Annotated in this window: 409 protein-coding genes, 2 tRNA genes, 2 pseudogenes and 1 riboswitch (2 of these 414 only partly in view); of the genes and pseudogenes, 215 read left to right on the top strand and 198 right to left on the bottom strand. The window is 63.3% G+C overall.

Annotated elements, in window-relative coordinates; translation table 11 throughout:
- Window positions 1-256, top strand: the 3' end of a protein-coding gene (locus PPGU16_RS00980) for a copper homeostasis protein CutC (protein ID WP_180721308.1). The gene continues 440 nt to the left of window position 1, outside the view; only the last 256 of its 696 coding nucleotides appear in the window; the start codon falls outside the window, past its left edge; it ends in the stop codon at window positions 254-256.
- Window positions 257-955: 699 nt separating this feature from the next.
- On the opposite strand, the gene PPGU16_RS00985 is transcribed toward PPGU16_RS00980, so the two are convergent.
- Window positions 956-4,552, bottom strand: a complete 3,597-nt coding sequence (locus tag PPGU16_RS00985) for an indolepyruvate ferredoxin oxidoreductase family protein (RefSeq protein ID WP_180721309.1) — start codon at window positions 4,550-4,552, stop codon at window positions 956-958.
- 327 nt (window positions 4,553-4,879) lie between these two features.
- On the opposite strand from PPGU16_RS00985, the gene PPGU16_RS00990 reads away from it, so the two are divergent.
- Window positions 4,880-5,497, top strand: a complete 618-nt coding sequence (locus PPGU16_RS00990; RefSeq protein ID WP_180721310.1) for a glutathione S-transferase family protein — start codon at window positions 4,880-4,882, stop codon at window positions 5,495-5,497.
- A 22-nt stretch (window positions 5,498-5,519) separates the two neighbouring features.
- On the opposite strand, the gene PPGU16_RS00995 is transcribed toward PPGU16_RS00990, so the two are convergent.
- The 8 genes from PPGU16_RS00995 to PPGU16_RS01030 all read right to left on the bottom strand — a co-directional run bounded on the left by PPGU16_RS00995 (window position 5,520) and on the right by PPGU16_RS01030 (window position 14,059).
- Window positions 5,520-6,458: an ion channel gene (locus tag PPGU16_RS00995; protein WP_180721311.1), complete on the bottom strand. Its 939-nt coding sequence runs from the start codon at window positions 6,456-6,458 to the stop codon at window positions 5,520-5,522.
- 144 nt (window positions 6,459-6,602) lie between these two features.
- Window positions 6,603-6,848, bottom strand: a complete 246-nt coding sequence (locus PPGU16_RS01000; protein ID WP_007577858.1) for a hypothetical protein — start codon at window positions 6,846-6,848, stop codon at window positions 6,603-6,605.
- Window positions 6,849-6,937: 89 nt separating this feature from the next.
- Window positions 6,938-7,159, bottom strand: a complete 222-nt coding sequence (locus PPGU16_RS01005; protein WP_180721312.1) for a hypothetical protein — start codon at window positions 7,157-7,159, stop codon at window positions 6,938-6,940.
- A 175-nt stretch (window positions 7,160-7,334) separates the two neighbouring features.
- Complete coding sequence (locus PPGU16_RS01010) at window positions 7,335-8,261, bottom strand: carbohydrate kinase family protein (protein ID WP_180721313.1); 927 nt, start codon at window positions 8,259-8,261, stop codon at window positions 7,335-7,337.
- A 29-nt stretch (window positions 8,262-8,290) separates the two neighbouring features.
- The gene (locus tag PPGU16_RS01015; RefSeq protein WP_180721314.1) at window positions 8,291-9,565 is read right to left on the bottom strand and encodes an AGE family epimerase/isomerase; all 1,275 of its coding nucleotides are present in this window, start codon (window positions 9,563-9,565) and stop codon (window positions 8,291-8,293) included.
- On the bottom strand, window positions 9,562-10,548 hold the full coding sequence (locus PPGU16_RS01020; RefSeq protein WP_180721315.1) for a LacI family DNA-binding transcriptional regulator: 987 nt from the start codon (window positions 10,546-10,548) through the stop codon (window positions 9,562-9,564). The genes PPGU16_RS01015 and PPGU16_RS01020 overlap by 4 nt, the downstream gene beginning before the upstream one ends.
- A gap of 375 nt (window positions 10,549-10,923) precedes the next feature.
- Complete coding sequence (locus PPGU16_RS01025; RefSeq protein ID WP_180721316.1) at window positions 10,924-12,762, bottom strand: EAL domain-containing protein; 1,839 nt, start codon at window positions 12,760-12,762, stop codon at window positions 10,924-10,926.
- Window positions 12,763-13,033: 271 nt separating this feature from the next.
- Complete coding sequence (locus tag PPGU16_RS01030) at window positions 13,034-14,059, bottom strand: bile acid:sodium symporter family protein (protein WP_180721317.1); 1,026 nt, start codon at window positions 14,057-14,059, stop codon at window positions 13,034-13,036.
- A gap of 537 nt (window positions 14,060-14,596) precedes the next feature.
- Here PPGU16_RS01030 and PPGU16_RS01035 point away from each other — a divergent pair.
- The 4 genes from PPGU16_RS01035 to icmF all read left to right on the top strand — a co-directional run bounded on the left by PPGU16_RS01035 (window position 14,597) and on the right by icmF (window position 21,457).
- Window positions 14,597-15,214: a hypothetical protein gene (locus PPGU16_RS01035; protein WP_180721318.1), complete on the top strand. Its 618-nt coding sequence runs from the start codon at window positions 14,597-14,599 to the stop codon at window positions 15,212-15,214.
- A 535-nt stretch (window positions 15,215-15,749) separates the two neighbouring features.
- Window positions 15,750-16,829, top strand: a complete 1,080-nt coding sequence (locus PPGU16_RS01040; RefSeq protein WP_180721319.1) for a porin — start codon at window positions 15,750-15,752, stop codon at window positions 16,827-16,829.
- Between the two features lie 183 nt (window positions 16,830-17,012).
- Window positions 17,013-17,951 carry a LysR family transcriptional regulator gene (locus PPGU16_RS01045; RefSeq protein WP_180721320.1) on the top strand — a complete coding sequence of 313 codons (939 nt, stop codon included), beginning with the start codon at window positions 17,013-17,015 and terminating at the stop codon, window positions 17,949-17,951.
- A 131-nt stretch (window positions 17,952-18,082) separates the two neighbouring features.
- The gene (gene icmF / locus PPGU16_RS01050; protein WP_180721321.1) at window positions 18,083-21,457 is read left to right on the top strand and encodes a fused isobutyryl-CoA mutase/GTPase IcmF; all 3,375 of its coding nucleotides are present in this window, start codon (window positions 18,083-18,085) and stop codon (window positions 21,455-21,457) included.
- A gap of 53 nt (window positions 21,458-21,510) precedes the next feature.
- Here the strand turns inward: icmF and PPGU16_RS01055 are convergent, their stop codons facing one another.
- On the bottom strand, window positions 21,511-22,476 hold the full coding sequence (locus PPGU16_RS01055) for an NAD(P)H-dependent flavin oxidoreductase (RefSeq protein WP_180721322.1): 966 nt from the start codon (window positions 22,474-22,476) through the stop codon (window positions 21,511-21,513).
- 263 nt (window positions 22,477-22,739) lie between these two features.
- Here PPGU16_RS01055 and PPGU16_RS01060 point away from each other — a divergent pair, with 263 nt between their 5' ends.
- Window positions 22,740-23,630, top strand: a complete 891-nt coding sequence (locus PPGU16_RS01060; RefSeq protein ID WP_180721323.1) for an alpha/beta fold hydrolase — start codon at window positions 22,740-22,742, stop codon at window positions 23,628-23,630.
- A 30-nt stretch (window positions 23,631-23,660) separates the two neighbouring features.
- Here PPGU16_RS01060 and PPGU16_RS01065 read toward each other — a convergent pair whose 3' ends face one another.
- Window positions 23,661-24,146 carry an Lrp/AsnC family transcriptional regulator gene (locus PPGU16_RS01065; RefSeq protein ID WP_180721324.1) on the bottom strand — a complete coding sequence of 162 codons (486 nt, stop codon included), beginning with the start codon at window positions 24,144-24,146 and terminating at the stop codon, window positions 23,661-23,663.
- Window positions 24,147-24,259: 113 nt separating this feature from the next.
- Between PPGU16_RS01065 and PPGU16_RS01070 the strand changes: the two genes are divergently transcribed.
- Complete coding sequence (locus tag PPGU16_RS01070) at window positions 24,260-25,159, top strand: DMT family transporter (RefSeq protein ID WP_180721325.1); 900 nt, start codon at window positions 24,260-24,262, stop codon at window positions 25,157-25,159.
- A gap of 207 nt (window positions 25,160-25,366) precedes the next feature.
- Here PPGU16_RS01070 and PPGU16_RS01075 read toward each other — a convergent pair whose 3' ends face one another.
- The 6 genes from PPGU16_RS01075 to PPGU16_RS01100 all read right to left on the bottom strand — a co-directional run bounded on the left by PPGU16_RS01075 (window position 25,367) and on the right by PPGU16_RS01100 (window position 29,497).
- Window positions 25,367-26,287, bottom strand: a complete 921-nt coding sequence (locus PPGU16_RS01075; RefSeq protein ID WP_180721326.1) for an MBL fold metallo-hydrolase — start codon at window positions 26,285-26,287, stop codon at window positions 25,367-25,369.
- Window positions 26,284-26,739: a MaoC family dehydratase gene (locus PPGU16_RS01080; protein WP_180721327.1), complete on the bottom strand. Its 456-nt coding sequence runs from the start codon at window positions 26,737-26,739 to the stop codon at window positions 26,284-26,286. The genes PPGU16_RS01075 and PPGU16_RS01080 overlap by 4 nt, the downstream gene beginning before the upstream one ends.
- Window positions 26,736-26,984 (bottom strand): DUF1289 domain-containing protein, encoded by a 249-nt coding sequence (locus PPGU16_RS01085; protein WP_180721328.1) that lies wholly within the window; start codon window positions 26,982-26,984, stop codon window positions 26,736-26,738. The genes PPGU16_RS01080 and PPGU16_RS01085 overlap by 4 nt, the downstream gene beginning before the upstream one ends.
- Complete coding sequence (locus PPGU16_RS01090) at window positions 26,981-27,511, bottom strand: YbaK/EbsC family protein (RefSeq protein WP_180721329.1); 531 nt, start codon at window positions 27,509-27,511, stop codon at window positions 26,981-26,983. Before PPGU16_RS01090 ends, PPGU16_RS01085 begins: the two co-directional genes overlap by 4 nt.
- Before the next feature lie 21 nt (window positions 27,512-27,532).
- On the bottom strand, window positions 27,533-28,459 hold the full coding sequence (locus PPGU16_RS01095) for a hydroxymethylglutaryl-CoA lyase (RefSeq protein ID WP_180721330.1): 927 nt from the start codon (window positions 28,457-28,459) through the stop codon (window positions 27,533-27,535).
- A 96-nt stretch (window positions 28,460-28,555) separates the two neighbouring features.
- A complete protein-coding gene (locus PPGU16_RS01100) occupies window positions 28,556-29,497 on the bottom strand; it encodes a 2-hydroxyacid dehydrogenase (RefSeq protein WP_180721331.1) in 942 nt (313 codons plus the stop codon).
- 232 nt (window positions 29,498-29,729) lie between these two features.
- On the opposite strand from PPGU16_RS01100, the gene PPGU16_RS01105 reads away from it, so the two are divergent.
- The gene (locus tag PPGU16_RS01105; protein WP_180721332.1) at window positions 29,730-30,332 is read left to right on the top strand and encodes an RBBP9/YdeN family alpha/beta hydrolase; all 603 of its coding nucleotides are present in this window, start codon (window positions 29,730-29,732) and stop codon (window positions 30,330-30,332) included.
- 28 nt (window positions 30,333-30,360) lie between these two features.
- Here PPGU16_RS01105 and PPGU16_RS01110 read toward each other — a convergent pair whose 3' ends face one another.
- A complete protein-coding gene (locus PPGU16_RS01110) occupies window positions 30,361-30,642 on the bottom strand; it encodes a hypothetical protein (RefSeq protein ID WP_180721333.1) in 282 nt (93 codons plus the stop codon).
- 280 nt (window positions 30,643-30,922) lie between these two features.
- Between PPGU16_RS01110 and PPGU16_RS01115 the strand changes: the two genes are divergently transcribed.
- A complete protein-coding gene (locus tag PPGU16_RS01115) occupies window positions 30,923-31,948 on the top strand; it encodes a sulfate ABC transporter substrate-binding protein (RefSeq protein ID WP_180721334.1) in 1,026 nt (341 codons plus the stop codon).
- 217 nt (window positions 31,949-32,165) lie between these two features.
- Here the strand turns inward: PPGU16_RS01115 and PPGU16_RS01120 are convergent, their stop codons facing one another.
- The 13 genes from PPGU16_RS01120 to PPGU16_RS01180 form a co-directional block, all read right to left on the bottom strand.
- A complete protein-coding gene (locus PPGU16_RS01120; RefSeq protein WP_180721335.1) occupies window positions 32,166-33,305 on the bottom strand; it encodes an IS481 family transposase in 1,140 nt (379 codons plus the stop codon).
- A 792-nt stretch (window positions 33,306-34,097) separates the two neighbouring features.
- Window positions 34,098-35,159 (bottom strand): biotin synthase BioB, encoded by a 1,062-nt coding sequence (bioB, locus tag PPGU16_RS01125; protein ID WP_180721336.1) that lies wholly within the window; start codon window positions 35,157-35,159, stop codon window positions 34,098-34,100.
- A gap of 73 nt (window positions 35,160-35,232) precedes the next feature.
- Window positions 35,233-35,952 carry a dethiobiotin synthase gene (bioD, locus tag PPGU16_RS01130; protein ID WP_180721337.1) on the bottom strand — a complete coding sequence of 240 codons (720 nt, stop codon included), beginning with the start codon at window positions 35,950-35,952 and terminating at the stop codon, window positions 35,233-35,235.
- Entirely contained in the window at window positions 35,949-37,133 is a 1,185-nt protein-coding gene (gene bioF, locus PPGU16_RS01135; protein ID WP_180721338.1) for an 8-amino-7-oxononanoate synthase, read from the bottom strand. The genes bioD and bioF overlap by 4 nt, the downstream gene beginning before the upstream one ends.
- The gene (gene bioA / locus PPGU16_RS01140; RefSeq protein ID WP_243460562.1) at window positions 37,133-38,479 is read right to left on the bottom strand and encodes an adenosylmethionine--8-amino-7-oxononanoate transaminase; all 1,347 of its coding nucleotides are present in this window, start codon (window positions 38,477-38,479) and stop codon (window positions 37,133-37,135) included. The genes bioF and bioA overlap by 1 nt, the downstream gene beginning before the upstream one ends.
- Before the next feature lie 745 nt (window positions 38,480-39,224).
- Window positions 39,225-40,508, bottom strand: coding sequence for a dienelactone hydrolase family protein (locus PPGU16_RS01145; protein WP_180721340.1), 1,284 nt, complete (start codon window positions 40,506-40,508; stop codon window positions 39,225-39,227).
- Between the two features lie 549 nt (window positions 40,509-41,057).
- Window positions 41,058-41,504: a YchJ family protein gene (locus tag PPGU16_RS01150; protein WP_180721341.1), complete on the bottom strand. Its 447-nt coding sequence runs from the start codon at window positions 41,502-41,504 to the stop codon at window positions 41,058-41,060.
- 18 nt (window positions 41,505-41,522) lie between these two features.
- The gene (locus PPGU16_RS01155; RefSeq protein ID WP_180721342.1) at window positions 41,523-42,653 is read right to left on the bottom strand and encodes an acyl-CoA dehydrogenase family protein; all 1,131 of its coding nucleotides are present in this window, start codon (window positions 42,651-42,653) and stop codon (window positions 41,523-41,525) included.
- A gap of 36 nt (window positions 42,654-42,689) precedes the next feature.
- Window positions 42,690-43,367, bottom strand: a complete 678-nt coding sequence (locus tag PPGU16_RS01160; RefSeq protein ID WP_180721343.1) for an SDR family oxidoreductase — start codon at window positions 43,365-43,367, stop codon at window positions 42,690-42,692.
- Window positions 43,368-43,428: 61 nt separating this feature from the next.
- Entirely contained in the window at window positions 43,429-44,619 is a 1,191-nt protein-coding gene (locus PPGU16_RS01165) for an acetyl-CoA C-acetyltransferase (RefSeq protein WP_180721344.1), read from the bottom strand.
- The gene (gene can, locus PPGU16_RS01170) at window positions 44,612-45,388 is read right to left on the bottom strand and encodes a carbonate dehydratase (protein ID WP_180721345.1); all 777 of its coding nucleotides are present in this window, start codon (window positions 45,386-45,388) and stop codon (window positions 44,612-44,614) included. Before can ends, PPGU16_RS01165 begins: the two co-directional genes overlap by 8 nt.
- A 59-nt stretch (window positions 45,389-45,447) precedes the next feature.
- Window positions 45,448-47,274: a bifunctional isocitrate dehydrogenase kinase/phosphatase gene (gene aceK, locus PPGU16_RS01175; RefSeq protein WP_180721346.1), complete on the bottom strand. Its 1,827-nt coding sequence runs from the start codon at window positions 47,272-47,274 to the stop codon at window positions 45,448-45,450.
- A gap of 202 nt (window positions 47,275-47,476) precedes the next feature.
- Window positions 47,477-47,920, bottom strand: coding sequence for a MerR family transcriptional regulator (locus tag PPGU16_RS01180; protein WP_180721347.1), 444 nt, complete (start codon window positions 47,918-47,920; stop codon window positions 47,477-47,479).
- A gap of 186 nt (window positions 47,921-48,106) precedes the next feature.
- Here PPGU16_RS01180 and PPGU16_RS01185 point away from each other — a divergent pair, with 186 nt between their 5' ends.
- The gene (locus PPGU16_RS01185) at window positions 48,107-49,186 is read left to right on the top strand and encodes an MBL fold metallo-hydrolase (RefSeq protein ID WP_180721348.1); all 1,080 of its coding nucleotides are present in this window, start codon (window positions 48,107-48,109) and stop codon (window positions 49,184-49,186) included.
- 116 nt (window positions 49,187-49,302) lie between these two features.
- Here the strand turns inward: PPGU16_RS01185 and PPGU16_RS01190 are convergent, their stop codons facing one another.
- The 6 genes from PPGU16_RS01190 to argS form a co-directional block, all read right to left on the bottom strand.
- Window positions 49,303-50,901, bottom strand: a complete 1,599-nt coding sequence (locus PPGU16_RS01190; RefSeq protein WP_180721349.1) for an ABC transporter substrate-binding protein — start codon at window positions 50,899-50,901, stop codon at window positions 49,303-49,305.
- A 235-nt stretch (window positions 50,902-51,136) separates the two neighbouring features.
- A complete protein-coding gene (locus PPGU16_RS01195; protein WP_180721350.1) occupies window positions 51,137-51,949 on the bottom strand; it encodes a helical backbone metal receptor in 813 nt (270 codons plus the stop codon).
- A gap of 3 nt (window positions 51,950-51,952) precedes the next feature.
- Entirely contained in the window at window positions 51,953-52,723 is a 771-nt protein-coding gene (locus PPGU16_RS01200) for an SDR family oxidoreductase (RefSeq protein ID WP_180721351.1), read from the bottom strand.
- Between the two features lie 19 nt (window positions 52,724-52,742).
- Window positions 52,743-53,381 carry a thiol:disulfide interchange protein DsbA/DsbL gene (locus PPGU16_RS01205; RefSeq protein WP_180721352.1) on the bottom strand — a complete coding sequence of 213 codons (639 nt, stop codon included), beginning with the start codon at window positions 53,379-53,381 and terminating at the stop codon, window positions 52,743-52,745.
- Between the two features lie 151 nt (window positions 53,382-53,532).
- The gene (locus PPGU16_RS01210) at window positions 53,533-54,312 is read right to left on the bottom strand and encodes an SPOR domain-containing protein (RefSeq protein ID WP_180721353.1); all 780 of its coding nucleotides are present in this window, start codon (window positions 54,310-54,312) and stop codon (window positions 53,533-53,535) included.
- Window positions 54,313-54,412: 100 nt separating this feature from the next.
- Window positions 54,413-56,197: an arginine--tRNA ligase gene (argS, locus tag PPGU16_RS01215; protein ID WP_180721354.1), complete on the bottom strand. Its 1,785-nt coding sequence runs from the start codon at window positions 56,195-56,197 to the stop codon at window positions 54,413-54,415.
- Between the two features lie 429 nt (window positions 56,198-56,626).
- On the opposite strand from argS, the gene PPGU16_RS01220 reads away from it, so the two are divergent.
- Entirely contained in the window at window positions 56,627-56,953 is a 327-nt protein-coding gene (locus tag PPGU16_RS01220) for a DUF1840 domain-containing protein (protein ID WP_180721355.1), read from the top strand.
- Window positions 56,954-57,140: 187 nt separating this feature from the next.
- Here the strand turns inward: PPGU16_RS01220 and PPGU16_RS01225 are convergent, their stop codons facing one another.
- The 7 genes from PPGU16_RS01225 to PPGU16_RS01255 form a co-directional block, all read right to left on the bottom strand.
- Window positions 57,141-57,347, bottom strand: a complete 207-nt coding sequence (locus tag PPGU16_RS01225) for an acid-shock protein (RefSeq protein ID WP_180721356.1) — start codon at window positions 57,345-57,347, stop codon at window positions 57,141-57,143.
- Between the two features lie 179 nt (window positions 57,348-57,526).
- Window positions 57,527-60,244, bottom strand: coding sequence for a methionine synthase (gene metH, locus PPGU16_RS01230; RefSeq protein WP_180721357.1), 2,718 nt, complete (start codon window positions 60,242-60,244; stop codon window positions 57,527-57,529).
- A gap of 72 nt (window positions 60,245-60,316) precedes the next feature.
- Entirely contained in the window at window positions 60,317-61,390 is a 1,074-nt protein-coding gene (locus PPGU16_RS01235) for a homocysteine S-methyltransferase family protein (protein ID WP_180721358.1), read from the bottom strand.
- A gap of 291 nt (window positions 61,391-61,681) precedes the next feature.
- Window positions 61,682-61,939: a BTH_I0359 family protein gene (locus PPGU16_RS01240; protein ID WP_007577767.1), complete on the bottom strand. Its 258-nt coding sequence runs from the start codon at window positions 61,937-61,939 to the stop codon at window positions 61,682-61,684.
- 117 nt (window positions 61,940-62,056) lie between these two features.
- Window positions 62,057-62,845 carry an alpha/beta fold hydrolase gene (locus tag PPGU16_RS01245; RefSeq protein ID WP_180721359.1) on the bottom strand — a complete coding sequence of 263 codons (789 nt, stop codon included), beginning with the start codon at window positions 62,843-62,845 and terminating at the stop codon, window positions 62,057-62,059.
- A gap of 202 nt (window positions 62,846-63,047) precedes the next feature.
- The gene (locus PPGU16_RS01250) at window positions 63,048-64,277 is read right to left on the bottom strand and encodes a DUF3108 domain-containing protein (protein ID WP_180721360.1); all 1,230 of its coding nucleotides are present in this window, start codon (window positions 64,275-64,277) and stop codon (window positions 63,048-63,050) included.
- 90 nt (window positions 64,278-64,367) lie between these two features.
- On the bottom strand, window positions 64,368-65,270 hold the full coding sequence (locus PPGU16_RS01255; protein WP_180721361.1) for an IclR family transcriptional regulator: 903 nt from the start codon (window positions 65,268-65,270) through the stop codon (window positions 64,368-64,370).
- Between the two features lie 140 nt (window positions 65,271-65,410).
- Here PPGU16_RS01255 and PPGU16_RS01260 point away from each other — a divergent pair, with 140 nt between their 5' ends.
- From PPGU16_RS01260 to rfaE2, 6 genes are all read left to right on the top strand, one after another.
- Window positions 65,411-66,403: a fumarylacetoacetate hydrolase family protein gene (locus tag PPGU16_RS01260; protein WP_180721362.1), complete on the top strand. Its 993-nt coding sequence runs from the start codon at window positions 65,411-65,413 to the stop codon at window positions 66,401-66,403.
- Between the two features lie 212 nt (window positions 66,404-66,615).
- Window positions 66,616-67,821 carry an ABC transporter substrate-binding protein gene (locus PPGU16_RS01265; RefSeq protein WP_180721363.1) on the top strand — a complete coding sequence of 402 codons (1,206 nt, stop codon included), beginning with the start codon at window positions 66,616-66,618 and terminating at the stop codon, window positions 67,819-67,821.
- A 90-nt stretch (window positions 67,822-67,911) separates the two neighbouring features.
- Entirely contained in the window at window positions 67,912-68,763 is an 852-nt protein-coding gene (locus PPGU16_RS01270; RefSeq protein ID WP_405031873.1) for an enoyl-CoA hydratase/isomerase family protein, read from the top strand.
- Between the two features lie 220 nt (window positions 68,764-68,983).
- Window positions 68,984-69,718, top strand: a complete 735-nt coding sequence (locus tag PPGU16_RS01275; RefSeq protein WP_180721365.1) for a PhaM family polyhydroxyalkanoate granule multifunctional regulatory protein — start codon at window positions 68,984-68,986, stop codon at window positions 69,716-69,718.
- A 560-nt stretch (window positions 69,719-70,278) separates the two neighbouring features.
- A complete protein-coding gene (locus tag PPGU16_RS01280) occupies window positions 70,279-71,154 on the top strand; it encodes a ferritin family protein (RefSeq protein ID WP_180721366.1) in 876 nt (291 codons plus the stop codon).
- Window positions 71,155-71,321: 167 nt separating this feature from the next.
- A complete protein-coding gene (rfaE2, locus tag PPGU16_RS01285) occupies window positions 71,322-71,804 on the top strand; it encodes a D-glycero-beta-D-manno-heptose 1-phosphate adenylyltransferase (RefSeq protein ID WP_180721367.1) in 483 nt (160 codons plus the stop codon).
- Between the two features lie 48 nt (window positions 71,805-71,852).
- Here the strand turns inward: rfaE2 and PPGU16_RS01290 are convergent, their stop codons facing one another.
- From PPGU16_RS01290 to PPGU16_RS01300, 3 genes are read right to left on the bottom strand one after another with little or no spacing between them, the layout of a single operon-like run.
- Window positions 71,853-72,092: a hypothetical protein gene (locus PPGU16_RS01290; protein ID WP_180721368.1), complete on the bottom strand. Its 240-nt coding sequence runs from the start codon at window positions 72,090-72,092 to the stop codon at window positions 71,853-71,855.
- A gap of 40 nt (window positions 72,093-72,132) precedes the next feature.
- Entirely contained in the window at window positions 72,133-73,002 is an 870-nt protein-coding gene (locus PPGU16_RS01295) for a type III pantothenate kinase (protein ID WP_180721369.1), read from the bottom strand.
- Window positions 72,999-73,904 carry a biotin--[acetyl-CoA-carboxylase] ligase gene (locus PPGU16_RS01300; protein ID WP_180721370.1) on the bottom strand — a complete coding sequence of 302 codons (906 nt, stop codon included), beginning with the start codon at window positions 73,902-73,904 and terminating at the stop codon, window positions 72,999-73,001. The genes PPGU16_RS01295 and PPGU16_RS01300 overlap by 4 nt, the downstream gene beginning before the upstream one ends.
- 176 nt (window positions 73,905-74,080) lie before the next feature.
- On the opposite strand from PPGU16_RS01300, the gene PPGU16_RS01305 reads away from it, so the two are divergent.
- From PPGU16_RS01305 to PPGU16_RS01345, 9 genes are all read left to right on the top strand, one after another.
- Window positions 74,081-75,220 carry an MlaE family ABC transporter permease gene (locus tag PPGU16_RS01305; protein ID WP_180721371.1) on the top strand — a complete coding sequence of 380 codons (1,140 nt, stop codon included), beginning with the start codon at window positions 74,081-74,083 and terminating at the stop codon, window positions 75,218-75,220.
- Window positions 75,217-76,107 carry an ABC transporter ATP-binding protein gene (locus PPGU16_RS01310; RefSeq protein ID WP_180721372.1) on the top strand — a complete coding sequence of 297 codons (891 nt, stop codon included), beginning with the start codon at window positions 75,217-75,219 and terminating at the stop codon, window positions 76,105-76,107. Before PPGU16_RS01305 ends, PPGU16_RS01310 begins: the two co-directional genes overlap by 4 nt.
- Before the next feature lie 19 nt (window positions 76,108-76,126).
- Entirely contained in the window at window positions 76,127-77,089 is a 963-nt protein-coding gene (locus PPGU16_RS01315; RefSeq protein WP_180721373.1) for an MlaD family protein, read from the top strand.
- A 19-nt stretch (window positions 77,090-77,108) separates the two neighbouring features.
- Complete coding sequence (locus tag PPGU16_RS01320) at window positions 77,109-77,735, top strand: ABC-type transport auxiliary lipoprotein family protein (RefSeq protein WP_180721374.1); 627 nt, start codon at window positions 77,109-77,111, stop codon at window positions 77,733-77,735.
- 30 nt (window positions 77,736-77,765) lie between these two features.
- Complete coding sequence (locus PPGU16_RS01325) at window positions 77,766-78,926, top strand: VanZ family protein (RefSeq protein ID WP_180721375.1); 1,161 nt, start codon at window positions 77,766-77,768, stop codon at window positions 78,924-78,926.
- A 161-nt stretch (window positions 78,927-79,087) separates the two neighbouring features.
- A complete protein-coding gene (locus tag PPGU16_RS01330; RefSeq protein ID WP_054929591.1) occupies window positions 79,088-79,411 on the top strand; it encodes a (2Fe-2S) ferredoxin domain-containing protein in 324 nt (107 codons plus the stop codon).
- A 37-nt stretch (window positions 79,412-79,448) separates the two neighbouring features.
- Complete coding sequence (locus PPGU16_RS01335; protein WP_180721376.1) at window positions 79,449-80,093, top strand: alpha/beta hydrolase; 645 nt, start codon at window positions 79,449-79,451, stop codon at window positions 80,091-80,093.
- A 387-nt stretch (window positions 80,094-80,480) separates the two neighbouring features.
- On the top strand, window positions 80,481-81,710 hold the full coding sequence (locus PPGU16_RS01340; protein ID WP_180721377.1) for a D-alanyl-D-alanine carboxypeptidase family protein: 1,230 nt from the start codon (window positions 80,481-80,483) through the stop codon (window positions 81,708-81,710).
- 89 nt (window positions 81,711-81,799) lie between these two features.
- Complete coding sequence (locus PPGU16_RS01345) at window positions 81,800-82,069, top strand: DUF493 family protein (protein ID WP_180721378.1); 270 nt, start codon at window positions 81,800-81,802, stop codon at window positions 82,067-82,069.
- Between the two features lie 30 nt (window positions 82,070-82,099).
- Here PPGU16_RS01345 and PPGU16_RS01350 read toward each other — a convergent pair whose 3' ends face one another.
- From PPGU16_RS01350 to PPGU16_RS01360, 3 genes and pseudogenes are all read right to left on the bottom strand, one after another.
- Window positions 82,100-82,396 (bottom strand): hypothetical protein, encoded by a 297-nt coding sequence (locus PPGU16_RS01350; RefSeq protein WP_180721379.1) that lies wholly within the window; start codon window positions 82,394-82,396, stop codon window positions 82,100-82,102.
- Window positions 82,393-82,870 (bottom strand): annotated as a pseudogene (locus PPGU16_RS01355) (DUF2778 domain-containing protein). Before PPGU16_RS01355 ends, PPGU16_RS01350 begins: the two are co-directional and overlap by 4 nt.
- Before the next feature lie 87 nt (window positions 82,871-82,957).
- Window positions 82,958-83,953: a transcriptional regulator GcvA gene (locus PPGU16_RS01360; RefSeq protein WP_243460563.1), complete on the bottom strand. Its 996-nt coding sequence runs from the start codon at window positions 83,951-83,953 to the stop codon at window positions 82,958-82,960.
- A 98-nt stretch (window positions 83,954-84,051) separates the two neighbouring features.
- On the opposite strand from PPGU16_RS01360, the gene PPGU16_RS01365 reads away from it, so the two are divergent.
- From PPGU16_RS01365 to PPGU16_RS01380, 4 genes are all read left to right on the top strand, one after another.
- Complete coding sequence (locus PPGU16_RS01365; protein WP_180721380.1) at window positions 84,052-84,378, top strand: DUF2917 domain-containing protein; 327 nt, start codon at window positions 84,052-84,054, stop codon at window positions 84,376-84,378.
- A gap of 60 nt (window positions 84,379-84,438) precedes the next feature.
- On the top strand, window positions 84,439-85,221 hold the full coding sequence (lipB, locus tag PPGU16_RS01370; RefSeq protein WP_180721381.1) for a lipoyl(octanoyl) transferase LipB: 783 nt from the start codon (window positions 84,439-84,441) through the stop codon (window positions 85,219-85,221).
- A gap of 13 nt (window positions 85,222-85,234) precedes the next feature.
- Window positions 85,235-86,236 (top strand): lipoyl synthase, encoded by a 1,002-nt coding sequence (lipA, locus tag PPGU16_RS01375; protein WP_180721382.1) that lies wholly within the window; start codon window positions 85,235-85,237, stop codon window positions 86,234-86,236.
- 972 nt (window positions 86,237-87,208) lie between these two features.
- The gene (locus tag PPGU16_RS01380; protein ID WP_180721383.1) at window positions 87,209-88,891 is read left to right on the top strand and encodes a Na/Pi cotransporter family protein; all 1,683 of its coding nucleotides are present in this window, start codon (window positions 87,209-87,211) and stop codon (window positions 88,889-88,891) included.
- 18 nt (window positions 88,892-88,909) lie between these two features.
- Here the strand turns inward: PPGU16_RS01380 and PPGU16_RS01385 are convergent, their stop codons facing one another.
- Window positions 88,910-89,686: a DeoR/GlpR family DNA-binding transcription regulator gene (locus PPGU16_RS01385; RefSeq protein ID WP_180721384.1), complete on the bottom strand. Its 777-nt coding sequence runs from the start codon at window positions 89,684-89,686 to the stop codon at window positions 88,910-88,912.
- Between the two features lie 399 nt (window positions 89,687-90,085).
- Between PPGU16_RS01385 and ugpQ the strand changes: the two genes are divergently transcribed.
- The 8 genes from ugpQ (at window position 90,086) to PPGU16_RS01425 (ending at window position 100,079) form a co-directional block, all read left to right on the top strand.
- Window positions 90,086-90,850 (top strand): glycerophosphodiester phosphodiesterase, encoded by a 765-nt coding sequence (gene ugpQ, locus PPGU16_RS01390; RefSeq protein ID WP_180722518.1) that lies wholly within the window; start codon window positions 90,086-90,088, stop codon window positions 90,848-90,850.
- Between the two features lie 85 nt (window positions 90,851-90,935).
- On the top strand, window positions 90,936-92,042 hold the full coding sequence (locus PPGU16_RS01395) for an ABC transporter substrate-binding protein (RefSeq protein ID WP_180721385.1): 1,107 nt from the start codon (window positions 90,936-90,938) through the stop codon (window positions 92,040-92,042).
- 128 nt (window positions 92,043-92,170) lie between these two features.
- Window positions 92,171-93,112 carry an ABC transporter permease gene (locus PPGU16_RS01400; RefSeq protein ID WP_180721386.1) on the top strand — a complete coding sequence of 314 codons (942 nt, stop codon included), beginning with the start codon at window positions 92,171-92,173 and terminating at the stop codon, window positions 93,110-93,112.
- A complete protein-coding gene (locus PPGU16_RS01405; protein WP_180721387.1) occupies window positions 93,109-93,900 on the top strand; it encodes an ABC transporter permease in 792 nt (263 codons plus the stop codon). Before PPGU16_RS01400 ends, PPGU16_RS01405 begins: the two co-directional genes overlap by 4 nt.
- A 20-nt stretch (window positions 93,901-93,920) precedes the next feature.
- A complete protein-coding gene (locus PPGU16_RS01410; RefSeq protein WP_180721388.1) occupies window positions 93,921-94,994 on the top strand; it encodes an ABC transporter ATP-binding protein in 1,074 nt (357 codons plus the stop codon).
- Between the two features lie 350 nt (window positions 94,995-95,344).
- Entirely contained in the window at window positions 95,345-96,625 is a 1,281-nt protein-coding gene (locus tag PPGU16_RS01415) for a dicarboxylate/amino acid:cation symporter (RefSeq protein WP_180721389.1), read from the top strand.
- A gap of 3 nt (window positions 96,626-96,628) precedes the next feature.
- Complete coding sequence (locus PPGU16_RS01420; RefSeq protein ID WP_180721390.1) at window positions 96,629-98,692, top strand: sensor histidine kinase; 2,064 nt, start codon at window positions 96,629-96,631, stop codon at window positions 98,690-98,692.
- A 31-nt stretch (window positions 98,693-98,723) separates the two neighbouring features.
- Window positions 98,724-100,079, top strand: a complete 1,356-nt coding sequence (locus PPGU16_RS01425) for a sigma-54-dependent transcriptional regulator (RefSeq protein ID WP_180721391.1) — start codon at window positions 98,724-98,726, stop codon at window positions 100,077-100,079.
- Between the two features lie 84 nt (window positions 100,080-100,163).
- Here PPGU16_RS01425 and PPGU16_RS01430 read toward each other — a convergent pair whose 3' ends face one another.
- Window positions 100,164-100,688, bottom strand: a complete 525-nt coding sequence (locus PPGU16_RS01430) for a TlpA disulfide reductase family protein (RefSeq protein ID WP_035986852.1) — start codon at window positions 100,686-100,688, stop codon at window positions 100,164-100,166.
- A 195-nt stretch (window positions 100,689-100,883) separates the two neighbouring features.
- On the opposite strand from PPGU16_RS01430, the gene PPGU16_RS01435 reads away from it, so the two are divergent.
- Complete coding sequence (locus PPGU16_RS01435) at window positions 100,884-101,480, top strand: hypothetical protein (protein WP_180721392.1); 597 nt, start codon at window positions 100,884-100,886, stop codon at window positions 101,478-101,480.
- A 333-nt stretch (window positions 101,481-101,813) separates the two neighbouring features.
- On the opposite strand, the gene PPGU16_RS01440 is transcribed toward PPGU16_RS01435, so the two are convergent.
- Window positions 101,814-103,385, bottom strand: a complete 1,572-nt coding sequence (locus tag PPGU16_RS01440) for a YifB family Mg chelatase-like AAA ATPase (RefSeq protein ID WP_180721393.1) — start codon at window positions 103,383-103,385, stop codon at window positions 101,814-101,816.
- Window positions 103,386-103,485: 100 nt separating this feature from the next.
- A complete protein-coding gene (locus PPGU16_RS01445) occupies window positions 103,486-103,740 on the bottom strand; it encodes an accessory factor UbiK family protein (RefSeq protein ID WP_007577719.1) in 255 nt (84 codons plus the stop codon).
- Between the two features lie 415 nt (window positions 103,741-104,155).
- Here PPGU16_RS01445 and PPGU16_RS01450 point away from each other — a divergent pair, with 415 nt between their 5' ends.
- The 7 genes from PPGU16_RS01450 to ptsP (PPGU16_RS01480) all read left to right on the top strand — a co-directional run bounded on the left by PPGU16_RS01450 (window position 104,156) and on the right by ptsP (PPGU16_RS01480) (window position 111,799).
- Window positions 104,156-104,494 (top strand): P-II family nitrogen regulator, encoded by a 339-nt coding sequence (locus PPGU16_RS01450; protein ID WP_006048089.1) that lies wholly within the window; start codon window positions 104,156-104,158, stop codon window positions 104,492-104,494.
- Between the two features lie 26 nt (window positions 104,495-104,520).
- Entirely contained in the window at window positions 104,521-106,026 is a 1,506-nt protein-coding gene (locus PPGU16_RS01455; protein WP_180721394.1) for an ammonium transporter, read from the top strand.
- Between the two features lie 277 nt (window positions 106,027-106,303).
- The gene (gene gshA, locus PPGU16_RS01460) at window positions 106,304-107,593 is read left to right on the top strand and encodes a glutamate--cysteine ligase (RefSeq protein WP_035986848.1); all 1,290 of its coding nucleotides are present in this window, start codon (window positions 106,304-106,306) and stop codon (window positions 107,591-107,593) included.
- A 173-nt stretch (window positions 107,594-107,766) separates the two neighbouring features.
- Window positions 107,767-108,723 (top strand): glutathione synthase, encoded by a 957-nt coding sequence (gene gshB, locus PPGU16_RS01465; protein WP_180721395.1) that lies wholly within the window; start codon window positions 107,767-107,769, stop codon window positions 108,721-108,723.
- Between the two features lie 281 nt (window positions 108,724-109,004).
- Complete coding sequence (locus PPGU16_RS01470; protein WP_180721396.1) at window positions 109,005-109,505, top strand: PTS sugar transporter subunit IIA; 501 nt, start codon at window positions 109,005-109,007, stop codon at window positions 109,503-109,505.
- Between the two features lie 65 nt (window positions 109,506-109,570).
- Window positions 109,571-109,840: an HPr family phosphocarrier protein gene (locus tag PPGU16_RS01475; RefSeq protein ID WP_109479355.1), complete on the top strand. Its 270-nt coding sequence runs from the start codon at window positions 109,571-109,573 to the stop codon at window positions 109,838-109,840.
- Window positions 109,841-110,056: 216 nt separating this feature from the next.
- A complete protein-coding gene (ptsP, locus tag PPGU16_RS01480) occupies window positions 110,057-111,799 on the top strand; it encodes a phosphoenolpyruvate--protein phosphotransferase (RefSeq protein WP_180721397.1) in 1,743 nt (580 codons plus the stop codon).
- A gap of 30 nt (window positions 111,800-111,829) precedes the next feature.
- Here ptsP (PPGU16_RS01480) and PPGU16_RS01485 read toward each other — a convergent pair whose 3' ends face one another.
- The 3 genes from PPGU16_RS01485 to gpmA form a co-directional block, all read right to left on the bottom strand.
- A complete protein-coding gene (locus tag PPGU16_RS01485) occupies window positions 111,830-112,588 on the bottom strand; it encodes a HesA/MoeB/ThiF family protein (protein WP_180721398.1) in 759 nt (252 codons plus the stop codon).
- 138 nt (window positions 112,589-112,726) lie between these two features.
- Window positions 112,727-114,325: a S41 family peptidase gene (locus PPGU16_RS01490; protein ID WP_180721399.1), complete on the bottom strand. Its 1,599-nt coding sequence runs from the start codon at window positions 114,323-114,325 to the stop codon at window positions 112,727-112,729.
- A 421-nt stretch (window positions 114,326-114,746) separates the two neighbouring features.
- A complete protein-coding gene (gene gpmA, locus PPGU16_RS01495; protein ID WP_180721400.1) occupies window positions 114,747-115,493 on the bottom strand; it encodes a 2,3-diphosphoglycerate-dependent phosphoglycerate mutase in 747 nt (248 codons plus the stop codon).
- Between the two features lie 152 nt (window positions 115,494-115,645).
- On the opposite strand from gpmA, the gene PPGU16_RS01500 reads away from it, so the two are divergent.
- The 5 genes from PPGU16_RS01500 (at window position 115,646) to PPGU16_RS01520 (ending at window position 118,701) form a co-directional block, all read left to right on the top strand.
- Window positions 115,646-116,071: a rhodanese-like domain-containing protein gene (locus tag PPGU16_RS01500; protein WP_007577684.1), complete on the top strand. Its 426-nt coding sequence runs from the start codon at window positions 115,646-115,648 to the stop codon at window positions 116,069-116,071.
- Window positions 116,068-116,331 carry a glutaredoxin 3 gene (gene grxC, locus PPGU16_RS01505; RefSeq protein WP_180721401.1) on the top strand — a complete coding sequence of 88 codons (264 nt, stop codon included), beginning with the start codon at window positions 116,068-116,070 and terminating at the stop codon, window positions 116,329-116,331. Before PPGU16_RS01500 ends, grxC begins: the two co-directional genes overlap by 4 nt.
- Before the next feature lie 179 nt (window positions 116,332-116,510).
- On the top strand, window positions 116,511-116,981 hold the full coding sequence (gene secB / locus PPGU16_RS01510) for a protein-export chaperone SecB (protein ID WP_007577679.1): 471 nt from the start codon (window positions 116,511-116,513) through the stop codon (window positions 116,979-116,981).
- Window positions 116,982-117,002: 21 nt separating this feature from the next.
- On the top strand, window positions 117,003-118,001 hold the full coding sequence (locus PPGU16_RS01515) for an NAD(P)H-dependent glycerol-3-phosphate dehydrogenase (protein ID WP_180721402.1): 999 nt from the start codon (window positions 117,003-117,005) through the stop codon (window positions 117,999-118,001).
- A gap of 148 nt (window positions 118,002-118,149) precedes the next feature.
- Window positions 118,150-118,701 carry an O-acetyl-ADP-ribose deacetylase gene (locus PPGU16_RS01520; protein WP_180721403.1) on the top strand — a complete coding sequence of 184 codons (552 nt, stop codon included), beginning with the start codon at window positions 118,150-118,152 and terminating at the stop codon, window positions 118,699-118,701.
- On the opposite strand, the gene trmL is transcribed toward PPGU16_RS01520, so the two are convergent.
- A complete protein-coding gene (gene trmL / locus PPGU16_RS01525) occupies window positions 118,674-119,144 on the bottom strand; it encodes a tRNA (uridine(34)/cytosine(34)/5-carboxymethylaminomethyluridine(34)-2'-O)-methyltransferase TrmL (protein ID WP_180721404.1) in 471 nt (156 codons plus the stop codon). The two genes, PPGU16_RS01520 and trmL, sit on opposite strands and share 28 nt — an antisense overlap.
- Before the next feature lie 18 nt (window positions 119,145-119,162).
- A complete protein-coding gene (locus PPGU16_RS01530) occupies window positions 119,163-119,969 on the bottom strand; it encodes a ComF family protein (protein ID WP_180721405.1) in 807 nt (268 codons plus the stop codon).
- An 89-nt stretch (window positions 119,970-120,058) separates the two neighbouring features.
- Between PPGU16_RS01530 and PPGU16_RS01535 the strand changes: the two genes are divergently transcribed.
- The 8 genes from PPGU16_RS01535 (at window position 120,059) to PPGU16_RS01570 (ending at window position 127,349) form a co-directional block, all read left to right on the top strand.
- On the top strand, window positions 120,059-121,018 hold the full coding sequence (locus tag PPGU16_RS01535) for a methyltransferase domain-containing protein (RefSeq protein ID WP_408426108.1): 960 nt from the start codon (window positions 120,059-120,061) through the stop codon (window positions 121,016-121,018).
- A gap of 270 nt (window positions 121,019-121,288) precedes the next feature.
- On the top strand, window positions 121,289-121,768 hold the full coding sequence (locus PPGU16_RS01540) for a DUF2244 domain-containing protein (protein ID WP_180721406.1): 480 nt from the start codon (window positions 121,289-121,291) through the stop codon (window positions 121,766-121,768).
- A 71-nt stretch (window positions 121,769-121,839) separates the two neighbouring features.
- The gene (gene coxB / locus PPGU16_RS01545; protein ID WP_180721407.1) at window positions 121,840-123,513 is read left to right on the top strand and encodes a cytochrome c oxidase subunit II; all 1,674 of its coding nucleotides are present in this window, start codon (window positions 121,840-121,842) and stop codon (window positions 123,511-123,513) included.
- A gap of 47 nt (window positions 123,514-123,560) precedes the next feature.
- Window positions 123,561-125,174, top strand: coding sequence for a cytochrome c oxidase subunit I (gene ctaD, locus PPGU16_RS01550; protein WP_007579642.1), 1,614 nt, complete (start codon window positions 123,561-123,563; stop codon window positions 125,172-125,174).
- Window positions 125,175-125,279: 105 nt separating this feature from the next.
- Window positions 125,280-125,417, top strand: coding sequence for a cytochrome oxidase small assembly protein (locus PPGU16_RS01555; RefSeq protein WP_007579644.1), 138 nt, complete (start codon window positions 125,280-125,282; stop codon window positions 125,415-125,417).
- A gap of 58 nt (window positions 125,418-125,475) precedes the next feature.
- Window positions 125,476-126,090, top strand: a complete 615-nt coding sequence (locus PPGU16_RS01560) for a cytochrome c oxidase assembly protein (RefSeq protein ID WP_180721408.1) — start codon at window positions 125,476-125,478, stop codon at window positions 126,088-126,090.
- 37 nt (window positions 126,091-126,127) lie between these two features.
- Entirely contained in the window at window positions 126,128-126,334 is a 207-nt protein-coding gene (locus PPGU16_RS01565; RefSeq protein ID WP_007579648.1) for a DUF2970 domain-containing protein, read from the top strand.
- 157 nt (window positions 126,335-126,491) lie between these two features.
- The gene (locus PPGU16_RS01570; protein WP_180721409.1) at window positions 126,492-127,349 is read left to right on the top strand and encodes a cytochrome c oxidase subunit 3; all 858 of its coding nucleotides are present in this window, start codon (window positions 126,492-126,494) and stop codon (window positions 127,347-127,349) included.
- 355 nt (window positions 127,350-127,704) lie between these two features.
- Here PPGU16_RS01570 and PPGU16_RS01575 read toward each other — a convergent pair whose 3' ends face one another.
- Window positions 127,705-127,914 (bottom strand): twin transmembrane helix small protein, encoded by a 210-nt coding sequence (locus PPGU16_RS01575; protein WP_054929621.1) that lies wholly within the window; start codon window positions 127,912-127,914, stop codon window positions 127,705-127,707.
- An 87-nt stretch (window positions 127,915-128,001) separates the two neighbouring features.
- On the opposite strand from PPGU16_RS01575, the gene PPGU16_RS01580 reads away from it, so the two are divergent.
- From PPGU16_RS01580 to PPGU16_RS01600, 5 genes are all read left to right on the top strand, one after another.
- The gene (locus PPGU16_RS01580; RefSeq protein WP_180721410.1) at window positions 128,002-128,769 is read left to right on the top strand and encodes an SURF1 family protein; all 768 of its coding nucleotides are present in this window, start codon (window positions 128,002-128,004) and stop codon (window positions 128,767-128,769) included.
- A 69-nt stretch (window positions 128,770-128,838) separates the two neighbouring features.
- Window positions 128,839-129,510: an SCO family protein gene (locus tag PPGU16_RS01585; RefSeq protein WP_180721411.1), complete on the top strand. Its 672-nt coding sequence runs from the start codon at window positions 128,839-128,841 to the stop codon at window positions 129,508-129,510.
- 51 nt (window positions 129,511-129,561) lie between these two features.
- Window positions 129,562-130,671, top strand: a complete 1,110-nt coding sequence (locus PPGU16_RS01590; RefSeq protein WP_180721412.1) for a COX15/CtaA family protein — start codon at window positions 129,562-129,564, stop codon at window positions 130,669-130,671.
- A gap of 6 nt (window positions 130,672-130,677) precedes the next feature.
- Complete coding sequence (cyoE, locus tag PPGU16_RS01595) at window positions 130,678-131,583, top strand: heme o synthase (RefSeq protein ID WP_042306340.1); 906 nt, start codon at window positions 130,678-130,680, stop codon at window positions 131,581-131,583.
- 4 nt (window positions 131,584-131,587) lie between these two features.
- Entirely contained in the window at window positions 131,588-132,205 is a 618-nt protein-coding gene (locus tag PPGU16_RS01600; RefSeq protein WP_180721413.1) for an SCO family protein, read from the top strand.
- A gap of 84 nt (window positions 132,206-132,289) precedes the next feature.
- Here the strand turns inward: PPGU16_RS01600 and PPGU16_RS01605 are convergent, their stop codons facing one another.
- Complete coding sequence (locus tag PPGU16_RS01605; protein ID WP_180721414.1) at window positions 132,290-132,580, bottom strand: YciI family protein; 291 nt, start codon at window positions 132,578-132,580, stop codon at window positions 132,290-132,292.
- A 217-nt stretch (window positions 132,581-132,797) separates the two neighbouring features.
- Between PPGU16_RS01605 and PPGU16_RS01610 the strand changes: the two genes are divergently transcribed.
- A complete protein-coding gene (locus PPGU16_RS01610) occupies window positions 132,798-134,564 on the top strand; it encodes a methyl-accepting chemotaxis protein (RefSeq protein WP_180721415.1) in 1,767 nt (588 codons plus the stop codon).
- Window positions 134,565-134,571: 7 nt separating this feature from the next.
- Here PPGU16_RS01610 and PPGU16_RS01615 read toward each other — a convergent pair whose 3' ends face one another.
- The gene (locus tag PPGU16_RS01615) at window positions 134,572-135,390 is read right to left on the bottom strand and encodes an FkbM family methyltransferase (protein ID WP_180721416.1); all 819 of its coding nucleotides are present in this window, start codon (window positions 135,388-135,390) and stop codon (window positions 134,572-134,574) included.
- Between the two features lie 329 nt (window positions 135,391-135,719).
- Here PPGU16_RS01615 and PPGU16_RS01620 point away from each other — a divergent pair, with 329 nt between their 5' ends.
- Entirely contained in the window at window positions 135,720-136,532 is an 813-nt protein-coding gene (locus PPGU16_RS01620) for a MetQ/NlpA family ABC transporter substrate-binding protein (RefSeq protein WP_079484196.1), read from the top strand.
- Between the two features lie 95 nt (window positions 136,533-136,627).
- On the opposite strand, the gene PPGU16_RS01625 is transcribed toward PPGU16_RS01620, so the two are convergent.
- Window positions 136,628-137,551 (bottom strand): bifunctional helix-turn-helix transcriptional regulator/GNAT family N-acetyltransferase, encoded by a 924-nt coding sequence (locus PPGU16_RS01625; protein WP_180721417.1) that lies wholly within the window; start codon window positions 137,549-137,551, stop codon window positions 136,628-136,630.
- Between the two features lie 377 nt (window positions 137,552-137,928).
- On the opposite strand from PPGU16_RS01625, the gene PPGU16_RS01630 reads away from it, so the two are divergent.
- The 5 genes from PPGU16_RS01630 (at window position 137,929) to nagE (ending at window position 145,333) form a co-directional block, all read left to right on the top strand.
- Window positions 137,929-138,663, top strand: coding sequence for a GntR family transcriptional regulator (locus tag PPGU16_RS01630; RefSeq protein WP_180721418.1), 735 nt, complete (start codon window positions 137,929-137,931; stop codon window positions 138,661-138,663).
- 91 nt (window positions 138,664-138,754) lie between these two features.
- Complete coding sequence (gene nagA, locus PPGU16_RS01635) at window positions 138,755-139,858, top strand: N-acetylglucosamine-6-phosphate deacetylase (RefSeq protein WP_180721419.1); 1,104 nt, start codon at window positions 138,755-138,757, stop codon at window positions 139,856-139,858.
- Window positions 139,851-140,861, top strand: coding sequence for an SIS domain-containing protein (locus PPGU16_RS01640; RefSeq protein WP_180722520.1), 1,011 nt, complete (start codon window positions 139,851-139,853; stop codon window positions 140,859-140,861). The genes nagA and PPGU16_RS01640 overlap by 8 nt, the downstream gene beginning before the upstream one ends.
- Window positions 140,862-140,874: 13 nt before the next feature.
- Window positions 140,875-143,463, top strand: a complete 2,589-nt coding sequence (gene ptsP, locus PPGU16_RS01645; RefSeq protein ID WP_180721420.1) for a phosphoenolpyruvate--protein phosphotransferase — start codon at window positions 140,875-140,877, stop codon at window positions 143,461-143,463.
- A 109-nt stretch (window positions 143,464-143,572) separates the two neighbouring features.
- Window positions 143,573-145,333 (top strand): N-acetylglucosamine-specific PTS transporter subunit IIBC, encoded by a 1,761-nt coding sequence (gene nagE / locus PPGU16_RS01650; protein ID WP_180721421.1) that lies wholly within the window; start codon window positions 143,573-143,575, stop codon window positions 145,331-145,333.
- A 71-nt stretch (window positions 145,334-145,404) separates the two neighbouring features.
- Here the strand turns inward: nagE and cydX are convergent, their stop codons facing one another.
- The 5 genes from cydX to rpoH form a co-directional block, all read right to left on the bottom strand.
- Window positions 145,405-145,524, bottom strand: a complete 120-nt coding sequence (cydX, locus tag PPGU16_RS01655; RefSeq protein ID WP_180721422.1) for a cytochrome bd-I oxidase subunit CydX — start codon at window positions 145,522-145,524, stop codon at window positions 145,405-145,407.
- Between the two features lie 27 nt (window positions 145,525-145,551).
- Complete coding sequence (gene cydB, locus PPGU16_RS01660) at window positions 145,552-146,688, bottom strand: cytochrome d ubiquinol oxidase subunit II (protein WP_180721423.1); 1,137 nt, start codon at window positions 146,686-146,688, stop codon at window positions 145,552-145,554.
- Between the two features lie 67 nt (window positions 146,689-146,755).
- Window positions 146,756-148,345: a cytochrome ubiquinol oxidase subunit I gene (locus PPGU16_RS01665; RefSeq protein ID WP_180721424.1), complete on the bottom strand. Its 1,590-nt coding sequence runs from the start codon at window positions 148,343-148,345 to the stop codon at window positions 146,756-146,758.
- A complete protein-coding gene (gene cydP / locus PPGU16_RS01670) occupies window positions 148,335-148,607 on the bottom strand; it encodes a cytochrome oxidase putative small subunit CydP (RefSeq protein WP_180721425.1) in 273 nt (90 codons plus the stop codon). The genes PPGU16_RS01665 and cydP overlap by 11 nt, the downstream gene beginning before the upstream one ends.
- A 315-nt stretch (window positions 148,608-148,922) precedes the next feature.
- Window positions 148,923-149,858 carry an RNA polymerase sigma factor RpoH gene (gene rpoH / locus PPGU16_RS01675; protein ID WP_180721426.1) on the bottom strand — a complete coding sequence of 312 codons (936 nt, stop codon included), beginning with the start codon at window positions 149,856-149,858 and terminating at the stop codon, window positions 148,923-148,925.
- 352 nt (window positions 149,859-150,210) lie between these two features.
- Here rpoH and PPGU16_RS01680 point away from each other — a divergent pair, with 352 nt between their 5' ends.
- Window positions 150,211-150,774 carry an acyloxyacyl hydrolase gene (locus PPGU16_RS01680; RefSeq protein ID WP_180721427.1) on the top strand — a complete coding sequence of 188 codons (564 nt, stop codon included), beginning with the start codon at window positions 150,211-150,213 and terminating at the stop codon, window positions 150,772-150,774.
- Between the two features lie 45 nt (window positions 150,775-150,819).
- A complete protein-coding gene (locus tag PPGU16_RS01685) occupies window positions 150,820-151,203 on the top strand; it encodes a nuclear transport factor 2 family protein (protein ID WP_180721428.1) in 384 nt (127 codons plus the stop codon).
- 151 nt (window positions 151,204-151,354) lie between these two features.
- Here the strand turns inward: PPGU16_RS01685 and leuA are convergent, their stop codons facing one another.
- Together leuA and ybiB are read right to left on the bottom strand one after the other, a co-directional pair.
- On the bottom strand, window positions 151,355-153,013 hold the full coding sequence (leuA, locus tag PPGU16_RS01690) for a 2-isopropylmalate synthase (RefSeq protein WP_180721429.1): 1,659 nt from the start codon (window positions 153,011-153,013) through the stop codon (window positions 151,355-151,357).
- Between the two features lie 512 nt (window positions 153,014-153,525).
- A complete protein-coding gene (ybiB, locus tag PPGU16_RS01695) occupies window positions 153,526-154,494 on the bottom strand; it encodes a DNA-binding protein YbiB (RefSeq protein WP_180721430.1) in 969 nt (322 codons plus the stop codon).
- Between the two features lie 238 nt (window positions 154,495-154,732).
- Between ybiB and PPGU16_RS01700 the strand changes: the two genes are divergently transcribed.
- Window positions 154,733-155,431 carry a fumarylacetoacetate hydrolase family protein gene (locus PPGU16_RS01700; protein ID WP_180721431.1) on the top strand — a complete coding sequence of 233 codons (699 nt, stop codon included), beginning with the start codon at window positions 154,733-154,735 and terminating at the stop codon, window positions 155,429-155,431.
- Between the two features lie 34 nt (window positions 155,432-155,465).
- The gene (maiA, locus tag PPGU16_RS01705) at window positions 155,466-156,110 is read left to right on the top strand and encodes a maleylacetoacetate isomerase (RefSeq protein ID WP_180721432.1); all 645 of its coding nucleotides are present in this window, start codon (window positions 155,466-155,468) and stop codon (window positions 156,108-156,110) included.
- Between the two features lie 87 nt (window positions 156,111-156,197).
- Here the strand turns inward: maiA and ftsY are convergent, their stop codons facing one another.
- Window positions 156,198-157,355: a signal recognition particle-docking protein FtsY gene (ftsY, locus tag PPGU16_RS01710; protein ID WP_180721433.1), complete on the bottom strand. Its 1,158-nt coding sequence runs from the start codon at window positions 157,353-157,355 to the stop codon at window positions 156,198-156,200.
- A 299-nt stretch (window positions 157,356-157,654) separates the two neighbouring features.
- Here ftsY and rsmD point away from each other — a divergent pair, with 299 nt between their 5' ends.
- The 3 genes from rsmD to PPGU16_RS01725 all read left to right on the top strand — a co-directional run bounded on the left by rsmD (window position 157,655) and on the right by PPGU16_RS01725 (window position 159,322).
- Window positions 157,655-158,293, top strand: a complete 639-nt coding sequence (gene rsmD, locus PPGU16_RS01715) for a 16S rRNA (guanine(966)-N(2))-methyltransferase RsmD (protein ID WP_180721434.1) — start codon at window positions 157,655-157,657, stop codon at window positions 158,291-158,293.
- A 117-nt stretch (window positions 158,294-158,410) separates the two neighbouring features.
- A complete protein-coding gene (gene coaD, locus PPGU16_RS01720) occupies window positions 158,411-158,920 on the top strand; it encodes a pantetheine-phosphate adenylyltransferase (RefSeq protein ID WP_007579686.1) in 510 nt (169 codons plus the stop codon).
- A 144-nt stretch (window positions 158,921-159,064) separates the two neighbouring features.
- A complete protein-coding gene (locus tag PPGU16_RS01725) occupies window positions 159,065-159,322 on the top strand; it encodes a YfhL family 4Fe-4S dicluster ferredoxin (RefSeq protein ID WP_180721435.1) in 258 nt (85 codons plus the stop codon).
- Between the two features lie 65 nt (window positions 159,323-159,387).
- Here the strand turns inward: PPGU16_RS01725 and hisC are convergent, their stop codons facing one another.
- From hisC to PPGU16_RS01765, 8 genes are all read right to left on the bottom strand, one after another.
- A complete protein-coding gene (gene hisC, locus PPGU16_RS01730; protein ID WP_180721436.1) occupies window positions 159,388-160,467 on the bottom strand; it encodes a histidinol-phosphate transaminase in 1,080 nt (359 codons plus the stop codon).
- 37 nt (window positions 160,468-160,504) lie between these two features.
- On the bottom strand, window positions 160,505-161,107 hold the full coding sequence (gene pth, locus PPGU16_RS01735) for an aminoacyl-tRNA hydrolase (RefSeq protein ID WP_180721437.1): 603 nt from the start codon (window positions 161,105-161,107) through the stop codon (window positions 160,505-160,507).
- A 121-nt stretch (window positions 161,108-161,228) separates the two neighbouring features.
- Window positions 161,229-161,840 carry a 50S ribosomal protein L25/general stress protein Ctc gene (locus tag PPGU16_RS01740; protein WP_180721438.1) on the bottom strand — a complete coding sequence of 204 codons (612 nt, stop codon included), beginning with the start codon at window positions 161,838-161,840 and terminating at the stop codon, window positions 161,229-161,231.
- Between the two features lie 153 nt (window positions 161,841-161,993).
- Window positions 161,994-162,950 (bottom strand): ribose-phosphate pyrophosphokinase, encoded by a 957-nt coding sequence (locus tag PPGU16_RS01745; protein WP_007579691.1) that lies wholly within the window; start codon window positions 162,948-162,950, stop codon window positions 161,994-161,996.
- Window positions 162,951-162,997: 47 nt separating this feature from the next.
- Window positions 162,998-163,074 (bottom strand) — tRNA-Gln (locus PPGU16_RS01750).
- A gap of 51 nt (window positions 163,075-163,125) precedes the next feature.
- Complete coding sequence (gene ispE / locus PPGU16_RS01755; RefSeq protein WP_180721439.1) at window positions 163,126-164,007, bottom strand: 4-(cytidine 5'-diphospho)-2-C-methyl-D-erythritol kinase; 882 nt, start codon at window positions 164,005-164,007, stop codon at window positions 163,126-163,128.
- A gap of 26 nt (window positions 164,008-164,033) precedes the next feature.
- Window positions 164,034-164,666, bottom strand: a complete 633-nt coding sequence (lolB, locus tag PPGU16_RS01760) for a lipoprotein insertase outer membrane protein LolB (protein ID WP_180721440.1) — start codon at window positions 164,664-164,666, stop codon at window positions 164,034-164,036.
- Window positions 164,666-166,507, bottom strand: a complete 1,842-nt coding sequence (locus tag PPGU16_RS01765; protein WP_180721441.1) for a tetratricopeptide repeat protein — start codon at window positions 166,505-166,507, stop codon at window positions 164,666-164,668. Before PPGU16_RS01765 ends, lolB begins: the two co-directional genes overlap by 1 nt.
- A gap of 289 nt (window positions 166,508-166,796) precedes the next feature.
- Here PPGU16_RS01765 and mutM point away from each other — a divergent pair, with 289 nt between their 5' ends.
- Both mutM and mutY read left to right on the top strand, forming a co-directional pair.
- A complete protein-coding gene (gene mutM, locus PPGU16_RS01770) occupies window positions 166,797-167,627 on the top strand; it encodes a bifunctional DNA-formamidopyrimidine glycosylase/DNA-(apurinic or apyrimidinic site) lyase (RefSeq protein WP_180721442.1) in 831 nt (276 codons plus the stop codon).
- Window positions 167,628-167,634: 7 nt separating this feature from the next.
- Window positions 167,635-168,738 carry an A/G-specific adenine glycosylase gene (mutY, locus tag PPGU16_RS01775; RefSeq protein WP_180721443.1) on the top strand — a complete coding sequence of 368 codons (1,104 nt, stop codon included), beginning with the start codon at window positions 167,635-167,637 and terminating at the stop codon, window positions 168,736-168,738.
- A 14-nt stretch (window positions 168,739-168,752) separates the two neighbouring features.
- On the opposite strand, the gene PPGU16_RS01780 is transcribed toward mutY, so the two are convergent.
- From PPGU16_RS01780 to kdsD, 11 genes are all read right to left on the bottom strand, one after another.
- Window positions 168,753-169,388, bottom strand: a complete 636-nt coding sequence (locus PPGU16_RS01780; protein WP_180721444.1) for an LON peptidase substrate-binding domain-containing protein — start codon at window positions 169,386-169,388, stop codon at window positions 168,753-168,755.
- A 64-nt stretch (window positions 169,389-169,452) separates the two neighbouring features.
- On the bottom strand, window positions 169,453-170,346 hold the full coding sequence (rapZ, locus tag PPGU16_RS01785; protein WP_054929656.1) for an RNase adapter RapZ: 894 nt from the start codon (window positions 170,344-170,346) through the stop codon (window positions 169,453-169,455).
- 77 nt (window positions 170,347-170,423) lie between these two features.
- A complete protein-coding gene (gene hprK / locus PPGU16_RS01790; RefSeq protein WP_007579699.1) occupies window positions 170,424-171,392 on the bottom strand; it encodes an HPr(Ser) kinase/phosphatase in 969 nt (322 codons plus the stop codon).
- Between the two features lie 232 nt (window positions 171,393-171,624).
- Entirely contained in the window at window positions 171,625-172,140 is a 516-nt protein-coding gene (locus PPGU16_RS01795; protein ID WP_028365018.1) for a PTS sugar transporter subunit IIA, read from the bottom strand.
- 301 nt (window positions 172,141-172,441) lie between these two features.
- Complete coding sequence (gene hpf, locus PPGU16_RS01800) at window positions 172,442-172,801, bottom strand: ribosome hibernation-promoting factor, HPF/YfiA family (RefSeq protein WP_012399744.1); 360 nt, start codon at window positions 172,799-172,801, stop codon at window positions 172,442-172,444.
- Between the two features lie 175 nt (window positions 172,802-172,976).
- Entirely contained in the window at window positions 172,977-174,497 is a 1,521-nt protein-coding gene (locus PPGU16_RS01805) for an RNA polymerase factor sigma-54 (protein WP_180721445.1), read from the bottom strand.
- Window positions 174,498-174,729: 232 nt separating this feature from the next.
- Window positions 174,730-175,512 (bottom strand): LPS export ABC transporter ATP-binding protein, encoded by a 783-nt coding sequence (gene lptB / locus PPGU16_RS01810; protein ID WP_007579703.1) that lies wholly within the window; start codon window positions 175,510-175,512, stop codon window positions 174,730-174,732.
- Window positions 175,509-176,186, bottom strand: a complete 678-nt coding sequence (gene lptA, locus PPGU16_RS01815) for a lipopolysaccharide transport periplasmic protein LptA (RefSeq protein WP_180721446.1) — start codon at window positions 176,184-176,186, stop codon at window positions 175,509-175,511. The genes lptB and lptA overlap by 4 nt, the downstream gene beginning before the upstream one ends.
- Window positions 176,187-176,207: 21 nt before the next feature.
- On the bottom strand, window positions 176,208-176,813 hold the full coding sequence (gene lptC, locus PPGU16_RS01820) for an LPS export ABC transporter periplasmic protein LptC (RefSeq protein ID WP_180721447.1): 606 nt from the start codon (window positions 176,811-176,813) through the stop codon (window positions 176,208-176,210).
- Window positions 176,810-177,370, bottom strand: a complete 561-nt coding sequence (locus PPGU16_RS01825; RefSeq protein WP_180721448.1) for a KdsC family phosphatase — start codon at window positions 177,368-177,370, stop codon at window positions 176,810-176,812. The genes lptC and PPGU16_RS01825 overlap by 4 nt, the downstream gene beginning before the upstream one ends.
- The gene (kdsD, locus tag PPGU16_RS01830) at window positions 177,370-178,353 is read right to left on the bottom strand and encodes an arabinose 5-phosphate isomerase KdsD (RefSeq protein ID WP_007579707.1); all 984 of its coding nucleotides are present in this window, start codon (window positions 178,351-178,353) and stop codon (window positions 177,370-177,372) included. The genes PPGU16_RS01825 and kdsD overlap by 1 nt, the downstream gene beginning before the upstream one ends.
- Before the next feature lie 148 nt (window positions 178,354-178,501).
- On the opposite strand from kdsD, the gene PPGU16_RS01835 reads away from it, so the two are divergent.
- From PPGU16_RS01835 to purU, 5 genes are all read left to right on the top strand, one after another.
- Window positions 178,502-180,505: a monovalent cation:proton antiporter family protein gene (locus tag PPGU16_RS01835; protein ID WP_180721449.1), complete on the top strand. Its 2,004-nt coding sequence runs from the start codon at window positions 178,502-178,504 to the stop codon at window positions 180,503-180,505.
- A 123-nt stretch (window positions 180,506-180,628) separates the two neighbouring features.
- The gene (locus PPGU16_RS01840; RefSeq protein ID WP_180721450.1) at window positions 180,629-181,195 is read left to right on the top strand and encodes an adenine phosphoribosyltransferase; all 567 of its coding nucleotides are present in this window, start codon (window positions 180,629-180,631) and stop codon (window positions 181,193-181,195) included.
- 49 nt (window positions 181,196-181,244) lie between these two features.
- Window positions 181,245-181,859: a LysE family translocator gene (locus tag PPGU16_RS01845; RefSeq protein ID WP_180721451.1), complete on the top strand. Its 615-nt coding sequence runs from the start codon at window positions 181,245-181,247 to the stop codon at window positions 181,857-181,859.
- 38 nt (window positions 181,860-181,897) lie between these two features.
- Complete coding sequence (locus PPGU16_RS01850; protein ID WP_180721452.1) at window positions 181,898-182,758, top strand: NUDIX hydrolase; 861 nt, start codon at window positions 181,898-181,900, stop codon at window positions 182,756-182,758.
- A 57-nt stretch (window positions 182,759-182,815) separates the two neighbouring features.
- Window positions 182,816-183,679: a formyltetrahydrofolate deformylase gene (gene purU / locus PPGU16_RS01855; RefSeq protein WP_180721453.1), complete on the top strand. Its 864-nt coding sequence runs from the start codon at window positions 182,816-182,818 to the stop codon at window positions 183,677-183,679.
- A 78-nt stretch (window positions 183,680-183,757) separates the two neighbouring features.
- On the opposite strand, the gene PPGU16_RS01860 is transcribed toward purU, so the two are convergent.
- The 3 genes from PPGU16_RS01860 to uvrA all read right to left on the bottom strand — a co-directional run bounded on the left by PPGU16_RS01860 (window position 183,758) and on the right by uvrA (window position 189,537).
- Window positions 183,758-184,996: a PepSY-associated TM helix domain-containing protein gene (locus tag PPGU16_RS01860; protein ID WP_180721454.1), complete on the bottom strand. Its 1,239-nt coding sequence runs from the start codon at window positions 184,994-184,996 to the stop codon at window positions 183,758-183,760.
- Window positions 184,997-185,307: 311 nt separating this feature from the next.
- Window positions 185,308-186,393, bottom strand: coding sequence for an AI-2E family transporter (locus tag PPGU16_RS01865; RefSeq protein WP_180721455.1), 1,086 nt, complete (start codon window positions 186,391-186,393; stop codon window positions 185,308-185,310).
- Window positions 186,394-186,414: 21 nt separating this feature from the next.
- Window positions 186,415-189,537, bottom strand: coding sequence for an excinuclease ABC subunit UvrA (gene uvrA / locus PPGU16_RS01870; protein WP_180721456.1), 3,123 nt, complete (start codon window positions 189,535-189,537; stop codon window positions 186,415-186,417).
- Between the two features lie 283 nt (window positions 189,538-189,820).
- Between uvrA and PPGU16_RS01875 the strand changes: the two genes are divergently transcribed.
- Window positions 189,821-191,008 (top strand): MFS transporter, encoded by a 1,188-nt coding sequence (locus PPGU16_RS01875; RefSeq protein ID WP_180721457.1) that lies wholly within the window; start codon window positions 189,821-189,823, stop codon window positions 191,006-191,008.
- Window positions 191,009-191,146: 138 nt separating this feature from the next.
- Window positions 191,147-191,686 carry a single-stranded DNA-binding protein gene (locus PPGU16_RS01880; RefSeq protein WP_180721458.1) on the top strand — a complete coding sequence of 180 codons (540 nt, stop codon included), beginning with the start codon at window positions 191,147-191,149 and terminating at the stop codon, window positions 191,684-191,686.
- 114 nt (window positions 191,687-191,800) lie between these two features.
- Here the strand turns inward: PPGU16_RS01880 and PPGU16_RS01885 are convergent, their stop codons facing one another.
- Window positions 191,801-192,544, bottom strand: a complete 744-nt coding sequence (locus tag PPGU16_RS01885) for an SDR family oxidoreductase (protein WP_180721459.1) — start codon at window positions 192,542-192,544, stop codon at window positions 191,801-191,803.
- 124 nt (window positions 192,545-192,668) lie between these two features.
- On the opposite strand from PPGU16_RS01885, the gene PPGU16_RS01890 reads away from it, so the two are divergent.
- The gene (locus PPGU16_RS01890) at window positions 192,669-193,574 is read left to right on the top strand and encodes a LysR family transcriptional regulator (protein WP_180721460.1); all 906 of its coding nucleotides are present in this window, start codon (window positions 192,669-192,671) and stop codon (window positions 193,572-193,574) included.
- A gap of 18 nt (window positions 193,575-193,592) precedes the next feature.
- On the opposite strand, the gene PPGU16_RS01895 is transcribed toward PPGU16_RS01890, so the two are convergent.
- The gene (locus PPGU16_RS01895; RefSeq protein WP_180721461.1) at window positions 193,593-194,396 is read right to left on the bottom strand and encodes a bestrophin-like domain; all 804 of its coding nucleotides are present in this window, start codon (window positions 194,394-194,396) and stop codon (window positions 193,593-193,595) included.
- A 339-nt stretch (window positions 194,397-194,735) separates the two neighbouring features.
- Between PPGU16_RS01895 and PPGU16_RS01900 the strand changes: the two genes are divergently transcribed.
- Window positions 194,736-196,385, top strand: a complete 1,650-nt coding sequence (locus PPGU16_RS01900) for a methyl-accepting chemotaxis protein (protein WP_180721462.1) — start codon at window positions 194,736-194,738, stop codon at window positions 196,383-196,385.
- Between the two features lie 127 nt (window positions 196,386-196,512).
- Here PPGU16_RS01900 and PPGU16_RS01905 read toward each other — a convergent pair whose 3' ends face one another.
- From PPGU16_RS01905 to PPGU16_RS01935, 7 genes are all read right to left on the bottom strand, one after another.
- Entirely contained in the window at window positions 196,513-197,325 is an 813-nt protein-coding gene (locus PPGU16_RS01905; RefSeq protein WP_180721463.1) for a c-type cytochrome, read from the bottom strand.
- Window positions 197,322-198,947, bottom strand: a complete 1,626-nt coding sequence (locus PPGU16_RS01910) for a b(o/a)3-type cytochrome-c oxidase subunit 1 (protein WP_180721464.1) — start codon at window positions 198,945-198,947, stop codon at window positions 197,322-197,324. The genes PPGU16_RS01905 and PPGU16_RS01910 overlap by 4 nt, the downstream gene beginning before the upstream one ends.
- Window positions 198,934-199,506 carry a cupredoxin domain-containing protein gene (locus tag PPGU16_RS01915; RefSeq protein WP_180721465.1) on the bottom strand — a complete coding sequence of 191 codons (573 nt, stop codon included), beginning with the start codon at window positions 199,504-199,506 and terminating at the stop codon, window positions 198,934-198,936. The genes PPGU16_RS01910 and PPGU16_RS01915 overlap by 14 nt, the downstream gene beginning before the upstream one ends.
- 2 nt (window positions 199,507-199,508) lie before the next feature.
- Window positions 199,509-199,691, bottom strand: coding sequence for a hypothetical protein (locus tag PPGU16_RS01920; RefSeq protein ID WP_180721466.1), 183 nt, complete (start codon window positions 199,689-199,691; stop codon window positions 199,509-199,511).
- A 42-nt stretch (window positions 199,692-199,733) separates the two neighbouring features.
- A complete protein-coding gene (locus PPGU16_RS01925) occupies window positions 199,734-201,089 on the bottom strand; it encodes a c-type cytochrome (RefSeq protein WP_180721467.1) in 1,356 nt (451 codons plus the stop codon).
- Complete coding sequence (locus tag PPGU16_RS01930) at window positions 201,086-201,799, bottom strand: c-type cytochrome (protein ID WP_180721468.1); 714 nt, start codon at window positions 201,797-201,799, stop codon at window positions 201,086-201,088. Before PPGU16_RS01930 ends, PPGU16_RS01925 begins: the two co-directional genes overlap by 4 nt.
- Window positions 201,800-202,185: 386 nt before the next feature.
- On the bottom strand, window positions 202,186-203,079 hold the full coding sequence (locus PPGU16_RS01935) for a LysR family transcriptional regulator (RefSeq protein ID WP_180721469.1): 894 nt from the start codon (window positions 203,077-203,079) through the stop codon (window positions 202,186-202,188).
- Between the two features lie 116 nt (window positions 203,080-203,195).
- Between PPGU16_RS01935 and PPGU16_RS01940 the strand changes: the two genes are divergently transcribed.
- The 8 genes and pseudogenes from PPGU16_RS01940 (at window position 203,196) to PPGU16_RS01975 (ending at window position 214,484) form a co-directional block, all read left to right on the top strand.
- On the top strand, window positions 203,196-204,473 hold the full coding sequence (locus PPGU16_RS01940) for an MFS transporter (RefSeq protein WP_180722521.1): 1,278 nt from the start codon (window positions 203,196-203,198) through the stop codon (window positions 204,471-204,473).
- Window positions 204,474-205,136: 663 nt separating this feature from the next.
- Complete coding sequence (locus PPGU16_RS01945) at window positions 205,137-205,790, top strand: response regulator (protein WP_180722522.1); 654 nt, start codon at window positions 205,137-205,139, stop codon at window positions 205,788-205,790.
- A 133-nt stretch (window positions 205,791-205,923) separates the two neighbouring features.
- Window positions 205,924-206,634 carry a response regulator gene (locus PPGU16_RS01950; RefSeq protein ID WP_180721470.1) on the top strand — a complete coding sequence of 237 codons (711 nt, stop codon included), beginning with the start codon at window positions 205,924-205,926 and terminating at the stop codon, window positions 206,632-206,634.
- Between the two features lie 88 nt (window positions 206,635-206,722).
- The gene (locus PPGU16_RS01955; protein ID WP_180721471.1) at window positions 206,723-207,364 is read left to right on the top strand and encodes a response regulator; all 642 of its coding nucleotides are present in this window, start codon (window positions 206,723-206,725) and stop codon (window positions 207,362-207,364) included.
- Window positions 207,365-207,548: 184 nt separating this feature from the next.
- Window positions 207,549-208,295 carry an aquaporin gene (locus tag PPGU16_RS01960; protein WP_180721472.1) on the top strand — a complete coding sequence of 249 codons (747 nt, stop codon included), beginning with the start codon at window positions 207,549-207,551 and terminating at the stop codon, window positions 208,293-208,295.
- A gap of 10 nt (window positions 208,296-208,305) precedes the next feature.
- Window positions 208,306-212,767 (top strand): annotated as a pseudogene (locus PPGU16_RS01965) (ATP-binding protein).
- Window positions 212,768-212,929: 162 nt separating this feature from the next.
- Window positions 212,930-213,364, top strand: coding sequence for a CHRD domain-containing protein (locus PPGU16_RS01970; protein ID WP_180721473.1), 435 nt, complete (start codon window positions 212,930-212,932; stop codon window positions 213,362-213,364).
- A gap of 169 nt (window positions 213,365-213,533) precedes the next feature.
- A complete protein-coding gene (locus PPGU16_RS01975) occupies window positions 213,534-214,484 on the top strand; it encodes an alpha/beta hydrolase (protein ID WP_180721474.1) in 951 nt (316 codons plus the stop codon).
- Here PPGU16_RS01975 and PPGU16_RS01980 read toward each other — a convergent pair.
- Window positions 214,454-215,296 carry an EcsC family protein gene (locus PPGU16_RS01980; protein ID WP_180721475.1) on the bottom strand — a complete coding sequence of 281 codons (843 nt, stop codon included), beginning with the start codon at window positions 215,294-215,296 and terminating at the stop codon, window positions 214,454-214,456. The two genes, PPGU16_RS01975 and PPGU16_RS01980, sit on opposite strands and share 31 nt — an antisense overlap.
- 141 nt (window positions 215,297-215,437) lie before the next feature.
- On the opposite strand from PPGU16_RS01980, the gene PPGU16_RS01985 reads away from it, so the two are divergent.
- Both PPGU16_RS01985 and PPGU16_RS01990 read left to right on the top strand, forming a co-directional pair.
- Window positions 215,438-217,033, top strand: a complete 1,596-nt coding sequence (locus PPGU16_RS01985) for an MDR family MFS transporter (protein WP_180721476.1) — start codon at window positions 215,438-215,440, stop codon at window positions 217,031-217,033.
- 35 nt (window positions 217,034-217,068) lie between these two features.
- Window positions 217,069-217,545, top strand: coding sequence for a MarR family winged helix-turn-helix transcriptional regulator (locus tag PPGU16_RS01990; protein ID WP_180721477.1), 477 nt, complete (start codon window positions 217,069-217,071; stop codon window positions 217,543-217,545).
- Window positions 217,546-217,603: 58 nt separating this feature from the next.
- Here the strand turns inward: PPGU16_RS01990 and PPGU16_RS01995 are convergent, their stop codons facing one another.
- A complete protein-coding gene (locus PPGU16_RS01995) occupies window positions 217,604-218,881 on the bottom strand; it encodes an amino acid deaminase (RefSeq protein ID WP_180721478.1) in 1,278 nt (425 codons plus the stop codon).
- 141 nt (window positions 218,882-219,022) lie between these two features.
- Here PPGU16_RS01995 and PPGU16_RS02000 point away from each other — a divergent pair, with 141 nt between their 5' ends.
- The 3 genes from PPGU16_RS02000 to PPGU16_RS02010 are packed head-to-tail and all read left to right on the top strand — an operon-like array spanning window position 219,023 to window position 221,843.
- On the top strand, window positions 219,023-219,913 hold the full coding sequence (locus PPGU16_RS02000; RefSeq protein ID WP_035986633.1) for a MurR/RpiR family transcriptional regulator: 891 nt from the start codon (window positions 219,023-219,025) through the stop codon (window positions 219,911-219,913).
- A 3-nt stretch (window positions 219,914-219,916) separates the two neighbouring features.
- On the top strand, window positions 219,917-221,404 hold the full coding sequence (locus PPGU16_RS02005) for an N-acyl-D-amino-acid deacylase family protein (protein ID WP_180721479.1): 1,488 nt from the start codon (window positions 219,917-219,919) through the stop codon (window positions 221,402-221,404).
- Between the two features lie 52 nt (window positions 221,405-221,456).
- Entirely contained in the window at window positions 221,457-221,843 is a 387-nt protein-coding gene (locus PPGU16_RS02010; protein WP_042306275.1) for a RidA family protein, read from the top strand.
- 800 nt (window positions 221,844-222,643) lie between these two features.
- On the opposite strand, the gene queF is transcribed toward PPGU16_RS02010, so the two are convergent.
- Genes queF through ilvA form a run of 3 tightly spaced genes read right to left on the bottom strand, consistent with a single transcriptional unit; the run spans window position 222,644 to window position 225,903 of the window.
- Window positions 222,644-223,468 carry an NADPH-dependent 7-cyano-7-deazaguanine reductase QueF gene (gene queF / locus PPGU16_RS02015; RefSeq protein ID WP_180721480.1) on the bottom strand — a complete coding sequence of 275 codons (825 nt, stop codon included), beginning with the start codon at window positions 223,466-223,468 and terminating at the stop codon, window positions 222,644-222,646.
- Window positions 223,465-224,367, bottom strand: a complete 903-nt coding sequence (locus PPGU16_RS02020; RefSeq protein ID WP_180721481.1) for a 5'-nucleotidase — start codon at window positions 224,365-224,367, stop codon at window positions 223,465-223,467. The genes queF and PPGU16_RS02020 overlap by 4 nt, the downstream gene beginning before the upstream one ends.
- Window positions 224,368-224,379: 12 nt before the next feature.
- Complete coding sequence (gene ilvA, locus PPGU16_RS02025) at window positions 224,380-225,903, bottom strand: threonine ammonia-lyase, biosynthetic (protein WP_180721482.1); 1,524 nt, start codon at window positions 225,901-225,903, stop codon at window positions 224,380-224,382.
- A gap of 594 nt (window positions 225,904-226,497) precedes the next feature.
- Here ilvA and PPGU16_RS02030 point away from each other — a divergent pair.
- The 18 genes from PPGU16_RS02030 (at window position 226,498) to PPGU16_RS02115 (ending at window position 249,512) form a co-directional block, all read left to right on the top strand.
- On the top strand, window positions 226,498-230,583 hold the full coding sequence (locus PPGU16_RS02030; RefSeq protein ID WP_180721483.1) for a DUF3683 domain-containing protein: 4,086 nt from the start codon (window positions 226,498-226,500) through the stop codon (window positions 230,581-230,583).
- 33 nt (window positions 230,584-230,616) lie between these two features.
- Entirely contained in the window at window positions 230,617-231,045 is a 429-nt protein-coding gene (locus PPGU16_RS02035) for an HIT family protein (protein ID WP_042315302.1), read from the top strand.
- A 7-nt stretch (window positions 231,046-231,052) separates the two neighbouring features.
- On the top strand, window positions 231,053-231,466 hold the full coding sequence (locus PPGU16_RS02040) for a gamma-butyrobetaine hydroxylase family protein (RefSeq protein WP_180721484.1): 414 nt from the start codon (window positions 231,053-231,055) through the stop codon (window positions 231,464-231,466).
- A gap of 72 nt (window positions 231,467-231,538) precedes the next feature.
- Window positions 231,539-232,270 (top strand): bifunctional demethylmenaquinone methyltransferase/2-methoxy-6-polyprenyl-1,4-benzoquinol methylase UbiE, encoded by a 732-nt coding sequence (ubiE, locus tag PPGU16_RS02045; protein WP_042315322.1) that lies wholly within the window; start codon window positions 231,539-231,541, stop codon window positions 232,268-232,270.
- A 38-nt stretch (window positions 232,271-232,308) separates the two neighbouring features.
- Entirely contained in the window at window positions 232,309-233,298 is a 990-nt protein-coding gene (locus PPGU16_RS02050; RefSeq protein WP_180721485.1) for a Tim44 domain-containing protein, read from the top strand.
- Between the two features lie 108 nt (window positions 233,299-233,406).
- Entirely contained in the window at window positions 233,407-234,054 is a 648-nt protein-coding gene (locus PPGU16_RS02055) for a ubiquinone biosynthesis accessory factor UbiJ (RefSeq protein ID WP_180721486.1), read from the top strand.
- 15 nt (window positions 234,055-234,069) lie between these two features.
- Window positions 234,070-235,653: a ubiquinone biosynthesis regulatory protein kinase UbiB gene (gene ubiB / locus PPGU16_RS02060; protein ID WP_180721487.1), complete on the top strand. Its 1,584-nt coding sequence runs from the start codon at window positions 234,070-234,072 to the stop codon at window positions 235,651-235,653.
- Between the two features lie 19 nt (window positions 235,654-235,672).
- Window positions 235,673-236,311, top strand: coding sequence for a class I SAM-dependent methyltransferase (locus tag PPGU16_RS02065; protein WP_180721488.1), 639 nt, complete (start codon window positions 235,673-235,675; stop codon window positions 236,309-236,311).
- A 160-nt stretch (window positions 236,312-236,471) separates the two neighbouring features.
- On the top strand, window positions 236,472-236,843 hold the full coding sequence (locus PPGU16_RS02070; protein ID WP_180721489.1) for an FmdB family zinc ribbon protein: 372 nt from the start codon (window positions 236,472-236,474) through the stop codon (window positions 236,841-236,843).
- 66 nt (window positions 236,844-236,909) lie between these two features.
- Complete coding sequence (locus tag PPGU16_RS02075) at window positions 236,910-237,566, top strand: DUF502 domain-containing protein (RefSeq protein ID WP_035986599.1); 657 nt, start codon at window positions 236,910-236,912, stop codon at window positions 237,564-237,566.
- A 72-nt stretch (window positions 237,567-237,638) separates the two neighbouring features.
- A complete protein-coding gene (aspS, locus tag PPGU16_RS02080; RefSeq protein ID WP_180721490.1) occupies window positions 237,639-239,438 on the top strand; it encodes an aspartate--tRNA ligase in 1,800 nt (599 codons plus the stop codon).
- Window positions 239,439-239,612: 174 nt separating this feature from the next.
- Entirely contained in the window at window positions 239,613-240,089 is a 477-nt protein-coding gene (nudB, locus tag PPGU16_RS02085) for a dihydroneopterin triphosphate diphosphatase (protein ID WP_180721491.1), read from the top strand.
- Window positions 240,086-241,348, top strand: coding sequence for a cardiolipin synthase ClsB (clsB, locus tag PPGU16_RS02090; RefSeq protein WP_180721492.1), 1,263 nt, complete (start codon window positions 240,086-240,088; stop codon window positions 241,346-241,348). The genes nudB and clsB overlap by 4 nt, the downstream gene beginning before the upstream one ends.
- Window positions 241,349-241,587: 239 nt before the next feature.
- The gene (locus PPGU16_RS02095) at window positions 241,588-242,193 is read left to right on the top strand and encodes a TetR/AcrR family transcriptional regulator (protein ID WP_007579775.1); all 606 of its coding nucleotides are present in this window, start codon (window positions 241,588-241,590) and stop codon (window positions 242,191-242,193) included.
- 94 nt (window positions 242,194-242,287) lie between these two features.
- The gene (locus tag PPGU16_RS02100; protein WP_180721493.1) at window positions 242,288-244,075 is read left to right on the top strand and encodes an acyl-CoA dehydrogenase C-terminal domain-containing protein; all 1,788 of its coding nucleotides are present in this window, start codon (window positions 242,288-242,290) and stop codon (window positions 244,073-244,075) included.
- 125 nt (window positions 244,076-244,200) lie between these two features.
- Complete coding sequence (locus PPGU16_RS02105; RefSeq protein ID WP_180721494.1) at window positions 244,201-246,636, top strand: 3-hydroxyacyl-CoA dehydrogenase/enoyl-CoA hydratase family protein; 2,436 nt, start codon at window positions 244,201-244,203, stop codon at window positions 246,634-246,636.
- A gap of 16 nt (window positions 246,637-246,652) precedes the next feature.
- Window positions 246,653-247,852, top strand: coding sequence for an acetyl-CoA C-acyltransferase (locus PPGU16_RS02110; RefSeq protein WP_180721495.1), 1,200 nt, complete (start codon window positions 246,653-246,655; stop codon window positions 247,850-247,852).
- An 895-nt stretch (window positions 247,853-248,747) separates the two neighbouring features.
- Window positions 248,748-249,512 (top strand): enoyl-CoA hydratase, encoded by a 765-nt coding sequence (locus PPGU16_RS02115; protein ID WP_180722523.1) that lies wholly within the window; start codon window positions 248,748-248,750, stop codon window positions 249,510-249,512.
- Window positions 249,513-249,533: 21 nt separating this feature from the next.
- Here the strand turns inward: PPGU16_RS02115 and fdhD are convergent, their stop codons facing one another.
- Window positions 249,534-250,355: a formate dehydrogenase accessory sulfurtransferase FdhD gene (fdhD, locus tag PPGU16_RS02120; protein WP_180721496.1), complete on the bottom strand. Its 822-nt coding sequence runs from the start codon at window positions 250,353-250,355 to the stop codon at window positions 249,534-249,536.
- Window positions 250,356-250,473: 118 nt separating this feature from the next.
- On the opposite strand from fdhD, the gene PPGU16_RS02125 reads away from it, so the two are divergent.
- Window positions 250,474-250,950: a nitrate reductase associated protein gene (locus PPGU16_RS02125; protein WP_180721497.1), complete on the top strand. Its 477-nt coding sequence runs from the start codon at window positions 250,474-250,476 to the stop codon at window positions 250,948-250,950.
- A 194-nt stretch (window positions 250,951-251,144) separates the two neighbouring features.
- A complete protein-coding gene (locus PPGU16_RS02130; RefSeq protein WP_180721498.1) occupies window positions 251,145-254,267 on the top strand; it encodes a sensor domain-containing protein in 3,123 nt (1,040 codons plus the stop codon).
- A 63-nt stretch (window positions 254,268-254,330) separates the two neighbouring features.
- Here the strand turns inward: PPGU16_RS02130 and PPGU16_RS02135 are convergent, their stop codons facing one another.
- Window positions 254,331-254,726, bottom strand: a complete 396-nt coding sequence (locus tag PPGU16_RS02135) for an acyl-CoA thioesterase (RefSeq protein WP_007579793.1) — start codon at window positions 254,724-254,726, stop codon at window positions 254,331-254,333.
- Window positions 254,727-254,994: 268 nt separating this feature from the next.
- Between PPGU16_RS02135 and PPGU16_RS02140 the strand changes: the two genes are divergently transcribed.
- Together PPGU16_RS02140 and PPGU16_RS02145 are read left to right on the top strand one after the other, a co-directional pair.
- Complete coding sequence (locus PPGU16_RS02140) at window positions 254,995-256,884, top strand: ABCB family ABC transporter ATP-binding protein/permease (protein ID WP_180721499.1); 1,890 nt, start codon at window positions 254,995-254,997, stop codon at window positions 256,882-256,884.
- A 199-nt stretch (window positions 256,885-257,083) separates the two neighbouring features.
- Window positions 257,084-258,100 carry an IS30 family transposase gene (locus PPGU16_RS02145; RefSeq protein WP_180721500.1) on the top strand — a complete coding sequence of 339 codons (1,017 nt, stop codon included), beginning with the start codon at window positions 257,084-257,086 and terminating at the stop codon, window positions 258,098-258,100.
- Window positions 258,101-258,741: 641 nt separating this feature from the next.
- On the opposite strand, the gene murU is transcribed toward PPGU16_RS02145, so the two are convergent.
- Together murU and PPGU16_RS02155 are read right to left on the bottom strand one after the other, a co-directional pair.
- Window positions 258,742-259,431 (bottom strand): N-acetylmuramate alpha-1-phosphate uridylyltransferase MurU, encoded by a 690-nt coding sequence (murU, locus tag PPGU16_RS02150; protein ID WP_180722524.1) that lies wholly within the window; start codon window positions 259,429-259,431, stop codon window positions 258,742-258,744.
- A gap of 24 nt (window positions 259,432-259,455) precedes the next feature.
- Complete coding sequence (locus PPGU16_RS02155; protein ID WP_180721501.1) at window positions 259,456-260,532, bottom strand: aminoglycoside phosphotransferase family protein; 1,077 nt, start codon at window positions 260,530-260,532, stop codon at window positions 259,456-259,458.
- A 226-nt stretch (window positions 260,533-260,758) separates the two neighbouring features.
- Between PPGU16_RS02155 and PPGU16_RS02160 the strand changes: the two genes are divergently transcribed.
- The 6 genes from PPGU16_RS02160 to gloA all read left to right on the top strand — a co-directional run bounded on the left by PPGU16_RS02160 (window position 260,759) and on the right by gloA (window position 268,279).
- Window positions 260,759-263,128: an LPS-assembly protein LptD gene (locus tag PPGU16_RS02160; RefSeq protein ID WP_180721502.1), complete on the top strand. Its 2,370-nt coding sequence runs from the start codon at window positions 260,759-260,761 to the stop codon at window positions 263,126-263,128.
- Window positions 263,129-263,212: 84 nt separating this feature from the next.
- Window positions 263,213-264,592, top strand: coding sequence for a peptidylprolyl isomerase (locus tag PPGU16_RS02165; protein ID WP_180721503.1), 1,380 nt, complete (start codon window positions 263,213-263,215; stop codon window positions 264,590-264,592).
- A gap of 13 nt (window positions 264,593-264,605) precedes the next feature.
- A complete protein-coding gene (pdxA, locus tag PPGU16_RS02170; protein ID WP_180721504.1) occupies window positions 264,606-265,607 on the top strand; it encodes a 4-hydroxythreonine-4-phosphate dehydrogenase PdxA in 1,002 nt (333 codons plus the stop codon).
- A 20-nt stretch (window positions 265,608-265,627) separates the two neighbouring features.
- Complete coding sequence (gene rsmA / locus PPGU16_RS02175) at window positions 265,628-266,458, top strand: 16S rRNA (adenine(1518)-N(6)/adenine(1519)-N(6))-dimethyltransferase RsmA (RefSeq protein ID WP_180721505.1); 831 nt, start codon at window positions 265,628-265,630, stop codon at window positions 266,456-266,458.
- Window positions 266,459-266,680: 222 nt separating this feature from the next.
- The gene (locus PPGU16_RS02180) at window positions 266,681-267,808 is read left to right on the top strand and encodes a porin (RefSeq protein WP_180721506.1); all 1,128 of its coding nucleotides are present in this window, start codon (window positions 266,681-266,683) and stop codon (window positions 267,806-267,808) included.
- 84 nt (window positions 267,809-267,892) lie between these two features.
- The gene (gloA, locus tag PPGU16_RS02185) at window positions 267,893-268,279 is read left to right on the top strand and encodes a lactoylglutathione lyase (protein ID WP_042316975.1); all 387 of its coding nucleotides are present in this window, start codon (window positions 267,893-267,895) and stop codon (window positions 268,277-268,279) included.
- A gap of 860 nt (window positions 268,280-269,139) precedes the next feature.
- On the opposite strand, the gene PPGU16_RS02190 is transcribed toward gloA, so the two are convergent.
- The 12 genes from PPGU16_RS02190 to PPGU16_RS02245 form a co-directional block, all read right to left on the bottom strand.
- On the bottom strand, window positions 269,140-269,997 hold the full coding sequence (locus tag PPGU16_RS02190; RefSeq protein ID WP_180721507.1) for a M48 family metallopeptidase: 858 nt from the start codon (window positions 269,995-269,997) through the stop codon (window positions 269,140-269,142).
- Window positions 269,998-270,057: 60 nt separating this feature from the next.
- Window positions 270,058-270,816, bottom strand: coding sequence for a lysophospholipid acyltransferase family protein (locus tag PPGU16_RS02195; RefSeq protein ID WP_180721508.1), 759 nt, complete (start codon window positions 270,814-270,816; stop codon window positions 270,058-270,060).
- Window positions 270,817-270,854: 38 nt separating this feature from the next.
- Window positions 270,855-271,412 carry a D-glycero-beta-D-manno-heptose 1,7-bisphosphate 7-phosphatase gene (gene gmhB / locus PPGU16_RS02200; protein ID WP_180721509.1) on the bottom strand — a complete coding sequence of 186 codons (558 nt, stop codon included), beginning with the start codon at window positions 271,410-271,412 and terminating at the stop codon, window positions 270,855-270,857.
- A 10-nt stretch (window positions 271,413-271,422) separates the two neighbouring features.
- Complete coding sequence (gene glyS, locus PPGU16_RS02205) at window positions 271,423-273,522, bottom strand: glycine--tRNA ligase subunit beta (protein ID WP_180721510.1); 2,100 nt, start codon at window positions 273,520-273,522, stop codon at window positions 271,423-271,425.
- A 15-nt stretch (window positions 273,523-273,537) separates the two neighbouring features.
- A complete protein-coding gene (glyQ, locus tag PPGU16_RS02210; RefSeq protein WP_180721511.1) occupies window positions 273,538-274,545 on the bottom strand; it encodes a glycine--tRNA ligase subunit alpha in 1,008 nt (335 codons plus the stop codon).
- Window positions 274,546-274,783: 238 nt separating this feature from the next.
- The gene (gene lnt, locus PPGU16_RS02215) at window positions 274,784-276,487 is read right to left on the bottom strand and encodes an apolipoprotein N-acyltransferase (protein WP_180721512.1); all 1,704 of its coding nucleotides are present in this window, start codon (window positions 276,485-276,487) and stop codon (window positions 274,784-274,786) included.
- Window positions 276,488-276,521: 34 nt separating this feature from the next.
- Window positions 276,522-277,418 (bottom strand): CorC family transporter, encoded by an 897-nt coding sequence (locus PPGU16_RS02220; protein ID WP_180721513.1) that lies wholly within the window; start codon window positions 277,416-277,418, stop codon window positions 276,522-276,524.
- A 941-nt stretch (window positions 277,419-278,359) separates the two neighbouring features.
- On the bottom strand, window positions 278,360-279,013 hold the full coding sequence (locus PPGU16_RS02225; protein WP_180721514.1) for a gamma-glutamylcyclotransferase: 654 nt from the start codon (window positions 279,011-279,013) through the stop codon (window positions 278,360-278,362).
- 87 nt (window positions 279,014-279,100) lie between these two features.
- Window positions 279,101-279,562 carry an rRNA maturation RNase YbeY gene (ybeY, locus tag PPGU16_RS02230; RefSeq protein ID WP_007745316.1) on the bottom strand — a complete coding sequence of 154 codons (462 nt, stop codon included), beginning with the start codon at window positions 279,560-279,562 and terminating at the stop codon, window positions 279,101-279,103.
- A 30-nt stretch (window positions 279,563-279,592) separates the two neighbouring features.
- Entirely contained in the window at window positions 279,593-280,678 is a 1,086-nt protein-coding gene (locus PPGU16_RS02235) for a PhoH family protein (protein WP_180721515.1), read from the bottom strand.
- A 33-nt stretch (window positions 280,679-280,711) separates the two neighbouring features.
- Window positions 280,712-282,082 (bottom strand): tRNA (N6-isopentenyl adenosine(37)-C2)-methylthiotransferase MiaB, encoded by a 1,371-nt coding sequence (gene miaB / locus PPGU16_RS02240; RefSeq protein ID WP_180721516.1) that lies wholly within the window; start codon window positions 282,080-282,082, stop codon window positions 280,712-280,714.
- A gap of 181 nt (window positions 282,083-282,263) precedes the next feature.
- On the bottom strand, window positions 282,264-283,265 hold the full coding sequence (locus tag PPGU16_RS02245) for a LysR family transcriptional regulator (RefSeq protein WP_180721517.1): 1,002 nt from the start codon (window positions 283,263-283,265) through the stop codon (window positions 282,264-282,266).
- A 114-nt stretch (window positions 283,266-283,379) separates the two neighbouring features.
- Between PPGU16_RS02245 and PPGU16_RS02250 the strand changes: the two genes are divergently transcribed.
- The 4 genes from PPGU16_RS02250 to ribB all read left to right on the top strand — a co-directional run bounded on the left by PPGU16_RS02250 (window position 283,380) and on the right by ribB (window position 287,154).
- Window positions 283,380-283,775 (top strand): VOC family protein, encoded by a 396-nt coding sequence (locus PPGU16_RS02250; protein WP_180721518.1) that lies wholly within the window; start codon window positions 283,380-283,382, stop codon window positions 283,773-283,775.
- A gap of 20 nt (window positions 283,776-283,795) precedes the next feature.
- The gene (locus PPGU16_RS02255) at window positions 283,796-284,974 is read left to right on the top strand and encodes an MFS transporter (protein ID WP_180721519.1); all 1,179 of its coding nucleotides are present in this window, start codon (window positions 283,796-283,798) and stop codon (window positions 284,972-284,974) included.
- Between the two features lie 263 nt (window positions 284,975-285,237).
- Window positions 285,238-285,954 (top strand): helix-turn-helix domain-containing protein, encoded by a 717-nt coding sequence (locus PPGU16_RS02260; protein ID WP_180721520.1) that lies wholly within the window; start codon window positions 285,238-285,240, stop codon window positions 285,952-285,954.
- A gap of 75 nt (window positions 285,955-286,029) precedes the next feature.
- Window positions 286,030-286,200, top strand: a riboswitch (FMN riboswitch).
- 219 nt (window positions 286,201-286,419) lie between these two features.
- Window positions 286,420-287,154, top strand: a complete 735-nt coding sequence (gene ribB / locus PPGU16_RS02265) for a 3,4-dihydroxy-2-butanone-4-phosphate synthase (RefSeq protein WP_180721521.1) — start codon at window positions 286,420-286,422, stop codon at window positions 287,152-287,154.
- An 808-nt stretch (window positions 287,155-287,962) separates the two neighbouring features.
- Here the strand turns inward: ribB and PPGU16_RS02270 are convergent.
- The 3 genes from PPGU16_RS02270 to glpD all read right to left on the bottom strand — a co-directional run bounded on the left by PPGU16_RS02270 (window position 287,963) and on the right by glpD (window position 291,962).
- A complete protein-coding gene (locus tag PPGU16_RS02270) occupies window positions 287,963-288,649 on the bottom strand; it encodes an HAD family hydrolase (protein WP_180721522.1) in 687 nt (228 codons plus the stop codon).
- 138 nt (window positions 288,650-288,787) lie between these two features.
- Window positions 288,788-290,287, bottom strand: a complete 1,500-nt coding sequence (glpK, locus tag PPGU16_RS02275) for a glycerol kinase GlpK (RefSeq protein ID WP_180721523.1) — start codon at window positions 290,285-290,287, stop codon at window positions 288,788-288,790.
- A 145-nt stretch (window positions 290,288-290,432) separates the two neighbouring features.
- Window positions 290,433-291,962, bottom strand: coding sequence for a glycerol-3-phosphate dehydrogenase (gene glpD, locus PPGU16_RS02280; protein ID WP_180721524.1), 1,530 nt, complete (start codon window positions 291,960-291,962; stop codon window positions 290,433-290,435).
- 203 nt (window positions 291,963-292,165) lie between these two features.
- On the opposite strand from glpD, the gene PPGU16_RS02285 reads away from it, so the two are divergent.
- On the top strand, window positions 292,166-292,555 hold the full coding sequence (locus tag PPGU16_RS02285; RefSeq protein ID WP_180721525.1) for a hypothetical protein: 390 nt from the start codon (window positions 292,166-292,168) through the stop codon (window positions 292,553-292,555).
- Window positions 292,556-292,731: 176 nt separating this feature from the next.
- Here the strand turns inward: PPGU16_RS02285 and PPGU16_RS02290 are convergent, their stop codons facing one another.
- Entirely contained in the window at window positions 292,732-292,929 is a 198-nt protein-coding gene (locus tag PPGU16_RS02290; protein ID WP_007586164.1) for a hypothetical protein, read from the bottom strand.
- A 380-nt stretch (window positions 292,930-293,309) separates the two neighbouring features.
- A complete protein-coding gene (locus PPGU16_RS02295) occupies window positions 293,310-294,089 on the bottom strand; it encodes a DeoR/GlpR family DNA-binding transcription regulator (RefSeq protein WP_007586161.1) in 780 nt (259 codons plus the stop codon).
- Window positions 294,090-294,515: 426 nt separating this feature from the next.
- On the opposite strand from PPGU16_RS02295, the gene PPGU16_RS02300 reads away from it, so the two are divergent.
- Together PPGU16_RS02300 and PPGU16_RS02305 are read left to right on the top strand one after the other, a co-directional pair.
- On the top strand, window positions 294,516-295,343 hold the full coding sequence (locus tag PPGU16_RS02300) for a ferritin-like domain-containing protein (RefSeq protein WP_180721526.1): 828 nt from the start codon (window positions 294,516-294,518) through the stop codon (window positions 295,341-295,343).
- Window positions 295,344-295,473: 130 nt separating this feature from the next.
- The gene (locus PPGU16_RS02305; protein WP_180721527.1) at window positions 295,474-295,998 is read left to right on the top strand and encodes a hypothetical protein; all 525 of its coding nucleotides are present in this window, start codon (window positions 295,474-295,476) and stop codon (window positions 295,996-295,998) included.
- A gap of 56 nt (window positions 295,999-296,054) precedes the next feature.
- Here the strand turns inward: PPGU16_RS02305 and PPGU16_RS02310 are convergent, their stop codons facing one another.
- The 4 genes from PPGU16_RS02310 to PPGU16_RS02325 all read right to left on the bottom strand — a co-directional run bounded on the left by PPGU16_RS02310 (window position 296,055) and on the right by PPGU16_RS02325 (window position 300,631).
- Entirely contained in the window at window positions 296,055-297,587 is a 1,533-nt protein-coding gene (locus PPGU16_RS02310) for a DEAD/DEAH box helicase (RefSeq protein ID WP_180721528.1), read from the bottom strand.
- Between the two features lie 197 nt (window positions 297,588-297,784).
- Window positions 297,785-298,405, bottom strand: a complete 621-nt coding sequence (trhA, locus tag PPGU16_RS02315; RefSeq protein ID WP_180721529.1) for a PAQR family membrane homeostasis protein TrhA — start codon at window positions 298,403-298,405, stop codon at window positions 297,785-297,787.
- 175 nt (window positions 298,406-298,580) lie between these two features.
- Window positions 298,581-299,879 carry a c-type cytochrome gene (locus PPGU16_RS02320; RefSeq protein ID WP_180721530.1) on the bottom strand — a complete coding sequence of 433 codons (1,299 nt, stop codon included), beginning with the start codon at window positions 299,877-299,879 and terminating at the stop codon, window positions 298,581-298,583.
- Between the two features lie 20 nt (window positions 299,880-299,899).
- Window positions 299,900-300,631, bottom strand: a complete 732-nt coding sequence (locus PPGU16_RS02325; RefSeq protein ID WP_079500062.1) for a c-type cytochrome — start codon at window positions 300,629-300,631, stop codon at window positions 299,900-299,902.
- A 454-nt stretch (window positions 300,632-301,085) separates the two neighbouring features.
- Between PPGU16_RS02325 and copC the strand changes: the two genes are divergently transcribed.
- Together copC and PPGU16_RS02335 are read left to right on the top strand one after the other, a co-directional pair.
- Window positions 301,086-301,463, top strand: coding sequence for a copper homeostasis periplasmic binding protein CopC (gene copC / locus PPGU16_RS02330; RefSeq protein WP_180721531.1), 378 nt, complete (start codon window positions 301,086-301,088; stop codon window positions 301,461-301,463).
- A complete protein-coding gene (locus PPGU16_RS02335) occupies window positions 301,460-302,389 on the top strand; it encodes a CopD family protein (RefSeq protein WP_180721532.1) in 930 nt (309 codons plus the stop codon). The genes copC and PPGU16_RS02335 overlap by 4 nt, the downstream gene beginning before the upstream one ends.
- A 50-nt stretch (window positions 302,390-302,439) precedes the next feature.
- Here PPGU16_RS02335 and PPGU16_RS02340 read toward each other — a convergent pair whose 3' ends face one another.
- Together PPGU16_RS02340 and dgoD are read right to left on the bottom strand one after the other, a co-directional pair.
- The gene (locus PPGU16_RS02340; RefSeq protein ID WP_180721533.1) at window positions 302,440-302,742 is read right to left on the bottom strand and encodes a hypothetical protein; all 303 of its coding nucleotides are present in this window, start codon (window positions 302,740-302,742) and stop codon (window positions 302,440-302,442) included.
- Window positions 302,743-303,036: 294 nt separating this feature from the next.
- Window positions 303,037-304,185 (bottom strand): galactonate dehydratase, encoded by a 1,149-nt coding sequence (gene dgoD / locus PPGU16_RS02345; protein ID WP_180721534.1) that lies wholly within the window; start codon window positions 304,183-304,185, stop codon window positions 303,037-303,039.
- A 280-nt stretch (window positions 304,186-304,465) separates the two neighbouring features.
- Here dgoD and PPGU16_RS02350 point away from each other — a divergent pair, with 280 nt between their 5' ends.
- Window positions 304,466-305,143, top strand: coding sequence for a FadR/GntR family transcriptional regulator (locus tag PPGU16_RS02350; protein WP_180722525.1), 678 nt, complete (start codon window positions 304,466-304,468; stop codon window positions 305,141-305,143).
- A 27-nt stretch (window positions 305,144-305,170) separates the two neighbouring features.
- Here the strand turns inward: PPGU16_RS02350 and PPGU16_RS02355 are convergent, their stop codons facing one another.
- Window positions 305,171-306,709 carry a DHA2 family efflux MFS transporter permease subunit gene (locus PPGU16_RS02355; protein WP_180721535.1) on the bottom strand — a complete coding sequence of 513 codons (1,539 nt, stop codon included), beginning with the start codon at window positions 306,707-306,709 and terminating at the stop codon, window positions 305,171-305,173.
- Window positions 306,710-306,856: 147 nt separating this feature from the next.
- Here PPGU16_RS02355 and PPGU16_RS02360 point away from each other — a divergent pair, with 147 nt between their 5' ends.
- Window positions 306,857-307,300, top strand: a complete 444-nt coding sequence (locus tag PPGU16_RS02360) for a MarR family winged helix-turn-helix transcriptional regulator (protein WP_180722526.1) — start codon at window positions 306,857-306,859, stop codon at window positions 307,298-307,300.
- 106 nt (window positions 307,301-307,406) lie between these two features.
- Here PPGU16_RS02360 and PPGU16_RS02365 read toward each other — a convergent pair.
- The 4 genes from PPGU16_RS02365 to PPGU16_RS02380 all read right to left on the bottom strand — a co-directional run bounded on the left by PPGU16_RS02365 (window position 307,407) and on the right by PPGU16_RS02380 (window position 311,786).
- A tRNA-Met gene (locus PPGU16_RS02365) sits at window positions 307,407-307,483 on the bottom strand.
- Window positions 307,484-307,572: 89 nt separating this feature from the next.
- Window positions 307,573-309,231: an MFS transporter gene (locus PPGU16_RS02370; protein ID WP_180721536.1), complete on the bottom strand. Its 1,659-nt coding sequence runs from the start codon at window positions 309,229-309,231 to the stop codon at window positions 307,573-307,575.
- A 227-nt stretch (window positions 309,232-309,458) separates the two neighbouring features.
- Entirely contained in the window at window positions 309,459-311,006 is a 1,548-nt protein-coding gene (locus PPGU16_RS02375; RefSeq protein WP_180721537.1) for a sensor histidine kinase, read from the bottom strand.
- Window positions 311,007-311,015: 9 nt separating this feature from the next.
- Window positions 311,016-311,786, bottom strand: coding sequence for a response regulator transcription factor (locus PPGU16_RS02380; RefSeq protein ID WP_180721538.1), 771 nt, complete (start codon window positions 311,784-311,786; stop codon window positions 311,016-311,018).
- A 236-nt stretch (window positions 311,787-312,022) separates the two neighbouring features.
- Between PPGU16_RS02380 and recA the strand changes: the two genes are divergently transcribed.
- The 8 genes from recA (at window position 312,023) to PPGU16_RS02420 (ending at window position 320,666) form a co-directional block, all read left to right on the top strand.
- Window positions 312,023-313,099, top strand: a complete 1,077-nt coding sequence (gene recA, locus PPGU16_RS02385) for a recombinase RecA (protein WP_054929770.1) — start codon at window positions 312,023-312,025, stop codon at window positions 313,097-313,099.
- Window positions 313,100-313,106: 7 nt separating this feature from the next.
- The gene (gene recX / locus PPGU16_RS02390; RefSeq protein WP_180721539.1) at window positions 313,107-313,901 is read left to right on the top strand and encodes a recombination regulator RecX; all 795 of its coding nucleotides are present in this window, start codon (window positions 313,107-313,109) and stop codon (window positions 313,899-313,901) included.
- Window positions 313,902-314,071: 170 nt separating this feature from the next.
- Window positions 314,072-314,821 (top strand): DUF2889 domain-containing protein, encoded by a 750-nt coding sequence (locus PPGU16_RS02395; RefSeq protein WP_180721540.1) that lies wholly within the window; start codon window positions 314,072-314,074, stop codon window positions 314,819-314,821.
- Between the two features lie 55 nt (window positions 314,822-314,876).
- A complete protein-coding gene (gene sucC / locus PPGU16_RS02400; protein ID WP_035986466.1) occupies window positions 314,877-316,046 on the top strand; it encodes an ADP-forming succinate--CoA ligase subunit beta in 1,170 nt (389 codons plus the stop codon).
- 115 nt (window positions 316,047-316,161) lie between these two features.
- Window positions 316,162-317,043 carry a succinate--CoA ligase subunit alpha gene (gene sucD / locus PPGU16_RS02405; RefSeq protein WP_054929773.1) on the top strand — a complete coding sequence of 294 codons (882 nt, stop codon included), beginning with the start codon at window positions 316,162-316,164 and terminating at the stop codon, window positions 317,041-317,043.
- Between the two features lie 160 nt (window positions 317,044-317,203).
- Window positions 317,204-317,929: a TerC family protein gene (locus PPGU16_RS02410; protein ID WP_180721541.1), complete on the top strand. Its 726-nt coding sequence runs from the start codon at window positions 317,204-317,206 to the stop codon at window positions 317,927-317,929.
- A gap of 138 nt (window positions 317,930-318,067) precedes the next feature.
- Window positions 318,068-318,685 carry a pilin gene (locus PPGU16_RS02415; protein WP_180721542.1) on the top strand — a complete coding sequence of 206 codons (618 nt, stop codon included), beginning with the start codon at window positions 318,068-318,070 and terminating at the stop codon, window positions 318,683-318,685.
- 190 nt (window positions 318,686-318,875) lie between these two features.
- Window positions 318,876-320,666 carry a PglL family O-oligosaccharyltransferase gene (locus PPGU16_RS02420; protein WP_180721543.1) on the top strand — a complete coding sequence of 597 codons (1,791 nt, stop codon included), beginning with the start codon at window positions 318,876-318,878 and terminating at the stop codon, window positions 320,664-320,666.
- A 106-nt stretch (window positions 320,667-320,772) separates the two neighbouring features.
- Here PPGU16_RS02420 and moaC read toward each other — a convergent pair whose 3' ends face one another.
- Window positions 320,773-321,249, bottom strand: coding sequence for a cyclic pyranopterin monophosphate synthase MoaC (gene moaC / locus PPGU16_RS02425; RefSeq protein WP_180721544.1), 477 nt, complete (start codon window positions 321,247-321,249; stop codon window positions 320,773-320,775).
- 234 nt (window positions 321,250-321,483) lie between these two features.
- On the opposite strand from moaC, the gene PPGU16_RS02430 reads away from it, so the two are divergent.
- On the top strand, window positions 321,484-323,172 hold the full coding sequence (locus PPGU16_RS02430) for a M48 family metalloprotease (protein WP_180721545.1): 1,689 nt from the start codon (window positions 321,484-321,486) through the stop codon (window positions 323,170-323,172).
- Between the two features lie 8 nt (window positions 323,173-323,180).
- Here PPGU16_RS02430 and PPGU16_RS02435 read toward each other — a convergent pair whose 3' ends face one another.
- From PPGU16_RS02435 to PPGU16_RS02460, 6 genes are all read right to left on the bottom strand, one after another.
- A complete protein-coding gene (locus PPGU16_RS02435; RefSeq protein ID WP_180721546.1) occupies window positions 323,181-323,777 on the bottom strand; it encodes a DUF2946 family protein in 597 nt (198 codons plus the stop codon).
- A complete protein-coding gene (locus tag PPGU16_RS02440; RefSeq protein ID WP_243460565.1) occupies window positions 323,770-324,855 on the bottom strand; it encodes a hydrolase in 1,086 nt (361 codons plus the stop codon). The genes PPGU16_RS02435 and PPGU16_RS02440 overlap by 8 nt, the downstream gene beginning before the upstream one ends.
- A gap of 78 nt (window positions 324,856-324,933) precedes the next feature.
- Window positions 324,934-325,380, bottom strand: coding sequence for a nuclear transport factor 2 family protein (locus tag PPGU16_RS02445; RefSeq protein WP_007590089.1), 447 nt, complete (start codon window positions 325,378-325,380; stop codon window positions 324,934-324,936).
- A gap of 182 nt (window positions 325,381-325,562) precedes the next feature.
- The gene (gene waaF, locus PPGU16_RS02450; RefSeq protein WP_180721547.1) at window positions 325,563-326,588 is read right to left on the bottom strand and encodes a lipopolysaccharide heptosyltransferase II; all 1,026 of its coding nucleotides are present in this window, start codon (window positions 326,586-326,588) and stop codon (window positions 325,563-325,565) included.
- 187 nt (window positions 326,589-326,775) lie between these two features.
- Window positions 326,776-326,970, bottom strand: a complete 195-nt coding sequence (locus tag PPGU16_RS02455) for a zinc-finger domain-containing protein (RefSeq protein WP_007590092.1) — start codon at window positions 326,968-326,970, stop codon at window positions 326,776-326,778.
- A gap of 69 nt (window positions 326,971-327,039) precedes the next feature.
- Window positions 327,040-327,963 carry a branched-chain amino acid transaminase gene (locus PPGU16_RS02460; protein ID WP_054929782.1) on the bottom strand — a complete coding sequence of 308 codons (924 nt, stop codon included), beginning with the start codon at window positions 327,961-327,963 and terminating at the stop codon, window positions 327,040-327,042.
- 320 nt (window positions 327,964-328,283) lie between these two features.
- On the opposite strand from PPGU16_RS02460, the gene PPGU16_RS02465 reads away from it, so the two are divergent.
- From PPGU16_RS02465 to PPGU16_RS02505, 9 genes are all read left to right on the top strand, one after another.
- Window positions 328,284-329,048 carry an AzlC family ABC transporter permease gene (locus PPGU16_RS02465; RefSeq protein ID WP_180721548.1) on the top strand — a complete coding sequence of 255 codons (765 nt, stop codon included), beginning with the start codon at window positions 328,284-328,286 and terminating at the stop codon, window positions 329,046-329,048.
- Entirely contained in the window at window positions 329,045-329,368 is a 324-nt protein-coding gene (locus PPGU16_RS02470) for an AzlD domain-containing protein (RefSeq protein WP_035986440.1), read from the top strand. The genes PPGU16_RS02465 and PPGU16_RS02470 overlap by 4 nt, the downstream gene beginning before the upstream one ends.
- Before the next feature lie 217 nt (window positions 329,369-329,585).
- A complete protein-coding gene (locus tag PPGU16_RS02475) occupies window positions 329,586-330,779 on the top strand; it encodes a phosphoglycerate kinase (RefSeq protein WP_180721549.1) in 1,194 nt (397 codons plus the stop codon).
- Window positions 330,780-331,258: 479 nt separating this feature from the next.
- Window positions 331,259-332,695, top strand: coding sequence for a pyruvate kinase (gene pyk / locus PPGU16_RS02480; protein WP_180721550.1), 1,437 nt, complete (start codon window positions 331,259-331,261; stop codon window positions 332,693-332,695).
- A 230-nt stretch (window positions 332,696-332,925) separates the two neighbouring features.
- The gene (fba, locus tag PPGU16_RS02485) at window positions 332,926-333,990 is read left to right on the top strand and encodes a class II fructose-bisphosphate aldolase (RefSeq protein WP_180721551.1); all 1,065 of its coding nucleotides are present in this window, start codon (window positions 332,926-332,928) and stop codon (window positions 333,988-333,990) included.
- Between the two features lie 187 nt (window positions 333,991-334,177).
- Window positions 334,178-335,068, top strand: a complete 891-nt coding sequence (locus tag PPGU16_RS02490; RefSeq protein WP_180721552.1) for a phosphoribosylaminoimidazolesuccinocarboxamide synthase — start codon at window positions 334,178-334,180, stop codon at window positions 335,066-335,068.
- A 27-nt stretch (window positions 335,069-335,095) separates the two neighbouring features.
- Complete coding sequence (gene purE, locus PPGU16_RS02495) at window positions 335,096-335,614, top strand: 5-(carboxyamino)imidazole ribonucleotide mutase (RefSeq protein ID WP_180721553.1); 519 nt, start codon at window positions 335,096-335,098, stop codon at window positions 335,612-335,614.
- A gap of 113 nt (window positions 335,615-335,727) precedes the next feature.
- Entirely contained in the window at window positions 335,728-336,936 is a 1,209-nt protein-coding gene (locus tag PPGU16_RS02500) for a 5-(carboxyamino)imidazole ribonucleotide synthase (RefSeq protein ID WP_180721554.1), read from the top strand.
- Between the two features lie 12 nt (window positions 336,937-336,948).
- Window positions 336,949-337,992, top strand: coding sequence for an L-threonylcarbamoyladenylate synthase (locus PPGU16_RS02505; protein ID WP_180721555.1), 1,044 nt, complete (start codon window positions 336,949-336,951; stop codon window positions 337,990-337,992).
- A 116-nt stretch (window positions 337,993-338,108) separates the two neighbouring features.
- Here PPGU16_RS02505 and PPGU16_RS02510 read toward each other — a convergent pair whose 3' ends face one another.
- The 3 genes from PPGU16_RS02510 to dacB all read right to left on the bottom strand — a co-directional run bounded on the left by PPGU16_RS02510 (window position 338,109) and on the right by dacB (window position 342,252).
- Window positions 338,109-339,305 (bottom strand): SGNH/GDSL hydrolase family protein, encoded by a 1,197-nt coding sequence (locus PPGU16_RS02510; protein ID WP_180721556.1) that lies wholly within the window; start codon window positions 339,303-339,305, stop codon window positions 338,109-338,111.
- Between the two features lie 106 nt (window positions 339,306-339,411).
- Entirely contained in the window at window positions 339,412-340,344 is a 933-nt protein-coding gene (locus tag PPGU16_RS02515; protein WP_180721557.1) for a sterol desaturase family protein, read from the bottom strand.
- A 195-nt stretch (window positions 340,345-340,539) separates the two neighbouring features.
- Window positions 340,540-342,252, bottom strand: coding sequence for a D-alanyl-D-alanine carboxypeptidase/D-alanyl-D-alanine endopeptidase (dacB, locus tag PPGU16_RS02520; RefSeq protein ID WP_180721558.1), 1,713 nt, complete (start codon window positions 342,250-342,252; stop codon window positions 340,540-340,542).
- Between the two features lie 340 nt (window positions 342,253-342,592).
- Between dacB and PPGU16_RS02525 the strand changes: the two genes are divergently transcribed.
- The 6 genes from PPGU16_RS02525 (at window position 342,593) to PPGU16_RS02550 (ending at window position 348,521) form a co-directional block, all read left to right on the top strand.
- On the top strand, window positions 342,593-343,255 hold the full coding sequence (locus PPGU16_RS02525; RefSeq protein WP_180721559.1) for a response regulator: 663 nt from the start codon (window positions 342,593-342,595) through the stop codon (window positions 343,253-343,255).
- 4 nt (window positions 343,256-343,259) lie between these two features.
- Complete coding sequence (locus PPGU16_RS02530) at window positions 343,260-344,561, top strand: ATP-binding protein (RefSeq protein WP_180721560.1); 1,302 nt, start codon at window positions 343,260-343,262, stop codon at window positions 344,559-344,561.
- 125 nt (window positions 344,562-344,686) lie between these two features.
- Window positions 344,687-346,204 carry a DegQ family serine endoprotease gene (locus PPGU16_RS02535; protein ID WP_180721561.1) on the top strand — a complete coding sequence of 506 codons (1,518 nt, stop codon included), beginning with the start codon at window positions 344,687-344,689 and terminating at the stop codon, window positions 346,202-346,204.
- 232 nt (window positions 346,205-346,436) lie between these two features.
- Complete coding sequence (locus PPGU16_RS02540; protein ID WP_180721562.1) at window positions 346,437-346,934, top strand: carboxypeptidase regulatory-like domain-containing protein; 498 nt, start codon at window positions 346,437-346,439, stop codon at window positions 346,932-346,934.
- A gap of 345 nt (window positions 346,935-347,279) precedes the next feature.
- A complete protein-coding gene (locus PPGU16_RS02545; RefSeq protein WP_243460566.1) occupies window positions 347,280-347,735 on the top strand; it encodes a DUF427 domain-containing protein in 456 nt (151 codons plus the stop codon).
- Window positions 347,736-347,768: 33 nt separating this feature from the next.
- Window positions 347,769-348,521 (top strand): SRPBCC family protein, encoded by a 753-nt coding sequence (locus tag PPGU16_RS02550; protein WP_180721563.1) that lies wholly within the window; start codon window positions 347,769-347,771, stop codon window positions 348,519-348,521.
- A gap of 28 nt (window positions 348,522-348,549) precedes the next feature.
- Here PPGU16_RS02550 and PPGU16_RS02555 read toward each other — a convergent pair whose 3' ends face one another.
- A complete protein-coding gene (locus PPGU16_RS02555) occupies window positions 348,550-349,620 on the bottom strand; it encodes a helix-turn-helix domain-containing protein (RefSeq protein WP_243460567.1) in 1,071 nt (356 codons plus the stop codon).
- Window positions 349,621-349,768: 148 nt separating this feature from the next.
- Between PPGU16_RS02555 and PPGU16_RS02560 the strand changes: the two genes are divergently transcribed.
- Window positions 349,769-350,398 carry a cysteine hydrolase family protein gene (locus PPGU16_RS02560; protein WP_180721565.1) on the top strand — a complete coding sequence of 210 codons (630 nt, stop codon included), beginning with the start codon at window positions 349,769-349,771 and terminating at the stop codon, window positions 350,396-350,398.
- A gap of 103 nt (window positions 350,399-350,501) precedes the next feature.
- On the opposite strand, the gene PPGU16_RS02565 is transcribed toward PPGU16_RS02560, so the two are convergent.
- Window positions 350,502-351,137: a TetR family transcriptional regulator gene (locus PPGU16_RS02565; RefSeq protein WP_180721566.1), complete on the bottom strand. Its 636-nt coding sequence runs from the start codon at window positions 351,135-351,137 to the stop codon at window positions 350,502-350,504.
- A 427-nt stretch (window positions 351,138-351,564) separates the two neighbouring features.
- Here PPGU16_RS02565 and PPGU16_RS02570 point away from each other — a divergent pair, with 427 nt between their 5' ends.
- From PPGU16_RS02570 to PPGU16_RS02590, 5 genes are all read left to right on the top strand, one after another.
- Window positions 351,565-352,794 carry an efflux RND transporter periplasmic adaptor subunit gene (locus PPGU16_RS02570; RefSeq protein ID WP_180721567.1) on the top strand — a complete coding sequence of 410 codons (1,230 nt, stop codon included), beginning with the start codon at window positions 351,565-351,567 and terminating at the stop codon, window positions 352,792-352,794.
- Between the two features lie 18 nt (window positions 352,795-352,812).
- Window positions 352,813-356,016 carry an efflux RND transporter permease subunit gene (locus PPGU16_RS02575; protein ID WP_180721568.1) on the top strand — a complete coding sequence of 1,068 codons (3,204 nt, stop codon included), beginning with the start codon at window positions 352,813-352,815 and terminating at the stop codon, window positions 356,014-356,016.
- A 1-nt stretch (window position 356,017) separates the two neighbouring features.
- Window positions 356,018-357,535: an efflux transporter outer membrane subunit gene (locus tag PPGU16_RS02580; protein WP_180721569.1), complete on the top strand. Its 1,518-nt coding sequence runs from the start codon at window positions 356,018-356,020 to the stop codon at window positions 357,533-357,535.
- A gap of 163 nt (window positions 357,536-357,698) precedes the next feature.
- Window positions 357,699-358,157: a hypothetical protein gene (locus PPGU16_RS43350; protein ID WP_434064407.1), complete on the top strand. Its 459-nt coding sequence runs from the start codon at window positions 357,699-357,701 to the stop codon at window positions 358,155-358,157.
- The gene (locus PPGU16_RS02590) at window positions 358,136-358,660 is read left to right on the top strand and encodes a helix-turn-helix transcriptional regulator (RefSeq protein WP_180721570.1); all 525 of its coding nucleotides are present in this window, start codon (window positions 358,136-358,138) and stop codon (window positions 358,658-358,660) included. Before PPGU16_RS43350 ends, PPGU16_RS02590 begins: the two co-directional genes overlap by 22 nt.
- An 87-nt stretch (window positions 358,661-358,747) precedes the next feature.
- Here the strand turns inward: PPGU16_RS02590 and PPGU16_RS02595 are convergent, their stop codons facing one another.
- Window positions 358,748-360,163 carry a nucleobase:cation symporter-2 family protein gene (locus PPGU16_RS02595; RefSeq protein ID WP_180721571.1) on the bottom strand — a complete coding sequence of 472 codons (1,416 nt, stop codon included), beginning with the start codon at window positions 360,161-360,163 and terminating at the stop codon, window positions 358,748-358,750.
- A gap of 410 nt (window positions 360,164-360,573) precedes the next feature.
- Here PPGU16_RS02595 and PPGU16_RS02600 point away from each other — a divergent pair, with 410 nt between their 5' ends.
- The 3 genes from PPGU16_RS02600 (at window position 360,574) to fghA (ending at window position 364,166) form a co-directional block, all read left to right on the top strand.
- A complete protein-coding gene (locus PPGU16_RS02600; protein ID WP_180721572.1) occupies window positions 360,574-361,998 on the top strand; it encodes a xylulokinase in 1,425 nt (474 codons plus the stop codon).
- Between the two features lie 203 nt (window positions 361,999-362,201).
- Complete coding sequence (locus PPGU16_RS02605; protein WP_028364542.1) at window positions 362,202-363,308, top strand: S-(hydroxymethyl)glutathione dehydrogenase/class III alcohol dehydrogenase; 1,107 nt, start codon at window positions 362,202-362,204, stop codon at window positions 363,306-363,308.
- Between the two features lie 12 nt (window positions 363,309-363,320).
- Window positions 363,321-364,166 carry an S-formylglutathione hydrolase gene (gene fghA / locus PPGU16_RS02610; RefSeq protein WP_180721573.1) on the top strand — a complete coding sequence of 282 codons (846 nt, stop codon included), beginning with the start codon at window positions 363,321-363,323 and terminating at the stop codon, window positions 364,164-364,166.
- 775 nt (window positions 364,167-364,941) lie between these two features.
- Here the strand turns inward: fghA and PPGU16_RS02615 are convergent.
- The 4 genes from PPGU16_RS02615 to PPGU16_RS02630 are packed head-to-tail and all read right to left on the bottom strand — an operon-like array spanning window position 364,942 to window position 368,127.
- Window positions 364,942-365,733, bottom strand: coding sequence for a metal ABC transporter permease (locus PPGU16_RS02615; RefSeq protein ID WP_180721574.1), 792 nt, complete (start codon window positions 365,731-365,733; stop codon window positions 364,942-364,944).
- Window positions 365,726-366,652, bottom strand: coding sequence for an ABC transporter ATP-binding protein (locus tag PPGU16_RS02620; protein WP_180721575.1), 927 nt, complete (start codon window positions 366,650-366,652; stop codon window positions 365,726-365,728). Before PPGU16_RS02620 ends, PPGU16_RS02615 begins: the two co-directional genes overlap by 8 nt.
- On the bottom strand, window positions 366,649-367,569 hold the full coding sequence (locus tag PPGU16_RS02625; protein ID WP_180721576.1) for a metal ABC transporter solute-binding protein: 921 nt from the start codon (window positions 367,567-367,569) through the stop codon (window positions 366,649-366,651). Before PPGU16_RS02625 ends, PPGU16_RS02620 begins: the two co-directional genes overlap by 4 nt.
- A gap of 57 nt (window positions 367,570-367,626) precedes the next feature.
- Window positions 367,627-368,127, bottom strand: coding sequence for a Fur family transcriptional regulator (locus PPGU16_RS02630; RefSeq protein ID WP_180721577.1), 501 nt, complete (start codon window positions 368,125-368,127; stop codon window positions 367,627-367,629).
- Between the two features lie 240 nt (window positions 368,128-368,367).
- Here PPGU16_RS02630 and PPGU16_RS02635 point away from each other — a divergent pair, with 240 nt between their 5' ends.
- The 7 genes from PPGU16_RS02635 to PPGU16_RS02665 all read left to right on the top strand — a co-directional run bounded on the left by PPGU16_RS02635 (window position 368,368) and on the right by PPGU16_RS02665 (window position 376,565).
- Entirely contained in the window at window positions 368,368-369,189 is an 822-nt protein-coding gene (locus PPGU16_RS02635; protein WP_180721578.1) for an L-iditol 2-dehydrogenase, read from the top strand.
- 106 nt (window positions 369,190-369,295) lie between these two features.
- Window positions 369,296-370,618, top strand: a complete 1,323-nt coding sequence (locus tag PPGU16_RS02640; protein ID WP_180721579.1) for an ABC transporter substrate-binding protein — start codon at window positions 369,296-369,298, stop codon at window positions 370,616-370,618.
- A 204-nt stretch (window positions 370,619-370,822) separates the two neighbouring features.
- Entirely contained in the window at window positions 370,823-371,761 is a 939-nt protein-coding gene (locus tag PPGU16_RS02645) for a carbohydrate ABC transporter permease (protein WP_180721580.1), read from the top strand.
- Window positions 371,758-372,624, top strand: a complete 867-nt coding sequence (locus PPGU16_RS02650; protein ID WP_180721581.1) for a carbohydrate ABC transporter permease — start codon at window positions 371,758-371,760, stop codon at window positions 372,622-372,624. The genes PPGU16_RS02645 and PPGU16_RS02650 overlap by 4 nt, the downstream gene beginning before the upstream one ends.
- On the top strand, window positions 372,621-373,328 hold the full coding sequence (locus PPGU16_RS02655) for an HAD family hydrolase (RefSeq protein ID WP_180721582.1): 708 nt from the start codon (window positions 372,621-372,623) through the stop codon (window positions 373,326-373,328). Before PPGU16_RS02650 ends, PPGU16_RS02655 begins: the two co-directional genes overlap by 4 nt.
- A 61-nt stretch (window positions 373,329-373,389) precedes the next feature.
- Window positions 373,390-374,499, top strand: coding sequence for an ABC transporter ATP-binding protein (locus PPGU16_RS02660; protein WP_180721583.1), 1,110 nt, complete (start codon window positions 373,390-373,392; stop codon window positions 374,497-374,499).
- Window positions 374,500-374,780: 281 nt separating this feature from the next.
- The gene (locus tag PPGU16_RS02665; protein WP_243460568.1) at window positions 374,781-376,565 is read left to right on the top strand and encodes a tetratricopeptide repeat protein; all 1,785 of its coding nucleotides are present in this window, start codon (window positions 374,781-374,783) and stop codon (window positions 376,563-376,565) included.
- Window positions 376,566-376,592: 27 nt separating this feature from the next.
- Here the strand turns inward: PPGU16_RS02665 and PPGU16_RS02670 are convergent, their stop codons facing one another.
- From PPGU16_RS02670 to dalD, 3 genes are all read right to left on the bottom strand, one after another.
- Window positions 376,593-377,549 carry a sugar-binding transcriptional regulator gene (locus tag PPGU16_RS02670; RefSeq protein WP_180722530.1) on the bottom strand — a complete coding sequence of 319 codons (957 nt, stop codon included), beginning with the start codon at window positions 377,547-377,549 and terminating at the stop codon, window positions 376,593-376,595.
- A 127-nt stretch (window positions 377,550-377,676) separates the two neighbouring features.
- Window positions 377,677-379,161 carry a xylulokinase gene (gene xylB / locus PPGU16_RS02675; RefSeq protein WP_180721585.1) on the bottom strand — a complete coding sequence of 495 codons (1,485 nt, stop codon included), beginning with the start codon at window positions 379,159-379,161 and terminating at the stop codon, window positions 377,677-377,679.
- A gap of 172 nt (window positions 379,162-379,333) precedes the next feature.
- Window positions 379,334-380,743 carry a D-arabinitol 4-dehydrogenase gene (gene dalD / locus PPGU16_RS02680; protein ID WP_180721586.1) on the bottom strand — a complete coding sequence of 470 codons (1,410 nt, stop codon included), beginning with the start codon at window positions 380,741-380,743 and terminating at the stop codon, window positions 379,334-379,336.
- 570 nt (window positions 380,744-381,313) lie between these two features.
- Between dalD and PPGU16_RS02685 the strand changes: the two genes are divergently transcribed.
- The 7 genes from PPGU16_RS02685 (at window position 381,314) to PPGU16_RS02715 (ending at window position 389,431) form a co-directional block, all read left to right on the top strand.
- The gene (locus PPGU16_RS02685; protein WP_180721587.1) at window positions 381,314-382,336 is read left to right on the top strand and encodes an AraC family transcriptional regulator; all 1,023 of its coding nucleotides are present in this window, start codon (window positions 381,314-381,316) and stop codon (window positions 382,334-382,336) included.
- Between the two features lie 100 nt (window positions 382,337-382,436).
- A complete protein-coding gene (locus tag PPGU16_RS02690) occupies window positions 382,437-383,378 on the top strand; it encodes an ABC transporter substrate-binding protein (protein ID WP_180721588.1) in 942 nt (313 codons plus the stop codon).
- Between the two features lie 67 nt (window positions 383,379-383,445).
- Window positions 383,446-384,981, top strand: coding sequence for a sugar ABC transporter ATP-binding protein (locus PPGU16_RS02695; RefSeq protein ID WP_180721589.1), 1,536 nt, complete (start codon window positions 383,446-383,448; stop codon window positions 384,979-384,981).
- A complete protein-coding gene (locus tag PPGU16_RS02700) occupies window positions 384,968-385,969 on the top strand; it encodes an ABC transporter permease (protein ID WP_180721590.1) in 1,002 nt (333 codons plus the stop codon). The genes PPGU16_RS02695 and PPGU16_RS02700 overlap by 14 nt, the downstream gene beginning before the upstream one ends.
- A gap of 42 nt (window positions 385,970-386,011) precedes the next feature.
- On the top strand, window positions 386,012-387,100 hold the full coding sequence (locus PPGU16_RS02705; protein WP_180721591.1) for an alcohol dehydrogenase catalytic domain-containing protein: 1,089 nt from the start codon (window positions 386,012-386,014) through the stop codon (window positions 387,098-387,100).
- Between the two features lie 52 nt (window positions 387,101-387,152).
- Window positions 387,153-388,697, top strand: a complete 1,545-nt coding sequence (locus tag PPGU16_RS02710; RefSeq protein ID WP_180721592.1) for an FGGY-family carbohydrate kinase — start codon at window positions 387,153-387,155, stop codon at window positions 388,695-388,697.
- Window positions 388,694-389,431 (top strand): SDR family oxidoreductase, encoded by a 738-nt coding sequence (locus tag PPGU16_RS02715; protein ID WP_180721593.1) that lies wholly within the window; start codon window positions 388,694-388,696, stop codon window positions 389,429-389,431. The genes PPGU16_RS02710 and PPGU16_RS02715 overlap by 4 nt, the downstream gene beginning before the upstream one ends.
- A gap of 176 nt (window positions 389,432-389,607) precedes the next feature.
- Here the strand turns inward: PPGU16_RS02715 and kynA are convergent, their stop codons facing one another.
- From kynA to kynB, 3 genes are read right to left on the bottom strand one after another with little or no spacing between them, the layout of a single operon-like run.
- Complete coding sequence (gene kynA, locus PPGU16_RS02720; RefSeq protein WP_180721594.1) at window positions 389,608-390,543, bottom strand: tryptophan 2,3-dioxygenase; 936 nt, start codon at window positions 390,541-390,543, stop codon at window positions 389,608-389,610.
- 10 nt (window positions 390,544-390,553) lie between these two features.
- On the bottom strand, window positions 390,554-391,804 hold the full coding sequence (gene kynU / locus PPGU16_RS02725; protein ID WP_180721595.1) for a kynureninase: 1,251 nt from the start codon (window positions 391,802-391,804) through the stop codon (window positions 390,554-390,556).
- A 27-nt stretch (window positions 391,805-391,831) separates the two neighbouring features.
- Window positions 391,832-392,479, bottom strand: coding sequence for an arylformamidase (kynB, locus tag PPGU16_RS02730; RefSeq protein ID WP_180721596.1), 648 nt, complete (start codon window positions 392,477-392,479; stop codon window positions 391,832-391,834).
- A 181-nt stretch (window positions 392,480-392,660) separates the two neighbouring features.
- Here kynB and PPGU16_RS02735 point away from each other — a divergent pair, with 181 nt between their 5' ends.
- On the top strand, window positions 392,661-393,164 hold the full coding sequence (locus tag PPGU16_RS02735; protein ID WP_180721597.1) for an Lrp/AsnC family transcriptional regulator: 504 nt from the start codon (window positions 392,661-392,663) through the stop codon (window positions 393,162-393,164).
- 60 nt (window positions 393,165-393,224) lie between these two features.
- Here the strand turns inward: PPGU16_RS02735 and PPGU16_RS02740 are convergent, their stop codons facing one another.
- On the bottom strand, window positions 393,225-393,737 hold the full coding sequence (locus tag PPGU16_RS02740; protein WP_180721598.1) for a flavin reductase family protein: 513 nt from the start codon (window positions 393,735-393,737) through the stop codon (window positions 393,225-393,227).
- 340 nt (window positions 393,738-394,077) lie between these two features.
- Here PPGU16_RS02740 and msrA point away from each other — a divergent pair, with 340 nt between their 5' ends.
- Window positions 394,078-394,629, top strand: coding sequence for a peptide-methionine (S)-S-oxide reductase MsrA (gene msrA, locus PPGU16_RS02745; protein ID WP_007578901.1), 552 nt, complete (start codon window positions 394,078-394,080; stop codon window positions 394,627-394,629).
- 50 nt (window positions 394,630-394,679) lie between these two features.
- On the opposite strand, the gene PPGU16_RS02750 is transcribed toward msrA, so the two are convergent.
- The 3 genes from PPGU16_RS02750 to pdxH form a co-directional block, all read right to left on the bottom strand.
- The gene (locus PPGU16_RS02750) at window positions 394,680-395,837 is read right to left on the bottom strand and encodes a DUF72 domain-containing protein (protein ID WP_180721599.1); all 1,158 of its coding nucleotides are present in this window, start codon (window positions 395,835-395,837) and stop codon (window positions 394,680-394,682) included.
- Window positions 395,838-395,937: 100 nt separating this feature from the next.
- Window positions 395,938-397,152 (bottom strand): SAM-dependent methyltransferase, encoded by a 1,215-nt coding sequence (locus tag PPGU16_RS02755; protein WP_180721600.1) that lies wholly within the window; start codon window positions 397,150-397,152, stop codon window positions 395,938-395,940.
- A gap of 176 nt (window positions 397,153-397,328) precedes the next feature.
- Window positions 397,329-397,967, bottom strand: coding sequence for a pyridoxamine 5'-phosphate oxidase (gene pdxH, locus PPGU16_RS02760; RefSeq protein WP_180721601.1), 639 nt, complete (start codon window positions 397,965-397,967; stop codon window positions 397,329-397,331).
- 211 nt (window positions 397,968-398,178) lie between these two features.
- Here pdxH and tcdA point away from each other — a divergent pair, with 211 nt between their 5' ends.
- Window positions 398,179-399,039 (top strand): tRNA cyclic N6-threonylcarbamoyladenosine(37) synthase TcdA, encoded by an 861-nt coding sequence (gene tcdA / locus PPGU16_RS02765; protein ID WP_180721602.1) that lies wholly within the window; start codon window positions 398,179-398,181, stop codon window positions 399,037-399,039.
- Between the two features lie 80 nt (window positions 399,040-399,119).
- Here tcdA and trxA read toward each other — a convergent pair whose 3' ends face one another.
- Both trxA and PPGU16_RS02775 read right to left on the bottom strand, forming a co-directional pair.
- Window positions 399,120-399,968 carry a thioredoxin gene (gene trxA / locus PPGU16_RS02770; protein WP_180721603.1) on the bottom strand — a complete coding sequence of 283 codons (849 nt, stop codon included), beginning with the start codon at window positions 399,966-399,968 and terminating at the stop codon, window positions 399,120-399,122.
- A gap of 118 nt (window positions 399,969-400,086) precedes the next feature.
- Window positions 400,087-400,968 (bottom strand): pirin family protein, encoded by an 882-nt coding sequence (locus tag PPGU16_RS02775; RefSeq protein WP_180721604.1) that lies wholly within the window; start codon window positions 400,966-400,968, stop codon window positions 400,087-400,089.
- A gap of 170 nt (window positions 400,969-401,138) precedes the next feature.
- Between PPGU16_RS02775 and PPGU16_RS02780 the strand changes: the two genes are divergently transcribed.
- Entirely contained in the window at window positions 401,139-402,020 is an 882-nt protein-coding gene (locus tag PPGU16_RS02780) for an EamA family transporter (protein WP_180721605.1), read from the top strand.
- A gap of 766 nt (window positions 402,021-402,786) precedes the next feature.
- Here PPGU16_RS02780 and PPGU16_RS02785 read toward each other — a convergent pair.
- Window positions 402,787-404,346: an N-acetylmuramoyl-L-alanine amidase gene (locus tag PPGU16_RS02785; RefSeq protein WP_180721606.1), complete on the bottom strand. Its 1,560-nt coding sequence runs from the start codon at window positions 404,344-404,346 to the stop codon at window positions 402,787-402,789.
- Complete coding sequence (gene tsaE / locus PPGU16_RS02790) at window positions 404,328-404,882, bottom strand: tRNA (adenosine(37)-N6)-threonylcarbamoyltransferase complex ATPase subunit type 1 TsaE (protein ID WP_180721607.1); 555 nt, start codon at window positions 404,880-404,882, stop codon at window positions 404,328-404,330. The genes PPGU16_RS02785 and tsaE overlap by 19 nt, the downstream gene beginning before the upstream one ends.
- 80 nt (window positions 404,883-404,962) lie before the next feature.
- Between tsaE and queG the strand changes: the two genes are divergently transcribed.
- From queG to xerD, 3 genes are read left to right on the top strand one after another with little or no spacing between them, the layout of a single operon-like run.
- Complete coding sequence (gene queG / locus PPGU16_RS02795) at window positions 404,963-406,156, top strand: tRNA epoxyqueuosine(34) reductase QueG (RefSeq protein WP_243460581.1); 1,194 nt, start codon at window positions 404,963-404,965, stop codon at window positions 406,154-406,156.
- Between the two features lie 33 nt (window positions 406,157-406,189).
- Entirely contained in the window at window positions 406,190-406,660 is a 471-nt protein-coding gene (locus PPGU16_RS02800) for a methylated-DNA--[protein]-cysteine S-methyltransferase (protein WP_180721609.1), read from the top strand.
- Window positions 406,657-407,592: a site-specific tyrosine recombinase XerD gene (xerD, locus tag PPGU16_RS02805; RefSeq protein WP_180721610.1), complete on the top strand. Its 936-nt coding sequence runs from the start codon at window positions 406,657-406,659 to the stop codon at window positions 407,590-407,592. The genes PPGU16_RS02800 and xerD overlap by 4 nt, the downstream gene beginning before the upstream one ends.
- 24 nt (window positions 407,593-407,616) lie before the next feature.
- On the opposite strand, the gene PPGU16_RS02810 is transcribed toward xerD, so the two are convergent.
- A complete protein-coding gene (locus PPGU16_RS02810) occupies window positions 407,617-409,188 on the bottom strand; it encodes a class I adenylate-forming enzyme family protein (RefSeq protein ID WP_180721611.1) in 1,572 nt (523 codons plus the stop codon).
- Window positions 409,189-409,340: 152 nt separating this feature from the next.
- On the opposite strand from PPGU16_RS02810, the gene ybaK reads away from it, so the two are divergent.
- Window positions 409,341-409,832, top strand: coding sequence for a Cys-tRNA(Pro) deacylase (gene ybaK, locus PPGU16_RS02815; protein ID WP_180721612.1), 492 nt, complete (start codon window positions 409,341-409,343; stop codon window positions 409,830-409,832).
- A gap of 158 nt (window positions 409,833-409,990) precedes the next feature.
- A complete protein-coding gene (gene plsY / locus PPGU16_RS02820; RefSeq protein WP_180721613.1) occupies window positions 409,991-410,632 on the top strand; it encodes a glycerol-3-phosphate 1-O-acyltransferase PlsY in 642 nt (213 codons plus the stop codon).
- Window positions 410,633-410,714: 82 nt separating this feature from the next.
- Here the strand turns inward: plsY and PPGU16_RS02825 are convergent, their stop codons facing one another.
- Complete coding sequence (locus PPGU16_RS02825) at window positions 410,715-411,200, bottom strand: YajQ family cyclic di-GMP-binding protein (protein WP_012399944.1); 486 nt, start codon at window positions 411,198-411,200, stop codon at window positions 410,715-410,717.
- A 169-nt stretch (window positions 411,201-411,369) separates the two neighbouring features.
- On the opposite strand from PPGU16_RS02825, the gene murB reads away from it, so the two are divergent.
- Complete coding sequence (gene murB / locus PPGU16_RS02830) at window positions 411,370-412,410, top strand: UDP-N-acetylmuramate dehydrogenase (protein WP_180721614.1); 1,041 nt, start codon at window positions 411,370-411,372, stop codon at window positions 412,408-412,410.
- A 75-nt stretch (window positions 412,411-412,485) separates the two neighbouring features.
- On the opposite strand, the gene argF is transcribed toward murB, so the two are convergent.
- Window positions 412,486-413,415, bottom strand: coding sequence for an ornithine carbamoyltransferase (argF, locus tag PPGU16_RS02835; RefSeq protein WP_180721615.1), 930 nt, complete (start codon window positions 413,413-413,415; stop codon window positions 412,486-412,488).
- Window positions 413,416-413,877: 462 nt separating this feature from the next.
- Here argF and PPGU16_RS02840 point away from each other — a divergent pair, with 462 nt between their 5' ends.
- The gene (locus PPGU16_RS02840) at window positions 413,878-414,207 is read left to right on the top strand and encodes a DUF3579 domain-containing protein (protein ID WP_180721616.1); all 330 of its coding nucleotides are present in this window, start codon (window positions 413,878-413,880) and stop codon (window positions 414,205-414,207) included.
- 164 nt (window positions 414,208-414,371) lie between these two features.
- Here PPGU16_RS02840 and rpsT read toward each other — a convergent pair whose 3' ends face one another.
- Complete coding sequence (rpsT, locus tag PPGU16_RS02845) at window positions 414,372-414,650, bottom strand: 30S ribosomal protein S20 (RefSeq protein ID WP_012399948.1); 279 nt, start codon at window positions 414,648-414,650, stop codon at window positions 414,372-414,374.
- 491 nt (window positions 414,651-415,141) lie between these two features.
- Between rpsT and murJ the strand changes: the two genes are divergently transcribed.
- Together murJ and PPGU16_RS02855 are read left to right on the top strand one after the other, a co-directional pair.
- Window positions 415,142-416,692, top strand: a complete 1,551-nt coding sequence (gene murJ, locus PPGU16_RS02850) for a murein biosynthesis integral membrane protein MurJ (protein ID WP_180721617.1) — start codon at window positions 415,142-415,144, stop codon at window positions 416,690-416,692.
- Window positions 416,693-416,697: 5 nt separating this feature from the next.
- A complete protein-coding gene (locus PPGU16_RS02855; RefSeq protein WP_180722531.1) occupies window positions 416,698-417,540 on the top strand; it encodes a SirB1 family protein in 843 nt (280 codons plus the stop codon).
- Window positions 417,541-417,645: 105 nt separating this feature from the next.
- Here PPGU16_RS02855 and PPGU16_RS02860 read toward each other — a convergent pair whose 3' ends face one another.
- From PPGU16_RS02860 to lpxK, 6 genes are all read right to left on the bottom strand, one after another.
- Window positions 417,646-418,404, bottom strand: a complete 759-nt coding sequence (locus tag PPGU16_RS02860; RefSeq protein ID WP_180721618.1) for a 3-hydroxyacyl-CoA dehydrogenase — start codon at window positions 418,402-418,404, stop codon at window positions 417,646-417,648.
- Between the two features lie 797 nt (window positions 418,405-419,201).
- A complete protein-coding gene (adk, locus tag PPGU16_RS02865; protein WP_180721619.1) occupies window positions 419,202-419,867 on the bottom strand; it encodes an adenylate kinase in 666 nt (221 codons plus the stop codon).
- 45 nt (window positions 419,868-419,912) lie between these two features.
- Window positions 419,913-420,074: a hypothetical protein gene (locus PPGU16_RS02870; protein WP_180721620.1), complete on the bottom strand. Its 162-nt coding sequence runs from the start codon at window positions 420,072-420,074 to the stop codon at window positions 419,913-419,915.
- A gap of 52 nt (window positions 420,075-420,126) precedes the next feature.
- Window positions 420,127-420,930, bottom strand: a complete 804-nt coding sequence (gene kdsB, locus PPGU16_RS02875) for a 3-deoxy-manno-octulosonate cytidylyltransferase (protein WP_180721621.1) — start codon at window positions 420,928-420,930, stop codon at window positions 420,127-420,129.
- Between the two features lie 111 nt (window positions 420,931-421,041).
- Window positions 421,042-421,245 carry a Trm112 family protein gene (locus tag PPGU16_RS02880; protein WP_007180583.1) on the bottom strand — a complete coding sequence of 68 codons (204 nt, stop codon included), beginning with the start codon at window positions 421,243-421,245 and terminating at the stop codon, window positions 421,042-421,044.
- A complete protein-coding gene (gene lpxK / locus PPGU16_RS02885) occupies window positions 421,226-422,242 on the bottom strand; it encodes a tetraacyldisaccharide 4'-kinase (RefSeq protein ID WP_180721622.1) in 1,017 nt (338 codons plus the stop codon). Before lpxK ends, PPGU16_RS02880 begins: the two co-directional genes overlap by 20 nt.
- A gap of 594 nt (window positions 422,243-422,836) precedes the next feature.
- Between lpxK and xseA the strand changes: the two genes are divergently transcribed.
- From xseA to PPGU16_RS02920, 7 genes are all read left to right on the top strand, one after another.
- The gene (gene xseA, locus PPGU16_RS02890) at window positions 422,837-424,216 is read left to right on the top strand and encodes an exodeoxyribonuclease VII large subunit (RefSeq protein ID WP_180721623.1); all 1,380 of its coding nucleotides are present in this window, start codon (window positions 422,837-422,839) and stop codon (window positions 424,214-424,216) included.
- Window positions 424,217-424,435: 219 nt separating this feature from the next.
- Complete coding sequence (locus PPGU16_RS02895; RefSeq protein ID WP_180721624.1) at window positions 424,436-425,014, top strand: superoxide dismutase; 579 nt, start codon at window positions 424,436-424,438, stop codon at window positions 425,012-425,014.
- Between the two features lie 326 nt (window positions 425,015-425,340).
- Window positions 425,341-426,510 (top strand): CaiB/BaiF CoA transferase family protein, encoded by a 1,170-nt coding sequence (locus PPGU16_RS02900; RefSeq protein ID WP_180721625.1) that lies wholly within the window; start codon window positions 425,341-425,343, stop codon window positions 426,508-426,510.
- Window positions 426,511-426,531: 21 nt separating this feature from the next.
- Entirely contained in the window at window positions 426,532-427,281 is a 750-nt protein-coding gene (locus tag PPGU16_RS02905) for an electron transfer flavoprotein subunit beta/FixA family protein (protein ID WP_180721626.1), read from the top strand.
- 10 nt (window positions 427,282-427,291) lie between these two features.
- Window positions 427,292-428,236 (top strand): electron transfer flavoprotein subunit alpha/FixB family protein, encoded by a 945-nt coding sequence (locus PPGU16_RS02910; RefSeq protein ID WP_180721627.1) that lies wholly within the window; start codon window positions 427,292-427,294, stop codon window positions 428,234-428,236.
- Window positions 428,237-428,417: 181 nt separating this feature from the next.
- Entirely contained in the window at window positions 428,418-429,221 is an 804-nt protein-coding gene (locus PPGU16_RS02915) for a hypothetical protein (RefSeq protein WP_180721628.1), read from the top strand.
- On the top strand, window positions 429,221-429,481 hold the full coding sequence (locus PPGU16_RS02920; protein WP_180721629.1) for a hypothetical protein: 261 nt from the start codon (window positions 429,221-429,223) through the stop codon (window positions 429,479-429,481). Before PPGU16_RS02915 ends, PPGU16_RS02920 begins: the two co-directional genes overlap by 1 nt.
- 106 nt (window positions 429,482-429,587) lie before the next feature.
- Here the strand turns inward: PPGU16_RS02920 and PPGU16_RS02925 are convergent, their stop codons facing one another.
- The 8 genes from PPGU16_RS02925 to PPGU16_RS02960 all read right to left on the bottom strand — a co-directional run bounded on the left by PPGU16_RS02925 (window position 429,588) and on the right by PPGU16_RS02960 (window position 439,568).
- Window positions 429,588-430,412: an SDR family NAD(P)-dependent oxidoreductase gene (locus PPGU16_RS02925; protein ID WP_180721630.1), complete on the bottom strand. Its 825-nt coding sequence runs from the start codon at window positions 430,410-430,412 to the stop codon at window positions 429,588-429,590.
- Between the two features lie 42 nt (window positions 430,413-430,454).
- Window positions 430,455-430,871: a MaoC family dehydratase gene (locus tag PPGU16_RS02930; protein WP_180721631.1), complete on the bottom strand. Its 417-nt coding sequence runs from the start codon at window positions 430,869-430,871 to the stop codon at window positions 430,455-430,457.
- 12 nt (window positions 430,872-430,883) lie between these two features.
- Complete coding sequence (locus tag PPGU16_RS02935) at window positions 430,884-431,324, bottom strand: MaoC family dehydratase N-terminal domain-containing protein (protein WP_180721632.1); 441 nt, start codon at window positions 431,322-431,324, stop codon at window positions 430,884-430,886.
- Window positions 431,325-431,361: 37 nt separating this feature from the next.
- Window positions 431,362-432,552 carry a lipid-transfer protein gene (locus PPGU16_RS02940; protein ID WP_180721633.1) on the bottom strand — a complete coding sequence of 397 codons (1,191 nt, stop codon included), beginning with the start codon at window positions 432,550-432,552 and terminating at the stop codon, window positions 431,362-431,364.
- 43 nt (window positions 432,553-432,595) lie between these two features.
- A complete protein-coding gene (locus PPGU16_RS02945) occupies window positions 432,596-433,735 on the bottom strand; it encodes an acyl-CoA dehydrogenase family protein (protein ID WP_180721634.1) in 1,140 nt (379 codons plus the stop codon).
- 47 nt (window positions 433,736-433,782) lie between these two features.
- The gene (locus PPGU16_RS02950; RefSeq protein ID WP_180721635.1) at window positions 433,783-435,663 is read right to left on the bottom strand and encodes a feruloyl-CoA synthase; all 1,881 of its coding nucleotides are present in this window, start codon (window positions 435,661-435,663) and stop codon (window positions 433,783-433,785) included.
- A 269-nt stretch (window positions 435,664-435,932) separates the two neighbouring features.
- A complete protein-coding gene (locus PPGU16_RS02955; protein WP_224029100.1) occupies window positions 435,933-438,686 on the bottom strand; it encodes a LuxR C-terminal-related transcriptional regulator in 2,754 nt (917 codons plus the stop codon).
- A 270-nt stretch (window positions 438,687-438,956) separates the two neighbouring features.
- A complete protein-coding gene (locus PPGU16_RS02960) occupies window positions 438,957-439,568 on the bottom strand; it encodes a DUF2889 domain-containing protein (RefSeq protein WP_180721637.1) in 612 nt (203 codons plus the stop codon).
- Window positions 439,569-439,893: 325 nt separating this feature from the next.
- On the opposite strand from PPGU16_RS02960, the gene PPGU16_RS02965 reads away from it, so the two are divergent.
- A complete protein-coding gene (locus PPGU16_RS02965) occupies window positions 439,894-441,105 on the top strand; it encodes a porin (protein ID WP_180721638.1) in 1,212 nt (403 codons plus the stop codon).
- Between the two features lie 77 nt (window positions 441,106-441,182).
- On the opposite strand, the gene PPGU16_RS02970 is transcribed toward PPGU16_RS02965, so the two are convergent.
- The 3 genes from PPGU16_RS02970 to PPGU16_RS02980 form a co-directional block, all read right to left on the bottom strand.
- Window positions 441,183-442,604, bottom strand: a complete 1,422-nt coding sequence (locus tag PPGU16_RS02970; protein ID WP_180721639.1) for an aldehyde dehydrogenase family protein — start codon at window positions 442,602-442,604, stop codon at window positions 441,183-441,185.
- A gap of 22 nt (window positions 442,605-442,626) precedes the next feature.
- Window positions 442,627-443,538 (bottom strand): TauD/TfdA dioxygenase family protein, encoded by a 912-nt coding sequence (locus PPGU16_RS02975; RefSeq protein WP_180721640.1) that lies wholly within the window; start codon window positions 443,536-443,538, stop codon window positions 442,627-442,629.
- A 258-nt stretch (window positions 443,539-443,796) separates the two neighbouring features.
- Window positions 443,797-445,110, bottom strand: a complete 1,314-nt coding sequence (locus PPGU16_RS02980) for an MFS transporter (protein ID WP_180721641.1) — start codon at window positions 445,108-445,110, stop codon at window positions 443,797-443,799.
- 353 nt (window positions 445,111-445,463) lie between these two features.
- Here PPGU16_RS02980 and PPGU16_RS02985 point away from each other — a divergent pair, with 353 nt between their 5' ends.
- Window positions 445,464-447,092, top strand: coding sequence for an electron transfer flavoprotein-ubiquinone oxidoreductase (locus tag PPGU16_RS02985; protein WP_180722532.1), 1,629 nt, complete (start codon window positions 445,464-445,466; stop codon window positions 447,090-447,092).
- A 67-nt stretch (window positions 447,093-447,159) separates the two neighbouring features.
- Here the strand turns inward: PPGU16_RS02985 and PPGU16_RS02990 are convergent, their stop codons facing one another.
- Window positions 447,160-448,476, bottom strand: coding sequence for an NYN domain-containing protein (locus tag PPGU16_RS02990; RefSeq protein ID WP_180721642.1), 1,317 nt, complete (start codon window positions 448,474-448,476; stop codon window positions 447,160-447,162).
- An 87-nt stretch (window positions 448,477-448,563) separates the two neighbouring features.
- Complete coding sequence (locus tag PPGU16_RS02995; protein ID WP_180721643.1) at window positions 448,564-449,163, bottom strand: isochorismatase family protein; 600 nt, start codon at window positions 449,161-449,163, stop codon at window positions 448,564-448,566.
- 48 nt (window positions 449,164-449,211) lie between these two features.
- On the opposite strand from PPGU16_RS02995, the gene PPGU16_RS03000 reads away from it, so the two are divergent.
- Entirely contained in the window at window positions 449,212-449,823 is a 612-nt protein-coding gene (locus PPGU16_RS03000; protein ID WP_180721644.1) for a TetR/AcrR family transcriptional regulator, read from the top strand.
- Window positions 449,824-449,839: 16 nt separating this feature from the next.
- On the opposite strand, the gene clpP is transcribed toward PPGU16_RS03000, so the two are convergent.
- Complete coding sequence (gene clpP / locus PPGU16_RS03005; protein WP_180721645.1) at window positions 449,840-450,493, bottom strand: ATP-dependent Clp endopeptidase proteolytic subunit ClpP; 654 nt, start codon at window positions 450,491-450,493, stop codon at window positions 449,840-449,842.
- A 184-nt stretch (window positions 450,494-450,677) separates the two neighbouring features.
- Here clpP and PPGU16_RS03010 point away from each other — a divergent pair, with 184 nt between their 5' ends.
- Window positions 450,678-451,634, top strand: coding sequence for a sigma-70 family RNA polymerase sigma factor (locus PPGU16_RS03010; RefSeq protein WP_180721646.1), 957 nt, complete (start codon window positions 450,678-450,680; stop codon window positions 451,632-451,634).
- On the opposite strand, the gene PPGU16_RS03015 is transcribed toward PPGU16_RS03010, so the two are convergent.
- From PPGU16_RS03015 to PPGU16_RS03025, 3 genes are all read right to left on the bottom strand, one after another.
- On the bottom strand, window positions 451,590-452,864 hold the full coding sequence (locus PPGU16_RS03015) for an EAL domain-containing protein (protein ID WP_180721647.1): 1,275 nt from the start codon (window positions 452,862-452,864) through the stop codon (window positions 451,590-451,592). The two genes, PPGU16_RS03010 and PPGU16_RS03015, sit on opposite strands and share 45 nt — an antisense overlap.
- Before the next feature lie 293 nt (window positions 452,865-453,157).
- On the bottom strand, window positions 453,158-454,543 hold the full coding sequence (mdtD, locus tag PPGU16_RS03020) for a multidrug transporter subunit MdtD (protein ID WP_238269178.1): 1,386 nt from the start codon (window positions 454,541-454,543) through the stop codon (window positions 453,158-453,160).
- A 193-nt stretch (window positions 454,544-454,736) separates the two neighbouring features.
- Entirely contained in the window at window positions 454,737-456,149 is a 1,413-nt protein-coding gene (locus tag PPGU16_RS03025) for an aminotransferase-like domain-containing protein (protein ID WP_180721649.1), read from the bottom strand.
- Between the two features lie 195 nt (window positions 456,150-456,344).
- Between PPGU16_RS03025 and PPGU16_RS03030 the strand changes: the two genes are divergently transcribed.
- A complete protein-coding gene (locus tag PPGU16_RS03030; protein ID WP_180721650.1) occupies window positions 456,345-456,656 on the top strand; it encodes a DUF2917 domain-containing protein in 312 nt (103 codons plus the stop codon).
- Window positions 456,657-456,672: 16 nt separating this feature from the next.
- Here PPGU16_RS03030 and PPGU16_RS03035 read toward each other — a convergent pair whose 3' ends face one another.
- On the bottom strand, window positions 456,673-457,926 hold the full coding sequence (locus PPGU16_RS03035) for a citrate synthase family protein (protein ID WP_434064409.1): 1,254 nt from the start codon (window positions 457,924-457,926) through the stop codon (window positions 456,673-456,675).
- Between the two features lie 118 nt (window positions 457,927-458,044).
- Between PPGU16_RS03035 and PPGU16_RS03040 the strand changes: the two genes are divergently transcribed.
- Window positions 458,045-459,407 carry the 5' portion of a CoA transferase gene (locus PPGU16_RS03040; RefSeq protein WP_180721651.1) on the top strand. 32 nt of this gene lie beyond the right edge of the window, so only the first 1,363 of its 1,395 coding nucleotides appear in the window; the start codon lies at window positions 458,045-458,047; its stop codon lies off the right edge, out of view.

A 459,407-nucleotide genomic window follows, 5' to 3' on the forward strand; every position in this document is an offset into this window, starting at 1 on the left:
GACGAATGTGTTGACTTCAGGTGGGAAGCCGTCGGTGCTGGATGCTGTGGATGAGGTTCGATCGCTCGTTGAGCGGGCTGCGGGGTCGCATTGCAGGGTGCTCGCGGGGGCTGGGTTGACCGTTGAGCGCGTTGCTGATTTTGTTTGCGCTACGCGCGTGGAAGCGGTGCATTTTGGGTCTGGGGTTAGGGGGGCTGCGCTCGGGGTGGTTTGTGAGGAGAAGGTTAGGGAGGTTCGGGGGTTGTTGGGTGGGTGATGTCGTAGTTTCTGGTTTGCCTGTTGTTGCGCTGGCATCCGCGTTTTGTTAGCGTGCTTCACGCGTTGCCCCTGTGCGGGGCGGCACCTAAAGAAAGCGGCTCACACCGCCAGTTCTAGTTCTTGCCTGAGGGCCCGCAACCGGTCTTACGCGTCAAACGGCAACGCCTTCGTTCGCGCTCGTTGCCAACGTTCTCCCTGTACGCCTCACCCGCTTCACTTGCCCGCGTCACAGCACGCCGTGCCAGATAGTCCACCGCCGCCTAGGTGGCAAACGGTGTGTAGGTTTTCGCGCCTTATGCGCATCACTTCGGACTGGGTAGCAAGGCTGGTGTTTCTGGTAAAAGCACTGACCTGTGCGGCGCGACAACCTACACACCGTTTGCCACCTGGGCGGCATGGGCAATTCGCTGTCGCCAGCTCTTGTGCGGGTGTTTGAAGTGGATGAGGCTTCTATTCAAAGCGTTGGCAACGCACGCGAACAGGTGCGTTGCCGTGTGAAGCGTGGGGACGTTGGGGGCCCGTGGATAAGAACATGGGCTGGCGGTGTGAGCCGCTTTCTTTTGCCTACTTTTCTTTGCGGCGGCAAAGAAAAGTAGGTGCCGCCCCGCACAGGGGCAACGCATGAAGCACGCTAACAAAACGCGGATGCCAGAACAAAGACAAGCACACCACCCCAAGCGTCGCAGACAAAAAAACCCTACTTCGCTACAACAACAGGAATCCCCCGCAACACCCCAAACCCTTTAGCTTCCCGAAGCGCCTCCTCAACAGCCGACCCAGTCGCGGCCTCGACATGCAACTGCGCTGCCAGCGCGCGCTCACTGCGCTTCACACCAGCAAGATTGGCAAGCTTCACATGCCCATACCCGCGCACACGCGCATGCAACCCAGCGAGCTTGACGACATCCTCCGCCGTGACGGCATCAAAAACTGCAAACGCCCGCTGCATCGTTGCCTCATAGTCCGTGGACAACTCGCGCTCCATGCGCCGCTCGACAGTGCGGCCAAACGGATCGAGCATCGTCCCACGCAGCCCGCGCCACTTCGCCATCACGCCGAACACCGGCCACATCCATTGACCAAACGTCTTCTTCTGCGGCGTCGCGCCGTGTTTCGCGCGTGAAATAGCCGGCGGCGCAAGGTTGAACTTCACGCCGAAATCCTTCCCGGCGACGCCTTCGAATTGCGCTTCGAGCGCAGCACGGAAAGCCGGATCGCTATGCAGACGCGCGACTTCGTATTCATCCTTCACCGCGAGCAGCCGATAAAACGTCGTCGCAACAGCGCGGCTCAAGCGCTCGTCAACCTCGACCGTGCCTTCGAGCTTGCGCTCAGCCTGACGCGCTGCATCGACCAGCGCACGATAGCGCTTCACATAAGCCGCGCCGCCATACGCCATCAAACGCGCCTCACGATCCGCGACCAACGCGTCGAGCGTCTCCAGCGCTACGGCAGGCTGCGCCGCATGACGCTGCGTCCACAGCGCTTCCAGTCCGGCAGGATCGGCGGCAGCCATGCGGCCAATCGAAAACGCCAGCTGGTTCATCTGCACCGCGACGTTGTTCAGTTCGATGGCGCGCATCATCGCGGCGAACGACACGGGCACGAGGCCCAGTTGCCACGCGAAGCCAAGCATCAGAATGTTTGCACCGATCGTGTCGCCGAGGAAACGCGTCGCGAGCGCCTGTGCATCGCACGACGACATGCGCTCTTCACCCGCCGCGTGACGCATCTTGTCCAGCAGGGCATCCGCGTGCAGATTCGCGTCCGGATTCTGTACGAACGAGGCGTTCGGAATCGCGTGCGTGTTCACGACGATCCGCGTGCGGCCGTGACGCACCGTTTGCAATGCATCTGCGCCCGCGCCGACCACCATGTCGCAGGCGAGCAGCACGTCGGCCTGTTGCGTGTCGATGCGCACCTGGTTCAGCCATTCGTCGCGCGCGGCGAAGCGCACGAACGACAGCACCGAACCGCCTTTCTGCGCGAAGCCCATGAAATCGAGCACCGATGCGCTCTTGCCTTCCAGATGCGCAGCCATGCTGATCAGCGCGCCGACCGTCACGACACCCGTGCCGCCGACGCCCGTCACGAGAATGTCGTACGGTGCGGCGTCGAGGTGCGTCGCAGGCGTCGGCAATGCATCGACGCGCGCGGTGAGCGCGGCTGCATCGAATGCGACGCCCGCCGCCTTCTTCAGCTTGCCGCCTTCGATCGTCACGAAGCTCGGGCAGAAGCCGTTCACGCACGAATAGTCCTTGTTGCACGACGACTGATCGATGCGGCGCTTGCGTCCGAGTGGCGTTTCGACGGGTTCGACGGACAGACAGTTCGACTGCACGCCGCAATCGCCGCAGCCTTCACACACTTCCTCGTTGATGAAGAGGCGTTTGTCCGGGTCGGGGAACTCGCCTTTTTTGCGGCGGCGGCGCTTTTCGGCGGCACACGTCTGGTCGTAGATCAGCACCGTCACGCCGTCGATATCGCGCAACTCGCGTTGCACCTTGTCGAGCTCGCTGCGGTGATGGAACGTCGTGCCGTTCGGGAACTGGCCATGATGGCCGTCATACTTCTCCGGCTCGTCGCTGACCACGACGAAGTGCGATACGCCTTCTGCTTCGACCTGTCGCGCAATCTGCGGGACCGAGATGCTGCCGTCGACTGGCTGGCCGCCCGTCATCGCGACGGCGTCGTTGTAGAGAATCTTGTAGGTGATCGTCGCTTTCGCCGCGACGGCCTGGCGGATCGCGAGAATGCCCGAGTGAAAGTATGTGCCGTCGCCGAGATTCTGGAAGACGTGGCGCGTTTTCGTGAACATCGAATGCGAGGCCCAGTCGACGCCTTCGCCGCCCATCTGGATCAGGCCCGTCGTGTCGCGCTCCATCCACGACGCCATGAAGTGACAGCCAATACCCGCCTGCGCGATCGAACCTTCAGGCACCTTCGTCGATGTATTGTGCGGGCAGCCCGAACAGAAGTAGGGCGTGCGCTTCACGGCATCGGCGGCATTCGAGAGTATCTGCGGCGCGACGAGATCGACCACGCGTTCGCGGCGGTCGAGCGCGGGCTTGTGCTTCGCGAGCCAGTTGGCGAACACGGGAAGAATGCGCGACGGCCGCAACTCGCCGAGCGACGACAGCAGCATCGAACCATCTTCCGCATGCTTGCCGACGATCACGGGGCGCGCGCCTTCCGTGCGGTTGTACAGATAGTCCTTGATCTGCTGCTCGATGACGGGCCCTTTCTCTTCGATCACGAGCACTTCCGACAGACCGGATACGAACGCATCGATGCGCGTCATTTCGAGCGGGAACGACAGACCGACCTTATAGATGCGCACGCCCGCCTGTTCGAGATCGGCGACGGTGAGATCGAGGCGGCGCAGCGCTTCCATCAGATCGAGATGCGCCTTGCCGCACGTGATGATGCCGACGTTCGCGTGCGGGCTCGGCGCGATCCACTTGTCGATGCTGTTGAAGCGCGCGAAGTGCCGCACGGCGTCGAGCTTGGCGTGCAGACGCTGTTCGATGGTGAGACTCGGCAGATCGGGCCAGCGGTTGTGCAGGCCGCCCGCGGGCGGCTCGAAGCCTTCGGGCGTCGGCCATTCCATTTGCAGCGCGTCGAGATCGACGGTCGAGCCGGACTCGACCGTTTCCGAAATCGCCTTGTAGCCCACCCACGCGCCCGAGTAGCGCGACAGCGCCCAGCCGTAGATGCCGAACTCCAGCATGTCCGCGATGTTCGATGGGTTCACGACGGGCATGTGCCACGCGATCATCGCGAAGTCGCTTTGATGCGGCATCGACGACGACACGCAGCCATGGTCGTCGCCCGCGACGACCAGCACGCCGCCATGCTGCGACGAGCCGTACGCGTTGCCATGCTTGAGCGCGTCGCCCGCGCGATCGACGCCCGGGCCTTTGCCGTACCACATCGCGTACACGCCATCGACGGTGCGTTCGGGGTCCGCCTCGACGCGCTGCGTGCCGAGCACCGCCGTGCCGCCGAGTTCCTCGTTGATCGCGGGCAGGAAGCGGACGTCGTTCGCTTCGAGCAGTTTCTTCGCTTTCCACAACTGCTGGTCCACCATGCCGAGCGGCGAGCCGCGATAGCCGCTGATGAAGCCAGCCGTGTTCAGGCCGCGCGCCTTGTCGAGCTGGCGCTGCATCAGCGCCAGACGCACGAGGGCTTGCGTGCCCGTCAGGAAGATCCGGCCGCGCGTGGCGGTCAGGTTGTCCGACAGGCGGTAGTCGGCGAGTGCAGGGGTGCCGTCGATGGGTAGACGAGCGGTCATTGTGGAGTCTCCGGTTTTTTGCGTTTCACTGGCGGCATCTTGTTGCGGCTTGCCGTCGCAGCGAAAGAGACTCCATTCTTTCGCGTCAATTGGAGAAGATTTTTGCTACTTTTTGTCGCTGGTCCATTGACTGCGACATGATTCCAGTCATTCCGGCTCGTATTGAGATAGATCCACCGCCTTCGGTTGCCAGGCTGCCTGAAGGGCGGTTGATGGCGTTACCCGGAACGGCTATGGAGACATGCCTATGCCATCCGGACGAGGTTCGTGAGGCCCGCCCTTGGGTTACGCTATGCCAACCGTGCCGCAACCCACAGGAGACGGACGATGAAACTCTATTACTGGCCGAAAACGCGGGCTTTTCGCGCGCTGTGGATGCTCGAAGAAATCGGTGAGCCCTATGAACTCGCGCGCGTGAACCTGCGCGCAGGCGAGCAGGACACCACCGATTTCCACCACGTCAATCCGATGTGCAAGCTGCCCGCGCTCGACGACGGCGGCGTGCAGGTCGCCGAATCCGGCGCGGTGCTCCTGTATCTGGCCGACCGTTTCCCCGAAGCGAATCTCGGCGCGCCAGTCGGCGATCCGTTGCGCGGGCGTTTCCTGCAGTGGCTATTCTTCACGCCCGGCTGTCTCGAACCCGCGATGGCCGAAAAGATGACGGGCGCGTCGGGCAATTCGTTCAGCTTCGGCTGGGGCAACCTGGAGCGCGTGAAATCGGCGATCGATATGGCGCTCGATGAAGGCGACTGGCTGCTCGGCGAACGCTTTTCCGCTGCCGACCTGCTGCTGGCGGGCACCCTGCAGATCGCGTTTGTCGCGAAGCTACTCGAGCCGTCGGGACGCATCGGTGAATACGTCGAGCGGGCGATCGCGCGCGAAGGGCACGTGCGAGCAATGGCAATCGAACAACGTGAGATAGACGCGCTCAAGGCGAAGCACTAGCGGTCGTTCGAAAAACGCGCGCTCAGCCCGTCGGCGCCTGCTGCAGTTCGTGCGGCTGAAGCGGCTCGACATCGTCGAAATGCGTGTAGTCGATATGGCTCACGCCGTTCACTTCGCGGATCAGGTCGACGAAGCGGTGCTGCCAGCGTATGTCGTCGATGGGCCATGAATAGCGCGCCTGCATCGTCTGTGCGGTGTTTTCGTCCGAACCTTCGATCGTGATCAGCAGCGAAGCGTCCTGCTCGGCGAGGCTCTCGGGCGTCTCGCCAAAAAGCGGGCTGGCTTCGTCGATCACATGCATCAGGTTCCAGCCGAGATAGAACATCGGCTGCTGATCGCGCACCAGCCGCAGGTCGTAGATCTTGCGCAGCACATAGCCTTCCGACGAGCGCTCCAGACGCATCAGCCGCAGCCGCGCGCGAGCCTCGACGATCACGTTCTGACGTGCGTTCGCGGTGCGCACCATCAGCGTGGTGCGTCCGTCGATAGGGCGCACGACCGCGTACTGCGAGAACATGATCTTCGCGCGCGGCCGCGAAAAGCGCGCGAAGATCAGCCCGGTGGCCAGCGCAATGCCCGACATGCCGACGAAGATTTCAAACGTCGCGACGAGATGCCCATAAAGCGTCTGCGGATGCATGTCGCCGTACCCAACGGTCGCAAGCGTTTCGACGCTGAAGAAGAACGCGCCGGCGAACCCTTTCGGATTCTGATTGGCGATGTCCGCGCCGCCGAGTTCATAGAGCGACGCGAAGACCGAGTTCAGCACGAGGAACACGAGCGCCAGTGAGATGAAGAACACAGGCCAGCTGATCGTCAGCGCGCGGTGATAGAGGTCCTGCCAGACGCGCAGCGGCAGGCCATGCGCGATCACGGTGTGCGAACGCATACGAATTTTCCGGTCGAGAATCCGGCCTTTGCGCACGCGGTGAGGGTTCGATTCGGGCGGGGTCGCGCTCATTCTTTTTCTGTTCGGCTGACGGGTGAAGTGCGCAGCGTCGAGGCGCGGCCGTGATGTCCTTCGCCCGCTGCGGCGTGTAGTGTAGCCCGTCCGCCCGGTTATGGGCGGCGATGCATGACTTCTGGCGAAGCGACCGTTGTCCGCTCAGGGAAACGCTCGCGGCTTCGGCACGCCCGCGCCGTGCTCGATATCGGCAACAGCCTGCTGATGCGCCGTTTCGACAGCTTCGGCTTCCGTCGCGAAGCCTGTGTCGCCGCCTACCGTGGTCCAGCGCTGCACGGGATGATCGCGGTGCCGGATTTCGTATTCCGCGTCCCAGCGCGCGCCCTGAAGTTCGAGTGGCCGCACGTGTATCGCGTACACGCCGTAGAGAAAGAGCGGTTCTGCCATGATCGCCTCCGCCTGTTCAACGAAGAAAAGGTCGTAGGCGCGGCGCGCGGCGGACGCGCCACGTCTCGTTCAATGCGAAAGCCCAGTGCCTATAGTTCGATCTCGCCGAGGATTCTGTGGGCTAGCGCCTTCGCTTCTTCGAGCGCTTCGTCGGCTGTCGGCGACGTGGCTTCGACTTCGTAAAGCGTGTCTTCCGTCTCGTCGCCTTCGTCGCGTGACAGCGCAACGACGCCCTGGTACTGCCCGCCATCTACCGGGCGAACGGTCGCCGTCGCCGTATAGAGACCTTTGGTGTAGGTGACGTCCTCCATGATGCATCTCCTGCAAGGGGGAGATTCCATCCTAGCACGCGATTTCGACGCTCACATGTCGGCACCCAAAGGCGCGCTCACCATGTCTTTCCACGCGTCTGCATACTGCCCGCATGGCGGGCGGAGTTGCCGGTCAGGCGCCTGTCACGGCAACTTCTTCCGGCAACCTCAGCGATCAATCCTGCAGCAGCGATACCACTTCATCGAGCGTCGGCGAGTGCGCGCCCGAATGGCGGCAAGCCGCCGCGCCTGCCGCGAGCGAGAACGCCAGATGTTCTTCCCACTTGCGTTGCGGCGCCGTCATCAGACTGAACAGCAGCCCGCCGATCGACGCGTCGCCCGCGCCGACCGTATCGGCGACGGCCACGCGCGGCGGCTTCGCTTCGACGATCCGGTCGCCGTCGATCAGCGTCGCCGTCTCCGAGCCGCGCGTAACGAGCACGATCGCCGTGGGGTTCATCGCGCGCAATTGCGCGAGGGCGGCGGCTTCGTCGTCGGTCTTGAACAGCAGCCGCAGGTCTTCGTCCGATACCTTGATCAGATCGGCGAGCGACGCCATCTGGCGCAGCGTCGGCTCGTAGCCATGCGCCATCAGGTTGCGGTAGTTCGGATCGAAGCTGATCTTCACGCCGCGCTCGCGTAGTTCGGCGGCGAGCTTCGCGAGCGTCGCGCCGAGCGGCTGGCGCACGAGGCTGATGCAGCCGAAATGCGCCCACTTCACATGCGACATCCAGCCTTCGGGCAGCTTCGACGGATCGAAGGCGAGGTCCGCGCTGTTGTCGCCCATGAAGAAATACGCGGGCGGATGCGTCTGATGCACGACGGCGAGCAGCGGCGCGCGCTCGACGCGCTGCATGAAGCGCATGTCGAGACCCGCGGCGACGCTCGCGTTCCACAGGTCGTCGGAGAAATTGTCGACGCCGAGCGATCCGGCGCAGGCCGTCGGCAAACCGAGCCGTGCGACCGCGCGCGCGACGTTCCAGCCCGCGCCGCCGGGAACCGACAGCCAGCTTGCGGGACCCGTGCGCACGAGATCGGTGAGGATGTCGCCGGCGGAAACGAATTCGGGAAACTCAGCGTGAAATTCAGGGCTCGCGCTCATGATGCTCACCGTACGAGGTTATTCGGACTTTATTCGGACGCGCTGGAAGGCTGCACCGCGGGTTGCAGTGCGTGCAGCAGCACTTCGTAGCATGCGCCCATCGTGTGATAGTCGGTCTTGCCGGCCGGGCTCTTCTCGTCGCTGTACTTGCGGTTGTCGCACGTGAGGATGCGGTACCACGCGCCGTATCGATGATCGACGAAATGCGCCCAGCTGTAGCGCCAGATCTCGTCGTACCAGTCCCAGAAGCGTTCGTTGCCCGTGCGCTGGCCGAGCAGCGCGGCCGTCGCGAAGGTTTCGGCCTGCACCCAGAAGTATTTGTCGTGGTCGCAGACGGTGTAGTCCGGGCCGAAGCCGTAGTACAGGCCGCCGTGATCGTTGTCCCACGCGTGCGTCATCGCTGCGTCGAACAGTTCGATCGCGCGCGGCAGCAGCCACGGCAGCGGACGGTGGCGCTCCAGGATCAGCAGCAGCTTCGCCCACTCCGTCTGATGGCCGGGCTGGAAACCCCACGGGCGGAAGATGTTCGAGCTGTCTTCCTCGTTGTAGTGCCAGTCCACCGACCAGTCCGCGTGAAAGTGCTCCCACACCAGACCTTGCGACAGCTTCGCCTGACGCAGCGTGATGTTGGTCGCGACGCGCTCGGCGCGGTCGAGGTACACGAGATGGCCCGTCGCCTCGTACGCGGTGAGCAGCGCCTCTGTGGTGTGCATGTTCGCATTCTGGCCGCGATACGAGCTCACGCTCCAGTCGGCCGTGGCTTCGTCGGCGTACAGGCCGGCTGCCGGGTCCCAGAAGCGGTGCTCCATCAGCTCGAAGGTCGCGGCGATCATCGGCTTCGCTTCTTCGATGCCCGCCATCGCCGCGTGCGAATACGCGAGCAGCACGAACGCGAGGCCGTAGCAGTGGCGCGTCGCGTCGAGCGTGCGCTTGTGGCCGTCGCGCCAGTCGATCTCCCAGTCGTAGCCCTGGTGATGCGGGTCCCAGTGCGCGTCGCGCAGGAACTTCAGGCCGTGCTGCGCGTACTCCAGATGCTGCGGATCGCCGAACTGCCGGTACGCCATCGCGTAGTTGAACACGTAGCGGCAACTGCTGACCAGGTGACGCGTCGCGCGGTTGTAGATCGAGCCGTCGTCGCGGAAGAAGTGGAAGAAGCCGCCGCTCGGGTCGAGCACGTTCGGCGCGTAGAAGCGCAGCGTGTCCTCGATGTGCGACAGCAGGAAAGCGCCGTCGCGGAAGCTCGCGACAGGCGGCGCCTTGTGATTGGCGGTGTTGTTCGAAAGAGTCGTGTCGGGTTGTTTCATGGCATGTTCACCGAAGTACTGGCACGGACAACGAGTTGGACCGGAATGCGAATGTCGAGTGCGGACGGCGTGTCTTCGAGCAGCAGTTCGACGCCGCGCCGGCCGAGTGCTTCCTTGTCGACGGCGATCGTCGTGAGCGGCGGGCGCGCGTGAGCGGCGGCGGGAATGTCGTCGAATCCGACGATCGCGATGTCTTCGGGCACCCGCAGGCCGCGCGCGAGACACACGCGCAGCGCGGCGAGCGCGGCGAGGTCGTTGTACGCGAAGACGGCGTCGGGGCGCGGGCCGGGGCGGTCGAGCAGTTGCTCCATCGCGAGCGCGGCGCCGGCGTCGGGATCGAGGCCGGCGTCGATCGTGATTTCCAGCGACGGATCGAATAGCAGGCCGGCTTCGAAAAACGCGCGCCGGTAGCCGAGCGCGCGCTGCGCGATGCTGTAGTGCGCGAGCGAGCCGCCGATGAACGCGACACGCGTGCGCTTCTGTGCAAACAGATGCTGCATCGCGAGCGCGGCGCCCGCCTGGTTGTCGAGATTCACTGAACGCAGGTTTGGCGCCCACAGATCGATCAGCACGAGCGGGCGCTTCATTGCGACGAGCGTCGTGAGCGTTTCCGGCTCGACGAACCCGGCGACGGCGATCGCGTCGGGCGCATGCAGGCGCATCTGCTGGACGACGTCCTCGGTCGGACCGGCTGTCAGCACGGACGGCACGATGCCGCGCTCGCGGCACGCGTCCTCGACGCCATGCAGCACGTGCGAAAAGAACGGGCTGACGGCGAAGTTGTTGTGATGACGATGCAGCAGGAACGTGAGCCGGCGAATGCGCGGGCGCAACTGCGCGGAATCGTAGCCAAGCCGGCGGGCCGTTTCGACGACGCGTTCGCGCGTCGATTCTGACAAACCGGGTTGATTCTTCAGAGCGCGTGAAACGGTGCCGATCGACACGCTGGCCGCGCGGGCGACGTCGCGGATCGTTGTAGCCATCGAAAAAAGCGGCGGCGCGGGACGCGCAGCGGCGGAGTTCAAGTTCGGCTGATTGTATAGTAAAACGACCGCGAGAAACCCCTGCTTAGAGCCTTTCGATACGCGTAGATACCCGTATACAGGCGCAGTGAAGGCGAATCTTTTGTTTAGTAAAATGAACTAAACGGCCTGTTGGATTCATCAATTGATACGGACCGACGCGATGCCTCGCACGGACGCCGCGCGGCAGGTCGTATGGGAATGAGAGCCACGAATGGGGAACGCGCAGTCCGCACCTTGCTGCCAAGGTGACTGCCCGTCGTGACAGAGGAATGTCGTCGCGGCGTGCTGTGCCGCTGAAGTCGACGCCGGACGTTGACGCCGGCGCGAAAAGGTTTAGTCGACGGTTGCCGCCGTGCGCCCTTGCAGCAACATCTGGCTTTCTTCGAACCCGATCATCACGAGACCGGACGCTTCGCTTTTCGCGCGGCGCTTCGCGAGCGCAGCGACGGATGCAATGTCTTCGCTGCTGTACACGGTCTCGCCCGATTGCGGCTGAACCAGCACGCAGCCGATCGCCATCGTCACGAAGCCGAAGAACGTCGGATTGCCGCGCCGGTCCTCGCCATGGATGCCTCCCGCCAGGCGGTCGCCCGGCGCGTAGAAGCGCTGCGCGCCTTCGTTGAACACGTGAATGGCGCGCTCCGCGCGCTCGCGCCAGTCCTCGCTCTGAAACAGGATCAGAAAATCATCGCCGCCGACGTGGCCGAGAAAATCGCGCATCGGATCGCAGACGTCAGCGAGCACGTGCGCGGCGAACTTCAGTACCTCGTCGCCTTGCCAGTAGCCGTACTGGTCGTTGAACGGTTTGAAGTGGTTCAGATCGACGTAGCACGCGTAAAAGCCGGCTTCGTGGCCGAGCAGTCGCGTGATGTGAGAGCTGATCGGAATGTTGCCCGGCAGGAAAGTCAGCGGATTCGCATAACGGGCCGCCTCGATGCGCACTTCCGTCACCGCGCGCACCAGGCTTTCACCCGTGCCGAGGCCGACGTACTTGCCGCTTTCGGTGATGACGAAGCCGTCCGCGAGGTAGCGCTGGTCGTCGCTGGCGAGCAGTTTGGCCATGTCTTCGACCGTCATCGATTTTTCGATGATGACGGGTGATGCATTCGCAAACAGCAGGCACGGCCGCTTGCCGAACAGCTCGCGGTGGTAAGGCAGCGCGTAGCGGTCCATGAACGCGCGCCGGTTGATCAGCGCGACGGGCTCGTTGTGCTCGACCACGGCGACGGCATGCAGGTTCGGCAGCCGGTTGAAGAGTTCGAGCACGTCGTTGTTGGTCGCGTTGCGCGGCAGGGCGGGCGCATGCACGACCATTTTCGACGACGCCATCCCACCCGACGGCGAAGCGCTCACCGTGCGCGTCGCTTCGGGGAACACGGCGATATGGCCGGCGCGCAACGCTTCGCGCGCGTCGTCGGAGACCTTGCGCGGCGGATGCGCATGCGGCTTGCCGAAAAAATAGCCCTGGCCGCAGGAGATCCCCATGTCGCGCACGACGATCAGATCCGCCTCATTTTCGATGCCTTCGGCCACCAGACGCGCGCCGCTCGCGGCCGCGAAGTGCTGCATCGCCTTGACGGCTTCGAACTTGAGCGGATCGCTGGCAATGTCGTGAATGAAGAAGCGGTCGATCTTCACGACGTCCGGCTGCAGACGCACCCACAGATTCATGCTGGCGTTCGCGGTGCCGTAGTCGTCGAGTGCGAACTGGGCGCCGGCCATGCGCAGCATCGAGATGGCGGGCAGGAAACTGGCGACATCGGGGATCGCGCTCTGCTCGGTCAGTTCGATCACGATGCGCTCCGCGTCGACGCCCATGTTGCGCAGCATCACGAAGGTGTCTTCGCGGTTGTCGGCGAGTTGACGGATCGCGCCGGCGCTGAAATTCAGGAACAGCTTGCCTTCGTATTTGAGCTTCGCGAATGCCTCGATGCAGGTGTGCGCGGCGGCGCGCTCCAGTGCGATGACGCTGCCTTCGGCAGCCGCCTGCGCGAACAGCGCGTACGGCGCCTCGAGCGCGGAACCGGCCGGTCCGCGGATCAGCCCTTCGTAGCCGAGAATCGCGCCGTCGTCGAAATCGACGATCGGCTGGAACACGGCGGACAGGTCACGCTGCGCAATCAGATCGACGATGCGCGGCGCTGCGATGGTGGAGAACGAGCGTTGAGGCATGACATACGGCCGGAGCATTGGACCGTCGGCTTATCGGCAGCAAGTCGCTGAAATTAAATGAATTTTTAATGACGCTTCGCACCGTTCTGGTGCTCGACGGAAGCGTTTCCATTATTTGGGATGGGGCGGCGCGTGCGTTTCCCCTATGCCGTCATACCGAGGCGACAGCAGCGGCCGGTCAGGATGAAATAACGAAAAAGCCGCCCGCAGGCGGCCTTCACGACATGCACTCAGGGAGAGCGCTATGAATCTCGACTCATTCGAAACAGGCCTAACGGCGCGCAACAGCGGCCGTCGTGCTCTTCTTTTGCGCGGCGCGCTTCTCGGCGCTGACATCGCGCGCGCCCCAGCGTTGCGCGAGCGCGGCGCAAACCATGAGCTGAATCTGATGGAACAGCATCAGCGGCAGCACGACGGCGCCCACCGCGTGCGTGGCGAAAATCACTTTCGCCATCGGCACACCGGCGGCGAGGCTCTTCTTCGAGCCGCAGAAGATGATCGTGATCTGGTCGGCGCGGCTGAAGCCAAGGCGCTTGCTGACGAACATCGTCACCAGCAGCGCGAGCGCCAGCAGCACCGCGCACACCACGAGCAGGCCGCCCAGCGCGACGAGCGGAATCTGATGCCAGAGGCCTTCGTTCACGGCCTCGCTGAACGCGGCATACACCACCAGCAGGATCGAGCCCTGGTCGACGAACTTCAGCACGCCGCGGTTGCGGTCGATCCATCCGCCGATCATCGGCCGCAGCAACTGCCCGGCGACGAACGGCACCAGCAGTTGCAGCACGATGTTCCACACCGTATGCCACGGCGACGTGCCGCTCGCGGCCTGGCTCGTGACGATCACGCTGACGAGCGCGGGCGTGATGAAGATGCCGAGCAGGCTCGAAGCGGACGCGCTGCATACGGCGGCGGGCACATTGCCCTTCGCAATCGACGTGAACGCGATCGACGACTGAACCGTCGACGGCAGCGTACAGAGGAAGAGGATGCCGGCGTAGAGCGCAGGCGTCACGAGGGGCGAAAGAAGCGGTTTGAGTACGAGCCCGAGTATCGGAAAGAGCGCGAACGTGCTTAGCAGCACCACCAGATGCAGCCGCCAGTGCGTGGCGCCCGCAATGATCGCTTCGCGCGAGAGCTTGGCGCCGTGCAGGAAGAACAGCAGGCCGACCGCGAAATCCGTCACCCAGTTGAACGCCGTTGCCGCCTGGCCGTGCACGGGCAGCAGGCTCGCGAAAATCACCGTGCCGATCAGGCACAGCGTGAAGTTGTCGGGCAGGAGTTTCGGACGGGCCATCTTTCAAATCTCGATGCAGGTCAAGCGATCGCCTTGATGTCGCCGGTGGGCGGGCGCCAAAGGGCTATTGTCCGCGCAAAGTGATTGAAAAAGCAAATTCATTTGCCGAATTGATTAATTACCTGAGCGCATGAAACGACCGCCCGCGCGCATGGTTGTGTTCGCATCGAGTCTGGCGGTCATGGCACCCGTTTGGGCGTCGAAAAATCAGTCAAAACGACACGTCGAAACAGGCGTTTTAGAGCGCCACTGTTCATACGAATTCAGGTGTTCGAACGACCTCGTTTCAGCGCTTTTTCGCCTCGCGCCGCAAGAGGTTTGTGGCGAAAAAACGTCGCAGTAACAATGCGTTACAAGAGTGCCGCAGACCTAACATATTTTGGCTCGACTCACTGGGAGGACGCCAATAAATTACTGTTCGAAGGCCGATGGGGCATCGCGCGAGACAGCTTGTCATGCAAGTCGCGCCAACCCCGGAACCAGCCAAGCCGTAGCTCGAACGGCGGGCTCTCAGGCGGGTCGTCGGGCAGGTGAAACATGGTGCTTGTAGGGCTGTCGAGGATCAAATGGTGGATGACGGGCGCGCTGATCGTCGCGCTGACCTCGCTCGCCTATGCGAAACCGTCATTCGTCAGCCATGAAGGACACGGGTTGTTCGGCGGCAGGTCGGGTTTTCAGGGCTCGTCGTTCGGTGGCCCCGTCCATGGAAACGCCATGCCGCGTGCCAGCATTTCACGTGAGATGCCGCGTGGCGTTGCGATGCCGGGCAACGCTGGCCGATATGCGCGGAATGAAGCGCCGCGCACGCGCGGCAACGCGCAAGGCCGCACCAATGTGAACGATACGTTCGCCGGACGTGTGTACGGCAGCAACGCATCGAACTACAGCGCACAACGCATGACGCTTCCCGCCGACGTTTATCACAACCGGCCAGCTGCGCAATACGTCGGCACCCAGTATGCCGGCGCGATCACGCCTGTCAGCACCGATTCGCGTAACGCGCCGCGACCGCCGGCAACTGCGCAATCCGCGCACGTCGGTTCGATCCGCGACGACGTCACGCGCTACAACGAAGAACGCGGTGCGTCGCGCCCGATTCCGCGTCCGCCTGGCGACTCATCCCGTATCCCGTCTCAGTCGCCTTACCGTAACTGACCTGTCCTCTGCGTCTGCCGGACGTTTCGATGTTCGGCCCATTCTGTTTTCCATCCACTCGCTCTGAGATCGGATCGGTCTTTTCTCAAGCTCAGCTACTCAATCTTTTCGTTCTCCGCACGTCCGACAAAATACCCCGTCTGATCTGACGTAAGCACACCACACATTTTTGAAAACGCTCGTCAGTCTTTTGCGTTTGTCATCAAATCCCTTCTTTGTTGCGGCGGCGCGTCAATCCATCGTTGATGCGCTTCGCATCACACGCGGTGCTGTAGAATCCGCGCCCTTTGACGGGCGTGCGGGTGTTTGCGGCACTGCGGAAACAAGGTGCGTCGGCAACCAGTATCAGGCCGAAAGTCGACCAAACTATTCAGTCCCATATACCCGCAATAACCGCAGATATTTTTGTCCATAAAAATGGTCCGCAAAGATTTGTCCCAGCCCAGATTGGCTCGACGATCAAACGGATAACAAGCACGGATCCGGCGAGCGCCCCGCCGTACAGCCACACCTTTTGACAAAGACAGGAGAACCCATGAATACCACCGTCAGCCGTGCGCTGAGAACAACCCTGAAGGCTAGCGTCATCGGCGCCTTGCTGGCTGTTGCATCGACGTCGTCGTTCGCGCAGTCGAGCGTGCAGCTTTATGGTCAGGTCGACGAATGGGTCGGCGTCACGAAGTTCCCGGGCAGCCAGAGCGCATGGAACGTGTCGGGCGGCGGTATGTCGACGTCGTACTGGGGCATCAAGGGTGCCGAAGATCTGGGCAACGGCTACAAGGCGATCTTCACCCTGGAAGACTTCTTCCGTGCGCAGAACGGCAAGTTCGGCCGCTTCGACGGCGACACGTTCTTCGGGCGTAACGCGTACGTCGGCATCGAGTCGCCGTACGGCACGGTGACGGCGGGCCGTCTGACCACGCAACTGTTCGTGTCGACGATTCTGTTCAACCCGTTCATCGACTCGTACGTGTTCTCGCCGGCGGTCTATCACGTGTTCCTCGGCCTGGGCACGTTCCCGACCTACACGACTGACATGGGCGTGGTCGGCGACTCCGGCTGGAACAACGCGATCCAGTATTCGTCGCCGGACTTCAGCGGCCTGTCGGGCAGCGCGATGTATGCACTGGGCAATTCGGCGGATCACAACGGCTCGAAGAAATACAGCGCGCAGTTCCTGTATTTCCACGGTCCGTTCGCGGCGACGGGCGTGTTCCAGTACGTGAACTTCAACAACTCGCCGACCGACCTCGGATCGCTGGTTGCTGGCCTGAAGAGCCAGTCGGTTGGCCAGCTGGGCGTGTCGTACGACCTGAAGTTCGTGAAGTTCTACGGCCAGTACATGTACACGAAGAACGACCAGGACGTCGGCAGCTGGCACGTGAACACGGCGCAGGGCGGCGTGTCGGTGCCGCTGGGCACGGGCACGGTGATGGCGTCGTACGCATACTCGCGCGACGCGGGCGGTCTGGACCAGATGCACCAGTCGGCGGCGATCGGCTACGACTACCCGCTGTCGAAGCGCACCGACGTCTACGCGGCGTATCTCTACGACAAGTACACGGGCCAGGCTTCGGGCTATACGGCCGGCGCCGGTATCCGCGCGAAGTTCTGATCGCAATATGCCAGCGGCGCGGCGTGCACTGCGCGCCGCGGCGTCTCGGTCCGCAAAGCCCTGCTTTCTTCACGGAACGCAGGGCTTTTTCTTTCCGATGCTCGAGCGTGCCGCACATTGTCGACGGCTCCTTGATAAAGTCCCGGGAATCAGCCTGATTCATTCCTATCCCGAGCGATCGCCATGGATACCCTCGTCAGCATGAAAGTGTTTCGCCACGTGGTCGAAGTCGGCAGCTTTGTCGGCGCGGCGGAGAAGATGGACATGTCGGCGGCGATGGCGAGCAAGCATGTGATGCATCTCGAGCAGCAACTCGGCGCGCGCTTGCTGAACCGGACCACGCGCCGCGTCGCGCCGACGGAAGCGGGCCGCGAGTATTACGAACGGCTGAGCCAGGTGCTGGGCGAACTCGACGAAGCCGAGCAGGCAGTCGGCGCGGCGAGCATCGTGCCGCAAGGGCGCTTGCGTGTGTCGACGTTGTCGGCGTTCGGTCTGCGGCACGTCATGAGTGCCGTCGCCGATTACGCAACGCAGCATCCGCAAGTCACCGTCGATATCACGCTGTCGGACCGCGTCGTCGAACTGATCGACGAGGGCTTCGACGTCGCGATCCGCGCATCGCCGTCCGGGCTGAAGTCGTCGTCGCTGATCGCGCGTCAGGTGGCGACCGCGCATCTCGTGTTGTGCGCGTCGCCGGACTATATCGAGCGCCACGGCGCACCCAGAAACACCGCCGATCTCGCGCGCCACAACTTCATCCAGTACGCAGGCGTGTCGGCGCTCGAACTGGTCGCGGGCGCGAATGCGGACAGCGCGCGCGTCAAGCTGTCGGGCAATCTGGTCGTCAATCATCTGGAGGCGCAGCGCGTCGTCGTGTTGCAGGGCGCGGCGCTCGCGCTGCTCGGCACGGAGGTGATCGGCGACGATCTCGCCGCCGGCCGTCTCGTGCCGCTACTCGTCGACGAACTGCCGCCGCGCGAGTTGCCCATCCACGTCGTCTACGCGAGCCGCCGGCATCTGTCGGCGAAGGTGCGTTCGTTTGTCGATTTCATCGCGGAGCGCTTTTCCAGCGAGACGCTATGGCCGACGCTGGAGCAGATCAGGGCGCTTGCTGTGCGGTGAAAATCGCGGCGCGGTGCGCGTCGTTTTGCGCCCACTGAACGCAGCACGGACGATCGGGTCGTATCGTTATACTGGTTGCAGCACCCGCGAAGTAGAGACGAACGAACCTGACGATTCGATCCGGGGGAGACATGACTGATCTTTCCACGCCGCAGCGCGTCGCCGACGACGCGCCCGCTTCCCGCTCTTCCACGCCGCGCTCGCCTGGCGAGCCGTCTTCGCGACGTCTGCGTTTCGTCACGGCCGCGGCGCTGTTCGACGGCCACGACGCATCGATCAACATCATGCGGCGCATCCTGCAGGCGAGCGGCGTCGAAGTGATCCATCTCGGCCACAATCGCTCGGTCGAAGAAATCGCGACAGCGGCGCTGCACGAAGACGCGGACGGCATCGCCGTGTCGAGCTATCAGGGCGGGCACGTCGAGTACTTCCGCTATCTGGTCGATCTGTTGCGCGAACGTGGCGGCGAGCGGATCAAGGTGTTCGGCGGCGGCGGCGGCGTGATCGTCCCCGATGAAATCGCGGAGTTGCAGCGCTATGGCGTCGAGCGCATCTACTCGCCGCATGACGGCCAGCGGCTCGGGCTGCAAGGGATGATCGACGACATGATCGCGCGTTGCCGCGACGCGGCGCGAGCGGACGCGCAGCCGGCACAACTCGCTCGCGACCTGAAGGATGCGATGCGTGGCGATACGGAGCCTGCATCGCGTGTCGCCGCTTTTCGCAAGCTCGCGCAACTGATCACGTCGCTCGAAACGGGCGACCTCGATGCCGCCACGCGCGCGACGCTCGCCGCGCAGGCCGCTCAAACGCACGTGCCCGTGCTCGGCATCACAGGAACGGGCGGCGCGGGCAAGTCGTCGCTCACCGACGAGTTGATCCGGCGTTTCCGCCTCGACTACGGCGACGCGTTGACCATCGCTGTGATCGCCATCGATCCATCACGCCGCAAATCGGGCGGCGCGCTGCTCGGCGATCGCATCCGCATGAACGCGATCGGCGACTGGGGCAGCGGCGCACGCGTCTTCATGCGCTCGCTGGCGACGCGCGAGGCATCGAGCGAAATCTCCGACGCGCTGCCCGACGCAATCGACGCCTGCAAGATGGCGGGCTTCGATCTGATCGTGGTCGAAACATCGGGCATCGGACAGGGCGACGCGGCGATCGTGCCGCACGCCGACAAGTCGCTGTATGTAATGACCCCGGAATTCGGCGCCGCGAGTCAGCTCGAAAAGATCGACATGCTCGATTTCGCGGACTTCGTCGCAATCAACAAGTTCGACCGTAAAGGCGCCGCCGATGCATTGCGCGACGTCGCGAAGCAGGTTCAGCGTAACCAGCAGAAGTTCGGATTGAAAATCGAAGAGATGCCGGTATTCGGTACGATTGCGTCGCGATTCAATGATGATGGTGTGACGGCTGTGTACCAACATGTCGCGAAGGCTTTACGCGACCACGGTCTGCGCGACAGCGACGGGCGGTTGCCGAAGCTGCAAGGCGTGAGGCATTCGACGGGCCGCAACGCCATCGTGCCGCCCGCACGCGTGCGTTATCTGTCGGATGTCGCGCTGACGGTGCGCGGTTATCGCGAGCGCGTCGAAGCGCAGTCGCAGCTTGCGCGCGAGCGTTGGCAGCTCGACGGAGCGCGACGCATGCTGATCGAAGCGAGCGGCAGCGTGCCGAATGCCAACGCGCTCAGTGAGCTCATCGACGCGCGCACGTCGCAAATGGGCGAACGCGAAAAAGCGCTGCTCGACGCGTGGCCGGACACGGTCGCCGCCTATTCCGGCGACGAACATATCGTGAAAATCCGCGACAAAGAGATCCGCACCGCGCTCACCGTCGAAACGCTGTCGGGCTCGAAGATCCGCAAGGTCGCGCTGCCCGCGTTCAAAGACCCCGGCGAAATCCTGCGCTGGCTGATGCTCGACAATCTGCCCGGCTATTTTCCGTTCACAGCAGGCGTGTTTCCGTTCCGCCGCGAAAACGAAGACCCGACACGCATGTTCGCGGGCGAGGGCGATCCGTTCCGCACCAACCGGCGTTTCAAGCTGCTGTCCGAAGGGATGCCTGCCAAGCGCCTGTCGACGGCGTTCGATTCCGTCACGCTCTACGGCGAAGAGCCGCACGAACGGCCTGATATCTACGGCAAGGTCGGCAATTCGGGTGTATCCGTGGCGACGCTCGACGACATGAAAGCGCTCTACGACGGCTTCGATCTGTGCGCGCCCGAAACGTCGGTGTCGATGACGATCAACGGACCCGCGCCAACCATCCTCGCGATGTTCTTCAACGTCGCGATCGATCAGCAGATCGCACTCGCGCACGCAAAGGCGCAGCACGACAAGCGCGAACCCACGCAGGACGAACTCGATGCCGCGCGCCGCTTCGCGCTGGAAAACGTGCGCGGCACGGTGCAGGCCGACATCCTGAAGGAAGATCAAGGACAGAACACCTGTATCTTTTCGACGGAATTCAGCTTGAAGGTGATGGGCGACATTCAGGCGTATTTCGTCGAGCACGGCGTGCGCAATTTCTATTCGGTGTCGATCTCCGGCTATCACATCGCCGAGGCGGGCGCGAATCCGATCTCGCAACTCGCGTACACGCTCGCGAACGGCTTCACCTATGTCGAGGCATATCTCGCGCGCGGCATGAATATCGACGATTTCGCGCCGAATCTGTCGTTCTTCTTCTCGAACGGGATGGACCCGGAATATACGGTGCTCGGCCGCGTCGCGCGGCGCATCTGGGCCGTCGCGATGCGCGACCGCTATGGCGCGAACGAACGCAGTCAGAAACTGAAGTATCACGTGCAGACGTCGGGCCGCAGCCTGCACGCGCAGGAAATCGACTTCAACGATATCCGCACCACGCTGCAGGCGCTGATCGCGATCTACGACAACTGCAACTCGCTGCACACGAACGCATTCGACGAAGCGATCACCACGCCGACGGAAGATTCGGTGCGCCGCGCGGTCGCGATCCAGCTGATCATCAATCGCGAATGGGGACTTGCGAAGAACCAGAATCCGAATCAGGGCAGCTTCATCATCGACGAACTGACGGATCTCGTCGAAGCCGCCGTGCTCGCGGAGTTCGACCGGCTCACCGAGCGCGGCGGCGTGCTCGGCGCAATGGAAACGGGCTATCAGCGCGGCCGGATTCAGGACGAATCGATGTTGTACGAGCATCGCAAGCATGACGGCTCGTATCCGATCGTCGGCGTGAATACGTTCCTCGGCGCACATGCGCACGACGCACCGCCGCCGATTGCGCTCGCGCGCTCGACGGAAGACGAAAAGCAAGGGCAACTGAAACGTCTGCGCGCGTTCCAGTCATCGCGTGAAAGCGACGCGCCAGCCATGCTGGAACGTCTGAAGCAGGCTGTCATCGACGATGAAAACGTCTTTGCCGTGCTGATGGACGCGGTGCGCGTCTGTTCGCTCGGACAGATCACGCATGCGCTGTTCGAAGTGGGCGGTCAGTACCGGCGGAACATGTGATCTCGCCTTGAAACGAAAAGGCCGCATGTGCGGCCTTTTCATCCCCTCAACGCCTACGATTCAGCGCCAATCCCGAGCCGCGTCTTCGCCGCCTGATATTCCTCCTTCAGGCGCGCAACAAGCTCGGCGACGCTCGGCACGTCGTGCATCAAACCCACGCCTTGGCCTGCGCCCCAGATGTCTTTCCACGCCTTCGCCTTGTCGCCGCCGAAGTTCATCGCCGTCTTGTCCGACTCGGGCAGCGCATCGGGATCGAGTCCCGCATTCTGGATGCTCTCGCGGATGTAGTTGCCGTGCACGCCCGTGAAGAGGTTCGTGTAGACGATGTCGGCGGCATTCGCGTTGATGATCGCCTGCTTGTAGCCTTCGACGGCGTGCGCTTCCTTCGTCGCGATGAAGCGCGTGCCCATGTAGGCAAGGTCGGCGCCCATCGCCTGCGCGGCGAGAATCGAGCCGCCGTTCGCAATCGAGCCGGACAGCACGATCGGGCCGTCGAACATGCGCCGCACTTCGCCGACCAGCGCGAACGGCGACGTCGTGCCCGCGTGACCACCCGCACCCGCTGCGACCAGAATCAGACCGTCGACGCCCGCATCCAGTGCCTTCTGCGCGTGACGCAGATTGATCACGTCGTGCAGGACGATGCCGCCGTAGCTGTGCACGGCATCGACGATCTCCTTCGCGGGCGCGCGCAGGCTCGTGATGAAAATCGGCACCTTGTGCTCGACGCACACACGGATGTCGTGCTCGAGCCGCGCGTTCGACTGATGCACGATCTGATTGACGGCGATCGGCCCGATGACGGCGTCTGGATTCGCCGCCTTGTGTTCGGCGAGCGATGCCTGAATCTGTGTCAGCCATTCGTCGAGCAGTTCGGCCGGGCGCGCGTTGAGCGCAGGAAACGAACCGACGATCCCCGCCTTGCACTGCGCAAGCACGAGCTCGGGGTAGCTGACGATGAACATCGGCGAGGCGACGACGGGCAGAGTAAGGTTCTGCAGGACGGCGGGCAAGGCCATGGTGCGAGTCTCCAGATCGACTGCCGGTGCATCCGATGCCCGGCGATATGAGTGTAGCGGCTGCCGTCCACGTTTCGCTTCAAACAGCCTTCGAGCTTCAAATTTAAGAACGGTCGTTCGATTATAGGCGAGTCTGGGCAGTGTTGCTCGTTCGGTGTCGTTGGAAGGAGAGTTCAGGTTCTACGAAAGCGTGGGCTATCCCACTCGTCGCGACACAGTCGCCTTCTACAATGCCCAGACTTACAACGACAACGAGCACCGACATGCCCTTCGCGGACTTCACACCTTTTCGGGTCACGGCCGGCGACGTCGATATTCATGGAGTCAAAGGCGGAGCAGGGCCGCCTTTGCTGCTGCTGCACGGTCATCCGCAGAGCCATCTGATCTGGCATCGATGCGCGGCGCAACTCGCCGAGCATTTCACGGTGATCGCGACCGACCTGCGCGGCTACGGCGCGTCGGCGAAACCGCCCAGCGACGCGAGGCACGCGCCGTATTCGAAGCGCGCGATGGCGGCCGACCAGGTCGCCGTGATGCGCCACTTCGGCTACGAGCGTTTTCTCGTCTGCGCACACGACCGTGGCGCACGAGTCGCGCACCGGATGGCGCTCGACTTTCCCGATGCCGTCGAACGCCTGATGCTGCTCGACATCGCGCCGACGCTCGCGATGTACGAAGCCACCGACCGCACCTTCGCGACGCTCTATTTCCACTGGTTCTTCCTGATCCAGCCGGAGCCGCTGCCCGAGACGCTGATCGAAGGCAATCCCGATGTCTACGTCGACCGCGTGATGGGTAGCCGTCACGCGGGCCTCGCGCCGTTCGCGCCCGAGGTGCTCGCCGAGTATCGCAAGGCCTTGCGGCAGCCGGGCGCCGTCCACGCGATGTGCGAGGACTACCGCGCCTCCGCGACGATCGATCTCGAGCACGATCGCGCCGATATCGAGCGCGGACACAAGATTGCCTGTCCGCTGCGCGTGCTGTGGGGCGCGGAGGGCGTGATCGAAAAATGCTTCGAGCCGATTGCCGAATGGCGCAAGGTTGCGCGCGACGTCAGCGGCCGCTCGCTGCCGTGCGGACATTACATTCCCGAGGAAGCGCCCGCTGAACTCGTCGCGGAGATGCTGTCCTTCTTCGAAGCCGTCGAGCTTTGATCGCCGGGCGCTTCCCAGCCGCTTGCTTTCTCAAGCGAGCGGCGGCAAGCGCCGCGGTACCGGCGTTGACTTGACGATCGCGGTGCTGGTTTCCGCACGCTCGGTCACTTTCGACAGAATCTCGTCGAGCTGATCGATCGAGCGCAGATACAGGCGGCAGATGAAGCAATCGTCGCCCGTCACCTTGTCGCATTCGACGAACTCCGGAATCCGACGAATCACGTCCTCCACCAGATGCAGCTGACCGGGCAGCGGCTTCACGCGCACGATCGCCTGCAGCGTATAGCCGAGTGCGCGCGGATCGATCTGCACCGTGAAACGCTCGATCACGCCTAGCGCGTCGAGGCGCCGCAAGCGGTCCGCCGTCGCGGGCGCCGACAGGCCGACGCTGCGCGCGAGTTCGCTGACGGGCTGGCGCGCGTCGTCGGCGAGACTTGCGAGCAGCATGCGGTCGGTGTCGTCGAGCGTCGCGGGTGCGGGAGCTTGCCGGGTATCGGGATTAAGGCGCTTCGTCATTTTGGCCTTCGCAATAAAGGTCGATGGGCTCGATTACCTGATTTTAGATATGTATTGGCCACTTCGGATTAATTACACTCTCTGCAAGATGTGATTCTTCTGGAGTGTTTCAGATGGCAGCAAACAACGAAGTGCGGCGCGGCGCGTTCGAGATGACCCTCGCGATGCTGATGTCGGGGACGATTGGCTGGCTGGTCGTATCGTCACAGCAATCGGCGCTGAATGTCGCGTTCTTCCGGTGCCTGTTCGGCGGCGCGACGCTGTTGCTGATCTGTGCGGTGCTCGGACTGCTCAAACGCAAGCTATTCTCGTGGAAGGTGATCGCGCTCTCTACGCTCAGCAGCGCGGCCATCGTCATGAACTGGGTGCTGCTGTTCGCCGCATACTCGCGCGCGTCGATTTCGATGGCGACCACCGTCTACAGCACGCAGCCTTTCATGCTCGTCGCGCTCGGTGCGCTGGTGTTCCGCGAGCGTGTGACGGCATCGACGGTCGCCTGGCTGCTGATCGCGTTCGTCGGACTCGTGTTCGTCGTGAAAGTCGAACCGGCCGTGCTCGCGGTGCCGGGACAATATCTGCAAGGCGTCGCGTTTGCCGTCGGCGCGGCTTTCCTGTACGCAGTGTCGTCGATCATCACAAAGCACTTGAAGAACACGCCGCCGCACCTTATCGCGCTGATTACCGTGACGACGGGTGTCGTCATGCTCGCGCCGTTCGTGCAGTACGATGCGTTGCCGACCACAGGCATGCACTGGTTGCAACTCGTCACGCTCGGCATCGTGAACACGGGGATCATGTATGTGCTGCTGTACGGCGCAATCCAGAAGCTGCCGACAGCGATGACGGGCGCGTTGTCATTCATCTATCCGGTCGTAGCGATCGTCGTCGACCGGATCGCGTTCGGACAGAAGCTGGCGTGGATTCAGGTGCTTGGCGCGGTGTTGATCCTGCTTGCGGCGGCCGGCGTCAATCTGGGCTGGCGCATCGTGCCGACGCGCCGCTACTCCATATAACGGTAGTTCATACCGATAGTACGGAATCCGAATAACGTGTCAGGTCGGACGTTAACGAATCTGTAGGGAAATCACCGATGCGTTCGAAAGCTACGCACGGGTATTATTTCTTCGACGCTGATCACGTCAACAGTAATTGCGCCGCTCGAACCGAAAGCCGAGCGGCTTTCTTTTTATACGGGCCCGCACGCGGCTTCGTCTCACGAATCAATCGGCGCGCGCAGTGATCTGCTCGCCGTCGAATTGCAACGGCCCGTTCTCCACCGCCAATCCTTCTATCAGTTCACGCAGCAGCGTGGGCCATGCGCTGCGCGGTTTCAGCATCGATGCCGCGGCCCGCATCACGCTTGCGTCGTCGAGCATGCGCAGCAAGGCTTCGAAAGATAGCGTGCGTGCGTCGAGCAGCTTGAACACGATCAACACCTTCAGCGCGTTTTTCGCGTTACGTGCCGGATCGGCGCGTAACCACGCGACGCGCGACAACGCGCGGTCGAGTGCCGCATTCACGCCGGCAAACGGCGCGCCGTGGCCCGGGATCACGGTCTTTACGTCGAGCGTGCCGATCAGTTCGAGCACGGCTTGTTGCTCGGCGAAACCGCTTTCGCCTTCGAGTTCCGGAAAGATCACACCGAAGCCGTTTTCCCACAGTGCATCGGCGCTGATCAGCAGCTTTTGCCCGGCGCAATAGAGCATCAGCGAATGCGGGTCGTGGCCCGGCGCGCCGAGCACCTCCCAGTCGAGCGCGCCGAGCGTCAGGTGCCTGCCCGGTTCGATCGTGTCCGAGAATGCGAAACGTTCGCAGAATTGACCGGTTGCGTGAAAGGTCAGACGCGACTCGTCCCATTCGCGCACCGCATCCGCTTCCGTCGATGGAATCAGCGTCCGGCACGGCCACGTTGCCTGCAATTGCGCATTGCCGCCGCAGTGATCCGAATGCAAATGCGTGTTGACGATCAGGTCGAGTGGCCGCGTGCCGAGCGCATGTCTGACGAGCGCCACCGTTTGCGCCGCGTGCGACGCGTAGCCGGTATCGACGAGCGCCGCGCTTGCATCGTCGACGAGTAGCACGTTGTTCGACGACAGCCAGCCGCGTTCGAACACGCGTATGGATGGCGGCAGCGCGATCATGCGCTGCCTTCCTGTGCGACGGGCTTCGGCATCACGAGTATCGTCGACTTGCCGATCAGCACCGTTTCGCTGCGCTGGTTCACGACGCTGCCTTCGAGCTGCGTCAGATCGCCGTTGAGGCTTGCTTTCCAGAATGCGCCGACGACGCGCCAGGTCATCGTCAGCGTGTCGCCGCTGTGCGCGGCTTTCTTCAGCTTGATGTCGAACTCGAGCCCGAGCGGCTGCGCATAGGTCGAGTAATGCGTGGCGAGCAGCGCCATGAAGTGCGCGGTCGGCTGCGTGCCGGAGGCGATCAGACCACCGAAGCGGCTTTGCGCTGCGTACGCGTCATCATGATGGAGCGGGTTGAGGTCGTTCACGAGCGTGGCGAACGATTTGATCGACTCCGCCACGAGGCTCAGCGTCGCGCTGAATGACTCGCCGACCGTGACGACGCGCGGCGGCGTGTTCATGTGTTCGTCTCGCGGTTGGGTGACTGCTTCGCCATGAAGTCGACGTGACGCCTGTCGATTTCATCCCACACCGCGCGCTTTGCCGCGTCGTCGAACGAAGACCAGTTCGCGATTTCGTCGATCGTGCGCAGGCAACCTTCGCACAGGCCCGTGGACCGATTCATCCGGCACACGTTGATGCATGGCGAAGGGACGGGCGCGATGGCTTGCGCCGCGTCCTGAGCGCGAGCGGCGTCGGCTGTCATGCTGTCTCGCGCAACGCCACGTCGACGACAGGCGCGCCCGTCAGCGTAGCGAGTTCCTGCGGTGTCAGATTGAACACCGCATGCGGATGACCGGCGGCTGCCCACAGGCTGTCGAGCGTGAAGAGATCGGCGTCGATCAGCGTGACGGGCGTCGTTGCGTGACCGATCGGACACACGCCGCCAATCGCATAACCCGTTTTCTCACGCACAAACTTCGCGTCGGCGCGTGCGATGTCGCCGACCTGCGCCGCCACCTTCTTTTCATCGACGCGATTCGCGCCGCTCGCGATGATCAGCACGGGCGCATCGTCTTCGCGGCGGCGAAACAGGATCGACTTGGCGATCTGCGCGATCGAGCAGCCGAGTCCCGCCGCCGCTTCCGCCGAGGTCTTGCCCGTTTCCGGCAGCATGACGACCTGTCCAGCGTGGCCGCGCTCGCGCAGCAAAAGCGCGACGCGCCGCGCCGACTCCGGCAGCGAATCCAGATCGGGCGTGTGAGGCGTTTGTACCGTTGCGTTATCCGACATGTGTTGTGTTCCTGTGATGGGTCATACGCAGGTGGACTTTTCGCTGCGCGCCTTCGCCAGCAGCGCCTTGCCCGCGCGCGATACGTTCGGCTTGCCGATCGACGTCGAAATGAAATCGCCGATCTCCACGACCTTCGCGAGGTCGATGCCCGTCTCGATGCCGAGTCCGTTCATCAGATACAGCACGTCTTCCGTGGCGACGTTGCCCGTTGCGCCTTTCGCGTACGGACAGCCGCCGAGTCCTGCAATCGACGCATGAAAAATCTCGATGCCTTCCTGCAGCGCGGCGTAGATGTTCGCGAGCGCCTGGCCATATGTATCGTGGAAATGCCCCGATAGCCGCTCGCGCGGAAACACCTGCGTGACAGCGGCGAACACTTCGCGCGTGCGGCTGGGCGTGCCGACGCCGATCGTATCGGCGATATCGATCTCGTCGCAGCCGAGCGCAGCGAAACGCTCGACGACATCGACGACCGACGCGACGGGCACTTCACCCTGATACGGACAACCGAGCGAGCACGACACGCTGCCGCGTATGCGGATGCCTTGCTCTTTGGCAGCCTGCGCGACGGGCACGAAGCGCTCGATGCTTTCCGCAATACTGCAATTGATGTTCTTTTGCGAGAACGCCTCGCTCGCCGCGCCGAAGATCACGATCTCGTCCGCGCGTGCCGCGACGGCGCCTTCGAAGCCGCGCAGGTTCGGCGTCAGCACCGAGTAGATCGTCCCCGTGCGACGCTCGATGCCCGCCATCACGTCGGCGCCATCGGCCATCTGCGGCACCCACTTGGGCGACACGAACGAAGCCGCTTCTACGTTTCTAAATCCGGCCGCCGACAGACGATTGATCAACTCGATCTTGATGTTGGTGGGTACGAATTCCTTCTCGTTCTGCAGCCCGTCGCGCGGACCGACTTCGACGATTTTTACCGCTTGTGGCATGGCCATGCTTTGTCTCCTGTGTCGACGGGAGCCAGACGTTGCCGCTTGCTCCCGCCCCTGCGGGTCACGCGCTGCCGCGTGACTATTGTTCTGCCGACGCGCTCAATAGCCGCGCCCGATATCGACGATTCCGCCAATCGGCTCATCACGCATCAGCGCGCCGATCTTCTGCACGATCTGCGCGATGCTTTCTTCGCGCAGCGTCAACGCCGAGATATGCGGCGTGATCGAAATGCGCGGGTGCTTCCAGAACGGATGCTGCGGCGGCAAGGGTTCTTCGACGAATACATCGAGCGTCGCTGCGGCAATCTGCCCTTGTTCCAACGCGACGAGCAAATCCTGTTCGACGAGATGCGCGCCACGCGCGATATTGACGAGGTACGCGCCGGGCGTGAGCTTCGCCAGGTTGCGCTGGTTCAGCACGCCGTGCGTGTCGGGCGTGTGCGGCAGCAGATTGACGAGCACCTTGACGCCATCGAGGAATGCGTCGAACTGCGCTTCGCCCGCGAAGGTCTCGACACCTTCGATCGCTCTCTCGCTGCGACTGAAGCCGCGTACCGGAAAGCCGGCCGCGGCGAGCGTCGTCGCGACATGTGAGCCGAGCACGCCCAGACCGAGCACGCCGACCGTGAACGTTTCGCGCGCGTGCGGTTCGAGCACATGCCAGCGCTGTTCTGCCTGCAACCGGTCGTATTCGTCGAAGCGGCGCATATAACGCAGCACGGCGTGCATCACGTACTCGGCCATCTGCTGTGCCATGCCTGTGTCTTCGAGCCGCACGAGTTGCGCGCTGCGCGGCAGCGTGCCGGGATGCTCGCGTTCCAGCCTCAGGATCGCGTCGACACCGGCGCCCAGGTTGAAGACCGCGCGCAAGTCGTCGCGGCCGGCGAGCATCTCACGCGGCGGCTTCCAGACGACGGCGACATCGGCGGGGGCGTTGTCGCCCGGTTGCCATTCGCGCAGGTCGACGCCCGGCAGTGCGCGCGACAGGTCGCGCAGCCAGACGTCGGCATCGGATTGCGGTGTATAGAACAGGACTTTCATGCGTGGCCGGTTGAGCGTTGCAGTCACCAGGGGGCAAGGTGCTTTTATGGATAGGCTTCATTCTACTTTTTCGCCGACCTTCGCGCGCGTTCCCGGCTACGCGAGGCGCAGGATGCAGGCGCGAGTCAGCATGCGCGGCGACACGGCGATATGCAAAGCACGAAAAATTGGTTCAAGCCATGCGCCGCCCACGCGACAATGATTTCCAGATTCCCGCTACAAGGAAAGAATCATGTTTTCGTGCACCCGATCGATCTGGCCGCCGCGGCTCGTGACCGTGCCGGGCTTGCACGGCAGCGAAGGCGCGCACTGGCAAACCTGGTTGGAGCGCCAATTCCCACGCGCATTGCGAGTCGAGCAGGCGGATTGGGACGCGCCGGATCTAGCGCGATGGGCGCAGTCCGTGCGCGATGTGCTGACGAAGGAGCGCGGGCCGTTCGTGCTCGCTGCGCACAGCTTCGGATGCCTCGCCACCGCGCATGCTTTGCAACAAGGCGTGCCGGTTGCCGATATAGCAGGCGTACTCTTCGTCGCGCCTGCCAGCCCGAAGAAGTTCTGGTTTGCGGGCACATTCGACGCACGCCGTCTTGGCGTCCCGTCCATTTTGATCGGCAGCGAGACCGACCCGTGGATGACGCTCGCCGATGCGCGCGAGCTGGCAAGGCACCTGGGCAGCGCGTTCGTCAATCTGGGTGACTCAGGTCACATCAATACCGCCGCGGGCTTTGGGCCCTGGCCGCGCGCGAAATACTTCGTCGACACGCTCGCGCATTGCGCCGCGCCGCTACGGTTTCACGATGAGAGCGAGGCGCTCGCCACGCAGGCTTTCAGCTAGACGCTGCGGCATCGCAACGCCCTATGCATCAGATCCAGTGGAAGCCCTTCGCCAGCAGGCCGGCGAGCGCGAAGTTCGCCGCCCACAGCAGGCGGAATTCGGTGCGCATAGCACTTTCGAGCGCGCTGAAGCGCTGGTCGACATAGGTCCTCAATTCACGCACCTCGCGTTTGAGGTCTTCGAGGTCCTGGAGAATGTGTTCGATTGTGGTTTCAGCCCGGGTCATTCGTGCCTCCATGTTGAGACCGCCGTGAATCAGCCGAAGCGCGTGAAAGCGGCGCTTCGCAAGAGGTTTTTCCAGTGTTTCCATTGGCTCCATCCTAAGCAAAATCTTTCTGAAGCAGGGTTCTGTTCGATCAGAAAACCCAACGGACGAACTACGGCAAATTGCGCTACAACGCGAAGAGCTGCGATTTGCGAGCACCGTTACGAATCAATCGTACGCGTGACTACCGTGTCGAGAAACCTGGCCGGACGACATAGGAATTAATCCAGGCGTTCTCAGGAATCGCACGAATCGATCCGCTAGAATCGCTGCTCCAGCCGCAGCGTCGCGGCGACATGCTTCATCATTGACAAGCGGGGAAAAGATGGCAGGCAGAGGGGATCAAACGCGCAGACTCGCGGCTGGCTTCATGACGTTGACGCTTTCGTTCGGCGTAGCGCAGAGCGCGCATGCGGATGCATCGCTGCTCAACGTGTCGTACGACGTCACGCGCGAGTTGTACAAGGACATCAATCCGGGATTCATCGCGGCGTACAAGCAGAAGAGCGGCGAGACGGTGTCGGTGAAGCAGTCGCACGGTGCATCGAGCGCGCAGGCGCTGTCGGTGCTGCAGGGGTTGCAGGCCGACGTCGTGACGATGAACCAGCCGAACGACATCGACCTGCTCGCCGAGCGTGGCCAGCTCGTACCCGCGAACTGGCGCGCGCGCCTGCCGAACAACAGCGCGCCGTACACGACGACGATGGTGTTCCTCGTGCGCAAGGGCAATCCGAAGCACATCAAGGACTGGGACGATCTGGCGAAGCCCGGCGTGCAGGTCGTGATTCCTAATCCGAAGACGGCGGGCAATGGCCGCTACACGTATCTGGCCGCGTGGGGGTACAAGAAGCAGAACGGTGCAACGGATGCGCAGGCGCTCGACTTCGAAAAGGCGATCTTCCGTAACGTTCCCGTGCTCGACACGGGCGGACGTGGCGCGACGACGACGTTCACGCAGCGCGACATCGGCGATGTGCTGGTGACGTTCGAGAACGAAGTGTCGCTGATCGACACGGGCGTGGGCGCGGGCAGCTTCGAGGCCGTGTATCCGTCGATGAGCATTCTCGCCGAGCCGCCCGTGACGATCGTCGACAAGGTTGTCGACAAGCGCGGCACGCGGAAGGAAGCGCAGGCGTATGTCGACTATCTGTACACGGCGCCCGCGCAGGAGATCATCGCGCAGCATCATTTGCGTCCGCGCGATCCGGCTGTGCTTGCCAAGCACGCGAGTGAGTTCAAGCCGCTGAAGACGTTCACTGTCGAACAGGTGTTCGGTAGCTGGCAGAAGGCGCAGCAGACTCACTTTGCCGATGGCGGGACGTTCGATCAGATCATCGTAGACAGGAAGTAGGTGCTGCGCGCCGGGCTTTTGTTTTTGCTTTTTCGCGGGTATCCGCGTGGCGCTGTTGTTGCCGGGCGGTGTTTCGGCTTTCGCGCTGGCATCCGCGGTTTGTTATCTTGCTTCAGGCGTTGCCCCTGTGCGGGGCGGCACCTACTTTTCTTTGCCGCCGTGTACAGACTGGAGACATGGTTGACACATGTACAGGGACATCGCTGACACATGATGGTCAGGGTTTTACTGTCTTCAGGTCAAGTTTTGCGACTCGCTGATGGGCAAACCAGAGCTCGATCACTCCGTCTTCGTTTTCGCTCGGGCGGGCTGCCACCTGCAGCCCCTTGAGCGCAATCGAGAGCTTCACTTTCTCGCCTCGCACGCGCACCACGCCGCTTGCATTGACCTGTAGCACTTCATCGCCGCAACCGTATTCGGGCTCGGGCAGCCGCTCCGGCATCCTGCGCAGGCTGCACGCGTAGCGGGTGACCGGCACCGCCATGTCCAGTGCCTCATGCGGACGCTCGGTGTTGTACACCTGCCGCCAGCGATCCAGTACCTGCTGCACGTGCGCGTGCGTGGTGAACGTGTGCCGCTCCAGCACTTCGGCCTTCAGCGAGCGGTGAAACCGTTCATCCTTGCCATTGGTCTGCGGGTGATACGGGCGGCTATAGCTCACCTGGATGCCCAGCCGGATCAGCCAGACCGCGAGCTCGGTGAGCTGCCCCGGCGCACTGGGCGAGCCCCACGGCGCGCCGTTGTCGGTGTTGATGCGCGATGGCAGCCCGTAGCAGCGAAACGCCCGCTCAAGCTCTGCCTGCACGATCCCGGTGGTGGTGCGCGCGCAGGCGCTCAGCACGATGTTGTAGCGCGAGTGGTCATCGATGACCGTCAGCGGCGCGCAGCGCCCGCTCTCCAGCGTCGGGAAGTCGCCCTTGAAGTCCATCTGCCACAACGAGTTCGGATGCTCGTGCTCGAAGCGTTGCCAGTGCTGGCGCTGGCGGGACGCCTGCTCGTCAATGAGCCCGTGGCGTCGCAGGATCTCGGTGATGGTGGCGGGCGCGGGAACCTCAATCTGGCCCAGATCGCGCAGGCGCCGTGCGATCTTGCGTCCGCCCCAGCCATGCTGGCGGCGCAGGTCCAGCACCAGTGCCTCGATGTGCTCCGGTGAGCGTGTGGGGCTGTGATGCGGGCGCCGGGAGCGGTCGGCCAGCCCCTTGCTACCCTCAGACTTGTGGCGGGCGAGCCACTTGTAGCCGGTCTGGCGGGTGATCTTGAATTTACGGCATAGCTCGCTGAACGGGAGCGCCTGTGTGGCGGCCTCGCAGACGAAGTCTTCGCGACGATTCATGGTGTCTTTTACATCCCAGGGCATGGTTGGAATCCGGGCGTTTGATTACCCGAAAGTGTCAGTCATGTCCCTGTACACCTGTCAGCGATGTCTCCAGTCTGTACACCGCCGCAAAGAAAAGTAGGCAAAAGAAAGCGGCTCACACCGCCAGCCCGTGTTCCTATCCACGGGCCCCCAACGTCCCCATCCTTCACACGGCAGTGCCCTTGGTCCGTGCTCGTTGCCAACGCTTCGAACAATCGCATCACCCGCGTCAGGCACCCATACAAAGGCAGACGGCAGCGAATGATATGTGCAGCCCAGGTGGCAAACTGTGTGTAGGTTGTCGCGTCGTATAGCCTGGGGCTCTTACAGGGTGGGGCGCGTGCGCTATCGGTCCGGAGTGAGGCGTGTGGAGCACTTGGGCCGACACACAGTTTGCCACCTGGGCGGCGGTGGACTGTGTGGCGCGGCATGCTGTAACGCGGGAGGGCGAAGCGGGTGAGGCGCATCGCAAGAGCGCTGGCAACGAACGTGGGTCACGTGGTTGCCGTGTGAAGTGTAAGACCCTTTGGGGGCCCTCAGGCAGGAACAAGAACTGGCGGTGTGAGCCGCTTTCTTTTGCCTACTTTTCTTTGCGGCGGCAAAGAAAAGTAGGTGCCGCCCCGCACAGGGGCAACGCTTGAAGCACGCTAACAAAACGCGGATGCCAGCAGAAGCGAACGCAAAAAAACAAAACACCAACAGCGTCCGCGCAGGACAAAAACTCTAACGTCCGGAAAGCCTCACCCCCCGGCCAGCATCAATCCAACGCCGCCGCCGCGCGGCAAAAAAACATCAATGCCCGTCACATCCATGCTCGCAGCCGCCGCTGCGCTCGACCGGCATCTGCTGCGCCGCCTCCGCGCGAATCCCCAACCGTTCGAGCAGCTTGCGATCGGCCTCCGCCTGCGGATTACTCGTCGTCAGCAACTGATCGCCGTAGAAAATCGAATTCGCGCCAGCAAGAAAGCACAACGCCTGCAGTGCCTCGTCCATCTGTTCACGGCCAGCCGACAACCGCACCATAGCCCGCGGCATCGTGATCCGCGCGACGGCGATCGAACGCACGAACTCGAACGGATCGAGCGCTTCCGTGCCCGTGAGCGGCGTGCCTTCCACCTGCACCAGGTTGTTGATAGGCACCGATTCCGGATAAGGCTCCATATTCGCGAGCTGCGCGATCAGCCCCGCGCGTTCGCGGCGCGACTCGCCCATGCCGACGATGCCGCCGCAGCATACGTTGATGCCCGCGTCGCGCACCCGCTCCAGCGTTTCGAGCCGGTCCTGATAGGTGCGCGTCGAAATGATCTGGCCGTAGAACTCGGGCGATGTGTCGAGGTTATGGTTGTAGTAGTCGAGACCCGCGTCGCGCAGACTCTGCGCCTGATGCGTTTCGAGCATGCCGAGCGTCACGCAGGTTTCGAGGCCCATCGCCTTCACGCCGCGAATCATGTCCTTGATCGGCTCGAGATGACGGTCTTTTGGATTGCGCCATGCAGCGCCCATGCAGAATCGCGTCGCGCCATTCTGTTTCGCCACGCGCGCAGCAGCCAGCACGTCGTCGACTTCCATCAGCTTTTCGGCCTTCAGCCCCGTGTCGTGATGCACCGATTGCGGACAGTAAGCGCAGTCTTCCTCGCAGCCGCCCGTCTTGATCGACAGCAGCGTGGACAGTTGCACGGTGTTCGCGTCGAAATGCTCGCGATGCACCTGTTGCGCGCGGAACAGCAGATCGTTGAACGGCAGTTCGTACAGCGCGACGACGTCGGCGACGCGCCAGCGAGTGGCGGCGGCATCGGCAGCGGCGGCCGCCTGCGACGGCGTGACGGGCAGTGAAGCAGTGGTGATATGGCTCATGGGATCGATCCTCGATGATCTGATTTTTTGAAGGTCTTTAGCAGACGAGCGGCAGGCGGCGGGCGGCGGGCGGCTAGCGCTGCGCGGCCCGCAGCGTCTGCAATAGTCGGTTGGTATCGAGATGCGTCGCGGCGATATCCGCTGACGCAGGGCTCAGATGCGGCACGATGCCGAGCAACGGCGCGCCGTACAGCCGGTCGAGCCGGTCGCGTAGCGCCGCGATGTTTTCGTCGGGAAACAGCATCGACGGGTCGACGCGGTTCGCGACCCAGCCGACGATCGGCAGCCCGCGCGCGGCGATCGCTTCCGCCGTCAGCAGCGCGTGGCTGATGCAGCCCAACCGCATGCCGACGACCAGCACCACAGGCAGATTCAATGCGAACGCGAGATCGGCGGTGTCGTGCGCGTCGGTGAGCGGCACGCGAAACCCGCCCACGCCTTCCACCACGACGACATCGGCCATCTGCAACGCCGCGTTGTGCGCGTCGACGATGCGCGTCATGTCGAGCATCACGTTTTCGAGCGCGGCGGCAATATGCGGCGCTGCCGGTTCCCTGAGCATGAAAGGCGTGCGAATCTCAGGCGGCAGCAGCACATTGGCGGCAGCGTCGAGCTGATCGGCGTCTTCGTTGTGCAGCACGCCATCCACCAGCGACGCGCCCGCCGCGATCGGCTTCATCGCGGTCGCGCGCAGTCCTTCGCGCGCGAAGCCACGCAGCAGTGCTGCCGACACCAGAGTCTTGCCGATTTCCGTATCGGTGCCCGTGACGAAGAGAGACAGTGCGTTACTCATGCCGCCGCCTCCGCCGTCTTCATCAGCGCGCTTTCGAGCAGGTCGAGATCGTTGTGCGAATGCGCGGCCGACAGCGAAATGCGCAGACGCGACGTGCCTTCGGGCACGGTCGGCGGACGGATCGCGGGTACCCACAGATTCGCGCGATCGAGCGAAGCGGCGATGTCGAGCGTCGCGTCGTTCGCGCCGATGATGAGCGGCTGCACGGCAGTATGCGAATCGACGGGCAGCCACGGCGTGCGCTTCATCATGTCGCGCGTGCGCGCGATCAGCGCGCGCAGATGCGTGCGCCGGTGCTCACCCTCGTCACCGCCGATGATGCGCAGGCTCGCCGACACGGCATGCGCCGCAGACGGCACCGACGCCGTCGTAAAGATATACGGACGCGCGCGCTGCACGAGCCATTCGATCACGGTCTCGTGCGCAACGACGAACGCACCCGACACACCCGCTGCCTTGCCGAGCGTGCCGATGGAGATCAGATGCGGCGAGCGCAACGCGGCTTCGGCAATCGCACCGCGACCTTGCGGACCGAGCACGCCGAAGCCGTGCGCATCGTCGACGACGAGCCATGCGCCGTGTTTCTCAGCCAGTTCGAGGAGACGCGCGAGCGGCGCGATATCGCCGTCCATGCTGAAGACGGTGTCGGTGACGATCAGCTTCACGGCAGCGTCGGACGCGTCGAGCATCGCGCTCAACGCTTCGGCATCTGCGTGCGGATAGATCTGGATGTCGGCACGCGAAAGCCGCGCGCCGTCGATCAGCGACGCATGATTGAGCGAATCGGAGAACAGCGTCGTGCCACGGCCTGCGAGCGCCGTGAGCGTCGCGAGATTCGCCATATAGCCGGTGCTGAAATACAGCGCGCGCGGATTGTCGACGAAGCCGCCCGCGAATTCGGCGAGATCGTCTTCGAGTTGCGCGTGCGCGCGCGAATGGCCGCCGAGCAGATGCGAGCCGCCGCTGCCCGCGCCATAGCGGCGCGCGCCTTCCGCAATCGCCGCGACGAGCAGCGGATGTGCAGCGAGGCCGAGATAGTCGTTGCTCGCAAAGCCGATGATGTTGCGGCCGTCGACCGTCATATGCGCGGAGCACGGCGAATCGACGGTGCGGCGACGGCGGCGCAGGCCGCGTGCGTCGATGTCCTGCAAGCCTTGTTCAAGCGTTTCAAGCAACTGCATCAGCACGCCTCCGTCAGTGTCGCTTCGAACGTGGCGCGCGTGCGCTCGGCGAGCAGCGCGATTTCTTCGTCGTCGAGAATGTACGGCGGCATCAGGTACACGGTCGTGCCGATCGGGCGCAGCAGCATCTCGCGCTGCAATGCGTTTTCGAAGAAGCGGCGCGAGAAGGTCTTCGCAGCATTGACATCGTCGATGACGGCATCGAACGCGATGATCGTGCCGCGCTGGCGCAGATTGCGCACCTGCGCGTGTTGCGTGAGCGGTTCGAGCGCGGCGCGCAGTGCCGCCGATTTTTTTTCGTTCGCAGCGAGCACGTTGTCGCTCGCGAACAGGTCGAGCGTGGCGAGCGCTGCGCGGCACGCGAGCGGATTGCCCGTGTACGAATGCGAATGCAGAAAGCCGCGCGTGGTGTCGTCGTCGTAGAAGGCGGCGAAGATTTCGTCGCGCGACAGCACGATCGACAGCGGCAGATAGCCGCCGCTGATGCCCTTCGACAGACACAGGAAGTCGGGCCACACGCCAGCCTGTTCGCACGCGAAGAACGTGCCCGTGCGGCCGCAGCCGACGGCGATTTCGTCGGCGATCAGATGGACGCCGTAGCGGTCGCACAGCGCGCGCAAGCCTGCGATATACGACGCGTCGTGCATCGCCATGCCCGCCGCGCATTGCACGAGCGGCTCGACGATCAGCGCAGCGATATTGTCGGCGCGCGATTCGAACAGCGAGCGCACATCGGCGAGCGCACGTTGCGCGACGTCGGCGGCCGTTTCGCCTTCGCGTGCGAAACGCGCATCGGGCGATGCGACCACGTGTGCGTTGCGGATCAGCGGATCATAGGCGTCCTTGAACAGCGCGACGTCGGTGACGCCGAGCGCGCCAATCGTTTCGCCGTGGTAGCTGTTCGCGACGCAGACGAACTCGCGCTTGTAGTCGTAGCCGCGGTTGCGCCAGGAATGGAAGCTCATCTTCAGCGCGATTTCGACGGCCGACGCGCCGTCCGACGCGAAGAACGCGTGACCGAGCGTGTTCTGCGTGAGCGCGCTCAAACGTTCGGCGAGTTCGATTGCGGGTTCGTGCGTGCAGCCGGCGAGCATCGCGTGCTCGAGCGTGTCGAGCTGATCTTTCAGCGCCGCGTTGATGCGCGGGTTCGCGTGGCCGAACAGGTTCACCCACCACGAACTGATCGCGTCGAGATAACGGTGTCCGGCGCGATCGTAGAGCCACGCGCCGGCGCCGCGCGATACGGGCACGAGCGGATAGCGCTCGTGATGCTTCATCTGCGTACAGGGATGCCACACAGCGCGCAGGCTGCGGGCGATCCAGTCTTCGTTTGCCTGTGTATTCAAAACTGCTCCGGGCATGAACCGGGCAGGGCGCGGGCGTTGGGGGCGCGGCGCGCGTCGTGCGTGTCGGTCATGCAAATGCTGCTGGCGAATCGGGACGGTTGACGTCCACCTGGAATCCGGCGACGGGAAGCGTCATTCGCTGCGTCGGTGACGGCGATCGCGGGCGCTTTCCGTTGTGTCGGATTGGCTGCCGCGACCATGGGCTGCAAAGGCTCGCAGGGCCTCCCGCAGCACGCTTTTTTTGCGACAGCGGAGGTGAGATTAGCGCGAACTCCGCAGCGATGCACTACCTGAAAATGCCCTGTTTTCAAGGGCCTGCGTGCGATTTCCGGGGGTTCGCGACAGCTCGCGCCCGTTCGTTTTCAAAGACCGCAGATCGGCGTAGATGACGACGGCAAAGTCAGGGGTCCCGTGTGAAAAAATTCTATGGTGTGGGGGCGTTTTCAGGGCTGTATCGAGGAACGTGTGCCGGGTGTGCGGGCGCAGGCAGGGAAGTACGCAGGCCTGGGAGGTGCGGAGGGCGTGCATCTACAGGCGGCGGTGATGGAGACGGGGCTCGATAACTCGTGTGCTATCCGGCGGCCCGTGAAGGGGCGAGCACGGACCGGCAACGAACCGCTTCGACGGACGGATTCAGGTGTGGTGGGGATGCGCGAACGCGCCCGACGCAGCCGGGTGCGCTCGAAAAACAAGGCAGATCAGGGAGTTTTGCCCGTCGCGCTACACGCAACGGGCGGCGAGAGCATCAGCGGCTAGCCAGGGCGGGCTTGCTGCCGTCCTTCGAAGGGGAGTCGGCGTCGGCCGTTTGGGTTGCGCCGTCTTTCCATACGACAGCGTCGTTGACCGCATACAGATGGCACGGGTCCGCGCTCTGCTTCTGGCAGTTGGCGACGGCCACCGACATCGGATCGTCACCGCCTTCCGCCCACGACCATGCGCCCGAATCGGACACCGCGAACGCGCGGCTCGGATATTGATGCAGGAAATTGCGGTAGCCAGCGCGGCCCGCTTCGTCCACGAAGGGTACGGAGTCGACGGCATCGATCGACGCGAAATGTGTCGCCTTCGGCTGCGTCGGCTCGGCGACGCGGTACTGGACGCCCGTCGGCATGCCGACGCGCGCAAGGAACGCTTCGACGGATGGCCACCAGACCTGCACGCCGTCGCGATCGCCGACCAGACGGTGGGCGTCATTCTTGTACGAGCCGAAATCGACCATTTTCGCGGTCGCGCCCTTGCCCTGCGCGTTATCGGTGTACGCGGCGTACATCTGCGAGACGAGTGTGGACGGCCAGATCGAGTCGTTGTCGCCATACAGCCACAGCGACGGCACATGCGTCTTTTCGCCGTACGTGCCGAAGGCGTGCGTCAGATTGCCTTGCCAGTCGGTGCAGGCGTCCTGGCGCAGGCCGCCGGAGAAATTGATCAGCCCGCGCACGCCGGACGCGGCGTTCGTGCCGTAGGCAATCGTTGCGAGGCCGCCGTGCGAGGTGCCCGCCACGACGATGCGCTTCGCGTCCACGTAGCTTTGCTTCGACATGTAGTCGACGGTCGTCGCGACGTCGGCAGCCTGGCTCATGCCGTTGCGCGTCACGTCGCAGCCGTCCTGCACGTAGGTGCCGCCCGAATCCGCGAAGCCCTGGCGGTTCGGCGCCACCACGACGTAGCCGCGGCGCACGAATTCGCGCGCGAGCGACACGGGATCGCTGCGCGTCTGCATGCGCGGATCGCCGTGAATCTTGCCGTGGTTGAACACGACCATCGGGAACGGGCCCTGACCTTCGGGCTTGTAGATGGTCGTTTCGAGGGTGACGCTGCCGTCGGCGTCGACGGGAATGCGGACGATCTGTTCGCTCAGCTTGACGACGGGCAGGTAGCCGTCTTCATCCAGCGCGAGTCGCTGCACCTGGGCGCGGCCGAGCGGGCCGGCCTCTGCGTCCGCGAGCGGGTCCGCGTGCGCGGGCGTGACGGCGCTAGCCACGAAGGCCGCCGACATCGCACATACCGTCAGAACTTTGCTGAACACCATCCGACACACCTGCTCTCAAAAACGCCTGGACCTTCCCTACGGTTCCCCGTAGAACGGATTTCGGTACGGTGACACGCCAAAACAAGGTCAAAAAAATCACGTACGGTGCGTTGTTCACGCACTCAGACAGATCAAGACCGCATTGGGATGAACCGAAGCCGGTCGACGCGACCCCACGCGTCGAAATGAGCGCCTCGCGATGCCCCTGATCGCGTGCCCGCTGAAGCGTCAGCAGGCGGTGCGTCTGGGCATCCTGCGGGAGCGGTGGGCCGCTACCTCGCTACGGAGCGCTGCAACATCTGTGAGGCTCATCCTGGCACGACAATTTATATTTGTGCAATTCAGTACAAACCCCTTGCGGCACGAATTTCCTTTTGTCTGATGTGCACGATGCCGTTCGGGGCGGGTTTCCGCGGCGATTCGGAAATAATGGGTAATTGAGGGACGTGGCGTTGACCCAACACGTTGATTTTCTTACAGAAATGGCCCTTATTTGAGATGTGTAAGGGATGCCCGATACATTGTTGCAGCGCAACCGGAACGCTAGCGTCAGCGGTCGCTTACATCGCCATCGACGTAACGCCAGCGCCCGTCTTCGCCTCTGATAAAGCGGCTGGATTCATGCAGCCGGTGCGCCCGTCCGCCCACCTTGTACCGCGCGACGAATTCCACTTCGGCGTGCGTAGCGTCGAGCGGCGTGAAGCGTTTGATCTGCAGACCTAGCCAGCGGGGCGCGTCGGGTGCGTTCGGGTCGGCGTCGAGATCGGCGGGGCAGGTTTGCGGTGCCCATGTATCGCGCAAATATTGGGATTCGCCGAGCGTGTAGGCGCTATAGCGGGAGCGCATCAGTTCGAGCGCGGTCGGCGCGGCTGCACCGCCGTCGATGAACCGGCCGCAGCAATCCGCGAAACGCGGTGGCTTGGCCGGGTCGCGCCGGTTCGGGGCGGCGCCGCCGCAAGGGCAATCGGTGGGACGTTGTTTCGCTGATGCAGTCATGAAAGGTTGGGAAGAAATTCAGCTCAGTCCGCGCGCGATCAGAATCTTTTGGATATCGCTGGTGCCTTCGTAGATCTGGCAGACGCGGACATCGCGATAAATACGTTCGACGGGAAAGTCGCTCAGATAGCCGTAGCCGCCATGAATCTGCAGCGCGGCCGAACAGATGCGCTCCGCCGCTTCGGAGGCGAACAGTTTGGCCATGGCCGCTTCCGTCAGACATGGCTGGCCCGCGTCTTTCAGCGACGCCGCATGCCAGATCAACTGGCGCGCCGCTTCGAGTTGCGTCGCCATGTCGGCGAGGCGGAACTGCACGGCCTGGTGCGCGAAGAGCCGCTGTCCGAAACTTTCACGCTCCTTTGCGTAGGCGAGGGCCGCTTCGAATGCCGCGCGCGCCATGCCGACGCTTTGCGCGGCAATGCCGATGCGCCCGCCTTCGAGCCCCGACAGTGCGATCCGGTAGCCTTCTCCTTCCGCGCCGATCAGGTTGGCGGCGGGCACGCGGCAATTGTCGAAGATGATCTGCGCAGTGTCGGACGAATGCTGCCCGAGCTTTTCCTCTAATCGCGCGACCACGTAACCGGGCGTATCCGTCGGCACGATGAACGCGCTGATGCCGCGTTTGCCGGCGCTTTTGTCGGTAACGGCCATCACGATCGCGACATTGCCGTTCTTGCCGCTCGTAATGAACTGCTTGACGCCGTTGAGCACGTAAGCGTCGCCGTCGCGGGTAGCCGTGGTGCGCAAGGCCGACGCATCCGAGCCCGCCTGCGGTTCGGTGAGGCAGAACGCGCCGAGCATCTCGCCGCGTGCGAGCGGCGTGAGCCAGTCGCGCTTCTGCTGCTCGTTGCCATACGTCAGAAGAATGCTGCACACGGGGCAGTTATTCACCGAGATCGCCGTCGACGTGCCGCCGTCGCCCGCTGCAATCTCTTCGAGGATCAACGCGAGCGCGAGCGCATCGAGCCCGGCGCCGCCGTATTCCTCCGGCACGAGCACGCCGTACGCGCCGAGTTCGGCGAGCTGGCGATGCACGTCGGCCGGGAACGTGCGCTCGCGGTCCCATTGCGCCGCATTGGGCGTCACGGCGTCGCGCACGAAAGTGCGCACCGCGTCGCGGATCATCAGATGGTCCTGATCGAGCAACATGCGGGTGTCTCCAGATTATTTGTCTGTTGTTTGCCGTTACCAGTCGATCGCCGTGCCGTCGTACTGGAAGAAGCGGCCATGAAAAAGATGCGGTGTGCTGGCCGCCTGGGCCAGCACTTCCCGCATGCCGCGCACGCTGTGCGCGGGATCGATGGCAGCCGATGCCCCGCCCATGTCGGTGCGCACCCAGCCCGGATGCAATGACACACAGGTCGCGTGACGGGTCTGCAGCGATGTCACTTTCAGCACGTCGTTGAGCGCCGCCTTGCTCGCGCGATACAGCCAGCCCGTCGTGCCCGTCGTTTCGCTGATGCTGCCCATGCGGCTCGACAGCACGGCGAGCACGCCGCGCGCGTCTTCGACGAGCGGCAGCAGAACCGGGATCAGCTGCATCGGCCCGCGCACGTTGGTCGCCATCACGAAGTCGAAGTCGTCGGCGGTGACGGTTTCTACGCCCTCCGTCTGCGGCCCGTACACGCCCGACACGATCACGGCCGCATCGAGCCGCTCGCCGTCCAGCTTCCAGCCGAGCGCGGCGATATCTTCGGGCGCGGCGACATCAAGAGAAAACGCTTCGGCGCCGAGCGCAACGAGCTCACCGAGCGACGCCTCGTCGCGCGCGGTGGCGAGCACGCGCCAGCCATCGTGCCGATACTGCTTCACGAACTCGCGTCCGATGCCGCGCGACGCGCCTACGATCAACACTGTCTTCATGAGATGTCCTGTCGTGTCTCGATGCGCGCGGGCCGTCGCGCGCCGCTTTTCGAACGATGCGTCAGACCAGCTCGACGCCCATCGCCGTCGCTTCGCCGCCGCCGATGCACAGGCTTGCGACGCCGCGTTTCAGGCCGCGCTTTTTCAGCGCGCCGATCAGCGTGACGAGAATGCGGGCGCCCGATGCGCCGATCGGGTGGCCGAGCGCGCACGCGCCGCCGTTCACGTTGACCTTGTCGTGCGGCAGGTCGTGCTCTTTCATCGCGGCCATCGTGACGACAGCGAATGCCTCGTTGATTTCGTACAGATCGACGTCTTGCGCTTTCCAGCCGTTCTTGTCGAACAGCTTGCGGATCGCGCCGACGGGCGCCGTGGTGAACTTCGCCGGTTCCTGCGCAAACGTGGCATGACCGACGACGCGCGCAAGCGGCGTCACGCCGAGCTGCTTCGCCGTCGATTCACGCATCATCACGAGCGCGGCTGCGCCGTCGCTGATCGACGACGAGTTCGCCGCCGTCACCGTGCCCGTCTTGCTGAAGGCGGGCTTGAGCGTCGGAATCTTGTCGAGGTTCGCCTTGAACGGCTGTTCGTCGCGCTCGACCGTCACGCTGCCTTTCTTGCCTTCGAGGGTGACGGGGGCGATTTCCCATGCGAACGAGCCGTCTTCATTGGCGCGCTTCGCGCGCGTCAGCGACTCGATGGCGAATTTGTCCTGTGATTCGCGTGTGAAATCGTACGAACCGGCGCACTCTTCGGCGAACGTGCCCATCAGACGGCCTTTCTCGTAGGCGTCTTCGAGGCCGTCGAGGAACATGTGGTCCATCACCTGGCCGTGACCCATGCGCATGCCGCCACGCGCTTTAGGCAGCAGGTACGGCGCGTTCGTCATGCTCTCCATGCCGCCCGCGACGATCACGTCGACGGAACCGGCCGTCAGCATGTCGTGCGCGAACATCGCCGCCCGCATGCCCGAGCCGCACATCTTGTTGACCGTCGTCGAGCCCGTCGACAGCGGCAAACCCGCCCCGAGCGCCGCCTGGCGCGCGGGCGCCTGGCCTTGGCCCGCGGGCAACACGCAGCCCATCACGGCTTCCTCGACCTGTTCAGGCTTCAGTCCGGCGCGTTCGACGGCCGCCTTGATCGCGATCGCGCCCAGCTGCGGCGCCGTCAGCGACGCGAACTCACCCTGAAACGCGGCCATCGGCGTGCGCGCGACGGAAACGATAACCACGGGATCTTTTGTCTCACTCATGTTTCATCTCCTTGATAACACCGTGAACGACAGCGGCCACGCCGCCGAGCTTCCCGGCGTCGGCGGCGGCGATGTCGTCGTCAGCTGTGTGCGCGCGGTTCGCGGAAACGGCCGCGACGCAACTGGTGTAGGTCTCCTCCAGCTTGGACGGATCTTTCACCGTCATGCCGAGATCGCGCACGCGGCCGTCATGCACGCCATACACCCAGCCGTGAATGGTGAGGTCCTGGCCACGCGCCCATGCGTCGTTGATGATCGTCGTGCGGCACACGTTGACGACCTGTTCGATCGTGTTCAGCTCGACCAGACGGCGATGTCGTGCTTCGCCCATTGGCCATTGTTCGAGCAGCGCCGAATGCTTCGAGCGCACGTCCTGCACGTGATGCAGCCAGTTGTCGGCGAGACCGACACGCCGGCCGTGCAGCGCCGCGCCGACGCCGGAGCAGCCGTAGTGGCCGACCACCATGATGTGCTTGATCTTCAGCAGATCGACGGCGAACTGGACCACGGACAGACAGTTGAGGTCCGAGTGCACGACGACGTTCGCGATATTGCGGTGAACGAACACTTCGCCCGGCGGCAGGCCGATGATCTCGTTGGCGGGCACGCGCGAATCCGCGCAACCGATCCACAGATACTCGGGCGCCTGCTGATGCGCGAGCCGCGAGAAAAACTCGGGATCTTCTTCGAGCTTGTGCGAGACCCAGGCATCGTTGTTCGCGAACAGATGCGCGAGGGGATGTTCATTAGCAGAGGCGTTCGTAGTCATGATTCGTTCCGACGTAATCTGGTTGTTTGATGTTGTTCAATTGTGGACGGTATGCACTTTCACGCTGCGCGCACCGTCGACGTGGTGGATGCATTGGCAGCGCGATCCTGATCTGCTGCGAACCGTTCCGGATAGCGCACGGAAAAACGCAGGCTGCCGTCATAGGGATAAAAGTCGGGCAGCTCGCCGCGCAGAATGTGATCCTTGTGCTTTTGCCATAGCGCAGGGTCGAAGAAATCCGCGTGATGCTTGAGGAAAGATTCGCGCACGCGCGGATCGCCGAGCAAAAACGTGTTGTACGTCTCCGGAAAAATGTCGTGCGGGCCGACCGTGTACCACGGCTCGCCTGACATTTCGTCTTCCTCGTTGCGCGGCGGCGGGACCGCGCGCACGTTGCAATCGGTGAGGTATTCGATCTCGTCGTAGTCGTAGAACACGACGCGTCCGTGTCGCGTGACGCCGAAGTTCTTGTACAGCATGTCGCCGGGAAAGATGTTGGCCTGCATCAGTTCTTTCACCGCGTTGCCGTACTCGCGAATGCCGTGCTCGACGTCGGCGTCCGTGCCGTTCTGCAGGAAAATGTTGAGCGGCACCATGCGCCGTTCGATATACAGATGCCTGATGACGAGATTGTCGCCTTCGTATTCGAGCATCGACGGCGCTTCCTTTTCGAGCTCGCGCATGAGCGCGTGATCGAGGCGCGACAGCGGCAACGCGACACTCGAATATTCGAGCGTGTCGGCCATGCGCCCCAGACGGTCGTGGCGTTTGACGAGCTGATACTTGCCGACCACCTGTGCACGCGTCGTTTCCTTCGGCGGCGGGAATGAATCCTTGATCAGCTTGAACACGTACGGAAACGACGGCAGCGTGAACACGAGCATCACCATGCCCTTGATGCCGGGCGCGATGATGAACCGGTCGCTCGAATGCTTGAGATGCTGCAGCAGATCGCGATAGAAAAGATTCTTGCCCTGCTTCTGCAAGCCCACCGACGTATAGATTTCCGCCTTCGGCTTGCCCAGCAGAAGGCTGCCGAGAAATTCGACGTACGCGGACGGCACCTCCATATCCACGAGGAAGTACGAATGCGCGAAGCTGAAGATGATCAGCAACTGGTCGCGCTTGCAAAGCAGCGCATCGAGCGCGAGCAGGCCGGGCTTCACGTAATGGACCGGCAATGCGAACGGCACCATCATGTCGCCGTTGATGATGCGCCCGATGATGTACGCCGCCTTGTTGCGGAAGAACAGCGACGACAGTACGTGAATCTGGAAATTGGGCGCTTCGTTGAAGGTGCCGAAGTTGTCGTGCAGCGCCTGGATCACGCATTCGACGTCGCGCGTCAGGTCCTCGAACGGCGGGTTCAGCTGGAAGTTCGTGACGATACGCTCCAGTGTGACGGCGAGACCGTCCCTGCCGGGGTAATACGCACGGTACGTCGGCTTCGCAGCCGGCTCGTCGTTTTCGATGTACTCGGTCGAAATCGCGGGCCGCACGAAAATGAAATCGTTATTGAAGTACGAGCGATGCAGGATCTGACAGCACACCGAATTGAAGAACGTCTCTGCGCATTCGGGCTGGCGGTGCGAGGTCAGAAGACCGATGTAATGCAGCTTGATCTGCTGCCAGACATCGTCGCCGATGCTCTCGGCGTCGTATTCATCCTCGAGCTTTTCGATGCATTCGCGCACGCGCTCGTCATACGAGGTGATCCGGTCGCGTGCGAGTTTCTGCAGGCCGTGCCAGTCGGCGGCTTCGAACAGGTCTTTCGCATGGATCGCCGCTTCGCGGAAAATCCGGTAATGCCGGTCGAACCCCGCGAGCAGTGTTTCCGCGACGTCGAAGCCGATCTGTGACGACAGCAGTTTGGGAAAGTGATTCATGTCGACCGTGCATTCGTTCAATGTCGCGAAGACACCTGCGATTGTATCGTCCGGGTGAGCTTGCGAGACGCCTTGAAGCCTTTTGGGCGCGGCGCCGACGCATTGCCGTTTGAAGCGTGTTGCATGGCGTTCGGCGCATCTTCATGCAACGCCGCGCCAACTGTCGTGTTTGACGCCTGATCTTCCGATCAGGATTTTTCTTTCAACTCGCCTTGGTGCTTTCGCGCGCGAGTGTCTCTGCCTCGCCGTAGCCGTCGCCGCGCGTGCCGCTTTCGAGCAGCGCGCGCGCCTGCGCCTCGTATTGCGCCAGGTCTTCGAGCGTCGCGTTGAGGTCCTCGCGCTGGCGCTCCAGCACTTCGCGATGCCGAACCACCGTCGCCAGAAACGCCTGCAGCTGCGGTTGGGTATCCGTCGGCGAATCGTACAGGTCGAGCAGATCGCGAATTTCCGACAACGTGAACCCCAGACGCTTGCCACGCAGCGTCAGCCGTAGCCGCGTGCGGTCGCGTCCCGAGTACACGCGGCGCAATCCGCTTGAGCCTTCGCGGCTCGGTGAGAGTAAACCCTGGTCCTCGTAAAAACGGATCGCGCGTGGCGTCACGTCGAATTCGCGGGCCAGTTCGGTAATCGTGTATTGGGTGTTCATCGTTGGGTCTGGGTCGGCCTGTCCGGTCTGTCCGATTTGTCCTGACGGCCGGGCACAAAAACGGATTGAACGCTAGAATCGACGTTTACGTTATCGTCAACCTGAACAAAGCGCAACCACGCGCACGACCCGGTTTATGTCACCGATCATGCAACCGCCCGTGCCGCCGACGAAGGAAACCCCACGATGAATGCTCTCGAACACCAACTCGACTATCCATTCGCCGACCAGATGCCCGCTGCCGGCACGACGCGGGAAGTCGCGCCGGGCGTCTACTGGCTGCGTATGCCATTGCCGTTCGCCCTCGATCACATCAACCTCTGGCTACTGCGCGACGAGATCGACGGGCAGAAGGGCTGGACGATCATCGATTGCGGAATCGCGTCGGACGAGATCAAGGCGAACTGGGAATCGCTGTTCGACACGGCACTCGAAGGCTTGCCCGTGCTGCGCGTGATCGTCACGCATTGCCATCCGGATCACCTCGGGCTCGCGAACTGGCTATGCGAGGGCGGCGAGAAAAAGCGCTGGAACGTGCGTCTGTGGATCACGCTCGGCGAGTACATGCTGGGTCGTGTGATGGCGGCCGGCGACGGCTCGAACGCGGGCGGCGAGGGCGCGGCGCGGCACTTCGCGCGGCACGGTCTGAGCGACGAAGCGTCGCTCGACAAGCTGCGCAACCGCAAGAGCTACTACTCGAGCCTCGTGCCTTCGGTGCCGGGGCAATACCGGCGCATGCGCGACGGCGATGCGCTGTCGATCGGCGGGCGCACGTGGCGAGTCGTGACGGGCTTCGGTCATTCGCCGGAGCATTGCGCGCTGCACGCGGAAGCGGATCGCGTGCTGATTTCCGGTGATATGGTGCTGCCGCGCATTTCGACGAACGTATCGGTGTTCGACATCGAGCCGGAAGGCAATCCTCTGGCGCTGTATCTCGGTTCGCTCGGGCGCTATGAAACGATGGCGGCGGATACGCTCGTGCTGCCTTCGCATGGCAAGCCGTTTCGGGGTCTGCATACGCGTATCGGGCAACTGCGGGATCACCACGCCGCGCGGCTCGCGGAAGTGCGTGAGGCGTGTGCGCAGAAGCCGTGTAGTGCGGCGGATATCGTTCCCATCATGTTCAAACGGGAACTCGATATTCACCAGATGACGTTCGCGATGGGCGAAGCGCTCGCGCATTTGCATCTGCTGTGGCTTCAGGGGGAGTTGAAGCGGGTGCACGGGGAGGATGGGGTGATCCGGTTCGAGAGTGAAGCCAGATAAGAGTGCCGCTGTCGCGCGGTTCGGCACTCGCGACGCGACTGACTCACTTCATCGCCCCAAACAAAAAGCCCGGCCGCATGTCGCAGGCCGGGCTTTTTCACAGCGCAAGGCGCAGCTTACTGCACCACCACCGCCCCAAAATTCTGACGACCAAACGGACTGACGTGATACCCGCTCACGTTCGTCCGCGTGATCGCCGCCGCCGTCGGATAGCCGAGCGGAATCCACAGCGCGGCATCGTGAATGATCTGCTGCGCGGCTTCATACGCTTTCGTGCGCTTGCCCTGATCCGCCGTCTCCTTGCCCTGCGCGATCAGCTTGTCGAGTTCAGGATCGCAGTAACGCGCGAAGTTGATCCCCGACTTCACCGCATTGCAGCTGAACAGCGGCGACAGATAGTTGTCCGGGTCGCCGTTGTCGCCGGCCCAACCCATGAACAGCGTGTCGTGCTGTCCCTGCTTGGCCTGCTTGATCAGCTCACCCCATTCGATCACTTTCACCTCGGCCTTCACGCCGATCTTCGCGAAGTCCGCCTGCAGCATTTCCGCGCCCGCCTTCGGATTCGGATTCAGCACGCTGCCGTTCGGACGCACCCAGATCGTCGTTTCGAAGCCGTTCGGGTAGCCCGCTTCGGCGAGCAGCTTCTTCGCCTTCTCCGCGTCGTACGGCCACGGCTTGACGGCCTTGTCGTAGCTCCAGGTATTGGGTGGATACGGATTGTTCGCGGGCGTTGCCGTGTTGTCGAACACGGCTTTCAGGTACGACGTGCGATCGAACGCCATGTTCAGTGCCGCGCGTACCTTTTGATTGTCGAGCGGCTTCTTCTGCGTGTTCAGCGCGACGAACGCCGTCATGAACGCGGGCGTTTGCACGACGGCGAGCGACTTGTCCTGCTTCGCGTCGGCGACATCCTGCGGCTTCGGCGACAGCGCGATCTGACATTCGCCCGCCTTCACTTTCTGCGCGCGGACAGCGGCGTCGGGCGTGATCGCGTAGATCAGCCGGTCGATCTTCGGCTTCGCGCCCCAGTAGCTCGGGTTCACGTCGTAGCGGATGATCGAATCCTTCGTGTAACCCTTCAGCACGAACGGACCTGTGCCGATCGGCTTCGCGTTCAGGTCGGTCTGCTTGCCCGCCTTCAGCAGCTGATCTGCATACTCGGACGAATAGATCGACGCGAAGCCCATCGTCAGGATCGACACGAAGGTCGCGTTCGGCTCGTTCAGTTCGAACTTCACCGTGTTGTCGTCGACTTTCGATACCGCCTTGATCAGCTTCACGAGGCCCATCGACTGCGCGTGCGGAAAGCCGCTCGCGCCTGCGACCTTGTGCCACGGGTTGTTGTCGTCGAGCATGCGGCTGAACGTGAAGACGACGTCGTCGGCGTTGAGCGCGCGGGTGGGCTTGAAGTAGTCGGTGGTCTGGAACTGGACGTTCGGCCGTAGATGGAACGTGTACGTGAGGCCGTCGCTGCTCACATCCCATTTGTCGGCGAGCGACGGGACGACTTTCTTCGCCGCTTCGTCGTACGACACGAGCGAATTGAAAATCACATCCGCCGATGCATTGGTCGTGACGAGCGAGTTGTACTGGACGACGTCGAAGCCGTCCGGACTCGATTCCGTACAGACGGTGAGTGGCTTCGCGACGGCCAGCGCGGGCGCGGTGGCGAGGGCCGTCAGCGTCGCGGCGGCGGCAAGCAACTTGAAACGCATAAGATCTCCCGGGATTTCGAATTGTTCGTGGCGGGGCGGCGCGGTGCATGTTGCGGCTCACTACGCGCGCTCCGGGCGGGTGCTTTCACGCAAACTGATTCTGATACGGTTTCTGTGCAGGCGCATTGCGTCAAATTTAATGCGTCGCGTCTCGCCGGCTCTGGCGCAAGCTTATCGAACGCTTTCAGCAGCGACAACAATTGAATCCGCATATTCATATGGCGGCGGATACGGGCTAACGGCTGGCGTAGTCCACAAGATACGCGATGCCGTCGATCGCCCGCGAGCCGTACCACGACACCATTTCGCCGTCGATCAGTTCGATCCGTTTGCCTGCGAATCGCGTGTCGTGTCCAAGCGCGTCGCAATGCTGCTGCGTGAAGCGATACGGCTCGCTCGACAGCAATACGCGGTCGGCCCGAGCGAGCCACGCAGCATCCAGATCGAACGAAGGATAACGCGCCGCGCCTGTCTCGCCGCCGCGCAGATCGGGCAGCGTCTGCCAGTTCACGAGGCGCAGCATCGCTGAGATATAGGTGTCGCGCGCGACGGTCATCCACGGCTCGCGCCAGATCGCGTAGAGCACGTTCTGCTGCGGCCATTCGCGCGTTGCGCATGCGTCGAGTTGCGTCTGAAGCTGGACGCTCAATTCGAGCGCTTCGTCGTCGCGATCGAAAATCGCGCCGAGCAGCGCATACAACGCGAAGTTGTCCCCGGGCGTCAAAGGATGCGTGACGACGACATGCGGCACGAGCGCGCGCAACTGCTCGACGGTTTCGCGTTCGTTCTCGTCGATATTGACGATGACATGAGTGGGTTGCAGCGCGCGCACGGCGTCGATCTTCACGGCTTTCGTGCCGCCCACTTTAGGCACACGGCGCACCTTGTCGCGCGGATGCACGCAAAAGCCCGTGCGCCCGACGATCTGCGCATCCAGCTTCAAGGCAAAGAGAAGTTCCGTGATGCTCGGGACCAGCGACACGATGCGCGCGGCGTGTTGCGCTTTCGCGTGCTCGATACCGGCTGCATCGACGACACGCGTGGGCATGATCTACTGCGCGGCGCGCGGCTTGCGCGGAGCCTTTTCGAAGACGGCGTCGTAGAGCCAGCGCGGTGCGACGTGCAGCAACATCGACACGACGCGCATTTGCCACGGGAAGGTCGCGAAGCGCTTCTTGCGCGCGATCGCTTCGGCGACCTTGGCGGCGAAGCGGTCCGCGTCCATCAGGAAGGGCATCGAGTACGGATTGTGCGCCGTCATCGCCGTACGGATGTAGCCAGGCGCGATCGTCACGACCGACACGCCGAACGGCCGCATCTCGACGCGCAGCGCTTCCAGATACTTCGCCGCCGCCGATTTCGACGCGCTATACGCGCCCGAACCCGGCAGGCCGCGCACGCCGGCGACGCTCGCAATGCCGACGAGGGCGCCCTTGCGCGCGTCGACCATCGCCTGCGCGAACGGCTCGAAGGTCGCGACCATGCCGAAGTAGTTGATGTCCATCACGTCGCGGAACGTTTGCAGATCGCCGTGGCCTGTCACGGCGCCGCGGCTGATACCCGCGTTCGCGATCACGATGTCGGGGCAGCCATGCTCCGCGATGAATTGCTGCGCAGCCTGCGCGAGCGCCTCCGCATCCCGTACGTCGACGGAATACACGGAGATCGTGTTCTGGGGATGGGACTGCTGGAAGGCGGCGAGCGCGTCGCCGCGACGGGCGACGAGGCCGAGAATCGCGCCGCGCCGCGCATAGTCGGCGGCGAGCGCTTCACCTATACCGCTGGACGCGCCGGTGATGAAAACCTTCAGGGGTGAACTCATGCGGCGCGTGCGGGCTGAATTACATCTTCTTGGCGCGAACCTGCGCGACCAGATAGTCGAGCACCTGGATCGTGCCCGGCAGGCTGTTGGTCTGCGCCGGACCCGTTTCGTACTTGCCCTGCACGGCGAGCGTCGGCACGCCGTCGATTTTGAAGTCTTCGATCAGCTTCTTGTCGCGCTGGATCGCGCTCTGCGTCGAGAACGAGTTGTACGCGTCCATGAACTTCTTCGGTTCGACGCCCTTCGTCTTCAGGAACTTGGCTTGATCTTCCGGCGTCAGCAGGTAGTTCTTGTTGACGTGGATTTCGTGGAAGATGTCCGGCGTGAGCTGGTTGGCCAAGCCGAGCGCGTCGACTGCGTGATAGAGCTTCGAGTGCGGGATGAAGTCGTCGCGGAACGCAACGGGCACGCGCTTGAATACGACGTCCGGACCCTGCTTCTTGACCCACGCTTCGAGATACGGGTCGAACTCGTTGCAGTGCGGGCAGCCGTACCACATGAACTCGATGACTTCGATCTTGCCGGCAGGTGCTTCGACGGGCTGCGGCGTGGACAGAACGGTGTAGTCCTTGCCTGCGACGGGCGCAGCGGGCGCCGCTTGTGCCGCGCTCGCGACGAGACCGATCGAGAGGAACAGAATGCTGAGCAGTTTTTTCATGTCTTGTGAACCCAATCAGGGGAAGTAACGGTGGCCGGCCTGTTGCGCGCCGCGACCGCTACGGATTCGACGGCAAGCTGCCGCACATGAGACTCGTGCCGCGCGCTCGAGGTTCAGCGGCGGCCCGTGAGAATGCATTACCGAATGTGAATCACTGCTTGGTGAAGCGGATGACGGCCGTATCGACGCCCGCATCCGAAAGACGCTGACGCGTCGTGTTCATGTCCTCGAACTTCGAGAACGGGCCGATACGCACGCGATAGTACGTCACACCGCCCGCATCGCGCTGGGTGACCTTCGATTCGAAACCCTGGAACGCGAGGCGCGCGCGCTGCTGTTCGGCGTCGGCGGACGTCTTGTAGGCGCCCACTTGCAGCAGATAGCCGGTGTTTGCGTCGTTGGCGGCGGGCGGCGTGCCGTTGGCGGTCGGCGTCGAGCCGGCCTTGGGCGGCTGCGTCGGCGCGTTGTTGGCCGTCGTGGTGGGCGCGCTGGTCGGGTTCGGCGCCTTCTTCGGCGGAATCAACGCGGTGGCGGCGCCGTTGTCCTGCGCGGGCTTCGGTGCCACGGCGACGCCGTTGTTCGACGGCGGCACTTCGACGATCTGCGGCTCTTCGAGCATGCCCGACGTCTGCGTCTGGTTCGTGGTCTGGCCCGGCGCCGTATTGGGCGGCGCGGGTTGCGCAGCTTGCGGCACCGGCTGGCCAGGCGTCTTGCCTTGCAGCGGACGGTTCGGGTCGTATTGCGGCTGGCTTGCGCCGCTATCGGATGCAGCGGGCGGCGCGACCTTCGCGACGAACGGCGTCGGTGCGCGCGTGATGTAGAGCGCCACCACCACCGCGATGGCCAGGCCGACGATCAGGCCCAGCACGATACCGAGAAAAGTGCCCCCGGTTTGTTTCGACTGCTTTGTAGTGCGGCGTGGTTTTGCCATCGTCTAATTCACCTGCAAAAGGAAATCTGGAATGACCGTCGATTATAGCGACGGTCATCTTTGTATCGTCCCAATTAAGTTCAATTGAACCGCGCGGAGATTACATTTTTGCGGGTGCCGACACACCGATCACAGCGAGGCCGTTGGCCAGCACCTGGCGCGTCGCCGCGAGCAGCGCGATGCGCGCGTTGCGCGGCGCTTCGTCGTCGACGAGCACGCGTTCGGCATTGTAGAACGAGTGAAATTCGCCTGCGAGGTCGCGCAGATAGAACGCGACGGCATGCGGCGCGAGTTCGTCGGCGGCGTGCGTGAGCATGTCGGGGAATTCGGCGAGCTTCTGCAGCAGCGCCATCGCGCGCTCGCTGTCGAGCGGCGACAGATCGACCGACGGCAGCACGGCTTCGTCGGCGCCGTAGCGCGACTTCCATTCGTTGATCACCGAGCAGATGCGCGCGTGCGCGTACTGCACGTAGTACACCGGATTCTCGTCGTTTTGCTTGAGCGCGAGATCGACGTCGAACACGAACTCCGTGTCGGCCTTGCGCGAGATCAGGAAAAAGCGCACGGCGTCGCGGCCACGGCGGATCGTCTCTTCGTCGAGCAGATCGGGCGAGGCTTCCTGGCCCGGCACCGCGCCGCCCGACCATTCGATCAGATCCCGCACCGTCACATAGCTGCCCGCGCGCTTCGAGATCTTCACTTCCTGGCCGTCGCGCATCACGGTGACCATCTTGTGCAGCACGTAGTCGGGATAGCCCTTCGGAATGCCGATGCCAAGACCCTGCAGCCCGGCGCGCACGCGGGCGATCGTGCCGTGGTGGTCCGAGCCCTGGATGTTGATGACCTTCGTGAAGCCACGTTCCCACTTCGTCTCGTGATACGCGACGTCGGGCACGAAGTACGTGTACGTGCCGTCGGACTTGCGCATCACGCGGTCCTTGTCGTCGCCGTCGTCGGTGGTGCGCAGCCACAGCGCGCCTTCCTGTTCGTAGGTCTTGCCAGCCGCGATCAGCTCGCTCACCGTCTTCTCGACGCGGCCTTCCGAGTACAGCGACGATTCGAGGTAGTACTGGTCGAACTTCACGCCGAACGCCTGCAGGTCCATATCCTGCTCATGACGCAGATAGGCGACCGCGAAGCGGCGGATCGCTTCGAGGTCTTCGACGTTGCCCGCGCCCTTGACGGGTTCGCCGTCGCTGGCCGACACGGTCTCGCCGTTCAGATAGTCGCGCGCGATATCGGCGATGTATTCGCCGTTGTACGCGGCTTCGGGCCAGCCTGCGTCGCCCGGCTTCAGGCCACGGGCGCGCGCCTGCGTCGAGATGGCGAGATTGCCGATCTGCACGCCTGCGTCGTTGTAGTAGAACTCGCGGTGCACGTCGTAGCCTTGCGACGCGAGCACGTTCGACGTCGCATCGCCGAGCGCGGCCTGGCGGCCGTGGCCGACGTGCAGCGGACCGGTCGGATTGGCCGAGACGAACTCGACCAGCACGCGCTTGCCGGCGTCGCGCTGCGAGCGGCCAAAGGTTTCGCGTTGCTCGAACACGGCGGCGATCACGGCCTGCTTGGAAGCCGCCGACAGACGCAGGTTGATGAAGCCGGGACCGGCCACTTCGGCGCTATCGACGAGGCCCTTGGCGAGCGGATGCGCGGGCAGTGCATCGACGATCTGCTGGGCGAGCTGGCGCGGATTGGCGCGCAGCGGCTTGGCGAGTTGCATCGCGACGTTGCACGCGACGTCGCCGTGCGCGGCGACCTTCGGGCGTTCGAGCGTGATGGTGGGCGCGATGAACGCGGCTTCGGATTCACCTTGCGTCGCCTGGGCGACCTGCTTGACCACGTCGGTCAACAGGGTTTCGAGAGTGTGTTTGTGTGCAGGCAGCATGCTTGTTGCGAGTCCAGTGAGGCAGTCCGATGAAACGGGGCAGCGCCGCGAACGGCGTGATGCAAGACCGTCGACGGCGTGGAAAACGCTTGAGCGCCCGATGCGCGACGCCCGCGTGAGGCTGCGGCGGCGCGGCAAGGCAGCCAACGTTTCGTGGCACGGGCCGTGGCGACAGTCTGCAGCACGCGCAGCCGCGACGCAGCGCAGCGTGCCCGGCCGCACGGCAGCGAGCTTTTTCCGTCAATGTCGGATTTTAGCAGGTGCTAATATGTCCAATGAGATGCCCAGCAAGGGCCGTGGCCCGCCAGCCTGCCGTCGACTGACAGGCGGGCGTGTCAACGGAACCCGTGCGGCTGGTTGTTGCGATGTCGCGAGTGTCCTGCGGCTGGCCGCGCGAGAAGCCAACATAACGAAAAGGGAACCGTCATCATGCTGATTACTTTCAAATGCCGCTCCGCACCCGATGTAGTGATGCTGGAGAATCTCGCCCAATATTTGCTGGGCATCATCGGCAAGCGGCTCGGCGAACGCGGTGTGATCAATCACGACGAACTGGGCGTGGCGATCTCGAAGCTTGAAGCGGCCATCGTCACGGACAAGCAGGAACGCGCTGAGCATGAAGGCCACTTCCACGAAGGGGAAGAAGGCCACGAGCACCACGAGATTCCGATTGGTCTCGCGCAACGGGCATATCCGTTCCTCGACATGCTGCGCGCGGCGCAGAAGGAAAATACGGATATCGTCTGGGGCCTGTGAAGCGAGGCGCAAGCGTGCGCAGCGTGCGTCGAGCGGCGGCCGTTCCGGCGCCTCTGCCGGGTGTGATTGGCCGTCGCTTTCGTGGCGACGCGGAGCGCACATCGCGTCCGGTCAGGCCCGGCCTGTGAGCCCAGAAGCAAAAAAGCCCGTCGTCTGACGGGCTTTTTTGTTTGCCGCGCCGCGAGCCTTACTGGCTCGCGCCTTGCGGCGCGGTCGCGGGAGCGGATGCGCCGTTCTTGGTCTTTTTCTTTTTCGGCTTTTTCACGTGTTTGACGGTGGGCGGGGAGTACGAACTCACCGCGCTCGATCCGCCCGGCGCCTGAGGCTGGGCCTCGGTGACGGGTGCAATGGCGGCAAGCGATAACGCGGTCAACATCAGCGTCAGCTTCTTCATACGATTTTTCTCCGTTGACGGTTGCAAGTCGTTGAGCCGACGCGTTTTTACGGTCGCGTCTGGCGGGTCGGCAAGTAATGCCCGCTCAGTCTACAAAGCCGAAAATATTCGCTGTGCTTTCAACTGAAAATATTCAGCCTACGGCCAGCGATATAGTCCTGCCGGCCGCCGTCCGTGTCTTACAGCAACGGCGCGAGCGCCCGTTCGGCATCCGCCTTCGACAGCGACATGCGCTGCGCGTAGTCCTCCAGCTGATCCTGGCCGATCTTGCCGACCGAGAAATACGTGCTGTCGGGATGCGCGAGGTAGAAGCCGGAGACGCTTGCCGCGGGCAGCATCGCCAGCGATTCGGTGACGCTCATGCCGATCTCGCCCGCTTGCAGGACGTCGAACATGTCGCGCTTGACGAGGTGATCCGGGCATGCCGGATAGCCGGGCGCCGGACGGATGCCGCGATACTTCTCGCCGATCAGTTCGTCGTTCGACAGGGTTTCGTTGTTCGCGTAGCCCCACAGGTCGCGGCGCACGCGCGCGTGCATCGCTTCGGCGAACGCTTCCGCGAAACGGTCGGCGAGCGCCTTCAGCATGATCGCGCTGTAGTCGTCGTGATCCTGTTCGAACTGCTTTTCCTTCGTGTCGACGCCGAGTCCCGCCGTGACCGCGAACATGCCGATGTAATCGGCGACGCCCGAGTCCTTCGGCGCGATGAAGTCGGCCAGCGACCGGTTCGGGCGCATCACGCCGTCCACCACGGGCCGCACGCTTTGCTGGCGAATGTTGCGCCACGTCAGCGCGACTTCGGTGCGCGAATCGTCCGTGTAGATTTCGATGTCGTCGTCATTGACGGTGTTGGCGGGCAGCAGCGCAATCACGCCGTTCGCCGTCAGCCAGCGGCCCTGGATCAGGCGCGCGAGCATCGACTTCGCGTCCGAGAACACGCGCCGCGCCGATTCGCCGACGATTTCGTCGTTCAGGATCGCGGGATACGGACCGGCGAGATCCCACGTCTGGAAGAACGGGCCCCAGTCGATATAGTTCGCGAGCTCGTTCAGATCGAAGTTCTTGAACACGCGCCGGCCGATGAACTTCGGCTTCACCGGCTGATAGCCGCTCCAGTCGATCTTCGTTTTGTTCGCGCGCGCTTCGGCGAGCGTGACGAGCGGCAGCGCCTTCTTGTTCGCGTGCTGATCGCGGATGCGGTCGTAGTCGGACTTCAGTTCGTCGAGATACTTCGTCGCGCCTTCGTCGGACAACAGATTCGACGCGACCGACACCGAGCGCGACGCATCCGGCACGTATACGACGGGGCCTTCGTAGTGCGGCGCAATCTTCACGGCGGTATGCACGCGCGAAGTCGTCGCGCCGCCGATCAGCAGCGGAATCTTCTTGACGCGGAAGTAGTCGTCGCGCTGCATTTCGGACGCGACGTAGGCCATCTCTTCGAGCGACGGCGTGATCAGACCCGACAGCCCGATGATGTCCGCGCCTTCGACCTTCGCCTTCGCGAGAATCTCGTTGCATGGGACCATCACGCCCATGTTGACCACTTCGAAGTTATTGCACTGAAGCACCACGGAGACGATGTTCTTGCCGATATCGTGCACGTCGCCTTTGACGGTCGCGATGACGATCTTGCCCTTGGCGCGCACGTCGCCGCCCGCTTCGGCAAGCTGGCGCTTCTCTTCTTCGATGAACGGAATCAGGTGAGCGACAGCCTGCTTCATCACGCGCGCCGACTTCACGACTTGCGGCAGGAACATCTTGCCCTGGCCGAACAGATCGCCGACGACGTTCATGCCGTCCATCAGCGGCCCTTCGATCACGCTGATCGGGCGGCCGCCGCCGTCCATGATTTTTGCGCGCGCTTCTTCCGTATCTTCGACGATGAAGTTCGTGATGCCGTGCACGAGCGCATGCGCGAGACGCTTCTCGACAGGCTGATTGCGCCATTCGAGGTTCTCTTCTTTCTTCGCTGCGCCCGTCTTGAACTTGTCGGCGCTTTCGAGCAGACGGTCGGTGGCGTCGTCGCGGCGGTTCAGCACGACGTCTTCGACTCGCTCGCGCAGATCGGCGTCGAGGTCCGCGTACACGCCGAGCTGGCCCGCGTTGACGATGCCCATGTCCATGCCCGCCTGAATCGCGTGGTAGAGGAACACGGTATGGATCGCCTCGCGCACCGGGTCATTGCCGCGGAACGAGAACGACACGTTCGACACGCCGCCGCTCACCTTTGCGTACGGCAGGTTCTGCTTGATCCAGCGCGTCGCTTCGATGAAGTCGACGGCGTAGTTGTTGTGCTCCTCGATACCCGTCGCGATTGCGAAGATGTTCGGATCGAAGACGATGTCTTCGGGCGGGAAGCCGATTTCATTGACGAGGATGTCGTACGAGCGCTTGCAGATTTCTGTCTTGCGCTTGAACGTGTCGGCCTGGCCTTGCTCGTCGAACGCCATCACGACGGCCGCCGCGCCATAGCGGCGAATCAGGTTCGCGTGATGGCGGAAGCTCTCTTCGCCTTCCTTCAGCGAGATCGAGTTGACGATCGCCTTGCCTTGCACGCATTTCAGGCCCGCTTCGATCACCTCCCACTTCGACGAGTCGATCATGATCGGCACGCGCGCGATGTCCGGCTCCGACGCGATCAGATTCATGAAGCGCACCATCGCCGCTTTCGAATCGAGCATCGCTTCGTCCATGTTGACGTCGATGACCTGGGCGCCGTTTTCGACCTGCTGGCGCGCGACGGCCAGCGCTTCGTCGAACTGGCCGTTCAGGATCATCCGCGCGAATGCCTTCGAGCCCGTTACGTTGGTGCGTTCGCCAACGTTGATGAAGAGCGTCCCCGAAGTGACGTTGAACGGCTCGAGGCCGGAAAGGCGCATCGTGTGATCGGTCATGGTTGGTGTGCGTGTTTCGTTAGTGCGTCAATGCTTCGGGGTGCGCGTGCTGTCAGGCGTGCGTTGAATAGTTCAGGCGGCGTCGCGATACTGGCTCGGCCACTTGCGCGGCTTCACGTCGTTCAGCGCCTTCGCGATCGCGGCGATATGCTCGGGCGTCGTGCCGCAGCAGCCGCCCGCGATGTTCACGAGACCCGCTTGCGCAAATTCCTTCAGCAGGCCGGAAGTGTCGGCGGGCAGTTCGTCGAAGCCCGTATCGCTCATCGGGTTCGGCAGACCGGCGTTCGGATAGCACGACACATAGGTGTCGCACAGCTTCGCCAGTTCCGCGATGTACGGGCGCATCAACGCCGCGCCCAACGCGCAGTTCAGGCCGAACGTCAGCGGCTTCGCGTGGCGCAGCGAATTCCAGAAGGCCTCGACCGTCTGTCCCGACAGAATGCGGCCCGAGGCGTCCGTCACCGTGCCCGAGATCATGATCGGCAAACGCTCGCCCGTGTCTTCGAACAGTTCGTCGAGCGCGAACAGTGCCGCTTTCGCATTCAGCGTGTCGAAGATCGTTTCGACGAGGAACAGGTCCGCGCCGCCTTCCAGCAGCGCTTTCGCCTGCTCGTAGTACGCCGTGCGCAGTTCGTCGAACGTGACGTTGCGCGCGCCCGGATCGTTGACGTCGGGCGAAATGCTCGCCGTCTTCGGCGTCGGTCCGATCGCGCCGGCGACGAAGCGCGGCTTGTCGGGCGTCGAGTACTTGACGCAGGCGGCGCGCGCGAGCTTCGCCGACTCACGGTTCATTTCGACGGCAAGCTCTTCCATGCCGTAGTCGGCCTGCGCGACGGTCGTCGCGCCGAACGTGTTCGTCTCGATGATGTCCGCGCCCGCCGCCAGATACTGTTCGTGAATCTCGCTGATGATCTGCGGCTGTGTGATCGACAGCAGTTCGTTGTTGCCCTTGATGTCGCGCGCGTAATCCTTGAAGCGCTCGCCGCGATAGGCGGCTTCGTCGAGCTTGTAGCGCTGGATCATCGTGCCCATGGCGCCGTCCAGGATCAGGATGCGCGATTCGAGCAACGCGGGCAGGGCCGCGCCGCGCGTATAGGCGGTGCGCGGGCTGACGGCTGACGGGGCTGACGTGACGGGCTGGTTCATGGTCTGATCGGGCTCGTGCCGGGCGGACCGGCTTTTTCGGGAAACTCAATATTGTAGCCGCATGGTCGCGGACCTGCCGCCCGCGGCGGACCTGGGCGGCGCGCGGCGGTTGGCGGCAGCCTGGCGCGAAGCGCTACTTCCGGCGCAGCTAGCGAAACGGAGCGCCCCGGCGTTTCGCGCCGCGATATCCGCATAAAGCGCCAGCCGGCCGCATAAAAACGAAAAACCCCGCCCGGCGCGAGGCCGGGCGGGGTCGATGGGACGTGTCGCCTGGAGGATGGCGCCTGTCGATCAGTGAAGAATGACCGGCTGGTTCATCAGGCTGTCGAATTGACCGAGAAACTCGTCAACTTCGTCGAGCGTCGGTTCGTCTTCGATCAGTTTCTGCACGTGTTCGCGAAAACTGGCTGCCATCGCACCGTCGATGTAAATCTCGCGCTGCGTATTCTTGTCGACGATCTCATACCCGCCGGATAGCATCGAGAGATGGCCGTCTTGCGGCGGGAACTCGACGACACAATAGTTGGGGCTGTTGTAGATCATTTGCATGGCGACACTCCTTATTTCCGATGGCTCCGGGCCAGTGTTGCACCGTAGATGGAGCCCTTGGTTTGGAATTCAAGGGGTGGGTCCGGCCTGACGCTTTGAATTCTCCGGACCTATCGGTTAGACCCGTTTTTGCAAAAACGATTCCAGCAAAGCGGTGAAACGTTGCGACTGTTCGATCGGTGCGAGGTGAGCTGCGTCCAGCAACTCGAACTGCGCGTTCCGGATGGCATTCGCAATTTCATGTGTAGCAGCAGGTGGCGTGCCTGCGTCGTGGCGTCCAGCCACAGTGAGAGTAGGAAGATCAATCTCGCTCAGTCTACTGCGCACATCGAAATCGCGCAGCGCAATGCACGCTTGCGCGTAACCTTCAGACGAAGTGTTCTCGAATACCTCCCGAATCGGTTCGACCACCTCCGGATGCGCGTTGCGAAAACCCGCCGTGAGCCAGCGTTCCATCGTTGCCCCGGCCAGCGCCGCGACGCCTTCGTTACGCGCCTTCGCCCCGCGCTGCTCCCATACGGCATGACCGTCCGAAGGCGTGGCGGCGTGCGTGTCGGCGAGCGTCAATGTTTCGATGCGTGCCGGGTTATCCAGCGCGAACTGTTGCGCAATCATCCCGCCCATCGACATTCCAACAATATGCGTTTTCTCAACGCCAAGCGCATCTAGCAACATGTGTAGATCCTGCGACAAATCTGCAACACGAAATGGCCCGTCTGATACGCCCGTTTGACCGTGACCGCGCACGTCGTAGCGCAAAACCGTGTAGTCGTCCCGAAAATAGCCGGCGAGCTGATCCCAGATCGACAGATCGCCGCCAAGCTGATGAATGAACGTGAGCCATGGACCACCGCCCTCGTTGCTCAGGACGTAGCGCGTATCGATGCCATTCACATTGATTTGCATGCGGACTCCATAAGTGATGTCGCAATGAAATAACGAACGGATACGGCAGTTCACCCGATTCGAGTTCATCGGTTTCGCATGAACCGCCGGCGCGCACCAGCGCGCTTATTCGTGCGATTCATGCGAGCCGTGGAAGTTTCGGATGTGCAGTGTGTGTCGCCCCGGTTTCAGAGTGTCCTCCATTGCGAAGGACCTGTTCGCGTCAGGGCTTTTCCGGCCCTGCGCCTGGATCGGTGACGGAAGGTTGGGAAGGGGCGGGTGGCGTGTCGTCGGACGAAGCGGCATGCTTGCCGTTTGCATCCGGCGGCGCGATCTTGCCGCGCCATACGAGTTCTATCTGCGTGCCGTTCGGCTCGGTTTGCACCAGACGCGCAGGCAGCCAACCGAGCGATGGCGCGAGCCACACGTCGATACGACGGCGGTCGCCTTCGCGGCGCGGCAGGCGCATGAAATGGCGCGCATCGATGATGCCCTGATCGGTGCGCACCGATTCGTCGCCTATCGTCTCGATCGGCCAGATTTCGCCGCTGTCGTTGTCGGTCACGAAGAACTGGCGCGTGACGCCTGGCTGATACGCGTCAGGGTCGCCGCGCACCAGACTGGCGAGTTGCATCACCATGCTGAAACGGTCTTGTGCGCCGTCCTGCAGCGGCAGCGTATTTGGCGTACGCGAGAAGCCGATCTGTTTCGTGTCGCGATGGAAGGTGGTGATGTCCTCGCCGCGCCGGCCGCGTTTTTCGATGTACTGATCAGGCGCGAGGCCGAATGCATCGACATGTCCGTGGCTCGAATAACTGAACGTGCCGACGAACGGCAGCGGCACCGACACGATCATGTCGTACGAGCGGCCATCGCTCGACCAGTGGATCGTGCCCGGCTGATTGCGCACGCCGTTGTAGAACGTGTCGTATTGCAACTCGCCTGAGGGCGGCACGGAGAATTTCACGCCTGGCGCAGCATGTGGCGCGTTGCCTTGACCGACAGCATTGGCGTTGGAATGGGTCGTTCCCGTTGCGGACGACGCAACGCCTGGCGCTGAAGCGGCAGCCGAAGCATCCGCAGGCGCGCTCGCCGGTTCAGTTGCGGCTGCTGTTTGAAGCGGCTTATGGCCGGGTTGCGTGGCCGTCAACACATGTTCGCGCGGCGCTCGCGCGACGCGTTTCGGCGCCGCAGGCGTCGCCTTCGCGGGCGGCGGCGAACCGGCTGCCTGTGTTTCGATGCGCTCCGGCTTGAGCAGCGCGACCTGCACGGGAACGTGCTCAGGCGACACCGGTTTGAAGGTGTCGTGATGCCGCTCGAACCACTGCGCTGCGATGAAGTGCGCGCCGACGACAGTCACCAGCACACCCGCCCAACGCAAGCGCGACGAGCGGCGCTGTGCGGCAGCAAGGCGAGCCGGCGTGACAGAACGGGGAGCGGCTGGAGACGACATCGGAAGAGGCAATATCCTGAAGGCGGGGCGCAAGCCTGTGAGCGTTTGAACACGATTCGACCGCGCACGGCCGTCACGCGTTCCTCACGCTCATCGAGGCGTCGGACTATACCCGAGTTCATACGACAGCTTCTGCGCGCAATCGCGCAGCGCCGTGTCGACTTCGCCGCCCCACGCGATATCGAACGCGCCCTCGTGACCGAGCGCGATCAATCCAAGCGCGAGATCGCCGGTCGAATCGAACACAGGTGTGCAGAACGCGTGAATGGTCGGCAGCAACATGCCTTCGACGCGCGCCGAGCCATGCGCGCGCACGTCCTCGAGCACGCGTTCGACATCGTCCGGCGTGCGCGGACTGTTGGCTGCCGCCCAACGCTGTGTATCGGCCAGTTCGCGCGCGATCATCGCGGCCGTCTTGCTGCGCGGCAGATATGCGGCGAACAGCAGACCCGTCGCCGAACTCAGCATCGGCATCACGTCGCCGAGTTTCAGCGACGCCTTCGCGGGATAGCTCGATTCCATCCAGTGCACGACAGTCGGCCCCTGATTACCCCACACGGCGATGCCGACCGTCAGATCGAGCCGGTCACGCAATTCGGCCAGCGCGATGCGCGCGAGCTTCACGCCGTCGACGCGCGCGAGCCGCGCCAGGCCTAGCTGCAACGCGAAGCCGCCAAGCTCGTAGCGGCCCGTCAACGGGTCCTGCGCGACGACGCCCAGACGCTGAAAACTCACCAGATAACGGTGCGCTTTCGCCGGGCTCATGCCCGCGCGCTGCGCGAGATCACGCAGCATCATCGCGCGCGGCTCGTGCGTGAGCACGTCGAGCAGACGGAACCCGACTTCGATCGACTGGATGCCCGAGCGCAGTTTCTCCTCGCCACCGTCGTGCTCGCTGTCGTGCTGGTCAGCGGCATCGTCGTCGGCGGGATCGAGCGTTTCGGCGGCGTCGGCATCCTTGCGGATCGAACTGGAACGGGCGGTCGGAGGCATAGGCAGTGGTTGAACGGTGAACGTTAAAACGGCGCGAACGTGGCAATGCCCATCACGTGCTTGAAGCGTCCGTTTGGGCCGCGCCGATTCACCATCGTAGAATAGATTCCTCTTATCGTCATCCACATGCCTTTTCCGCCATGAAACTTGCCTCGCTGAAGGACGGCACGCGCGACGGTCAACTGATCGTCGTTTCCCGTGACCTGCATACGGCCGCCGTCGCCGACGCCATTGCGCCGACGATGCAGCGCGTCCTCGACGACTGGATCTTTTACGCGCCGCAACTGCGCGATCTGTACGACGAGCTGAATCAGGGCCGCGCGCGCAACACGTTTTCATTCGATGCGAAGGAATGCATGGCGCCGCTGCCGCGCGCGTTCCAGTGGGCCGACGGCTCGGCGTACGTGAACCACGTCGAACTGGTGCGCCGCGCGCGCGGCGCGGAAATGCCGCCCGAGTTCTGGACCGATCCGTTGATGTATCAGGGCGGCAGCGACGACTTCATCGGGCCGAAGGACGATATCGTGTGTGCGTCCGAATCGTTTGGCATCGACTTCGAGGCGGAAGTCGCCGTCATCACGGGCGATGTGGCGATGGGCGTGAAGCCCGAACAGGCGTTGAAGAGCATTCGGCTCGTCACGCTCGTCAACGACGTGTCGCTGCGCAACCTGATTCCCGCGGAACTCGCGAAGGGCTTCGGCTTTTTTCAGAGCAAGCCGGCGACGTCGTTCGCGCCCGTTGCCGTCACGCTCGACGAACTCGGCGACGCATGGCGCGAAGGCCGCGTGCATCGTCCGATGATCGTGCATTGGAACGGCAAGAAGGTCGGCCAGCCGGACGCAGGCACCGACATGGTGTTCCACTTCGGCCAGCTGATCGCGCATGCCGCGAAGACGCGCAACCTGCGCGCGGGTGCCATCGTCGGTTCGGGCACGGTGTCGAACAAGGACGCGAAACGCGGCTATTGCTGTATCGCGGAGAAACGCTGCCTCGAAACGATCGAGAACGGCAGCGCACAGACGGAGTTCATGAAGTTCGGCGATACCGTGAAGATCGAAATGTTCGACGAAGCGGGGAAGTCGATCTTCGGTTCGATCGATCAGGCCGTCGCGCCGCTCGAAGGCGGCCTTTGATCGTGCAAGCGACGTGAGGCGCCGGGCGAGCCGAAAGGGTTTCGCCCGATGCCGACAGCGCCGCGTGCGCCGCTACACTGACGCTCGCGCGAGGCCATTGGGTCTCGCACGCTGGACCGCGTGAACGACGACGCGCGCGGACAGCAACATGCCGGACAGCAACATGCAATACGCGCCATCGCAGAACGCACAAAAACCAAAGGAGACAACGCATGCCGCGATACGGGACGTTTGCATTTTCAGCTTTGCGCAACGGCGCTCTTCAGCGCACTTTCAGGCGACGCACGACGCTCGCCGCCACGCTTTCTTTTTTACCCGGACTCGCGCTCGCGCAGGTGAAGATCGGCCTCGTGCTGTCGCTGACGGGGCCGGCTGCATCGCTGGGCATTCCCGCGCGCGATACGGCGACGCTCTTCCCTAAAGAGATCGCCGGGCAGAAAGTCGAATACATCGTGCTCGACGATGCGTCCGATACGACGCAAGCCGTGCAGGACACCAAAAAACTCATCTCCGAAAATCACGTCGACGCAATCATCGGCTCGTCGATCACGCCGAACTCGCTGGCGATGATCGACGTGGTCGCCGACGGTGAAACGCCGGCGATTTCTTTGGCGTCGTCGGCGAAGATCATCGAACCCGTCGATGCGAAACGGCACTGGATGTTCAAGACGCCGCAAACGGACGCGATGATGGCCTCCGCGATCACCGAGCACGCGAGCCAGCACGGCGTGAAGACCATCGCCTACATCGGCCAGGCGGATGCGCTCGGCGAAACGTTTTACGCGGAAGTCGCGAAGTTCGCGCAGATTCACAAGATCAACGTCGTGGCCAACGAGCGTTTCAATCGCACCGATCCGAGCGTCACGGGCCAGATCCTGAAGATCATGGCGGCGAATCCGGATGCCGTCGTCGTGGGCGCAGCGGGCACGCCTGCCGCGTTGCCGCCGAAGACGCTGGTCGGGCGCGGCTACAAGGGCAAGATCTATCACAACCATGGTGTGGGCAATAACGACTTCCTGCGCGTGTGCGGCACCGACTGCAACGGCACGTTCCTGCCTGCGAGCCCGGTGCTGGTCGCCGCGCAACTGCCCACCGACTATGCTTCGAAGCGTCTCGCGCTCGATTACATCGCGCGCTTCGAGAAACTGCGTGGACCGGGCAGCGTGTCGGCATTCGGCTCGTATGCGTGGGACGCAAGCATGCTGCTGAACAACGCGATTCCCGTTGCGCTGAAAACGGCGGCACCCGGCACGGTCGAGTTTCGCCGCGCGCTGCGTGACGCACTCGAAGCAACGAAGGGACTCGCCGATACCAACGGCGTCGTCAACATGAGCGCGACCGATCACCTCGGCCTCGATCAGCGCGCGCGGGTGATGGTCGAGATCAGCAACGGCAAGTGGGTGTATCAGCCGCGTTAGGCGGCGGTAGTGAGCGTGGCGCAGCGTCGGCTGCGTTACGCGCATGATGTGGGTATCGACGCCGACGCGTCGCTCTTACGGATGTCTGCCATGTCTCACGAATCGGAATTGCAAACGGTCGAACCCGCGTTTTACGCGCACTATAGGTCGCTGCGCGTGCGGCGTCATGCGCACGGCATCCTCGAAATCGTGATGAGCGGCGAGGGCACGAACCGCAGCGCGCTCGCCACCGCCGATGCCAACATGCATCGCGAACTGGCCGACATCTGGCGCGATGTCGACCGCGACCCGGAGACGCGCGTCGTGGTGATTCGCGGCGAGGGCAAGGGCTTTTCGGCGGGCGGCGATCTCGGCCTCGTCGAAGAGATGGCGAACGACTTCGACGTGCGCACGCGCGTATGGCGTGAGGCGCGCGATCTCGTCTACAACGTGATCAACTGCAGCAAGCCGATCGTCTCGGCGATGCACGGCCCGGCTGTGGGCGCGGGGCTCGTCGCGGGACTGCTCGCGGATATTTCGATTGCGACGAAGTCGGCGCGCATCATCGACGGTCATACGCGTCTGGGCGTCGCGGCGGGCGACCACGCGGCGATCGTGTGGCCGCTGCTGTGCGGGATGGCGAAGGCGAAGTACTACCTGATGTTGTGCGAGCCGGTGAGCGGCGAAGAGGCGGAGCGCATCGGTCTGGTCTCGCTGGCCGTCGACGACAACGATCTGCTGCCGAAAACCTTCGAAGTCGCGCGCAAGCTCGCGCAGGGTTCGCAGACGGCGATCCGCTGGACCAAGTATGCGTTGAACAACTGGCTGCGCTCGGCGGGGCCGACCTTTGATACGTCGCTTGCGCTCGAATTCATGGGTTTCGCGGGCCCTGACGTGCGCGAAGGCGTGGCGTCGCTGCGCGAGCGGCGCGCGCCGGATTTCCCGGGCAAGGAACCGTTCTAGCGGAACGCGCCTTGCGGGACCAGACGCAAAACGGTCACGGCGACAGGCGCACGATGACCGCATCCGCGAACGCGGCTCACTGCGAAAAATTCACGCGGTATGATCGAGCCGCAAGTGCCGAACGTCGCTTCGAACGCCTGATCGAACGACGATAAGCGAGCCACAATAAGCGAACGACAACAGGCGACACAGGCCTAGAACCGAACACAGGAGCTCTGCAATGACCGATAACCCCGGCGCGACGCCACCTTTCCCCGGATTTCCAGGCTTTCCGCCCGCAGAAATGCTCGATCGCATGTGGGGCATGATGCGCCTCACGCCGTTCGGCGCGGCATTTCCCGGAACGACTCCGGGTTCGACGCAGGGTTTCGTGCCATCGCTGTCGATGATGTCCGACATGATGGCGCCGCTCACGAACGTCGAGGAACTCGACAAGCGCATCACCGACATGCGCGCCGTCGAGCAATGGCTCAAGCTGAATCTGAACATGCTGCAGTCGGCGATCCAGGCGCTCGAAGTGCAGCGCGCGACGCTGGCGACGCTGCGCGCGTTCGGCGCGTTCGCGCAGCAATCGATGACGCAGCCTGCGCCTGAAGCGCCGCCGAGGCGCGAGCCGCAGCCTGCGGCGCGCGCGCCGGAAGCGAGCGAAGCGGATGAGTCGGCGGCGTCGCCCGCGTTCGATGCATCTGGCTGGTGGAATCTGCTGCAGGCGCAGTTCAACCAGATCGCGCAGTTCGCGATGGCGCAGCCGCCGGCCACGACGGCGACGGGCGCGTCGGAAGCGGGCGCGGGCATCGAACCGAGCGACCTCGAACCCGACGACGCACCCGAACCCGACGAAGGTGCTGCGCAGGCGAAGCCCGACGATTCGCCGCCTCCCGCCGCAAAGCGCCCGGCCAGCACGAAACGGACGGGCGCATCGTCCGCGAAGAAGACCTCGTCGACGTCCGAATGAATATCTGACCGGCATTGAAAGAAGCGCGCGCGGCTGCAACGGCCAGCGCGCTTCCGGTCCGCGGCGGCTCATCTCTCCGCTAGCACATTCCTTTGACACCGTGCGGTCAACGAGCGCGCGCGTTGTTTTACGTCAATGCCAAAGCGGGTTTCGACCGTCCGAAAAGGGGGCGTGTCGGGGCCGCATGCTATTATTGTGTAAGCTTTTTCTGGCCCGCGGACGCGTGCGAAGATCGCCAGATTCGCCGTTTTATCCGGTGCCATGCGTGCCGGTTCGTCCGCTGCGGACCCAAATGCCGTCGTTCGGCGGCAGGCTGGCACGACCCCAGGCAAAGGTTTTCCCTCACCCACGGTTGGCCGCGCACGCGAGGCATGAAAATCGCGTACGTATCACGAGCCGCAGTAGTTCTTTTGCCAAACACTTGCATCTTGGCAACCGATTACCGCGTAAAATTGAATGCTGCGCTGACGACGGAGAAAGTTTCCGAAAGTTCCCGTTCGTCGGCCGCAAATGTAGCAACAGATAACAGACGTCGCCTTGCGCAGAACAGGGGTGGGATCATGAACACCATGCTTTATCCGGAACTTTATAAATCGCTCGAGTCCGTTCGATGGGATATGGAGAAGGACATTCCCTGGGACAAATTCGACGCGTCGCTGCTCACCGACGAGCAGGCGGCGACCATCAAGATGAACGCGATTACCGAATGGTCGGCGCTGCCCGCCACGGAAATGTTCCTGCGCGATAACCACCATGACAGCGACTTCTCGGCATTCATGAGCGTGTGGTTTTTCGAAGAGCAGAAGCACTCGCTGGTGCTGATGGAATATCTGCGCCGCTTCAAGCCGGAGATGTGCCCGACGGAAGAAGAGCTGCACGCGGTGCGCTTCGAATTCGATCCGGCGCCGCCGCTCGAGACACTGATGCTGCACTTCTGCGGCGAAATCCGCCTGAACCACTGGTATCGCCGTGCGGCAGAATGGCACACCGAGCCCGTCATCAAGCACATCTACGAAACCATTTCGCGCGACGAAGCGCGTCATGGCGGCGCCTACCTGCGCTACATGAAGAAAGCGCTGACGAACTTCGGCGACGGTGCGCGCGCCGCGTTTGCAAAGATCGGTGTGCTGATGGCCTCCGCGCGCCGCACGGAAAAGCCGCTGCACCCGACCAACCTGCACGTGAACCAGTCGCTGTTCCCGCGCGATACCATTCAATCGCGCCTGCCCGATCCCGAATGGCTCGAGCGCTGGCTCGACGAGCAGATCCGTTTCGACGACGGCTGGGAAAAGAAGGTCGTCGAGCGCATTCTGCACAACCTGTCCATTCTGTTCGAGCGCTCGTTCACGACGGCTCAGGAACTGAACCGCTACCGCAAGGAAGTCGTGACGCGTCTGCAGGCTGACCAGCAGACTGCGCAACAGCAGCTGGCCTGATAAGGGCCGCACGCCAGCCGGCTCAACCGGCCGGCGCGTCGTACAGACATCAACGGCCCGGCAGGTGAGAACCCGCCGGGCCGTTTTCTTTTTGCCTTGTCGCGAGCGTGGGTCGTCTATCATCGAACCCACGTCTCGCCTCTCAAACCCGCTCAACGATTGCTCTCATGGCCGCTACCTTCGAACGCAAGCTCACGACACGCGACGCCCTCGCTCAACTTCGCCCGTCGCTGACCGGCCCCGTGGTGTTCACGAACGGTGTCTTCGATATCCTGCATCGCGGGCACGTCACGTATCTCGCGGACGCGAAGGCACTCGGCGCGACGCTGATCGTCGGCGTGAATAGCGACGCGTCGGTGCGCATGCTCGGCAAGGGCGACGACCGGCCGATCAACAACGAAGCCGACCGGATGGCGCTGCTGGCGGCGCTGGAGAGTGTCGACTGGGTGGTGTGCTTTGGGGAGCAGACACCCGTTGCGCTGATCGATGCGCTGCGCCCGGACGTGCTCGTGAAGGGCGGCGACTACGACATGGACAAGTTGCCGGAATCCGCGCTCGTGCGCGGCTGGGGCGGCAAGGCGCTGGCGATTCCGTTCGAACACGACCGCTCGACGACAGCGCTGTTGAAGAGGGTGCGCGCTCAAGGCTGAACGCAACGCGGCGCGGGCGTGTGGCCCGTGTCATGGAAAGAACGAGCGTTACTGCGGCAGTGCCGAAGCCGCGATCGGCGCAACGGGCGCCGGTCCGCCGACCACGGCCAGATCCGCTGCATCGGCCGACGACATCGGCTGCACGCGCAGTTGCTCCGGACGGACCTGCCGGTTCAGGTGATTCGGCTCGCGCGGTCCGGCGGCCGGCGACGGGCCGAACAGCCCGCGCATCGTGACGAACGCGAGGATGTTGGCGAGAAAGAGCAGGGCGAGTAGCCAGCGCAGCATCGTTGAAATTCTCCAGCTTGCTTGTTCAGTGACCCGGCGTTCAGGCCGGGTGAGCGTCCGTCGGCGGATTGGCCGATTGCGCGGCGATCAGCGCGAGTCCCGCCAGCACGAGCGAGTCGTGTCGCGTGTACGGCACGCGGAGCGCCTGCACCAGCTCGCCCGCGGCGCCGCCGCTCACGACGAGCCGCACGGACACTTTCCATTCGTCCTGCAGATCGCGCCACATCCGCTCGATCAGCCCGATCTGTGCCAGCGCGCATCCCGACGACAACGAACGCGGTGTATCCGTCGCGAACCACGCTGTGCGCGCGAGCGGCGTGCTTTGGCTCGTGCCGGTGGAGTCGCCGTCGAGCAGGCCGCGCGCGGCATTGGCGTCCAGCGTCGGCAGTTGCGCGGTGTGCTCGCCGAGCGAGCGCATCATCAGCGACCAGCCCGGTGCGATCAATCCGCCGACGAACACGCCGTCGGCATTCAATGCTTCGAGCGTCGTCGCCGTGCCGAATGTCGCGATCAGGAGCGGCTCGCCCGGGAAGGTGGCGCGTGCGCCGATCATGCCCGCCCAGCGGTCGCTCCCAAGCTGCGTCGGCGTCGTGTACGCATTCGTGACGCCGCACTGCTGCGCGGCCGAGCGGATCGTCGTGCGCGCGAGGCCGGGCCAGCGCCGGTCGATGAACGCGTCGATACGGCGCGCCGCCGCTTCCCCAGCGACATTCGATAACCATGCCGAGCCGGGCGCGGGCAACGTCGACCACTCCGGCTCATGCCGAGACTGCAATGGATCACCAGTGCCCTTCACCAGTTGGCCACCGTGTGAAAACGTGCCTGAGTGCGTTTGTGTACCATCCGCATGAACCAGCGCCCATTTGACGCGGCTATTTCCCGCATCGATCAGCAGATACGGCGCGCTCATGCAGCGCCGCTTTCGTCGTCCGCGAGACGCAGCGACACGTCTCCCGTCGCGATGGCTTGCTGGCCGGTCGGTGTGTCGAGCAGCAACTGCCCGAGATCGTCGACGCCCGCTGCCACGCCGCGCGCGATTTCGACGCCTTGCTCGAACAGCACGACGTCGCGTCCCGCATACGCATGGCAGCCGTTCCAGCGTTGACGGAACGGCGCGAAGCCTTCCGCGCCGAAGCGCTGCAACGCGGGTTCGAGCGCGTTCAGCTCGGCGGCTAGGGTATCGGTGAGATTCGCGTTCGGCAGCGCGCGCGACAGGGCCGTCGGCGCTGCGCCGCGCGCCTGCGCGGGCACGTCGGCATTGAGCGCGCCCACTTTCGCGGCGAGTTCCTCGGCGCCCTTGACGTTGGTGCCGATGCCGATCACGACAGCGCTCGCGTCCGGCGTGCTCCATGCCGTTTCGATCAGGATGCCGGCGAGCTTGTCGCCTTCGAGCAGCACGTCGTTCGGCCATTTCAGCGCGATCTGGCCGGGACCGGACACGGGCAGCGAACGCAGACCGTCGACCAGCGCGACGCCGACGGCGAGGCTCAGTCCCGCGAGTCCTTCGAGCGGCCTGGGCAGCACGCAGGCAACCGAGAACAGCAGCGCATTGCCGGGTTCCGCATACCAGGGGCGGCCGCGCCGGCCGCGTCCTGCCGTCTGAAGATAGGCGACGCGCACGATTGGCCGCGCGAGCGCGCCGGCTTCGCGCGGTAGCGCCTTCACACGGGCCATCAGGTCGGCGTTGGTCGAGCCGGTCTCTTCGACGATTTCGATTGGCCAGTCATTGGCCGCCGGGCCGAACAGGGCCACGGCGCGCTGCCGGTCGATTCGCCAGTCGCCCGAAGGGCTGGGGGAGTGTGGAGTATTCATGAAGGGTATTTTAGCCACTGCGCCTGTCATCGTGATCGATAGATGCGTTGGCCGCGCTTTGTGCGCACCTGTACACGCAATGTGTACAGCACCGCGTGGACGGGCATCCCACCAGGGCCCAATCTCGAACGCTTCGTTACAATGCCCGTTAATCCGATAACCACATCCAGCGATCCTTGAACTACGACACTCCTCCCGGCCTCGAAGTGGCGGCAGGCAGCCAGGGCAAGATCGTCCGCCTGTCCGGGCAGTGGACGGCGCTCGCGCTCGCGCGCGACCGGCTGCACGGAAAGGCGTTGCCGCGGTTGCGTGAACTGATCGACAGCCGCGCGCACGTCGCGCAATGGGATCTGTCGCGGGTCGAGCGGATGGATCACGTGGGCGGCCAGGCGCTTTGGCGCGTGTGGGGTTACAAGCTGCCCGTCGATCTCGTCGCGCTCAACGATACGCAGCGCGACATCTTCGACCGCATCGCGCTGCTCGACACCGCGCGCGAGAACCCCGAACCCGTGCATCGCTTCGATCCGTTCACGAATCTCGGCCTCGGCATCTTCGCGCTCTTCGAGCATCTGTATGGCGGTATCGCGATGTTCGGCCGCGTGATCATCGATCTGCTGGCGATCGCGCGTAATCCGAAGCTCGCCCCGTGGAAGGAGATTTCGGCAAACGTCTACAGCGCGGGCACGCAGGCGCTGCCGATCACGGCGCTCGTCGCGTTTCTGATCGGCATCGTGCTGAGCTATCTGTCCGCGCAGCAATTGAGGCTGTTCGGCGCGAACCAGTTCATCGTCAATATTCTCGGGATGTCGGTGCTGCGTGAGCTCGGGCCCGTGTTGTCGGCGATTCTCGTCGCGGGGCGCTCCGGTTCGGCGATCACCGCACAGATCGGCGTGATGCGTGTGACGGAAGAGCTCGACGCGATGCGCGTGATGGGCATTCCACACGGGCTGCGCCTGATCCTGCCGCGAGTGATCGCGCTGTCGCTTGCGATGCCGCTGCTCGTGATGTGGACCAACATCGTCTCGCTGCTCGGCGGTGCGCTCGCCGCGAAGCTCGTGTTGCAAATCGACATGTCGTACTTCGCGCGTGCCTTGCCGACTGTCGTGCCCGTCGCCAACCTGTGGATCGGGCTGGGCAAGGGCACGGTGTTCGGCATGCTGATCGCGATCGTCGGCTGTCACTTCGGCTTTCGCATCAAGGCCAATTCGCAGAGCCTCGGCGAGGGCACGACGACCTCGGTCGTCACGTCGATCACGGTCGTCATCCTTGCCGACGCTGTGTTCGCGATTCTCTTCCAGAACGTGGGGCTCTCATGATTGCGCCGCTCACTACCGCCGTACGGGATCAGCCGCTGCCGGAGATCGCCGAAACCGTGATCGAGGTGCGCAATCTCACCAAACGCTATGGACGCAACATCGTCCACCAGCATCTGGATTTCGACGTGCGGCGCGGCGAGATCGTGTCGATCGTCGGCGGCTCGGGGTCGGGCAAGACCACGCTGATGCGCCAGATTCTCGGACTGGAGAGGCCGACGTCGGGCAGCATCAAGGTGTTCGGCGAGGACATGTCGGAGCTCGACAAGGACGAAGCCCGGCTGATGCGCGTGCGCTCGGGCATGCTGTTCCAGCAGGGTGCGCTGTTTTCGTCGCTGTCGGTGTTCGACAACATCGCGCAGCCGCTGCGCGAACTCGGCAAGGTGCCCGAAGATCTGCTGCGCGACATCGTGATGCTGAAGCTCGAAATGGTCGGCCTGCCGTGCAAGCACGCATCGAAGATGCCGGCGGCGCTGTCGGGCGGGATGGTCAAGCGCGTGGGTATCGCGCGCGCGATCGCGCTCGAGCCGGAACTGCTGTTCCTCGACGAACCGACGGCCGGCCTCGATCCGCAGGCCTCCGACGAGTTCGTCGAACTGATCAGCGCGTTGCATCGCGCGCTCGGCCTGACCGTGGTGATGGTGACGCACGATCTCGACACGATGGTCGCGCTGTCGACGCGCGTCGCGGTGATCGCGGATCGCAAGGTCATCGTCGCGGCGCCCGTCGAGCAGGTGGCGGGCTTCGATCATCCGTTCATCCGCGAGTATTTTCTCGGACTGCGCGGGCGGCTCGCGTTGCAGGGATTGTCGCCGGAGCGGCGCGCGAAGCTGCCGCCCGAAGCGCTGGAGCCCGCGTCGGAAGCGATTCCGCTGCGTACCGCGCCATGAACGCCGAAGGAACCTGACAATGGAAAACAAATCACACGCCTTCTGGGCCGGGCTCTTCACCGTCGTGATGGTGGTCGCGATCGCTGCGGCGGCGTTCCTGTTCAATGTCGACAGGTCGGTGCGCATACCTTTCGATCTGATTGCGCGGACCAATGTCACAGGTTTGTACCCGGATGCTGCGGTACGATATCGCGGCCTCGACGTCGGTAAGGTGCAATCGATCAAGTTCGACCGCGCGCATCCGGGGCAGATCCTGATCCGCATTCTGGTCGACAAGAACGCGCCGATCACTCATTCGACGTTCGGCACGCTCGGGCTGCAGGGCGTCACGGGCCTCGCGTTCATCCAGCTCGACGATTCGGGGAAGGATCTCGCGCCGCTCGTGTCGTCGGCCAAGGACGTCGCCCAGTTGCCGATGCGTCCGGGTCTGTTCGACCAGTTGCAGGCGCGCGGCGACGTGCTGCTGCGGCAGATCGAAAAGACCGTGCGCGATGTCGATTTGCTGCTGTCGCCGGAAATGCGCGACCAGCTGATGGCAACGGCGGCGAGCCTGCAGCACGCCGCGGATGGCGTCACCACGCTCACCGCGCAGATGGGTCCCGCCGTCGGCAAGCTGCCGGGCACGCTCAATCAGCTGGATCAGACGCTTGCGTCGACGAACCGGATGATCACGAGCCTCAACCGTCCGGACGGTCCGCTGGAAGGCACGCTGAACAAGGTCGGCACGGCCGCGCAGCAGGCGGGCGACGCGCTGACCGCGATGAACGCGACGCTGCAGGACATCTCGGCGCGGGTCGGCTACGACACGCTGCCGCGCGTGAATTCGCTGGCGGAAGACGTACGTTCGGCTGTGCGCTCCGTCGACCGCGCCGCGAACACGTTCGACGAAGCGCCCAACAGCCTGCTGTTCGGCGCGCCGCGCGCCGCGCCCGGACCTGGCGAGCCCGGCTTCGTGTGGCCCGCAGGCCACACGGCCAAATGAATTTCAAAGGAAACACAGCATGTCACGCTCGATCAACCGTCTCTTCACCTCGCGCGCCGCGCTCGCTGCGCTGCTGCTCGCGCTCGGCGCGCTGGCCGGCTGCGCGGGCAATCCCGCCGCGCTCTCCGATATCCGCTACGACCTCGGCCCGGCCCCGCTGCCGGGCAGCACGGGCACGATGCCGGCCATCAAGGTGCTCGAGGTCACGGCGCCGGGCACGCTGGATTCCGACAAGCTGATCTATCGCATGACGTATTCGGACTCGCAGCAGACAGCCTCGTACGCGAACAGCCACTGGACGATGCCGCCCGCGCAACTGGTCACGCAGCGCCTGCGTAATGCGCTGTCGTCGCGCGGCACGGTGCTCACGGGCGGCGACGGCGTGCGCGCGCCGGTGCTCAAAGTCGACCTCGACGAGTTCGAGCAGGACTTTGACGGCCAGTCCGAGAGCCACGGCTCCGTGACCGCGCGCACGACGCTGTTCGTCGACGGCAAGGTGGTCGGACAGCGCACCTTCATGGCCCGCGCGCCCGCCAGTTCCGCCGATGCCGCAGGCGGCGCGCGTGCGCTCGCCGCCGCCACCGACGATCTCGTCGCGCAGATTTCCGCCTGGCTCGGGGTGCAGGCGATCGTCGCCCAGCAATGACGCGTTGTCGCGCGGTCCAGGGAGCGCCGGATGGCTGACAAGCCGTGGCAGCGGCGGCCGTCGGCGTTTGCGAGGCAGGCGCTGGTGCTGTACGCGGCGCTGATCGTCTACGGGTCGTGGTATCCGTTCTATGGCTGGCGCTCGCTCGGTATCGGCCCGCTCGACTATCTGTTCGATCCTTTCCCGCAGTACCTGACGGCCTTCGATGTCGTCACGAACGTGCTCGGCTACATGCCGTTCGGCGCGCTGGTCGTGCTCGCCGTCTATCCGCGCTGGCGGGGCGCAATTGCCGTGGCGTTCGCGTTCGGGCTCGGCACGCTGCTGTCGGGCTTGATGGAAGCCGTGCAGACCTATCTGCCGACGCGCGTCGCGTCGAATCTCGATCTCGCCGCGAACGCGTTGGGCGCGCTGCTCGGCGCGACGCTGATGTCGCCGTTGACGGGCGCGCTGCTCGATCGCGGCATGCTGCGGCGGATGCGCTTCCTGTGGTTCGAGCGCGATAGCACGGCCGTAATCGGGCTGGCGGCCTTGTGGCCGTTCGCGACGATGTATCCGGCGCCGCTGCTGCTCGGCCTGGGCTCATGGCCGCGCGAACTGTGGCTGCGCTCGGATGCGACGATGCAGGATGCGCTGCTTGCCTGGGCGCCCGCCGCGTGGCACGTGCCGGCGTGGCCCGCGCTCGTCGCCGCATGGATGCCCGACGATGCATGGGAAGCCATCATCACCGCGCTCAATCTGCTGGCGGCAGGCGCGCTCGCGTCGCTGCCGATGCGCGAGCGCGCGCCGCGCGTGCGTCTGCTGATCGCATTCGTCGTCGCGATGCTCGCCGTCAAGGCGGGTGCGACGTTTCTGCAATCGCAATCGGGCCTCGCGTTCAACTGGGCGACGCCGGGCGCGCTGATCGGTCTCGCTGGCGGTTTCATCGCGATGCTGCTCACATTGAAGCTGCCGCGCAGTTCGCGCGTCGCGCTCGCGGCGATCGCGCTGGTGGTTTCGCTGGTGTTCGTCAATCTGCTGCCCGTGAATCCGTATTTCGACGTCGTGCTCGCCGACTGGCGGCAAGGCCGCTATCTGCATTTCAACGGCCTTGCGCGCTGGCTCGCGTGGATGTGGCCGTATGCGGCGCTCGTGTGGGTCGGGTTGTCGGCGGAACGCGCATTGCTGTCGAAGCGGCGCGGGTCGCGTGCGTGATCGGCATGCATGCCGGGTCGATGCCGATAGCACGACGCCAGCAGCGATCTGCGATGTTCGAGCCCCGTCGTTATAATCGACGGAACCTCTTATCCCCGCTTACGGCGAGCCGCGCGATGCATGCGAAGGGCTTCGTCCACGCACCTCATACGTCGGCCACCATGGATTCCTTCTTCAAGTATCACGTCTTTTTCTGTCTGAATCAGCGCGAACCGGGCGCAACGCGTCCGAGCTGCGCGAATTGCGGCGCGCAGGAAATGCAGGAATACGCGAAGAAACGCGTGAAACAGCTCGGCCTCGCCGGTCCGGGCCAGGTGCGCATCAACAAGTCGGGGTGTCTGGACCGCTGCGAGGAAGGACCGACTGTCGTCGTGTATCCGGAAGGCGTCTGGTACACGTATGTCGACAAGAGCGATATCGATGAGATCGTCGATTCGCATCTCGCGAACGGCAAGATCGTCGAGCGCCTTCTGATCGACCGCTGATCCGTAGCGTTTCAACCGCGTCACTCGTCCACACAAGATGAACGTACACACGAAGAAATATCTGATCGACGGCCCGGTGGGCAAGATCGAAGTCGCCGTCGATGCCCCCGACGCCAGCCGCGACGGCGGCGCTGCGCCGCGCGGTCTCGCGCTCGTTGCACACCCGCATCCGCTGTTTGGCGGCACGATGGACAACAAGGTTGCGCAGACGCTCGCGCGCACGCTGGTGCAGCTGAACTACATCACGTATCGCTCGAATTTTCGCGGCGTTGGCGAAACGCAAGGCACGCACGACAACGGCGTCGGCGAACGCGACGACCTGCGCGCGGTGCTCGATCACATGCGCGCGCAGCCCGGCCACGCCGATCTGCCGCTGGTCCTCGCGGGCTTTTCGTTCGGCACGTTCGTGCTGTCGCATGTCGCCGCGCGGCTGCGTGAAGAAGGGCAGGCGATCGAGCGGATGGTGTTCGTCGGTACGGCGGCGAGCCGCTGGGAGGTCGCGCCCGTGCCGGAAAACACGCTCGTGATCCACGGCGAAACCGACGATACCGTGCCGATCCAGTCGGTTTTCGACTGGGCGCAGCCGCAGGAACTGCCCGTCGTGGTGATTCCGGGCGCCGAGCATTTCCTGCATCGCAAGCTGCATATCCTCAAGCGCATCATCGTCGACGCGTGGCGCTGATTTCACGATGCCCGCGCATCGCAAAAAACATCAGTGACCGCGTGTTGCTGATGTGGTAAAAACCCGCGAAAAATGCGGGAAAACTCCATGACGTACGGCAAATTGTCAGGCGGCGGCGCGTATAATGAGCGCTCTTTTTTGGGCGCAGCATTGCCCGTCTGGTGGATCGAATCGCCTCGCTCGTGAGTTCATGGCAGCGGATTCGGCGCGAGATGCGAGGCGCGCTGCGCGAACCGACCGCGTGACAGACAGTCTGACGAGCAGTCAAAACCACGCCGTGCCGCGCTTGTGACACTCGCGCGCGGCGGCGACTGCCAGTCCGGCATCACGCGAAACATCCGAACTGCGCATCCTGCGCATCAGCCCATTTCTGCCCGAATCGATCCTATGCGCTTTTCGAATCCCGGCTCTTTCAGCCTTTCCAGCCTTGCTTCTTTCGTTCCGCAATCCGTCGCCAGCAAGCTCGCGCTGGGTCTCGCGCTGCCCGCCGCGCTCGTCGCCGGCACGGCGTTCGCGCAGGTGCCGCCGCCGGGCGTGAACGCGCGCTCGTGGGTGCTCGTCGATGCAACCAGCAACCAGGTGCTCGCATCGGGCAATCCGGATGAACGTGTCGAGCCGGCGTCGCTGACCAAGCTGATGACGGCTTACCTCACGTTCGAGGCGCTGCAGACGAAGAAGATCACGATGGACCAGTCGATCAATCCGAGCGAGGCCGTGCGCCGCGTGAAGAACGACGAATCGCGCATGTTCATCGAAGCGAACAAGCCCGTCACGGTCCACGATCTCGTCTACGGGATGATCATCCAGTCGGGCAACGACGCCGCGATCGCGCTGGCTGAGCTGGTCGGCGGCAGCGAGGCGCAGTTCGTCAACATGATGAACGCGGAAGCGCAAAAGCTCGGCATGAAGAACACGCACTTCGCCGATGTGAATGGCATGCCCGATGCGCAGCACTACACGACGGCGGGCGACCTCGCCATCCTGTCGGCGCGCCTGATCCGCGACTACCCTGACTACTACAACATCTTCTCGGTCAAGGAATTCACGTATAACAAGATCAAGCAGCCGAACCGCAACCGTCTGCTGTGGATCGACCCGACCGTCGACGGCCTGAAGACGGGCCACACGCAAGCGGCGGGCTACTGCCTGATCGCGAGCGCGAAGCGTCCGCTGCCGGGCGTGCCTGATGCATCGCGCCGTCTGGTGACGGTGATGATGGGCGAACAGAAAGAGCACGACCGCGTGCAGGACAGCCTGAAGATGCTGAACTACGGCTATTCCGCGTACGACGCGGTGCGCCTGTACAAGGCCAATCAGGTGGTCGAGACGCCGCGCGTCTACAAGGGCTCGCAAGATACCGTGAAGCTCGGCGTGAAGACGGACCAGTACATCACGCTGCCGAAGGGCATGGCCGACAAGGTCAAGCCGCAGGTCGAGCACGCCGATCCGCTGATCGCGCCGCTCACCGAAGGTCAGCAGGTCGGCACGGTGAAGTTCGTCGCCGACGGCAAGACGCTCGCGCAGGTGCCGCTCGTCGCGCTGCAGGCGGTGCCGCAGGCGGGCATCGTCGGCCGCGTGTGGGATTCGATGATGCTGATGTTCAACAAGAAGAAGTAAGCCGGTAACAGGTAGAAAACCTGCGGCTTGCTTTTTCGCCGCGCGCAGTCATATAGGTTGATTGCGTGCGGTGAGTAAAGGAGTCGAGCATGAATGCCGAGAAAGAATCGTTGATAGATTTTCCGTGTGACTTCCCCATCAAGGTGATGGGCAAGTCGCACCCCGAGTTCCAGACCACGATCGTCGAGGTGATTCGCCAGTTCGACGGCGGGTTTGACGCGGAACGTATCGAAGTGCGGCCGTCGAGCGGCGGCAACTACACCGGCCTGACGGTGACGGTGCGCGCGCTGAATCGCGAGCATCTGGATGATATCTACCGGGCGCTGACCGGGCATCCGATGGTCAAGGTCGTGCTGTAACGGGTGTGACGGTGGGCGGGCGGTGGCGCGCTAGCGAAACGATCTACGTATCCGCCGCCACCCGAACATGCCGAGTGGCATGACGACGAGCGCAGAAACCAGATGCGCCGCGATGAACAGGACGAGTGCGGCGGCATTTTCCATGTCGAGCGCATCCGGGTTGTAGTCCGGCTCGAACCGAAGCCAAAGCGAGGTAATGGCCTCGCGAAACCACATCGGTATTTCGAAATACGTGTGTGCGTAGGTGAAGCGGGTTATCGCGAAGGCGACAACGAGCCACACGGCGACCGACGCTGCGCTCCAGCCAATGAACGCGGCGCGTTTCATCTAACCTCCACCCTGCCGTACGCTTTCATACGAATGCCAGGCACGGGCATGTCGGGCTCATATGCCCTGATGTAGCGTTGGAGCCGGTCGAAGTCGGCACGATGCAGCACGGTGATGCATCCGTCGCTCTCGTGCATCGGTCCGTCAGGATGCAGGCGGAAGTGGCCGCGCTTTATACCGTTGATGTTGGTTATGTCGCCGCCATTGGCGTTCCACAGCATGAACCACGCGTGACGGTCGGTTGTACCAAACCAGGGCCCGAACGTGTCGCAAACCATCCGAGTCGCCCCCCGATTGTCTGTCAATGATGTAGTAAGTCCCGGGTGGGATCGGGCCGACTCCAAAGTCGGCAACATCGTTCGGATTGTCGCGGCCCTTGCCGTGGCCTGAATATGCCGGGACCGCGCCGAAGCCCAAACAGTCCGGCATTGACGTTTCGCGATTGTCGAGCGTGAAAGTGCAATAGACGGGCATCGTTGTTGTCTCCCTTCATTCCGTCGGTCCGCGGAACATCGGCCGGCAATCCTATCGTTGCCAGCCGGAGGGAGTTGTCAAATTGCGTCAAGGCGGCGCAATTGAAGCTGTACGTGCTAGTGCGCCTTCTGCATCGCCGGGGCCTGGAGGCGTCGAGCGCTTCGCGCTCTCGCTACATGCGCTTTCGAATAGCTGCTTGAACCGCCCGACTTCGTCGAACACCCAGTCGCGGAACGCCTTCACGCGCGCTGTCTGCATGAGTTGCGGCGTGCAGATGAAGTAGTACTGCCACGGGCTCGGTCCGTCGATATCGAACAACCGCACGAGCCGGCCCGCCGCGACCTCGTGCATCGCGAGCGAACGGCGCGTCAGCGCCACGCCCTGGCCGTCGCTGGCCGCTTGCAGCAGATTCGACGAATCCTGATACAGCACGCCGCGCTTCGGCTCCGGCCAGTCCGTGAGGCCGGCCGCGTCGAACCACGGGCGCCATAGCTCGTCGTCGGAGCGCAGCAGCGGTACGTTGGCGAGATCGGTGGGCACTTTCGGCAGATTGCCGCCGTTGAAGGTCGGCGAGCACGCCGGAAAGAACACCTCTTCGAGCAACAGTTCGGCGTGCAGCCCCGGATAGGGGCCGTAGCCGAAACGGATCGCGCAATCGACGTCGTCGCGGGCGAAATCGGTGAGCGCGTTGGTCGACAGCAGTTCGAGATCCCACTGCGGATTCGCCTCGATGAACCGTCCGATACGCGGCGTCACCCAGCGCGCCGCAAACGACGACAGCATCGACACGACCAGTCGCCGGTCGCGGTCGCCGGCGCGAATCTCGCGCGTTGCTTCCGCCAGCGAGATCAGCGCCGAGCGCACCTGTACGGCGTAACGGCGGCCGATATCGGTGAGCCGCACGCGCTTGCCATCGCGAGCGAAGAGCTTCACACCCAGCTCTTCTTCGAGGCCGCGAATCTGATGGCTGACCGCGCCGTGCGTGACGTACAGCTCGTCGGCGGCACGCGAAAAGCTCTCGTGACGGGCGGCGGCCTCAAAGGCCTTGATCGCGTTCAGTGCAGGCAGCTGGCGGAGGTCCATCGCAATTTTTCTCACATAAGGGTGAAAATTGATCGTTTGGCGTAAACCCTTGTCCCGTATAGGATTGTAGTCATGAAACGATTTTTGGCGAGGCCATCATGCGAGAAATTTCCTCTAGCATCACGTTTGAAATCGTAGCCGGTGAAACCGTTCCGATGAAGATTACGCGCAGCACGCGCCTGGCTGTTTCAGGCGGCGCGGTGTGGGTGACCCGCAGCGACGACGTCGAAGATTACTGGCTCGAACCCGGTAAGACGCTGCGTCTGCGGCGCGGCGAGCGGCTGTGGCTGTCCGTCGAGCGCGGCGAGCAGGCGCGCGTCGCGTTCCATGTGCCGACGCGGCCGGAACAAAAGGCGCTCAACTGGGCGGCGCGTGTCAGCGAACGTCTTGGCGCGTGGCTGCGTTCGGGATGGCGCACGGTCTGATCCCAGTTATTGCCCTCGTGGCCGGCGAGGCGCGCAGGATTTCGGTAAACTGCCGGAATCATGTGTGCCACGTCGGTTTCACCCGTCCCCGAGTCTTCGACTTCCATCCCGCCAGACGCCGCGCCGTCTGACGTCGCGGCGCAAAGCCACGCTGTACAGCCGGTGATCGTGCGCTGGCGCGGCTCGGAAGACTATCAGTCAAGCTTCGACGCGATGCGCGCGTTCACCGATTCGCGCACACCGGAAACGTCTGACGAAATCTGGCTCGTCGAACATCCTCCCGTTTTTACGCTTGGCCAGGCGGGCGACCCCGCGCATCTGCTCGCCGCCGACAGCGGCATTCCCCTCGTCAAGGTCGATCGTGGGGGCCAGATCACGTATCACGGTCCCGGTCAGGTGGTCGCCTATCTGTTGCTCGACCTGCGACGGCGCAAGCTGATGGTGCGCGAGCTGGTGACGCGGATCGAGCAGGCCGTGATCGACACACTCGCGGCGTATAATCTCGCCGGTGAACGCAAGGCGGGCGCGCCGGGCATCTATGTCGCGCCTGAGCAGCCGAACGCCGGATTGCACGCCGGCGCGAAGATCGCCGCGCTGGGCCTGAAAATCCGTAGCGGGTGCAGTTATCACGGCGTCAGCCTGAACGTGAAAATGGACCTGCAGCCGTTTCTCGCCATCAACCCGTGCGGTTACGCGGGGCTCGAAACAGTCGATATGGCGACGCTCGGCGTCGCGGCCGGCTGGGACGACGTAGCCCGAACCCTTGCAGCAAGCCTCATCGCCAACATCGACGGCATCCCCGCAGCCGTCGGCCTACCGCAGGCCGGTGCCATCACCGCCTGACTGGAACGAACGAATGACTGACGTTACCGCGAATCCCGCAGCCTCGAGTCCTGTCAACGCCGCCGCTCCGGCGCCGTACGACGCGACCGCCAAGCAGAAGGCGCAAGCCAAGACCGCGCGCATTCCGATCAAGATCGTTCCGATCGAAAAACTGAAGAAGCCCGACTGGATTCGCGTGAAGGCGGCGACGGGCAGTTCGCGTTTCTACGAGATCAAGCAGATTCTGCGCGAGCACAATTTGCATACGGTATGCGAGGAAGCGAGCTGCCCGAACATCGGCGAATGCTTCGGCAAGGGCACCGCGACGTTCATGATCATGGGCGACAAGTGCACACGCCGTTGCCCGTTCTGCGACGTCGGCCACGGCCGGCCCGACCCGCTCGATCCGGAAGAGCCGCTGAACCTTGCGCGCACGATCGCCGCGCTGAAGCTGAAGTACGTCGTGATTACGAGCGTCGACCGCGACGATCTGCGCGATGGTGGCGCGGCGCACTTTGTCGAGTGCATCGCGAAGACGCGCGAGCTGTCGCCGGAAACGCGCATCGAAATCCTGACGCCGGACTTCCGTGGCCGTCTTGATCGTGCGATCGGCATTCTGAATGCGGCTCCGCCCGATGTGATGAACCACAACCTCGAAACGGTGCCGCGTCTGTACAAGGAAGCGCGCCCGGGTTCGGACTATGCACATTCGCTGAAGCTGCTGAAGGATTTCAAGGCGCTGCATCCGGATGTCGCGACGAAGTCTGGTCTGATGGTCGGACTGGGCGAAACGGAAGAAGAGATTCTCCAGGTGATGCGCGATCTGCGCGAGCACAACGTCGATATGCTGACGATTGGGCAGTACCTGCAGCCTTCGGAGCACCATCTGCCCGTGCGTGCGTATGTGCACCCGGACACGTTCAAGATGTACGAGGAAGAAGCGTACAAGATGGGGTTCACGCATGCGGCTGTCGGCGCGATGGTGCGGTCGAGTTATCACGCGGATGTGCAGGCGCATGATGCCGGCGTAGTGTGAGGGTTGGGTTTGTCTTTTGTCTTTTGTCTTTCGGCAGATGCCGTCTGACCTGGAAATGCCCGCGCAAGCGGGCTTTTTTTTGTCTGCGACGTTGGGTGGTTTGCTTGTGTTTGCGCTGGCATCCGCGAATTGTTAGCGTGCTTCACGCGTTGCCCCTGTGCGGGGCGGCACCTACTTTTCTTTGCCACCGCCGCAAAGAAAAGTAGGCAAAAGAAAGCGGCTCACACCGCCAGCCCGTGTGTTTGCCTGAGGGCCCCCAACCGGTCTTACGCTTCACACGGCAACCACCTGACCGACGTCCGTTGCCAGCGCCCTTGCAGTGCGCCTCACCCGCTTCACGCTCCCGCACTACAGCACGCCGTGCCAGACAGTCCGCCGCCGCCCAGGTGGCAAACTGTGTGTAGGCCGCAGTACCTCACACCTCTCACTCCGGACCGATAGCGCAAGCGCCCCACCCTGTAGAAGCGCCAGGTTATACGTCGCGACAACCTGCACACAGTTTGCCACCTGGGCGGCATAGACCATTCGCTGCCGCGTGTGGGAGTATGGATATTTGAAGCGGATGAGGTGCACATTCAAAGCGTTGGTAACGAGCACTAACCAGGGCGCCGCCGTGTGAAGGGTGGGGACGTTGGGGGCCCGTGGATAGAAACACGTGCTGGCGGTGTGAGCCGCTTTCTTTTGCCTACTTTTCTTTGCGGCGGCAAAGAAAAGTAGGTGCCGCCCCGCACAGGGGCAACGCTAGCGGACCAAAGACACCACGCGGATGCCAGCACAAAAGCTAAAACACCAAAACCCCCCAGCACCCGCAGCCCCCCCTTTTGTTGCAAAGGCCACAAAAAAACAAAACGCACAAAATTACAACAACGCAAAACTATGCAACACTAGCCAACATGAGATCCGGACGCATGCGTCCAGCAGTAACGGCGCAGGCATTCCGGGCGATCGCGGAAGTCCTGAAGCGTCGTGCCTATGTTGATCCTGTTGAACTTGCTGTCGGGTGTGGCATTGCTGGTGTGGGGCACGCATATCGTGCGCACCGGCATTCTGCGCGTGTGGGGCGCCGATCTGCGCCGCGTGCTGGCGCGCAGCACCAATAGCCGCGCGAAGGCTTTCGCCGCAGGTGTCGGCGTCACCAGTCTCGTGCAGAGCAGCAATGCCACCGCAATGATCGTCACGTCGTTTGCGGCCCAAGGCATGCTGCCGCTCGCCAGCGGCCTCGCCATCATGCTCGGCGCGGATGTCGGCACGGCGCTAATGGCGCGCATTCTCACGCTCGATCTGTCGTGGCTCTCGCCGTTTCTGATCGTCTTCGGCGTGCCGCTCTTTCTCTCTCGCAAGCAGAACCGCCTCGGACAGGTCGGTCGCACATTGATCGGGCTGGGGCTGATTCTGCTGGCGCTGCACCTGATCGTCGAAACCGCGCAGCCGATGATGCACGGCGCCGGCGTGCGCGTCATGTTCGGCGCGCTGACGGGCGATACGATGCTCGACGCGCTGGTCGGCGCGACCTTTGCCATCATTTCCTATTCGAGTCTCGCGGCCGTGCTGCTGACGGCGACGCTCGCGTCGTCGGGTGTGATCTCGTTGAAGGTCGCGCTGTGTCTGGTGATCGGCGCGAATCTCGGCAGTGGACTGCTCGCGCTGGCGGGCACGGTCGCGCAGAACACGGCGGCGCGCCGGCTTGCGCTCGGCAGCCTCGCGTTCAAGCTCGCGGGCGCGCTGTTGATCCTGCCGTTCACATCGCTGCTCGCGCGTGGCTTGCCTGTCCTGATCAACAATCCCCGCGAATCCGTCGTGGGCTTCCATGTGATCTACAACACATTGCGCTGCTGCGCGTGCATGCCGCTGATCGATGCCGTCGCGCGCGCATGCCGCCGCCTGCTGCCCGAGCGGCCGGACCCGAACGGCCAGCTTCGTCCGATGCATCTCGACGCCGCGTCACTTTCGACCCCCGCGCTCGCGCTGTCGAATGCCGCGCGCGAGGTGCTGCGCATCGGCGATATCGTGCGGGCGATGCTCGACAACGTCTCGCATCTGATCCACCACAACGATCTGGCCAAGGCACGCGATACGATCCGCATGGACGACGACGTCGATCATCTCTATGCCGAAGTCAAAGCCTATCTCGCGCGCATTTCACGCGAGCAGCTCGACGATGCCGACAGCCGGCGCTGGACCGACATCATCGCGCTGACGATCAACCTCGAACACGCGGGCGACATCATCGAGCGCATCGTTACCGACATCGAGGAGAAGAAGATTGCGCACCGCCTGGCGTTTTCGGAAGAGGGCTTGAGCGAACTCGACGACTTGCATACGCGGCTGGTCGGCAACCTGCAACTGGGCATGTCGGTGTTCCTGAACAACGACCTGCGCTGCGCGGAGTTGCTGCTCGCCGAGAAAGAGCGCTTTCGCGATCTGGAGCGCGCGTATTCGTACAAGCATCTGGACCGGCTCGCGGGACAGACGTTGCGCAGCGTCGAAACAAGCGCGCTGCATCTCGACGTGATCAGCGACATGAAGCGGCTCAATTCGCTGTTCTGTTCGACGGCTTACCCGGTGCTCGACGCGGCAGGTGCGCTGCACGACACGCGCTTGCGCAAGCGCATGCATGAAGAGGTGCCCGCCGTGAGCGTGACGCAGCAAATGTGACGCGCCGCACACGCGACATCAGGCGAGTATCACCTTGCCCACTTTGCGCTTGAGTTGCGCGAACGCCGCGACTTCCGTTGCCTTGCGGTTGGTGATCAGCAAATCGATCTTTTCGGGCAGGCAGTAGGCGATGCGGCTGCGCTGGCCGATCTTGCTGTAGTCCGCGAGTATCACGACGCTGTCCGCGTTGGCAACCATCGCGCGCGCGACTTCTGTTTCCGCGCGGTCGTAGTTGCTGGCGCCATGCTTCGGATCGACGCCGACGGGCGAGAGCAGCGCGATATCCGCGCGATAGCGCTGGATATCGAGAATCGTCGTCTCGCCGGTGGTGGACAACGCGCGGTCGCTGATCGAGCCGCCCAGCAGAATCACTTCGTTTGCTGTGGAGTCGTCGCGTTTGTCCGGCGCGCCACGCATCTTCATCGCGACATCGATCGAGTTGGTAATGATGGTCAGGTTCGCGAGCTTCGCGAGTTCGTCGGCGAGTGCCGCCGTGGTCGTGCCAGCATCGATGAAAAGCGTTTGCCCGCTGGCGACCACGCCCGTCGCGGCCTTCGCGATGGCTTTCTTCGACTTTACGTGCGTCTGCGCGCGTTCGGAGATGGGCGCTTCGTCCGCGGGCTTGATCGCGCCGCCATGCACGCGGCGCAACTCGCCGAGCGCTTCGAGATCCAGCAGGTCGCGCCGCACGGTTTCGCGCGATACGCCCAGGTCCGCCATGATGCGCTCGGTGGACACGCGTTTGAGTGTCGAGAGCAGCGCGCGTATTCGTTGATGACGGTCTTCCTGCCACATGCGTAGGGTCCTCGCCTGTTCGTATTTAACGTTTTGCGTGCTGCGTTTCCGTATAAACCACTACCAACGGATTATGTCGACGCGATGTCAAAATGCATGACAGGCGGGTTGCATGTGTCCATTGCGGTTGTATTTTTTTGGGAGCTTGCAACTTTGGGTATTTGTATTTAGCCTTCGCATTTTGAGACATTCGCGCCCGATTTGAAACATCGCGAACAGCGCATTTTCGAAAACGAATTGAAATATCCGCTGTGCAATGTTCCTGGCAAGCGTGATGTCGCGCATTGACAAGCTTGCGTCGCTTCGCGCATGGAAGAGCATCCATTCGCGATCCTCAGAATAAGATACAACGGCGCACGCAGGCCGCAGTTCCATCAGATCTTTGTGAAGGCAAGCACGATGGGCAACGGGATCGATCAGGCATTAATCGCAGACTGGCCGTATCCACGGCTCGTCGCGCATCGCATCGGCGGCAAGCTCGCGCCGGAGAACACGCTCGCGGGCTTCGAGATGTGCGCGCGCTTCGGCTACAAGATGATCGAGTTCGACGCGAAGCTGTCTTCCGACGACCAGATTTTCCTGCTGCACGACGACGACCTGGACCGTACGACCAACGGCCACGGCCCGGCCGCGCAGCATACGTGGCATCAGCTGGCATCGCTCGACGCCGGCGCCTGGTTCGATCCGCGCTTCGCAGACGAACGGCTGCCGACACTCTCGCAGGTCGCGGCGCGCTGCACGAGTGAAGCGATTGCAGCAAACATTGAAATCAAGCCCTGTCCTGGCCGCGACGAAATCACGGGGCGTCTCGTCGCGCTCGCGGCCAAAGACCTGTGGCGCGCGCAGAAGCCGCTCCTGTCGTCGTTCTCATTCGAAGCATTGAAAGCCGCGCGCGACGCCGCGCCGTCGCTGCCGCGCGGCATGTTGTTCGAAGCGCTGCCCGACGACTGGCTCGCTATCGTGCGCGAGCTCGGGTGCGTATCGCTGCATGCCGACCACAAGCATCTGACGCAACAGAGCGTGCGCGCGATCCGCGATGCCGGCTTGCGCATGCTCGCGTACACGGTGAACGACCCGGCGCGCGCGCGTGAACTCGCGAAGTGGGGCGTTGACATGATTTGTACCGATCGCCTCGATATGATCGGCGCGGACGTCGTGAACTAGTCAAAAGGGTGCACACGCGCACATCGAAAGACGTCGACATGCAGTTTTCCTAACGTAGCAATTTTCGGCAGAGGATGAGAAAACTATGAAACCGACCACGTTGCGTTGTTTCATTTCGGCGTCGGCGCTGGCCGGCGTGGCCGCCGCGGGGAATGCCGTTGCAGCGCCGCCCGATGCGCTCGTCGCAGCGGCAAAGCAGGAAGGGCAACTGACCGTGATCGCGCTGCCGCATGACTGGTGCGGCTATGGTCCGATGATCGCGGACTTCCAGAAGAAGTACGGCATCAAGATCAACGAACTGAATCCCGATGCCGGTTCCGGCGACGAAGTCGAAGCGATCAAGGCGAACAAGGGCAACAAGGGTCCGCAGGCGCCCGACGTGATCGACGTGGGTCTGTCGTTCGGTCCGGCGGCGAAGGCCCAAGGTCTGCTGCAGCCGTACAAGGTGTCGACGTGGAAGTCGATTGCGAGCGAGAACAAGGATCCTGAAGGCTACTGGACGGGGGACTATTACGGCGTGCTGTCGTTCGAAGTGAACGCCGACATGATCGACAAGGTCCCGACCGACTGGGCTGATCTGCAAAAGTCCGACTACAAGAACGCCGTGTCGCTCGCAGGCGATCCGCGCTCGGCGAACCAGGCAATCCAGGGCGTGTATGCCGCTGGTCTTTCCGCCGCGAAGGGCGACGCGAGCAAGGCCGCGCAAGCCGGCCTCAAGTACTTCGCCGATCTGAACAAGAACGGCAACTTCGTACCCGTGATCGGCAAGGCCGCATCGCTCGCGCAAGGCACGACGCCGATCATCGTGCGCTGGGACTACAACGCGCTCGCCGATCGCGACACGCTGAAGGGCAACCCGAAGGTTCAAGTGGTCGTGCCGAAGACGGGCGTCGTCGCGGGCGTCTACGTGCAGGCGATCAGCGCTTACGCGCCGCATCCGAACGCCGCGAAGTTGTGGCTGGAATACCTGTACTCGGACGAAGGCCAGATCGGCTGGCTGACGGGCTATTGCCACCCGATCCGCTACAACGAACTCGTGTCGCAGAAGAAGGTACCGCAGGCGCTGCTCGACAAGCTGCCGCCCGCATCGGCATATAAGAACGCCGTGTTCCCGACGCTGCAGCAGCAGGACGCGACGAAGGAAGTCGTGACGAAGCAGTGGGACTCCGTGGTCGGCGCGAACGTCAAGTAAGCGCTGTGTGAAACGGCGGCCGGCGATCCGGCGATCCGGCGATGCGGGCCACGGTGCGTTACGAGGCCCGCATCGCGCGCCGGATGGCACGGCGAGACGAAGCGGTTGAGTTTGTTCGAGGATGAGTTATGAGCGCTTCATCGGAAGCCGGGCCGGGCGGTCAGGCGGACCTGCTGGTTCCGTCTGTGCCGCAACCCGCGCCGAAGGTCGACGGGCCGGGCAGGACGTCGCCCATCTGGACATGGATCGGCGTGCTGCCGTTCTTTATCTTCGCGCTGTTGTTCCTGATTCTGCCGACGGGCTTCCTGATGGTCGGCGCGTTCCAGGACGCGCAAGGCCACTTCACCTTCGCCAACATGCGCGAGCTGTTCCAGGAAGGCACGATGGACGCCTACTGGATCAGTTTCAAAGTGAGCGCGGCATCGGCGATCGGCGGCGCGGTGCTCGGCTCGCTGCTCGCGTGGGCGGCCGTGCACGGCAAGCTGCCAGGCTGGATTCGTCCGACGCTGCTGACGTTCTCCGGTGTCGCATCGAACTTCGCGGGCGTGCCGCTCGCGTTCGCGTTCATCTGCACGTTGGGACGCGTTGGTCTCGTGACGGTGCTGCTGAAGAAGTACGCGGACATCAATCTCTATTCGACGGGCTTCAGCATCCTGAGCTTCTGGGGCCTGACGATCACCTACCTGTATTTCCAGATTCCGTTGATGGTGCTGATCATCACGCCCGCGCTCGACGGTCTCAAGCGCGAATGGCGTGAAGCGTGCGATTGCCTCGGCGGCACGGCTTACCAGTATTGGCGCCATGTCGCGCTGCCCGTGCTGTGGCCGAGCGTACTCGGCGCGACGCTGCTGCTGTTCGCGAACTCGTTCGGCGCGGTGGCGACGGCGTACGCGTTGACGGGCAGTTCGCTGAACATCGTGACGATTCTGCTGTACGCGCAGATTCGCGGCGACGTGCTGCATAACCAGAACCTCGGCTATGCGCTCGCGCTCGGCATGATTCTCGTGACGGGGCTGTCGAACGGCGGCTATATCTGGCTGCGTTCGCGCGTGGAAAGGGGCCGTCGATGAACAAACAATCGCGCGTGGGAGCATGGACGGCGATGATCGTCGGTTCCCTGTACTTTTTGATTCCGCTGATCGCGACCTTCGAGTTCAGTCTGCGCATGCGGCGCGGCACGTATAGCTTCGACGCGTACAAGGTCGTGCTTGGCGATCCGCATTTTCAGGCGTCGTTCGGTTACTCGATTTTGATGGCGCTGCTGACGATCGTCGTCGGCGTGCTGCTCGTCGTGCCGACGGCGTACTGGGTGCAACTGCGTCTGCCGAAGCTGCGCGGCATCGTCGAGTTCATTACGCTGCTGCCGCTCGTCGTGCCTGCCATCGTGATCGTGTTCGGCTATCTGCGCATCTACAACAGCAGTTCGATTCTGCCGCTCACCGCAAATGAACGCGCGACCGATCTGCTGCTGGTGTTCGGCTACGTGACGCTGTCGCTCCCCTACATGTACCGTGCGGTCGATGCCGGCTTGCGCGCCGTCGATATCCGCTCGCTGACGGAAGCGGCCGAATGTCTCGGCGCCAACTGGCCGACCATTCTGTTCAAGGTGATCTTTCCGAATATCCGCTCGGGCATTCTGTCGGGCGCGTTTCTCACCTTTGCAGTCGTGATCGGCGAGTTCACGCTCGCGAGTCTGCTGGACCGGCCGGCTTTCGGTCCGTATCTGCAGTTGATCGGCGCGAACCGCGCGTATGAACCGTCGGCGCTCGCGATCATCGCGTTCGCGGTCACGTGGGCGTCGATGGGATTGATACAGGTGTTCGGCTCCGCGCGCATGCTCGCCGCGCAAAAACCCTGATGTTGAACTGAGGCATCGTCATGGCATTTCTTGAAATCGACAGTCTGCACAAGACGTTTGGCGCGAACACGGCGCTGCATCAGTTCGACATGAAGATCGAGCGCGGCGAGTTCATTACCTTTCTTGGGCCGTCGGGCTGCGGCAAGACGACGGTGCTGCGGATGATCGCCGGCTTCGAATCGCCGACGCGCGGCACGATCCGTCTCGACGGCCGTGACGTCACGCATCTGCGCACGCGGCAGCGCAAGGTCGGCATGGTGTTTCAGTCGTATGCGCTGTTTCCGAACATGACGGTCGCGGACAACATCGGCTTCGGGCTGAAGATCGCGCATCGTCCGCAAAGCGAGATCAAGCAGCGCGTCGATGAGATGCTGCAACTGATCAAACTGCCGCATCTGGGCGAGCGGTATCCGTGGCAACTATCGGGCGGCCAGCAGCAGCGCGTCGCGCTGGCGCGCGCGCTCGCGGGCAAGCCGCAAGTGCTGCTGCTCGACGAGCCGCTGTCGGCCCTCGACGCGAAGATCCGCATTTCGCTGCGGCAGGACATTCGCGCGCTGCAGCGCGAACTCGGCATCACGTCGATCTTCGTCACGCACGATCAGGAAGAAGCGCTGTCGATTTCCGATCGCATCGTCGTGATGAACGAAGGCCGGGTCGAGCAGGTCGGCACGCCGCTCGAAATCTACAACTATCCGCGCACGCGTTTCGTTGCGTCGTTCGTCGGTACGCTGAACATCCTGTCCGGGCATGTGGTCGATCCGGCCACGGGCCGCATGGCCGTCGACGGCCAGGAACTGCATACCACGCAGTCGCTGTCCGCCGACGACACCGGCAAGAAACGCATGCTCGCGCTGCGTCCCGAAGCGATCGTGCTGGAACCGCCCGTTGCGGGCCGCAACACGCTGACGGCGACTGTCGAAGAGGTGAGCTTTCTCGGCGCGATCGTGCGCATCCGCACCCGCGTGAAAGACGAAGTGATTTCGCTCGATGTCTTCAACGATCCGAATCGCCGTTTGCCGGAGCGCGGTCAGCCAGTGGCGCTCGGTTTCTCGCACGAGAACCTGCTCGTGCTCGAAGAAGGCGCTCAGGGTTAGCCCTGGGTTTGCTGGATAAGGGCGTTCGGGTTTCCGGACGCCTGGATTCCGGATTTCCGGAAACCCGGAAGTCTGCGCGCATCATCGCGTCAGAATTTTCTTAAAAATCAGCGCACTATGTCTGTTATGCGCGCTGGCATCGACCTTGCAAAAAGAAAGCGAGGCCGCAAAGGCCCGTCAACTACAACGCATGGAGACAACGATGCTCAAGTTCCCGTTCTGGTCCCTCTGATTTCGTCGTCTGTACGCGGCTCTGTCTGCGCGCACGACGCACGTCGATTCGTTCGTCCATGCGATGCGTGGCCAGCCTCCGGTCCACCCAAGCCTTACTCCATTGCAGGAACACCATCGTGAAGAAACCTTTCTATAAAGTCCTCTACGTGCAGGTGATCGTCGCGATCATCATCGGCATTGCACTCGGACACTTCTATCCCGCCCTCGCCACCGACATGAAGCCGCTCGGCGACGGGTTCATCAAGCTCATCAAGATGGTGATCGGCCCGATCATCTTCTGCACCGTGGTGACGGGTATCGCGGGCATGGAAGACATGAAGAAGGTCGGGCGCGTCGGCGGCAAGGCGCTGCTGTACTTCGAAATCGTGTCGACGTTCGCACTCGTGCTCGGCCTCGCGGCCACGCACCTGCTGAAGCCGGGCGTCGGCTTCAACATCGACCCGGCCACGCTCGACGGCAAGGCTGTCGCATCGTACGCCGCGAAGGCGCACGGCCAGACGACCGTCGATTTCTTCATGCACATCATTCCGGACACGCTGTCGTCGGCGTTCGCGCAGGGTGAAATCCTGCAGATCCTGCTGATCGCGCTGCTGTTCGGCGCGGTGCTGGCAACGGCAGGCGACAAGGGCAAGCCGGTGGTGAACTTCATCGAAAGCCTGTCGCACATCCTGTTCGGCATCGTGAAGATCATCACGAAGCTGGCGCCGATCGGCGCGTTCGGCGCGATGGCGTTCACGATCGGCAAGTACGGCATCGGCTCGCTGGTTCCGATGCTCAAGCTGATCGGTACGTTCTATCTGACGTCGATCGTGTTCGTGGTCGTCGTGCTCGGCATCATTGCGCGCATGGTCGGCTTCAACATCCTGCGCTTCGTCGCGTACATCAAGGAAGAAATGCTGATCGTGCTGGGCACGAGCTCGTCGGAAGCCGCACTGCCGCAACTGATGCTGAAGCTCGAAAAGCTCGGCTGCTCGCGCTCGGTGGTGGGCCTCGTCGTGCCGACGGGTTACTCGTTCAATCTCGATGGCACGAACATCTACATGACGATGGCCGTGCTCTTCATCGCGCAGGCAACCAACACCGACCTCTCGTGGGGCCAGCAGTTGACGCTGCTCGCGGTGACGATGCTGACGTCGAAGGGCGCAAGCGGCGTGACGGGCGCAGGCTTCATCACGCTCGCAGCGACGCTCGCCGTCGTGCCGACCATTCCGCTGTCGGGCATGGTGCTGATTCTCGGTATCGACCGCTTCATGAGCGAATGCCGCGCGCTGACGAACATCGTCGGCAACGGCGTGGCGACGATCGTCGTGTCGGCATGGGAAAAGGAACTGGACCGGGCGAAGCTGCGCAGCGAGATGCGCCGCGATGTGTCGGTCAGCGAAGCGGCTGAGGTCTGAGCCATGAAAGCGGCGCCGCGGCAACACGGCGCGGCGCCGCATGTAACGCAGGCGCCGTCCGCGCAGACACAAGCGCGTGCGGCAGCCGAAGCGCTCGACGAGTTCGACGCGTTCGGCGATGAGGAGCGATATGCCACAATAGGCGATCCTCATCGAACGACTCCCGCCATCGTGACGCGCCGCCTGTTGATCCTGTTCGCGCTCGTCGCCGGGCTCGTGGCGGCCTGCGGACTCACGTGGACCATCACGTGGCAGCACGGCATCGATACGCTGCGGCGCAATGCCGCCGTGCGTGCGGACCGCACGACAGCCGCCCTCAAGAGCACGCTCGAACGCTACGAGTCGCTTCCCTATCTGCTCGGCGAACATCCCATCGTGCAGGACGCGCTCGCGTCACCGGATGCGGACAACGTCGCGCGCGCCAATCAATATCTCGAAGACCTCAATCGTCGTGCCCGTGCGAATGTCGCGTACATCGTCACTGCATCGGGCCGCTGCGTCGCGGCGAGCAACTGGAATCAGCCCGACAGCTTCATCGGCCAGGAGTATCTGTTCCGGCCGTATTTCGTCGAGGCGGTGAAGGGCAAGGTCGGGCGCTTCTTCGGCATCGGCACGACTTCGCTCGATCCCGGCTACTACATCTCGCAACCGGTGCGCCGCGACGGCAAGATCGTCGGCGTCGCGGTCGTCAAGCTGAATCTCGAATGGTTCCAGGGCGCGGACGCGTCGGAGCCGCTCATCGTCACGGACGATCATGGCGTGATCTTTCTGTCGTCGGTGCCTGCGTGGAAGTACCACACGGTCAAGCCGCTCACCAGCGACGTGATCGCGTCGATCTTCGACACGCGCCAGTACGCGCGCCAGCCGATCGCGCCGCTGCCGATGTCGGTGGTGCGCACGCTCGAAGGCGGCGCGCAGATCGTGCGCATCGGCGGCGGGCGCAGCGGGAACTATGCGGCGCCGCGTTTTCTGGCGTCTCAGCGCACGCTCGGCGAGCCGGATTGGCGTCTCATCACGATGGCGCCCATCGATCCCGTCAACGCCGACGCGCGTTATGCGACGATCGTGACGGGCTTCGGCTATGTCTCGCTGTGTCTGTTGCTGTTCTACTGGCGCATGCGCCGCGCGCGCGTGCGCGAAGTGATGCGCAGCCGCGCGCTCTTGCAGAAGGCGTATGCGGAACTCAACCAGCGCGTCGCCGAGCGTACGGCTGATCTGTCGCAGGCGAACGAGCAGTTGACGAAGGAAGTGAGCGAGCGCACGCGCGCCGAGCAGGAACTGCGCGCCGCGCACGACGAACTGATTCAGGCGAGCAAGCTCGCCGCACTCGGACAGATGGCGGCGGGCATCACGCACGAGTTGAACCAGCCGCTTGCCGCGTTGCGCGGCTTCTCTGACAACACGCGTGTGTTTCTCGAACGCGGTGATCATGAGTCGGCGAAGGAAAACCTCGAAGCGATCGCCGCGCTCACCGAGCGCATGGGCAAGATAACGAACCAGTTGAAGCTGTTCGTCGGCCGTGCGCGGCCTCGCAATGCGCGTGCAGGCGTGGCGCGCGCGCTGCGCAATGTGCTGGCGCTGCTGCAGAAACGCTTGCAGGGCGTGACGGTCGAGGTATCGTTGATCGACGAAGGCGCGGCACCCGTTCGCTTCAATCTCGACAGCGACGACCCGAAGCTCGTCGCGCATTGCGATGATCTGCGGCTCGAACAGGTGCTGATCAATCTGCTCGGCAACGCGCTCGACGCGGTGGTGGGCACACCCGCGCCGCGCATCGCGATCGACGTGCAAACGTCGCAGGAATCGCTCGCGATCATCGTGAGCGACAATGGTCCCGGCATTCCCGACGACGTGTTGCCGCATCTCTTCGAGCCGTTCTTCACGACGAAGGAAATGGGCCAGGGGCTCGGGTTGGGTCTGGCGATCTGCTCGTCGATTGCACGGGATTGTGGCGGCTCGCTCGTCGCGCGCAACAACGCACAAGGCGGCGCCGAGTTCATGCTGACGCTGCGCCGCGCGCGGGCGCAGGCAACTGATATCGCGGGCTCCGTCACGACGGGCTCGTGATTCAAAGCGTATTCAAGGCGTGGGAAACACAATGAACAAGGGCTTGCAGGTCCTCTACATCGAAGACGACGAACTCGTGCGGCGCGCGAGCGTGCAAAGCCTGCAACTCGCAGGGTTCGAAGTGGTCGGGCATGCGTCGGTGGAATCGGCGGCGAAGCTGATCAACGCGGAGTTTTCCGGCGTGATCGTCAGCGATATTCGCCTGCCCGGCGCAAGCGGCCTCGATCTGCTCGCGCAATGCCGCGAGCGCGCGCCCGACGTGCCCATCATTCTCGTCACGGGTCACGGCGATATTTCGATGGCCGTGCAGGCGATGCGCGATGGCGCATACGACTTCATCGAAAAGCCGTTTCCTTCCGAGCGTCTGATCGAAACGGTGCGCCGCGCGCTGGAGCGTCGCACGCTGGTGCTCGAAAATCTCGCGCTGCGCCGCGAACTGGCGGAACAGGGGACGCTTGCGCCGCGCATCATCGGACGCAGTCTCGCCATCGAGCAGGTGCGCAAGCTGATCGCGAACGTCGCGCCGACGGATGCCTCGGTGCTGATCAACGGCGATACGGGCGCGGGCAAGGAGCTGATCGCACGCAGCCTGCATGAGCTGTCGCCGCGCCGGGACAAGCCGTTTCTCGCGGTGAACTGCGGCGCGCTGCCGGAGCCGATGTTCGAGTCGGAGATGTTCGGCTATGAACCGGGCGCGTTTACGGGCGCGGCGAAGCGGCGCATCGGCAAGCTCGAGCATGCTTCGGGCGGTACGCTGTTTCTCGATGAAATCGAAAGCATGCCGCTCGCGTTGCAGGTCAAGCTGCTGCGCGTGTTGCAGGATGGCGTGCTCGAGCGGCTCGGGTCGAACCAGCCGATACGCGTCGATTGCCGCATCATCGCGGCAGCGAAGGGCGACATGACCGACCATGTTGCGTCCGGCACGTTCCGGCGCGATCTGCTGTACCGGCTCAACGTGGTGACGATCGCGCTGCCGCCGCTGTCCGAACGGCGCGAAGACATCGTGCCGCTGTTCGAGCATTTCCTTCTCGACGCGGCCGTGCGCTATCAGCGTCCCGCGCCGATTCTCACCGACCGTCAACGTACGAACCTGATGCAACGCGAATGGCCCGGCAACGTGCGCGAGTTGCGCAACGCGGCGGATCGCTTCGTGCTCGGCGTCGGCGACGACACGGTCGCGGCGCCCGTCGACGATGCGCTGACGTCGATCACGCAGCCGCTGAAGGAGCGCGTCGAGCAGTTCGAGCGCGCGGTGATCGCCGAAGCGCTGGAGCAGACGGGCGGCGCGGTCGCGGTGGCGGCGGACAGGCTGCAGGTCGGCAAGGCGACGCTCTACGAGAAGATCAAGCGCTATGGCTTGGCGGCGCGTGGGGAAAGCGAGAGGTGAAGCTGGAGTGAGGAACTGCTGACGGCGGGTGCGCTGCGAAGATTCCAGCGCGACGCCCGCCGCAGAAGAGAGACGTTCGGGCGATCAGGTCGTGCCGAGCGCCTTGGCCAGCAACTGGTCGAGTTCCGCGAACTGCGGCTCGCCGACATAGCGCTTCAGCACCTTGCCGTTGCGATCGATCACGAACGTGGTCGGCGTGAGCTGCACGTTGCCGAACTGCTTCGCAGCCGTTCCGTCGTCCATCGCGACCTTGAAAGGCAGACGGCGTGTTTCCGTGTAGTTGGTCACGTACATCGGCGCGTCATAGCTCATCGCGACCGCGACGAACTCGAGCCCCTTGTCCTTGAAGCGGTTGTACGTCTGGACCATCTGCGGCATTTCCTTCATGCAGGTGTCGCAACTCGTCGCCCAGAAGTTGACGAGGTACACCTTGCCTTTCAGATCGGCCGTCGACACTTTCTGGCCGGACAGCAGCGTGAACGTCGCGTCGGGCACGTGCTGCTGGCTGCCGAACGCGAAGTAGCCCGCAACGGCGATCGCGCCTGCGACGACGGCGGCAGCGATATAGCGAATCGGGCTTGAACGCCGGGAAACGTTGGTTTGGCTCATGAACGGACCTCGGGGGAACGCGTGGAACACACGTCTTGAGGCGCTTGGAAGCTGCGAGAACAGCAGCGGAAACGGGCGCCCCGGATACTGTCTCATATTGTACCGGCAATCTTGTGACGCAGTTGGCGGCGCGGTTAAGCCGCGAATAACGTCCGATAATGATGCTTTCCGTCACGCCAATTCATTCGCCGCGTCATGCTCCGTTCCGCTCTCCGTTCGTTCGTCCGCCGTCGCGTTGTGTCGTCTGTCCCCTTCCGTCCGCTGATCGCAAAGGCCGTCGTCGTGCTGTCGGCAGGCTGGCTGCTGGCCGCCTGCTCGCCAACCTACGACTGGCGCACGATCATGAACAACGACAACGGCTACACGGTCGATCTGCCCGCCAAGCCGACCACCGACCAGCGGCAGATCGACATCGGCGGGACGCCGATGAACATGTCGATGCAGATCGCCGAGGCGGATCACGCGGTATTCGCGGTCGGCACCGTGATGCTGCCGAGCGACGATCCGCAGGTGCAGCGCACCGCGCTCGACTATCTGCGCTCGGGCCTCGCGCACAACCTCGGCTCGGCGCCCGACGCCCACGTGACGGCGATTCCGCTCGCAGCAGGCGGCGAGGTCCAGGGGCTGGAAATGACGTTCAGCGGCAAAGCGGGGCCAAAACAGGAAACGCGGATCATGCACGCGCGCCTGGTCGCGAAGGGGCGACATGTATATCAGGCGGCCGTAATTGCGAGCAAGGAACCGCCGCCGGAACAAGTCGAGCAATTCTTCGGATCGTTCAAACTTTACTGATTTGGGGTCATACAGCAGCGCGGCGCGCACCCGTCGGAGTGAATGTCCCTTCGCAAAAAAGTTCGCTAATCTCGCGTTTACACGGGACTTTTTTTGTTACCCACAGGATCTGTGGATAACTTTGTTAGTAACTCTGTGCGGTAGGCCGCAAATGCCCATTGGGCGGGCGGGTTGCCACTTTGCCCTGAATCTTGGCATTTTGAAAAAGCCAATAAAATCAAAGGCATTCGAGAAATGTCTCACAACAGGCTTTCAGTTGTATCAAAATCTGTCGCGCAGGCGAAAATGTGCATAAGTCAAGTCTTGACACGCATTTTTTGTCGCCCGCAGCTTTTACTGCGCGCCGAATGCCCGCCGATACTGGACCGCTTCGGAGACCTGCGCGGCGTTCGGGACATCGTTGCCCGCCAGGTCAGCAATGGTTCTCGCCACTTTCAGCACGCGGTAGTAAGCGCGTGCTGACCAGCCAAAGCGCTCGCCCGCTTCGCGCAGCAGACGCTCGCCCTCGTCGTCGGGCCGGCAGACTGCGTCGACTTCCCGGCCGCTGAGTTCGCGGTTCGTCTTGCCTTGCCGCTGGAGCTGGCGATTGCGCGCGGCTTCGACCCGTTGCGCGATTGGGGCGCTTGGTTCGCCGGAAACCGTCGAGCGAGCCGACAGCTCCGCTGGCGACAGCGCGGGAATCTCGATCTGAATGTCGATACGATCCAGCAGCGGCCCCGACAGCTTGCGCATGTAGCGCGTGGCCACTTCCGGCGTGCAACGGCAGCGCCCGCCTGGATCGCCGCGCCAGCCGCACGGACAGGGGTTCATCGCGGCGATCAACTGGCATGCGGCTGGAAAGTCAGCCTGGAGCGCGGCGCGCGAGATCGTGATGCGGCCGTTTTCCAGCGGTTCGCGCAGATTTTCGAGCACGTGCCGGTCGAATTCAGGGAGTTCATCGAGAAACAGCACGCCGAGATGCGCGAGCGTGATCTCGCCCGGCTGCGGCGGATTCCGTCCGCCGACCAGCGCCGCGGCGCTCGACGAATGGTGAGGTGCGCGAAACGGCCTTTGCCGCCACTGCGCAGGCGTGAATCCAATGGCGCTCGCCGAGAGCAACGCGGCGGATGTCAGCGCTTCGTCGTCTGTCATCGACGGCAAAACGCCGGGCAGGCGCGCTGCGAGCATCGACTTGCCCGCGCCCGGCGGGCCGATCATCAGCATGTGATGGCCGCCCGCTGCCGCCACTTCGAGCGCGCGCCGGGCGCCGCGCTGGCCGATGACGTCGGCCATGTCGGGCGGCGCGGCCCGCAGATTGTCCGATAAGGTCGCCGCCTCGACGGGATAAAGCCGTGCGTCCGCGTCGCCCGCCAGATGCGCGCACAGCGATGGCAGATCCGTCGCGCCATACACGGCGACGCCGGGCACGAGCGCCGCCTCTTTCGCGCTGGCAAGCGGCAAGTAGAGTTCCGGCGTACGGGTGCTCGCGTCTTCCGGCGTACCGGACGAAGCATCGGGGTAGGACTGATGGCCGCGCGCCGTGCCGCACGCCATCGCGAACGCGCCGCGCATCGGACGCAGCGCGCCTGTCAGTGAGAGTTCTCCTGCAAATTCCCGGTGCGCCAGCGACTCGACGGGAATCTGGCCACTCGCGGCCAGAATGCCGAGCGCGATGGGCAAATCGAAACGGCCGGACTCCTTCGGGAGATCGGCGGGCGCCAGATTCACCGTGATGCGACGTACGGGAAAGTCGAGACCGCAATTGAGCAGCGCCGCGCGCACACGCTCGCGGCTTTCGCGCACTTCGAGATCGGGGAGTCCGACGATGGAAAAAGAGGGAAGTCCGTTGGCGAGGTGAACCTCGACGGTAACTTCGGGCGCGCGGCCAGCGGCCGGCGCGCGACTGCGCACCACGGCAAGCGACATGTTGTCTCCCGTCCCGACGCGCCCACGGGGCGCGTTCACCTTAAAGCGCTAATGACGTCACGGGCCGCTTGCCTGTGATGTGCAGATCAGAAGGGCGTGCTCAGGACGATTGGCTGACGGGCAGCTTCTGCTCGAGCTCGGCGACGCGCCGTTCCAGTTCCTCGAGCCGGGCGCGCGTGCGCACGAGCACTTGCGTCTGCGTGTCGAATTCCTCGCGCGTCACCAGGTCGAGCTTCGAAAAGCCTTGCGACAGCATTGCGCGCACATTGCGTTCGACATCTTTGGCCGGCGAGTTTTTGAACAACTCGGAAACCTTGGCCTGAAAGTCATTGAAGACGTCGTTTGGTTGTTTCATTTCATTCCCCTTGATTGCACAAAAAATGTGCATGTGATGTTACGCGCGTGCCTCGTAACACTGAATGATCGTTTCTGGTGCATGCTCCCCGGTCACCCGCTACAACATGGGCGCCTTTGGTGCGCACGCCTGTGGTCCAAGCCTGCAAACACTCTAGCAACGATCCCGATAGCGCGCCAGCGTGCCCGCCCTGAACTGGCCATCCGGACAAGAAAACGCGCAAAGCCTTGTGCCACAAGCGCCGGCGGGAGTCTGCCACAAACATGGCATGGACGTTGCTGTTACTGCCCCGCGCACCGGCGGGACGCCGTCTGGAGAAGCGCCATTGCTAGGGGTTTCGGGGGAGTTGCCGAAAGCAGGGCGCAAGGCAAATGCAAGTCACGCAAACGGGTTGAGTCACTACAGCGAGGATTTCATGAAACTCATTACCGCAATCATCAAGCCTTTCAAGCTCGATGAGGCGCGCGAAGCCCTGTCGGCCATCGGCGTCTCGGGGATCACGGTGACAGAAGTCAAAGGGTTTGGTCGTCAGAAGGGCCACACGGAGTTGTATCGGGGAGCCGAGTACGTCGTCGACTTTCTGCCGAAGGTGAAGATCGAGGCTGCGGTGTCGGACGACATCGTCGACCAGGCGATCGAAGCCCTCGAGCGCGCGGCGCGTACGGGCAAGATCGGCGACGGCAAGATCTTCGTCACGCCGATCGAACAGGTGATTCGGATTCGCACCGGCGAGACCGGCGCGGACGCACTGTAAAAAACAGCGACAAGAGGAAACTGAAGATGCGTAAATTATTGATGTCCCTGCTGATGGCCGGCTCGCTGCTGACGGTCGGCATCGGCGCTGCCCTCGCGGACGACGCGTCGGCTCCCGCCGCGGCTTCCGCCCCGGACACGACGGCGAGCGCGCCGGCTGCGTCGGATGCAGCAGCAGCGCCCGCTGCGAGCGCCCCTGCTGCCGACGCTTCGGCCGCACCCGCCGCCAGCGCGCCCGCTGACGCATCGGCAGCGGCTGCTGCTTCGGATGCCGCACCCGCCGCGCCGACCGCGCCGTTCTCGGTCGACTCATCGAAGATCAGCTCGGGCGATACCGCCTGGATGCTGACCTCCACGGCTCTCGTGCTGTTCATGACGATCCCCGGTCTCGCGCTCTTCTACGCCGGCATGGTCCGCAAGAAGAACGTGCTCGCCACGGTGATGCAGAGCTTCGCGATCACCTGCATCGTGACGGTGATCTGGACCGTGGTCGGCTACAGCCTCGCGTTCACGCCGGGCGGCTCGTTCATCGGCGGCTTCTCGCGCGTGTTCATGTCGGGCATGAACTACATCAAGGGCGACAAGGCCACGACGCTGACCGTCAGCCACCTCGCGCAGACGATCCCGGAATCGGTCTACTTCGTCTATCAGATGACGTTCGCGATCATCACGCCGGCACTGATTACGGGCGCATTCGCCGACCGCATGAAGTTCTCCGCGATGCTGATTTTCATGACGCTGTGGTCGATCATCGTCTACTCGCCGATCGCGCACATGGTCTGGGAACCGACGGGCTGGCTGGCTAGCGCAGGCATCCTCGACTTCGCAGGCGGCACGGTGGTGCACATCAACGCCGGTATCGCAGGTCTGGTCTGCTGTCTCGTGCTCGGCAAGCGCACGGGCTACGGCAAGGACTCGATGGCCCCGCACAACCTCGTGCTGACGATGATCGGTGGTTCGATGCTGTGGGTGGGCTGGTTCGGTTTCAACGCGGGTTCGGCAGTCGCCGCTGACGGCCGTGCCGGTTTCGCGATGATGACGACGCAAGTTGCAACGGCCATGGCCGCACTCGGCTGGATGTTCGCTGAATGGATCGCCAAGGGTAAGCCGTCGGTGCTCGGCATCGTGTCGGGCGCAGTGGCAGGTCTGGTTGCGATTACGCCGGCTTCGGGCTTCGTGGGTGTTGGCGGCGCGCTGGCAATCGGTCTGATCGCAGGCGTGGTGTGCTTCTGGTCGGCAACGTGGCTCAAGCACAAGATGGGCTACGACGACTCGCTCGACGCGTTCGGCGTGCACTGCATCGGCGGTATCGTGGGCGCATTGCTGACGGGCGTGTTCGCGGTCAAGGACATCGGCGGCGCGGACGGCAGCCTGCTGCTGCAAGCCAAGGGTGTCGTCACGACGCTCGTGTACAGCGGCGTGATCAGCTTCATCCTGCTGAAGATCATCGACGTGACGATCGGCCTGCGCGTGACGGAAGAGGAAGAACGCGAAGGTCTGGACGTGATCCTGCACGGCGAACACGTCGAGTAACAGGTCCAGCAAACCCGGATTTCCCCGGCGACGGGGTCACGAAAGGTTGGATAAAGGTACAAGCACAGCGACTTTGGCCCGCCTTCATGGCGGGCTTTTTTCATGCCGCGGCGGATCGCCGCAGCACGCTTCAATCTTGTCTCACAAACAGCAGATTTTCCGGCTATCGTTCCTATAGGGAGAATGCATCCACCCATAACTTGCGAATGGAGAAAGCGCCCCCAAATGGGCAAAGCATTTGCTCTACAATCTTTTTTCTCCAGTCTGCGAGTGATCAATGGTTCCGCATTTAGTCACGGCGTTAAACGGCCCGCTGCTCGATCTCGAGCGGAAGATCCTCGACGCCACGCCCGCCATCGAACGCTGGTTCCGTCTCGAATGGCAGGAGCATACGCCGCCGTTCTATTGCTCGGTCGATCTGCGTAACGCCGGTTTCAAGCTCGCGCCCGTGGATACCAACCTGTTCCCCGGCGCGTTCAACAACCTGCCGCAAGAAACGTTGCCGCTTGCCGTGCAGGCAGCCATGGCGTCGATCGAGAAGATCTGCCCGGACGCGAAGAACCTGCTCGTGATTCCCGAGCGTCACACGCGCAACGCGTTTTACCTGGAGAATGTCGCGCGGCTCGCGACGATCATGCGTCAGGCGGGCCTGAACGTCCGCTTCGGCACGCTCGACGAGAGCATCGTCGGGCCGGTGACGATCGCGCTGTCGGACGGGCAGAAGATCGTGCTGGAGCCGCTGGAGCGCTCGGCGCGCCGGATCGGCCTGAAGAATTTCGATCCCTGCTCGATTCTGCTGAACAACGACCTGTCGGGCGGCATTCCGCCCGTGCTCGAAAATCTGCACGAGCAGTATCTGCTGCCGCCGTTGCATGCGGGCTGGGCCGTGCGCCGCAAGTCCACTCACTTCTCGTGCTACGACGACGTCGCGAAGAAGTTCGCGAAGATGGTCGAGATCGACCCGTGGATGATCAATCCGTATTTCGCGCATGTCGAAGGCGTCGATTTCGAGGCGCGGACGGGCGAGGAAGCGCTGGCCGACGCGATCGACGGCGTGCTCAAGAAGATCGCGAAGAAATATCGCGAGTACGGTATTTCGGAGCGGCCGTATGTCGTCATCAAGTCGGACGCGGGCACCTACGGGATGGGCGTGATGACGGTGCACGACGCGTCGGAAGTGGCCGCGCTCACCAAGCGCGAGCGCACCCGCATGTCGACCACCAAGGAAGGTCTCGACGTGCACGACATGATCGTGCAGGAAGGCGTCTATACGTTCGAGCGCATCGGCGAGGAAGTGGCCGAGCCCGTGGTGTACATGATCGACCGGTATGTGGTGGGCGGCTTCTACCGCGTGCACGGCAGCCGCGAACGCGACCAGAACCTGAACGCACCCGGCATGCATTTCGTGCCGCTCGGCTTCGAGCACACGGCTCTGCCGGATGCGCATGCGAAGCCGGGCGCCGCGCCGCCGAACCGCTTCTACATGTACGGCGTGGTGGGGCGGCTGGGGCTGCTGGCGGCGTCGGTAGAACTGGAAAAGACCGATCCCGAGGCGATCCAGGTCTGACCCTGCCGGCTGCCGCACAGGCACCCTGCAAGCACACGGAGCGCGCTCGCGGTAGGCTGACGCTCCCGCCGCGTCGAACGCGGCAGCATTTGCAGGCGGATGCGCCCTGTCAGCGTGTCCGCCTTACGCTATAACGAACAATGTGTGGCCCGCGAGGGCGCCTCAGGAACTCCATGGACATTCTCTTCATCGCCGACCCGCTTTCCCGCTTCAAGATCTACAAGGATTCGACCTACGCGATGATGGCCGAGGCCGCAAGGCGCGGTCATACGCTGTACGCGTGCGAGCCGCAGCATCTGGCGTGGACGGGTAGCGGCGTCGAGGCGAACGTGTACCGCTTCGAGATCGTCGGCGATCAGGCGGACGGTCATCGCGATGTATGGTACGAAGCGCAACCCGTCGAGCCGCGCGCGCTGCCGAGCTTCGGCGCGGTGCTGATGCGCAAGGATCCGCCGTTCGACATGGAATATGTGACGTCGACGTGGCTGCTTGAACTGGCCGAGCGCGCGGGCGCACGCATCTTCAACAAGCCGCAGGCGATCCGCGATCACTCGGAAAAGATGGCGATCGGCGAGTTTCCGCAATTCGTCGCGCCCACGCTGGTCACGCGCGATCCGGCGCGTCTGCGTGCTTTCCACGCCGAACACGGCGACGTGATCCTCAAGCCGCTCGACGGCATGGGCGGCATGGGCGTGTTCCGCGTGAAGGCGGACGGCATGAATCTCGGCTCGATCGTCGAGATGCTGAGCCACGACGGCGCGCGTTCGGTGATGGCGCAGAAGTTCATCCCCGAGATCAAGACGGGCGACAAGCGCATTCTGCTGATCGGCGGTGAACCGGTGCCGTATTCGCTCGCGCGCATTCCGCAGGGCAACGAGGTGCGCGGCAACCTCGCGGCGGGCGGCCTGGGTGTGGCGCAGCCGTTGACGGCGCGCGACCGCGAGATCGCCGAAACGCTCGGGCCGGTGCTGAAGGCGCGCGGCCTGCTGCTGGTCGGACTGGATGCGATCGGCGACTGGCTGACGGAAGTGAACGTGACGAGCCCGACCTGTTTCCGCGAGATCATGGATCAGACGGGTTTCGATGTAGCGGCAATGTTCATCGACGCGCTAGAGACAGCCGTCGGTTGAAGCGGCGCGGGTGCGCCGCCATGTTCTGCTTAGGAATTTGCGCTGTCTGCCAGCCAAGCGAGAAAAGGCCGAAAGCGCGAAAATGAGGCTGTTACAATGCCCGCTCCCCTGAAAGCGGCCCGCGAGGGCCCACGCGATCCGGCCCCTTGGCGACCGGTTCTCAGGCGAGTTCGATGGCCTGTTTTTCCTCTTCACCGCGTCTGCGCCGTTGTTTTGGCTGCCAGACAGTGGAACGGATACACGGCCGCGATTTTCGGGCGGTTCTCTGTAGCAAGGCTGACATGGCAGGCATTCTGATCATTGCGCACGCTCCCTTCGCCTCCGCGCTTCGCGAGTGTGTCTCTCACATTTACGGCGGCTTGCCCGCCCGCATCGGCGTCATCGACGTATCGGCGGATTGCGATCCCGCCCAGGTCGTGGCGTTCGCGCATGCGGAGGTCGACAGGCTTAGGGAAGAAAACGGCGCGCTGGTGCTGACGGACATGTTCGGCGCGACGCCGGCGAACATCGCGGGCCGGCTCGCGTCGATCCCGGATGTGCGCGTGCTGGCAGGCGTGAATCTGCCGATGCTCGTGCGCGCGGTCTGCTATCGCGCGACGCCGCTCGACGTGCTCGTCGACAAGGCGCTGGCAGGCGCGACCAAAGGTGTTCATGCCGTCGGCCCGGCGGCGCTGGCAACGGCGAACGCGGACGGCTGCATTCCCGCGTCGCCTGCGGATAAAGTGCTTGCGGAAACCTGTAAGGCGAGCGCGGAGACTAGCTGCAACCGGAACGACGCATGAGCGTCGCGCGACAGATTTCTGTTTTACCTCGATAACATCAACACACCAGCGCATCGGACCAACACATGCTGCAACAGGAAACGACTATCGTGAACAAGCTGGGGCTGCACGCACGCGCGTCGGCCAAACTCACGCAACTCGCCGCTAACTTTCAGTCAGAAATCTGGATGAGCCGCAACGGTCGGCGGATCAACGCGAAGAGCATCATGGGCGTGATGATGCTGGCGGCGGGGATCGGCAGCACGGTGGTGATCGAAACGGAAGGCGCCGACGAGAAAGATGCAATGGACGCGCTGCTCAAACTGATCGCCGACAAATTCGGCGAAGGACAATAAAAAATCCGCTGCTGCATTCGTTCTGCATGAAGACGCCGCGCGATGTCGCGGCGTTTTCTTTTGGTCCGCCGGATTGCACGCCGGCACGCGGCTGACTGCGACATTCGATGCTGCGCTGCACAGCAACGATATGCGGTACGGAATTTATAATGACCGTCGGGGTCTGAGAGCATTGCAGCGGTTTGCCGCGGCATCACACAACTAGAGGAGGTGCGCGTGTCGTTCACGCTGCATGGAATTCCCGTGTCACGCGGTATCGCCATCGGGCGGGCATATCTGATCGCCCCGGCTGCACTGGACGTCGACCACTATCTGATCGAGCCCACCCGGATCGAGGGCGAGGTGGAGCGTTTCCGCACGGCCCAGGCGCTCGTGCATCAGGAGCTCGACGAGCTGCGCGCCGATCTCTCCGCCGACGCGCCCTCCGAAATGGGCGCTTTCATCGACGTACACACCATGATCCTGAACGACGCGATGCTCGTTCAGGAAACCATCGACCTGATCCGCACGCGCCGCTACAACGTGGAGTGGGCGCTGACGGAACAGCTCGAACGCCTCACGCGTCATTTCGACGAAGTGGAAGACGAATACCTGCGCGAGCGCAAGGCCGATATCGAGCAGGTAGTCGAGCGCGTGCTGAAGGCGCTCGCGGGTGCGACGGGCGGCCTCGTCAACGGCATTCACGGACGCTGCGACGAAATGATCGTGGTCGCGCACGACATCGCGCCCGCCGACATGATGCAGTTCAAGGGGCAAACCTTCCAGGGCTTCGTCACGGATCTGGGCGGCCGCACGTCGCACACGGCGATCGTCGCGCGCAGCCTCGGCATTCCCGCGACGGTCGGCGTACAGCATGCGAGCGCGCTGATCCGTCAGGACGACCTCATCATCGTCGACGGCGACCACGGCATCGTGATCGTCGATCCGGCGCCGATCGTGCTCGAAGAGTATTCGTACCGGCAGAGCGAGAAGGCGCTGGAGGCGCGCAAGCTGCAGCGCCTGAAATTCTCGCCCACCCAAACGGTGTGCGGCACGCGCATCGACCTGTGCGCGAACATCGAGCTGCCCGACGACGCGCAGGCCGCGCTCGACGCGGGCGCAACGGGCATTGGCCTGTTCCGCACCGAGTTCCTGTTCATGAACCAGAAGGGCGGGATGCCGGAAGAGGAAGAGCAGTTCGCCGCGTACAAGCGCGCCGTCGAGCTGATGAACGGCATGCCCGTGACGATCCGCACGATCGACGTCGGCGCTGACAAGCCGCTCGATTCGATCGGCGACGAGTTCGAGACGGCGCCCAACCCGGCGCTGGGCTTGCGCGCGATCCGCTATAGCCTGTCCGAGCCGCACATGTTCCTCACGCAGTTGCGCGCCATCTTGCGCGCGTCGGCGTTCGGTACGGTGAAGATCCTGATTCCGATGCTCGCGCATGCGCGCGAGATCGACCAGACGCTCGACCTGATCCAGGAAGCCAAGCGTCAACTCGACGACGCGGGCCTCGCCTACGATCCGAACGTGCGCGTCGGCGCAATGATCGAGATTCCGGCGGCGGCGATCGCGTTGCCGCTATTCCTGAAGCGGCTCGATTTCCTGTCGATCGGTACGAACGACCTGATCCAGTACACGCTCGCAATCGATCGTGCCGACAACGCGGTCGCGCATCTGTACGATCCGCTGCATCCAGCGGTGCTGCATCTGATCGCGTTCACGCTGCGCGAGGCGAAGCGGGCGGGCGTGCCGGTGTCGATCTGCGGGGAAATGGCGGGCGATCCGACGCTCACGCGTTTGCTGCTCGGCATGGGGCTGACGGAGTTCTCGATGCATCCGAGCCAGGTGCTGCTCGTGAAGCAGGAGGTGCTGCGCGCGCACCTGAAGACGCTGGAAAAACCGGTTGCGGATGTGCTTGCGGCGTTCGAGCCGGAAGAGGTGCAATCGGCGCTGGATCGTATCGCGCAGGCCTGACGCGCTGTCCCTCTCAGCGGGCGGTGAGATTTACGAACGATGCCGCTCGCCGCACACCGGGCAATCCGGCTGGCGCGCGATGCGCATCGTGTTCCACTCCATCCTTAGCGAATCGAGCATCATCAGGCGGCCGACCAGCGGCTCGCCGATGCCCGCGATCACCCGCAGCGCTTCCGCCGCCTGCATCGCACCGATGATGCCGACCGTCGGCGCGAACACGCCCATCGTCGAGCACGCCACTTCCTCGAAGGGCTGGTCTTCCGGAAATACGCACGCGTAGCACGGCGATTCTTCGCTGCGGAAATCGAACGTACTGATCTGGCCATCGAAGCGCAGCGCCGCCCCCGATACGAGCGGCACGCCGTGCTTTACACAGGCGCGGTTGATCGCATGACGCGTCGCGAAGTTGTCCGTGCAGTCGAGCACGACGGTCGCGTGCGGCACGCTACCGTCCAGCCACGCATCGTCGACGCGTTCGGCCACTGCATTCACGATGACATCCGGGTTCAGTTGCGCGATCGCGTCGCGTCCCGATTCGACCTTCAACCGGCCAACCGACTTCGTCACATGCAGGATCTGCCGCTGCAGATTGGTGAGATCGACGGTATCGGCATCGACTAGGGTCAGCTTGCCGACGCCCGCCGCCGCCAGATACATCGCCGCTGGCGAGCCGAGACCACCCGCGCCGACCACAATGGCATGTGCGTCGAGAAAGCGTTGCTGAGCCTCGATGCCGAGTTCATCGACGAGGATGTGACGGGAGTAGCGCAGGAGTTGATCGTCGTTCATGGCGGGGCGCGGCGTATGTCGTGGGTGTCGCGCTGGCTGCGGAGAGATACGGCGCGAAGTTCTCGTTATTCTAATCGCGCGGGGGAAAGTGTCTTCGCGGCCATGTGGGCCGCGAAGACACTCGGTCAGATCAGACGCTTACTTGGTCGGTGCAGCCGGTTGCGAAGCAGGCTGCGTCGCCGAAGCGGGCACAGCGGGGTTCGACGCCGTCGGCGTAGCCGGCAGCGCGGGCTTCACAGCGACGGGCGCCGAAGCCGATTGCGCCGGCTTGTTCTGCGCGAGACGCCGTTCCATCAGCGACTTCGACTCTTGCACCGGCTTGCCTTCGAGCTTGTTCAGACCTTGTTGCAGCATGAAGTCGTCGTTGGAACCGAACTCGACCGGCTTGCGGTCGCGATCCTTCTGCTTCTGTTCCGGCGTCTTCTTGTCATTCTGCTCTTCGAGCAGACGCAACTGGTCCATGCGCTCCTGTTCACGCTGTTCCTGTTCCTTCTTCTCGTTCGGGTCTTGCGTGTTCGCAAGGTGATTCGAGTAGTCGACTTCGCGCGTGACGAGTGCGTCGTCCGGATCGCCGTCTGCGTATTGATCCACGGCGACGTCGGGACGGATGCCCTTGTTCTGGATCGAGCGACCGCTCGGCGTGTAGTAGTAGGCGGTGGTCAGACGCAGCGCCGAATCAGCCGTCATCGGGCGCACGGTCTGCACCGAGCCCTTGCCGAACGTCGTCTTGCCGACGATCAGCGCGCGATGCTGATCCTGCAGCGCGCCCGCGACGATTTCCGACGCCGACGCCGAGTAGGCGTTGGTCAGCACGATCATCGGCACGGTCTTGAAGATGGGCGGCAGGTTCTTCAGCGGATCGCTGTCGAACGACGGCAGACGATAGTTGTCGTAGGTGTCGCGATAGACCTGCTTCGAATCCGGAATCTGACCGTTGGTCGACACGACGACGGAATCCGGCGGCAGGAACGCGCCCGCGACGCCAACCGCGCTTTGCAGCAGGCCGCCGCCGTTGTTGCGCAGGTCGAGGATCAGGCCCTTCAGGTTCGGCTGCTGGCGCGCGATGTCCTGCAGCTTGGCTGCGAGGTCGGGCACCGTGCGTTCCTGGAAGCTCGTGATGCGGACATAGGCGTAGCCCGGCGCGAGAACCTTCGCCTTCACGCTCTGGACCTTGATGATCGCGCGCGTGACGGTCAGCGGGAAGGTGCGGTCGTCGGTCTTGCGGAAGATGGTCAGCGTGACCTTGGTGCCCGGGTCGCCGCGCATCTGCTTGACGGCTTTGTCCAGCGTCATGCCGCGCACGGGCTTGTCGTTGATGCGGGTGATCAGGTCGCCCGGACGGATGCCGGCGCGGAACGCGGGCGTGTCTTCGATGGGCGAGATGACCTTGATGAGGCCGTCTTCCTGCGAAATTTCGATGCCGAGGCCCGCGAAGCGACCCTTGGTCTGCTCCTGCAGTTCTTCGTAGTCGGTCTTGTCGAGATAGGACGAGTGCGGGTCGAGGCTCGACACCATGCCCTTGATCGCGGCCGTCAGCAGCTTCTTGTCGTCGACTGGCTCCACATACTCATGCTTGATTTGCCCGAAGACTTCGGCGAAGAGCCGCAACTGGTCGAGCGGCAAGGGCGCGGTCGCCGATGCAGGTTGCTGGGCCGAGGCGCTGAGTTGCAGGGTTGCAAAAACGCCGGTAGCCAGGCCCGCGGCGATAAGGCCGATATTTTTCAGGTTCTTTCGCATAGAGTGTGTTGCGGTCGGAAGCGCGTGGCAGCGTCAAAGGAAAAAGGACGGACAAGTATAACGTGACGCTTGCACGGCCTGTACGTGTGGGTAATCGGGTTTCGACAACGGCTGTGCTGCGAGGTTCTAAGGATCGCTGCCGTGACACGCTGGGACTGTGCGCTGGCGGACGCCCGTAACGCCAAAAGTGCCACCACGCATGGGCTGAATGGCTGATTTCGTTGCGTGTGCATCGGTATGGATTGCGCGCGTGCGGGGATCGAAGCGCAGCCTCTGACCATCACGCTTCGACGCATGATGGCGCCAGCATGGCGGATACATGGCAATGCTGTCAGCCAGCCGCGCACCGCACGCGCCAAGCGCGTATGCGCGTGACCCGCCGCGGCATGGCGGCGGGTCACGATCATTGGACTGATGTTGATCAGCCTGCCTTACCCTGCTTCGCGACAGCGGCCTGCGCCTTCGCGATCGCTTCCTGGTCGCCGAGGTAGTAGTGCTTGATCGGCTTCAGGTCTTCGTCCAGTTCATAGACGAGGGGCACACCGTTCGGGATGTTCAGCCCGACGATGTCGTTATCGGAAATGTTGTCCAGATACTTGACCAGCGCGCGGATGGAATTGCCGTGCGCGGCGATCAGCACCTTGCGGCCCGACTTGATCGCGGGCGCGATCGACTCGTTCCAGATGGGCATGACGCGCGCGACGGTGTCCTTCAGGCATTCCGTCAGCGGCAGCTGCTCGCGCGGCACCTTCGCGTAGCGCGGGTCGTCGTACGACGTGCGCGAATCGGTCGGCTCGAGCGCGGGCGGCGGCGTGTCGTAGCTGCGGCGCCAGACCAGCACCTGCTCGTCGCCGAACTTGGCGGCCGTCTCGGCCTTGTTCAGGCCCGACAGCGCGCCGTAGTGGCGCTCGTTGAGGCGCCACGAGTGCACGACGGGCAGGTACATCAGGTCCATCTTGTCCTGCACGTGCCACAGCGTGCGGATCGCGCGCTTGAGCACCGAGGTGTAGGCGATGTCGAACGAATAGCCCGAGTCCTTGAGCAGCGTGCCTGCCTGCTGCGCTTCGAGGTTGCCCTGTTCGGTCAGGTCGACGTCGACCCAGCCCGTGAAGCGGTTTTCCTTGTTCCACGTCGATTCGCCGTGGCGGATGAGAACGAGTTTGTACATGTCGTTGCCGGTCGGTAGTGAGGAAGCGGGAATCGGGGCGGTACCGCAGCCTTCAGCTGGCGGTCGCCATCGCGTCAGACGGTTATTTTATAATGGTCGGATTGCCCTTTCCGATTTATCCCGATTTCTTCTCTTTTTCCGGCGGATCTTCCGTGAAGTTTTTCACCGATTACACCAACCTTGTACTGATCGCTGTCGCCCTCATCTCTGGGGCGTTGCTCCTGTGGCCGTCGATTTCCCGGCGCGGACGCGGCGGCCTGTCGGCGGCTGCCGCCACCCAGCTGATCAATCGGCGCAACGCCGTGGTCGTCGACCTGCGCTCGGCGGCGGAATACGCCGGCGGGCATCTGCCGTCGGCGCGCCACGTCGAATTTGGCGAGTTGCAAGCGAAAGTCGCCCAACTCGTGAAAAATAAGAGCAACCCGGTGCTGCTCGTTTGCCAGAACGGACAGCAGTCGAACAAGGCGGCACGTATTGTGCGCGACGCAGGCTATGCGGAAGTGCACGTGCTGGAAGGCGGCGTCAACGCCTGGCAGCAGGCGGGCATGCCCGTCGTCAAACAAGGAGTTGCGAAGTGAACAAAGTGATCATGTACAGCACGCAGGTGTGCCCGTATTGCCAGATGGCCGAACGTCTACTAAAGTCGCGCGGCGTCGATCACGTCGAAAAGGTGCTGATCGACAAGGATCCGGCGCGCCGTCAGGAAATGATGTCGCGTACGGGCCGTCGCACGGTGCCGCAGGTGTACATCGGCGACACGCACGTCGGCGGCTACGACGATCTGTCCGCGCTCGATCGCGCGGGCGGTCTGACGCCGTTGCTGGAAGCCGTCGCCTGAGGTTGGGCTGAGGTTTTGCCTGCGAGTCGCGCCGGTTGTGCCGGCGGCGGCGCGCGGCAGCGAAAAAACAAGGCCGGGTTTGCACCGGCCGGCTGGATGCCGCCTTTCGGGGCGGCCCGCTTTGTAAAGAGATCTGGCGGCGTTCGTCCGCCGCAACGAAATTTAGGGAGTAGAGACTCATGTCCGACGAGAACAACCAGCCGTTCTTCAATATCCAGCGCATCTACCTGAAGGACATGTCGCTCGAGCAGCCGAATTCGCCGGCTATTTTCCTCGAGCAGGAAATGCCGTCGGTCGAAGTCGAAGTCGACGTGAAGGCCGAGCGCCTCGCGGACACGGTGTTCGAGATTCTCGTCACGGGCACCGTGACGGCCAAGGTCAGCGACAAGGTCGCGTTCCTGATCGAAGCCAAGCAGGCAGGCATTTTCGACATCCGCAACATCCCGGCTGAGCAGATCGATCCGCTCGTCGGCATTGCGTGCCCGACCATCCTGTTCCCGTACCTGCGTTCGAACATCGCCGACGCGATCACCCGCGCAGGCTTCCCGCCCATCCACCTCGCCGAAATCAACTTCCAGGCACTGTACGAGCAACGTCTCGCGCAGATCGCCACGCAGGAAACCGGCGCGGGCAGCGCTGCGCATCACTGACGCGCGCAGGCGGTGCCGGGTATGAAGGTCGCCGTTCTCGGCGCCGGTGCATGGGGCACCGCACTCGCCGGCCATCTGGCCGCGCGGCACGATACGGTGCTCTGGGCGCGCGACGCCGCGCTCATCGCCGAACTCTCCACTTCGCATGAAAACGCCCGCTATCTGGCGGGCGTTGCGTTGCCGTCCGCGCTGCGCTTCGAAGCGAATCTCGATCTCGCGCTAGATCACGCACTCGCCGACGACGCGTTGTGCGTGGTCGCGACACCCGTCGCGGGCTTGCGCGCGATGCTGCGCACCATGCGCGACATGGGCAAGGTGCCGGCGCACATCGTGTGGCTCTGCAAGGGTTTCGAGGCGGACACGCAACTGCTGCCGAATCAGGTCGTTACGCAGGAGTTGAGTGGACACGCGAGCAACGGCACGCTGTCGGGGCCGAGCTTCGCACGAGAAGTGGGGCAGGGGCTGCCCGTCGCGCTGACGGTGGCGAGCGCATCGGCCGCATGCCGTGAGCGGACTGTCGCCGCGTTCCATCACGGCGCAATGCGCATCTATAGCGGCGACGACGTAGTCGGTGTCGAAGTGGGCGGCGCGGTGAAGAACGTGCTGGCCATTGCTACGGGTATCGCCGATGGCCTCGGTCTCGGGCTGAACGCACGCGCGGCGCTGATCACACGCGGTCTTGCCGAAATGTCGCGCCTCGGCGCGGCGCTGGGCGGCCGGGCGGAAACGTTCACGGGCCTCACGGGTCTGGGCGATCTGATTCTGACCGCAACGGGTGATCTGTCGCGCAACCGCACGGTCGGCATGCAGCTCGCCAGCGGCCGCTCGCTCGACGATATTCTCAACGCGCTCGGGCATGTCGCCGAGGGCGTGCGCTGCGCGCGCGGCGTGCTGGCGATCGCGCAGTCGCGCGGGATCGAAATGCCGATCACCGAGGCCGTTTGCGACGTGCTGTTCAACAACGTCGCGCCACGGGATGCCGTCAGCGCGCTCCTGCGCCGGGACGCGAAGGCCGAATAAAAGCCGTTGTCCGAAGCGGGCCTCGCGGCCCGCAGCCCATTGCAGCAAATTGCCTGAAGGTCTTTTACACAGCCGGTAATGGCCAACGCCGAACGGCTCGTTTCATTTGCTGTCCACCTCCTATCGCATCGAATCTGGAGGTTTTCCCATGCTCACCATTGGCCATTGCTCATTCGAGGCGCGCGTCGTCGACATCACGACGCTCGACGTCGACGCAATCGTCAACGCGGCGAACACATCATTGCTGGGCGGCGGCGGCGTGGACGGCGCGATTCATCGCGCGGCGGGACCGGCCCTGCTGCGCGAATGCGAAACGCTGGGCGGTTGCGTGACGGGCGACGCGAAGATCACGGGCGGCCACCGGCTGAAGGCGCGTCACGTGATTCATGCCGTCGGTCCCGTATGGCACGGCGGCGAGCGGGGCGAGGCGAAATTGCTGGCTGCGTGCTACCGACGCTCGCTGGAACTGGCGCGCGACGCCAACGCGAAAACCATCGCGTTTCCGGCGATCAGCTGCGGCGTGTACCGTTTCCCGGCCGACGACGCGGTGCGTATCGCCATTCAAACGGTCATCGACACGCTGCCGCAAACGCCTTCCATCGAGCAAGTGATCTTTGCCTGCTTCGACGAAGCGATGCACGCGCGCTACAAGGCCGAACTCGAACGATGCCTTCAGGCGCCGCCTTCGAAGCCCGCCTGACGCCACGCCTCGAACACGACCACGGCGACCGTGTTCGACAGGTTCAGGCTGCGATTGTCCGGGCGCATCGGCAAGCGCACGCGCTGTTCGGGCGGGAAGCGGCTCAACACGGCGTCCGGCAGGCCGCGCGTTTCCGCGCCGAACACGAACCAGTCGCCGGGCAGAAACGCGTGCGAGTGAAACGGGCTGGAGCCGCGCGTCGTGAACGCGAACATGCGTGAGAAGTCGGGCGCTTCGCTGTCGATCAGCGCGTCCCAATTGGGATGCACGCGCATCTGCGCGTACTCGTGATAGTCGAGGCCGGCGCGGCGCATTCTGGCGTCGTCGAGCGGAAAGCCGAGCGGCTCGATCAGATGCAGGCGCGCGCCCGTGTTCGCGCACAGGCGGATCACGTTGCCGGTGTTCGGCGGAATTTCAGGTTCGACGAGAACGACGTTGAACATATCAAGGTGAGTCGGAAACTAGTTTTTCGGCGTGCGAAGCGCGACGAGATTCGTCACGCGCCGCGCGCCGGCTGCCTTCAGCGTGCGAGCCAGCGCATCGAGTGTCGCGCCCGTCGTCATCACATCGTCGACGACGGCGACATGCAAGCCCTGCACCGGCCTCGCGACTTCGAACGCGCGGCCGACATTCTGCGTGCGCGCATCGAGATCGAGCTTCGATTGCGGTGCCGTGTCGATCACGCGCCGCACGAGCGTCGCGTCGCCGCGAATGCCGAGCGCTTTCGCGCAGGGCCGCGCAATCTCCCAGGCCTGGTTGTAGCCGCGCTCGACCTGCCGCCGTGCCGATAGCGGTACGGGCGCAACGACGTCCGGCCGATCGCATTCGTCGAGCGCATCTATCGCCGACCACGCAAGCCGCCGCGCGAACTCGTGCGCGAGCGCAAGCCGCGCGCGGAACTTGAGGCCGACGGCGAGCGCGTCCAGCGGCGTGCGATAGTCGGCAAGCGCCACGGTCGCATCGAACGCGGGCGGCGCCGCGAGACAGTCGCCGCAGCGGTAATGCATGACGCTTGCCCGCCGGAAGCCGCTCAACGGCATCGCGCAGACGGTGCAGCGCAGCCGCGCTTCGTTCCACCACGCTTCGTCGCAAAAGCCGCACAGCGTTCCGTGCGACATATTGCCGCACAACGCGCACGGGTTCGGCAGCGCGCGCCGCGCGAGCGCCGGAAATTTCGAGATGGATCGATGCGCGACCCCGATGAACCGTTCGCGAAGCCGTCGCCGGGAAAGTGTGGCGCGAGACCACCGAAAAGCCCAATTCGGCATATCGACACGCCTCCGAAGGCCGCTGACGCTGAAGGGACGGAATCGAGCGAGTATACTTCGCACTCTTCGTCCGCACGACTCGAATAACCGTGTCTCCCACCGAAACTGGCCGTCCGGCCTATGATTCGCGCCGTCTCCGGAAGATTTTCGACCGCCGGGCCGCGTCGTTCAATGACGTCGCGTTCCTGCCGCGCGAGATCGCACAACGCATGCGCGAACGGCTCGACTACATCAAGGTCAATCCGGCGCAGGTGCTCGACGCCGGCTGTGGCGCGGGCGACGACCTCCCCGCGTTGCGCGAGCGTTTCCCCGAGGCGCCCGTGTTCGGCACCGATCTGTCGCGCGCGATGCTCGCGCGGGCGGTCCAGCATGACGCCACCGACACCAGCTGGCGTCGTTTCCTGCCCGCATCCCTCGGTAAGGCGCTCGGCTCGCGCGGTCCGCGCTTCGCGCAGGCGGATTTTTCCGCGTTGCCCTTTACATCGGGTGCATTCGAGTTCATCTGGTCGAATCTCGCGCTGCACTGGCACTCGCGGCCCGACCTCGTTTTCCCCGAATGGCAGCGCGTGCTGAAGGTCAACGGCCTGCTGATGTTCAGCACGCTCGGGCCTGACACGCTGAAAGAACTGCGCGGCGCGTATGCCGAAATCGAAGCCGCGCACGGCGTCAATACGCACAAACATGTAATCGACTTCGTAGACATGCACGATCTGGGCGATATGCTTGTCGAAAGTGGCTTCGAAATTCCCGTGATGGACCAGGAGACCTTGACCATCACGTACAAGTCGCCGGAGTCGCTGCTCGCCGACGTGCGTCGCTGGGGCGCCTATCCGTTCCGGCGCGAGGCGTCGCCGGGCGGCGCGTCGCGGCGCATGCAAAAAGCGCTGCTTGCCGCGCTGGAGGCGCGCCGGCGCGCCGATGGCACGATCCCTCTGACCTTCGAGGTGATCTACGGACATGCATGGAAGGCGGTGCCGAGAATGACCCCCGAAGGGCACGGAATCGTGCGAATAGAAGACATAGGAAGAGGGCGGCAGGGCAATCGTTGAAGCGGTAAAGAGGGCATCCGTTATGCTCGAAATTAGCGGCTCGAAAAGTGCGTCAAAACGGCGCAGAGGCTTATGTGGCTTGGCTTTTCGGCCGATAGAGCGTTGCTTGTGGATGCCATAGATCGGCCCTATAATGCGTCAGTTTGTCGCTTAAAGCTCACACAATAGGAGCGACAGGCCCGAGGCCTTCGCGGTTCGGGTGGCGGTAGTTGCGCTGGGCGTGAATGGCATTGGCGGTATGCGGTGACTGGCGGTTCGCGGGAGGCAGCGATGAATGCAACCGATCTGCTGGCTGAGTCAGAGCCCGTCCTCAAGGACTGGATGATGAAGCGCAACTGTTCGGCTTCGCCGCGGCAATTCGTGTTCTTCTATGTCTCGCTCGCGGCATTCTCGCTCTTGATAGCATTCCTGCTGGTCCTGTGCGGTGCATGGCTGGTGTTGCCGTTCACGGGTATCGAGCTGCTCGCTGTCGGTGTCGCATTTGCCATCTATGCACGCCATGCTGTCGATTACGAGCGCATCCGGCTGTTTCCAAACCGGCTCGTGATCGAACAGGTCAGCGCCGAGCATCTCACGCAGTTCGAATTCAACCCGTGCTGGGTGCGGGTAGAACCAGGAGCGACGCCACGCGACCGGATCAGGCTGGTTTCGCGCGGCGAGACGGTCGCGGTCGGGCAGCACCTTGCGCAATATCGGCGCGCACAATTCGCCGACGAACTGCGCCTGTGGCTCAGGCAGTGTCAGGCGTAAAAAGTTGCGTATTGAATCGCGCGCCGTTCCAGAAGACGAGAGGCAGCCTTCCAGCGGGGTCGAGGGTTTGAATGGAAAATTTGGGTAAGGAAGCTATGAAAACAATCAAGCGAGCCCTCGTGGGCGTGCTGGCGTGTAGCGGGCTGTTGTTCGCTGGCGCTGCCCATGCAATCGGCGACAGTCCGGGCGGTCCCCGCGTCAACGAGATCAATCTCCAGCCGCCCGTGACGAGGATTGCCGAAGAGCTCTACAGCCTCCACACATTCATGCTGATCCTCTGCACGGTGATCTTCATCGGCGTGTTTGGCGTGATGTTCTATTCGATGTTTGCGCACCGCAAGTCGAAGGGCTACAAGGCCGCGCATTTCCACGAAAGCACCACCGTCGAAATCATCTGGACGATCGTCCCGTTCATCATCGTCGTGTTGATGGCGCTGCCCGCCACCAAGACGGTCGTCGCGATGAAGGACACCACGAACGCCGATCTCACCGTCAAGGTCACCGGCTATCAGTGGAAGTGGGCTTACGACTATGTGAAGGGTCCGGGCGAAGGCATCAGCTTCCTGTCCACGCTGACCACGCCGCGTAGCGAAGTCGACGGCCGCACGCCGAAGACGGATACCTATCTGCAGGAAGTCGACAATCCGCTCGTCGTTCCCGTCAACAAGAAGATTCGCATCATCACCACCGCCAACGACGTCGTGCACTCGTGGTACGTGCCCGCGTTCGGCGTGAAGCAGGATGCGATTCCCGGCTTCGTGCGCGACACGTGGTTCAAGGCGGAGAAGACCGGCACGTATCGCGGCTTCTGTACCGAGCTGTGCGGCAAGGAACACGCGTTCATGCCCGTCGTCGTGACCGTGCTGTCGGACGACGACTACGCGAAGTGGGTCGACGACCAGAAGAAGAAAATGGCCGCTGGCCTGGATGATCCCAACAAGAACTACACGCTCGCCGAACTGACGGAGCGCGGCGGCAAGGTATACGCGGCGAACTGCGCCGTCTGTCACCAGCCGACGGGCAAGGGCGCAGGCGCGTTCCCGGCGCTCGACGGCAGCAAGGTCGCAAACGGCCCGCTCGCCGAGCATGTGAGCATCGTCCTGAAGGGCAAGAACGCGATGCCTGCATGGGCGCCGACGTTGAACGACGTCGAGATCGCATCCGTGATCACGTTCGAGCGCAACTCGTGGGGCAACCACACGGGCGACATTCTGCAACCGAAGCAGGTTGCCGATGCACGCAACGGCCGACTGCCGGCGGGTGGCGATCACCTCGCAGGCGCAGCGGCGGCGGCCGCCTCGGACGCAGCTGCGGCGAGCGGCGCGGAAGGCGCGAGCGGCGCGGCTGCAGCAAGCGGCGAAGCGGGCGCATCGGCTCCCGCAGCGGCCTCGGGCGCATCGGATAACGCGGCAGCATCGGCGCCGCAAGCGTCGCTGCCAGCCAGCGTCTACTTCGAAACGAACAAGAGCACGCTGCCCGCCGACGCGAAAGCCGCCATCGACGCAGCCGCCGCCTACGCGAAGGCGCACCCGGACGCAAAGTTCACGCTGTCGGGCTACACCGACGCAACGGGTTCCGCCGACAAGAACGCGAAGCTCGCGAAGGCACGCGCCGAAGCCGTGCGCGACGCGCTGAAGGCGGCAGGCATCGCCGAAGACCACATTATTTTGAAGAAGCCGGAGACGATCACGGGCGGTGCGGACGCGAAGGAAGCACGCCGTGTCGAGATCAGCCCAGCGGCCTGACGTGTCACAGTCAGAGAAAAGCAGCATTCGAGATTTAGGAGATTGTCATGTCTAGCATCGGACACGATGTAGCCGCGGGACACGAGCACGTTCACGGCGATCATGCCCACGAGACGCCGCATGGCTGGCGCCGTTGGCTGTACGCCACCAACCACAAGGACATCGGTACGCTGTACCTGCTGTTCTCGTTCATCATGTTTCTGTCCGGGGGCGTGATGGCGCTGGGCATCCGCGCCGAGTTGTTCGAGCCGGGCCTGCAGATCATGCGACCCGAGTTCTTCAACCAGCTGACCACCATGCACGGCCTCATCATGGTGTTCGGCGCGATCATGCCGGCGTTCGTCGGTTTCGCGAACTGGATGATTCCGCTGCAGATCGGCGCATCGGACATGGCCTTCGCGCGGATGAACAACTTCAGCTTCTGGCTGCTGCCCGTTGCTGCCGTGCTGCTGGTCGGTTCGTTCTTCGTGCCGGGCGGCGCAACGGCTGCCGGCTGGACGCTGTACGCGCCGCTGTCCACGCAGATGGGCCCGGGCATGGACTTCGCCATTTTCGCGGTCCACATCATGGGCGCGTCGTCGATCATGGGCGGCATCAACATCGTCGTGACGATCCTGAACATGCGCGCACCCGGCCTCACGCTGATGAAGATGCCGATGTTCGTCTGGACGTGGCTGATCACCGCTTACCTGCTGATCGCCGTGATGCCGGTGCTGGCAGGCGCGATCACGATGGTGCTGTTCGACCGCCACTTCGGCACGTCGTTCTTCAACGCGGCAGGCGGCGGCGACCCGGTGATGTATCAGCACATCTTCTGGTTCTTCGGCCACCCCGAGGTCTACATCATGATCTTGCCGGCGTTCGGGATCGTGTCGCAGGTGATCCCGGCGTTCGCGCGCAAGCCGCTGTTCGGCTATAGCTCGATGGTGTACGCAACGGCGTCGATCGCAATCCTGTCGTTCATGGTCTGGGCGCACCACATGTTCGCCACGGGCATGCCCGTCACGGGCCAGCTGTTCTTCATGTACGCGACGATGCTGATCGCCGTGCCGACGGGTGTGAAGGTGTTCAACTGGGTCGCGACGATGTGGCGCGGTTCGCTGACCTTCGAAACGCCGATGCTGTTCGCGGTGGGCTTCCTGTTCGTGTTCACGTTCGGCGGTCTGACGGGCCTGATGCTCGCCATGGCGCCGCTCGACATCCAGTATCACGGCACTTACTTCGTGGTCGCGCACTTCCACTACGTGCTGGTGGCGGGTTCGCTATTCGGCCTCTTCTCCGGCTGGTATTACTGGTCGCCGAAGTGGACGGGCTGGATGTACAACGAGACGCGCGGCAAGATCCACTTCTGGTCGTCGCTGATCTTCTTCAACCTCGCGTTCCTGCCGATGCACTTCGTCGGTCTCGCCGGCATGCCGCGTCGTTATGCCGATTACCCGGCGCAATTCACCGACTGGAACCAGGTCATCACGATCGGCGCATTCGGCTTCGGTCTCGCGCAGGTGTACTTCCTGTTCGCGGTCGCGCTGCCGGCTTATCGCGGCGGCGGCGAACTCGAGCAGGCGGGCGACAAGCCGTGGGATGGCGCAACGGGCCTCGAATGGACCGTGCCGAGCCCGGCTCCGTTCCACACGTTCGAAAATCCCCCGACGGTCGAATAAGCCGTCTTCGCGGTCCGCTCCGGCTGAACAGTGCCGGGGCGGACCGAAGCGGGACCGAAGCGGGACCGAATCATCACGCAGCACGCAGCATCAAGAAACTTCAGCATGACCCGGAATCCACAAAAAAGCCGTACGCCTGAAGAAATTCGTGCAGGAAACCTGCGACTCGGTCTGATTCTCCTTGCCGTCGTCGCCGTCTTTTTTCTGGGTGCCGTCGTCAAGCAGGTCTGGTTCGCTTCGTGACCTGATCTGCCGTGGCGGGTTGGACTCGCCTGTGCATGTGATCTGTTGAGGAAGTTCGATGTCGACGCAACCGCCCGCCGGGGCCGACCGTTCTTTTAACCGTCCGATGCTGTTCAAGCTCGTCGTCGTGGCGCTGTTGATGTTCGGCTTCGGCTTTGCACTGATCCCGATGTATCGCGCGATCTGCGAGGTCACGGGCATCAACAACCTCGTGCAGCGTGACGCAACGGCACGCGAGGCGAAGAACACGCAGGTCGACATGAGCCGCACGATTTCGATCGAGTTCGACGCGAATGCGCGCGGACCGCTCGGTTTCAAGCCGGAGCAGAACAGTATCGACGTGCATCCGGGCGAAGTGACGACGGTGATGTACGACGTGAGCAACCAGCAGGCGCGCACGATTCAGGCTCAAGCCATTCCGAGCTACGCGCCGAAGCAGGCCACCGAGTTCTTCAAGAAGATCGAGTGTTTTTGCTTTACGCAGCAGACGTTGAAGGCGAACGAGTCGAAGCGGATGCCCGTGGTGTTCGTCGTCGATCCGAAACTGCCGAAAGACGTCAAGACGATCACGCTGTCGTACACGTTCTTCGAACTGAACGCGCCTGCGCCCACGGCGCAAGGCACGCAAGGTCAGACGGCAGACGGCGCAGCGAAAGCAGCAAACCCGGCCTGACGCGTACCAACGACGCTTGCCCAAAGAAGGCGAGGATATGAACGATAGTGGTCGTGGCAGGAAGAGCAGTTTCGGCCAGTCGATGAAAGCGGTGATGTGGTCGTTTTTCGGTGTGCGCAAGCGGCGCGATCTGGAAGCGGATGCCACGCAGCTGAATCCGCTGCACGTGATCATCGCGGCGCTGATCGGCGCGGCGATTTTCATCGGGGTGTTGATCCTGATCGTGCGCGTGGTGGTCGGCTAGCGCGGCAAGGTGGCATGGCGGTCTTCGCAGAACCGGATGGATGGAGAAGGGCGGCGCAATGCAGCGCGCCGTTGAAGATAGAGCCCGGGCGCAGCGCAATCGGCTGCGGATTCAACCGGACCAAGCGGAACAACTGGACTGAAGTGGAGAATCAACGATGAGCGGTCAAAACGAGAGCCCGTACTATTTCATACCGCACCCGTCGCGGCATCCGATCAGCGCTGCGATTGGCCTGCTGGTCATGCTCGGATCGTTTGCGGCGTGGGTGAACGGCGAGCCGTGGGCGCCCATCACGGCGCTGGTCGGTTTGCTGTGGCTGCTCTTCACGCTGTATCACTGGTTCGGCGATGCGATTTCCGAGTCGGAAGGCGGGATGTACGGCAAGAAGGTCGATGCGTCGTACCGCTGGAGCATGAGCTGGTTCATCTTCTCGGAAGTGATGTTCTTCGGCGCGTTTTTCGGCGCGCTGTTCTATGCGCGCGAAATCGCGATGCATCAGCTCGGCAGTCTCGACTACAAGCTGATCTGGCCGGATTTCACGGCGGTATGGCCGAATATCGGACCGGCGGATCTCGTGTCGCACTTCAAGTCGATGACGCCGTGGCCCGTGCCGACCATCAACACGGCGCTGCTGCTGTCGTCGGGCGCGACGCTGACGGTTTCGCACCACGCGCTGCGCGACAACCACCGCACGAAAGCGATTGCCTGGCTCGCCGCCACGCTGGTGCTGGGCATCTCGTTCCTGTTCCTGCAAGGCTTCGAGTATTTCCACGCGTACAACGAACTGAACCTGACGCTCGCATCGGGCGTGTACGGCTCGACGTTCTTCCTGCTGACGGGTTTCCACGGTTTCCACGTGTTTCTCGGCGGTACGATGCTGGCCGTCGTGCTGGTGCGGATGATCCGTGGCCACTTCACGGCTGATCACCACTTCGCGTTCGAAGGCGCGGCCTGGTACTGGCACTTTGTCGACGTCGTGTGGCTGGGTCTGTACGTCGTCGTGTACTGGCTGTAAGCGTCGTTGGAACGCCACGGCGCCTGCGCGAATCGTGCGTCGTTTTGTGCGTCATATCGACGCAGCGAGGCGCCGCAGGCAGCCTGCAAGCGGTTGACGCCCGGTGTGCTGTGAGCGCCGCGCGTTCAGTTGTGAGAGCTGTATCGGAAAAGACTCAGGCAGCGCCGCCCTCGACCCCGTCAGGGCGGCGTTTTGCTTCGGTGGTGTGAAAATTTCGCCGATCGCGTAACGGTGTATTGCCGGATCGGCGCGAAATTAAGTGGCATACTTCGCCGTCAAATTGAGACGGCGCACGCCGGGTCGGCGCACCGCGCGGCGGCGTGCGGTTATCGCTGAACGTGCGGCAAGCGCGCCGTCAGCGTCCGTACGGAATGCCCGTCGAATGAATCCAGCCCATCCAGTTCGCGAACAGGATGAACAGGAACAGCGTAATCGACAAGCCGACACGTGTCGCGAGCGACCAGACCATACGCTTCGTTCTGCCCCGGTCGTGCATCATGAAGTACAGCGCGGACACCATGCTGGCGATGATCAGAACGAACGCGATGGGAACGAGAATGTGCATGGAACCAACTGAAATTCAGGAAAGCGAAGGCAACGATTTCATTATCGCACCGCGCGCAATGGTTCGTGTCCCGGCCAAAATCGCACGATGAAGATTCGTCTCATACCGACGCTGCTGATTCTGATCGTCGTCGCGGTGACGGTGCGGCTCGGGTTCTGGCAGCGCGACCGCGCGCATCAGAAGGAAGCGCTGCAGGCGCAGATCACGCGGTTCGAGAACGCGCCCGCGCAGACCGTGGGCGCTGCGCCCATTGCGCTGAAGGACATCGAGTTTCATCGCGTGCGCGCGGTTGGACAGTTTATGCCGCAGCAAGTGGTGTACCTCGATAATCGTCCGTATAACGACCAGCCGGGCTTTTACGTCGTGATGCCCTTTACACTGCGCGACGGCGGCGTGGTGCTCGTCAATCGCGGCTGGCTGCCGCGCAACATGAGCGAGCGCACGGCGATCGCACCGTACGATACGCCAAAGGGCGAGATCGAAATCGAAGGCATCGCGCGTGCCGACGCGACCCGGGCATATGAGCTTGGAGAGGGCGGCTCGGCGGCGCATCAGGCGATTCGCCAGAATCTCGATGTGGCGTCGTACGCGGCGGAGACGGGCTTGCCGCTGCAGCCGTTCGTGATCCAGCAGACCAGCGACGACGGCGACAAACTCGTGCGCGACTGGCCCGCGCCGACGTCGGGCGTCGAACGCAACTATGGCTATATGGCCCAGTGGTGGGGCATCGCCGCCGCCGCGATCGCCTTCGGTCTGTACGCGGCCCGGCGCGGCGCGAAGCATGCGAAGTCGATCGACAGCAATGGACCGGACGGCGGCGACGCGGCCAACAACGGACAGGCGCCCCGCGCGTGATGCTTCACGTGTGGCTCGGGCCCAGCTTATAGACGTGGTGAAAGCGCCATCATGAAAAAGGGATCAGGAGTGTCGACGCAAAACCCCCGTTCGCAGCAAACCGGACAGCAACCCGCGCGAGGCGGGCAGGGTAAGGTTCCGGGCCAACCGAGCGGCAAAGGCTCGTGGCAGCGCGGCCGCTGGATGCTGCTGCTGATCGCGCTGGTGTGCGCGGCACCCGTCATCGGGTCGTATTTCACGTACTACGTGATCAAGCCGAAGGGCAGCACGACGAGCTACGGCACGCTGATCGAACCGCAACGCCCGATTCCCGACGCGCTCGTCGTCACGGGCGAGGACGGCAAGCCGATGAAGCTCGCGTCGCTGCGCGGCCGCTGGCTGATGATTTCCGTCGACAGCAGCGCGTGCGACAAGCCTTGCGTGACGAAGCTGTATTTCATGCGTCAGGTGCGCGCGACCCAGGCGGGCGAGCGTGAGCGCATCGTCAACGTGTTTCTGCGCACGGATGCCGCGAAGGTGCCCGACGTCGTCGACGGCGCGTATAAGGACACGGAGATGCTGATCGCCGATCCGAAGGAAGTGAGCGCGTGGCTGCCCGCCGATGAAGGCACGCAGATCACCGACCACATCTACATGGTCGACCCGAACGGCAATCTGATGATGCGTTTCCCGAAAGACGCAAACCCGAGCAAGATCAAGGGTGATGTCACGAAACTGCTCAGAAATTCGGGTATCGGCTAAAGTGCCGCGAGCACGTTGAAACTCGCCTGGTGGCGAGAGAAGGAAAGATAGATGTTCGTATTGCAACTGGGACTGATCGGGCTGTGCATTGCGCTGCTGCCGCTGTCGTACGTGTGGGTGAAAGCCGACGACAACAAGTTTCGCAAGCTGGTCTGGGTCACGACCTTCCTGACGCTGGATCTCGTGATGTTCGGCGGCTTCACGCGCCTGACCGACTCGGGCCTCGGCTGCCCGGACTGGCCGGGCTGCTACGGCACGTCGTCGCCGTTCATCGCGCACGCGGCGATCAACGCCGCGTATCACGCGATGCCGTCGGGCCCCGTCAGCATGACGAAGGCCTGGATCGAGATGATTCACCGCTACTTCGCGATGGCGATCGGCGTGCTGATCGTCGCGCAGACGGTCATCGCGTGGGTCGCGCGCATCAAGCGCCGTCCGCTCCACGTGTCGCCGTGGTGGCCGACGTCGCTGCTGCTGCTGATCCTCGTGCAGGGCGCGTTCGGCGCATGGACCGTGACGATGAAGCTGCAACCCGTGATCGTGACGATTCACCTGTTGCTCGGGCTCGCGCTGCTCGGCACGCTCGGCTGGCTCGCCGCGCGTCAGACGCCGCTTCCCGCCTATGAGCCCGAAGCGTCGCAGTGGCGTATTGCCGCGCTGTTCGGCCTCGCGCTGCTGATCGTGCAAATTGCGCTCGGCGGCTGGGTCAGCACGAATTACGCGGTGCTCGCCTGCACCGATTTCCCGACCTGCAACGGTCAGTGGATTCCGCCGATGGACTTCGAGCACGGTTTTCACTTGTGGCGCGCGCTCGGCATGACGGGCGACGGTGACGTGATCACGCAGGACGCGCTGGTGGCGATCCACTGGACGCATCGTACGTTCGCGTTTGTCGTTGTTGCGTATCTGCTGTGGTTCGCGCTGAAAATGCGCCGCTTCGAGTCGCTGCGGCGGCCCGCAAACGGCGTGCTGCTCGTGATCGTGATCCAGTTCGTCACGGGCCTGTCGAACATCGTTTTGCAATGGCCTTTGCCCATTGCCGTCGCCCATAACGGCGGGGCCGCGATCCTGCTGCTGTTGCTCGTTATGTTAAACTTTCGAATCGCTTATAGCCGTCCCGGCCGCGCCATGGTTCACGCGCGCGACGCCGCGCCAGCGTGATCCCTCATGGACAGCACAACTCTCCCCCATTCGCCCGGTAGCCGGATTTCTCAATACATTGCGCTGACGAAGCCGCGCGTCACGCAGCTCGCCGTGTTTTGCGCAGTGATCGGCATGTTCCTGGCCACGCCCGGCATGGTGCCGTGGACGGTGCTGATCGGCGGCGCTGTCGGCATCTGGTTGCTGGCGGGCGCTGCGTTCGCGATCAACTGTCTCGTCGAACAGAAAGTCGACGCGAAGATGCGCCGCACCGCGTGGCGTCCTTCGGCACGCGGCGAGATCACCACTTCGCAGATCCTGCTGTTCTCGGCCGTGCTCGGCGGCCTTGGCATGTGGACGCTCTACACGTTCACCAATGCGCTGACCATGTGGCTCACCATCGCCACCTTCGTCGGCTACGCGATCGTCTACACGCTGCTGCTCAAGCCTTATACGCCGCAGAACATCGTGATCGGAGGCGCATCGGGCGCGATGCCGCCGGCGCTCGGCTGGGCAGCCGTGACGGGCGCCGTCCCCGGCGACGCGTGGATTCTCGTGCTGATCATCTTCGTGTGGACGCCGCCGCATTTCTGGGCGCTCGCGCTGTATCGCCGCAAGGACTACGAAAACGCCGGCCTGCCGATGCTACCCATCACGCACGGCGAGCAGTACACGCGTCTGCATATCTTGCTGTACACCGTCATTCTGTTCGCGGTCACGCTGATGCCGTTTATCTCGGGCATGAGCGGAATCGTGTATCTCGCGTCGGCGGTTCTGTTGGGTGCCGTGTTCCTCGCGTATGCGTGGAAGATTTATCGGGAATATTCCGACGACCTCGCGCGTAAAACCTTCCGTTATTCGATCGTTTATCTGTCGCTGCTGTTTGCGGCACTGTTGATCGACCACTATGCGCGTGCCTTGATCGGCGCGTAAGACCATGCTCATTAAACGGTTCGCGCGCGCGGCGCGCGTTGCTCTCGTCGCGTGCGCGCTCGGCGGCGCGGCGCTGGTGTCGGGATGCGGGAAGGAACAGCCCGCGTTCACGAACGTCGATATTACGGGGAACAAGCAGTTCGGCGCGGACTTCTCGCTGCCGGATTCGAGCGGCAAGATGCGCTCGCTGGCCGACTACAAGGGCAAGGTCGTCGTGATGTTCTTCGGCTATACGCATTGCCCCGACGTCTGCCCGACGACGATGGCCGAGCTTTCGCAGGCGCTCCAGCAACTCGGTCCCGAAGACGCGAAGCGCGTGCAGGTGCTGTTCGTCACCGTCGATCCCGAGCGCGATACGCCCGAACTGATGTCGCAGTACGTGCCCGCGTTCAATCCGACGTTCGTCGGCCTGCGCCCTGCCGATCAGGAGCAGTTGACGAAGGTGACGAAGGACTTCCGCGTCTACTACGCGAAGGTGCCGGGCAAGACGCCCGACAGCTACACGATGGATCACACGGCCGCGAGCTACGTATTCGATACCGACGGCAAGCTGCGTCTTTTCGCGCGCGACGGGCAGGGCGCATCGCCGTGGGTGCACGATCTGAAGCTGTTGCTCGGCTGAGCGAGCGGCGCGAAAGTCGCACATTGAAATGAAAAAAGGCTGCACGACGACGTGCAGCCTTTTTTTATTTTCTAAGGCTGACGCTCACTCAGGCACCTTCAGATTCATCCCCGGTGCCATCCGGGTCGCCTTGAACTCCGTCACCTCATAGCGCGCCACCTTCTGCTGCGCAAATGGATCGCTCGCGAGAATCTCGTCGAGTCTCGATCGCTCGATACCCGCTGCGATGATCACGCCGCCGTCGCGCGGCACCTTCGGCCCCGCCATGATGAACACGCCCGCGTCGAACTGACGCGTCAGGAACGCGCGATGGGCTTCGAGCGCATCGTCGACACGCTCGAGCGATGCCGTGTAGCTGAGGGAGACGATATACATAAAGAAACCTCGCAAATGGGGAAGAGGCGGCCGGCCCGCGTAGGGGCCGCATCTCGTCATTATCGGCTGACATGGCGCAGGTCATGACTGACAGGCTGCCTCAAGTCGGCGCATCGCTTTGCCGTTATCCAAGAGAGCAATCGTTTGCGCCCATTCTGTCTTAGGCGGGAGCCACAGATTTGCCAAAGATGTGACCACACCATAAGAGACCAACACAATGAGTAGGATGAGTCTGAACCGCAAGCTGTGGTTATCGCTTGTGCTCGTATGGCTGGGCTTGCTGGGCGTCGGATTGTGGAGCGCGGTGGAAACCCGCTCGACAATGCTCGACGAGCGCAAGGCCGGCATGGTGAATCTCGTCGATGCCGCGCAAGGCGTCGTGAGCGGCTACTACGCGCTCGCGCAGGCCGGCAAGATGAGCGAGGCCGACGCGCAGCGCGAAGCGCTCGCGCGTCTCGCGACGATGCGCTACGGCGAATCCGGTTATCTGTTCGTGATGGATTCGAAGCCCGTCGTGCTGATGCATCCGACCTTACCGCAGATGAACGGCAAAGCGGTGGGCGACTTCAAGGACCCGGACGGCAAGCTGCTGTACATGTCGATCCTCGACGCGGCGAAGGCGACGGGCAAAGGCTTCGCCGAATATCGCGGGCGTTTGCCGCACAGTGAAGAGGCCGTGCCGAAAATCAGCTATGCCGTGCGTTTCGCGCCGTGGGACTGGAACATCGTCAGCGGCGTGTTCGTGCGCGACATCGATACCGCTTACTACGCGAACCTGATCGAGCATTTCATCGTCGTGATGGTGATCGGCGCAGGGATTTCGTTCGCGATGCTGCTGATCATCCGCAACGTGCGGGGCAGTCTCGGCGGCGAGCCGCAGGACGCCGCGAAGCTCGCGGCGCGTATCGCGACGGGCGACCTCACGCAGATCGTGTCGGTGCGCGCGAACGATTCGTCGAGCATGATGGCCGCGATGAACGAGATGCAAAGCCGCTTGCAGCGCACGATCGGCGAGATTCGCCAGTCGGCGGAGTCGATTGCATCGGCGACGCAGCAGATTGCGGCGGGCAACGGCGATCTGTCGCAGCGTACGGAACAGCAGGCGGCGTCGCTGCAGGAAACGGCGGCGAGCATGGAAGAGCTGACGGCGACCGTCAAGCAGAACGCCGACAATGCGCGCCAGGCGAGCGGCCTCGCGAACAACGCGTCGGACATTGCGACGAAGGGCAACGAGGTCGTCAGCCGCGTGATCAGCACGATGACGGAGATCAACGACAGCTCGCGGCAGATCTCGGACATCATCGGTGTGATCGAGGGTATCGCGTTCCAGACCAACATTCTCGCGCTGAACGCAGCCGTCGAAGCGGCGCGCGCGGGCGAGCAGGGCCGCGGCTTCGCGGTCGTCGCGGGCGAGGTGCGCAGCCTCGCGCAACGTTCGGCGACGGCGGCGAAGGAGATCAAGCAGCTGATCGGCGATTCCGTCGAGCGCGTGAACAACGGCTACACGCTCGTCGAACAGGCCGGCACGACGATGAGCGAGATCATGCAGGCGGTGCGCCGCGTGACGGACATCATGGGCGAAATCGCGGCGGCGTCGGAAGAGCAGAGCAGCGGCATTTCGCAGGTGGGACGCGCCGTCACGCAAATGGACGAAGTCACGCAGCAGAACGCGGCGCTGGTCGAGCAGGCTGCGGCCGCTGCTGCGTCGCTGCAGGATCAGGCGGCGCGTTTGCGTCAGACGATCGGTGCGTTCCGGGTAAATGGCGGTGAGCCGACGGTCGCCGCGAAGTCGCTTCCAGCGGCAGCGAAGAAGGCGGTGAATGCAGCGGCGAAGCCAGCCGTCAAACCGGCAGTCGCGGCGGCCGCGACAGCGGCGAAAGCGGACCTCGGTGCGCGCGAGGTCGCGAAGCCGGCCGCAAGGATGGACGCGTCGCCGCGTCCGGTAAAGGCGTCGTCATCCGATGACGATTGGACTACCTTCTAACGGCTTCTCAACCGATACCGAGACCGTTCCCGGTCTGATGGATGTGCTGTAGCGTCGGGTCGGATTCGTGGATCGCCAGTTGATCGATTCCGAAGTCGAACTGACGATAGCCGAGCTCGGTGAGCAAGGATTGAATCGCGTTGCGATCAGACTTGATCATTTCAACCAGCATGACGGGGCGGTGTCGTTCGAGCACGGCGCGTGCCCCGCGCAGCACGTCGAGTTCCATTCCTTCGACGTCCAGCTTCAGAAAGTCCAGCCGGTCGAGTTCCAGAGAGGGCAGATCGATCACGGGCACCTTGACGCCGTCCCGCGCGTCGTAAGAGATCGGCTGCCCGATGGCCTCGGTATTTTCGCGTTGGCGCAGTTCCAGACTGCCGAAGCTCGCGGGCCGCGTGTAGTCCGGTCGCGGCACGATCATCTCCCCGCTACGTTCGCCCAGTGCCGCCAGGCGCGCGCGCACATTCATGCAGTTGTTGAGCGCGATGTTGCCGGCCAGCGCGTAGAAGACCATCTCCTGCGCTTCGAACGAATGCACCTGTCCCCAACCGTGCATGTGTCGCGACCATTCGATCGTATGCACACCGATGTTCGCGCCACCGTCGACAGCAACGACACCGTCGCCGAAATGGCGGCGACGCAGGTCGAGAATCAGGCGTGCGAGATTGATTTCGTGGATGTCGAATTGCGATGCCGTGAGCAATTGAAAGCCGACACCGAACGTTCCGCCATTCTGATTGGTGGCGAAGTCGTTGCGGTTGACGATCATGTTGCCGTGATTGGTCGCGGCGAGTACGAAGGCGATGGGGCGAGCGGGATAGGACATGAGTCTCTTCTTTTGAAATGTGTGAGTGGCCGCAAGGAAGGACCGGCGAGGACACCCGACTGATCGATCGGGCGCCAAAACGCACACATCCTAAAAAGACAGCGGAGATGCCCCTATAGGACAGTTCCGAAAACGCTCTCGCCCGCGTCAGGTCACGGCGCGATCTGGCTCGAAGGGCAGCCGGGATTACGCGCATACCCATATGCGAACCCTGTATTTCCCATCGACGCGTGCCTGTGAGACCATTTAAGGCTCGACGCTTCGCGGGCAACGTCAATGTGCCCGCTGTCGAACACGAATCCGAAACAAGGCAGTCAAGAGAGAATCACATGCAGCGCAGAACACTCATCAAGGTCTTTTCCGCAGCGCTCGCTTCGGCGGCGCTCGTCACGAGCTTCGGCGCACGCGCCGACGACAAGGTCATCAAGGTCGGCACGATCAGCGGTCCCGACGCGCAAATCTGGTCGGTAGTGCAGAAGGTCGCGAAGCGCGAAGGCCTGAACGTCAAGGTCATCGAGTTCAATGATTACGTGCAGCCGAACGCCGCGCTCGACGCAGGCGATCTCGATGCGAACAGCTTCCAGCACCAGCCGTATCTCGACAGCCAGATCAAGCAGCGTGGCTACAAGATCGTCAACGCCGGTCTGACCTACATTTCACCGCTCGGCGTCTATTCGAAGAAGCTGAAGTCGCTGAAGGATCTGCCGCAAGGCGCGAAGGTCGCGGTGCCGAACGATCCGTCGAATGAAAATCGCGCGTTGCTGCTGTTGCAGTCGCAAGGCGTGATCAAGCTGAAGGCGGGCGCGGGCACGAACGGCAGCAACGCGACGCCGCTCGATGTCGCCGACAATCCGAAGAAGGTGAAGCTGATCGAACTGGACGCAGCGCAATTGCCGCGTTCGCTCTCCGACGTCGATGCCGCAGCGATCAATACGAACTTTGCGCTGGCGGCAGGCCTGCAGCCGACCAAAGACGCGATCGCGCTCGAAGACGTGCATAGCCCGTATGCGAACCTGATCGCCGTGCGCATCAAGGACAAGGATCAACCGTGGGTGAAGAAGCTGGTTGCCGCGTATCAGTCGGAAGATGTGCGCCAGTTCATCAAGACCGAGTTCAAGGGTTCTGTCGTGCCGTCGTTCTGAGCGACGCGCCTGATCGCATGATGTAAAAGGAGAAACGCCACGGCAAACCGTGGCGTTTTTTTATGCGCGTCGCAAAGGCGCGAGACACACCGCCGCTACAGCCCATGCTCCCACTGCTCGATGACGAGATCACGCCCAAAACGCCGCTCGGGCGCGGTCGATAAGAGCGTAAAGCCAGCCTGCATGACCAGCCGCCGCGCGTCATTGAGCGAACTTTCGCTTTCGAGCGAGAGCGTGCGGTAGCCCGCGCGCTTTGCGAAGCGCAGGCATTCGTTGATTAGTTGCGTGCCGATGCCGAGACGCCGCACGTCGGGTTCGACATAGAGCATGCGCACGCTTGCCTGGGTGTCGGATGCTGCTGCCACCAATGCCGATCCGACGATCAAGCCATCCTGTTCCGCGACCCAGCAGATTTCGCGCAACGTGTTGTGACCCTGCGCGAAGCGCGCGGCCTGCTGCGCGAGCAGCGCTTCGAACGTGTGGTCCCAGCCGTGGCCGTAGGCGAACAGTTGCGCCTGACGCGAAACCAGCCAGCCGTATTCGCCCGCGCGCGGCGCGCGCAGCGTGACGATGCTGTGCCGCGGCCGCTCGTCGAGCAGGCGCTCGATCAGCTTCATCGCGCCGATCAGTTGGTCCTGCGAATGCGGCGCGAGCCGCGCGAGGACGGCGCCGACTTCGTCGAGCGCGGCGGCGTCGAGCGGCCGGTACGCGGCAAGCCCCGTCTCGGTCAGCGAGACGAGCGACTGGCGCGCGTCGATCTCCGACGTCCGCCGCGAAATCAGATTGCGCCGTTCGAAGCTCGACAGCAGCCGGCTCAGATAGCCGCTGTCGATGCCGAGATTGCGCGCGAGCGCTGCAGCCGTCTGGTGCTCGCTGCGCGACAGTTCCTGCATGACCCGCACCTCGGTCAGCGAGAACGGGCTTTTCTGCAGATGTTCGTGCAGCGCCCCAATGTGCTGCGTGTAAAAGCGATTGAAATGGCGGACGGCTTCCGCCCGGACTGTAGCGGGATCGTTCACCGTTTCCGCTCCCCGTATTGGCCTGTCATTCGGTCACCAAGCTATGTTGTTTCCATCGAGTGATCGCTCGCGAATTTCGAAGTTTGCACCAGATCGTTAATAAAGAGGTATGACATTTGCGGGTTAACGCACGCAACTTGACAGACGATCGGTGCGAACCAGTTCGACAACTGGTCTCAGATACGGGTATCCCCTAATGCCAGCGGGTTGTCAGTGGAAATTTGCTTAATAGCCGGAATGCCTTATCGGACAAGGGTTTGCGTGATGTAGACCAGCTAGATACCAGCTCGTTGACTGGTATTATGGTGGTTATATAATGGGCTCCGAATTCGTAGGCCGAGCAGTCCAGTTCCCCTCACGATCCCCGACCGAGCCATATGGAAACCCGTTGGTCCGCACTGACACCTGACGCCCACAACGTCACACCGCTCTACCTGCAGCTCGCCCGCAATCTGGCGACGGCGATCCATTGCGGCGTGTGGTCGGCGGGCGAGGCGCTGCCGTCTGAGCGCACCTTGTCCGACGCGATCGGCGTGTCGCGGATTACGGCGCGCAAGGCGATTGCATTGCTGGTCGAGCAGGGTTTGATCCGCCGCGCGCGCGGCGCGGGCAGTTTCATCACGCCGCGCGTCGAAGATCCGCTGTCGCGTCTGACCGGCTTTACGAAGAAGATGGAGCAGCGCGGCTTCCGCCCGGATTCGATATGGCTCGAGCGCGAAGTGCGCAGCGCGACGCGCGACGAGATCGTGCATCTGGGCCTGTCGCCCGGTGCCTCGGTCGCGAGCCTGCGCCGCCTGCGCCGCGCCGACGGCATCGTGATGGCGGTCGAGCATTCGTCGCTGCCCGTGTCGATCGTGTCCGATCCGCGGGCGATCGGCGGCTCCCTCTACAGTTACCTCGAGCAGCGCGGCATGCCCGTCGTGCGCGCGCTGCAGCACTTTCGCGCCGTCAACGCGTCGAGCGAGATCGGCGCACTGATGGACATCGAACAAGGCTGCGCGCTGCTGTTGATCACGCGCGTGGGCTACAGCGCCGACCAGCGCGCCATCGAACTCACCGATACCTATTGCCGGGATGACTACTACGACTTCGTCGCTGAACTGCGGCTGTGACCCCGTGCGCTGAACAGCGCGACGGCAGACAAACGGAACGCACGCGGCGCGAATCAGTCACGCACTGCATAACGCAACATCAGAGAGACTCATGCTGACCGGAAACATACTCACTCCCGAAGGCTGGATCCACGGCACGATCGAATCCGAAAACGGCCGCATCACGGCCATCACGGGCCATGCCGTCGATCCGTCGACCAACGACGCGCCATACATCCTGCCCGGTTTCATCGATCTTCACGTGCATGGCGGCGGCGGTGCCGACGTGATGGAAGCGGGCAACGCAATCGAGGCGATCACGCGCACACACGCGCGCTTCGGCACGACGAGCCTGCTCGCGACCACGATGACCGCGCCGCGCGACGAACTGATGGCCGTCGTCGCGGGTCTCGGCGACGTCGCGAAGAACCGCGTGCCGGGCGGCGCGCGCGTGCTCGGCGTGCATCTCGAAGGTCCGTACATCAACCCCGGCAAGCTCGGCGCGCAGCCTGACGCGGCCGTGTCGGCGGTGCTCGACGAAGTGCTGAAGTATCTGTCGATCGCGCCGATCCGCGTCGTCACGATCGCGCCGGAAATCTCCGGCCACATGGAGATCATCTCCGAGATCAATGCGCGCGGCGTGCGTGTGCAGCTCGGCCACTCGCTCGGCACGTATGACGACGCCGTCGCCGCGATGAAGCACGGCGCGCGCAGTTTCACGCACCTGTTCAACGCGATGTCGCCCCTGCATCACCGCAATCCGGGGATGGTCGGCGCGGCGCTCGCGCACGCCGAATACGCGGAAATCATTCCCGACCTGCTACACGTCCATCCGGGCGCGATCCGCGCCGCGATGCGCGCTATTCCGCGTCTCTACGTGGTGACGGACAGCACGTCGGCGACGGGCATGCCCGACGGCGAATACCGCCTCGGCAGCCAGCACGTGACGAAGTGTCTCGGCGGCGTGCGTCTCGCCGACGGCACGCTCGCAGGCAGCACGCTGACGATGGACCAGGCGCTGCGCAATCTCGTATCGCTCGGCCTGCCGATGGCCGATGTGTCAAACCGTATGTCCCGTTATGCCGCCGACTATCTCGGCCTCGAAGACCGCGGCCGTCTCGCGCGCGGCGCGTGGGCAGACATCGTCGTGTTCGATCGCGAACTGGCGTTGACGGCGACTTACGTCGAAGGAGAATCGATTGTCGAATATGCTTAAAGAGGCGCTGGCGTCCGCTGATGTGGTCGCCGCGCAACTCAACGATACGTCGCGCGTGGAAGCGCTCGCGGCCCGGCTCGCACAGGAACCGCGTCATGTCGCGCTCACAGTGGCGCGCGGCAGTTCGGATCACGCGGCGAGCTACTTCGCTTCGCTGACGATGAGCCGCGTCGGCCTGCCCGTCGCCTCGCTGCCGATGTCGGTCGCAACGCTTCAACAGGCGCCGCTGCAGGTGCGCAACCAGCTTGCGCTCGGCTTCTCGCAATCGGGTAAGAGTCCCGATCTGGTCGGCACGATGCAGGCACTGCGCGAAGCGGGCGCGCTGACCGTGGCCGCCGTCAACGTGCCCGGTTCGCCGCTCGAAGACGCGTGCGAGTTTTATCTGCCGCTGCTTGCCGGTCCCGAACTGAGCGTCGCGGCGACCAAAAGCTATATCGCGATGCTGTCCGTGTCCGCGCAGCTCGTGGCGCACTGGCAGCAGGACGCAGCGTTGCTGGACGGCCTGAAATCGCTGCCGGACGCACTGCGCCGCGCGGGCGCGCTCGACTGGTCGAAGGCCGTCGACGAACTGCGCGACGCCGAACGCATGATCGTGATCGGCCGTGGTCTTGGCCTCGCGATCGCGCAGGAAGCGGCGTTGAAGCTCAAGGAAACGTCGGGCATCCAGGCCGAGGCGTTTTCGAGCGCCGAAGTGCGTCACGGCCCGATGGAACTGATCGACCGCGATTATCCGCTGCTGGTGTTCGCACCGCGCGGACCGGAACAGGCGGGGCTTCTGCAACTCGCGCGCGACATGCAGGCGCGCGGCGCGCGTGTGCTGCTCGCCGCCGATCCAGCCGACGTACCCGAAGCCACCTTGCCGCTCGTATCGACGGCGCACGCCGCGCTCGATCCGATTGCCGCAATCCTTTCTTTCTATGTGATGGCTGCCGGCCTCGCCGCCGCCCGCGGACGCAATCCTGATGCGCCGCGCCATCTGATGAAAGTCACCGAAACTCACTGATCGAGATAGCCAGATGCGACGTGTCGAGGAGTCCCGTTTGAAGAGCCATTCCGAAGGCCATATTGTCCTGCTCGCGCCGATGACGGGTCCCGTCGTCCCGCTCGCGAAGGTGCCCGACCCGGTGTTTTCGGGCGGCATGTTCGGTGACGGCATCGGTATCGATCCGCTGGAAGGCAAGCTCGTTGCGCCGTGCGACGGCGTCGTGATGCACCTGGCGCGCACCGGCCACGCCGTCACGATCACGACGGCAGAGGGCGCTGAAATCCTGCTGCATATCGGTATCGACACGGTCGAGCTGAACGGCAAGGGCTTCGCGCCGATGATCGAGCAGGGCGCGAGCGTGCGCACGGGCGACGTGCTGATCGAGTTCGATCAGGACGCCGTTGCGCGCAATGCGCCGAGTCTCGTGTCGGTGATCGCGATTGCGAACTCGGATGCATTCGAGATCGTCGAGCGCGCTCCCGCTGATGGCGTGCTCAAGGCGGGACAGTCGCCGCTGCTGACTTTGCGCGTGCGCGACGGTGCGGCCGTGGCGGCATCGCGCGAAGCGTCGAGCGTGAGCGAAGAAGCGCGCCAGACCATCGTGCTCGAACATGCTGGCGGTCTGCATGCGCGTCCGGCGGCGCGTGCGCGTGAAGCGGCGCGTGGTCTCGATGCGCGTGTCGAAGTGCGTTTCGAAGGCAAGAAGGCGGCGATCGAAAGCGTGGTCGGCTTGCTCGGCTTGGGCGCGGGGCAGGGCGCGACGGTCGAGATCGTCGGTATCGGTGCGCAGGCTGGCGCGGCCGTCGAAGCCGTGGTGCGCGAACTGACGCGCGAGGCGCACGGCGAAGCGGAAGAAAAGCCCGCGCGGCAGATGTCGCCCGCGCCCGTCACCGCCGCGCCGAAAGCGGGTGAGCCGCTCGCGCCGAACACGCTCACGGGCGTATGCGCGGCGCCCGGCATCGCGGTCGGCAAGCTCGTTCGTTGGGACGACGCCGACATCGATCCGCCGGAGACGACGGGCAACACGCCCGCTGCCGAAAGCCGCGCGCTCGACAAGGCAATCGCCGCCGTCGACTCTGAACTGAACACGACCGTGCGCGACGCGTCGCAACGCGGCGCGCATGGCGAAGCGGGCATTTTCGCGGTGCATCGCGTGCTGCTCGAAGACCCGACGCTGATCGACGCCGCGCGCGATCTGATCAGCCTCGGCAAGAGCGCGGGCTTCGCGTGGCGCGAGGCGATCCGGGCGCAGATCGGCGTGCTGTCGAAGGTCGACGATGCGCTGCTCGCCGAACGTGCCGCCGATCTGCGCGATCTCGAAAAGCGCGTGCTGCGCGCGCTCGGCTACTCGAACGCGGCGTCGCGTTCTCTGCCCGATGAAGCCGTGCTGAGCGCCGACGAATTCACGCCGTCGGATCTGTCGACGCTGGATCGCAAGCGCGTCACTGCGCTCGTGATGGCGCGCGGCGGTGCGACGTCGCACGCGGCGATCATCGCGCGTCAGGCGGGCATTCCGGCACTGGTTGCCATGGGCGACGCGCTGCATGCAATCGCCGACGGCACGCAGGTCGTGGTCGACGCGACGGCGGGCCGTCTCGAATACGCGCCGAGCGCACTCGATGTCGAACGCGCGCGCAACGAGCGTGCGCGTCTGGCCGGCGTGCGCGAAGTGAATCGCCGCACGTCGCAGCAAGCCGCCGCCACCAGCGACGGCCGCGCGATCGAAGTCGCCGCCAACATCGCGACACTCGACGACGCAACGACCGCCGTCGACAACGGCGCGGACGCCGTCGGCCTGCTGCGTACCGAACTGCTGTTCATCCATCGTCAGGCGGCGCCGACCGTCGACGAGCATCGCCAGAGCTATCAGGCCATCGTCGAGGCGTTGAAGGGCCGCACGGCCATCATCCGTACGCTCGATGTCGGCGCGGACAAGGAAGTCGATTACCTGACGCTGCCGCCCGAACCGAACCCGGCGCTCGGCCTGCGTGGCATCCGTCTCGCGCAGGTGCGCCCGGATCTGCTCGAAGACCAGTTGCGCGGCCTGCTCGCGGTTCAGCCGCTGGGCAAGGTGCGCATCCTGTTGCCGATGGTGACGGACGTGGGCGAACTCGTGCGTCTGCGCAAGCGGATCGACGAACTCGCCGCCGAAGCGGGCCGCGCCGAGAAGATCGAAGTCGGCGTAATGATCGAAGTGCCGTCGGCGGCGCTGCTCGCCGATCAACTGGCGAAGCACGCGGATTTCCTGTCGATCGGCACCAACGATCTCACGCAATACACGCTTGCGATGGACCGCTGCCAGCCCGATCTCGCCGCCCAGGCGGACAGCCTGCATCCGGCCGTGCTGCGCCTGATTTCGGTTGCCGTGCAAGGCGCGGAGAAGCACGGCAAGTGGGTCGGCGTGTGCGGCGCGCTCGCTGGCGATCCGCTCGCGGCACCGTTGCTGGTCGGCCTCGGTGTGACGGAACTGTCCGTCGACCCCGTGTCCGTGCCCGGCATCAAGGCGCGCGTGCGCAAACTCGATTATCAGTTGTGCCGTCAGCGCGCCCAGGACGCTCTGGCGCTCGAATCGGCACAAGCGGTAAGAGCCCTGAGCCGCGAAATCTGGCCGCAAGACTGATGGCGCTTGCGTCGCAAACAGTCTTAAAAGCCAACTTCGTCAGCTCGACATTTCAACCAGCATGTAAAGCAATTACGCAACTACACGAGACAAAGGAGTGGAGGTATCAATGGATGGAAATCCGTTTCTGAAGATTCAGCGCCTTGGCCGCGCACTGATGCTGCCGATCGCGGTTTTGCCCGTCGCCGGCCTGTTGCTGCGCCTCGGCCAGCCCGATGTGTTCAACATCAAGATGATCGCCGACGCGGGCGGCGCGATCTTCGACAACCTGCCGCTTCTGTTCGCGATCGGCGTCGCTGTCGGCTTCGCGAAGGACAATAACGGCGTTGCGGCGCTGGCGGGCGCAATCGGCTATCTGGTCGAAGTGGCCGTGATGAAGGACATCAACGACAAGCTCAACATGGGCGTGCTGTCGGGGATCATCGCCGGTATCGTCGCGGGGATGCTGTACAACAAGTACAAGGACATCAAGCTTCCCGACTACCTCGCGTTCTTCGGAGGCAAACGCTTCGTGCCGATTGTCACGGGGGTGGCGTGTCTGGTGTTAGGCATCGTGTTCGGCTACGCGTGGGCGCCCGTTCAGGCGGCCATCGACGCAGCCGGCCACTGGCTGACGACGGCAGGCGCAGTCGGCGCGTTCGTGTTCGGCTTGCTGAACCGTCTGCTGCTGGTGACGGGTCTGCATCACATCCTGAACTCGCTCGCGTGGTTCGTGTTCGGCTCGTTCACGCCGCCGGGCGGCGCTGCTGTCACGGGCGACCTGCACCGCTTCTTCGCAGGCGACCCGACGGCGGGCACGTTCATGACGGGCTTCTTCCCGGTCATGATGTTCGGTTTGCCCGCAGCGTGTCTGGCGATGTTCCATGAAGCACCGAAGGAGCGCCGCGCGCTGGTCGGCGGCCTGTTGTTCTCGATGGCGCTGACGTCGTTCCTGACGGGCGTGACGGAGCCGATCGAATTTAGCTTCATGTTCCTCGCGCCTGTGCTGTACGCGATCCACGCGGTGCTGACGGGTCTGTCGCTTGCGATCTGCTCGGCGCTCGGCATCAAGCTCGGCTTCACGTTCTCGGCGGGCGCGATCGACTACGTGCTGAACTACGGTCTGTCGACAAAGGGCTGGGAAGCGATTCCCATCGGCATCGCGTATTCGATCGTCTACTACGGTCTGTTCCGCTTCTTCATCCGCAAGTTCAACATGGCGACGCCGGGCCGCGAGCAGGAAACGCCGGAAGTGGCCAACGAGTCGTATGCGTCGGCCGGCTATGTGGCGCCTGTCGAAGGCGCGGCGGCTGCGTCGGGCACGCGTGCACAGCGTTACATCGCTGCGCTGGGCGGCGCGGCGAATCTGTCGGTGGTCGATGCTTGCACGACGCGTCTGCGTCTGTCGGTGGTGGATTCGGAGAAGGTGTCGGAGAACGAGCTGAAGTCGATCGGCGCGCGTGGCGTGTTGAAGCGCGGCGGCGGCAACGTGCAGGTGATCATCGGACCGGAAGCGGACATGATCGCCGATGAAATCCGCACGACGATCGCGAGCGGCGGTGCGGCTGCTGCTGTTTCGCCTGCCCCTGTATCGGCCAAGCCGGCTGCTGTCGCTGCGGCGCCCGCTGCTGCGACGGGCAACGGCCCACTCGATCCGGACCCGCTGCGTTGGCTCGCCGTGTTCGGTGGCGCGACCAATGTCGTGTCGCTGGAAGCCGTCGCGGCGACGCGTCTGCGTATCGTCGTGCGCGATCCGTCGGCTGTCGATCGCCAGCGTCTCGACACGCTGAGCATAGCGTGGGTATCGACGGATACGTTCCACATCGTTGTCGGTGACGATGCGCAGCGCTACGCGCAGCAACTGTCGACGCGCCTGACGGCAACGGCCTGACCTTCGTCACGGCCTGAGCTCTTGGCAAAGAAAATCGGCGCCCCGCGGGGCGCCGATTTTCGTTTACCCGCTTACCGTTTGTCCGGATCGGCGTCCGGCTCGACGGCGTTGTTCGCTTCGAGCCACATCACATTGATGATGCCAAGCGCGAGTGCAAGCCCGATACCGAGAATCCAGCTGAAGTACCACATGGTTCGCTCCCTCTTGCGCGTGGTGTATCAGTACATCGAATGATGGTTCTGTTCGATCGCGTCGGCCGTGACCTTGCCGCGCATCACGCGATACACCCAGCTCGTGTAGATGAGTATCAGCGGCAGAAAGATGATCACCGCGATCAGCATGATCTGCAGCGTCATCTGGCTCGACGTCGAATCCCAGACGGTGAGGCTGCTGCGTCCGTCGAGCGACGACGGCATGATGAACGGAAACATCGAAAAGCCCGCCGTCAGGATCACGCCGATCACCATCAGCGACGTCGACAGAAAGGCGCTGCGCTCGAAGCGCGAGCTTGCCAGCAGGAGCGCGAGCACGCCGCCGACAACACCCGCGACGGGCGCCGCGACCATCCACGGATACGTCGCGTAGTTGGTGAGCCACAGGCCCGGCGCACCGATCACGTTTTTCAGCAGCGGATTCGCGACGGTATCGAACGGCGCGGGCTCGGTGATCTGATAGCCGCCGATCAGCGTCGCGACCAGCACGCCGCCGATCAGAAACAGCGCGACCGCGACCAGCGACGCAATGCGCAGCGCAACCGACGCGCGCCGCGCGACGACGCCGTCCGCCTTCATCTTGACGAACGCCGCGCCGTGCGCGACCAGCATCGCTACGCTCACCACGCCGCACAGCAGCGCGAACGGATTGAGCAGTTCGAAGAAGCTGCCGTGATAGGTGACGCGCAGATCCTGATCGAACTGGAACGGCACGCCTTGCAGCAGATTGCCGAACGCGACGCCGAACACCAGCGCCGGCACGAAGCCGCCGACGAACAGCGCCCAGTCCCACGCGGTGCGCCAGCGCGGGTCGTCGCGCTTGCCGCGATAGTCGAAGCCGACCGGGCGGAAGAACAGCGCGAACAGCACGAGCAGCATCGCGAAGTAAAAGCCCGAGAAGGATGCGGCATACACCAGCGGCCACGCGGCGAACATCGCGCCGCCTGCGGTGATCAGCCAGACCTGGTTGCCTTCCCACGTCGCGCCGACCGTGTTCACGACGACGCGCCGCTCCGCGTCCGTCTTGCCGATGAACGGCAGCAGGATCGCTGCGCCCATGTCGAAGCCGTCGGTGAGCGCGAAGCCGATCAGCAGCACACCGACGAGCACCCACCAGATCACTTTGAGGGTTGCGTAGTCCATAGCGATGTTTCCTCGTGTTTTCGTGCGACGGCAAGGGTGTTGCTGTCGATACCGCTGTCGAACCCGCTCATGCCGCCGTGTTCGCGCCGACGGCAGGCTTCGCGGTTTGCTCGTGGTGATAGCGTCCCGTATGCAGCGACGAAGGCCCAAGCCGCGCGTACTTGAACATCAGCGTGATCTCGATGATGAAGAGCGCGGTGTAGAACACGACGAAGCCCGCGAGGCTTAGATACAGATCGCCTGCCGTCAGGCTCGACGCCGACAGCGAAGTCGGCAGGATGCCCGCGATGGTCCACGGCTGGCGCCCGACTTCCGCGACGATCCAGCCGAATTCCGCCGCGAGCCACGGCAGCGGAATCGCCCACACGGCCCAGCGCAGGAACCAGCGGCGGCTGCCGCGCAGCAGCGAGCGTTGCGCGCAGAAGAAGAACGCGAGCACGAAGGTCGCGAGGAACAGGATGCCGAGGCCGACCATCAGCCGGAACGACCAGAACACGGGCAGCACGGGCGGCACGGTTTTCTTCGCGGCCTGTTTGATCTGCTCGGCGGAGGCGTCGGTGACGTTGGGGGTGAACTGCTTGAGCAACAGGCCGTAGCCGAGGTCCCGCTTGTGCTGGTCGAAGGCGGCGTGCGTTGCGTCGCTCGCGTCGCCTTGCTTGATCTTCTGCAGCGCGTCGTACGCGAGCATGCCGTTGCGGATGCGCGTCTCGTTGCGCGCCATCAGTTCTTTCAGGCCGACCACAGGTTCGTCGAGCGAACGTGTCGCGATGATGCCAAGCGCGTACGGCACGCGCAACGCGTAATCCGTGCGTTCTTCCTGCTGGCTCGGAATGCCGACAATCGTAAATGGCGCGGGCGGGGGCGCGGTCTCCCATTCGGATTCGATCGCAGCGAGTTTCATCTGCTGCACTTCGCCTGTGGTGTAGCCCGATTCGTCGCCGAGCACGATCACGCACAAGGTGGACGCCAGACCGAAGCCTGCCGCCACGGCGAACGAGCGCAGCGCGAAGTCGATGTCGCGGCGCTTGAGCAGATACCACGACGACAACCCGAGCACGAACATCGACGCCGTCACATAGCCCGCCGACACCGTATGCACGAACTTCACCTGCGCGACAGGATTGAAGATCACGGCGAAGATACTCGACAACTCCATGCGCATCGTTTCGTAGTTGAACTCGGCGCCGACCGGGTTGTTCATCCAGCCGTTCGCAATCAGGATCCACAGCGCGGACAGGTTCGAGCCGAGCGCGACGAGAAACGTGACCATCAGATGCTGGATGCGTGACAGCCGGTTCCAGCCGAAGAAGAACAGCCCGACGAAGGTCGACTCCAGAAAGAACGCCATCAGCCCTTCGACGGCCAGCGGCACGCCGAAAATATCGCCGACATAGTGCGAGTAGTACGACCAGTTGGTGCCGAACTGGAACTCCAGCGTGAGGCCCGTGGTGACGCCCATCGCGAAGTTGATGCCGAACAGCTTGCCCCAGAACTGCGTCATGTCCTTGTAGATCGGTTTGCCCGTCATCACGTAGACGCTTTCCATGATGACCAGCAGCCACGACAGCCCGAGCGTCAGCGGCACGAACAGGAAGTGATACAGCGCGGTGACGGCGAATTGCAGGCGAGAGAGATCGACGACGTCGCTAGCGGGCATGGTTGAGACCTCGAGTCGAAGGCGGCGGTGAGGCGGACGCCGGCACCGACAGCAGCGCCTGGGCGACCTGAGCAGGCGGGAGCGACATGTTTTGCGCCTGCGGATGATTGAAGAACGCGAACTTGAGCGCGAACAGAAGCGCGAATTTGATCGCGAGCACGATCAGGATGTCGCGCGCAAAGGTCGGACCGCGAGCCCACGCGACGATGCGGCTGGCGAGCGTGCGGCGTGTGGCATTCCTGTGATTGAGCGTGATGGCCATGTTCGATCCGCAACGACATCGCGCCGGGTGACCCGGCCAGACCCAGTGCGCATTACCTCGCGGCACTGGCGCGTGCATAACCATTGTAGGAACGGCCTGTCGGACGGGCCCGCGTCATCGTGTCGCGCGGCGCGTCCGGCTTTATCACTAATAAGTCACGCTCTGCGCGAGGTCAAGGCAATGTCTCGACAATGACGCGTATCTGCGCAATATTTGACGACGCGCAATAAAAAACCCTGCCTTCTTGCGAAGGGCAGGGTTCTGTCAGAAACGCGTGTGGCCAGTGACTGGCGCGCGCCCGCTGCTTCTCTGAGGTTACGCGTACTCGGCCAGCGCGGTGCGCATCTTCTTCATCGCACTGGTTTCGATCTGGCGAATCCGCTCGGCCGATACACCGAACTCGTCGGCCAGTTCGTGCAGCGTCGAACCGCCCGAGCCGTCGTCTTCCACCTGCAGCCAGCGTGCTTCGATGATGCGTCGGCTGCGCGGATCGAGCGACTCCAGCGCGCTCGCGATGCCGTCGCTCTGCAGACGGTCACGTTGACGCGCGGCCAGCACGGCCGTCGGCTCGCTGTGCGAGTCGGCGAGATAGGCGATCGGCGCGAACGCTTCTTCGCCGTCTTCGACCTGGCCTTCGAGCGCGATATCGCCGCCCGACAGCCGCGTTTCCATCTCGGCCACTTCCTCGCGCTTCACGTTCAGTTCTTTCGCCAGGCCCTCGATCTCGTCCGGCGTGAACGACTGCAACCCTTGCTTGTGACTGCGCAGGTTGAAGAACAGCTTGCGTTGCGCCTTGGTCGTCGCCACTTTCACCATGCGCCAGTTGCGCAGGATGTACTCGTGGATTTCGGCCTTGATCCAGTGCATTGCATAAGACACGAGGCGCACGTTCTGCGTCGGGTCGAAGCGCTTTACGGCCTTCATCAGGCCGATGTTGCCTTCCTGGATCAGGTCGGCGTGCGGCAGGCCATAGCCGAGGTAATTACGCGCGATCGACACGACCAGTCGCAAGTGCGACAGGACCAGCTTGCGCGCCGAGTCGAGATTGTTCTGCTCGCGGTACTCGGTGGCGTACTGGCGCTCTTCTGCCGGCGTCAGCATCGGAATCCGGTTTACGGCCTGGATGTAGGCGTCGATGTTGCCCAGCTGGCCGGGCAGAAGAGAAGCGTGCGAGAGCGCCAGTGCACCTGCCGGAGCGGCCTTAGCCGACGACGGGCTCAGAGTACTCGGAAGGGTCAGTGTGTTGCTCACGTAGCAAACTCCTTTATTCAGACAAATGTCCGCCAAAGCGGACCACGATGGATGTTAGCACTCTCATTTCCCGAGTGCTAATACTTAGAAGCCATAGGGGCATGCAAGTTCCCTCTTTCCTATCGAAAATGCACGTTCAATAGCATCGTACCTCATCTGCGGGTTTGGTACCGAACGCTTAGCATTCCTCGGCGGCAGCAAGATTCTGCAATCGTGGGTAAGATTTTTTCGGAAACAGAAGCAGTGATTTGCGAGTTTTCAGTTGTTATTAAAGGGTCCGATAGTTGCTTCTGTCTCTAGAATGTCGCGGCAACGATGTCCCTTGCTAAACCCCGCATCCGGTGGACGCACGATGGAAAAAAAGAACAACGCTTCGTTTAATCTGGCACTCAAATGTGCTGTCGCTGCAGCGCTTCTCTGCGCGTCGGGCTTGGCCTCGGCGGACCAGTTCGGCGTTCAGATTGCGGGCGGTCTCGCCGATCACCACGTACGCAAACTCGACCTAGGCTTCGTCTGGGACCCCAATCTGACCTGGTGGGAAATCGGCGGCTGGCATTTCGCGCTGGTCGGCGAGGCGCATGCCGCGTGGTGGCACACGGACGAAGGCAACGTTCACGACAATATCGGCGAATTCGGCGTCACGCCGGTCGTGCGGTTCATCAAAAGCTCGGGGGCGATCCGCCCGTTCATCGAGGCGGGTGTCGGAGTGCGGATTTTGACCCATCCGCGCATCTCGTCGGACTACACGCTCAGTACCGCCTTCCAGTTCGCCGATATGGTGGGCGTCGGCGCGCAATTCGGCTCGCATCAGCAGTACCAGTTTGGCTACCGCTTTCAGCACGTCTCCAATGCAAGTATCAAAGAGCCGAATCCTGGTATAAATTTCCAGCAGATTTACGTGCAGTACAACTTCTGACGACCGCTGCCGGTATCGGCGCCGTCGTCGATAGGGGCGAACGCGATGCCGGCAAAAGTGATCGAAGCGATTCGCGGGCTTGAGCGCGATCGCTTTCGGGCGATGGTGGAAGGAAACGGACAGCGGCTCGACGCGCTGCTGTCGGACAACGTCATTTACGTCCACACGAACGGCAAGCGCGAGTCGAAGCAGCAGTTCATCGACGCCATCACGGCCGGGCGCCGCCGCTATCGCCAGATCGAGGTGCAGTCGCAGGACGTGCTGCCTGTCGGACGCGAGACCTGCGTCGTCACCGGGCGCGCGCTGATCGAGATGGAAGCGAATAGCGGCGCGCTGCTCTTTCCGATCGCTTACATGGCGATTCAGGCCCAGGAAGACGGCAAATGGCAGCTGATCGCGTGGCAGGCGACGCGTTGCGCAATCGAGTGACGCGGATCGCGCCTTCACTCTTCGTCTGACGGTAGCCGCCTCGTGAGCGGTCCGTGCGCGCGGGCGATGGTTGAATCGCCCGCGTTTGCGCTTCTGCGGTCTTCCTGTTCGCTTCGTCCTGCCCCGTTTGCCGTTACGTGACGTCTTGCCGTTACGCCGCGACGCGGCGGTCGACAGCCGCCCAACCGGCGCGATTGACGCCGCTGACGACGGCATCGACGACGGCCGTCATCTCGTCTTCCGCTACGCCTATGCCGTGACGCATCGGCTGCTCGCCGACGCGGCTGGCGACGAATACCACTGTGCGGCCGTCGGTGGTGCGCGCGGTCTCGAACGACGTGATTTCGATGGTTTGCTTCGAAGCCCCGGCCATTTCCTGCGCAACCGCCTTCGCATACGCTTCGTGGCCATCGACGCTCGCTGCCGCCGTCGCGGGAACGGCGATCTCGCGCTTGTTCCAGCGCACCGTCGATCCGTTCACGCGCTGCGCCGGGCCGTCCGCCTCGAAGTATTCGCGGGCAAAGAGCGCGCAGATTGCGTCGCCCGTCACTTCCTCGCCCGACTGATCCGCCACCGATTGCACTGCGTGGCTGAATTCGATCTGCACCCGCCGTGGCAGCGCGAAGCCCATGCCGCGCTCGACCAGATACGTCGCGCCGCCCTTGCCGGACTGGCTGTTCACGCGAATCACGGCGTCGTAGCTGCGGCCGACGTCGGCGGGATCGATGGGCAGATACGGCACTTCCCAGACGGCGTCCGGCTTTTGCTGCGCGAAGCCCTTGCGGATCGCGTCCTGATGCGAGCCGGAGAACGCCGTGTAGACGAGATCGCCTGCATACGGATGACGCGGGTGCACAGGAATCTGGTTGCAGCGCTCGACCACGCGACGCACGGCGTCGATGTCCGAGAAATCGAGGCCGGGGTCGATACCCTGCGTGTAGAGGTTCATCGCGAGGGTCACGATATCGACGTTGCCCGTGCGCTCGCCATTGCCGAACAAACATCCTTCGATACGGTCCGCGCCCGCCATCAGCGCGAGTTCCGCGGCGGCGACGGCCGTGCCGCGATCGTTATGCGGATGCACGGACAACACGATGCTGTCGCGATAGCCGAGATTGCGGTCCATCCACTCGATCTGGTCGGCGTACACGTTCGGCGTCGCGGCTTCGACCGTAGCGGGCAGGTTCACGATCATCTTGTGATCGCGCGTCGGACGCCACGTCTGCGCGACGGCGTCGCAGACTTCGCGCGCGAACGGCAACTCGGTCATGCTGAAGGTTTCGGGCGAATACTGGTAAGTCCAGTGCGTCTGCGGACGGGCGTCGGCATGCTCGCGAATGATGCGGGTGCCTTCCACTGCGAGCGCCTTCACCTGTTCCTGCGACAGCCCGAACACGATCTTGCGGAACGACGGCGCGATCGCGTTGTAGAGATGGACGATCGCGCGCGGCACACCTTCGAGCGCCTCGAACGTGCGCGCAATCAGGTCGGCGCGCGACTGCACGAGCACTTCGATGGTCACGTCGTCGGGAATGCGTTTTTCGTCGATCAGCTTGCGGACGAAATCGAAGTCGGTTTGCGACGCCGACGGAAAACCGACTTCGATCTCCTTGAAACCGATCGCCACAAGCATCTCGAAGAACTCGGTCTTCTGAGCGATGCTCATCGGCTCGATCAGCGACTGGTTGCCGTCGCGCAAATCAGTGCTCATCCAGATCGGCGCGCGCTCGATCGTGCGGGTGGGCCACTTGCGGCCGGTCAAACGGACGGTGGGGAAAGGGCGGTACTTCTCGGCAGGGTTGCGCAACATGTTGAGGCCTCGTTCGATTCGTCTAGTCGTGTGCTGGGTGAGGTGGCGTCGAGCGGCTGGCGGGCTGCCACAGATGCACGTCCCGCGAGCCGGGCGCTAGCGGGAGCAACGAACGGGCGCGAACAAACAGCGTCATCGGAACGATGACGAAAGCAATGAACGGAACGGAAGCCCATGCAACGTGCATTTGACCCTCGCGATTCGTCCGATGGATAACGGACGAACACAGGCGACTACAGGTTTTGAAGGAACTACGGACTGGGGTGAAACAGGAACTGCTCTGGAGGACCGCCGCGAGTCGCTGTGGCGACTGCGTACGGCGCTACGTCTTGCTTAGGCTAGACGTAGCGATAGGGGCCGCGCTAGGCGGCCGAGGGTAATTCGGAGGGTGTTCGGAATGGAACGCATCTTTACAAGATAAGCGAGGCGGCAGTGGCCTGTCAACCCGCTATTTGCTGCGATGCGTTCGCGAGAGCGTTCGCCGAGGCAAGCCGGACGGCTGTCGGCCCTTGTCAGGCGGCCTTCTGCGCGATCTCGACGATCAGCTCGACCTGGCGCGTGATCGCGGCCGGCACGGGCGCTTCGCCGTTCAGCACGGCGGCGATCCACGCCGCCGTGGTCGGCGCGTCGCGGCCTTCGGGCAAGTCGACCTCGGGCGCATCCGGCGACGAGCGCTCGGCCGAGATGCGTGTCTCGCAGATGCCGTCATGCAGCCAGTCGATCTGAACCTGGCGGCGCGTGTCGGCGACGGCCTCGCCTTCGGTGCCGCGCGCGAGCAGCGCGCCGCCGACCGCCATGGCGGGATGCGAGACGAACAGCTGAGTCAGGCTTTCGCGATAAGGCGGATGCGTGTAGTTCACGAGCCGCAACCCCGCCGGCGCGAAAGGCTGCAGAATCTTCACGAGCGTGTGCGTCGAATTGCGCACACCCATTCTTCGACGCAGCGATAGCAGCCGCGCCAGCTTCGGCGCGAGTGTTCCGATGGGCGCGAACGCGAGCCGCTGATTGGCGAGGCTCGTTTCGATATCCGCGTGCGTCTGCGCGGGCGCGAGGTTCAGATGCGCAAAGATTTCGGCGCTCGTCACGCGGCCCGGATCTTCCGTCACCCCGTGCACCAGCACCGGCACGCCTTCGCGCGCGAGCAGCAGCGCCAGCAGCGGCACGAGGTTGGGCTGCTTGCGCGCGCCGTTGTAGCTCGGGATCGACACGGCTTGATACGCATCGTGCTTCACCGCGACGGGCTCGAACGAAGCGTGGGCGGCTGCGAGCATCGCGGCCAGCTCGTCGGCGGATTCGCCTTTCACGCGGTACGCCAGCAGGATCGCACCGAGTTCCAGGTCGGAAACGCGGCCGTCGAGCATCGCGCTGTAGAGCGCGTGCGTGTCCTCCGGCGTGAGCGCGCGCGCGCCGTTGGGACCGCGGCCGATTTCCTTGATGAATCGGGCGCAGGGAAAGGGAGTGGTGTCGGTGAGATCGGTCATTGGGGAAATCGGTGTTCTGGGGACGGCGGCCGCCGCTGCGACGTGCCTGATTCCTTTCGAGTATCGCACGCCGGGTGCGCGTGCAAAACGCGAGTGAATTGACGGCCTGTCGCGAACCTTACGGGACGGCTTCAGCGCGCGCCACCTGGCCGTTCGGCCAGGCTACGCGGGAAACGGCGCCGCGTTACACTCAATGCTTCGCCGCATCAGAGCGGTCCAACAAAAGACGGAGAACGGAATGGGTTACGTGTTTGCGCCAGCGCCGGTGACGGCAGTGCCAGTCGTCGGAACGGACGATAAATTCGCGGTGCGCCGCATTTACTGCGTCGGCCGCAATTACGAGGCGCACGCGCGCGAAATGGGCCATGATCCCGACCGCGAACCGCCGTTCTTCTTTGCTAAACCAGCCGACGCCGTGCTGTATGTCGCGCCGGGCGCAACGGGAGAATTTCCGTATCCGGCGCAGTCGAAGAACGTGCACTTCGAGATGGAACTGGTCGCGGCAATCGGCAAGGCTGGCAAGAACATCTCCGCCGACAATGCGCTCGACCACGTCTACGGCTACGCGCTTGGTCTCGACATGACCCGCCGCGACCTGCAGGCGGAAGCGAAAAAGCTGGGCCGTCCTTGGGACACCGCAAAGGGCTTCGATCATTCGGCGCCGCTCGGCCCGATTCATCCTGTTTCGAAAGTCGGTCACGTCGGCAAGGGCGCGATCTGGCTCACCGTCAACGGTGAGGAAAAGCAGCGTTCGGACGTGTCGCAACTGATCTGGTCCGTCGCCGAGACGATCGCGTATCTGTCGACGCTGTTCGAACTGCAACCGGGCGACCTGATTTTCACGGGCACGCCGGAAGGTGTCGGCGCAATCGTGCAGGGCGATCTGATGAAGGGCGGCGTGGACGGGCTGGGTGAGTTCAGCGTGCGCGTCGTCTGACGTCGCTGGCGACATTCAGGGGGAGCAAAACACAATGAAGCTGTACAGCTACTTTCGCAGTTCGGCGTCGTATCGCGTGCGCATCGCGCTGAACCTGAAGAACCTGTCGTACGAGTACATGCCCGTGCACCTGCTGCGCGACGGCGGTGAGCAGTTCAAGCCCGAATATCGCGAGCTCAATCACGATGCCGTCGTTCCCACGCTGGTGGACGGCGACCATGTGATCACGCAGTCGCTCGCGATCGTCGAGTATCTCGACGAGACGCATCCCGAGCCGCCGCTGCTGCCGTCGAAGCCGATCGATCGCGCGTATGTCCGCTCGATCGTTCAGCAGCTCGCGTGCGAGATTCATCCGTTGAACAATCTGCGCGTGCTGAAGTATCTGAAGCGCACAGTGGGTGTGAACGACGAGGTGAAGGACGCGTGGTATCGCCACTGGATCAGCTCGGGCTTTGCCGCGCTCGAAGAGTATCTCGTCGCGGACGGCCGCGCGGGCAAGCTGTGCTTCGGCGACACGCCCACCATCGCCGATATCTGCCTCGTGCCGCAGGTCTTCAATGCGAACCGCTTCAACGTCGATATGAGTCCATATCCGACCATTCGCCGCATCTGCGAGCACGCGAATACGCTCGATGCTTTCGCTCGCGCGGAACCGGGCGCGCAGCCCGATGCCGAGTGAAGCGCTGAAGCAATGAAAAAAGGGCGTCATGCGAATGCATGACGCCCTTTTTGTTCCAACCGATGCCAGCTTCAGACGGTCAGGACATCAACCCAGCAACGCATCCGAAAACTCTTCGGCGCTGAACGGCTGGAGATCTTCGACCTTTTCACCGACGCCGATAAAGTACACAGGCACAGGACGTTGTCGCGCGATCGCCGCGAGAATCCCGCCCTTCGCGGTGCCGTCGAGCTTCGTCACGATCAGGCCAGTCAGGCCGAGCGCATCGTCAAAAGCCTTCACTTGCGCGAGCGCGTTCTGACCGGTGTTGGCATCGATGACGAGCAGCACTTCATGCGGTGCGCCGTCCATCGCCTTGCCGACCACGCGCTTCACCTTGCGCAGTTCTTCCATCAGATGAAGCTGCGTCGGCAGACGGCCGGCCGTGTCCGCCATCACCACATTGATCTTGCGGGCGCGCGCCGCGCCGACGGCGTCGAAAATCACCGCAGCGGGATCGCCGCTTTCCTGCTGCACGACCGTCACGTTGTTGCGTTGGCCCCAGATCGCAAGCTGTTCGCGCGCGGCGGCGCGGAACGTGTCGCCCGCGGCAAGCAGCACCGACTGGTTGAAGTTCTGCATATGCTTCGCGAGCTTGCCGATGCTCGTCGTTTTGCCCGCGCCGTTGACGCCCGCGATCATCATCACGGTCGGCTGGTAATGGCCGAGCGTCAACGACTTTTCCAGCGGCTTCAGCAGATCGATCAGCAGCGTGCGCAGCGCGGCCTTGACCTGCTGCGGATCGGTGAGTCGCTCGGCGCGCACTTTCTCGCGCAATGCTTCGAGCAGAAACTCGGTCGCGTCGACGCCCGCGTCGGACATCAGCAGCGCCGTTTCCAGTTCTTCGTACAGGTCTTCATCGATCTTCGCGCCGACGAAAATGCCCGTGATGCTCGTACTGGTCTTCGACAGACCGCTTCGCAGGCGCGTGAGCCACGAACGCTTCGCGGCGGCTTCGGGCACCGGCGGCGGGACGATTTCGGCGGCCTCGTCGTCCGTCTCTTCGAAGTCGGCGGCGTCGGGGACGTAATTGGGATCGAATTCAGGCGCATCGGCCGAGTCCGGGACGGATTGCGAACGCGCGACGGGCGCTTCCGGCTCAGCCACGTCCTGCATGTCGACGTCGGCGCCGGAATCGGCCTGCGGCGCGTCAGGCGTGTCGTCGGGCGCCTTGGAACCCTTGAATCGTTTGAAAAAGCTGAACATGGTCTGGACTGGAGTGAGATTGCGCCGGATTCCTGCTTTGGCCCGGCAACGCGTGGCGACGAACGGCGGCGAGCCACGCGACAGTTCGGCGGCGTCCGCATGGCAGCGAAGTATGCGAAGCGCTGGAAGCCGCACATTTTATCAGGCGCGTCAGGCGGCGTCGTGAGCGCCGGCACCTGTGCACCGCCGTAGTGAACTTTGGCGAAGGCGGCTGCGCGCGTGTGGTAACGTTGGCGCTCCGGCCCCCCGATCGGATAGGTATCGACGATCGGCGGGCGCACGCTCAACACACGAATCGCATGTCCCGTCCTTCCCCTTCCCGCGCAAAAACCGGTGCAAAACACGGCGCAAAAAGCGCGCCTTCCGGCCGCGGCCAACCGCACACTATCCGCATTATCGGCGGCGACTGGAAACGCACGCCGCTGCCCGTAATCGATCTCGACGGCTTGCGGCCGACACCCGACCGCGTCCGGGAGACGCTGTTCAACTGGCTCGGCCAGCGGCTCGACGGCCAGCGCTGTCTCGATCTATTCGCCGGCAGCGGCGCGCTAGGCTTCGAGGCCGCGTCGCGCGGCGCGGCGCGCGTGCTGATGGTCGAACGTAACGCACGCGCGGCGGCGCAACTGCATGCAAATCAGGCCAAGCTGGCGGCGTCCGCAATCGAAGTCGCCGAAGCCGATGGGTTGCGCCTCGCCGCGAGCCTCGCGCCCGGCTCGTTCGACGTCGTGTTCCTCGACCCGCCGTTCGGCGAGGATCTGCTCGATCGCGCGCTCGAACTCGCTGCGCCGCTGATCAGCGCGGATGGCTTCCTGTATGTCGAATCCGGTGAATCGCTCGATACCGCCGGACACCCGGCGCTCGAAGGCTGGTCCGTGGTACGGCAGGGCAAGGCAGGTGCTGTCCACTATCATTTGCTGCAGCGCGAAAATGAGGAATAATGCGCGTTCCATAACAAGCGCCGGACGGCTTGCCGTTACGCGCGCGGTGTCGTCGTCAGACGAGTCCTGCGGGGCGTGTTCCGGCACGCCTTCTAGTCTGTAGAGAGGAGAAATCCCATGGTTGTCGCCGTGTATCCGGGTACGTTCGATCCGCTCACGCGCGGTCACGAAGACCTCGTGCGTCGCGCATCGAGCATTTTCGACACGCTGGTGGTGGGCGTAGCGGATAGCCGCAACAAGCGGCCATTCTTTAACCTCGAAGAGCGGCTCGAGATTGCGAACGAAGTGCTCGGCCACTATCCGAACGTTCAGGTGATGAGCTTCAAGGGGCTATTGAAGGATTTCGTCCGGGTCAACAATGCGCGCGTGATCGTGCGCGGACTGCGCGCCGTGTCGGACTTCGAATACGAGTTCCAGATGGCGGGCATGAACCGCTACCTGCTGCCCGACGTCGAAACCATGTTCATGACGCCGTCCGATCAATATCAGTTCATCTCGGGCACGATCGTCCGTGAAATCGCGCAACTCGGCGGGGATGTGAGCAAGTTCGTGTTCCCGTCTGTCGAAAAGCGGCTGCAGGACAAGGTCGCCGTGCTAGAAGAGGCGCGCGCCGCCGCCAAGCCGTGATCCTCGCGCGCCTGACGGCGTAGCGCGTGCGTCGTCCGTGATAACCGGACACTCAGCGTGGTCTGTCCGTCAGGCGTAAAATTGCGGATTACGGAACGTTAGCCGGCATGCAAAGCACGCGTGCCGGCATGAAGTGAGAACAGCATGGCCCTGATGATTACCGACGAGTGCATCAATTGCGACGTTTGCGAGCCCGAGTGCCCGAACGACGCGATTTCGATGGGCCCGGAAATCTATGTGATCGACCCGAAGAAGTGCACCGAATGCGTTGGCCATTTCGATGAGCCGCAATGCGTGCAGGTGTGTCCCGTCGAATGTATTCCGCGCAATCCGGAACATCTGGAGACGCAGGATCAGTTGATGGAGAAGTACAACGGGTTGCAGGCTGCGAAGAGCGCCTGATTCATCTGAAGCGGCGCGCCGTTCGTGACACGAATCAGCGCGCCGTTTGTATTGTTGTCGGCGCTTTAGCCGACGTACCCGCCAAGGATATCCTTCAACGCATCCAGCAGCGTATCGCACTCGGCATCGGTGCCGATTGAGATGCGCAGATGCTGATCGATGCGCGGCAGCTTGAAGTGCCGTACGAAGATTTCCTTTTCCCGGAGTTGCGCGGCCAGCGTCGCAGCGTCATAGCCTCCATGCCGGGCGAACACAAAATTTGCCGACGACGGCACCATTTCGAAGCCCAGCGCCGTCAGTTGCGCCGTCAGCCGTTCGCGGCTCGCGATGACCTTTCCGGTGCACTCACGGAACCACGCGTCGTCCTGATATGCCGCAGTTGCGGCGGCCTGCGCGAGACGGTCGAGCGGATACGAATTAAAGCTGTCCTTCACACGGTTCAACGCATCGATCAACGCGGCATCGCCGAACGCGAAGCCCACGCGCATTCCGGCAAGCGAGCGGGACTTCGACGTCGTATGAACGACGAGAAGATTCGGATACTTGCCGATCAGTGAAATCGCAGATTGCGCGCCGAAGTCCACATACGCTTCGTCGATCACGACGACTGAATCCGGATTCGATGCGACAAGTCGCTCGATATCCGAAAGCGGCAGGGCATGACCCGTCGGCGCGTTGGGATTGGGGAAGAGAATGCCGCCGTTCGGTTGCGCATAGTCGTCGATGCGGATCTGGAAGGCATCGTCGAGAGGAATCGTCCGATACGCGACGTCGTAGAGACGCGCGTAAGTCGGATAGAAGCTGTATGTGACGTCCGGATAGAGAATCGGCTGTTCGTGCTTCAGAAGCGCCTGAAACACAGTGGCGAGCACTTCATCCGAACCGTTGCCTGCAAACACCTGATCCACCTTGAGACCGTGATGCGCAGCGACGGTCTCGCGCAACATGCGCGCCGTCGGATCGGGATAACGGCGCAGCGACTCGGCGGTCTCGCCGAGCTCGCTACGAATCGCGCTCACGACGGCGGGCGAGGGCGGATACGGGTTCTCGTTGGTGTTGAGCTTCACGGGATGCGCGAGCGCGGGCTGCTCGCCCGGCACATACGGCGTCAACCGGTGAACGATATCGCTCCAGTAGCGGCTCAAGTTCTGCTCCTCTGTGGGCTATCTCGCGGCGTGCGGGTCAGGGATTGCGATGCAGTTGCATCATCGCGCGTTCGAGTTCGCCCTTGACGACGGTCGGCATCACCGCGAGCGCGCGTTCGATCGACGCGTCGATCACGTCCTGCTCTTCCCTGCGCGGCGGCTTCAGCACGAAGTTCGCGACGTCGGGCTTCGCGCCCGCGCGTGCGCTTTCGGGAATCAGGTCGCGCGGATGACCGATGCCGATGCGCAAACGCCAGTATTGCTGGGTCGACAGATGCGCGGAAATGTCCTTGAGGCCATTATGCCCGCCGCTACCGCCGCCGAGTTTCAGCTTCACGGTGCCGGGCGGCAGATCGAGTTCGTCATGCGCGACGAGAATCTGATCCGGCAGGATTTTGAAGAAATGCGCGAGCGCGACGACCGATTGACCCGAGCGGTTCATGTACGTCTGCGGCTCCAGCAGATGCACTTCCTCGCCATACAGGCGCGCTTTCGCATAGAAGCCGTGAAAGCGCCGCTCGTCGCGCAACGTCGCGCCGGCTTCGCGCGCAAGTTGGTCGACGAGCCAGAAGCCGGCGTTGTGACGCGTCGCGGTGTATTCAGCGCCCGGATTGCCGAGCCCGACGATCAGCTTGATCATGTTCGAGTGGACCACGCAACATGGCACGCGGCCTGGGAAAAATCGAAAAAAAACCCGCCGGGGCGAACCGCGGCGGGTTACGTCGACCGTTCCATTGAAACGGATCGAGAGGATAGCGGCTTTATTCAGCAGCCGGCTTTTCGCCTTCAGCCGACGCTTCTTCCGACTGGGCACCAGCAGGAATCGGCGCCGAAACGATCACCGGGTTTTCTGCGACGAGGTGCGCAACCAGTGCGACGCCAGCCGGCAGAACGATGTCCGTTGCGTGGAGCGATTGACCTGCTTCGATCTTCGCCAGATCGACTTCGATGAACTCCGGCAGAGCGGCCGGCAGACATTCGATTTCGATTTCGTTGATGACGTGCGAGATGATCGCGCCACCCGTCTTCACAGCCGGGTTGGTTTCCTGGTTCATGAAGTGCAGCGGCACCTTCGTGTGCAGCTTCTTCTTCGCGTCGACGCGCTGGAAGTCCACGTGCAGGATGATCTGACGGAACGGGTGGTATTGCACGTCGCGCAGCAGAACCTGTTGCGACTTGCCTGCCACTTCCAGGTCGAGGATCGACGAGTGGAATGCTTCTTTCTTCAGTGCGTGCCACAGCGCGTTGTGATCGAGTTCGATCAGTTGCGGTTCGCCAGCGCCGTACACGATGCCCGGGGCCTTGCCCGAGTTACGCAGGCGGCGGCTCGCACCCGTACCTTGCAAATTACGCTCGAAAGCGACTACTTTCATTTGAATCTCCATTATCTGCCCGCGACCAGGCAGTAAAACGGGTCTTGCTACCCTCGACGGGCTGAAGACCCCAGACAAACCGGCATGAACCTTCGTTCGTTCACGCCAAATGCAAAAGCGCCGCATTCATCATGCGGCGCCTTCGCGAATACTTTAGCCTTCCGCGAACAGCGACATCACCGAGTCGCCGCGACGGATACGCGAGAACGTTTCGGCCAGCAGACCCGCGCTGGTCAGCGAGCGGATCTTGGTGCACGAGCGGGCTTCTTCGCTGAGCGGGATCGTGTCGGTGACGACGAGTTCGTCGAGCGCCGATGCAGCGATGCGCGGGCCCGCGCCACCCGACAGAACCGGGTGAGTCGCGTAAGCGAACACCTTCGTTGCGCCGCGTTCTTTCAGCACTTGTGCTGCCTTGCAGAGCGTGCCCGCCGTGTCGACCATGTCGTCCATGATCACGCAGGTACGGCCGTCGACTTCACCGATGATGTTCATCACTTCGGCGACGTTCGCCTTCGGACGACGCTTGTCGATGATGGCGAGATCGCAGTTCAGCTGCTTGGCCAGCGCACGGGCGCGAACCACGCCGCCGACGTCCGGCGACACGACCAGCAGGTTCTCGTGATTCTGCTTGCGCAGATCGCCGAGCAGCACGGGCGTGGCGTAGATGTTGTCGACGGGAATGTCGAAGAAACCTTGAATCTGGTCAGCGTGCAGATCCATCGTGATGATCCGCTCGACGCCAGCGATTTCCAGCATGTTCGCCACGACCTTCGCCGAGATGGCAACGCGCGCCGAACGCGGGCGTCGATCTTGACGGGCATAGCCGAAGTAGGGGATGGCTGCGGTGATCCGGCCAGCGGATGCGCGCTTGAGCGCATCCACCATGATCATCAGTTCCATCAGATTGTCGTTGGTCGGCGCGCAGGTGGACTGGAGGACGAAGACGTCCTTGCCACGTACGTTTTCCTGAATCTCGACCTGGATCTCACCGTCCGAGAAACGGGAGACCATTGCTTTGCCGAGGGGAATACCGAGGATCTTGACGACTTCCTGTGCAAGCGCCGGATTTGCGTTGCCAGTAAAAACCATCAGGCCGTCATGGCTGCTCATCATGCACCTGCTTCAGGCTGTGGGAGGCGAGGAACTGCGAGAATTTTTGGCAGGGGAGGAAGGACTCGAACCCTCGAATGCCGGAATCAAAATCCGGTGCCTTAACCAACTTGGCGACTCCCCTACACTAACTTTGAGCTTCACTGAACGTGTAGGCCGTTCAGTGCCGCGAAACTTATGCCGCGAAAGCAAAGAGTGGATGCGTATCCAGACTTGCCGTTACTGCGCTATTCCATTCGACTGGCAGTTTGGCTTGCGCCGCGACCGCTTCATCTTGACTACGGAACGCTGCAAAAACGCTTGCGCCTGATCCTGTCATCCGCGCCGGCGCGATGTTATCAAACCATCTAAGCACCTGCGCAACTTCCGCGTATTTTCCCACGACAACTTGCTGCATGTCATTCCGGCCGAAACTATCAGGCCATTCTGCGCTGCAACTTTGCTGTGCAAGAAAGTCCGTAATTATGAGAGCCTTTGTATCTCTTGTCAACGCTTTTTCTGAAAAAATTGCTGACGTTGGAACATGAACTCTCGGTGTCACCACCAGAAAGTGGCGCGGCGGCAATTGTACATGCTCGAGTGCTTCTCCGACACCCTCTGCGAATGCATTTTTTCCAAAAACAAAAAATGGCACATCGGCGCCGAGCTTCAATGCGAGCGCCTGAAGCTCCGCACGCGGCAAATCAAGCTTCCATAGACGGTTCAGCGCGAGCAGTGTCGTCGCTGCGTCGGAGCTGCCGCCGCCAAGGCCTGCGCCCATCGGCAGCACCTTGTCGATCTCGATGTTCACGCCCAGGCGCGTGCCTGTGTGTTCCTTCAGCAGCTTTGCCGCGCGAACGGTGAGGTCGGTGTCGGCGGGAACATCGGCGATTTCGGTGCCGCGCGTGATTGCGCCGTCGTCGCGACGCGTGAAGTGCAGCGTGTCACCCCAGTCGAGCAACTGGAACACCGTCTGCAGCGCGTGATATCCGTTCGGCAGACGCCCGGTGATGTGCAGGAAGAGGTTCAGCTTCGCTGGAGCGAGACAGTCGCGCAGCGAGTCGTTCGTTTCGATCATGAGTCTTTGCTAATCGCGCGTGCGGGTTACTGGTCGAGCACGAGCTTGATGTCGAGCGGTGGTTCGGTGCGCGCGAGATTCACGCGCTTGACGCCGGTTGCAGGCGCATCGGCATAGGCGATGTAGTCGATCGTCCAGCCGTCCTGTTGAATTTCCTTCAGACGCGTGTCCTGCTGCGGATCTTTCTCGGTCTTCGCTTTCGATGTCGGCGCAACCGATGGCTGCAGCCAGTAGCGCAGCCCTTCGACAGGCAGCGCGAAGCCGAGCGCATTCTGCATCAGCGTGGAGACGTTATCGGCCGTGAGCGGCTGACGGTTCGGCAGTTCGAGCGTGGCGGCCGACGGCGACGACGTGACGATCGCCATTGTCTGTCCGAGCGGGTTGCGCAGTTGCAGCGTTACGGTGTCACCGCGTTCCTGCCAGTCGAAATTGCCGTACGCATTACGCTGCTGGCCGTTCTGGTCGACGTACTGAACCGCGAAGCGGCCGTGATACGCGCGGCTCGTCTGCGCGGTGACGGCGGTCGCTGCATTCGACGTGGACGGACCTTGCGGCTTGACGGACGCGCAGCCCGACAGGGCGACGATGGCTGCGGCTGCGAGACCCAGCGCCGCGCGGCGCGGCGCTGGAAAGGAAAACACAGGAAAAGAAAAGTGCATCAGAGATCGTTCACCTGAAAACGTTTAAGCGTTTTGACGAGCGTATCGTTGTCGGGTTCGAGCTTGCGGGCATCGCGCCATGCCGCGCGCGCCTGATCCTGGTCGCCGCTCTTCCACAGCACTTCGCCGAGATGCGCGCCGATTTCGGCGTTCGGTTGCAGGTCGTAGGCTTTGCGCAGCACCTTGATCGCGTCGTTGGTATCGCCGAGCCGGTACTTGACCCAGCCGACGCTGTCCATGATGAACGCGTCGTTCGGCGATAGCGCCAGCGCCTTCTCGACCAGCTTGTCCGCTTCCTGCAGCCGCTGGTTGCGGTCCGCGAGCGAATAGCCGAGCGCGTTGTACGCCTGCGCGTTGTCTGGTTGCGTGCGCATCAGCTTGCGCAACTGCGTTTCCATCACGTCGAAATGGCCGTTCTTCTCGGCGGCCATCGCGTAGTCGTAGGTGAGATCCGGGTCGTCGGGGAAGTCCGTCGTGGCCTGCGCAAGACGCGCTTCGGCCTCCGGGTAGCGCTTCGCGTCGAACAGGATCGCAGCGTCGGTGCGCGCGATCAGCGCCTGCTCATGCGGGTCCTGCGTGCGAATGCCGGCGAGCAGCTTGCGCGCGTCGTCGGATTTGCCGTCTCTTTGCAGCAATTGCGCGCGCGTGATCTGCGCGGGAATGTACTGGGTGCTCGTGGCGGGAATCTTGTCCAGCCAGCGGTTCGCGCCTGCCGTGTCCTTCTGTTCCAGCGACAGCTGCGCGAGATAGATATACGCCTGACCCGGATCGGCGCCCGGCGTCTTCTCGGCCTTTTGCGCGTATTGCTGCAGATAGTTCTGCGCTTCCGGCAGGTTCTTCTGCTGGATCTTGATGAGCGCGAGCGCCATCAGCGGCGTCAGATCGTTCGGGTTGTCCTTCTGCATGAACTCGAACTGCTTCTGCGCGTCGTCGAGGCGGTCGCTGGCCAGATACATTTGCGCCAGCGCAAGCCGAGCCTCATGCGACTTCGGATTCGCCTGCACGTATTTCTCGATCGACGCGATGCCTTCCTTGCGCTCTTCCGGTCCCATCTGCGACAGCATCAACGCAGCGGGCAGATAGTCGGGCTTCAGCTTGAGCGCCTGTTCGAGCGACTTGCGCGCGCCGGGCGCATCGTCGGCGATGAGTTGCTGACGCGCGATCGCGAATTGCGCTTCCGGTCGGTTCATGTCGTTCGCGACCAGATCCTGCAGCACGTGCAGGCCGCCGATGCGATTCGGCCCGCGCGAGATCAGCAGTTGCAGCGCGAGAATGCCGTTGCCGCGGTTTTCAGGCGGAATCTTTGCGAGTTCTTTCGCGAGCATCGGCTTCGCGTCGTCAGGCTTGCCCGACAACACCAGCAGCGACGCATCCAGTTGCGCGGCGCGTTCCGATTGCGGCGCATACTGTTGCCACAATTGCGCAGCCGTCAGCGCATCCGACGGGCTCTGCGCGGCGAGCGCGATTTCCGTCGCGCGCTGCGCCATGCGCGGGTCGTGCGTGTCGCGCGCGAGCGAGAGATAGGTTTGATACGCGGGCGCGGGCTGATTGCGTTGCAGCGCGACTTCCGCCGCCAGCACCTGGAATACGATCTGGCTCGTCAGCGCGACGCTGGGCAGATTGGCTTTATCTTCGGCGGAATCGGGGCCGAAAGCATCCTGCACGGAGACCGTGTTGTCATCCGAATCGGGCGATTGATCCTGCGCATGCGCGGGCAATGCGCCGAGCGCCCAGACAGCCAGCGCGGCCACACCCAGCAGCCGGCGTGCGGAAACGGCGTGCGGCACGCCATTCGCACCGGTCCGGCGCTTCAAAAACTGCTTAACGATGGACAGGTTCATACATATCCGTTCAATGTTTCAGTCGATTGTAACGCGCTCGCTACAATAAGCGCATAACCGCGGACGCAAGTTGCAGACCAGTCGCGCCCATTCGCGCCGATAACGGGCTTACGGCCGCAAAGGCGCGCTCCGCCGATTGCAAAATCCTTTGTGCGGCTGGCCGCCTGAGGGCAATTCGCCGCGCCATATTCCCTGTGGATACGTCCGGTATCCACTTCGTTCCAATTTTTGCGCCCGGTCATTCCGACGGCCAGCGCAAGCTCGTTGTTAGCGATACCAGGCCCTGAACATGCCAGAGTTACCAGAAGTCGAGGTTACCCGACGCGGAATCGAACCGTACGTGGCGGGACACCGTGTCAAGCGCGTCGAAGTGCGCACGCCCATGCTGCGCTGGCCGATTCCGCCAGGTTTTGCCCGTCTGCTGCAGGGCCGGCTCGTTCACACGGTGGCGCGGCGCGGCAAGTATCTGCTGTTCGAGATCGACGAAGGCTGGTTCATCGTGCATCTCGGCATGACGGGGACGCTCAGGGTCCTGCGCAACGTGCCCCATCCACCGGCAGCTGCGAAGCACGATCACGTCGACTGGGTTTTCGACGACTTCATTTTGCGCTTCCGCGATCCGCGCCGCTTTGGCGCTGTGTTATGGCATACGCGCTCGGCGGGCGACGTTCTCGAACATCCGCTGCTGGCGGATCTCGGAGTCGAGCCGTTCGCGCCGTCGTTCTCCGGCGCGCTGCTGCATCGAAAGACGCGCGGACGGAAGATTTCGGTGAAGCAGGCGCTGCTCGCAGGCGATATCGTCGTCGGCGTGGGCAACATTTACGCATCTGAAAGCCTCTTTCGCGCGGGTATCCGGCCGACCACGGCTGCCGGCCGCATCTCGCTCGTACGTTACGGTCTGCTTGCAGACGCCGTGCGCGTGACGCTTGCCGCCGCGATCGAGAAGGGCGGCAGCACGTTGCGCGATTTCGTCGGCAGCAACGGCGAGAGCGGATACTTCCAGCTCGACTATTTCGTCTATGATCGCGCGGGTCTGCCATGCCGCGTGTGCGGCACGCCGATCAAACAGATCGTGCAGGGGCAACGCTCCACTTACTACTGTCCGACCTGTCAGCGCTGATCCGTTCATGTCCGTTCCTGCCTCCACGACTGCTATTCCTACGATACCCACGCTGTCCGATTTCTCTGTGCGCCTGATCGCATGGCAGCGCGAACACGGCCGTCACGACCTGCCGTGGCAGAACACACGCGACCCGTACCGCATCTGGCTGTCCGAAATCATGCTGCAGCAGACGCAGGTGTCGACGGTGATCCCGTACTACGGGCGTTTTCTCGCGCGTTTTCCGGATGTTGCCGCGCTCGCCGCCGCACCCGCCGACGACGTGATGACGCTATGGGCCGGCCTCGGTTACTACACGCGCGCGCGCAATCTGCATCGCTGCGCACAGGTCGTCGTCGAGCAGCATGGCGGGCGGTTTCCCGAGTCCGTGGAAGCGCTCGCGGAGTTACCCGGTATCGGACGATCGACGGCGGCCGCGATTGCATCGTTTGCCTTCGGCGCGCGCGCGACGATTCTCGACGGCAATGTGAAGCGCGTGCTGGCGCGCGTGTTCGGTGTCGAAGGTTTTCCGGGCGAGAAGAAAGTCGAGAACGGCATGTGGCTGCTGGCCGAATCGCTGCTGCCCGTGAATGCGACCGACGCCGACATCAGCGCCTACACGCAGGGCCTGATGGATTTCGGCGCGACGCTGTGCGCGCGCGGCAAGCCGGATTGCGTGCGCTGCCCGTTCGCCGTCGATTGCGTGGCGAACGTGACGGGGCGTCAGCGCGAACTGCCGGCGGCGCGCCCGAAAAAGACGGTGCCGACGCGCCGCACGTGGATGCTGCTGCTGCGCGACGGTGACACGGTGATGCTCGAAAAACGCCCGCCGTCGGGCATCTGGGGCGGCTTGTGGAGTCTGCCGGAAGCGGCGGATGAAGCAGCGCTCGCGCAACTCGCGCGCGACTTCGGCGCGACGGAGGGCGTGTCGCCGCTCGCACCGCTCACGCACATATTCACGCACTTCAAGCTCGACATCGAGCCGCGCATCGCGGAGTTCGATCGTGCGGCGAAAGCCACGAGCGCGCGCGATGCCGACACCGTATGGATGTCGCTCAACGAACTGGACGCGTATGGCGTGCCCGCGCCCGTGCGCAAGCTTCTCGAAGGCCTGCAGGGTTCGCTGATCTGAACGGCGAACGCCGGCTACAGCAGCTGATGCTGCTGCATGTAGTGATGCACGATGTCGATCCGTGCGCCGGCGTCCTGCAGTTCCATCAGCTTTTGACGCGCCTTCAGCGCGATGGGCAGCACTTCGGACAGGCGGTTCGACACCCACGTCGGATCGTCCAGCCTGAACGGCTCGAGGAACGGCAGGCTTTCGGCATCGCGCTCGCGAATCGTCGCGATGATGCGCTCCAGCACTTCCGCACACGCGCCGAACTTTTCCTCGTAATGCGTGCCTTCTAGCGGTACGTCGCTGCCGATCAGCTCGGCCATCCCGACGAGCAGGCCACCCTGTTCGACACGATGCGACAGCAGCCGGAACCGCTCGGTGCCGCGCGCACGAATCAGCAGCATGCCGAACTCGTCGACATCGCAAACGTCGATTTCCGCGAGGCAACCGACGCTCTCCGGCACGGACGGCTCATCGGGCTGGGCGACTTCCCCGCCGCTTTTCAGCAGACACACGCCGAACGATGTGTTGTCACGCAGACAGTCGCGCGCCATGTCGAGGTAGCGTGCCTCGAAGATTTTCAGCGGCAGCAGTCCATCGGGAAAAAGGACGGTGTGCAAAGGAAACAGCGGCACATCGGCAAGCACGGACGGTGTAGAGGACATGGCGCAACGCTTCGGTTAGGGCCGCCGCTGCGAGCGACGGCCGGTCGGGCCACCATCGGGTAACTCAGGCGACCAGTTTCGATGAGTCGTCGACGTTGATCGGCGCATCGCGATGCCGCACTATCACGTTTGCTTCACTCGCGAAACGCGCGGCGAGCGTTTCGGCGATGAATACCGAGCGGTGCTGTCCGCCCGTACAACCGATTGCAACGGTCAGATAACTGCGATTGTCGTCGCGGAAATGCGGCAGCCATTTCTGCAGGAACGACTCGATGTCGCCGATCATCTGCTGAACGACGGGCAGTGCATCGAGGAAATCGATGACGGGCTTGTCGAGTCCCGTCAGCGGACGCAGCTCGCGGTCATAGTAGGGATTCGGCAGCGTGCGCACGTCGAATACGAAGTCGGCGTCGAGCGGTACGCCGCGCTTGAAGCCGAACGACTCGAACATCAACGCGAGTCCCGTGTGCTCCTGCTCGATGAAACGCTTGACCCACGCGCGTAAAACGTTTGCCCGCAAGTTGCTGGTATCGATCTGATGGCCGAATTCGGCGAGGCCCGCGACGAGTTCGCGCTCGCGTTCGATCGCTTCGGCAAGCGACGTCAGCACGCCGACGTCGGCATCGTGCGCGGGCGAGCCCGACAGCGGATGGCGGCGGCGTGTTTCGGAAAAGCGTTGGATCAGGGCCTGCGTGCTGGCGTTGAGGAACAAGACGCGCACGTCGTGCTGGCCGGCGAGATCGCGGATCATTTGCGGCATGTCGTCGAGCGAGGCGCCCGAGCGCGCGTCGATCGCCACCGCGAGCCGGTCCTGGCCGTCGCCCGCGAGGTAAGCGGCGAGTTCTGGCAGAAAGCGCGGCGGCAAATTGTCGACGCAGTAGTAGCCCGCGTCTTCGAGCGCGTTCAAAGCGACAGACTTGCCGGAGCCGGAGATACCGGTGATCAGGATAATGCGCATGGAGTCGTGGAATCCGTTGGGTTCATCATAGCATCCGGTGTCACCCGCTGTGCCGCCGCGGCTTCGCGCGCATTGCGTCAGATCAGTTTGCCGGGGAACTGGCTGTCGGGGTCCTGCATGGCGAGGCGCTGACGGTCCATGAAGTCCCGCAGCGTGTCGATGCCGCGCAGTTGCAGGATCGTGTTACGTACTGCGGCTTCGACCAGCACGGCGAGGTTTCGGCCGGCCGCCACTTGGATCGTGACCTTGCTGATGGGCAGGCCGAGCACGTCGACAGTCTGGCTTTCGAGCGGCAGGCGCTGGAATTCGCCATCCGGTCGGCGCACCAGCTGGACGATCAGCTTCAGCTTCATTTTCCGGCGCACGGCCGTTTCACCGAAGATCGTCTTGATGTCGAGCAGGCCGAGGCCGCGCACTTCGAGCAGGTTCTGCAGCAGCGGCGGGCAGCGTCCTTCGACGAAATCCGGGCCGAGGCGCACGAAGTCGACGGCGTCGTCGGCAACCAGGCCGTGGCCGCGCGAGATCAGTTCGAGGCCGAGTTCGCTCTTGCCGAGGCCCGAATCGCCCGTAAGCAGCACGCCCATGCCGAGAATGTCGAGAAACACGCCGTGCAGCGTTGCACGCGGCGCAAGGATGCGCGACATGTAAAGGCGCAGGCTGTCGATCACGGCAGCGGGCGACATCGGCGTCGTGAAGAGCGGCGTCGACGAGCGCGTGCAGCGCAGGACCAACTCCGGCGGCGCGGCGACGCCGCCCGCGACGACGAGGAACGGCGGCTCGAGCGCGATCAGCTCGGCCATGTGGCGCGAGCGGTCTTCGTCGGATTGACGCTGGTAGTAGTTGGTTTCGGCTTCGCCGAGCACCTGGATCCGGTTGGGGTGGATCAGGTTAAGGTGGCCGACGAGGTCGGCGCTGGACGTTGCAGTCGCAACCGTTTCTGCCGAGAAGCCACGCTCCCAGCCCTCATGCCCCGTCAGCCAGCTGAGTTTCAGCGCGGCGGCGTTGTCGTCGAAAATGCTTTGGGCGTTGATGCTGGACGTATCCATGAATCCCTGACTCCCTGACCTCGTATGTGCCGCTAGAGTGCTGCTGGGGTGCTAATGTCTGCCGCCTGTTCGCTGCGCAGTCCGCCTGTTGCTCGCGTTGCGACGCCGTGCACCGAACATGTTCGGCTCGCAGCGACGCCGGGTTGCCGGGTCTCGCTGCAAGCCTCGAATCAAACGCGGTGCCGCGGCGCGGTGCCTCTCACGTTTTGAGCTGCGAAACGCTGCCGATACGTCAAGGTTGCCACTGAGTCAGCAGGCGATGCAACGCCTCGCGGTCCTCTTCTGTGTGCAACCGTTCGCGCGCTTCGCGATCCGACAACAGTTGGGCGATCTCCGACAGGATTTCAAGGTGCTGCTGCGTCGCCTGTTCGGGGACGAGCAGGAAGATGAGCAGCGATACGGGCTGGCCGTCCGGCGATTCGAACGGGATCGGATCGGCGAGCCGCACGAAGGCGGCAAGCGGCTGCTTGAGGCCCTTGATGCGGCCGTGCGGGATCGCGACGCCTTCGCCGAGCCCCGTTGAACCGAGGCGCTCGCGCGCGAACAGATTGTCAGTCACCGTGCTGCGGGCGATGCCATTCTGGTTTTCGAAGATCAGGCCCGCTTGCTCGAATACGCGTTTCTTGCTTGTAACCGCGAGACCGACGACGACGTTTTCGAGGGGAAGATATTTGGCTAAACGATTCATGTTGACAGGCGCAAAGGTCGCCTGGATTCTCCTCGCTGTGGCGTTTGAAAAGCGTTCCATGCCTCGCAGCTGCTCATGGCGAATCCAGCGACGCGCGATGAGCCCTGCTCTTGAGACCCGCAATGATCCCTTTGTGCAGGGCTCGGGCTGGACAAAGACCCCGAAGGTAACCGATTTATTATAGAACAGGGTTGCTACCGATGGTGCGCCGCGCCATGACTCAAAAATTGGCGTGCCTCGTGGATCGTACGGGACTGCGAACCACGCGCATGAAGTGCCATGCGCCGCAAGCAACGTGCACCTAAACAAAAACCGCCCGATATCGGGCGGTTCGCGGGGCCAAGTAAAAGCCTCTACTGGCTTATTGCGGTGGCACTTCGGGTTGTGCCGCCAGCGGCTGATACTTGATTGCCTCGTGCTGATGGCCCTGCAGGCGATCCTTGTGACGAATGACTTGGCGGTCAAGCTTGTCGATCATCAGGTCGATCGCGGCGTAGAGGTCGCCATCACAGCTTTCGACGAAAATGTCCTTGCCCTTCAGATGCAGGTTGATTTCAACCTTTTGTCTCTTTTCCTTTTCCTTGTGGTTGTCGACCGAGAGGACCACACTGCCATCGATCACCTGATCGAAATGTCTTAGCACCCTGTCAAGTTTGGTGATCACGTATTCTCGCAACGCTGGCGTTACATCGAGATGGTGTCCACTGATCTTCAGATTCATAGTGCTTCTCCAAGCTAGTGGCCGCCTGGTCCGCATGAATCGCGCGAGCGCCGGTCGATTCCCTCGATCTGCCACGCCGTCCCCCGTTTGACAGGCTGCTGGCAGGTCGCATCGGCCAGCCTGCTCCGCCAAACAGCGGCGCGGCCGGAAAATACCCGCCACAGGACGTAACGGGCTAAAGAGACTTGCGCAGATTGACTGCCGGGATCTTCAGTGCTTCGCGGTATTTCGCAACGGTACGGCGAGCGACGACGAAACCCTGTTCCGCCAGCAGTTCGGCAATGCGGCTGTCTGAAAGAGGAGATTTGGTGTCTTCCGCTCCTATCAGTTGCTTGATGAGTGCGCGAATGGCCGTTGAAGAGGCCGCGCCCCCCGTGTCGGTGGACACGTGCGATCCGAAGAAGTACTTAAATTCAAGCGTCCCGAATGGGGTGAGCATGTACTTGCCGGTTGTCACACGCGAGACCGTCGACTCGTGTAAACCCAGCGTATCAGCTATTTCCCGCAAAACCAAGGGGCGCATGGCAATTTCGCCGTGGGCGAAAAAGTTCTTTTGACGCTCCACAATTGCCTGTGCGACACGCAGGATCGTCTCGAACCGCTGCTGGATATTCTTGATCAGCCAACGCGCTTCCTGCAGTTGCTGCCGCAGTGAACCGCTGCCCGGATCGCCGCGATTGTTGCGCAGGATATTCGCGTACAGATGGTTGATACGCAGTTTCGGCACGACTTCCGGATTCAGTTCCGCCTGCCATCCCTGTGCGGTTTTGCGCACCATGATGTCGGGCACGACGTAGTCCGCTTCGGCCTTGCCGTAGGCCGCGCCCGGGAACGGCTCCAGCGAACGGATCAGCGCATGGGCTTCGCGCAGATCGTCGTCGCTTGCCTTCAGGTATTTGCGCAGACGCGTGAAGTCGCGTGCGGCAAGCAGTTCCAGATGATGCGCGACGATGTCGAGCGCGAGCGTGCGCGTGGGCGACGGCTCGAGCCGGCACAGCTGCAAACGCAGGCATTCGGACGCCGAACGCGCGCCGACGCCCGCTGGGTCGAAGCTGTGCAGCAAGGCGAGGGCCGCGTTCAGTTCGTCGGTATCGACTTCGAGTTCTTCGGGCAGATCGGCGAGGATTTCGTCGAAGGTGGCCGTCAGATAGCCGTCGTCGTCGAGTGATTCGATCAGGAACGTGATGAGCGCGCGGTCGCGTGCGCTTGCTCCCGTGACGCGAAGTTGAGCAGTCAGGTGATCGCGCAGCGTCGTGGTCGATTCGTGGATTTGCAGCGGCGGCAGATCGTCGTCGTCCGATGCGTTGCCCGAACGGCCGTAATCGTCGAGATTCCACTGGTTGGCATCCGAGTTCCCGTCAGAACCCATGCCGTTGTATTCGTCCACACCTTGAGGCTCGCCGCCTTCCTGGCTTTCGCTGGAAGAGCTCGACGACGACGAAGACGGCGGCGCGCTAGACATCTCTTCCGGCGAGGTGTTCTGCGACGTCTGCGAGATGACCGTGCCGTCGGCGGCAACGCGCAACGGACTCGCGATCCAGTCGTCCTCCGTTTCCAGCAACGGATTCTGGGCGATCGCCATCGACACTTCCTGTTGCAGCTCAAGCGTAGACAGCTGCAGCAGCCGGATGGACTGTTGCAGTTGTGGTGTCAGCGCAAGATGCTGCGACAGGCGGAGTTGGAGGCTGGCTTTCATGGCAATGTGAGATTCATTGTAGAGAGTTTGCCACGACCGCGATACCTGGCGACACCCGCAAAAACGCGTGTGCACCAGATTTTGGCGCGGACGGCCGATAACGCAGGCGACACCGCGCGCGGCAACACGCCAGCGTAGCCCGTCAAAATTACTGAACCCGTGTTTTGAAACGGCCTGGGATCAGGCCGTGAGGGCGGCGCTGCACGCGGCGTCCACGAGCCGCGTGCGCGTCTTACATGCGGAAGTGTTCGCCCAGATAGACGCGGCGCACGCTCTCGTTTTCAATGATGTCGCCGGGGGCGCCGGCCGCGAGTACGCTGCCGTCGCTGATGATATATGCGTGATCGCAGATACCGAGGGTCTCGCGGACGTTGTGATCCGTGATGAGTACGCCGATGTTGCGCTGCTTCAGGAACTTCACGATCTTCTGGATTTCCAGCACCGCGATCGGGTCGACGCCCGCGAACGGTTCGTCGAGCAGGATGAAGCTCGGATTGGTTGCGAGCGCGCGCGCGATCTCGACGCGGCGGCGCTCGCCGCCCGACAGCGACAGCGCAGGGTTCTCACGCAAGTGGGCAATCTGCAGTTCGTCGAGCAACGCTTCCGTGCGCGACGCGATCGCGTCTTTCGACAGACGCTTACCGTCCTCGCCGAACTGCAGCTCCAGCACGGCGCGGATGTTTTCCTCGACGGACAGCTTGCGGAACACGGACGCTTCCTGCGGCAGATACGACAGGCCGAGCGACGCGCGCTTGTGAATGGGCAGAAGGCTGATTGACTTGCCGTCGAGATCGATCTCGCCGGCGTCAAGCGGCACGAGGCCGACGATCATGTAGAACGACGTCGTCTTGCCGGCGCCGTTCGGACCGAGCAGGCCGACCACTTCGCCGCTTTTCACGTCGAGCGAGACGTCCTTGACGACCGTGCGCGAACCATAGCGCTTCTTCAGATTGCGGACGACGAGCGAACTGCTGGTGCCTGCCGGCTTTCGATGGGGAAGGGCGGGGGCGCTCACGGCTTCGTCGTTCCTTGTCCCTGGAATTGGTTGGTCGGTTGCAACGTCGCCGACGGTCCGCTGATCGGCTGGGCGCCGCCATTGCGCGGCGACAGCATCGCGCGCACACGGCCGTTCGGATTGCCCGGACCTGCAACGTCCTTGCCGGCCTTCGCCGTGTAGAAGTCGTTCTGGCCGTCGTAGGTGATGACGCTGCCGTGCACTTCGTCCATGATCGTGTTCAGGCCTTGCAGGCGGCGCACGGTTGCGCGCGTCGTCAGCGTGGTGAGGTCCTGCTTGCCGTCGTAGTCGATGCGTTCGGCATCGCCGTCGATGTATTCATCGACGCCGTCGCGCTTCTGGCGGAAGTACGCGAGGTTCTTGCCCGTCGACGTGCCCGTTGCATACTGATAGCCCTGCGGGTCCTGCGTCACTTCGACGCGGTCCGCCTTGATCACGATCGTGCCTTTGGTCGCGACCACGTGGCCGGTGAAAATATTGACCTGCTTGAGGTCGTCATACGTCATGTTGTCCGCTTCGATGTTGAGCGGCTTGTCCTTGTCGGCACGTTCGGCATGCGCGAGCGGCGCAAAACCGGCAAGCGGCAGGGCGATCAGGAGTGCCGCAAGCCCGGCGCGGCTCGTGCGAAGCGCGCGCATGCGGCCGGACTTAAAACGGGGGAACGATTCGTTCATGCAGTCACGCTGGAATTGGATTTACCCGGGTTGCTTCTGGGAACTGCCGGAGTCGACGGGGGCGATGGCGCCACGCACGTTGCCGAATAGCTGGATGACCCGGGTGACATTGTTGTAGTTCATACCGCTGGCCGTCATGATCGACTGGCCGCGCTGAAGTTTAACCGGCTTTTCCGTCTCGATGACATCGTCGTTCACGAGCACACGGAAATGCGAGGAATCGGCCTGCATTCTCGGGTCGCCAAAACCGGCGTCGCGCACGATGCGCGCGTTGTCGTACAGATCGACGATCGAGGCGTCGCCGTTCACCGTGCCGCGGTCGCCCGTCGCCGTGACGACGGGTTTGCCCGGCTGGAACGCGCGAATCGCGGGCATGGTGAGATTGCTCACTTCGTCGTCTTCATAGTGAATGAGCTTCGACGCGGTGAGCCGGTACTGTGTCGCGCCCGACTGATCGAGTTCGGAGATCGAAAAGTTGTCGGCGAAATAGTCGGGCGTGTGCTGTTTCGGACGGATCACGCCTTCGTCCTGGCGCGGCAGCGTAGCCTGCAGCAGCCAGTACGTGATGCCGGCGAGCGCCGCCATCGCGACGAGCGGAATCAGCGAGGTCCAGCGAAACTGGTTCATCCGACGAGGCCTCGCTGCGCCTCGCCGCTGCATGCGGCGGCGAGCAGCGCGTCATAGCGGCCTTGCGCGCGCAACAGCGCGTCGCACACTTCGCGCACCGCGCCGTGGCCGCCGCGCGCTTCACTGACCCAGTGCGCACGGGCGATCACTTCGGGATGCGAGTTTGCCGGCGCCGCTGCGAAGCCGACCTTCAGCATTACGGCGAGGTCGACCCAGTCGTCGCCCATGTAGCCACATTCTTCGGGTGTGCGGCCCGTTTCCTTCAGCAACTGCTCAAATGCCGCGAGCTTGTGCTCGACGCCCTGATACACGTGCGTGATGCGCAGATTCTCCGCGCGCTTCTCGACGATGCCCGACTTGCGCCCCGTGATGATCGCCGTGTCGATGCCGGCCTCGCGCAGCAGCTTGGCGCCGTGACCGTCCATCGAGTTGAACGCCTTCATCGTGTCGCCTTCGGCAGTAAACAGCAGGCTGCCGTCGGTGAGCACGCCATCGACGTCGAATATCATCAGCTTCACGCGGCTTGCGCGTTCGGCTGCGGTCAGGGCGGGGGCCATCAGATCACCTTCTTCGAAAACAGATCGTGCATGTTGAGCGCGCCGATCAGCTTGCCTGCTTCATCGACGACGAGCATCTGATTGATCCTATGGCGCTCCATCAGTTCCACGGCTTCGACCGCGAGACGGTCGGGACCGATCGTGCGCGGGCCGTGCGTCATCACGGAATCGATCGACAGTGCGCGGAAATCGCCGTCGCGCTCGAGCACGCGGCGCAGGTCGCCATCGGTGAAGATGCCCTTGACCCGCTCATTTTCGTCGACGATAGCCGTCATGCCCATGCGCTTGGCCGTGAGCTGGAACAGTGCGTCGCGCACGGTCGCGTCCGACAGCACCTTCGGCACCTGGTCGCCCGTGCGCATCACGTCGCGCACATAGGTGAGCAGGCGCCGGCCGAGCGCGCCGCCCGGATGCGAGCGCGCGAAATCGTCGGCGCCGAAGCCACGCGCTTCGAGCACGGCGACGGCGAGCGCATCGCCGAGCGCGAGCGCGGCCGTGGTGCTGGCCGTCGGCGCGAGATTCATCGGACAGGCTTCCTTTTCGACGCCGCAATACAGATGCACGTCGGCGATCCGGGCGAGGCTCGAACCGGGGCGGCCCGTCATCGCGATCATCTTCGCGCCGAGGCGCTTGACGAGCGGCAGGATCGCAACCAGTTCTTCCGATTCGCCGGAGTTCGACATACCGATGAAGACGTCGTCGGCTGTGACCATGCCGAGATCGCCGTGGCTGGCTTCGGCGGGATGCACGAAAAACGCGGGCGTGCCCGTGCTCGCGAGCGTCGCAGCGAGCTTGCGCGCGATATGACCGGATTTGCCGATGCCGGAGACGACCACGCGCCCACGGCAGCCGAGAATGAAGTCGATTGCTTCGAGGAACGCGTCGTCGAGATGATCACGAAGGGAGCGTACGGCGTCCGCTTCGATGTCGAGCACGTCGCGAGCGAGCGCAAGTGCCCGGTCGCCATTGATTTTCGCTATCATCCGGGGAGTATAGCAAAGGCGCATGTTCGCCGCGCCGGGAACGACCTTTCCGGACATTGCCTTCACGGGTCCCTGAACCTTGCTGCGCGGGCGTTTGCGCGTAGCTCCGCCGACGAACCAGGATGCTCTATCCCATGCGCTTTTGCCGATGATTTCCCCGCTCGAAATGACGCTGTTCCTGCTGCTGGCTTCAGTGGTGGGCGTCGTCGTGTTCCGCTATCTGAACCTGCCGCCGATGCTCGGCTATCTGTCCGTCGGCATCGTGGTGGGGCCGCACGCGTTCGGCATCGTGCCGGATTCGGTCGGCGCGCAGAACCTCGCCGAGTTCGGCGTCGTGTTCCTGATGTTCTCGATCGGGCTGGAGTTCTCGCTGGCGAAACTGCGCTCGATGCGCCGGCTCGTGTTCGGCCTCGGGCTGCTGCAGGTGCTCGGCACGATCGCCGTTGGGGTGTCGCTCGGCTTCGTGCTGGAGCGCTGGGTGCATATATCGTGGCAGGCGAGCGTCGCACTGGGCGGCGCGCTCGCAATGTCGTCGACGGCGATCGTCAGCAAGATGCTCGCGGAGCGGCTCGAAATCGAAACCGAGCATGGCCGCAATATCTTCGGCGTGCTGCTGTTTCAGGATCTGGCCGTGGTGCCGCTGCTGATCATCATCGCGGCGCTCGGCGGCAAGTCGGAAGACCTGATGGCGGCGCTCGGCATCGCGTCGATCAAGATCGTGATCGCACTGGCGCTGCTGCTGATCGTCGGCCAGAAATTCATGACGCGCTGGTTCAATGTGGTCGCGCGGCGGCGCTCGCAGGAGCTGTTCATCCTGAACCTGCTGCTGGTGACGCTCGGCGCCGCGTTCATCACCGATAAATTCGGCTTGTCGCTCGCGCTCGGCGCGTTCATCGCGGGCATGTTGATCGCCGAGACGCCGTATCGACATCAGGTGGAAGAGGACATCAAGCCGTTTCGCGACGTGCTGCTCGGTCTCTTCTTCGTGACGACGGGCATGCTGTTGAATCCGATGGTGATCTGGCAGCATCCGTTGATCGTGCTCGCGTTCCTGATCGGCCCGGTGCTGTTGAAAGCGGTGATGATCACGGGCCTTGCGCGCCTGTTCGGCGCGACGCCGGGCGTGGCGATGCGCACGGGCATCGGGCTCGCGCAGGCGGGCGAATTCGGTTTCGTGCTGCTCAACCTGATTCTCGATAAACATCTGGTCGACGCGACGCTGTTGCAGGCGATTCTCGCCGCGATGCTGCTGTCGATGCTCGCCGCGCCGTTCATGATCCAGAACGCCGATCGGCTCGTGCTGCGTGTGTCGTCGACGGAATGGATGATGCAATCGCTGCAGATGACGCGCATCGCGACGCAAAGCCTGAAGCAGAGCGGCCACGTGATCATTTGCGGTTATGGCCGCGCCGGGCAGAACCTCGCGCGCATGCTGGAGCACGAAGGTCTTTCGTATGTCGCGCTCGACCTCGACCCCGATCGTGTCGCCGCGGCAGCGGCGGCGGGCGAGTCGGTCGTGTTCGGCGATGCCGGGCGGCGCGAGTCGCTGCTTGCTGCGGGTATCCATCGCGCGGCGACTGTCGCTATCACCTATGCGAACACGCCGTCCGCATTGCGCGTGCTGCACAACATCCACGAACTCGAACCGACGCTGCCCGTGATCGTGCGCACCGTCGATGATTCCGATCTCGAAAAGCTGCTCGCCGCGGGCGCGACGGAAGTGATTCCGGAGATCGTCGAAGGCAGTCTGATGCTCGCGTCGCATACGCTCGTCGTGATGGGCGTGCCGATGCGGCGCGTCGTGCGGCGTGTCGAGGAGCTGCGCGACGAGCGTTATAGTCTGTTGCGCGGCTACTTCCACGGCGCGGACGACGTCGAGGACGACGACGGTCACGAGCAGGTGCGGCTACAATCGGTGCCCGTCGACGAAAAGGCGGATGCCGTCGGGCGCACGCTCGAAGAGCTCGGGCTTTTCGATCTCGGCGTCGAAGTGACGGCGATTCGCCGGCACGGCATTCGCGGCGTCGAACCCGATCCGTCGACCAAGCTGCGCGCAAGCGATATCGTCGTGCTGCGCGGCCTGCCTGAAGCGCTGGCCGAAGCGGAAGAGCGTTTGTCGAAGCATCGGCGCGCTGGCGCGGCCGCGGCCTGACGCTTGCTGGCATTCTTCACCAAAGATCACGCGGCGCGCGGTTCCAACGCCAGGCGAACGCGCGCGGCATTCATGCAATTCACTGGAAATATCAGGGTCTTGACGGACCCGTCTGGAGTCATCATGTCCAACGCGCCTGCGAATCAGCCTTTCGATCCGGCCGACTACATCAACAGCCAGATCCGCACGGTGCCCGACTGGCCGCAGCCCGGCGTGCAGTTCCGCGATATCACGCCGCTTCTGCAACAGCCGAAGACGCTGCGCGTGCTGATCGATCTGTTCGTGCAGCGCTATATCGATCAGAAGCTCGACTACGTCGCGGGGCTCGATGCGCGCGGCTTCATCATCGGGCCGATTCTCGCGTACGAGCTGAACCTCGGTTTCATTCCGATCCGCAAGATCGGCAAGCTGCCGTACAAGACGGTGTCCGAATCGTACGAACTCGAATACGGCACGGCGACTGTGGAGATTCATGAGGACGCCTGCAAGCCTGGCGACCGCGTCGTGATCGTCGACGATCTGATCGCGACGGGCGGCACGATGATGGCAGGCAAGAAACTACTGGAGCGTCTCGGCGCGACGGTGATCGAAGGCGCGGCAATCGTCGATCTGCCCGATCTCGGCGGTTCGAAGCTGCTGCGCGAAGCGGGCCTGCCGCTTTTCACGGTCACGACGTTCGGCGGCCACTGATTCCTTTGCACGTCATTTTGTACGTCCCTTTGAACGGAGCTTTAGCGCGATGCCAAACTTCCTGCTGTTCCTCGCGACGTCGATAGCGATCACATTCGCGCCTGGTCCTGACAACCTGCAGGTTCTCGCGCGCGGCATTTCGCAGGGACGCGCGGCAGGCTTCGTCGCGGCACTCGGCTTCGCGGCGGGCATTTCGTTTCACACGACGCTCGCCGCGCTCGGCATCGCGGCCGTGCTGCGTTCGTCGCCCGTTGCGTTCGAGGTTCTCAAGCTCGCGGGCGCGGCGTATCTGATCTGGATCGGCATCAAGGCCTTGCGTAGCAAAGGTCTCGCGACGGCGCACGAGCGCCCGCCGCAACCGCTTATGTCGATCTTTCGGCAGAGCGTGATCGGCAACATGCTGAACCCGAAGGTGACGTTGTTCTTCGTCGTGTTCCTGCCGCAATTCGTCGATCCGCATGGCGCGCAGAGCGTCACGTTGCAGATGCTCGAACTAGGCCTGCTGTTCATGTTGCAAACGGTCGTCGTGTTCTCGCTGTTCGGCGTGTGCGCGGGCATGATCGGCGGATGGCTCAAGCGCCGGCCGCGTGCGGGTGTGTGGCTCGACCGGCTTGCGGGCGCGACGTTTATCGCGATCGGCATTCGCGTCGCGCTGCGCGACTGATTCATCGCGCTTCATCCATCACGCTGTCTGGAGTTTTCATGTCTTTGCCTTGCATCGTCGCCGCGCGCCGTTTCGATCCCGCCTTGCATCTTCCGTTCGTGATCGATGGTGAGCGTGTCGGCTGGGTTCGCGCGAGCGACGTGCCGCTGCTCCAGCGCTGGCCCGATGTGTTCGACATCGACACGCAGCGGGTCACGCTTGCGCAGCAGTTCAACACCGTCGATCTGCGCAGCGCCGCGCTCGGCTCGGTGATCGGCTCGCTCGCCGCCGAGGGCCGCATTCCCGGCTGGCGCGACGAAACCTACGCGATCCGCAATGCATTCGATGCGCCGCCGCTCGCGTATATCGAACGTGCCGCTTCGCGCTTTTTCGGCACGATGACCTACGCGGTGCATCTGAACGGCGTCGTAGAATATGCAAATTCCGCGTCGCCGGGTGCGCCGCGATTGTGGATCGCGCGCCGCAGCGACACGAAGGCAACCGATCCCGGCATGCTCGACAACGTCGTCGCGGGCGGTATCGGCTGGGGCTTCAGCCTCGCCGAGACGATCGTCAAGGAGTGCTGGGAGGAGGCGGGCATTCCGGAAGAGATCGCTGTGCGCGCCGTCGCGGGACGCACGGCGCATGTGCTGCAATCGCTGCCCGAAGGCACGCAGGCCGAGCAGATCTTCATCTACGACCTCGCGTTGCCAGAAGACTTTGCGCCGCGCAATCAGGACGGCGAAGTCGGCGAGCATCGGCTGGCGCGCATCGAAGACGTCGCGCAGGCGATCGAAGAAGGCGCGATGACGGTCGATGCCAGCCTCGCGACGCTCGACTGCCTGTTGCGCCGCCGCTGGATCGACGAAGATGCATGCGAAGGCATCGATGCGCTATTCGAACCGCCCGTTCTCGCCTGACGAAGCGACGCAGCACACACCACGAAACACGCACTGAAGAAGGGAGTCACCGAGGTCATGTCGACCGAACACAGCTTTATTCTCAAACTGTCGTGCGCCGATCGGCCCGGCATCGTTCACGCCGTGTCGGGTTTTCTGTTCGAGCGCGGCAGCAACATCCTCGACTCCGCGCAATTCGGCGACAGCCACACGGGTGAATTTTTCATGCGGGTCCACTTCCAGCAAGTGGGCGGCGACCCCGGTCTCGACGCGCTGCGCACTGCGTTCACGACGCTCGCCGAGCAGTTCGGCATGCGCTGGGAACTGCACGACGCGAACGAGAAGCCGCGCGTCGTGATCATGGTGTCGAAGATCGGCCACTGTCTGAACGATCTGCTGTTCCGCTATCGCACGGGGCAACTGAACATCGAGATTCCGGCGATCATCTCGAACCACAAAGAGTTCTATCAGCTCGCCGCGAGCTACGACATTCCGTTCCATCACTTCCCGCTGACGTCGAAGGACGCGAAGGGGCAGCAGGAAGCGCGCGTGCTCGAAGTGATCGACGAATGCAAGGCGGATCTGGTGGTGCTTGCGCGCTACATGCAGATTCTGTCGCCGGAACTGTGCGAACGGCTGGCCGGGCGCGCGATCAATATTCACCACTCGTTCCTGCCGAGCTTCAAGGGCGCGAAGCCGTATTACCAGGCGTTCGACCGCGGCGTGAAGCTGATCGGTGCAACGGCGCATTACGTGACGACGGATCTCGACGAAGGCCCGATCATCGAGCAGGAAGTGGAGCGCGTCGATCACAGCATGACGCCGGATCAACTGACGGCGATTGGCCGTGATGTGGAATGCGTGACGCTGGCGCGCGCGGTGAAGTGGCACGTCGAGCACCGTATCGTGCTGAACGGCAGCAAGACGGTCGTGTTCCGCTGATTCGTTTTGTTTTGCTTGAAACCGGCGCGTGTCGTGATCGGCAGCGCCGGTTTTTTATTTGGCGAAGCGGGTGATGCGTTAGCGCGAAGCCGCGCTTTCCGTCTGCGTCTGAATGACGCGCGTCTTTGTCTTGCGTGCGCTCGATGCCTGGCGGCGCGCGTTCAGTTTCTTCAGCCAGATCAGGAGGCCTGTTGCACTCAGCACGGCCACCATCACGCCAACACAGCTGATCAGGATTCGCCCGCCGACGCCGAGAATGCGCCCCGAATGCAGCGGGAATTGTGCCTGCATGAAGAGGTCGCCTGCTGTTCCCTTGCCGGGAAGCTGCGCGCCGAGCGGCTGGCCGGTCTGCGCGTTCCAGTAAGTCCACGCGTTGCCGAGACCGCCGTCGCCGTGGTCGTCGCCGGCACCGAAATAGCCGATGCCGTACACATGGAACATCGGCGCGTAGTAGATCGCGCCCGGCGGCGCGTCGATGTGCTTGTCTGCGCGCGCCCGGATCGCTTTGCTCAGGATTGCTTCGCGCGCGATGGGTGCCTCGTTCGGCTTCGCGTTGGGCAGTAACGACGGATCGGTGAACGGCGTCGGCGTGAGCGTCGAGACGAACTTGACGATAGGCTGCACGACAGGCGTCGACAGGTTCATCGACACCGACGTCACCGCCATCATCAACAGCAGTCCCCAGATCCAGACACCGCCCGAACGGTGCAAGTCGAAGGTGAGCGCGTAGCCGCCGCGCCGCACGCGAAACGCGAACGACTTCCTCCACGCCTTCATGCTGGGGAACGACAGCACGAGCGCGATCACGCTATCGAAAATCCACACGATCCCGACAATTCCCATCAGCCACGTGCCGATATCGATGCCGCCCATGAACGGCAGGAACAGCGTGTAGTGCAGCTTGTAGATGAACGGCATCAGATTCAGCCGCGCGATGGATAGCGCGCCCCATTCGCGGCGGCTCTGGATCGCGCCCGTCGCGGGATCGACGGCGATCTGGTTGAAGTCGAGCGGGTAGGGCTGGTTCGTTTTCGGGTCAACGCGCGGCAAAACCATCATCTGCAACGCGTGGCCCGGTTCGACCGATAGCGGCAGATAGGTCACCTGAAGCCGCGGATCGCCTGCTTCGACGCGGCGCGCGAGTTCCAGCGACGGCAGCGGCTGTGCGTCGCTGCGCGCATAGAAGAAGGTCGGGTTGAGCATCGCGTCGAGTTCGTGATCCCACGCGATCAGCGCGCCCGTCAGCCCCGCGACGAACAGAAACAGCGCGATGCCGATGCCGAACCAGCGGTGCAGACGCACGAGCACGGGTCTCATGCGCGGCTCCCGTCGAAGGCGACGGCCGTGGATGGCGAAGAAATGACGGACATGACGGCGTGATGTCTTGCGAATAAGAACGATTCGCATCTTATGGGGCGAACGGGGATGCCGCAAGAGTTTCGTAAGGACGGACGACTTTTATTTCCGTGAGACGCGACAGTAGGCGCGGTGCCGTTGATATAAATGTTGCGAGGGTGCGACAAATTGTCGCGCCGGGCTTTTCAGCCCGCTGTCGTCGGCCGCTTCAAAATGAAAAAAGGCGGCCTCGCGGTCGCCCCTTTGGGTCTCAGTGCTGGCAGCTTCAGGCGTTACACCAGCCGCAGATAAATCAGTTCACGCTTGATATACGCGTAGAAGATCGGCGCGGCGATTACGCCCGGAATGCCGAACGCGGCTTCCATGACGAGCATCGCGATCAGCAGTTCCCACGCGCGCGCCTCGATCTGGCCGCCAATGATGCGCGCATTCAGGAAATACTCGAGTTTGTGGATCAGGATCAGGAAGATCAGCGCCGTCACGGCAGCCGGAAAGCTCACCGACAGCGCGACGGCCACGATAAGCGTATTCGAGATCAGATTGCCGATCACAGGCAGCAAGCCGACGATGAACGTGATGATGACGAGCGTCTTCGCCATCGGCAGCGGCGCGTGAAAGAGCGGCAACAGCAGCAACAGGAAAATGCCCGTGAACACCGTGTTGATCGCCGAGATCTTCACCTGCGCGAACACGATGCGGCGGAACGCATCGGCGAAACGGCTGACGCGCGTGATGAACGCGGTGGACAGCGGCAGCCGCTGCATATGCCGGGTCGCGCCGACCGCGATGATCGCGCCGATGATCATGCCGATCAGCACATGCGTGAAGATGCGCGCCGCGTTCTTGCCGCCTTGCGACAGCGTGCTCGCGTGCGTCTGCATCAGCACGGTGGCTTTTTCCTTCATCTGCTCGGTGGAAACGGGCAGGTTCTGCGCGACGAACTGGGGCAGACGGCCGCGCGCCTGATCGATCAGCGACATGGCCTGGTCGAGCAGCTTCTGCACGCTCGGCACGTCCTTCTCGAAGTGATCGATCACGGCGACGGTGAAGCCCGTCAGCACGCCGACGATCACCGCGGAGAGAATCACCACCGAGAGCCAGCGTGCGCGCCCGCTCGACATGTGTTTCTCGATACGTGGCGCGAGCGTATGGACGAGCTGGAACACGAGCATGCCGGCGAGCAGCGCACCCAGCAGCTTGAGTTCGAGCACCGCCCACATCGCAAGGAGCGCGACAATGTAGCTGCCTATTTCGACCGCCGACAGTTTCGGCAGGCTCATGTCGCTGGTCAGCCTGACCGGGCGAGGGCGCAGATCCTGCACCTGCCCGTCATCACGGGCCGGATTACGCTTGGCCATGGCTTTCTATAGTCTCCAACCTCAGGTTTTGACGCTCGGCTTGCCGGCCTTCGCCGGTGCCTTGCCCGTTGCTCTTGCTGTTCCTGCCGCTGGTTTCGCTGTCGATTTCGATGCCGGTTTCGGCGCATCTGCGGCAACGGCCTTTTTCGCCCTTACCGCTTTTACGGCCGGTTTCGCCGATTCTGCAGTGTCTTCAATGACAGTTGCCTCCGCTTCGTCGTCGGATTCTTCGCTGTTCACCTTCGTCGCATAGTCCGCGCCTGCTGCCGCTTCGTCCGCCGCCTTGTCGCGCTGCAACAGCGGCGCGAGATAACGACCGGTAAAACTTGCCTTCGACTTCGCAATCTGCTCCGGCGTGCCTTGCGCGATGATCTGACCGCCGCCGGCGCCGCCTTCGGGGCCGAGATCGATGACCCAGTCGGCAGTTTTTATCACATCGAGATTATGCTCGATGATAACCACGGTATTTCCTTGATCGCGCAACCGATGGATGACTTCGAGCAGCAGCGCGATATCGTGGAAGTGCAGACCCGTGGTCGGCTCGTCGAGGATATACAGTGTGCGACCCGTATCGCGCTTGCTCAGTTCCAGCGACAGCTTCACGCGCTGCGCCTCGCCACCCGACAGCGTGGTCGCCGACTGGCCGAGCCGGATATAGCCGAGACCGACGTCCAGCAACGTTTTCAGCTTGCGCGCGACGACGGGCACCGCCTTGAAGAAGTCGTATGCGTGCTCGACCGTCATCTCCAGCACTTCGCTGATGTTCTTGCCCTTGTACTGGATATCGAGCGTTTCGCGGTTGTAGCGCTTGCCGTGACAGACGTCGCACGGCACGTACACGTCGGGCAGGAAGTGCATTTCGACTTTCAGCACACCGTCGCCCTGACACGATTCGCAGCGCCCGCCCTTCACGTTGAACGAGAAGCGGCCCGGATCGTAGCCGCGTTCCTTCGCAGCGGGGACGCCCGCGAACAGTTCGCGGATCGGCGTGAAGAGGCCCGTGTACGTGGCGGGATTCGAGCGCGGCGTGCGGCCGATCGGCGACTGGTCGACGTTGATGACCTTGTCGAAATGCTCGAGCCCTTCGATCGCCTCGAACGGCGACGGCTCGGTCGACGAGCCGTACAGGTGTTGCGCGACGGCGTGATACAGCGTGTCGTTGATGAGGGTCGACTTGCCCGAGCCCGAGACGCCCGTCACGCAGGTCAGGAGACCGACGGGCAGATCGAGCGTCACATGCCTCAGGTTGTTGCCGTAAGCCTCGACGATGCGCAGATGGCGCTCGTCGGGCTGTTTGCGGTCGTCGGGGAATTCGATGCGCCGCGCGCCCGCGAGATACTGACCCGTCATCGATGCAGGGTCTGCCTGCACTTCGTCAGGCGTGCCTTCGGCGATCACCATGCCGCCGTGCTCGCCCGCGCCCGGCCCCATATCGACGACGTAATCGGCCATGCGGATCATGTCTTCGTCGTGCTCGACGACGATCACCGAATTGCCGAGATCGCGCAGATGCTTGAGCGTCGAGATGAGGCGGTCGTTGTCGCGCTGATGCAGACCGATGGACGGTTCGTCGAGCACGTACATCACGCCCGTCAGCCCCGAGCCGATCTGCGACGCGAGACGGATACGCTGCGCCTCGCCGCCCGACAGCGTTTCCGCGCTGCGTTCGAGCGACAGGTAGTCGAGCCCGACGTTATTCAGGAACATCAGACGGGCGACGATTTCCTTGATGACCTTGTCGGCGATTTCGCGCTTCGAGCCTTCGAGCCGCAGCGTCTGGAAATAGCCGAGCGTGTCGCGCAGCGGCCAGCCGCTGACCTCGAAGATGCCACGCGCGTCACTATCCGTGCCGATGCGCACGAATCGCGCTTCGCGGCGCAGGCGCGTGCCTTCGCACGACGGACACGCCTGGTTGTTCTGATACTTCGCCAGTTCCTCGCGCACCGCGACCGAGTCGGTCTCGCGATAGCGCCGCTCCAGATTCGGAATGATCCCTTCGAACACATGCTCGCGCACCGACGTGCGGCCGCGCTCGTTGATGTACGAGAACGGCACCGTCTGCTTGCCCGAGCCGTACAGCAAGATATTGCGCACCTTTTCCGGCAGGTCTTCGAACGCGGTATCGATATCGAACTCGAAGAACGCCGCGAGGCTTTGCAGCATCTGGAAGTAGAACTGGTTGCGCCGGTCCCAGCCCTTCACAGCGCCCGCCGCCAGCGACAGCGACGGATGCGCGACTACGCGCTTCGGATCGAAGAACGTGATCTGCCCGAGGCCGTCGCATTCCGGGCACGCGCCCATCGGGTTGTTGAACGAAAAGAGGCGCGGCTCCAGTTCCTGCAGCGAGTACGAGCAGATCGGACACGCGAACTTCGAGCTGAACAGATGCTCTTTGTCGGTGTCCATTTCGAGCGCGATCGCGCGGCCGTCGGCAAGACGCAGCGCGGTTTCGAACGATTCGGCCAGACGCTGCTTCGCGTCGGCGCGCACCTTCAGACGGTCGACGACGACGTCGATCGTGTGCTTGTCGTTCTTCTTCAGCTGCGGCAGCGAGTCGACTTCGTAGATTTTCGCGACGCCTTCGTTCGCCGTGCCGCCGCCGGAGCGCACGCGAAACCGGATGAAGCCTTGCGCCTGCATGTCTTCGAACAGCTCGGTGTGCTCACCCTTGCGGTTCGCGACGACGGGCGCGAGGATCATCAGCTTCGTGTCTTCGGGCAGCGCGAGCGCGGCGTCCACCATCTGCGAGACGCTTTGCGCCTCCAGTGGAATTTCGTGGTCCGGGCAGTACGGCGTGCCGACACGTGCGTAAAGAAGTCGCAGGTAGTCGTGAATTTCGGTGACCGTGCCGACTGTCGAGCGCGGGTTGTGCGAAGTCGCTTTCTGCTCGATCGAAATGGCGGGCGACAGACCTTCGATCAGATCGACGTCCGGCTTTTCCATCAATTGCAGGAATTGCCGGGCGTACGCAGACAGGCTCTCCACATAGCGGCGCTGGCCTTCGGCATAGAGCGTGTCGAAGGCGAGCGACGATTTGCCCGAGCCGGACAAGCCGGTAATCACGACCAGCTTGTGACGCGGCAAGTCGAGATTGACGTTCTTCAGGTTGTGGGTCCGAGCCCCACGGATACGGATTTGTTCCATGAACCGGCGGGAAGAGGAGAAGGCTAAACCTGCTACTATAACGACTTTTCCAGACCGCCGTTACGGCTTCCTGACAGTGCGCAAACTGCGTGCTGACAAAGACGAAAGCGTCGTTTTTTCGCGGTTCAGCGTTGCGGGGAATGGCTCGTAGTTGAGGGCGATTTCTGCCTTCTGCAAGAGACCAGACACCCGTTATAAGCCTGGCCAGCGCTGGAGGCTGCGCATGTGTCGTGCATGTGGGCTGTCACGCGATTCGCTGTCCGTCATTCAATAATCGTTCCCGATGTCCAATCCGTCCGCCACCTCCACACGCATGAGCGCGCCCGAGTTGCGCGCGACCGTGTCGCTAGCCGCGATCTTCGCGCTGCGCATGCTGGGTCTCTTCATGATCATGCCCGTCTTCTCGATCTACGCGAAGACGATTCCGGGCGGCGACAACGTGTTGCTGGTCGGCATTGCGCTCGGCGCCTACGGCGTGACGCAATCGCTGCTGTACATCTTCTACGGGTGGATTTCCGACATGATCGGCCGCAAGCCGGTCATCGCGATGGGTCTGCTGATCTTCGCGCTCGGCAGCTTCGTTGCCGCGTCCGCGCACGACATGACGTGGATCATCGTCGGCCGCGTGATTCAGGGGATGGGCGCGGTGTCGTCGGCGGTGATCGCGTTCATCGCGGACCTGACGGCCGAAGAGCATCGCACCAAGGCGATGGCGATGGTGGGCGGCTCGATCGGTGTGTCGTTTGCGGTGGCGATCGTCGGCGCGCCGATCGTGTTTCACTACCTCGGCATGAGCGGCCTGTTCACGCTGGTCGGCATCTTCTCGATTCTCGCGATCGGTGTGGTGCTGTGGGTCGTTCCCGATGCGCCGAAGCCCGTGCATGTGCCCGCGCCGTTCCACGAAGTCCTGCACAACAAGGAACTGCTGCGTCTGAACTTCGGCGTGCTGGTGTTGCATGCCACGCAGACGGCACTGTTTCTGGTCGTGCCGCGCATTCTGGAAGCGGGCGGCCTGCCCGTTTCGTCGCACTGGAAGATTTACCTGCCCGTCATGGGCCTCGCGTTCGTGATGATGGTCCCGGCGATCATCGCCGCGGAAAAGCGCGGCAAGATGAAGCCGGTGCTGCTAGGTGCGATTGGTCTTATCCTGATCGGACAGTTACTTCTCGGCATCGCACCGCATACCATTCTGACTGTGGCAGCGATTCTGTTCGTCTACTTTCTCGGGTTCAATATTCTCGAGGCTTCGCAGCCTTCGCTGGTGTCGAAGCTGGCGCCGGGCACCCGCAAGGGCGCGGCGGCCGGCGTCTACAACACCACGCAGTCGATCGGCCTTGCAATGGGCGGCGTGATCGGCGGCTGGCTATTGAAAGTCGATGGACAGAGCGCCGTGTTTTTTGCATGCTCAGGGCTTGTGGCTTGCTGGCTTATAATCGCGGCCAGCATGAAACAGCCGCCACGCAAGGCATAAAGCTTTTACGGCACGAATTTACAAGGCGGCGGTCAATCGGGGCGCAGCGGCGCGCTTTCCGTTCACTGACACAGGCGGCTGGGGCGCGAAGCGCCATCGGCGCCGCGTCGCCGGCAACGGAATCAACAGGAGAAACTCATGGCATCCGTGAACAAGGTCATTCTCGTCGGCAATCTGGGTGCCGATCCGGAAGTCCGTTATCTTCCGAGCGGCGACGCAGTGGCGAACATCCGCCTTGCAACGACCGACCGCTACAAGGACAAACAGTCGGGCGAATTCAAGGAAATGACGGAATGGCACCGCATTTCGTTCTTCGGGCGCCTGGCTGAGATCGTGTCGGAGTACCTGAAGAAGGGCTCGTCGGTGTACATCGAAGGCCGTATCCGCACGCGCAAGTATCAGGCGCAGGACGGCACGGACCGTTACTCGACGGAAATCGTCGCTGACCAGATGCAGATGCTCGGCGGCCGCAGTGGCGCGGGCGGCGGCGGTGGTGGCGATGACGGCGGCTATAGCCGTGGCGAATCGATGGAGCGCGGCGGTGGCGGCGGTGGCCGCATGTCGGGCGGTGGCGGTGGTGCTGGCCGCGTGTCGGGCGGCGGTGGCGGCGGTCAGAGCCGTCCGAGCGCGCCGGCCGGCGGCGGGTTCGATGAGATGGATGACGATATTCCGTTCTAATCCGTCCCAGACCGCAAGCGTCGACGAACGAACACAAAAACACCCCGCCACCGAGCGGGGTGTTTTTTTACATGCCGACGTTTCGCATTGAAAACGCAAACCAGGCGCCAAGCCTCAAGCCACTCCGCCATTCGCCCGCAGAACCTGCCCATTCACCCACGCGCCATCCGTCCCGGCAAGAAACGCGACCGCGGAAGCAATATCCTCCGGCTGCCCCAGGCGTTGCAGCGGCGGCATCTTCGCGAACGTCTGAATCTGCTCTTCCGTCTTGCCGTCGAGGAACAGCGAAGTGGCCACCGGCCCCGGCGCCACGGCATTGACGGTGATGTTGCGCCCGCGCAGTTCCTTCGCGAACACATGTGTGAACGATTCGACGGCCGACTTGGTCGCGTTGTAGATCGCGTAGCCCGGCATGTTCAGCGCGAGCGTCGTGCTCGAAAAGTTGACGATGCGTCCGCCGTTGTTCATCCGCGTTGCCGCTTCGCGCAGCGTGTTGAAGGTGCCGCGAACGTTGATATCGAAGGTTTGCGCGAAGAGCGCGTCGCTGGTTTCGGCGAGCGGCATCGTCTTCAGGATGCCCGCGTTGTTGACGAGCACGTCAACCTTGCCGAGCTGTTGCTCCGTCGCTTCGAACATGCGGCGCACGTCGTCGGCGTTCGAGACGTCCGCCTTGACCGCAATCGCCGCTGCGCCCTGCGCTTTCAGTTCGGCGACGAGGGCATCCGCTTCCTTCGAGCTTGCCGCGTAGTTCACGACGACCGCAAAACCGTCGCTGGCAAGGCGGCGCGCGATCGCTGCGCCGATACCACGCGATGCGCCCGTGACGATAGCAACCTGTGCGTTCTTGACGTTGTTCATGATCCGATTCCTTGAAGTGGTGTGTTGGTGAGAAGGATGATCGGACATCTCGGCGAAGAGATAATCAGCCGAAAGTTGTTATCATCATTCCATTCACTTCAACAATGACGCGAAAGCAGCCGCCATGGACCGTTTTCAGGAAATGCTGGTGTTCGTCCGCATCGCCGAGCGGCAAAGCTTCACACGTGCCGCCGACGATCTGCAGATCCCGCGCGCCACCGTCACGAACCTGATGAAGCGGATGGAGCAACGGCTCGGCGCGCGACTGCTCGAACGCACGACACGCACCGTGCGCCTCACGCACGACGGCGAAGCGTACTACCGCCGCTGTGTGCGTCTGCTCGCGGACATGGAAGAAGCCGAAGGTTCGTTTCGCGATGCCGCGCCGAAAGGTCTGTTGCGCGTGAATCTGCAAGGCACGCTTGCGCGGCATTTCATCGTGCCCGCGCTGCCGGAATTCCTCGCGCGCTATCCGGGCATCGAGTTGCATATTGGCGAAGACGACCGCCTGGTCGATCTGGTGCGCGAGGGTGTCGATTGCGTGTTGCGCGCGGGGAATCTGCAGGATTCGTCGATGGTCGGGCGGCGCGTCGCGCGGCTCGAGCAGGTGACGGTCGCGAGCCCGGCGTACCTGGAACGGCACGGCGTGCCCGACGATCTCGCCGCGCTCACCACGCATCGCGCCGTCAATTACATGTCGAGCGCGACAGGCAACGCGCTGCCGCTCGAATTCACCGTCGATGAACGCATCGTCGAGGTGAATCTCGAGGCGGTCGTTTCCGTGACGGGCACGGACCTGTACACGGGCGCCGCCGTCGCGGGGCTGGGTCTCGTGCAGGTGCCGCGCTATCGCGTGCAGAGCGAACTCGCCGCGGGCAGCCTCGTCGTCGTGCTGCCGCAACTTCCGCCGCCACCGATGCCCGTCACCGTGCTCTATCCGCAAAGCCGCCAGTTGTCGTCACGCGTGCGGGTGTTTGCGCAATGGCTGCGCGAGATCTTCGACGCGGCCGGCGGGTTGAAGGTCGGTTGAAGGCGAGCCGGCGCATCGCTAAAGCGGGCGGTCGAGATGTGTGAGCGCATCGCGCATCGGCTGACTGGATGAAACGATCGGGCCCGTCAAAGGCGTGTCGAGATCGACGATCACATACACGGCCGATGCAATCGACACCGCGCCCAGCATGATCATCACGAGCGCCAGCGCGTTGCGAGGCGCGACGATGCCGAAGCAGAGAAAGATGATCATCAGCCAGAAGGTGAGCGTGGTGAGGAAGGGCTTCGAGATCGAGCTATGCGCTTCCTCGATCAACGTCCAGCGCGCCTGGATCACCCGCTCGAAACGCGCAATGCATTCGGCCTGAGTGTGCTGCTGGTAGCTGTTGGCGGGCTGCAGCTTGCGCACTGCGACGAACGATTCGTTGAGCAGATCGCCAAGTCCAATGTCTTCGAGCTTGTCGTGTTCGAGATCGGTCTTGAACCGTGGATAGTTGCCCGACGGCGCGCGCTCACCGGGCCAGGTCGCGGCGATCGCCGCAGCCGTGTACGAGCGCAGCAGCGTGCGCGGGTATTGCGCCTCGGGACCGTACTGGCGCAACGCCATGTCGAGCTGGATCAGTTCGGCGGCATACGAGCGGAAATCGTTTCCAACCGTATCGAAGCTGCTTTTCGCCGACGCCGTCAGCAAGCCCAGCACCAGCGCCGCGAACGTCACGAGCATCGTCATCACGAGCTGGATCAGCTGGAGCGTCTCGTGCCTGCGATGTTCTTCGGGCAGATAAGGCTTGCCGAAAAAGCCGACGCCCGTTCCCGCCAGAAGCAGAACGAACACCACGAGCGCTGACAATGTCTCTTGCATAAACGTGGTCCGCGTAGCCGTCGCTTCGCTAATGTCCAATAACTTTGCAGCGCGGGCAAGTCTCGATCCGAACTGTTAAATCAAGGACACCAAACCCAAATAGCGAGAAGAAAGATTCAGCAAGCAGCGAGTGTCTATGCGCGAGATCAATTAAGCGACCGTTTCGATCGAAAGCGACCTTACAGGCCATAAAGTTTTGGTCGAATTAGCCGTAACTGAAAATGTGGTGCGTTTGCTTAATTTTTAATCGGGTTGCGGACCTTGCCTATGGGCCTGGGCGCAGCAAGCCTGCTGTGGAACCGGAAGATTCCCGCCAGGCGGCCATAGGAGACATGCTTCATGTTGAAAGGTCTTTCGATTCGCGCATACCTCACGTTAATGGTCGTGCTGTTCGGCGTGGTATTGCTGATCGGCGCGGCAGCGGGGCTGCTATCGCTGCGTGAAAGCAATGCGTCGTTGCAACAGATGTATACCGTCGATACGCCCGCCGTGGCGGATCTCGAAGGTAGCGCCGGCCAGTTGCTGCGTCTGCGTCTCGCGCTGGCGACCTACTCTTCGCTGATCGAGCTGAACGATCAGGAAGGCGCCGATGCCGTGCTGAAGCGCTTCGATACGTACCAGAAGGTGTCGAACGAACGTCTTGCGCATTACATCAGCAAGGCCAGCAACGACGCCGACGAACAGCGCCTCATCAAGGACATGCAGGACAAGCGCGATGTGTTCCTGCACGAAGGCGCCGAGCCCGCGCTCGCGGCGCTCAAGTCCGGCGACAAGGCAGCTTTCCAGCAACTTCAGGCGCACAAGCTGTCGCCGCTATACAGCGCTTATGAAAAGGCGATGCTGACGCTCGAAAAGCTGCAGCTCGATCACGCCGAGCAGCGTTACCAAGAAGCACAGCAGCTCTTCTACACGATCAGTGTAGCGGTCGCGATCGGCATGGCGGCGACGCTGATCTTCGCGTGGCTCGGACGCATGATGATGGTTCGCGCCATCGTGCATCCCGTCGATGCCACCATCGAGCAGTTCCAGCGCATCGCGAACGGCGATCTGACGGGCCGCATCGACAACGTTAGCGACAACGAGATGGGCCGTCTCGCGGCGGCGCTGCGCAAGATGCAGGAGTCGCTGATCGCGACGGTGAACACGGTGCGCCACGGCACCGATTCGATCGATACGGGCGTGAGCGAAATCGCCGCGGGCAATACGAACCTGTCGCAGCGCACGGAAGAGCAGGCAGCATCGCTCGAAGAAACGGCGGCGAGCATCGAGGAACTCACATCGACCGTCAAGCAGACGGCCGACAACGCGAAGCAGGCCAGCTCGCTCGCGCAGGGCGCATCGACACTCGCAGCGCAGGGCGGCGATCTCACGCAGCAGGTGGTCGGCACGATGCAGAAGATCGTCGACGACTCGCGGCGTATCGCGGATATCGTCGGCGTGATCGAAGGCATCGCGTTCCAGACCAACATTCTCGCGTTGAACGCAGCCGTCGAGGCGGCGCGCGCGGGCGAGCAGGGCCGTGGTTTTGCGGTGGTGGCGAGCGAAGTGCGCTCGCTTGCGCAGCGTAGCGCGGCCGCGGCGAAGGAGATCAAAGGTCTGATCGGCGAATCGAACGAGCGCGTGACGGCGGGCGCGGACCTCGTGCAGCGTTCGGGTTCGACGATGACGGATATCGTCGATGCGATCGCGCGCGTCAGCGCGATCATGAGCGAGATCGCCGAGGCCGCAACCGAGCAGAGCACGGGCATCGATCAGGTGAATCTCGCCGTCGCGCAGATGGATGAAGTGACGCAGCAGAACGCGGCGCTCGTCGAGCAGGCGGCGGCAGCGGCAAGTTCGCTCGAAGAGCAGGCACGCCGGTTGACGTCAGCGGTGGCGGTGTTCAGGACGGATAGCGGGCAGGCGTCGGCGTCGCGTAACGCTGCGCGCCGCACGGTGCCGCAGAAGCACGACATGACGATGCAGATGGAAGCGGCGGAAGCGATTTGATCGCGATGGCCAAAGCCTGAGTGAATCGCGAACTGCGATTTGCTCGCGGCACAGAGGCGTACAACAAAACGGCGGTGCAAGCCTTCACGCTTGCACCGCCGTTTTTCTTACGACGTGACGTGACGCTCTAAGGCTGTCTTTCAGCGTAATACTTCGCGGCCCCGTCGATTTCCTCGGGCGTCATATTGCGCGCGACGTTGCGCATCTGTTCGTTGATGTCGTTGTGACGGGTGCCGTCCGCAAACGCGCGCAGTTGCGCCGCCATATACACCGACGATTGCCCGCCCAGCCAGGGCGCGGCGCCCTTTCGGTCGCGATCGCCATGACAGGCCGCGCAGGGCGCGATGTTGCGCATCGGCGAGCCTTCGTTGACGAACTTGCGGATGGTGGCATCTTCGGCCGTGGCCTGTTCGACGGCGGCGGGGCGCGGCAGCGTCGAATAGTAGTTCGCGAGGTCGTGCAGATCGCGGTCGTTCAGATGCGCGATGATGGGCGGCATGATCGAGTTCATGCGCTGGCCACTCTGATAATCGCGCAACTGCTTGTAGACGACGTCCGCGTATTGCCCGGCGAGCACGGGCGCCGTCACCTGGATCAGACTCTCGACGCCATGACACATCGAGCAGTTTTGCGCGAGCGTCGCGCCACGGCCAATCGACTCGGCGCTGGGGCGCGTGCGTCCCCAAGGCGGCAGAGGCGGCAACACGAGCACGTTGCTCGGCGCTGGGCCGGCGACGTTGTCGCTTTGCGTGAACCATGTGGATGGCGCGCCTGCCGCGCTGCAGATCGTTGCCCACAGTCCGCGCTGCGTGAAGTCGGGATGCTTCGACGGCAACCAGATAAAGCCGATCAGAATCGCCACGATGGCAATGACGATCACGCCGCCGACGCTCGACGTGAACCATCGGTTGCTGAAGCTGAAGACGCGTTCTTCGCTCATGACCGCGCTCCCACCGATACGGCCGGCACGGAAGTCTGCTGCAAGCCGAGCAGTTGTGCGATGGGCACGCTGTAGTTGACGATCGTCAGTCCGATCATCAGCGCGACCCACAGGCCGAAGCTGTTCAGCGCAGCGGGCACGCGTTCGACGGGATGCACGGGCACGCTGAAGCGGAACTGCTTCGGTTGCTCGATCGCGCCGAACTGCGACTTCGCGAGAATGTAGAGAAACAGGAACCCGGAGATCACCAGAATCAGGCCGCCGAATGCCGACACGGCAACCCAGACGGCTTGCGGCGCGATCGCAGGATTGCTGTAGTCGTAGTACGCCATGCGGCGCGGCGCGCCAAGCAGGCCGACGTAATGCCACGGCAACGTGACGACCATCATGCCGATGAACCACAGCCACAACTGCCAGCGGATCAGGCGCAGCGAGCCGATCGCGCGGCCCGTCAGTTGCGGCCACAGTTCATACGCGATCGCGAAGTACATGATGACGATCGCGCCGCCGAAGATCAGGTGGAAGTGCCCCGTGACCCACTGCGTGTTGTGGATGGTCTCGTTCAGCTGATAGCTCATGTTGATGAGCCCGCCCGCCCCGCCGAAGCCGAGCATGATGAACGAGAACGCGATGACGAGCATCATCGGGTTGTCCCACGGCAGCGCTTTCAGCCAGCCGAATGCGCCTTTGCCGCCGCGCAGCCGCCCGGCGATTTCCACCGATGCGCAGATCGTGAACACGGTGAGCAGCGTCGGCACCGACACCATGCCCGTGAACACCGCATGCACGAACTTGAAGCCCGCACCGACCTGCGGATCGGCGAACAGATGGTGAATGCCGATCGGCATCGCGAACACGAGGAACAGGATGAACGACACGCGCGCCATCGAATCGCTGTACAGCCTGCCGCCGATCGCGCGCGGCACCAGTGTGTAATACGCGATGTACGACGGCACCAGCCAGAAATAGACGATCGCGTGCAGCGTCCACGAGAACAGCACGCGCGCGAGGCCTGCGTCGATGGTCGATTTCAGGCCGAGCGCGACGGGCAGAATCTGGAACAGAATCTCGAGCGCCGCGCCCACGGCCGTCCATGCCCACAGATAGGCGCCCGCCACGTTCGCGTACATTGCGAGCGGTACCGGCTTGCCGGGGTTCGCGCGCTTCCAGACGTGCAGGTTGACCCCCATCAGCGCGACCCAGATCCATGAGCCGACCACCACGAGCACGACGCCGATGTAATAGAACGGGCTGCCGATCATCGGCGGATAGAACGTGAACAGCACGGACGCCTGGCCGGCCGCAACGGGCACCATCGCCATGATTGCGCCGACCACCAGCAGGATGAAGCCGGCCCACGCCCACTTCAGACCGACGAGCGCCTGTTGAAGCGCCAGTTCGACGATCGCATAGCCGAAGCCCATGGCGACGAGCGTGGGCAGCACGTAGGCCATCACCGTGCCGTGCGCCGTCACCGAGCGGTAGTACAGCTCCGGTTCGCCGATCCACGGATGCAGCGGACTGCGCACGAGCATTTGCCATGCGCCCAGCAGCAGCGCAATTCCGAACGCGATGAACGCGAGCCAGAAGTGCGCGAGAACGAGTCGCTTAGCGTGAAACACAGCTGAGCCTCCGATGTTGTTTTGCCTGTTCGAAGAAGGCAGCCTTGTCGATCACCTTCACATGCGCCCACATCGTCTGATGGCCGAAGCCGCAAAACTCGTGGCAGGGCATCAGGTGATCGGCGGGTTTGTCGAAGGAGGAGGAAAACGTCGCGACGTAGCCCGGCACGACCATCGTGTTGATGTTCGTGTCCGTGACGAGCAGGCCATGCACGACGTCGGCGCTCGTCGTGCGGAAGGTGATGTCGGTGCCGGCGGGCACGACCAGACATTGCGGCGTGAACGAGTATTGCTGCGCGATGAAGCGCACGACGACCGTGCCGTCGGGATCGACGCCCGTGCCCAGATTGCTTTCGACAAATTCGCCGGACATCTGCAGGCGCGACGGGTCGATGGTTTCGACGCGCGAGGGCGGCATCATCGCGTAGTGCAAGCCCGAGTACACGACGACTACGAGCATGAACACGACGATCGCGATGACGAAGTAAGCCCAGCGCTTTTCAGCGCGCTCGGCGACGCCGTGGCCACTATCCGGGGAATGAGAAGGTTGGGTCGACATGATCAGTGAATGACGCCGCGCGGCACAAATACGAGAAAGTAAAAGCCGATCCAGATCGCCAGCACGACCACGGCCGCGACGCCCGCGACCGCGATTGCGCCGTGCGGTCCTTGCGCGACGATGCGCTCGACTTCGTCGTCCGAAGCGTTGCCGGGGTGGTCGCCGGAGTGAACGTTAGGGTCCATCTGCCATATCTCCGAGGACAGGGTTTATACGAATAATGTGGGCTAGTGCAACGGCGCCTTGCGCAGTTCGTTGACCTGCTTCGCCGTCACGGGCTGGCCATGATTGCCCCACGCGGTGCGGATGTACGTGACGACGGCGGCGAGATCTGTATCGTTCAGTTCCTGCGCGAACGGCGGCATGCCATACGGTTCGGGGTTGCGTCGCGTGCCGGGCGGGAAGCCGCCGTTCAGCACGATCCGGATCGGGTTGACGGCCGAGTCCATTTCGATCGACTGGTTGTGCGCGAGCGGCGGGTAGTGTTGCAGATGGCCTTCGCCGTGCTCGCCGTGACAGGTCGCGCACTTCGCCATATAGATGCGCTGGCCGTTCTCGAACACGGCGGGCTTCACGGTCGCCGACGGACCGGTCTTGCGGCCGGGGTCGTTGTCGGGCAGCGTCTTCAGATAGACGGCCATGGCCTTCACGTCGTCGTCGCTCATGTATTGCAGGCTGTGATAGGTGACCTCGGCCATCGGGCCGTAGACTGCGCCGCGATCCGAGATGCCCGCCTGCAGCAGATCGACGATGTCCTTGATGCTCCAGTCGCCGAGACCGCCGTCCTTGTCTGACGTGAGCGACGGCGCGTACCAGTTCTGCACGGGGATCAGGCCGCCCGCGAACTGCTCGCTCTTCGACGAGCCGCCGAGCAGATTGATCTTCGTGTGGCACATCGAACAATGGCCGAGCCCTTCTACGAGATACGCGCCGCGATTCCATTCGACCGAGCGGCTCGGGTTCGGCTGGAATTCACCCTCGCGGAAATACAGCGAGCGCCAGCCGAGCAGCAACTCGCGCTGGTTGAACGGGAAGCGCAGGTCCAGCTTGCGGCTCGGTTGATGCACGGGTTCCACCGACTGCAGATACGCGAAGATCGCGTCGGAGTCTTCGCGCGTGACTTTGGTGTAGGCCGCAATCGGCATCACCGGATAGATCAGCTTGCCGTCGGGGCTTTTGCCCGTGCGCATCATCTTGAAGAACTCGTCGGCTGTCCATTTGCCGATGCCGTACTCCTTGTCGGAGCTGATGTTCGGCGTGTAGAAGGTGCCGAACGGCGTCTCCATTGCGAGGCCGCCGCCGAAGGTCTTGCCGCGCGGTGCCGTATGGCAGGCCACGCAGTCGCCTGCGCGCGCGAGATATTCGCCGCGTTTGACGATCTCGGGACGCGTGTCCGGGCCAGCAGGCGCCGCGGCTTCTGCGGCATGCGCGGCGGCGATGAACGGCGAGCGAGGCGCGAGCGCGGCGAGCGTGAACATGGCGCCCACGGCGAGCGACACGGTGATGCGGCGCGCGGCACGCGCGGCGCGTGGCATGCGATGCACGGAACTGATCGACACGGAGCTAAAGGAGAGAGTCTTCATTCCGGTTGGCTCCCACATGCGAGCGGCAGCTTGCCGGGCAATCGCGGCACGGGACGCGGATCGGTGGGACGCGGCTGGCGCGCGAGCCAGCTCGATACGGCAGTGATGTCCTTATCGCTCAGCTTCACAGCGATGGCATGCATGCAGTCGGGCGCGAGCGCGTGACGCGTGCCCGAACGCCATGTGCCCATCTGTCCGGCGATATAGCTCGCATGCAGACCGAGCAGACCGGGAATACCCGGTTGCTGTCCCGTCAGCCGCTCGCCATGACACGCCGCGCATGCGGGTATGCCGCGCTTCGTGTCGCCTTGCATGACGACCTGCTTGCCGTAATCGAGCGTCGCTTGCGACACCGGGTTGGTATCGGGATTCGGATACGGCGGCTGCAGATCGGCGAAGTACTGGCTGATCTTGCGCAGGTATTCGTCGGGGAGAAACGCGAGCAGATAACCCATCGGCGGATAGGTGCGGCCGCCGTCGCGAAATGCTGTCAACTGGTTGAACAGATACTCGGCGGGCTTGCCCGCGATACGCGGAAAGTAATCGTTGTTGCGCCCCTGGCCCTGCGCGCCGTGACAGGTCGTGCAGGCGTGCATTTTCTCGTCCATCGCCGACGGTGCGGGCGCGTCGTTCGACGCCGCGAATGACGCTCGCGCGCAAAGGGCGCACAACAGCAAAAGGATCGAAGAGCCGATGGTTCTGCGCTGCACGACTGGCCTCGTAGGGAAATAGGGTTTGTAGATATCGTTGTGTTGCACCCTTGGGAAGAGACGCTTTGCGCTCTTCTCTTTTGCTTCTCTACCGCGGCCGCCTAGGCGACCCATGACACGCGAAGTCTGTTGCTCTTACCTGTGCGATGTGCGGCGCCGCCAGTCTAGTCAAGTCCGAAAAAGCTCGCAGAAGAGGGTACGGATTGACGCGCGCGCATGCGTAGCGCTTGCCGTCGATGCGGCAAACGCATTGATACAGTAAGGCATCAGGATGACGCTGGCGTTGCAATCATCATAGGTGGCAATTGGTCGCGTTTCAACGCAGCATAAACACTTGCAGTAATTGTCGTGTCAACTAAGCATTGATGCAGATACTGCAATCGCGTTCACGCGAGAAGGCGCATGAATGCTTCGCGCGCATCGCTGACGCGCGCGCTTTCGCCGGGACGTCCGGGCAGCAGATGAAACTCGACGGCTGGCAACTGGGGAAGGCCGATTGTCGGCGGACACAGCACCATGCCGGAGCCGATCGACGATTCATTCAGACATGAGATACCAAGCCCCGCCTTCAACGCCAGTTGAAGACCCGCCATGCCCGATGCCGAATGCGATACGAGATACGACACCTTGTTCTCGTCGAGCAATCTGACGACGAAACGCTGCAGCTGACACGTCGACGGCAGGAGCACGAGATGGAAAGGCGCGGCGAGGTGTCGCGGATCGGCGTCGGAGGACATCGCCCACACCAGCTTCTCGCGTCGCACGACGGTGCTCGCCGCATGCGGGCGGTTCGGTGTCGCGCGCTTCGTGCCCGGCGCGACGATACGCAGCGACAGGCCGATATCGAACGTGGTGTCGTCTTCGACGCTGCTGTCGATCACCGCGCTCGGCAGCACGGTCACATGCAGGCGCAGCCGCGGATGCTGCTCGGAAAACATTTTCAGTACGCGCGCGACGTCGTGCGGCCGGTAGTAGTCGGTGATCGCGATGCGCAGCTCGCCGTCGAGCGAGCGGCCTTGCAGGTCTTCGAATGCCGCTTCGCTCATCGCCAGAATGCGGCGCGCGTGATCGAGCAGCTTCGCGCCCGCTGGCGTCGCGGTAACGCCCTGCTTGCCGCGCAGGAACAGAGGTTGCCCCGCGCGCTCTTCGAGCTTCTTCAATTGCTCGCTCGCCGACGACTGCGACAGGAACACGCGTTCCGCGCCCGCCGATACGCTGCCCGCTTCCGCGACGGCAACGAAGGTGCGCAACTGCGCAAGGTCGAACGCGCGCTGGTTCATGTTTCGGATTCTCCGATGGATGACATCCTATTTTCCCGCTTTTCCGATTGATCGTCCAATCCTACGATAGCCGTCAACCGATTCAACTGGAGGCGATCGTGGGGCAGAGTTCAGGAATGGGCGGTAATCACCGCTGGAAGGTGCTGGGTGTCGGCTTCGCCGCGAACGCGAGCTTTTCGGCCGCTTTTTCAGGCATTCCGACAACGGCGATTTTTCTGCGCAACGGCTACCACATCGGCAACGGCGGGCTGGGCCTCGTGCTCGGCATGCTGGGGCTCGGCATCGCCATCAGCGAATTGCCGTGGGGATTGCTCACCGACCGTTGGGGTGACCGGCGCGTGTTGCTGCTCGGTCTTCTGACGACGGCGGCCGCGCTGGCTGCGATGGCAGTCTTCGTGGTGCCGCGCGGCGCCGATGCGCCGGGCATCGTGCCGCTCGCGCTCGGACTGCTCGCCGTCGGGTTGCTGGGCGGCAGCGTCAATGGATCGAGCGGGCGCGCGGTGATGGCGTGGTTTCGCGAAGGCGAGCGCGGCCTCGCGATGAGCATCCGGCAGACGGCCGTGCCCGCAGGCGGCGGACTGGGCGCGATTGCGCTGCCGGCGCTTGCCGCGCATGTCGGCTTTGTGGGCGTGTACGGTGTGCTCGCCACGCTGTGCGCGGTGACCGCGTGGTTCGCGTGGCACTGGCTGCACGAGCCACCCGTCGCGGCTGCGCAGGGGGGCCCGCATGCAGCGTCGGTCGGCGCCGCCGCTGCTTCGCCTGCCGAGCCTGCCGCGTCCGTTTCGCCGCTGCGCGATGCCGGCGTGTGGCGTGTCGCGCTGGGCATCGGCGTGCTGTGCGTGCCGCAACTCGCGGTCGTGACGTTCGCGACGGTCTTTCTGCACGACTTCGGCCATGCCGGCGTGTTCGAGATCAGCGCGACGATGGCCGCCGTGCAAACGGGCGCTGCCGTCGCACGCGTGTGGAGCGGGCGCTGGACGGACCGGCACGGCAACCGGCGCCAATACATGCGCGCCTGCAGCGTGCTGACGGCGCTGCTGTTCGCGACGCTCGCGCTGATCGCGGCGGGCACGGGCGGCGCGCACGGCGCGATCACGATCGTGCTCGCGGCGATGGTGATGCTCGGTGGCGTGAGCGCGTCCGCGTGGCACGGCGTCGCCTACACGGAACTGGCGACGCTCGCGGGCACGCGCCGCGCGGGCACCGCGCTGGCGATGGGCAACACGTGCGCATTCATGACCCTGTTCGTCACGCCGCTTGCCATTCCGCCACTGCTCGCGGCGACCTCGTGGCCGGCCGTTTGGGCGATCGCGAGTGTGTGCGCGCTGCTCGCGCTGCCCGTCTTTCCGCGGCCTGTGCGCACGGCGCGGTATGTGTCGAGAGTCAGGGCGTGATCGTGTCGATACTTTTTTGAAGGTCCTTTTTGGCGTTCGGCCATGAACCGGACGCTTTTTTTATTTTGGCGCTATTTCTTCGAGGTGGAGTTAATCGAATTGATTGTGTAATCGGAAATCGATGTGATCTGTCTGATATTTCTGTCATGAAAGTCAGAATTATTTTAGAGGTTGATTTTTATTGGTTTCAATTTCTAAGCGCGTTCTCCTCTCAAGAGCATACTGTGTCACCGTGATTCTGTAGAGTGGCTCATATTTACCTTGAATCTAAGATGCACTGGCGCAATTCTGCGAGCGTGGGCCTGATGCACCGACTGTCTCCTTGCTATAGAGCCCTGTGCGCTATGGTTTCCTAGCAAGCCTTTGGAAATTTCGGAAATAGCATGACGAATAGGGTTAAGCGCTATCTCAATGGAAAAAGGCCCGTAATGGGTAATAATTCAACGAAACTTCTATTTTGTCTTTGAATCGGCCATTGATTCGGAACTCTCTGATATTCCATTTCTGCCTCGGATGTTTTGATGCGTTTTGTCGGACCATGATTCGTTATATGTCGCGAGCGTTGTCGTAAAACGGGCTCGTTTCGACGTTGCTGCGAAATGAGCATTTCGACATCGACAAACACAAACCAATAACAAGGCGGCAATAGTGAATCTTCGAATCATGCTGGCAGACGATCATCCGTTTGTTCTGCTCGGTATCCGGGCCACGCTCGTGGCGCATGGAGGATTCACGATCGTCGGTGAGGCGACGAACCCTTCGTCACTCGTTCAACTGATGGGCAAGACGTCGTGCGATGTGCTGGTCACGGACCTGACCATGCCGGATGCGTCGGGCGACGCCGACGACGGGCTGCGGCTCATCCGGCGCATCCGGGGCGGCTGGCCCGCTGTGCGCATCGTCGTGCTCACCAGCCTGACCAATGCGGCCATCCTCCGGTCGATCATGTCCGACGGCGTGATCGGCATGCTCAACAAAAGCGAATCGATGGACGAACTGGCTGCGGCAATCCGTGCAGCGGGCGCGGGCCGTTCCTACGTCAGCCAGTCCATCCTGCTGACGCTCGCAGAAGCGAGCGGCGAACCGCTTGGCATGTCGCCCATGCGCAATCTTTCCCCGCGCCAGGCCGAGGTGATCCGCATGTTCGTGCGTGGCAAGTCGATTTCCGAAATTGCCCGCGACCTGGGGCGGGATGTCCGAACCATTAGCCGGCAAAAGCGCGACGCAATGGCAAAGCTGGGCGTCAGCAATGATCCAGGGCTTTTCGCATTCGTGCGAGCATACGGTCTTGCTCGGGAAGCTGTGCAGGATAACTAATGAAATGCCATCGCCAACGATGCATTGAAATTCAGAGAAGTCTTATGTCGGGGAGCGGTTGAATGTCTGATCCTCAGCCGGCTAAGGGCTCGCAAATTAATACCAAGCTACAGAGCACAGGGAGCGACCAAGCGTGAATATCAGAAAGGATGTGACACTGCCAATCCGCACCATCATCGCCGACGACCACCCGCTGGTCCTGCTCGCGATGGAGAATCTGATGTCAGGGTTTCCGAACATCGAGATCGTTGGGAAGGCAACGGACTCATCGGAATTGTTCGCCGAGGCGCAGCGTGTCAAATGCGAGCTTGTCGTCATGGATCTGTACATGCATGGCGGCGCATATGGCGACGGTGTCGACATGGTTCGGCAGTTCAAGGAACGTCATCCTGACGTCGTCGTCGTGGTGCTGACCATGGAGACCGCGGCGGACTCCTTGCAAAAGGTCATTTCGCTGGGCGTGGGGGCGGTCGTCAGCAAGCGCGACCGTATCGATCTGATTCATGTGGCGATCATCACCGCGTTGGCGCACGAATGTTATGTCGGTCCCGCTATTCGCGCATTGCTCGCGGACGCCACGTTGTCGCGCCGGATCGACTATGTCCGACAGGTTCTTTCGCGACGCGAACTCGAAGTGTTGACCCACTATGCGACCGGGCGCGGCGTGACGGAAATTGCGCTGAGGCTCGGTCGCAGTGTCAAGACGATCAGCGCGCAGAAATGCACGGCAATGCGCAAGCTGTCGCTGCAGAGCGATGCCGATCTGTTCCGGTTCGCCGTCGAACATGGCCTGGTGCCTGAAGATCCATCAAGAGGCTCCGGCGCGTCAGGCAAAAAAGGCTGACGCAGCGAAGCTGCCACCCTGGCGAAGTGACCGTCCTCGAGGGGAGCGCGCTGTACGGTGACGGTCCATCAAACAAGATCACAACAAGATGGAAAACAAGATTCGCGTCATCGTCGCCGACGATCACGCGTGCGTGCGCATGGGCGTCAGGTGTTTGCTGGAACAGATCGCACATGTATCGGTGGCGGGCGAAGCAGTGAACACGCAGGCGCTCGCCGAACTGCTCGATGCATGCGCATGCGACGTCGTCGTAACGGATATTGGCATGCCGGGCATTGACGGAGAAAGCAACGCGATCCAGTTCTTGCGGCGGCTGCTGTATCACACGCCTCAGTTGCCGGTTGTCGTGCTCACCATGATCCATCAGCCGTCGATCCTGATGGGGCTGCTGCAGCATGGCGTTGCCGCGATCGTCGACAAGCGCGACATCACCGCATCATTGGTTCACGCGATCGATGCCGCGCTGACTGGCCAGGGCTATCTGTCCAATCACGCGCGGGCCGCCATTGCGAAGGCGGGCACACCGCAACCGCGGGCGGGCGTGATGAGTGCGGGCGAATGGAAAGTTTTCACGATGTACGTGAGCGGCCTGACGATTGGCCAGATTGCCGCCAGGCTGAACCGCAGCGCAAAGACGATCAGCACGCAGAAGCGCAATGCGATGCGCAAGCTCGGGCTTGAGACGGAGGCTGATGTCATCGACTACGCCTGCCAGATCGGTCTTACCTGAACGATTTCGGAGTTGTCCGATTTTCTGTCTCGTTCGTTCGACCAACAATCTCCTGTTGGACTCCCGGATCACGGGGGCGCGGCGCCAACGCCATTGATTCGCCATGCAAATCAATCGAAACCGGGCGCAAGCATGTAGGGCCGTCCTAAAAAGTCGTCGGGGCGGCGCCGTTACGGGAGGATGCATGTCAGGGCTGGGAAAGCGATTGGTGGTCGAAGGTGCCGGGACGGCGTGGCTGGTGTTCGTGGGATGCGGCACGGCCGTCCTCAACAGCGGCGCGCCAGGCAACAGCGTGCTGGCTGTGCCCCTCGCATTCGGTCTCGCGCTGGCGACAGCGACTTACGTGCTCGGGCGCTTCTCCGGCGCTCATTTCAATCCGGCCGTCACTGTCGGTTATGTGATGGCGCAGCGGTTTCCCGTTCGCGATCTCGCGCCCTATATCGCCGCGCAGGTGCTTGGTGCGCTTGTGGGCGCGGCGCTGCTCGTCTACATCGCCAGCGGCCGTCCCGGCTTCGAACTCGCAGCGAGTGAATTCGGCGCAAACGGATACGGCGACCATTCTCCTGGCGACTATCCGCTTCATTCCGCGGTGGCCGTCGAAATCACCATGTCCTTTGCGTTCGTGCTGGCGCGCATGCTGGTGTCCAACGGTCAATCGGCGAATCTGATCGATCCGCTCGTATCAGGCGTGTGGTTGATGCTGAGCTACGCCGTCGCGACGCCCATCACGAACGGGTCGTTGAATCCCGCGCGTTCGACCGGACCGGCTTTGTTCGTCGGAGATTGGGCGCTCGACCAGTTGTGGCTCTTCTGGGCGGCTCCGCTGGCGGGCGGCCTGCTCGCCGGCCTGCTCCATTCGCGATTGTTCCGCGAGCCGGGCGATATCTTCGCGCGGCCGCCCCGCGAGAGCCGGCGCGGCAAGTCGGCGTGAGCGTACGCACATGTACCGTTCGCGCATCTCCACTCTTTCCCGTGTTCATTCCACATATCGCGCCTGGCTGAGCGGCGTCCGTCTGGCGCTGAAGGTAGGCCTCGCGCTGCTGTTGATACTGCTCAGCGGTCAGCCGGCCCATGCCGCGCTCGGCGCGCGTCCACAAGCGTTTCCTTCCAGACTGGTAGTCGGCGTGTTGACCAATGGCTGGTCGCCGTTCGAGATGTTTCAGGAAGGCCGGTTCACCGGGATGAGCGTCGACTATCTGCGTGCCGTCGTTGGACCGGACGTCGAAATCACGACGAAGTCCTATCCCGACCTGAATCAGCTACTCGCAGCGGCATGCGCGGGCCACGTCGATGTGTTGACGAGCATCGCCCGCACGCCGGAGCGCGAGCATTGCCTGTCGTTCTCGGCGCCGTATTTCCGTGGATCGACTTCCGTCGTGACACGGGCGAGCAATGCGATGGCTTTGACGGGCGAGGCGCAGCTGCAAAGCGCGCACATCGCCATCGAGCGCGGGTTCGCGCTCGGCGCCGTTCTACGCGAGCGCTTTCCGCGCGCACGTATCGATAGCTTCACCGACACGCTTTCCGCGTTGCGCGCAATCAAGCGGGGTGAAGACGACGCCTATTTCGGCTTTACGCCTGCCGTGCGGCACTATCTGGCCGACCCGGAATTCCGTGATCTGAGTGTCGCATTCGAGGAAACGGGCCAGGCGAGCGAAATGCGCTTCGCCGTGCCCGCCGCGAAAAGCGACCTGCGCGACAAGCTGGACCGCGGACTGTCCGCGATGCGACCGGACGACGAAGCCGTCATCCGGGCGCGCTGGATCGGCGGCAGCTTCGAATCGCGGCCCGAGCCGGCGGTGTCCAATCTCGTGCTGAGCCGTGAAGAGCAGGCATGGCTCAGGTCGCTGCCGCCGCTCTCCGTCGGCTTCGACGCCGACTGGGCGCCGTTCAGTACGCTCGACGACCTCGGCCGCCCTTCGGGCATCGCTGCCGACTATCTCGACTATCTGGGCCGCACGCTCGGCCTTTCGTTCCACCGCGCGCCAGCGAAGGACTGGACGACCACCATCACCGATTTCAACCGCGGCAACGTTGCGTTGCTCGCGACCGCCACGCGCAATGATCCGCAAATTGAACGCGCGACTTTTACCCGCGCGTATGAGACCTATCCGCTCATCATCGTCGCGCGCGAAGCCGAACCTGCCGCGCGCAGCCTGAGCGACTTTGCCGCGCGGCGCATTGTGGTGTCGATACATAGCCAGGGTGCGGTGCCACTCGAGTTGTACGGCATCGTCGCCAAGCACACAACCGTCGCGCCCAATCTCGATGCGGCGCTGAAACTGCTGGCCGCCGGCGGCGCCGACGCGCTGGTCGGCAACGTCGCGGAAATCGACGCCGCGCTGACCCGGGAATATGCGGGCGTGCTGAAGGTGGTCGGTGTGGTGCGCGAGCCAGATCCCGTCGGCTTCGCGGTGCGTGACGATCTTGCGCCGCTGGCGGGACTGATCGACCGCGCACTGCTGGCGATGCCCGCGTCGGAGCGCCAGCGCATCCGTCAGAAATGGGTAACGGGCGACGCACCGCCGCAAGGCGGCTGGAGTGTCACGGCACTGCGGCTGCTGCCCGTGCTGATCGGCATCGGCGTGGTGTTGCTGGTGACCTTGCGAGCGTACATGTTGTTGCAGCGCGAAGTCAGCCGGCGCGAGCGCACCGAGCACGAACTCGAATCGCAACTGAACTTCCAGCAGACGATGATGGAAATGGTCCCGTATCCGCTCGTCGCAAAAGACCTGCAAGGGCGGTACATCGGCGTCAACCGGGCTTATGAGCAGGCGACGGGGCTCAGGCGTGAAGCCGTGATCGGCCGCACGAGCGCGGAGGTTCATGCCTGGGGCGAGGACAACAGCTTGCGTCTCGAGCAGTTGACACGCGAGGCGCTACGAAGCGGCGAGGCCACGCAGATCGAGCTCGAGTTCGAAGACAGCCAGTACGATAGCCGCCACGGACTCTTTTGCGTGTGCGTCTGCAACGGCGTCGACGGCACGCCGCTGTGCGTGCTCGGCACCCTCGTCGACATTACGGATATCCGCCGCGCCGAAATGCTGGCAAGCGAGACGCAGCGGCGTCTCGTCGATGTGACCAGTTCGTTGCCGGCCGTGGTATTCCAGTTGCGCCGCGGGCTCGATGGCCAGTACACGTTCCCCTATGTGGGCGGCGATACCCAACATTTGCTGGGCTACGACAGCGCCGTGCTGATGCGCAGCGCCACGCTCGATTTCGGCACCATCTGCGCGGACGACCGTCCCGGCGTCGTCGCCGCGCTCGAGCGTTCCGCTGAACTGTCGGAACCTCTGCACCTGGAGTTCCGGATCGACGGTCCCGGCGAGCAGCGCTGGGTTCGCGCGGAACTTGTGCCGCGTCGCGAATCGAGTGACGCCACCGTCTGGAGCGGGTATTGGGTTGACGCGAGCATCGAACGGTTGCGCGCCGACGAACTGGCGCGAGCGCGCGATCTGGCTGAGGCGGCGTCGCGCGCGAAGGACGATTTCCTCGCGATGATGAGTCATGAAATCCGCACGCCGATGAACGGCGTGCTCGGACTCGTCGAAGTCCTGGAGCGCACCCGTCTCGATGCCGACCAGGGCGAGATGCTTGGGATGATTCATGAGTCGGCGGGTGCGCTGCTGCAGATTCTCGACGATCTGCTCGATTATTCGAAGATCGAGGCGGGACGACTGACCATCGAATCCGAACCGATCGACCTGCGCGACCTCGTCGATACAGCGGTTGGCCTGTTGGCGGGGCGCGCGCATGAGAAAGGTCTGAAAGTGCGCGTCGATATCGATCCGCAGGTCGCCGCAACGCTGCGCGGCGACAGCGTGCGCTTGCGACAAATCCTGTTCAATCTGCTGGGCAACGCGATCAAATTCACGCCGCGGGGCGAGGTCGATGTGAGCGTGAAGGTGGTCGAGCAGAGCGGGGCCGGGCAAACGGTCGAGATCACCGTCGACGATACGGGTATCGGAATCGAGCCTGAAGTCCCAGGCGCGCCTGTTCGAGCCTTTCGTGCAGGCGGAATCGTCGACAACACGGCGCTTCGGCGGCACGGGCCTGGGGCTGACGATCTGCCGCAAACTGGTCGCACTGATGGGCGGCACGCTGTCGCTCTCGAGCACGCCCGGCGAAGGCACGCACATGACGCTGCGCATGATGATGCCGCTCGAAATGCAGCAGTACACGGCGGGCGGATTGCGCGGCAAGCGCGGCATCGTCGCGACGCCGGATGCTTGCGTCGGTAGGGCGCTCGCGCACTTCGGCGCGGCGCTCGGCATCGAACTGCGTTGCATCGGCGCCGACCTGGCCGAGTTGCGCGATCCGCAAGCGCTGCGAGGCGTGGACCTGGTGTTCGTCGGCGACGGCGTCGAACTGCCGGCGGCCGTCGCGCAGTCCGGCGCGAAAATCATCAGCCTGACCGAGAAGCCGAAGCCAACAGGCTATCGGATCGTCGATAACGCGGTGCGCGTGAGCATCAACCCGATCTCGTGGCGCGGCTTGAGCGCGGCCTGCGCGGCCGCGCTGACGGGCCTTTCACCGACACCCGCGCGTGATCCCGGCGCAGGCGAAGCCGTCACCGCCGCGCCCGATCGCGAGCGCGCGATCACATGCGGGCGTCTCGTGCTCGTCGCCGAAGATCACCCCGTGAATCAGGAACTGATCCGCCATCAACTGGCGCTGCTCGGTTTCGCGTGCGACGTCGTCAATGACGGCGCGGAGGCACTCGAAGCACTCGATGCGACCCCGTACGGTTTTCTGATTACCGACTGCCATATGCCCATCATGTCCGGCTACGAATTGGCGCGGTCCGTGCGCGAAAGAGAGCAACTGACGAACGCGCATCTGCCGATACTCGGGATCACCGCGAACACCGCACCTGAAGATCTGAATGCATGTCGCGAAGCGGGCATGGACGATTGCCTCGTCAAACCGACGCGCCTTGCCACGTTGCGAGAGTATCTGAGCCGCTGGTTCGGCGCGGACAGCGCGCGGCCCGCCACGCAAGGTGACGCGACGGCTGCCGTCGTCGTGGACGCGGGATCTGAAAACGTCGGCAGCATGGCATTCGTTCCCGTCGATCTCAGCCAGCTGACGCAGATCTGGGGCAGCGAATCGACGGTCAAGTCGCTGCTCGATGCATTCGTGTCGGCCGTGCGCGACGATATGCGTGCGTTGCCGCCGCTGTTGAACGACCCCGATGTCACGGCATTGCGTCAGTGGCATCATCGCGTCGCTGGCGCGGTGGGCGTGTTGCAGTATCCGCCTCTGCTCGGCGCGCTCGAACAGTACCGGCGGCAATTGACCACGGCGCCGTCGGACACGCTGCGCAGTGAAGGCATTGCGCTCGTGCGCGCGTGCAATACGATGCTCGACGGCATCGAAGAGCAGGCGGCGCTGCTCGCCTGACTTCACGTTCTCTTCCTGCTTCGCAGCGCTTTGCACCGCTGCGCGTGTGTCACGCGCAGCGCGTCGAATTGCACTAGTATGTGCTGGCGCATGAGACGGCGTCCGCTTACGCACTGCGCGTAAAGCGACGCCGATCCAGCGCGCAAAGACCCGGAGAGAACGATGATTACAATTCAAAAGCTGAGCATGGTTGCTGTCCTGTGGGCGCTGGCGTCGGGTGTCGCACTGGCGGATACGGTGGAATTGAAGGCCGACCTCGAGCCGTCGAGCGAGGTGCCGCCGCGCGTGAGTCATGGACATGGCGCACTGAGCGCCACCTTCGATACTTCGACCAGAACACTCAAGTGGACAGCGACTTACGAGAGCCTGTCGGGTCCCGTGACGATGGCGCACTTCCACGGTCCCGCGCCCGTCGGGCAGAACGCCAAGGTGCAGGTGCCCATCGACAAGAACGCGTTGGCCAGTCCGATCAAAGGCTCCGCGACGCTCACGGAGCAACAGGTCACGGATCTGATGGGCGGTCAGTGGTACTTCAACGTTCACACCGCGCAGAATCCGACGGGTGAAATTCGCGGCCAGGTGTTGCCGGCGAATTAAACGAAGCACGCAATGCAAGACGATGGCCGGAACCGTCAGCGGCGGTTCCGGCCATTTTTCTTTTCAAACGGTGCGTGCTTATCCACCCGGCCAATAGAAGCCGCCTTCGATTGAAGCGCGTCGAAAGCCACGTACCATGGCGATTCAACCCGCGATGGAGAGTGTCCCGATGAGTTGGCAAAGCGCCCTGGCATGCTGGTTCCTGCGCCGTCAGTTTCATCCGCAGACGCGGCATCCGACGATCAGCGCCGAACGCGCGCGCCGCATGACGGCGAAGCGCGCGTACACGCCGCGTGTGCCGTCGGGCTGGATGCTGGATGAACGCTATGGCGAGCAAGACTGGCCGCTGCGCGGCGAGTGGCTGACGCGCGTCGACGGCAGGCACGCGGCGACGATCCTCTATCTGCATGGCGGCGGCTATTACTTCTGCTCGCCGCAGACGCATCGCGCGGCGACCTTTGGTCTTGCCTCGCGCAGCGGCGCGCGAGTGTTCTCGCTCGATTACCGGCTCGCGCCCGAGCACCCGTTTCCCGCGGCACTCGACGATGCTTTGGCCGCGTACCGTCGCCTGCTCGAAGACGACACCAGGCCCGAGTCGATCGTAATCGCAGGCGATTCGGCGGGCGGCGGCCTCGCGCTCGCGACGCTCGTCGCGTTGCGCGATGCAGGCGAGCCGTTGCCGGCGGGCGCAATCCTGTTTTCGCCGTGGACCGATCTCGCGGCGACGGGCGCGTCGCTGCAAACCAATGACGGCATCGATCCGATGTTTCATGGCCCTTCCATCGCACGGGCTGCGAGGCTTTATCTCGCCGACACGCCGGCTACGCACCCATACGCATCGCCGCTCTACGCGGACCTGAAGGGCTTGCCGCCGCTCTTCATGCAGGTGAGCAGCACAGAAGTCCTGCTCGACGATTCGCGCCGCGTCGCGGACAAGGCGCGCACCGCGGGTGTCGATATCGACTTTGAGATCTGGCGCAAGATGCCACACGTGTGGCAGCTCTGGGCGCCGTTCATTCCCGAAGCGCGCCGTGCGCTCGATCTCGCCGCGCGCTTCGTCGTGCGGGTCACGAGCGGGCCGCGCGGCGTTCATCCGGCGAGCGAAAGGTCGATCGCCTGATACGCGGCCTGCACGGCGTCCGTGCCGTACTGGCGTTCGAGCCGGCGCACGGTGAAGTGGCCGTGCGCGACCTGCTGGAAGTGGTCGATGAACACGGTGTTGACCATCGCGCCGAGCACCGCGCCGATCGCCGGAATCGACTTCGCGGCAATCTGCTCGCTCACCTGCACCGAGAAACGCGCCGCGATCGTGTTCAACAGCCGCAACAGCGCCGCCGAGCCATGCGTAGTAAAACCCTTCGTCGCAATCTCCGACGACGCTTTCGACACCGCCTGGGCCAACGCGCCGCGCATGATGAAGTAGCCGTAGTCGGCGTCATCGTCGGCTTTCGACGTGCCGCCCATTCCTAGCACCGTCAGACATTGCAGTTGCGTATCGACGGAAGTCAGATCCTCGCCCTCGCTGCGCGCGATGTCGCAGATCGAGCGGAACATCAGGGTGGTCGTGACGGGCAACTCGACGGGCAGCGCAAACAGCCCGAATGCGCCGCCCGCTGCGCCCGTCGTCGCCACCGCGAACTTGTGCAGCAGGTTGCTCGGCCGGTCGCTGACGCCGAGCGGCGCGCCACCCATCGGACGCCCGAGCGTGCGCAGCGCGATCTGCAGGCATTTGCGCAGCGCAAGTTGCGTCGCGTCGTTGACCTTGTCGCTGGCAATCGCCGGCATGCGCGACATCAGCTTTTCCATCGGCGAGCCGACGATGCTGGCGAGCTTCATCGTCAGCGCCGGGCTTTCGAGCTCGTGTTTGGCGCGGCGCAGGGCGGTGAGATCGTCGGCGGAAAGCGGCGCGGCGGCGAGCATAGTGGGTTCCATGAATCTCCCTGAATCTCGGAATTTTTAGAAGCGTCGGATCAGACGACAGCGATGAAGGTCGCAATCGACGCACCCGGATTAGAGCCATTCAGCATGGTATGATTCCTTATCGTTGACTCGTCAACTGTTGTTCGATCAAAAATGGCCGTGCACACCGCCGCCCACCATTCGAGTGGGCAAGTTTTACCGTTCCGGGAGTCGCTGCTGGCGATGCTCGGCGTCTCATTCGTCTCGATGCTCGTCGCGCTCGACCAGACCGTGGTCGGCACCGCGCTGCCGACGATCGTCGCGGATCTCAAAGGCTTCGAACTGTACGCGTGGGTCGCGACGTCGTATCTGCTGACGTCGGTGATCACCGTGCCGATTTTCGGGCGCCTCGGCGACTACTACGGGCGCAAGCCGTTCGTGATCGCATCGATCATCGTGTTCACGGGCGCATCCGTGCTGTGCGGCGCGGCCAACAACATGCTGTTTCTGGTGATTGCGCGCGGGTTACAGGGCATCGGCGGCGGCATGCTGGTCGGCACCGCGTTCGCCTGTATCCCCGATCTCTTTCCCGACTCCGTGGTCCGGCTGCGCTGGCAGGTGCTGATGAGCTCGGCGTTCGGCATCGCGAATGCCATCGGTCCGTCGCTCGGCGGCTTTCTCACGCAGTACTACGGCTGGCGCTCGGTGTTCTACGTGAATCTGCCCGTCGGCCTGCTGTCGCTGTTTTTCGTCTGGCGTTATCTGCCGCATCTGCGGCATGTCGTCCACGAAGGCAAGATGCGGCTCGACTGGCCAGGCGCGTTGCTGATCGCGATGTCGCTCGGCAGCTTGCAGATGTTCGTCGAGTTGCTGCCGAAGCACGGTGTGACGGCTTCGGCGCTTGCGTTGCTGGTCGTGAGCGTCGCGTGCGCGATTGCGCTGTGGAAATGGGAAAAGCGCTTCCCGCAAGCGATTCTTCCCATCGATATGTTCCGCAACAAGAGTCTGTCCGCGCTGTTCGTGCTGGCCGTGCTCGGCGGTTTCGCGATGTTCTCGCTGCTGTTCTATGCGCCGCTGCTGTTCCAGGGCGGCTTCGGCATGACGCCGAACGAGGCTGGCCTCGTGATTACGCCGCTCGTCGTGTTCATCACGATTGGCAGTATTGCGAATGGGCGCATCGTGTCGCGCGTGCCGAATCCGAATGTGATGCTGTTCATCGGCTTTGCGCTGTTCGCGGCGGCGTCGCTCGGCGTGGTGATCGCGACGCGCTCGATGCCTCACTGGCTGCTGATGCTGTTCATGACCTTCGGCGGGCTCGGCCTCGGCTTCGTGCTGCCGAATCTCACCGTGTTCGCGCAGCAGACGGCAGGCCGCGAGCATCTCGGTATCGCGACGGCGTTGTTGCAGTCGCTGCGGATGATAGGCGGGATGATCGGCACCGCGCTGACGGGCACGCTCGTCACGCATATGTATGCGAGCGGCGTGCGTAGCGCGCTCGATGGCGATCAGGCGAGCCAATGGTTCGCCGATCTCGGCGATCCGCAAATCCTCGTGAACCGCGACGCGCAGCACACGCTTTTGAGCGAACTCGCGAAGGCAGGGCACAATGGCGCCGTGCTGCTGGAGTCGGCGCGCGAGTCGCTGGTGGGCGCGATCCATATCGGCCTGATGCTCGGCGCGCTGGTGTCGCTGTTCGCGATCTGGCAGAGCCGGCGCGTGCCGCCCGTCAAGCTGCGCAAGCAGATCGAGCCGGTCATCCACGCGGATTGACGGGAATGTCAGCGCTTTTGAATCGAAGATAGATCATGGAAGAACAGGACCGCGTCGCTATCCTGCATCAGTTTGGACGTACATACCGCGCATTCATGTCGGCGTTCGAAGGACGCGTCGGGCATCCGATGCCGCGCTGGCGCATTCTGCTTGCGTTGTACGAGCAGGCGGGCGAATCGTCGCAGAAGAAACTGGTCGAACGCTTGCGCATCGATCCGGGCGCGCTGACGCGACAGCTGAAGTCGCTCGAGGCGATGGGCTGGATTTCGCGCAGCATGGATGAGCGCGACAATCGCATCACGAATGTGAAGCTCACGGCGGAAGGCCACGCCGCGATCGAAGCGAGCCTGCCGAACCGCAATGCGTTCCTGCACGATACGATGGCCGCCTTGCCCGACGATGTGCTGGCTGGCCTGTCGAGCGCGCTGACGATGCTCGAGGCCCGCATCGGCGAAGTGGCTGCAACTTCGTCGTCCGCAACGGGCGAAGAGGCCGCTCAAGCCGGGCGATAAGCCGATAAAAAAACGGCGCTGTGTCGCGAGACGCAGCGCCGTTTCGATCGAAGAAGAATCAGAAAAACGTTTCGATCACTTCCGTCACGCGATACGACGGATCGACCACCAGCACCTGACGCCACTTGTCGAACGTCAGGCACGGATGCGAGATGTCGAACGCGATCATGTCGCCGACTTTCAGATCGGCGCCTGCGGGAATCCGCAGATAGGCGTGCTGATCCATCAAGCCGAAAATTTCCCAGCCTTCGTCGGCCGCGACGTCGCGCGGCGCCTGCGTGCCCGGACGATAGTGCTTCGCGGGTTCAGGGTAGCCAGCGTCGAATGCCGAGTCACGCTTGCCCAGGCCGATGATCGCGCGATCAGGCTCCGGAATGGACTGCACGTACGCCCACAGATGCAGCGCGGGCAACAGCCCTTCGCCCATGCGCTTTGCGACGGGATTGCGCTTGAAAATATCCGTTTGCGCCTTGCGATAGATGCCGACATCGTGCGTCAGGTAGCAGCCAGGGCGCAGCACGATCTCGATGCGGTCTTTGCGCGACGCCTTCGAGAACTCTTCCGCGACCACGTCGTACCATGCCGATCCCGCGCCCGACAGCACGGCCGGCGTGCGCGCGAAGCGGCCCTTGTCCGACAGTTCGAGCGTGAGCTTCACGGCGCTGCGCAGAAAGTCGCGCACTTCCTGTTCTTCCTTCAGCACGCCTTCATACAGTTCGATGCCCGCGAGCTTCAACGAATCCGGGTAACGCGCGATCGCATCGAGCACGGCATGGGTTTGTGCGTCATCGCGCACACCTGTACGGCCGCCCGGCACGCCGAGTTCGACCAGTACCTGCAACTGCTTCTTCACCGAGCCGAAGAACTTGCCGAGCTGATCGACGCCTTCGACGGAATCGACGAGACAGAAGAACTCGAAGTCCGGATCGCTGAGCAACTCCGCGATCATCAGCATGTTGCGCTTGCCGACCAGCTGGTTCGCCATCAACACGCGCGATACGCCGCCGTGATACGCGGCGCGCACCTGATGTGCCGTCGCCAACGTGATGCCCCACGCGCCCGTTTCGATCTGGCGGCGGAACAGTTGCGGCGCCATCGTGGTCTTGCCGTGCGGCGCGAGCTTCACGCCGTACTCGGCGACGAATGCCTGCATCCATTTCAGGTTGTGCTCGATGCGGTCCGCGTACAGGACGGCGGCGGGCAGACTCACGTCCTCGTCGAGCAGATTCCATTCGAGACGCGTTGCATCCGTCAGTTGGATGCTCGTCCCCGGCACGTTGCCCAAGCCCTTGCTATAAGGGTCGATCGTGGCTCCCTGATAGTTTGTAACTTTCATGTCATCCTGCTCCATCGGCCAGTTAAATCGAATCGAAGTTGACTTTCGTATGTTACCGAAAGTACGATGTTTGATGAAATGTTATTTAGTACCACGCGTGCGGCGAGCAATGTTACCGGCGGCGCGTGGCGCTTGCGAGCCATGAACTCCACCGCCGAACCCGTTGCTTTCGACATTGTCGCCCGCATTGCAGAATGCGCGCCTGAATTGCGCTCGGCCGAGCGCAAGGTCGCGGCGTTGATTCTCGACGATCTGACGGGCGCGTCGCGCGCGAGCATCGGCGCGTTGGCCGAGCGGGCGCAAGTGAGCGTTGCGACGGTGACGCGCTTCGCAAAGGCGGTCGGCTGTCGCGACGTGCGCGAACTCAAGCTGCGGCTCGCGCAGGCGGCCGCCGTCGGTCAGCGGTTCCTGCAGCCTGGCGCACAGGCAGACACGCCTGAGCCATTGGCGACGCGTGTGTTCGACGAGTTGCAGACGGCGCTCACGCACAACCATCAGTTGCTGTGTCAGGCGCCTGTCGCGCAGGCCGCGGCGGCGCTGCGCGAAGCCCGCATGATCTACGTGTTCGGCATGGGCGGCGGTTCGACGGCGCTGGCTGACGAAATGCGCTTTCGGCTCGTGCGACTGGGGCGGCCGGTTGCGACGTATCAGGACGGTTTGCTGCAGCGCATGGTTGCCTCGACGGTCTCGCGCGATACCGTGGTAATCGCGCTCTCCACGACCGGGCGCGTGCCGGAGATGGTCGACAGCTGCAAGATCGCGCGCAGCTATGGCGCGACGCTCATCACGGTGACGGCGCCCGCGTCGCCGCTCGCGAAGATGGCTGACTGGGTGATTCCCATCGTCGCGTTCGAAACCGACTTCATCTACAAGCCGTCGTCGTCGCGCTACGCGATGATGATGGCGCTCGACGTGCTCGTCACCGAACTGGCCGTGAGCCTCGGCGACGAGAGCCGCGAACTGCTGCGCCGCATGAAGCATGCGCTCGATGCGCATCGCGGCGGCGGCGACCGACAACCGCTAGGAGATTGATCCATGCATTCGCACCCCGAAGCCGCCGATACGCTGATCGTCGGCGCGCAACTGTACGACGGCACGGGCGCGCCGCCTGCCGAACGCGACGTCGCGTTGCGCAATGGCAAGATCGCCGCCATCGGCAATCTGTCGAACTGGCTGGCCGAAGAGGTGATCGAGGCGAACGGCCGCGCGCTTGCCCCGGGCTTCATCGACGTGCACACGCACGACGACACGCACGTGATCCGTTCTCCGCAAATGCTGCCGAAGATCACGCAGGGCGTGACGACGGTGATCGTCGGCAATTGCGGGATCAGCGCGTCGCCTGTGTCGCTCAAGGGCGATCCGCCCGACCCGATGAATCTGCTCGGCGCGCGCGATGCGTTCCAGTATCCGACGTTCGCCGCGTATGTCGATGCCGTGAATCAAGCGAAGCCTTCCGTGAATGTCGGCGCGCTGATTGGGCATACGGCGCTGCGCAACAACCATATGGACCGGCTCGACCGCGCGGCGACGCGCGAGGAAATCGACGGGATGCGCGCGCAGCTCGAAGAGGCGCTTGCTAACGGCGCGTTGGGTTTGAGTTCAGGGCTCGCGTATAGCTCCGCCTTCGCCGCGCCGACGGAAGAAGTGATGGCGCTCGCTGAGCCGCTCGCGGTGGCGGGTGCGTTGTACACGACGCACATGCGCACCGAGTTCGATGCGATTCTCGATGCGATGGACGAGGCGTACCGCATCGGCAAGCACGCGCGCGTGCCCGTCATCATCTCGCACCTGAAATGCGCGGGGCCGTCGAACTGGGGGCGCAGTGCGGAAGTGCTCGCGTCGCTGGAAGGCGCGCGGCAGTTTCATCCTGTCGGCTGCGACTGTTATCCGTACAACCGCAGTTCGTCGACGCTCGATCTGAAGCAGGTGACGGGCGATATCGACATCACGGTCACGTGGTCGACGCCGCATCCTGAGATGGCGGGGAAGCTGATCAAGGACATCGCCGCCGAGTGGGGTATCACGCAGCAGGAAGCGGGCAAGCGCCTGCAACCGGCGGGCGTCGTGTATCACAACATGTCCGAGGACGATGTGCGGCGCATTCTGTCGCATCCCGCGACGATGGTCGGCTCCGACGGCCTGCCGAACGATCCGCTGCCTCATCCGCGTTTGTGGGGCGCGTTTCCGCGCGTGCTGGGCCACTATGCGCGCGACCAGCAGCTGATTCCGCTGGAAGAAGCGATTCGCAAGATGACGAGCTTGTCGGCGCGGCGCTTCGGGTTGAAGGAGCGGGGCGAAGTGCATATCGGCTATCACGCCGATCTCGTGCTGTTCGACCCGGCGCGCGTGCGTGATGCGGCGACGTTTGAGAAGCCGCAGCAGGCGGCGGATGGTATCGACGCGGTGTGGGTGAATGGCGTGTTGTCGTATCTCGATGGCAAGCCGACGGGCGAGCGCGCGGGCAAGTTTGTGGCGCGTGGAGCGACGGCGGCGTCGCGGGCCGAACTCACGCAGGCATTTTGAATTTTTGCGTTCGCATTGGGTGCGGACGCGCTTACGTTACAGGAGTTGAACGATGAAGCGTTATGGCGTTGAAGGTGGCAAGGGAACGGGCGGTCAGGTGATGCCGTTTGCGCGTGCGGTCGAGGCGGATGGCTGGCTGTTCGTGTCGGGGCAGACGCCGATGGAAAACGGCGAAGTGATCAATGGCGGGATTGTCGAGCAGTCGCACAAGACCATTCAAAACGTGCTGGCGATTTTGACCGAGGCCGGGTATGGGCCTGAGCACGTCGTGCGGTGTGGGGTGTGGCTCGATGATCCGCGGGACTTTGCTTCTTTCAACAAGGTGTTCAAGGAGTACTTTGGGGCGAATCCGCCTGCGCGGGCATGTGTTGTGTCTTCGATGGTGATCGACTGTAAGGTTGAGGTTGATTGCGTTGCTTATAAGAAGCCTGCGGCTTAAGGTTTTTGGTTTTGCTGCGTAAGCGGTGTGGTTTGCTTGCTTTTGCTCTGGCATCCGCGTTTTGTTATTGGTGCTTCAAGCGTTGCCCCTGTGCGGGGCGGCACCTACTTTTCTTTGCCGCCGCAAAGAAAAGTAGGCAAAAGAAAGCGGCTCACACCGCCAGCCCGTGTTCATATCCACGGGCCCTCAACGTCCCCACACTTCACACGGCAGCGCACTGGTTTGCATTCGTTGCCAACGCTTTTAACGCGCGCCTCACCCGCTTCAAATTCGTGTGCACGGAACGGCGGCAGCGAACGGCGTGTGCCGCCCAGGTGGCAAACTCTGTGTAGGTTGTCGCGGCTTATGCGTTAGCGTTCTTACGGCGTTGGGCGCGTGCGCAATCGGTCCGGGGTGATGCGTGTGGAGCACCGAGGGCCTACACACAGTTTGCCACCTGGGCGGCAGTGGACTATCTGGCGCGGCATGCTGCAGTGCGGGTAAGTGAAGTGGGTGAGGCGCGCATTTAGAGCGCTGGCAACGGACGTGGGTCACGTGGTTGCCGTGTGAAGCGTAGGAACCTTTGGGGGCCCTCAGGCAAATACAAGAACTGGCGGTGTGAGCCGCTTTCTTTTGCCTACTTTTCTTTGCGGCGGCAAAGAAAAGTAGGTGCCGCCCCGCACAGGGGCGACGCGTGAAGCAAGCTAACGAATCGCGGATGCCAGCGAAAGCGAAAGCGAAAGCGCAAACGCAAATGCAAATGCCGTTACGCGGATGCCAGCGCAAAGCGCAAAAACCCCCAAGCGTCGCAGACAGAAAAACTACTGCCTTGCAGTCCGCAAATTATCCGGCATCGGCAGATTAAAGTTCGTGCGGAAAGGATTGATATCCAGCCCACCGCGCCGGGTATAGCGCGCATACACAGCCAGCTTCACAGGCTGACAAACCTTGAGCACATCGAGAAAGATCTTCTCGACACATTGCTCATGAAACCCCGTATGGTTTCGATAAGAAATAATGTACCGCAGCAAAGAGGCGTGATCGATCTGCGGCCCCACGTAGTGGATCTGAACAGAACCCCAATCAGGCTGCCCCGTCACGGGACAATTAGACTTCAAAAGATTGGAGAACAAGGTCTCCTCAGTGGGCGCCTCATCAAGCGCCGCCTTGAGCAACGAAGCATCCGGCAGATAAACATCCGTATCCAGATCGAGGCGGTCCAGCGAAGTCCCTTCAAACTCATCGAGTGCGAGCTTGGAAAACTCCGCCGGCGGATAAAGATGCAACGAAACAGATGACCCGCACGCAGCAGAAACGTCCCGCTTGATCGTGTCACGAACGGTCTCGATCGAATCGAACGCGGTCTGCGCAAATGACCCGAGATAAAGCTTAAAAGACTTCGACTCAACGATATTCGGCGAATCCGCCGGAACAAAGAAGGTCGCAATTGCAATCTGCGGCTTGCCGCGCGCATTGAGCCACGACAGCTCGTAAGCGTTCCAGATATCCGTGCCGAAAAACGGCAGCGTCGCGCCAACGCCTATCTGCTCGCGCGCATTCTTGCGCGCAATCGGAAAGAGCAGCGATGCATCGTACTGTTCGGTGTAGCTGGACGGTTTGCCCAGCGGTGATTGTTCGGGTGTCATGATGCGTTCACGATGCCACTCAGCACATGCCCGATCGCTGTCACGTCACGGGCCGATTCGCAGTGGCGAATTTGGTCGTCGAAGAAAAAGTCCGGCTCGAACTCGCGCAAAAACGCGCTCTTGTCGAGCCCGCCAAGAAACATCGCTTCGTCGATTTCGATGTTCCAGGCCATCAAGGTGCGTATCGCCCGCTCATGCGCAGGCGCCGAACGCGCCGTCACCAGCGCAGTGCGAATGTGCATCGGCGCGGCTTCGTCAGCCAGCGTCTGCAGTCGATGCAACGCTTTCAACAAAGGCTTCAAAGGTCCATCGGCAAGCGGCAAATCCTTGTTGTCGATCTCATGACCGACGAACGCGCCCAAGCCGTCCTTCTGAAACACGCGCTCTGCCTCGTCGGAAAACAGCACCGCGTCGCCGTCGAACGCAATGCGGATTTCGTCCGGATACTTGCTCGCCATTTTCGCCGATTCGGGCAACACGCGTGCAGCGGGAAATCCAGCGGCCAGCGCATCGCGCACGTCGTCCTGATTCGCCGACAGAAACAGCGACGCATTCAGCGGCTTCAGATACGCGAACGGTGCGCGGCCGCGTGTGAACACCCCGCGCTCGATCGCCAGCCCGTGCTCGCGGCATGAACTGAACGCGCGCAAGCCGCTGATGGGATCGCTGCGCGACAGAATCACGACTTCCACACAGTGCCCACCCGTATTCAGCGCAAGCAGCTTGCGAATCAGCGGAAACGCAACGCCCGGCTTGGCCGGCACGTTCAGACGCTCGCGCTGCAGCGCTTCGTAGTCGCGCAGATTGCCGTCCTCGTACACACGGTTCTCTTCCTCGAAATCAAACAGCGCGCGCGAGGAGATCGCCACTACCAGTTTGTCGTCGAGCGAAAAGGCCATACGCGTGCTTCGTTATCCGAGGAACAGTCGATACACCGGGTTCAACGTCTCTTCCCAATACGGATAGCCGAGCGTCGCAAGGAAGCGCGCGAATTCCGAATCTTCCGCCGACGGCACCTGAATGCCGACAAGGATCGAGCTGTAGTCCGCGCCCTGGTTCCGGTAATGGAAGAGGCTGATATTCCAGTTCGGCGCCATCGACGACAGGAACTTCATCAGCGCGCCGGGCCGTTCGGGAAACTCGAAGCGGAACAGGCGCTCGTCATGCGCGAGCGCAGACCGTCCGCCGACCATGTAACGAATATGCTGCTTCGACAGTTCGTCGCCCGTCAGATCGACGGTGGCGAAGTTGTGCGCCTCGAACGCGCCCTTGATCTGCGCGGACTCGCTGCGATTGCGGATCTGCACGCCGACAAAGATATGGGCCGACGCCGAATCCGCAATACGGTAGTTGAACTCGGTGACGCTGCGCGTGCCGACCAGTTCACAGAAACGCTTGAAGCTGCCGCGTTCTTCGGGAATCGTCACCGCGAACACGGCCTCGCGCGCCTCGCCGACTTCCGCGCGCTCCGCGACGAAGCGCATGCGGTCGAAGTTCATGTTCGCGCCGGACGTGATGGCGATCAGCGTCTGGTTTTCGATGCCTTCACGTTCCGCGTACTGCTTCGCGCCCGCGACGGCCAGCGAGCCGGCCGGCTCCAGCACGCTGCGGGTGTCCTGAAAGACGTCCTTGATCGCCGCGCACAGTGCGTCGGTGTCGACGGTCAGCACTTCGTCGAGATATTCCTGGCACAGGCGGAACGTCTCTTCGCCGACCAGCTTGACGGCCGTACCGTCCGAAAACAGGCCGACTTCGTTCAGCGTCACGCGCTTGCCCGCCTTCAGCGATTGCGCCATCGCGCACGAATCGTCCGTCTGAACGCCGATCACCTTGATCTCCGGGCGCACCGATTTCACGTACGCCGCGATGCCCGCCGCGAGACCGCCGCCGCCGATGGGAACGAAGATCGCGTGAATGGGCGCCTGATGCTGGCTCAGCACTTCCATTGCGACCGTGCCCTGGCCGGCGATCACGTATTCGTCGTCGAACGGATGGACGAAGGTGAGGCCGTGTTGTTCCTGCAGTTTGACGGCGTGCGCGTAGGCGTCGCTGAACGATTCGCCCGACTGCACGACTTCGACGGTCGGGCCACCATGTGTGCGCACGGCATCGACCTTCACCTGCGGCGTCGTCACGGGAACGACGATGATCGCCTTCACGCCCATGCGGGCCGCCGACAACGCGACGCCTTGTGCATGGTTGCCCGCCGAAGCCGTAATCACGCCGCGCGCGAGGGCGTCGGCGGGAATGTGCGCCATCTTGTTGTAGGCGCCGCGCAGCTTGAACGAGAAGACGGGTTGATTGTCTTCGCGCTTCAGGTAAATCGGGTTGCGCAGCCGTGCGGACAGATTCCGCGCATGTTCGAGTTCGGTCTCACGCGCGACGTCGTAGACGCGGGCGGTGAGGATTTTCTTCAGGTAGTCGTGGGAAGCCATGCGGGTGACGCGCGATGCGCTATTTCGGACGGGAAAGGATCAATGATAGCGCCAACCGTCTGTCCGGACGCGGCTGATCCGGGATTTGTCCGATTGCGTTCGCTTTATCGGCAAGCTTGGCCAGCCGACCGGACGGTCGAAAAATCGGGCTCAACGTGGACACGGACGCGATGCATTTTGCGGGCGTCGCCGCCGGGCATTTTCGTGGCGAATTCTGGCAAGCCAACGCGCAAAGGCTTGTCGCGCGGACATTCAGGCGTCAACGCGCAATAGGATCATGCGGTAGAATCCTATTTTGGAACAAGGATCGGAAGATGCACTGGCAGCCTCGGATCGCCCATTTGATGCCCGTCCCGCGCGAGTCTCGTCCCGCGGCGCAGCGGCACGTGCGGCATTCACGATCGTGTAGCTGCCTCTGAGCGCCCGCGAGGCGACCGGTCACCCACGTTCCAGCCATATCCCCGGCGATCCCGGGCGCTGGCCTGCCGGTTGCGGCTTCGCACACTAGAAAGATTTCCAGCATTGCGCCCCACGCGCATTGTCAGCGGGCCTCAGCGATGAGTGCGCGCCGCTGACCTACCGAGTCGTCCAAACATGAACGCACCTCAAGTTTTCGATCCGCACGGCGCCGCCGCCACCGTTGCCGCCGACGCCGAACCGCGTCTGCGCGAAATCCCGTACAACTACACGTCGTTTTCCGACCGCGAAATCGTTATTCGCCTGCTCGGCGACGAAGCCTGGGCCGCGCTCGACGAACTGCGCGCGGAACGCCGCACCGGCCGCTCGGCGCGCATGCTGTACGAAGTGCTCGGCGATATCTGGGTCGTGCGCCGCAATCCTTACCTGCAGGACGATCTGCTCGACAACCCGAAGCGCCGCGCGCTGCTGATCGAAGCGTTGAATCACCGTCTGACCGAAATCGAAAAGCGCCGCCGCGCCGACCTCGTCGAACATGGCGACGATGCGGGCGTCGATCGCGCGGCGCGTGTCGAAACGCTGGTCGCCGCCGCGCGCCGCGCCGTCGATGCGTTTGCGGGTGAGTTCGAGAAGATGGCCGAGCTGCGCCGCCGCTCGACCAAGGTGCTGGGCCGCCAGACGCAGAAGGACAACATCCGTTTCGACGGCCTTGCGCGTGTTTCGCACGTGACGGACGCGACCGACTGGCGCGTCGAATATCCGTTCGTCGTCTTGACGCCGGACTCGGAAGCCGAAATCGCCGGTCTCATCAAGGCGTGTTTCGAACTCGGCCTGACCGTGATTCCGCGCGGCGGCGGCACGGGCTATACGGGCGGCGCGGTGCCGCTGACGCCGTTCTCGGCTGTCATCAACACTGAAAAGCTCGAACAGCTCGGCGCGGTCGAACTGACCGAATTGCCCGGCGTCGCGCACAAGGTGCCGACCATTTTCTCCGGCGCAGGCGTCGTCACGCGTCGCGTGACGGAAGCGGCCGAGCAGGCGGGCTATGTGTTCGCCGTCGATCCGACCTCGCTGGACGCATCGTGCATCGGCGGTAATGTCGCGATGAACGCAGGCGGCAAGAAGGCGGTGTTGTGGGGCACGGCGCTCGACAACCTCGCGTGGTGGCGCATGGTCGACCCGGAAGGGAACTGGCTCGAAGTCACACGCCTCGATCACAACCTCGGCAAGATTCACGACATTCCCGTCGCGCGCTTCGAACTGAAGTGGTTCGACGGCGAATACGCGCCGGGCGAAAAGCTGCTGCGCACCGAGTCGCTCGACATCGAAGGGCGGCGTTTTCGCAAGGAAGGTCTCGGCAAGGACGTCACGGATAAATTCCTCGCTGGTCTGCCGGGCATCCAGAAAGAAGGCTGCGACGGCCTGATTACGTCGGCGCGCTGGGTGCTGCACAAGATGCCCGCGCATACGCGCACGGTCTGTCTGGAGTTCTTCGGCCAGGCGCGCGAAGCGATTCCGAGCATCGTCGAAATCAAGGACTATCTGTTCGAAACGTCGAAACAGGGCGGCGCGATTCTCGCGGGCCTCGAACACCTCGACGAGCGTTATCTGCGCGCGGTCGGCTACGCGACCAAGAGCAAGCGCAATGCGTTTCCGAAGATGGTGCTGATCGGCGATATCGTCGGTGACGATGCCGATGCCGTCGCGACGGCGACGTCGGAAGTGATCCGCATGGCCAACGGCAAGAGCGGCGAAGGCTTCGTCGCCGTGAGCGCCGAGGCGCGCAAACGCTTCTGGCTCGACCGCAGCCGCACGGCCGCGATCGCGAAGCACACCAACGCGTTCAAGATCAACGAAGACGTCGTGATTCCGCTCAACCGCATGGGCGAGTATACGGACGGCATCGAGCGCATCAACATCGAACTGTCGATCAAGAACAAGCTGCAACTGGTCGACGCGCTCGAAGCGTTCTTCAAGAGCGGCAAGCTGCCGCTCGGCAAAAGCGACGACGCGAACGAAATTCCGAGCGCCGAACTGCTCGAAGATCGCGTGCAGCAGGCGCTCGAACTGCTCGGCCATGTGAAGAAGCGCTGGGAATTCCTGCGCGACAAGCTCGATCTGTCGTTGCGTGAAGCGCAGCACTATCTGGTGGGACTCGGCTATGCGGGGCTCGCGGAGAAATTCGCGGATCGTGTCGACGATCAACCGGACGCGAACGTGTTCCATATCGTCCAGGATCGCACGGTGCGCGTGTCGTGGAAGCAGGAGATCCGCGCGGAACTGCGCCAGATCTTCAACGGCGGCGAGTTCAAACCGATCCTCGACGAAGCGCAGGCCATCCATAAGCAGGTGCTGCGCGGCCGCGTGTTCGTCGCGCTCCACATGCACGCGGGCGACGGCAACGTTCACACGAACATTCCCGTCAACTCCGACAACTACGAGATGCTGCAGGACGCGCATCACGCGGTGGCGCGCATCATGAAGCTCGCGCGTTCGCTGGATGGCGTGATTTCCGGCGAGCACGGCATCGGCATCACGAAGCTCGAATTCCTGACGGAAGACGAGATCGGCGAATTCCGCGCGTACAAGCAGCGCGTCGATCCGCATGGCCGCTTCAACAAGGGCAAGCTGCTCGAGGGCGCCGATTTGCGCAACGCGTACACGCCGTCGTTCGGGCTGATGGGCTATGAATCGCTGATCATGCAGCAGTCCGATATCGGCGCGATCGCCGATTCGGTGAAGGACTGCCTGCGCTGCGGCAAGTGCAAGCCCGTGTGCGCGACGCACGTGCCGCGCGCGAACCTGCTGTACAGCCCGCGCAACAAGATTCTCGCCACGTCGCTGCTGGTCGAGGCGTTCCTGTACGAAGAGCAGACGCGCCGTGGCGTGTCGATCAAGCATTGGGACGAGTTCAACGATGTCGCCGATCACTGCACCGTCTGCCACAAGTGCGTGACGCCGTGTCCGGTGAAGATCGACTTCGGCGATGTCACGATGAACATGCGCAATCTGCTGCGCAAGATGGGCAAGAAGAAGTTCAACGCGGGCAACGCGGCGGGCATGTTCTTCCTCAACGCGACGAATCCGCAGACCATCAATCTCGCGCGCACCGCGATGATGGGCGTCGGCTACAAGGCGCAGCGTCTCGGCAACGACGTGCTGAAGAAGCTCGTCAAGAAGCAGACGGCGCATCCGCCCGCGACGACGGGCAAGCCGCCTGTGGTCGAGCAGGTGATCCACTTCGTCAACAAGAAGATGCCGGGCAACCTGCCGAAGAAAACGGCGCGCGCGCTGCTCGACATCGAAGACAACAAGATCGTGCCGATCATCCGCAACCCGAAGGCCACGACGGTCGATTCGGAAGCGGTGTTCTATTTCCCCGGCTGCGGTTCCGAGCGCCTGTTTTCGCAGGTCGGTCTCGCGACCCAGGCGATGCTGTGGGAAGCGGGCGTGCAGACGGTGCTGCCGCCGGGCTATCTGTGTTGCGGCTATCCGCAGCGCGGCTCGGGGCAGTTCGACAAGGCCGAACAGATCGTCACGGATAACCGCGTGCTGTTCCACCGTGTCGCGAACACGCTGAACTATCTCGACATCAAGACGGTGGTCGTGTCGTGCGGCACGTGTTACGACCAGCTGGCGGGCTACGAATTCGAGAAGATCTTCCCGGGTTGCCGGATCATCGACATCCACGAATTCCTGCTGGAGAAGGGCATCAAGCTCGAGGGTGTGACGGGCACGCGCTACATGTATCACGACCCGTGCCACACGCCGATCAAGACGATGGACCCGGTCAAGCTGGTCAATGAGCTGATGGGGGCCGAAAAGAACGACGGCTACAGGATCGAGAAGAACGATCGTTGTTGCGGCGAGTCGGGCACGCTGGCTGTCACGCGTCCGGATATTTCGACGCAGGTGCGCTTCCGCAAGGAAGAGGAAATCCGTAAGGGCGCGGCGAAGTTGCGCGGTATTCCCGTTGTCGCCGATGCGGGCGCGAATGCGCAGCCGGGTTCGGTGCTGAAGGCCGGCGACGGCCCGCAGCCGAACGGCGCAACGAATGGTGCAACAAGCGGCGCGGCCACCGACGTCAAGATCCTGACCAGCTGCCCGTCCTGTCTGCAAGGCCTGTCGCGCTACAACGAAGACGCGAATATCGAAGCGGACTATATCGTTGTCGAAATTGCGCGACACGTGCTCGGCGAGAACTGGATGGCCGACTATGTGCAGCGCGCGAACAATGGCGGAATCGAGCGCGTGCTGGTCTAATGGCACGATATAAGGTTCCGCTCGAGGACGACGATGGACTGTATCTTCTGCCGTGAGGACGGCGGCGATGTACTGTGGCAGGACGACACGCTGCGTGTCGTCCTCGCCGACGAACACGACTACCCCGGATTTTGCCGCGTGATCTGGAACAGGCATGTCGCCGAGTTTTCCGATCTGGGCGACGGCGAGCGCGACCGTGTGATGCGCGTGGTGTATGCCGTCGAGCGCGCGATCCGGCGCATCCTGCAACCCGTCAAAGTGAATCTGGCGAGTCTCGGCAACCAGGTGCCACACGTGCACTGGCATGTGATCCCCCGGTTCTCCAACGACGCGCATTTTCCGCTGCCCATCTGGGCGCCGCGCCAGCGCACGGTTTCCGAGGCGATGCTGTCGCAGCGGCGCGCGCAGGCCACATTGCTGCGCGAAGCGGTACGCGGCGAAATCGAACACGCTCTCGCCTGAGGTCATCATGAGTGGATTGAAACCCGACACGCCGGTGCCCGCCGGCGTCGTCGTTCATGCCGTGTCGCGCGTGCTCGAACTGCAGTACGCGGGCGGCAAGAGTTACCGCGTGCCGTTCGAACTGATGCGCGTCTATTCGCCTTCGGCGGAAGTGCGCGGCCACGGCCCGGGCCAGGAGACGCTGCAGACAGGCAAGCGCGAAGTGTCGATCACGGCGCTCGAAGGCGTCGGCAACTACGCATTGCAGCCGACTTTCTCCGACGGCCATAACACAGGCATCTATTCGTGGGACCTGCTGTGGGACCTTGCGACCCGCCAGGACGAACTGTGGGCCGAGTATTTCGACAAACTTAAAGCGGCAGGCGTCGACCGGGACGCGCCGATGCCCGTATCCGGCCCTGCGCACGGCCACAGACACTGATACGATTCCCGGCCTTCCCGTCGCTTGATGCGGCGCAACAATTTCTCAGAATACGCGAAAGGACGAAGCGCGATGACCAAAACCCACTTCGGCTATCAGACAGTCGACGAACAGGAAAAAGCGAAGAAAGTGGCCGGCGTGTTCCACTCGGTCGCCTCCAACTATGACCTGATGAACGACCTGATGTCGGGCGGGATGCACCGTGCGTGGAAGGCGTTCACGATCGCGCAGGCCAATGTGCGGCCCGGCTACAGGGTGCTCGACATCGCGGGCGGCACGGGCGATCTGTCGAAGACCTTCGCGAAGCAGGCAGGCGAGACGGGCGAAGTCTGGCACACGGACATCAACGAATCGATGCTCCGCGTGGGCCGCGACCGTCTGATCGACAAAGGCATCATCACCCCGACGCTGCTTTGCGACGCCGAAAAGATTCCGTTTCCGGACAATTACTTCGATGTGGTGACGGTGGCATTCGGCTTGCGCAACATGACGCATAAGGACGCAGCGCTCGCCGAAATGCGCCGCGTGCTGAAACCGGCCGGGCGCGTGCTCGTGCTGGAGTTCTCGAAGGTGTGGGACCCGCTCAAGAAGGCGTATGACGTCTATTCTTTTAAGGTGCTGCCATGGCTCGGCGAGCGCTTTGCCAAGGACGCCGAGAGCTACCGCTACCTGGCTGAATCGATCCGCATGCATCCGGACCAGGAAACTTTGAAAACGATGATGGAACAAGCTGGCCTCGAAGCCGTCAAATATTACAATTTGTCAGCTGGCGTGGTAGCCTTACATGTGGGGACAAAATACTAGTGTCCCTAACTTCTCGTTTTTAAAAGGAAATTGCAGAAATGTCTGATTCGAACCTGTCATCTCGTTGTAAGGTAAAGGGGGCATGGGCGAGGAGAATCGGACTGATCGCGATGGTCGGCCTGATTTCGATCGGCACGCTGGCCTCGCTCGACGCCGAAGCGAAACGCATGGGCGGCGGCCGCAGTATCGGGCGTCAGTCGAACATCACCCAGCCGTCACAGCAATCGGCGCCTTCGCCGTCACCGGGTGCGCCGTCGCAGGCGATGCAGCAGCAGCGTCCCGCCACGCCGCCGCCCACGCCCGCCGCGCAGCCTAACCGCTCGCGCTGGCTCGGACCGATCGCCGGTCTGGCGGCGGGTCTCGGCATCGCAGCGCTGCTGTCGCACTTCGGTCTTGGCGAAGCGTTCGCCGGCATGATGTCGAACCTGATCGTGATCGCATTGATTGCCTTCGTCGCCGTCTGGCTGATCCGCAAGTTCCTCGGCCGCAAGCGCGACGCGCAGACGCCGGCATACGCGGGCGGCGCGCCGACGCTGAACGCGGGCGGCACGGGTTATTCGCAGGAGCCGCGCTACACGGCACCGCCGGCTGGCTCGTATCTCGGGCCGCAAGGCAACCCGCTGACCACGCCTGAAGTCGCAACCTCGCCGGCCGTTCCGGCAGGCTTCGATACGGAAGCTTTCCTGCGCAACGCGAAGGTCTACTTCGTGCGTCTGCAGGCCGCGTGGGACGCGGGCAACATGGACGACATCCGCGAGTTCACGACGCCTGAAATGTTCGCCGAGGTGAGGGTCGACCTCAGCTCGCGCGGCGCCGAAAAGAACCAGACCGACGTCGTGAAGCTGGACGCCGACCTGCTGGGCGTCGAAGATCGCGGCAGCGAATATTTCGCGAGCGTGCGCTTCCACGGCCTGATCCGCGAAACGTCGGGCGGCGCGGCGGAGTCGTTCGAGGAAATCTGGAACCTGTCGAAGCGAACCGGCGAAGGCTGGCTGCTTGCAGGCATCCAGCAAGCGAATCATCACTGATCCCGTAAAGGATTAGCCGTTCGGCAGAGCCAGCCTCGAAGCGAACGGACGTTACAATAGGAACCCGCGTCGGCAGTCGCCGGCGCGGGTTTTCTCTTTCCACTGCCGATGACCCTTGCCGCCAAGCCCTTCGCTGCTGCCGTCAACCATCTGCTCGCTCGCGAAACGTGGGCGCGCGAACGTCTCACCCCATACGCCGGCAAGACTGCGCGGCTGTCCTGTCCTCCCGTCACGCTGATCCTGCTGGTACAACCGGACGGCTATCTGAGCGCCGTCGACGAAAGCGAAGCGCACAACGCGTTCGACGTCACCGTCTCCGTGCCGCCGGACGCCGTCCCCGCGTTCCTGCAAGGCGGCCAGGCGGCCGTGATGAAGCATGTGAAGATCGAAGGCGACGCGGAGTTCGCCACGGTCATCGCGAAGCTCGCCGAGCATCTGCGCTGGGAGCCGGAAGAAGATCTGGCAAAGGTGATCGGCGACGGGCCCGCGTGGCGGATCGCGTCGGTAGCGCGCACGGTCGGCGACCATGCGCTGCGCACGGGCCGCAATCTGCTCGAATCGGTAGCCGAATATCTGCTGGACGAAAACCCGCAGCTCGTGCGCCGCACCGCGCTCGACGACTTCAACGTCGAGCTGGCGCGCGCTCGCGACGCGCTCGCGCGCGTCGAGAAGCGCATCGAGCGTCTCGAACAGAAGGTCGAAGCCCGCGGCGCCAATGCGCCGGGCGGCGCCGCCACGTCGCGCGGCACGCGCTAGTCACCGGGCTCAACCATGCGTTTCCTGCGTTTCCTCAAGATTTTCTTTACCGTTATCCGCTTCGGGCTGGACGAGATGATGCTGAGCCGCATCAACGACCGCCGCGTGCGGATGTTGCTGCGTATCACCACGATCGGCCGGAAGTTCGACCAGCCGCCGGGCGTGCGGCTGCGTCTCGCGCTCGAAAGCCTCGGCCCGATTTTCGTGAAGTTCGGCCAGGTGCTGTCCACGCGCCGCGACCTGCTGCGTCCCGACATCGCCAGCGAGCTTGCCAAGCTGCAGGATCAGGTGCCGCCGTTCGACTCGGCGGTGGCGATCGCCATTATCGAAAAGTCGCTCGGCGCGCCCGTCGATACGATCTTCGACGACTTCGAGCGCGTGCCTGTGGCCAGCGCGTCGATTGCGCAGGTCCATTTCGCGACCTTGAAGACGGGCCAGCACGCGGGCAAGCAGGTCGCCGTGAAGGTGTTGCGGCCGAACATGCTGCCCGTGATCGATTCCGATCTCGCGCTGCTGCGCGACATCGCCGTGTGGGCAGAGCGGCTGTGGGCCGACGGCAAGCGTCTGAAGCCGCGCGAAGTGGTCGCGGAATTCGACAAGTATCTGCACGACGAACTCGACCTGATGCGTGAAGCCGCGAACGGCAGCCAGCTGCGGCGCAACTTCGCGGGCCTCGATCTGCTGCTCGTGCCGGAAATGTACTGGGAATACTGCACGGCGAACGTGCTCGTGATGGAACGGATGGTCGGCGTGCCGATCAGCCAGGTCGATATGCTGCGGGCGGCGGGCGTCGATATTCCGAAGCTCGCGCGCGAAGGCGTCGAGATTTTCTTCACGCAGGTGTTCCGCGACGGCTTTTTCCACGCGGACATGCACCCCGGCAACATTCAGGTCAGTCTCGATCCGGTGCATTTCGGCCGCTATATCGCGCTGGATTTCGGCATCATCGGCGCGCTATCGGACTTCGATAAGAACTATCTCGCGCAAAACTTTCTCGCGTTCTTCAAGCGTGACTATCACCGCGTCGCGACGCTGCATCTGGAATCCGGCTGGGTGCCGCCCACCACGCGCGTCGAAGAACTGGAAAGCGCGATTCGCGCGGTCTGCGAGCCGTATTTCGATCGCGCGCTGAAGGACATCTCGCTCGGCCAGGTGCTGATGCGGCTCTTCTCGACGTCGCGCCGCTTCAACGTGGAAATCCAGCCGCAACTGGTGCTGCTGCAGAAGACGATGCTGAACGTCGAAGGGCTGGGCCGTTCGCTCGACCCCGAACTCGACTTGTGGAAGACCGCGAAGCCGTATCTGGAACGCTGGATGAACGAGCAGATCGGCGCGAAGGGCTGGTACGAGCGTCTGAAGATCGAGGCGCCGCAGTGGAGCAAGACGCTGCCGCAACTGCCGCGGCTGATTCATCACGCGCTGGCCCAGCGTCATGACGCGCAGCAGCGAGGCATCAACGACGAAACCATCCGCCAGATTCTGCTGGAGCAGAAGCGCACGAACCGGCTGCTGCAAGGTCTGCTGATGTTCGGCGTGGCCGTGGGCGTCGGTGCCGTGCTGGCGCGCGCGTGGCTCGCCATCGCGTACGGCGGTTATTGAACTCGCACGAGGTTGACCGATGAGCGATCCCAAGCCAACTGTTTCTCCCGCGCCGCCCGCTTTCGAAAGCCGCGATCCGAACGCACCCGGCTTCTGGGACGAGCGCTTCGAACGCGGCTTCACGCCGTGGGATCAGGCGGGCGTGCCGTCGGCGTTCAAGGCGTTCGTCGACCGGCACGCGCCGATGCCGGTGCTCATTCCCGGCTGCGGCAGCGCGTACGAGGCATGGTGGCTCGCCGAAAAAGGCTGGACGCTTCGGGCGATCGACTTCGCGGCCCATGCGGTCGAAGCCGCCCGCGCTCAGTTGGGCGCGCATGCGAGCCTCGTCGAACAGGCGGATTTCTTCACGTACACGCCACCATTCCAGACGGGCTGGATCTACGAGCGGGCATTCTTGTGCGCGATGCCGCCGTCGCGGCGCGCGGACTGGCTGGCGCGCATGGCTGAACTCTTGCCCGCTGGTGGGCTGCTCGCTGGTTTCTTTTTCATTGGCGACGAGGGTTCACCAAAAGGCCCGCCGTTCATCATCGAGCGTGCCGAACTCGACGCGCTGCTGTCGCCCCATTTCGAGTTGCTGGAAGACGAACCCGTCAGCGACTCGATCCCCGTCTTCGCCGGAAGGGAGCGTTGGCTGACATTGCGTCGGCGCGCTGCATAGGCGCACTACGTCAAGGGCTTGATTCCCGGTTCCGCCGACCTCATCTAAAGAGTGGCGGCTGCGTCGGCCGTTCCACCCCGAATTCCGGGGCGTGCCATTGTTTGCGGCTATAATTCAAGGCTTTGCAAGCGTTCTAAGAGATTTCAGTAGGGACAAGGTCATGCCGATCTACGCTTATCGTTGCCAGTCATGCGGCTTCGCGAAGGACGTGCTCCAGAAAATGAGCGACGCCCCGTTGACGCAATGCCCGGAGTGCGGAACCGATGCTTTCCGCAAGCAGGTCACCGCCGCCGGCTTCCAGCTGAAGGGTTCGGGCTGGTACGTCACGGACTTCCGCGGTGGCAATTCAGGCAACAACGCGGGCAACAATTCGGGCGGCGCTGCCAGCAACGCCTCGGACGCGTCAGCGTCCAAAACGGACAGCAAGCCGGATGCGGCGGGTTCGTCCGACAGCGCCGCTTCCACGACTGCGGCGGCTGCCGCACCGGCGCCGGCAGCGGCATCCGCTCCCGCGAGCGGCTCGGGTACCTAGCAGTTTCGTCACCACGAGTGACGTAGACGCCGCGCAACGCAGTTGCGCGGATTTCTGGCGGTATACATGACGACGAAAAAGACGACGCTCAAATCGGTGTTCCTGACTGGCCTGCTGGTGCTGGTACCTCTTGCCATCACGCTGTGGGTGCTCGGCCTGATCATCGGCACGATGGATCAGACGCTGCTGCTGCTGCCCCGTTCGTGGCAGCCGGAGCGGATGCTCGGCTTCCGCCTGCCCGGCCTCGGCGCCGTATTGACGCTCGCTTTCATTTTCGTAGTCGGCCTATTGACGCAGAACTTCGTTGGGCAGAAGCTAGTCGGTTGGTGGGAACTGATCGTCGCGCGCATTCCCGTCGTCGGCCCGATCTACACCAGCGTCAAGCAGGTGTCCGACACGCTGCTGTCGTCGAGCGGTAACGCGTTCCGCAAGGCGCTGCTGATCGAATACCCGCGCAAAGGCTCTTATACCATCGGGTTTCTGACGGGCATCCCCGGCGGCGACGTCGTCAACCATCTCAAGGAAGACCACGTCAGCGTCTATGTGCCGACCACGCCGAACCCGACGTCCGGCTTCTTCCTGATGGTGCCGAAAAGCGAAGTGATCGAGCTCGACATGACCGTCGACGCCGCACTCAAGTACATCGTCTCGATGGGTGTCGTTGCTCCGCCCGCGAATCAGCCGGCGCCGGAGCGCCGCACGCCTGTCGAGCCACCGCTGTAATGCCGGCTCGCGTCGCCCGTCACACGGTGCGGCGCGCGCCGTTCAACCAATGCAAAACGAAAGACAAACATCATGTCGATGAGATCTGAATACTGCGGTCTGGTGACCGAACACCTGCTGGGTCAAACCGTGTCGCTGTGCGGCTGGGTGAGCCGGCGCCGCGACCATGGCGGCGTTATCTTCATCGACCTGCGCGACCGCGAAGGCCTCGTTCAGGTCGTCTGCGACCCGGACCGCGCTGAGATGTTCAAGACGGCCGAAGGCGTGCGCAACGAGTTCTGCGTCCAGGTGAAGGGCGTCGTGCGCAATCGTCCGGAAGGCACGACCAACGCCAGCCTGACGAGCGGCAAGATCGAAGTGCTGTGCCACGAGCTGAACGTGCTGAACGCGTCGGTCACGCCGCCGTTCCAGCTCGACGACGACAACCTGTCGGAAACCACGCGCCTCACGCACCGCGTGCTGGACCTGCGCCGTCCGCAGATGCAGCACAACCTGCGCCTGCGTTATCGCGTGACGATGGAAGTGCGCAAGTACCTCGATTCGCGCGGCTTCATCGACATCGAAACGCCGATGCTGACCAAGAGCACGCCTGAAGGCGCGCGCGACTATCTCGTGCCGTCGCGTGTGAACGCGGGCCAGTTCTTCGCGCTGCCGCAATCGCCGCAGCTGTTCAAGCAGCTGCTGATGGTCGCGAACTTCGATCGCTACTACCAGATCGTCAAGTGCTTCCGGGACGAAGACCTGCGCGCCGACCGTCAGCCGGAATTCACGCAGATCGACTGTGAAACGTCGTTCCTGGGCGAGCAGGAAATCCGTGACCTGTTCGAAGACATGACGCGTCACGTGTTCAAGGAAACGATCGGCGTCGACCTCGACGCGAAGTTCGCCGTGATGCCGTACTCGGAAGCGATGAGCCGTTTCGGTTCGGACAAGCCGGACCTGCGCGTCAAGCTCGAGTTCACCGAACTGACGGACGCGATGAAGGACGTCGACTTCAAGGTGTTCAGCACGCCGGCCAACACGAAGGACGGCCGCGTCGCGGCGCTGCGCGTGCCGAAGGGCAGCGAGCTGTCGCGTGGCGACATCGACAGCTACACGGAATTCGTGCGAATCTACGGCGCGAAGGGACTCGCGTGGATCAAGGTCAACGAAGTGGCGAAGGGCCGTGACGGTCTGCAAAGCCCGATCGTGAAGAACCTGCACGATGCGGCCATCGCGGCGATCATCGAACGCACGGGCGCGCAGGACGGCGACATCATTTTCTTCGCGGCGGATCGTGCGAAGGTCGTCAACGACAGCCTCGGCGCGCTGCGTCTGAAGATCGGCCATTCGGAGTTCGGCAAGGCCAACGGTCTGGTCGAGAAGGGCTGGAAGCCGCTGTGGGTCGTCGACTTCCCGATGTTCGAATACGACGAAGAAGAAAACCGCTACGTCGCTGCGCACCACCCGTTCACGAGCCCGAAGGACGAGCACCTGGAATATCTGGAAACGGACCCGGGCCGCTGCCTCGCGAAGGCTTATGACATCGTGCTGAACGGTTGGGAAATCGGCGGCGGTTCGGTGCGTATCTTCCAGGAAGACGTGCAGAGCAAGGTGTTCCGCGCGCTGAAGATCGGCGCCGAAGAAGCGCGCCTGAAGTTCGGCTTCCTGCTGGACGCGCTACAGTACGGCGCGCCGCCGCACGGCGGTATCGCGTTCGGTCTGGACCGCATCGTCACGATGATGGCGGGCGCCGACTCGATCCGCGACGTGATCGCGTTCCCGAAGACGCAGCGCGCGCAGGATCTGCTCACGCAGGCGCCGAGCGAAGTCGACGAGCGTCAGTTGAAGGAACTGCACATCCGTCTGCGTCAGCCCGAGCAGAAAGCGTAAATGTGACCGTTTGCGCAGTTGCGTCGTTAAAACAACGACGTGCGCGCGAAACCACCAGCGAAAAAGGCGCGTCATGCGCCTTTTTCGCTTTTTGCGTTACAGTCGTTGTAAGCTCTGCCGTCCGACATGCAATCGCGCGGTCCAGTCAGCACAACCGCGCCCCGCTTTATCACCATGCCGAAACCGCCGAAGATTCCGGAATCCGTTCTCGTCGTCATTCATACGCCCGATCTCGACGTGCTGCTCATCGAACGAGCCGACCGGGAGGCCTTCTGGCAATCCGTGACGGGTTCGAAGGACCACATCGACGAACCGATCGGCGAGACGGCCATCCGCGAAGTGGCGGAAGAGACGGGCATCGTGATCGGCGGCGAGGTCGTGCCGCGTGAGGCGCTCGTCGACTGGCATCACCATATCGACTTCGAAATCTTCCCGACCTGGCGTCACCGTTATGCGGAAGGCGTCACGCACAACACCGAGCACTGGTTCAGCCTGCAGGTGCCGCAGCGTCTCGAAGTGACGCTTGCGTCGCTCGAGCACACCGCGCATCTGTGGCTGCCCTGGCAAGAGGCGGCCGAGCGCTGCTTCTCGTGGTCCAACCGCGATGCGATCCTGCAGCTGCCGCAACGCGTGAAGGAGCGTTGCCGATGAGCGGCGGCGACGGCCGCCGCTTCGACCGGCTGACACAGCATTTGCCCGGCCGGCGCTACTGGTCCAGGTATCGCTTTTGTTCAGGCAACTCGGTGCGCCTGTTCACGGCGGGCGAGACCTACTTTGCCGCGCTGATCGAACGGATCGACGCCGCGAAGAGCAACGTCGCGCTGGAAACCTACATCTTTTGCGACGACGCCTCCGGCCGTCCCGTCTCCGACGCGCTGATCCGTGCCGCCACGCGCGGCGTGCGCGTGCGCGTGATCACCGACGGCGTCGGCACCGAGCGCCTGCCGATGTTCAACGACTGGCAGGCGGCAGGCATCGAGCATCGCATCTACAACCCGCATATCTTCGGTCGATTCGGCTTCTCGCGCACGCACCGTAAGCTCGCCGTCGTCGACGAGACATTCGGGTATTGCGGCGGCATCAATGTCGTCGACGACTACGATCAGAACGGCACGCGTCTGCCTTACCCCCGTTGGGATTTCGCCGTCGAGCTGGAAGGTCCCGTCGTGGCCGACGTGCTCGAAGCGTTCGACGTGCAGTGGGAGCGCATCCGCATCGGCCATCGTCCGGCGCTCGTGCCGCCGCCCGTCGGCGGGGCGACGCCGCAAGCCGCGACTGCGCGCTTCGTGCGCGTGCGCCGCAGCGCCCGTACAGCCGACATGCGCGCGATGGCCGAGCCGTGCGTCGCGTTCGTCGCACGCGACAACTTCGTCAACCGCCGCGCGATCGAGAGGGCGTATCTCACCGCGATCGGCCAGGCGCGCTCCGAAGTGCTGCTCGCCAATCCGTATTTCATGCCCGGACGCAAGCTGCGGCGCGCGCTGATCTACGCAGCGCAACGCGGCGTCGACGTGCGTCTCGTGATCGGCAGGAAGGAATTCGCGATGCTCGATTACGCGGTGCCGTTCCTGTATCGCACGTTGCTGAAGGCGGGCGTGAAGATCGCCGAATACGAAAAGACCATGCTGCACGGTAAGGTCGCCGTGGTCGACTCGAACTGGGGAACGGTCGGTTCGTCGAATCTCGACGCGTTGAGCCTGATGCTGAACAATGAGGCGAACGTCGTACTCGTGCTGCATCCGGAGATCGACCAGCTGCGCACGGCGATCGTGGCCGCGTTCGACGAGGGCCGCCGCATCGACGAAAAGCACTATGCGGCGCGTCCTGCCGGCGAACGCCTGCTGAACTGGTTTGCGTACAACACGTACCGGCTCGCGATGAAACTGCTGACGGTGGGCGGCTACGATTAAGAGGCGATACAGAAAAAGGCAGACAAAAGCCGATTCATAATAATCATTAATCGGAGACAACCCAGATCAGTTCTGGCAAATGATTCTAAAAATTCCGCATCGTCCTATAGGCGAATGACGGAAAATCAGAACGTGTTAGAAACCCGTTTCTAATAAAGTCCTTGTTTCGCGGACGGTCGCCCACAATAATGGTACGACCGTTCGATTTTTCTTTCGGTTAAATCAGACGGTACACAGCTATGCGAAAAGGCGAACAAACGCGAGCCGCGATTCTCGATGCAGCACTCGATCTGGCAAGCCGCGACGGACTGGAAGGTCTGACGATCGGCCTGCTTGCCGAGCGCATGCAGATGAGCAAGAGCGGAGTGTTCGCGCATTTCGGGTCGCGCGAAGACCTGCAGGTCGAGGTGGTGCGCGAATATCACCGTCGTTTCGAGGACGAGGTGTTTTTCCCGAGTCTGCGCGAGCCCCGAGGCTTGCCGCGCTTGCGCGCAATGATCTCGCGCTGGATCGAGAAGCGCATCCAGGAAGTGACGACTGGGTGCATCTACATCAGCGGCGCGGTCGAGTATGACGATCGCGCGGACAGCGCGGTGCGCGAGCAACTGGTCGCAAGCGTCACGATGTGGCGCGCGGCGCTCACGCGGGCCATTTCGCAGGCAATGGATGAAGGGCATCTGCGCGCGGACACCGATCCGCAACTGATGCTCTTCGAACTGTATAGCTTCACGCTCGGCCTGCATCATGACGCACGCTTCCTGCATCTGCCCGATGCCGTGCGCCTCACGTGGGCCGCGCTGGAAAAACTGATTGTTTCGTATCAGAGCGAGAGCGCAAGCCGCTAGCGGGGCTGGGTGGGTCCTCATCGAATGGATCCAGACGGCGCGGAGGCTGGCAGCGGAGCTCGAGCCAACACCTTTGGATTGATTGGAGAGACTCATGGGACAGTACGCCGCGCCGTTGCGCGACATGCAATTCGTATTGCACGAGCTGCTGAACGTCGAAGCCGAGATCAAACAGATGCCGAAGCACGCTGATCTCGATGCCGACACGATCAACCAGGTGCTCGAGGAAGCCGGCAAGTTCTGCTCGGAAGTGCTGTTCCCGCTGAACCAGAGCGGCGACCAGGAAGGCTGCAAATACGAAGGCGATGGCGTCGTCACCACGCCGAAGGGCTTCAAGGAAGCGTACCGGCAGTATGTCGAGGCGGGTTGGCCCGCGCTCGGCTGCGATCCCGACTTCGGCGGCCAGGGCCTGCCAGCGTTCGTCAACAACGCGCTGTACGAGATGATGAACTCGGCGAACCAGGCCTGGACGATGTACCCGGGCCTGTCGCACGGCGCCTACGAGTGCTTGCACGCGCACGGCACGCCGGAGCTGCAGCAGGCGTATCTGCCGAAGCTGGTGTCGGGCGAATGGACGGGCACGATGTGTCTGACCGAACCGCATTGCGGCACCGACCTCGGCATCCTGCGCACGAAGGCCGAACCGAACAGCGACGGCTCGTACGCGATCAGCGGCACCAAGATTTTCATCTCCAGCGGCGAGCACGATCTCGCCGAGAACATCGTTCACCTCGTGCTGGCGCGTCTGCCGGACGCGCCGCAAGGCACGAAGGGCATTTCGCTGTTCGTCGTGCCGAAGTTCATTCCAGACGCGAGCGGCAACCCGGGCGAGCGCAACGGCGCAAAGTGCGGCTCGATCGAACACAAGATGGGCATTCACGGCAACGCGACGTGCGTGATCAATCTCGACAGCGCGAAGGGCTGGCTGGTCGGCGAGCCGAACAAGGGCCTCAACGCGATGTTCGTGATGATGAACGCCGCGCGCCTGGGCGTGGGCATGCAGGGTCTGGGCCTGACGGAAATCGCGTACCAGAACTCGCTGGTCTACGCGAAGGAGCGTCTGCAGATGCGCTCGCTGACAGGTCCGAAGGCGCCCGAGAAGGCGGCGGATCCGATCATCGTGCATCCCGACGTGCGCCGCATGCTGCTCACGCAGAAGGCCTACGCGGAAGGCGCACGCGCCTTCACGTACTGGGCCGCGCTGAACATCGACAAGGAACTGTCGCACGCCGACGAATCCGTGCGCAAAGATGCCGCCGACCTCGTCGCGCTGCTCACGCCCGTCATCAAGGCCTTCCTGACGGACAACGCGTTCGAAGGCACGAACATGGGCATGCAGATCTACGGCGGCCACGGCTTCATCGCCGAGTGGGGCATGGAGCAATACGTGCGCGACGCGCGCATCAACATGATCTACGAAGGCACGAACTCGATCCAGTCGCTCGATCTGCTGGGGCGCAAGGTGCTCGGCGACATGGGCGCGAAGCTCAAGAAGTTCGGCAAGCTGGTGACGGACTTCGTCGAGGAAGAAGGCATCAAGCCGGAGATGCAGGAGTTCGTCAATCCGCTTGCGGATATCGGCGACAAGGTGCAGAAGCTGACGATGGAAATCGGCATGAAGGCAATGCAGAACCCGGACGAAGTCGGCGCCGCAGCCGTGCCGTATCTGCGCACGGTCGGCCACCTGGTGTTCTCGTACTTCTGGGCGCGGATGGCGCGCATCGCGCTCGACAACGAAGCATCGGGCGATCCGTTCTACAAGTCGAAGCTCGCCACTGCGCGTTTCTACTTCGCGAAGCTGCTGCCCGAAACGGCCTCGACGATCCGCGCCGCGCGCGCCGGCGCGAAGACGTTGATGGAAATCGACGAAGCGCTGTTCTAAACGCATCGCGAGGCGGCGCAAGACAGCCATGCGCCGCCGTCACACTCACACACATATGCCGCGCGCGCACATCGAAGCCTGCGCGCGGTAACTCGCGACACCGCATAACGCCCCGGAGGAACGACGTGAGCAATCTGATCATTCGCAAGGTCGCCGTACTCGGCGCCGGCGTGATGGGCGCGCAGATCGCTGCGCACCTGATCAACGCGAAGGTGCCCGTGCTGCTGTTCGACCTGCCAGCCAAAGAAGGCCCGAAGAACGGCATCGCCCTGAAGGCGATCGAAAACCTGAAGAAGCTGTCGCCCGCGCCGTTCGGCGTGAAGGACGACGCGCAATATATCCAGCCCGCGAACTACGACGACGACATCGCAAAGCTTGCCGAATGCGACGTGGTGATCGAGGCGATCGCCGAGCGCATGGACTGGAAGCACGATCTGTACAAGAAAGTCTCGCCGCATATCGGCCCGAACGCGATCTTCGCGAGCAACACATCGGGCCTGTCGATCACCGAACTGTCGAACGGCTTCTCCGACGAACTGAAGGCGCGCTTTTGCGGCGTGCACTTCTTCAATCCGCCGCGCTACATGCATCTGGTCGAACTGATCCCGACCACGGCGACGCGCCCGGAAATCCTCGATCAACTCGAAACGTTCCTGACTAGCGTGGTCGGCAAGGGCGTCGTGCGCGCGAAGGACACGCCGAACTTCATCGCGAACCGCGTCGGCATTTTCTCGATCCTCGCGGTCATCAAGGAAGCCGAGAAGTTCGGTCTGCGCTTCGATGAAGTCGACGATCTGACGGGCAGCCGCCTCGGCCGCGCGAAGTCAGCGACGTTCCGCACGGCGGACGTGGTCGGTCTCGACACGATGGCGCACGTCATCAAGACGATGCAGGACAACCTCGCCGACGACCCCTTCTTCCCGGTCTACGAAACGCCCGCCGTGCTCGCTGGCCTGGTGAAGCAGGGCGCGCTCGGCCAGAAGACGGGCGCGGGCTTCTACAAGAAAGAAGGCAAGGCGATCAAGGTGCTCGACGCGAAGGCGGGCAGCTATGTCGACGGCGGCGGGAAGGCGGACGAACTGGTCGGCCGCATCCTCAAGCGTCCGCCTGCCGAGCGCCTGAAGCTGCTGCGTGAATCGCAGCATCCGCAGGCTCAGTTCCTGTGGGCGATCTTCCGCGACGTATTCCATTACATCGGCGTGCATCTGGAGTCGATCGCCGACAACGCGCGCGACGTCGATCTCGCGATCCGCTGGGGTTTCGGCTGGAACGAAGGTCCGTTCGAAGGCTGGCAGACGGCGGGCTGGAAGCAGATCGCCGAGTGGGTGCAGGAAGACATCGCGGCAGGCAAGGCGTTGTCGAACGCGCCGTTGCCCGCTTGGGTGCTGGAAGGTGTCGTGGCCGAAAAGGGCGGCGTACATACGAACGAAGGTTCGTGGTCGCCGGCTGAAAAGCGCTTCGTGCCGCGCTCGTCGCTGTCCGTGTACGACAGGCAGGTATTCCGCGCGCCGCTCGCAGGCGAGACAGGCGCCGATCCGAAGACGTATGGCAAGACCGTGTTCGAAACGGATGCCGTGCGTGCATGGGTCGACGATCGCGCCGGCGAGAACGACGTGTTGATCGTGTCGTTCAAGAGCAAGCTGAACACGATCGGACCGTCGGTGATCGACGGCATCACGCAGGCGATCGATGTCGCCGAGAAGGACTACAAGGCCGTGGTGATCTGGCAGCCGACGTCGTTGAAACTCGGCGCACCGGGCGGTCCGTTCTCAGCGGGCGCGAATCTCGAAGAAGCGATGCCCGCGTTCATGATGGGCGGCGCGAAGGGCATCGAGCCGTTCGTGAAGAAGTTCCAGCAAGGCATGCTGCGCGTGAAGTATTCGAACGTGCCCGTGGTCGCGGCCGTGTCGGGTATCGCGCTCGGTGGCGGGTGCGAACTGGTGCTGCATAGCGCGAAGCGCGTCGCCCATGTCGAGAGCTATATCGGTCTGGTCGAAGTGGGCGTCGGTCTCGTGCCGGCGGGTGGTGGTCTGAAGGAAGCGGCGTTGCGCGCGGCGGAAGCTGCGACGCAAGTCGGCGCGACCAATGATCTGCTCAAGTTCCTGCAGAAGTCGTTCGAAAACGCGGCGATGGCGAAGGTTTCCGGTTCGGCGCTCGAAGCCCGCGCGATGGGCTATCTGAAGCCGTCGGACACGATCGTTTTCAACGTCTTCGAACTGCTCGATACCGCGAAGAAGGAAGCGCGTGCGCTGGCCGCAGCGGGCTATCGTCCGCCGCTGCGTGTAACGCAGGTGCCGGTTGCCGGACGCTCGGCGATTTCGACGATCAAGGCGTCGCTCGTCAACATGCGCGATGGCCGTTTCATCAGCGAGCACGATTACCTGATCGCGAGCCGCATCGCGGAAGCGGTGTGCGGCGGCGACGTCGAAGCGGGCAGTCTCGTCGATGAAGAATGGCTGCTGGCGCTGGAGCGTCGCGCGTTCGTCGAGTTGCTCGGCACGCAGAAGACGCAGGAACGGATCATGGGCATGCTGCAGACGGGCAAGCCGGTGCGCAACTGACGAGAGGGAATTTCAAATGACCAAGCAATTACAGGACGCATACATCGTCGCCGCGAGCCGCACACCGATCGGCAAGGCGCCGCGTGGCATGTTCAAGAACACGCGCCCGGACGAACTGCTGGTGCACGCGATCAGATCCGCCGTGGCACAAGTCCCTGGGCTCGATACGTCGCTGATCGAAGACGCGATTGTCGGCTGTGCGATTCCCGAAGCCGAGCAAGGCTTGAACGTGGCGCGGATGGGCGCGTTGCTTGCTGGCTTGCCGAACACGGTGGGCGGCGTGACGGTGAACCGCTTCTGCGCCTCGGGCGTGACGGCGCTGGCGATGGCGGCGGATCGTATTCGCGTCGGCGAATCGGACGTGCTGATCGCAGGCGGTTGCGAATCGATGAGCATGGTGCCGATGATGGGCAACAAGCCGTCGCTGTCGCCGCACATTTTCGATCGCAATGAAGATGTAGGCATTGCGTATGGCATGGGCCTGACGGCCGAGAAGGTTGCGGAGCGGTGGAAGGTGAGCCGTGAGCAGCAGGATCAGTTTTCTGTCGAATCGCATCGCAAGGCGGTGGCTGCGCAGCAGGCGGGCGAGTTCGACGACGAAATCGCGGCCTACACGATCACCGAGCGTTTCCCCGATCTGGCGACGGGCGAAGTCAAGGTGAAGACGCGTGAGGTGAAGCTGGATGAAGGTCCGCGTGCGGATACGTCGATGGAAGGGCTGGCGAAGTTGCGGACGGTGTTTGCGAACAAGGGCTCGGTGACGGCCGGGAATAGTTCGCAGACTTCGGATGGCGCAGGCGCGTTGATCGTGGTGTCGGAGAAGATTCTCAAGCAGTTCAATCTGACGCCGCTGGCCAGATTCGTCAGCTTTGCTGTGCGCGGTGTGCCGCCGGAGATCATGGGCATCGGGCCGAAGGAAGCGATTCCGGCGGCGCTGAAGGCCGCTGGGCTCAAGCAGGATGATATCGACTGGATCGAGTTGAATGAGGCTTTTGCTGCGCAGGCTTTGGCTGTGATCGGTGACCTTGGGCTCGATCCTTCGAAGGTTAATCCGCTTGGCGGGGCTATTGCGCTTGGGCATCCGCTTGGGGCCACTGGAGCGATTCGCGCCGCGACGGTGGTTCATGGCTTGCGCCGGCGGAATTTGAAGTACGGAATGGTCACTATGTGCGTTGGAACCGGCATGGGTGCCGCTGGGATTATTGAGCGGGTTTGAGTTTTGTGGGGTTTTTGCTTGCGGGCCGCTGGTGTATTAGCGGTTCGCATTTGGGCTGCGCCGGCATCCGCGATACGGTTTTTGCTGCGCAAGCTGTTTGGTTTTTTGGAAGTTTGCGCTGGCATCCGCGTAATGCCTTCGTGCTTCAGGCGTTGCCCCTGTGCGGGGCGGCACCTACTTTTCTTTGCCGCCGCAAAGAAAAGTAGGCAAAAGAAAGCGGCTCACACCGCCAGTCCTTGTGTTTGCCTGAGGGCCCCCAACCGGTCTTATGCTTCACACGGCAACGTCTCCATTGGCGCTCGTTGCCAACGCTTTAAATAGAAGTCTCACCCGCTTCAGGCACCCGTATGCGGGGCTGGCGGCAGCGAACGCTCTCTGCCGCCCAGGTGGCAAACTGTGTGTAGGTTGTAGTGCCGAAAAGGTCGGCGCTCTTACAAGAGACACCGACCTTGTTTTTCCGTCCGGAGTGATGCGCGTATGGCGCGAAAGCCTGCACACAGTTTGCCACCTGGGCGGCGGCGGACGGTCTGGCGCGGTGTGCTGCGATGCGGGTGCATGAAGCAGGTGAGGCGTACAGAGAGAACGTTGGCAACGAAGGCGAGCCGGTGCGTTGCCGTTTGAAGCATAGGACCGGTTGGGGGCCCTCAGGCAGGATAAAGGATTGGCGGTGTGAGCCGCTTTCTTTTGCCTACTTTTCTTTGCGGCGGCAAAGAAAAGTAGGTGCCGCCCCGCACAGGGGCGACGCCTGAAGCACGAAGGCAAAACGCGGATGCCGGCGGAGAAGCATGCACACACCGGATGCCGGCGGAGAAGCATGCACACACCGGATGCCACCGCAGAACCATGCACACACCGGCTGCGACAGCAAAGGCGCACCACCATGAAGGAGTCAAAAATGGACATCGAACTCACCCGCACCCACGACGTGCTAACCATCGCCTTCGCCCGCCCGGAAAAGAAAAACGCAATCACGGCAGCGATGTATCAAACGATGGCCGACGCGCTGGTCGAAGCGCAACAAGACCCGACCACCCGTGCGGTGCTCATCCGCGGTAGCGCAGGAATCTTCAGCGCCGGCAACGACCTCGAAGATTTCATGAAGCAGCCGCCCGTCAGCGACGACGCACCCGTCTTCCAGTTCCTGCGCGCCATCAGCTCGATGGAAAAACCGCTAGTGGCTTCAGTAGCCGGCGCAGCCGTAGGAATCGGCACGACGCTGCTGCTGCATTGCGACCTGGTCTACGCCGCCGACACAGCGACGTTCTCGCTGCCATTCGCGCAACTGGGCCTGTGCCCGGAAGCCGCATCGTCGCTGCTGCTGCAACGCGTCGCGGGCTACCAGGGGGCAGCGGAAAAACTGATGCTCGGCGAAGCATTCGACGCCAAAGAAGCGCAACGCATGGGCTTCGTGAACCGCCTCCTGCCCGCGGCAGAAGTGGACGCGTTCGCCTTGCAACAGGCGCAGAAGCTGGCCGCCTTGCCCGCGTCGTCGCTCCGCGTGACCAAGCAACTGATGAAGCGCGCCGCGCTGCACGAAATCCAGACCCAAATGACCGACGAAGCCGTGCATTTCGCAAAAATGCTGCTCGCGCCTGAAGCGAAGGAAGCGTTCAAGGCGTTCTTCGAGAAGCGCAAACCGGACTTCCGCCAGTTCAGCTAAACGGGAATCGAGGCGGCTGCGTCAGACAGTGTCGTAATCGACATAGCCCGCTTCGCGACAGAAACTGACCAGCCGCACGCCCGCCTCGCGCGCAATCGTGATCGCCAGCGACGACGGCGCCGAGATCGTCGCGACCATCGGAATATCGACACGCGCCGCCTTGCGCACCAGCTCATAGCTCGCACGGCTCGACAGAAAGACGAAGCCTTCCTTCGTGTCGACGCGATCCAGCGACAGCCGCCCGATCAGCTTGTCGAGCGCGTTGTGACGGCCCACGTCCTCGAACGCGTAGTGGATCGCGCCCGTCGCGTCGCACCACGCGGCGGCGTGCAGGCCGCCCGTCATCTTCGTGAGCGCCTGGTGCGCAGGCAGTTCCTTCGCGGCGCGCGCAATCGCATCAGGCGCCAGGCGCTGCAGAAAACCCGTATCAGGCACGCGCTCCGGCGCCAGATCGAGCAGATCGATGCTCTCGATCCCGCACACGCCGCAACCCGTGCGGCCCGACAGCGCGCGGCGCTTTTCCTTCAGCGCGGCGAATGCCTGCTGCACGACGGTCAGTTGCACTTCCGCATGCGGCAACTTGCCGTCGCGGAACTCGACCTCGATGTCCTGAATGTGCGCGCCGCGCTCGACAATCCCTTCCGAAATCGCGAAACCCACCGCGAACTCTTCGAGGTCACGCGGCGTGCACATCATCACGGCGTGCGAAATGCCGTTGAAGACGAGCGCGACGGGCCATTCCTGGCCGACATGATCGGCGACGCTCTCGACCGCGCCGCCGCGGTGACGGCGCACCGCCTGCTCGACGATGCCCGGTTGTTCGCCCGTATCCAGTTCGTTCACCTGCTGACTCCTGCGCAAAAATGCTGCGACCCGGCTTTGGGCCGCCGCGCCGCCAATATGGTTCTAAAATACCTCAGACCGGCATAGCGCGTTGGCCACCGAATAAGAGGAATCTGTCATGGGACTCAATGATGCGCCCCTGCTGTTCAACTTCGAGGTCGAATCCTCGGAGAATCTGAAATTCATTCCGATGGTCGTCCGATTCAATCTCGACCGCTTCGGGCTGCGGATTTCGCTCGAACAATGGCAGATGCTGCCGCACGAAGACCGCGTGCTGCTGGCGCGCTTTCCCGTCGAAGACGACACTGAGATCGAGCCGAACTTCGATCACGCCCTCTTCGAGATGATGCGCACGCACGCGAACATCGAGCCCGAATGGTTCACGCCCGAGGATAACCCGGCATGGCGCGACACTGCAGCCGTGCCGGATACCGTTCTGAATCAGGCACAACTCGCCAGTCTGACGGCGCCGAGCGCCGCGCAGTGGGCGCGGCTCGAGCCATTTCAGCGCTATGTGCTCGCCAAACTGTCGCGCAAGACGGCGAGCAATCATGATTTCCAGCCGGCAATGAAGGAATTTGGCCTCGCCAGCTGAATCTGGCGCAAGATTTTTTCGGTTTTACCCTCAATCTCTTCCGATCGCTGCCGTTATCCAAAGGTTGGCGCGTAAAGCGCTGCGCCCGGCTGCGCCTCGTTCGTCCGCGCCGTCCGTGCGTGCCGCATATGACTGCGCATCTGACTGGCTTCCCGCGCGCCCCCGCCTGCAGGATCGAACGACGTTCGGAACCTATGATCTCTTTTCTATCGAAGCGGCTGCTGATCAATCTGGCGGTCGTCGCTGCTGCGGTCGGCGCGAACGCCTTCGTCGCGTACACGCAGATTTGCGGACAGCGCGACGCCGATGCGCGCACGGTCCGCTCGACGGCCATCCGCCAGAATCTGGAAGCCTATCGCGCGACGCTCGAAGACGGCCTCGACATGCTCGGGCGTTACGAGGCAACGGCCGAGCCCGCGTCCGCCAATGCCGTGCCCGCCATGTCGGCTTCGCTCGCGAAGATCGACCGGGCGCTGCACGAGCAGCTGGCGAACCAGCCGAATGTCTCCGGCGCGCTCGCGCAGCTCACGTCCGACGGCTCGCGTCTGCAGCAGGACATTGCGCTCGCGCTCGCCAAAACCACTGCGCCGGAGCAGGACGGCTCGCGCGCCTGGGCCGCGCAGACCTATACGCGTCTCGGGATGGAAGTCGACCGGCTCGAAGCGCGGATGGACCAGTTGCGCGCCGAAGAAGACCTGGCACTGAAGGCGGCGCTCGATGCATCGATGCGCGATTCGCGCTACGCGATGCTGTTCCTGATCGTGACGATGCTCGCGGGCAGCGGACTGCTGATCTACACATTCGGCGCGCGTGAAAACGTCGCGCGCGAAAAGCTGCGTATCGCGAAAGCGCTGCATCGGCACGACGAGCGCTTTCGCGGGCTGTTCGAACAGCATCCCGTGCCGATGTACATTTTCGACCGCGATACGCTGCGCTTTCTCGCTGTCAACGCGGCGGCCGTGCAGCAATATGGCTATTCCGAGAGCGAATTCCTGGCGATGACCGTGCGCGCGATCCGCCCGCACGCCGAAGTGGCACGGCTCGAATCGCACTTGCAGCGCAGCGACGTGGCGCCGGGCGGTCCGCGCACGATGGCGGGCATCTGGCATCACCGGCGCAAGGACGGCTCGCAGATCAGCGCCGACATCTCGTATCACGCGATGACCTTCATGGGCCGGCCCGCGCTGTTCGTGCTCGCCGACGACGTCACCGAGCAGATCAACGCCGAAGCCGAAGCGCAGCGTTCGAACCAGATGCTGGAAACGGTGATCGACAACATCCCGCAGCGCATTTTCTGGAAAGACAAGGAGCTGCGCTATCTCGGCTGCAACATGGCCTTCGCGCGCGACGCGGGCCTCGCGTACCCGGAGCAGGTGATCGGCAAGCGCGACGAGGACATGCCGTGGCGCGCATTCGCCGACGATCTGCGCGGCCAGGATACGGAAGTGATGGCCTCCGGCGTGCCGAAGATGAACTACGAAACCGACATACTGATCGACGGCGTACATCGCACGACGGTGACGAGCAAGCTGCCGTTCACCGACAGCGACGGCCGCGTGATCGGCGTGCTCGGCTCATACACCGATATCACTGAGCGCAAGCGCGCGGACCTCGCGCTGCGCCTGCAAAGCCGCGCGCTCGACGCGAGCGTCAACGCGATTCTGATTACGGCGCCGTCGAAGGAAGGCAATCTGATCGAGTACGTGAACCCGGCGTTCAAGCGCATTACGGGCTACGATCCGCAGGAAGTGATCGGCCAGGATTGCCGCCTGCTGCAGCGCGACGACCGCGATCAGGAAGGCATTGTCGGGATCCGCCAGGCGCTCGCGGCAAACCGCGAAGTGAGCGCGGTGCTGCGCAACTATCGCAAGGACGGCGCGCTGTTCTGGAATCAGCTGTATATCGCGCCTGTGCCGGATGCCGATGGGCAGACCACGCATCACATCGCCGTCATCAACGACGTCACGGCGCTGATCCGCTATCAGGAACAGCTCGAATATCAGGCGAACTACGACAGTCTCACGCGCCTGCCGAACCGCAATCTGCTGCGCGACCGGCTGCAGCATGCGCTGATCGTCGCGCAGCGGCATCACAAGGGCGTGGCCGTCGTGTTCATCGATCTCGATGGCTTCAAGAACGTCAACGATAGCCTCGGGCATAGCGTCGGCGACAGGCTGCTGTCGGTGGTCGCGGACCGTCTCGCACGTTGCGCGCGGGCCAGCGACACGGTTGCGCGTCACGGCGGCGACGAGTTCGTGATCGTCATGACGGATACCGTCGACGAGCAGTCGCTGATCGCGTGGATGGAGCGCGTGCGTGCGTCGATTTCGGAGCCGGTGTGGCTCGACGGCACGGAGTTGTATGTCGGCTGCAGCATGGGCGCGAGTCTGTTCCCGCAGGACGGTGACGACGCCGAAACGCTGATGAAGAAAGCCGACCTTGCGATGTACCGCGCGAAGGACATGGGCCGCAACACGTTCCAGTTCTATCAGCCGGAGATGAACGTGTCGGCGGGCGCGCGGCTGAATCTGGAGCGGCGTCTGCGCCGCGCGCTGCGCGACAACGAGTTCCTGTTGCATTACCAGCCGCAGGTCGATATCGAAACGGGGCAGGTGGTCGGCATGGAAGCGCTGGTGCGCTGGAGCGACCCGGAAGTCGGGCTGATTCCGCCGTCGCAGTTCATCCCCGTTGCCGAGGAAAGCGGGCTGATCGGGCCGCTGTCGGAATGGGTGCTGCGCGAAGCGTGCCGCCAGAACAAGGCGTGGCAGGACGAAGGCTTGCCGGCTGCGCGCGTGTCGGTGAACCTGTCGGCGCGGCAGTTCCAGCAGCGCGATATCGCGAAGCTCGTGATGCAGGTGCTCGAAGAGACGGGGCTCGACCCGCAGTATCTCGAACTCGAACTGACCGAGAGCACCATCATGCGAAACGCGGAAGAGGCCGTGTCGATGCTCAACGAACTGCACGCACTCGGCATTGGCCTGGCCATCGACGACTTCGGCACGGGTTATTCGAGCTTGAGCTATCTCAAGCGCTTTCCGGTGGATCGGTTGAAGATCGACAGGTCGTTCGTGTCGGATATCGGCGAATCGTCGGACGACGAGACGATCACGTCCGCGATCATTGCGCTCGCACATTCGCTGAATCTGCAGGTGATTGCGGAAGGGGTGGAGACGTCGACGCAGCTCGACTTCCTCAAGGAGCGCGCCTGCGACGAGATGCAGGGCTACTTCTTCGCGAAGCCGATGCCGCACGATGCGATTCCCGGCATGCTGCAGCGGGGCGCCGAGAACGCAGCGGTCATTGCTGCTAACGCCTGATCGTCAGGCATTTCACGTTGGAACATTCAAGGCCGCGCCCTGCGTGGGCACGGCACGCCGGCTTCAGTCCAGTTCCGGCAAGGCGCGCGGGCGGCGGTCGCTGTCCGTCGCGACGTAGGTGAGGGTCGCTTCCGTCACTTTTACCGTTTCTTCCGAGAGGCTCATGCGCTGCGCGTAGACCTCGACGGCGACCGTTACCGAGGTGTTGCCCGTCTTCACGATATCCGCGTAAAAGCTCAGCAGATCGCCGACGAACACCGGCTGCTTGAACACGAACGAGTTGACGGCGATGGTTGCAACGCGGCCGTTCGCGCGGCGGCTTGCGGGAATCGAGCCGGCGATGTCGACTTGCGCCATGATCCAGCCGCCGAACACATCGCCATGGACGTTCGCATCCGACGGTTGCGGGACGACGCGCAGCGCGCACGGTTTCTGCGGGAGATTGAGAGTCTGGGTCATCGGGTCATCCATGAATTCAGTTGAGCCGACAGGGATGGCGCTCGCGACGACGGCATGACCGGGAAGACCAGTGTCAGCGCGGCGAAAGCGGCGCCAGCCGGCTTCTGCGACAATATTGCCAGATCAGGAATTGTACGGGAAAGCGCACGGTGGAACTTATTGCCAGCGTGTCGCGTTCGGAATGCTGTTCGGTTCGTCGAACGCACTTGCCCGTCACGTTCCCCACGAGTCACGCGTCAAGCGTGCTGGCTTTCCCCACAATAGAACCATGCGTCGCTATTCCGCTTCGTCCGAACCGTCGCCGATTTCGAATCAGCCGCGCAACGACTGGCAAACCATCGTCTCGCTGCTGCCGTACCTCGCGACCTACAAGTGGCGCGTGGTGTTCGCGCTCAGCTGCCTGATTGGCGCGAAGGTTGCCAATCTCGGCGTGCCGATCGTGATGAAGCGCATCGTCGACAGTCTTGCTTCCGTGCAGCACCTGACGGCGCTCGGCCGCGCGACGAATGCACCGGCCGTCGTGCTGCTGGGCGGCGTGGGGCTGCTGGTGGTGGCATATGCCGTCGTGCGTCTGTCCACTTCGCTCTTCACCGAGCTGCGCGAAATCCTCTTCTCGAAGGTGACAGAAAGCGCGGTGCGTCAACTGGCGCTGAAAGTGTTCCGGCATCTGCATGCGCTGTCGCTGCGCTTTCATCTGGAGCGGCAGACGGGCGGCATGTCGCGCGATATCGAACGCGGCACGCGCGGCATCACGCAACTGATTTCGTATTCGCTCTACAGCATTCTGCCGACGCTCGTCGAAGTCGGCCTCGTGCTCGGTTTCTTCGTCGTCAAATACGAGGCGTACTACGCGATCGTCACGTTCATCGCGCTGGCTGCGTACATCACGTTCACAGTAAAGGTGACCGAGTGGCGTACGCATTTTCGCCGCACGATGAATGAGCTCGATTCGAACGCGAATTCGCGCGCCATCGATTCCTTGCTGAACTACGAGACGGTCAAGTACTTCAACAACGAAGAGTGGGAAGCGCAGCGTTACGACGAGAACCTGAAGCGCTATCGCGCGGCGGCGATCAAGTCGCAGAACTCGCTGTCGGCGCTGAACTTCGGGCAACAGGCGATCATCGGCACCGGGCTCGTGTTTATTCTCTGGCGTGCGACGCAGGGCGTGATGGCAGGGCGGCTGACGCTCGGCGATCTCGTGCTGATCAACACGTTCATGCTGCAGCTTTATATTCCGCTGAATTTTCTTGGCGTCGTGTATCGCGAGCTGAAGCAGAGCCTTACCGATATGGACCGGATGTTCACGCTGCTCGGCGCGGCGCGCGAAGTGCCCGATGCGGTCAATGCGTTGCCGCTCGTCGTGCGCGGCGCGCAGGTGAGCTTCGAGCATGTGAACTTCGCGTACGAGCCAGCGCGGCAGATCTTGCATGACGTGAGCTTCACGATTGCCGCGGGCACGACGACGGCTGTGGTTGGTCACAGCGGATCGGGCAAATCGACGCTCGCGCGGCTGCTGTTTCGCTTCTACGATCTGGATCGTGCGACGGGTGGCGCGATTCGCATCGACGGGCAGGATATTCGCGATGTGACGCAGGATTCGCTGCGCGCGTCGATCGGTATCGTGCCGCAGGATACGGTGCTGTTCAACGACACGATCTACTACAACATCGCGTATGGCAGGCCCTCGGCGACGCGCGACGAAGTGATCGCGGCGGCGCGCGCGGCGCATATTCACGAGTTCATCGAGAGCTTGCCCAAGGGGTATGACACGCCTGTCGGCGAGCGTGGGTTGAAGCTTTCGGGTGGGGAGAAGCAGCGTGTTGCGATTGCGCGGACCGTGCTGAAGAATCCGCCTGTGCTGCTGTTCGATGAAGCGACTTCCGCGCTTGATTCGCGGTCGGAGCGTGCTATCCAGCACGAACTGGATCAGATTGCTCGCGAGCGGACGACGTTGATTATTGCGCATCGGCTGTCGACGGTCGTGCATGCGGAGCAGATTATCGTGATGGATAAGGGGCGCATTGTCGAGCGTGGCACTTTCGGGGAGCTTATTCTCGTTGGTGGGTTGTTTGCCCAGATGTGGGCCTTGCAGCAGGAGCGTGCTGCGCACGCGGAAGAGGTTTTGGATTTGCCCGGCAATGGGGCAGGGGGTTGAGGGGTTTGTCTGCGACGCTATGGGGCTTGTTGCTTGTTGCTTGTTGCTTGTTGCTTGTCGCTGGCATCCGCGTTTTGTTAGCGTGCTTCAGGCGTTGCCCCTGTGCGGGGCGGCACCTACTTTTCTTTGCCGCCGCAAAGAAAAGTAGGCGAGTTCTCAAGTTTGAAGTGCAACACCCCGCCTCATATAAGGTGTTGCTATGGAAAAACGATACCAACAACTCCAGCCTGAAGAGCGGCTGACGATTGCCAGCCAGCATCTGCAGGGTTCAAGCATACGGGCCATGGCCCGTATGCTTGGGCGCTCACCTGCAAGGGTGAGTCGCGAACTGGCTCGCAACTGCGGGCCTGACCGCTATGCTTCGGTGCCGGCCCAGGCGTTAAGCGTGGCGCGACGTGTGGCTGGCCGGCGCCCCGCCAAGCTCGATCCGCAGGGTGTTACATGGCGCATCGTCCTCACGCTGCTGGACTGGAAATGGTCGCCTCAGCAGATATCAGGTACGCTCAAACGTATGCACCCGAATGATTCGTCCCAGCGGGTCTCGCATGAGACCATCTATACGGCTATCTACGCTCGTCCGTATGGGGAACTGCGTCGCCAGCTCGTCGCCTGTCTGCGCCACCATCGCAGCGATCGCATGCCGCGAAGTCGAGGCACAGACCGGCGCGGTCAGATTCCAGATATGGTCAGCATTCATGTGCGCCCACCCGAGGTGGACGACCGCGTGATGCCGGGCCACTGGGAAGGCGACTTCATCAAGGGTGCAAACAATGCCTCTTCCGTGGGCGTGCTGGTCGAACGCTCCAGCCGCCTTGTGCTGCTTGCCCGCATGGACGATGCGACAGCTGCCTCGGCACTCGCGGGCTTCTCCGCCAAACTGAATTCCATCGCTGCGCCGCTGCGACAGAGCTTCACGTACGACCAGGGCAAGGAAATGGCCTGCCACCAGGAGCTCGCGGCCGCGACCGGTGTGAAGGTCTATTTCTGCGACCCTCACAGCCCCTGGCAGCGTGGCACGTGCGAGAACACCAATGGTCTGCTACGCCAGTATCTGCCCAAGGGCACGGATCTCTCGGTCTACAGCCAGGACGACCTTGATGACATCGCTGACAGCCTCAACAGCCGGCCACGTGCCACACACGCTTTCCACTCGCCGTTCGAAGTCTTCGCCACCATGCTTGCACTTGCTTCTCAACCTGATAATTCCGTTCACTAGGCATTGTGTTGCGCTTCACATTTGAAACCGCCAGGCAAAAGAAAGCGGCTAACACCGCCAGTGCTTGTGTTTGCCTGAGGGCCCCCATAGGGTCTTACGCTTCAACCGGCAACGCGCCAGTCCGCGCCCGTTGCCAACGTCCTCTCTGTACGCCTCACCCGCTCCACGCGCCCGCATTACAGCATGCCGTGCCAGATAGTCCACGGCCGCACAGGTGGCAAACTGTGTGTAGGCCGTTGTACTCCGCACGCCTCACTTCGGGCTAGTAGCGCACGCGTTCCACCCAATAAGAGCGCCGAGCCATACGACGGGACAACCTGCACACAGTTTGCCACCTGGGCGGCACATACCACTCGCTGCCGCTTGCTTGAGTACGGGTATTCGAAGTGGGTGAGGCGTTCATTCGGAGCGCTGGCAACGGACACCGACCAGGGCATTCCCGTGTGAAGTATGGGGACGTTGGGGGCCCGTGGATAGGAATACGTGCTGGCGGTGTGAGCCGCTTTCTTTTGCCTACTTTTCTTTGCGGCGGCAAAGAAAAGTAGGTGCCGCCCCGCACAGGGGCGACGCGTGAAGCACGCTAACAAAACGCGGATGCCAGCGCAAACACAAGCAAACCACCAGCGTCGCAGACAAGAAACCTACACGCTTATCAGCTTATCGAGCGCCTCGAGCTGCGCGGGAGTCCCAACGTTCTCCCACAACCCCGTATAAAGCTCTCCAGTGGCGCGCCTCTGCGCAATCACCTCGCGATAATACGGCGTAAGCGCCCGCCGCGCGCCCGGCGCGAGATCCCGAAACATCCGCGTGTCGTAAAGCCCGATGCTTCCAAACGTACACCGAGGTCCGCCGTCAAGCGCCAACAGCCCATCGCCGCGCAGAACGAAATCCCCCTCAGGATGAAACGAAGGATTCGGCACCATCACAAGATGCATCCCAGGCAAATCAGCGGCAGCAAGACGTGCCCCCGGCCCGCGCAGCGTCGAATAATCAAAATCCGCGTACACATCGCCCGCGACGGCCACGAACACCTCAGGCCTGCCCGAGTCCTCCAGTAACGGCAACGCCTTGGCAATCCCGCCCGCCGTCTCAAGCGCTTCATGCTCCGCGGAATAACGCAACTCGACACCAAACCGCGAGCCATCGCCCAACGCATCCTCGATCTGCGCGCCGAGCCAGGCATGATTGACGACAATCGTCGTGAACCCCGCGCTCGCCAGCCGTTCGATCTGCCATTCAATCAGCGGCTTGCCGCCCACTTTCAGGAGCGGCTTCGGACACGTGTCCGTCAGCGGCCGCATCCGGTCGCCGCGCCCGGCGGCAAAGATCATCGCTTTGTTCAAATTCTTCACCCGTCAGAACGTGTAGCCGACATCGACGGCGCGGCCTTCGAGGTCGTCGAGCAGCCTGGCGAACGGCACGAGCGGCCGGTAACGCTCGCACACCTTCCGTGCATAGCCGATGAAACGCGGCAGATCCGCCATGTAGTGCGGCTTGCTATCGCGATAGTTGATCCGGCAGAACAGGCCCAGCACCTTGATATGCCGTTGCAGCCCCATCCATTCGAGCTGTCGATAGAACTCGCCGAAGTCTTCATCGACGGGCAGTCCCGCCTTTTTCGCACGCTCCCAGTAGTACACGAAGCAGTCCAGCTCGAACTCTTCGTCCCAACCGATGAACGCGTCGCGCAGCAGCGACGCCACGTCATACGTGATCGGGCCGTACACCGCGTCCTGGAAGTCGAGCACGCCGGGATTCGGACTGGCGATCATCAGATTGCGCGGCATGAAATCGCGCAGCATGAACACCTGCGGCTGCGCCCGCGCGCTCGCGATCAGCAGCGCGAACGTGCGATCGAGCACGCCGCGCGCTTTCTCATCCACCTCCTGCCCGAGATGCCGGCCGATGAACCATTCCGGCATCAGCTCCATCTCGCGCTGCAGGAAGGCTTCGTCGAACGGCGGCAGCACGTCGTCGCGCGAGGCGAGCTGCCAGCGGATCAGCGCATCGAGCGCGTCGCGCATCAGTTTTCTGGCATCGGCGGGACTGCTCTGCTTCAGCGTCGACAGATACGACTGCGTGCCGAGATCGGTGACGAGCATGAAGCCCGCATCGAGATCCACTTCGAGCACGCGCGGCACGTGGACCCCCGCGTCGGCCAGCAAACCCGCCACCTGCACGAATTCGCGGCATTTTTCGGGCGGCGGCGCATCGACGGCGATCACCGTCGCGCCGCCGGCGACAAGCTCCGCGCCGCTGCCCGCGAGGCGGAAGTAGCGGCGAAAGCTGGCGTCGGCGGAAGCGGGCTTCAGCGTGGCGAGGTCAAGGCCATAGCGGCCGGCGTGGGTTTGCAGCCAGGCGCCGAGAAGCTCGAGCCGGGCGTCCGCCGTGGAAGAAGCGGATGTAAGGGAAGATACGGGGGGAAGCGTCATGAAAAGCCGGAGACAAAATCGGGGTGGGCAACGTCTTGCCATATAATACCCCACGACTTTTTTGACGCGACTCGCGTCAGTTCTCGCGCATCTCGTCGGATCGCCCGCCTTACCGCTGCATGAATCGTCAAAAGTTGTGCATTCGATGCCCGATTGCACAGGCGGCAACTCGTGACTGATGACCGGGCAAATGAACTGACAGCAGGGCCGATACGCCAAACGATACATGCCGCCTAGACAGCTTTTCCGAACCACTTCCTCCTCTGACGCCCTGCCGCGCAGAAGGCGGCTCGCAGCGGCGCTGGTCGCCGTGCCGGGTCTGCTGCCCGCGCTCTCGCATGCGCAGCTGGCGGGAGAGGCGGCGCAGGCGCAGCCGATAGACGCGCCGTGGGGCCTGCGGCTGGCCCCACAACTCGAAGAACATTCGACACCCAATGGCCAGAGTCCCGCCACGTTCGTGCTGGGCGACTCGACCACGGGCACGGCCGACCAGGACATCGCGGCCAAGGGTGCGGCCGAAGTCCGCCGCAGCAACTCGGCGCTGAAAGCCGACGCGCTTCATTACGATCAGGATACGGACATGGCCGATGCTTACGGCAATGTTCATCTGTCGGGCAACGGGGCCGCATTCTCGGGCCCGGAAGCGCACATGAAGATCGAGTCGAGCGAAGGCTTCATGACCACGCCCAAATATCACTTCAATGTGACGGGCGGTTCGGGCAGTGCGGAGCGCGTCGATCTGCTCGACAACGAGCGCTCGGTGTTCACACGCGGCACCTACACGGCGTGCCAGTGCGCGGAGGATCCGGCCTGGTACATCAAGGGCAGCGAGTTCGATTTCGACACGGGCGCCGACGACGGCGTCGCGCACAACGGCGTGCTGTTCTTCCAGGGCGTCCCTGTGTTCGCGAGCCCGTGGCTGTCGTTCCCGCTGTCGGGCGCGCGGCGCAGCGGCCTGTTGCCGCCGACGGCATCGCTCAGTTCGACCAATGGTTTCGAGCTGTCGCTGCCGTACTACTTCAACATTGCGCCGAATCGCGACCTGACGGTGACGCCGCGCATCCTGTCGAAGCGCGGCGTGCAGTTGCAGGCGAACTTCCGCTATCTGTCGCCGACCTATAGCGGCTCGATCACGGGCGAATATCTGCCCGACGACAAGATCACGCACACGAACCGGTATGCGCTGTATATCCAGCACAACCAGAATTTCGGTTCGGGTTTCGGCGGGTACATCTACTACAACAAGGTCTCGGACAACACCTATCCGGAAGACCTGTCGTCGTCGACGAACCAGTTCCTGAACGGCACGCAGCTGCTGTACCAGCAGGAAGCGGGTCTCACATACAACAACGGGCCGTGGTCCGTGCTCGCGCGCGAGCAGCACTGGCAGACACTTTCGCCGTCCACCGCGCCGTACGGACGTGAGCCGCAGTTGAACGTGAAGTACGCGAAGTACAACGTTGGGGGCTTCGACTTCGGCGCGGAAGCCGACTACTCGCGCTTTCGCATCACGACGGCGGACGCGACGGAAGGCGATCGTGTCGTCTTCAATCCGTACCTCTCGTACTCCGTCGTCGGTCCCGGTTACTTCGTTACGCCGAAGGTGCAATGGCACTTCGCGTCGTATGACCTGAGCAACATCGGCACGGGCGCGCCCGCTAACCAGCCGAAGAACTTCACGGAATCGATACCGACGTTTTCGTTCGATACCGGCCTGATCTTCGACCGCTCGGTGCGCCTGTTCGGGCAGGATTTCATTCAGACGCTGGAACCGCGTCTGTACTACGTCTACACGCCGTATCGCAACCAGAGCTTCGCGCCGTTGTTCGATACGGCTGACTCGGACTTCGGGCTCGCGGAAATCTTCACGCCGAACACGTTCGTCGGTAACGACCGTATCGCCGATGCGAACCGTCTGACGGCCGCCATCACCACGCGTTTCCTGAACCCGGCGACGGGCGACGAGCGCGCGCGCTTCGTGATCGCGCAGCAGTACTATTTCCGCGATCAGCGCGTCACGCTGGATCAGACGCAACAGGCGTCGGAGCAGGCCACTCACTCGGACCTGATTCTCGGCGCATCGCTGAAGCTCGGGGCAGGTTTCGCCTCGGAAACGGCGTTCCAATATAATGCGGACAACAATCAGCTGGTCAAGACCAGTGTCGGCTTCGGGTATAGCCCGGCAGCAGGCAAGGTCATCAACCTCGGCTACCGTTACACGCGCGCCAACACGACGCTGGACAACCAGCCGATCAACCAGCTGCTGATCTCGGGCCAATGGCCGCTGATGCACCGCGTCTTCGGTGTCGGGCGGATCAACTACGACCTGAAAGGACACCGCGCCGTCGACGCGCTTCTCGGCGTGCAATACGACGCGGATTGCTGGACGCTCGGCGTCGGCTTCCAGCGCTACGCAAACGGGGTGAACACGACGGGCAGCCAGACGTCCGGCACGCGGGTGCTCGCGCAGCTGACGTTCAAGGGGCTGTCGAGCGTCGACAACGGGCTGATGTCCGCGTTCCGCGCGAGCGTGGCGGGCTATCAGCCGCCGCCGCCGCCGCCGCCGCCCGAATCGCAGTTCAACAACTACGAATGAGCGGTTATGAGTGACCGATCGATGCCGCGTCGTTCGCAGAACAGACAAGACGGGCCGAGCGTGCCCGACATCACTGGAGTATCTGTGGCAATCATGAAAAAGCTTCGCCTGGCAACGTTCGCGACCGGCTTCGCTGCGGCCGCTTCCATTCTGCTGGCCGCGCCTGCGCACGCGCAGGCGCTGAGCGGCAACGGCAATGCGCAAACGGTCGATACGATCGCGGCCGTGGTCAACAATGGCGTCATCACGCAGCGCGAGCTGGACATGCGGATCGGCCTGATCACGAAGCGGCTGAACCAGCAGCACGCGCCGATTCCGCCTGCGGATCAGTTGCGCCAGCAGGTCCTCAACCAGATGGTGCTGGAGCGCATCCAGCTGCAGAAGGCGCGCGAAGACGGCATCACCGTCGACGACGCCCAGGTGCAACGCACGCTCGAACGTCTCGCGCAGGCCAACAACATGCCGCTCGAAATGTATCGCGCGCGTATCGAGGCGCAAGGCGTGCCCTGGGCGACCTTCATGGGCGACGCCAAGACGGAGCTTATCCTGTCGCGTCTGCGCGAGAAGGAAGTGGACAGCAAGGTCACCGTGTCGGACGCGGAAGTGGCGAACTACATTGCGAGCCAGCGTGGGCCGACGGCCGGTCTCACCAGCGATCTGCGCATGGAGCATATCCTCCTGAAGGCGCCGCTCAACGCGTCGCAGACGGACATCGAAGCGGCGCAGACCAAGGCGAATGGGCTGCTGCAGGAAGCAATGAAGGGCGACAACTTCGAGAAGCTCGCGAAGGCCAATTCACAGGCGGCGGATGCATCGAAAGGTGGCGACTTGGGCTTTCAGTCGCCGTCCAAACTGCCGGCTGAGTTCGTGACGGCAGCGTCGACGCTGCGTCCGGGTCAGGTCAATCCGACGGTGATCCGCACCAATGACGGCTTTGAGATCGTGCGTCTCGTCGATCGCCGCTCGGGCCAGGGCGCGACGTCCGCCGATTCGACCAAGCTCACGCAGACGCACGTGCGCCACATCCTGCTGCGCGTCGGCGACGGCATGTCGGAGCCGCAGGCGCGCCAGAAGCTGCTCGAAATCCGTCAGGAAATCGAAACCGGTCAAGGCGATTTCGACAAGTTTGCGCGCACCTATTCGCAGGACGGCTCGGCGTCGCAAGGCGGCGATCTCGGGTGGATCAGCCCGGGCGAAACGGTACCCGAGTTCGAGCGCGCAATGAATGCGCTGCAGGACAATCAGATCAGCCAGCCGGTGCGAAGCGAATACGGCTATCACCTGATCCAGGTGCTCGGCCGCCGCGAAGCAGAAGGATCGGTCTCGCAACAGATGGACCTCGCGCGCCAGGCCATCGGCCAGCGCAAGGCGGAACAGGCCTACGCCGACTGGCTGCGCGAACTGCGCGACACCGCGTATGTCGATTACAAGGCAACCCCGATCACCGGTACCTCCGCGCAATAACTCTGGAATCGTCATGACCGCTGCCCAGCCCTCGAACGCACCGCTGAACATCGCGATCACCACGGGCGAGCCGGCTGGCGTCGGTCCTGAACTGACGGCACAGGCGCTCGCTGCTGCGAGCGCGCACTGGCCCGGCGCGCATTTCACGGTGCTCGGTGACAGCGGCCTGATGACCGAACGCGCGAAGGCGGTCGGGATCGACTGGGCAGTGCAGCAGGGTCGCAGCATCGTCACGCAGCATCACCCGCTCGCCGCACCCGTGCAGGCCGGCAAGCTCGACGCGAAGAATGGCCCTTATGTGCTGGGCCTGCTCGATGCCGCAATCGACGGCGCGCTCGCAGGCACCTTCGACGCCATCGTCACCGCGCCGCTGCAAAAGAGCACGATCAACGATGCCGGCGTGCCCTTCACCGGCCACACCGAATATCTGGCGGAGCGCACCAACACGCCGCGCGTCGTGATGATGCTGGCGGGCACGGGCGCAAGGCCGCTGCGCGTCGCGCTTGCCACGACGCATCTGCCGCTGAAGGATGTGTCGGCGGCGTTGACGGTCGACGGCATCGTCGACACGCTGCGCATCATCGACCATGATCTGCGGCACCATTTCGGCCTGCCCGCGCCGCGTATTCTCGTCACCGGGCTGAATCCGCATGCGGGCGAAAACGGCTATCTCGGCCGCGAAGAAATCGACGTGATCTCGCCGGCGCTGAAACTGGCGAACGGGCAGGGCATCGATGCGCGCGGCCCGTATCCCGCCGACACGCTGTTCCAGCCGCGCTATCTGAACGAAGCCGATTGCGTGCTCGCGATGTTTCACGATCAGGGCCTGCCCGTTCTGAAATACGCGACGTTCGGCGAAGGCATCAATGTGACGCTCGGCTTGCCGATCATCCGCACGTCTGTCGATCACGGCACGGCGCTCGATCTCGCCGGCACCGGCCGCGCGGATGCGGGCAGCCTGATCGCCGCAATCGACACCGCAGTTTCCATGGCGCGCAACCGTCGCGCCGCATGATTTTTTTGTAGCTTCTATCGATGTCCAACAGTTCAAGCAGACAGCACCAGGGCCACTTTGCGCGCAAGCGCTTCGGACAGAATTTTCTGGTCGACCTGGGCATCATCGATTCGATTGTCGACGTGATCCGTCCGCAACGCGGCGAACGCATGGTCGAAATCGGGCCGGGGCTGGGCGCGCTGACGGAACCGCTGATCGGGCGTCTCGCGACGCCCGAAGCACCGCTGCACGCCGTCGAACTGGATCGCGACCTGATCGGTCGTTTGAAGAAGAAGTTCGGCGAGCTACTCGAATTGCATGAAGGCGACGCGCTCGCGTTCGACTTCGGCTCGCTCGCGGCGGAGGGTGACAAGCCGTCGCTGCGCATCGTCGGCAATTTGCCGTACAACATTTCGAGCCCGCTGCTGTTTCATCTCGCCACCTTCGCGGACCGCGTCATCGATCAGCATTTCATGCTGCAGAACGAAGTGGTCGAGCGGATGGTCGCGGAGCCGGGCACCAAGGCGTTCAGCCGGCTCTCGGTGATGTTGCAGTATCGCTATGTGATCGACAAGCTGCTCGACGTGCCGCCTGAATCGTTTCAGCCGCCGCCCAAAGTCGATTCCGCGATCGTCCGCATGATTCCGTACGCGCCGCACGAACTGCCTACCGTCGATCAAACCACGCTCGGTGAACTCGTCACGGCGGCGTTTTCGCAGCGTCGCAAGATGCTGCGCAATACGCTGTCCGCGTATCGCGATACCGTCGACTTCGAAGCGCTCGGTTTCGATCTGCAACGCCGCGCGGAGGACGTGCCCGTCGCAGAGTATGTGTCCGTCGCACAGGCCGTATCGGCGGCTTCGCCGAAGTAGCCCAGATATCCGTAGCCGCAGCGAGAAAATTCTCAACTACTCGTTGCATTCGCAAAGGCCAGTGTAGACAGCCCGCAACACGCGGGCTTTCTTTTATCTTCCCGTCTCTTCATACAGATTAATCTTACGCTTGCTTGCGTTTGCCCATTTGCGCGCCAGCGACGCCGCACCGCTTTAAGACATTCCACGCACTAAAGCATGCAGGATGGATCAGGAGACGGTATGACGAAGGGGAGCAAGAGACTGAGGTTCTGCGCGTGGGCGGCGCTTTCGCCCGCGTTGACGTGCGCGACGGCGCATGCGCAATCGAGCGTCACCTTGTACGGCATTGTCGACGAAAGCGTCCGGTATATGACGCACGTGAACAAGAACGGTGACTCGAGCGTCGGCCTCGGCAACGGCGGCATGTCCGAGAGCCGCTGGGGCTTGCGCGGCGTCGAGGACCTGGGCGGCGGCTGGTCGACCTTCTTCAAGCTCGAAAACCGTATCTACATCAACAGTGGACAAAGCGATCCGACGCTGCCGTTTTTCAACGAAGCGCAAGTCGGCGTGCAGTCGACGTCGTACGGCAAGCTGATCTTTGGGCGAATGCCGAACGTGCTGATCGAAGGCATCACGATTGGCGGTTATGGCAGCAACCCGTGGATCCCTTACGACTTCAGCTTCCAGCCGGAAGTGACGATGTCGGGCGGCATCTGGACGAGCAATCAGGTGCAGTATCAGGCGCGCGCGCATGACGTGTTGTTGTCGGTCGGATATGCGTTCGGCGGCGTTGCCGGGCACCAGTCGTATGGCTCGCAGTTCGGCGCAGCCGTCGCATACGCGCCCAGTGGCGGTCCAGTGAACATGGGCGGCGCGTACGAAGAGTCGCGCGATTCCGTCAATGGCAGCACGGCGAAGGCCTGGACGTTCGGCGCGTCGTACACATGGAACCAGACGCGCTTTGCACTCGGCTACATCGTCAATCAGAACGACGCGGGGTTCTCGAATTTCGCCAACGGTCCGTTCACGGCGCCCGTGCTTGCTGCGCTCAAGTACACCGACTTTTCACGGCGTCGGATGATCATGGGCGGTATCACCCAGCAGGTGGGCGCTGCCTGGCATTTCGCGGCGAATGTATGGCGGACATTGCAGGACGGCAAGACGCCGGCGCAGGATGGTTCTGCGTGGCAGTATCAGCTCGTTGCCGACTACAGTTTGTCGAAGCGCACGGATGTCTATGTGGAAGGCGATTACTCGTTGTATCGCGGGGATCTGATTGGCGCGCAATTGCAGGGTGTGAATGGTGTCGGACTGGCGCAGAAGGGGACGCAGATTGGGCTGATGGCAGGGCTGCGGCATCTGTTCTAAAGTTTTGCCTATGGGGCGCGCGGCATTTTCTGTTTTTCTGTACATTTACGCCCTCGACATCCCTACACGATACTGGAGTGCACAATGCGCCTTCTCCACACCATGCTTCGAGTCGGCAATCTCGACCGCTCGATCAAGTTCTACACCGAGTTGCTCGGTATGAAAGTGCTGCGTCGCAATGATTATCCTGAGGGCAAGTTTACGCTTGCGTTCGTTGGGTACGAAGACGAGAAAGATGGCACGGTTATCGAGTTGACTCACAATTGGGATACTGAGTCGTACGATCTGGGTGATGCGTTCGGGCACCTGGCGGTTGAGGTGGATGACGCGTATGCCGCGTGCGCCAAGATCAAGGAGCAGGGCGGGACGGTCGTGCGGGAGGCTGGGCCCATGAAGCATGGGACGACGGTTATAGCGTTCGTGACTGACCCTGACGGGTATAAGATCGAGTTTATTCAGCGGAAGTCTTAACGGTTTTTGTTGTCTGCGACGCTTTGGATTTTTGGGGTTTGTCGCTGGCATCCGCGCGATGTTATTGGTTCGCAAGCGTTGCCCCTGTGCGGGGCGGCACCTACTTTTCTTTGCCGCCGCAAAGAAAAGTAGGCAAAAGAAAGCGGCTCACACCGCCAGTTCTTGTGTTTGCCTGAGGGCCCCCACAGGGTCTTACGCTTCACACGGCAATCATGTGACCCACGTTCGTTGCCAGCGCGCTTGCAGTGCGCCTCACCCGCTTCACGCTCCCGCACTACAGCACGCCGCGCCAGACCGTCCACCGCCGCCCAGGTGGCAAACTGTGTGTAGGCCGTAGTGCCTCTCACGCCTCACTCCGGACCGATGGCGCAAGCGCCCCACCCTGTAAGAGCGCCAGGCTACACGACGCGATAACCTACACACAGTTTGCCACCTGGGCGGCACATACCATTCGCTGCCGCTTGCCGTTGCATGGGCGAGTGAAGCGGGTGATGCGATTGTTCGAAGCGTTGGCAACGAGCACGGATCAGGGCACTGCCACGTGAAGGATGGGGACGTTGGGGGCCCGTGGATAAGAACATGGGCTGGCGGTGTGAGCCGCTTTCTTTTGCCTACTTTTCTTTGCGGCGGCAAAGAAAAGTAGGTGCCGCCCCGCACAGGGGCAACGCTAGCGGACCAATAACAAAACGCGGATGCCAGCAGTAAGCCAGGCGAACCATCCAGCGTCGCTGACAACCGAAAGCAGGTGCCGCCCCGCACAGGGGCAACGCTTGAAGCGCGCTAATAAAACGCGGATGCCAGCAGTAAGCCAGGCGAACCATCCAGCGTCGCAGACAAAAACAAAAAAACCAAAAACCAGATCACAGCGTCGGCAACAACTCCGGCGGATGATGCTTCAACGTCTGCCTCGCCTCACGAAATTCCGGAAAAATCGACTCCACCGTCTGCCAGAACTTTGGACTATGGTTCATCTCGCGCAAATGCGCGAGCTCATGCGCGACGACGTAGTCAATAACGGATAAAGGAAAGTGAATCAACCGCCAGTTGAGGCGAATCTTCCCATCGCTAGAGCAGCTACCCCACCGCGTCGCAGCAGAAGAAAGCGCATAAGCCCGATACGACACCCCGAGCTTCTCGGCATACACGACAAGACGTTCACCAAAAATCCGCTTCGCCTCGTTCTGCAGCCACCCCTGCACACGATCCTTGATCTGTTGCGGATCCGCCTGCGCCGGCAGCGGCAACGCGAGCACATTCCGCGCAGCATCGTACGCAAGCAGCCCATTCGCCGTCTCGAGCGTCACACGCACGGTCTGCCCAAGATAAGGCAACTCGGCGCCATCCTTCCAGTCGATCCGCGGCATCACGCGCTGTTCGGTGCGTGTCTGCCACTCAGTGAGTTTGGTAAAAATCCAGCGCTGCTTTTCGGCGATCGCCGTTTCGATATCCGCGAGCGTGACCCACCGCGGCGCGGTGATGGTCAGCCCCGTGCTGTCGATTGCAAACCCGATCGAGCGCCGCGACGAACGCTTCAACCCGTAATGCAACGTACGCGCGCCAAGCGTGACGCTGCGCAGTTTCGAGCCATCGGGAGCAAGGGGAGCAGCGGACTTGGGTTGCGGCGGCGCGGCAGATTTGCCCGGCTCGTCGAAGAGCGGCAGATCGAGTTGCCGGCTATCGAGCGCCGCAGCAGGCTGCGGCTTGAAAGACTTCTGCATCGGACTCACTTCGCGCTGATACGCTGCAACGCGCTCATGAGCGCATCGCAGCGTGGCGCGTCAGATACGGGCGGCGGCGGGCGTGTTCTGCTCGTCGCCATATGCGGCCGGATCGATACGACGCATCTCGGCCTCGATCCACGTTTCAACGCGCGTGTTCACTTCGTCGGGCGTGAGCCCGGTGGTGTCGATCGGTTTACCGATCGACACTGTGACTATACCCGGATATTTCATAAACGAGTTGCGCGGCCACACGCGTCCCGCATTGTGCGCGATGGGCACGACAGCCGCGCCCGTCGCAACCGCGAAGCGCGCGCCCCCCGTCTTGTACTTGCCCTGCCTGCCCGTCGGCGTGCGCGTGCCTTCCGGGAACATGATGACCCACGCGCCTTCGGACATGCGTCGCGCGCCCTGCCGCGTCACCGATGCAAACGCGTTCTTGCCTTCCTTGCGGTCGATGTGAATCATCTTCAGCATGCCGAGCGCCCAGCCGAAGAACGGCACATACAACAGCTCGCGCTTGAACACGTAGCAGAGCGGCCGCGGCATCAACGCGGGAAACGCCAGCGTCTCCCAGGCGGACTGATGTTTCGACAGCAACACGGCGGGGCCGTTCGGCAGGTTGTCCATGCCGCGAATTTCGTAGCGGATGTTGTTCAGCCAGCGCACGACAGCAAGCGTCGTGCGGCACCAGCCGACCGCCATCCAGTAGCGGTTATCGGCGCGCATGAACGGAAACGCGATGAAGCACGCGGTCGCGTAGGGAATCGTGAAGACCGCAAAAAAGATCAGCAGCAACAGCGAGCGGATGAAGCGCATCGGCGTGGTCAGTGAAGTGAGGGCGTGCTATGCACGCATCATTCTTGTTCTTCGGCGAGAAAGTCGAGTGCGAACGCGCGCAGATCGTTATGCACGATTGTGCCTTCGGGCAGGCCGCCTGCCTCGAGTGTCTTCTTGCCCTTGCCCGTCAGCACGAGGTGCGGGATGAAGCCGAGTGCGGCGCCGGCCTGCAGATCGCGCAGCGAATCGCCGACGCAAGGCGTCTCTTCCGGTTCGATCTCGAAGCGCTCCGCGATCATCTTCAGCATGCCGGGTTTCGGCTTGCGGCATTCGCAGTGGTCGTCGGCCGTGTGCGGGCAGAAGAACACGGCGTCGATGCGCCCACCGACGGCAGCCGCCGCGCGATGCATCTTCAGATGCATCGCGTTGAGCGCGTCCATGTCGAACAGTCCGCGGCCGATGCCCGACTGATTCGTCGCAATCGCCACGCGATAGCCGGCCTGATTGAGCCGCGCGATTGCTTCGAGACTGCCGGGCAGCGCGACCCACTCGTCGGGTGATTTGATGAACGCGTCCGAGTCGGCGTTGATTACGCCGTCCCGATCGAGCACTACCAGTTTCTTTGCGGTCCCCATGATGCGTCGCTCAGGCTGCCAGACGCGAAATGTCCGCGACGCAGTTCATCTGTTGATGGAGCGCGCCGAGCAGCGCAAGGCGGTTCGCGCGCAGCGCCGGGTCTTCGGCGTTGACCATCACGTCGTTGAAGAACGTGTCGACGGGTTCGCGCAGCGCGGCGAGTGCCGACAGCGCGCCCGTGTACTGACGTTCGGCCAGTTGCGACTGCACGCGCGGCGCAACCTGTTCGAGCTGCGCATGCAGTGCCTTTTCGGCTGCTTCGACGAGCAGCGTCACCTGCACGCCGCCTGCGTTCGCGCCTTCCGATTTCTTCAGGATGTTCGAGATACGCTTGTTCGCCGCTGCGAGCGATGCCGCTTCCGCGAGCGCCGCGAATTCTCGCACGGCGTCCAGACGCGCGACGATATCGTCGAAGCGCGTCGGGTTCAGCGCGAGCACGGCGTCCACTTCACCCGCCGAATAGCCGCGTTCGCGCAACTGGCCGCGCAGACGGTCGATGCAGAATTCGTAGATCGCTTGCGTCGAATCGGCGACGTTCGGCACGTTCGCGAACTGCGCGTAGGTGACGCGCAGCAGTTCGACGAGGTCGATCGGCAGTTGCTTCTCGACAAGAATACGCAGCACGCCGAGCGCATGACGACGCAGCGCGAACGGGTCTTTTTCGCCCGTCGGTTGCAGGCCGATGCCCCAGATGCCGACCAGCGTTTCGAGCTTGTCCGCGAGCGCGACGATCGTGCCTGTGACCGTCGACGGCAACGCGTCGCCGGAGAAGCGCGGCTGATAATGTTCCGAGCACGCGAGCGCGACTTCTTCCGGCTCGCCGTCGTGGCGCGCGTAATACGTGCCCATCGTGCCTTGCAGCTCGGGGAATTCGCCGACCATGTCGGTCAGCAAGTCAGCCTTCGCGAGATGCGCACCGCGCTTCGCGAGCGCGACGTCTGCGCCGATCATCTGCGCGATCGCGCCCGCCAGTGATTCGACGCGTTCGACGCGTTGCAGCGCCGAACCGAGCTTGTTGTGATACACGACGTTCGCGAGTTGCGGCACGCGGTCCGCGAGCGGCTTCTTCTTGTCGTGCTCGAAGAAGAACTTCGCGTCGGCGAGGCGCGGGCGCACCACACGCTCATTGCCTTCGACGATTTCGGCGGGTGTCTTCGTCTCGATGTTCGACACGATCAGAAAGCGCGAGCGCAGCTTGCCGTTCGCGTCGGTGAGCGCGAAGTATTTCTGGTTGGTCTGCATCGTGAGGATCAGGCATTCCTGCGGCACTTGCAGGAACTCGTCCTCGAACGTGCATGCGTAGACGACGGGCCATTCGACCAGCGACGTCACTTCGTCGAGCAGCGACTCGGGCATCACGACCTCATCGCCGTTCGCCTGCGCGAGCAGATGCGTGCGGATCGTTTCCTTGCGGTCCGAAAAATTCGGCACGACGTGGCCGCGATGCATCAGCGTCTCAGCGTAATGATCCGCATGCTGGATCTGCACGAAACCTTCGGACAGGAAGCGATGGCCGAGCGTGGTGTCGTCGGCATCGATGCCAAACGCGGTGACGGGCACGACTTCCTTGTCATGCAGCACCGTCAGACGATGCACCGGGCGCACGAACTGCACGTTCGAGCCGTCCGGGCGCTGATACGTCATGACCTTCGGAATAGGCAGTTTGGCAAGCGTTTCGTCGAGCGCCGTCTGCAGGCCTTCGGCGAGCGTCGCGCCGGGCGCTGCGTAGCGCAGGAAGAAGGCTTCCGCCTTGCCGTCGTTTGCGCGTTCGAGATCGTTCACCGAGAAATCGGGGAAGCCGAGCGCCGCGAGCTTCTTCGCGAGCGGCGGCGTGGGCTGGCCGTTCGCATCGAGCGCGACGGAAACGGGCAGCACTTTTTCGCGCACGTGTTTTTCCGGCGCGACGCTGCGCACGTTCTTGATGGTGACGGCGAGGCGGCGCGGCGTGGCGTAACGCTCGAACTGCAATTCACCTTCGATCAGATCACGCGCGGCGAGACGTTGCGCGATGCCTTCCGCGAACGCATCGCCCAGGCGCGCGAGCGCTTTGGGCGGCAGTTCCTCGGTCAGCAGTTCGACGAGCAGGGTGGCTTGATGGGATTGCGTCATGTCTTCTTGGTCTCGTCAGTCCTGATCGATCTTGCGTTCGACTTTGAGCGGCGGCACCCACGTGGGCATCGCGGCGTCCTGTTCGTCGGTGGTGAGGCCGGGCACGCCGTGCACGGGATTGCCGAGCATCGGGAAGCCGAGCTTTTCGCGCGAGTCGTAATAAGCCTGCGCGACGAGGCGCGACAGCGCGCGAATGCGGCCGATATACGCCGCGCGCTCCGTCACGGAGATCGCGCCGCGCGCGTCGAGCAGATTGAATGTGTGCGCGGCCTTCAATACGAGTTCGTAAGCGGGCAGTGCGAGCGGCACTTCGATCATCTTCTTCGCTTCGGCTTCGTAGCTATTGAAGAACGTGAACAGCAGATCGGTGTTGGCGTGCTCGAAGTTGTACGTCGACTGTTCGACTTCGTTCTGGTGATACACGTCGCCATACGTGAGGCGGCGCATTTCCGGACCGTTCGGGCCTTGTTCTTCCCACTCGGTCCAGATGAGGTCATAGACGTTCTCGACCTTCTGCAGATACATCGCGAGACGTTCGAGACCGTACGTGATTTCGCCGAGCACCGGCTTGCAATCCAGACCGCCCACCTGCTGGAAGTACGTGAACTGCGTTACTTCCATGCCGTTCAACCACACTTCCCAGCCGAGGCCCCACGCGCCGAGCGTCGGGTTTTCCCAGTCGTCCTCGACGAAGCGCACGTCGTTCTGCTTCAGATCGAAGCCGAGTGCTTCGAGCGAGCCGAGGTACAGGTCGAGGATGTTTTCCGGCGCGGGCTTCAGCACGACCTGGTACTGGTAGTAGTGCTGGAGACGGTTCGGGTTCTCGCCGTAGCGGCCGTCCTTCGGGCGGCGCGACGGCTGGACATACGCTGCCCGCCACGGCTCGGGGCCGACCGCGCGCAGGAACGTGTGGACGTGGGAAGTGCCCGCGCCGACTTCCATGTCGATCGGCTGGAGCAGCGCGCAACCCTGCTTGTCCCAATAGGATTGCAGCGTCAGGATGATTTGCTGAAACGTGAGCATGAAGTGCCTTGAAGGGTGCCTTTCAGGCAGGACGCGGATGCCGTGCGGCCTTGGGGGCGTGCCGGCCGTGCTGGCCGTCCGCTCCATAGCCGGCCGGTTGCGCGGCCCAGTGCTGTGAAACCCTGAATTTTACCGGATTGCCGGAGGCTTGAGACTTTCTGGGGCCTGGTGGTTCGACGAGGGCGCGTTGTGGTGCATTAGCGTGCGTTTTGCGTTGCGCCGCCCGTCGTTCTTGATCTTAGGTGTTGTTGCTGCGGTTTGCGTTGTCGTTCTTTTTCAGGCGGCCCGGACCGAACGCGAAACCAAACGCGAGGAACAGCAGCGAAACGGCAAGCACCGTGTTGTTGCCGCTCGTCACGTACGGCGTGAAGCCCGCTGTGCCTTGAACGGTCGTTTCGATCGACCCTTGCGTGAACGTGGGCAGACGCGCGACGACGTTGCCGTGCGCGTCGATCGCGGCCGTCGCGCCCGTGTTCGTCGCGCGCAGCATCGGGCGGCCCGTTTCGAGCGAGCGCATGCGCGCGATCTGCAGATGTTGATCGAGCGCGATCGTGTTGCCGAACCACGCGAGATTCGTCGAATTGACGAGCACGCCCGCCGGCACGTCGCTCTCGCGCACCGTGCGTGCGATTTCCTCGCCGAAGATGTCTTCGTAGCAGATATCGACGGCGACCGGCTGGTTGTGCACCACGAACGGTTTCTGCACGGGCGCGCCGCGCGCGAAATCGCCGAGCGGAATGTTCATCAGATTCACGAACCAGCGGAAGCCCCACGGTACGAACTCGCCGAATGGCACGAGATGATGCTTGTCGTAGCGATACACGCCCTTCTGGCCCGGCGTGATGCCGAACAGGCTGTTCGTGTAATCGACGACGCGTCCTTCGGGCGTGATCGTGCCGCCGACTGCGCCGAACAGAATCGACGAATGCGTCGAATCCGCGAAATTGCGCACGGCAAGCGCAAACGACTCGGGGATCGCCTGCGCGAGCACGGGAATGGCCGTTTCCGGCGTGACGATCAGATCGGCGGGTTTGGCTGTGATCATCCGCTGATATTCGTCGATGGCCGCTTTCACGCCCGATTCTTCGAACTTCATGTCCTGCTTCACGTTGCCTTGCAGGAGCCGCACGGTCAGCGTCGCGTTGGCGGGCGTCGTCCACGACACGAGCGGCAGCATGAGGCCCGCTGCGATTAGCGCGACGGCGATGACGGCGGGCACCGCCACGCGTGCGGTTCGCGGCGCAGCAGGTGCATTGCCGTTTTTCGTCGCGAGCGAACGCAGCACGGCCTGCGCGATCAGCGCGGCGGCCAACGCCAGCACCCAGCCGACGCCGTACACGCCGACGATCGGCGCGAATCCGGCGAACGGCCCATCGACCTGCGCGTAACCGCTCGCGAGCCACGGAAAGCCGGTGAACACCGTACCGCGCAGCCATTCGCCGATCGCCCACGCGCTCGCGAACGCAAAGGCGCCGTGCCAGGTGGGCGAAAACGGCTGATCGTCGACGAGTTTGCCGTTGCGCGCGTGTCCTGCGCAAAACGACCAGACGCCGGCTGCGAGCGCCGGATAGACGGCGAGATACAGCGAGAACAGCACGAGTGCCGTGCCCGCGAGGGGCGCCGGCATGCCGCCGTAGAAGTGCATGCTCACGTACAGCCACCACACGCCCGACACGTAGTTGCCGAAGCCGAACGCGAAGCCGGTGAGGGCCGCGCTTTTCCAGCCTGTGGTGCGCGTGAGCCACGCGAAGAAGAAAACGAAGATCGCCAGTTCGAGCCAGCCGCCGTGCGGCGTGGGCGCGAAGGATAGCGTGTTGAGCGCGCCGGCGGCTGCGGCGGCGAGGTAATGCCACCACGGCAACGTCCGGGCACGCCCGATGTTTGCATCGGCTGCGTCGGGCGTCACGCCGCGGCGCAGACGGGAAGTGATCGGGTCGGCCATTGTTGCGTGGTCGGCTTCAGGGAAACGGGGGGAATCAGGTTTGCACGTGCTGGACGTCGCGTTCGCGCTGCCCGGCGAGCGGATCGCGGCGCACGAGCAGCATGTGGATCTGGCGCGCGTCGGCGCGCAGCACTTCGAAGATCAGGTCGTCGAGCTTCACTTTCTCGCCGCGATGCGGCACGCGTCCGAAATGGTGCGTGACGAGGCCGCCGATCGTGTCGACTTCCTCGTCGGAGTAGTGCGTGCCGAACTCTTCGTTGAACTGCTCGATTTCGGTCAGCGCGCGCACGCGGTAGCGTCCATCCGGCGATGCGATGATGTTGCCGCTTTCCTCGTCGAAATCGTATTCGTCCTCGATGTCGCCGACGATCTGCTCGAGCACGTCTTCGATGGTGATCAGGCCTGCGACGCCGCCGTATTCGTCGACGACGATCGCGATGTGATTGCGGTTGACGCGGAAGTCGTGCAGCAGCACGTTCAGGCGCTTCGATTCGGGGATGAACACGGCGGGGCGCAGCATGCCGCGCACGTCCGCTTCATCCTGGGCGTAATAGCGCAGCAGATCTTTGGCGAGCAGCACGCCGATCACGTTGTCGCGATTGCCTTCGTACACGGGATAGCGCGAGTGCGCCTTTTCCAGCATGTACGGAATGAATTCGTCGGGGGCGTCCGCGATGTTGATCGCGTCCATTTGCGAGCGGGGGATCATGATGTCGCGCGCGCAGAGCTCGGAAACCTGGAACACGCCTTCGATCATCGACAGCGAATCTGCGTCGATCAGATTGCGTTCGTGCGCGTCTTGCAGGATTTCGAGAAGTTCGCCGCGAGAATCGGGCTCGGGCGAGATGAAGTCGGTCAATCGCTCGAGGAGGGAGCGCTTTTCCTGGGGTTTGTCGCTGGTATGGCGTCGACTGGGATACGAATCGTTCATGGTGGTGCGCCCGGAAAGCTGGGCGCGCTGTTGCAGAGTGTTAAGGATACACCACGTGCGTGGCAGGACCGTGTCCTGGCGCACCGCGCGGTGCAGGGCGGTTTTCCGGGGGATGCCGTCGGTTCCGACGGTTTTCGGCGGAAAACGCTCGCTTTTATCCTAACTGATATCTGGGGGTTGGGGGGCGTGTGGTCAAAATTAGGTTTTTTTTGTCTGCGACGCTATGGGGTTTGGGGCTTGTCGCTGGCATCCGCGTTGTGTCTTTGGTCTGCAAGCGTTGCCCCTGTGCGGGGCGGCACCTACTTTTCTTTGCCGCCGCAAAGAAAAGTAGGCAAAAGAAAGCGGCTCACACCGCCAGTCCTTGTGTTTGCCTGAGGGCCCCCAACCGGTCTTATGCTTCACACGGCAACGTCTCCATTGGCGCTCGTTGCCAACGCTTTAAATAGAAGTCTCACCCGCTTCAGGCACCCGTATGCGGGGCTGGCGGCAGCGAACGGTCTCTGCCGCCCAGGTGGCAAACTGTGTGTAGGTTGTAGTGCCGAAAAGGTCGGCGCTCTTACAAGAGACACCGACCTTGCTTTTCCGTCCGGAGTGATGCGCGTATGGCGCGAAAGCCTGCACACAGTTTGCCACCTGGGCGGCGGCGGACGGTCTGGCGCGGTGTGCTGCGATGCGGGTGCATGAAGCAGGTGAGGCGTACAGAGAGAACGTTGGCAACGAAGGCGAGCCGGTGCGTTGCCGATTGAAGCATAGGACCGGTTGGGGGCCCTCAGGCAAACACAAGGACTGGCGGTGTGAGCCGCTTTCTTTTGCCTACTTTTCTTTGCAGCGGCAAAGAAAAGTAGGTGCCGCCCCGCACAGGGGCAACGCTAGCGAACCAATAACATCACGCGGTGCCAGCGACAAGCCCCATAACCCATAGCGTCGCAGACAAAAAAAACCTACCCCCGACACCTCTCCAACAGCGCCTCGAGCGCCCGATCTGGCATTCCACTTTCCCGCAGCGCCTCAACGGTACGACTCACATAATCGAGCGTCGTCCCATATCGCCCAGACGCACACCCAAGCACGGTTTTCACAATGTCATCAGACAGCTTGCCTGTATAAGACGCGACATCCCGCCGCATCACAAAAGCAAGCGCATCGACGCGCCGCCCATCGGCAAGCACGCAAGGCAGCCACGCCGGACGATACGAACCCATCGCCATTTCACGTCGCCAGAGCGCTTCCAGATGGGGCATCGCGCCCTCAGCGGCAAGCCTGAACGCAATCCCACTGCACGATCCGCCACGGTCCAGCGCAAGCACCAGCCCCGGCTGCTCCGGCGTCCCGCGATTCACCCGCGACCACAAATACAGCCCGCGATGATAGCCATGCACCCGCGACCGCAACGCCTCGACCGTCGGCAGACCGGGATTCCAGATCAGCGAGCCGTAACCGAACAGCCACAAGTCGCTCTTGCGATCCCAGTATCGCAACGAGCAATCGAGCGACGCGCGCAGTTCATCGTCCGTCAACAGCCGCGATTCGCCGAGTGACGGCGGATAGTCGGGGCACGGTTGACGCGGCGTCGGTGATGAAAGAGGTTGGCTCACGGTGATTCGATCGGTTGGCTGACTGGGCGGTCAGAGCCTGCGATCGACAAGGCAGCGATGCCGGCTCACTATTCCTGGCATCGAGCCTTATTCGTACGGGTCGGGGAAGCCGAGCTTGCCGAGCACCTCGGTTTCGATCGCTTCCATTTCTTCGGCTTCGGCCTCGTCTTCGTGGTCGTAGCCTTGCGCGTGCAGCGTGCCGTGGACCAGCAGATGCGCGTAGTGCGCTTCGAGTGGCTTGCCCTGTTCGTTCGCTTCCTTCTCGACGACAGGGCAGCACAAGATCAGATCGCCCGTGACGGGATCGTCTTCCGATTCCGCATAGGCGAACGTCAGCACGTTGGTCGAGTAGTCCTTGCCGCGATACGTGCGGTTCAGCGTGCGGCCTTCGTCGGCATCGACGAAACGCACGGTCAGTTCGGCATCCGCGAAAAGCGCGGCCTTGATCCACGCGGCTACCGTTGCCTTCGGCAACAGCGCCTTGTGTTCGGGCCACGCTTTTCCAGCGGGAAATTGCAGGTTCAGCGACAGTTTCGGGGCGCGGCTCATGCGTCGTTCTTTGTCCGGGTCATGTCCGCGTTACTTCGCTGCTGCGGCGGCGGCTTCGGCGGCGGCCGCTTCTTTCTTCGACGCCGCGTCGTACGCCTCGACGATACGCGCGACGAGCGGATGCCGCACCACGTCCGCGCTCGTGAAGCGCGTGAGCGCGATGCCGCGCACGTCCTCGAGCACACGCTGCGCTTCGATCAGGCCGCTCTTGTGGCCGCGCGGCAAGTCGATCTGCGTCGTGTCGCCCGTCACGACCGCCTTCGAGCCGAAACCGATACGCGTCAGGAACATCTTCATCTGCTCGGGCGTCGTGTTCTGCGCCTCGTCGAGAATGATGAACGCGTGATTCAGCGTGCGGCCGCGCATGTACGCGAGCGGCGCGATTTCGATCATCTGGCGCTCGAACATCTTCGCTGTCTTGTCGAAGCCGAGCAGATCGTAGAGCGCGTCGTACAACGGACGCAGATACGGATCGACCTTCTGCGCGAGATCGCCAGGCAGGAAGCCCAGGCGCTCGCCCGCTTCGACGGCGGGGCGCGTCAGCACGATGCGCTTCACCTGATCGCGCTCGAGCGCATCGACTGCGCACGCGACTGCGAGATACGTCTTGCCCGTACCCGCCGGGCCGACGCCGAAGGTGACGTCGTGCGAGACGATCTGCTTCAGATACTCGCGCTGCGCGGGCGTGCGGCCGCGCAGATCGGCACGGCGCGTATACAGCTTCGGACCGAGTTCTTCCTCGTCCTCGACGCCTTCATGCGCCGGTTCGTCGAACGGATGATCGGGGTCGCCGCGAAAACGCGCGTCGGCTTCCGTCTGGCCGTTGCCGCCCGCGGGTCCGTTGTTGCCCGGATGGCGTGCTTCGACGAGCGCCAGCTGGATGTCGTCGACGGAGATCGGATCGCGCGCGCTGTTGTAGAAGTTTTCGAGCGCATTGAGCGCGATTTTCGCGCCGCGCCCGCGAATGCTGATGCGGTGTCCGCGTCGTTGCAGCGTGACGTCGAGCGCCTGCTCGATCTGCCGCAGGTTTTCATCGAGCGGCCCGCAGAGGTTGGCAAGCCGCGCATTGTCTTCGCGCGGCGCGGTGAATTCCAGATGTTGCTGAGAGGTCTTCAAGGCTTGAGTTCGGTCCTGTCAGTGCGCTACAGCTTAATGAGTGGCGGGCGCGGTGTCGTGAACCATCACGAGTTCGCCGCGCAGCGAATGCGGATACGCATGCACGATCTTCACGTCGATCATCTGGCCGATCAGGCGCGCGTGCGATTCCACCGGCGCCGGGAAATTCACGACGCGGTTGTTCTCGGTGCGACCCGCGAGTTCGTTCGGGTCCTTGCGCGCGGGGCGTTCGACCAGAATGCGCTCGATCTTGCCGACCATCGACTGGCTGATACGCTGCACGTTTTCCTCGATGGTCGCCTGCAGATGCTGCAGACGGCGCAGCTTCACTTCGCGCGGCGTGTCGTCGTGCAGGTTCGCGGCGGGCGTGCCGGGACGCGGGCTGTAGATGAATGAGAAGCTCGTGTCGTAGCTCATGTCGTGCACGAGCTGCATCATCTTGTCGAAGTCTTCTTCCGTCTCGCCGGGGAAGCCGACGATCATGTCCGTCGACAGCGACAGGTCCGGACGGATCGCGCGCAGCTTGCGGATCACCGACTTGTATTCGAGCACGGTGTAGCCGCGTTTCATCGCCATCAGGATGCGGTCGGAGCCGTGCTGCACGGGCAAGTGCAGATGGCTGACGAGCTTGGGCACCTTCGCGTAGGTGTCGATCAGACGCTGCGTGAATTCCTTCGGATGCGACGTCGTGTAGCGAATCCGTTCGATGCCCGGAATCTCCGCGACGTATTCGATCAAGGTCGCGAAGTCGGCGATCTCTGTCGAGCCGGCTGTCATCCCACCGCGATAAGCGTTCACGTTCTGACCGAGCAGCGTGACTTCGCGCACGCCCTGATCGGCGAGACCGGCGATTTCCGTCAGCACGTCGTCGAGCGGACGCGACACTTCCTCGCCGCGCGTGTACGGCACGACGCAGTAGCTGCAGTACTTGCTGCAGCCTTCCATGATCGACACGAAGGCGCTCGGACCGTCGACGCGCGCCGGCGGCAGGTGATCGAACTTCTCGATTTCCGGGAAAGTGATGTCGACCTGCGGACGACCGCTCGCGCGGCGCTGGTCGATCATCTGCGGCAAACGGTGCAGGGTTTGCGGGCCGAACACGAGGTCCACGTACGGTGCACGCGCGACGATCGAAGCGCCTTCCTGGCTCGCCACGCAACCGCCCACGCCGATCAGCAGATTCGGGTTCGCTTCTTTCAGTTCGCGCACGCGGCCGAGATCGGAGAAGACTTTCTCCTGCGCCTTTTCACGCACCGAGCAGGTGTTGAACAGAATGACGTCGGCGTCTTCGGGAGTGTCGGTCTTGACGAGTCCTTCAGCCGCACCGAGTACGTCGACCATCTTGTCGGAGTCGTACTCGTTCATCTGGCAGCCAAAGGTCTTTACATAAACTTTCTTGGTCATCGAGTGTTCGCCGGTCGCAGTAGTTAACCTGGGGGCGTCAATAAAAAGGTGAAGAGACAAAAAAACGCGTGGCGCCGTGGCGCGGAAGATCGGGCCGGGGCGCCCGAAACGCGTTTTTACAGCGTAGTCCAACATTATAGCCCTTTGCTGCGTGGGGCTTTGGCGGCGTGCCGGGGCGGCGTTATACGTCCGTTTCCTTACTGGCGGACGGTTTGCGCGTGCGCGCAGGTGTCTTTCGGGGGCTGCCCTGCGGCGGCAAGCCAAGCTGCGCTTCCAGCTCGCCCGTTACCCTGGTGAAGCGCTCGGCGAGAAAATCGAGCAGCACGCGTACGCGCGGCGCCATGAAGCGGTTGCGGTGATAGAGCGCGTGTAGCGGCGCATCGGGATAACGCCATTCGGGCAGCAGCACGCGCAGGCCGTCGCTTTTCAGATCGGCTTCGACGTCCCACATCGACTTGATCACGATGCCGTAGCCGCGCAGCGCCCATTCGCGGGCGACGGCGCCGTCATTGGTTTCGCGTGCCGATTCGAGCGGAATCGTGTAGGTGACGGTCTCGTCGCCGCGCGTGAAGCGCCATTCGTTGACGGGCCCCGAAGCCGTGCCGAGCACGATGCAGTCGAAGCGCGCCAGATCGAGCGGATCGTTGGGCTCGCCATGCCGCGCGATGTAGTCAGGCGACGCGCACAACACCCGCGGATTCGGCGCGAGCGAGCGGGCGACGAGCGAACTGTCCTGCGGCACGCCGAAGCGGATAGCGAGGTCGATGTCTTCCTGCACCAGATTCTGGAGCGAATCGGACAGCGTCAGCGCGAACGTGACGTCCGGGTAGAGCAGGTTGAACTCATCGAGCCAGTGCATCAGCAGATTGCGCCCGAAATCCGACGTCGCGGAAATGCGCACCTTGCCGCGCACCGCGTTCTGCCCGGCCTGAAGCGCGGCTTCGCCGTCGTCGAGCGCGCGCAGCGCCTGCTGGCAGCAGTTCAGGTAGAGACGGCCTTCGTCGGTGAGACGCAGTTGCCGCGTCGTCCGTTCGAACAGGCGCGCCTTCAGTCCGCCTTCGAGCTTTGCAAGGCGCGCGCTGGCCGCCGCGGGCGTAAGGCCGAGCTTGCGACCCGCCGCCGACAGACTGCCTTGCTGCGCCGCTTCGACGAATAGCCGGATGTCGCCGAGGTTGTCCGTCATTATTCGACACCGTTTGAAAATCCTTCAAATGGTACGCCAATTATCAAATGCCCGGCCTTCACGGACAATCCGATCCTGAAAACGCGACATCCGCGTTTACCCGGAGCCCGCATCATGCATCTCGACCACGCGACGATCGTCACCGCTGACCTTGACGCCACCCGACGGTTTTTCGTCGATGTCGTCGGGCTGGAGGAGGGAACACGGCCGCCGTTCGGCGTCGGCGGTTACTGGCTGTATGCCGACGGCCGCCCGGTGATCCACCTCGTCGATTCGACGTTGCCGGGTCACTCGGGCCGTGTGACGCCGCGCATCGACCATATCGCGTTCCGTCTCGACGACGACACGCAGTGGCAGGCGCTGCTCGCGCGGCTGGAGAAGGCCGGCGTCGCGTATCAAAGCGCCGATGTACCGCTTTCGGGTGAAGTGCAACTGTTCGTCGCGCTGGCGTCGTCCGTCGTCATCGAGTTCGTGACGGCGGCGCGCAATGTCCGGCGCGCGTCTTTCTGAATCGTCGTCTGGAGCTTTCCATGCCCATTCCCTTGCTTGCGCTCGCAATCAGCGCGTTCGCCATCGGCACGACCGAGTTCGTCATCATGGGCTTGCTGCCCGACGTGGCGAGAGATCTTGCCGTTTCGCTCCCTTCTGCCGGTCTGCTCGTCAGCGGCTATGCGCTCGGCGTGGCCGTTGGCGCGCCGCTGCTTGCCGTCGTCACCAGCAAGATGCCGCGCAAGCTCGCGTTGCAACTGCTGATGGGCGTGTTCATCGTCGGCAACGTGTTGTGCGCGATTGCCTCCGACTACTCGGTGCTGATGATCGCGCGCGTCGTGACCTCGTTCGCGCACGGCTCGTTCTTTGGCATCGGCGCGGTGGTGGCCGCGTCGCTGGTGCCGCAGGAAAAGCGTGCAAGCGCGATCGCGCTGATGTTCACCGGCCTCACGCTCGCCAATGTGCTCGGCGTGCCGTTTGGCACGTTCATCGGCCAGATGTTCGGCTGGCGCGTCGCGTTCTGGATCGTTGCTGCGTTCGGCGTGCTGTCGCTGGCGGGCGTGACGGCGCTCGTGCCGAATCGTCATGACACGGGGCCGGCCGGTCTCGGCCACGAAGTGCGCGTGCTGAAGGACCCGCAAGTGTGGATCGCGCTGATGATGACGGTGCTCGGCTTTGGTGGCGTGTTCGTCGTGTTCACCTACATCGCGCCGATTCTCGAGCAGGTGAGCGGCTTCACGCCGCACGGCGTCACGCTGATTCTGGTGCTGTTCGGTGTCGGGCTCACGGTCGGCAATACGATTGGCGGCAAGCTCGCGGACCGGTCGCTGATGCCGTCGCTGATGGGAATTCTGATTGCGCTGGCCGTAGTGATGGCCGTGTTCGCGCACACCAGCCATTCGCAGATTGCGGCAGCCGTCACGGTGTTTATCTGGGGTATTGCGGCGTTCGCGACCGTGCCGCCGTTGCAGATGCGCGTCGTCGAAAAGGCGAAGGCAGCGCCGAATCTCGCGTCGACGCTCAACATCGGGGCGTTCAACGTGGGCAATGCAGGTGGCGCGTGGCTCGGCGGGCTGGCGATCAGCCACGGCTATGGGCTCGACGCGTTGCCGTATGTGGCCGCTCTCGTTGCGCTGGCCGCGCTGGCGCTGACATGGATTGCGGCGCGGATGGACGCGCCCGCCGCTGTCGTCGCGCGGGACGTGCGCGAGCGGGTTTGAGTGGTTCGAACTGGCCGCGCGCTGGAGTATGTCGATGCCCACGCAGCAATGCGTGGGCATTTTTTCGTCCGATGGTTTTGCAGCCGGCGCGCCGAACCACGCGCGACGCTGCGTGCTGAACGCATCGCACGCCAGCGCATAAGGGTCCTCTGCGATCGTGATAACAGTGTGAAGATAACTTCGTTGGGCGCGCGAAAACCGGGTGCTAGGCTTGCCTCCATTCGTGCTTGCTCCGCATCGTTGCGGGGCTTCTGGAGGTCATCATGCAGTCACCGCTTGCGCTCGTGCGCGACCGCGCGTCCGAAGGTCACGACGCAGCCCACGCCCACGACGATACGCGTTCCTCGGATTTCGACGCACTCGAACATCGTGTCGGCGTGAACCTCGCGCGGCTGCGCGCGGAGCGTCAGTTGTCGCTCGATGCGTTGGCCCGTGCGTCGGGCGTGTCGCGCGCGATGCTCGCGCAGATCGAGTCGGCGCGCAGCGTGCCGTCGATCAAGGTGCTGTGCAAGGTTGCGGCGGCGCTGAAGGTGTCGGTTGCGGCGTTCCTGCGCCAGCACGCCGTGAACGGCTTCGAGCATTTGCCTGCGGATCGCTCGGCGCGCGTGGTCACGTCGAATGGCCGGTACTGGACGCGTGCGCTGCACCCCGATGCCGAGCCGTCGACCGCCGAGTTTCACGAGCTGCGCATCGCGCCGTTGCATACCGAGCCTGGCACGCGGCGCGCGCCGGGGACGACGGTGAATCTCGTCGTCAGCGTCGGCACGCTCGAAGTCAGCGTGCATGATCGCCGCCAGTTGCTGGCGACGGGAGATTCGATCGTTTTCGACGCCGATCAGCCGCACAGCCTGCGCAATCCCGGAGACACGGAAGCACGCGCGTTTCGCGTGACCGTGAATGCGGAAACGCCGCCGCGCTGGGATGTGCCACAAGAAACGCCGCACGAAGTGCCGCTTGCGCATGCGCATTCCGAAGTCTGAAACATGAGGTACGCGCGGGCTGCACGCCACGCGCGGTTGTTGTATGCTCTGCGAGCCGGATCGATCCGGTAATCAGTACGTCTTCAGGGCGGGGCGAAATTCCCCACCGGCGGTATGCAGGCGGCGCTTCATGAAGCGCGAGTCTGCGAGCCCGCGAGCGCCTGCGTTGTGGTTTGAGTTGCAGGGTCAGCAGATCTGGTGAGAGGCCAGAGCCGACGGTTAGAGTCCGGATGGAAGAAGATGTGCAGATAGTCATCTGAGTCTCCTGTCGACCGGGTTGGCGCATGTGTGCGCTTTGGTTCGGTCCCATGCGGAATGGCCGCTGCCGTGCTGCTCGTTGCGAGCGGCGCGCGAATGCGTTGTCGATCTGTTGCATGGCAGCCGCTTGCGGCTCACGGGACGCGTTTGTCTGTTTGCAATGCCCTGAAACGTTTTTCGCCCACACTTTTGCGAGGAGCGTTTCACATGTCCGTAGTATCTGCATCTGCTGCATTCGTTTGGCCGGCGCCGTCTGTCGTTGCTGAGGACGCATCCGCCGATCTTCCCCTGCTTGCCACCGAAGCCATTCCGCCGCGCATCGCCGCCGCGCTCGACGCATTGCGCGAGGGCCGTGCCGTCGTCCTTCAGGACGATCACGATCGAGAGAACGAGGCCGATCTCATCATGTCGGCGGAGCGCATGAGCGTCGAGATGATGGCGCTGTTTATCCGCGAGTGCAGTGGCATCGTGTGTCTGTGCCTGACCGACGACAGGGTGCGCGCGCTCGAATTGCCGCCGATGACGGCTCATAACGAGAGTCGCAACACGACGGCGTTCACGGTATCGATCGAAGCGCGCGAAGGTGTGTCGACGGGGGTGTCTGCCGCTGACCGGCTTACGACGATTCGTGCCGCGATTGCCGATGGCGCGAAGCCTGCGGATATTGTGCGTCCGGGTCACGTGTATCCGCTGCGCGCGATGCCGGGTGGCGTGCTGGCGCGACGCGGGCATACGGAAGGGACTGTCGATCTCGTGACGTTGGCGGGGCTGAAGCCCGCTGGGGTTTTGTGCGAGTTGATGAATGCCGATGGCACGATGATGCGAGGGGCTGATGTCGAGCGTTTCGCCGCTCGGCACGATATGCCTATGCTGACTATCGCGGAGCTTGTTGAGTTTCGGCGCGCTATGGTCTTTGCGCGGGAGGCATGTTTAGAGGTTTGATGTTTTTTTGATGTCTGCGACGCTGGGGTGGTTTGCTTTGTGTTTGCGCTGGCATCCGCGTTATGCCTTGGTGCTTCAAGCGTTGCCCCTGTGCGGGGCGGCACCTACTTTTCTTTGCCGCCGCAAAGAAAAGTAGGCAAAAGAAAGCGGCTCACACCGCCAGTTTTAGTATTTGCCTGAGGGCCCCCAAAGGGTCTTACGCTTCACACGGCAACCACGTTACCCACGTCCGTTGCCAGCGCTCTTGCCGTGCGCCTCACCCGCTTCACGCTCCCGCATTCCAGCATGCCGCGCCAGCTTTTCCACCGCCGCCTAGGTGGCAAACTATGTGTAGGCCCGAGTACTCCACACGCCTCACTTCGGACCGATAGCGCATGCGTTCCACACGGTAAGGGCGCCACCCTATACGACGCGACAACCTACACACAGTTTGCCACCTGGGCGGCGCAAACCATTCGCTGCCGCTGGCCCAAGTGCGGGCATTTGAAGTGGGTGAGGCGCTCATTCGAAGCGTTGGCAGCGCACGCGAACAGAAATGCTGCTGTGTGAAGCATGGGGACGTTGGGGGCCCGTGGATAGGAACACGTGCTGGCGGTGTGAGCCGCTTTCTTTTGCCTACTTTTCTTTGCGGCGGCAAAGAAAAGTAGGTGCCGCCCCGCACAGGGGCGACGCCTGAAGCACGCTAACAAAACGCGGATGCCAGCGCCAAGGCCAAGAAAACAAGCAGCTTGCGCAGCAAAAATCGCATCGCGGATGCCAGCGAAAACACAGGCAAACCACCCAGACGTCGCAGACAACAAAACCGCCGCTACGACTGCACGCCTCCAAACTCCCCCCGCAAACCCGCCTGAACAATTGAAGGCAACTCCTCCATATGCTGCATGATCCGCGTGATCCCCATATTCCGCAGCACATCGGCATAGCCATCAGGAATATGACTAGCCCCAACAAACGCAATCGTCATCATCCCAGCCGCGCGCGCCGCATTCAGCCCAGCGACGCTGTCTTCAACCACAATGCACCGCGACGGCTCGACGCCTAACTGCTCCGCAGCAAACAGATACACATCGGGATAAGGCTTCGGCCGCGCGACCTGCTCAGCGCTAAACACCCGCGGTCCAAAAATTTCCGCCAACCCGGCGCGCCGCACGGACGCGCTCACACGCGTCATCCGGCTGTTCGACACGACAGCAGCAGGCAACGACACGCGCAACAACGCATCACGCACGCCACTGATGGCGGACAACGACGATGCAAGCTCCGCTTCGACATTGGCCTCGACCGTCTGCAAAAAGTCAGCGGGCAACTCGATATCGAATGCCGCTTCAACGCTCTCCAGGAACCGCGAAGTCTGCTGACCAAATGCGGTCTTGCAGATTTCGTGGAAATCGAGCGCGGGAAAAGTGGCGGCGAGCGTGTCGTGCATCACGCGGTCGGCGATGACTTCGCTGTCGACGAGCACGCCGTCGCAGTCGCAAATGAGATGATCGATCATGCGGAAAATGGAACGAAAGCGCAGCCCGCTAGAGCAAGACGCAAGCACCGCAGCGGGCTGAAAGCGACATGATACGTGCATTGCGGCCCGGCGCGCCGGATGGGTCGCGTGAGACGCCACGCACGGACGTGCGGCAACTCAAGGCGTGTCGGCCCACGCCTTCGCTGCGCGAATCGCGCGCTGCCAGCCGTCGAGACAGGCCTTCGCCTGATCGGCCGGCATCGACGGAGAAAAGCGGTGTTCCAGCTTCCACTGGCTCTGCAATTCGTCGATGTCCTTCCAGTAGCCCGTCGCGAGCCCCGCGAGATACGCGGCCCCGAGCGCCGTCGTTTCACTGACCTGCGGACGTACGGCATCCACGCCAAGTATGTCGGCCTGAAACTGCATCAACAGATTATTCGCGCATGCGCCGCCATCCACACGCAGTTCGTCGATATGAATGCCCGAGTCGGCTTCCATCGCCTTGAGCACGTCGACGGATTGGTACGCGATCGAATCGAGCGCCGCGCGCGCAATGTGCGCGGACGTCGTGCCACGCGTGACGCCGAACAGCGTGCCGCGAGCGCGCGCATTCCAGTGCGGCGCGCCGAGCCCGGCGAATGCGGGCACGAGATACACGCCGTCGCAATGTTCGACGCCGCGCGCGAGCGCCTCAATTTCCGACGCGCTGCGGATGATGCCGAGACCATCGCGCAACCACTGCACGACAGCACCCGCAATGAAGATGCTGCCTTCGAGCGCATAGTTGACCTGATCGCCGATCTGCCAGGCAATCGTCGTCACGAGATTGTTCTTCGACTCGATCGGCTTCGTGCCCGTGTTCATCACGAGAAAGCAGCCGGTGCCGTAGGTGTTCTTCACCATGCCCGAGCGCGTGCACATCTGGCCGAACAGCGCGGCGTGCTGGTCGCCCGCGATGCCCGCAAGCGGAATCTTCGACGCGAACACGGTCGTCTTGGTCGGCCCATACACTTCCGACGACGGACGCACTTCCGGCAGCATGCTGCGCGGAATGTCGAGCGCGTCGAGCAGTTCGTCGTCCCATTGCAGCGTGTGAATGTTGAAGAGCATCGTGCGCGACGCGTTGGTCACGTCGGTGATGTGCAACTCGTGCTTGGTGAAATTCCACACCAGCCAGCTGTCGACCGTGCCGAACGCGAGCTTGCCTTGTCGCGCCTTTTCCCGCGCGCCGTCGACGTTGTCCAGAATCCAGCGGATCTTGGTTGCGGAGAAGTACGAATCGATCGGCAAGCCGGTCTTCGCGCGGAATGTCTGTTCGAGACCTTGCGCTTTCAGCTGGTCGCAGAAGTCGGCTGTGCGCCGGTCCTGCCAGACGATTGCGTTGTAGATCGGATGGCCCGTTTCGCGATCCCAGACGATCGTCGTCTCGCGCTGGTTCGTGATACCGATCGCGGCAATCGACGTGCCGTTCAGGCCAGCATGCGTGACGGCTTCGGCTGCGACGCCCGCCTGCGTCGCCCAGATTTCCTGCGGATCGTGCTCGACCCAGCCCGGATGCGGATAGATCTGATGAAACTCCTTCTGCGCGACCGAGACGACATTGCCCTTGCGATCGAACAGCATCGCGCGCGAACTCGTGGTGCCCTGGTCTAGCGCCAGGATGTACTGATCCTGCATCGTCTCTTCTCCATGCGTTTTTTTGTCGGACCGGCGCGGCGGCGCGCTCAGGTCACGCGAAATAAAGTGCCTGCGCGGATTGTTGCACGCGTGGCGGCGCGGCGGAATCGCCGCGCGTTGCCGCATGCCCGCGTGCGCGCGGCTGTCAGGCGTGCTGCTTCGTGGTCGCGCGGGCGAACCACGCGTCGATGTCGCGCGTGACGCTTTCGAGCGTGCCGGGCTCGACATGCAGGCCGAGTTTCGAACGGCGCCACAGCACGTCGCGCGCCGTCGTCGCCCATTCGGTTTCGCGCAGATAGCGCAGTTCCGCTTCATACAGCCCGGGCGCGAACTGCTGACCCAGGTCGGCGAGCGAGCGTGCCGCGCCGATCACACGTTCGGCACGTGTGCCATAAGCCCGCGCATAGCGGCGCGCGAGCGCGGCCGGCAGCCATGCATGCTGCTGCGCGAATTGCGACGCGAAGCGCTCGAAGTCCGCATGTGCGATATCGCCGCCCGGCAACGGCGCGCCCGCCGTCCAGGTCGGCTTGTCGTGCTGCAACACGCGCGCGAGATCGTCGACGGCCTCTTCCGCGAGCTTGCGAAACGTCGTGATCTTGCCGCCGAACACCGACAGCAACGGTGCTTCGCCCGTCGGCGCGTCGAGTTCGAGTTTGTAGTCACGCGTGACGGCGGACGGATTGTCCGCGTTCTCGTCCTCCAGCAGCGGGCGCACGCCGGAGTACGTCCAGTAAACATCGCGCGGCGCGATGTGCTGCTTGAAGTAACGGTTGATCGAGTCGCACAGGTACTGTGTTTCAGACGGCTCGATCGCGACTTTCGACGGATCGCCGTTGTATTCGAGGTCCGTCGTGCCGATCAGCGTGAAGTCGCGCTCGTACGGGATCGCGAAAATGATGCGTTTGTCCGGGTTCTGGAAGATGTACGCGTGATCGTGCTCGAACAGGCGGCGCGTGACGATGTGGCTGCCTTTCACGAGGCGCACGCTGTAGTTCGCTTCACGCGCGAGCGGGCCGCGCAGCAGTTCGCCAACCCACGGGCCGGCGGCGTTCGCGATCGAACGCGCGCGCACTGTCAAAGTGGAGCCGTCCGCGCGCAGCAGTTGCGCATGCCATTCGCCATTCGCGCGCGTCGCGGCGGTGAGCTTCGTGCGCGTCAGAATGGTCGCGCCACGCTCTTGCGCGTCGAGCGCGTTCAGGACGACCAGACGCGCGTCGTCGACCCAGCCGTCCGAATAGACGAAGCCGCGTTTGATCGAGTCGATCAGCGGCTTGCCCGCCGGATGCTTGCGCATGTCGATACCGCGCGAGCCGGGCAGCAGTTCGCGGCGGGCGAGGTGATCGTAGAGAAAGAGCCCGGCACGGATCAGCCAGGCGGGCCGCAGATCGGGCATATGCGGCATCACGAAGCGCAGCGGCCACATGATGTGCGGCGCGGCGCGCAACAGCGTCTCGCGTTCCTGCAGCGCCTTGCGCACGAGCCCAAACTCGCGGTATTCCAGATAGCGCAGGCCGCCGTGAATCAGCTTGGTGCTGGCCGACGACGTATGCGCAGCCAGATCGTCCTGTTCGCACAGCAGCACGGACAGGCCACGGCCCGCTGCGTCGCGCGCGATGCCCGCGCCGTTGATCCCGCCGCCGACGACGAGCAGGTCGTAAATGGAGTCTTGCGTCACCCGGAATGCCCCTGACGGAGGAAATAGTAGGGTTGATGTAAAGTCGTAATGTTCGTTTTCGAAACTTTAATGAACATATTCGAAAAAGTAAAGTTCGACTTGCCTTGGATTGGTGCGCGATTCTGCGCGCCGGTGGCACGTTTTCCGCGCGCAGACGATACTTCCAGCAACGAGCCGGATGGCGGCGATACGAGGTGAATTTCATGCGTGGACTCTGGAAGACGGGCGCGGCGGCGCTGTCGATCGCGGTCGTGCTGGCGGGATGCGTCAGCACGCCGAGCCTGAACGGAACGCTGGGCGCGCCGTCGTTCGCGGATCTGCAGGCGATGTGCGGGAGCCAGCCGGCCGACTACGGCAGCGACGCGCAATCGGTCTACGTGACGCTGTTCGACGCCTATGTGGCTAACCGGCGCGGCGGGTTGTCGAAGGCGGACTACTGCGCGTTCCAGACGGCGCTGGCGCAGCGCTACGCGGCGCAGGGCGCGAGCACGGACCCGCAGGCGCGCCGTCAGTGGGTAGAGTTCTTCAATGCGCAGCGCGTGAAGGCGCTGAGCTGGCGCGCAGCCGTCGATCCGACGCTGCGCAGCGGCTGAGGCGCGCGGGCGCGTCGTCGTTTAACGATGGGCGGCCCAAGCCTGAAAACATAAAGACGGCCAGGCGGGCAAGCCGCGTGACCGTCCAGGCGTCCGTATGCTCGCGTGTCCATTGCGAACACGCCGACGGCCGCAGTGATATGACTGGCAAGCGCGTTAGATTCGCTCGATTGCCGTCAGGAAAAGCGCTTGATCGCGCGAAGAGCCGTATCGCCCGATTCCGTGATGCGCCATTGTTGCAAGCCCGACGCGAGTCTTTCGAGCTCTACGAGCTGCCGTTCGAGCAGTGCGTCGAGTTCTTCGCGTTCCATATCGACCTGGTTAGGGGCGTCCTTGACGAGCAACAACGTGGCGAATTCATGCGGACTCAGCATCGTTTCTCTCCATGTCAAGCGTAGTCGGGTGGCCTTTGCGCCTTGCCGACGGCCCTGCCGGCAGACGGAGGATCCCGCGGGCGGCGAACCCGTGGATCAGGCCTGAAGTTGTGCTTGCTTCACCCCATGTCCAGTGCATTCCGCTCGGTCCAGGGACGTTTAAGGACGTTGGGGAACTGGAGTGTAGTCAATGGCGGCCGGAAGTCCAAATCGGCCCCCGTAAATTTTCCCGTTGACAGCACCGCCTGTGAGAGGCGGTCTACTGGCCACGGCAAATCCTTGATTTCACTGGAGGTTTTGCGTGCGGTGCAGCATGGCGGAAACGGACTTGCGACACCGCCGGCCTGCCTCAGGCAAAGCGGCGAGGCCGCAGCCGACGGTCACTCGGCAATATAGACCTGGGTGCCCGCGTTAGTGAGCGTTTCCGTCATGTCGGGCGGCGGCGGGGCGTCGGTGAAGAGGGAGTCGATCTGGTTCAGATGGCCTTGGCGCACGAGCGCCGGGCGGCCGAATTTCGAATGGTCGGCGGCGAGGAAGACGGTGCGCGAATGTTCGATGATCGCCTCCGCGACGCGCACCTCGCGTGTGTCGAAATCGCGCAGCGTGCCGTCCGTTTCGATGCTCGACGTGCCGATGATCGCGAAGTCGACCTTGAACTGGCGAATGAAGTCGATAGTCAGTTCGCCGACGATACCCTTGTCCCACGGACGCACGATCCCGCCCGTCACCAGCACCTCGCAATCCGGGTAGCCGCTCATCATGCTCGCGACGTTCAGGTTATTCGTGATCACGCGCAGCCCGCGGTGCCGGTTCAGCGCGCGCGCGACTTCTTCCGTCGTCGTGCCGAGATTGATGAAGAGGGACGCCTGATCGGGAATATGCGTGGCGACCAGCGCCGCGATGCGCCGCTTCTCGTCATGAAACATGCGCTGCCGCGCGCTGTACGAGACGTTCTCCGAACTGGTTGGCAGACTCGCACCGCCGTGATAGCGGCGCAGCAGATTCATGTCGGCGAGCCAGTTGACGTCGCGGCGAATCGTCTGCGGCGTCACGTCGAAATGCGCAGCCAGATCGTCGACCGTCACGAAGCCGTCGCGTTGCACCCACTCCAGCAGTTCCTGTTGACGTGCGTTAAGCGTGAGGCGGGGGTCTCGTGTCATGATGTTTTTGTGAGCGCCGCACCTGAAGCGGGCGAAGGTTGGCTTGGCCGTATTGTAAGACCTTCGTTGTGTTCGTCGTCGTTGGTTTGTGTTCGGATTTTTTCGATCGCCTGAACGCCGGTCGAAAGGAAGCGTAAGGCGACTGTGCGATGCCGCTTTGTCTTGCGGTTTCGCGCTCGCCAAGGTGTTCGAATCATCCGGCAGACAGTCTTTTGTGCATTCGCACGATCAATCAAGGTTTGGGCGGAACTGCGTCGATCCGGCATGGTCTCTGCTGTGTTGTCTGCGAATTTGCAGAGCAGCGTCTAAGATGAAGATAAAAATTCAATGTTGCAAGGCACTGTAGGCGTCGAGGGCGGCGGTCGAACCGGGATAGGCGCGGTTCAGCCCGCGCACGAGGCGCTACGGTTTTCGGAGTGAACTTTTATGCACAACGAGGCTGTTCACGTGATGCCCTGGCGCATCGAAGACATCGATCTCAATCGTATCGACCGTCAACGCGCGGTCGCCAATGAAGACCTGTTGTTGCTGCTGTGCGCCGCCTCGTTTATCGAAAGCGGTACGGATCTTTACACGAGCAATCTGAGCAGGTTCTTCAATGGCGATCCCGAGGTGTCGGCGTGGCTCAACAACGAGTGGGAGCCCGAAGAGATGCAGCACGGCCGCGCGCTGAAGGCGTACATCGCGCATGTCTGGCCTGAGTTCGATTGGGACACGGCGTTCCGCAACTTCTTCGAGGAGTATTCGAAGACCTGCAACATGGAAGACTTCGAGAAGACGCGCGCGCTGGAGATGGTCGCGCGCTGCGTCGTCGAGACGGGAACGGCTACGCTGTATCGGGCGATCGGCGTGTGTTCGGACGAGCCCGTGCTGAAGGAAATCACCGACAACATCCGCACCGACGAAGTCCGTCACTACAAGCACTTTTTCAAGTACTTCAAGAAGTACAACAAAATCGAGGGCAATGGCCGGCTCGCCGTGCTCGGCGCGTTGATGCGGCGCGTGATGGAGATCAAGAACGAAGACTCGGAGATCGCACTGCGTCACGTGTTCGCGATCCGCTATCCCGAGCGCGTCAACGATCCCGTGTATAACCGCGACAAGGCAGCGCGCGTGAACAAGCTCGTGCGGCATAACCTGTCGGCCGATATGTGTGTGAAGATGCTGCTCAAGCCGCTCGATTTGCCGGCGAAAATTCAGCCAGGCGTCCATTACCCGCTCGCGAAGATCACGCAGCACGTCTTTTTCCGCTGAGCGTCGCGGCGCGCGGTTACGGCGTAGAAAGCCTGGACCGCTGACGCATGAATGGCCCGCTCTTCAGGCGGGCCATTTTCATTTGCGCCGGATGCCGCGCGCGCGCGTACCTACGACGGAGGAATCACTCATGACCGCATCCGCGGAGCAAAACCGCGCACTTGATCAACAGATTTTCGACGAATGGCCTGCTGAATTACGCGCGTTATTCGATGGCTCGGCGCTCGCATCGAAGGTGGGTTTTACGGCATCGCTGTTGACCGTCGACGAAAGCGGTGCGCATTTGCGTACGTCGCTGCTCGGCATCGGAGAACTCTATGCGCCTGACTCGCGCACGCTATGCGTCGCGCTGTGGCCGCAGTCGCGCGCCGCGCAGGCGATCGCGCGCAGCGGACGTGCCGCGCTGACGTTCGTATTCGATGAGGCGTTCTACCAGATTCAACTCGCGCTCGCGCCGTTGAGCGCGGATGCTGCGGGCCTGGCGTGCTTCGCGGGATCGATCGAATCCGGCGAAGCGCATCGCGTGCGCTATGCGCGCCTGACGGCGGGCATCACGTTCGACCTGGAAGAGGGGAGAGATGCGGTGCTCGAGCGCTGGACGCAGCAGATCGAGTACCTGAAGAAAGCCGCCGGCGGCGCGGCGGCTGGGAGGTAGTAGTCGGACAGGCGTGAGACGCCCGCAATGGGAATGCGGAGCGTCTCTGCGTTGCCTCAGTTACCGCGCTGACCGCCGCGCGGCGCGCCGGAGCGCGGCTTGCCGCCGCCACCGAGCAATGCACCCGGATTGCTGCCGTGCGGCTTGCGCGGTGCGTGCGGAGCACGCGCGTTGCCTTCATGCGCGACAGCGCGCGGCTTCTCCTGATGGCGTGCGCCATCGGTGCGCGCCTGCGCGGGCTTCGAACCTTGCGGCTTGGCTTGCTGCTTCGGCTTGTCGCCCGAAGCGCGTTGGCCGCCGCGCGCCGCGCCATTGTTCGCGTTGGCCGAGCCTTCGCGCGTTTGCTGCCCCTGAGCTTGCCGTTGACCTTGACCTTGGCCCTGGCGCGGTTGACGGCCGCCACCGCCGCCGCCCTGGCCGCGGCGCAGGATCGGCTCGGGCCGCGCATTCGGATCCGGCTCGAAGCCCGCGATCACTTCCTGCGGCACGGCGCGCTTGATCAGCTTCTCGATGTCCTTCAGCAACTGAAGCTCATCGACGCACACCAGCGATACCGCCTCGCCCGTCGCGCCGGCGCGGCCCGTTCGGCCGATACGGTGCACGTAGTCTTCCGGCACGTTCGGCAGATCGAAGTTGACCACGTGCGGCAACTGATCGATATCGATGCCGCGCGCGGCGATGTCGGTGGCGACGAGCACCTGCAGCGTGTTGTTCTTGAACTCGGCCAGCGCGCGCGTGCGGGCCGACTGGCTCTTGTTGCCGTGAATCGCGAGCGCGCTGATGCCGTCCTTCGTCAGCTGTTCGGCCAGACGGTTCGCGCCATGCTTCGTGCGCGTGAACACGAGCACCTGAAACCAGTTGTGCTGCTTGATCAGATGCGTGAGCATCTCGCGCTTGCGATCGCGGTCGACAGGGTGAATCTTCTGCGCGACCGTTTCGGCCGTCGTGTTGCGGCGTGCGACTTCGATCAGTGCGGGCGAATCGAGCAGGTTGTCGGCGAGCGCCTTGATTTCGTCCGAGAAGGTGGCCGAGAACAGCAGGTTCTGGCGCTTCGGCGGCAGCTTGGCGAGCACGCGCTTGATGTCGTGGATGAAGCCCATGTCGAGCATGCGGTCGGCTTCGTCGAGCACGAGAATCTCGAGATGCGACAGGTCGATGGTCTTCTGCTGCATGTGATCGAGCAGACGCCCAGGCGTCGCAACGACGATATCGACGCCGCGCCGCAACGCGTCGATTTGCGGGTTGATGCCGACGCCGCCGAACATCACGGTCGACTTAAGCTTCAGATACTTGCCGTACGCGCGCACGCTTTCCTCGACCTGCGCGGCGAGTTCGCGGGTCGGCGTAAGGATCAGCGCGCGAATGACGCGCTTGCCGCCCGGCGCGGGCGGCATGGTGAGAAGACGTTGCAGGATGGGCAGCGTGAAGCCGGCCGTCTTGCCCGTGCCCGTCTGGGCACCGGCCAACAGATCGCCGCCGTTGAGGACGGCGGGAATGGCTTGCTGCTGGATCGGAGTCGGCGATGTGTAGCCGAGTTCATTGACTGCGCGGACCAGCTGTTCGGACAAGCCGAGGGAATCAAAAGACATAAAAACTCTTTGCAATGCAATTGTGCAAACGGTGTCGAACGCGGCCAGAAGGCGCGTTCGCGGGCGATTCGCATGATCGCTCGCCCGACACTCACCGTTCACGGAGAAATCGGCGGCACGCGAAATGCGTGCCGAATTGCTCGACGAGCTATGCAGACACGTCGACTGGCATTAAGTTGCATCCGCCGTCATGCGCCTCATGCGACATAACGCGCGACGCTGACGAACTGACACAGACTGCCGGCGAGTACGAACAGGTGCCAGATGCCATGTCCGTGCCGGATGCGCTCGTCGTTGATGAAGAAGTAGATGCCTGCGCTATAGATGATTCCGCCAGCCAGCAGCCAGGCCGTGCCTGCGGCCGGCAATGCAGTGACCAACGGACGGACGGCAACGAGCGCGAGCCATCCCATCAGCACATACAGCACCATCGATACGCTGCGGGTGCGTCGCCCGAGCGTCAATTCCTGCACGATCCCGAGCGCGGCCAACCCCCAGCTTACGCCAAATAGCGACCAGCCCCATGGACCACGCAATGTGACCAGTGTGAACGGCGTATAGCTGCCCGCGATCAGCAGATAAATTGCAGAGTGATCGCACTTCTGCAAGATAGCCTTCAGACGCGGACTACGCACGCTGTGATACATCGTCGAGATGCCGTACAGCACGCAGAGCATCGCGCCATAGACGCTGAAGCTCACGACCTTGTACGCATCGCCGTCGAGCGCGCCCATTGTCACGAGCGTCGCCAGCCCCGCCACCGACAGTACGGCGCCGATGAGGTGAGTGATGCTGTTTAGACGCTCCCCGACTTGCACGGCCCTTCCTCCTGCATGATGCCCATCTCATCCGACCACCAACACGGGACCAACGTTATACGCCCGATAGGCCGGATGTCTTCGACGTCGATCAACTGCGAAACCACGCTCCTGAAAAAAGCGAAGGGCGCGGCCGCGATTATCGCAGGCCGCGCCCTGAACCTTCAGACGACGCTTAGTCGAGCGGCGCCGAACGCAGATCGGACACTTGTTGCGGCGACACAGCCGTGCCGTGGTTACCCCACGACTGGCGGATGTACGTCACAACGGCTGCCACTTCCTGATTCGACAGCGCTTGCGCAAACGGCGGCATGCCATACGGCTTCGGATTGCCACCCGTGCTCGGCGGATAACCGCCGTTCAACACCATGCGGATCGGGTTCACGGCCGACGGCATCTGGATCGACGGATTGTTCGCGAGCGGCGGGAACGACGGCGGCATACCGAGACCGTTCTCCGCGTGGCACTTCGCGCAGTTGTCAGCGTAGATCTTCTGGCCTTGCTTCAACAGTTCGCTGCCGAACTGTTGCGACGTCTCCAGTTGCAGATGCTCGGGCGCTTCGTCCTTCTGCGGAATGGTCTTCAGGTACGTCGACATCGCGTGGACGTCTTCGTCCGACATGTACTGCAGGCTGTTGTGAACCACTTCAGCCATCGGACCGAACACGGCGCCCCGTTGCGACACGCCCGTCTTCAGCAGATCGGAAATGTCCTTGATGTCCCAGTCGCCGAGGCCGGCTTCCTTGTTCGACGTCAGCGAAGGCGCATACCAGTTCTGCAGCGGGATCAGACCGCCCGCGAACGCAGCCGAGTTGACCGGGCCGCCCATCGCGTTGATCGACGTGTGGCACATGCCGCAGTGGCCGAGGCCTTCGATCAGATACGCGCCGCGGTTCCATTCCACCGACTTGGTCGGGTCCGCCTTGTACTCGCCTTCACGGAAGAACAACGTGCGCCAGCCGATCAGCAGGTTCCGGTTGTTGAACGGGAACTTCAGTTCGTGCGGACGGCTCGGCACCGCGACGGGCGGGACCGAACGCAGGTAGGCGTAGATCGCGTCCGCGTCGGCACGCGAGACCTTCGTGTAGCTCGTGAACGGGAAGGCCGGATAGAGCAGGCTGCCGTCCTTCGAGCGGCCCGTGTGCATCGCGCGATAAAAGTCGTCCTGCGACCACTTGCCGATGCCGTACTGATCGTCAGGTGTGATGTTCGGCGTGAACAGCGTGCCGAACGGCGTCGCCATAGGCAGGCCGCCGGCGAATTCCTTGCCGCCGCGCACCGTGTGGCAGGCGATACAGTCGCCAGCGCGAGCGAGGTATTCGCCCTTCTTGATCAATGCAGCCTGGTCTGCCGGTGTGGCTGCGACGGCGGTGCCGTTATGCAGATAGTCGCTGCCCGACCACAGGACGGGAACGAGCGCGGCAGCCGCTACGACGACGACAGCCGAAAGCGCGAACAAGGACTTGCGTTTCATTGTTTGTCTCTCCCGGTGCCTTATTGCGGTTCGCTGCCGCAGGCAAGCGGAGTCTTCAACGATTTGGCGGGTGCCGGCACGGGGTTCTGCGGCGCCTGCTGCGTGGACAGCCACGCGGCGACTGCGTTCACGTCGGCGTCCGTCAGACGCGTGGCGATCGTGTGCATGCAGTCAGGCTCGATGGCGTGACGCGAACCCGAACGCCATGCGCCCAGCTGCGCGCTGATGTAGTCCATGTGCAGGCCGACCAGACCCGGGATAGCCGGTTCCATGCCCGTCAGCAACTTGCCGTGGCACGCGGCGCAAGCGGGGATCTGCCTCGACGCGTCGCCGTTCAGCACGATTTCCTTGCCGCGCGCGAGCACGGAGTCCGCGACCGTCGGTTTCGACGGCGTCGGATACGGCGGACGCTGCTGCGAGAAGTACGTTGCAATGTCGTGAAGGTAGTCGTCCGAGAGATACGTGACGAGGTAGTTCATCGGCGGGTACTTGCGCCGGCCTTCACGGAAGTTCTTCAACTGGTTGTACAGGTACTCGGCCGGCTTGCCGGCGAGACGCGGAAAATAGTCGTTGTCCGTACCCTGACCTTTCGAACCGTGACACGCCGTGCAGCCTTGCACGCGCGCTTCCATCGTGTCCGGAGCTTTAGGCTGGGTTTGCGCTTGTACAGCGCCAGATACGCCTGCACACCCGATCAGCAACAGGGCGAGCAGCGGTCGAAAAATGCGTCTTGAAGACACGCGTAACTCCATCATTATCGGGGGCCTGGCCGAACTTCGAACGGATCGGTGTGTGCAGCGCGATGAATGCGGCGGACGGTGCGCAGCGACCTCGCATTCTATCATCGATGGGTAATGGTGACTATTTGCCACATGCGACGAACTTCATGCCTGACGCGCCCGAGCGACACGCTCAATGCGACAAGTTGACGCAATCCGCCGTCATCTTTCGCGTTCCTGGCCTGCCTCCGTTCAGTGCCGGCCTGGCGGTAGCGCTTCCAACTCATTTAAGATTGCGCATTTTGCATCGACGGCTGTTGTCGCTTTGTTGCCTCTCGATGTTCCAGTTTTGAGCGAATTCGTGTAGGGCGCTTTGCTTCGGACCTGGGCGTCGCCGCCGTTGAACTCCCGGTTGAACTGACAGGCCCGCAAAACATCGAAGCGTACTATCCGGACCGTCCCCGCCTTTTCCATCTACCGCCAGCCTATGACCTTCTCCTTGTTTTCTCGCTTGACGCTTCGCTGGCTTGCGGCGTGCGGCGTGTCGCTCGCCTTCGCGTCGACCGCCTTTGCCCACGCGACGCCCACGTCGCGCGATCCCGCGCCGGACACTGAAGTCGCCGCGCCTTCCGCCGTGACGATCCGCTTCAGCGAGCCGCTCGAGCCGGCGTTCAGCAAGCTCGCGCTCGTCGATGCCAACGACAGACCGGTTGCGTCGGCAGCCTCGCAGGTCGATCCGCAGGACACGAAGACGATGCATCTCGCGCTGCAACCGCTCGCGCCTGGCCGCTACACGGTGCAATGGACGGCGGTTGCCGAAGACGGACATCGGACGAAGGGCAGCTACGCCTTCAGCGTCAAATGAGAGTCGACGGATTGTGGATCGGGCAGGTCGCGATGGCCGCGCTCATGAACGTCGCGTTTGCGTTTGCCGTCGGTTCGGCATTGCTCAGCGCGTGGCTCGTCAACGATGCCCAGGCGAAGATCGCGCCCGCGCGTCCCGCATGGTTGCGCGCGCAGCGGTCGATGCAGGCGTCCGCGATCGTGCTGGTGCTGGCCGATCTCGGCTGGCTGCTCTATCAGGCGGCCGAGATGGCGGGCGTGCGCTTGCCGGAAGCATTCAGCGTCGTGCCGACGATGCTGTCGCAAACGCACGTCGGCTTCGGCTGGAGTGTCGCGTTTGCCGGTGCGCTCGTGCTGGTGCTCGTGTCGTTCGCACGGCAGACCAATGTGTTGCGCAATGCGCTGCTGTGGCTTGCCGTGATCGCGATTGCGGGCGGCAAGGCGACGCTCGGTCACGCAGCGGATGCGGGCGTGGCGTCGGCGGCTATCGGCATGCACACGCTGCATGTGCTCACGACGTCCGTGTGGGGCGGCCTCGTGCTCGCGGCGGGGTTCTCGGTGTTGCCCGCGCTAGGCACGTCGATCGCGCGTGGCGTGCTGATCCGCACGGCGACGCAGTTGTCGAATGTGTCGCTCGTTGCTGTCGCGTTCGTCCTGCTCTCGGGCGTGTTCAACGCGGCGCGCGGCTCGGGCAATTCGTTCCTCGCAATCGAAATGAGCACATGGGGACACGTGTTGATGCTGAAGCTCGCGCTGGTTGCGCTGGCGCTGGTGCTTGGCGGATTGAACCGTTTCTCGGCGTTGCCGCGCCTGCGTCGCACGGCGTCGACGATGGACGCGCATACGTTCACCAATCTGCTGTACCTCGAAGCGCTCGCGATGCTCGGCATCTTCGCGGCCGCCGCTGTGCTGTCGCACAGCGTTCCGGGTTTCGCGGCGCTCGGCTGAGCGCGATCAGGCTGGTCTCGTCGGTCATGCCGGTCGCCGGCTGCAAGCGGTCATTCGTAACCGAGCTTGTGGCCGACGACGGGCGCGAAGAACAGACCGATCACGCAGCCCGCCACCTTGCCTTCGAGTTCCGCCGCCGCCACGTGTGAACTCGTCATGTGCGTGAGCAGATCCAGCAGCTGCGGCAAGCAATAGATACATGCCGCAGCGATGAAACACTGCTCGACCGTCGAGATGCGCCAGCCGCGCTGAAACGCGAGGATCGCGCCAATCACGCGCAGCACGCCGAATACGACCAGCGCGCCTACAGCGGCCTGTTCGCGGATCAGATAGTCGGGAAGGAATTCGCCCATGACAGCCCCCTTTGTTCGAATGGTTGTTTGCGTACCATTCAGCAAGGAGTGGGCCAAGCGTTGCGGTGCCCCCGTGCACCGGGCTGAAACGCTTGTCCGGCAAGGGTTTGCGCGGTGAGCGTCGACGGCAGGAGAACCGCGAAAAAGCCTCACGCGCCAACTGTGTAACGTTACTGATACGCCGCGCGCGCGGCGTGCCGCCGTAACGTCTTCGACACGGCTATGGGTTGTCAGATGACAAACGCCGCCCGAAGGCGGCGTTTGTGTTTCATGCGCGAGACCGTGACTCGCTGCTTACCACTCGGCGACGCTGCCGTCCGCATGACGCCACACCGGATTGCGCCAGCGATGGCCGACCTTCGCCATTTCGCGCACCTTCTCCTCGTTCACTTCGATGCCGAGACCCGGGCCTTGCGGGATCGACACGAAGCCGTCTTCGTATTTGAAGACTTCCGGGTTCTTGATGTAGTCGAGCAGATCGTTGCCCTGGTTGTAGTGGATGCCGAGGCTCTGTTCCTGGATGAACGCGTTGTAGCTGACGGCGTCGATCTGCAGACAGGTCGCGAGCGCGATCGGGCCGAGCGGGCAGTGCAGCGCGAGCGCGACGTCATACGCTTCCGCCATCGACGCGATCTTGCGGCACTCCGTAATGCCGCCCGCGTGCGATGCGTCCGGCTGGATGATGTCGACGTAACCGCCCGCGAGAATGTGCTTGAAGTCCCAGCGCGAATACAGACGCTCACCGAGCGCGATCGGCGTGCTGGTCTGGTTGACGATGTCGCGCAGCGCCTCGACGTTTTCCGACAGCACCGGCTCTTCGATGAACATCAGCTTGAACGGATCGAGTTCCTTCGCGAGCACCTTGGCCATCGGCTTGTGGACGCGGCCGTGGAAGTCCACGCCGATGCCGACGTTCGGGCCGACCGCTTCGCGCACGGCCGCGACGTTATTGATGACGCCTTGCACCTTGTCGAACGTGTCGATGATCTGCAACTCTTCGGAGCCGTTCATCTTCACGGCCTTGAAGCCGCGATCGACGACAGCGCGCGCATTGTTCGCGACGTCGCTAGGACGGTCACCGCCGATCCACGAATAGACCTTGATGCGGTCGCGCACCTGGCCGCCGAGCAGCGTATGCACGGGCACGCCGTGGAACTTGCCCTTGATATCCCACAGCGCCTGATCGACGCCGGCGATTGCGCTCATCGAGATCGGGCCGCCGCGATAGAAGCCGGCGCGGTACATCACTTGCCAGTGATCTTCGATGTTGCGCGGGTCCTTGCCGATCAGGTAGTCAGAGAGTTCGTCGACGGCGGCCGCGACGGTATGCGCGCGGCCTTCGACGACCGGCTCGCCCCAGCCGACGATGCCCTCGTCGGTCTCGATCTTCACGAAGCACCAGCGCGGCGGAACGATAAATGTCTCGATTTTGGTGATCTTCATGGCGGGAGCGTCTCCTTTGCTTGCAAAGCCGATTGCAGTTGATGGCCGCGGCACGCCTGTTCGTACCGCGTGTGGGCGTCGGCGGCGCGGCAGTTGAGGAGCCACATCCTACAACAAAATCGCCTTTAAATACTATTAATAGTATTATTTCGTGAAAGGTTTTGTCCGGTGACGATGGGTTTCGCCGACGCGATCACCGATAATCGCGGGCGGTCCGCGTTAGCGCATCGCGCGGTGCTGGACAACAGATCAACCCACAATCAGCGTCAGGAGAACCGACATTCAGCGAGATCTGCACGGCCGCGTGGCGTATCTGCTCGGCACAGCCATCCTGCGCGGCGACTACGCGCCCGAATCCATCCTGCCGCGCGAAGCGGAGTTGATGGAGACGTTCGGCGTCAGCCGCACGGTGTTGCGCGAAGCGTTGCGCACGTTGACGTCGAAAGGGCTGATCGAATCGCGACCGCGCGTGGGAACGCGCGTGCGTCCCAAGCCCGCGTGGAATCTGCTGGATGTGGATGTGCTCGACTGGTATTCGCGCGTGGCACCCGCGATGGATTTCGCGCTCAAGCTGCAGGAAATGCGCGAGATGATCGAGCCGTACGCGGCTGCGCTCGCCGCCGCATCGCACAGCGACGCGACGTTCGGCGCGCTGGATGCCGCGCATTCGGCGATGGTCTCGGCGCGCAATGTCGACGAATGGGTGCGCGCCGATCTGCAATTCCATCTGAGCGTGCTTACCGCGTGCAGCAACGAACTGCTGATACCGCTCGGCACACTGATCGAGCGTACGCTGGAAGCGCAACTGCGGTTGAACGCAAAACGCGCCGACGTGTTCAACGCGTCGCTGGCCGAGCATACGGCCGTGTTCGAAGCGATCCGCGATCGCGATGCGCCGCGCGCGCGTCACGCGATGGCGTCGTTGCTCGGCGTGACGCGCGGGCGGATCGAGGGCTGATTCGAGGCAGGCTGAAACGCGTGCGGCTCAATCCATCGCCGCATGCGCGACCGATTCGTCGGGCACTTTGCGCGAGGGGCGTATCAGCAGCACGAGCGGGATCACGGCCAGCGTCGCGACGAACATCAGCTTGAAGTCGTTGAGATAGGCGATCATCGCGGCCTGCTGGGTGATCGACACATCGAGCACGGCCATGTCCATGCGCGAACCCGTCGCGAGGATCGGCGCAACGACAGGATTGAACGCCGTCACGTTCGCGGCAAGATCCGAATGCGAGACCTGCGTGTTGCGCGTGAGCATCGTCTGCACGATCGAAATGCCGATACTGCTGCCGATATTGCGCATCAGGCTATACGTGGCGGTGCCGTCGGCGCGCAACACGGGCGTCAGCGTCGAGAAGGTCAGCGCGCTCAGCGGCACGAACACGAGACCGAGGCCGAAGCCCTGAATCACGCCCGGCCACACGATATCCGACTCCGACAGCACGATCGTGTATTGCATCATCTGCCAGAGCGCGAATGCCGATACGACGAAGCCCGCAAGCAGCATCAGGCGCGCGTCGATATGTTTGAGCAGGCGTCCCGCGAACAGCATCGCGATCATCGTCCCCGCGCCGCTAGGCGCTGTCACGAGACCCGTCGTCGCGACGGGATAGTTCATCAGGTTCTGCAGCATCGGCGGGAGCAGCGCGCGCGTCGCGTACATCACCGCGCCGATGATGAAGATGAAAAACGTGCCCGTCGCGAAGTTGCGGTCTTTCAGCAATTCGTACTTGAAGAACGACGTCTTGCCGACGGTCGCGGTATGCGCGATGAAGAACGCGAAACTGATCGACGCGATCAGTGCTTCGATCACGATCTCATGCGAGCCGAACCAGTCGAGCTGTTCGCCGCGGTCGAGCATCGCCTGCAACGCGCCGATCGCGAGGCCGAGCGTCGCGAAGCCGAACGCGTCGAACTTCGCGTCGTGCTTCGGTTCGCGTGTCGGAAGGAAGGTCAGTATGCCGAATAGCGCGAACGCGCCGATTGGCACGTTGATGAAGAATACCCAGCGCCAGTTGTAGCTGTCGGTGAGCCAGCCGCCGAGCGTCGGTCCGAGAATCGGGCCGACCATCACGCCCATGCCCCACACGGCCATCGCCTGGCCCTGCTTGTCGCGCGGATTGATGTCGAGCAGGATCGATTGCGACAGCGGCACGAGCGACGCGCCGAAGATGCCCTGCAACAGCCGTGACGCGACGATCTGCGTCAGCGTCTCGGACAGCCCGCACAACGCCGATGCGATCGTGAAGCCGCCCACGGCGAACATCAGCAGACGCTTGACGCTGAGCCGGTCGGACAGCCATCCGGTCAGCGGCGTCGCGATCGCGGCAGCCACGATGTACGACGTGAGCACCCACGTGATTTCATCTTGCGATGCCGACAGCGTGCCCTGCATATGCGGGAGCGCGACGTTGGCGATGGTGCTGTCGAGTGTCTGCATCAACGTCGCGAGCATGATCGCGATCGTGATCATCGGACGGTTCAGCTCGACGGCGGGTTTTGCTGCCGGCGAATCGGAGGCCATGAGGCGGGGTCTTTAAAATAGTAAGCATGCTTAGTATATCGGCCGATACTTCTTATGCATACGCTGAGTTTCCCGGAGTCGTCGTGCGTCGGGCGTTTTGTGGGCTTCGAGAAATTGGCGCTGCGCGCGTCTTCGTATAATCGCGCGATGAAAACCCATTTCGACGAGCGCTTCGGCTTTCTCATTTCGGATGTCGGCCGGCTGGTCGGCAAGCGGTTCGACGACCTCGCGCGGCTGTCGATCGATCTGACGCGCGCGCAGTGTCGGGCGCTCGCCTATCTGTCGTTCTACGGCGATATCAACCAGGCGAGGCTCGCGGATTTGCTGGAGGTCGCGCCCATTTCCGCCGGCCGGTTGCTGGACCGGATGGAGGAGGGCGGCTGGATCGAGCGCTTAGGCAATCCGCGCGACCGGCGCGAGAAGCAGATCCGGATAACGGAGAAGGCGGAAAGGACGCTCGATGAAGCCAAGCGGGTCGGCGATCAGGTCGCGGCCGAAGGGCTGAGTGGCTTGACCGAGGAAGAAACGAAGCAGCTGATTTCGTTGCTGCAGAAGGTGCGGGGGAATTTGACGAGGATCGTCGATAAGTGAGGCGGGTACGTTCGACTGGATCGCTTGCGCGAACCTCGAATTTTCCTGGCTGAGCTGGAAATGAAAAAGCCGCTGTTTCGTGAGAAACAGCGGCTTTTTTTGAAGCTGGTGGCGAATCAGGGATTCGAACCCCGGACCTGCGGATTATGATTCCGTCGCTCTAACCGACTGAGCTAATTCGCCGAAAGAAGCGAGATTATGAAGATGCCGGCGGGGGCTGTCAACCCCCGCGCGACAACTTTTTGCGAGAACTCCGGTTACCTACGCCGCGCTCAATCCTGAGCGTAGATATTGGAGTCTTTGGTCTCCCGCACGAAAAGCAGACCGATCACGAAGGTGGCCAGCGCGATGATGATCGGATACCACAGCCCCGAGTAGATATTGCCCTTCGCCGCGACGATCGCGAACGCCGTCGCTGGCAGGAAGCCGCCGAACCACCCATTGCCTATGTGATACGGCAGTGACATCGACGTGTACCGGATCCTCGTTGGGAACATTTCGACCAGCATCGCCGCAATTGGCCCATACACCATCGTCACGTAGATCACGAGGATGGTCAGGATCACGACGGTCATCGGCCAGTTGATCTGCGATGGATCGGCCTTTGGCGGATAGCCGGCCGCCTTCAGGGCGGTGCCCAGGTTCTTGTCGAACGCCTTGCCCGCGTCCTTGGCGTCGGCGGCCTTGCCGTCATAGGTATCGATGGTCGTGTCGCCAACCTTGATCTGTGCCAGCGTGCCGGCCGGCGCCGCCACGTTGTCGTAGTTCAGACCGGCTTTCGACAGCGCGCCTTTCGCGATATCGCAGGAACTCGTGAACTTCGACGTGCCGACCGGGTTGAACTGGAACGAGCATTCGTCCGGATTGGCGATCACGACGATGGGCGACTTCTGCGTCGCGGCTTCGAGCGCCGGGTTCGCATAGTGCGTCAGCGCCTTGAACAGCGGGAAGTACGTCAGCGCCGCGATCAGGCAACCCGCCATGATGATCGGCTTGCGGCCAATCCGGTCGGACAGCGAACCGAAGAACAGGAAGAACGGCGTGCCGATCAACAGTGCGATCGCGATCAAGATGTTCGCGCTAGCGCCATCGACCTTCAGCGTCTGCGTCAGGAAGAACAGCGCATAGAACTGGCCTGTGTACCAGACAACTGCCTGGCCAGCCGTCACGCCGATCAGAGCCAGAATGACGATCTTCAGATTCTTCCATTGGCCGAACGCTTCAGACAGAGGAGCCTTCGACGTCTTGCCTTCAGCCTTGATGCGTTCGAAAGCCGGCGACTCGTGCAGTTGCATCCGGATCCACACCGAGATGCCCAGAAGCACCAGCGATGCGACGAACGGAATGCGCCAGCCCCATGCGCCGAATGCGTCTTCGCCCATTGCCGTGCGCACGCCGAGAATCACGAGCAGCGACAGGAACAGGCCGAGCGTTGCCGTCGTCTGGATCCACGCCGTGTAGAAGCCGCGACGGTTGGCGGGTGCGTGTTCCGCGACGTAGGTCGCGGCGCCGCCGTACTCGCCACCGAGGGCGAGACCCTGCAGCAGGCGCATCGCGATGAAGATCACCGGCGACGCCATGCCGATCGCTGCATAGCCCGGCAGGAAGCCGACCACGCAGGTGGACAGGCCCATGATCACGATCGTGATCAGGAACGTGTACTTGCGCCCGACCATATCGCCGAGCCGCCCGAACACCAGCGCGCCGAACGGACGCACCGCGAAACCGGCCGCGAAGCCGAGGAGGGTGAAGATGAACGCGGCTGTCGGATTGACGCCAGAGAAAAAGCTCTTGCTGATGAAGGCCGCCAGCGAGCCGGCCAGATAAAAGTCGTACCACTCGAAAACCGTGCCCAACGATGACGCGAAGATTACCCGTTTCTCTTCTTTCGTCATCGGCGCGTGCGAGATTTGCCCGCTTACGGTAGCCATATGTCGTCTCCAGTATTGATATCAGTCGCGGCGCGCCTGGTCGGGCGTGTCCGTGTAGCGATTATTGGAGTGGAAACTTACGGCGTTCTGACTCGGGAAGGGTTTGTTTGAGAGCGACGAAATTGATGGAAAATCGGTCTTAATGTCACAACGTCCGCGATTGCACCCTGTATCGCGGCGAAATCGACGAAATTTGATTGCTGACTAAAATGGACAAAACTGACGGATTAGGGTAAGTCCCGTGCACGATCCAGCATGTTTAAGCTGACACGAACGAGCGTTCCCGCAAGGCGTGGCGACGTCTGATAGACATTGTCTTCGATGGTGAGCGTGCCGCCGTGCACCGTCGCGATCTCGCGGACGATCGCGAGACCCAGACCGCTGCCGTCGCCTTCACGCCCGAGAATCCGGTAGAAGCGCTCGACCACGCGTTCGCGCTCGGCAGCCGGAATGCCCATGCCCGTGTCCTCCACTTCCAGATGAGCCATGTGGGCAGCGTCGTCGCGCCGTACCCGCACGGTGATCCGTCCGCCAGCGGGTGTGTAGCGGATCGCGTTGTCGATCAGGTTCGACAGCATCTCGCGCAGCATCACGGGGTTGCCTTCCACTTCAATCGCTTCTTCGGGCGTCTCCGGGCCTTCGTAGCCGAGGTCCATCTGCTTCGCGAGCGCCGGCTGGACCCAGTCGCGCACGGCGCTGCGGGCAACGTCGCCAATCTCGACGGGCGTGAAGATCTGGCCGGACATGCGGTTCTCCGCGCGCGCGAGCGCGAGCAGTTGCGTGACGAGCCGCGCGGCGTGCTCCGAACTCGTCGCGATCTGTTCGAGCGAGCGATGCACTTCCGCCGACGCATCCTGCCGCAGCGCCAGCTCGGCTTGCGTGCGCAAGCCCGCGAGCGGTGTTTTCATCTGATGCGCGGCGTCGGCGATGAAGCGCTTTTGCAGTTCCATGTTCTGTTCTAGACGCGTCAGCAGATCGTTGAACGACGTGACGAGCGGCTCGATTTCCGGCGGCGCGCGGCGTGCTTCGAGCGGCGACAGATCGTCGGGGCGCCGCGCGCGGATATGCGCCTGCAGCGCGTGCAGCGGCGCAAGACCGCGCGACAGGCCGAACCAGACGAGCAGGATCGCGAGCGGGAGGATCACGAACTGCGGCAGGATCACGCCCTTGATGATGTCGTTGGCGAGCGCGCTGCGTTTGTCGAGCGTTTCGGCCACCTGCACGAGCACGGGCTGCGCGCCCGGCGTCTGCGGAAACTCGACGGTCGTGTAGGCGACGCGGATGTCGTTGCCGCGCACCATGTCGTCGCGAAACTCGACGATGCCCGGCTGCGGCCGGTCTTCCTCGCGCGGCAGCGGCATGTCGCGGTCGCCTGCCACCAGCTCGCCGCGCGTGCCGAGCACCTGATAGAACACGCTATCTATATTGTCGGCGCGGAGAAAGTCACGCGTCGAATCGGGCAGCGTCAGCTCGGCGATGCCGTTGACGGGATGAATCTGCCGCGCGAGCACATAGGCGTCGGTTTCGAGCGCGCGATCGAACGGCCCGTTCGCAATCGACTTCGCGACCAGATATGTGACGGCCAGGCTCATCGGCCATAGCAGCAGCAACGGCGCGAGCATCCAGTCCAGGATCTCGCCGAACAGCGAACGCGGACGCGCCTCGGCAGCCGCCTCGGTTTCATCGGGCGGCGCGAAAGGATTCGCGTAGCGCGCGTCGCGGACTTCATCGAGATCCGCCGCGTGCGCCGTGGCGCGCGGTGCGCGGACGGACATGGAACGCCTTTACTTGAAGTAGTGGCTTGCGGGCATGGCAGCGGGCGCGTCAGAAGGCTCGGACTGCTGCGCCGGCGTCTGGGGCGCAGCCTGACTTCCCGTTTGCGCGGCCGGCGCGGCCTTCTCAAGACAGTAACCCAGCCCGCGCACAGTGATGATGCGCACGCCGCTCGGTTCGATCTTCTTGCGCAGCCGGTGCACGTAGACCTCGATCGCGTTGTTGCTGACCTCTTCGCCCCATTCGCACAGGTGATCGACCAGCTGTTCCTTCGACACCAGCCGCCCGATCCGCTGCAACAGGACTTCGAGCAATCCTAGCTCACGCGCGGACAGATCGATAACCTGCTCATTGGCATAGGCAATCCGGCCGACCTGATCGAACGACAGCGAGCCGTGCCTGACGACGGTCGGGCCGCCGCCCGCGCCGCGCCGCGTGAGCGCACGCACGCGCGCTTCGAGTTCGTTCAGCGCGAAGGGCTTGGCCATGTAATCGTCGGCGCCCAGATCGAGGCCTTTTACGCGCTCGTCGACGCTGTCGGCTGCCGTCAGGATCAGCACGGGTACGTTCGAATTGCGCGCGCGCAAACGCCGCAGCACTTCGAGGCCGGACATTTTCGGCAGGCCCAGATCGAGGATGACGAGGTCGAAAGTCTGCATCGACAGCGCGGTATCCGCTTCGGCTCCCGTCTTCACATGGTCAACGGCGTATGCCGATTGGCGGAGTGATCGGACGAGACCGTCCGCGAGTATGCTGTCGTCTTCGGCAATGAGAATTCGCATGATGCGCCCTGCCCGGCCGGCACCGGGGCGCTCCGGCGCACAGCGTCTCCGAAAAATTTTTGTCGGTAGTCGGTGTTGTCCGATTGCACATGTGGACGTCCGCATGCGAATCGGGCTTGCCAAGACTACTGTTTTTTTATACAGTGTCTGCGTTTAGCGTGCTGGTTGGTCGAACCGGGTTCACAACGGCCTGCACACCTGCCTCAGACGCCGTTCATCATAGCAAAGGACGATTCATGGAAGAAAGCAAGAAAGGCTCGGCTGGACTGACTGCGGAAAAAAGCAAGGCACTCGCGGCCGCGCTTGCGCAGATCGAAAAGCAGTTCGGCAAAGGGTCGGTCATGCGGCTCGGCCAGGGTGAGGCAGTCGAAGATATCCAGGTGGTCTCCACGGGATCGCTGGGCCTCGACATCGCGCTGGGCGTTGGCGGTCTGCCGCGTGGCCGTGTGGTGGAAATCTACGGGCCGGAATCGTCGGGTAAAACCACGCTGACGCTGCAGGTCATCGCCGAAATGCAGAAGATCGGCGGCACGGCGGCGTTCATCGACGCGGAACACGCGCTTGATATTCAGTACGCGCAAAAGCTCGGCGTGAACGTCAGCGACCTGCTGGTCTCGCAGCCGGACACGGGCGAACAGGCACTCGAAATCGCGGACGCGCTGGTGCGTTCGGGTTCGATCGACATGATCGTGATCGACTCGGTGGCGGCGCTGGTGCCGAAGGCCGAAATTGAAGGCGAAATGGGCGATTCGCTGCCGGGTCTGCAGGCGCGTCTGATGTCGCAGGCGCTGCGCAAGCTGACGGGCACGATCAAGCGCACGAACTGCCTCGTGATCTTCATCAACCAGATCCGCATGAAGATCGGCGTGATGTTCGGCAACCCGGAAACCACCACGGGTGGTAACGCGCTGAAGTTCTACGCATCGGTGCGTCTGGACATTCGCCGTATTGGCTCGATCAAGAAGAACGACGAAGTGATCGGCAACGAAACCCGCGTGAAGGTCGTGAAGAACAAGGTGTCGCCGCCGTTCCGCGAAGCGATCTTCGACATTCTCTACGGCGAAGGTATCTCGCGTCAGGGCGAAATCATCGATCTCGGCGTGCAGGCAAAGATCGTCGACAAGGCGGGCGCCTGGTACAGTTACAGCGGCGAGCGCATTGGTCAGGGCAAGGACAACGCGCGTGAATTCCTGCGCGAGAATCCGGACATTGCACGCGAAATCGAAAACCGTATCCGTGAGTCGCTGGGCGTGAATGCGATGCCGGCGGGCGCCGCCGTCAGTGCCGACGAGGAAGTAGGCGAAGAGGAGTAATCGTCGCGTGATACGCAAGGGCCGCTCCGCTTCCTCGACTCCGGGCGCAGGACGCAGCGCGGGCGGCCCGCGTGACGACGATGCATTCGAATCGTCGTCACGCGTGTCTTCAAGCTCGTCTGTTTCTACCGCAGCATCGTTTTCAAGCGACTCGTCATCCGACAGCTTCGATCCATTCGAATCGTTCGATGCGCATGATCGTGCCGCCGGCCTGGGTGCCGCTTCGCGTGACCGCCCGAATGCGAATGCCGGCAGCGAAGAAGTCGCCGAGGAAGTCACCTATACGCGCTCGCGTCGCCAGCCAGGCGAAGGCAAACCCGCTGATACAGCGAGCCGCGCTTCACAACGTCCAACACGCTCTCTCAAAGGCCGCGCGCTCGGCTATCTTTCGCGCCGCGAATACAGTCGCGCTGAGTTGTCGCGCAAACTCTCGCCGTACGCGGAAGAGGGCGAATCAATCGACGCATTGCTGGATTCGCTCGAAAGCGAAGGCTGGTTGTCGAATTCCCGTTTCGCCGAAAGCCTGCTTAACCGGCGCGCGTCGCGCATGGGGGCGGGCCGCATCGTCAATGAGCTCAAGCGTCATTCGGTCGGACAGGAACTGGTCGAAGAAGTCAGCGCGCAGTTGCGCGAAACCGAACTGGCGCGGGCGCAGGCCGTCTGGCGCAAGAAGTTCGGCACGTTGCCTGAAACGCCTGGCGAACGTGCCAAGCAGGCGCGCTTTCTTGCAACGCGGGGTTTTTCTCAGGGAATCATCGGGAAGATTCTGAAGGGAATCGACGAAGACTGGCCGTCGGAATAATGCGGCACGCAGTGCATACCGAAATGACGCACTGCACGAAACACCTCGCCGAAACGCCATCCCCAAGGCGGCTCAAACCCGCCCCCGTCAAGCCTCTGCGGGCTTCGGCCAGTCTCAAATACCCAGTATGCTAAAATTCAGGGGTTCTTCAATCCGGCCTTTGTTCTCGCATGCCGCTTTCTCCACCAGTGTCCCGACAGTTGCGCCATCGCCGCGCAATCCGAGCGGAGGCATTTGAGCGTGAAGATGGCCTGTGGGATATCGAGGCATGCCTCACCGACGAAAAGCCACGTGACGTGACGCTTGCGTCGGGTGTCCGGCCGAACGGCTCGCCGATCCATGAACTCTGGCTCCGCATCACGATCGATCGCAAGCTCAATGTCGTCGACGCTGAAGCGTCGTCCGACTGGGTTCCGTATCCCGGTCTGTGTGAAGCCTCCAATCCCGCCTATCGTGCCCTCATCGGGCTCAATCTCTTCCATAACTTCCGTCGCGATGCTGCCCGTTTGCTGGCCGGCACGGCTGGCTGCACGCATCTCACCGAGTTGTGCGCAATTCTGCCCACTGCCGCCATCCAGGCGTTCGCAGGCGACGTGTGGAACACGGATAAAGGCAGGCCGGGAAGCGAGGGGCCCGCGAGTTCGCCCAATGGATCAGCAGACGCTTCGACCAACGGCACGCACGGCAGCATCGGACAAGACGCCAAAGATAACGCTTCGAGCGAGCAAGCAACCCAACACGCAAGCGAGCAACCAAACGACAAACCGCCATTCCAGCTGGGCCGCTGCCACGCGCTGCGGTTCGATGGCGAGGCGGTGCGACAGTTTTATCCGCGCTGGTACGGCCACGCGCCGCGTTCAGCGGATCGCGCGGATGCCGCACCCGACGGACAGGCCGTGAAGGCGGCGCGTCCGGAGTAAGCGGTCCAGCCGGAAGCGAAGTTCAATCCAACTCTCAGACTGAAGGGAATCACGCATGAAGATTCACGAGTACCAGGGTAAGGAAATCCTGCGGAAATTCGGAGTCGCGGTACCGCGCGGCAAGCCGGTCTTCTCGGTGGATGATGCGGTCAAGGCCGCGGAAGAGCTCGGCGGCCCGGTGTGGGTCGTCAAGGCTCAGATCCACGCGGGTGGCCGTGGCAAGGGTGGCGGCGTGAAGGTCGCGAAGTCGCTGGATCAGGTTCGCGAGTACTCGAACCAGATCCTCGGCATGCAACTCGTCACGCACCAGACGGGCCCGGAAGGCCAGAAGGTGAATCGCCTGCTGATCGAAGAAGGCGCTGACATCAAGAAGGAACTGTATGTCGGTCTCGTCATCGATCGCGTTTCGCAAAAGATCGTCGTGATGGCGTCGAGCGAAGGCGGCATGGACGTCGAAGAAGTTGCGGAAAAGACGCCTGAGCTGATCCACAAGATCGCTGTCGACCCGTCGACCGGTCTGAAGGACGCTGAAGCGGACGATCTGGCAACGAAGATCGGCGTTCCCGCTGCTTCGCTGCCGCAAGCACGCGCGATCCTGCAAGGCCTGTACAAGGCATTCTGGGAAACGGACGCATCGCTGGCCGAAATCAACCCGCTGATCCTGACGGGCGACGGCAAGGTGATCGCACTGGACGCCAAGTTCAACTTCGATTCGAACGCACTGTTCCGTCATCCGGAAATCGTCGCTTACCGCGACCTGGACGAAGAAGATCCGGCTGAAGTCGAAGCGTCGAAGTTCGACCTCGCGTACATCTCGCTCGACGGCAACATCGGCTGCCTGGTGAACGGCGCTGGTCTGGCAATGGCGACGATGGACACGATCAAGCTGTTCGGCGGCGAGCCGGCCAACTTCCTCGACGTCGGCGGAGGAGCTACGACCGAGAAGGTCACGGAAGCATTCAAGCTGATGCTGAAGAACCCGAACCTGACGGCGATTCTCGTCAACATCTTCGGCGGCATCATGCGTTGCGACGTGATCGCGGAAGGCGTGATCGCGGCTTCGAAGGCGGTCGATCTGCAAGTGCCGCTCGTCGTGCGCATGAAGGGCACGAACGAAGACCTCGGCAAGAAGATGCTGGCCGATTCCGGCCTGCCGATCATCTCGGCAGACAGCATGGAAGAAGCTGCGCAGAAGGTCGTCGCGGCTGCCGCAGGCAAGGCCTGATCGCCCCGGCGCTTATCACCGGATTACGAATGGCGGCGTGCGAGCGGCGCGGGCAAAGCGTATTTGCTGCGCGCAACGCCATTGAGCACGCCACCAAACGAACAGAGGTCAATACATGTCGATTCTGATCAACAAAGACACCAAGGTCATCACGCAGGGCATCACCGGCAAGACCGGTCAGTTCCACACGCGCGCATGCCGTGAATATGCAAACGGCCGCGAAGCATTCGTCGCGGGCGTGAACCCGAAGAAGGCTGGCGAAGACTTCGAAGGCATTCCTATCTACGCTAGCGTGAAGGAAGCCAAGGAAGAAACGGGCGCGACCGTTTCGGTCATCTACGTGCCGCCCGCAGGCGCCGCTGCTGCCATCTGGGAAGCCGTCGAAGCCGATCTCGATCTCGCGATCTGCATCACGGAAGGCATCCCCGTTCGCGACATGATCGAAGTCAAGGACCGTATGCGCCGCGAAGGTCGCAAGACGCTGCTCCTCGGACCGAACTGCCCGGGCACGATTACGCCGGACGAGCTGAAGATCGGCATCATGCCGGGTCACATCCACCGCAAGGGCCGTATCGGCGTCGTGTCGCGTTCGGGCACGCTGACGTATGAAGCAGTTGGCCAGCTGACCGCGATCGGCCTCGGCCAGTCGTCGGCAGTCGGTATCGGCGGCGACCCGATCAACGGTCTGAAGCACATCGACGTCATGAAGATGTTCAACGACGATCCGGATACGGACGCCGTCATCATGATCGGTGAGATCGGTGGCCCGGACGAAGCGAACGCGGCTTACTGGATCAAGGACAACATGAAGAAGCCGGTGGTTGGCTTCATCGCTGGCGTCACGGCGCCTCCGGGCAAGCGCATGGGCCACGCCGGCGCGCTGATCTCGGGCGGTGCGGATACGGCCGACGCGAAGCTGGAAATCATGGACGCATGCGGTATCAAGGTCACGAAGAACCCGTCGGAAATGGCGCGTCTTCTGAAGGCGATGCTGTAAGACGTGTTGCGATAAGCTCAAGAAACGCCGGTCATTGCCGGCGTTTTTTGATACTCTTACGAAGTCCTTTCGTAAGACGCGACGATAAGCGAGGGAGCGAGCAATTGCTGCCTCGCTTTTTTGTTGCCGTTTGCTTTCGCTACCTTCTATCCTGCTTTCCATGCTCGAATTCCTCACCACGCTCCATTGGGGCGCCGTCTTCCAGATCATCGTCATCGACATCCTGCTGGGTGGCGACAACGCCGTCGTGATCGCGCTCGCCTGCCGCAACCTGCCGCCCGCGCAGCGCACCAAGGGCGTGCTGTGGGGGACGTTGGGCGCGATTCTGCTGCGCGTGGCGTTGATCGCATTTGCCGTCGCGCTGCTCGATGTGCCGCTGCTCAAGTTCGCAGGCGGCCTGCTGCTGCTGTGGATCGGCGTGCGCCTGCTCGCGCCCGCGCCCGACGCGCACGCGAATGTCAAACCCGCCGACAAGCTGATCACAGCCATCAAGACGATCATCGTGGCCGACGCCGTCATGAGCCTCGACAACGTGATCGCGATCGCGGGCGCTGCCGAGGCTGCCGAACCGCATCACCGCATTGCCCTCGTCGTGTTCGGGCTGATCGTCAGCATTCCGCTGATCGTCTGGGGCAGCCAGCTCGTGCTAAAGCTGCTGGACCGTTACCCCGTGGTCATTACGCTGGGCGGCGCGCTGCTCGGCTGGATCGCGGGCGGCCTCATCATCAACGACCCGGCGGGCGACCGTTGGCCGGTGCTCGATACGCCGGTTGCCGAGTACGGCATGAGCATCGCGTGCGCGCTGTTCGTCGTGCTCCTCGGCTATGCGTTGAAGCGACGCAACGCCCACCGCATTGCCGGCCACACCCCGCCGGGCACGCATTGACCGCACTCACTCTACCGATCCATCCGACCGCGCACCATTAGCCATTCGGCCGACTGCCGGCGCGATTCGCGGCTCGCTACGATCGAAGCGCCTGTCCTGATTCCCGGGGCAGGCGCTTTCGTTTTGAGGAGTCTGCTGATGACCGCTATCGTTGCCGTTGCTTCGTTGTCCACGCTTCATGCGCCCTGGCTGCGCGCCCGCTCGCCGCGCCCATGGCGTGCCCCGCTTGCTCGCATCAGGCGTTGGTGGGGCTTCACGCTGATCGAACTGATGATCGTGCTGGCCATCGTCGGCGTGATCGCCGCGTATGCGATCCCTGCGTATCAGGACTATCTCGCGCGCAGCCGCGTCGGCGAGGGGTTGTCGCTGGCGTCAGCGGCGCAGTTGACGGTCGGCGAGAACGCCGGCAGCGGCAATGCATTCGGCAGCGGCTACGCGTCGCCACCCGCCACGCGCAACGTGCAGTCGATCCATATCGACGACGACACGGGCCAGATTACCGTCGCGTTCACGACGCGCGTATCGGACGAAGGCGCGAATACGATCGTGTTCGTGCCGTCCGCGCCCGACAGCGCCGACGCGCCCACCGCCCGTGTGGCGCTGACGAAGGGCGCGGCGCAGAAGGGGACCATCACGTGGGAATGCTTCGCGGGCGGCAAGGCGGCCTCGTCGCTGCCGGCCCCGGGCGCCGGCCCGTTGCCCGCCGATGCGCCGACGCTGCCGTCGAATCTCGCCCCGCCCGAGTGCCGCAGCTGAGCGGACGCGGAAGAGTCGCGACGCAAGTGGGCATGAGTCCGGCATGAGCCGGTATAAACCGAACCTGCATCAAATGCCGCGGCAAAAGTTTCCATGCCGCGGCCGGATTCCGGGTTATTTCCGCCGAGCCGACGCACAGCGTAAGGATTTTTTTGTATAGTGCGCCGGTTGCTGACGTCCCCGGTTACTCATGCCCAACCCCTTCGCACGCTATCTTTCACTGTTCTTATTGGCGTGTGCGTTGATCCTGCCGTATGCAGTCGTCAACCACACGTATCCGATTCCGACCTTTTACGCCGAGTTTACGGCGCTGTCGCTCTATCTGCTATTGGGCGCGGGCATCGCGTTTCTGGTGTCGACGGCACGGCCGCGCGTCCCATTCGCGTCGCCCGTCGTCGCGCTGGTGCCGCTGGGGTTCGGGCTCGTGCTGGTCGCGCAGTCGCTGGTGCTGCCCGTCGCGCAACCGTCGATGAACTGGCTCGGCGCGGGCTTCCTGCTCGCCGCGTTCATGGCCACGCACGCGGGCTTCGGTTTCAGCAGGGCGAATCTGACGGAAAACGCCTTCACGGTTGCGGCGTTCGCGCTGGTCGTGGGCGGCCTCTTTGCCGTGTTTTGCCAGACGATCCAGCTGTTCCACCTCGAGGTGAAGGTGACGCCGCTCGTGGTCGCCTACAGTGTGCTGACCGAGCGCCGGCCGTTCGGCAACATGGCGCAGGCCAATCACCTCGCGACCTACATCGCGTTCGCGACGGCGGGCGCGATGTACCTCGTGCAGACGCGGCGTATCAACGTGTTCATCTGGCTGCTCGTATCGGCCATTTTTTCAGGTGGCCTGGCGTTGACCGTGTCGCGCGGACCCTGGCTGCAGATGGGCGTGATCGTGGTCGCGGGGTTCTGGATGGCGTTTGCCGAGCAGCGCCGCAATCCGTCGTTCCGCCGCAGTAATCGTGAGTGGCTGATTCCCGTCGTGCTCGCCGTGCTGTTCTTCGCGGTGAATGCGGCGGTCCGCTGGGCGAATGTGCATTACGACCTGGGTCTGGCCCAGTCGGCCGCGGAGCGCATGAAGGACTCGAGCCAGATCGCGCCGCGTCTCGCGCTGTGGAAGTACGGCTGGACGATGTTCCGCACGCATCCGTTGCTGGGCGTCGGTTGGGGCGAATTTCCGCGCTATCAGTTCGATCTCGCAAAAGCGCTGGGTGGCGTCGAGATTGCCAACAACTCGCACGACATCTTTATCGATCTGCTCGCGAAGACGGGGCTGATCGGACTGGGTATCGTGCTGCTCGGTCTCGCCGCGTGGTTCGTGCGTGTGGTGCGCGCGCCGCATACGGCCGCGCGTGTGTTCGGTCTCGCGCTGATCGGCGTGCTGGTGATGCATGCGCTCGTCGAGTATCCGCAGCAGTACATGTTCTTCCTGCTGCCGGCGATGTTCGTGATCGGCCTGCTCGACACGAAGCCGTTGCGGCTGATTCCGGGCGGTATGTCGTTCGGCGCGTTCCTCGTGATCGTGTTCGGCGGACTGGCTGCGCTGTATCCGATCTATCGCGACTATGCGCGCTCCGAAGTGCTGTACTACGGCTCGCGTCCGTTCGATCAGTATCGTGAAGATCCGTCGTTCCTGTTCGGCGCGTGGGGCGAGTATGGGATGGCGACGCTCCTGCCGATGAACTCGCAGGATCTGCCGCACAAGCTCGCGATGCATCGCCAGGCGATGGCGCTGTTGCCGGGCGAAACGGTGCTGCGCCGTTATGCGGTGTTGCAGGCGTTGAGCGGCGACACCAACGGCGCGTTCGATACCGTCGACCGTCTGAAGATCTTCGCCGAGGAACTGCACGACTGGCCTTCGCAGCTCGCGTATCTGTACGATTTGTGCGATCAGCAGAAGACGCTGGGGGCGTTCAAGGCGGAACTGATGAAGAAGTACGGCACGCCGCCGAAGGACATCAACAACGATGACGAGGAAGGCGACGACGAGGATTGATGCGTCGTCGGCCGTCAGATACGAGAGCGGCGCGTTGAACGCGCCGCTGCTTCTGCGAGAGTGGAAAAGACTCAGGAGGCACGCTACGCAAGCGCGCTGTGAAACCTCACTCCGCCACCCAATCCCCCGACTTCCCGCCGTGCTTCTCCATCACCTTCACATCGGTGATGGTCATCCCGCGATCGACGGCTTTACACATGTCATAGACCGTCAGCAGCCCGACCTGCACGGCCGTCAGTGCTTCCATTTCGACCCCCGTTCTGCCGAGCGTCTCGACCTGCACCCGGCAATGCACGGCAGGACCCGACTCGTCGAGCTCGAAATCGACTGCGACGCGGGTGAGCGCCAGCGGATGACACAGGGGAATCAGATCGGCGGTGCGCTTCGCGCCCTGGATCGCGGCGATGCGCGCGATGCCGATCACGTCGCCTTTCTTCGCCTCGCCTTTGCGGATCAGATCGAACGTGGCGGGCAGCATACGGATCGTGCCGCGCGCAACGGCAATCCGTTTCGTCTCCGCTTTACTGCCGACGTCGACCATATGCGCCTGGCCGGCTGCGTCGAAATGAGTGAGTTCGGGCATGGTTGGCTCCTTCAGAGGGCGCCTATCATAGCAGCGCAAGCGCCGCGCGGCAGTCGGGAGCAGGGCGGCGAAGAATCACGATAACGCACAAAGCGTGCGGATGCCTGACTGTGCGCAACCCGTCATCCCTGCACCGACAAGGAAGCCGACGCGCTCACCGCAGCCGGTACAATCCGAACCAAGGCCATTCCTTCCGGCACCTTACGCCGCTTTCGATTTCGCCCATCGTCCGCAATGCGTCTGAAACGGTTTCTCGCTGCATTGTTGTCCGTCACGCTCGCCGTCCCGCCCGCGATCATCGCGCAGCCGTCGAACCTGTCGGATCTGCCGCTCGTCACCGGGCCGCTCGACACGTACGGCGCGGCGGCCCTGCCGCCCGACATCGCGCAAGGCGTGTTCGGCCTCTACGGCGGCGCGCAGTCGCGCTTCTCGGGCAACCCCGGCGGCAACGCGAGCCTGCGTGCACCCATGTCGACTCAACCATTACCCGATCTCGGCGACGGCTCGGGCGGCTCGCTCACGCCGCAAGCCGAACGCAAGCTCGGCGAGCGCGTGATGCGCGAAGTCCGCGCCGATCCGGACTATATCGACGACTGGCTCGTGCGCGACTATCTGAATTCGATCTCCGAAAAGCTCGCCGCGGCTGCGAGCGCGCAGTTCATCGGCGGCTATCGTCCGGATTTCGATCTGTTCGCGATGCGCGACGCGCAGATCAACGCCTTCTCGCTGCCGGGAGGCTTCATCGGCGTGAACACGGGCTTGATCGTCGCGACGCAGACGGAATCGGAGCTCGCGTCCGTCGTCGGCCACGAAATGGGTCACGTGCTGCAACGGCACATCGCGCGGATGATCACGGCGGGCGAGCACAGCGGCTACGCGGCGCTCGCGGGCCTGCTGCTCGGCGTGCTGGCGGGCGTCCTCGCGCACAGCGGCGACCTGGGCAGCGCGATCGCGATAGGCGGGCAAGCCTATGCCGTCGACAACCAGTTGCGCTTCTCGCGCGCCGCCGAACATGAAGCAGACCGTGTCGGCTTCCAGATGCTTGCGGGCGCGGGCTATGACCCGTACGGGATGGTGTCGTTCTTCGAGCGGCTCGATCGCGCGTCGATGAGCGACGCCGGCGCGCCCGCCTACGCGCGCACGCACCCGCTGACGGGCGAGCGTATCGCCGACATGTCCGACCGCGCGCGCCGCTCGCCGTACCGGCAGCCGCGCCAGTCGTCGGAATACGCGTTCGTACGCGCGCGGGCGCGCGTGCTGCAGGACCGCTCGCGCAGCGAATACGCAGACGACCTTTCGCGGATGCGATCCGAAATCGAAGACCGTACCGCACTGAACGTGGCGGGCAACTGGTACGGCATCGCGTACGCGCAGATGCTGCTCGAGCGATACGACGACGCTTCGGCGTCGCTGGCGACCGCGCGCGCCGCGTTCGATGCCAACGCGCGCGCCGAGGGCGATCCGGCGCGCAGTTCGCCGAGCCTCGACGTGCTCGCCGTCGATATCGCCCGGCGCGCCGGACGCAACGACGAAGCCGTGCGTCTCGCGGACATCGCGCAAAAGCGCTGGCCGCAATCGCACGCGGCCATCGAGATGCGTCTGCAGACCCTCCTCACCGCGCGTCGTTTCGGCGAGGCGCAAACGCAGGCGCAGCGCGAGACGCGCGCCGATCCTCAGCAGCCCGTCTGGTGGCGTTATCTTGCGCAGGCGAGCGTCGGCACGGGCGACGCGCTGACGCAGCATCGCGCGCTCGCGGAGAAGTTCGCGCTGGAAGGGGCGTGGCCGTCGGCGATCCGGCAGTTGAAGGAAGCGCGCGATATCAAATCGGTCGGCTACTACGACCTTGCGACGATCGACGCGCGCCTGCATGAGTTCGAGGCGCGCTATAAGGAAGAGCGCGAGGACGAGAAGAACAGCAGCTAGCGGGCGTCTTAGGACGAAGTGGTGCCCGCAGCGACACGCGCCGCAGGACTTGCGACGAATCCGAAGCGCTTCTCGACCTCGGCCTTGCGCAAGGGTTCGAGTTTCAGGATCTCATCGTCACGCCAGCGGAAGTCACCGCTTTGGCCGTCGCTCGCAAGATCTGTGTGCTCGGAGAAAAGATCGAGATCGTGGTCGTGCAGCACAGCGGCGCGGGCGGGCGTCGACCGATCGGTGAAGAGAATGCCGCCTTCGTCGTCGAGATACGCGGCGGCCGGCTCGAACGCCGCGCCACCCTGATCCGTCAGCATGAGCTTTCCGCTAACGTCATCGCGAGCGAGCCGCACGACGAAAGGCGTGTAGCCGAGTTCGACATACACCCGCTGCGGGCCGTTCTGGAAGAACCATTGGCCCGTCGCGTCGGCTTCGTAGTTGCGGTTGATGAAGCCGAGCAGGGCGGTATGCCGGATCGGCTCGCCGGGCGCGCCCGCGGCTTGTGCCGCGTCGTCGCGCATACGCCAGTTGCCGCGCCGGTCGAGCAGCAGCCAGCCCGTGCAATGCGGCACGTTTGGCCATTTGGCCAGGGCCTGCTTGACGATGTCATCCATGTCGCGTGAACGGGTCGAGGTAGCCGAAGACCCGGCGCGAAAGCCAGTCGATCCGGCCGGGGAAGGGGCCCGTCATGAAGCCGACGTGTCCGCCATGCTCCGGTTGATCGAGTTCCACTGTGGATGATACCTCGCTGCGCGACGGCAGCACCGCGCCCGGCAGGAATGGGTCGTTGCGGGCGTTGAGCACGAGTGTCGGCACGGTGATTTCGGGCAGCAGCGGGCGCGTGGTCGAGCGGGTCCAGTAGTCGTCCGCACTGCGAAAACCGTGCAGCGGCGCCGTCACGACCTCGTCGAACTCGTGCATCGTGCGGCTGGCGAGCACCTCGTTCAGATCGTACAGACCGGGGTACTGTTCGAGCTTTTGCTGCGCCTTCTGCTTGAGTGTCTTCAGGAAGCTACGTGTGTAGATCAGCCCGAAGCCTTGCGACAGCGCGCGGCCGCCCGCGTGCACGTCGAGCGGCGCGGAGATCGCCGCCGCCGCCGCGATGATCGACGCGTCCTCACGGCGCTCGCCGAGCCAGCGCAACAGCACATTGCCGCCCAGCGACACGCCAGCCGCCACAATCGGCCCCGGGTGCTGCTCGCGCAGCCGCCGCAGCACCCAGTCGACCTCGTTGCTGTCGGCGAGGTGATAGAAGCGCGGCGCCAGGTTCATCGGACCGCTGCAACTGCGAAAGTGCGGCACGACGCCATGCCAGCCGCGCATCTGGGCGCTCGCCATCAACGTGCGGGCATAGTGGGAGTCCGAACTGCCTTCGAGTCCGTGAAAGAGCACGAACAGCGGCGCATCGGCGGCTGCGGGAGAGGCGGCGAGCGGATCGGGGACGAGCCAGTCGAGATCGATGAAATCGCCGTCCGGCGTATCCCAGCGCTCGCGCCGGTAGGTCACCTCGGGACGGCGGCCGAACAGCGCGGGAACGATGGTCTGGATGTGGCTGTTGGGAAGCCAGAGCGGCGCGCGGTACAGCATGTCGACGGTCGCTTCGACCGACGTGCCCACGGCAGCCCCAACCGCAGCCGCGGCTGCATCGAGGGCCGGTCTGGAAGAAGCTTTATTGTCGTGGGTCGTGCTCATGCCAACACCGGTATTCAGTCGAAGCCCCAAGCCGTGGTTTTCGCCGGGACTTCCGTCAAGCTGGTCTCGCGGGGCGCGTCAGTGCAGCGCGCCCTGACCATGTCTCATTTTGGCAGCAAACTGCGAGGCAGTTTCGTTCGGCATCGCACTCGCGTGAATATGCGCGATCTTCCATTCGCCGCGCTCGTGGACCATCACATACGTCGTGAAGATCATCGCCGGCACGGCGGCCGGATCGGCCGGCCGATGCGCTTCGGCAATGGCGTAGACCACGGTGCCGAGACTGTCGTAAACGCGAATGTCGAGCGGCTCGATCGAGACCGGCTGCGCTTCGAGCTGAACGGTCAGCCCCGAGCGGATCGCGTCGAGACCATGCAGATGCGAGCCGTCGGCGCAGATACAACTGACGAATTCCTCGTCGATCCACAAGCCCATCAAACTGTCGATATTGACCTCCGCGACTGCCTGGTAATAGGCATTCAACGTGTCCGCAGCGGCTTCGAAGATGTGGGCAAAACGTGGCATGGCTCGTCAGTCTCTTGCGCGCAAGGCGCGCGGTTGCGGGTCAGTGTTATGCAGCAGGCCATCCGCCAGCATGCTCGCGCCTCAAGACGCGGGCATGACGCTGCTGGCGGCGCGGGACGGCGCCCCGCGCGAAGCTCGACCGATGGCTCAGCAGGCCCTTCGACGTCCCGATGGTCCGATGCTCAGCGTTGCGCGAGCAACATTCCACGCAGATCGTCGAACACCTGTTCGGCGCTGAGTTGCCGCAGGCAGTTCAGATGGCCCAACGGACATTCGCGCTGAAAGCACGGACTGCACTCGAGATGCAGCCATTGTACCTTTGCGAGGTCCGACAAGGGCGGCGTGTGGCGCGGATCGGTCGATCCGTACACGGCGACCAGCGGACGGCGCAGCGCGGCTGCGACGTGCATCAGCCCGGAATCGTTGGTGACGACGGCGCTTGCCCGCGAGATCAGCGCGCAAGCCTCGCCCAGCGCCGTCTGGCCGCACAGGTTGCGTACGTTCGGCGCACGGTCGGCGATCGCCTGGGCAATGGGCGCGTCTTTCGGCGAGCCGAGCGCGATGATCTTCGTGTACGGAAACGACTGGCCGACCATCTGCGCGAGCGCCGCAAAGTGCTCGGGCGGCCAGCGCTTCGCCGGACCGTACTCGGCGCCCGGGCAGAACACCAGCAGCGGCACGCGCGTGTCCAGATTGAAGCGCGTCGATACGCGCGACGCTTCGTTCAGGTCGGCGTCGAGCCGCGGCGGCGGCAGATTCTCGGGCACTTTCGCGCCCGGCGCGTAAGCAAGCGCCGCGTACTGGCCGACCATCGGCGGACGCTCGTCCTTGCGCGGGTTGGCGTGCCGCACGTTCAACAGGCCGTAGCGGCTTTCGCCCGTATAGCCGATACGCAGCGGAATGCCCGCCATCCACGGAATCAGCGCGGACTTCAGCGAATTGGGCAGCACGTAGGCCGCGTCGTAGCCGACGTCGCGCAGGTCGCTCGCGAGCTGCCAGCGGCGGAGCATCTGCAGCTTGCCATGCGCGAGATCGGTCGCGTAGACATCGCGGATTTCCGGCATCCGTTCGAGCACAGGCGCGACCCAACTGGGCGCGACGGCATCGATCGCGATACGCGGATGCAATTTCACGAGGCGCGCAAACAGCGGCTGCGCCATCAATGCGTCACCGATCCAGTTCGGTGCGATAACCAACGCGCGACGCATCAGGGTGAGTTTCCGATGTCGAAAATAAGGCGCCGCGCGCTCGAGGCGCGCGGTGCCGGGTTGTCAGGGAGTGTGGACTGCAGCTCAGGCCATATCGGCACGCGCGGCGGGAAGTTCAGCCTTCTGCCCGCTCGATCGAGCGATGCGCGGCGCCGTAGCCCATGCGGCAGACAAGCAGTGCAGCGGATCAGTGACCCTTGATCACTTCGCCGTCGCGCAGCTTGTAGCGCGTGCTGCAGTAGGGGCAGCGCGCTTCGCCGTGCGTCACGTCGATAAAGACGCGCGGATGGTTGCTCCAGCGCGGCATCGACGGGTTCGGGCAATACGCGGGAAGATCTTTCGCCGACAGTTCGACCAGCGGCATTTCCTTGATTTCGCTCATAGGGACTTTCTCGTTGTATGCACAAGGCGGGCGCGTCCGGCTTTCTGCCTGCGACGCGCCCGCCGGGAATCAGATCTTCGTCAGCCAGTGCGCGTACTTCGCGCTCTTGCCGTTCACGATGTCGAAGAAGCCCGATTGCAGCTTCTCCGTGATCGGGCCACGGGTGCCCGAGCCGATGGTGCGGTTGTCGAGTTCGCGGATGGGCGTGACTTCGGCGGCCGTGCCCGTGAAGAACGCTTCGTCGCACGTATAGACTTCGTCGCGCGTAATGCGCTTTTCGATCACTTCGATACCCGCGTCTTTCGCCAGCGTGATGACCGTGTCGCGCGTGATGCCGTCGAGGCACGACGACAGATCCGGCGTGTACAGCTTGCCGTTGTTCACGAGGAAGAAGTTCTCGCCCGAGCCTTCCGACACGTAGCCGTCCACGTCGAGCAGCAGCGCTTCGTCGTAGCCGTCGGCCGTGGCTTCCTGATTCGCGAGGATCGAGTTCACGTACCAGCCCGACGCCTTCGCCCGGACCATGGAGACATTCACGTGATGGCGCGTGAACGACGAGGTCTTCACGCGGATGCCCTTCTTGATGCCGTCTTCGCCGAGATACGCGCCCCACGGCCAGGCGGCGATCGCGACGTGAATGGTGTTGCCCTTGGCCGACACGCCCAGCTTTTCCGAGCCGACCCAGATGATGGGGCGCAGGTAGCACGACTCCAGCTTGTTCTCGCGAACGACTTCGCGCTGCGCGGCGGCGAGCGTTTCGTGGTCGAACGGCACGTCCATCTGGAAGATCTTGGCCGAGTTCAGCAGGCGCTTGGTGTGTTCCTGAAGACGGAAGATCGACGTGCCGCCGTCAGCCGTCTTGTAGGCGCGCACGCCTTCGAAGACGCCCATGCCGTAGTGCAGCGTATGGGTGAGGACGTGGATCTTGGCGTCGCGCCAATCGATGAGCTTGCCATCCATCCAGATCTTGCCGTCGCGGTCGGCCATTGACATACGATTCTCCAGGCGGTGCGGGTTCGCGGGTTCGCGAGTTGGAATTGTGACGTCTGATCGTGACGTCGCGAGTGACGTTCGACTGTGGCGTCGCTTTCAGGTGTTCGGCGCGTGGCGCGACCACGACAGATGCGCTCGGGCCACGCAGCGAAAAGCGTTATTTTAGCGTCTTTTGCACAATCAACGGGCATTTGCGGGCACCCCGGACGCTATAATCCGGCGGTTGCTGAAAACTAACCGGATGCGCCAGCGGCTGCTACACGACCTGGCGCTGACCTCCTGTCATCGTGGCGCTCGTCGCGCCGCGCTGCATTCGCCTCATGCTCGCTCGCTTGTCCGACCTCGATCGCCGCGCTTTCCGTGATGGCGCGCGCGCCTACTCGCCGACACTCATGGCGATCTTCTCCTGGGGCCTCGTAACGGGCATCGCGATGAGCAAGTCGGTGATGACCGTGCCGCAATCGCTCGCGATGTCACTGCTGGTCTATGCGGGCTCGTCGCAGCTGGCCGTGCTGCCGCTGATGCTCGCCAAGCTGCCCGTCTGGACGATCCTGCTGACGGCCGCCATGGTCAACACGCGCTTCGTGATCTTCAGCGCGGGTCTCGCACCGCATTTTTCCTATCTGCCGCTGTACCGGCGGCTGCTGGTCGGCTATTTCAACGGCGACGTCATCTATCTGCTGTTCCAGAAGAAGGCTTTTCAACCCGGCTATGTGCCCGGCAAGGAAGCGTATTTCTGGGGTATGGCCGTCTCCAGCTGGCTGTCGTGGCAGGTCTCGTCGATCATCGGCATCCTGCTGGCCAGTCTTTTTCCCGATAACTGGGGCCTGTCGCTCGCGGGCACGCTCGCGCTGATTCCCGTGATGGTGTCGGCGATCTCGTCCCGCTCCACATTGGCGGCCGTGAGCGTCGCGGGCATCGTGGCGCTGATCGCGTTCGATCTGCCTTATCGCCTCGCGCTGCCGCTCGCCGTGGTGACGGCGATCATTGCGGGCACCGCCGCCGACGCGCTGGTCGAGCGCGCCGACCTGCGCCGCATCCGCAACAGCACGGGAGCGCCGGGGCGTCCAGGAGATACGCGATGAGCACGCTGCAGATCTGGCTGGCGATCATCGGCATGACGTTTGTCACAGCGCTGACACGCGCGCTGTTTCTGATCGGGGGTGAGCGCACCGTGCTGCCGGAGCGCGCGCAACGGATGCTGCGTTACGCGCCCGCAGCGGCGCTCGCGGCTGTCGTCGTGCCGGACGTGCTCGTCACGGACAGCGGCGTGTCCATCGCGCTGTCGAATCACGAGCTGTACGGCACGCTCGCGGGCCTCGCGTGGTTTTTGTGGCGGCGGACGATGCTCGGCACGATCGTCGTCGGGATGCTGGTGTTCACGGCGCTGCGGTTGATTTTCTGAAGGCGGTCGCTGTCGGGCGCGTGAATGTTGCGCTGCAATATCGCGCAACGCCCGCTGCAGCCGGCAAATACTGGGATTCGCTCGGACGGGCTTAGATCGGTCCGTCGATCGGTTAAAATAGCTGTCTCCCGGAACATGCGCGAAGCCGCCGGCACCGTTCTCGATTGGCTGTTCGCGCAGCGTCCGCACCGCCTTCCAATCAACTCGCATATCAATCATGAAACAGGTATTGCGTCTCTCCGATCTGATCGCCGAAGGCAAACTATCCGGCAAACGCGTGTTCATCCGCGCCGACCTGAACGTGCCGCAGGACGACGCCGGCAACATCACCGAAGACACCCGCATCCGCGCTTCCGTGCCCGCCATCAAGTCCGCGCTGGACGCGGGCGCGGCTGTCATGGTCACGTCGCACCTGGGTCGCCCGACGGAAGGCGACTTCAAGCCCGAAGATTCGCTCGCGCCTGTCGCAAAGCGTCTGGCCGAACTGCTCGGCCGCGACGTGCCGCTCGTGCAGAACTGGGTTGAAAACGGCGTGAACGTCGCGCCGGGCCAGGTCGTGCTGCTCGAAAACTGCCGCGTGAACAAGGGCGAAAAGAAGGATTCCGACGAGCTCGCGCAGAAAATGGCGAAGCTCTGCGACATCTACGTGAACGACGCGTTCGGCACCTCGCATCGCGCCGAAGCGACCACGCACGGCATCGCGAAGTACGCCAGCGTTGCCTGCGCCGGCCCGCTGCTCGCGGCTGAACTCGAAGCGCTCGGCAAGGCGCTCGGCGCGCCGAAGCGCCCGCTGGTGGCAATCGTCGCGGGCTCGAAGGTGTCGACCAAGCTGACCATCCTGAAGTCGCTGGCCGACAAGGTCGATCAACTGATCGTCGGCGGCGGCATCGCGAACACGTTCATGCTGGCGGCGGGCCTGAAGATCGGCAAGTCACTGGTCGAAGCGGATCTCGTCGAAGAAGCGAAGGCCATCATCGAAGCCGCGAAGGCACGCGGCGCGTCGGTGCCGATTCCGTCGGACGTCGTCACGGCGAAGGCGTTCTCGCCGACGGCGCAAGCCACCGTCAAGAAGGTCGCGGACGTCGAAGACGACGACCTGATCCTCGACATCGGCCCCGATACGGCGAAGGCGCTCGCGTCGCAGCTCGAAAAGGCCGGCACGATCGTCTGGAACGGCCCGGTCGGTGTGTTCGAGTTCGACCAGTTCGGCAACGGCACGAAGACGCTCGCTGAAGCCATCGCGAAATCTTCGGCGTACTCGATTGCAGGCGGCGGCGACACGCTCGCGGCCATCGCCAAGTACGGCATCCACGACAAGGTGAGCTATATCTCGACGGGCGGCGGCGCTTTCCTCGAGTTCCTTGAGGGCAAGAAGCTGCCCGCAGTCGCTGTGCTGGAATCGCGGGCCTGATAATGGCGACGCGCTCCCCCAACAAGCCTCAGAAGACGCGCAACGCGTCGCGCACGGCAGCGGCAGGGGAGCGCGTAGCGCGCTCCGCACAAGCGCTGCAAACCGGGGGCGCCGAACAGGCGGCCTCGCAACTTTCCGGCAACGCGCCAGTGGCACAGACCGCAGCCGTCGCCGAAGATCCGAATACCGAACTGGCTGTGATCGATGTCGCGCAACGTGAAGACGCGGCAGACACGGCAGAAGGTTCAACCGCAACGGTGTCTCTCGCCTCAAACACCGAAGCCGATGCATCTGGACCTGCGGCGCACGAAGCGCCGCGGGCGGCAGATATCGCAGCAGTCCCCCACGATTCGACGCCGGACCTTCAAGGTTCGAAGGGAACGAACGGCGCACCACCCCATGTAGCATCTGTCGTTGCGCAGCCTCCGCATCCGACTCCCAACGTTCATCCCAGCGATCTCATCCAGACGAGGAGACTCATGCATCGCGCCACCAAGATTGTCGCAACCATCGGACCCGCATCCAGCACGCAGGACATCCTGCTGCAGATGATTCAGGCGGGCGCCGATGTGGTGCGTCTCAACTTCTCGCACGGCACCGCCGACGATCATCGTCAACGCGCGGATTTCGTACGTGAAGCGGCCCGGCAGGCAGGCCGCGAGGTCGGCATCATGGCCGACCTGCAAGGCCCGAAAATTCGTGTCGGCAAGTTCGAAAACGGCAAGACCACGCTCGTTGCCGGCAACACCTTCATCCTCGACGCCGAGTGCGAACTCGGCAACGACGATCGCGTCGGCCTCGACTACAAGGACCTGCCGCGCGACCTGAAACCCGGCGACACGCTGCTGCTCAACGACGGCCTGATCGTGCTGAACGTCGCGCGCGTGATCGGCAGCGAGATTCACACTGTCGTGAAGATCGGCGGCGACCTGTCGAACAACAAGGGCATCAACCGCCAGGGCGGCGGCCTGACGGCGCCGGCGCTGACCGCGAAGGACATGGAAGATATCCGCACGGCGATGTCGCTCGGCGCGGACTACGTGGCCGTATCGTTCCCGAAGAACGCGACGGACATGGAAATGGCGCGCCAGCTCGCGAATATCGCGGGCGCGCCTTACGGCATCAAGCCGAAGATGATCGCGAAGATCGAGCGCGCCGAGGCCATCCCGGCGCTGCAAGGCATTCTCGAAGCATCGGACGGCATCATGGTCGCGCGCGGCGACCTCGCCGTCGAAGTCGGCAACGCGGCGGTGCCCGCGCTGCAAAAGCGCATGATCAAGATGGCGCGCGACGCGAACAAGTTCGTCATCACGGCCACGCAGATGATGGAGTCGATGATCCACGCGCCCGTGCCGACGCGCGCTGAAGTGTCGGACGTCGCGAATGCGGTGCTGGACGGCACGGATGCCGTGATGCTGTCGGCGGAATCGGCGGCGGGCAAGTACCCGGTGCAGACCATCGAAACGATGGCTGCCATCTGCGTCGAAGCCGAGAAGTCCGAGCACGTCGAACTGGACAAGGATTTCCTCGACCGCACGTTCACGCGTATCGATCAGTCCATCGCAATGGGCGCGCTGTTCACCGCCTATCACCTCGGCGCAAAGGCTATCGTCGCGCTGACGGAATCGGGCTCGACGGCGCTGTGGATGTCGCGTCACTGGACGCACGTGCCCATTTTCGCGCTTACCCCGCGCACGGGCAGCGAGCGCGCCATGGCGATCTACCGCAACGTGACGTCGCTCCATCTCGACACCAGCAGCGACCGCGACATCGCGCTTGCGCAGGCGCTCGAAGTGGTGGTCGGCAAGGGCTACGCGGCGCGCGGCGACATGGTCGTGCTGACGGTCGGCGAGCCGATGGGCCAGGCGGGCGGCACGAACACGCTGAAGATCGTGCGCGTCGGCGAGCCGGTCTGACGGGCGTTTGACAAGACAGCCATGAACCGCCGTCAGAGCGAGTGACAGCAAGCCGGAAACGGCACGGCTGAACGGCACGCGTGAAGCAGAGTGCCGTGTCCCCGAAAGAGGCGGCGCACCCAGTTTGGGAGAGTGCGCTCGGGACACGGTCTGCTTCGCGATAAAATTGCACGAAATTGCGTAAATAGATGCCGTCGGCACAGATTTCGTTTCAATCTATGGAGTAATCAATGCCTCTCGTATCAATGCGTCAACTGCTGGACCATGCCGCCGAACACGGTTATGGCCTTCCGGCATTCAACGTAAACAATCTGGAGCAGGTGCAGGCCATCATGGCGGCGGCGGATCAGGTCAATGCGCCCGTGATCATGCAGGCGTCAGCGGGTGCGCGTAAGTACTCGGGTGAGCCGTTCCTGCGTCATCTGATCGAAGCGGCTGTGGAGTCGTATCCGCACATTCCCGTCGTGATGCACCAGGATCACGGCCAGTCGCCGGCAGTCTGCATGGCCGCGATCCGCAGCGGTTTCACGAGCGTGATGATGGACGGCTCGCTCGAAGCCGACGGCAAGACGGTGGCGTCGTACGAGTACAACGTCGACGTGTCGCGCAAGGTCGTTGAAGCGGCGCATTCGATCGGCGTGACGGTTGAAGCGGAACTGGGCGTGCTCGGTTCGCTGGAAACGATGAAGGGCGACAAGGAAGACGGCCACGGCGCGGAAGGCACGATGACGCGCGAGCAACTGCTGACGGACGTCGAGCAGGCGGCAGACTTCGTGAAGCTCACGCAATGCGACGCACTGGCGATTGCAATCGGCACGTCGCACGGCGCGTACAAGTTTTCGAAGAAGCCGACGGGCGATATCCTGTCCATTCAGCGCATCAAGGAAATTCACCAGCGCATTCCGAACACGCACCTGGTGATGCACGGTTCGTCGTCGGTGCCGCAGGAACTGCTGGCTGAGATCCGCGAATTCGGCGGCGACATGAAGGAAACCTACGGCGTGCCCGTCGAGGAAATCCAGGAAGGCATCAAGTATGGCGTGCGCAAGGTCAATATCGACACCGATCTGCGTCTTGCCATCACGGGCGCGATCCGCCGCTACATGGCGGAAAACCGTTCGAAGTTCGATCCGCGCGACTATCTGAAGCCGGCTCGCGAAGCCGCGAAGAAGGTGTGCGTGGACCGTTACCTGGCGTTCGGTTGCGAAGGCCAGGCATCGAAGATCAAGCCGATCTCGCTGGAAAAGATCGCTGAGAAGTACAAGGCCGGCGAGCTCGCGCAAGTCGTTCGCTAAGTGACAGGCGGGCGCCGTCCGGCGCCCGTTTGCTCGCCGCTGGCGTGTAGTTTGAGCATGGTTTGAGCAGTACGCACCTGGCCATCTGGCCAGGTTGTCGTCAGATCGCCGTTCCCGCATGATCAGGGGAACGGCGTTTCCCTTTTGTTTCGGGCAGTTTTTTGCCCCATTTTTGTGAATCACGACGATGTCTACCCTCTACGAATCCACGCTCCGCTCGCTGCCGCTGCTCGGCCGCGGCAAGGTCCGCGACAACTACGCGGTGGGCAACGACCAGCTGCTGATCGTCACGACGGACCGTCTGTCCGCGTTCGACGTCATCATGGGCGAGCCGATTCCGAGTAAGGGTCGCGTGCTGAACCAGATGGCGAATTTCTGGTTCGACAAGCTCAAGCACGTCGTGCCGAATCATTTGACGGGCGTCGCGCCGGAAACGGTCGTCGCGCCTGATGAAGTCGAGCAGGTGAAGGGCCGCGCAGTCGTGGTCAAGCGCCTCGAGCCGATTCTCGTCGAAGCGGTGGTGCGCGGTTATCTGGCTGGAAGCGGCTGGAAGGACTATCAGGCAACGGGCGCCGTGTGCGGCGTGCAGTTGCCGGAAGGCCTGCAGAATGCGCAAAAGCTGCCCGAGCCGATCTTCACGCCGGCAGCGAAGGCCGAGATGGGCCACCACGACGAAAACATCACATATGAAGAGATGGAGCGCCGCATCGGCACCGAACTGTCGGCGACGATCCGCGACATTTCGATCCGCCTGTACAAGGAAGCGGCAGATTACGCGGCAACACGCGGCATCATCATCGCCGACACGAAGTTCGAATTCGGTCTGGACGACAAGGGCCAGCTGTACCTGATGGACGAGGCGCTGACGGCGGATTCGTCGCGCTTCTGGCCGGCGGACCAGTACCAGGTCGGCACGAACCCGCCGTCGTTCGACAAGCAGTTCGTGCGCGACTGGCTCGAAACCCAGCCGTGGAAGAAAGAGCCGCCCGCGCCGAAGCTGCCGGACGAAGTCGTCACGAAGACGGCCGAGAAGTATCAGGAAGCGCTCGAGCGCTTGACGGGTCAGAAACTGGCCTGAGCGCCACGCATACGGAAAACAGGCAAGATGAGTGAAGTCCAGACAGCACATACGCACAGCGCGCCGCTCGTCGGCGTGCTGATGGGTTCCAGTTCAGACTGGGACGTGATGAAGAACGCGGTCGCGATCCTGCAGGAATTCGGCGTGCCGTACGAAGCGAAGGTCGTGTCCGCGCACCGCATGCCGGACGAAATGTTCGCCTATGCTGAAAGCGCGCGCGAACGCGGCATCCGCGCGATCATCGCGGGCGCGGGCGGCGCGGCGCATTTGCCGGGCATGCTCGCCGCGAAGACGACCGTGCCCGTGCTGGGCGTGCCCGTCGCGAGCAAGTATCTGAAGGGCGTCGATTCGCTGCATTCGATCGTACAGATGCCCAAGGGCGTGCCCGTCGCGACGTTCGCGGTCGGCGAAGCGGGTGCCGCGAATGCCGCGCTGTTCGCGGTGTCGCTGCTCTCCGGCACGTTGCCGGAATATGCGGAGAAGCTCGCCGCGTTCCGCGTGCGCCAGAATCAGGCAGCGCACGCGATGACGCTGCCGCCGCTGTAATACGTCGCAGTCAGACGTTGTAGTCCAGCGTCGCAGTGCAACGTCGTACTCCAATGTCGCAGTTCAATGTTTCACCCGGCCGATCCCCACATCGGCCGCGACCGACCACCAAGATGAATCCAGACAACACTCCGGTATCACCGATTCTGCCCGGCGCATGGCTCGGCATGGTCGGTGGCGGCCAGCTCGGCCGCATGTTCTGCTTCGCCGCGCAGGCGATGGGCTATCGCGTCGCCGTGCTCGATCCGGACGAAACCAGTCCGGCGGGCGCCGTTGCGGATCGCCATCTGCGCGCCGCCTATGACGACGAAGCCGCCCTCACCGAACTCGCGCGGCTGTGCGCGGCGGTGTCGACCGAATTCGAGAACGTGCCGGCCGCGAGCCTCGATTTCCTCGCGCGCACGACGTTCGTCAGCCCGGCCGGGCGCTGCGTTGCCGTCGCGCAGGATCGGATTGCGGAGAAGCGCTTCATCGCGTCGTCGGGCGTGCCCGTGGCGCCGTATGTCGTGATCGAATCGTCGGATGCGCTCGCCGCGCTCAATGACGGCGCGCTCGAAGCGGTGCTGCCAGGCATCCTGAAGACGGCGCGCATGGGCTACGACGGCAAGGGGCAGGTGCGGGTCGGTAACGCGGCCGAAGTGCGCGCGGCGCATGCATCGCTGGGCGGCGTGCCTTGCGTGCTCGAAAAGCGCTTGCCCTTGAAGTTCGAAGTCTCGGCGCTGATCGCGCGCGGCGCGACGGGTTGCTCGGCCGTGTATCCGCTCGCGCAGAACACGCATCGCAATGGCGTGCTTTCGCATACCATCGTGCCCGCGCCCGACGCGAGCGCGACGCTCGTCGAGCAGGCACAGCAGGCCGCGCTGCAGATCGCGGACAAGCTCGGCTATGTTGGCGTGCTGTGTGTCGAGTTCTTCATTCTCGAAGACGGCACGCTGGTCGCGAACGAAATGGCGCCGCGTCCGCACAACTCCGGCCACTACACGGTCGACGCGTGCGCGACGAGCCAGTTCGAGCAGCAGGTGCGCGCAATGACGGGCATGCCGCTCGGCGACACGCGCCAGCATTCGCCTGCGGTGATGCTGAACATCCTCGGTGACGTGTGGTTCCCGATCAACGCGAAGGGCGACAAGCCGACGGCCGCCATCACGCCGCCGTGGCACGAGGTCGCGGCGATGCCGGAAGCGCGTCTGCACCTGTATGGCAAGGAAGAAGCGCGTGTCGGCCGCAAGATGGGTCACGTGAACTTCACGGCTGCGACGCTCGAACAGGCGCGCATGGCCGCGCGCCATTGCGCGCGTCTGCTGCACATCCCGACGAGCTGAGCACGAGCCTTTATGCCGGATCAAATGAAACCAGCCGACGTGACGTCGAGCGTCGGCGCCGACGAGATCGCGCGTGCCGCGGCACTGCTCGATGCAGGACAACTCGTCGCGTTTCCTACGGAGACGGTCTACGGGCTGGGCGGCGATGCCGAAAGTCCTGATGCGGTTGCGCGCATTTATGCGGCGAAGGGCAGGCCGGCCAATCATCCCGTGATCGTGCATCTCGCGCCGAACGGCGATCCGAATTACTGGGTCGAGCAACTGCCGTCCGATGCGCAGCGTCTCATCGACGCTTTCTGGCCCGGTCCGCTGACGTTGATTCTCAAACGCGCCGCGCATATTCCTGCGGCCGTGAGCGGTGGCCAGGATTCCGTCGGATTGCGTTGTCCGTCGCATCCCGTCGCGCAGGCGCTGCTGACGGCGTTCAGCGCGTTACGCAACGGGCATGGCGGCGTCGCCGCGCCGTCGGCGAACCGCTTCGGTCACGTGAGTCCGACCACGGCGCAGCACGTGCGCGAGGAATTCGGCGACGCGATTCACGTGCTCGACGGCGGATCGTCGGATGTGGGCATCGAATCGACGATCGTCGATCTGTCGCGCGGCTTTCCCGCGCTGCTGCGGCCGGGACATGTGACGCCGCAAGACATCGCCGACGTGCTCGGAGAAATGCCGCGTCTGCCCGATGGCTCCGACGCGAGCGCGCCGCGTGCTTCCGGCACGTTGAAGGCGCACTATGCGCCGCGCACGCCGCTCGCGTTGCTGCCGTTCGATGTGCTCGAGCCGTTGCTGACTGCGCGTGCTCCCGGCGAACGCGTTGCGCTGGTTGCGCGTGTTTCGCGCGCAGGGCGTTGGGCCGAAGCGGAGGGCGTGCATTTCGTCGCCGCGCCGGAAGACCCGCATCTGTATGCGCGCGATCTGTATGGCTTGCTGCGCGCGCTGGATCGCGCGAATGTTTCGCGGATTCTGATCGAGAAGTTGCCGGATACGATCGAGTGGATCGCCGTCAATGACCGGCTGGGGCGCGCGGCTGCGGCGTTTGAGGCGCACGACGCCTGAGCGCCAATGCATCGAGTGCGTCGCGACCGACGGCCTCGGAAGAACAGGCAGACGCATGAAAACAAAAAGCCCGGCTCGTGAGAGCCGGGCTTTTTTTGCATCGGGCAATGCCGGAATTACTTGCCCAGGCCCGTCGCCGCGATCTTGCCTTCGACATACGTCGCAAACGCAGCATGCGCATGCGTCGTCGGGTGGATCGTGTCGGCGAACACATACGACTGGTCCGCGCCCGCCACCGTCAGCGTGTTTGGCGAGCAGAACAGCGACGACGCGAATTGCTGGCCATACTGCGCAGCCGTCATGCCGCCGACCAGCACCGAAGGGTTCGCCGTCGCGTAAGCCGTTGCGTTCGCGGCCATCTGTGTGATGTTGCAGGCCGTATCCGTCGTGTTGCTGAAGCCTTGTGCCGACGGATTGGCGAGCAGCGGTGTGAGCCAGCCGCTCGTCGACACGAAGACCACCTTGGTCGACAGGCCGCCCGCGGCCAGTGCCTGCTGCAGCACGCCGTTATAGGTGGCGACGATGCCCGAGATCAGCGCAGGCACCTGTGCCGACCCCAACTGCGCGGTGAGCTGCGTAGCCAGCGGCGTTTTGCCGATATCGGGCACGTCCATCACGACCACGTGCGTCGCGCCCTTCGCGAGGATCGTGCCGATTTGCGCGACGAGCGTCTGCGCCATCGGGCCGACCGTGCTCACGGCGACCGACTGCACGATTTGCGAAGCCTGAGTCGGATTGGCCGCGACCTGCGTCGAGATCGACGTCAGCATGGCGGACAGGTTCTGCAGGATATCGTTGGCGCCGCCGTTGATCAGCACGAGCTGATTCGAATTGAAGCTGCCGTGATCGGTCAGGTATTGCTGGATCTGCTGCGTCACCGGCCATGTCGTGGCTGCCTGGCTGTTGGGCGCGTAGCCATTGCCGTCCACGCGCGACACATCCGAGCCGCCCTGCGCATAGCCGAAGCCACCATTCGCCACGAGCGGCTTGCCGAAGCCGCCCAGGTAAGCCGGCGTCAGCGTATCGCCGTAGTACTCAGCGACTTTCTGCGTCCACACTTCGCCGGGGTTCGTCGTGAAGCGTCCGCCGCCGAAGCTCGAGGTGATCACGGGCGAATACGTGCCGACATCCGACAGGCTGTCCCCGAACGACACCACCTGCAGTTTGACCCCGCCCGCCGGCGTGCTGCTCGCGTTGTTGTTACTGTTGTTGTCACTGCCGCCGCCGCATGCGACGAGCATGGCGAATGCCGCGCACGCAACGGCGATGCGCGCGTAACGCACGACGCCCGTGTTGTTTGATGCTTGCTTCATAGGGTCCTTATCTCCTCGTATGTGTCTGGCCTGAGTTTGGTATCTCGTCAGCCATCTGATGCAGGCGTCGTCTGGACGCGGCGACGAACCTGCAAAGCCTTCCCTGTTATCGCGGCGTCTGGACGGCCGCGTTGTCGTTCTGTCGTGTGTGTCCGGCGGCATCTGGCGCAAGCTCGCCGCCGCGCAGGCTCGCGTGATACTGCGCGGCCCACGCGGGCGGCGCGAACAGCGCGCTCAACCGGTTGCGCAAGCCGCGCACCCGCACGACGTCCTGCGCCATCGAAGCCCATTCATGAAACGTCGCCTTCAGCGGGTTATACGTATAGAGCGGCTCGACGATGCCATACACGGGCGGCTCGTTCGCGTCTTCATCGACATAGCTGCCGAACAGCCGGTCCCAGATCACCAGCACGCCCGCATAGTTGCGATCGATGTACCGGTCGTTGCGCGCATGATGCACGCGATGGATCGACGGCGTGTTCAGCACGTATTCGAGCCAGCCGAGCTTGCCGATCGACTGCGTATGCACGAAGAATTGAAACCCCAGATTGATCAGCACGACGCCGACGATCTGCTTCGGTGAAAAGCCGAGAAACGCGAGCGGAATCCAGAAGATCCACATGCCCGCGACGGGATACATGAGGCTCTGGCGAAACGCGGTCGAGAAATTCATCCGCTCCGACGAGTGATGCACGACATGCGCGGCCCACAACCAGCGCACGCGATGGCTGCAGCGATGAAACACGTAGTAGAGCAGATCCTGCGCGACGAACAGCACGACGAACGACACCCAGCCCGCTTGCCAGTCGAGCAGGCGGTAGTGCTCGTAGCAATACGCATAGGCGGGAATGACGAACAGCCACGCGAGCTTGTCGGCGCCCTGATGCATCAGCGCGAGCGCGGTATTGCACAACGTGTCGCGCCAGCCGTACATGCGCGCTTCGGGCTGTGTGCGCTGCGCGTGCCACGCCTCCCAGCCGATGCACGCGAGAAAGATCGGCGCCATGGCGAGCAGAAGCAATTCGGCATCGAATTGCATTGACGTCTCCCTCCGAGGGTCCCTGCGGCCTCCTCGGGGAGGCCGGCATTGTCTTTATTGTTTGAATGCGGCGCTGTACATCATGCGGCGCTTTTTGCGCGCGCCGTCATGCCTGTTTGTCTGCGCCTTTTCATACTGCCCGACAGCGTACAACGCCTCGCGGCGCGCCGCGCACCGCTTCAATAGAAGGAATCCTCAGTGGGCGCCGCGCTTCTGAGGGTTTTTCCTGATCTTGCGGCGCGGCTCGTCCGCGGCTTCTGCAGCGGCCGGCGCGACGGTGCTGGCGAGCATCGCGGACGGCCCCTGATACACCCATTCGAGCAGTTCGTCATGCGCGGCGCGCGCGGCTTCCGCGTGCGGATCGTTGATCAGGCTGACGACGACATAGCTCTGCCCATCGGCCGATGCGACATAACCTGCGATCGCGCGCACGTCGCGCAACGTGCCTGTCTTGATGTGCGCGTTGCCGTTGACGGGCTTCGACGTCAGCCGGTTGCGCATCGTGCCGTCCACGCCGACGATAGGCAGCGAATCGACGAACACCTGAGCGACGGGGCTCGCGTTCGCGCTTTGCAGCAGGTCGGCGAGCGCGAGCGCGGTGATGTGCTCGTCGCGTGACAGGCCCGAGCCGTTGTCGAGGCTCAGATATTCCATCGGCATTGCGCTGCGATGCAGGAACGATTCGATCGCTTCAGCCGACTTCGCGGGCGTAGCCGGCGGGCGGTTGATGACGGCGCCGATCGTCAGGAACAGATTGCGCGCCATCGTGTTGTTGCTGAACTTGTTGATGTCGCGAACGATGTCGGACAGCACCGGCCCCTGATGGGTCGCGACGAGTTTCGCGTCGATGGGCACTGCGCCTTCGCGCGTCGTCCCGTTGAACGTGCCGCCCGTCTGCTGCCACAGCGCGAGGAAGCCGCCCGCGAAGAACGTGGTGTGATCTAGCACGGCCACGTTGACGGTGCGCTCGCCACAGCGCAGCGGATAGTCGCCGATGAACGATGCATTGACGACGCCATTCGCCGCCGGCGTGACGGCGGGCGTCACCAGTTCGCCGCGGCACGGGCCGCGCGTCGCATGCAGTTCGTTGTCGATCTGCAATTGCGCGAGCGCGGGCAGTACGTCGATCTGCACCTTGCCGTCCTCGGATGGCGACATCGTGAACGACAGCGATTTGAACGCGTACAGCAGCGGATCGGGGCCGACGTTGTAGGGCGAATTGACGTCGCTGTCGAAGGCGGGCAGATCGCGAGTAGACGGATCGAAGAAACGCTTGTCGAGCACGAGCGCGCCGTCGATGCCCGTGATGCCCGCCTTGTGAATCTTCTGGACGAGATCGATCAGTTCTTCCGGTACGAGCTTCGGGTCGCCCGTGCCCTGGATGTACAGATTGCCGTGCAGCACGCCGTTACCGTCGATGTTGCCCTGCGCGTAGGCCGTCGTTTTCCAGCGGTAGTCGGGGCCGAGCAGCGACAGGCCCGAGTAGGTGGTGACGAGCTTCATCGTCGAGGCGGGCATCATCGGCTTGCCAGCGTTCAGCGCGAGCACGGGCGTGCGGTCGCCGACCTTCTCGACGACCACGCTAATCGACGACAGCGGCACATGCGCGCGCTGCAGACCCGCCATCACAGCAGGCGGCAACACGGTGGTGACGTTGACGGCGGGTTGCTGCGCTTTCTTGCGAGCCTCGGCGGGTGCGGCGACGGCGAGCGCGGCGCACGCGAACAGTACGGCAGCAGCGCGCGCGGCGGCACGGCGGTGGGAAGGCAACGGCGGCGACAGCTTTGCATCGCGACCGGTTGCGGACAGCGCAGCCGCCGCATCAGCGTGAGCGGATGTCAGCGTCCTGATGCGGCGCCCGAGCGAACGGGCATATGAGGAAGCAAGTGAAACGAAGGCGAGCGGCATGTACGGACAGAATCGGCAAAAAGCGGCGAAAGAGCGTCGAAAAAGCAGCGAGCGGCGGGCCGCGCGGAAAGGCAAATGCAAGGGCGTCGAAGGCCGCGCAAGGCCTGCAAAATCAGCATGCGCCGTGCAAAAGCGCTCATTGTAGAGAGTTGCGATGACGTCGCGAAAAAAATGATGCCGAGTGTTTCGTGCGCGTCACGCTATCGCGACGGAGCGTGCAAAGACGATATGCGGCGAGCATGCATCAGGGAAGAAAAAAGCACGCGGGCGCTAGAATGCTGGCATCGAAAACCTATGGCCGGGACGCGAGTGCCGGAACAGCCGGAGCGGATGGATAGCGATGCGCATACTTCTCGTTGAAGACGACCGGATGATTGCCGAGGGCGTGCGCAAGGCGCTGCGCGGCGAAGGCTTCGCGGTCGACCTGGTGCAGGACGGCGAATCCGCGTTGAACGCGGTCGCGGGCCAGCCTTACGATCTCGTGCTGCTCGATCTCGGCCTGCCGAAGCGTGACGGCCTCGATGTGTTGCGCACGCTGCGTTCGCGCGGTCATCAGTTGCCCGTGCTGATCGTCACCGCGCGTGATGCCGTCGCGGATCGCGTGAAAGGGCTCGACGCGGGTGCCGACGACTACCTCGTCAAACCCTTCGATCTCGACGAACTCGGCGCGCGAATGCGCGCGCTGATCCGCCGCCAGTCGGGGCGCAGCGAATCGACGATCCGACACGGCAATCTCACACTCGATCCCGCGTCGCATCAGGTGACGCTCGACGGCGCGCCCGTCGCGCTGTCCGCGCGGGAGTTCGCGTTGCTCGCGGCGCTGATCGCGCGTCCGGGCGCGGTGCTGTCGAAGAGCCAGCTCGAAGAGAAGATGTACGGCTGGGGGGAGGAGATCGGCAGCAATACCGTCGAGGTCTATATTCACGCGCTGCGCAAGAAGCTCGGCGCGGAACTGATACGCAACGTGCGCGGTCTCGGCTACATGATCGCCAAGGAAGCCTGACACGATGCGTTCGATTCGCCGTCAATTGCTGTTCTGGCTGCTCGCTATCGTGTTGCTCGGCGTCGGCATTGCGGGCTGGCTGATTTACCGTCAGGCGCTCGCCGAAGCCAACGAACTGTTCGATTACCAGTTGCAGGAAATCGCTGCCGCGCTGCCCGCCGAGCCGTTCTCACAAGTGCTCAGCTCGCGCGATACAGGCGACGAAGGCATCGTGCTGCAGATCTGGAATCGCAACGGCGTGCTGATGTACTACTCGCATCCGCGCGCGCCGCTCGCGCCGCGCGCCGAACTCGGCTTTTCGACGGAGCGCACCGAGCGCGGCGACTGGCGCGTGTATGGCGCGATCGTCGGCGATAACGTCGTGCAGCTCGCGCAACCGCTGTCGGTGCGCAACCGGCTGGCGGCGAACGTCGCGCTGCGCACGCTGTGGCCGCTCATCGTGCTGTTGCCGCTGATGGGCGTTGCGGTGTGGGGCGTGGTCGGACGCGGGCTCGCGCCTTTGCGGCGCGTCACGGGCGCGCTCGACACGCGTCATCCCGAAGCGCTCGATCCCTTGCCCGACTCGCGCTTGCCGCTCGAAGTGCAGCCGCTCGTGCGCGCGCTGAACGGTCTGCTGGAACGGCTCGCCATTGCGCTCGACACACAAAAAGCCTTCGTCGCCGATGCCGCGCACGAACTGCGCACGCCGCTTGCCGCTGTGCAGATCCAGTCGCAACTGGTGGCGCGCGCGCATGACGAAACCGAGCGCCGCGAAGCGCTGAACGATCTACAGGCGGGCGTCACGCGCGCGACGCGTCTTGCCGAGCAACTGCTCGCACTCGCGCGCTCCGAGCCGGATGGGCACGCGGCGACAGGCAGCGTCGATCTCGACGCGCTCGTGCACGAGTGCGTGACTGCCCATCTGCCGCTCGCGCAAAAGCGCGGCGTCGATCTCGGCATCGAGGCTAGCGAGCCCGCCACCGTCACGGGCGATGCGGAATCGCTGCGCGTGATGCTCAACAACCTGATCGACAACGCAACCAAATACACGCCGGAAGGCGGGCGCGTCGACGTGTGCCTGCGCGTGGAGGACGGCCGGCCGCTCGTGCAGATCGCCGACAGCGGCCCAGGCATTCCGCCCGACGAACGCGATCGCGTATTCGACCGCTTCTACCGCGTCGGCGCGGGCGCGAATCGCGCGCGCACCGACGTCGCGGGCAGCGGCCTCGGTCTCGCAATCGTGCGACGCATCGCGCTTCAGCATCACGCGAATGTCACACTCGACGAATCCGCTTCGGGTGGATTGCGCGTCAACGTGCGCTTCTGAATCGCCCGCCCAGCAAGGGTTTGCGCAAGGCTTTCATCTAGTTGGCGTTGTTTAAGATTGATTTAAGCGACGCCACGTACTCTTCGCTTCATCAAAGAGTCAACTCTCCCAATCAGGAGTCCACGATGAAAGCAAAAATACTGACCCGTAGCGCCGTTGCGGCGGCCGTCGTTATCGCATTGTCGGCGGGCTACGTGGCCGGTCATCGCAACGTGCCTGCGCCCGAGGTGATCTCACCCGCGGCCGCCGCGATGATGCCTGCGGAAGCCGCGGCGAAGACGGGCATTCCCGATTTCTCGGGCCTCGTCGAAACGTATGGTCCCGCGGTCGTCAACATCAGCGCGAAGCATGTCGTGAAGCAGACGGCGATGCGCGGCGGCAATGGCAATAACAGCGGTCAGCTTCCCATCGATCCGAGCGATCCGTTCTATCAGTTCTACAAGCACTTCTTCGGCCAGATGCCGGGCGGCCCGAATGGCGGCGGTGGTGGTGGTGGCGATGACGGCGACCGTCCGAGCGCGAGCCTCGGCTCGGGCTTCATCATCAGCAGCGACGGCTATGTGCTGACCAACGCGCACGTCGTCGACGGCGCGAACGTCGTTACCGTCAAGCTCACCGACAAGCGCGAGTACAAGGCGAAAGTGGTCGGCGCGGACAAGCAGTCGGACGTCGCCGTGCTGAAGATCGACGCGAAGGATCTGCCAACCGTGAAGATCGGCGATCCGCGCTCGAGCAAGGTCGGGCAGTGGGTCGTCGCGATCGGCTCGCCGTACGGTTTCGACAACACAGTGACGTCGGGCATCATCAGCGCGAAGTCGCGCTCGCTGCCGGACGAGAACTACACGCCGTTCATCCAGACCGACGTGCCCGTAAATCCGGGTAACTCGGGCGGCCCGCTGTTCAATCTGCAAGGCGAAGTGATCGGCATCAACTCGATGATCTATTCGCAGACGGGCGGCTTCCAGGGCCTTTCGTTCGCCATCCCGATCAATGAGGCGATGAAGGTCAAGGACGATCTCGTGAAGACGGGTCATGTGAGCCGCGGCCGTCTCGGTGTCGCCGTGCAGAGCGTGAACCAGACGCTGGCGGATTCGTTCGGCATGAAGAAGCCGCAAGGCGCGCTCGTCAGTTCCGTCGATCCGGGCGGTCCGGCGGCGAAGGCAGGCTTGCAGCCAGGCGATGTGATCCTGTCGGTGAACGGCGTGGACGTCGCGGACTCGTCGGCGCTGCCGTCGCAGATCGCGGGCATCAAGCCGGGCTCGCAGGCCGACGTTCAGGTGTGGCGCGACAAGTCGACGAAGGAGCTGAAGGTGACGATCGGCTCGCTATCGGACGCGAAGGTCGCTTCGAACGACGATAGCGGCCCGGCGCAGATGCAAGGTCGCCTCGGCGTTGCCGTGCGTCCGCTCACGCCGCAGGAAAAGAGCGGCGCGTCGGTGTCGCACGGTCTGCTGGTGCAGGATGCGAGCGGCGCGGCAGCCAGCGCCGGCATCCAGCCGGGCGATGTAATTCTGGCCGTCAACGGACGGTCGGTGTCGAACATCGACCAGTTGAAGCAGGCGGTGTCGGCGGCGGGCAACAGCATCGCGCTGTTGATCCAGCGCGATAACTCGCAGATCTTCGTGCCCGTCGATCTCGGCTAAAGCTGCAAACGCGGCCGTGCTGGCCGGCGCCATGGGCGCCGGCCGGTAAAAGCTGCCGGTGATGGTAAAAATGGAAGGTATGCAGATCGCTTACGACGCGCGTTGCAAAGGAAACAGGCCCGATTTTCGGGCCTGTTTCCTTTGTGGGACTTGATGGGGCGGGATGGGCATGCAGATTGCGTCCGGATAGGCGTTAAAACCGTTTGGGGTTTGCCCAACAAGGAGCCACGCAATGACTCATCGTCGTATCGTCGCCCGCGCCGTTTCGGTTGCGGCCGCGACAGTTCTCACGCTCGGCCTGTCGGGCGGCGCGTACGCGCAACAGGCAAGCGAAGTCACGGGCGGTACCACCTCGGACAACACCAGTGCGGGCAACGTCAACGGCGAGGGCCTGCCGCAAGTGCAGCAACAGGGCGACGTGTCGTACACGTCGGGCGGCGTCGGCCTCGATGAATCGAAGGCGCTGCAGGCTGCGCAGAGCCAGTGGCCGTTGTCGCTGCGCTTCACGGGTCCGGGTTCGGACTTTCTCGCCGATGTGAAGGTGAAGATCGTCGACGCGCACGGCGGCAGCGTACTCGACACCACGTCGCGCGGGCCCTACATGCTGGTCAAGCTGCGCCCGGGCCGCTACACGGTGCACGCGGCGTACAAGGAAAACGATCAGTCGAAGCCCGTCACCATTCCGGCAAAGGGGACGGCAAAGGCCGCTTTCTACTGGAAGACACAGTAAGCGATGCGAAAGAAAAGGGGCGAAAAGGCGGCGCAAACGCGGGTCGACGGCGCGCGTCGAGTCGCCGCCGCGCCGCCAGCAACGGCCGCGACGCGGCGCGCGCGCATCGGCAATCGGTAGAGACCCGATGCTCCCAACGAAGCGCGCGCAATCGCGGCGCGTTTGGTCAATAATGAAGCCACGGACACGCTCCGTGGCTTCTGTGTTTTCGGAGCCGACGCTGCGCGGCCGGGGACACGCCTGCCGCACGACGACAACGAGGCGGCGCGTGCCTGGAGAGCCGGGCTGGCGGCGGAGCCAGCTGATCGGAGCGTGCGCGAACGTGCCAGCAGCGGAGCGGATCACATGAACGATGCCCCATCCGGCGGAAGCGCCGAAGACGCGGACAGCGGCAGTACCGTGCACGGCAGCCTTGCGTCCGGCAGTGCGCCAGCGCACGGAGGCGACGCAGGAGCGGGGCATACGATTTCCATCACGGCCAACCGGCATCGCGTACGGGTGATCCATCAAGGGGTGACCTTCGCAGACACGCATGCCGGGTTCACGCTGTGTGAAACAGGATGTCCCGACGTGTTTTATTTCCCGCGAGCCGATGTCAATATGGCGCGGCTCGAGCGATCGACTCACACGTCTCAATGCCCGTTCAAGGGCGAAGCGTCGTATTACCATCTGCGCACGGAAGACGAGACGATCGAGAATGCAGTGTGGAGCTATGAAAACCCACTGGAGCGGGTGAAGCAGATCGCGGGGTATCTTGCGTTTTACGCATCGCGTGTCGACCGCATCGATCAGACGTCTTGATCCCGCAGTCGCACGGTTATCGGGGAGGCTGCCATGGAATTGAACGACGCGTTGAGAGTGCCGCTGGCGCCGTCCGAAGTCTGGGACGCGCTGCAGGATCTCGCGTTGCTGCGCGCGAGTCTCGACAATTGCGAGTCCTTGCGCCGGCTCCAGGGCGGCGAATATCTGCTGACGATGACGGTGCCGCTCGGACCGCTGCGCGCGCACTATCAGATACGCGCGCACGTCGCGAGCGAGGACGGCGCGAACAGCGCGAAGCCGCATCGCACGCTCAACTTCAAGGCGCGCGCCGAGGGCGTCGGCTCGCTGCGCGGACAGATCGACGTGTCGCTGCGCAACGACGATCATCTCCATCTGCATCTTCCTGGCCGCGGGCCGAGCACGCGCATCGACTATTCAGTGTGGGCGACGTCGACAGGACCGCTCGCGCAACTGCCCGCGCGTCAGATCGAAAACGCGCTACACGAACTGGCGGACGACTTCTTCACCGAGTTCTGCGCGGTCGTGCAGGCGAAGCACGGCAAAGGGCCGAACCGCGCGACGGGCACGCAAGGGCGGCGCCAGCACGTGTTTCTGCGGCCGATCAGCCTGTCGGGCGTGGCGCGTCGCGCGCGGCTGCACGACCATCATCAGGGCAGCGCGCTGACCGGTCGCGCCGCGCACTCGCTGCTGCACGGTCTGCATCACGAGCATGATCCGCATGTGCTGCCGAACTGGGCGTGGGCGGCGATGATTTTCTTCGTCGCGCTGCTGCTCTACGTCGCGCGGTACTTCACGCAAGGCTAGTCTTTATCTCCGCTGTGCGCGCGGCGGTTCACACGCCGCGAAACTCCCTGCGCCACGCGGATGGCGACGTCCTGAACGTGTCAGTGAAATGCTGGCGCAGCGACGCCGTCGAGCCAAATCCCGCCATTCCCGCAATCGACTCGATCGACTCGTCGGTGCTTTCGAGCAGCTGCTGCGCACGCGCGAGCCGCTGCGCCAGCAGCCACGCGCTCACGGTCGTTCCCGTCGCTGCCTTGAAGTGCCGCGTGAACGTGCGACGGCTCATCGCGGCGCGCCCGGCGAGGGAATCGAGCGTATGCGGCGCGTCGAGCGTGCCGTTCACCCAGTCGAGCAGCGCGGACAAGCGGTCGCCACGCAGGTCGTGTGGCATGGGCTGCTGCACGTATTGCGCCTGACCACCCTGGCGATGCGGCGGCACGACGAGGCGTCGCGCGATGTAGTTCGCGCTTTGCGCGCCGCACAGCTTGCGCACCACATGCAGACAGCAGTCGAGCCCCGCCGCCGTACCCGCCGACGTGAGGATGTCGCCGTCGTCGACATACAGCACCTGTGGATCGACCTTCACGTTTGGAAAGCGCCGCGCGAAGTCGGCGGCCCATGCCCAGTGCGTGGTCGCCGGACGTCCGTCGAGCAGGCCTGCGGCGGCGAGCACGTAGGCGCCGAGACACAGGCCGACCAGTTGTGCGCCACGTGCGTGCGCGGCGCGCAATGCGTCGAGCAGTGGTGCGGGCGGAGGTTCGTCGGGATCGCGCCAGGTGGGAACGATGATCGTGTCGGCGTCGGCGAGCGCGTCGAGACCGTGCGTCGCGGCGATCGAAAAGCCTGCTGTCGTCGAGAGCGGGCCGGAGTCGATCGAGCAGACGCGGAACGCGAAGCCGAGCACGCCGCCGTCGCTGCGATCCTCGGCGAACACGACACACGGCACGGACAGGTGGAACGGGCTGATGCCGTCGAAGGCGACGGCGGCTACGACATGGGGTGTCTTCGGCGCGGTGCGGCACACCTCGGGTTCCTGGCCGCGGGGACTCGCGTGGGATGTCCGCTGCTTTGCTGGTTGTGAAGCAGCCTTTAGAGCATGGGTTGCAGCGGCGCGGGCCATGGTGGCCTCCCAGTCGAAAATGCGAATGGCCCAATCCTAGCGAAAATTGTCATTCGGGTCACTGTCGCGCGACGGGCGGAACGCGAACAATGCGCACATCGCGGCTGCAACCGCCAGCCGCCGACTTCAACCATCACGGAGAGTTGCCATGCCGACGCCCCGCCGCGCCCTGATCGTCATCGATGTCCAGAACGAGTACGTGACGGGCGACCTGCCGATCGAATACCCGGACGTGCAGACGTCGCTCGCGAACATCGGCCGCGCGATCGACGCGGCGCATGCCGCGCAGATTCCCGTCGTCGTCGTGCAGAACTTCACGCCGCCCGGCTCGCCGATCTTTGCGCGCGGCAGCGAAGGCGCCGAACTGCATAACGTGGTCGCATCGCGCGAGTACGATCACCACGTCGAGAAAGCGCTGCCGAGCGCGTTCACCGACACCGATCTGGCGGACTGGCTCGCTGCGCGCGAGATCGACACGCTCACCGTGGTGGGCTACATGACGCACAACTGCGATGCGTCGACGATCGTTCACGCGCTGCATATGGGTCTTGCCGTCGAGTTCCTGCACGATGCGACGGGCTCGGTGCCGTATGAAAACAGCGCGGGTCTGGCGAGCGCCGAGGAAATCCATCGCGTGTTCAGCGTCGTGCTGCAGTCGCGCTTCGCAGCTGTCGCGAGCACGCAGCAATGGATCGGGGCCGTGCAGTCGGGTGGTCAGCTGGAACGCGGCTCGATCTACGCGTCGAACCAGAAGGCGCGCGCGAAGGCAGCGGCTTGAGCGAACGGAAAATGAAGTGAGAAGGGCGGCCGGCTTGCCGGCGCTCGCGCGGCGCACCCGCTTTCAGGGCTGTGCGCCGCCATGAAGTGGTGTGAAAGCGCGCTCAGGCGCCCATGCGCAGCGCCGGGCTGCGCAACGCATCGATCATGCTTTCGACCATCTGCCGCGCATGCCGGCCGAAGTCCAGCACTTCCGGCACGAACAGCATGTCCTTCAACGATCCGCTGATGAACGCGTGCACCATCGACGCCGCCACGGGCACGTTCATGTCGGCGGGCAACTGGCCTTTGGAAATCGCGTTGCGCATGCCCGCCTGGATGCTCGCGAGGCTCTCGCGCATCGTGTTCTGATAGCGCGCCATCACGGGCCCCATCTCTTCGACGAACTCGCACTTGTGAAACAGGATGTCGAACACCCGGCGGCGGTGCGGGTCGTTCGCGGTGTCGCGCAGACAGACGGTGCAGATGTCGATGAGGCGGCCAAGGGGATCGGCTTCGTTCGGATCGACGGAAGCGGCTTTCAGTTCATCGAGCGGCAGCAGCACGCGGTCGAACATTTCTGTGAAGAGCTCGCCCTTGTTGGCGAAGTGCCAGTAGATCGCGCCACGGGTGACGCCTGCCGTCTGCGCGATCTCGGCCAGCGAAGTGCGCGACACGCCTTTTTCCGAAAATACCTGTTCTGCTGCATCGAGGATGCGAGTGCGCGTCTCCTGCGCTTCTTCCTTGGTTCGACGGACCATTCTTATTGCCCTGCAGTAAATGCGGGGTTTCCCCTGACGTTTTTAAACGCGCCTGATAAAGATCATTTCACGCGCACGTTAATGCCTGGCAGATCTTCCGGAGGAAACCCATTTCCTTGGTTGAACGCACTTTTACGTGCATTCATGAATGTATATATAATAGCACCCCATCGATCGGATGGCTTACGTTTGGGTGAACGGTTAAGATCCGTCACTGTTGTCTTTGCAAGCATCTTTGCGCTGTCTCAAGAAATGGGCGGCGCGGTGCGGCATTTCCCGGTTTGGCGCATTTCGCAGTGAATGCACCGCAGGAAGCAGCATTCGTGAGCGTCCGGTCATGGCGTCTTCGAGACGCCAATTTGCGCAGCCTTCTCCGGAGAGAGATGCACGCACTTTTTCCTTCTCAGTCTTTGACAGAGGTCGCTCCATGCGCGTCGAACGGGTTCCATTCCGCTTACTCACTGCCGCGACGGCTGCCGTAATGCTGGCAGCATGCGGACCAAAACAATCAGCACCTCCGCCTCAAACCCCTGAAGTCGGCATCGTGACGGTCCAGCCGCAAGCCGTGCCTGTCGTCACCGAATTGCCGGGCCGCACCAGTGCGTTCCTCGTCGCGCAGGTGCGCGCGCGGGTCGACGGCATCGTGCTGCGCCGCGAGTTCACGGAAGGCACGCAGGTCAAGGCCGGCCAGCGTCTGTACAAGATCGATCCGGCGCCGTACATCGCGACGCTGAACAACGCGAAGGCGTCGCTCGCGAAGGCCCAGGCTAACCTCGTGTCGACCACCGCACAGGCCAATCGCTTCAAGGTGCTGGTCGCGGCGAACGCGGTGTCGAAGCAGGACTACGACAACGCCGTCGCATCCGAAGGCCAGGCTGCCGCTGATGTCGCGGCCGGCAAGGCCGCCGTCGATACCGCGCAGATCAACCTCGGCTACACGGACGTCGTTTCGCCCGTCACGGGCCAGGTCGGCATCTCGCAGGTGACGCCGGGCGCATACGTGCAGGCGAGCCAGGCGACGCTGATGTCGACCGTGCAGCAACTCGATCCCGTCTACGTCGACGTCACGCAGTCGAGCCTCGCGGGCCTCAAGCTGCGCCGCGACATCCAGTCGGGCCGGCTGAAGACCTCGGGTCCGGACGCCGCGAAGGTCGAACTGGTGCTCGAAGACGGCCGCGTCTATTCGGATAAGGGCAAGCTGCAGTTCACCGACGTCACCGTCGACCAGGCCACGGGCTCCGTGACGATTCGCGCGATCTTCCAGAACAAGGATCACGTGCTGTTGCCGGGCATGTTCGTGCGCGCGCGCATCGAGGAAGGCGTCAACGAAAGCGCGCTGCTGGTGCCGCAGATCGGTGTCACGCACGACCAGAAGGGTCAGCCGACAGCACTCGTCCTCAATAAGGAAGACAAGGTCGAGCTGCGCACGCTGCAGGCTACGGCGACCTACGGCCAGTACTGGGTCGTCGAAGGCGGCCTGAGTGCGGGCGACCGTGTGATCGTGAACGGCGTCGACAAGGTGCGTCCGGGCGCAACGGCCAAGGCCGTGCCGGCGCAACTGCCGCCGTCGCCCGCTTCGGACGCAGCCGCGTCGGCTCCGGCCGGCGCACAGGCAGCCAGCGGCGCGGCCGCGGCCTCTGCTGCATCGGGCGCGTAATCAAAGGGAGCCTGTTTCATGGCAAAGTTTTTTATCGATCGCCCGATCTTCGCGTGGGTGATCGCCATCATTCTGATGCTGGCGGGTCTGGCGTCGATCTTCACGCTGCCGGTTGCGCAATATCCGACGATTGCGCCGCCGGCCGTGCAGATCAGCGCGACGTATCCGGGTGCATCGGCGAAGACGGTTGAAAACACCGTCACGCAGGTGATCGAGCAGCAGATGAGCGGCCTCGACCACTTGCTGTACCTGTCGTCGACTTCCGACGACTCGGGTACGGCCACCATCACGCTGACGTTCGCGGCGGGCACCAACCCCGACATCGCGCAGGTTCAGGTGCAGAACAAGCTGCAGCTCGCGACACCGCTGCTGCCGCAAGCAGTGCAGCAGCTCGGCACGAAGGTGACGAAGTCGAGCAGCAGCTTCCTGCTGGTGATGGCGTTCGTGTCGACCGACGGCAGCATGAACAAGTACGACCTCGCGAACTACGTCGCGTCGAACGTGCAGGACCCGGTCAGCCGTATCGACGGCGTGGGTACGGTCACGCTGTTCGGCACGCAGTACGCGATGCGGATCTGGCTCGACGCCAACAAGCTGACCAACTTCGGCTTGACGCCTGTCGATGTTCAGGCCGCGCTGCAGGCGCAGAACGTTCAGGTGGCGGGCGGCTCGCTCGGCGGCACGCCGTCGGTGCCGGGCCAGTTGCTGCAGGCGACGATCAGCGAAGCGACGCTGCTGACCACGCCCGAGCAGTTCGGCAACATCCTGCTGAAGGTCAACCAGGACGGCTCGCAGGTGCGCCTCAAGGACGTCTCGCACATCGAGCTGGGCGGCGAAAACTACAACTTCGACACCAAGTACAACGGTCAGCCGACGGCGGGCTTCGGTATCCAGCTGGCGACGGGCGCGAATGCGCTGGCGACGGCGAAGGCCGTGCGCGACAAGATCGACCAGTTGTCGAAATACTTCCCGCACGGTCTCATCGTGAAGTATCCGTACGACACGACGCCGTTCGTGCGCCTGTCGATCGAGGAAGTGGTCAAGACGCTGCTCGAAGGTATCGTGCTGGTGTTCCTGGTCATGTACCTGTTCCTGCAGAACCTGCGCGCCACGCTGATCCCGACGATCGCGGTGCCGGTGGTGCTGCTGGGCACGTTCGCGATCATGAGCGCCGTCGGCTTCTCGATCAACGTGCTGTCGATGTTCGGTCTCGTGCTCGCGATCGGCCTGCTGGTGGACGATGCGATCGTGGTGGTGGAAAACGTCGAGCGGGTGATGTCCGAGGAAGGCTTGTCGCCACGCGAGGCAACCCGCAAGGCGATGGACCAGATCACGGGCGCGCTGATCGGCGTGGCACTGGTGCTGTCCGCGGTGTTCGTGCCTGTGGCGTTCTCGGGCGGTTCGGTCGGCGCGATTTACCGGCAGTTCTCGCTGACCATCGTCGCGGCGATGGTGCTGTCCGTGCTGGTCGCGTTGATTTTGACGCCGGCGCTGTGCGCGACGATTCTCAAGCCGATTCCGCAGGGCCATCACGAAGAGAAGAAGGGCTTCTTCGGCTGGTTCAACCGCAACTTCGACAAGAGCCGCGACAAGTATCACTCGGGCGTGCACCACGTGATCAAGCGCTCGGGCCGCTGGCTCATCATCTATCTGGTGGTGATCGTCGCGGTGGGTCTGCTGTTCGTGCGTCTGCCGAAGTCGTTCCTGCCGGATGAAGACCAGGGCACGATGTTCGTGCTGGTGCAGACGCCGTCGGGCTCGACGCAGGAGACTACGGCGCGCGCGTTGAAGGACGTGTCCGACTACCTGCTCAACGATGAAAAGAGCATCGTCGAATCGACCTTCACCGTGAACGGCTTCAGCTTCGCGGGCCGCGGCCAGAACGCCGGTCTCGTGTTCGTGCGGATGAAGGACTACGCGGAACGCCAGCATGCGAACCAGAAGGTGCAGGCGCTGGTGGGCCGGATGTTCATGCACTTCGTCGGCTACAAGAACGCGACTGTGTTCCCGGTCAATCCGCCGTCGATTCCCGAACTGGGTACGGCGTCGGGCTTCGACTTCGAACTGCAGGACCGCGCGGGTCTCGGCCACGACAAGCTGATGGCGGCGCGTAACCAGTTGCTCGGCATGGCGTCGAAGGACCCGATGCTCGCGCAGGTGCGTCCGAACGGCCTGAACGATACGCCGCAGTTCAAGGTGTCGATCGATCACGAGAAGGCGGCGTCGCAAGGCGTGAGCCTCGCGGCCATCGACCAGACGTTCTCGATTGCCTGGGCGTCGCAGTACGTGAACAACTTCCTCGATACGGACAGCCGGATCAAGAAGGTGTACGTGCAGGCCGACCCGCGTTTCCGCATGACGCCGGAAAACCTGAACGACTGGTACGTGCGCAACTCGGCGGGCACGATGGTGCCGTTCTCGTCGTTTGCCAGCGGCCAGTGGACCTACGGTTCGCCGAAGCTCGAACGCTACAACGGTATCTCGGCCGTCGAAATCCAGGGGCAGGCGTCGCCGGGCAAATCGACGGGTCAGGCGATGACCGCGATGGAAGCGCTCGCGGCGAAGCTGCCGGCGGGTATCGGCTACGAATGGACGGGTCTGTCGTTCCAGGAACGTCAGTCTGGTTCGCAGGCGCCGATTCTGTACGGTATCTCGATCCTCGTCGTGTTCCTGTGTCTTGCCGCGCTGTATGAAAGCTGGTCGATTCCGTTCTCGGTGATCATGGTGGTGCCGCTCGGCGTGCTGGGCGCGCTGCTCGCCGCGACGCTGCGCGGGCTGGAAAACGACGTGTTCTTCCAGGTCGGTCTGCTGACTACGGTGGGTCTGTCCGCGAAGAACGCGATTCTGATCGTCGAGTTCGCGCGCGAACTGCAGCAGGGCGAAGGCATGGGGCCGGTGGAAGCGGCGCTCGAAGCGGCGCGTCTGCGGCTGCGCCCGATCCTGATGACGTCGCTCGCGTTCATTCTCGGCGTGCTGCCCCTCGCGATCAGCAACGGCGCGGGCTCGGCAAGCCAGCACGCGATCGGTACGGGCGTGATCGGCGGTATGTTGACGGCGACCTTCCTCGCGATTTTCATGATCCCGATGTTCTTCGTCGTGATTCGCGCGAAGTTCACCGGCGACAAGGAAGACCCGGACGAAGCGATGAAGCACTACAACGAGCACCATCCGCATGACCCGCAGGGTGGCAGCGGCCCGGGCAACGCTGGCGGAGGACATTGAGATGCCTAAATATTCTTTGATGGCAGTGGCCGTCGCGCTCGTCGCCGCGGGCTGCACGATGGAGCCGAAGTATCACCAGCCGGCCGCGCCCGTGTCGGGCGCCTTCCCGAGCGACGGCGTCTATGCGACGCAGCCCGTGCCCGGCGCGGGCGCGCGTTCGGCGAACGGCCAGACGGCCGTCGATATCGGCTGGCGCGATTTCTTCGTCGATCAGCGTCTGCAACAGCTGATCGAGATCTCGCTGAAGAACAACCGCGATCTGCGCGTGTCGGTGCTGAACATCGAGGCTTCGCGCGCTCAGTATCAGATCGTACGCGCGGCGCTGATGCCGACGCTCGACGCGTCCGCGTCACAGTCGAAATCGCGCACGCCGAAGGACCTGTCGTTCCTCGACCGGACGATCTCCAACCAGTATTCGGTTGGCCTGAACGCATCGTGGGAAATCGACTTCTTCGGCCGCATCCGCAGTCTGAAGGACCAGGCGCTGGCGGAGTATCTGTCGACGGCGCAGGCGCGCAAGGCGGCGGAGATCGCGCTGGTCGCATCGGTGGCGGATCAGTATCTGACGGTGCTGTCCTTTGACGATCTGCTGACAGTCACGGAGAACACGCTCAAGACCGCGCAAGAGTCGTATCGCATCACAAAGCTGCAGTACGATACGGGCACGGGTTCTGAGTTGGATCTGCGTCAGGCTGAGACGGTCGTCGAGCAGGCGAAAGCGGATCTGCAGTCGCAGGCGCGTCTGCGCGCACAGGCTGAGAATGCGCTGGTCCTGCTGGTCGGCGAGCCGTTGCCGCGCGATCTTCCGGGCGGTCTCACGCTCAACGACCAGGACCTGCTGACCGACATCCCCGCTGGTTTGCCGTCGGATCTGCTGACGCGCCGTCCCGATATCGCCGAAGCCGAGCAGAACCTGCTCGCGGCGAACGCGAATATCGGCGCGGCGCGTGCGGCGTTCTTCCCGCGCGTCTCGCTGACGGGCAGCTTCGGCACGCTGAGCCCGACGCTCGGCGGGTTGTTCAAGCCGGGCTCGGCGGCGTGGAGTTTCGCGCCGCAGATCACGCTGCCGATATTCGAAGGCGGCCAGAACAAGGCGAACCTCGATCTCGCGACGGTACAGAAGAACATCCAGATCGCGCAGTACGAGAAGGCGATCCAGACCGCATTCCGCGAAGTCGCGGACGGGCTGGCCGCGCGCGGCACGTACGATCAGCAGATCGCGGCGCTCGAGCGCAACACGTTTGCGGAGCAGCGCCGTCTCGATCTGTCGGACCTGCGCTACCGAAACGGCGTCGACAGCTATCTCTCCGTGCTGACCGCGCAGACCGGCCTGTACGACGCGCAGCGATCGCTCATCACGGCACGCACGGCGCGCCTGACGAACCTCGTCGATCTGTACAAGGCGCTGGGCGGTGGATGGATCGAGCACGCGGGCGAACAGCCGCGTCCCGCCGACGCACCCGTCGATTATGGTGCAGCGAGCGCGCCCGTTGCCGCTTCGGCGGCGACGGCGGGTTGAGGGCCTCGGGCTCGATCGACAGCCAATTCTGATTACTCGCAGTACGAAAACGCCACGGCATGCCGTGGCGTTTTTTTTGATTCGCTCTTCCTACAAACCTTGTCCAGGTAGCCAATTCAGTTATCCAGATCGTTTTCGAGCGAAGCCAGCCGTTAGCATTGGCTTGGGATCAAAGAAGGTTGATGATCCGCAATTCGGTTGTCAATTGACAACCTTTTTGGGTCGCTCTACACTGGAGTTACTGATGAGTCGTCGAAGTCATTCGAAGAAGGAAATCGAGGCGGCGCTCGGCCATGCGGAAGCAAACGGCTGGCGCGTCGTACCGGGTACGGGCACCGGTCACGCGTGGGGGCGCATGTATTGCCCATACAACGATACCGATTGCAGATGCGGCGAATTTTGCATCGCCAGTATCTGGTGCACGCCACGCAATCCGACCGGTCACGCAAGAACGTTGCGTCGCATTGTCGAGAACTGTGCACCGCATCGGCAGAGGGTCATCTCGTTGCGCGTGATTAGCGAAGCGAAACAGCGCGCCCGCAAGCAGGTCCAGCCTGGGCAGCAACAGGAGCAGCAACAAGGGAAGGAAAAGGAGCAAACATGGAATACACCTTCACGCTGAAGTACCGTCTGAGCGCAGAAGACTGCGACTTCGACGAGATCGTCGAGCGTCTCGCGGCCGAGGGTTGCGACGACGCCACCGTGGGTGTCGGTCAACCGGGGCGGCTTGCGCTCGCGTTCGCGCGCGAGGCGAAGAGCGCGACGCATGCACTCGTGAGCGCGTTGAAGGACGTACTTCGCGCGGTGCCGACGGCGCAACTGGTCGAGGCCGCGCCGGACTTCGTCGGGTTGACGGATGTCGCAGAAGTCGCGGGCGTGTCGCGCCAGAACATGCGCAAGCTGATGCAATCGCATGCTACGGAATTTCCCGCGCCCGTTCACGAAGGCAGCACGTCGTTGTGGCATCTGGCGGACGTGCTCGAATGGATGCACGGCCGGGGCGACTACGATATCGCGCCAGAAGTTTTCGAAGTCGCGAGGTCGGCGAAACAGATCAATCTGATGAAGGAGGCTCGCAACCTGGAGCCGAAGGTAACGCGACACTTCAACAACCTGGTTGCCTGATGGTCGCGCGGGACGGAAGCGGTGGGATGATGGCGTGCGCATGACCCGGGGTCATGCGCACGCGGTAGGGAGGGTGATGACTACCGGTCAGTGCATATCCGCGGCACGCAGCATGTCGTCGCCGGCAATGGCGTCGTCTTTGCCGCCACGTCCGTCGAAGTCATGGCCGGCGCGGCGAATATCGCGGGTCGCGGCGCGTTCGCCCTTCACACCGTTGAAGATCAGGTTCAGCACCACGGCCGAAACCGACGCCAGCAGAATGCCGCTATGCAAAAGCGGCGACAGCGCGGGCGGCAGCTTCGCGAAGAAGTGCGGCGACACGACCGGCACGAGACCGAGACCAATACTGACCGCGACGATAAACAGGTTGTGATGGTTCTTCACGAAGTCGACCTTCGAGAGCACCTTGATGCCGTTTGCCGCCACCATTCCGAACATCACAATGCCTGCGCCGCCCAGCACGAACGACGGCACCGACGCGACCACCTGCGCCATCTTCGGGAACAGTCCGAGCAACACGAGAATCACGCCGCCCATCGCGCAGACAAAGCGGCTCTTGACGCCCGTCACGCCGATCAGGCCGACGTTCTGCGAGAAAGACGTATGCGGGAACGAGTTGAAGAGGCCGCCAATCAGCGTGCCGAGACCGTCCACGCGCAAACCGCGCACGAGGGTCTTCTGGTTGACGGGCCGGTCCACCATGTCGCCGACCGCGAGGAACATGCCCGTCGATTCAATGAACGTGACGAACATCACGGTGACCATCGTCGCGATCGAAAGCGGATCGAAGTGCGGCAGGCCGAAGTGAAACGGCATCACGAAGCCGACCCATGGCGCGCTCGTCACGCCTTCCATGTTGACGCGGCCCAGCAGTGCGGCAATCACGAAGCCCGCCACGATGCCGAGCAGCACCGAGATGTTGGAGACGAAGCCTTTGCCGAACTTGTTGATCAGCAGAATCAGCATGAGCACGACGAACGACAGCCCGAGGTAGACGGGATTGCCGTAATCCGGGTTGCCGACGCCGCCCGCCGCCCAGTTGATGCCGACCTCCATCAGCGAAAGCCCGATCACCGAGATCACGACGCCCACCACGACGGGTGGGAAGAAGCGCAGCATCTTGCCGATCATCGGCGCGGCGATGATGCCGATCACACCTGCCGCGATGGTCGATCCAAAGATGTCGAGTATGCCGAGACTGGGATTCGTGCCGATCGCGATCATCGGGCCGACGGCGGCGAACGTGCAACCCATGATGACCGGCAAGCGGATGCCGAAGATCCACAGGCCGAGCGTCTGGATCAGTGTGGCAATACCGCAGGAAAAGAGGTCGGCGCTGATGAGAAAGGCGATTTGCTCTTTCGGCAGCTTGAGCGCGCTGCCGATGATCAGCGGCACGGCAACGGCCCCTGCGTACATCACCAGCACGTGCTGAATGCCGAGCGTCAGCAACTGGCCGAAGGGCAGTCGCTCGTCGCACGGATGAACCGTGTTCGAGTGCATCTTGTCTCTCTCCACATCTGGTTTTGGGATGACTCCAAGGTATGCGGGACGAAAAAGCGCGACAAGACCGCTGCGTCCTATTTCAACCTTTGCCGGGGTGATATGCGTGGACCAGATTTGGAACGGCTACGTTATGCGAGATTGCGGCAATCTGCCGGGAGCCCTTGTCGCGTGGTGGCTTGCGGGAATGGCATCAATGCGGCGCGGCGCGACGACGTACGTGCGCCCATATGATGTGTATTGCGGTTCGCACATAATGCGTTTTCGGGGCGTGCTTCCTTTGGGGCGGGTTAACCCGCGCCGACGGGCGATGACGTGTGAAAATGATCGTCCGCTGCCCGGTCCGCGCGAAGCAGGCGCCCGAGTGCAATAACCTCCAACTGCAATCACTTACTCAACGCATCGCATTCATGTCCTTTCTTGGCATCGATCTCGGCACAGGCTCGCTGAAACTCGCGATCATCGACGACGAAGGCCGCGAGCAATGCGCGACGAGCGTCGCGTACGCAATCGATACGCCGCATCCCGGCTGGGCGGAAATCGATCCGCAGGTCTGGTGGCGCGCGTTATGTGAAGCGGCATCGCGTCTCCCCGATGCGCAACGCGGCACCGTTCGCGCGATCGGCTTTTCCGGTCAGATGCATGGTGTCGTGTTGAGCGACGCGCAAGGCAAGCCCGTGCGTCCTGCGATGCTGTGGCCCGACACGCGCGCATTGCCGCTGCTCGATGCATGGCCCGCGCCGCAGTCCAATCCCGTTGCGCCCGGCATGGCCGGCCCGCTGCTGCGATGGGTCGCGCAGCACGAGCCGCAATCAATGCACGCGTCGCGCTGGGCTTTGCAACCGAAAGACTGGCTGCGCCTCAAACTGGGCGGCTCGATCGCAACCGATCCCTCCGATGCCTGCGCGACCGCGCTCGCCGATCCATCCGGCGCGTGGGACGACGCGTTGCTCGAACGGCTCGGGCTCCCGCGCGACTGGTTCGCGCCGCTCGCTGCGTCGTATGTCGCGTGCGGCGCGCTGTCTGCCGAAGCGGCCAATGCGCTCGGCTTGCGCGCAGGCGTCGTGCTCGCCACGGGTGCCGGCGACACGCCGTGTGCCGCGCTCGGCAGCGGCCTTGTGAACGACGGCGACGCGCTGCTCACCACGGGCACGGGCGGCCAGATTCTCGTACTCGCCACCGACGAACCCGATGCTGCGCCGGGTCTGCATCGCTATCGGGCCGCGACTGATCACTGGTATCGGATGGCCGCGATGCAGAACGTCGGCGTCGCGCTCGAAGCCGTGCGCGGCTGGCTGTCGTATGAATGGCATGACGCGTATCGCGATGCGTTCGAGTCCGAGGCAGCGCCGGGTCTCACTTTCTTGCCGTATCTGACAGGCGAGCGCACGCCTTGGCTCAATCCGGCCGCGCGCGGCGGATGGCTTGGCCTTGCGCTCGGCACGTCGCGTGGCGCGATGATGCGCGCGGCATTCGAAGGCGTCGCGTTTTCGTTGCGCGCGGGGCTCGACGCAGTCCGGCAAAGCGGCGCGCGCGTGCCTGCGCTGCGTCTCGCGGGCGGTGGGTCGGTCGATCCGCGCTGGCGGCAGTTGCTTGCCGATGCGTTGCAAGTCGAACTGCATGCTGTCGATTGTCCGAACGCAGCGGCGCGTGGTGCAGCGATGCTCGGCGGCATCGCGGTGGGCCACTGGAACACAGGCGATCTTGCGGCGCTCGCGCCTGCTGCGACGCGCGTCGCCGGGCCGCGAGACGAGACGGAACTTGCCGCGCGTTATGCGCGCTTTATCGATCTGTATGGCCGCGTCGAACCGTGGTTCGCTTCGCCGTCCGCATGACGCGCGTTCGCCACGCACCGTCGCATGAGGACAATCGCGCGGCGTGGCGTGCCATTCACGCGCCTTGCATTTGCGCGATCATGTTCACAGCGCGGCGCGCGAACATCAGCCACAATTCGGGCCGCAACGTTTCACGGCAGCAGCGGACAGATTCGAAGGTCAGCTTTAGGTAACGAGTTCAAGGAACCACAGGAGCATTCACGATGAAGACGAAAGCAGCAATCGCATGGAAGGCAGGCGCACCGTTGACGATCGAAGAAGTCGATCTCGAAGGTCCGCGCGCGGGTGAAGTGCTGATCGAAGTGAAGGCGACGGGCATCTGCCACACCGACTACTACACGCTGTCGGGCGCCGATCCGGAAGGCATCTTCCCGGCGATCCTCGGCCATGAAGGCGCGGGCGTCGTCGTCGATACCGGTCCGGGCGTCGGCACGCTGAAAAAGGGGGATCACGTGATTCCCCTCTACACGCCCGAGTGCCGGCAATGCAAGTTCTGCCTGTCGCGCAAGACGAACCTCTGTCAGGCGATCCGTTCGACGCAAGGCAAGGGCCTGATGCCCGATGCGACGTCGCGCTTCTCGCTCGACGGCAAGCCTTTGTTCCACTACATGGGCACGTCCACATTCTCGAACTACATTGTCGTGCCGGAAATCGCCGTCGCGAAGATCCGCGAAGACGCGCCGTTCGACAAGGTCTGCTACATCGGCTGCGGCGTGACGACGGGTGTCGGCGCTGTCGTCTATTCGGCCAAGGTCGAGGCGGGCGCCAATGTCGTCGTGTTCGGCTTGGGCGGCATCGGTCTGAACGTGATTCAGGGCGCGAAGATGGTCGGTGCGGACAAGATCATCGGTGTCGATATCAATCCGGGCCGCGTCGAACTGGCGAAGAAGTTCGGCATGACGCACTTCATCAACCCGAAGGAAGTCGAAAACGTCGTCGACCACATCGTGCAACTGACGGACGGCGGCGCGGATTATTCGTTCGAATGCGTGGGCAACACGACGCTGATGCGCCAGGCGCTCGAATGCACGCACAAGGGCTGGGGCCAGTCGTTCATCATCGGCGTGGCAGCGGCGGGCGAAGAGATCAGCACGCGGCCGTTCCAGCTGGTCACGGGACGTCAGTGGAAGGGCTCGGCGTTCGGCGGCGCGCGTGGCCGCACCGACGTGCCGAAGATCGTCGACTGGTATATGGAAGGCAAGATCAACATCGACGATCTGATCACGCATCACCTGAAGCTCGACCAGATCAACGAAGGCTTCGATCTGATGAAGAAGGGCGAGTCGATCCGCTCGGTCGTCATCTACTAAAGGAGTGGCGCGATGCTCGAACTGATCGAATCGCACGCGTCGTTCGGCGGCACGCAGCGTATCTACAAGCATGAGTCGAAGGCGATCGGCTTGCCGATGCGCTTTTCGGTGTTCCTGCCCGAAGAGGCGTCGCAGAAAAAGGTGCCGGCGCTGTTCTATCTCGCTGGATTGACCAGCACGGAAGAAACGTTTCCGATCAAGGCGGGCGCCCAGCGCTTTGCCGCGCAACACGGCATCGCGCTGATTTCACCGGATACGAGTCCGCGCGGCGCGGGCGCGCCCGGCGAGACGGACATGTGGGACTTCGGCGTCGGTGCGGGCTTCTATGTCGACGCAACGCAGCAGCCGTGGTCGAAGCACTATCGGATGTACACGTACGTGCGCGACGAACTGCGCGAGACGATCGTCAACGCGTTGCCTGTCGACGGCGGGCGGCTCGGCATCTTCGGCCATTCGATGGGCGGCCATGGCGCGCTGATGCTCGCGTTGCGCAATCCGGACATCTATCGGTCGGTGTCGGCGTTCGCGCCGATTGCCGCGCCGACGCGTTGTCCGTGGGGCGAGAAAGCGTTCAGCGGCTATCTCGGCGCGGATCGCGAAGCGTGGAAGCAGTACGATGCGAGCGAACTCGTCGGCACGACGACGCGAAAGTTTGCGGAAGGGATTCTGGTCGATCAGGGTATGGCCGATCAGTTCCTCGCGCAGCAGTTGAACCCGGACGTATTCGAAGCCGCGTGCAAGGCGGCCGGGCAGCCGCTCACGTTACGGCGGCATGAAGGCTACGATCACGGTTATTTCTTTATCTCGACGTTCGTCGAGGATCATCTCGCGCATCACGCGAAGGTGTTGTTGGGGTGAGGTGTTGGGGTTGCCTTTGCTTTTGTTTTTGTTTTTGCTTTCGCTTTCGCCTTTGCTTTTGCTTTTACTTTCGCTGGCATCCGCGATGCGTTAGCTCGCTTCAGGCGTCGCCCCTGTGCGGGGCGGCACCTACTTTTCTTTGCCGCCGCAAAGAAAAGTAGGCAAAAGAAAGCGGCTCACACCGCCAATCCTTGTTCCTGCCTGAGGGCCCCCACAGGTTCTTACGCTTCAAACGGTAACCACGTGACCCAAGTTCGTTGCCAGCGCTCCGAATGAGCGCCTCACCCGCTTCACACACCCGCACGACAGCACGCCGCGCCAGATAGTCCGCCGCCGCCCAGGTGGCAAACTGTGTGTCGGCCGTCGGTGCTCCACACCCCTTACTCCGGACCGACAGCGCATGCGTCGCACTCTGTAAGGGCGCTACCCTATACGACGCGACAACCTACACACAGTTTGCCGCCTGGGCGGCCCATACCATTCGCTGCCGCTCGCCCAAACACGGGCGTTTGAAGCGGGTGAGGCGTTCATTCGGAGCGTTGGCAACGCACGCGGATAGGCGCGGTGCCGTGTGAAGTGTGGGGACGTTGGGGTCCCGTGGATAAGAACATGGGCTGGCGGTGTGAGCCGCTTTCTTTTGCCTACTTTTCTTTGCGGCGGCAAAGAAAAGTAGGTGCCGCCCCGCACAGGGGCGACGCTTGAAGGGAGCTAACGCATCGCGGATGCCAGCGAAAAGCAAAACCAACCAAAACCAAAACCAAAACCAAAACCCAAATCACCGGCGCAAATACTGCGCCACCAAACTCACTCCATACACCAGCGCCGCGAGCAAGGTAATCCAGAAACTCGTCGGCCAATCGGTATAAAAGGCGAGCGTCACACCAATCCACGCCTGCGCAAGCGCAAGCAGCGCCGCAAGAACGAGCCCGACAGAAAGCCTGGTCGACAGGTTTTGCGCCGCGGCCGCCGGTCCGACCATCAGCGTGAACACGAGCAGCACGCCGACGATCTGCGTGCACGCGGCGACTGCAAGCGCCGCGATCGCCAGAAACAGCACCGACACGAGACGCAGCGACACGCCTTTCGCTTCGGCCAGTTCCGGCTGCAACGAGGCAAACAGCAAAGGCCGCATGATGGCGGCTAGCGCCACCAGACTGACGACGCCGAGCGCGGCCAGCACCGCCAGCGTCGACGAACTGACGCCGAGCACGTTGCCGAACAGCAGCGCCGTCACCTGCGTCGCGTACGCGGTGAAGAAGTGCAGAAACAGCAAGCCGAAGCCCAGCGCCAGCGACAGCACCACGCCGATCGCCACATCGCGCCCCGCGAGCTTTTCACCCAACGCGCCCATGCCGACGCCCGCCGCGAGCGTGAAGCCGATCATCCCCCAGATCGGCGAAACGCCGATCAGTACCGCGCCCGTCGCGCCCGTGAAGCCGACGTGCGACAGCGCGTGTCCCGCGAACGTCTGCCCTCGCATCACCAGGAAATAGCCGACGATGCCCGACAGCACCGCGACAATCCCCGACGCCGCAAAGGCGTTCACCATGAAATCGTATTCAAACATCGTGCGTGTGTCCGTCGCTTGAGGCGTGATGATGGGCATGCTTTTGCCCATGCGCGTGACCGTGCGAATGTCCGTGGCCATGCGGCTCGCCATGCTGATGGTCGTCGTCTTCGTGCTCGTGGTCGTGCTTCTCGACGTCGAAGTCGCCCGACATCACGAAGATGCGGCCATTCACGCGCATTACGTCGATGGTCGAACCGTACAGGCGCGAGAGCACCGGCTTCGTAATCACTTCATCGACGGTGCCCAGCGCGGCGACGCCATTGCCGAGATACAGCACGCGGTCGAGCGCATGCAGCAGCGGATTGAGTTCGTGCGCGGAGAACAGCACGGCGATACCGAGTTCCTGCTGCACGCGCTTCACCAGTTCCACGACGGTTTTCTGATGATGCGGATCGAGACTGATGAGCGGCTCGTCGAGCAGCAGCAGACGCGGATTGCCGAGCAGGCATTGCGCGAGCAGCAGCCGCTGCCGCTCGCCGCCCGATAGCTCCGACAACGGACGCGCAGCCAGCGCCGTGCCGCCGACCAGTTCCAGCACACGCTCGACATCGGCGCGCGCCTTCGCATCCGCATGCGGCAAACCCCAGCGATGCCCGTCCGCCGCCATCGCGACAAAATCGCGGCCACGGACGCGCCGGCCGGCGAGCGCGCTGCGCGTCTGCGGCATGTAGCCGATCGACGGGTTGCCGCGCATCACCGGCTCACCGAGCACGCGCACCGCGCCGCTCGCCGCCGGGACGAGGCCGAGCACCGAGCGCATCAGCGTCGTCTTGCCCGCGCCGTTCGGCCCGAGCACACCGATGAATTCGCCCTGGCGGATCGTGAAGCTGGTGTCGCGCAGGATCGTCCGGTCGCCGAGTTCGAGCGTCACGCGATCCAGTTCGAGCACGGGCGCGTTGCCCGACGACATGTTCATTGAGTCGTTCCCTTGTTCGCGCTGCCTGCGGCGAGCGCGTTGCCGAGCGCATCGAGTTGCGCCAGCATCCATTGCTGGTAGTTCTTGCCGGCCGGTTGCGTCTCCGTCACGCTGACCGTCGGCACATGCGATTGCTGCGCGAGTTTCAGCATGCGTTTGGTCAGCGCCTCGGTTGCCTGGCTGTTATAGATCAGCGCGCGCACGTGTCGCTCGCGAAGATCGCGCTCGAACGCGGCAATATCCGACGCGCTCGCTTCCGTGTCGTTCATCGCGGCCAGCTGGAAGCGCTGGTTGCGCATGTCGAGTCCAATCGCATCCGACATGTAGCCGAACACCGGCTCCGTCGCCGTCACGCTCACATGCGCATACTGGCTGCGCAGCGTGGCGACCTTGTCGGCGATCGGCTTGAGCGAGTCGAGAAACTTCGCGAGGTTCGCATCATACGCCGCCTTGTGTGCCGGATCAGCCGACGCGAGCGCCGCGCTCACCGCGCGTGCGACAGCGGGCATCGTCGACGGGTCGTACCACAGATGCGGATTGTCGCCGCTTTTCTTGCCGACCAGTTCTGCCGCGACGATCGTCGTGCGCTTGTCGTTCTTCGATACGTTCAGCAGCTTCGCCATCCACGGATCGTAGTCGGCGCCGTTGTAGACGACAAGGCTCGCGTGCTGCAAGGCGCGCGCTGTTTTCGGGCTGGCTTCGAACAGATGCGGGTCCTGATCCGGATTGCTGAGAATGCTTGTCACGTCGACACGGTCGCCGCCCAGTTGCTTGACGACGTCGCCATAGAAATTCTCCGCGGCGACGACGGGAATTTTCGTGTCCTGGGCGTGCGCGGCCTGGCCGACTGCAAAGACGAAAACCGTCGAAGCGACGGCGCGCATCAGAAACTTCCACATCGAATTGTTCTTCTTCATCGGGATGACCTGTGTTGCCTGAGAGGCGTCTGGGTTGAATGGAAGGGTGTGTCTGGGTCAGGGATGGCCGTGCTTGCAGGCGGCGCACAGCCCGCTCAGTTCGACGACCTGGTGATGCACTTCGAATCCATGCGCGGGCGCGCTGCCCGACAGTTGCGCGGCCAGCCCGTCGCCGGGAATCTCGAGCGTTTCGCCGCATGCATCGCACATCAGAAACTGGCTCTGATGCGGCTCGCCCATCTGGCAGCACGCGAAAAACGCATTCTTCGATTCGATCCGATGCACGAAACCGTGCTCCACGAGGAAATCGAGCGCGCGATACACGGTGGTCGGCGGGACGCGGCCGCGCTGCGGCTCCAGCGCGGTCAGCAGGTCGTATGCGCCGATGGGGCGCTCGCTCTGCGCGATCAGCGCGTAGACCTGGCGACGCAAAGTCGTCAGCGCGAGACCGCGCTCGGCGGCGAGCGCATCGGCGCGCGCGAGCTTGTGCGAAAGCCGGGCGGCCTGATCGGCGGAATCGGCAGCGTGAACAGGATGAGCATCGGATGAGCGGGCCATGGCGCGAACTCCGGACAGCGTCAGATTGAACGAAGGCGAAATGATATAACGTATCTCGAAAAATTGTCATTGCCCGTTGCAAAGTCATCGCCGATTCTTAGGAAGGAACAACCGAAACACGCATTCCGGTGCTGCCGCGCTGCACCATCGAAATTGCGCGGCGCGCCTTGACATGACCGGACACGTATCCGATCATTCGATCAGAACGAGAGCAATTGCTCGATCACCGAGCGTTAGCTCATGCTGAATCGAAGAAATCAAACGAACCGGAGACAGGTTGTGACAGCCCGACTGCAAGGCAAGGTGGCGATTCTCACGGGCGCAGCGAGCGGTATCGGCGAAGCGGTGGCGCGCCGGTATCTCGAGGAGGGCGCGCGCTGCGTACTGGTGGACGTGAAGCCGGCCAACGAATTCGCGCACGCACTGCGCGAAACGGACGGCGACCGCGTGCTGACGCTGAGCGCGGACGTCACGAAGCGCGAAGACATCGCGCGCATCGTCGAGCAGACGGTGCAGCGGTTCGGCCAGATCGACATTCTCTTCAACAATGCGGCGCTGTTCGACATGCGCCCGATCCTCGACGAATCCTGGGACATCTTCGACAAACTCTTCGCGGTCAACGTGAAGGGCATGTTCTTTCTGATGCAGTCCGTCGCACAGCGTATGGTCGACCAGGGCCACGGCGGCAAGATCATCAATATGTCGTCGCAGGCGGGCCGCCGCGGCGAGGCACTCGTGTCGCATTACTGCGCGACCAAGGCAGCCGTGCTCAGCTACACGCAGTCGGCCGCGCTGGCGCTTGCGCCACACAAGATCAACGTGAACGGCATCGCACCGGGCGTCGTGGATACGCCGATGTGGGAACAGGTCGATGCGCTTTTCGCGCGTTACGAGAACCGGCCGCTGGGCGAGAAGAAGCGTCTCGTCGGTGAAGCGGTGCCGCTGGGCAGGATGGGGCTGCCTGCGGATCTGACGGGGGCGGCGCTGTTCCTCGCGTCTTCGGATACGGATTACATCACCGCGCAAACCCTGAACGTCGACGGCGGCAACTGGATGAGCTGACCGTCATTCATTCACCGGCATCCGCACGACGGCGCCACACAAACGCAAGCGCCGCTCACGTACCGATCAAGTACCAAAACGCAAGTACGAATAAAGGAGACAAACGATGAAGCCCACCTGCAAACCCGCGCTCAACGTATTCGGCGCAGCGGCGCTAGCATTCGCCGCATTCAGCGCGAACGCGGCGACCGTCACGATCGCCACGTTGAACAACCCGGACATGATCGAGTTGAAGAAGCTGTCGCCGGCATTCGAGAAAGCGAATCCCGACATCAAGCTCAACTGGGTGATTCTCGAAGAAAACGTGCTGCGTCAGCGCGCGACAACGGACATCACGACGGGCAGTGGCCAGTTCGACGTGATGACGATCGGCGCGTATGAGACGCCGCAATGGGGCAAGCGCGGCTGGCTGACGCCGCTCACCGGCCTGCCCGCTGATTACGACCTGAACGACGTCGTGAAGACGGCGCGCGACGGCCTGTCGTACAACGGCTCGCTGTACGCGCTGCCGTTCTACGTCGAAAGCTCGATGACGTATTACCGCAAGGATCTGTTCGCGGCGAAGGGCCTGAAGATGCCCGATCAGCCGACCTACGACCAGATCGCCCAGTTCGCCGAGAAGCTGACGGACAAGGCCAACGGCGTCTACGGCATCTGTCTGCGCGGCAAGGCGGGCTGGGGCGAGAACATGGCCTACGCGACGACGGTCGTGAACACGTTCGGCGGCCGCTGGTTCGACGAGAAGTGGAACGCGCAGCTCACCACGCCCGAATGGAAGAAGGCGATTTCGTTCTACGTCGATCTGCTGAAGAAGTACGGCCCGCCGGGAGCCAGCTCGAACGGTTTCAACGAAAACCTCACGCTGATGTCGTCGGGCAAGTGCGGGATGTGGATCGACGCGACGGTTGCCGCCGGCATGCTCTACAACAAGCAGCAATCGCAGATCGCCGACAAGGTCGGTTTTGCAGCCGCGCCGACGGCCGTTACGCCGAAGGGCTCGCACTGGCTGTGGGCGTGGGCGCTAGCCATTCCGAAGTCGTCGAAGCAGGCGGACGCGGCGAAGAAGTTCATCTCGTGGGCGACTTCGAAGCAATACATCGAACTGGTCGCGAAGGATGAGGGCTGGGCCTCGGTGCCGCCCGGCACGCGTCAGTCGACCTACGCGCGCCCCGAGTACAAGCAGGCTGCGCCGTTCAGCGACTTCGTGCTGAAGGCGATCGAAACCGCCGATCCGGATCATCCGACGTTGAAGCCGGTGCCGTACACGGGTGTGCAGTTCGTCGGCATCCCTGAGTTCCAGTCGTTCGGCACGGTGGTCGGTCAGAGCATCTCGGGCGCGGTGGCAGGCCAGATGACGGTCGATCAGGCGCTGGCAGCCGGCAACGCGACGGCGGATCGCGCCGTCAAGCAGGCCGGTTATCAGAAGTAAGGCCTCGCCGCACAATGGCACGCCGTCTGCTTGACCCCCACGCGGGCGGCGTGTCCACGATCGAGACCGGAACTGATATCGCAGCCTCGAAGTAAGCCGGATCAGATGGAAAGCGCCGGCTGACAATGCATCGTCAGCCGGACCCTGGCAGCACAGCGTGCCGCACGCCCCGCGGACCGCGCACTACCGAAGAGGTGGTCCATCATGCGTCAACACTTGCGTCTACCCCTCATGCATGCCCATCCCCAAACCGAACACGAGCGCGAAGAGCGCAAAGCCGCGCACGCGCGCTGGCTCGTCATGCCGTCCGTAGGCGTTCTCGTCCTGTGGATGGCGATTCCTCTCGCGATGACGATCTGGTTTTCGTTCTCGCGCTACAACCTGCTGAATCCGGACGTGAAAGGATTCGCCGGTTTCGATAACTACAAGTTTCTCGCCAGCGACCCATCCTTCGGTCCGTCGATCCTGCACACGATGCAGTTGATCATCTCGGTACTGGTGATCACAGTCGTGGGCGGCGTACTGCTGGCGGTGCTGTTCGACCGCAAGTTTTACGGACAGGGCATCGCGCGGCTGCTCGCCATCGCGCCGTTCTTCGTGATGCCGACCGTGAGCGCGCTGATCTGGAAGAACATGATCCTGCACCCGGTGTACGGGCTCATCGCGCAAGGCATGCGCGCGCTGGGTATGACACCGATCGACTGGTTCGCTGATTATCCGTTGATTGCCGTGATCATCATCGTCGCGTGGCAGTGGTTGCCCTTCGCGTTCCTCATTCTGTTCACGGCGATCCAGTCACTCGATCAGGAGCAGAAGGAAGCCGCGAAGATCGATGGCGCCGGTCCATTCTCGATGTTCTTCTTCATCACGCTGCCGCACCTGAAGCGCGCGATCGCGGTCGTGGTGATGATGGAAACCATTTTCCTGCTGTCGATCTTCGCTGAAATCTACACGACGACGGGCGGTGGCCCAGGCAACGCGACGACCAACCTGTCGTACCTGATCTACGCGCTCGGCCTGCAACAGTTCGACGTTGGCCTCGCATCCGCAGGCGGGATTCTCGCTGTGGTGCTCGCGAATATCGTGTCGTTCTTCCTCGTGCGCATGCTCGCGAAGAACCTGAAAGGGGAGTACGAAAAATGAGCCAGGTTGCCGCTACACCCGTTGCAGCGAATCTTTCGAAGACGAACTCGCCGTTGGCCGTCATCCGGCGCAGCATTCCGGGCGTCCTTGCGTGGCTGATTGCGCTGCTGCTGTTCTTCCCGATCTTCTGGATGACGATCACGGCATTCAAGACGGAGCAGCAGGCTTACGCATCGTCGCTGTTCTTCGTGCCGACGCTCGAAAGCTTCCGCGAAGTCTTCGCACGCAGCAATTACTTCGGCTTCGCGTGGAACTCGATCCTGATCTCGGTCGGGGTCACGCTGCTATGCCTGATTCTGGCCGTGCCGTGCGCCTACGCGATGGCATTCTTCCCGACGCGCCGCACGCAGAAAGTGCTGCTGTGGATGCTGTCGACGAAGATGATGCCGTCCGTCGGCGTGCTGGTGCCGATCTATCTGCTGTGGAAGAACAGCGGACTGCTCGACAGCGTGAGCGGCCTCGTGATCGTCTACACGCTGATCAATCTGCCCATCGCCGTGTGGATGTCGTTCACGTACTTCGCGGAAATTCCGCGCGACATTCTCGAAGCGGGGCGTATCGACGGCGCGGCGACGTGGCAGGAAATCGTCTATCTGCTGATGCCGATGTCGCTGCCGGGGCTTGCATCGACGGCGCTGCTGCTCGTGATCCTGTCGTGGAACGAGGCGTTCTGGAGCATCAACCTGTCCAGTTCGAACGCCGCGCCGCTCACGGTGTTCATCGCGTCGTATTCGAGTCCTGAAGGGCTGTTCTGGGCGAAGCTGTCGGCAGCATCGTTGCTGGCCGTCGCGCCGATCCTGATCGTCGGCTGGGTTTCGCAGAAACAGCTGGTGCGTGGCCTTACCTTCGGGGCGGTCAAGTGACGGAGATCAGAACAGAGGCCGCAGTTGTCCCTGGCGTCGCCCTCATCTGCGATTGCGACGGCGTACTGATCGACAGCGAAGCCGTCGCCGCCGCAGTGCTCGTCGAGGAGCTGGAAGCGCGCTGGCCCGGGACGGACGTCGCGCCCGTCGTGATGCCGCTGCTCGGTCTGCGCACGGAACGCGTGCTGGCAGGGACGGCGTCGGCGCTCGGCAAAGCGCTCGACGAGGTCGATGTGGAAGCGATTCGCAGCGCAGTCGAGCGGGCGGCCGTCAAGGCGCCGATGGTGGACGGCATCGAGGCCGCGCTCGCGAGCATTCCGTTGACGAAGGCTTGCGCGAGCAACAGCTTTCGCGCGTATGTCGAAGCGGCGCTGGCGCGCACGGGCCTCGTGAAGCATTTCGGCGACAGGCTGTTCTGCGCGGATTCCGTCGCGCATCCGAAGCCCGCCCCCGACGTCTACCTCGCCGCCGCGCGTGGGCTCGGCGTGAACCCGGAAGCGTGCCTCGTGATCGAGGACAGCGTGGCGGGCGTGACGGCGGCGACGGCAGCGGGTATGACGGTGTATGGATTCATCGGCGGCGGCCACGCGAGCGAGGATCAGGTCGGCGCGCTGCGCCGCGTGGGCGCGCAACACGTATTCGACGACATGACGCAATTGCCGGAACTGGCCGCGCGATGGTTGCAGCGCGTGACGGTCGCATAGGAAAGCAAGCGCGTTTCAGGGCAAGACGATTGAAAGCAGCAGTGAATTTCGGAGACACATCATGGCAAGCGTAACTCTGCGCAACATCAGAAAGGCTTACGACGACAACGAGGTGATGCGCAACATCAACCTCGACATTCAGGACGGCGAGTTCGTCGTGTTCGTCGGCCCAAGCGGCTGCGGCAAGTCCACGCTGATGCGGATGATTGCCGGCCTCGAAGACATCTCGGGCGGCGACCTGAACATCGACGGCGTCCGCATGAACGACGTGCCGCCCGCCAAGCGCGGCATCGCGATGGTGTTCCAGTCGTACGCGCTGTATCCGCACATGACGCTGTACGACAACATGGCGTTCGGGCTGAAGCTCGCGGGCACGAAGAAGCCGGAGATCGACGCCGCCGTACGCAACGCCGCGAAGATCCTGCATATCGACCATCTGCTCGAACGCAAGCCGAAGCAGCTGTCGGGCGGCCAACGTCAGCGCGTGGCGATCGGTCGTGCGATCACGCGCAAGCCGAAGGTGTTCCTGTTCGACGAACCGCTGTCGAACCTCGACGCCGCGCTGCGCGTGAAGATGCGCCTCGAATTCGCGCGCCTGCACGATGAGCTGAAGACGACGATGATCTACGTGACGCACGATCAGGTCGAAGCGATGACGCTCGCCGACAAGATCGTCGTGTTGTCGGCGGGGAATCTGGAGCAGGTCGGCAGCCCGAACATGCTGTATCACGCGCCGGCAAACCGCTTCGTGGCGGGCTTCATCGGCTCGCCGAAGATGAACTTCCTCGAAGGCGTCGTGCAGTCGGTGTCGGCGAACGGCGTGCTCGTGAAGTACGAAACGGGCGAGACGCAGCTCGTACTGGTCGAGCCGGGCCGCGCGAAAGAAGGCGACAAGGTGACGGTCGGCATTCGCCCCGAGCATCTGCATCTCGACCTGCCCGACAACGGCGTGTCGGCTCGCGTCATGGCGATCGAATCGCTCGGCGATGCGGCGTATCTGTACGCGGAAAGCAGTGTCGCGCCGGATGGCCTGATCGCGCGCATTCCGCCGCTCGAACGGCATGAGAAGGGTGGCACGATCCGGGTCGGCGCGACGCCCGATCATTGCCATCTGTTCGACAGCGACGGGCAGGCGTTCCATCGCAAGATCGTCGAAGTGCTCGCGGCCTGATTTGCGGCCTGGTTTGCGATCGGGTTCACAACCCGGTTCGCGACGCAGTCTGACAGGCGCCGTTGCAACCTTTGCAACGGCGCCTTTCCTTTTTGCAGACTCGGACTTTTCCGATTTATCTGCGCTATCTCCCATATCAAAATTGCGCACCGTCTGACAGCACGCAGCCCGGCCAGGCCGAACGGTGCGTCCTGTCGGTTCCGTCCATTCCGTCATACGCGCCATCTACGTGCTTCCTGTCCGGATAGCGCATGCATCGGCGCGGAACGAATCCCGACGCCATGCACAATGTTCCCGCCGCCACAGCTTCACCAATCCACACCCCACTGGCGATCGACAACGCGCTCGCGCTTCATCGCGACGGCCAGCTCGACAGCGCCGAACAGGCGTATCGCGCGATTCTCGACGCGCAGCCTCGCGATGCGAAAGCCCTCTACATGCTCGGCGTGCTGTATCTGCAGCGTTCCGATGTCGAGCGCGCGATCGAACGTTTCGACGCGGCCCTCGCACTGCAGCCGAACGACGCCGACTGCCTGAACGATCGCGGCATCGCGGCGCTCGCACGCGACGACAACGAAGCCGCCGCGCACTTCTTCCGCCGGGCCACCGAATGCGCGCCACGCGATGCGCTTGCGCACTGCAATCTGGGCAAGGCGCTGCGGCGTGTGGGCAGACACGACGAGGCTTTGCGCGGTTTTCAGCAGGCGCTCGCGCTGGATAACGGCTTTTTCGACGCCGCGCTCGGCACAGCTGACATGCTCGAAGCCCTATCGCGACCGGCCGAGGCAATCGCTGCCTACCAGCACGCGGCGACGCTCGAACACGATGACGCGCGCGTGTTGCTTGGTCTGGGCAAGACGTTCAATGCCGTGCGTCGTCATGCTGAAGCCGCCGATTATTTTTCGCGCCTGTTGCAGCGGGAGCCCGCGAATCTCCAGGCGCTATTCGGCATCGCGTTCGCGACCGACGGTTTGTTGAAGTTCGACGACGCAATCGTCTGGTATCGGCACGCGCTGCGAATCGCGCCGGACTCGTCGACGCTGCACAACAACATCGCCTTCTCGCTGACCTGCCTGTCGCGCTACGACGAAGCCGACCACCATCTACGACGTGCGCTCGAACTCAGTCCCGGACTCGCCAACGCGTGCAAGCTGCTCGGCATGTCCGAATTGCGGCGCGGCAACTATCGTCAGGGCTGGGCGTACTACGAGCACCGCAAGCTCACGCAGTCGGGCCTGCGCGACTATGGAAAGCTCGACATTCCCGAATGGCAGGGCGAGCCTGTCGATGGCAAATGCTTTTTGATGGCGCGCGAGCAGGGCGCCGGCGATCAGGTGCAGTTCGTTCGCTATGCCGATGTGTTGCACGATCTCGGCGCAACCGTCGACATCTGGACGAGCGATGAACTTGCGCCGCTGTTCGCGCGCACGCGCGGCGTGCGTCACGTGCTGACGGAGCCGCCGGAAGGTCGCGGCTACGACTACTACTGCCGCATGATGAGCGTGCCCACATGGCTCGCCAGCGACGCGATTCCTCACGGCGTGCCCTATCTGTCGGCGGATCAAGCGCAGATCGCGACGTGGCGCACGCGGCTCGAACACGCCGCAGGCTCACGCAAAAAGGTCGGTCTGGTGTGGGCGGGCAATCCGGATCATTACCTCGATGTCTACCGCTCCGCGCCGCTGGCCGCGCTGGAGCCGCTCGCGTCGGTGCGCGATGTCGCCTGGTTCGCGTTGCAGAAGGGCGCGGGAGAGTCCCAACTCGATGGTGTCGCGCATCGTTGGCCGATCTGCGCGCTTGGCCAGTTGCTCGACAGCTTTCACACGACGGCCGCCGTGATCCAGTCACTGGATCTCGTCATCACCGTCGATACCTCCGTCTCGCATCTGGCTGGCGCGCTCGGCAAGCCAGTGTGGGTGATGCTGCCCAAGCAGGCCGACTGGCGCTGGATGATGTCCGGTGAGACCAACCCATGGTATCCGAGCGCGCGGCTTTTCCGGCAACAGGTGTTGGGCGACTGGTCGCCCGTCGTCGACGCGCTGCGCGGCGCGCTCGAAGCGCTCTAGCGCAAGCGAGCCGCGCGCAGGCGCGGACTAAGCGGCGCCGTGATTCAGCGCGGCGCGCGCGCACAACTCGTCGGTCACGAGCCCCGACAGCCAGCCGCCCTTCAACGCGGCAATCACCGCATTGCGCTTGCGTTCGCCGCCCGCGAAGCCGATCACGGGCCGCTTCGGCGGCGAATCGAGCCGCAGGCTCGTCACGCGGCGCCCCGTCGGCGATTCGACACGCGCACCGTTCGCATCGATCGGCAAACCGAGCAGTTCCGCCACCGCGCCCAGCGACACCAGTTCTTCCACTTCATCCGATGTGATGAAGCCGTCTTCATGCAGCGGGCAATGCAGCCCGATATTGCCGATACCGACAAACGCGACATCCGCGTCGCCCGACAGCGACTCGACGATCCGGTACAGACGGTGATTGCACCACTGCGCGCGCTCGGCTTCGCTGTCCGCGATCAAAGGCGCGGGCAGCAGAAAATGCTTGCCGCCCGTCTTTTCGGAGATGTGCAGTGCGACGTCGTAGCGGTTCGACGAGCCGTCCTGCGCAATCGCGCCGACCATCGACACGAGGCGGTGCTGCGGCCGTTCCAGTTGCCCGACCTGATCGACGACGGCCTTCAGCGTACGACCGCTGCTCACCGCGACGACCATCGGCTTTTCTTCGCCGAGATAGCGTTCCATCACCTGCGCGCCCGCGACGGCGAGCTTGCGGTCGATCTCCTCGGGCTTGTCGTTGTCGACGGGGACGACTTCGCACATCGACAGCCCGTAGCGCTTCGACAGCTGGTCGGCGAGCGACAGACAATCCGCCAGCCGATGATCGACGCGTACGCGTATCAGGTTCTTCTCGACGGCGAACGCGACGAGCCGTTGCGCGACGGGCCGCGATACCTGCAGTTTTTCCGCGATCTCGTTCTGCGTATTGCCGGCGACGTAATAGAGCCAGGCGGCGCGCGTCGCGAGATCGAGCTTTTCAGTGGACTTGGGCACGATGTTGTCGGTCTGTATGGCGCTCATGCGCACAACGTCGATGTGTCACCAGGAAGCCTTCATCAGGCGATCTGGTGCGCTGCATGCCGTGGACGTTCATCGCAGTCTTCACGGGTGGTTCACACGTTCAAGTCGCGTCCGCTTCGGGCGCGGGCGCGAACATCGGCTTCACATGCCGGTACAGCGCGCGATAGCTCGCGAGCCGCTCGCGCAGCATCGCATGTCGCCGCGCGTTCGGCGTGAATTCGATTTCGACGGGCGGCTTGGTCAACACCTTCGCCGGATCGCCGCCTGCCGCGAGCCAGCCCAGACGCGCCGCGCCGAGCGCCGCGCCCGTTTCGCCGCCGCCGTGCTTGCGCGTGGTGGTGTTCAGCGAATCGGCGAGCAGCTGCGCCCAATAGTTGCTTCGTGCACCGCCGCCGAGCAGCGACAGCGCGTTCACTTCGGTGCCCGCCGCGCGCAGTGCATCGAGTCCGTCCGTCAGCGCGAGCGTCACGCCTTCGAGCACGGCGTAGCCGAGCAGCGCACGGTCGGTTGCGTGCGTCATGCCGAAGAACACGCCTTGCGAATACGGATCGTTGTGCGGCGTGCGTTCGCCCGACAGATACGGCAGGAACAGCGGTGCAGTGGCAAGCGCGTCGTCGGGCAGCTTTTCGACTTCGGCGAGCAGCGTCGGCTCATCGGTGGAGGTGAGCTTGCAGACCCAGCGCAGGCAACTCGCCGCCGACAGCACCACGCTCATCTGATGCCAGCGGTCGGGGATCGCATGACAGAACGCATGCACAGCCGATTCGGGGTTCGGGCGAAAGCTGTTGCCGATCACGCACAGCACGCCCGACGTGCCGAGCGACACGAAGCCGTCGCCCGGTTGCGTCGCGCCGATGCCGATTGCGCTCGTCGCGTTGTCGCCGCCGCCCGCTGCGACCACGACGGGTTCGCGCAAGCCGAGTTCGCGCGCGAGTTCGGGCCGCAGCATGCCCGACGGGGCGCTGCCTTCCGCGAGACGCGGCATGTGCGAACGGTTCAGATCGCAGGCGGCGAGCAGCGTGTCGGACCAGTCGCGCTGCGCGACATCGAGCCAGAGGGTGCCGGCGGCGTCGGATGGGTCGGAGACCTTGTCGCCCGTCAGTTGCAGGCGCAAGTAGTCCTTCGGCAGTAGCACGCAGGCCGTCTGCCGGAAAATCTCCGGCTCGTGACGCGCGACCCATAGCAGCTTCGGCGCGGTGAAGCCGGGCATCGCCAGATTGCCGGCAATCCGGTGCAGGTCCGGCGCGCGGCGGTACAGCTCGTCGCACTCCTCGACCGCGCGCATGTCGTTCCACAGGATCGCTGGGCGCAGCACGCGGTCTTCGCTGTCGAGCAGCACGGCACCGTGCATCTGTCCCGACAGCCCGATGCCGCGAATCTGCGCGAACTGCTCCGGGTAGCGGTCGCGCAACGCGAACAGCGCGGCGCGCGTGCCTTGCCACCAGTCGGACGGATTCTGTTCCGACCAGCGCTGATGCGGCCGCGAAACCGTGAACGGAGAACCTGCCGTGCCGACCACGCGTCCATCGGAGGCGAGCAGCAGAACTTTTACTTCGGACGTGCCGAGGTCGATGCCGAGATACATGGGCGCGAAACCTTCACCGGTAGGAGATGCGCTACTTTAGCCGCATGCTGCGTGCGATGCCATGCGCAAAAGACCTGACGCATGGCCTGCATCGGATGCGGCGCTCAAGGAAAAAGGCCGCGCGTGGATCGTCGCCATGCGCGGCCGGGTGCAAAGACTTGGGCCGTTGCGCTTAGCCGTTGCGCTTCTCGTACCACTCGTTGAGAACCGCGATGGCCGTGCGCACGACTTTCTCGAGCGAAGCCGTGCCCGCCATGCTGCCCCACAGCAGCTTGTCCGCGCAGAACGCCTGCACCGGATCGGCCGCACTGAAGAAGCCGCGCGCGACGCCTTCGTCCATCACGCCGTCCTGATACGTGTATGGCAGCTTGCCTTGCTGCCACTCGTCGAGAAAGCGGAAGAACAGCGCGGGCAGCATGGCCGTCGCGTTCGGCTCGACGTTGCGTTCGAAGCACTCGGACAGTGTCGGCGCAATGAAGCCGGGAATCTTCGAGAAGCCATCTGCGGCGACGCGCTGATTCGTGTCCTGGATATAAGGATTACCGAAGCGTTCGAGCACGACATCGCGATACTTCGCGAGATCGAGCGGGCTCGGCGTGAGACAGGGAATCACGTCCTGCGTCACATAGTCGTACGCGAACTGGCGGATCTCGGGGTCGAGCGTGCCTTCGTGGATATACGTGAGCCCGACCAGCGTGCCCGCCCACGCGATACAGCTATGCGTCGCGTTGAGGATGCGGATCTTCGCCTCTTCGTACGGCAGCACCGATTCGACCAGTTCCGCGCCAACCTGCTCCCAGGCCGGCCGTCCGGCGATGAAATGATCCTCGATCACCCACTGGATAAACGACTCGCCCATCACGGGGCAAGCATCGTCGAAGCCTGTCGCGGCCTTCACGCGTTCGCGCACGTCAGGTGTGGGACGCGGCGTGATGCGATCGACCATCGAATTCGGACACGCGGTGTTCGCGTCGAACCACTTGCGCAATTCGCTCGCGCCGCGCCGCTCCAGAAACTGCGTCATGCCCGCGCGGAAGCGGTCGCCGTTGCTGCGCAGGTTGTCGCACGTTTGCAGCGTGACGGGGCCCGCATTGCGCTGCATGCGCGCTTCGAGAATCGCCGCGAGCGCGCCATAGATGGTGGTGCGCGCGCCGTTCAGGTCGGCGGCGAGGTCGGGATTGGCCGTATCGAGCTTGTCGTGCTCGTCGAGGTAATAGCCGCCTTCCGTCACGGTGAACGCGATGATCTTGCACGCGGGATCGGCGCCCGCTTCGACGAGTGCATCGAGATTCTTCGACCACGGCACCACACGTTCGATCGAACGGATCGTCTCGTACGCGCGCTCGCCTTGCGGCGTGACGGTTTCGAGCGTGTAGACGCCGTTTTGCGCGGCGAGCGCTTCGGCGACGGCGTTCATGTCGCTGCGGATGTTGCCGACGGTCAGCGACCAGTGCGGATCGCCGGGCTTGCGCGCTTCGTTGAGCCGGTGCAGATACCAGGCCTGATGCGCGCGATGGAACGAGCCCGCGCCGATATGCAGGATACCCTGCTTGCTTGCGCCGCTGCTTTGGCCGCTGTTCATATGTGTCTCCTAAATGCGCACGGTCTTTCGCGTGCGTTCCTTGGGATAAGTCTAGAAGGTGTCCCGGCGTTGTGAGCCGATGTCGGAAGAATATGAGAGCATTTGCTCTGCATTTGAACTAATGATCGTATTCGGCCGATTGAAAGTCAAGGCGCAGCACACTGCTTTTCGTGGCGCAGCGCGGTGGGACGGGCGTTTCCAACGAACACGACGTGCGCGGAATGCTGCCGCACAAGCGATCGCAGGGCTGTTGCATTGCATCAAATTTGACAGCGCAGAGGCCAGGACTAACCCGAATGCAAAAAAGTATCGGTCGACGGTCTCATTTCTAGTGGCCGCCATTGCGCCATGGGTCTAACTTTCGGTACACACGACAAGAGCAATAAAGCATGTTCATGCCGCGAGCGAACCGCCCGCGTCTGGAAGAAGAAACAGGAGGAAGACAATGAAGGGCATCGTCACGCCGGTTACGTGGTTGCACGCGCATCGACATGCGGATCTGCATGTGCGTCGCGCGGGATACGCGCACGATGCGCGGCGCTTCGTCTGAACCGCGATCAGGAGACCGACGTGCAACCCGATCTCGAACTGGTCAGCGTGCGCCGCGACGAGTCATTCAAGGCGTGGTATCACGGCTTTCCTTACCGCACGGTGCGCTGGCACTTTCACCCTGAATTCGAAATCCATCTGATCGTCGCGACGACGGGCAAGATGTTCGTCGGCGATTACATCGGCAGCTTCGCGCCGGGCAATCTTGTGCTGATGGGACCGAACCTGCCGCACAACTGGGTCAGCGAAGTACCCGAAGGCGTGACGATCGCGCAGCGTAATCTCGTCGTGCAGTTCGGCCAGGACTTCGTCGCGCATTGCACGGAGGGCTTCCCCGAGTGGCGCACGCTCGAAGCGCTGCTCGCCGATTCGCGCCGCGGCGTGTCGTTCGGCCCGCAGACCAGCGCACTCATCCAGCCGCTCTTCATGGAACTGCTCGACGCGCGCGGCCTGCGCCGTATCGTGCTGTTTCTTTCGATGATGGAAATCCTGCTGAATGCGAGCGACCGCGAATTGCTCGCCAGCCCCGCGTATCAGATCGATCCGACCAGCTACGCGTCGACGCGCATCAATCACGTGCTGTCGTATATCGGCAAGAACCTCGCGTCGGAGTTGCGCGAATCCGATCTCGCGCAACTCGCGGGGCAGAGCGTAAGCGCGTTCTCGCGTTATTTCCGCCGCCATACGGGTTTGCCGTTCGTGCAGTACGTGAACCGCATGCGCATCAATCTCGCGTGTCAGTTGCTGATGGACGACGAGTTGAGCGTCACCGACATCTGCTACAAGGTCGGCTTCAATAATCTGTCGAACTTCAACCGGCAGTTTCTCACCGCGAAAGGCATCCCTCCGTCGAAGTTCCGGCGCTTCCAGCAACTGAACGACGCGAGCCGCGTCGCTTCGGAAGCAGCGGCGGCGCTCGGCAAGGGCATCGCCAACGCGCCTTCGATCGTGCCGGCCGCGCAGACGCCCAGTCATCAGCACGGCCAGCCACGCGCCGCGCCCGCGGCGTATCCGCCTCACGGCTCGCCGCTCGCGACGACCTAGGGCACTTTCTCTAGCGTTTCCGTAGCTCACCGCTGCACCGTCCGATCACGCGCTGACACCGCGTGAGGGACGCACTCATCCTCAAAAACGGAGACAAGCCATGACGCACACCACTTCACATCACGCCTTGCGCCTGCGCGCCACGCTGACTTTTGCCGCCGTGATGCTCGGCGCGCCGTTCGTTGCGCCCGTGGCCGAAGCGGCGCCGCTGAAGATCGGCATGACGTTCCAGGAACTGAACAACCCGTACTTCGTGACGATGCAAAAGGCGTTGAACGATGCGGCGGCATCGATCGGCGCGACGGTCGTCGTCACCGACGCGCATCACGACGTGAGCAAGCAGGTGAGCGACGTCGAAGACATGCTGCAGAAGAAGATCGACATTCTGCTGGTGAACCCGACGGATTCGACGGGTATTCAGTCGGCGGTGGCGTCGGCGAAGAAGGCGGGCGCCGTGGTCGTCGCCGTGGATGCGAACGCGAACGGTCCCGTCGATTCGTTCGTCGGTTCGAAGAATTTCGACGCTGGCCAGATGTCGTGCGAGTACCTCGCGAAAGCCATTGGCGGCAGCGGCGAAGTGGCGATTCTCGACGGCATTCCCGTGGTGCCGATTCTCGAGCGTGTGCGCGGCTGCAAGGCGGCGCTCGCAAAGTTCCCGAACGTGAAGATCGTCGATACGCAGAACGGCAAGCAGGAACGCGCGACGGCCCTGTCCGTCACCGAGAACATGATTCAGGCGCATCCGAACCTGAAGGGCATCTTCAGCGTGAACGATGGTGGATCGATGGGCGCGTTGTCCGCGATCGAATCGTCGGGCAAGGACATCAAGCTGACGAGCGTCGATGGTGCGCCGGAAGCGATCACTGCGCTCCAGAAGCCGAATTCGAAGTTCATCGAAACGTCCGCGCAATTTCCGCGTGACCAGATTCGCCTCGCCATCGGTGTGGCGCTTGCGAAGAAGTGGGGCGCCAATGTGCCGAAGACGATTCCTGTCGACGTGAAACTCGTCGACAAGGACAACGCGAAGGGCTTCAGCTGGTAAGCGACGTGTTGTGCATGGGTGACGCAGGCGAAGCCCGCGTCACCGCATTAAACGCAGAGGAAACGCGATGGACACGATTCTCAAACTCGACAACATCACGAAGAGCTTTCCCGGCGTGAAGGCGCTGCAGGGCATCCACCTGGACATTGCGCGCGGCGAGATTCACGCATTGCTCGGCGAGAACGGCGCGGGCAAGTCGACGTTGATGAAGATTCTGAGCGGCATCTATCAGCCCGACGACGGCACGATCGTGATCGATGGACAGGAACGGCACTTCGCGAACTATCACGATGCCGTCGCGGCGGGCGTCGGTATCGTGTTTCAGGAGTTCAGCCTGATTCCGTATCTGAATGCCGTCGAGAACATGTTCCTCGGACGCGAGTTCCGCAACCGGCTCGGCATGCTCGATCGCGCGAGGATGCGGCGTGCTGCGGCGGAGATTTTCGGGCGTCTCGGTGTAGCAATCGATTTGTCCGTGCCGATCCGCGAACTGTCGGTTGCGCAGCAGCAGTTCGTCGAAATCGGCAAGGCGTTGTCGCTGAATGCGCGCATCCTGATTCTCGACGAGCCGACGGCCACGCTCACGCCCGCCGAAGCCGAGCATCTGTTCACGATCATGCGTGATCTGAAGCAGCAAGGTGTCGCGATGATTTTCATCTCGCACCACCTCGAAGAGATTTTCGAAGTGTGCGACCGCATCACCGTGTTGCGCGACGGTCAGTATGTCGGCATGACGGATGTGGCGAAAACGGATGTGAGCCGGTTGGTCGAGATGATGGTCGGGCGCAAGATCGAAAACAGCTTTCCGCCGAAGCCCGCCTTACCCGCCGACGCAAAGGCCGTGCTCGAAGTGAACGCCTTGCAGTTGCACAAGGACGGGCCGATCAATCGCTTCACATTGCGTGAAGGCGAGATTCTCGGCTTCGCGGGACTGGTCGGCTCGGGCCGCACGGAGACGGCGCTCGCGGTGATCGGCGCGGACGCTGCGCATGTGAAGGACATTCGCATCAACGGCGCGGCGGCGAATCTGTCCGATCCCGCCGATGCGCTGAAGTCCGGCATCGGCATTCTGCCCGAAAGCCGCAAGACGGAAGGGCTGATCACATCGTTCTCGATCAAGCAGAACATCTCGATCAACAACCTCGGCAAGTACCGCACGGGCCGTTTCTTCATCGATCACCGCAGCGAAGCGAAGGCCACCGCCGACATCATGAAACGCGTCGGCGTGAAGGCACCGACGATGCACACTGAAGTCGCAACATTGTCGGGCGGCAATCAGCAGAAAGTGGTGATCGCGCGCTGGCTGAATCACCACACGAACATCCTCATCTTCGACGAGCCGACGCGCGGCATCGACGTCGGTGCCAAAGCGGAAATCTATCTGCTGATGCGCGAACTCACGGCGCGCGGCTACTCGATCATCATGATTTCGTCGGAATTGCCGGAGATCGTGGGCATGTGCGATCGCGTCGCCGTGTTCCGGCAAGGACGCATCGAAGCGATTCTCGAAGGCGACCAGATCGAATCGAATGCCGTGATGACGTATGCAACGGCTGGTGCATCGGCTGCAACTCGTGGAGCAACACAGCATGAACACGCCTAATACTTCTCCCAAGACATCGACGGTCGCATCCGATACGCCGGGCGCGCCGTTTCGCCTGAATTGGGCAAGCATCAAACGCTCGACCTTGTTCTACCCGTTCATTGGCTTGCTCGTCGTGTGCATCGTGATGGTGTTTGCGAGCGACAGCTTTCTGTCCGCAGCGAATCTGGAAAACGTGCTGCGTCAGGTTTCGATCAACGCGATCATCGCCGTCGGCATGACGGCCGTGATCCTGACGGGCGGCATCGATCTGTCCGTCGGTTCGGTGATGGCGCTGTCGGGCACGCTCGCGGCGGGCCTGATGGTAGCGGGCCTCAATGGCGTCGCGGCAATCGCGATCGGCATTGCCGTGGGACTTGGCTTCGGCTTCGCGAACGGCTTTTTCGTTGCGTTCGCGGGCATGCCGCCCATCATCGTCACGCTCGCGACGATGGGCATCGCGCGGGGCCTCGCGCTGATCTACACGGGCGGCTATCCGATCGACGGCCTGCCGGACTGGGTGAGCTTCTTCGGCAGCGGCAAGGTGCTCGGCATCCAGGCGCCCGTGCTCATCATGCTCGTGATCTACGCGATCGCATGGCTGCTGCTCGAACGCATGCCGTTTGGTCGCTATGTGTACGCGATAGGCGGCAACGAACAGGCAACGCGCCTGTCCGGCGTGCGTGTTGCGCGCGTCAAGCTGATCGTCTACACGCTGGCTGGTTTGACGTCGTCGTTCGCAGCCATCGTGCTCACGTCGCGATTGATGAGCGGCCAGCCGAATGCGGGCGTCGGCTTCGAACTCGATGCGATTGCGGCCGTGGTGATGGGCGGCACGTCGATATCGGGTGGACGCGGCTCGATTGTCGGCACGCTGATCGGCGCGCTGCTGCTCGGCGTGCTGAACAACGGCCTCAACATGGTCGGCGTGAATCCGTACGTGCAGAACGTGATCAAGGGCGGAATCATCCTGCTCGCGATCTACATCAGCCGCGAACGCAAGAAGTGAAATCACATACTCCTCTGTTTCCATTAATCGCAAGGCAATGCAATGACCACTCAGGACAACAGCAAAAGCATGACGGCGATCGTGTGTCACGCGCCGGAAGACTATCGCGTCGAACGCGTGACGAAACCGCAGGCGCGCGCGCATGAGCTCGTGATCCGCATCGCCGCGTGCGGCATCTGCGCGAGCGACTGCAAGTGCCATTCCGGCGCGAAAATGTTCTGGGGCGGCCCGAGCCCGTGGGTGAAAGCGCCCGTGATTCCTGGCCATGAATTCTTCGGCTACGTCGAAGACATCGGCGAAGGTGCGGCCGAACATTTCGGCGTGGAGAAGGGCGACCGCGTGATCGCCGAACAGATCGTGCCGTGCGGTAAATGCCGCTATTGCAAATCCGGCCAGTACTGGATGTGCGAAGTACACAACATCTTCGGCTTCCAGCGCGAAGTCGCGGACGGCGGCATGGCCGAATACATGCGCATTCCGCCGACGGCCATCGTCCACAAGATTCCCGATGGCATCTCGCTCGAAGATGCCGCGATCATCGAGCCACTCGCGTGCGCGATTCACACGGTCAATCGCGGCGACATTCAACTCGACGATGTCGTCGTGATCGCGGGCGCGGGGCCACTCGGTCTGATGATGACGCAGGTCGCGCACCTGAAAACACCGAAGAAACTCGTCGTGATCGATCTCGTCGACGAACGTCTTGAACTTGCGCGCGAATACGGCGCTGACGTGACGATCAACCCGAAGAACGACGATGCGCTCGCCATCGTCAAATCGCTGACGGACAACTACGGCTGTGACGTCTACATCGAAACCACGGGCGTGCCGGCGGGCGTGAATCAGGGCATGGACCTGATTCGCAAGCTCGGGCGTTTCGTCGAGTTTTCTGTGTTCGGCGCGGAGACTACAATGGACTGGTCGATCATCGGCGACCGCAAGGAACTCGACGTGCGCGGCGCGCATCTGGGCCCTTACTGTTATCCGATTGCTATCGATCTTTTGGCGCGCGGGCTCGTCACATCGAAAGGCATTGTCACGCATGGCTTTTCGCTCGAAGAGTGGGACGAAGCGATCAAGGTCGCGAATTCGCTCGATTCGATCAAGGTGTTGATGAAGCCGGCCCGATAGTCCGAAAAATACGAACAGTGCGCGTCGTGCGAGACGCGCACACGGAGACACTATGAATTACGTCATCGGCGTCGATATCGGCACGCAGAGCACGAAGGCCGTGCTCGTCGACGAGCGCGGCACAATCGTCGCGCAGCATTCGAGCGGCTATCACCCGGACACACCGAAGCCCTTGTGGGCCGAGCAATGGCCGACCGTGTGGATGAAGGCGGTGGTCGAATGCATTTCGCGCTGCGTGGCGAAGGCGGGTGAGGCGGGCGTCGCGTCGAACGCGATCAAGGCCGTGTGTGTGAGCAGCCTGTATGGCGGCTCGGGCATTCCCGTCGATAGCGACATGAAGCCGCTGTATCCGTGCCTGATCTGGATGGACCGGCGCGCGACGGCACAGGTCGACGCGGTACGTGCGAATGTCGATCTCGAACGCCTGTATGCGATCACGGGCAATGGCGTCGACAGCTACTACGGCTATACGAAGATGCTGTGGCTGCGTGACAACGAGCCGAACGTGTGGGCGAACACGCGCTTCTTCCTGCCGCCGAATGCCTATGTGATCTATCTGCTGACGGGCGAAGTGGCCGTCGATCACAGTTCCGCGGGCAATATCGGCGGCGTGTACGACATCGCGAAGCGCGACTGGTCCGACGAGGCGCTCGACATGCTCGGCATTCCCGCGACGATGATGCCCGAACACCTGGTCGAATCGTCTGATGTAGTGGGCGGCCTGTTATCGCAATGGACGGAACAGCTTGGACTCGAAGCGGGCACGGCGATCGTCGCGGGCGGCGTCGATGCGGCGATGGCCACCTACGCGGCGGGCGTGACGCGCGCGGGCCAGCATGTCGCGATGATCGGCACGAGCATGTGCTGGGGCTACATCAACCAGAGCGTCGACGCGCATCATGGTTTGATCAGCATGCCGCACGTGTTCAACGGGTTGCAGGATATCTATGTGTTCGGCGGCGCGATCACGGCGGGTGCATCGGTAACGTGGTATCGCGAGCAGTTCTGTCATGCGGAGATCGAAGCGGCCAAAGCGATCCCGCATGGCGATCCGCATCGACTGCTCGAAGAGGACGCGGCGCAGATTCCGGCGGGTTCGGATGGTGTGATGTTCCTGCCGTATCTGATGGGCGAGCGCAGCCCCGTGTGGGATGCGAAGGCGAGCGGCGCGTTCGTCGGGCTGAGTCTGTATCACACGCGGGCGCATCTGTATCGCGCGGTGCTGGAAGGCGTGGCGTACGCGTTGCAGCACAACATCGTGGCGGGGCGCAGGGGCGCGAAGTCACTCGACGACAAGCTGATCGTCGTCGGCGGCGCGGCGCATTCGGACCTGTGGATGTCGATCATCGCGGACATTACCGGCTTTCCCGTCTACACGATCGAGCAGGACGTGGAAGCGGCGATGGGCGCGGCGCTGCTTGCCGCCTATGGCACGAAGCTGATTTCGCAGGAAACGGCGCGCGGTGGCTGGGTGACGCTGATCGAGCGTGCGAGGCCCGATCCCGCGCGGCAGTCGATGTACGCGGAGCGTTTCGGCATCTATACGGATCTGTATCCGGCTTTGAAGCCGGTCATGCATCGGTTGCAAGCGAAATGAAGACGACCTTCGATTTTTCCGGGCGCTCGATACTCGTGACGGGGGCATCGAGCGGGATTGGCCGCGTGACTGTTGAGATGTTGTGCGCTAGCGGCGCGCAGGTTGTTGCGGCGGCGCGCAATGTTGGCGAGCTTGCGCGTCTTGCGGAGGAGACGGGGTGTGAGCCTCTGGTGCTCGATGTCGGTGATGAGGCTGCGATTGACGATGCGCTTGCCTCGCTCGATGTGTTCGATGGGCTTGTGAATTGTGCCGGCACGGCGATGCTTGAGCGTGCGATCGATACGACTGCGGCGAGTTTTGATTCTGTGATGGACGTGAATGCTCGCGGCGCGATATTGGTCGCGCGGCATGTGGCGCGGGCGATGATCGATGCCAAGCGCGCGGGTAGCATTGTTAATGTCTCTAGCCAGGCGGCGCTGGTTGGGCTCGAGGATCATTTGAGTTATTGCGCTTCTAAAGCGGCGATGGATGCGATTACGCGGGTTTTGTGTGTCGAGTTGGGGGCGTATGGGATACGCGTGAATAGTGTTAATCCAACGGTCACTCTGACGCCGATGGCGGTGAAGGCCTGGAGCGAGCCTTCCAGGCGCGATCCTGCGTTGCAGGCTATTCCGCTTAAGCGGTTCGCTGAACCGCGGGAAGTCGCTGAGCCGGTTTTGTTTTTGCTCAGTGATGCGGCATCCATGATTACTGGTGTGACTTTGCCGATAGATGGCGGGTATACCGCCAGGTGATTTTTTTTGTCTGCGACGTTGGGTGGTTTGTTTTGGTTTTGCGCTGGCATCCGCGTGATGTTATTGGTTTGCAAGCGTTGCCCCGCACAGGGGCAACGCTAGCAAACCAGAAGCAAAACGCGGATGCCAGCGCAAACGCCAGCAGACCACCAGCGTCGCAGACAAACCAAAAAACCCTAGAGCAAAGTCCTCACATGCCAAAGCTCAGGAAACAACACAACATCGAGCATCTTGCGCAGATACGGCGCGCCTGCCGTGCCACCCGTTCCTTGCTTGAACCCAATAATCCGCTCAACAGTAGTCACATGCCTGAACCGCCATTGCCGAAAGGCATCCTCGAGGTCAACAAGCTCCTCAGCCATCTCATACAGTTCCCAGTGCTGGGAAGGATTCCGATAAACCTCAAGCCAGGCGGCTTCGACAGAAGAATCATGCTGAGTCGGCAGCGTCCAATCGCGATCAAGCCGTGAGGCGCTAATATCAAACCCCCGCCGCGCCAGCAATCGAACCACTTCGTCGTAAAACGAGGGCGCCTCAAGCGCCGCTTTCACTTCGGCAAACACATCGGGATGATGCGCGTGAGGCTTGAGCATCTGCTCATTCTTGTTCCCGAGCATAAACTCCAGCTCACGATACTGATAAGACTGAAACCCCGACGAGCTGCCAAGAAACGGACGCATCGACGTGTACTCGGAAGGTGTCATCGTTGACAACACATTCCACGCCTGCACAAGCTGCTCGAGAATCCGCGACACACGCGCCAGCATCTTGAACGCGGGCGGCAACTCATCGCGATGCACCGAAGCAAGCGCGGCACGCAACTCATACAGCGCGAGCTTCATCCACAACTCGCTGGTCTGATGCTGAATGATGAACAGCATCTCGTTGTGATCGGGCGACAGCGGATGCTGCGCATGCAGGATCGATCCAAGCGACAGATAATCGCCATAACTCATCGACTTCGAGAAATCGAGCTGCGCGTCGTGCCAGCCTTCGCCTTCATCGACGGCCATGTGCGACGCGTGCGTCTCGCGCGGCGCCGGCGTGCCGCCGTGCCCGAACGGGCAGCCTTGCGCGGGCTTGTCTTCCGTCATCTTCATGTGGTCGGTCATCGCGCGCTCCTCAGGTCACGGCGCCGCGTGCGGCAAATTCGGGCGCGCGCCAGATCTCATGCGCGAGCACGTGGCGCAGATGCTCGACGGCATCCCACACATCGACGAAGCGCGTGTACAGCGGCGTAAAACCGAAGCGCAGCACATGCGGCTCGCGATAGTCGCCGATTACGCCGCGCGCGATCAGCGCCTGCATCACTTCATAGCCGTGCGGATGCTCGAAGCTCGCATGCGATCCGCGTTGCGCATGCGCGCGCGGCGTCACCAGCGTGAGCGGAAATTCCTTGCAGCGCGCCTCCACCAGTTCGATGAAGAGGTCCGTCAGCGCGAGCGACTTCTTGCGGATTGCCTGCATGTCGGTTTGCAGAAAGATGTCGAGGCCGCATTCGACGAGCGCCATCGACACCATCGGCTGCGTGCCGCACAAAAAGCGGCCGATACCGTCGTCGGCGGCGTAGGTGGGGTCCATCGCAAACGGCGCGCGATGTCCCCACCAGCCGGACAGCGGCTGCTCGAAGTCGTTCTGATGACGATGCGGCACCCACGCGAAAGCGGGCGAACCCGGACCGCCGTTCAGGTACTTGTACGTGCAACCGACGGCGCAATCCGCGCCGACGCCGTTCAGATCGACCGGCACGGCGCCCGCCGAATGCGCGAGGTCCCACAGCGCGAGCGCGCCCTTGTCGTGGATCAGCTTCGTCAGCGCGGCCATGTCGTGCATGTAGCCCGTGCGGTAGTTGACGTGCGTGATCATCGCGACGGCGACGTCGTCGGTGATGGCGGCGGGCAGTTCTGACGGGTCGTCGACGAGACGCAACTCATAACCGCGATCCAGTTGCTTGATCAGCCCCTGCGCGATGTACAGGTCGGTCGGAAAGTTCGAACGCTCCGACACGATCACGCGGCGCTTCGGGTCGCGCTTGTCCTGCATGCGCAGCGCCGCCGACAGCACCTTGAACAGGTTGATCGAAATCGTGTCGGTGACGACGACTTCGTTGTGCGCCGCGCCGATCAGCGCCGCGAGCTTGTTGCCCAGACGCCGCGGCAGCGAGAACCAGCCGGCCGTATTCCAGCTGCGGATCAGTCCTTCGCCCCATTCGGCGCCAATCACGGTCTGTGCGCGCTGAGCGGCCGCAGCGGGTGGCACGCCGAGCGAGTTGCCGTCCAGATAGATGACGTTCGGCGCGAGCGCGAACTGGTCGCGCAACGGCGCGAGCGGATCGGCTGCATCGAGCGCGAGTGCTTCTTCACGTTGATTCATGGTGTTCGTTCTGTAGAAAGAGTGCGTTCAAGCGGAATGTCGTTGGTCAGGGAGCGCGCGCAGCACGGCGCGCACCGGGCTGGCGTCGAGCGTCGTCAGCTTGAGCGGCAGCGCGATCAGCTCGTAATCGCCGGGCGCGACGGCATCCAGGACGATGCCCTCGAGAATCGCCATCCGGTGCGCGCGGATGCGGTGATGCGCGTCCATCGTCTTCGATTCCTGCGGATCGAGCGACGGCGTGTCGATGCCGATCAGCTTCACGCCGTACGCGGCGAGCAGATCGATCGTGTCGGGCGCGACGGCGCAGAAATTGCTATCCCACGCCGTGACGGGCGCCTCGCGGTAGGTGCGCAGCAGCACGCGCGGCGGCACGCCGTCGAGCGACGCCGCAACGTGCTCCGGGTTCACCAGCGGTTTCGCGCCGATGCAATGGATCACGCGGCAGCGGCCGAGATACGCATCGAGCGGCACCGCGCCGATCGCGGCGCCGTCGGCGTCGTAGTGCAGCGGCGCGTCGGTGTGCGCGCCCGTGTGCGGCGAGATCGTCAGCCGTGCGACGTTGACGGGCGAGCCGGCCTCCATCCGCCACACTCGCTCGATGCCCACGGGCGTGTCACCCGGCCAGACGGGCGTCGCCGTATCGACGGCGGGCGTGATGTCCCAAAGCGTGTCCATGCGTCTCCTATTGACCACAGTTGGCGCGTCAGCGTCCTACTCTGGTTTCATGCAAGTGCCGTTGTTCTGCAGGCTTCTTTGGATGATAGGCGGCATCAGACGAAATGTGCTTGCTAAAAAAACTGTTTATTTCGCCCCCTTTGGAACATAATTTGAGGCAAACGGGAAAGGGAGACCGAAAATGAACGCGATCTCACTGGACGCCACCGATTGCCGTATCTTGACGGTGCTGCAGCACGAAGGACGAATCAGCAATCTGGATCTGGCGGAGCGCATCTCGCTTTCGCCGTCCGCGTGTCTACGACGTTTGCGCCTGCTGGAAGAGCAGGGCGTGATCGAGCGTTATCGCGCGTGTCTGAACCGCGAAGTGCTGGGGTTCGAACTGGAAGCGTTCGTGCAGGTGTCGATGCGCAACGACCAGGAGAACTGGCACGAGCGCTTTGCCGACGCGCTGCGCGACTGGCCGGAAGTGGTCGGCGCGTTCGTCGTGACGGGCGAGACGCATTATCTGCTGCGGGTGCTCGCCCACAACCTCAAGCACTATTCGGATTTCGTGCTCAGCCGCCTGTACAAGGCGCCTGGCGTATTGGACATCCGCTCGAATATCGTGCTGCAGACGCTGAAGGAAGATTCGGGCGTGCCCGTCGCGCTGGTGACGAGCGCAAAGGCGCAACAACCGGGCTAGCTCTGTCGCGAGGCGGGCGGGAAAAACCGCCTCTCTCGCCGGCCGAAAAGGCGCCGGCTGTCAGCCGAGCCGCTTCAGGCCGTGAAAATCGCCGTTCTGGAACACGAGTGGCTCGGTTTCCGCGGCCTGGTCGTGGACGCCGCAGCGCTCCACTTCGCCGACAAAAATGACGTGGTCGCCTTCGTCGTAGCGGCTGCGGTTATGGCATTCGAACCACGCGAGTGCGCCGTCGAGCACGGGCATCCCCGTGTCGCCCGCCGCGTGCGACACCCCTTCGAATCGGTCGCCCTTGACGGTTGCAAAGCGCTTGCACAGATCGAGCTGTGTCGAGGCCAGCACATTGACGACATAATGACTGTTCGAGCGGAACACGGGCATCGAGGCCGAGCGTGTCGCGAGACTCCACAGCACGAGCGGCGGCGCCAGCGAGACGGAATTGAATGAACTGGCCGTGATCCCGATCAACGCGCCCGACGGCGCGCGTGTCGTAATGACGGTGACGCCCGTCGCGAACTGGCTGAGTGCGCGGCGAAAGGCGTCGTTGTCGAAATTGGGCGGGTTGGCGTGCTTCATCGGCGGAGGCATTCTGGCGAACGGACCGCTTGATGTAGCGACCAGAGGGAAAAAAACGGTTCGAAGGTCATGTAGAAATTCGGCGAATTGTCCCAATTTTAACTGCAATCGCAGAGGGCCAGGCGCGTGCGCGCGGCGGGACAAGGGCGGCCGCATGGTACGGATGGTGCATGTGGCTGCATGAATCCCGAAAAGGGCGGAGTATTGCGCCGGTCGGATGCGGTGAAGCATCGGGTGTCCACAGTGACTGCGGTGAGCCAGCGCGTCGTGTCCGGCAATTTTTGTCCTGAAGTTTTGTCCGGAAAGCAGGCGTGGCGGCAAGCCAATCCAAGGAGCGAGCATGAGTCAGTCAGTCGAGACCGCCACGCTGGGCGGCGGGTGTTTCTGGTGTCTGGAAGCGGTGTATCTGGGCGTCGATGGGGTGACGTCGGTGGAATCGGGGTATGCGGGCGGGCAGGTCGACAATCCGTCGTATGAGCAGGTGTGCGACGGCGACACGGGGCACGCGGAAGTCGTCAACGTCGAGTTCGATCCGGCGCGCATCACTTATCGCGAGATCCTCGATATTTTCTTCGCGATCCATGATCCGACCCAGCTTAACCGCCAGGGAAACGATGTCGGCACGCAATACCGGTCGGTGATCTTCACGCACTCGGACGCGCAGCGCGACACGGCCCTGCAGGCGATCCGCGAGATCGGCGCCGAAGGCATCTACGACGGCCAGATCGTCACGCAGGTGCTGCCGCTCGACGGCAACTACTTTGCTGCCGAGGCGTATCACCAGAACTACTTTGCGCAGCATCCGGATCAGGGCTATTGCGCGTTCGTCGTCGCACCGAAGGTGGCGAAGTTCCGCCAGAAGTTCGCGCATCGGATCAAGGCCGGCGCGTGAGTGCGCACCGATCCTGACGTTTTGACGTAACCGCTGGCGCGGCGCAGTTCCTACGAGGACTGCGCCGCGTTTTCTTTTTGTGCGCTGCGAAGCCGCTCGCACGCGGCCGCGATTTGCGCCGCCAGCTTCACGCAGGTCAGCGGCGCGGAGCCTTCGGCCTTGTTGTTCGCGGCGATCAGCACCGGCTGGCCCGCAATCGCGTAACGCGCGGCCAGCACGGCGAGGGCGGTGCGGGTGTCGGGGTCTTCGTCGACGAGTTTGTCGAACGGTTCGTACTTCGCTTTTGCCTGTTCGTACTTGAAGCCGCCGTGCAGGCTCCAGCGCACGATCAGCGGCCCCGATGGCGCGTCATCCAGCATCGCGAGCGCGGCGGCCTGCCGCGACGGATCGGGCATCCGCGCGTGAATGCCGACGCAGTACCGCACCCCCGTCGCCTTCAGCGCGCGAATCAGGCGCGGCGTCAGTAAAGACGCATCGCGGATTTCGACGGCATAGCAGGTATCGCCTTCGAGCGGCGGCAGCGCCGCCAGGAACGCCGTCAGCCGGTCGACGAAGAGGGCCGGCCGCGCAAGCATCTCGTTGGGCAGCGGCGAAAACTGGAACACGAGCGCGCCCGCCTTCGCGCCGAGCCCGTCGATGCACGGCCGCACGAATTCGTCGATGGCCAGTTGCGCGCTCAGAAAGCAGGGATTCTCCGACACCGGCTCGCCGCGCTCGGCGCGCACGGTGGCGTCGGTGACGAGCGCGGGCGCTTTCACGATGAAGCGGAAATGGTCCGGCACCTGCTGCGCGTAGCGCAGATAGTCGGTGACGGTGAGCGGCGCATAGAACGAGCGGTCGATGCTCACCGTGCGCAGCAGCGGATGCGCGCCATAGGCGGTGAGGCCATCGCGCGAAAGCTTGCTGTTGCTGTAGTCGTCGCCGTAGACGATGCCTTTCCAGCCTGGAAAGGACCACGTCGAGGTGCCGAGATGCACTTGCGGCGGCAACTGGCTGGCGAGGTGAACGACTTCGTCGGAAGGCGGCGCGGCGAGAACGTCGCGGGCGCGGCGCTTTTTTGGCGGCGCGTCGCTGGGCGCGGCAGCCGTTTTGGAAGAAGACGCTTCAGGCGTTGAAACAGCCGTGACAGGCGCCTGCTCGACGGGATTGCCGAACATGTCGAGTTGCAGGGAGGCGTCGGGCGCTTCGGGTGCCGCTTCTTCTTCCATCGATCCGTTACGAGAGACAGTGCGCTGACTTTGATGAACGACGTCCGCTCCGGGCCGATGCATGAGCGCCACGAGCCCGAAGCGGATCCAGCCAGCGATTTTACAGCGCCTTCTCGTACATGAAGCGGCGCGACCAGGGCAGCGTCGTCGCGCTGCGGCCCGCCTTGCGGCACACCACCTGATAGATCGACACGTCGTCGTTCTCGAACGCATACGCGCAGCCGGCGAGGTACACGCGCCAGATGCGGAATTTTTCATCGTCGACGAGCGACCTCGCTTCTGCCGCTCTCGCCTCGAAGTTCTCCGTCCAGATATCGAGCGTGCGCGCGTAGTGGCGGCGCAGGCTTTCGACGTCGAAAGCTTCGAGCCCGCCGCGCTGCATCGATTCGAGCGCGAGACTGATGTGCGGCAGCTCGCCGTCGGGGAACACGTACTTGTCGATGAACTCGCCGCCGCCCAGCGCCGTTTCACCGCTGTCGTAATCCGTCGACGTGATGCCGTGATTCATCGCGACGCCGTCATCCGTGAGCAGGTCGTGAATCTTCTGGAAGTAGCCGGGCAGATTCTTGCGGCCCACGTGCTCGAACATGCCGACGCTCGTGATGCGGTCGAACTGCCCCTGCACGTCGCGATAATCCTGCAGCCGGATTTCGATCTGGCCTTCGAGCCCGGCTGCCCTCACGCGCTGCGTCGCGAGGTCGAACTGGTTCTGCGACAGCGTCACGCCCACGCATTTCGCGCCGAACTTCTGCGCCGCGCGCAGCACCAGCGCGCCCCAGCCGCAGCCGATATCGAGCAGGCGCTGGCCCGGCTGCACCTGGATCTTCGTCAGGATGTGATCGATCTTCTTGATCTGCGCGGTAGCGAGATCTTCGTTGCCGTTCTCGAAGTACGCGCACGAGTACACCATGTTCTCGTCGAGCCACAGCTTGTAGAACTCGTTCGAGACGTCGTAGTGGTACTGGATCGCCTTCTTGTCCGACGTTTTCGTGTGATTGAAATAGCGTCGCACGCGCGCGAGCTTGCTCGCATTCGTCACCGTGCTTCGCGCCAGCGAATAGCTGATGTTGATGATGTCCGACAGCTTGCCTTCGATGTCGATCTTGCCCTTCACATACGCCTCGCCCAGATTGTCCAGGCTCGGTTCGAGCAATAACGGCAGCGCGGACGCGCTATTTACTTTCAGCGTGACCTGCGGCGCGGCGAACGTGCCGAAGTCATGTTGCTGGCCATCCCACAGCACCAGGCGCGCTGGGATATTGGCCTTCGTTTTTACTTCTTCTACCCACTGCGCCAGCTTCTTCTCCCAGAACATGTGATTTCTCCGTGTCCAATGAATCAAAGCAAAGCCTGTCGAACCACAGTGCGCAGCGCGCGAGCCGGCCTTGGCCGCGCTGTGTGATGTAGAGCCGCGCGCACGCGATTCCGCCGTCGGCGCGACGCGTCATGCAGTGTGAAGCAGGACGGGCCGCGCGCCGGTGTATCAATCTGTCAGGGCGACAGACGGGCGATCGTCCAGTCGGCACTGCCGCTACGCGTGAAGAGCAGCCGGTCGTGCAGACGTGAAGGCCGTCCTTGCCAGAATTCGATTGCGTCGGGGATCAGGCGATAGCCACCCCAGTGAGGTGGCCGGGGCGGATTGTCGCCGTATTGTGCGCTGAATTCGCGTTCCCGCGCTTCCAAAGCGGCACGGCTTTCAATCACCTTGCTCTGCTCCGATGCCCATGCGCCGATGCGTGAGCCGACCGGACGCGATGCGAAGTATTGGTCGCTTTCTGCGTCGCTCGTCTTGACGACGGCGCCCTCGATGCGCACCTGGCGCTCGAGTTCGATCCAGTAGAAAAGGAGGCTTGCGTGTGGGTTCTGCGCGAGTTCGAGGCCCTTGCGGCTCTCGTAGTTCGTGAAGAACACGAAGCCCCGCTCATCGACACCCTTGATCAGCACGATGCGCGCCGAAGGCCGGCCGCGCGCGTCGACCGTCGCAAGCGTCATCGTGTTCGGTTCGGGGAGTTGTGCGTCGATGGCCTGTTTGAACCACACGTCGAACTGACGGAACGGGTTCGGGTCGGCGTCGGCGATGTCCAGCGAACCGAGCGAATAGTTTTTGCGGAGGTCGGCAAGAGTGCTCATGTTTTTATGCAAGCGCTACAGTGTGGGGCCAGTATAGCGAAGGACAAAGTTTTCTGCGTCGAGGCGTGTCATGCGGGCCGCGCGTTCCAGGCACTGACGCCGCGATCCGCGGGCGAGCGCCCGCGCGATCAGGCAAAATACGGGCTTGAAAGCATGCAGATGTCCGCAGGATATCGCAATGCTGTAGTCCGAATCAGCGAAGCTACCCATCATGTCCACGCCTCTCGTCACCGAGCATTCCGATATTACTACCGACCCCGGCGCCCATGAAACCGCCGACCGCGCCCGGCGTTTCGGCGGCGTCGCGCGGCTTTACGGCGCGCCGGCGCTCGCCGCGTTCGAGCGCGCGCACGTCGCCGTGATCGGCATTGGCGGCGTCGGCTCATGGGCGGCGGAAGCGCTCGCGCGCACGGCGATCGGCAAGATCACGCTGATCGATCTCGACAACGTCGCCGAGAGCAACACGAACCGGCAGATCCATGCGCTCGACGGCAATTACGGCAAGCCCAAGGTCGATGCGATGGCCGAGCGCATCCGGCTGATCGATCCGCAGTGCGATGTGCGCATGATCGAAGATTTTATCGAGCCGGGCAACTTCGACATGGTGCTGGGCGGCGGCTTCGACTACGTGGTCGATGCGATCGACAGCGTGCGCACGAAGACGGCGCTGATCGCGTGGTGCGTCGAGCACAAGCAGCCGCTGATCACGGTCGGCGGCGCGGGCGGCCAGCTCGATCCGACGCGTATCCGCATCGACGATCTTTCGCAGACCATTCAGGACCCACTGCTGTCGAAAGTGCGCGGCCAGTTGCGCAAGCAACATGGCTTTCCGCGTGGGCCGAAAGCGAAGTTCAAGGTGAGCGCGGTCTATTCGGACGAGCCGTTGATCTATCCGGAAGCGGCTGTTTGCGATATCGACGAAGAAGCTGAGCACGTCACGACGTCCCCCGGTCATCATGGCCCCGTGGGCCTGAACTGCGCGGGCTTTGGATCGAGCGTGTGCGTGACGGCGAGCTTCGGCTTTGCGGCCGCGGCACACGTGCTGCGCGCGCTGGCGAAGCAGACGGCCTGAAGCGCGGCGGCTTACGTTTCGTCGCCTGAATAAAAAAACGCGGCGCAAGGCCGCGTTTTTTCATGGTCGAACGAGAACGATCAGTTCAACGACGCACTCAGCTTGCGGCGCCATTTCGCCACCAGTTCCGGCTGATGCGCGGCGAGATCGAACACGGACAACATCGTCTTGCGGCCGATGTCGTCGCGGAACGTGCGGTCGCGCGTCACGATGGCAAGCAGATGTTCGAGTGCCGGGTCGTACTTGCGACGGGCGATCAGGGCGCTCGCCAGATCGAAACGTGCTTCGAGGTTGTCGGGATTGCTGGCGACGGCGGCTTCGAGCGCGTCCGTGGGCGGCAGATCGGCGGCGGCGTCGACGGCATCGAGCCGCGTCTTGATCGCGTTGTAGCGCGCGTCGATGCCCTGCGTCGTTTTAGGCGACAGCAGATCGTTTTCTTTCTGGGCTTCTTCGGCGCGGTTGTCTTCGAGCAGCAGTTCCATCAGATCGAGCCGTGCTTCGTCGAAACCCGGGTCGTACGCCAGTGCGGCCTTGAGCGCGTCGTACGCATCTTCGCGGCGGCCCTCGGCGATCGCTGCCGCCGCTTCCGCGCGTGATGCTTCTGCGCCGTCCGGCACGAGACGGTCGAGGAACTGGCGCAACTGGCCTTCCGGCAGCACGCCGATGAACTGATCGACGGGCCGTCCGTCCGCGAACGCGACGACGTGCGGAATGCTACGCACCTGGAAATGCGCGGCCAGTTCCTGGTTTTCGTCGACGTTCACCTTCACGAGCCGCCATTTGCCTTGGTACTCGGCTTCGAGCTTTTCGAGCATCGGACCGAGCGTCTTGCACGGTCCACACCACGGCGCCCAGAAGTCGACGAGTACGGGCGCGAGCATCGATGCGCTGATGACGTCCTTTTCGAAAGTGGCGAGGGTGGTTTCCATTGCTGTCTCTTCCTTGGATCGGTACGCGGGTTATATGGGGGCGGCCTGGGTCGTTTCAATGCAGGGCTTCATCGGCCCTTTCGCGTTGCTGCGCCGCTCCCCGCGGATGTCTGCCAGTCTAGCGCGGCTTGCGCTCGGGCAACGGGATCCACTCGGTCTCGCCGGGCACCTTGCCCATTTCCTGATTCGTCCACGCGAGTTTTGCGCGCTCGATTTTCTCGCGCGAACTCGCGACGAAATTCCATTCGATGAAGCGCTCGCCGTCGAGTTTCTCGCCGCCGAGCAGCATCACGGTGGCGCCTTGCGTGCTCGTGAGCGTGACGGTTTCGCCGGGCGTGAGCACAGCCATCGTCGCGACTTCGAGCGGTTCGCCGTCTAGCGACAGGTCGCCGTCGACGAGGTAGACGCCGCGTTCGTCGTGTTCCGGTTCGAGCGCGAGCACGCTGCCCGGCGAGAAATGCGCGGCGGCGTAGAGCGTGCCCGAGAAGGTTCGCGCCGGCGACGTTTCGCCGAACGACGAGCCCGCGATGATGCGCAGCCTGACGCCGTTGCGTTCGATTTCCGGCAGCGTGGCGCCCGCGTGATGTTCGAACGACGGCTCGACGTCTTCATCCGCGAGCGGCAGCGCGACCCATGTCTGGATACCGTGCACCGTCGAGCCATTCGTGCGATCGGGTTCCGGCGTGCGTTCCGAGTGAACGATGCCGCGGCCCGCCGTCATCCAGTTGACGTCGCCGGGAACGATCTTCTGTTCCGAGCCGAGGCTGTCGCGATGCATGATCGCACCTTCGAACAGATACGTGACGGTCGCGAGTCCGATATGCGGATGCGGGCGCACGTCGAGCCCGGTGCCGGCCGGCAGCGTGGCGGGGCCCATGTGGTCGAAGAAGATGAACGGGCCGACGAGACGCGCGGCCATCGCGGGCAGCACGCGCCGCACGGCCAGATTGCCGATATCGCGGACGTGGGGCTTCAGAACCGCTTTGATCGATGAGGACATGACGGGCTCGGTTGGTGGGGACAGGGTGGATCATTTTACTGCCCGTCCCAGTTGCATGTGTCCGAGGGATCAAGGCAATGGAAAGATTTGTCCTGGGCGAAGCAGGCGATGCGTTCGGCGCTGCTCGGCTACACTCTCATGCTCTGATACGGGCAAACACAGGAATGCAGATGTCACCAAAAGACCTGCTGCTGGCGCTGGTCGTCGTCGTTGCGTGGGGTGTGAACTTTGTCATGATCAAGGTTGGGCTGCATGGTGTTCCGCCGATGCTGCTTGGCGCGCTGCGCTTCATGCTTGCTGCTTTTCCCGCTGTGTTCTTCATCAAACGGCCGAAGATGCCGTGGCGATGGCTCATCGCTTATGGCGCGACGATCTCGCTGGGGCAGTTCGCGTTCCTGTTTTCGGCGATGTATGTCGGGATGCCGGCTGGGCTCGCGTCCTTAGTGCTGCAGGCCCAGGCGTTCTTTACGCTTCTGTTTGCAGCTGTGTTTTTGCATGAGCGGTTTCGCTTGCAAAACGTGCTCGGGCTCGTTGTCGCGGCTGTCGGGCTTGCTGTGATCGGTATGCAGGGCGGTGCCGCGATGACGCTTGCCGGGTTCATTCTCACGCTGTGCGCGGCTGTGATGTGGGCGCTCGGCAATATCGTCACCAAGAAAGTCGGTAAGGTCGATCTGGTGGGTCTCGTCGCGTGGGGGAGTCTGATTCCGCCTGTGCCGTTCTTTTTGCTGTCTTATCTTCTTGAGGGCCCGCAGCGGATTGAGGCTGCTCTGACGGGTATCGGCGCTTCGTCCGTGTTCGCGATCGTTTATCTCGCGTTTGTTGCTACGCTGGTTGGGTATGGGCTTTGGAGCCGCCTGCTGTCGAGATATCCGGCGGGGCAGGTTGCGCCGTTTTCGTTGCTCGTGCCGATTGTTGGGCTGGCATCGGCTTCGTTGTTTCTCGACGAGTCGTTGTCGGGGGCGGAGATTGGCGGCGCGGTTCTGGTGATGGTGGGGCTTGCCGTTAATGTGTTTGGTGGGTGGGTCGTGGAGAGGTTTTCTCTCGCGAGGTGAGGGTTTGTTGTTTTTTTGTCTGCGACGCTGGGGTGGTTTGCTTGTGTTTTCGCTGGCATCCGCGCCTTGCCTCTGGTTCGCTAGCGTTGCCCCTGTGCGGGGCGGCACCTACTTTTCTTTGCCGCCGCAAAGAAAAGTAGGCAAAAGAAAGCGGCTCACACCGCCAGCTCTTGTGTCTGCCTGAGGGACCCCAACGGGTCTTATGCTTCACACGGCAACGTCTCTGCTGGCGCTCGTTGCCAACGCTTCGAACCGATGCCTCACCCGCTTCGAATACCCGTAATCGGGCCAGCGGCAGCGACTGGCTTGTGCCGCCCAGGTGGCAAACTGTGTGCAGGTTGTCGCGCCACAAAGGGTAGAGCTCTTACCGGGTGGGACGCGTGCGCTACCGGTCCGAAGTGAGACGTATGGAGCACTTGGGCCTACACACAGTTTGCCACCTGGGCGGCCGTGGACTATCTGGCATGGCACGCTGTGATGCGGGTGCGTGAAGTGGGTGAGGCGCACCGCAAGAGCGCTGGCAACGAGCGTGGGTCACGTGGTTGCCGTGTGAAGCGTAAGAACCTTTGAGGGCCCTCAGGCAAGAACAAGAACTGGCGGTGTGAGCCGCTTTCTTTTGCCTACTTTTCTTTGCGGCGGCAAAGAAAAGTAGGTGCCGCCCCGCACAGGGGCAACGCGTGAAGCACGACAACAAAACGCGGATGCCAGCGCAAAACCAAAGCAAACCACCCAGCGTCGCAGACAAAAACCAAAAACCAAAAACCGGTCAGGTCATCCGATTCTTAGCCAGCGGCGGATTAGCCGCAAAATATCGCTTGATCCCGGTCATGATCGCGCTAGCCATCTTCTCCCGATACGCATCGTCATTCAGACGACGCTCCTCATCCGGGTTACTGATAAACGCAGTCTCAACAAGAATCGACGGAATATCCGGTGCTTTCAGCACAGCAAAACCGGCCTGCTCAACAGACCCCTTATGCAACCTGTTGATCCCGCCAATCTCCTTCAGCACGAAAGTGCCATACCGCATCGAATCGCGAATCTGGGCCGTCGTCGACATATCGAACAACGCGCGATTCACGCTCGCATCGGCGGACTTGATGTTGATACCGCCAATCTGATCCGACGAGTTTTCCTTGTTCGCCATCCAGCGCGCGGCCGCGCTCGACGCGCCATGCTCCGATAGCGCAAACACCGACGAGCCGCTCGCCTCCGGCGTGGTGAACGCATCCGCATGGATCGACACGAACAGGTCCGCGCCGACGCGCCGCGCCTTTTGCACCCGCACGTTCAGCGGCACGAAGAAGTCGGCGTCGCGCGTCATCATCGCGCGCATGTTCGGCTGCGCATCGATCTTGGCGCGTAGCTTCTTCGCGATATCGAGCGCAACGTGCTTCTCATACGTGCCGCTTCCGCCGATCGCGCCAGGGTCCTCGCCGCCATGGCCCGGATCGATCGCGACCGTCAACAGGCGCACCGTGTTGCTGCCCTTCTTCGGGGTGGTGAACTTGTAGGCGTCGTCGCCGCTATCGCCGTCGTTGTCCGCATCGTTGTCGTTGTTGCGCGCGATGACGGGCGGTGCGGGCGTCGGCGTGGGCTTCGACGGAACGTGTGGCGCGGGCGCCGGCGCCGTATGCACGGGCGGTCGCGGCGTGGGCGAGGGCGACGACGGCGCGTTGTTCTGCGCGTACTTCTCGAAGAACGCGTCGGTGTTGTCGGCAGGCGGCGCCGACGGGCCGCTCAGCGTCGCGGCGGGTGGCGCAGTTGGCGACGCGGCATTGTCGTCCAGTTGCTGTTGCTTGCGCTCCGACTGCGCGAGCAGTTCCATCAGCGGGTCCGGCGCCACGGCGGGATACAGGTCGAACACGAGGCGATACTTGTACGTGCCGACGGGCGGCAGCGTGAACACCTGCGGCTTCACCGAACCCTTCAGGTCGAACACCATCCGCACGACGTGCGGCTGATACTGCCCGACGCGCACGGATTGAATCTGCGGATCGTTCGGCGCGATCTTCGAGACGAGATCCTTCAGCGCCTGGTCGAGATCGAGTCCGTTCAGATCGACCACCAGCCGGTCCGGGCCTTGCAGCAACTGCTGGGTGTTCTGCAGCGGCTGGTCGGACTCGATGGTCACGCGCGTGTAGTCGCGCGCCGGCCACACGCGCACGCCGAGCACCGACTGCGCCCACGCCAGACGCGGCGCGACGAGCCCGAGGACGAGCGTGGAAGCGCCCGCGCGAAGAATCTGCCGGCGGCGCCAGTTGTGCGTCGCGGTGGCCGCCGATTCGATCGAGCGGAACGGTTTGATCAACATCTTTCGAGACATGCCTTTCCTGGTTCGCTATACGCCCGGGCGATCAGCATGCGGCCATCGCCGTCGACGTCGAGCGAGAAGACGAGATCCGGCACGCCCAGCAGACTGCCCGCGCGTTCCGGCCATTCGACGAGGCAGATAGCGCCGCTGTCGAAGTATTCGCGAAAGCCTGCGTCGGCCCATTCGGCCGGATCGGTGAAACGGTAGAGATCGAAGTGATACAGCTCGAGTTCCCCATCCGGCCGTTCGACCGCATAAGGTTCGACGAGTGTGTAGGTCGGGCTGCGCACGCGGCCCGCATGTCCGAGCGCGCGTAACGTGGCGCGCACGAGAGTCGTTTTGCCTGCGCCCAGGTCGCCGTGCAACTGCACCTGGAGACCGTTGAATGCGTGATGGCCCGTCGCGTCGACTTCGCTGCGCACGCCGTCGATCGCATGCGCGAAGCGCTCGCCGAATGCCATGGTCGCGGCTTCGTCCGCGAGCGCAAACTGGCGCTCGAGCAGGACAGCGGCGGAAGGTCGATTCGCGGGACCTGTGTGATCGGGCATTCTCGTAAAATGACGTAATGAACCAAGGCCAGCAGCATCCCATGTCGGACCCACATCGCGATCCGCATTCGCCGCTCGAAATGGCGAATGATGAAGCACCCGTCACGCGTCGCCATGATGATGCGCAACTGGCTGCGCTCGCTTCGCGTATCAGGGACTGGGGACGCGAACTGGGTTTCGGCGCGGTCGGCATCAGCGATATCGATCTGTCGCACGCTGAAGCGGGCCTTGCAGCCTGGCTCGACGCGGGTTGCCACGGCGAGATGGATTATATGGCCAAACATGGGATGAAACGTGCGCGGCCAGCCGAGCTTGTGGCCGGCACGCGACGCGTGATCTCGGTTCGCATGGCCTATTTGCCGGCTTCTTCAGGGGCGCGAAAGGGCGATGAAAGTGCAGTCGCCGACGTTCAGCATGATTGGCGTCTCGACGAACGCATGCGTCTTGAAGACCCGGCAGCGGCCGTTGTCTCGATCTACGCGCGCGGACGGGACTATCACAAGGTGATGCGCAACCGCTTGCAGCAACTGGCTGAGCGGATCGAGGCGGAGATCGGCCCGTACGGTTACCGCGTGTTCACCGACTCGGCGCCCGTGCTCGAAGTCGAGCTTGCGCAAAAGGCGGGCACGGGTTGGCGCGGCAAGCATACGCTGCTGCTGCAACGGGATGCGGGGTCGCTGTTTTTCCTCGGCGAAATCTTCGTCGACGTGCCTCTGCCGACTGATGCCGACACATCGCCCGAAACCGCGCCGGAAACACCCGGCGCGCATTGCGGCAGCTGCACGCGCTGCATCGGCGCATGTCCGACGGGGGCGATCGTCGCGCCTTATCAGGTCGATGCGCGGCGCTGCATCTCTTATCTGACCATCGAGCTGAAGGGCAGTATTCCCCAGGATTTGCGGCCGCTGATCGGCAATCGTGTATATGGCTGCGACGATTGTCAGCTCGTGTGTCCGTGGAACAAGTTTGCCCAGGCCGCGCCCGTCGCCGATTTCGATGTGCGTCACGGGCTGGATCGCGCGTCGCTGGTCGAGCTGTTCGGCTGGAGCGCTGGCGACTTCGACACGCGCATGCAGGGCAGCGCGATCCGCCGGATCGGCTACGAATGCTGGCTGCGTAATCTCGCGGTCGGCATGGGCAACGCCCTGCGCGCCGCACGCGATACGCTTTCCGCCGATACCCGCGCAGCCATCGTCGACGCGCTGCGCCAGCGTCTGGACGATCCCTCGCCGCTCGTGCGCGAGCATGTCGAATGGGCGCTGGAAGCGGCGTGAGCGTGCCGTTCGAATGAGAGGAGTGAACCCATCATGTTCAATGCAGTGATCGACGCGCCGTTCGGCAAGATCGGCGTGCGCCTGGAAGGCGAGGCCGTGCGCGAGATCGTGTATCTGCCCGACTCGGTCGCGAACGTCGAGCCGGATTCGCCGCTCGCGAAGCAGGCGGTCGAGCAGATCGAACAGTATCTGCAGCATGCATCGGCAAGCTTCGATCTGCCGCTCGCCGACGTCGGCACGCCATTCCAGCGGCGCGTCTGGCAGGCGATCCGCGAGATTCCGCCCGGCGTCGTGCTGACCTACGGGCAACTGGCGAAGCAGATCGGCAGCGTGCCGAGGGCGGTCGGTCAGGCGTGCGGATCGAATTTCTTTCCGATCGTGATTCCGTGCCATCGCGTGGTCGGTGCGGGCGGCATCGGCGGCTTTGCGCATACGGGCGGCGACGGCTACTATCGCAACGTCAAACGCTGGCTACTCAAACACGAGGGCGTACCTTACGCATGACTGATGTGCTGACCGAAGACGCGCAGCCCGCGTCGCCTTTGCTGCTGACGAGCGGCGCGTCGATCGACGCCTTCTGTGACGCGCTGTGGCTCGAGCATGGCCTCGCGCGCAACACGCTCGACGCGTACCGGCGCGATCTGCGGCTGTTCTCCGAATGGCTCGCGAGCGCGCGCGACGCATCGCTCGATACGGCGAGCGAAGCCGATCTGACGGCATACAGCGCCGCGCGTTCGGCCGACAAGTCGACCTCGGCGAACCGGCGTCTTTCCGTGTTTCGCCGCTATTACGCGTGGGCCGTGCGCGAGCATCGGGCATCGTCGGACCCGACATTGCGCATTCGTTCGGCGAAGCAACCGCCGCGTTTTCCGTCGACTTTGACGGAAGCGCAGGTCGAAGCGCTGCTCGGCGCGCCCGACGTGACGACGCCCTTGGGCCTGCGCGACCGCACGATGCTGGAACTGATGTACGCAAGCGGCTTGCGCGTCAGCGAGCTGGTCACGCTGAAGACGGTGGAAGTGGGCCTGAACGAAGGCGTCGTGCGTGTGATGGGCAAGGGTTCGAAAGAGCGGCTGATTCCGTTCGGCGAAGAGGCGCATGGCTGGATCGAGCGCTATCTGCGCGAGTCGCGCCCCGCGCTGCTCGGCCAGCGTGCCGCTGATGCGCTGTTCGTCACTGCGCGCGCCGAAGGCATGACGCGTCAGCAGTTCTGGAACATCATCAAACGCCACGCGATGACGGCGCATGTGCACGCGCCGCTGTCGCCGCATACGCTGCGTCACGCTTTCGCAACGCATCTTCTGAATCACGGCGCGGACCTGCGCGTCGTGCAACTGCTGCTCGGCCACACGGATATCTCGACGACGCAGATCTACACGCACGTCGCGCGCGAGCGGCTCAGGACGCTGCACGCGACACATCACCCGCGCGGCTGAATTTCCGGCTCCTTCGCGCGCGGCTCAGACGAGATCGCGCAACCGGTGCTTGAGAATCTTGCCTGTCGATGCCGCGGGCAACGCAGCGAGCACCTTGATTTCGGCGGGCCGCTTGTAGGGCGCGAGGCGCGCTTCACACCACGCGGCGAGATCGGCGGGCGTGGCCCGGGCGCCGCCCGTGAGTTCGACGAACGCGACCACTTCCTCGTTGCCTTCGACCGCGCGCCCAATCACCGCCGACTGCACGACATCGGGATGCGCGTTCAGCACATGCTCGACTTCGGCAGGGTACACATTGAAACCCGAGCGGATGATCAGTTCCTTGCTGCGTCCGGCGATATGCATCGCGCCGTCGGCGTCCTGGCGCGCGAGATCGCCTGTCTTGAGCCAGCCGTCGGCGGTGACCGCGGCCTGCGTCTGCTGCGGACTGCGGTAATAGCCGAGCATCACGTTCGGTCCGCGTACCCACAACTCACCGACTTCGCCTTGCGCAACGTCGACGCCGTCGAGTCCGACGATCCGCACTTCGATGCCGGGAATGGCCTGGCCGACCGAGCAGTCGGTGCGCGGCGCTTCGAGCATGGTTTGAGAGACGGTCGGACTGCTTTCGGTCATCCCATAGCCGTTGTGCAGCGCGACGCCATACACGCTTTCGACGCGCGACTTCAACGCGGCGTCGAGCGGCGAGCCGCCCGAGTAGGCGAAGCGCAGGCGAGGCGCGGACCACGGCAAGCCGCGCGCCTGCAGATATTCGAGCAGCTTCGCGTGCATCGCGGGCACGCCCTGGAAGATCGACACGCGTTCTTCGGCGAGTGCGCGGCGCACGGCGTCCGGCGCGAAGCGCGGTGCGAGCCTGAGCGTCGCACCCGCGTACAGGCTGCCGAGGCATACCGACGCCAGCCCGTACACGTGAGAGATAGGCAGCACCGCATAAACGACGTCGTCGGCATTGACGCGCCGCAGCGTGCTCGACATCGCCGCGATGAACAGCAGGTTACGGTGCGACAGCATCACGCCTTTGGGCGAGCCCGTCGTTCCCGTCGTGTAGATCAGCGCGGCGCATTGACGGTCGCTGGCGATTTCGACGGGTTCGACTTGCGCCTTATCGTCGAGCGCGTACGACCATCCGCCGATGTCCACCGCGATCCGGCGCGCCGGGTGCGCGCCGTGGCGCTCGGCGTGCTGCCGCGCATCGGGCGATGCCTCGACGGCATACGCGACCACGCGCGGTTGCGCATGCGCGCGGATCGCATCGAGTTCCGCCGCCGACAGCCGCGCGTTCGACACCAGCGCCCATGCATCGAGCTTCGCCGCGGCGAACAGCAGCACGATCTGCACGACGCTGTTTTCGGCGACGATCATCACGCGGTCGCCGGCACGCACGCCTTGTTCGGCGAGCAGGGCGGCGACGGCATCGACGGCTTCGACGAGCTGCGCGCGCGTCAGACGTCGATCGTCTTCGATCAGCGCGGCATGCTGCGGATCGCGCGCGGCGATGAGCCTGGGAATATCGGCGATGCGTTCGGGGAGCGCGGCGAGAAGTGCAGGGACGTCGATAGCGGGCGCGCCGTCAGGCGGGTGCTGGACTGGATTCAACGATTTCTCCTTTGTCGACTGTCTCGACGCGAGCGGCTACTGCATGCCATTGCGCGTAACGCGTACCGAACGATCGTGCCATAGCCTCGGCGCCCGCACAATTGGCCATTCGGCCAATGGTCGCCGTGCCGCGCCGCCATTACAATGCGCCGATGAGCAAATCCAGACATGTTTCCGAGACACCCGCCACGCAGTTTCTGCGTCGCCACAAGGTCGAATTCGGCGAGCATCCGTACGACTACGTCGACCACGGCGGCACGGCCGAATCGGCGCGGCAGTTGGGCGTCGACGAGCATCAGGTCGTCAAGACGCTGGTGATGGAAGACGAAAACGCGAAACCGCTGATCGTGCTGATGCACGGCGACCGCACCGTGTCGACCAAGAACCTGGCGCGGCAGATCGGCGCGAAGCGCGTCGAGCCGTGCAAGCCGGAAGTCGCGAGCCGTCATTCGGGTTACATGATTGGCGGCACGTCGCCGTTCGGCACGAAGAAGGCGATGCCCGTGTACGTCGAATCGACCATACTCGAACTCGACAGGATCTTCATCAACGGCGGGCGGCGTGGCTTTCTGGTCAGCATCGAGCCCGCCGTGGTGACGTCGCTGCTGGCTGCGAAGCCGGTGCAATGCGCGATCGTCGAATGACGCGTGCTGTCGTTGTACTGGCCTGTGGAAGCAACTGAAGGGTTCGGTAGAATGTGCGCCGTTGCGCTGGCGCATCTTGCGCCGGCGCGTATTGCGCATGCGGAGCCTGGAGACCAGCGTCGCCTGGTACGCTTTCCGACACTGATAAGAGTTTGAACATGGAAAACCTGATTGTCGCCGTCGTGGCCTATCTGATCGGCTCGGTGTCGTTTGCCGTGGTCGTCAGCGCTGCGATGGGACTCGCCGATCCGCGCTCGTACGGCTCGAAGAACCCCGGCGCGACCAACGTGCTGCGCAGCGGCAACAAGAAGGCCGCGATCCTCACGCTGCTCGGCGACGCGTTCAAAGGCTGGCTCGCCGTGTGGCTGACGGGACATTTCTCGGCGCACTTCGGACTCGACGACACGTCCGTCGCGATTGCCGCCATCGCCGTGTTCGTCGGCCACCTGTATCCCGTCTTCTTCCGCTTCAAGGGCGGCAAGGGCGTGGCGACGGCTGCGGGCGTGCTGCTCGCCATCAATCCCATCCTCGGCATCGCGACGCTCGCGACCTGGCTGATCGTCGCGTTCTTCACGCGTTATTCGTCGCTGGCCGCGCTGTGCGCGGCGATCTTCGCGCCGTTGTTCGACGGCTTTCTGTTCGGCGCAAACGTGATCGCGGTGGCGATCGTCGCGATGAGCGCGCTCCTGATCTGGCGTCATCGCGCGAACATTGCGAAGCTGGTAGCAGGGCAGGAGAGCCGCATCGGCGACAAGAAGAAGGCGGAAGCGGCGGCGCGGACGGCTTCGAACAAGCACTGAGCCCGCAGCAGGTGGGGCGGCAAGCGTGTTTGCCGCCCGTCATCCGGAATGCCGCCCGACGCGCGGCGTCTGAGCGCGAGAATCAGTCGCGGAAGTTGTTGAAGTCGAGCGGCGTGTCGGTCACGTCCTTGCGCAGCATCGCGATCACGCTTTGCAGGTCGTCGCGCTTGGTGCCCGTTACGCGCACCGCGTCGCCCTGAATGCTCGCCTGAACCTTGATCTTGCTGTCCTTCACGAGTTTGACGATCTTCTTCGCGAGATCGCCGGACACACCCTTCTTCACGGTGACGACCTGCTTGACCTTGTCGCCGCCGATCTTCTCGATCTTGCCGTAGTCGAGGAAGCGCACATCCACGTTGCGCTTCGCCATTTTCGATACCAGCACGTCCTTCACCTGGCCGAGCTTGAACTCGTCGTCGGCGAACGCGGTCAGTTCGCGTTCCTTTTGCTCGACGCGAGCGTCCGAGCCCTTGAAGTCGAAGCGCGTCGAAATTTCCTTGTTGGATTGCTCGATGGCGTTCTTCACCTCGATCATGTTGGCTTCGCAGACGACGTCAAACGATGGCATTGCTTTCTCCCATTTGTTTCAAAGCGCGGCCGCGCGCAAGGCTGCGTGCGACGCACTCGCTATAATCACGGACCGGTGTCATTTTACCGACGCCTTCCCTATTTGCCCAAGGCTCGCGCGGATCGTGTCGACGTCGCGTGGGTTCCTTGAGCGCTTGCCAGAACGCCTGATGTCCCAGTCCGATCCCCTTTCGTTCATCGCCGACTTCCCGCTGAAGCCGCACAACACGTTCGGTTTCGACGTGCGCGCGCGGCTTGCATGCCATATCGAAAGCGAGGCGCAACTGCTTGCCGCCGTGCGCGATCCGCGTGCTGCAGGCTTGCGGCGGCTCGTGCTGGGCGGCGGCAGCAACGTCGTGTTGACGGGCGATTTCGACGGCCTCGTGCTGCTGATCGGCTTGCGCGGCCGCAAGATGGTCCGCGAAGACGACGACGCGTGGTACGTAGAAGCGGCCGCGGGCGAGAACTGGCACGAGTTCGTGTCGTGGACGCTCGCAGAGGGCATGCCCGGCCTCGAAAATCTCGCGCTGATTCCGGGCACGGTGGGCGCGGCGCCGATCCAGAACATCGGCGCGTATGGGCTGGAGATGTGCGAGCGATTCGTGTCGCTGCGTGCCATCGAGCTGGCGACGGGCGAAACCATAGAACTCGATGCCGAGGGTTGCCGCTTCGGCTACCGCGACAGCTTTTTCAAGCAGGAAGGGCGCGAGCGCTTCGTGATCGTGTCGGTGACGTTCAGGCTGCCGAAGGCGTGGGTGCCGCGCGCGGGTTACGCGGACATCGCGCGCGAACTTGCTGCCGTCGGTCTCGGCGATTCGACGCCGTCGCCTCAGGCAATCTTCGATGCCGTCGTCGCGGTGCGGCGCGCGAAGCTGCCCGATCCGCTCGCGCTCGGCAACGCGGGAAGCTTCTTCAAGAATCCCGTCGTCGAGGCGGCGCAATTCGACGCGTTGCGCGCGAAGGAGCCGGAGGTCGTTTCGTATCGTCAGGCGGATGGGCGCGTGAAGCTCGCGGCTGGCTGGCTGATCGACCGGTGCGGCTGGAAAGGCCGCACGATGGGCGCAGCGGGCGTGCATGAGCGGCAGGCGCTCGTGCTCGTGAATCACGGCGGCGCGAGCGGGGCAGAGGTGCTGGCGCTCGCGAAGGCGATTCAGCAGGATGTCGCGCAGCGGTTCGGCGTCGAGCTGGAGGCGGAGCCGGTTTGTCTGTGAGCGGTTAGCGGCTCGCTCAAAAGAAAATCGCCGGCTTCGAGCCGGCGATTTTGTTTGATCTGCCTGTTGTGAAGCTCAGTGATTCAGCTTGCCGAGCAGCAGGAATTCCATCAGCGCCTTCTGCACGTGCAGACGGTTTTCCGCTTCGTCCCATACGACGCTCTGTGGCCCGTCGATCACCTCGGCGCTCACTTCCTCACCCCGATGCGCCGGCAGGCAGTGCATGAAGAGGGCGTCCTTGTTCGCGCGCGACATCATGTCGGCATCGACGCACCAGTCGGCGAACGCCTTCTTGCGTGCCTCGTTTTCCGCTTCGAAGCCCATGCTGGTCCAGACGTCCGTCGTCACGAGATCCGCGCCTTTGCAGGCTTCGTTCGGATCGTCGAATTCTTCGTAGAACGGCGCGCTTTCGGCCGCGACCAGCGCGCGGTCTAGCTTGTAGCCCGGCGGCGTGGACAGGCGCAGTTTGAAGCCGAGAATCTGCGCGGCTTCGATCCACGTGTACAGCATGTTGTTCGCGTCGCCGACCCATGCGACCGTCTTGCCGCGAATCGGGCCGCGATGCTCGTAGTACGTGAAAATGTCGGCCAGCACCTGGCAGGGGTGATATTCGTTCGTCAGACCGTTGATGACGGGCACGCGCGAATTTTCCGCAAAGCGCTGAATGATGTCCTGGCCGAACGTGCGGATCATGATGATGTCGACCATCCGCGAGATGACTTGCGCTGCGTCTTCGATCGGTTCGCCGCGGCCGAGCTGCGTGTCGCGCGTGCTCATGAAGACGGCGTGACCGCCTAGCTGGAAAATGCCCGCTTCGAATGACAGGCGCGTGCGCGTCGAATTCTTCTCGAAGATCATCGCCAGCGTGCGGTCGTGCAGCGGATGATAGGTCTCGTAGTTCTTGAACTTGCGCTTCAGGATGCGCGCGCGTTCGAGCACGTACTCGTAGTCTTCCAGCGAGAAATCGTTGAACTGCAGGTAGTGGCGGATTTTCTTGGCGGTCATGAAACAAATACGGCGGATTCAGCCGGGCGAAATTGCCGGACTGGGCCGCCGTTGTTTGTGGTAACTCAATGCAGCATAAAGGATTTTGAATGTTTTGACGAGTCAGCCAGCACGCATATCCCACTTATCGGAAGCTGCAAAGGACTGTTCCAGGGTGCTTGGGTGCGGTGCGGAAAAACCCTCGCTGCGCTATAATCTAAAAGTTTTCTTAAAGCCCGGCGGGCAGGCTCCACGCTTGCAGGACACGGCTTTCGCGCACTCGCTGGCACACGCAGTCTTGCCGCGCAGTGTGCTTTCATGGCTGCTGCTCAAGGTGCCCTCGCTGGCTTTCCGCGACAGGCGACCGGCTTGTTTTCTGCTGGTTTGCGTGGTCGTGAAACGTATTCCGACAGCGTTCTCAGGCAACATCCTTCGCGGGCTCTTTACCGGCAGATCGCTGGGCAGTCACTCAGGGTTTCGTACATGGCCGACACACCCCCAACCGAATATTTCATTCAAGGCATCACGTCGAGTGGGCGAAAGTTTCGTCCAAGCGACTGGTCGGAGCGGCTGGCAGGCGTGATGTCGTGTTACGGTCCGGGCGCGAAAGGGCCGAACGCCCGTCTTCAGTATTCGCATTACGTTCGGCCTACGCTGATCGGCGACGTCAAGGTCGTGATTCTGGATTCGCGGTTGCGGGACATCGAGCCGATGGCGTTCGACTTCGTCATGAACTTCGCGAAAGACAACGATCTGCTCGTCACTGAGGCTTGCGAGCTTCCGCCGGAGCATGAGGCGCGTAAGGCCCCGTAGCGTGTGGCAGTAGAGGTAGGCAATGGAACCCGCATCGGCGGGTTTTTTTGTGTCCGCGCGCCCGACGTTGCGCGCAAAAAACAAAAAAGCCCGCAAAAGCGGGCTTTCATGACGCAGCGGAAACAGGAAGCAGCCCGCGTGAGCGAGCCGCCGGATTCGTTAATTTACTGCGCTGCGGGCGCTTGCAGACCCTTGACGGCTGCAGCGAGGCGGCTCTTATGGCGAGCTGCCTTGTTCTTGTGAACAATTTTCTTGTCGGCAATGATGTCCAGCGTCTTTGCCGATGCCTTGAAGATTTCAGCGGCTTGCGCTGCGTCGCCGGCTTCGATTGCCTTGCGGACAGCCTTGACAGCCGTGCGGTACTTCGAGCGCAGCGCCGAGTTGTGCGAGTTTGCCTTGGCGGCTTGACGGGCGCGCTTGCGTGCTTGTGCGGAGTTAGCCATGACGGTTCCTTATCCTGTTCCTGTTTCCAGTGCCCGCTTTCATGCGAAAGCAGGCGCTGCTTTTAGATCGAACCCCTGAGAGCGATTGCTCAAGGGCGCAAATAGACAAACGACTGAGAACTACGTGAAATCCCGCTCGTTCCGGCTCGGATCGCCTTGGATTTGAACAAGGCAGGTGAGGCAGAAGGCTGAGCGAGCTTCGAAACCGACGATTATAGCAACGAAATCAGATACGTGGCAACCGCCCGGCGTGACGACGTTCCCGGACGGGTTGTCAGGAGGCGACGGGGCAAGCGCACGTTTGTGTTGGCGCCACGGTGCGCGTACGAGGCATTGTGTGCGCAAGGACCCGTCGAACGAGACATTTCCTCACAAATTCGTCGTCAAATCGAACGTCTTTGCTGCAAATCGGTCCCAAACGCTTCGAATTGCCACGAATCATGCCCCTGACATGCTGACCGCCCTGGACGCACCCGTATAATAAGCGCCCCATGAATCTATTCCGAGCCCTGCTGACGGTCAGCGGCTTCACGCTGCTTTCTCGCGTGACCGGACTGGCCCGCGAGACCCTGATCGCCCGCGCATTCGGGGCGAGCCAATACACCGACGCGTTCTACGTCGCGTTTCGCATTCCGAACCTGCTGCGCCGCATTTCCGCGGAGGGCGCGTTTTCGCAGGCCTTCGTACCGATCCTCGCCGAGTTCAAGAACCAGCAAGGTCACGACGCGACGAAGGCGCTCGTCGACGCGACCTCGACCGTGCTTGCCTGGGCGCTCGCCGTGCTGTCGCTGCTCGGCGTGGCGGGGGCGTCGTGGGTCGTGCTGGTGGTCGCGTCCGGCCTGCGCAGCGATGGCCAGGCGTTCACGCTCGCCGTGTCGATGACGCGGATCATGTTCCCTTACATCGTGTTCATCTCGTTGACGTCGCTGGCGTCGGGCGTGTTGAACACTTACAAGAATTTCTCGCTGCCCGCGTTCGCGCCCGTGCTGCTGAACGTCTCGTTCATCATCGCGGCCGTGTTCGTCGCGCCGCTGATGAAAGTGCCCGTGTACGCGCTCGCGTGGGCGGTGATCGCAGGCGGGATCGCGCAGTTCATCGTGCAGTTGCCGGGGCTCAAGAAGATCGACATGATCCCGCGCATCGGGCTCAATCCGCTCAAGGCGCTCGCGCATCGCGGCGTCAAACGCGTGCTCGCGAAGATGCTGCCGGCGATGTTCGCAGTATCCGTTGCGCAGATCAGCCTGATCATCAACACGAATATCGCATCGCACATCGGGCCTGGCGCCGTGTCGTGGATCAACTACGCCGACCGTCTGATGGAATTTCCGACGGCGCTGCTCGGCGTCGCGCTCGGCACGATTCTGCTGCCGAGCCTGTCGAAAGCGCACGTCGACGCCGACGCGCACGAATACTCGTCGCTGCTCGACTGGGGCTTGCGGGTGACGTTCCTGCTCGCGGCGCCGAGCGCCGTCGCGCTGTTCTTCTTCGCCGAGCCGCTCACGGCTACGCTGTTCCACTACGGCAAGTTCGACGGCAATGCCGTGGTGATGGTGGGCCGCGCGCTGGCCGCCTACGGCATCGGGCTGATCGGGATCATCCTGATCAAGATTCTCGCGCCCGGTTTCTACGCCAAGCAGGACATCAAGACGCCCGTGAAAATCGGCATCGGCGTGCTCATCGTTACGCAGTTGAGCAACTACGTGTTCGTGCCGATCTTCTCGCACGCGGGGCTCACGCTTTCGATCGGGCTGGGCGCCTGCGTCAACGCGCTGTGTCTGTTCATCGGCTTGCGGCGGCGCGGCATCTATACGCCGTCGCGGGGCTGGTCGGTGTTTTTCGTGCAGCTGGTGGGCGCGTGCCTCGTGCTCGCCGGCGTGATGCACTGGTTCGCCATCAGTTTCGACTGGATCGGCATGCACGCCGAGCCATTGCGGCGCATGGTGCTGCTTGCAGCGTGCCTCGTTCTGTTCGCGGCGTTATATTTCGGTATGCTTTGGGCGATGGGCTTCAAATACGCGTATTTCAGAAGGCGAGCGAAGTGATCACGATGACCCGGGTTCTCGACTATTTCAGCGCGCTTGTCGCCGAGGACGATGGCCTTCCACTAACGGAAGCGGCGCTCTCGCTCGCGCAGGACGCCTATCCCGATCTCGATCTGCAAGCCGTGCTCGCGGAGATCGACGAACTCACCTTGCGCGTCAAGCGCCGCATTCCGGACGATGCCGACATCCAGCAGCGCGTCGGCATTCTGAACCGTTACTTCTTTCGCGAACTGGGCTTCGGGGCGAACGTCAACGATTACTACGACCCGGATAACAGCCACCTGAACATGGTGCTCAAGCGCCGGCGCGGTATCCCGATCTCGCTGGCGGTGCTGTATCTGGAGATGGCGTCGCAGGTGGATATTCCCGTGCGCGGCGTATCGTTCCCGGGGCATTTCCTGCTGCGCGTCACGCTGCCCGAAGGCGACGCGATGATCGATCCGACCACGGGTCATCCGCTGTCGGAAGCGGAGATGGTCGAGATGCTCGAGCCTTATGTGGCGAAAGCGGGCGAATCGGTCAGCCGCGCGTTGCGCATGCTGCTGCAGCCGGCGACGCGCCGCGAGATCATCGCGCGCATGCTGCGCAACCTCAAGGCGACGTATCTGCAAACCGAGCGCTGGCAGCGCTTGCTCGCTGTGCAGCAGCGTCTCGTGATCCTGCTGCCGGAGAGCATCGAAGAAGTGCGCGATCGCGGCTTCGCGTATGCGCGGCTCGATTACCTGCGGCCTGCGCTCGAAGATCTCGAACGCTATCTCGGCGACCGGCCAGATGCGGACGATGCGACCGTCGTCGAATCGCAATTGCACGAGTTGCGGCAGCGCACGCAACACGACGATCACGACTGACACTCGTTTGAACCGCTGCTTCAGACAAAAACGCCTGCGTAGTTTGAATACGCAGGCGTTTTCATTTCAGCGGTGTGCTTTCGCGTAACGCGAAGCGAGCCGCGCTTACTTCGGCTGCATGCGGATCGCGCCGTCCAGACGGATCACTTCGCCGTTGAGCATCGGGTTGTCGAAGATCTGTTTGACGAGCATTGCGTATTCGTCCGGTTTGCCGAGGCGCGGCGGGAACGGCACCATTGCGCCCAACGCGTCCTGCACTTCCTGCGGCATGCCGAGCAGCATCGGCGTTTCGAAGATGCCTGGCGCAATCGTCATGACGCGGATTGCGTTGCGCGACAGATCGCGCGCGATCGGCAGCGTCATGCCGGCGACGCCTGCTTTCGACGCCGCATACGCGGCCTGGCCGATCTGTCCGTCGAACGCCGCGACGGAAGCCGTATTGACGATCACGCCCCGCTCGCCGAGTGCATTCGGTTCGAGCTTCGACATCTCTGCGGCCGCGAGGCGAATCATGTTGAACGTGCCGACGAGATTGATCGACACCGTGCGAGCGAACGAGTGCAGCGGATGCGGGCCGTCCTTGCCGACCGTCTTCATCGCCGGAGCGACGCCTGCGCAATTGACGAGGCCGCGCAGCGGGCCGAGCTTCGTCGCGGCTTCGACGGCGAGCACGGCATCGTCTTCGCGGCTCACGTCGCACTTGACGAACACGCCGCCGAGTTCCTGCGCGAGTGCGGTGCCCGCGTCGTGGTTCAGGTCTGCGAGCACGACCTTGCCGCCGTTCTGTGCAACGAGCCGCGCTGTCGCTGCGCCGAGTCCGGATGCGCCGCCTGTGATCAGGAACACGTTGTTCTTGATGTCCATTGTCTTCTCCTTGATGGATGCTTGAATCGCGTAGTTGGAATAGTTGTTGATGGACGATTTTAACGGGTCGGGGTGGGGCGTCAAATTGGCAGTTTTTTTGCTGGCATCCGCGTGATGTTACTGGTCTGCAAGCGTTGCCCCTGTGCGGGGCGGCACCTACTTTTCTTTGCCGCCGCAAAGAAAAGTAGGCAAAAGAAAGCGGCTCACACCGTCAGTGCTTGTGTTTGCCTGAGGGCCCCCAACGGTTTTTATCCTTCACACGGCGACTTCTCAGTTCCCGCTCGTTGCCAACGCCGCGAATCAATGCCTCACCCGCTTCAATCACCCGTAGCGCAGCCAGCGGCAGCAAATGGTGTGTGCCGCCCAGGTGGCAAACTATGTGTAGGTCGTAGCGCTGTACACGTCGGCGCTCTTACGACACCGACATTGCTTTCCAGTCCGGAGCGATGCGCGTACGGCGAGACAGCCTACACACAGTTTGCCGCTATAGAACGTAAGCGATTTGATTGTGCGTGTGGCGACGCGGGAGCATGAAGCGGGTGATGCGCCAATTCGAAGTGTTGGCAGCGGGCATCGAGAGGAACGATGCCGCGGACAGGACGGGGCCGTTGGGGGCCCGTGGGAGGGGAGAAGAGTTGGCGGTGTGAGCCGCTTTCTTTTGCCTACTTTTCTTTGCGGCGGCAAAGAAAAGTAGGTGCCGCCCCGCACAGGGGCGACGCGTGAAGCAAGCTAACAAACCGCGGACGCCAACAAAAACACTAGCAAACCACACCAGCGTCGCAAGACAAAAAAAAACCTTACTTCAGCGCCTCAAACACACGCGCACGGATTTCATCGACGGAGCCCAAGCCCGAGATACGCCGATATTGCGGCGCCTTCAGCGGCGTCGACGGATCGCCCTTCTGCGCCCAGCCGTTGTAGTACTCGATCAGCGGCTTGGTCTGCGCGACATACACGTCGAGACGCTTCTTCACCGTCTCTTCCTTGTCGTCGTCGCGCTGGATCAGCGGTTCGCCCGTCACGTCGTCGATGCCTTCCACCTTCGGCGGATTGAACTTGACGTGATACGTACGGCCCGACGCAGGGTGCATACGGCGACCGCTCATACGCGTGATGATCTCGTCGAACGGCACGTCGATCTCCAGCACGTAGTCAATGGCCACGCCCGCGTTCTTCATCGCTTCCGCTTGCGGAATGGTGCGCGGGAAGCCGTCGAACAGATAACCGTTTTCGCAGTCGCAGTCTTGCAGACGTTCCTTCACGAGATTGATGATGAGTTCATCCGTGACGAGTTCGCCCGCATCCATGTAGCGCTTCGCTTCGAGGCCGAGCGGTGTGCCTGCCTTGACGGCGGCGCGCAGCATGTCGCCCGTCGAGATTTGCGGAATGCCGAACTTTTCCTTGATGAAGTTCGCCTGGGTGCCCTTGCCCGCGCCAGGTGCGCCCAACAGGATCAAACGCATGTGATATCTCCAGATCTATGTCAATTCTGTGTGGCGCGCCGCGAGTCATTGCATGCATGCTGCGGTCGACGCTCTTGATTCTTTGTTGCCGCTGAGATGGCCGGGCAGCTTTTCGCTGCCGACTTCGCGCTGCACGCAATGAGCGGCGCTGCGAAGCAAACGGCAAAACAGGCGGATAAAAAACGGGCGAATGGTGATATCGGCCAACGCGCATCGATATCGGATGAATCGCGCGAACGATCGATTATGCCATGGCTTTTTACGCCGACGACCCGAAAAACGCCTGTACACGGGCCAGATCGTCTGGTGTGTCGACGCCGGGCAGCGGCGCGTCGTGCGTGACGAGCACCGCGATGCGCTCGCCGTGCCACATCGCGCGCAGTTGTTCGAGCGCTTCGGCCTGCTCGATCGGCGAGATCGACAGACTCGGGTAAGTACGGAGGAACTTCGCGCGATACGCATACAGTCCGATATGCCGGTACACGGCAGCGGGTGCAGGCGGAGTCGGCATTTGCGCGACATTCGGCCAATGCGGCTGGTAGGCGTCGCGGGCCCATGGAATCGGCGCGCGCGAGAAGTACAGCGCGACACCGCGTGCATCGAGCACGACCTTGACGACGTTCGGATTGAAGACTTCGGCTGGATCGTGGATCGGATGCGCGGCCGTCGCGATCGCGCAGCCATCCGTCGATGCGAGGTGCGACGCTACGCCGCGCACCAGTGCCGGATCGATCAGCGGCTCGTCGCCCTGCACGTTGACGACGATCGTGTCGTCGCTCCAGCCGTAATGCGCCGCGACTTCCGCGAGACGGTCCGTGCCCGACGGATGATCGGCGCGCGTCATCATCGCGTCGATGCCATGCGCGCGCGCGACGTCGAAGACGGATTGCGCGTCGGTCGCGACCAGCACCTGCTGCGCGCCCGATTCGAGCGCGCGTTCCGCGACGCGAACGACCATCGGCTTGCCGCCGATATCAGCCAGTGGCTTGTTCGGCAGACGCGTCGAAGCAAGGCGCGCCGGGACGACGGCGATGAAGGGCGGAGTGTGCAGGGTGTCGTTCATCGGAAGCGTCACATCAGGCCTTGTGCGGGCCGAGAAAGACGCGCCGCCTTGGCGGCGGCGCGGTGTGTGTTCAGTTGGCGGCGTACGCGCGAGCGTCACGCGCAGCGTCGCTCACGCAACGGAGCCCGGATTGAGGTCGACGGGCGTGCCTTCGACCGTTTGCCGCGCTTCGTCGACGAGCATCACGGGAATGCCGTCGCGGATCGGATAGGCCAGCTTGTCTGCGTTGCAGATCAGCTCCTGCGCGGCGCGGTCGTAGCTGAGCGGGCCCTTGCAGATCGGGCAAACGAGAATTTCAAGCAGGCGAGCGTCCACGGACTTTCTCCACAACGAGTGCAATGAGGCGATGATCGAGCGTGGCTTCGACGGGGACGACCCAGAGCCGCGCATCATGCCAGGACCCCAATTTTACCGCATCCTTTTCGGTGATCAGGATCGCATCGGCGTCCACGTCGACGAACGGATTCGTGCTGAACGCGTAATGATCGGGCAGCGCGCGCGTCTGTGGCGAAAGGCCCGCCGCGCGCAGTGTCGCGAAGAAGCGCTCCGGTGCACCGATGCCCGCCGCCGCCAGCACGCGCTCGCCGGCAAACTGCGCGAGCGGGCGGCGCAGGCGCGGATTGTCGAGATGCCATGCGTCGCCGGGTGCGAGCTCTAGCGAGAACGTGTTCGGCCACGGCGGCAGCGCGCGGTCGTACGGATTGTTGATGAGCGTCGCGTCGCGCTTGCGCGACAGCGGCTCGCGCAACGGACCGGCGGGCAGCAGGAAGCCGTTGCCGCCCAGCCGGTGATCGAACACGACGATTTCGGCGTCGCGCTCGAGCCGATAGTGCTGCAAGCCGTCATCGCTGACGATCACGTCGACATTGCGGTGCGCCTTGCACAGCGCCTCGGCGGCGGCGACGCGATCGGGGCAGACGAACACGGGCGCACCCGTGCGGCGTGCGATCAAAAGCGGTTCGTCGCCCGCCTGCGACGCCTTCGAAGTCGGCGTAACGAGCGTCGGCAGTGAGATCTTCACGCCGTAGCCGCGCGACACGACGCCGGGCGTGAAGCCCGCGCTGCGCAGCGCCTGCACGAGCGCGATCACCGTCGGCGTCTTGCCCGTGCCGCCGACCGTCACGTTGCCGACCACCACCACAGGCACGGGCACGCGCACCGACTTCAGCCAGCCGAGCCCGAATGCCGAGCGGCGCGCGAGCGCCACCGCGCCGAACACGCAGGCGAGCGGCGTCATCGCCCAGGCGAGCGGGCCGCGCTGCTGCCATTCGCGCGCGATACGCGCTTCGAGGCGGGAAGCGAGTTCGCTCATCGGCAGTCGGCCGGCTTGCGCGGCGCGTCAGACAGGACGGACAGGGCGAACATCAGCAGGCATCTCCGGACGGTCGGTTGCACCGACGGTTGAAAGACCAGGGGAACGACGAGAACCACGAAACGCGGACAACGACGGAACAGCAACAGGACGACGAAGGCGGCAAAAACCATTCGCGCCCGTTCGCGCAGGAGCGCTCGCCGCGTCCGACAGATTCCGCCAGAACCCGGCACTCTAGCGCGCGGGCGGCGTTAGCCGCAAGTCGGACACGCCACCACATGCGGCTCTCGCACGACCAATGCTTTATCCATAGCCTGTGGATAACTTTGTGGAGAACGTGCCTTGCAATTTGTCGGGAAGGCCGTCGCGCAAGCCTCGGCTCGACAATGGGGAACTTTTATCGGATAAAAAGACAATATAAATCAATAGGTTAGATGGTATTAAGTGGGCTCTGGAGCCGTTTTGAGCCGGCCCTCGACGCGACTCCCGACATGTGGACACTTTTAACAATCCGGCTAAAGGCGTTTAGAACTCACTGGACCTGACTGGCTGATCGGTCTATCGTCTGTCCGGCCTGTTTAAACCATTCCTCGCATGAATTCCGAAAGTCCTTTCTCGTCGTCCGCTGGCGCGGGCGGCGATGCCGTCGTTCCCGTCTCGGTACTCAACCGCGCGATCGGCACGATGCTCGAACGCTCGTTTCCGCTCGTCTGGGTCTCCGGCGAAGTGTCGAACTTTACGCGCGCCGCGAGCGGGCACTGGTACTTCTCGATCAAGGACGCACAGGCGCAGATGCGCTGCGTGATGTTCCGCGGCCGGGCGCAACATGCGGAGTTCACGCCGCGCGAAGGCGACAAGATCGAAGTGCGCGCGCTCGTCACAATGTACGAGCCGCGCGGCGAACTGCAACTGAATGTCGAGGCCGTGCGTCGTACGGGTCAGGGCCGTTTGTACGAAGCGTTCCTGCGGCTGAAGGCGCAACTCGAAGCGGAAGGTCTGTTCGACGCGGAACGCAAGCGCGCGCTGCCCGCGCATCCGCGCGCGATCGGCATCGTCACGTCGTTGCAGGCGGCCGCGTTGCGCGACGTGCTGACCACCTTGGCGCGTCGCGCGCCCCACATCCCCGTGATCGTCTATCCGGCGCCCGTGCAGGGCGCGGGCGTCAGCGCGAAGCTGGCCGCAATGGTCGAGACGGCCAGCCGGCGCGGTGAAGTGGACGTGCTGATCGTGTGCCGCGGCGGCGGCTCGATCGAAGACCTGTGGGCTTTCAACGAAGAAGTGCTGGCCCGCGCGATCGCGGAAAGCAAGATGCCCGTCGTGAGCGGTGTCGGTCACGAAACCGACTTCACGATCGCCGACTTCGCCGCCGATGTCCGCGCGCCCACGCCCACGGGCGCCGCCGAACTCGTCAGCCCGCAACGCGTGCTGCTGCTGCGCGATCTCGATCATCGACATGCGACGCTCGCGCGCGGCTTCGGCCGCATGATGGAGCGGCGCGCGCAACAACTCGACTGGCTCGCACGTCGTCTCGTGTCGCCGGCCGAAAGGCTCGCGCGGCAACGCACGCATCTGCAGCAACTGAGCGTGCGGCTCGCGTCGGCGGGCGCGCGGCCCGTGCGCGATGCTCGCGGGCGCTTCGCGCTCGTGCAGATGCGCTGGCAGCGCTGGCGCCCCGATCTCTCGCAGCATCGTTCGAAAGTGAGCGGGCTTGCCGAGCGGCTCGAGCGCGCATTGTTGCGTCAACATGAAAGACACATTGCGCGCGTGGAAACGCTTGCCGCGCGGCTCGAAGTACTGAGCCCGCAACGCACGCTCGAACGCGGTTACGCGGCATTGCTCGATGCGCAAAACGGCCGCGCAGTGCGCGCGCCCTCGGCCTTGAAACCTGGCCGCCGCATGACCGTTCACCTCGCTGAAGGCTCGGCGGACATCGCGCTGTCGGATGTTCAGCCGCGTCTTACGGATGGCTTTTAATCGTGCCGTAAAGCGTTATCGGGCACAGTAGTTTTGACCTTCGTATGACAGGTGAAAACCCGCTGCGCGAGCATTAATTACGCTGCCCGCGCAGCCTGTTTTCGCAATGCGTGCCATAAAGGGCTTGCGTTTGCGGGGTTATTCCAACTCGCCTACAATCGAGTGCTCCCGCAGCGTTATCCGCAGACTCCCCATAAACAGATACAAAGGAATAGCACCATGGAACATACGCTCCCGCCGCTGCCGTTCGCGAAGAACGCGCTCGCTCCGCACATGTCGGAAGAGACGCTCGAGTTTCACTACGGCAAGCACCATCAGACCTATGTGACCAACCTGAACAATCTGATCAAGGGCACTGAGTTCGAGAACCTGTCGCTGGAAGAGATCGTCAAGAAGTCGTCGGGCGGCATCTTCAACAACTCCGCGCAAATCTGGAATCACACGTTCTTCTGGAACAGCCTGTCGCCGCAAGGTGGTGGCGCGCCGAAGGGCAAGGTCGCCGAAGCGATCAACGCGAAGTGGGGTTCCTTCGACAAGTTCAAGGAAGAATTCACGAAGACGGCAGTCGGCACGTTCGGCTCGGGCTGGGCATGGCTCGTGAAGAAGGCAGACGGTACGCTGGATCTGGTGTCGACCAGCAACGCAGCCACGCCGCTGACGACGGACGCCAAGGCGCTCCTCACGATCGACGTGTGGGAACACGCGTACTACATCGACTACCGCAATGCGCGTCCGAAGTTCGTCGAAGCATTCTGGAACATCGTGAACTGGGACTTCGCGGAAAAGAATTTCGCGTAAGTCTTCGCGTGATCCGGTAAGCGTTTGAAAAACCGGCAAGCGCAGAATCAATGGAAAGCCCTCACTTGTGAGGGCTTTTTCTTTTTGGTGCCTATTAATTCGATATCCGAATTAATCTGTATATTGCATTAATACTCGCACTTGCCAGCACCCGTCGAAATAAAACGCCGACTCCCTTCGCCACCCGTTCGGGGTGGTCCTGTCTGATGTCCGCCAGGGCTTACTACGATCAAAGGAGCACTCTGCCGCTCCGACACTCACAACCGACAGCAAGGCCCGGTTGGCACCCGTCAGCCTGGCCGCATTTCCATGGAGACAGGTGGACGATGGGCGTTTTGAACGGAATCAGAGTGCTGGAATTCGAAGCGATCGGTCCCGGGCCCTTCGGCGCGATGCTGCTCGCCGATATGGGCGCGGACGTATTACGCGTCGACAGGCCGGCTGCGCCCGACGATCTCGGGCCGAAAACCAACGGCAAGCGCATCGATGTCACGGGCCGGGGGCGCCGCTCGGTCACGCTCGATCTGAAGCAGCCGGTATCGGTGGCAGCGGCGCTCGATCTGATGGCGCATGCGGACGTCGTGATCGAAGGTTATCGGCCGGGCACGATGGAGCGGCTCGGACTCGGTCCCGACGAGGCGTTCGCGCGTCATCCGAAGCTCGTCTACGGACGCATGACGGGCTGGGGGCAAACGGGTCCGCTCGCGGCGCGTGCCGGCCACGATCTGAACTACATCGCGCTGTCAGGCGTGCTGTCCGGCATCGGACCCGCCGATGGCGCGCCCGTCGTGCCGTTGAACCTCGTCGGCGATTACGGCGGAGGCGGCATGCTGCTCGCGCTCGGCGTCGTGTCGGCGTTGCTCAATGTGCAACGCGGCGGATCGGGCCAGGTCGTCGACGCGGCGATGACGGAAGGGGCGGCGCAACTCGGCGCGGTGATCTGGGGCCTGCTCGCGTCGGGTAACTGGCGCGAGCAACGCGCGAGCAATCTGCTCGATGGCGGCACGCCGTGGTACGACAGCTACCGCACGCGCGACGGTCACTACATGGCCGTCGGCGCCGTCGAAGCGCGCTTCTACGCGCAACTGCTCGACAAGCTCGGCCTCGCCGATGTCGGCCTTCCGAAGCAGCACGATCGCAGCGGCTGGCCCGTTCTGCGCGAAGCCTTCACTGTGGCCTTCGCTTCGCGCACGCGCGACGAATGGTGCGCGGTGTTCGATGGCAGCGACGCCTGCGTCGCGCCTGTGCTTGGCTTTTCCGAGGCGCCCGATCACCCGCAGCATCGCGCGCGCGGCAGCTTCGTCGAAGTGGCGGGCGTCGTGCAGCCCGCACCGGCGCCGCGCTTTTCGGCCACGCCGTCGCGCATCGACGGGCCTGCGCCGCAGCGCGGACAGGGCGGCTTGCGCGCCTTGCGCGACTGGGGCTTCGACGAGGCCGCCATCGAGCGGATGGTCGGGTACGGGCTCGGCTTCCAGCCTGAAGTGCCGGCAGCTTGATTGAACGACAGGAGACAACAGATGAAAGCACTCGTCGCGGTCAAACGCGTGGTGGACTTCAACGTGAAAGTGCGCGTCAAGTCCGACGGCTCGGGCGTCGATCTCGCCAACGTGAAGATGGGCATCAATCCATTCGACGAAATCGCCGTCGAAGAAGCCGTGCGCCTGAAAGAGCGGGGCGTCGTGAGCGAGGTGGTCGCGGTGTCGTGCGGCGTGGCCGCTTGTCAGGAAACGCTGCGCACGGCAATGGCGATCGGCGCGGATCGCGGGATTCTCGTCCAGACGGACGCGGAACTCGAGCCGCTCGCGGTCGCGAAGCTGCTCAGCGCGCTCGTCGACAGGGAAAAGCCGCAACTCGTGTTGTTCGGCAAGCAGGGCATCGATAACGACTGCAACCAGACGGGGCAAATGCTCGCCGCGCTCGCGGGCATGCCGCAGGCCACGTGCGCGAGCAAGGTCGAGATCGCCGATCAGTTCGCCGTCGTCACGCGCGAAATCGACGGCGGTCTGGAAACGGTGCGTCTTGCGCTGCCCGCTGTCGTGACTTCCGACTTGCGGCTGAACGAGCCGCGCTACGCCACATTGCCGAACATCATGAAGGCGAAGAAGAAGCCGCTCGATACGGTGACGCCCGAACAACTCGGCGTGGACGTCGCGCCGCGTCTCACGGTCCTGAAGACGGCCGAACCGGCGCAACGCGGTGCAGGCGTGAAAGTGCCCGACGTCGCCGCGCTCGTCGCGAAACTGAAAACAGAAGCCAAGGTGCTGTGAGGAGACGGACATGAGTGAACGTACCAGTGTGCTGGTGGTTGCCGAGCACGACGACGCATCGATCAGAAGCGCGACGCTGAGCACGGTGACGGCCGCGCTGCAATGCGGCGCCGACGTGCATGTGCTTGTCGCGGGACAAGGCGTGCAGGGCGCGGCAAACGCGGCGGCGCGCATCGCGGGCGTATCGCGCGTGCTGGTCGCCGACGCGCCGCCGCTTGCGAACGGTCTCGCCGAGAACATGGGCGCGCAGGTGACGCATGTCGCCGCGCGCTACAGCCACATCCTGTTTCCAGCGACGAGCATGGGTAAGAGCGTCGCGCCGCGCGTCGCGGCGCTACTCGATGTCGCGCAGATTTCGGACATCGTGCGCGTGTTGAGCGCCGATACGTTCGAGCGCCCGATCTATGCGGGCAATGCGCTCATCACCGTGCGTTCCGGCGATCCCATCAAGGTCGTGACGGTGCGCGTGACGAGTTTCGACGCGGCGTCGCCGGAGGGCGGCAGCGCGCAGATCGAAGCGATCGACGCCGTCAACGACAGTCACCTTTCGATGTTCGTCGGACGGCAGGTCGCGAAGAGCGAGCGGCCCGAACTTGCGGACGCGCAGATCGTCGTGAGCGGCGGGCGGGCGCTTGGCAGCAGTGAGCGCTTCGACGAAGTGCTGGCGCCGCTCGCCGACCGGCTGGGGGCGGCACTCGGCGCGAGCCGCGCAGCCGTCGACGCCGGCTTCGCGCCGAATGACTGGCAGGTCGGTCAGACGGGCAAGATCGTCGCGCCGCAGTTGTATATCGCGTGCGGCATTTCGGGGGCGATCCAGCATCTGGCGGGGATGAAGGACTCGAAGGTGATCGTCGCGATCAACAAGGACCCGGAAGCGCCTATTTTTAGCATCGCTGACTATGGTCTTGAGGCCGATCTGTTCGATGCGGTGCCAAAGCTGGTTTCGTCTCTGTGACCGCTTGTCGCCGGCGGTATGCGCCCAAGACGCAAAGCCGGCGACTGCAAGCACATGAGGACATTCGGACTCAGGCCGGGAGCGTCAAGCGGGTCCGTTGGCCTTGACTGCCCGGTGGCATTGGCCTCGCGGCCTGGATGCGATCTGTTCGATCTACGACTGACACGGTGAGAACTCCCGCATGTTCTCTCTTGGCCCGCTTTACGACGGTACGCACGAAAATCGCAAGTACTCGTACCTCTTCTGGCAAAGCCTGCGGCAACCGGCCTGCCTGAGCTTGCAAGACCCACGCATGTTCATTCCGGCCAGGCATTTCACCTTCGGCACTCACCGGCACTTCACCGAAGTCACACCCCGGGAAATCGAGGCTATTACGGAGGCAATGCACGTTGCCCGGTTCGCCTGGATGGAAGCGGGCCAGCGCCTCTCACTGATGTGCACGGAGAGCGAGATGCGAGCCGTGCTCGGCAAAATGGCGCTCTTTGGCGGATATCAACAAATGGATACGGGACGGTCCATCGAGGCAGTGGTCAGGGCGGTCAGGCATGGTGACCTGATCTTCGTACCCAGGGGAGACGACTTGCGCGCCTGTGTCGGGGCCATCCAGAAAGATCGCGTGAAGCGGCTCACGCCTGGTCCGCGACAGCATGAACGGTTCGACCCGCGCGCCGCCGCACAGCGGATGATGGGCAAGCCGCCGCGTATGCCGCAGAACCTCGATAAGCGTACCTCACCGCCCGGATTGAACTCGACACCGCTCGACGATGCCCGATCGTTTGAGTATGAACAGGCTGATTTGAGCGATGATATCCACAGTGTGGCCGCGCGCGGCGTGAGCGAGGCGCACGAGGCGGAATGCTTTGCGCAGTACGAGCGCGATATGGACGAATGCGCCGCGTATCGAAGGGCGATGGGCGGGCAGCGCTTTATGGACGCTTGCTCACAACGGGCGTTCCAAAGCTTTCAACAATGCAGAGGGTATTAATGGCAAACCATCCTGAAAAGCGGTGCGTCGTTGTGATGTGGTCTGAAGACAAGCAGGCACTCGTTTCGTACACGCTTGACCTGGAGAAAGTGCTTGCGGTGACAGCCCGTCTTTTTCCGGTTGAGTTGCCGGTCTCCGAGTACAACAATGAGTTCGATGATGAATTCGCGCGTCGATTTGGCGGGGCAACGCTTAACCTTCTTGCGTTGTCGAACCCTGGTCTGAAGCCTTACATCAAGGTCACACAAGCCGACGATTAGAGACGCAGCCAAGACCCGGCTCGCAAAAAAAGGCGCCTCCACAGCAGAGACGCCTTGAAAAAGCCCGACCAGCTCGGGTGAACCGCCGGACTTCCACGCAACACGATTACTGCAGGTTCCCCGCCACCGCAATGGTTTGCCCCGTGATGTAATTGGACTCCGGCGAGCAGAACAGATACACGCTGCCGGCAGCCTCTTCCGGCGTACCGCCACGTCCAAGCGGATTGCGCTGCGCGTGCGACTTCAGCATGTCAGGATTCAACCCCACGCGAATATCGCGGCCGTCGATATTCACCGTCGCGCCCGCATGCGCATCCGCCGACGTCATCCGCGTGTGGATCAGACCGAACGCCACGCAGTTGACGTTGACATTGAAACGCCCCCATTCGCGCGCCAATGCCCGCGTCATGCCGATCACGCCGGCTTTCGCCGACGAGTAGTTCATCTGGCCGGCATTGCCGTTCAGCGCGGACACCGACGAAATATTCACGATCTTGCGATACACCTCGCGGCCCGCTTCCTTGTCGGCGGCGTGCAGCGCTTTTACATGCGGATACGCGGCGCGCAGGATGCGAAACGGCGCCGTCATATGACAGTCGATGATTGCGTACCACTGCTCGTCGCTCATCTTCTGGATCACGTCGTCCCACGTATAGCCCGCGTTGTTGACGATGATGTCGATACCCTTGAATGCCTTCAGCGCCGTGCCGACGAAACGGTCTGCGAAATCCGGCGCAGTCACGTTGCCGACGCAGGCCACGGCTTCCACGCCGATCTTCTTCAATGCTTCGACTGTCTCGTGCGCTGGATCCGCGTCGAGGTCGTTGACCACGATTCGCGCGCCTTCGTTCGCGAACTTCTCGACGATCGCGCGACCGATGCCGCGTCCCGAGCCCGTCACGAGGGCGACCTTGCCGTCAAGCTTTCCCATTTGCTGTTCTCCTGTGTATGTCTGATTGCGTCGAGTCGCGCATCAAAGCGCAACGACGGCCTCGCCGACCACGCGCGGCTCGCCGTATTGATTGGCTGTCTGGATCTCGAGCTTCACGCGCCGTTCGCCGTGAGCTTCGAACTTGTCGACGACGCGCCCCGTGCACGTCACCTCATGCCCCAGATGCGTAATGCCGACAAAGCGCACGCCGAACTCGCGCAACTGCCGCTGATCGACCCAGCTCGTCAGCAGACGGCCGAGATACGCCATCGACAGCATGCCATGCGCGAATACGTCGGGCATGCCCGCCTTGCGCGCGTAGTCGGTATCGATATGCACGCGGTTGTGATCGCCCGACGCGCCCGCGAAAAGCGCAAGCGTCGTGCGGTTGACGGGTTCGAGTGTCAGCGGCGGCAGCGTGTCGCCGATCTTCACGTCGTCGAATGTCAGGGTGCTCATCAGCGTTCTCCGTTAGCTGTTGCGTTGCACGAGCACGCTGCGCAGATCGGCGACATGCTCGCCTTTCTGGTTTGTCACGCGTGTTTCGCGCACGACGAAATCGAGCGCGCCGTTCTTCTTGTCGTAGATGTCGGCGATGCGGCTTTCGAAGCGCAGCACGTCGCCCGCATGCGCAAGACGGTGATACGTGAACGACTGCTCGCCGTGCAGGATGCGCGACAGCTGGATACCCAGTTCGTCGCGCCACCCCGTATCCGGCTGCTGAAACTCCAGCGAGAACAGAAACGTGGGCGGCAAGGGCAGGGCGGCATGCCCCGCATCCCGCGCCGCCGATTCGTCCAGATAGACGGGATTGGTTTCGCCCGTTGCCTTCGCGAAGAAGCGCAACTGACCCGCTTCGGCGACGGCGCAAAACGCCGGCAATACCTTGCCGATAAACTTCTTGTCGATCATGTCGGATGCTCCGTGAACGCGGTCCTGGGAGCGGCTATTAGCGCGCGGCCTTGTACACAGTCACGACACACGCGCCGCCCAGCCCGACGTTGTGCGCAAGCGCGATCCGCGCACCTTCGACCTGCCGCGCATCGGCCTTGCCGCGCAACTGCTGCGTCAGTTCGAAGCACTGCGCAAGGCCCGTCGCGCCCAACGGATGACCCTTCGATAGCAGCCCGCCCGACGGATTGACGACCCATTTGCCGCCGTACGTGTTGTCGTCGTCGCTGACGAGCTTCGCGCCTTCGCCTTCCGCGCACAGGCCGAGTCCTTCGTACGTCAGCAGTTCGTTCTGTGCGAAGCAGTCGTGCAACTCGATCACGTCGATGTCTTCCGGGCCGATACCCGCCTGTTCATACGCGCTCTTCGCGGCGTCGCGCGTCATGTCGAAACCGACCACACGGATCATGTCGCGTGCGTCATACGTGCTCGGCAGATCCGTCGTCAGCGCCTGGCCCGCGATCGTCACGTCAGTGTGCAGGCCGCGCTTGCGCGCGAATTCTTCGGACACGATGATCGCGGCAGCCGCGCCGCAAGTCGGCGGGCAGGCCATCAGACGCGTCAGCACGCCGTCCCACAGCATCGGCGCGGCCATCACGTCTTCCGTCGACACCACGTTGCGGAACACGGCGAGCGGATTTCGCGCCGCGTGCTGGCTCGCCTTCGCGCGAATCTTCGCGAACGTTTCGAGCTTCGTGCCGTACTTCTTCATGTGCGCCATGCCCGCGCCCGCGAACTGGCGAATCGCGTTGCTCAACCCCTCGGGACGGCCGACGAGCTGATCCGTCATGTCGAGCGCGCGTTCGAGCGCGCTGGCGCGGTCGGTCCACACCGACTTGAGCGCGCCCGGACCCATGTACTCGAAGCCGACGGCGAGCGCGCAATCGACGGCGCCGCTCGCCACGGCCTGACGCGCGAGAAACAACGCCGACGAGCCCGTCGCGCAATTGTTGTTCACGTTGATGACGGGAATGCCCGTCATGCCGACGTGATAGAGCGCTTTCTGACCGGAGGTCGAATCGCCATACACGTAGCCGGCATAGGCTTGCTGTACGTCGGCATAGCTGACGCCAGCGTCGGCGAGTGCATCGCGCACTGCGTTCGCGCCCATCACGTCATAGGCATCGCTGGTGCCCGGCTTCTTGAACGGAATCATGCCGACACCGGCAACGAAGACATTGCGAGTCATGTCACTGCTCCTTCTGGATGGAATGTTCGATTGACCTGCGGGATCACAGCTTGCGAGAGATGAGGTCGCGCATGACCTCGCTCGTGCCGCCATAGATGCGCATCACGCGTGCATCGGCGAACGCGCGGGCGACGGGGTACTCGAGCATGTAGCCGTAGCCGCCGTGCAGCTGCACCATTTCATCGAGCGCCTTGCCGAGCGTTTCCGTCGCGAAGAGCTTGGCGATCGCGGCTTCTTCGAGCGTCAGGCGGCGGCGCACGTGTTCCGCGAGATAGTGGTCGACGAGCAGACGCACGGCCGAGGCCTGCGCCTTGATGTCGGCGAGCTTGAACTTGGTGTTCTGGAAATCCCACACGGTCTGGTTGAACGCGCGGCGGTCCTTCACGTAGTTGATCGTGTGATCGAGACAGACTTCGAGCTTGGCGGCCGCGCCGATTGCGATCGACAGGCGCTCTTGCGGCAATTCGGCCATCAGGTAGGCGAAGCCTTTGCCTTCCTCGCCGAGACGGTTCGACACGGGCACGCGCACGTTGTCGAAGAACAGTTCAGCCGTGTCCTGCGCATGCTGGCCGACCTTGTCGAGCTTGCGGCCGCGCCGGAAGCCGTCGCGGTCCGCTTCGACGACGATCAGGCTCACGCCCTTCGACCCCGCGTTCGGATCGGTCTTGCAGACCATGATGATGAGATCGGCATTCAGCCCGTTGCTGATGAAGGTCTTGCTGCCGTTGATCACGTACTCGTCGCCGTCGCGGATCGCGGTCGTGCGAATCGCTTTCAGGTCGCTGCCCGTGCCCGGCTCGGTCATACCGATCGCGAGTATCGCTTCGCCCGAGCAGACTTTCGGCAGCCAGCGCTGCTTCTGTTCTTCATTGCCGAGCCGCGCGATGTACGGGGCGATGATGTCGGAGTGCACGGAAAAGCCGAGGCCGCTGACGCCCGAGCGGTTGATCTCTTCGTTGAGCACGGCCGCGTGGCCGAAGTCGCCACCGCCGCCGCCGTATTCCGTCGGCAGCGTGAGGCACAAGAGACCTTCGCGGCCCGCCTTGAGCCACGTTTCGCGGTCGACTTTGCCCGCCTTGTCCCACTCGACCTGCTTCGGCACGCATTCGCGTTCGAGAAAGCGCCGCGCGCTCGTGCGCAGCATTTCGTGATCGTCACGGAAGACGGTTCTGGTAATTTGCATGACTAAATATTCCTGTTCGAATGGAGCCGTTGGCCTTTTGCGGATCGTTACTGCGCGCGAGCGATATGCGCGGCGGGTGAAGTCTGGAACAGTTGCTCGACGAAATGCGCGCGGCGTGCGCGCGTCACCGACTGGTTGACGTAACCCTTGTCGGCGATCTCATTGGCGTCGATGGACGGCGGCTCGGCCATCAGCATCAGGCGCTCGATGCGCAGACTGGAACCGCTGTTTGCCTGCGAGCGCAAGCATTTGCTGATCGCATCGACGACGATGGGGTGCTGCACCAGCGCCGCGGCATCGAGCGTCGCGAGTTCCGGCGCGAGCTTGCGGCACGCCGCGACATTGGGCCACGCGAGCGCGGCCAGGTAGTCGTGATCGTGTCCGCAGATCACGGCATCCGTCAGCAACGGCGAGCAGCATTCGAGTAGCGCGAGACGCACGGCGCCCGTGCGCACCCATGTGCCGTTGGTCAGCTTGAAGTCTTCGACGACGCGGCCGGCGAACAACATGCCTTGCGACGGATCGTCGGCATTCACGAGACGCACGGCGTCGCCGAGCCGGAAGAAGCCGTCGTCGTCGAAGGCGGCCGCCGTCAGTTCCGGATGCGCGACATAGCCGCCGAACACATGCGGCCCGCGCATGCGGATCTCGTAGCGCGCATCGCCGCCTTCGAGCGGCACGAGCTTCACCTCGGCGCCGGGGACGGGTGTGCCGATGTTGCCGTTCTCCGCGTTCGCGCGGCCGCAGTAGGTGCCCATGCCGCTCGTTTCGGTACAGGCGAGTCCCGTGCAGAACGCGATCCGCTGACCGATGGTTTGCTCCGCGACCTGCTGGATGCGTTGCCAGACGTCGCGCGGCAGGCTCGCGCCGCCGTAGCCGAAGTAATGCACGTTCGCGAACAGCTTCTGCGCGAGTTCCGGGTCGCGTTCGAGTTCGCCCGCGAGCACGGTCCACGCGGACGGCACGCTCGTGAAGATGGTCGGCGATACATCGCGCAGATTGCGCACCGTACGCTCGATCATGCCGGGCAGTGGCCTGCCGTCGTCGATATGATGGGCGGCGCCGAACTGGATCGAGCGCCCGAGGTTCAGCACGCCGCCGAGGCCATGGTGCCACGGCAGCCAGTCGAGAAACACCGGCTCGGTCTCGCGCAGCCAGCCTAGATTGTCCGCGTAGTACGCGGCGACCGCGCGGAAGTTGCCGTACGTCAGCGCGACGCCTTTGGGCGTGCCCGTCGAACCGGACGTGAACAGCACGCGTGCGGTGTCGTCGGCGCGGATCGCCGCGTGCGCGGCTGCCACCTTTGCGATCTGCTGCGGCGTGAGGTCTTCGGCGATCAGGTCGGCCCAGGCGATGACGCCAGGGCGCACGCCCTGGACTGCGATGACGGTCGTCGTAGCCGAGCTGAGCGCGGCGAGCGCGCGCTCGTACGGCCCGGTCTCCTGTACGAACAGCGCGGCGGGCGGCACGAGCGTCGCGACGCCGAGCAGGCGGGCGAAATCCTTGCTGACGGTCGAGTAGGCGGGGGAGACGGGCGCAGTGGGCACACCGACGTATTCGGCGGCGAGCAGCAGCACCGCCTGCTCGATTGAATTGCCCGACAGCAGCATCAGCGGCTGATCCTGATCGAGGCCGAGCCCGAGCAGCGCCGCGCCGACGAGCTGGACTTGCCGCCACAGGTCGGCCCAGCTGAGCGAACGCCAGTCGCCGTGTGCGTCGCGCTCGCGGAACGCGGGTCGGTTGCCTCGCTGAGCGGCCCAGGCGGGGATGAAATCCGCGAAGCTTCGTTCCGCGATGTCGGGAGGCGGCGTGGCCGAGCGCAGTATCAGCGTGCCATCCGCACGACGTTCGACCAGCGTGTGCCGCTCGGGAATACGAACGGGACGGTAGGACGCTGCCGCCGGTTGAGTGGGGGTGACCGTCATCATGAGGTCTTGTCTCCTATGTCAGCGACGACCAGCGTGGGCGCTTTGGCGCCTTACGCTGGACTCATGCCACATGGTTGCCGTACTGCCTGATGCGCATCGCGCATCCACGTTTTGTATTGAAGGTAGCCGGCGTGTCGACGCGCGGCTGACCTGTATCCAAGAATAGTGGCAGAGGCTACGCGCAAAACCACCCGAGCCGGGTGGCGGCGCTGTATGGAGGGAACGCCGATGGGGGGACGCTGCGGACCGAGCCGCGCGACCCGTTGGACTCAGCGGACGATATCGCCCGACGCGCATCCCAACTCGAAGTCGCGCACGCGGGCAACCGCTTCGTCGCGGCTCGAAACGCCGAGCTTGCCGTAGATATTTTTCAGATGCCACTTGACGGTTTCCGGCGACAAACCGAGCGTGCGCGCGATCTTCTTGTTCGGCAGCGCCTGCGCGAGCAGATGCACGACTTCGGCTTCGCGCTCGCTCAGCAGTTCGGCGCCTGTCGCGACATTGCCGCGCGCATCGACCGGCGCATCGCACCGGCCAGCAAGGGCCACCGCGGCCTGATGCGCCGCATCGAGGCGCGAAGCATAGAAGCGCAGTAACGGATCTTCCGGGATCGCGTCCAGCACAGCATGAATCACATCCAGCGCGCCACGGTCCGCATCGAGAATACTGCGCACGAGACCGAGGCGATGGCCCAGGCGCAACGCGGACAACACGTACTTATGCATCGCCGCCGTGCGTCCGAGCCGGGCCGCGACGACGGCCGCCTGCATCTGATAGCGCACCGCCTGGCGTTGCCAGCCGCGCTCCTCGCACAGCGCGATCAACGGTTGCAGTCGCACGGCAGCCGCCTCGAAGTCTTCGTGCGCGATGCACCAGTCGATATGCGCCTGTTCCGTCAGCGCGGCCACGGCAGTCAGCGTAGTCGCGCGCTCGGGCGGAACCCGCGGGGCGATCGCATCGAGGCGCGCGAGCGCGGCTTCAGCCGCATCGAAATGATCGATCGACAGATGGTGGCGCACCTGCTCGGCGAGGCCGTGCGCGACGAGGCGCAGCAGCCCGTGCTGCGATGCGTATTCGTCGAGCCGTTCGAGATAGGCCATCGCGTCGAGATGATGGCCCGCCAGCCAGTGCGCCGACGCCAGCACCGTGTGGACGCGCAGCACCGAATCCGGCACCGACACGCGCTCCAGCACGTCGACGCGGCCCTCGATCAGCTTGCGCGCCGCGTCGGGCTCATTGAACTCGTACAGCACTTCGCCGAGCAGCGCCGCCGCGAGGCAACTCGCTTCGGCGGCGGGGCTGCCGCGCGAGTCGGCTTCGAACAACACGTCGCGGCAGATGCGCTCGGCCTGGACGAACTTGCCTTCCAGTGCGTAGCTGAACCCGACGAAGCAGCGTCCGTTCAGCGTGCCCGCACTCGTGCCGACAAGGGGCGCGCCATCGAACAGAATGGGCGGCGAGTCGAGCTGGATGCGCCGCGCGTCCGTGTATTGCCCGCGATGCATGTACAGCCACGAAAGTATATTGTTGCGCGCGCCGACGATCAGCCCGTCTGCCTCGGCGGGCGCCTCGAGCAGACGCGGCAGGATCGACATCGCGCCGTCCGTGTCGTCGCGCTGCACGGCAAGCGCGGCCTGCAGCAGCGTGAGCCGGTATTGAAGCGACGGATCGGCGTGGCCGATGTCGCTTTGCAGTCCAGCGACCGTCGTCTCGCAGGCGGCGAAATCGCGCGCGTACAGATGCAGATGGGCCATCCACAGACGCAAACCGATGCGCGCCTGAATCTCGGCGACGGGCAGCATGCGGATCAGCGCGACGACCTTGCGCAGCTCGCCGCCTACCTGCAACTCGCGCGCAACGTTGAGCACGAGATCTGCGGCTTCGCCCGGTTCGCCCGCGAGCAGCGCATGTCGCACGGCTTCGTCCGCGTGGCCGTGGGCGCGGAACCAGGTCCACGCGGCGCGGTGCACGTCGCGCTGGTAACGCTCGCTGCGCGCGCCGAAACGTTCGAGCAGCGTTTCCCGAAACAGCGGATTGAGCCGATACCACACGGCAGCGTCTTGCGACTCGACGGGCGCGACGAACAGGTTGTCGCTCTCCAGCCGTACGAGCAGCGCGAGCACCTCGGCGGGACGCTGCTCGCCCGCGACGAGCGCGACGCAAAGCTGCCCGCAGATGCGCGCGCACGCGGCCATGCGGATCAGCAGATCGACCTCGGAAGGCGACAGCCGCGACAGTACCTCGCGTTCGAAATAGTCGGCGAACGCGCGCGGGTCCTGCAAGTGCAATGGCGCCGGGATATCCGCCGATGCGCTGTCGTTCTGTCCTTGCCGGTTGCGCTTCGCGCGGATCGCGAATAGTTGCAGTCCCGCCGCCCAGCCGTCGGCCAGTTCGTGCAGGCGGCGCGCGTCCTTCGGGGAAATGTCGCCGATCTGCGCTTTCAGAAAGGCTTCGGATTCCTGGGCAGTGAAGCGCAAATCGCGCATGTCGAGTTCGAGCACCAGACCCTGGTCGCGCAACCTGCCCAATGACAACGGCAGGATGGTGCGCGACGCGAACACGACATGCAGGTTCGCGGGCGCGTAGTCGAGCAGCCACTGCAGCGCTTCGTGGTTGCGCGCGTTGGCGAGATGATGCACGTCGTCGAGTACCAGCACGAGTTCGGCGGGGTGGCGCGCGATGCCGTTGACGAGCGCGATCACCGTGCGCTCGACGGCTTCCTCATCCATCCCGCGGCCGCCGAGCAGTGCGGCTTCCTTGCCGATCGACGGATTCACCTGCCTGAGGCTGCCGACCAGATCGTCGAGGCAGACGGTGGGATCGTCGTCTTCCGATGTGAAAGTCAGCCACGCGATATCGAAGCCGAGCGGCAGCAACGCTTCGCGCCAGGCGATGAGCGCCGTCGTCTTGCCCGAGCCGGCCGGTCCCTGAACGACGATGCAGCGCATGCGGCGCGCGTCGCGCAGTTGCGCGAGCAACCGTTCGCGCGCGACGACCCGCGCCGCGCTGCGAGGAGGAAGCAAGCGGAGGTGGACGCCGGATTCTTCGGTGCCGGCGTCGTGCCGGCAAGCGGGAGTAGAGCGGGAATTCTGCGGCATATCGACCTGCGCCTCGTGTCTCCCGCGCCATCGGTAATAGCCTTTGGGACGACAAAAATTGACAGGCCATTCTATCGCAGTGCAAATCAAGCGCAGCCTCGGGGCGATACCGATAGGAGGCCGGGCGGCGTTGCGGTAACGCACGCCTAGCGCTCCTTATCTCAATAAAAAAGGGCGAACGCTTGCGCCATGTCATTACGCATCTGAAAGGGAGCGTGCGACGATCGTCGGCTTTTCTGCGTCGATCGCGGCATCGCGGTCGCGTGATGTTTCGCTCCGGCGTTTGCGTACGAAGCGCACGACTTCGCCGTCGGCGCGCCACGCATGACAGGTATCGGTCATCTGCGCGAGGTGCGCGTCGGCGTCGCCGCCGCCGGGACGTGTGCCCATCAGCGTCTGCAGCGCGGTGGTCGCCAGCGGGCCGAGCAGTTCCGTCAGATGCGTGCAGCCGTGCTTGCCACCCACGCGCTCTTTCACCTGCTGCCTGAAGCCAGCCGCGATCCGCACGCCCGCGAGGCTTTCATAGGCCGCGTTGATCTGCGCGCAATACGGCGAAGGGCCGGTATCCGTCGATGCATTCGCGCGCCGGATCAGGCCCGTCGCGTCGATGGTGAGCGTGATGCGCAGATCGTGGAGCGGCTCGCCGGCGGGCACCTGCTTGTAGAGCAGGTCAGCCGTGTCGGCTTTGATATCGGTGAGGCGCGCCTCGATATCGAACAGTCCGTCGCTGCGTTCGTAGCCGTTGCAGACGATGTGGCGCGTATGCAGCAGACGCCGGGTGGGTTTGCGCGTGGCTGGATCGTTCATGGCGGGGAGTCTCGCGGAAAGTGGAAGAAGGAAGCGAACCAGGAAAAAGCGCAAGCGGACATCGCAAAAAGGAAACCACGCTTCGAGCGTAGACGGTCGCATCGCGCGTGCTGCCCCCTCATTCGGGTGGTGGCGCTTCGATCGGGGTATTCCCATACCCACTCCATTCGGGTGGGCGGCGCGCCTGCGGGCGCCTGCAACCATAGGTCAGCGACAAGCCATCGGACGAATCATCGTTTCGGTCTGCCAGGCAGAATGGCCGGCTTCGGCGCGATCGTGCAGGACCACGTCCGCGACATGCGGAGACAATGTGAGGAGACAGTGCATGCGTTTCATCAGTAAAGGGGTGCTGGGCGCCACCCTGGCATTTGCCGCGGGCGGCGCGGCCGCGCAGTCGAGCGTGACGCTCTATGGCGTGGTCGACGTGTTCGGCCAGTACCTGAATAGCGGCGCGGGAACCAGAAGCGGGCCGGGCTCGCCCTACGTGCCCGGCTACCATTCGTTTTCGGAGCGCAGCGGCGGCTCGGCGGGCTCGCAATTCGGCCTGAAAGGCGTCGAAGATCTGGGCGGTGGGCTGAAGGCGGCGTTCACGGTCGAGAACGGCTTCAACGTCAACAACGGCACCTTCTTCGCCGATTCGACGTCGCTGTTTTACCGGCAGGCGTGGGTCGGGCTCAAGCACGACGACTACGGACAACTCTCGTTTGGCCGCCAGTATCAGCCGAGCTTCTGGGCTGTCTATCCCACCGATCCGTTTCGCGGCAACGAAGTGCTGTCGCCGATCGCCGCCGCCGACCTCGCGGGCCTCCGCGACCGCGCGACGCTCGCGACGCAGTATGTGTCGGGACGCCAGAGCAACTCGATCATGTATCAGTCGCCGGAAATGTGGGGCGTAAAGCTTTACGCGATGTACGCATTCCCGGTAACGACCTCGCAGCCGATCGCGTCGACGTCGGGCAACATGTTCGATATCGCGTTGACGTACCAGGGCGCGGGGCTCTATGCGGCACTCGCGTACCAGTTCCAGCATGGCGGACAGGAGACGGTGTCGCTCGGCCAGACGGCCGCGGGGCTGCCGCTGCCCGCGAGCACGTTCAACCTCGTGTCGACGGAGCACTACACGGGCGCGCTCGGCTACCGCTTCGGCATCGTCAACGTGCAGTTCAACTACGCGTACAACAAGGTCAAGACACCTGCCAACAGCCAGATCGTGACGGTGCCGGGCGTCGGTCCAGTGGGCGCGCTGTCGTCGCTGGTGCATCCGTTTAGCATCATGGAACTGGGCACGACGATCCAGGCGACATCCGCCGACGTGATCGAGGTCGCGGGCATCTATCGCAGTGTGCGCGGCGTGCAGGACAACACGCTCGGCATCCAGATCGGTGCGGATCACAGCCTGTCCAAGCGCACGAGCGTCTACATGCGCGCGGGCTACATGAAGAACAACGGCATCGCGAACATGAGCTGGCCGGGCGTCGCGGCAGCGGACGGATCGAAGCAGATTCTCGGCGTGGCGGGCATGACGCATCGTTTCTGACGGCTGCGTCGTATCAAGAGAAAACGGGAGATGACGTGCAACGTCATCTCCCGTTTTGTTGTGGACGTCCGCGCGAATTACGCCGTCACCGACTTGCACTCCAGAAATTCCGCGAGCCCTTCCGCGCCATACTCGCGCCCATTGCCCGAGGTCTTGTAGCCGCCAAACGGCACCGTGACATCGAGCATCGCGCCGTTGATGCGCACTGAGCCTGCGCGCAGTTTCGTGGCGACGCGCCGTGCACGCTGCAGATCGTTCGAGGCGACATAGGCGGCGAGGCCGTAGTCGCTGTCGTTGGCGATCGCGATCGCGTCGGCTTCGTCGTCATAAGGCAACACGCACAGCACCGGGCCGAAGATTTCCTCACGCGCGATCTTCATCTGATTATGCACATCGGCGAACACGGTCGGCTTCGTGTAAAAGCCGCGTTCAAGACCGGCCGGGCGACCCGGACCACCCGCCGCAATCCGTGCGCCTTCTTCGATGCCCATGCCGATCATGCGCTGCACCTTGTCGAACTGCGCGCGGTTCGCAAGCGGTCCCATCTTCGTCGCCTCGTTCGACGGATCGCCGACGGCAATCGCATTGGCGACGGTGGCGGCCATCGCCACCGCTTCGTCGTAACGCGCGCGCGGCACGAGCATGCGCGTCGGCGCGATGCAGGTCTGCCCGGAGTTTGCCATGCATTGCGCGACGCCCGTGGTGACGGCGGCCTGCAGATCGGCGTCGTCGAGAATCAGCAGCGGCGACTTGCCGCCCAGTTCCTGCGCGACACGCTTGACGGTCGGCGCCGCGCTGATGGCCACCTCGACACCCGCGCGCGTCGAACCCGTGATCGACACCATGTCGACATGCGGATGCGCCGACAACCGCGCGCCGACCTCGCGTCCTTCGCCGAAGATCATGTTGAACACGCCAGCGGGCGTGCCCGCGTCGTGCATGATTTCGGCGAAGATCTTCGCGTCGAGCGGCGCCAGTTCGGACGGCTTGAGCACCACCGTGCAGCCGGCTGCGAGCGCCGGCGCGATCTTCGCGACGATCTGGTTCAGCGGCCAGTTCCACGGCGTGATCAACGCGGCGACGCCGATCGCTTCGCGGCGCACCACGCTCTTGCCACGCGTGCTTTCGAATTCGAAGTGGCGCAGCGTGTCGATGGTCGCCTGCAGGTGCGCGAGGCCGATGGGCGCCTGCAAGGTCTTGCACAGTGAGATAGGCGCGCCGATTTCTTCGCAGACGGCGTGCGCAAGTTCGCCGACACGCTCGCGATAGCAGGCCATGATCCGTTCGAGCAATGCGATACGCGTTTCGCGAGAGCTTTCCGACCACGCGGGAAACGCGGCGCGCGCAGCGGCGACGGCGTGATCCGCGTCGTGCGCAGAGCCGAGCGTGAGCTGGCCGATGGTCGTTTCCGTCGACGGACTGACGATCTCCATCAGCCTGCCGCCTTCAGCTGGCTGGACCCAGCGGCCATCGATATAAAACCTGTTGATCAACTTCATTCGTTGTTCTCCGTGTGTGGCTTCAAACCGGGCGATCGCCGACGACCGTGGCGCGCATCATGTGCCGCACCGCGGGGAAGTAGTCCTGCACCGCGTAGTGCTGGCACGAGCGGTTGTCCCAGAACGCGATCGTGTTCGGCTGCCAGCGCAGACGCACCTGATATTCGGGCGCCTGCGCCTGGCGGAACAGGTACTGCAGCAGTTCCATTTCCGCGAGCTTGAAGTCGAAACCGAAGCGATAGCGCGGAACCGTGTGATGACCGTAGTTCACGATATGCGTCGTGAACGCCTCGTTCACGTAGAGAATCTTTTCGCCCGTCTCCGGGTGCGTGCGCACCACGGGATGAATCGCTGGCGGAAACTTCTTGCGCATCTCGTCGTGCTGCTCTTCGGGCACCACGATGCCGAATAGCGGCAGAAATTCATGCGCGGCCTTCAGATTCTGGATCAGCGACTTGACTTCCTCGGGCAGGTTTTCGTAGGCGGCGACCATGTTGATCCACATCGTGTCTCCGCCTACCTCCGGGCATTGCACGCAGCGCAGGATCGAGCCCATCGAAGGCACGTCGCGCCACGATACGTCGCTGTGATAGAGGTTCTCGCGGCCGCGCTTCGCATCGTTGCGGCCGATGATCACGAGCTCGGGATGATCGGGGTGATGCGGGAATGTCGGATGGATCTCCAGTTTGCCGAAGCGGCGCGCGAACGCGACGTGCTGCGCGGGCGTGATGTCCTGGTCGCGAAAGAAGATGACCTTGTGCCTCACCACCGCGCGGCGCAGCGCAGCGTAGGTCGCATCGTCGAGCGGCTCGCGCAGGTCGATGCCGCTGATTTCCGCGCCGATGGCGGGCGTGCACCGCGCGACTTCGAATGGCCAGCTTTCGCTGGCTACTTCCGGCTGTGCCGGTCTGATGGCCTGGACGTTTGCGTTCATTTGATGTCTCCTTGCTGGTAGCCGAAGCGGGCGGCAAGGTGACCGCACGCAGGTGATCCGGCGGGAAATTGTCGGCTGGAGTGGCGGTTGACCGGTCGCTGCGTCGCGTTCGTGTCAGCTTGCTTCGGCGCGAATCGCGTTTGTTCTCGGGACGTGAAGATGCGAAAGACCGCAGGTGCATTCGTCGACGCACGCCCTACGCGAGCGATGGCTCTCTGCCAGAAAGTTTCGCGATGGCGCCACGCGACGCCCATCGCGTCACGCGGAGACGGGCGCGAGCCGACGACTCAGCACGCGGTTCGAGCGCTCCGGGTGAAGCCAGCGCAATGCCGCAAGCGCCGCGACGAACAGCAGCGCCGCGCCGATCAGGAAGCCGTTCTCGTACGCATGACCGTTCCCAGCGCCGGCGCTCTGAACGATGCGCCCCATGACGGTGGGTGCGATCGCTGCGCCGAGGCTTGCGAGGGCCGTGTAGATCGCGACGACTGCGCCGCGCTGGCTCTCGGGCACGACTTCGGCGAGCAAGGCGGGCGCGAGCGGAAAGCAGAGCGTCGGCAGCGCCCCGGCAAGCGCGAACAGCAGCGTTTTGCCGATGGGCGGCAGATCGAGCGCCGAGACAGCGACGAACAGCGCGCCTGCCACCATCGCCACGACGCTCAGCAACTGTGCGCGCGCGACGCGCGTCGACACGCCGCGCGCCAGCATCCGCTCGGACAGCCAGCTCAGGCCGATATTGACGGGCGACGCGACGCCGATCACGACGGCGAACCAGCGGCCCGCGTCGATGCCATCGAAACCGAGTCCTTTTTCGAGGTAGCTCGGCAGCCAGGTCAGGTTCTGACCGAGCATCCAGTACGCGGAGAAGCCGAGCAGGAAGATCGACACGATGGACGGATCGGTGAGGATCGTCCGGTAGGGTAGGCGGGCGGGCGCGTGGCCGTGCTCGTGCGTCGATTCGGGGGAGGTCGCCGCCAGCTTATCCGCGTCGCGCTGCCCGCGTTCGCGCGACATATAGAGCCACGCGATGCTCCACACCACACCGATCCCGCACAACACGAAGAAATTCATCCGCCATCCCCATTTGCGCGTGACGAGCGGGATCAGCAGACCGGCGAGCAGCAGCCCGAGCGCGGCGCCCTGGCTGACGATGGCGATGGGCAGGCTGCGCTTGTGGTCGGGGAACCACTGGCAAATGGCGTGGACGGAGGTGGAGAACGCGGGGCCTTCGGCGGCGCCGAGTATCACGCGGCACACGAGGATCGCGAGTGCGCTGGTGGCGAGCGCCTGAGGCACCTGGATCATGGCCCAGCTCATGCCCATCGCGAGCAGCAGCCAGCGCGCTGAAATGCGGTTGGATGCGAAGCCGACGACGATCGTCGATACCGAGAAGAGCCAGAAGAAGCTGCCCGCGACCAGCCCGAATTCGGCAGGCGACAGATGCAGTTCGGCCATCAACGGCACGGCGACCATGCCGAGCACGACCTTGTCGAGGAAGTTGACCGTGTAGAGACCGGCGAGCATGAGCGCCAGGGTCCAGGCTGCGCGCGGCGGCAGGGCGGTTGAATGGTTCATGAGCCACCCCGGACGCAGGTTTGCCAGATGAGCATGTTGTCTCCTTGATTCGTCGTGCGTGCCCGCGCGTCCAGGGAAGACGGCCGGCAGCGTATTGACGGCCACAGTACGGCGGCCGTCGTTCGGGCGGCACCACCCGAATCAGGTGGGAGGCGAATCGCTGTGATGGCGGGCTTTCGGGGGCTGGCTGATGCAGAGGGAGGCGCGTGCGGCGTCCACCCGAGCGGGGTGGTGTTTGGCGGGGGAGGCGTCCTTATCGTCCACTCATCCGGTAACAGCGATAGATATGGAGACGCGACGCAGTGTCGAACGAGACTCTTCTGTGTGCAGCACTCGCGGGTCCGCGCGAGTCGATGGAATATGACGTGGTGATCGTCGGCGGAGGCCCGGCGGGTCTAGCTGCTGCGATCAGACTCAAGCAGCGTGCCGTGGAGAAAGGCGTCGAGATTGGCGTTTGTGTGCTCGAAAAAGGCTCGGAGATCGGCGCGCATATTCTGTCGGGCGCGGTGATGGACCCGCGTGCGCTTTGTGAGCTGATCCCCGACTGGAAGGATAAGGGCGCGCCTTTGAACGTCGAAGTGACGGAAGACCGCTTTTTGTTTCTCTCCGAAACGGGCGCGAAATCGGTGCCGAACTGGGCGCTGCCGGACAACTTCAAGAATCACGGCAACTACGTGATCAGTCTCGCGAACGTCACGCGCTGGCTCGGGCAACAAGCTGAAGCGCTGGGCGTCGAGATTTTTCCGGGTTTTGCTGCCGCTGAAGTGCTGTACAACGAAGATGGCTCGGTCAAGGGCGTTGCGACGGGCAATCTGGGCATCGGCAAGGACGGCGAGCCGACCGAGAACTTCCAGCTCGGCATGGAACTGCACGCGAAGTACACGCTGTTCTGCGAAGGCGCGCGCGGGCATCTCGGCCGCCAACTGTCGGACAAGTTCAAGCTGCGCGACGGCGCCGATCCGCAGGTGTATGGCATCGGCATCAAGGAACTGTGGGAAATCGATCCGGCGAAGCACAAGCCCGGCCTCGTGATCCACACGGCCGGCTGGCCGCTCGATACGCAGACTTACGGCGGCTCGTTCCTCTATCACATCGACAATAACCAGGTGATGGTGGGCTTTGTCGTCGGCCTGGGCTATTCGAATCCGTATCTGTCGCCGTTCGAGGAATTCCAGCGCTACAAGACGCACCCTGAGATCCGCAAGTTCCTCGAAGGCGGCAAGCGCGTGTCGTACGGCGCGCGCGCGATTACGGCAGGCGGCCTGCTGTCGCTGCCGAAGCTCGCTTTCCCGGGCGGCGCACTCGTTGGCGACGACGCAGGCTTCCTGAACGCGTCGCGGATCAAGGGCTCGCACGCGGCAATCAAGACAGGCATGCTCGCCGCCGATGCCGCATTCGAGGCCGTGCAGGCAGGCCGCCATAACGACGAACTGACCGCATATCCCGAATCGTTCAGAGCATCATGGATGCACACGGAGTTGCATAAAGCGCGCAACTTCAAGCAGTGGATGAGCAAGGGCCTGTATCTCGGCACGCTGATGGTCGGCATCGAACAGAAGCTGCTGGGCGGCAATGTGCCGTGGACGCTGCATCACCAGCACTGGGATCACGAGATGCTCAAACCGGCATCGCAGTGCACGCCGATCGAGTATCCGAAGCCGGATGGCAAGCTGACGTTCGACCGTCTCTCGTCGGTGTTCATCTCGAACACGAATCACGAAGAGAATCAGCCTGCACACCTGACGCTCAAGGACGCGAGCATTCCCATCACCCTGAATCTGCAAACCTACGCCGGTCCGGAAGCGCGTTTCTGCCCGGCGGGTGTCTACGAGTTCGTCAAAACCGAAGAAGACGAAGACCGTTTGCAGATCAATGCGCAGAACTGCGTCCACTGCAAGACCTGCGATATCAAGGACCCGACACAGAACATCGTGTGGGTGACGCCCGAAGGCGGCGGCGGTCCGAACTATCCGAACATGTGACGCACGCTGCGTGGTCAGCAAAGCAAAACGCCGCTCGAACGAGCGGCGTTTTCACATACAGCGTCACTCACTCCGCGTCATTGGCCGACTCGGTCTTGCGAGGACGGCGGCTGCGCGCCGTGGATTTGCGCGAGGGCTTCTTCTTCGCAGCGGGCGCTTCCGTCGCGGGATGTTCCGCTTCGGGCGCAGGCGCGTGAGCCTCGGGTACCGCGACCTGTTCCGGGACATGCTGCGTATCCGCAGCCAGCGACGAATCCGCTTCGCCTTCGGTTGCTTCCCCGCGTTCCGTTTTCTTCTTCGCTCGCTTCGCAGCAGGCTTGCGCGTGCCGCGTCCCTTGCGGCGCGTGTCGCTCTTGCCGGCGTCCGCGTGACCGGTCGATACGGCTTGCGGCGCATCCTCGAACGGCTGCTCGGCGGGCACATCCTCTTCGACGGAAGCCGTGACAGTCGCTTCCTCCAGACCGACGATCTCGGCGGCAGCGGGCATGGCCGCCCATTCGTCACCTGACTCGCGAGCGGTCACGACGTCGGCCGTCGCAGCGACACCGGACGACGCGCTGCGATACACGAACGTGCCCGACTTCTCATCGCGGCCCACTTCGAGCAGCCCGCGCGACTGCGCTTCTTCGAGCAGATTGCCGAAAGCACGGAAACCGTAGTACGTCTCGTTGAAATCGGGCTTGCGGCGCTTGATCGCGTTCTTCAGCACCGATGCCCAGATCTTGCCGCTATCGCCGCGCTCCGACGCGAGCGCATCGAAGGTCTGCACGGCGAGTTCGACCGCTTTGGTCTTGCGCGTTTCCAGGTCTTCCTTGCGCTTCTCGCCCTCGGATGCGCGTTTCGTCGCCTGTTGGGCCGCCTGCTGCGCGGCCTTGGCGCTGTCGCGCTTCGCGGCGGCGCGCTGGCTCTCGCGCACGAGGTCGTCATAGAAGATGAATTCGTCGCAATTGGCCGTCAGCAGATCCGACGTCGAGCGCTGTACGCCCACGCCGATCACCTGCTTCGCGTTTTCGCGCAGCTTCGACACGAGCGGCGAAAAATCCGAATCGCCGCTGATGATGACAAACGTATTGACGTGCGACTTCGTATAGCAGAGGTCGAGTGCATCGACGACGAGGCGAATGTCCGCGGAATTCTTGCCCGACTGCCGCACGTGCGGAATTTCGATCAGCTCGAAGTTCGCTTCGTGCATTGCGGCCTTGAAGCCCTTGTAGCGGTCCCAGTCGCAGTACGCCTTCTTCACGACGATGCTGCCTTTCAACAGCAACCGCTCGAGGACCAGCTTGATGTCGAATTTTTCGTATTTCGCGTCGCGTACGCCGAGCGCGACGTTTTCGAAATCACAGAACAGCGCCATGCTGACGGTATCCTGGGATGACGCCATATGCTTCTCCAATGAAGTGCAGGCTCGATCGTCTCACACAACGCGGTGCTGATCGAGGTTTTGCACGACGATCGGCCTGCAATGCACTCAGGCGCCGCCGAACGTCCCTGTTTCGGCAGCGGCGCTGATGAATTCCTCTGTCGAACGCACGAAGCCCATGCGCGGGAAGATATGTTCGATGGGAAAAGCATGCGTGTCGCCCGACAGGCCCGACATTGCGTCTTCGAGGAAGATCAGTTCGTAGCCCTGGTCGAAGGCCGCGCGCGCTGTCGACTCGACCCCGAAGTTCGTCGCAATGCCCGTCAGCGCGATGGTGCGGATATGACGGCGTCGCAATTGCTGTTCCAGATCGGTGCCGTAGAACGCGCCGAACTGGCGCTTCGTCACGACGAGATCGCCGGCCTGCACATTGCACTCGGGCACGAGGTCCGATGCCTGCGGCGGCGGAGCGGGCGCATCGCGCGGACGCAGTGGCGCATCGGCGGGCAACGACAGCAATTGTGCGACATCGACGCGCACGAACACGACCGTGCCGCCCGCTGCGCGCAGTGCATCGGCGGCGCGCACGGAACGCGCGACGACATCGGCAGCGGAATGCGGCGCCAGTTGCCGGCCGACATTGCTGTGCTGCAGATCGATCAGCACGATAGCGGTGCTGCGCGGATCGATGGAAAGCGCTTGCGCCATATGTCACCTATATGTGAGGATGCCCTCATGTCATGATAGGCGGTAAACATGAGTCTGTCCTCAGATCATCCAAAAGTGCGGCGCATTCCCCAGCAGGAGCGCGCGGCAAGGCGCGTCGATGCGCTGCTCGACGCCGCCGGCGACGTGATCGCGGAGCGCGGTTTCGACGCCGCGACGATGACGGCGATCGCGGAGCGCGCGGGCGCGTCGATTGGTGCCGTCTATCAATACTTTCCGAACAAGGATGCGCTCGTTTTCGCGCTGCGCACGCGCTATGGCGATGAAATGGACGCGCAATGGCGCGCGCTGGGTGAAGCGGCGCACGAATGGAGCGTCGACGAACTGGTCGAGCGCCTCTTCGCGCTGATGATCGATTTCATCGCGGCGCGGCCCGCGTATTTGCCGCTATTGTCGGTGACGCTGAATTTCAGGCGCGATGCGGCCGCGCGCAACCGCTTGCGCGGCCGCTTCGCCGAACTGTTTCAGCGCTACAGTCCGGCGTTATCGGACGACGACGCGTTCCGCGTCGCCGAGGTCACGCTGCAGGTCGTGAAAAGCCTGAATCCGCTTTACGCAGCCGCGAAGCCGAAAGATCGCAAGGCGCTGGTCGACGAGTACAGGCTGGTCGTTTCGTCGTATCTCGCCGCGCGCCTGCGCTAAGCGCGAGAAGAAAACGCTACATCGCGCTGTGTGCCGCTTCGGTTACAGCAGGCACGCGTGTCGTCAGCACGTCGTCGACGAGGCCATAGGCTCTCGCCGCATCCGCTGACATGAAGTTGTCACGATCCGTGTCCTTCTCGATCTGCGCGATGCTCCGGCCCGTTCTTTCCGCGAGCACGCTGTTCAGGCGCTCGCGCAGATACAGCACTTCCTTCGCCTGGATCTCCACGTCCGACGCCGTGCCCTGGCCGCCGCCCGAGGGCTGATGGATCATGATGCGCGCGTTCGGCAACGCAAAGCGCTTGCCGGGCGCGCCCGCCGCGAGCAGAAACGTGCCCATGCTGGCCGCGAAGCCCGTGCAGAGCGTCGATACGTCGGGCTTGATGAACTGCATCGTGTCGAAGATCGCGAGGCCGTCGTAGACCGAGCCGCCCGGCGAGTTGATGTAAAAAGAAATATCCTTGTCAGGGTTCTCCGATTCGAGAAACAGCAACTGCGCGACGATCAGGCTTGCCGACTGGTCGTTGACCGGGCCGACCAGAAACACGATCCGCTCGCGCAGCAGGCGCGAATAGATGTCGTAGGCGCGTTCGCCGCGTCCCGATTGCTCGATGACGGTCGGCACGAAGTTGAAGCCGGACGCGGCGGGTGAAGTGAAGTGTCGGTGCATGCGTTCCTCGCTGATTGACTGAAAAGACCCGTGAAAAGACCCGTGAAAAGGCCCGCACGAGGCGGGTTTCAGTCGCATGACGCGGACGCGCGGCGCGGCGTGACAGAAGAATTTTTGCGTGGCCCTGTCACATTCCGGGCGGCTGACGCGTCAACCCGGAGACAACGCCACAGGAGCGGCTCGCATGGAAATGAACAGAGACAAGTCGGTGGATTTCGAGGCGGTGCGCGCGAGGCTCTTCGCGCTCGCGTACCGGATGCTCGGCAGCCGCGCGGAAGCGGAAGACATCGTGCAGGACGCGTGGCTCAAATGGCATGCGGCCGACGCGAGCGCGCTGCGTTCGTCGGCCGCATGGCTCACGACGATTACGACACACCTCGCGATCGACCGGCTTCGCCATCTGCAGATCGAGCGGGCGACGCGTTCGGGCGGCTGGATGCCGGAACCGTGGATCGAGAGTCTGGCGCCGTCGGCGGAAGACCTGGCGTTGCAGGCGGTGCAGATGTCATATGGCGTGATGCTGCTGCTCGAACGGCTGAAGCCCGAGGAGCGCGCGGCATTCGTGCTGCATGAGGCATTCGATTGCGACTACGCGGAGATCGCGAAAATCCTCGCGAAAACGCCCGCAAATTGCCGGCAGATGGTGCATCGCGCGCGGGAGCGTTTGCAGCGCGAAGGCGTGCCGGCGAAGCGCGCGGATCCCGCCGCGCACGCACGCATCGTCGAGCGTCTGCGGGCGGCGCTGGAAGCGCAGGATCGCGCGGGGCTCGTGCGGCTCTTCTGCGAGGTGCCGAGCGTGATGAGCGACGCGCCCGACACGGCCGATGCCGTCGCGACGGCCGAGCAGGCGGCGACCACGCTGTCGATGCGCGGCCGTGGCGACCAGATCGAGACGGTGACGATGAACGGCATGAACGCCGTGGCATTGATGCGCGATGGAGAGATCGACGCGCTGTTCGATATTTCGATCGACGAAGACGAGCGGATCGTCGCGTTGCGGATCGTGACGGGCGCGCTGCGTCTGGCGAGCGCGACCCGCGTGTTCGGGCGCGCGGCCATTCTGCAACTGCTGCGGCCCGTCAGCAGGCAGGCCGCGTCAATTACGATGCGCGGCCACTTCCCAGTTGATATCGACGCATAACACCTGCATGCCGCGCGCGGTTTCCGCCGCGATCGACGCCGTCACGCACAGGTGCGCCTCGTTGATCGACAGATAGGGCGGCGTCAGATGCACCTGACCGGGCGCGCGCACGGCCTGGATGAAATACGGACGACGTTCCCAGCTTGCGCCTTCCGAATGCAACAGCGGTCGGAAGCGTTTCGCGCGTTGCGACGCGCGGCCTTGCGGCAGCACGTTGTCGCCGATCTGGCGCCCCGATCCGTCGAGCAGGAAACAGCGCGCCGTTTCGCGCAGTTCGAGCAGCGGCGCGGTCGCCTCGGCCATCGGCTTGCCTTCTACAAGATGCGTGCTCGCGGCTTCGAGTGCCGTCACGAACGGCGCGAGCCGCTCGGACTGCGCGCGCTCGCGCGCGGCCACACGCTCGCGCAGCGCTGCCGACAGCTTGTCCATCAGGCTCACAGTCGCCTGACGCGCGACAGGCTCGACGCTCGGGGCGGCGAAGAACGTGCCCTGCACGAAATCCACATTGCATTCGAGCGCGATCAGCGCGTCGCGTTCGGTCGTGAGGCCGCCCATCAGCACCAGTTGCCCCGATTCATGCAGCATCGACACGATGCCGGGCAGCACGCGCTCGATATGCGAATGCTCGCTGGCCTGCGCGAGGATGCAGCGGTCGAGCGTGACGATGTCGGGCCGCAGGTTCCACACACGGTCGATGTTCGAATGCTTCGCGCCGAAGCCGTCGAGCGCGATCAGGAAGCCGGACTTGCGCAGCGCGTCGATGATCTCTGCGAAGCGCGTCGTTTCGCCGCCTGCCTGCTCGGACACTTCGAGCACCACGCGCTGCGGCGGCAGGCCGAGCGCCTTGAGGCCCGCGAGCAGCGCGTCGCCATAGCTCGTGTCCATCAGCGCGGCGGGATGCAGGCTCAGGAAAAGCCATTCGTCGTGACTGTCGAACGCGTTGAAGTTGCCCAGATGCAGCGATTCGGCGAGCCGCCCGAGTTCCAGCAGGTCGCCGCGCCGCGCGGCCTGGGTGAAGACTTCGGCGGACGGCACCTGCTTTTCGTTTTCGTCGTGTGCGCGCAGCGACGCGTGATAGCCGATCGCGCGACGGTGCGACACCGAGAAAACCGGCTGAAATACGCTGAAAACCGTGTAGCCGCCATACCGGACGGTGCGGCGGGAGCCTTCGTCGCCCGCTACGGGGCGCGGAGGCTGGAAGCCGGGAGGATCGAGTTCGATCATGCTCATCGTGTCGGTCATCGGTTGAGAAGCGAGGCGGGCCGCGCGAGAACGCGCGAAAGAGTCAAGTTTACAGGATAGGGCAGCAAGAAACATGCGCATGACGAGCCACTACGGCTTTGGCGCCGTGTCGCGCGGATTGCGCTGTGTTTTGCGCCGTTCCCTCCGCTGTTGCAGCAATTTTGCGCCGGGACAGCCGATGCTGTCATGCTCGCCGTGAGCGAAGCGCACATCGATGGTGCGGCGCGCGCCCCGTTAAGGTTCCGTCCATGCTGCACGGCGAGCGCTGAATGTCGCGTGCATCACGTGCGTTCCTGCGGATCGGCGCGCCTCGCGGGCTGCCGGATATCGGCCGACAGCTGAGCAAAGATCCACGACGTCGCCGCCGTGATCAGGCCGACACACAGGAAGGTGGCGTGAAAGGCGGGCAGCGAATTGGCCGCGGTGACGCGCGGCATGAGGCCGGTGAATGTGGTCAGCAACGCGCCCGCGACGGTGACGCCAAGGCTCATCGCCAGCATCTGCACGAGCGAGAACAGGCTGTTGCCACTGCTCGCGCCGCCCGTGCCGAGGTCCTTGAGCGTCAGCGTGTTCATCGCCGTGAACTGCATCGAGTTGACGCCGCCGAAGAACGCAAGCTGCACGAGGCGCAGCCACAGCGGCTGATGCTCGCTCGTCAGCGAGAAGCTCGCCATCGCGAGGCCGACGAGCACGGTGTTCGACACGAGCACGCGCCGGTAGCCGTGCTTCATGATGAGCCGCGTGACGAGGCGCTTCGACGACATGCCGGCCGCGGCGACGGGCAGCATCATCAGGCCGGCTTCGAATGCGCTGTAGCCGAGGCTCACCTGCAACAGCAGCGGAATCAGATACGGCATCGCGCCGCTTCCGATCCGCGCGAACAGGTTGCCGAGCAGGCCGACGCTGAACGTGTGGATCTTGAACAGATCGAGCGAAAAGATCGGGTTGGCGGCGCGCGTCGCATGCAATCCGTAGGCAACGAAACAGCCTAGCGAAAGGATCAGCAACATCAGCATGGTCGCGTGCTGGATCGAGAATTCGGTTTGTCCGTCGAGCGCCATCGAGATCGACACCATGCCGATGATCAGCAGCACATAGCCTTTGATGTCGAACTTCGCGGTATCCGGGTTGCGGCTGTCGGGCATGAAGATGAACGTCGCGATCACGCCGGCGATGCCGACGGGCACGTTGATCAGAAAGATCCAGTGCCACGACGCGATCTTGACGAGCCAGCCGCCGAGCGTCGGGCCGATCAGCGGACCGATCAGCCCCGGAATCGCAACGAACGACAGCGCGGGCAGATAGCGTTCGGCGGGAAATACGCGCAGCACGGCGAGGCGGCCGACGGGCAGCAGCATCGCGCCGCCCACGCCTTGCAGCACGCGGTAGAGCACCAGTTGCGTGAGCGTCTGAGCATTCGCGCACAGCAGCGACCCGACCGTGAAGACCAGGATCGCGCTCATGAACACGCGCCGCGTGCCGAGCTTGTCCGCGAGCCAGCCGGACACGGGGATCATCACGGCCATCGTCAGCGAGTACGCGATCACGACTGATTGCATGCGCAACGGCAATTCGCCGAGGCTTTTCGCCATCGCGGGGAGCGCGGTGTTGACGATCGTCGAATCGAGCGTCTGCATGAAGAAGCCCGTCGCGACGATCCACAGCATCACTGTCAGCGAGCGGGCAGTCGGCGTGGTGTTCGCGGTGCGGTCGCTGGGGGCGCGTGATGCGGATTCGGTCGATTCGGACATGAAGGAAGGGCGGCTGGGCGGGGAGCCCACATTCTAAGGAAAAAGCGTGGGCGGCGTGGCGCCGGTCTGCTGCTGACAAGGGCGCTAATCCTTGCGCCCGACGTCTTTGCTACGGCTTCAACTGCACCGCTGCCTCGAAGAACGCGCGCGCGCGCGGATCGTTGGCAAACGCGGCGTTGACGCGTATCCACGGGCTCGGCTCCGCGTTGGGCCGGAAGTAGCTGCCGGGCGCCACCGTCACGCCGAGCGGCGCGCCACACTCGACGAGCCGCTCCGCGTTCTCGATGTGCGGCACGCGCGCCCACACGAACTTGCCGCCCAGCGGATTTTCGAATACCTGCCAGCCGCTCATTTCGAGCGTTTGCACGGTGGCGCCGAGCGCATCCCGCATGCGCCGGCGCAATCTTTCGAGATGCTTGCGATACATGCCGCGTTCGAGCAGCGCGACGGTCACGGCTTCCGCAAAGCGCGAGCCGCCGATGCTCGTCAGCATCTTGATGTCGGCGAGATCCTTGATGGTTGCGTGATCCGCGATCACATAGCCGATCCGCAGCGACGACGACAAGGTCTTCGACAGCCCGCCGATGTAGATCACATGTTCGAGCTGATCGAGCGTGGCGAGGCGATCGGTGGGTTCGGTCTGGAAGTCGGCGTAGATATCGTCTTCGATGATCTTGAAGTTGTGCTCGCGCGCGAGTTGCAGCAGGCGGAACGCGATGGGCGGCGCGATCGTCGTGCCCGTCGGGTTGTGAAACACCGAATTGATGAAGAACAGCTTCGGCCGATGCTGCTGCAATTGCGTTTGCATCGCGTCGAGGTCGGGGCCCGTGCGCGTGCGGGGAATGCCGACAAGGTTCACGCCATGCAGCTTCAGCAGGCCGTTGAAGTTGTAGTAGCCCGGGTCTTCGACGAAGATCGTGTCGCCAGGCTTGAGCATGTAGCGCATCAGCAGGTCCATCGCCTGGCTCGCGCCGAACGTGATCAGGATCTGCGAGGCCTCCGCTTCGATGCCGAGCTGCGCGATGCGCCCTTGCAGAAGCTCGCGTAGCGTCGCGTTGCCGAGCGGCGTGGCGTAATCGATCATGCTCGCGCCGTCGGTGCGCGACACGTGGCGGATCGCCTGCGCGAGGCTGTCCATGTCGCGCCATGCCTCGGGAATGAAGCCGCTGCCGAGCTTCAGCGATTCGCCGGGATGATTGAACTGCTGCAGGATATGCGTCGATTCATCTTCGGCGCGGCGCGGGTCGGACGCGCCCTGGCAACTCATCGCGGCGCGATGCCGTTCGGCGACGTAGAAGCCGGACCCTGGCCGCGAATCCAGATAACCGAGCGACACGAGCCGGTCGTAGGCCTCGATTACGGGGAAACGGCTGATTTCGTTGTCGGTGGCGAACTGGCGGATCGACGGCAGCTTCGCGCCGGGATGCGCGGTGCGCGAGCGTATCCAGTCCTGTACGCCGCTGACGATCTGCTCGGTGAGCGGTACGCCGCTTTCGCGGTTCAGTTCAATGTCGAGCTTCATGGCTTGCGTTCCTTCGCGCTTCTTTCGGGCGCTCCGCCAGCCGCCCGTCGCGGTCTGTCATGGCCAAAGCGCCTGCAACTGTCAGGTTTTCTGGCTGTACAGTTCTTTTGAAACTGTTCAGCACTGTGCATGTGACAGTCATGATCGCACGACAATAATGGATGCAAGCGAAAAAGCCTTTCAAGGAGCATAGCGATGCGTGAAATCCGTACTTTCGAACTCGAGCACGGCGAGCCGGCAAGCGCCTGGCGGGTCGCGCAGCCGCTTGCCGTGAACGTGCTGGCGGGCGAACTCTGGCTGACCGTCGAAGGGGACGCCGAGGATTACTGGCTCGCAGCGGGCGAGTCTTTCGAACTCAAGCGCGGCGCTGTTGCGTGGCTGAGCGCGGGGCGGGACGGCGTGCGCCTCTCGCTGACGGTGGCGAGCGGCCCGAGCGACACCGTGCGGGTCGAGCGGCGGCGCGCGCCGCGCTGGACATGGATGCCGCGCTGGCTGCTGACGGCCTGAGGCCTGGTTCTTTGACTCAGTCCACTTCGTACGCGCCGATGTACCTGGCGCGCGGACGGATCAGCCGCCCGTCGCTGGTCTGTTCCATCGCGTGGGCGATCCAGCCCGTCACGCGGCCTACCGCGAAAAGCGTGAACGCCGCGCCGGCGGGCAGGCCGAGCACCCGTTCGATAGCTGCGAGGGCATAGTCGACCGTCGGCTCGGCGCCTGTCGTGTCCCGCACGGCACGCGCAAGCCGCTGCACGTCGGCGAACGGCGAGCGGGCAGGCGCACATTCATCGAGCCATGCCAGCAGCAGCCGCGCGCGCGGATCGCCGTCCGGATACAGCGGATGACCGAACCCGGAGATCACGGGACCCGGCGCGCTCTGCTCGTGCTGCTCGTGCTGCGCGAGCCGCGTGGCCAGATAACGGTCGAGATCGGCAGCGCGCGCGGCTTCGTCGAACAACGCGGCGATGCGTGCCGTTTCTCCGCCGTGCCTCGGTCCCGACAACGCGGCAAGGCCGCCCACCACGGCGCCGAACAGATGCGTCCCCGTCGACGTGATACACCGCACCGTAAATGTCGACGCATTCAGCTCGTGATCCGCACATGCGACGAGCGCCGCGCGCAGCAGATTGATCTGCGCGCGGTTGCGCACACCCCACGCGCTGGCGAGTTGTTTATGCAGCGGTTCGTTCGACGGCGCCGCGGAAACCATGGCACCCGCCGTCAGCCGGATCAGCGCGCAGGCATTATCGAGCTGCGCATCGCGGCCGAGCGCCCAGACACGCGGCATCTGCGCGGCGGCGGCAGGCAGCAGCACGAGCGCGCGATCGAGCGGCGCACTGTCGCTCCACAGCTTGAGCCACGCCGACCATTGCGCAGCGCCAAGCGGCGCAGCGGGTGCATCGGCGATACGCCGCGCGCTGCATTCCCACAGCAGGGCCGCCACTTCCTCCAATGTCGCCGTGCGCGCGAGTTCCATCGCGTCGCGGCCGCGGTACAGCAGCTTGCCGTCCGCGATCAGCGTAATCGACGATTCGAGCACGGGCACGCCCCAATCCAGCACCTTTTGCGCGACCTTGCCCGCGCGTTTGCCGTCTTCCTTGCGGCGCGCGAGGCGGCGCACTTCGTCGGCGTCGTAGCGGCGGCGCTTGCTGTTCGCGTCCGGCGCGGAGCGCAGCATGCCGCGGCTGACGTACGCATAGAGCGTCGTAACGCTGATGCCGAGCATCGCGGCGGCTTCATCGGCGGACAGATAGCGTGGGGCGGACATCGCATTGGACATATCGGCGCGAGAAAGCCAAAGAAATGAATATATATTGATTATATGAATCAAGATTGATCATGGCGAGGCGGAAAACTAGACTGGGTCACGCCTTTAATCTTCAGGAGGCCCGCTCATCATGACGCCCCAGCTCGCTCTCGATCATCTGTGGTCCGTTGCCGGTTGCGATCCGGCCTTGCTCGACTATGTGTCGATCGACGGCAACGACCCGGCGTTGCCCTCCGTGTTCCGCGTCGGGACACTCGCGAGCGCATCGATTGCGGTGATGGCGCTCGCCGCCGCCAATTGCTTCAGGCTACGCACGGGCCGCATGCAGCAGGTCGACGTGAGCGTGCGACGCGCCTTGATTGCCTTTCGCAGCGAGCGCTATCTGCGCGTGAACGATGGCTTGCCGCCGGAACTGCGCCATCCCGTCACCGGCTTCTACGCGACGCGCGACGGCCGCTGGATCCAGTTGCACACGAACTTTCCGCATCATCTGCAGGGCGTGTTGAAGGTGCTCGGTTGCGACGGCGATCACGGTGCGGTTGCCGAGGCGATTCGCGGCTGGGACGGCGCGCCGCTCGATCAGACACTCGCCGACGCCGGCCTCTGCGCGGCGCTGACCCGCTCGCCGCGCGAATGGGCGGCCCTTGATCAGGCGAAGGCGATTGCGAACCTGCCGCTGTTCGAAATCGAGCGAATCGGTGAGGCGCCGCCCGAAGCGCCGGGCCGTGGCGATGCGCAGAGGCCGCTGTCAGGCACGCGCGTGCTCGATCTGTCGCGGATCATTGCGGGTCCGGTCGCAGGGCGCGCGCTCGCGCAGCATGGCGCCGACGTAATGCTGATCAACGGCCCGAATCTGCCGAACATCGCGCCGCTCGTCGTCGACAACGGGCGCGGCAAGCGCTCCACGACGCTGGATCTGCGTGAGGCCGCGGCACGCGAGCAATTGCAGGCGCTGGCCGCGCAAGCGGATGTGTTCATGCAGGCGTATCGCCCCGGCTCGCTTGCCGCGCGCGGCTTCGATCCCGAAACGCTGGCGCGGCTGCGGCCCGGCATCGTCTGCGTGTCGATTTCGGCGTATGGGCATGCGGGGCCCTGGGCGACGCGGCGCGGTTTCGACAGTCTCGTGCAGTCGGCAAGCGGCATCGCGCATACGGAGAGCCGTGCGGCGGGCGTCGACGGGCCGAAGCATCTGCCGTGTCAGGCGCTCGATCACGCGACGGGCTATCTCGCGGCGTTCGGTGCGATGGTCGCGCTCGCGCGGCGCGCGCAGGAGGGCGGCAGCTGGCATGTGCGGCTGTCGCTGGCGCAGACGGGCCGCTGGCTTCAATCGATGGGACAGATCGAAGCGGGCTGGCGTGTGCCCGATGTCACGTACGACGAAGTGCAGGACGGTTTGCACCAGGTCGATTCGCCGTTTGGCCGCGTGCGGGCGGCGGCACCTGCCGAACGGATGTCGGAAACACCCGCGTTCTATGCGCGGCCGCCCGTGCCCA

It is taken from the genome of Paraburkholderia largidicola (assembly GCF_013426895.1).
Classification (GTDB): Bacteria; Pseudomonadota; Gammaproteobacteria; order Burkholderiales; family Burkholderiaceae; genus Paraburkholderia; species Paraburkholderia largidicola.

Coding starts and splice junctions, on each gene's coding strand:
- cydP (WP_180721425.1), bottom strand. CDS start 148,607: ATGGCCATCACGCTCAATCACAGGAATGCCACACGCCGCACGCTCGCC.
- PPGU16_RS01250 (WP_180721360.1), bottom strand. CDS start 64,277: ATGTCGTCTCCAGCCGCTCCCCGTTCTGTCACGCCGGCTCGCCTTGCT.
- PPGU16_RS01330 (WP_054929591.1), top strand. CDS start 79,088: ATGGATTCCTTCTTCAAGTATCACGTCTTTTTCTGTCTGAATCAGCGC.
- PPGU16_RS02475 (WP_180721549.1), top strand. CDS start 329,586: ATGAAACAGGTATTGCGTCTCTCCGATCTGATCGCCGAAGGCAAACTA.
- PPGU16_RS01410 (WP_180721388.1), top strand. CDS start 93,921: ATGGCATTTCTTGAAATCGACAGTCTGCACAAGACGTTTGGCGCGAAC.
- PPGU16_RS02665 (WP_243460568.1), top strand. CDS start 374,781: ATGCACAATGTTCCCGCCGCCACAGCTTCACCAATCCACACCCCACTG.
- PPGU16_RS02615 (WP_180721574.1), bottom strand. CDS start 365,733: ATGTTTGAATACGATTTCATGGTGAACGCCTTTGCGGCGTCGGGGATT.
- PPGU16_RS02995 (WP_180721643.1), bottom strand. CDS start 449,163: ATGGCGCAAGCGCTTTCCATCGATCCGCGCAGCACCGCTATCGTGCTG.
- PPGU16_RS02930 (WP_180721631.1), bottom strand. CDS start 430,871: ATGAGCACCCTGACATTCGACGACGTGAAGATCGGCGACACGCTGCCG.
- PPGU16_RS02900 (WP_180721625.1), top strand. CDS start 425,341: ATGGGCGTTTTGAACGGAATCAGAGTGCTGGAATTCGAAGCGATCGGT.
- PPGU16_RS01190 (WP_180721349.1), bottom strand. CDS start 50,901: ATGCGTTTCAAGTTGCTTGCCGCCGCCGCGACGCTGACGGCCCTCGCC.
- PPGU16_RS02710 (WP_180721592.1), top strand. CDS start 387,153: ATGAATTACGTCATCGGCGTCGATATCGGCACGCAGAGCACGAAGGCC.
- PPGU16_RS01960 (WP_180721472.1), top strand. CDS start 207,549: ATGTCAGGGCTGGGAAAGCGATTGGTGGTCGAAGGTGCCGGGACGGCG.
- PPGU16_RS01420 (WP_180721390.1), top strand. CDS start 96,629: ATGAAAGCGGCGCCGCGGCAACACGGCGCGGCGCCGCATGTAACGCAG.
- PPGU16_RS02975 (WP_180721640.1), bottom strand. CDS start 443,538: ATGAACGCAAACGTCCAGGCCATCAGACCGGCACAGCCGGAAGTAGCC.
- PPGU16_RS01685 (WP_180721428.1), top strand. CDS start 150,820: ATGCCGGCAAAAGTGATCGAAGCGATTCGCGGGCTTGAGCGCGATCGC.
- PPGU16_RS01985 (WP_180721476.1), top strand. CDS start 215,438: ATGGCCGTGCACACCGCCGCCCACCATTCGAGTGGGCAAGTTTTACCG.
- PPGU16_RS02945 (WP_180721634.1), bottom strand. CDS start 433,735: ATGCAAATTACCAGAACCGTCTTCCGTGACGATCACGAAATGCTGCGC.
- PPGU16_RS02990 (WP_180721642.1), bottom strand. CDS start 448,476: ATGGCGTCATCCCAGGATACCGTCAGCATGGCGCTGTTCTGTGATTTC.
- PPGU16_RS01115 (WP_180721334.1), top strand. CDS start 30,923: ATGGCAGGCAGAGGGGATCAAACGCGCAGACTCGCGGCTGGCTTCATG.
- PPGU16_RS02645 (WP_180721580.1), top strand. CDS start 370,823: ATGCGTCAACACTTGCGTCTACCCCTCATGCATGCCCATCCCCAAACC.
- msrA (WP_007578901.1), top strand. CDS start 394,078: ATGAGTCAGTCAGTCGAGACCGCCACGCTGGGCGGCGGGTGTTTCTGG.
- PPGU16_RS01520 (WP_180721403.1), top strand. CDS start 118,150: ATGCTCACCATTGGCCATTGCTCATTCGAGGCGCGCGTCGTCGACATC.
- PPGU16_RS02465 (WP_180721548.1), top strand. CDS start 328,284: ATGCTCGCTCGCTTGTCCGACCTCGATCGCCGCGCTTTCCGTGATGGC.
- dgoD (WP_180721534.1), bottom strand. CDS start 304,185: ATGAAGATCACCAAAATCGAGACATTTATCGTTCCGCCGCGCTGGTGC.
- purE (WP_180721553.1), top strand. CDS start 335,096: ATGAGTGAAGTCCAGACAGCACATACGCACAGCGCGCCGCTCGTCGGC.
- PPGU16_RS01165 (WP_180721344.1), bottom strand. CDS start 44,619: ATGAGTGAGACAAAAGATCCCGTGGTTATCGTTTCCGTCGCGCGCACG.
- PPGU16_RS01090 (WP_180721329.1), bottom strand. CDS start 27,511: ATGTCGGATAACGCAACGGTACAAACGCCTCACACGCCCGATCTGGAT.
- PPGU16_RS01400 (WP_180721386.1), top strand. CDS start 92,171: ATGAGCGCTTCATCGGAAGCCGGGCCGGGCGGTCAGGCGGACCTGCTG.
- PPGU16_RS02295 (WP_007586161.1), bottom strand. CDS start 294,089: ATGACACGAGACCCCCGCCTCACGCTTAACGCACGTCAACAGGAACTG.
- PPGU16_RS01405 (WP_180721387.1), top strand. CDS start 93,109: ATGAACAAACAATCGCGCGTGGGAGCATGGACGGCGATGATCGTCGGT.
- PPGU16_RS02515 (WP_180721557.1), bottom strand. CDS start 340,344: ATGCAATTCGATGCCGAATTGCTTCTGCTCGCCATGGCGCCGATCTTT.
- PPGU16_RS01275 (WP_180721365.1), top strand. CDS start 68,984: ATGACCGATAACCCCGGCGCGACGCCACCTTTCCCCGGATTTCCAGGC.
- rsmA (WP_180721505.1), top strand. CDS start 265,628: ATGTCCAACAGTTCAAGCAGACAGCACCAGGGCCACTTTGCGCGCAAG.
- PPGU16_RS01195 (WP_180721350.1), bottom strand. CDS start 51,949: ATGCCCACGCGTGTCGTCGATGCAGCCGGTATCGAGCACGCGAAAGCG.
- queF (WP_180721480.1), bottom strand. CDS start 223,468: ATGACACCCGAACAATCACCGCTGGGCAAACCGTCCAGCTACACCGAA.
- PPGU16_RS01220 (WP_180721355.1), top strand. CDS start 56,627: ATGCTGATTACTTTCAAATGCCGCTCCGCACCCGATGTAGTGATGCTG.
- PPGU16_RS01010 (WP_180721313.1), bottom strand. CDS start 8,261: ATGAGCGCGAGCCCTGAATTTCACGCTGAGTTTCCCGAATTCGTTTCC.
- PPGU16_RS01265 (WP_180721363.1), top strand. CDS start 66,616: ATGCCGCGATACGGGACGTTTGCATTTTCAGCTTTGCGCAACGGCGCT.
- ctaD (WP_007579642.1), top strand. CDS start 123,561: ATGTCTAGCATCGGACACGATGTAGCCGCGGGACACGAGCACGTTCAC.
- PPGU16_RS01435 (WP_180721392.1), top strand. CDS start 100,884: ATGCTCCGTTCCGCTCTCCGTTCGTTCGTCCGCCGTCGCGTTGTGTCG.
- mutY (WP_180721443.1), top strand. CDS start 167,635: ATGTCCGTTCCTGCCTCCACGACTGCTATTCCTACGATACCCACGCTG.
- waaF (WP_180721547.1), bottom strand. CDS start 326,588: ATGCGTCGCGCGTTGGTTATCGCACCGAACTGGATCGGTGACGCATTG.
- icmF (WP_180721321.1), top strand. CDS start 18,083: ATGACTGATCTTTCCACGCCGCAGCGCGTCGCCGACGACGCGCCCGCT.
- PPGU16_RS02035 (WP_042315302.1), top strand. CDS start 230,617: ATGGACTGTATCTTCTGCCGTGAGGACGGCGGCGATGTACTGTGGCAG.
- PPGU16_RS01185 (WP_180721348.1), top strand. CDS start 48,107: ATGAATGCTCTCGAACACCAACTCGACTATCCATTCGCCGACCAGATG.
- PPGU16_RS02075 (WP_035986599.1), top strand. CDS start 236,910: ATGACGACGAAAAAGACGACGCTCAAATCGGTGTTCCTGACTGGCCTG.
- PPGU16_RS01995 (WP_180721478.1), bottom strand. CDS start 218,881: ATGAAAGTTACAAACTATCAGGGAGCCACGATCGACCCTTATAGCAAG.
- PPGU16_RS03010 (WP_180721646.1), top strand. CDS start 450,678: ATGGAAATGAACAGAGACAAGTCGGTGGATTTCGAGGCGGTGCGCGCG.
- ribB (WP_180721521.1), top strand. CDS start 286,420: ATGTCCGTAGTATCTGCATCTGCTGCATTCGTTTGGCCGGCGCCGTCT.
- gshA (WP_035986848.1), top strand. CDS start 106,304: ATGGTTCCGCATTTAGTCACGGCGTTAAACGGCCCGCTGCTCGATCTC.
- PPGU16_RS02040 (WP_180721484.1), top strand. CDS start 231,053: ATGAGTGGATTGAAACCCGACACGCCGGTGCCCGCCGGCGTCGTCGTT.
- leuA (WP_180721429.1), bottom strand. CDS start 153,013: ATGTTGCGCAACCCTGCCGAGAAGTACCGCCCTTTCCCCACCGTCCGT.
- PPGU16_RS02050 (WP_180721485.1), top strand. CDS start 232,309: ATGTCTGATTCGAACCTGTCATCTCGTTGTAAGGTAAAGGGGGCATGG.
- PPGU16_RS02420 (WP_180721543.1), top strand. CDS start 318,876: ATGCCCAACCCCTTCGCACGCTATCTTTCACTGTTCTTATTGGCGTGT.
- PPGU16_RS01445 (WP_007577719.1), bottom strand. CDS start 103,740: ATGAAACAACCAAACGACGTCTTCAATGACTTTCAGGCCAAGGTTTCC.
- PPGU16_RS01045 (WP_180721320.1), top strand. CDS start 17,013: ATGGATACCCTCGTCAGCATGAAAGTGTTTCGCCACGTGGTCGAAGTC.
- PPGU16_RS02565 (WP_180721566.1), bottom strand. CDS start 351,137: ATGGTCCGTCGAACCAAGGAAGAAGCGCAGGAGACGCGCACTCGCATC.
- PPGU16_RS02070 (WP_180721489.1), top strand. CDS start 236,472: ATGCCGATCTACGCTTATCGTTGCCAGTCATGCGGCTTCGCGAAGGAC.
- PPGU16_RS01110 (WP_180721333.1), bottom strand. CDS start 30,642: ATGGAAACACTGGAAAAACCTCTTGCGAAGCGCCGCTTTCACGCGCTT.
- pdxA (WP_180721504.1), top strand. CDS start 264,606: ATGACCGCTGCCCAGCCCTCGAACGCACCGCTGAACATCGCGATCACC.
- PPGU16_RS01100 (WP_180721331.1), bottom strand. CDS start 29,497: ATGAAAGTCCTGTTCTATACACCGCAATCCGATGCCGACGTCTGGCTG.
- PPGU16_RS01395 (WP_180721385.1), top strand. CDS start 90,936: ATGAAACCGACCACGTTGCGTTGTTTCATTTCGGCGTCGGCGCTGGCC.
- PPGU16_RS02260 (WP_180721520.1), top strand. CDS start 285,238: ATGCAGTCACCGCTTGCGCTCGTGCGCGACCGCGCGTCCGAAGGTCAC.
- PPGU16_RS02375 (WP_180721537.1), bottom strand. CDS start 311,006: ATGTCCGTCCGCGCACCGCGCGCCACGGCGCACGCGGCGGATCTCGAT.
- PPGU16_RS02915 (WP_180721628.1), top strand. CDS start 428,418: ATGTTCTCTCTTGGCCCGCTTTACGACGGTACGCACGAAAATCGCAAG.
- PPGU16_RS02055 (WP_180721486.1), top strand. CDS start 233,407: ATGACCCTTGCCGCCAAGCCCTTCGCTGCTGCCGTCAACCATCTGCTC.
- PPGU16_RS02660 (WP_180721583.1), top strand. CDS start 373,390: ATGGCAAGCGTAACTCTGCGCAACATCAGAAAGGCTTACGACGACAAC.
- ptsP (WP_180721420.1), top strand. CDS start 140,875: ATGCGACGTGTCGAGGAGTCCCGTTTGAAGAGCCATTCCGAAGGCCAT.
- PPGU16_RS01925 (WP_180721467.1), bottom strand. CDS start 201,089: ATGAAGACTCTCTCCTTTAGCTCCGTGTCGATCAGTTCCGTGCATCGC.
- PPGU16_RS02985 (WP_180722532.1), top strand. CDS start 445,464: ATGGAATATGACGTGGTGATCGTCGGCGGAGGCCCGGCGGGTCTAGCT.
- PPGU16_RS02430 (WP_180721545.1), top strand. CDS start 321,484: ATGCGTCTGAAACGGTTTCTCGCTGCATTGTTGTCCGTCACGCTCGCC.
- gloA (WP_042316975.1), top strand. CDS start 267,893: ATGCGCCTTCTCCACACCATGCTTCGAGTCGGCAATCTCGACCGCTCG.
- gmhB (WP_180721509.1), bottom strand. CDS start 271,412: ATGGGGACCGCAAAGAAACTGGTAGTGCTCGATCGGGACGGCGTAATC.
- PPGU16_RS01345 (WP_180721378.1), top strand. CDS start 81,800: ATGAATGCCGAGAAAGAATCGTTGATAGATTTTCCGTGTGACTTCCCC.
- PPGU16_RS01240 (WP_007577767.1), bottom strand. CDS start 61,939: ATGCAAATGATCTACAACAGCCCCAACTATTGTGTCGTCGAGTTCCCG.
- PPGU16_RS02785 (WP_180721606.1), bottom strand. CDS start 404,346: ATGTCTCGAAAGATGTTGATCAAACCGTTCCGCTCGATCGAATCGGCG.
- PPGU16_RS01105 (WP_180721332.1), top strand. CDS start 29,730: ATGTTTTCGTGCACCCGATCGATCTGGCCGCCGCGGCTCGTGACCGTG.
- PPGU16_RS02270 (WP_180721522.1), bottom strand. CDS start 288,649: ATGATCGATCATCTCATTTGCGACTGCGACGGCGTGCTCGTCGACAGC.
- PPGU16_RS03000 (WP_180721644.1), top strand. CDS start 449,212: ATGAGTCTGTCCTCAGATCATCCAAAAGTGCGGCGCATTCCCCAGCAG.
- PPGU16_RS02545 (WP_243460566.1), top strand. CDS start 347,280: ATGAACGATGCCCCATCCGGCGGAAGCGCCGAAGACGCGGACAGCGGC.
- PPGU16_RS01895 (WP_180721461.1), bottom strand. CDS start 194,396: ATGCAAGAGACATTGTCAGCGCTCGTGGTGTTCGTTCTGCTTCTGGCG.
- PPGU16_RS01150 (WP_180721341.1), bottom strand. CDS start 41,504: ATGACTGCATCAGCGAAACAACGTCCCACCGATTGCCCTTGCGGCGGC.
- PPGU16_RS02715 (WP_180721593.1), top strand. CDS start 388,694: ATGAAGACGACCTTCGATTTTTCCGGGCGCTCGATACTCGTGACGGGG.
- PPGU16_RS01530 (WP_180721405.1), bottom strand. CDS start 119,969: ATGCCGAATTGGGCTTTTCGGTGGTCTCGCGCCACACTTTCCCGGCGA.
- PPGU16_RS01740 (WP_180721438.1), bottom strand. CDS start 161,840: ATGAAAGTAGTCGCTTTCGAGCGTAATTTGCAAGGTACGGGTGCGAGC.
- PPGU16_RS02250 (WP_180721518.1), top strand. CDS start 283,380: ATGCATCTCGACCACGCGACGATCGTCACCGCTGACCTTGACGCCACC.
- PPGU16_RS01905 (WP_180721463.1), bottom strand. CDS start 197,325: ATGAGCGAAGAACGCGTCTTCAGCTTCAGCAACCGATGGTTCACGTCG.
- PPGU16_RS01005 (WP_180721312.1), bottom strand. CDS start 7,159: ATGGAGGACGTCACCTACACCAAAGGTCTCTATACGGCGACGGCGACC.
- argF (WP_180721615.1), bottom strand. CDS start 413,415: ATGACCGCCAAGAAAATCCGCCACTACCTGCAGTTCAACGATTTCTCG.
- PPGU16_RS02095 (WP_007579775.1), top strand. CDS start 241,588: ATGCGAAAAGGCGAACAAACGCGAGCCGCGATTCTCGATGCAGCACTC.
- PPGU16_RS02700 (WP_180721590.1), top strand. CDS start 384,968: ATGAACACGCCTAATACTTCTCCCAAGACATCGACGGTCGCATCCGAT.
- PPGU16_RS01455 (WP_180721394.1), top strand. CDS start 104,521: ATGCGTAAATTATTGATGTCCCTGCTGATGGCCGGCTCGCTGCTGACG.
- PPGU16_RS02310 (WP_180721528.1), bottom strand. CDS start 297,587: ATGTCTTTTGATTCCCTCGGCTTGTCCGAACAGCTGGTCCGCGCAGTC.
- pdxH (WP_180721601.1), bottom strand. CDS start 397,967: ATGAGCACTCTTGCCGACCTCCGCAAAAACTATTCGCTCGGTTCGCTG.
- PPGU16_RS02605 (WP_028364542.1), top strand. CDS start 362,202: ATGAAGACGAAAGCAGCAATCGCATGGAAGGCAGGCGCACCGTTGACG.
- coaD (WP_007579686.1), top strand. CDS start 158,411: ATGGTTGTCGCCGTGTATCCGGGTACGTTCGATCCGCTCACGCGCGGT.
- PPGU16_RS01015 (WP_180721314.1), bottom strand. CDS start 9,565: ATGAAACAACCCGACACGACTCTTTCGAACAACACCGCCAATCACAAG.
- PPGU16_RS01000 (WP_007577858.1), bottom strand. CDS start 6,848: ATGGCAGAACCGCTCTTTCTCTACGGCGTGTACGCGATACACGTGCGG.
- PPGU16_RS02305 (WP_180721527.1), top strand. CDS start 295,474: ATGACCGCATCCGCGGAGCAAAACCGCGCACTTGATCAACAGATTTTC.
- pth (WP_180721437.1), bottom strand. CDS start 161,107: ATGATCAAGCTGATCGTCGGGCTCGGCAATCCGGGCGCTGAATACACC.
- PPGU16_RS01765 (WP_180721441.1), bottom strand. CDS start 166,507: ATGAACCTGTCCATCGTTAAGCAGTTTTTGAAGCGCCGGACCGGTGCG.
- mutM (WP_180721442.1), top strand. CDS start 166,797: ATGCCAGAGTTACCAGAAGTCGAGGTTACCCGACGCGGAATCGAACCG.
- PPGU16_RS02530 (WP_180721560.1), top strand. CDS start 343,260: ATGCGTTCGATTCGCCGTCAATTGCTGTTCTGGCTGCTCGCTATCGTG.
- PPGU16_RS01490 (WP_180721399.1), bottom strand. CDS start 114,325: ATGCGAAAGAACCTGAAAAATATCGGCCTTATCGCCGCGGGCCTGGCT.
- PPGU16_RS02740 (WP_180721598.1), bottom strand. CDS start 393,737: ATGAAGCACGCCAACCCGCCCAATTTCGACAACGACGCCTTTCGCCGC.
- PPGU16_RS02525 (WP_180721559.1), top strand. CDS start 342,593: ATGCGCATACTTCTCGTTGAAGACGACCGGATGATTGCCGAGGGCGTG.
- PPGU16_RS02135 (WP_007579793.1), bottom strand. CDS start 254,726: ATGACCCAGACTCTCAATCTCCCGCAGAAACCGTGCGCGCTGCGCGTC.
- PPGU16_RS02860 (WP_180721618.1), bottom strand. CDS start 418,404: ATGGACATCAAGAACAACGTGTTCCTGATCACAGGCGGCGCATCCGGA.
- nudB (WP_180721491.1), top strand. CDS start 239,613: ATGCCGAAACCGCCGAAGATTCCGGAATCCGTTCTCGTCGTCATTCAT.
- lpxK (WP_180721622.1), bottom strand. CDS start 422,242: ATGAGCGAACTCGCTTCCCGCCTCGAAGCGCGTATCGCGCGCGAATGG.
- PPGU16_RS01205 (WP_180721352.1), bottom strand. CDS start 53,381: ATGAAAAAACTGCTCAGCATTCTGTTCCTCTCGATCGGTCTCGTCGCG.
- ybiB (WP_180721430.1), bottom strand. CDS start 154,494: ATGACCGATCTCACCGACACCACTCCCTTTCCCTGCGCCCGATTCATC.
- PPGU16_RS02580 (WP_180721569.1), top strand. CDS start 356,018: ATGCCTAAATATTCTTTGATGGCAGTGGCCGTCGCGCTCGTCGCCGCG.
- xseA (WP_180721623.1), top strand. CDS start 422,837: ATGAATTCCGAAAGTCCTTTCTCGTCGTCCGCTGGCGCGGGCGGCGAT.
- PPGU16_RS02590 (WP_180721570.1), top strand. CDS start 358,136: ATGGAATACACCTTCACGCTGAAGTACCGTCTGAGCGCAGAAGACTGC.
- dalD (WP_180721586.1), bottom strand. CDS start 380,743: ATGAACAGCGGCCAAAGCAGCGGCGCAAGCAAGCAGGGTATCCTGCAT.
- PPGU16_RS01915 (WP_180721465.1), bottom strand. CDS start 199,506: ATGTCGACCCAACCTTCTCATTCCCCGGATAGTGGCCACGGCGTCGCC.
- PPGU16_RS02690 (WP_180721588.1), top strand. CDS start 382,437: ATGACGCACACCACTTCACATCACGCCTTGCGCCTGCGCGCCACGCTG.
- PPGU16_RS02065 (WP_180721488.1), top strand. CDS start 235,673: ATGAGCGATCCCAAGCCAACTGTTTCTCCCGCGCCGCCCGCTTTCGAA.
- PPGU16_RS02980 (WP_180721641.1), bottom strand. CDS start 445,110: ATGAACCATTCAACCGCCCTGCCGCCGCGCGCAGCCTGGACCCTGGCG.
- lipB (WP_180721381.1), top strand. CDS start 84,439: ATGTGTGCCACGTCGGTTTCACCCGTCCCCGAGTCTTCGACTTCCATC.
- PPGU16_RS01605 (WP_180721414.1), bottom strand. CDS start 132,580: ATGTATATCGTCTCCCTCAGCTACACGGCATCGCTCGAGCGTGTCGAC.
- PPGU16_RS01955 (WP_180721471.1), top strand. CDS start 206,723: ATGGAAAACAAGATTCGCGTCATCGTCGCCGACGATCACGCGTGCGTG.
- PPGU16_RS02340 (WP_180721533.1), bottom strand. CDS start 302,742: ATGGGCGAATTCCTTCCCGACTATCTGATCCGCGAACAGGCCGCTGTA.
- PPGU16_RS01835 (WP_180721449.1), top strand. CDS start 178,502: ATGATTTCCCCGCTCGAAATGACGCTGTTCCTGCTGCTGGCTTCAGTG.
- PPGU16_RS02000 (WP_035986633.1), top strand. CDS start 219,023: ATGAACTCCACCGCCGAACCCGTTGCTTTCGACATTGTCGCCCGCATT.
- PPGU16_RS02510 (WP_180721556.1), bottom strand. CDS start 339,305: ATGAAGCAAGCATCAAACAACACGGGCGTCGTGCGTTACGCGCGCATC.
- PPGU16_RS02255 (WP_180721519.1), top strand. CDS start 283,796: ATGCCCATTCCCTTGCTTGCGCTCGCAATCAGCGCGTTCGCCATCGGC.
- clsB (WP_180721492.1), top strand. CDS start 240,086: ATGAGCGGCGGCGACGGCCGCCGCTTCGACCGGCTGACACAGCATTTG.
- PPGU16_RS02470 (WP_035986440.1), top strand. CDS start 329,045: ATGAGCACGCTGCAGATCTGGCTGGCGATCATCGGCATGACGTTTGTC.
- PPGU16_RS02755 (WP_180721600.1), bottom strand. CDS start 397,152: ATGTTCTGGGAGAAGAAGCTGGCGCAGTGGGTAGAAGAAGTAAAAACG.
- PPGU16_RS02155 (WP_180721501.1), bottom strand. CDS start 260,532: ATGACGCTTCCCCCCGTATCTTCCCTTACATCCGCTTCTTCCACGGCG.
- PPGU16_RS01360 (WP_243460563.1), bottom strand. CDS start 83,953: ATGGACCTCCGCCAGCTGCCTGCACTGAACGCGATCAAGGCCTTTGAG.
- PPGU16_RS02300 (WP_180721526.1), top strand. CDS start 294,516: ATGCACAACGAGGCTGTTCACGTGATGCCCTGGCGCATCGAAGACATC.
- PPGU16_RS01365 (WP_180721380.1), top strand. CDS start 84,052: ATGCGAGAAATTTCCTCTAGCATCACGTTTGAAATCGTAGCCGGTGAA.
- PPGU16_RS01070 (WP_180721325.1), top strand. CDS start 24,260: ATGGCAGCAAACAACGAAGTGCGGCGCGGCGCGTTCGAGATGACCCTC.
- PPGU16_RS01980 (WP_180721475.1), bottom strand. CDS start 215,296: ATGGAACCCACTATGCTCGCCGCCGCGCCGCTTTCCGCCGACGATCTC.
- uvrA (WP_180721456.1), bottom strand. CDS start 189,537: ATGGAACAAATCCGTATCCGTGGGGCTCGGACCCACAACCTGAAGAAC.
- aspS (WP_180721490.1), top strand. CDS start 237,639: ATGTCGATGAGATCTGAATACTGCGGTCTGGTGACCGAACACCTGCTG.
- PPGU16_RS01945 (WP_180722522.1), top strand. CDS start 205,137: ATGCTGGCAGACGATCATCCGTTTGTTCTGCTCGGTATCCGGGCCACG.
- PPGU16_RS01210 (WP_180721353.1), bottom strand. CDS start 54,312: ATGGCAAAACCACGCCGCACTACAAAGCAGTCGAAACAAACCGGGGGC.
- PPGU16_RS01430 (WP_035986852.1), bottom strand. CDS start 100,688: ATGAGCCAAACCAACGTTTCCCGGCGTTCAAGCCCGATTCGCTATATC.
- PPGU16_RS02600 (WP_180721572.1), top strand. CDS start 360,574: ATGTCCTTTCTTGGCATCGATCTCGGCACAGGCTCGCTGAAACTCGCG.
- trmL (WP_180721404.1), bottom strand. CDS start 119,144: ATGTTCAACGTCGTTCTCGTCGAACCTGAAATTCCGCCGAACACCGGC.
- PPGU16_RS02920 (WP_180721629.1), top strand. CDS start 429,221: ATGGCAAACCATCCTGAAAAGCGGTGCGTCGTTGTGATGTGGTCTGAA.
- PPGU16_RS02705 (WP_180721591.1), top strand. CDS start 386,012: ATGACCACTCAGGACAACAGCAAAAGCATGACGGCGATCGTGTGTCAC.
- PPGU16_RS01850 (WP_180721452.1), top strand. CDS start 181,898: ATGTCTTTGCCTTGCATCGTCGCCGCGCGCCGTTTCGATCCCGCCTTG.
- PPGU16_RS02455 (WP_007590092.1), bottom strand. CDS start 326,970: ATGAGCGAAATCAAGGAAATGCCGCTGGTCGAACTGTCGGCGAAAGAT.
- PPGU16_RS01890 (WP_180721460.1), top strand. CDS start 192,669: ATGGACCGTTTTCAGGAAATGCTGGTGTTCGTCCGCATCGCCGAGCGG.
- PPGU16_RS01470 (WP_180721396.1), top strand. CDS start 109,005: ATGGCAGGCATTCTGATCATTGCGCACGCTCCCTTCGCCTCCGCGCTT.
- PPGU16_RS02290 (WP_007586164.1), bottom strand. CDS start 292,929: ATGCTGAGTCCGCATGAATTCGCCACGTTGTTGCTCGTCAAGGACGCC.
- PPGU16_RS02630 (WP_180721577.1), bottom strand. CDS start 368,127: ATGGCCCGCTCATCCGATGCTCATCCTGTTCACGCTGCCGATTCCGCC.
- PPGU16_RS02360 (WP_180722526.1), top strand. CDS start 306,857: ATGAAAACCCATTTCGACGAGCGCTTCGGCTTTCTCATTTCGGATGTC.
- PPGU16_RS03035 (WP_434064409.1), bottom strand. CDS start 457,926: ATGTCCAATGCGATGTCCGCCCCACGCTATCTGTCCGCCGATGAAGCC.
- PPGU16_RS01725 (WP_180721435.1), top strand. CDS start 159,065: ATGGCCCTGATGATTACCGACGAGTGCATCAATTGCGACGTTTGCGAG.
- PPGU16_RS02780 (WP_180721605.1), top strand. CDS start 401,139: ATGTCACCAAAAGACCTGCTGCTGGCGCTGGTCGTCGTCGTTGCGTGG.
- PPGU16_RS02800 (WP_180721609.1), top strand. CDS start 406,190: ATGTTCAATGCAGTGATCGACGCGCCGTTCGGCAAGATCGGCGTGCGC.
- glpK (WP_180721523.1), bottom strand. CDS start 290,287: ATGCAGGATCAGTACATCCTGGCGCTAGACCAGGGCACCACGAGTTCG.
- nagA (WP_180721419.1), top strand. CDS start 138,755: ATGCTGACCGGAAACATACTCACTCCCGAAGGCTGGATCCACGGCACG.
- PPGU16_RS01300 (WP_180721370.1), bottom strand. CDS start 73,904: ATGAATACTCCACACTCCCCCAGCCCTTCGGGCGACTGGCGAATCGAC.
- PPGU16_RS02125 (WP_180721497.1), top strand. CDS start 250,474: ATGGGACTCAATGATGCGCCCCTGCTGTTCAACTTCGAGGTCGAATCC.
- PPGU16_RS01575 (WP_054929621.1), bottom strand. CDS start 127,914: ATGCACATTCTCGTTCCCATCGCGTTCGTTCTGATCATCGCCAGCATG.
- kynU (WP_180721595.1), bottom strand. CDS start 391,804: ATGAATCAACGTGAAGAAGCACTCGCGCTCGATGCAGCCGATCCGCTC.
- xerD (WP_180721610.1), top strand. CDS start 406,657: ATGACTGATGTGCTGACCGAAGACGCGCAGCCCGCGTCGCCTTTGCTG.
- PPGU16_RS00990 (WP_180721310.1), top strand. CDS start 4,880: ATGAAACTCTATTACTGGCCGAAAACGCGGGCTTTTCGCGCGCTGTGG.
- lipA (WP_180721382.1), top strand. CDS start 85,235: ATGACTGACGTTACCGCGAATCCCGCAGCCTCGAGTCCTGTCAACGCC.
- PPGU16_RS02355 (WP_180721535.1), bottom strand. CDS start 306,709: ATGGCCTCCGATTCGCCGGCAGCAAAACCCGCCGTCGAGCTGAACCGT.
- PPGU16_RS02410 (WP_180721541.1), top strand. CDS start 317,204: ATGCTCGAATTCCTCACCACGCTCCATTGGGGCGCCGTCTTCCAGATC.
- PPGU16_RS01920 (WP_180721466.1), bottom strand. CDS start 199,691: ATGGACCCTAACGTTCACTCCGGCGACCACCCCGGCAACGCTTCGGAC.
- PPGU16_RS01260 (WP_180721362.1), top strand. CDS start 65,411: ATGAAACTTGCCTCGCTGAAGGACGGCACGCGCGACGGTCAACTGATC.
- PPGU16_RS02540 (WP_180721562.1), top strand. CDS start 346,437: ATGACTCATCGTCGTATCGTCGCCCGCGCCGTTTCGGTTGCGGCCGCG.
- copC (WP_180721531.1), top strand. CDS start 301,086: ATGACCTTCTCCTTGTTTTCTCGCTTGACGCTTCGCTGGCTTGCGGCG.
- PPGU16_RS02130 (WP_180721498.1), top strand. CDS start 251,145: ATGATCTCTTTTCTATCGAAGCGGCTGCTGATCAATCTGGCGGTCGTC.
- moaC (WP_180721544.1), bottom strand. CDS start 321,249: ATGCCCGAACTCACTCATTTCGACGCAGCCGGCCAGGCGCATATGGTC.
- PPGU16_RS01875 (WP_180721457.1), top strand. CDS start 189,821: ATGTCCAATCCGTCCGCCACCTCCACACGCATGAGCGCGCCCGAGTTG.
- PPGU16_RS01990 (WP_180721477.1), top strand. CDS start 217,069: ATGGAAGAACAGGACCGCGTCGCTATCCTGCATCAGTTTGGACGTACA.
- PPGU16_RS02620 (WP_180721575.1), bottom strand. CDS start 366,652: ATGAACATGTCGTCGGGCAACGCGCCCGTGCTCGAACTGGATCGCGTG.
- PPGU16_RS02505 (WP_180721555.1), top strand. CDS start 336,949: ATGCCGGATCAAATGAAACCAGCCGACGTGACGTCGAGCGTCGGCGCC.
- xylB (WP_180721585.1), bottom strand. CDS start 379,161: ATGTATCTCGGCATCGACCTCGGCACGTCCGAAGTAAAAGTTCTGCTG.
- PPGU16_RS01085 (WP_180721328.1), bottom strand. CDS start 26,984: ATGACAGCCGACGCCGCTCGCGCTCAGGACGCGGCGCAAGCCATCGCG.
- queG (WP_243460581.1), top strand. CDS start 404,963: ATGGCGAATGATGAAGCACCCGTCACGCGTCGCCATGATGATGCGCAA.
- kdsB (WP_180721621.1), bottom strand. CDS start 420,930: ATGAACGACACCCTGCACACTCCGCCCTTCATCGCCGTCGTCCCGGCG.
- PPGU16_RS01335 (WP_180721376.1), top strand. CDS start 79,449: ATGAACGTACACACGAAGAAATATCTGATCGACGGCCCGGTGGGCAAG.
- PPGU16_RS01075 (WP_180721326.1), bottom strand. CDS start 26,287: ATGATCGCGCTGCCGCCATCCATACGCGTGTTCGAACGCGGCTGGCTG.
- PPGU16_RS01035 (WP_180721318.1), top strand. CDS start 14,597: ATGGTGCTTGTAGGGCTGTCGAGGATCAAATGGTGGATGACGGGCGCG.
- PPGU16_RS02325 (WP_079500062.1), bottom strand. CDS start 300,631: ATGGAGTTACGCGTGTCTTCAAGACGCATTTTTCGACCGCTGCTCGCC.
- PPGU16_RS01700 (WP_180721431.1), top strand. CDS start 154,733: ATGGGTTACGTGTTTGCGCCAGCGCCGGTGACGGCAGTGCCAGTCGTC.
- PPGU16_RS01475 (WP_109479355.1), top strand. CDS start 109,571: ATGCTGCAACAGGAAACGACTATCGTGAACAAGCTGGGGCTGCACGCA.
- ugpQ (WP_180722518.1), top strand. CDS start 90,086: ATGGGCAACGGGATCGATCAGGCATTAATCGCAGACTGGCCGTATCCA.
- PPGU16_RS01795 (WP_028365018.1), bottom strand. CDS start 172,140: ATGGAACGCTTTTCAAACGCCACAGCGAGGAGAATCCAGGCGACCTTT.
- PPGU16_RS02895 (WP_180721624.1), top strand. CDS start 424,436: ATGGAACATACGCTCCCGCCGCTGCCGTTCGCGAAGAACGCGCTCGCT.
- lolB (WP_180721440.1), bottom strand. CDS start 164,666: ATGCACTTTTCTTTTCCTGTGTTTTCCTTTCCAGCGCCGCGCCGCGCG.
- ubiB (WP_180721487.1), top strand. CDS start 234,070: ATGCGTTTCCTGCGTTTCCTCAAGATTTTCTTTACCGTTATCCGCTTC.
- pyk (WP_180721550.1), top strand. CDS start 331,259: ATGCATCGCGCCACCAAGATTGTCGCAACCATCGGACCCGCATCCAGC.
- PPGU16_RS02625 (WP_180721576.1), bottom strand. CDS start 367,569: ATGAAGAAGAACAATTCGATGTGGAAGTTTCTGATGCGCGCCGTCGCT.
- kynA (WP_180721594.1), bottom strand. CDS start 390,543: ATGACCGACCACATGAAGATGACGGAAGACAAGCCCGCGCAAGGCTGC.
- PPGU16_RS01630 (WP_180721418.1), top strand. CDS start 137,929: ATGGAAACCCGTTGGTCCGCACTGACACCTGACGCCCACAACGTCACA.
- glyS (WP_180721510.1), bottom strand. CDS start 273,522: ATGACGCAATCCCATCAAGCCACCCTGCTCGTCGAACTGCTGACCGAG.
- PPGU16_RS03025 (WP_180721649.1), bottom strand. CDS start 456,149: ATGAAGCTCGACATTGAACTGAACCGCGAAAGCGGCGTACCGCTCACC.
- ybaK (WP_180721612.1), top strand. CDS start 409,341: ATGAGCAAATCCAGACATGTTTCCGAGACACCCGCCACGCAGTTTCTG.
- hpf (WP_012399744.1), bottom strand. CDS start 172,801: ATGAATCTGAAGATCAGTGGACACCATCTCGATGTAACGCCAGCGTTG.
- lptC (WP_180721447.1), bottom strand. CDS start 176,813: ATGAACCAGTTTCGCTGGACCTCGCTGATTCCGCTCGTCGCGATGGCG.
- PPGU16_RS01270 (WP_405031873.1), top strand. CDS start 67,912: ATGTCTCACGAATCGGAATTGCAAACGGTCGAACCCGCGTTTTACGCG.
- PPGU16_RS02190 (WP_180721507.1), bottom strand. CDS start 269,997: ATGCAGAAGTCTTTCAAGCCGCAGCCTGCTGCGGCGCTCGATAGCCGG.
- PPGU16_RS02100 (WP_180721493.1), top strand. CDS start 242,288: ATGGGACAGTACGCCGCGCCGTTGCGCGACATGCAATTCGTATTGCAC.
- maiA (WP_180721432.1), top strand. CDS start 155,466: ATGAAGCTGTACAGCTACTTTCGCAGTTCGGCGTCGTATCGCGTGCGC.
- PPGU16_RS01180 (WP_180721347.1), bottom strand. CDS start 47,920: ATGAACACCCAATACACGATTACCGAACTGGCCCGCGAATTCGACGTG.
- PPGU16_RS01280 (WP_180721366.1), top strand. CDS start 70,279: ATGAACACCATGCTTTATCCGGAACTTTATAAATCGCTCGAGTCCGTT.
- PPGU16_RS02005 (WP_180721479.1), top strand. CDS start 219,917: ATGCATTCGCACCCCGAAGCCGCCGATACGCTGATCGTCGGCGCGCAA.
- PPGU16_RS03015 (WP_180721647.1), bottom strand. CDS start 452,864: ATGAGCATGATCGAACTCGATCCTCCCGGCTTCCAGCCTCCGCGCCCC.
- ftsY (WP_180721433.1), bottom strand. CDS start 157,355: ATGTTCAGCTTTTTCAAACGATTCAAGGGTTCCAAGGCGCCCGACGAC.
- PPGU16_RS00985 (WP_180721309.1), bottom strand. CDS start 4,552: ATGACCGCTCGTCTACCCATCGACGGCACCCCTGCACTCGCCGACTAC.
- bioD (WP_180721337.1), bottom strand. CDS start 35,952: ATGAGTAACGCACTGTCTCTCTTCGTCACGGGCACCGATACGGAAATC.
- gpmA (WP_180721400.1), bottom strand. CDS start 115,493: ATGTACAAACTCGTTCTCATCCGCCACGGCGAATCGACGTGGAACAAG.
- cyoE (WP_042306340.1), top strand. CDS start 130,678: ATGGACAGCACAACTCTCCCCCATTCGCCCGGTAGCCGGATTTCTCAA.
- PPGU16_RS01020 (WP_180721315.1), bottom strand. CDS start 10,548: ATGGCTACAACGATCCGCGACGTCGCCCGCGCGGCCAGCGTGTCGATC.
- PPGU16_RS01970 (WP_180721473.1), top strand. CDS start 212,930: ATGATTACAATTCAAAAGCTGAGCATGGTTGCTGTCCTGTGGGCGCTG.
- cydX (WP_180721422.1), bottom strand. CDS start 145,524: ATGTGGTACTTCAGCTGGATTCTCGGTATCGGGCTTGCACTCGCGCTT.
- PPGU16_RS02550 (WP_180721563.1), top strand. CDS start 347,769: ATGGAATTGAACGACGCGTTGAGAGTGCCGCTGGCGCCGTCCGAAGTC.
- PPGU16_RS02635 (WP_180721578.1), top strand. CDS start 368,368: ATGCTGAATCGAAGAAATCAAACGAACCGGAGACAGGTTGTGACAGCC.
- PPGU16_RS02285 (WP_180721525.1), top strand. CDS start 292,166: ATGCGTGGACTCTGGAAGACGGGCGCGGCGGCGCTGTCGATCGCGGTC.
- PPGU16_RS01425 (WP_180721391.1), top strand. CDS start 98,724: ATGAACAAGGGCTTGCAGGTCCTCTACATCGAAGACGACGAACTCGTG.
- PPGU16_RS02825 (WP_012399944.1), bottom strand. CDS start 411,200: ATGCCATCGTTTGACGTCGTCTGCGAAGCCAACATGATCGAGGTGAAG.
- PPGU16_RS02555 (WP_243460567.1), bottom strand. CDS start 349,620: ATGGCCCGCGCCGCTGCAACCCATGCTCTAAAGGCTGCTTCACAACCA.
- PPGU16_RS02855 (WP_180722531.1), top strand. CDS start 416,698: ATGACCCGGGTTCTCGACTATTTCAGCGCGCTTGTCGCCGAGGACGAT.
- PPGU16_RS02910 (WP_180721627.1), top strand. CDS start 427,292: ATGAGTGAACGTACCAGTGTGCTGGTGGTTGCCGAGCACGACGACGCA.
- kynB (WP_180721596.1), bottom strand. CDS start 392,479: ATGGACACGCTTTGGGACATCACGCCCGCCGTCGATACGGCGACGCCC.
- ilvA (WP_180721482.1), bottom strand. CDS start 225,903: ATGGCTTCCCACGACTACCTGAAGAAAATCCTCACCGCCCGCGTCTAC.
- PPGU16_RS01235 (WP_180721358.1), bottom strand. CDS start 61,390: ATGAACCAGCCCGTCACGTCAGCCCCGTCAGCCGTCAGCCCGCGCACC.
- PPGU16_RS02935 (WP_180721632.1), bottom strand. CDS start 431,324: ATGATCGACAAGAAGTTTATCGGCAAGGTATTGCCGGCGTTTTGCGCC.
- PPGU16_RS02775 (WP_180721604.1), bottom strand. CDS start 400,968: ATGTCCTCATCGATCAAAGCGGTTCTGAAGCCCCACGTCCGCGATATC.
- PPGU16_RS01825 (WP_180721448.1), bottom strand. CDS start 177,370: ATGGCCCCCGCCCTGACCGCAGCCGAACGCGCAAGCCGCGTGAAGCTG.
- purU (WP_180721453.1), top strand. CDS start 182,816: ATGTCGACCGAACACAGCTTTATTCTCAAACTGTCGTGCGCCGATCGG.
- ubiE (WP_042315322.1), top strand. CDS start 231,539: ATGACCAAAACCCACTTCGGCTATCAGACAGTCGACGAACAGGAAAAA.
- PPGU16_RS02940 (WP_180721633.1), bottom strand. CDS start 432,552: ATGACTCGCAATGTCTTCGTTGCCGGTGTCGGCATGATTCCGTTCAAG.
- PPGU16_RS02180 (WP_180721506.1), top strand. CDS start 266,681: ATGACGAAGGGGAGCAAGAGACTGAGGTTCTGCGCGTGGGCGGCGCTT.
- PPGU16_RS01055 (WP_180721322.1), bottom strand. CDS start 22,476: ATGGCCTTGCCCGCCGTCCTGCAGAACCTTACTCTGCCCGTCGTCGCC.
- PPGU16_RS01065 (WP_180721324.1), bottom strand. CDS start 24,146: ATGACGAAGCGCCTTAATCCCGATACCCGGCAAGCTCCCGCACCCGCG.
- PPGU16_RS01665 (WP_180721424.1), bottom strand. CDS start 148,345: ATGCCCGCTAGCGACGTCGTCGATCTCTCTCGCCTGCAATTCGCCGTC.
- PPGU16_RS02950 (WP_180721635.1), bottom strand. CDS start 435,663: ATGATGACGGTCACCCCCACTCAACCGGCGGCAGCGTCCTACCGTCCC.
- PPGU16_RS01060 (WP_180721323.1), top strand. CDS start 22,740: ATGCCCTTCGCGGACTTCACACCTTTTCGGGTCACGGCCGGCGACGTC.
- rsmD (WP_180721434.1), top strand. CDS start 157,655: ATGTCCCGTCCTTCCCCTTCCCGCGCAAAAACCGGTGCAAAACACGGC.
- PPGU16_RS02435 (WP_180721546.1), bottom strand. CDS start 323,777: ATGGATGACATCGTCAAGCAGGCCCTGGCCAAATGGCCAAACGTGCCG.
- rfaE2 (WP_180721367.1), top strand. CDS start 71,322: ATGGCCGCTACCTTCGAACGCAAGCTCACGACACGCGACGCCCTCGCT.
- PPGU16_RS01255 (WP_180721361.1), bottom strand. CDS start 65,270: ATGCCTCCGACCGCCCGTTCCAGTTCGATCCGCAAGGATGCCGACGCC.
- clpP (WP_180721645.1), bottom strand. CDS start 450,493: ATGCACCGACACTTCACTTCACCCGCCGCGTCCGGCTTCAACTTCGTG.
- PPGU16_RS01040 (WP_180721319.1), top strand. CDS start 15,750: ATGAATACCACCGTCAGCCGTGCGCTGAGAACAACCCTGAAGGCTAGC.
- PPGU16_RS02115 (WP_180722523.1), top strand. CDS start 248,748: ATGGACATCGAACTCACCCGCACCCACGACGTGCTAACCATCGCCTTC.
- PPGU16_RS01885 (WP_180721459.1), bottom strand. CDS start 192,544: ATGAACAACGTCAAGAACGCACAGGTTGCTATCGTCACGGGCGCATCG.
- PPGU16_RS02145 (WP_180721500.1), top strand. CDS start 257,084: ATGGAAAAACGATACCAACAACTCCAGCCTGAAGAGCGGCTGACGATT.
- PPGU16_RS01315 (WP_180721373.1), top strand. CDS start 76,127: ATGGAAAACAAATCACACGCCTTCTGGGCCGGGCTCTTCACCGTCGTG.
- lnt (WP_180721512.1), bottom strand. CDS start 276,487: ATGGCCGACCCGATCACTTCCCGTCTGCGCCGCGGCGTGACGCCCGAC.
- PPGU16_RS02370 (WP_180721536.1), bottom strand. CDS start 309,231: ATGGCTACCGTAAGCGGGCAAATCTCGCACGCGCCGATGACGAAAGAA.
- PPGU16_RS02640 (WP_180721579.1), top strand. CDS start 369,296: ATGAAGCCCACCTGCAAACCCGCGCTCAACGTATTCGGCGCAGCGGCG.
- nagE (WP_180721421.1), top strand. CDS start 143,573: ATGGATGGAAATCCGTTTCTGAAGATTCAGCGCCTTGGCCGCGCACTG.
- PPGU16_RS01320 (WP_180721374.1), top strand. CDS start 77,109: ATGTCACGCTCGATCAACCGTCTCTTCACCTCGCGCGCCGCGCTCGCT.
- PPGU16_RS01880 (WP_180721458.1), top strand. CDS start 191,147: ATGGCATCCGTGAACAAGGTCATTCTCGTCGGCAATCTGGGTGCCGAT.
- PPGU16_RS01640 (WP_180722520.1), top strand. CDS start 139,851: ATGCTTAAAGAGGCGCTGGCGTCCGCTGATGTGGTCGCCGCGCAACTC.
- PPGU16_RS02570 (WP_180721567.1), top strand. CDS start 351,565: ATGCGCGTCGAACGGGTTCCATTCCGCTTACTCACTGCCGCGACGGCT.
- PPGU16_RS01865 (WP_180721455.1), bottom strand. CDS start 186,393: ATGGCCAAGCGTAATCCGGCCCGTGATGACGGGCAGGTGCAGGATCTG.
- rapZ (WP_054929656.1), bottom strand. CDS start 170,346: ATGCGCATTATCCTGATCACCGGTATCTCCGGCTCCGGCAAGTCTGTC.
- PPGU16_RS02905 (WP_180721626.1), top strand. CDS start 426,532: ATGAAAGCACTCGTCGCGGTCAAACGCGTGGTGGACTTCAACGTGAAA.
- PPGU16_RS01620 (WP_079484196.1), top strand. CDS start 135,720: ATGCAGCGCAGAACACTCATCAAGGTCTTTTCCGCAGCGCTCGCTTCG.
- PPGU16_RS02380 (WP_180721538.1), bottom strand. CDS start 311,786: ATGCGAATTCTCATTGCCGAAGACGACAGCATACTCGCGGACGGTCTC.
- PPGU16_RS02840 (WP_180721616.1), top strand. CDS start 413,878: ATGGCCGACACACCCCCAACCGAATATTTCATTCAAGGCATCACGTCG.
- PPGU16_RS02395 (WP_180721540.1), top strand. CDS start 314,072: ATGCCGCTTTCTCCACCAGTGTCCCGACAGTTGCGCCATCGCCGCGCA.
- PPGU16_RS02960 (WP_180721637.1), bottom strand. CDS start 439,568: ATGAACGATCCAGCCACGCGCAAACCCACCCGGCGTCTGCTGCATACG.
- PPGU16_RS02110 (WP_180721495.1), top strand. CDS start 246,653: ATGACCAAGCAATTACAGGACGCATACATCGTCGCCGCGAGCCGCACA.
- murU (WP_180722524.1), bottom strand. CDS start 259,431: ATGATCTTTGCCGCCGGGCGCGGCGACCGGATGCGGCCGCTGACGGAC.
- PPGU16_RS02440 (WP_243460565.1), bottom strand. CDS start 324,855: ATGAGCACGACCCACGACAATAAAGCTTCTTCCAGACCGGCCCTCGAT.
- secB (WP_007577679.1), top strand. CDS start 116,511: ATGTCCGACGAGAACAACCAGCCGTTCTTCAATATCCAGCGCATCTAC.
- tcdA (WP_180721602.1), top strand. CDS start 398,179: ATGTCCACGCCTCTCGTCACCGAGCATTCCGATATTACTACCGACCCC.
- PPGU16_RS01160 (WP_180721343.1), bottom strand. CDS start 43,367: ATGAAGACAGTGTTGATCGTAGGCGCGTCGCGCGGCATCGGACGCGAG.
- PPGU16_RS02160 (WP_180721502.1), top strand. CDS start 260,759: ATGCCGCCTAGACAGCTTTTCCGAACCACTTCCTCCTCTGACGCCCTG.
- dacB (WP_180721558.1), bottom strand. CDS start 342,252: ATGCCGCTCGCCTTCGTTTCACTTGCTTCCTCATATGCCCGTTCGCTC.
- PPGU16_RS01555 (WP_007579644.1), top strand. CDS start 125,280: ATGACCCGGAATCCACAAAAAAGCCGTACGCCTGAAGAAATTCGTGCA.
- PPGU16_RS01290 (WP_180721368.1), bottom strand. CDS start 72,092: ATGCTGCGCTGGCTACTCGCCCTGCTCTTTCTCGCCAACATCCTCGCG.
- cydB (WP_180721423.1), bottom strand. CDS start 146,688: ATGGACTACGCAACCCTCAAAGTGATCTGGTGGGTGCTCGTCGGTGTG.
- PPGU16_RS02535 (WP_180721561.1), top strand. CDS start 344,687: ATGAAAGCAAAAATACTGACCCGTAGCGCCGTTGCGGCGGCCGTCGTT.
- fba (WP_180721551.1), top strand. CDS start 332,926: ATGCCTCTCGTATCAATGCGTCAACTGCTGGACCATGCCGCCGAACAC.
- PPGU16_RS01860 (WP_180721454.1), bottom strand. CDS start 184,996: ATGAGACCCGTGCTCGTGCGTCTGCACCGCTGGTTCGGCATCGGCATC.
- lptA (WP_180721446.1), bottom strand. CDS start 176,186: ATGAACGAATCGTTCCCCCGTTTTAAGTCCGGCCGCATGCGCGCGCTT.
- PPGU16_RS01485 (WP_180721398.1), bottom strand. CDS start 112,588: ATGAACGACGATCAACTCCTGCGCTACTCCCGTCACATCCTCGTCGAT.
- PPGU16_RS01295 (WP_180721369.1), bottom strand. CDS start 73,002: ATGAGCGCGCCGTATCTGCTGATCGATGCGGGAAATAGCCGCGTCAAA.
- mdtD (WP_238269178.1), bottom strand. CDS start 454,543: ATGCTGTGGATCGTCGCGACGGGCTTCTTCATGCAGACGCTCGATTCG.
- PPGU16_RS01805 (WP_180721445.1), bottom strand. CDS start 174,497: ATGAAAGCCAGCCTCCAACTCCGCCTGTCGCAGCATCTTGCGCTGACA.
- PPGU16_RS02195 (WP_180721508.1), bottom strand. CDS start 270,816: ATGCGCTTCATCCGCTCGCTGTTGCTGCTGATCTTTTTTGCGGTCTTC.
- PPGU16_RS02925 (WP_180721630.1), bottom strand. CDS start 430,412: ATGGGAAAGCTTGACGGCAAGGTCGCCCTCGTGACGGGCTCGGGACGC.
- PPGU16_RS02220 (WP_180721513.1), bottom strand. CDS start 277,418: ATGAACGATTCGTATCCCAGTCGACGCCATACCAGCGACAAACCCCAG.
- PPGU16_RS01600 (WP_180721413.1), top strand. CDS start 131,588: ATGCTCATTAAACGGTTCGCGCGCGCGGCGCGCGTTGCTCTCGTCGCG.
- PPGU16_RS01780 (WP_180721444.1), bottom strand. CDS start 169,388: ATGTCCTCTACACCGTCCGTGCTTGCCGATGTGCCGCTGTTTCCTTTG.
- PPGU16_RS01580 (WP_180721410.1), top strand. CDS start 128,002: ATGAAGATTCGTCTCATACCGACGCTGCTGATTCTGATCGTCGTCGCG.
- PPGU16_RS01080 (WP_180721327.1), bottom strand. CDS start 26,739: ATGAACACGCCGCCGCGCGTCGTCACGGTCGGCGAGTCATTCAGCGCG.
- PPGU16_RS02320 (WP_180721530.1), bottom strand. CDS start 299,879: ATGAAACGCAAGTCCTTGTTCGCGCTTTCGGCTGTCGTCGTCGTAGCG.
- PPGU16_RS02735 (WP_180721597.1), top strand. CDS start 392,661: ATGAACGCGATCTCACTGGACGCCACCGATTGCCGTATCTTGACGGTG.
- PPGU16_RS03030 (WP_180721650.1), top strand. CDS start 456,345: ATGCGTGAAATCCGTACTTTCGAACTCGAGCACGGCGAGCCGGCAAGC.
- PPGU16_RS01385 (WP_180721384.1), bottom strand. CDS start 89,686: ATGTGGCAGGAAGACCGTCATCAACGAATACGCGCGCTGCTCTCGACA.
- argS (WP_180721354.1), bottom strand. CDS start 56,197: ATGCTGCCTGCACACAAACACACTCTCGAAACCCTGTTGACCGACGTG.
- PPGU16_RS02695 (WP_180721589.1), top strand. CDS start 383,446: ATGGACACGATTCTCAAACTCGACAACATCACGAAGAGCTTTCCCGGC.
- PPGU16_RS02560 (WP_180721565.1), top strand. CDS start 349,769: ATGCCGACGCCCCGCCGCGCCCTGATCGTCATCGATGTCCAGAACGAG.
- PPGU16_RS01440 (WP_180721393.1), bottom strand. CDS start 103,385: ATGTCGCTTGCCGTGGTGCGCAGTCGCGCGCCGGCCGCTGGCCGCGCG.
- miaB (WP_180721516.1), bottom strand. CDS start 282,082: ATGACCAAGAAAGTTTATGTAAAGACCTTTGGCTGCCAGATGAACGAG.
- plsY (WP_180721613.1), top strand. CDS start 409,991: ATGGAAAACCTGATTGTCGCCGTCGTGGCCTATCTGATCGGCTCGGTG.
- PPGU16_RS01450 (WP_006048089.1), top strand. CDS start 104,156: ATGAAACTCATTACCGCAATCATCAAGCCTTTCAAGCTCGATGAGGCG.
- PPGU16_RS01540 (WP_180721406.1), top strand. CDS start 121,289: ATGAATGCAACCGATCTGCTGGCTGAGTCAGAGCCCGTCCTCAAGGAC.
- glyQ (WP_180721511.1), bottom strand. CDS start 274,545: ATGCTCACGTTTCAGCAAATCATCCTGACGCTGCAATCCTATTGGGAC.
- sucD (WP_054929773.1), top strand. CDS start 316,162: ATGTCGATTCTGATCAACAAAGACACCAAGGTCATCACGCAGGGCATC.
- PPGU16_RS01145 (WP_180721340.1), bottom strand. CDS start 40,508: ATGGTGTTCAGCAAAGTTCTGACGGTATGTGCGATGTCGGCGGCCTTC.
- ybeY (WP_007745316.1), bottom strand. CDS start 279,562: ATGAGCCGCGCCCCGAAACTGTCGCTGAACCTGCAATTTCCCGCTGGA.
- adk (WP_180721619.1), bottom strand. CDS start 419,867: ATGCGTTTGATCCTGTTGGGCGCACCTGGCGCGGGCAAGGGCACCCAG.
- PPGU16_RS01310 (WP_180721372.1), top strand. CDS start 75,217: ATGATTGCGCCGCTCACTACCGCCGTACGGGATCAGCCGCTGCCGGAG.
- aceK (WP_180721346.1), bottom strand. CDS start 47,274: ATGAATCACTTTCCCAAACTGCTGTCGTCACAGATCGGCTTCGACGTC.
- PPGU16_RS02575 (WP_180721568.1), top strand. CDS start 352,813: ATGGCAAAGTTTTTTATCGATCGCCCGATCTTCGCGTGGGTGATCGCC.
- trxA (WP_180721603.1), bottom strand. CDS start 399,968: ATGGAAACCACCCTCGCCACTTTCGAAAAGGACGTCATCAGCGCATCG.
- PPGU16_RS01845 (WP_180721451.1), top strand. CDS start 181,245: ATGCCAAACTTCCTGCTGTTCCTCGCGACGTCGATAGCGATCACATTC.
- PPGU16_RS01680 (WP_180721427.1), top strand. CDS start 150,211: ATGGAAAAAAAGAACAACGCTTCGTTTAATCTGGCACTCAAATGTGCT.
- PPGU16_RS01095 (WP_180721330.1), bottom strand. CDS start 28,459: ATGGCCATGCCACAAGCGGTAAAAATCGTCGAAGTCGGTCCGCGCGAC.
- PPGU16_RS02750 (WP_180721599.1), bottom strand. CDS start 395,837: ATGGAAGAAGAAGCGGCACCCGAAGCGCCCGACGCCTCCCTGCAACTC.
- PPGU16_RS00995 (WP_180721311.1), bottom strand. CDS start 6,458: ATGAGCGCGACCCCGCCCGAATCGAACCCTCACCGCGTGCGCAAAGGC.
- can (WP_180721345.1), bottom strand. CDS start 45,388: ATGACTACGAACGCCTCTGCTAATGAACATCCCCTCGCGCATCTGTTC.
- murJ (WP_180721617.1), top strand. CDS start 415,142: ATGAATCTATTCCGAGCCCTGCTGACGGTCAGCGGCTTCACGCTGCTT.
- PPGU16_RS01350 (WP_180721379.1), bottom strand. CDS start 82,396: ATGAAACGCGCCGCGTTCATTGGCTGGAGCGCAGCGTCGGTCGCCGTG.
- PPGU16_RS01200 (WP_180721351.1), bottom strand. CDS start 52,723: ATGAGTTCACCCCTGAAGGTTTTCATCACCGGCGCGTCCAGCGGTATA.
- hprK (WP_007579699.1), bottom strand. CDS start 171,392: ATGGATACGTCCAGCATCAACGCCCAAAGCATTTTCGACGACAACGCC.
- sucC (WP_035986466.1), top strand. CDS start 314,877: ATGAAGATTCACGAGTACCAGGGTAAGGAAATCCTGCGGAAATTCGGA.
- PPGU16_RS01120 (WP_180721335.1), bottom strand. CDS start 33,305: ATGCCCTGGGATGTAAAAGACACCATGAATCGTCGCGAAGACTTCGTC.
- coxB (WP_180721407.1), top strand. CDS start 121,840: ATGGAAAATTTGGGTAAGGAAGCTATGAAAACAATCAAGCGAGCCCTC.
- PPGU16_RS02020 (WP_180721481.1), bottom strand. CDS start 224,367: ATGGCCTTTTCGCTCGACGACAAACTGGTAGTGGCGATCTCCTCGCGC.
- murB (WP_180721614.1), top strand. CDS start 411,370: ATGTCCCAGTCCGATCCCCTTTCGTTCATCGCCGACTTCCCGCTGAAG.
- PPGU16_RS01745 (WP_007579691.1), bottom strand. CDS start 162,950: ATGAGCAGCCATGACGGCCTGATGGTTTTTACTGGCAACGCAAATCCG.
- PPGU16_RS02140 (WP_180721499.1), top strand. CDS start 254,995: ATGCGTCGCTATTCCGCTTCGTCCGAACCGTCGCCGATTTCGAATCAG.
- PPGU16_RS02030 (WP_180721483.1), top strand. CDS start 226,498: ATGAACGCACCTCAAGTTTTCGATCCGCACGGCGCCGCCGCCACCGTT.
- PPGU16_RS02650 (WP_180721581.1), top strand. CDS start 371,758: ATGAGCCAGGTTGCCGCTACACCCGTTGCAGCGAATCTTTCGAAGACG.
- PPGU16_RS01340 (WP_180721377.1), top strand. CDS start 80,481: ATGCGCTTTTCGAATCCCGGCTCTTTCAGCCTTTCCAGCCTTGCTTCT.
- tsaE (WP_180721607.1), bottom strand. CDS start 404,882: ATGCCCGATCACACAGGTCCCGCGAATCGACCTTCCGCCGCTGTCCTG.
- ispE (WP_180721439.1), bottom strand. CDS start 164,007: ATGATCGAAACGAACGACTCGCTGCGCGACTGTCTCGCTCCAGCGAAG.
- PPGU16_RS01380 (WP_180721383.1), top strand. CDS start 87,209: ATGTTGATCCTGTTGAACTTGCTGTCGGGTGTGGCATTGCTGGTGTGG.
- bioB (WP_180721336.1), bottom strand. CDS start 35,159: ATGAGCCATATCACCACTGCTTCACTGCCCGTCACGCCGTCGCAGGCG.
- PPGU16_RS01025 (WP_180721316.1), bottom strand. CDS start 12,762: ATGCCTCAACGCTCGTTCTCCACCATCGCAGCGCCGCGCATCGTCGAT.
- PPGU16_RS01245 (WP_180721359.1), bottom strand. CDS start 62,845: ATGCAAATCAATGTGAATGGCATCGATACGCGCTACGTCCTGAGCAAC.
- PPGU16_RS01325 (WP_180721375.1), top strand. CDS start 77,766: ATGGCTGACAAGCCGTGGCAGCGGCGGCCGTCGGCGTTTGCGAGGCAG.
- kdsD (WP_007579707.1), bottom strand. CDS start 178,353: ATGATAGCGAAAATCAATGGCGACCGGGCACTTGCGCTCGCTCGCGAC.
- gshB (WP_180721395.1), top strand. CDS start 107,767: ATGGACATTCTCTTCATCGCCGACCCGCTTTCCCGCTTCAAGATCTAC.
- PPGU16_RS02445 (WP_007590089.1), bottom strand. CDS start 325,380: ATGCCACGTTTTGCCCACATCTTCGAAGCCGCTGCGGACACGTTGAAT.
- PPGU16_RS02595 (WP_180721571.1), bottom strand. CDS start 360,163: ATGCACTCGAACACGGTTCATCCGTGCGACGAGCGACTGCCCTTCGGC.
- rpsT (WP_012399948.1), bottom strand. CDS start 414,650: ATGGCTAACTCCGCACAAGCACGCAAGCGCGCCCGTCAAGCCGCCAAG.
- PPGU16_RS01565 (WP_007579648.1), top strand. CDS start 126,128: ATGAACGATAGTGGTCGTGGCAGGAAGAGCAGTTTCGGCCAGTCGATG.
- fghA (WP_180721573.1), top strand. CDS start 363,321: ATGCTCGAACTGATCGAATCGCACGCGTCGTTCGGCGGCACGCAGCGT.
- PPGU16_RS02415 (WP_180721542.1), top strand. CDS start 318,068: ATGACCGCTATCGTTGCCGTTGCTTCGTTGTCCACGCTTCATGCGCCC.
- PPGU16_RS02245 (WP_180721517.1), bottom strand. CDS start 283,265: ATGACGGACAACCTCGGCGACATCCGGCTATTCGTCGAAGCGGCGCAG.
- PPGU16_RS01570 (WP_180721409.1), top strand. CDS start 126,492: ATGAGCGGTCAAAACGAGAGCCCGTACTATTTCATACCGCACCCGTCG.
- PPGU16_RS01940 (WP_180722521.1), top strand. CDS start 203,196: ATGGGCGGTAATCACCGCTGGAAGGTGCTGGGTGTCGGCTTCGCCGCG.
- bioF (WP_180721338.1), bottom strand. CDS start 37,133: ATGCAGTTGCTTGAAACGCTTGAACAAGGCTTGCAGGACATCGACGCA.
- metH (WP_180721357.1), bottom strand. CDS start 60,244: ATGACCGATCACACGATGCGCCTTTCCGGCCTCGAGCCGTTCAACGTC.
- PPGU16_RS02010 (WP_042306275.1), top strand. CDS start 221,457: ATGAAGCGTTATGGCGTTGAAGGTGGCAAGGGAACGGGCGGTCAGGTG.
- recA (WP_054929770.1), top strand. CDS start 312,023: ATGGAAGAAAGCAAGAAAGGCTCGGCTGGACTGACTGCGGAAAAAAGC.
- PPGU16_RS01030 (WP_180721317.1), bottom strand. CDS start 14,059: ATGGCCCGTCCGAAACTCCTGCCCGACAACTTCACGCTGTGCCTGATC.
- PPGU16_RS02500 (WP_180721554.1), top strand. CDS start 335,728: ATGAATCCAGACAACACTCCGGTATCACCGATTCTGCCCGGCGCATGG.
- PPGU16_RS02490 (WP_180721552.1), top strand. CDS start 334,178: ATGTCTACCCTCTACGAATCCACGCTCCGCTCGCTGCCGCTGCTCGGC.
- PPGU16_RS01560 (WP_180721408.1), top strand. CDS start 125,476: ATGTCGACGCAACCGCCCGCCGGGGCCGACCGTTCTTTTAACCGTCCG.
- PPGU16_RS01840 (WP_180721450.1), top strand. CDS start 180,629: ATGTCCAACGCGCCTGCGAATCAGCCTTTCGATCCGGCCGACTACATC.
- PPGU16_RS01900 (WP_180721462.1), top strand. CDS start 194,736: ATGTTGAAAGGTCTTTCGATTCGCGCATACCTCACGTTAATGGTCGTG.
- PPGU16_RS01615 (WP_180721416.1), bottom strand. CDS start 135,390: ATGTCCTATCCCGCTCGCCCCATCGCCTTCGTACTCGCCGCGACCAAT.
- PPGU16_RS01225 (WP_180721356.1), bottom strand. CDS start 57,347: ATGAAGAAGCTGACGCTGATGTTGACCGCGTTATCGCTTGCCGCCATT.
- PPGU16_RS01975 (WP_180721474.1), top strand. CDS start 213,534: ATGAGTTGGCAAAGCGCCCTGGCATGCTGGTTCCTGCGCCGTCAGTTT.
- PPGU16_RS02970 (WP_180721639.1), bottom strand. CDS start 442,604: ATGAAGTTGATCAACAGGTTTTATATCGATGGCCGCTGGGTCCAGCCA.
- PPGU16_RS01155 (WP_180721342.1), bottom strand. CDS start 42,653: ATGTTGCTCGATCAGGACCATCTGATGATCCGCGACGCGGTGCGCACT.
- PPGU16_RS01935 (WP_180721469.1), bottom strand. CDS start 203,079: ATGAACCAGCGCGCGTTCGACCTTGCGCAGTTGCGCACCTTCGTTGCC.
- PPGU16_RS01610 (WP_180721415.1), top strand. CDS start 132,798: ATGAGTAGGATGAGTCTGAACCGCAAGCTGTGGTTATCGCTTGTGCTC.
- PPGU16_RS02965 (WP_180721638.1), top strand. CDS start 439,894: ATGCGTTTCATCAGTAAAGGGGTGCTGGGCGCCACCCTGGCATTTGCC.
- PPGU16_RS02460 (WP_054929782.1), bottom strand. CDS start 327,963: ATGTCAATGGCCGACCGCGACGGCAAGATCTGGATGGATGGCAAGCTC.
- PPGU16_RS01515 (WP_180721402.1), top strand. CDS start 117,003: ATGAAGGTCGCCGTTCTCGGCGCCGGTGCATGGGGCACCGCACTCGCC.
- PPGU16_RS01590 (WP_180721412.1), top strand. CDS start 129,562: ATGTTCGTATTGCAACTGGGACTGATCGGGCTGTGCATTGCGCTGCTG.
- PPGU16_RS02335 (WP_180721532.1), top strand. CDS start 301,460: ATGAGAGTCGACGGATTGTGGATCGGGCAGGTCGCGATGGCCGCGCTC.